The sequence below is a fragment of the Shewanella jiangmenensis genome (assembly GCF_018596335.1).
In the GTDB taxonomy this organism is placed as follows: domain Bacteria; phylum Pseudomonadota; class Gammaproteobacteria; order Enterobacterales; family Shewanellaceae; genus Shewanella; species Shewanella jiangmenensis.
Map to the genome: position 1 here is coordinate 56,519 of NZ_JAHEPS010000001.1, position 461,373 is coordinate 517,891.

Sequence of the window (461,373 nt, forward strand, 5' to 3'; positions counted from 1 at the left end):
CCGCGGTTGCTGGCATCGATGGCAAGAAGGTTAATGCCGTACCGCTCAAGCACGGTAAGAATATCCTTCGCCAGACCAACCCTGTCCTGACAGCTAACTTCCAAACGCATATCTGCATGTATCCCTGTTGTGGTCTTGTTTTAGGGGCGTCAAGCTGACCGGCGCAGCGCCAGTCATACTTGCAAGAGTACTTGGCGCTATACGGTAGAAGGAATTAGATAAAGTGGCAAGTCTTGTTTACAGCAGTCTCATTGAGGACTAAAAAAATCAGCCCGCCACTTAAAGTAACGCGCTGATTTTACTACAGGAAAACTCAGGCGAGCAACTGGTCGGTCTTGGCCGCCATGATAAAGTCGTTGCGGTGCAGCCCTTTGATGGAATGGGACCACCAGGTCACAGTCACCTTGCCCCACTCGGTGAAAATACCCGGGTGGTGGAACTCTTCTTCGGCAAGGTCAGCCAGCTTGTTGGAAAAGGCCATCGCCTGTTTGAAGTTTTTGAACTTGTACACCCGCTCAAGCTGCATCACGCCATCGCGCACCTGCACACTCCAGTCGGGGATCATCCGGATAAGCTCAGCCAGCTCCGCATCGGTCACTTTGGGGGCGTCGGCCTGGCAAGCCTCACACTTCATGGTTGCTAATTCGCTCATTACTGCTCCTTATTATTATCGGTCAAACGGCCTTCGCCTTGGGTGCAAACAGGGGCGCATGCAAACCCAACTGACGGGCACGGGCAACGGATTGCATAATGTCCATACCGGCAATCTCGTCGAGAAAATCAATGGACTCAATTTCAAAATAGACGGGCTGCATAATATCAATCCGGTAAGGCGTGCGCAGCACATCAATCAAATCAAAGGGTTTACGCTGCGGCGTATCGCCAAAGGCGTACAGGGTTTCACCGGGCGAACTTAAAATGCCACCGCCGTAGATGCGACGCTCGCCGCTGGCTGACTTAAGCAGGCCAAACTCCACGGTAAACCAGTACAGCCGCGCCAGAAACACCCGCTCTTCTTTGGTCGCCGCCAGTCCGAGTTTGCCGTAGGTGTGGGAAAAGTTGGCAAAGGCCGGATTAGTCAGCAGAGGGCAGTGGCCGAAAATCTCGTGGAAAATATCCGGCTCCTGGAGGTAATCAAACTCTTCGCGGGTACGGATAAAGGTCGCCACCGGAAAACGGCGACTGGCCAGCAGTTCAAAAAAACGCTCAAAGGAGATAAGCGCCGGTACCGCAGCGGTCTGCCAGCCGGTGGTTTCAAGCAGCACCTTGTCTACTTCACCAAGCTGAGGGATACGGTCAGTGGGCAGTGCCAGACGCTCAAGACCGTCCAGATACTCCTGACAGGCACGGCCGGGCAGGTTTACCGCCTGACGGGCATAAAGCTCAGACCAAATCTGATTTTCAACATCCGGATACGCGATAAAGCCATGCTCATCCGGCTTACGGGCAACATACTGTGTACTCATCTCGCTTTCACTTCACGTTAACTGCAACCCCCCCATAGTGTTCCAGCTTGGTTTTTTTGTTAACTGCTTCACGTTTTATTCCGCCGCGATGTGGCAGCCAATTTCGTAAAGCTTTTATTACAAGTTAAAAACAGAGTAACAACTCAACCCCATGCCAATTTGCAATCATCACAGCGGCGGATAAAGTCTCACCGCCCATGGGCGAAAAGCATAAAAATATTCACGAAAATCACTGCGCTTCATGATTTTTGGATTTGGCTCCATTAGAATAAGCAGCTGGAATGACAGTCGCATCAGGCGACACACTTTTTTACCCACCAGGGCAATCTGACTAAGGAATACCATGAAACAGACCAACATCCGTAAGGCCGTGATCCCCGTTGCCGGTCTGGGTACCCGTATGCTTCCGGCCACCAAGGCCATCCCAAAAGAAATGCTGCCGGTCGTTGATAAGCCGCTGATCCAGTACGTGGTCAGTGAAGCCATCGCCGCCGGGATCAAAGAAATTGTGCTGGTTACCCACGCCAGTAAGAACTCCATCGAAAACCATTTCGATACCTCGTTTGAGCTCGAAGCGCAGCTCGAGCGCCGGGTTAAGCGTCAGTTGCTGGCCGAAGTACAGGCCATTTGCCCTAAAGACGTGACTGTGATCAGCGTGCGTCAGGCCCAGGCCAAAGGCCTTGGTCACGCCATTCTGTGTGCCCGCCCCGTGGTCGGTGACGAGCCATTTGCGGTGCTACTGCCGGATGTGATCATCGATGACTCCAAGAGCAATCTGACCACAGATAACCTCGCCGCCATGGTGCGCCTGTTTGATGAATCCCAGGTTGGCCAAATCATGGTAGAAGAAGTGCCACACGAGATGGTAAACCAGTACGGTATTGCCGACGTGAAAGGCCATCTGCTGCAGGCAGGTGAATCCACCGCCCTCGATGCGCTGGTTGAAAAGCCAAAAGTAGATGAAGCGCCATCCAACCTCGCCGTGGTGGGTCGTTATGTACTGCCAAAGGAAATCTGGCCACTGCTCGCCCGCACTCCAGCCGGTGCCGGGGATGAAATCCAGCTGACCGACGCTATCGCCATGCTGATGAATGAAACCCAGGTCAACGCCTACGGCATGGTCGGCAAGAGCCACGACTGCGGTAACAAACAAGGTTACATGCAGGCCAACGTGGAATATGCACTGCGCCACAACGAACTCGGCAAAGAGTTCGCTAAGTATCTGAAGCAAGTTGTAAAAGGACTTAACTGATAATGACTATTCTTGTGACCGGCGGAGCCGGCTACATCGGCAGCCACACTGTGGTTGAACTGCAAAATGCCGGCATGGATGTGCTGGTGCTGGATAACCTCTCCAACGCCTCGATTGAAGCGCTGGAGCGGGTGACTCGGATCACCGGCAAAACCGTGCCCTTTGTGCAGGGGGACATCCTCGATAAAGCCTTGCTGCAAAAAATCTTCAGTGAAAACCGCATCGATGCGGTCATTCACTTCGCCGGTCTCAAGGCGGTGGGCGAATCTGTCGCCCAGCCGCTGCGTTATTACGAAAACAACGTGACCGGCACCCTGGTGCTGTGTCAGGTGATGGCGCAGCATCAGGTGTTCAAACTGGTGTTTTCCTCGTCGGCGACCGTGTATGGCGATCCATCGAGCCTGCCTATTACCGAAGATTTTCCCACCGGGGCGACCAATCCCTATGGTCAATCCAAGTTGATGGTGGAGCATATCCTGGCCGATTTGTACGCCTCGGATAATCGCTGGAACATCGCCAGACTGCGCTATTTCAATCCGGTTGGCGCCCATGCCAGCGGCTTGATTGGTGAAGATCCCAACGGTATTCCCAACAACCTGATGCCTTTTATCAGCCAGGTGGCGGTTGGCAAGCGCGCCAAACTGGCGGTATTCGGCAACGATTACCCGACCCACGACGGCACCGGCGTGCGCGATTACATCCATGTGGTCGATTTGGCGCTCGGTCATTTAAAGGCACTGGAAAAACTCAACACCCTGCCCGGGCTTGTGACCTATAACCTGGGTACAGGTCAAGGCTACAGCGTGCTGGACATGGTCAAAGCCTTTGAGAAAGCCTCTGGAAAAACCGTGGCTTATGAAATTGCGCCCCGCCGCCCGGGCGACATTGCCGCCTGTTACGCCAACCCCGACAAGGCCCGCAAAGAGCTTGGTTGGGAAGCGACCCGTGGTGTGGATGAGATGGCCCAAAGCAGCTGGCGCTGGCAGTCGGGCAATCCCGACGGTTATCGGTAACCTAAGGTCAGGGTCGTAAACCTATGAGTGACAGCATCAATTTAAGTCGCCGCCGCCTGTTCAGCCGTCGAAAAGACGATGCGCTGCGGCCGCCTTATGTGCGCGCTGACATTGAGTTTACCGACCTTTGCACCCGCTGCGGCAAATGCGCCGAAGCCTGTGAAACCGCCATCATCATCAAGGGAGATGGCGGCTTTCCTGAGGTGTCCTTTGCCGATGCGGAGTGCACTTTCTGCGGCCGCTGCCACGAAGCCTGTGACGAAACCATTTTTGATGCAGCCCTCGAGCCGCCCTGGCCGCTCAAGGCACAAATATCAACCAGTTGCCTCGCCGCATCCGGCATTTGGTGTCAAAGCTGCAAAGATGCCTGCGATGAGCGCGCCATTCGCTTCACCCCGGCCATTGGCAAAGCACCGATGCCAGAGCTTGAGCTTGACGCCTGCACCGGCTGTGGTGCCTGCGTTGCGCCCTGCCCATCGCACGCCATCAGCATTATTAAACCCAGTAACTGAACCTTAGTAACTGGACCTTAGTACCTGAACATCAGCAACTGAACCTCAATTCGCATCGCGTTGATGTCATCGCGAAGCCAAATCAAAGCGCGAAGCCAAATCAAAGGGCGCAGCCAAATTAAAGAGAGCAGCCAAATCAAACTGCCGCGCATTTTCTTGCACAAGACTACTGCGTTGACTTATTTCACTGTTGTATTTCTCTGGCTTATTTCACAGGGCTTTTACAAAGGGCTTTTACACAGCGCTTTTACAAAAAGTTCAGAAATACTGGCCAATTTTCTGACGCCGGCGCCAAATATTAGTGGTTTGCAGCGCCGTCAATCGAGGTTAACATCTTGCAAACTCGTTACCCATACTTAAGTATTATGCTTGGAAAAAGTAAAAAATCTGCCGCTGGACTGACTTTCATCTCCCCCGGCACCCGCCTTTGCGGTGATACGCATTTTGAAGGCGAAGCGCTGGTCGGCGGCGAGCTGCAGGGCAATATTCACGGCCAAAGCAAGGTGACAATCGAGCAAGGTGGCGTCATAGACGGCATTTTAAGCTGCCGCGAGCTCAAGGTATCTGGCCTGTTCAAGGGCAAGCTCAAGTGCGACAAACTCATAGTAGCCGGCGGCGGCACCGTCGATGGCGAAGTCAGCTGCAACTCGATGGAAATCTTTGAAGGCGGCCAGTTTATCGGCGTGCGCACCCGTGACAGCGCGCCATCCGTGGATGAGAGTGATGCGGTAAACAGCTCACCGCTCACGCCGCATCTGGCGGCAGATTAGATCGGGCCTGTCACTCACACAGTCGGTATGCATAAGCTAAGTCGGCCGAATAAACCAAGTCGGCACGAATAAGCTCAGCCGGTATCAATAGCGTGGCAACCTTGGCCACGCTATTGATAACAAAGCCGCTCGTTTCCAGCCATCCACCGTTTCCTCCCCGTTACAATTTTCGGCTATACATTTTGCAGATAAAAGGGCTGTCATCTGCGCCATCAACTGGCAACATCGTTAACCAATTGTTAAAACCTTGACCTTCATCAACACCCTCAGATGCCACTGTGCTAACGTTAACTCAAATCGCCTGAGTCACGTGAACGATGAACAAACCCCTTGATAAACAGCTGGCCGAGCTTGAGATTTTTTCACTGCTGTTGTTTCGCGCCATTTTTGAATCCGGCCATGCCAACATTGCCGCGCGGCAACTGGATGTGTCAGCGCCCAAGGTCAGCCGCGCACTTGCAAGCCTTAGAGCTGCGCTTGGTGATGAGCTGTTTTACCGCCGCCAGCAGGGGCTCAGACCCACGCCTCTGGCTGAGCAGATCTATCCTGCCATTCGCGAGCTGACCGACAGCATTGCCGGGCTGTCGCAGAGCCTTAAAGCATGTCAGGACTACGGCCAGCGAGGGCCTGCCAGGTTTGAAATCGCCATCAGCTCAGGCTTGATGATTGCACTGGCGCGGCAATTAAGCCGCCGTGAGCCACACTCAGCCGAGGTGCGGCTGCATCTGTGGCAAGCGGATTCGGCAGATAAAATCCATGCAGGTGAACTGGATCTCGGGCTTGCGCTGACGCCGGAAAGCCATGGCGAGCTTAATTTCGAGCGCATTCTTGATATTGGTGGCCTTAATCTTGTTGGCACGCTGAGCCACCCTATCTGGCAGCTGCATCAGCCCACTCTAGAACAAATCTGCGAATACCCCTTTTTATGCATGAATCATCCCGGCTTTAACGACAAAGTAGACCCGCTCGAGCTTTTTTGTCAGCGCGAAGGCTTGCCGCCGCTTAATGTGATCCGCCTTAGCGATAAAGAGGAGTGGTATGCCCAACTGTTAACCAGCCAGTGCCTTGCCTTTGCGCCGCCGCTTGGCATGCAGCTGCTGGCAGCACTGCCGGAGCTTAAACGAGAGCCCCTGCCCCAATCTGAGCTGGCACGCCTGCACCATGGCATAGCGCCGCCCGGGCTCTATCTTGTTGAAAAACCGATTCACCATCGAAGATACAACGACGAATTTCGGCAGCAAATTATCAGTCTTATCAGCGCCTGTTGATGGCCAGTAAGCGCAGGCTTTGAATTTGAAAGCCTTGTGGCTAAACGCTTTGAGGTTGAAAGCTCTGAGATTAAAAGCTCTGAGATTAAAAGCTCTGAATTTGAAAGCCTTGTGATTGAAAGCTTAAAAAACATAAAGCGGATAAACGGCCTGTTGCGCTCTGCCAGTCAAATCTTCCAGAAAAACGCCAATAAACTCAGCCAATAGCTCAATAAACTCAGCTCACACCTCGCTAAATTACCGCTTTTGAAATTGCCAATTGCCGAAATTGAAATTCGCATTTGCGAGTCTGAAGTCGGATTTCACACATTTGAAACAAGGATTTAAATACCTCTTTATATATACAACTATCGTCCCATAATGAGATCACTGCGATGGCAGTCTTAAAGGTTAGAAAGGGACGCAATGATGAAAAACTACAACAAATCTCTGCTGACAATGGCACTCCTCAGTGCCTTGACCCTTACCGCCTGCGGCGACGGTAAAGACGGTCAGGATGGCGCTCCCGGCAGCCCCGGCGCGCCGGGCACCCCCGGAACCCCAGGCACGCCCGGCACACCCGCCGGCGCCACAGTAACTAACGCCAATAACCCTGCCGATATCAGCTTCGAAATTCTCCCCGCCGATTTGAAAATCAATGGTTCTGGTGAGTTCAGCATTAAATTCAAAGCCATGGGCAAAAATGCCCAGGGCAAATCCGCCGCCTTTACCGGTCTGGACATGATTTCGCTCTACTCACTCACCCTGAAAAGCAACAGCTCCGGCAGCGGCGCGCCGCTTGAGTGGGTCAACAACGCCATGGTGCAGGACAAGGGCTCGTCCATGTACTGTACCCTTACCGGCACTTATACTTCCCGCGGCCAAACCGGCAACGCCTGTACCCTGGTGGAAGACCCAAGCGCCCCCGGCACCTATACCGGTACCTGGACCCATGAGGGTGCGGCGCCCATCATGTACGCCAACGATGATTTGAACGCCACCCACCGCTTCTTCCTGCGGGCATACAATGTCAAAGACGATACCGGCACCACCCTTGCCGACAAAGTGCTGTCGGCCCGTATCGATTACATCCCCGCCAGCGGCGCCCTGGTTGACGCCAGCGGCAAAGACACAGTCACAGACGCCGCCTGTATCAACTGTCACGGCGAAGCCGATGGCCGTATCGCCAAGATTGAAGCCCACCATAACTATCAAAGCGTTGAAAACTGCGTAGCCTGCCACAACCCCGGCAATCAACCGGACGAAACCCAGCTTGCCGACGGCTGGCTGTTTGACTTTGGCCCCATGGTGCACCGTATTCACGCCGGCCACCATATCAGCGAATTCCTCTCGGGCGATGCCAAAGAGTACTTTGGTGAGCTTGGCTTCCCGGGCGAGCTCAGTGAATGTACCAGCTGTCACAACAACGGCCCATCCTGGAGCGACAACCTCTACCGCGAGGCCTGCGTTGGCTGCCACATCAATGTGAATTTCGAAACCGGTGAAGGCCACTCAGAGTTTGATTTGGCCCAGGCCGACGACACCCAGTGTAAATCCTGTCACGGCAGCGGCAGCTTAAGTCCAGCCCTGGTTCACAATGTGGGTAAACGCGCTGAATATGCTGAACTTTTCAAAATTGAGCCCATCAGTGCTGTAGTGACTGACCCAACCGCAGACGACGGTAAAAAAACACTGACAGTCAAAGCCAAGGTCACCATGAACGGCGCACCGATTGCCGACGGCACTGTGCTGACCGATTACATGACCAGCACTACCCGTCCGCTGCTTATCGGTAACGTCAATCCCCAGGGCTTCGTCAATGGCGACTTGAACCTGCGGGTGACCGACAGCCCCACACTGTCCGGCGGCGTGTTAACCGTCAGCAAAGCCTTTAACGACACCCAGCTGACCGGCACTGTGTATGTCACAGGTGAAATTCAGGTCTGCGCCGATAAGGGCAAAGTGGTGAAATGCCGCGATGGCTCAGGTAACCCGGTGGAAGGTCTGGAGTTTGGCATAGAGCGTGGTTTGGCAAACTCAGCCCCGATTGCCTACTTCAATCTGGACGACCCCATGGGCGCAACCGTGAAAGCCAGAATGGACACCGCCAGTCGCATCACAGTCGATGAAGCCAAGTGCAACAGCTGTCACCAGAACCTCACCCACGTCAAAGGCACCCACGGCGTGACCGAGTTTACCCAGTGTATGAACTGTCACAACACTCTGTATGGCGCCTCCGGTCACGCACCGGTTGACTACGACACAGGTGAAGTGGACGCCGATGGCAATCGCATCTTCGCGCCGGTGGAAGGTTTAAGCTTCAGTAACCGCGACCTGTTTACTGTGGCCCACCGCTTCCACAGCGGTAACTGGGATGCAGGCCGAGGGATCCCCGCCATTTATCTTGACAAGAACATGGCACTGCAAGGTTATCCCGGCGTGGCAACCGACTGTTTTGCCTGCCACCAGGACAACGCCAAGTTCTTTGCCAACGATGGCGGCCTGACTTCCGGCAAACGCGCCATCAAAGTCAGCCGAAGTGCTGAAGAATACATCACTCCCGTGGCTGAAGCCTGCCGTACCTGCCACGAGCACTCAGATGCAGCCGCAGTGGCCCACTTCAGAAGTAACGGTGCCTATGTTCAGGGCGAGCCTGCCACCACAGCCAATCTGCCGGTGGAAAGCTGCTCAACCTGTCACGGTGAAGGTAAGGCTTACGGTATCGATAAAGTCCACACATCGTCCTCCCATTAGAGGGAAACCTGAAGGCGACTGTGCGGCGCCTTCAACGCACCAAAGAGCTTCCCATCTCTGCAACACTTTCAGGGGCCCCTCGGGGCCCCCTTTTTTATAGCGTTGTGGCTGGATGAAAGGAAAGGCTTACGATGACTCTGCTGTCTCGGCACTGGCCATCAGCCGGGCAGTATCAATCTCTGTTTTCAGTTGCCGCAATTGTCTGGCAACCGCAACCGGCTCATCGTCAAGGGCATCGGCGGGAATAAACAGGTGAAATCCAAGCTCACGCTCGAGCAGCAAACAGCGGTGGCCAAACATCGCCAGCACGCCGCGGTAACGCTCGCCATGGGTAACAAGCGGCGTAAATTCGGCGCCAAGCTGCTGCTCAAGGGCATTTTCAATATCAGTTTGCGCGGCAGCCGTCATCATCAGCGGCCGCTGCTCCGACAAGAGTCCGGTGGCAAGCCGCGGCGAGATAGAATCAAGCAGTGGATTGATTTTCTTAAGCTTAATACCAATAAATGGCAAATCCAGACTGCCAAGCCCCTGACTGACTCTCGGCACATCAATGCGCTGAATATTGTCCCAGCTTACGCGGTAACTGCCGCGGCGATGGAAATAACCAAGGCCGTCGCTATCGGCGACAATTGACTCAGGCGGCTGCGACAGTTTGGCGTAACCCAGCACCAAACCCACGGCGCCAAGGGCGAACATCACCAGTCCTATCCCAAAATAAACTTTGGCAAACAAAAAGATGCAAAGTGCGGTACAAAAAAGCAGACCACTGACAAACGCAAGCGTGATGCCGTTGCGTTTACTGTGGGGGCGGATAACCAAAAGCACCGCCTGCTCCTGTGCAGCCTGCGCACCGCTTGTGGCGTTATTGCCGGCGCTTGTCGGCGTCTCTTTTACGGCGTCTTTTTCGTTCAACTCGCCTGACATTATTGATACCTCAGCGAAAACCACAGCATACCGACATATTCATGGATAGCACGCTGCGAGGTGTAAAGCTCGCGCGCATCAAGTCGCCACCAATAGCCGCTGCGGGCAGTAAAATCGGTGGGCGCCGCCGAGGCGCTGATGCCTTCGTGGCTGAACATAGCCATGGCCCGCGGCATGTGCGCCGCAGACGTCACCAGACGGATATGCTCGATACCAAGGGGCTTGAGCGAACGGGCTTCTTCAAGGGTATCCATGGCATCGGGCAGCAGCAAAATGCGTTCGGGTTCGACCCCAAGTTCGATGGCGGCTGCCTTCATGGTCTCGGCGTGGCTGGTTTCATTAAGGCCGCCGGAAAATCCGCTCAGCACCAAACGGCACTGATTGCCAAGCTTGAGCTGACGCAGCCCTTCTGTGAGTCTGGCAAGGGCGATGGCAGACAATTTATGCACCGCCGTCCCGGCAATGGCATCTTCATGACCTGAGCCCAGCACCATCACAGTGCAGGCACCCTCGATGGGTAGTGAGTTCACCGCATAGCGGCTTTCCAGCGGCAAGGTAATAAGGCGGCTGCCAATACTCGATGACAGAAACACCAACAGCGCCATGGCAAGGACCAGAGCAAAGCGGGCCAGATGATGGCGGTGGCGATAACCAAGAAACAAGCTGATGCCAAGCAGCAAAGTAACCAGCGGCAGCGGCATCACCAGTAAAGAGACGACTTTTTTAAGCCAAAACATGGAATAAAGAGATTAAGGACTGATAGCGCCAAAGCTTACCCAAGGGCGTGGGCGCTTGCCAGCACTATCAGGCTCAAAGCGAATCTCACTCAAAGCAAGCCGCGCTCAAAGCGAATCTCACTCAAAGCAAGGCGCGCTCAAAGCATGGCGCGCCCAAGGCAGGACGCCATGGCCTAGGCCTTACACCTAAGCCGATGGCGAAGCGCCGGCCTCAGCGCTTCTCCCACAGCCACGCGGCGCCGCGCACGCCCGACGAGCAGCCGTACAGGTTTTGAACCACAGGGGTGCGGCACTCACGCCCCACCACGTAGCTTGCCAGAATGGGCGGCAGGCGCTCATAAATTGCCTGCACGTTGGACATACCGCCGCCAAGCACAATCGCATCCGGGTCAAGCATGTTAACAACGTGTGCAAAGGCGCGGCCAAGGCGGTCGAGGTAGCGATCAAACGCCTCATTGGCAAGTTTGTCGCCACCATCTACCAGCTGCATGATCTCCACGCCGCTTTTGGCCTTGCCGCCATGGGCATTGAAGTCGCGCACAAAACCTGTGCCGGAGACAAAGGTCTCGATACAGTCACGGTTGCCGCAAAAACATTCGGTGCTGTTGAACTCATCCGCGCGCATCCAGGGCAAGGGATTATGACCCCACTCGCCGCCAATACCATTGCCGCCGCCATGTACCCGGCCGTGAATGGCAATGCCAGCGCCGCAGCCTGTACCCAAAATCGCGCCGAACACCACGCCTTTGCCGGCCGCCGCGCCGTCTACCGCTTCAGACACCGCAAAGCAGTTGGCGTCGTTGGCAACCCGCACTTCACGGCTGAGCAGTTTACCCAAATCCCGGTCGAGCGGATGGCCGTTAATCCAGGTCGAGTTGGCATTTTTAACCAGCCCCGTATAAGGCGAAATCACCCCGGGAATACCGATGCCCAGCGTGCCGCGACAACCCAGAGTTGTTTCGGCTTCGTTTACCAGAGTTACGATGGCATTCAGCGTGCCGTCGTACTCCCTTGGCGTGGCGATCCGCTTTCGAAAAAGCTCACTGCCATCGTCACCAAGGGCCACCAGTTCAATCTTGGTGCCCCCCAGATCCACACCCATTCGCATCATCAGGTCTCTCCCAGTTCGCATTCACGCTTACCTGTTGTTCCACCCCGGCGCCGTAGCCATAAACCAGGGATTCAATATGTCTTCTTTACTGTTGTAGCGAAGCGGCTCGTTTGTATCAAACTGCACCACCTGTCCACCGGCGCTTTCAAGCACCGCCTGCGCCGCCGCCGTATCCCACTCACTGGTGGGGCCAAGGCGCGGATACAGATCGGCGCGCCCTTCGGCGAGCATACAAAACTTAAGTGAACTGCCCACACTGAGCATCTCGTGCTCACCAAGGGTATTCAGGTAACCCGCCATGGCATCTGACTGATGGGAGCGGCTGCCAACCACCACAGGCACAGCGCGCAGTGGCGCATTAACGACTAACGCTTCGCGCTTACCATCTACCTCAAGATAGGCGCCAACGCCCCTGGCGCCAAGGTAGCTTCGACCAAGCACCGGCGCATAAACCACGCCAGCCACTGCCTCGCCGTCACGAATAAGGGCGATGTTGACGGTAAACTCACCGTTGCGCTTGATAAACTCCTTGGTGCCATCCAGCGGGTCTATCAGAAAATATTCCTGCCAGTGACGGCGGGTTTGCCACGGGATCACCGCTTCTTCTGACAGCACAGGCACATCGGCGAAGGCACTGGACAGCGCCGCCACTATCACGCCGTGACTCGCCAAATCGGCCGCGGTCACCGGACTGTCGTCGCTTTTCTGGCTGATATCGAAATCGTGCTGGCCGTATACCTGCATGATGGCATCGCCGGCATCACGGGCTATCTGCCCAAGTTGCTCAAGTAAGTCGATATTCAAAGTCACCATGGTTATTTCCTCTTAAAGACCGGCATCATCGGTACTGGTGCAGATGCCCGGAACAGCCGCCGCTGCTGCGTTAACACAGCCAGCCGCACAAGCAAAAACTTGCGCCAGCAAAAAGCCGCAGCCGCCACAAAAGCGGCATTATGCCACTGACAGCACAGAGGAAATAATAACAATTTCGTTAAATTCAGTGCCAAAGATACTAAGGCAGGGCAGGATTTGAGAAAAGTGCTGCAACCGTCAGTGCATTCGTATTCAGCGCCTTTGTCTTGGCGAAGGGACGGCTTTTACCGCAAAGCGCACCGCCTGTGCAGGCAAGGAAGCCTTTTACAAGCAGCCTTTCACAACTTTAACAAGACGCCCTTACCAAAAGGACACGCTCAGCAAACCAAGGCTCCCGACTAAGCTCAAAAGACGAAAGTTGCTTAACAGAAAGGTCAGCGGACAAGAGCCGCCGCAAGGGGGGGGAGAACGGGTAACCCGGCGGTTACCCGTTTCGCGGCAGGTTAGTCTTGTCGCGGCAGATTAATCTTTTCGTGGCAGGTTAATCTGAGAAATGGCGGATAAGCTCATCCAGATGTCGATGGCCGCGGGATTGAAGGAACTCAAGCAGCGCCATCGGCGAGCGGTTAAGAAGCCGCACCCTTGGGTAAAGCGCGCCGTCTATTACGGCCAGCGACTTATCAAAGTTACCCAAATCAAAGGCAACGTGGGCATCAGAGCCCATCACCAACTGGGCATCCAGTGTCGCCGCCATGCGCGCAATCGCGAGGCAATTCTCTTCGCTGCCCCTGCGCGACGCGGTAAAAGACGAGTTATTGATTTCAAGCGCCACATTACAGGCCTTGGCAGCCGCGACCACAGCGTCAATTTCAATGGGATAGGCTGGGTTGCCGGGATGGGTAATGATGTCCACCACACCCGACTCGATGGCGGCAATCATGGCTTTGGTATGGGTCAGTTTATCGCTCGGGGCAAACACCGGCTCGTGAAATCCAGCCTGCACCAGATCAAGCTCGGCAAGATAGTCGCCGAAATAATCGATTTTGCCGCTTTCATCCATGATATTGGCTTCAATGCCCCGCAAAATCCCGACCCCATCCCACACCCGCGGCAGCACCCGTAAATTGACAAAATGCCAGAAGTGCGGCGCATCTTTCATGGCCGGGCCATGATCTGTGGTGGCAAACAGCGCTATGCCTTTTTGCCGTGCCACCGCCAGATAATCGTGAATGGTGCTGTAGGCGTGGGTCGAAGCCACTGTGTGGCTGTGGGTGTCTACCGGAAACTGCATCGTGACTCCTGGGGTTAGCGTCAGGCCTGATTTGCAGCCTGCTCGGCTTCCTCCCAGGCCTGGCGTTTACGATAAATGGTTGAGGCACTGATATCCAAAAGCGCGGCCGCCTTGGGAATATTGCCCTCACAGGCTTCAATAGCCTGCTCGATAATGGCTTTTTCGGCAAGCCACAAGGGCTTGATACCGTCCGGTGCCTCGGCGAAAAATCCTGCCTCTGCAGCGCCCAGCCCCTGATGTAAGGTGCCGGACGCCTGCGGTGAATTGCCTGCTTCCTGCTGATAGCCTTGAGCGTGCTGCTGATAGCCTTGAGCGCGATGGTAGCCAGGCGGGTTAAGCGCCCCAGAGGCGTTGTCGGCCGGGTCGGTGGCGACCTGTGCCAAGGTTTGACTCGCAAACTGGCTGCCCGCCACTGCGGCTCTGGGATGACGGATAGACTCAGGCAACATGGCTTCGGTCAGTGTATCACCCTGATTGAGCACCACCATCTGACGCATCACATTTTGCAGTTGTCGCACATTACCAGGCCAGGGATAAAGGCCCATGAGTCTTGCGCATTCCGGACTTATCGCCTTGAATGACTTACCTTCTTCACGGCTGTAATCCTTGAGGAATTTTTTTGCAAGCAGCATCAAATCGCGGCCGCGGGAGCGCAGCGGCGGCAGCTCCAGCGGAATAACATACAAGCGGTAATACAAATCCTCACGAAAACGGCCGGCTTTCACCTCCTGCCAGGGGTCGCGATTGGTCGCCGCCACAAAGCGCACATCCACGGTTTCTTCACGGCTGCCGCCAACAGGCGTGTAAACGCCGGTTTGGATAAAGCGCAGCAATTTGGCCTGTAAATCCAGCTCCATTTCGCAGATTTCGTCCAAAAACAAGGTGCCGCCATTGGCTCTGGCAGCCGCGCCCTGGCGGTGATTGGTGGCGCCGGTAAAGGCACCTTTGACGTGGCCAAAAATTTCGCTCTCCATTAATTCATGGGGAATGGAGGCACAGTTAAGGGCAATAAAGGGCGCGTCGGCCCGCTGCCCCGACTGGTGAATGGCCTGGGCGCACACTTCTTTGCCGGTGCCGCTCTCGCCGGTAATAAACACCGAAGCCTTGCTGTGGGCCACGTTTTCGATGGTGCGATACACGGTTTGCATGGCGAGCGACTCGCCGACAAAACCGCAAAAATTGGCGGTGGGCAGGCTTTTTTCATAGCGGCTCACCAGCGCCACCAACTCCCGCTGTTTCAGCGCGTTACGTACAGTGATCCCAAGCCGCTTGCCATCAAAGGGCTTGACCAGAAAATCAAACGCACCAAGGCGCATCGCATCCACCGCAATGTCGATGGAGCCGTGGGCCGTCATCATAATCACAGTAAGCCCCGGGTACTCTGTCATCACCCGCTCAAGAATATCCATGCCCGACATATCCGGCAGCTTGATATCGAGCAGCAGCAAATCGGGCTTGGCGCGGGCAAGCTCGGCGAGCGCATCCTCGCCGTAATTGACATGGGTCACCTGCCCGCCCTCAGCGCGCAGGTATTCGCTGTAAAGCGCCCCCAGAGACTGACTGTCTTCCACCAGCAGCGCATTAAAGGTCATAAGCAGCCTCCCCAAGAGTGCCATATCGGTCCGCCATGGCATCGCGGCTTGCCCCCACACAGGCATGAATTTGCGCAATCAGCGGCTCTACCCCTTGCTCGCGTTTGCTGCGGGCTTTTTCCTCCAGGGTGCGGGCAAGTTCATAGAGCATCTGCGCGCCAAAGGAGCCGGCGCTGCTTTTTAAGGTATGCGCCTCATCTTCAAGGCGCTGCAGGTCGCGGCTGCGCCAGTGGGTGTTTATTGATGCCATGCGCGCGTCGGTTTCCTGCCAGAACACCTGCACCATGGCGATAACACTGCTGCGGCCAAGGGCCTCTTCAAGCTCGCCAATCACGCTGTCATTGATAAGCGCGGCAAGGTCCACGGGCGGCGGCGTATCAGGGGTGGTTTCCGAGTGTGGTAACCAGGCACTAATGCGTTTAAGCAGCTCATCGCGGGCAATGGGTTTTGAAATAACATCCAGCATGCCGGCCTCAAAACAGGCATCGAGCTCTTCTTTAAATACGTTGGCCGTCATCGCCAGAATAAGGTAATCGGGGCTTAAGCGCAGAATTTCACGGGTGGCCTGCAGCCCATCCATCACCGGCATCCGCACATCCATCAAAATTAAATCGTAGCGCTGGTTTGCAGCGCGGATGCAGGCTTCTTCGCCATTGGCGGCAATATCAACCTCGGCGCCTTCGCGGGACAGCAGCGCCGCTGCCACCAGCTGATTGGCCGGGCTGTCTTCGGCAAGCAGGATCCGCCGTCCGGCAAGGAGCCGTTGATTCTCTTGCTGTTCACTGCGGCCATCTTCTTGCGGCACAGTGGACACCAGCTCAAGCAGCATGGCCCGGCTTAAGGGTTTATTAACCTGATGATGGATACCGAGCGCCGACAGCATGGACTGCACATCGGCGCGCACCCCCGACACCAGCGCCACCAGATTGCCATCGCCAAACAGATAACCGTCCTTGAGCATCTGGCAGCGGCGCGCATCCAGCCCAAGCAAACAGGAATCATCAATCATGATCAGCATAAAGCGGCCGCTGACACGGGTGATGTCTGAAAAATCATCAACCTTTTGGATCCACACACATTCCACCCCATATTGGGCATATTGCTTACGCACCAGCCCCGCGACTTCTTCGTCGGGATGCAGTAACAGCACCCGGGGATGCTCAGGCAAATGCCAGAAATGAATGGGTTCATTGGCATCTATGGTAAAGAGTGCACTGGCACTGAAGCAGGTGCCCACCCCCGGCGTGCTGTCAACGTCAATACCGCCGCCCATCATCCGCAGCAGCTCGGCACAAATCGCAAGGCCAAGCCCTGAGCCCTTGTAACTGGTGTTACTGCCATCGTGCACCTGGGAAAACTCAGTAAAGAGCTTTTGCTGCGCGCGGGCCGACATGCCAATGCCCTGATCGGTCACCTTAAAATTAAGCTGCACTTTCTCCTGATGACTGTCGGGGATCCACATTTGCACAGTGACAGCGCCGCGACTGGAAAACTTAATCGCGTTATCGACCAGATTGTGTATCACCTGGCGAAGGCGCTGGCCGTCTCCCACCAGATACTGCGGCACGTTGCGGTTAATGAAGCTCGCCAGTTGTATTCCCTTTTCCTGCGCTTTGGGCGCCAGAATTTGCAGCACCTGTGCCACCACTTTGTCCGGTTCAAAACTGTGGTTTTCAAGCACCATTTGCCCGGCTTCGATTTTGGAAAAGTCGAGAATATCGTTGATGGTAGATAGCAGCGCCGTGCCCGCTTCGCGGGCGGTATTTGCGTAGAGGCGCTGCTCTTTGTCGAGGCTCGAATCAAGCAGCAAGGTCACGCAGCCCAGCACCGCATTGAGCGGCGAGCGGATTTCATGGCTCATGGTGGCAAGGAAGCGCGACTTGGCCTTACTGCCCTCCTCGGCCTGCAATTTGGCGGCCCTGAGTTCATCTTCCCGCTGTTTTCGCTCGGAAATATCGCGAAGAAAGGCGGCAAACAGCACCTCGTCATCGAGCCGGATTGGGATAACTGTCAGCTCCACCGGCAACGCCGAGCCATCTTTGCAACTGGCATTGAGTTCGACCTGACGGTTCAGCACCGGCCCTTCGCCGGTGGCATGAAAATGCAACATGCCGCGGCGATGAGCGGCATGATGCTCCTTGGGAATAATAAACTGCTCCAGGGGTTTACCCAGCACCTCATCCCGCTCAAAACCAAATAAGTTGGTGGCGGCGTTATTGAACTCCCGCACCAGGCCGTCGGCATCGATGGTGACAAAGGCATCGCGGCTGGCGTTGATGGTCGCCACCAGAATCGATTCCGAGCGGCGCATGTCGGCCTGGCGCCGTTTCTCCAGGGTTAAGTCTTCAATCAGCCCCAAAAACAGCAATTCTTCGCCCAAATGCATGGCGCTGACATGCAGCTCTATCGGAAATTCGCTGCCGTCTTTGCGACGGGCGGTGACCTCACGGCCGCGGCCAAGGGATCTGGCATCGTCACCGGCAAGGTATTTATCGATATACCCTTGATGAATTGAGGAAATTTCGTTTGGCATCAGCATCGACACCGCCGCGCCGTCAAGCTCCCCGGGTGAATAGCCAAACAGCTGATAAACAGCGCCGTTGACCTCACGCAGATACCCCTTGGTATCCATAATCACATAGCCGTCGGTGGCGGTGTCAAGGATGGTGGACAGGCGTAAATTGGCCTCCTCCAGCGCCTCGGTCCGCTCACTGATCCGCTCCCCCATGGCATTGAATGCCCTGGCGGTCATGGCTATTTCATCATTGCCCCGCACCGGCAATGGCACATGGGGATCGCCTGCGAGCAGCCCAAGGCTTGCATCGCGAAGCTGCAGCAACTTGCGACTGAGAAAATAGCCAAGCGCCCAGGAAAACAGCGCCACCAGCACTATCTCAAGCGCCGCAATCGACAGAATCCGCACCGAGGCGTCCTGTAAAAAGGTTGCAAATTCGCGGGTGTTGATACCCAGCTCAACCTTGCCAAAGGGGTAACCCGATTCCACTATGTCGGCTTCAACCGCCACCATATCCGGATGCTGAGTGGCAAGCTCAGAGTGCTTTTCATGCTCGGATAAATCTCCCCGCGATACCAGCACGCCTTGATTATCGTAAATCTCAACATAGTGAACCTGATTTTGCCGGCTCACTTCATCCACCAGCGCCTCCAGGGTGGATAAGTCGGTGCTGAGCACCGCATCCTTGGCCGCAGCCGCCAGCAGCACCGCGGTGCTCTGGGCCCGTTTGAGAATTTCCGATTCATTGGAATTACGCAGGTAATCTATGCTGGTGTAGACCAAAAACAGCAGCAGCAAGCCTTCAATCAGCGCGATCCCGAGGATGGTTTTAAGGCGAAATGACATATCGACCTCACTTGCCGCTGCTGCCAAGCGATGGCAGTGCGCCAAGCTTAAGCGCCCGAATGTCATCCCAGTCGCTGTCGCTTGCGCCTGCAAGCGGCTCCATCGCGAGCGACTTAAGCAGTGCGCGGCCATTATCATCATCGCCAAGAGCCACAAAGGCGGCGAGAAGTTTGGCGCGGGTGTCCTTATCAACCCGTGGATGCACGGCAAATGCATGGGGGGTATAGCCCGGGGTTTGCCATAAAATCCTAAGGCTCGCTTTAATGGCATCGGTTTGGCTGTCAAAGGTGCGCATTACGCCGCCGCCAACGGGAAAAAGACCCCGGCTGACCCCCAGATACACCGAGTCGTGGGAGCCGACATAGGCATACTGCGCTTCGATATTCAGCTGATGCAGCACGGCTCTTGGCAGCACGCTGGCGGCAAAGGCGGCTGGCGCCGGCAGCGCGATGGACTGGCCCGCCACCTCTTCAATCGATTTAATCGGCGAGTCTTTTTGCACCACCAAAATGCCTTTAAGCTTTTTATCGGCCTCACGCACCAGCGCCTCGTAGCCCACATCCTGATGAAACACCACATAGTGAAACGGATTCATATAGGCAAGGTCATACTCGCCCCTGGCAAGCCGCGCTTCAAACTCGGGAATGTCCGGCGCAGTGGCGAACTTTAGCGCCACGCCGGTATCGGCCGACAGGCGCGCCATCAGCGGCGCCCACAGCCTTGCCAGCGTGCTGGCCGACTGCTGCGGCACTATGCCAAATACCAGCACCGGAGCATTTGCCGCGGCGCCGTTCTCGGCCTCCTTGATGCTGGCAAGCTTGACGTTGCTACCTTCAGCGTCACTGCTAACTTCAGCGTCACTGCTACTTTCAGCGTCGATGCTTTGCGGACCAGCCACAGCACCAAAGGCAAGCAGCAACAGCGCCGCTAATATAAAACGGCGCAGGTCTATCTGGCTGAACCGCGCAGCACTTAGCCCAAAGTCAGTTACAGCAAGGGGCGTTATCCCAAAGCGCGCTTTACCAGGATGCGTCATCCCCATCAAAAACCCAGTTCCCAAGCGACTCAGGAAAGCCTTGACCGGCAATCTGTCCATATCTCACCCGCAGTTACAGTCCCTGGATTGACTATGGTAGAGCCAATTGCATTTTGCAAAAAAGCGCCGCCGCAAAATGAAGCCCTGACAAAAACATATCGCTTATGCCAATGTTTTTATTCACTAAATCATCGCTGGCACGGGTTTCGCTAATCCTTGTCCGTCAGCGGCTGAACCAGGCTTATCGGGCAGCGACACCTGCCTTGTATTTACGCCCTGCACTGATGATTGCAGGTCAAACACCGCAAACCGGGCCCTGAAGCGAGACCTGAAGCGAGTCTGAAGCGTAAATGGTTCAGCGGTTGCTTTACCCGCAGCGGCAAAGAGCGCAGCAGCGCATCGCGCGCGCTGCACACAAGGATGCACAGCGATAAAAGGAGACAGACGCCATGGGCATAAAACCCGTCACCACCGACAGCCAGGCGCTGAAGGTACTGTTGGTGGAAGATACCGCCAGTGAGCGGCTCTACATCAGTGAGCTTTTACATCAGCAGGGCTTTGAGGTGCATGAATGCGCCAGCGCCGAAGCGGCGCTGGACTGGCTTGATGAGCATCAGGTTGACATGCTGGTCAGCGACTGGCGCATGCCGGGTATGTCAGGACCGCAGTTGTGCCAGATAGTGAAATCCCGGCCATCACCACCCTATGTACTGATGCTGACCGCCAATGCCGATACCGGCTTTTTAATTCAGGGCATCGAATCCGGCGCCGACGATTATCTGCCCAAACCCTTTGTGCCTGCGGTGCTTAAGGTCAGGCTGCTCGCGGCGGTGCGGCTTATTCGCCTCAATCAGAGATTAGCCCGGCAAAACCACAGTCTGGAGCAGGCGTTAACTGAAAGCTCTGAGCTAAATCAGCGCCTTGCAACCGATCTTCAGCAAGCGGCACTGCTGCAACAATCTCTGCTGCCAGCGCCATCCAGTGACTTTGATAACTGGCACTGTGTCAGCCGCTTTGCCAGCGCGAATGTACTTGCCGGCGATGTATTCCATGTTTTCAGCATTTCAGCAGATGAACTTGGGTTTTATCTCATCGATGTCGCCGGGCACGGCGCCGCGGCGGCGATGCAGGCGTTTTCACTCGCCATGACCCTGTCGCCCTGTCGCTGCGACTGGCAAAGGGTATCGCCGGCAAATCTGCTGGGTCATTTAAATGCTCAGTACCGCGACCCTTCCCATCAGGGCCAGTTTGCCACGGCGCTCATCGGCAGGTTAAACCTAAAAAGTGGCGAATGTTGCCTAAGCTCTGCCGGCCACCCGCTGCCGCTGAGGCTTGATGTCGAGGGCTGCTGTCACACCATCGCCGACAACCAGTGCACCGGCCTGCCGCTCGGTATCGACCCCAAGGCGCACTACCTTGAAACCCGATTTCACTTCAGCGCAGGCGAGCGGATGCTGCTGTTTTCCGATGGCGCTTACGAGAGCCAGCACCCCGTCCACGGCAGTTTCGGGCTCTCGCGGCTTAAGCAGCTAGCGCTTGCGGCCAAGCCGCTTAAGCCCGATGCGCTTATTCAGCACCTTTTTCACGCAATACACCTGTGGCAAGGTGGCAGCTTTCAGGATGACGTGTCGCTTATCCTGCTGTGCGCGCCCGACTGCCTAACACCCTCCGGGAGGTCACATGAACAGTCTGCAGCTTAATCTCAATCAGAGCTTGTGGGAACAAAACCAACTGTTTCAGGAGCTTGAGCAGTTTTTGCTCCAAAACCATGTCCATCCCAAGCAAAGATTCAAACTCATCACCTGCGTACTTGAAGCGGTCGGCAATGTGGTGCGCCACGGCGCCTGCCCGCTGGAGAAGGTGATCCTTATCGTCCATTGCAACCATGATTCACTGACGGTGGATTTGCTCGACCCATCCTTCACCCCCGAGCTTGCAATGCCACAGAATTGCCCAAGCCGCGACGGCGAAACCGGCCGAGGTCTGTGGATCCTCTATAACTGGATGGACAAGGTACGTTTTCAGCATGCCATCAACGGCACCCACCTGAGATTAAGCCTGCTGCGCCACTGAAAAATCCATCCACCAACAACGCTGCGCCGGGCCTGCCCGGCGCTGTGCATTTTGCGCATGGCGTTGCAAATTGCCAAAGCCCTTCAAAGCAAAACAAGCTAAAACCATGTTATTTATAAAGTAAATTCTTGGCACGGTTAATGCGATTACTTGGTTGTCTGTCACTCACGCAGGCTTACACCAAGGAGCGCATCATGAAATTCCATCCTCTGCCAAAAAGCCATGCCAGCCTTATCACCCTGCCAAACGAAATGGTGATGGCCCAAACCCCCACCCACAGAGCCGCCCTGCTAAAGCATATGGAATCCGGCGCCACCAGCCTGGTGCTGGATCTGACCGACGTGCGCTACATGGACTCCAGCGGCCTGTCGGTACTGGTCAGTGTTTACAAGCGCTCACGTGAGCTGTGCGGCGAAGTGGTGCTGGTATCCCCCTCCGACGGAGTGCGCGCCCTGATTGAACTGACCCGTCTGCATCAGATTTTTGATATTTACGAAGACCGTCAGGCCGCGATTCGCTATATCACAGCGCGGGAAAATCCCGACGCCTGATCAAACGGAATAGAGCACTGTTTATCTTCAGCAACCCAGGCCTGAGCGCAGGAGGCACCCATGAAAGCACTGACTCTTCTCCTTATCCCCGGATGCCTTGCCGTGCTCGGCGCCTGCACCACCCCGGGCCAGAGCCGGATAAACTGCCAGCCCAGTGACTGCCATTTCTACGGCCCCGCCACCCCCTATGAGCGCCTTCCCGACAGCCGTTACAGCAATGCCGGAACCGCGCCGTCAGTCGCTGCAGCAGTCACGACCAGTGCTCTGGCAATGCTGAAGGCAAGCGCCGATCCGATTTTTTCGGTCGGCGATCGGATTGCGGTGCAGGTGCTCAACGGCAGCGAATTCAGCGACGAGCTTGAAATCAATGCCGACGGCTTTATTTACCTGAATTTTTTGCCGCCCATTGCCGGTGCCGGCCGTCATCTTCGTCAAATCGAGGCCGATGTGGCGGCGGCGCTGGTGAGTGAAAAACTGATGCACGCCAGCGCCGTACACGTGAGCGTGCGGCCCTTAAGCTGGGCGCCCATCGAGGTGCTGGTGTCGGGCGCTGTGTTTGAGCCGGGCCAGCATATGATTAACGACCGGCCCGAAAGCGTCGACCCCGCCGAGGCGCAGGTTGGCGACCTTGGCCAAAACCGCACCATAGCGGCGGCACTTCGTGCCAGTGGCGGCATTCGCCCCGATGCCAATCCGGCCGCGATTGAGCTAATCCGCAACAATCAGCTTATCCGTCTCGATTTGTCCGGCACCCTGAGCGGCGAAAAAGTCCCCGGCTGGCTTTTGCAGGCAGGCGACAGAGTGCATGTGCCAAGCTCGCAGCGCTTTGATGAATCGCTGGTGAGGCCATCGCAAATCACTGTGCCCGGCATTCGGGTGTTTATCTCAAACCTCACCCAGCCTGCCAGCAGCAACAGCCAGTCGGCGGTGGATACTGAAGCCACCCGCTTTCCCTACGGCACCCGTTTGCTTGCCGGAGCCATCGCCGCCAACTGTGTCGGCGGCGCCCAAACCAGTAACGCCAGCCGTCAGGTGCTGCTGGTGACCCAAAATCCGCTGACCGCCCAAACAGAAGTGGTGGAGCGCTCCCTCGATGCGCTTATCGGCGATGCCTGGCGCCCCGAGATGAACCCGGTGCTGCTGCCCGGCGACGGCATTGCCTGTTACGACTCGTCTGTCACCAATTTGCGGGAGCTGGCGCGCACCTTCAGCGATGTGCTGCTGCCGCTCACCCTCGCCGGACTCTTGTAGGAGGCCACCATGAAACGCAACGCGCCCCATGCACGTCAGCTTTTATGGCTTAAGCGTGCCGCCGTTGAAGGCTCACGGCTCGACCCCAAGGCCAGACGTAACCTGTATTTTAAAACCGGTTTCTACAGCATTGCGCTTATCTGGTGTCTGGTTGCGCTGCTGATGTGGCTGACTCCGGCCAAGTACGTAAGCCACTGGACCCTGATTTTGCCGGGCGCCGGCGCCGGTGCCATGGTGAGCCTCGATAGCCTCGGCCAGGCCAGTGCCTCTACAAGCTCGCCTTATCTCTCATCCGCCATTGACCCACGGGAAAACTACAAGGCGATTGTGATGTCAGATCCCGTGCTGATGCTGGCGGCAAGTCGGATAAAAGAATCCGCCGGCGCCTTTGGCAAACCCAAACTGAAACTGCCAAGCCAGACCGGTTTGATGGAGTTTGCCAGTATCGGTGCTACGCCAGAAATCGCCTCCGCCCGCGCCTGGGCTTTGTATGAGAGCCTGCAGGACACCCTGATTAAACTCAGAATGGATGAGATTTCCCAGCGCGAAGCCGGGGTGCGTCAGGGGCTTAACGGCTTTGCCGCCAAGGTCAGTGAAAGCCAGCAGCGGATCCTCGCTTATCAGTCTGAGCGCGGACTGGTATCGCTCGATCAGTTCAAGGAGCTTGCGCTCACCACAGAGCGGCTGCGCCAAAGCCGCACCGCGCTTGAGTCCAGCCTGCGCGGCCTTGAAGCGAGCCGCGACACCCTGGCCCATCACCTGGGGCTCGATGTCGAAGGCGCCTCGGCACTGCTGAAACTGAAAAACGATCAGCTGTTTCAGGCGCTGCTGATGTCCGATACCCGCCTTAAAGCGAGCCTCACCGAGCTTGGTGCCCGCCTTGGCAGCCGTCATCCGCAAATTCAGACCCTGAGCGCCGAAGCCGCCAGTGTGCGCCAAGGGCTCAAACAGCGTTGTGAGGCCCTGCTCGGAAACTGCCAGCTTGAGCACATGCTGATGCTGTCGGCCGATGATGTCGACAGCCGCGCCCAGTTGATGCAGCAGCTTATCAGCCTCGCCACCGAGGCCGATGGCAAGCAGCATGAGCTTGAAAGCCTCGATATCCAGCTTAAAGACTGGGAGCACCGCCTCGAAGCGAGCAAAAAAGATGCGGCGAGACTCGAAGATTTAAACCGTGAGCATCAGCTTGCCACCGCCGTGTTTACCTCCGCCGCCGCCCGCATGGATGTGGGCAAGGCCGATATCTATGCCGCCTACCCCATGCTGCAACTGATGGCGGCTCCTGAGCTGCCAAAACAACCCGACCCCGTTGGTCCCCTGCTGATTTTAGTGGGTGGACTTGCGGCCTCTGTCAGCATTATTGCCGGATTGAGCCTGTTATGGATACGCAAACCCATATTGCACAAACTGCTGATGAAAGGCTGATTTTTCGGGCCATCACCCTGACCTTTCCGGTCTGGTTTGTCGGCGGACTGTACCTGCTCGCGCCTGTGCTTGGCTGGATATTGCTGCTCAGGCTTATGCAGCGCAAGCTTGCCAGAACACGCCACGACACCCCGATTGCCTGGCCCGTGTATGCCTGGGCAATCGCTATGCTGCTGATGCTGCTCGCCCTTATCGTTGGCCATCTCACCATGGAGCTTGGGCTTGCCAAGCTCATCAAATCCAGCATTGGCTGGGCCAAGGGCTGGGCACTACTGGCACTGTTTATGTTTGCCGCCAATTTGTCCATCCGCAGCGAAGTGATTTTTCGCGCCGCCTGCATAGTGTGCAAACAAACCGTACTGCTGTTGCCGTTATTTGTGCTTGCCTGGCTGGTGCGGCTGCCGCAAACCCTGTGGGTGTCACCCACCGAGCTGATTGGCGGCCCGGGGCCTGAGTTTTTCAGTGTCAGCCTGTATGAAATCGACCCGGGCTCAGGCAACCCGCGCTGGCGCTTGTTTACGCCCTGGGCACCGGCGCTTGGCATGATGGGCAATCTGTATTTTCTGTGCGCGCTGGAAGAGAAAGACCCGGGCTACCGGCGCTGGGGGATTGTCGGCAGCATACTGATGATGCTGCTGTCCCAGTCGCGCCTCGCCATCCTGTGCGCGCTGGTGATGCTGGCGCTGCGGCTGTTTCTCGCAAGCTTTCGCCATCCCTGGGTGTATTTGCTGCTGGCGCCCACCTCACTGCTTGGGGGCTGCGTTGGCGGCTACCTGCTTGAGCGTGTCAGCGCCACAGTGCAGGCAGTGAAATCCGCCCGCGCCGACTCCACCCGGGTGCGCGAGGCCCTTGGCAACATCGCCGTGGAACGTTGGTGGAACGAAGCCATCGTCTGGGGCCATGGCATAGTCGAGCGCGGCCCGCACATGGTCGAATACATGCCGATTGGCTCCCACCACACCTGGTATGGGCTGCTGTTTGTTAAGGGCCTGATTGGTGCACTCGCCCTTGGCAGCGCCTTTATCTGCTCTTTTATCCAGCTCGCGCCCCACATCAACCGTTTGCCATCGGCGCGGCTTGGTTTTTCGCTGCTGCTGATGCTGCTGATGTACACCTTCGGCGAGAATCTCGAAATCCTCTCTTATCTGTTTTGGCCAGCCCTCATCCTGATTGGCAAAGCGCATCAGGACTGCCGTAAGGCCGTTTTGCAAAAAGCAGGTTGCAAAATGCAAAGCCCGCGCAAAAACAATACAGCAAAAAACCTCAACAACATGAAAAACAACAAAAAATCTTAAGCGGGAAGATTGGCACAGATAATGAAATGCTGACGATGAAAAGCACATGATGAAAAACAGATAGCGATTAAACAAAGCAACATCTGTGTTTCAGCATTGAGTAACCCTAAAAACCCGGAGGTTCACCATGGCAACACTGACCCCGAAAAGCCCCCTGACTGCCATGCTCGGCGGCATGATGTGGCTTGGCAGTGCCCAGGTGCTCGGCCGCTGTGTGCGCCTTATCGGCAGCATATTGCTTGCACGCATGCTGACCCCGGAGGTTTTCGGTCAAGCAGCCATCATACTGACCGCCTTTGAGCTGATTGCCACCCTTATCCGGCGCATCTCCAGCGCCCGCATGATTGCGATGGACGAGCCTGAGCTTGTCTGTCACCTCGATGCTGCGCGCAAACTCAACCTGCTTGCCTGCATCGCCGCCTTCGTTGCCATGAGCTTGCTCAGTGTGCCGCTGTCTTTTCATTTCAGCGATCCCTCTTTACCCGGCCCCATGATACTCATGGCAACAAGCTACTTGCTGATGCCCCTTGGCATGCTCGAAAGCGCCCTTAATCAACGGGATAACCGCATGCGGGTGCTTGGCAGCGCCCTCTTGTGGCAAACCATCGCCGACGGTTTGATGACCATAGCGCTGGCGCTGATGGGGCTTGGGCTGTGGGCCATCATTATCCCCAAGGTGCTATCAACTCTGGTGTGGGCCGCCATTCACCGCCGCCACGTGCGCTGCGCTAATGAAGAGCGCCTTATTCAAGAGCACGGCGATACTGATAACCTGCCCGGCACTGAAGGTAAGCTCAGCACATCAAATGGTAAGCGTGCTATCGAAGCAGGCCGACATGCTGCGCCCGCCAAAAGCAAAAAGGCGCTGGTAAAAAAACCAGGCAATATCGGCAATCTGTGGGAATCCGGCATTCAAACCGGCCTTGCCGACTTTGTGTCGGCGCTGCGGCTAAGCCTTGATACCCTGCTGGTCGGCGCCTTTTTGGGGCTGCCTGCCCTCGGGGTGTACTTTTTTGCCAGCAACGCCGCCCTTGGAATAACCTTAGGCATAGTGCAAAGCTTCGGCACCGCGTTTTACAGCCGCCTGTGCAGCAAAACCGCCGCCGAGCGAGTCAGTTTTCTTGGAGGCCTCGTTACCGTATCGCTGCTCACCAGTCCGCTGATTGCGCTGCAGTGCCTGCTCGCGCCCTGGTACGTGCCCATGCTCTATGGCGGCCACTGGGTCGATGCCGGTGCCATTCCGGTATTTATTCTGCTGTGCCTGTCGGGGCTTTGTCGCCCGCTGGGAGAAGCCGCCGGGCAGCTGCTGCTTTCCCGAGGCCTTGCCGGCACCAATCTCCTGTTAAATCTGGTATTTAGTCTGGTTTTATTGGCAGCGCTTGCCATTGCTGTGCAGTTTTCACTTACCGCCGTTGCCGCCACCGTGCTTGGCGTTTACGGCGTCGGCATGCCGCTGATGGCCCTTGTTGCCGCCCGCGCCGTCAAACGGGCTGAATTACAAGCTGCCTCGCAAACTGCATCGCAAACCACACCACACAATCAGGCGTTTGCGGCCAACACCCAATTAACCCCATCCCCCGCCCCGTTTGAAGGAGGTGCATCATGACACCCAGAGTCTCAGTGGTAATGCCCGTCTATAACGTGCAAGCCTTTGTGCACGAGGCCATCCAGTCGGTACTGGAACAGAGCTTTCCCCATTGGGAGCTCATCATAGTCAACGATTGCTCCACCGATAAAAGCCTGCTGGCGTGCCAGCGCTTTTGCGACCGGCGCATTCGTATCGTCAATCACCCGGTCAACAAGGGGCTTGCGGCCGCGCGCAACACCGGCATTCGCCACGCCATTGGCCGCTATATCGCCTTTCTGGACTCGGACGACCGCTGGCATCCGGACAAGCTGAAACTGCATATTCAGCATCTGGACCATAGTCCTTTGGTGGGCATAAGCTTCAGCCGCTCAAGCTTTATCGATTACCAGGGCCAGCCAATTCACTGCTATCAGATGCCGCAGCTAAAGCACATCACCCCGGCCCATCTGCTGTGCCGCAACCCGGTCGGCAATGGCTCGGCGCCGGTGCTGAGGCGCGAAACCCTGGCAGACATTCGCTTTCAGGCGCTGAACCATGTCGAGAATTATTCCTGCTATTTCGACGAAAACTTCCGCCAGTCGGAAGACATCGAATGCTGGCTGCGCATTCTGGCCACCACCAGCTGGAAAATGGAGGGCATTCCCGAGCCCTTAACCTACTACCGCCTTAATCACGGCGGCCTGTCGGCCAATCTGATGAAGCAGCTCGACAGCTGGGAGAAGATGGTTGATAAGGCGCGCCGCTTTGCCCCCAAACTGCTGAAACGCCACGAGCGCCATGCCCGCGCGTACCAGCTGCGTTACCTCGCCAGGCAGGCCATTCGCCTTGGCGATGGCGCGATGGCGGTTAAACTGTGCAACAAGGCGCTGCTGACGTCACCCGGGATCCTCGCCCATGAAACCGGCCGCACCGTTTGCACCTTTGCGGCGGCATACCTGCAGTGGCTGCTGCCAAAAAGCCTGTACGGCCAATGCGAGCGCCTCGGGCAGGCCATGGTGGGTTGGCAGCAGCAAAGGCGCATTCGCGCAGATGGGGTGCAAAGTTCGCTGCTGTAATGGGCAGAGCTGTAATAGGCAGCAATGTCCAATGCTCACTTGAGAAAGGCGTCTTGAAAAGACCTCAGCGAACAACTTCATCACTCCAAAGCCCGGCACCCCAGCCGGGCTTTTTACTTAGGTTTGGTGTTGTGCACTTTCTGTTGTGGTTGTGGTTGTGGTTGTGGTTGTGGCTATGGCTGTGCGTTCTGGCTTTTTACACGCGCTTTGTTGCACTGGCTTTTTTTAGCACTTTCTTTTCGCACTTTTTCACTGCGGCCATGTTGCGAACTGCAGTGCAATTTGCACACGCCCTGCTGTGAGATCACATATCACCCTGTTTTATATTAACTTTAATAACTGGCACGGCCAATGCACTCCCGGTTTATCTGCGCTGATGCAGGATTTCGGGAGGGTCTTATGATGAAAAGCCAAATGCCCCGCGCTGCCAAACCGCACCTTATCTGCCGTCTTATCGACCTTGCCATCGCTTCAGGCATTCTAGCGCTCTTTTCGGTACCTGTGCTGCTCTTGTGCTGTTATCGGCTTACCAAGCGCGCGGCCATCTTTGAAAAGCTGAGCCTGCTTGATGGCAATAACCGCCAGCGCCGGGTGCGCCGCCTCGCAGGCGATGGGATGCTGGCACACATCAGTGAAATCAGCTGGGTGTTTGGCGCAGGCCTTGCGCTCCTTGGCGGCGCCATCCGTTTTCATGGCCTTAACGCTACCAAATACAAGGCCTGGCCCGGCGTAGTCAATCTTGCCGATATCGAGCGGCGCATGGGCCTTGGCTGGCAGCAAAACCATGGCGCGATTAACGCGCTGCACCGCGCGCCACTTCGCTACCTCGCCGCCCTTTGCCGCGCCTTAATCACCCTGATGCTGCTGCCAACCCCAAGGCTTGGCGAGCGTAAGGTGCGCTTACTTGGCATTGAAATCGATAACCTCAGCATGGCGCAGCTGCTTGATCTGCTGATGAAACATGCCGCTCGCCGCCAAAGCCGCCATTTTGCCTTTGTTAACACCGACTGCCTGAACAGTGCCTGGCAGGATGCGCAGTACCGCGCGCTGCTGGCAGGCTGTGAGGGGGTATTTGCCGATGGCATTGGCGTGCGCCTTGGCTGCCATCTCACCCGTCAGGGGCTCAAAGATAACCTGAACGGCACAGACTTGTTTCCGCTCCTGTGTGAGCGCGCCGCCCTTGAAGGCCGCAGCATTTATCTGCTTGGTGGCAGCGATGGTATTGCGAGGGCCGCCGCTGCTGCCATGGCGGCCAAGTATCCGGGGCTCGTTATCGCTGGCTGCCATCATGGCTTTATTGATGAGCGCAGCGCTTTTGATAAAAACAGCACCCTTAATGAAAACAGCAGTGCGAGCGTCATCGAGGCGATAAACCAAAGCCGGGCAGACATACTGCTGGTCGGCATGGGCGCGCCGCGTCAGGAGCGGTGGATTGCCAAACACCGCGAAAACCTGAAGGTCGGCGTGGCGCTGGGAGTGGGCGGTTTATTCGATTTTTACTCCGGCCGCATTCCTCGCGCTCCCTTGTGGCTGCGCCAGCTCGGGCTTGAGTGGTGCTGGCGCCTGTGGCAGGAACCCGGCCGGATGTGGCGCCGGTATATTCTAGGCAACCCACTGTTTTTGCTTAGAGTACTTGCTGAGCGTCGCCGCGTTGGCAATGCCTCCAATCCTGTTGATCTGCCCAAGCTTGACTGGCTAAACACGAAGAGCGACAAACTGCGCCAGCGCCATCAGCTGCGCCTCCTTGGCGGCCGCATCGCCAAGCGCAGCCTCGATATTCTGGTCAGCAGCCTGGCACTGCTTATCCTGCTGCCGCTGTTTTTGCTGGTTGCGCTGGCGATACGGCTCGAAAGCCCGGGCGCCGTGCTCTATCGCCAAACCCGCGCCGGCGCTGACAACCGCCCCTTTACCATGTGGAAGTTTCGCTCCATGTATCTGGATGCCGACGCAAGGCTTGCAGCCCTTTGCGCCAGCAACGAGATGAGCGGCGGCGTGCTGTTCAAAATGCGCCGCGACCCGCGCATCACCCGCGTTGGCAAACTTATCCGCAAAGCCTCCATTGATGAGCTGCCGCAGCTTTGGAATGTGCTCAAGGGCGACATGTCGCTGGTTGGCCCAAGGCCCGCCCTGCCCCGCGAAGTGGCGCAGTATCCCAACCATGCCCGCGAGCGCCTGGCGGTCAAACCCGGCATTACCTGTATCTGGCAGGTCTCCGGCCGCTCTGAGCTGCCCTTTGATACCCAGGTTGAACTCGATTTGGAATATATCCACACCCAAAGCCTGTGGGCCGATGTGCGCCTGCTGGTTAAAACCATTCCGGCAGTCTTGTCTGCCCGCGGCGCCTACTGAGGAGGCCACCATGGAAGCTATTGTCTTTGCCAATCGCCACGGTAATGAACTTATACCCTTGCAACATCATTACTGCCCGGCGCTGCTGCCCATAGCCAACCGCGCCCTGATTGAATACACCCTGGACGACCTTAAAGACGCCGGCGTGCAGCGGGTGCGCATGGTCATTGGCCCCATGGCCGATGCCATCGAAGCCTTGATTGGCGATGGGAGGCGCTGGGACTTAAAGGTGACCTATTGCCTGAGCCATCCCCAGGAGCAGCCGCAAAAACTGCTCGCACGGCTTGGGCTTAATGAAGACTGCGACTATCTCTTTGTGCGGGGTGATATTTTACGAAGCCCCTGTATCAAGGCCTTTATGACCTTCGCCACCCGCCTTGGCGGTGACCGCCTGGTACCTAGGCTTGACCGGCTTTCCCCCGGGCTTTACTGCGGCAAAGCCAGCAGCCGCATGCTGGCCCAGGCGCTGGCCTGGCCCCTGAAAACCCCGAGGCCAAGCAGCGACAGTGTGCTTGAGGTACTCCACGGCCAATGCGCTCACCTCGACAGCTTTGGCTCGCTGATGGAAGCAAACCGACTGGTGGCCATGGGGCGTTTTATCGGCCTTAAGCCCCGCGGCGCAAGAAGACCGTCTGGCGACCCTGCCTCACCCTTTTATGTGGGCGCCCACTGCAGCCTGCCGGCACTGCAATACCAGCAAGGCTTTGGCGTGATTGGTGAAGACTGCACCCTGGCGGCCAATGTCAGCCTCAAGGGCGTGAATGTGCTGGGTCAGGGCTGCGTTATCGGTGCCCAGACCGAGCTGCACTCAAGCCTGGTGCTGCCCGGCACAGCCATAGGTAAAGGCTTGTATATCAAAAATAAAATCGTTTCCGGCAATCTGTTGATTGACCCAGCAAGCGGCGGCGCATTGGAAGTGAACGATGCCGCGCTGTTTTGCGCGGCTTCGCAAAAACCGCAGGCGCAGGCCTTTTCCCTGAGTCAGGTTTCAGGCCGTTTAACAGCGCTTTCGATGCTGCTGGCCCTGCCATTGTGGCCGCTGGCATCCCTTGGCCTGAAGGTGCTCGGTATGCGCTTGCCTATTGAATTTGCCCGCTCACTCAAGCAGGTACTGTTTGGCCGCAAAGCGCTGTTTTCCAGTAACGCTCTCTTTGCCAGTAACTCACATTTAGGCAGCGAGGCCAAAGAGAGCACAGGCAAGCGTGCCTTATCCGCCGCCCAGTTGCTTGGCTCCCCGGCAAGCAGCAACCAGGCCGTGTTTGGTCCACGCCAGCTTGGGCTTTTGGATACAGCTCCCGATGAAGAAATCATGCTGGTTGAGCATGAATTCAACCGCTTGCCGCTTTTGGGACAACTTATGCTGCTGCGCACCCTCGCCCGCGCCCGGCGCAAAGCGCTTGCTGACGCAGGCCGCGCCGCTCTCGTACTGGACAAGATAAGTAGCGACACACTGGTCCATCAACCCACTTCAAGCAGCCACTGAGGAGCAGATCATGACTACCATACTCACTTACGGCACCTACGATTTGTTTCATTATGGCCACGTGCGGCTGTTCTCCCGCCTCGCGGCCCTCGGCGACCGGCTGATAGTCGGGGTGTCGACCGATGAATTTAATGCACTCAAGGGAAAGGCTGCATTTTTTAGCTACCAGCAACGCGCCGAAATCGTCGCCGCCTGCCGCTTTGTGTCTTTGGTCATTCCTGAAACCCATTGGGAGCAAAAGCCAAGGGATATCAAAGGATATGGCGTGGATGTGTTTGCCATGGGCGATGACTGGCAGGGCAAATTTGACCATCTTGGCGAGTTTTGCAAGGTGCTGTACCTGCCCCGCACCGAATACATTTCCACCACCGAAATCCGCACCACCCTGGCAGAGCCTGCAGGGCTTGGATTGCAGCCACGGCAGGCTTAGGAGGCAAAAATGCGCGATATTCGTCTCGTTAAATTGACCGCCGCCGCAGTGGGAAAGCTCATTTTCTGGCTTTCAGGGCTGATGCCGCGAAATCCGCGCAAACTCTGTGTCGGCGCCTACAAAAACCGCTTTACCGATAACGGCAAGTATCTGTATCTGCACTTTGCCAATCAGCCGGGGCTTGAGGTTATCTGGATAAGCGCTGACACTGCGCTGGTTAAAATCCTGAAAAGCCGCGGGCTGATGGCGGCACGGCGCTGGTCGGTACAGGGAATTTGGCATGCGCTCACCGCCGGAGTGTATTGCTACACCAGCTATGTAGGCGATATTAATCAATGGCTTGGAAATGGCGCAACCAGGGTGAACCTGTGGCATGGCTCGCCGCTGAAAACCATAGAGTTTGATATCAAAAGCGGGCCAATGGCCGAGCGTTTTACACCGCCTTTTACGCTGGCAAAGCGGCTTGAGTATCATCAGGAATACCTGAAACCCGACTTGATGCTGGCGCCCAGTGAAACAGTAAGAGACTGCTTTTCTTCGGCATTTCGTATTCCGGCGAGCCAAATTACCATCGCCGACAATCCCCGCACCCGCTTTTATGAACTAAGCCCCTGGGCAAAGCCCCGCCGCCCAAGCCATTGGCGCCCACGCCTTATTTTGTATGCGCCTTCCTGGAAGGATAATGGCGAGGTTAAATCCCTTAAAGACACCCTCGCACCGGATAGGCTCGAAGCACTGCTGCAAAAGCTTGATGCCACGCTGCTGGTGCGCCTGCACCCCAACGAAGCCCATCTGGCAAGCGGCCTTGGCGGATATAAAGGCATAGAGGACATCAGCCACCGGGAAGACATATACGATCTTCTGCCGGCCCTGTCGCTGCTTATTACCGACTATTCATCGATTTACATTGATGCGCTCAAATACGATATTCCGCTTGCCTTCTACCGGGGCGACAACGAAGGCTTTCTGCAAACCTGCCGTAAAGCCTATGGTTTTACTGAAAATCTTGAGCCACCCGGCCCGCTGGTGACCAACAGTGCTGAGCTTTGTGCGCTCCTCGGTGATGAGAGCTCGTTTAACAAAATGCAGGCCGCAGAGGCGCGCCATCAACATCGGCGGCTTTACTGGCAATCGCCGCTGCCGGATCCCTTTCTGGTGTTAGCGCAAAGGCTTGGGCTTGAGCTCGAAGTGGAAGTGGGAATTAATCTTGAGCGTGACCAAAATCAGCCCGGGGTTGATTGTACTGCCGCCAATAAGCGTTTAAGCTGACATATCTCATTCCCTCCTGTTATCAATGGGTTAATATGTCAACACTCAACAAACCTTTGCTTGGCGCCATACTGATGACGCTGGCGCTGAGCGCCTGTGATAAATCCGCGCAGCCTGATGCAACGGCGGCAAAACCCGCCGCTGTTGAAGAAAATAGTGCGGAAGAAAAGAATGCAGCAGCCGAAAACAGCTCAGCGCAGCCCATAGGCGACAGCAGCCGCACCTCGCTGGATTGGAGCGGCAGTTATGAAGGCACAGTCCCCTGCGCCAGCTGCGAAGGCATCAAGACCCGACTGGTACTCAATGGTGATGGCAGTTATCAGCTCGAGACTCAGTATCTGGGTGAGCAAGAAGCCGGCGCCGAGCCCAAGGTGTTTGAAGAGCGCGGACAATTCAGCTGGAACGACACCGGCAGCGCCATCCAGCTTGAAAGCGGCGCCTGGTATCAGGTTGGAGAGAATCAGCTCTTTATGCTCGACCGCGATGGCAAACGCATCACAGGAGCACTGGCAGACAATTATCGTTTGGCAAAAAGTAACTGACGAAAAAGCAGAGCGGGCTAAAGCCCTTTTAGGGCGTCGCTTTTCGACTTCTAGGTGCCAGGTGCTAAGTGCTAGGTGCTAGGAAAGCCGAACGCTAGATAACCGCTCCTGCGTTATTCTACCTCCTGCATCCATGCAGTCGTTCGCTACTGAAAACCGAATGTTCGCAAGCTCACTACCGAACGCTGCATTCCTAGATTCCAGAAGCCCGCCCCGCGGGCGCCCTAGCAGCAACGCTTTTGCTGCGCCCTAGAGACACGAAGTGTCATCCTAGAAACCCGCTTGGTGGGCGCCCTGCCGCAGTTACCGCATAAAGCATAAGCCCGCGGCGTCTTTGGCTGAAATGAGTGGCTCGCCATCCAGCGGCCACTCAATCGCCAGAGTTGGGTCATCCCAGCGCAGGCAGCGCTCAGATTTGGGATGATAATAGTCACTGCATTTGTAGTGCACCATGGCGGTGTCGGATAAAACATAAAACCCATGGGCAAAGCCTTTGGGGATAAACATCTGCTTATGATTATCCGCGGACAGCACCTCTGCAACCCATTTACCATAGGTCGGCGATTCTTTACGAATGTCAACGGCCACATCAAATATCTCACCCTGAACGACAGAAATAAGCTTGTCCTGCGCCTGCTCTTCCTGCCAATGCAGGCCCCGCAGCGTGCCCTTGACCGAAAGGGAGAGGTTATCCTGCACAAAGTCCACTGGCGCGACCAACTCTTTAAATCGCGCGTGCTGCCAAGTTTCGAGAAAATAGCCCCGCTCGTCCTGAAAAACCTTGGGGACAATGATCTTGACCTCTGTTATCGCGGTGGCTAACACCTGTATGACATGCTCCTACTACTCGACACCATTAACCTTAGCGGGAAAAAGGCTTAGTCTCCCACGCCTTTAACTCTAGAATCAGGTCATTTAGGGCTGAGGAGCATGCTCTGGAGTGACACCTGGAAGTCCTCACCCAAATTTGGATCGCGTAAGCCATACTCCACAAAAGCAGCCATATGGCCAAGCTTATCGCCGCAATCGTGGAATTTGCCACTCATGTGAAAGGTTTCGACTTTTTCCGACACTAGCCGAATATCTATAGCGTCGGTAAGCTGAATTTCACCTCCGGCACCAGCAGGCGTTCTTGCGAGCAAATGCCAGATGCTTGAAGAAAGGACGTATCTTCCTACAACAGCAAGATTGGAGGGGGCTTCGTCAACTGCTGGGTTTTCGAACATATCAAAGATTTGGGTTGACTCTCCGGCGCAAAGCCCTGTCCCATTACAATCTGCTAGACAGTATTTGTTAACTTCAGCCTCGGGAACCGGTGCCACCATAATTTGGCTGGTGGCAGATGTTTTAAATCGAGCACACATGGCAACAAGGTGTCAGCACTGTGTTGATCGAGAATTACATCAGGTAAAACTACAGCGAATGGATTCTCACCAACGACTAGCTTGGCGCACTACATTGAATGCCCAAAACCGTTAACGTCGCCTTGACGAACATGCATGATGGTCACGCGCTTGGAACAAATGCTCTGCACTTCATCCAAAAGTTGCCTCTACAATGTACTGAATAAGTGGTCTATCCACCTATAGTAGCATTTGTTTAGGTGTCGCTTTTGGAGCTGGCAACATACGCGTGCCTAAGCCTGCGCCTAGTCTGACCACTCTCGCATAAAATCCTTTAATCTACCTAAACAGTTGTTGACGAGAAACTTTGCCTTATCTGTTGAGTCGGATTCGGCATAACACCGTAATTCTGGCGCATTCCCTGAGGGACGCAGATGAACTATATCGCCACAATTTAAGTGAATCCGCAGCCCATCTTTGATATCAGCTTCGCTGACGGATTCATTAGTTAACCCAAGGGCTCTCAATAAATTAACTGGTGATTCGATACCGCTAGCAATAACTTGCTGAGCAATCTCGGTAGGGAAATCTTTCAAACGATCACTGTGCGTAAATCTGCCAGGGAGTTCCTGTACAACGGCAGAGAGCGGCCTGCTGTTAGCTAAAAATATCGCACCCAATACAGGTAACACAGCATCTCGAGTTGCCAAGCGAACTAAGATACTACCGTTAAGTGCGACATCAGTACCCAGCAAGAAACCACCGTTAGCTTCGAAACCCGCAACTGCAGTGTATTCGTTGGACAAAGAGTCAAACGCTTCAATCACATAAGGTGAACCAATACGAGTCCGAACAACCTGACTTACCGCACCGCTTTTTTCGATCGCAGTGTTACAGCTGACCGGCACTGCTAGTGCGTCAATCCCCAAGCCCTTAGCACTAAGTAAACCGAGGATATCGCCCCTTAAATACTCTCCAGTCTCATCGGCCAGCAACGGTCTGTCACCATCACCATCGGTAGAAAAAAGCAGATCAAGTTTATGCTGTTGCACCCACTCTTTCGCCTGCTGCCGATCTGATTCTGCAACAGCTTCTGTATCAATTGGAACAAATTCATCGCTGTAGCCAAGTTCAATGACTTCTGCGCCAAGCTTGCTAAATAGTTCAGGGTAAAGATCTCGCCCGGCACTTGAATGTTGATAAACTCCAACCCGTAAACCTGAAAGGAGAGTCGAAGGGAAAACCTGGGTGTAGCGCTCTAAATAGGAAATACGAGCGGTGCTATTAACATGAGGCAATGGTGATAGCGTTAACTGTGGAACCACTATTTCAGCCTGCAGTATTGCAAGTTCTTCGATTTTAGTGATTTCACCAGCAATAGTGTAGAACTTAAGCCCGTTTCGATCGAAAGGTATGTGGCTACCAGTGATCATAATTGCAGGTACGCCGTCTAGCTGTGCTTTGTAAGCCAAAGCTGGCGTAGGAACGACTCCATAATAATCGACTTCAACACCAGCGCCCTTAGCCGCTGCAATGCAAGCCTGTGCCATAGCGGGGCTGCTGGGGCGATTATCAATCGCTATCGCCAGTCGGCAAGCGTTTTCAATGGATGAAATAAAAGCCAAAGTAAAAGCTGCACAAACTTCAGGAGTGAAGTCAGACACCAACCCTCTGGCACCAGAAGTCCCAAAAGCAATACCACTGGTACTTATGATGTTATTAGATGTTTGCATGAATTCCGCCGAAAGCAAAAGTTCAATTAGATAATGTTTCGAAAAAGGCGCAGCTATGCACGCCCATATCGATCTTGAAAACGAACAATATCGTCCTCACCCAAGTAGGAACCGGACTGAACTTCTATCAATTCAAGATCGACCTTACCGGGGTTCTCTAACGCATGAACGGCAGTAATCGGAATATAAACAGACTGATTCTCAGTCACAAACTGCTCAGTCTCATCGATGGTGACCTTTGCTGTACCGGATACTACTATCCAATGCTCAGCCCGATGATGATGCATTTGCACTGACAACTTGGCTCCCGGCTTTACAGTAATACGCTTAACCTGGAATCGTTCGCCACTGTCAACTGAGTCGTACTTGCCCCAAGGGCGGTAAACTTCTCGGTGGAAAGTCACTTCACTGCGGCCATCAGCCTTCAGTTTGTTAACTATGTGCTTAACATCCTGCGCCTTGTCCTTATGGGCAACCAAAACCGCATCTTTAGTATTCACGATAACTAAGTCTTGCACACCTACGGTGGCAACCAGCTTTTCATCGCCGAGAACAAGGCAGTTGGTAGTATCGACGCTAACTACATCACCATCAAAGACATTGCCATTTTCGTCTTTGTCAGCCACATCCCACAAAGCCGAAAAACCTCCGACATCGCTCCAACCAGCATCCAGCGGAACAACTACTGCACGCTCAGTCTTTTCCATTACGGCATAGTCAATAGACTCGTCAGGACATGCTTCAAAAGCCACCTTGTTGACACGAATGAAATCGAGGTCGGGAGTTTGTTCTTGAATAGCTTCTGCACAAGCGGCATAAATATCAGGACGAAACGCATTCAATTCTTCCAGATATCGGCTGGCTTTAAACATAAACATACCGCTATTCCAGTAATAATCGCCTGAAGCAAGATATTCCTGAGCAGTTGCCAAAGCAGGCTTCTCAACAAATTCAGCAACCCGAAAACAGTTCTTAGAAGCCTCAGCACCGCGTTTAATATAGCCGTACCCGGTCTCAGCATGGGTTGGTACAATACCAAAGGTAACCATATCCCCTTGCTCAGCTTGAACCTTAGCCTTCTCAATTGCATCATGGAAAGCATTGACGTTCTTGATTACGTGATCTGCAGCGAGCACCAGTAGAATTGGATCCTCTCCTTCTTCTACAGCTTTTAAGGCTGCCAAAGCGATGGCGGGAGCAGTATTACGACCAACAGGTTCAAGAATGATTTTGCAATTGATGACTTGGGCTTGTCTTATTTGTTCAGCAGTGATGAACCTGTGCTCTTCGTTACATATCAGAGTTGGCGCATGCTGTTGCAGCCCTTTTAGGCGAAACACGGTTTCTTGGAGCATAGAGCGACAACTGACCAGAGGTAAAAACTGCTTTGGGCGATTGCCTCTGGATAAGGGCCAGAGTCTGCTGCCAGCACCGCCAGCCATAATGACGGGTAATATCATACACATATACCTAAAATTAATTAGCCTAGCAAAAATATGCTTTGGTGTTATGGTGAACAGTCTCAGCACAGAGAAGTTTATCTACATTCCACCACCGATATTGGCAGTGTTGTTCAACAGGCAAATCAGTAATTTCGATATCAAGTACTAATGTATATGCCAGTACAATATAGTGAGTAGAAAAGTCCTCGGTAGAAAAGTTATCTTGGTAAAAGTGCTGGTAAACGCCTTTGAAAATCGCATCTTTAAAAGAAAGAGCTCTTCCCAACTCTTCTGAAACCAAGCGTCCGAATGCCTCTTCAAGCTGTTCGTCCTTCCGTATTCGTCCGCCAGGAACAAACCATGAGTTCTTAGCGGGTCGATTATTTCGCAAGCCCAAAAGAATCTGACCGTCCGAGTTTTGAACGATCAGATCAATGGAGACGAGTGGAGTAGATGCAACAACTGTTTTGAAAGAGCTTTCATCAAGCTGTTTAGTCACAGCATCTCCTTCTGTTTATTTACGGAATTGATCCTGATTAGATAAGAACCAATCGTAGGTAATAGCAAGCCCGGCCTCTAACCCTATCTTGTAGTTCCACCCCAAATCTTTGAGCCGAGAAACATTCATCAGTTTTCTGGGCGCACCATCAGGTTTAGTAGCATCAAATACAATGCTGCCTTCAAATCCTACAACCTTCGCCATTGTGGTTGCCATCTCGCGTATAGTACAGTCTTCACCGGTACCAACATTAATATGAGACAGCATAGGCTGAGTGTTTGCCTGATAGGAATCAGCACCAAGCTCCATCACATATACACTAGCAGCCGCCATATCATCTACGTGTAAGAATTCACGCATTGGCGTACCAGAACCCCAAACAACAACCTCAGCTGCACCTGCGAGTTTTGCTTCATGAAAACGACGCATCAGCGCAGGAATAACATGGGAGTTCTCCGGGTGGAAGTTATCATTTTCGCCATACAAGTTAGTAGGCATTACGCTACGATAATCTCTACCAAATTGGCGGTTATAAGATTCACACAACTTAATCCCGGCAATTTTTGCGATTGCATAAGGCTCGTTGGTAGGTTCCAGAGTCCCGGTCAACAAAGCTGATTCAGCCATAGGCTGCTGAGCAAGCTTAGGATAAATGCAGGAAGACCCTAAAAACAACAAACGCTGCACGTCATGTTTGTGTGCAGACTGAATAACATTGCACTGGATAGCTAAATTCTGATAGATGAAGTCAGCAGGGAATACATTGTTGGCATGAATACCACCAACCTTGGCCGCAGCCAAATAGACTTCATCAATACTTTCAGCAGCAAAAAAAGCATCTACACCTGCCTGACTGGTCAAATCCAATTCATGTCGACTCTTCAGAACCAGTTCAATGTCAGCCCTTTGTTTAAGTTGCCTGACAATAGCTGAACCAACCATACCTTTATGTCCAGCAACAAAGACTCTTTTTTTAGAAGTCATTTAAACTACCTTTCGACAGAGATAGATACATCGTGTCCATGCTCTTTAAGTAGAGCGTGCTGCTTAGCCTTAGACAAGTCGCTCGCGACCATTTCGGCACACATCTCCTCAACGGTGATCTCTGGAACCCACCCCAGCTTCTGCTTAGCTTTTGCAGGATCGCCGAGCAGAGTCTCAACTTCAGCAGGACGGAAATACCGAGGATCTACTTTAACAATGACATCACCTACCTTCAAAGCTGGTGCATTGTCACCATGAATCGCAGCTACAGTAGCTATCTCTTCTACTCCCTCACCGGAAAACTCCAATTCTATCCCCAACTCTTTTGCTGACAACCTGACAAACTCACGAACAGAGATCTGCTTACCAGTAGCAATAACAAAATCTTCAGGGTGCTCTTGCTGAAGCATCATCCACTGCATGCGAACATAGTCCTTTGCATGACCCCAGTCACGAAGTGCATCCATATTCCCAAGGAATAAGCACCCTTCTAATCCCTGCGCAATGTTGGCAAGTGCGCGGGTGATTTTGCGTGTTACAAAAGTCTCGCCCCGACGAGGAGATTCGTGATTGAAAAGAATGCCGTTACAAGCATACATGCCATAAGACTCACGGTAATTAACAGTAATCCAATAGGCATACATTTTCGCAACAGCATAAGGAGAGCGAGGATAGAAAGGAGTCGTTTCCTTTTGAGGTATCTCTTGTACCAATCCATATAATTCTGAGGTTGAAGCCTGATAGAAACGAGTTTTCTTCTCCAAACCACAAATACGAATTGCTTCCAATAAGCGAAGTGTTCCTAAAGCATCTACATCGGCAGTATACTCAGGAGATTCAAACGACACGGCTACGTGTGATTGAGCTCCCAAGTTATACACTTCATCTGGCCGGATCTGCTGCATTAATCTGACGAGGTTAGAGGTATCAGTCAAATCGCCGTAATGAAGTATGAAATTTGGATTATCCTCATGCCGATCCTGATATATATGATCAACCCTTTGCGTATTAAACAATGAAGCGCGGCGTTTTATACCGTGTACTTCATATCCTTTTTCAAGGAGAAACTCAGCAAGATATGAACCGTCTTGACCTGTCACGCCTGTAATAATTGCTTTCTTCATATAATAAACCCTAATGTTATCCGATTCGTGACCTAATAAAAATTAAAGCCTTAGGTGACAGGAGCGAAATAGTTCCTGCTAAAATATATTTAAAGTTAGTTGTTGAGCAAAACGCCTTTACATAATAAAGCGAACATCTACGGTCCAAATTCATTAAAAGGCAATGCGCTCTCATAAGATGACAATTAACACTAAACACATCTTGGTTCTCAAAATTTACAAAACGTTTATTTAAAATAGTAATAGCTGTTTCGAGAGCATCAAAATTTTTTGAAACACTTGCTCTTTTAGTTATATAGCGACACTCAGTCAAAACAGCATCCAAAAAACAAACATTCACACTTTTTAATAAAGACAAGCGTAAAACGAACTCATAATCCTCGATAGCTGGCAAGGTGGTATCAAACCCATCCACACTAAGAAAAAGTTCCTTCTTTATCGCAAAAACGGGGGCGCCACCAACGTAATTCCCCCCCAAAAGCCTTTCAAAAGAAAGACAATTAGAGTCAGTAACAGATGTTATGTAGCTACACCGCTCATTTATCATATGAATTAAAGCTCTATGATAAATAAAATTTACATCACGTTTTCTTGAAATTAGGTCTAAAACGACCTGCAACTTATCGTCAGTAAAAGAGTCATCATCATCTAAGAATAAAATCCAATCTCCTCTGGCTAATTGCACTCCTTTATTTCTTGCGCCCGCAGCGCCCAGATTCACATCACTTCTATATAAAACCAAATCATAATTAAATTCACATTCAATTTTAACGGGTCGAAATGAGCAATCATCAACTACTACAACTTCAAAGTCCAAGTTTGTCTGATGCTCTAACCGCTCAAGACAATGAACAAGGTCTTCTTGCCTATTAAAACTTGGAATTACAATAGAAATTAGCTTATCCATATAAAATTATTGCCACTGAACTAGTATTCAAAATAAAAACAGCCCATATTAGAACTACACATATTACAAAAGAAGCCATAAATTTACGTTGTTTAAAAATTGTCAACGAAATATAAACCAAAGAAAATACCTGCATCATATAAGCAAAATTAGCGACCCGATTATATGCAAACTCATTAAAAGCGAAAAGATTGGAAAGAGCAGAAAACAATAAAAATGGCACAAACACTGATTCAAATATGAAATATTTTTGAACAAAATGCCGCAGCCTAAAAAAATACAACAATAATATAGAAAATGCAGTGAAATTCAATAATATAAAAGGAGCATTAGTATAAACGCTAGCAGCCTTAGTATATATTTGATAAGGAACAAAAAAATAGATGAGCTTGCCGACAACTGTACTGCCAAGAATAGAAGAAAAAAATAATAGCACTATCCACTTCAATCTAATAAATGTTAAAACAATTATAAAAAATAATAGAACCGCTGAAAATTTGTGAAACCCAAATGCAACTATAGAAAGCAGCAACAAATTTTTATATGAAAATCTATAATATCGATAATATATAAAATATGGAACTAAAGCTAAAACGAATGCCTGTCTGATCGCATTGCCAAAAGTATTATAAAAAGTTCCACAAACTACAAATGCAAAAAAATATAATAGAGCATTACCACCAAAAATAAGTCTCAACCCAAAAAACAAAATAGATATGGATGACACCGCAATAGCATATAAAAACCATTGCTCACCTATCCCGAGTTTAGCAAATATGTATGCTAAAGACCAAAATAGAAACTCGCTTCCAATTCCTAATCCAGACTCGATATCCTGATGAACAGTTAAAATACTCTCAGAATTTTGAATTAAATAAAAACCTTGAATATAAACTTGGGTGTCAAACCCAGCACCCAAAGGTCTAAAACCAACAATTACTGCGGACAACACCAAAAAAAAAGCTAATGAAAAAGGTTTGAAGGGTTTAAAAAAATTAAATTTATTTAAAGTGTAATGAATTAAAACCAAAAGATAAAGCGACGCAACGATTACAATATCAAATGGATTAACATTAAACACCGAAAAACCTTCTTTTTAATTTCAAAGCCCATTTAGGGCTTAAATTTTTAATAAACTGAATCGCTAACATTCTAAATTTAACACGTATTGCATCGGCTTTGGTTATAAGATGAAACTCAAGTTTTAAATTAATTTGTTCACTTATAGTCTTATTCATCTGAGAACTACTAAAGCCTTCAGCAACAACAGTTGATATTGCTTCTGGGAAATATTTAAATTTATACCCACTTGTCAAAATTTCCATATATAGCTTTTGATCCGCAACTCTTGGATACTCCGGATCAAACGGAAACTTTTTTAATAGCTCAGTTCTTGTAAATACAGACTGATGACAGAAAGGCATTGGCTCAAATAAAGTTGGAACACTTGTGCATTTCTTTAAGTATTTAGTTTCCCCATCGAAAACTACATAAGTATCTCCATATAAAACAGATACGTCCACACACTTAATGCTCAATTCGTTATATAAATTTTGCGCTTCAATATCTACAAAAAAATCACCAGCATTCATGAAACATATCCAATCTCCGGCAGCGGTATTAGCAGCTTTATTCATTGCGTCAAATATACCATTGTCCTTCTCTGACACTAATGAATCAAAAAGATTTGAATTTTTCAAAATTGAGAGCGTAGAATCGATTGAACCACCATCAATTGCAATAATCTCAATATCTCCGGGCCATTTATTCCTGAATGCACTAATTGAACTCAACGTCGCACCCAACAAATTTTCACAATTATAAGTCACTACAGCTATCGTTAAAGACATCACAAACTCAAAGATTGGTTTAAAAAAAACAACGTTTATTAATTAGAGTGTCATATTGACCTTTATCTCTATAACTTATTACACTAGCCGGATTACCAGCTACCACAGCTCTTTCAGGAATAATCCCTCGAACGACGGAACCTGCAGCTATAACTACTCCGTCACCTAAGCAAGTTCCTGGCAGAATAGTAACGTTCGCACCACACCAAACATAGTCCCCTATAACGACAGGTTCTTTTATACTAACATTGTCGTATGGTAATTTCTCACCACTTTTCCAGTTATGTGTGGTAGAAAAAATTGTAAGCCCGCGCCCGGTATGGAAGTAATCGCCAATTGAAACGCCTCCACTACACTCTATGAATGTAGCACTTTTAATATGACTCCCCTTTCCAATCGAAAAATTTTCAGCAGGACCTGATATTTCAAAGCCACCAGGGCCTTGATTGACATAGTTAAAGTTATTCCCAAACCGAACTCGATATCTTTGAGCTTTAACTTGTTCTGATATGAAAACCAATCTAGCAAAAAAAATGTCAAATTTAATAAAAAAAAGAACCTTAAGAAAAGCGGCTTTTAGCATAGTGTCTTACCACATAAATTAACAGAGTTACAAAATAACAAAACATCGCCATTGAGTAACTAATTGCAACTAATTCAATCAGTGAAAAATCAGAGCTAGAAAAATAAATATTAAATAAGAAAACTAATGCAGCAATCGTAAGTGAGTAAAGTCTCCAACTGGTATTCCCAGTCTTATTTGAATAAAAACATAGCAATACAGTCACAGACTGAAAAAAAACACCCACAAAACATATCAATGATATTTCTATAAATCCAGAATATTCAACTGATATCATATCGCTAGCGAAAAAATATATAAATGATGCACCGAAAGACATAGCTAAAATTAGAAAAACAACATAATTACCTAACATAGGATAAGAAAATAAGCTGTCTTTATCGATATGAATTCTTTTCAAAAATGCATTCGACATCGCAGAATTAAGCTGCAGTTGAAAAGCGCTAAACTGCATTGCAACTGTCAATACGCCAACTTCATGCATGGTTCCAATCGATGCGACGTGTAACTTGCCATACTCATTTATTATCCATGCAGGTAAAAGAGAAACTAGTAGCGGCGCAGAAAAACGCACAGCCTTATATAATTCTTTTTTATTCCAAGTACCATTTTTCATAGATTCAGTGTGTCTAAACAAGAAAAATAAAACAACAAATTCAGCTATGAGCAATGCTATTAATCTTGAAAAAGCATCATCAGATATAAAATATAAAAAGACAAAGCTAAATAAGAGGGAAAGTAGTGATACGAAAATATTTGAAAGTCCGTAGGTATAAATCCTCTCATCAACAACTAGTTCTGCCTGGCTACTACTCCTAAAACCTCTCAACAAGACAAAAGCTGGCGTTAATAAGAACAAAAGACCGAAAGAGTGGTAATATAGTGGCAAAAATAAAGCTGCTATAATTGTAAAAAATACTCCTATGGAAAATCCAAATAAAAATATAGACTTTTTAACCGAAGGGAATAATTTTTTTGCGTGACCAGTTTTAATTACTGGATAATAGTGATCTGCGTTCAAAATTAACAGAGGAGCTAATATTGCAGAAACACTCAATATAATACCAAACTTACCTAGCTCGGTTGGTGACATCAAATTCGTTAAAATAGGGATAGATATAAGACCAATTAGCATTTGTGCCAAACTTATAACTAGATATTTAATAACGCTAACATAATGAGACACAATCAACTCGCTGTTCTACAGTCTACTTGTTAAATCCAAGCTCAAATAAAGAATGACTAATTGCATTTAGGAATTCATTCGTTTCGACCCCTTCCCACTTCGATATAGTGAATAGAACAGGCCATCCATCTTTTGCGAGATTAATAAGCGATGAGGAAAAAAAACTAACAACCAAGTCGGGATGTAAGTCATTAATGATAGTCTCTATAGGCTTAGAGCTTTCTACTATAATAAACTTTGGAAAATTTAACAGAACAAAATCATAAATATCTGTTCCGATTTCCCTAGGGTGAAATTTGAAGTATACATTTTCGAACCTAGATAAAACTTCTTCATAAATCAAGGACAACAACTTTAGATACTCAGGTTTATCCATGAAAAATTTATATATATCTTGGGATAGAAATAGAACATTCCCATATTCAGAAACTTTCTTGTGAGACTTTATTCCATTCCAATGTTCAATACAAGGTTGAAAGTCCCGATTACAAGTAACTCCAGCGTAGTATATCACAGAGTCAAATACACTATCCGACATTACTGGAAACGTTTCAAAACCTGATGAGTAGGCTTTTACAAATAAATTGCTATAAATAGCTGAAGAGAAAATAAATCTGGGATTCTTAAAAATGAGAGGCTGAACATTATCTGATGTGGCAACCTTATTTAACGCGTAAGTAGCCAAACCATTTTCCTCGATTAAATTAACTTTCGCACCCTGCGACTTAAATTTATTTACAAAGTAATGGTTAACCAAGTCGTACTCAGTGTAAATATATAAAAAATCTTCCTCTGAAGCTTGTATGAACTTATCAATATAATTCCTATTTTTAAACATTTTAATAAAATTAAGCCAACCCAACTTAGAAGTGGATGGAGATTCAAAAACTCTATAAAGAAAACCTGAATTTTTGATTTCATCCAAGTCAAGGCGATGAGGAATGCAAATCAAAAACACATCGGTCAAACTAAAATGTTCAGCACGCTTAACAACATCCATAAAATGAAAGTTATTGTTAATGACAAAATAATTCACTTTACTTATACCTGTAGCCTTAAAATGGCATCTGCAATCATAAAATCTACACGTTCATCGATGTCAACTGAGCGCTCTTTTGGCATTACATAGGCGTATACGCCTTTATCTAACAACATTCCAGAACGATAAAGCTTTTCTAATGTATAAATATAAATTGCACCATTTATTCGGTAAGATGCAGGAAAATCCTGACTTCTCATCCCAATATATTCTGGCTTCATAAAGTCGGCCATACTTCTATCTTCAGGCAACGTATTACACCAAATCAAAGGGTGCTCCAACTGCACGACACTTACAATTCCTTGGACTTCAGTATCCTTCATCATTTCCAATGCTGTGTCGATGTCTTCAACAGTTCTTAGAGGAGATGTAGGTTGTAGAACTACCACAACGTCGTAGGCTTCGCCCAATCGCTCAAGGCAGTCTTTAATCACATCTTCGGTAGTCGCAGTATCAGAAGATAATCCAGCATTACGTTTGAAAGGTACATCTGCCATCGAATGTTTAGCGATCCTGATAATTTCATCATTATCAGTTGAGACAACAACTCTATCTACATACTTTGAATTTTTCGCAGCAGAAATTGTCCAAGAGATTAAAGGGCGCCCTGCTAAATCAAGAACATTTTTCTTTGGCAATCTTTTGCTACCACCTCGAGCGGGAATAATTGCCAATACCGTCTTATTTTCTATCATGACAGCATTCCTAACGTGTAGATATCAGATTGTGCTTTATTGAAGTCGTCCATACGCCCAATATCTAACCAATATTCATGAATAGGGAACATTAACACATTATTTCGCTCGCACATGTGCTGTTCTAATAATGTTGGCATGTCAATAATGTGATTTTTTTGTACCGAGTGAATCACCGAGGGAGAAAGAACGTATATACCAGCATTGACAAAAAAGCGCTGAGTAGGCTTTTCGACCATGCTGGTGATTCTGTTACCTTCACCTTTGACCACACCATAAGGAATTTGATAGTCATATTCGCGGACACACATGGTTGCATCAGCGTCATGATTGACATGAAACTCAAGCAGGCGTTGAAAATCTACTTTGGTCAACACATCACCATTCATCATGATAAGCGGTAGTTCCGGAATGTCCTCCGGTAACAGACCCAAAGCACCACCTGTGCCCAAGGGGGTCTCTTCATGGACGTAGCGAATATTGGCGCCCCAGGCTGAACCATCGCCAAAATAATCAGTGATCTGCTCTGGCATATAGTGAGTGGATATATAGATGTTATTAAATCCTGCTTTAAGGAACTGATTAAGTAGGGTCTCCAGTATGGGCTTTTCCCCTACTTTAAGCATAGGCTTTGGGCAGTTGTCGGTGAGTGGGCGAAGCCTAGTCCCAAATCCCCCAGCCATCAAAAATACAGGATTCTGATGTTTCGGGCGATGTAATGCACTATGCAACGTCTCTAAGCCAATGACTTTACGCTCATCATCGACAAGCGGGATGGCTAGAATGCTCTTCCTCTCCATCAACTCCACTATTTCTTTCCTAGTCGCTCCAACCTTAGCAACGGTTGGTGAAAGATTCATTACCAAAGAAACTGGCGCCTCAAGTGATAAATCACTCAGTATTCCTCTACGAATATCTCCGTCTGTAACAACGCCAACTAAATGCTGATTAGCATCGATAACTAGTGCCACTCTTAACGCTTCGTTATTGATGATCTCCAGAGCATCACGAATCGAGTTATCTGGTTTAATCAATACATTGTTCCAGCAATAGCTCATGGAATATCCTTGAATTTTATTTAATATAGACGCGAGCTGGATAGCATGTACTACCCTTCTTGAGTGATTGAGTTACTATCGCTCCTGCTCCAACTACGCTCTGCAACTCTAAAATCAAACCTTGAATGACTGTCGCATTTGCACCGATATACACGTCTTCAGCCGTAAAAACTTCACCACATAAGGTTGCGTGAGGCGCTATGTGGTTGTAAGCACCAACCCTGCAATCGTGCTCAATTAAAGCTTCGCTATTCACTATGGTATGTTCGCCAATAACTGCACCAGCTTGCACTCTCGCACCTGGGAAAATCTGTGCCCCCGATTTCACTTCAGCAAAAGAAGAAACCTTGGAGTCACTCGCAATCACCGTTTCAAAAACATACCCTTGTGCAAGGAACTTCTCATTAATACGCTTTCGGAAAGTCGAGCGAGGCATCATGCCAATACCGTTTACCAACCGCACACTATCTGGAGAGAAGCGTGTAATATCCTCATCTTGGGCGAAATGGCGAATGCCTGCAAATACCGCCCTTGATGAAACGTCATCAGGGCAAATGACTGCAAGTATTTCTCGTCCTTGGCCAACTAAGATATCGGCCAAAACACTGGCGTGTCCTCCTCCTCCGATCAAAACAAGCGGTAAGGCATTATTCAATGATCAACTCTCCAGCTTGGTAATCTCGGCTTGCTTTACGCTTAAACAACTCCCAATAATGATAAGGTGACATGCCATTCCCTGGTCGCTTAATCGCCACATTATCAGCACTAAAAGAATCTCCTGCTTGAATCGCTTGACTTGCAACCAAGCTTTTGCGTGCCACCGCTTTGTTTTTGACTTCTGAGACGGTTGGGGATTTCACCGCTGACCCTAACGCCAGTTCAACCTGACGAATGGCCTTCACCATCGCGGTAAGTTCATCAGGTTCAAGTGACGCCTTGTGATCTGGCCCCTCCATATTTTTGTCCAGCGTGAAGTGTTTTTCGATCAACACTGCGCCGCGAGCAACGGCGGCAATAGGAATGGTGATCCCTTCGCTGTGATCAGAGTAGCCCGCTGGTAAATCAAACGCCTTGCCGAGCGTGTCCATTGCTTTCAGGTTAATCTCTGCCATCGGGGCTGGGTATTCGGTGGTGCAGTGCAGGATCGTAACTTTCTCTTTCAGAGCTTTCTGCCCTTCATCTGATGCGTAAGCTTGCTGAAAAGCCAACACCGACGGGGCAACATTACTCCCTGTAGTATAGCCAAAAGCGATTACGCCTAATGCCATTTCAATTTCGGCCAGTGTCGCCATCCCCGTAGAGACAATTAAGTCACATCCCGTACGGGCATGCTCAAGCACTAGTGGCGCGTTGGTAAGTTCACCAGAAGGCAGTTTTAGACGGGTTAAGCCTAGATCGTTGACGAGGAAATCTAAGCTTTCAGAATCAAAAGCCGTTGAAAGAAATTCAATTCCCAGTGAATTGCAATGTTCGACCAGCTTATGATGAGCTTCGTAAGACAACTCAAGCCGGCTGAGCATAGCCAACTGAGACTCTTGCTTTTGCGTATTGGCCACTTGGTAATCAGCTTGTTTAGCTTGTTCTGTCACTAAGTTTTTGGCTTTAAAGGTTTGAAACTTAACAATATCGGCGCCAGCTTGATGCGCAGCGACGACAAGTTTAAACGCCAGAGATTCGTCGCCATTATGGTTTACACCCGCTTCTGCAATGATTAGAGTCATACTTCCTCATTCAATCGGTTCAAATGGTAAGTCGAAGAATGACTTACAAGGTTCAAAATGAAGTGATTTTATCATTGCAATCACTTGTGCACTGCTATCACCTTGGCCATAAGGATTGTCGATCGCTTCACCGTCAGCCTTATAGCCTCTGGTAATAGCAGTTTGAATTGCTTGTTCAATCTCTTCTTTTGCTGCCCGGCAATGCAAGACACTTTTCGCGGCCAAACGACCTTGCTGACGCACACCAATATTCACTGTCGGCACATCAAAAGCAGGAACTTCAATAATGCCACTAGAAGAGTTGCCAATCACCGCGCTAGCATGCTTTACAGCACTGAGATAACGCACTTGTCCCAAAGAAGGAATAGCACGCACACGCAGTGGATTCGCGGCTGCATACGCTTCAAGCATTGGGATGATGCGACGTCCACCATCATCTGCATTCGGATAAGTGAGGATAACTTGATGCTCAGGATAGGCATCAAGCGCATCCAGCAACGCTTGAAAACTGGTTTCTGGCACTTCCTCACCCAAGGTAACAGGATGGTAGGTTACCAAGAAATACGGCTGAGTTAGAGCAAAGTTTAGAGATTGAGCCAGAGCAGGCACATTCATAAACTGAGCACGCTTAAGGTGGTCAAGCCCAATAGCGCCGATGTTTTTTACACGCTCTGGCGCTTCCCCTAGCTGGATCACGCGCTGACGATACGCTTCCGTGGATGTACCGTGCAGGTAGCTCAGCTTGGTAATGGCATGTCGGATCGCATCATCATAAGCGCCTTCGGTGATCTCACCTCCATGCAAATGAATCACAGGAATACGTAGAATCATGGCAGTTTGTGCCGCGGCTAAAGCTTCAAAACGATCGCCAAGAATCACTAAAACGTCTGGTTTAAGCCTTGCCAAAGCGTCAGCAAACCCCAACACGCCGAGCCCCATACTTTTTGCAACCCCAACTGCTGAATCTGAGGAAAGTAGGATTTCGATTTTTTCGTCTATATTGAAGCCATCTTGCTCAATTTGCTGATAGGTTTCACCAAACTCTGGCGATAAATGCATACCTGATACCAGCAGTTGAAGTTGAAACTCTGGTTCGGCTTGGATGTCTTTTAGAAGCCAAAAGAGCAGACCATACTCAGCTCTTGTCCCTGTAAAAACAGCAACTTTTTTCTTATAATCGTGCATATTCCCTACCTAAATGCCAACCGGCGTACTCGGTAAGTTGATTAAATGCGCCCCAACAAACTCAGAGTAAGTAAGGTCTCCACGAAGGGCTTTTGCGAACATCGGTAAACGGTGCATTAACTGCCATATTGGGCGAGTCATTACTCCAGCGGCATTGGTCTCTTCTAACAGCGCATTGCGCTGCTCAGGGTTGGCACAAATAACGGCGTTGAGCCAGTAGTTCGACTGCGCATACTCTGGTTCGACAACGAAAGTGGCGTCACTCCCAACGAAAAACTCGTGATATCGGTGTGCTAATAAGCGTTTTCGTTCGAGATAACCTTCGATCGCCTCCATCTGTGCACAACCCAGTGCCGCATTTAAGTTGGGCATACGGTAGTTGAAACCAGGCTCATCATGGAAGAATTCATAAGGATGTGGCACCTTCGCCGTGGTGGTAACGTGTTTAGTGCGTTTCCCAGCCTCTTCTGTGGCACAAAGCACAACTCCACCGCCACCAGTGGTAATGATTTTATTGCCGTTAAAACTAACTGCACCAAAATCGCCTAAAGTCCCAGTGTGCTTGCCTTTGTAGAAAGAACCCAAACTTTCTGCTGCATCTTCCACTAGAACAAGCTGCCATTTAAGACAAATTGCTACCAATTCATCGAGCTGAACTGGGTGACCGAAAGTGTGCATTGGTACGACAGTTTTAATTCTCCTACCCGTTTGCTTATGGACACACCCTTCATTAGTGATCTCAGCATTTTCTGCTAAGAATGCTTCAAGAGCCTTTGGGCACAGCCCTAAGCTCACTGGGGATACGTCAACAAAAATCGGTTCAGCACCCATGTGGTAGAGTGCGTTACAAGTCGCTACAAAAGTCAGCGCCTGTGTAATAACCAAATCACCACGTTCGACACCCGCCATGTACAGCGCAGCGTGCAGTGCGGCAGTGCCATTAACAGTTGCGACCGCTCGCACACTCCCTGTAAAGGCTTCGATTTTACGCTCGAACTCATCAACAAACTTACCTACACTGGATACAAAAGTGCTGTCGATGGTTTCCATCACATAAGCTTTTTCATTGCCATCAAAAATGGGCGCATGCAGTGGTATAAAATCATGAGTTCGGTATTGTTCACGAACAAACTCGACCAACAATTGTGCATTCATGCTTCACCGTTACATCTTGCTATCAAGGTATTTGCCCGTTTCTTTATGACCGAAATCGGGAATCATGGTAAGGAATAGCGCAACAATCTGCTCTTTGCTCCAAGCTCGTAGAGCTTTCATTTGTGCAATTTTTTCTTCAAAAAGGTTCAACAACTCTGGTTGATACAGAGGTTCGTTTTTAATGATTCCCACATTTTCAAAACGTGCCATGTCAAGCACTTCATCATCAGTGAAAAACTCTTCGAAATCTTTTTCACCCGTCGTATCACTCTCGGTGAAAAGACAAGGCCACTTGCCTTGCGCTGGTAGCGTTTTCGCCAGTTCACGAGCTTCATCTTCATCAGTGCATAAATGAGGTTCGTAACCTCGTTGCTTTAGGTATTTCACAGCTATGTCTGCAAATGTGATCAGATGCAATGCTTCACTGAGTTTCGGGAAGAAGATGTCGCGATTTTCACCAAAAATACACGACATGAGGCACAATTCACCCGATTCTTGCGGAGTGACGAAATAACGTTTGATATCATTTGGTGCGACAATCGGCTGATTTTTTTGGATACGTTGGTTAAAACCGTGCAGCAACGAACCATCGGAAAACGCCACATTAGCAAAACGTGCAGTTGAGATGGCAATTTGCTCGCTTTTACGCATTAAAAACATTTCCATAATGCGTTTGGACGCACCCATCATATTGACTGGATTAGCGGCTTTGTCAGTAGAAACGCAAAAGTATTTTTTAACACCAGCATCAATCGACTGCTGTATTGTTTTCTCGGTGTTGAACACGTTGACATCAATCATGCGCATTAAGGTAAAAGGGTCTTTCTCGCTGCGGACATGCTTAAGGGCTGACAAGTTCAATACGTAATCATATTGACCATCGGCCTTTATGAAGGCGTCGTATTCGATCGAGCCTATATCTAAAGCAAATGTTTGGAAATCACCCTCAATATAGCCAAATGAACTTCGAATATCTCGCACTAACTCGACCATATTGTTTTCGCTAATGTCCACCACATGGAGCTTTTGTGGATTCCGTTTAAAGATTTCTTTGGTAACGGCTTGACCGATTGAACCTGCACCACCAAGGACTAAAAATGAAGAACTAGCGACGACATATTTCAAAAGTTCTTCGTTATCCCTTACATCAGTTTCAAATAGATGTTCTTTACGCCCAATTAACTCTAACATTTATTTCACCGCCACTTGGTTACGTTTACGCAAAAAAAAGTAAAGATGCCCCAACAACCTAGCCGGAAAAATTCTCAGGGAAAACCTTGTTATAAATATGAGTTCGGAGTAAATATACTTACTTAATTTATACTTCCTCAACTTATTATAGAGATGGTACTCACTTTTAGCATAGTCCCACCCTCTTCTTCGAGAAAGCATACCATTACCGACCCTTGCAAAAACTAATGTCGCATCGATATTCTCAATCTTATAACCACCAGCCAGCAACCTTATCCACAAATAATAATCTTCCATATATTGAAGATGCATATAGCCACCAACATTAGTAACTGAAGACTTTCTAAAAATGGTTGCCATGTGATTCATAGGATTTCTACTCACAACATCAGCCTTAATCCGCTTTGGAGAACAGGGTATTGTACGTATTCTTTTACAATCCCCAGGGGTAACATTGAATTCCGCCACATTGGAACTACTTGCTGAAACATCGGGATTGTTTTTCATAAAATTAACCTGTGTTTCGAATCTTGTGGGAAGATTTAAGTCATCAGAATCACATCTTATTACCAAATCATTAGAGCAGTTTTCCAGTCCAGCATTCAGTGCATTCCCCAAACCGACATTAACATCAAGAACCACTAGCTTAATATTTAGTAGTTCAATCCAGCGCTCTATACATTCATTCAAACTATCTGGTAAGGGTCCGTCTTTGACTAAAATAAACTCATCCGCCTTTAGAGTTTGGTCAAAAATGCTCTGAAATGCAGAGTTTAAAAACACTGATGATTCTTTTGAATACACGGACATTAAAACTGAAAATGGCATTCTACCTACCCATACCAAACAGTACTACTTTAACTGTTTTCAAGAGAATCTTAACGTCAAGCCAGCTACTGTGATGCTTTATATAATAAATATCGTACTTATGTTTCCAAATAGCATCTTCAACAGATGCCCCATATGGATAGCTAACTTGAGCAAGGCCTGTTACACCTGGTTTAACAGCATGTCTGAATCTGTAATAAGGTATTTCCCTTTCGAGTTCAGCAATAAATACTTCTCTCTCTGGTCGTGGGCCGACAATAGACATATCGCCATTTAGAATATTAATAATTTGCGGCAATTCATCTATACGAGTTTTTCTAATAAAATTTCCAACCCGAGTAACTCGCTCATCATTTTTAACGGCCCACTTTGCGCCTGACTTCTCTGCATCGCTCCGCATCGACCTGAACTTTATTACTTCAAACTCCCGGTTATATTGACCTGTTCTCCTTTGGCGATAAAATACTGGTCCAGGACTTTCTATCTTTATTGCTAGCATAGTGATTAGGCCTACGGGTAGGGCTACTATCGCCAAGGTTATGGATGCTAGAATATCAATCAACCTTTTTGCGAGTTGAGTTCTTCGAGTTGAAAGAATTGAGAATGCTTTTTGATGTAAAAAATAACCACTGTGAAGCAATCTAACCTCTGTATAACCAAGGCGTTCATCCAAATAACTTACCAGAGGCTCTACCCAAGCGCCTAACTCAGTAGCTTTTACCAAAAATTTCCTTTGTTCTTTAGAAAGCTTGGCGCTTTCAAAATGACAAATAACCTTACAGCTTAATTCTTCAAGATCGTAATCGTTAACTACTATGTCAAATGAATAATCTTCAACGATAGTGCCTATTTCTAACTCTCGTTCAGTCGGACAATAAACATAGATAGTAGATTGAGTTAAAGCCTGCTGTTTAGACTTAAAGCTTCGAATTGGCTTAAATGGAGAGGAAACCTCAACGTCATCCAACTCTACTATCTCTCTTGTGACTAAATTCATAAACTTAATCTCGATTGGATAGAAAATGCTGTGAAATGACTATCATCACAGCTAACATACCACCTAACAAAGTACCTAATACACAAATCAGAGCACGTTTCGGCTTTGCCTTTTCTTCCGGCACTAAAGCAGGGTCTAGAGTTTTGAATACATACTCGTCACGCACTTCAGCGAACATGATGATTTTCGCCTGTTCTTCGACAAGTTTATAAAGAATGGCACGAATATCTGCGACGTTAGTGAGTTCAATCTGCTTATTTAAAAACTCGGTGCTACGCATTGCTTCGGCCACATCGCGCTCTTTCATTACTCGGTTTATATCAGTAACCAGCCAATCAACCCACTGTTTAGCAATGTAAGGCGATTGGTGTTCGATAGACATTTTGACCATGCCGGATTCTTTGTCTTGGTTAACTGATAATTTACCAATAAATACTTTATAGGCTTCCTGCTTTGATGGCTCTGCGTTCTGAGGCGGCACAACCTCACGCACCCATGTCCTACTGACGCTGTCATAGCGCCCTGGGTCAAAAGTTAAGCTGTTATCAGCCATGTTCCATTTATCTACCGCCATCAGCTCTGGCAGAATTTGGTGTTTCTCAACAAACTCACCGATAAACTGGCGCGACTTTAATACTTCGATGGCAAGCTGGGTTTTATCTGCACCACCTTTTCCAGCTAGGTTAATACCTGCCATACTGGCAAGGCCACCGAATTGAGAGGCAATTGCAGCTAGCCCCCCGCTACTTCCTTCGGCACTTGCAGGTGCGAGTAGCGCCTCAGATTTATAAATGTTGGGCTGATTGATGGCGAAAATTACCGAGCCCACAGCAAAGACTGTGGTAATAGCGATAATTAGCCATTTGCCTTCCCAGATTACAGAAAACAACTCCCGCAAATCGATTTCGTCATCCCCTGCTATTTGCGGAAATGGTGCATCATCTACAGAATTTCTTTGATGGGTAATTTTTGTAGTCATTGTTTTTGTTTCTAAGTTTAGCGCAAGGCTTCTCCTATGCAGGAGTCCTTACACGAAGCATCCTTAAAGTACTATTGACGATTTACAACCCACTAATCGTTGCAACGGCCACTGCGGTGTTATAGATGATTTGTGTCACCTGGCTCCAAAGTGTTAGGTTATCCTTATATTCAGTATCCAGCGGTACAACAATGGTATCGCCAGGCATGAGTTCATCTTCGGCGCTAAACCAAAGCGACCCCTTAGGGATAAGTACAGAGCCATTCGCTTTAATTACGTAAGTTCTGTCATCGTCAGCACGCTTACGACTTCCACCTGACATCGCGAGATATTGGTCGAGCGTTATACCCTCTTTGAAGCGGTGTGAAGTTGGGTGCTGTACTTCACCCATTACCGCAATGGTCTGGCGGGTTGAAGGCACGTAGAGCACATCGTCTTGCTCTAATTGAATGTCAGCTTGCTTGACACCCATAGTCAGAGCTGGTAAATCCACCACCAGCCGACCTACAGCTTTGATGTTTTCAAGATCTTTAAGCATCAGCTGGGCTTCGCTGTAGTTGATAACATTACCGTCTTTGGAAACACCGCGGGTGGCTATGTCACGACGAAGCTGATCGGCAAGCTTCTTGATTTCAATTTGTTCTTGTGCGCGCACACTTTCACGGACAAACACCGCAGATGGAAGATATGCGTAGTCAGTAAAACCGCCTGCTCGTTGAATTACTTCGGAGAGGTTTTCACCACGTCGAATACTGTAAACGCCAGGAAATTTCACTTCGCCGCGAATTTCGACAGTTTGGTTTTCCTGCCAGTCTGGTGTTGTCATAACAGTCAAACTATCACGCCCCTGCAATGCGAGGTTGGATGCGCCTCCAGACAGCGCATCGGTCAAATCGATATTAATGTGCGTGAGGCTTGAACCCTCAGCCTGATTATTCTGACGGCTAAGCTCAGCTCTTACCGTATAGGCCCCCTCTTTTAAGCCGCCAGCTGCAACAATCAGCTCTTTCACCGTGGCAGAAGAAGCTAAAGGAAAAACACCTGGGTACTTCACCTGACCGGCGATTGAGACCAAACGTACGCCCTGACCAGCAAAATTCTGGGTTGCAAGCTTGCTGATAACAGGATAAAGCAACTCCTCCCGAGTCATTGCTCCAGATAATGCAAGTAATTCTCTGTCATCAAATAGATTAGCCAACATCTTGCCGACCTCGCCTGATACCAACTTCTGCTCATCAGTCTCAAACTGCTTTTCGACTACAACTCCCGCCAGTTCGCTGCGAGTCTGAAGGCGGCTTTTGCTGACATTAGCGAAACCTGAACTAAAAATGTCTGCACCAATCAAAGAATCGCCTTTCAAGTCGGTGATTTTTCGCACTCGCTGTTTTACAAGCTTATTGAGTTCATAACGACTTTGGGTTTCATTTGAGTAGTTAAAAACAATGATTTTGTCACGCGGTGACAGGCTTAGGTTATCGACTGAGTTAGGCTCAACGATTGCCCTGCCCGGGGCAAACTGCAACACCTCGATATCACCAAACTTGGAAATTTCACGTACAACGACGCCGTAATCCAAATCTGCACTGACTTTTAAATCGCCCCAAAGGGACGGAAGGATATCGCTGATGCGTTTGCCCTGAGCCCATTGATATTTACCCGGACGAACCACAGCGCCAACCACTGTTACTGCGCTATCGAATTGATCAGATGCGCTTTTAACGCGAATATAATCGCCTGCCTTTACCTGAGCAGACAGACCACGCTCGGAGGTTAAATCCAGGTTGATAAGAGATTTAAGGCCATTTTGATTAAAGCGCTCCACCACGCTTAGCTTGGGATACGCACCTGGCAGTAGGCCAGCAGCCATATTGACCACATCTTTTACATGCTCTCCCGATTTAACTTCATAGATCGCCGGGCGTCTTACTTCACCATCGACAGATACCAAAGCGCCAACTGCGGGAATAAAGACTACGTCGCCAGCTTGGAGACGAAGATCGTTTGAAGCATCACCACGAAGCAGCAAATCGTAAAGATCTAACGTACCCATCAAGCGGCCATTGCGCTTAAGCTGAATATTGCGCAGTGAACCGATTTCATTAACGCCGCCTGAGACAAACAGCGCTTGTGTGATAGTCGACAGGCTTGAAACTGTGTAAGAACCTGGACGGTAAGCATCCCCGGCAACAAAAATACGGATGGAGCGCAGTTCGCCCATGGTGATGTTGGCCTGAATGCCAATCATTGATTGGTTAACTTTGTCCGTCAGCATGGCTTTGGCTTCGGAAAAACTCATGCCGACAAGGGAAATGGGGCCAAGATCGGGAAACTGCACCGCGCCATCGCGGCCAACAGTTAAGCTTAAGTTTTTATTTTCCTTACCGTAAAGCTGTACATTCAGCACATCGCCCGGGCCAACCATATATTCGGCTGGTACCGGTACATCGGAAACTGGAGCAAAAGTAGAAGGTTCACCGGCGAAAAGGTCATACCCAAAGCGGCGCAGCTCTGCCTTAATATCTTGCTGGCTGAAATCCAACGAGGGCTTTGGTGCATCAGCTATTTGCACAGGTTGTTGACGCTCTGAAACCACCTGCGGTTGTTCTAATGGCTTGGCCGCCGATGAGCCTCCGCCCAACATTGATGGATCTATGCCGTATTGACGGCCCAAACGTTCCTGCTCAGCTTTGGGAAGGTTTTTAAACTGTTCAATCATCTGCGGCGACGGAGTAATGGCGCCAGCTTGCCCCCCAACCAAAACCAGCGCTCCCACGCCAGCAATAAAAAATTTTTTTAGTTGTTGTAACACCTGATGTCTCCGTAATAGGTGATTGAATAAATCAAACAAAAGCGCTTCGATGGGGTGCTGAAGCCATAGCTTAAGAAGTCCTACTGTTCTGTTTGTACGCCCCCATACAGAACGCTGCGCTTACAGAAATCAGAGCACTTAGCTCTAGAACGTCGCAGCACGAGTCATTGCTTTTAGAAGCAGTACCTAATGTACAGCCCTTTCGTCGCATCGCGAGCATCTTGTAACCGCTTGCGGCGTTCTCTAGGTCGACTACCATCATTCGGAAGCCCGCTTTGCGTTATTCAGCTTCGGCTCTCGCGATGCGACAGAAACCGTTCTGTCCGCACATACTTCCTTGTACAAGGGCCAGTTCGGCCTCCATGCCTCTCGCTCGAGAGAATATGGCTGCGCCATTCTCGCCCTTCAGGCTCGCTACCGTCACGCGTGGCGCCTCAGAGCGGCTTCGGCTCCCGCAACACGGCAGAAACTGTTCTGTCGTGTGCCTTTCAGGCACGCTACCGCCCGTGGATTCTGGCTTCCAACGTGCCCTTCACTGCCGTGAACTTCGCTACCTCACCAATAACATCAGCAAGTTAGCGACAAATTTAGACCTAAGTTATAGGTTATTCATATAGTAGCTTTCGAGTGTAACCTAAGAAGCGCAATCAACTTGCCCAAAAAAACACCAAACAATCAGCGAAAAGGAAATTAATCACCAGCATTTAATGCCAATTTAATGGCATTAGTGTAGTGAGCAGCCTAAACTGTTGATAATATTTATATAAGGCCGCCAATTTAATGACCACGCTCGGTCGCCAACTCATTACAAGCATAGCGAATGTCTTACATCTTTCGAGGGGGCTTACGCACAAATCCGGCTGATGCTGTCAGATGGGGTAGCCACCTGTTTTTGCTGGCCCATAAACTGGAACAGCACGATACAGCGTTTATCGCCATCGGCTTCAAGGAATACCGCTTCAAGGCCGCTGAATGGGCCTTCTGTGAATTTAACCCGCTCCCCGGCGACCAATGCCACATGCTCTGGCAGTTTTTCAAGCTGCTGCTCACGTCGTTTCAAAGCACGGATCATGCCATCATCAAGCGCTGTCATGTCTTCACGACAACCCACGATGCGGCACACGCCACGGGTGCTGTGAATACTGCGGACACTGGTGACGGTCGGGTCAAATTGCAGGAATAAATAATTTGGGAACAACGGAGATTCAACAACAGAAATCTTGCCATCCTTGCCTTTAACCTGGCGCCTGTGTTTCGGCAGGTAGGTTTCTAGGCCTTGCATGGTGAGATTAAGCTGAGCCCGCACTTCATTGCGCGGCTTGCAGTAAACGAGATACCAAGCTTTCATCTGTTGTCTCTTTTGGTCGGGTGACTTCCTATTCACGGCCGCAGATGATAGCAAAAGTGCTCCTTTATTTGAACACTATTTTTGAGTCTTTGTTCAGACTGACGCATTAGCAAATGACAAACTAAGCCACTGCCGATAATCACTTTCAAACACGCGCCATTACTGCACAGAGCATGACTCCAACAATGCAGCTAAATTGACATTTCCTGCTGCAAAAGGGTATATAAAGGTGGCTTTGCCGCAAAATGTTTGCATTTTCGGGACAAATTATAAAAAAACAACACATGATGCCTTAACCAGCCTCATACAAAATTCATTAATAAGTTGTATCAATACATACAGTTACAACCGAGTTGGTGACAATGAGCCTGTTTAAGACGTTGATAATTTCTGCAAGGTATAACTTGCGGGCAATCACAAGCTTAAGGTGGAAGACTTAATGAGCGTAAATTCCCAAGGTACGATGCTCGGGCATCCGAAGGGACTCTTTCTGCTGTTCACAACCGAATTGTGGGAAAGATTCAGTTACTATGCCATGCGCGCCATTCTGGTGCTTTATCTGGTAGATCAGGTTAACAATCAAGGCGGTGGTCTTGGCTGGACTCAGGCCGACGCGCTGCGCCTGTACGGTACCTTCACCGCATTGGTATACCTCACCCCGCTCATCGGCGGCTGGCTTGCCGATAACGTACTCGGCCAACGTAAAGCAATTTACATCGGTGGCGCCCTGATGGCTGCAGGCCAATTTCTGCTCGCTACGCCCCATGCCTGGGTTCCTGGGCTGGAAACCGAAGTCTTCTACCTGGGTCTTGGCGTACTTATTCTTGGTAATGGTCTTTTCAAGCCAAACATCTCCACCATGGTAGGCGACCTGTATCAGGAAGGCGATCATCGCCGTGACGGCGCGTTCACCATTTTTTACATGGGTATCAACCTGGGTGCGGCGCTTTCAGGCTTCGTGGTTGCCTGGGCTTACACCAGCTTTGGCCATACCGAAATCGTTGATGGCAAAGAAGTCCTGATTAATAACTGGCAGGCAGGTTTCTTCTGTGCCGGTGTCGGTATGCTGCTGTCGCTGCTGATCCAGTTCCTGTTCGCCAAAAAGCTGCTGGGTAACATAGGTACTGTCCCTGCCGCCAAGCTTGAGCGACAAAAGAATGCTGAGCGCGGCGAAGTGCGTAAAGAGCCACTGACCAAAGTTGAGCGCGATCGTATCAAGGTCATTATGGTGATGGGTCTGTTTACCATCATTTTCTGGGCGGGTTTCGAGCAGGCCGGTGGCCTGATGAACCTGTTCACCAATGACTTTACCAACCGTATGGTCGGCAGTTTTGAAGTGCCAACCACCTGGTTCCAGTCTCTGAACGCCATTTTCATCGTACTGTTTGCCCCGGTTGTTGCCTCAATCTGGATCCGCATGGGCAGCCGTGAACCTAACTCACCGGTGAAATTCGCTCTGGGTCTGTTCCTGCTGGGCGTTGGCTTCCTGTTCATGATTGGCGCTGTGGTAGAAATGGGCGGTGACCCAACTGCCAAGTCCAGCATGTGGTGGCTGGTTGGTGCCTACTTCTTCCACACCATGGGTGAACTGTGTTTGTCTCCTATCGGTCTGTCGATGGTGACCAAGCTGGCACCGCTGCGTATCGCCTCTTTGATGATGGGCGCCTGGTTCCTGTTTATCGCTGCGGCCAACAAGGTTGCCGGTGTGGTGGGCTCCTTTATCGGCCATGGTGGCGAGAAAGAAGAACAGCTGGCCAACGCCATGTCTATCTTCGCCGGTATTGCTATTACTGCCGCGATTTCGGGCGTGATCCTCTACTTCATGGCTGACAAGCTGGTTGACTGGATGCACGGCGCTGAAAGCAAAGCGCATCACACCGAAGAAGAAGCGCTGGAAGAAGAAATCGCCGTTACCGGCGAGCATGAAGCCATCAAGCGTTAAGCTCTGATTTAAAAACAAAAAGCCTCCAGTTGGAGGCTTTTTTATTTGCATGATCAGTGCCGTTTTCGGGTTATTGGGCTCATGCAAACAATGGGCTCAGGCAAAGAATGGGCTCAGGTAAAAACTAGCTGAAACTCGCCTGCACATAACCGCCGGGGATAAAGTCTTCGCCGCACACCAAACCATCAAACCGGTTTTGCAGCAGCATGTCCTTATGACTCGGATCGGATGTAGCGATACAGAGACTTTCACCCGGCAGCAGCGAGCGGAACTGGCTGCTTGGCTTACCCCAGTCAAGCAGGCCAAGCTGCAGTGCGTCCGGCAACGCCAGTGGCGTCAGCCCCTTGTCATTGCGAAGATAACAGCGCAGCCCATGCCCTGCCTGCGCAATCGATGCCCTGAAATGCTTAAGTTCAACACAGACATAAATAATATCGACGGTAATTTCGAGGCCGGATTTCACAATGCGCTCGTTTAAATAACTGAGCATGTTGAAAGGCTCAACCACAGCGCGGCTTACGCCATTGCGATAGGCTTTAAGTTTATGATTTACAAAACTTCTAAGCAGCACACTTGCAAATGCGGCGCGGTTATCTTCCGGGTGAAAATGGGCCATGTAGAACACCAGATGGTCGCTATCGGCCATTGTCGAGTCGATAAAATAGCTGCTGATCCCGTCGCTCTTGTACAGGCTGTAATCGAGGGTTGCCTTGGGGTAATTGACTTCGAACGCAGGAAAGAGCTGCTGCTGAATATGCCTTGCTGCCTCGGCATTTTGCTCAAGCAGGCGCAGATTCTCATCAAGCTCTGCGCGGGAGAGTTCATCAAGCTCAGTGTAATCACTGCCCTGTGCCCTGCCCTGCTCGGCCGACAACGCCAGTGTGCTTAAACTCTGGCGAATGGACTGCTCGATAATATAAAGATCGGCCACCGGCTTAACCAAATAGTCAGACGCACCGATACGCAGCGCCTCGACCACGTCAGCCATAACATTGTTACCGGAAATCACAATTGAAGGGGTAGCAGGATCGAGCCGGTACATTTCCCGTAGCATATCCAAACCACCGAGATTTGGCATACTTAAGTCGGCCAGTACCACGTCGAAATTTTGCCGTTTAAAGCAGTTAAGACCTTGGATCCCGTCGTCCGCTTCAGTCACCAGCGCGCCACGACTGTCCAAAAATGAAGCGACGACCCGGCGAAACACCGGATCGTCTTCAACCAGTAACACTGAAATATCGTTTAGCGCCATAGCCATTCCTCAGAGCCGACAGCAAAGGAAAAGCCTGACGCTTTAGGTGCGTTTGGTTCGGGCGGCTATTCCAGCTCCTGCATATATTCGTCCAGCAACTCATCATCACTTTGATTAGATGGAACATTGCCATCATACACCTTGTAATCCATATGCTGGAAGTAGGCATCTTTAACAAAGGTGTATGGATCAAGGGCGTTATCGAGCAAGCGCTCCTGATCGATAGCTTCAGCGCGGGTATAAAGGCTCTTGAGCCCCCACTTGAGCACCGACTGCAACATCGTCAGCTCTGACAAGGGAAAGTATAGTCCATCGACCCAATCCGTCGCGAGCTCGCGGGTAACGTAGGGTCCAAAAAACGGCGCCATAAAATAAGGGCCGTTTGGCATACCGTAATAACCCAGGACTTCGTTGAAATCATCCTGTTTACGATGCATGCCCATCATGTCGGCGACATCAACCACCCCGAGTATACCCAGGGTGGAGTTAACCACAAAGCGACCACCGGCGTTGGCCGCCCAGCCAAATTTCCCCTGCAGGGTATTGTTGACGATGGACGCAGGCTCTTCGAGATTGAGCACAAAATTGTTCATACCGGTTTTGACCGGCGTTGGCACGTAATCTTTGTAGGTGTGGGCAACAGGGCGATAAAAGTATTTATCGAGCACGTTGTAGTTTAAATCCCACATCGCCCGGTTAAAGCCTTCGAACGGATCACGTGGGTCGTTGTACACCACTTCGGTCTGAGTGACAGGCACGTCCGCAGGCACATCGTTTCCAGCATCATTTGGCTCAGCCTGAGCTGCGCCCACCCAACACATCAATGGCAGGGCAATCCATGTAAACTTCATAAATCTCTCTGTATTTCATTCCCGAATGGGTTTAGAAAGCTGGCGCCGGGACGATACAATAATCATCAGCCGTTTTAGCTTAGCGGATCTGGCGCCAAATTTCCGTCGTACGGGGCGTTGTGGGCTAAGGATACTGAGCAATAGCACAAGGTCAATCGGTAAATTGTGAAATTTGATAAAACTCCAAAGGTACAAGTGAGCCTTGAATGCCTGAAATCAAGAGTTTAGCCCTAAGCCAACTGGCGACTCGTGAAAGCCAACTGGCGACTCGTGACAGCCAACTGGCGACTCGAGATGGCCAATTGGCCAGCCGTGAGAGTCAGCAATCCCACAGCCTGCTGCCGGTAAAGGCAGCTGCCACTGCTGGCGGCATTCGTTTTGATGTCGCGGGCAGTCGTTTTTTTGTCGATAGCAACACGCTTTCACGGTTACTTTCAGCTTCAATCGCTACATCCAGCACTGCGTCATCAACTAATGCATCATCAATCAGCCAGTGGCTGGCGCGATTGCCTACGGACCAAACAAGTCTTAGCGGCGCATCATCCGTCACTCTGCTGGGGCTTGGGCAATCATCCTCCATGGCATTGCCACAGGCATTTATTAAGCTTATTCACAACAAAGGCCTTGCTGCATCACAGCTTATGGCGCTTGCGCGTCAAGGCAGCGGGTATCTTCTGGGCGAAGCCATAGTGAATCAGCAGCAGCTTAAATTCGCTTCGCTTCCAGCACTGCCGCTACCCAAAAACCTGCCACTTCCGCCCGGACGATACCGCGCACGCATCACGGTCGTTGACGGCGGCTTGACACTGACCCTTGATAAAATTGAATGTGAATTACAAGCCCGTGCGGCTGATGCCGCGATGGACCCGGACCACAGCGGGAGTAACGAAAGCAGCGCCAATCTTAATAGCGCCAGTCCGAGCGAAACCTTAAGCAGCACCAAACGTCAGGACATGATACTGCAGTCGCTGCAACGTAAACTGCTAGGCCCGCTATCCGCGCCGGATTCCGTTGCCAACATCAAAGCGTCACTGCCAGAGCCTGAAGCTGCGAAGTCAGCAACGCCGCCAGTAGCTGATGCAGATGCCGAAAAACTGCATGCAGATAAGGGCTCGAGACTAAGCGAAAGCACGCAGCTAAACTCGAACGTACCGATAAACAAGAGCGCGCAGCAGCGCCTTGGCGAGGCGCTGGCAAGAACCGGTGCCATGCTGGAAGAAGAAATTACCGCGGAAGAAATACCTGTAACGCCAGCATCGGCTGAACTTGCCGGTTTGATGGCGCTGCTACAGCCCTTGCCGGTAAGCGCCCTGATGGCACCCGGGCGTTTAAAGGAAGCCATGCTAAGCGCTGCCAACCCCAATTTGCTGCCCCTTAACGGCGATACCCCCGACACAGTGCAAAGCCGACCTCTTGCCTTACTGTTTCAGCTTTTGATGGGCCTTATGGGCAAACAAGGCTCGCTGAAGCCAGGCTTGCTGCTCGGCATTTGGTCGGCGGCGTTGATGCGCCGGGCAAATCTTAAATTTCCAGGCGAGCTTGTGCAGAAAGGCGCTGAGCTCGCCAAGGACGTGAGCTTACTGTCTCAATCCCGCCTTGAATTGCTGCAGGCGAGCCGCGACAGCGATGGCTGGTACTTCTGTTTACCCTACCTGCTTAGTGATAAACAGCAAAGCTTTGAAGGACATTGGCAAAATTCGCCTGCTACACCTGATGAGGCAAAGCCCCTTCGCTGGCAACTGAGCCTCAGGTTTAATTTAACTGATGCAGAGCTGCTTGTTAAAGCACGGCGCTACCCTGACCATCTGGCGCTGCAACTTATCAGCAGCAATGCCGCCATGACCGGCCGCATCGCTAATTTTGTGCCGGTGCTTAGCAAGCATTTGGCGGCATTGGGGTTTGAAAACCCTCAGATAAACGCCCTTACTGACCGGGTGCCGCCTTCGCTGCTGCCCAATGGCTTTGAGCCTTTGACTATTGAGGTTTAACCATGAGTAACGAAAAACGTCTGGCGGTTGCCCTCAGTTACGATGGTAATGGCGCGCCCACAGTGACCGCCAAGGGAGAAGACTGGCTTGCCGAAGACATTATCGCCCTTGCCGAGCAGGCAGGCATCGTGATCCACCGCGATCCAGCACTGGCCCAATACCTCTCGACCCTCGACCTGAACGAGACCATACCGCGGGAGCTGTATTTGCTTATCGCAGAGCTATTGTCTTTTGTGTATATGTTGGATGGTCGCTATCCGGAAGAATGGGCGCAGCTGCACCATAAAATCTCCACTTCTGCGTAAGGGATAACGGCAGGGAAACCGCAAAGGCCTAATCAATTGTCGCGCTGTGGAAAAATAAGCGCTGCAAAGACGCAGGCAGCGGGGTTGCAAGTCCTGCTATAACGCTTTACTGCAAAGTTTGGCAGTGGAGCGGGGAAATTCAGGAGGAAAGTGCCCGAGAAAAGTGCCGGAGAAATGTGCAGGTGAACAGAGCTTCGGTCAGCAGTGCTTCGCTGGACCGTCTGATTGATAGTGCCGTCGCAACAACAGGACCACAGCCTCAAAAAACAAAAAGTGCGCCCTAAAAACAACAAGCTGCCAGTGGCAGCTTGTTTGCATTCAAACTACGAACCTTATCAGCGCTTGGCGTGCAGTCTCAGCAGCAGCTCAGCTTCGGCCCGGGGCAGCTCACATTCGCGCATCAGCTCATCGATACCGGCACCGAGTGACACCATTTTCATCGCGCGGCTGTATAGCCTCGCCTGCGGCTCCTGCTCCAGGGTTTCATCGATACGTGCATCTTGCTTGAGCAGCTTTTTCTCAAGCTCAAGGACACGCTTACCCACCCCAATAGTGCCACTTCTCAGCTCCTGCAGTTCACGCTTAAGGCTATCACGTTGTTTGTCCGACTCTTTTGCCAGCAGTGTCAGTGCTTCGACCTTACTTCTGAGATTACCGAGCTGCTTTTGCAGATAAAGCACCAAACCAAGGCAAGCAACTATGTATACCAATGCAGCAATCAGCACCCAATTCTCAGCCATCTAACTGCTCAACTCCTTCAATAAGCCGGTTTCAGAAACGTCAAAGGCCGCAAGCTGCGGCCTTGGGCAGACAACAGATCAGATATGTGCGAGTTCGGCCCACTCTTCGTCAGACAACAGCTTATCCAAATCCACCAGAATAAGCAGTTCATTGTCACGGTTACTGACGCCCTGAATAAACTTGGCGCTTTCTTCAGTGCCCACGTTCGGCGCGTTATCAATTTCAGAGCGGCGCAGGTAAACCACTTCGGCCACACTGTCCACCAGAATACCAATCACCTGCTTTTCGGCTTCGATAATAACAATACGAGTTGAATCATCGACTTCTGCCGGCTGCAAGCCAAAACGCGAGCGGGTATCAATCACAGTGACCACGTTACCGCGCAGGTTGATGATCCCCAACACATAGTGAGGCGCTCCCGGCACCGGCGCAATTTCGGTATAACGCAGCACTTCCTGTACCTGCATTACGTTAATGCCGTAGGTCTCGTTATCGAGCCTGAAGGTCACCCACTGTAATACTGCGTCATCCTTACCGGCCGCCACCGCTGCCACATTTCTTGAGTCTGCCATATCTACCTCAGTTAATAGGATCCTGACAACCTAAACCCGCATCCAGCAACTGGATCAATGCCGTCACATTCAGGATGCCGCACATCTGTTCTTTGACGACACCGGCAAGCCACGGACGCTTACCCGCCGACGTGCGCCAGTTGACCTCTGACTGTTTAATCCTGACCGCATTGACCAAAGATTCGCAGGCCAGGCCCCAGTTACTGTCTTCTAATAATACAAGATATTGATAATTTACGCTTTGCGCCAGTTTTTCGTCGTATTTTTCCGGCATGACCCAGGCGCAGGTGTCAACCAGGTTCAACTGCGCATCCCTGTGGGTCTGCACGCCCAAAAACCAGGATGGTCGCCCGAAAATATGGTTGATACGCTCAACTCTGACAATGCCGCCCAGACTAACCAAAGGCACCGCCAACGTCAGCCCGGCTACTTTAAAGAATAGTACCTGAAATTCATCATCGAGCTGTTCTTGAAGATCTTTTGTAATACTTGGCGGTGTCGCACCTGTCTGGGTTTGTGGCGCCGTGGATGAAAGGACCTCGGCGGCCGCTAAAGGTTTCAGGGCCTGCGCATTGCTGACTGCGGCAGCTACAGGGCTGATCTCAACAGGATTTGGTGCTGGAGCAGGAGCTGGCTTCACCGCAACCTTGGGTAATTCGGCAGCGACAGTACTGACAGCGACTTTGGGGGCCGCTACGGTTTGTGCCTCACGACTCACCTCAAAAACCGGCGCAAGCAGCTTTTCGAGCGCCGCCTTATCCAAAGGCTCAGCCGGTTTGGCTTGTGCCAGCGCCTCGAGCTGCAATCGCTGGGATGAGCGCTGCTGCTCGCGAAGGCGTTCAGGCTCACCGCTGTACGGGGACGCAGTCAAAGGCTCAGCTGGCTGGCTTGCCAGCGTCTCAGCGCTGTTGGGAGCTGAGAGTTCTGCGTTGGCGTCATAGCCCGCCTGAGGCTTGACTCCGCCCTTCTCCGATACGGACGCAGCATGCATTGACGCTGGCGCTGCTGTGGTTACCTGTTGCTGAGCGGCTGTTTTACCCGGCACATCAATATGAGCGTGTTGGGTAATGCCGCGAATATGCACCTGAGGCGCGGCTTTAGGCTGTAACGGCTCGCTGCTATCTTCGTTTGGCTCGTTTTGTTCGCTATGCTTCCTTTGCTCGTTTTGCCCGGGCGCGGCTGAAGCATGTTTCACCGCTGAAGCCTGTTTCACCGGCGCCGTATATTGCGCCGGCTCGGTATCTTTCTCCGGCGAAGGGCTTTCGGTCAAAAGCAGCCGAAAGAAGTCGACGACTGTCTCATCAACTGACTTAGACATGGTCAAACTCCCCGGCCATCAAATAGGCAAGCAAACGCTCGTACGCCATTATCCCACGACTACCGGCGGCATAATGTGACGCTGGCAAATGCGCCAGGCTCGCGTCCCTGAACTTGGTATCAACCGGGATCACATCCGGCCACAGCGCATCGGCATATACTCTCGCCAGTTCATCAAGCGCTGCCGGCGACGCCTTGGTGCGCCTGTCATACATGGTCGGCACCACGGTATAGCTGTAGCGGGTATTTTTGGAGCGCCCCATCAATTGCATGGTTTTAATCATGCGATCCAGACCCTTAATGGCAAGAAACTCGGTCTGCACCGGGATTACTATATGCTGACTGGCCGCCAGCGCATTAACCATCAACACGCCAAGTACCGGCGGGCAATCGATTAAGGCCACATCATAGTCCTGCTCCATGAGTTTAAGCAGGTTTCGCAGCACCAATCCCATACCTTCCTGATGCCCAAGGGCGCGGTCGAGGGTGGCAAGGGCCATGGTCGCGGGAATAAGGTCGAGGTTTTCCACCAGCGTCGGCACGGTATGCTGGCGAATAAGGTCTGCAGTCAACGACTTGTGAGCCACAAACACATCGTAGAGAGAGCCGGGGACTTCTTCTGAATCTATTCCAAGGTAATAGCCCAGGGAGGCATGGGGATCCGTATCCACCATCAACACCCGCTTGCCCTGCTTGGCCAGCAGGCCGGCAAGACTGGCAACCGTGGTCGTTTTGCCTACGCCACCTTTTTGATTTGCAATGGTCCAGACTTTCACGGGTTTGGCTCCAGATAACGCACTATTCTAATTATACTTTTTACTGGATCAGCACTTTGGGGCACGGATCACTTCTTTTCGGCAGCAGTCGGCTTTGACTCATCACGGGTCGTCACGCGGATCCCGCCATGGGGCAGCGCTATCACCTTAACACCGTTGCCGCTTTCTGACACCACCACAGGCTGCAGCGCATCGGGGAGCGTTTGCGCGGCTGCAGGGTCTGCCGGGGCGGGGTTTTCAGCCGCAGGTTCCGGTAAAGGTTTGGCATCGGTGCGCCCGGCCTGTGGGGGATCGCTTTGCATCGTCTTAGTACCAGCCTCAGCGGGTATTTGCTCGCTTACGGCGGACTCGCTTGCTGCGGACGTGGAACTGTTAGGCTTGGTCGCGCGTTCAATCAGCTGCCCGGTTTGCTCCGGATGGCTTTCAAGCCAATTGGCCAGAGCTTCAGCCTGCCCTTCAGGCACCATCAGCAGCACCTGGTTTTCAGCAAGGCGGGTATTTTCCGCCTTAAGCGCCGAATATTGGCTTCGCAAATCAAGATAGAGCACCACCACGACCACTAAAGCTACCACCAGCAGAAACATCACCAGCCCCCAAAGAGGCTGGTTAACTGACCGCCTGCTAGCCACGGCCAGACTCTTTCAGAATCGAGTCAGCCATGTTGTCGAGCGAAATCGACTGGGTAGAGATGCCCGCTGCCGTTACCGCCTGCGGCATGCCATAAACCACACAACTGGCTTCGTCCTGCGCCCAAATAGTGGCGCCAACGTTTTTAAGCATTCGGGCGCCTTCACGGCCATCAGCCCCCATGCCGGTCAGCACGACGGCAAGTACATCGCCGCCATAGGCCTTAGAGGCTGAAGCAAAGGTGATATCCACGCAGGGCTTGTAATTCATGTCGACACTGCCGGCAACTATCTTAATGCGACCCGTGGCACCCGCGCGCTCAATCATCATCTGCATGCCGCCGGGCGCAAGGTAGGCACAGCCCGGCTGCAGCACATCACCGTTTACCGCTTCTTTCACCGAAATTTTGCAAAGGCCGTTAAGGCGCTGGGCAAAGGCCGGAGTAAAAGCCGCCGGCATATGCTGGATAAGCAAAATCGGTAACGGATAATTGGCAGGAAACTGCGTGAGCACTTTTTGCAGCGCTACCGGCCCGCCAGTGGAAGTACCGATAGCAAGCAACTTATAGCTTTTGCCACTTGGTCTGATTGCTGCGGCAGGAGCTGCTGGGCGGGAAACCGCCGCCGGCGGCCTTGAGCCGACAGCTGGGCGACTGACAGGTTCGGGCACCGACGTTCTTGGCGGGGCAATTGGACGAAATACACGTCTTTTACCGAGCGCCTTCACCCGTTGCTGCAACAATTTGGTCGCTTCTTCCTTGTTGGTGGCTATGTCTTCAAAGCGTTTGGGTAAAAAGTCCAGCGCGCCGGCATCCAGCGCATCCAGCGTCGCTTTGGCACCATCATGGGTAAGGGATGAAAACATCAGAATAGGCGTTGGGATCTTGGCCATGATTTCGCGCACAGCCGTGATCCCGTCCATTACCGGCATTTCGATGTCCATGGTAATGACGTTAGGCTTAAATTCCTGCGCCATTCTGATGGCTTCCATGCCGTTGGCTGCCGTTGCAACCACTTCCAGCTCCGGGTCCTGATCCATAATTTCGGAAACCCGTCGACGGAAAAAGCTTGAGTCGTCAACGACCAATATTTTTATTGTCATTTACTGTCCTGCCAAATGCGATAACCGCGCTTACTTCCGTTTGGCATAATGCTTAAGCAAACCTGGCACGTCGAGGATCAGCGCAATCCCGCCATCGGAGGTAATAGTGGCGCCCGCCATACCCGGCGTGCCATGCAGCAGTGCACCGAGTGGTTTGATAACCACTTCTTCCTGACCAATCAAGGCATCCACCACAAAGCCAATCTGCATGGTGCCGAGTTGTACTATCACCACATGGCCATGTTTCTTGTCGCCGTGCTTGAATTTAACTTTGTTGCGGCTAAGCCAATTTTCCAGATAAAACAGCGGCACCGCCTTGTCACGCACGATAACCGTCAGCTGACCGTCAACTATGTTGGTCTTGGTCAGATCGAGGTGGAAAATCTCACTCACACTGGAAAGCGGTAAGGCAAACACTTGCTTGGCCACTTCTACCATCAGGGTTGGCATGATAGCGAGGGTCAGCGGCACCTTGATTTCAAGGATAGTGCCCTTACCCTTAGCTGAGTCGATATGCACTGTACCGTTAAGCTGAGTAATGCGGGTTTTAACCACATCCATGCCCACGCCGCGGCCTGAAATATCGGAAATTTCGGTTTTGGTGGAGAAGCCCGGCGCAAAAATCAGATTGTATGCTTCGAGATCTGACATTCTGGCGGCGGCGTCTTCATCCAGCACACCTCGCTTAATGGCGATGGACTTGAGCTTTTCAGGATCCATACCTGCGCCATCGTCTTCTATTTTAAGAAGAATATGGTCGCCTTCCTGACTTGCCGACAGCGTAATGGTGCCGGAAGCTGGTTTGCCTGCAGCCTGCCGGTCGGCGGGCATTTCGATACCATGATCCACCGAGTTTCGCACCAGGTGCACCAGAGGATCGGCAAGAGCCTCAACCAGGTTTTTATCAAGGTCGGTCTCTTCACCCACCAAAATCAGGTCGATTTCTTTATTAAGGCTGCGCGCCAAGTCGCGCACTACCCGAGGGAAGCGGCCAAACACCTTTTTGATAGGCTGCATGCGGGTTTTCATCACCGCGCCCTGCAGATCGGCAGTCACCAAATCAAGGTTTGCCAACGCCTTTGACATTTCTTCGTCTTCACGGGTCACGCCAAGGCTCACCAGGCGATTACGCACCAACACAAGCTCACCGACCATGTTCATGATCTGGTCGAGCCGCGCGGTATCGACCCGCACAGTGGTTTCACCCTGCGGCACGGCAGCTGCAGCAGGAGCCGGCGCTTTGGCTGCCACGGCAGCCGGTTTGTCGGCATTTGCCGACTCGCTGATTGCGGATTTAGGCGTAGCCGCTCTGGGGGCTGGCGCACTGGCAGCAGGCGCAGCGGCTTTTGGTGACGGCGCTGATGGGGTGGCAGGTGCTGCCTTGGCCGGTGCTGCGTTTGATGATGCTGCGTTTGATGGTGCCGCGCCGCCAGTTGCCTTTATGCCGGGGCCTGTGCCCTTGCCGTGAAGCTCATCGAGCAGTTTTTCAAATTCATCATCGGTGATTTCGTCAGTATCGACCGTATCGGCAGCACTGACTTCAACCTTGGCAGGGGTCTTTTCATCGGCTTTTTCCGCTTTGAATTTGCCAGAGCCGTGCAGCTCATCGAGCAGCGCTTCAAATTCATCGTCGGTAATTTCATCACCGGCAGGCGCAGCAGGTGCTGGCGCTTTTACTGGCGCTGCCGATGTGACCGAGGCTCCGGCAGACGCTGCTTTGCCCGGTGCCTTACCCGAGCCGTGCAATGCATCGAGCAGCGCTTCAAACTCGGCCTCGTTGATATCGTCTATTCCGGCATCGGTGCTGACAACATCTTCAAACAGGCCATCATCATTGAGGATAGCTGCAGGCTGCGGCGCGCTCGGCGCCGGTGAATCAAACAGGTCGACGCCGGGAATATCAGATTCAACAAACACGTCAGCTACTGGCGTTTCTTCTACATAAACAGGCTCGTCTTCTGCGTAGACGGGCTCATCCTGCGCTGCGCCACCTTCGGTCGGCAGCGGCGCGCCAGAGGCAAGCAGCTTGAGCTTGCCGAGCAAATCGGCCGATGCCGGCTCTTGCTCCTGACCTGCCTGGGTTTGGGCAAACATGGTGTTGATGGCATCCACGGCTTGCAGGATGATATCCATCAATTCAGCGCTGACGTGCCGTTTGCCAGTTCTGAGTAAATCGAAGGTATTTTCTGACTCGTGGCACACATCCACCATGGGCGCCAGACCTAAAAAGCCTGCCCCACCTTTGACGGTGTGAAAACCACGGAAAATGGCGTTAAGCAGATCGGTGTCTTCCGGATTGTTTTCCAGCGCAACCAATTGCTCTTGCAGCAGTTCAAGGATCTCTCCGGCTTCTATTAAAAAGTCCTGCAGGATCTCTTCATCAACATCAAATGCCATTAAATCGACTCCTTATCAGAAACCCAGGCTGGAGAGCAGGTCGTCAACTTCATCCTGACCGGTAACCACATCCTGACGAAGTTCTGCATTTAAAATAGGACCTTCGGCCTCAATGGCACCGGGGCTGCTGCGCTGGATCTTATCTGTGCTGGGCTGCTCGCCAAATACAGTCAACATCTGCACCAGGTTGCTTTCGACTTCGCGCACCAAATCAATTACCCGACGGATCATCTGACCGGTCAGATCCTGGAAATCCTGCGCCATCAAAATTTGATTAAGCAGCTCACGAAGACGCTCTGAATCCTGGGCACTGCGACTCATCAGCAGCTGTACATCGTGGCACAGACTTTTGAATTCGCTGAGTTCTATGTCACGCCGCATCAGCTTATCCCATGCGGGAGTGACAGTTTGAATGTGGCTGATAAGCGCGTCGGCCAGCGGCAGGCACTCTTCAACGGCATCCATGGTTTTGTTGGCCGCCTGCTCGGTCATGTCGATGACGTAATTCAGGCGCTCTTTGGCGTCGGGAATATCGACACTGGCCAATTCCATCAGGCGGTTGTCGAGCTGAAAATCCGCCAGGGCGCTGTGAAGCTGACGGGTCAGCTTGCCGACTTCGTCAAAGAGTTCCTTTTGGATTGGGGCCGCCAATTCACGCAACATCATGTCGGCTTTTTCTTGCTCACCCTGGGTGAGCAAAGCGACTAATTCATGCGCCTGTTCGAGACTGATGAGCCCTGATGTTTGTGCCTGCATAGCTCATCCTTGCTCAACCGAGACGTTCGAAAATCTTATCCAGCTTCTCTTTCAGGGTAGCCGCGGTAAAAGGCTTAACCACGTAACCATTCACACCAGCCTGGGCGGCGGCAATGATTTGTTCACGCTTGGCCTCTGCGGTCACCATCAACACAGGGATATGCTTAAGATTTTCGTCGGCACGAATGGCTTTCAGCAGATCGATGCCCTGCATGCCGGGCATGTTCCAATCGGTGACCACAAAATCGAAATCGCCTTTTTGCAGCATTGGCAGGGCGGTCGAGCCATCATCTGCTTCCTGGGTGTTGTTGAAGCCCAAGTCTCGCAACAAGTTCTTGATGATACGTCTCATCGTTGAAAAGTCGTCAACAATGAGAATCTTCATATTCTTGTCCAAGGTTTCCTCCGGTGAGCTGAAAATCTAACTGCTCATTAATGAATTACACGTGTGTCCAATGCTTGAGTTTGGCTTTGAGCCTGAGCATCGCCTGACTGTGGATCTGGCATACCCGCGACTCACTTACATCAAGAATGGCACCTATTTCTTTTAAATTCAGTGCTTCGTCGTAATAAAGTGACAAAACCAGTGCGTCCCGTTCAGGTAATTGGCGGATAGCGTCAGCCAGCGCATGCTGAAACTCCCCTTCCGCCAACTCATCGTAGATGTCGTCTGTTTGTTCGCCATCGGGAACCAACACATCCTGCGAGACACCTAAATCTTCTATCCCTATGATTTTACCGACAGAAACATCGTTGAGAATATGATGGTATTCATCCAGCGACATATCAAGTCTTTCGGCAATTTCACTGTCGCGGGCATCTCGCCCCAACTCTTGCTCCAACTCACCAATGACCTGGGCAACCCTTCGCTGGTTTTTATGCACGGAACGGGGTACCCAGTCGCCTTTACGGATTTCATCCAGCATGGCGCCACGAATACGAATACCGGCGAAAGTTTCAAATTTGGCCCCTTTACCACCGTCAAACTTGGCCGCAGCTTCGAGCAGGCCTATCATGCCGGCCTGAAGCAAATCGTCCAACTGTACGGATGCGGGCAATCTGGCCAGCATATGGTGCGCGATTCTTTTTACCAGCGGTGCGTACTGTTCAACGATGGAGGTTTTACTCTCCATGGAGGTATACGCCGCGGCTTTATTCACTCGCTCTGTCCTCTTGGATTTCGGGACGATTCACCAAACGCTCCACAAAGAACTCCAGATGACCACCGGGCTGCTGGGGAATAGGCCAGCTGATAACCTTATTGGCCAGGCCGTGATAGGCAATCGCGGCAGGAGACTTGGGATAGGCCTCTACAATCAATTTTTGCTTACGTACTGATTTTCGCAAGTTTTCATCGAAGGGAATTGTTGCTACCAGCTCCAGTGCCACATCGAGGAAACGGTCTGTTACCTTGCTGAGTTTAGCAAATAACTCCATTCCTTCGCGCAGACTGCGCACCATATTTGCAACAATTTTGAAGCGGAACACACCGTGTTCACGACTGAGGATTTTAATCAGGGCATAGGCATCGGTGATGGATGTCGGTTCATCACACACCACCACCAATACATCCTGGGCCGCACGGGAGAAACTGAGCACCATGTCAGAAATGCCGGCTGCGGTATCCACAATCAGCACATCAAACTGGGTACGCATTTCACTGAACGCGCGGATAAGGCCGGCATGCTGGGCGGAGGTAAGCTCCACCATCGCCTGGGTGCCTGACGTAGCAGGCACAATACCTATGCCTTTGGGGCCACGCAAAATAATATCGTCAAGCTCGGCGTCGCCTGAAAGCACATGGGAGAGGTTTTTTTCAGCCCTGAGGCCGAGCATCACATCGACGTTGGCAAGCCCCAGATCCGCGTCCAGTACCAATACCCGCTTGCCCTTTTCTGCCAGAGCCACAGCCGTATTGATGGACACGCTGGTTTTACCCACCCCACCCTTGCCGCCGGTCACGGCGATCACTTTTACTTTTTCGTTATATGGCTGATTCATCATACGTAAACCGCTTGCTTGATCACGGGTCATAGCTTCACTCAAACGCATAGGCCGTGTTGTCCGACCATTGATTGTCATCGACGCCCTGATACTCAGGTTGATTTAGGGCGTCGAGCGCCTGTCTTGCCAATGTCAGGGTATCGGCCACTTTCATGTCTTCCGGAACGCGCTGTCCGTTGGTGACATAACTGAGCGGCAGACCACTCTGAATGAGAACGCTCAGTGCTCCTGCCAGAGACACGGATTCGTCCAGTTTTGTCAGCACAGCCCCCGACAGAGGGATGCGCTGAAAATGTTTTACTGCGTCCTGAAGCACGCGTCGCTGCGCCGTTGCTGACAATACCAGATAACTGCGAATCGGCAAGGCGCTGTTAGACGTCAAATTGTCCAGTTGCTCAACCAGACGCATATCGCGCTGGCCCATACCGGCGGTATCTATCAATACTAGCTTGCGATTACGCAGCTGATAAAGAATTTGTTGCAACTCATTGAGATCATGGGCTTGCTTTACCGGACACCCCATGATTTTGCCATAAGTTGCCAATTGCTCAAAGGCTCCGATGCGATAATGATCTGTGGTGATAAGTGCCACCTGATCAGCGCCGTGATGGGCGGCGAAACGGGCGGCAATTTTAGCGATAGAGGTGGTTTTACCCACGCCGGTGGGGCCAACAAAAGCCACTACACCGCCACGACGAACAATATCATCACCTTGATTATCAAGCATATTTGCCAAACTTTGTGGCAAGGCTTTCACAAGATCAGCCGGGCTGTAATGTTGTGACAACCCCGCAAGTTTCGCGGCGACTGCCGGTGAAAACTCCGCCTCCAGCAGCCGGGTTTCGAGCATGGCGCCCACAGGATCAGTGCGCTTTTTTTGCTCCATCATCAAAGAGGACACCTGATGGGTCAGCAAATTACGCAGTGACGCCAGCTCATCCTTCATCGCATCGAGCTCCAGCTGGCTGCGATTGGCAGCGCGGGATTTGTCAGCATCCGGAGTAAACACGGCCTGGCGCGGCGCTTCTTTGGCTTTCAGCGAAGGGGCTTCCAGGCCACGGGCCCAAGCCGGTAAATCATCATCTTCAACCGAGCGGCCCATCTGCTTATCCATACGGCTTTGCTGACGCTCAAGCAGTGCCTGCAGCGAATCGGCCGGTACTTCGTTGGTTTTTTGACGGCTGGTGCGCACCACGTTTTTGGCGGCGAGCGACACCTTGTCGTCGGTCAGTTCGTCAAAGGGATTGGTCGGCGCGGATTTGGCGTCAAGCTTAGGTTTAGGCTCGTCATAATCCACCGCCGCCACGATTTCGATGCCGCCTGTGACCTTTTTATTGGACATTATGACAGCGTCAGCACCGAGGGTATCTTTCACCTGAGCCAGAGCGGCGCGCATATCTTTTGCAAAGAAACGTTTGATTTTCAATTTACTGCCCTCTTACTGGCCCACGGCTGACACAATTCTTATCTGCTTCTCGTCGGGAACTTCCTGGTAGGAAATCACCCTCAGGTTGGGAATGGTGTATTTCACAAAGCGCGACAGTGTCGAACGCAGCATTCCCGATGTAAGCAGGATGGCGGGTTGCCCTACCATTTCCTGCCGCTGAGCGGCGTCAGCCAGTGACTGTTGCATCCGCTCGGCCAATCCGGGTTCGATGTTTGGACCTTCGCCCCCGGATGCCTGCATCGACTGATGCAACATCTGTTCCAACTCTGGCGCCAAAGTAATGACGGGGATTTCGGCCTCGGGCCCGGCGATTTCCTGAACAATCATACGTTTGAGTGCAATACGTACCGCAGCGGTCAGGACTTCGGTGTCGTTTGACTTAGTACCGTATTCCACCAGGGTTTGCACTATGGTACGCAGATCCCGCACCGAGACCCCTTCGTTGAGCAGGTTTTGCATCACCTTCACCACATTACCAAGGGACATCACATCAGGAATAAAGCCATCCACAAGCTTGGGTGAATGCTTGGCGAGAATGTCCATCAGCTGCTGCACTTCTTCATAGCCAAGCAACTTGGATGCGTTATTGGTGAGCACCTGGCTGATATGGGTGGCCACCACGGTCGCGGCGTCTACCACGGTATACCCCAGGGTCTGGGCGTGCTCGCGAAGCTCAGGGGCAATCCACACCGCTTCAAGACCAAAGGCCGGATCGCGGGTGACCACGCCATCAAGCTTGCCAAACACCTGCCCCGGGTTAATCGCGAGTTCGCAGTCGTGGCGGATATCGGCTTCGCCGACCACCACGCCCATCAGTGACACCCGATAAGTGCTTGGGGCGAGGTCAAGGTTATCGCGGATATGCACCGCCGGCACCAGAAAGCCAAGCTCCTGCGACAGTTTTTTGCGCACACCTTTGATGCGGGACAGAAGTTCGCCGCCCTGCCCCTTATCCACCAGCGGAATAAGCCGGTAACCCACTTCAAGGCCTATGGTATCGACATGACGTACATCGTCCCAGCCAAGCTCTTTGGGGCTGTTATCAAGCTTATCGACGGGACCTGCCACTGCGGCTTCAAGTGCGGCCTGCTTGCGCTTTTCGATGCGTTTATGAAGGAAATAGGCACCGGCGCCGGTCAGGGCAGCAAAGGTTAAAAATGCCATGTGCGGCATGCCGGGCACTATGCCCATGATAAACAGCACGCCTGCAGCGATGCCAAGTGACTTGGGATTGTCAAACATCTGACTCATCACCATGCCGCCCATGTCGCCCTCTTCATTCTGACGGGTCACCATCAGCGCGGCAGCAATCGACAGCAGCAAACCCGGGATCTGTGCCACCAGGCCGTCACCTATGGTCAGCAGGGTATAAATTTCCACCGCCTGCATAAAACCCAGGTCGTGCTGCACCATGCCTATGATGAAACCACCGAGGATGTTGATAACAAGAATCAGGATCCCCGCTATCGCATCGCCTTTTACAAACTTTGACGCACCGTCCATGGCACCGTAGAAGTCAGCCTCTTTGGTAACTTCAGCGCGCCGGGTTCGCGCTTGCTCCTGATTGATAAGACCGGCGTTAAGGTCGGCATCAATGGCCATCTGTTTGCCGGGCATGGCATCCAGGGTAAAGCGGGCACTTACCTCGGAAATACGGCCGGCACCCTTGGTAACCACGGCAAAGTTGATGATGATAAGAATGAGGAACACTACCAGACCCACGGCATAGTTGCCGCCTATCACCACAGAGCCGAACGCCTCAATCACCTTACCGGCGGCATCAGGACCATTATGACCTTCAAGCAGTACGACCCGGGTCGAGGCAACGTTCAAGGCAAGTCTTAGCAGGGTTGCCACCAGCAGTACGGTGGGGAATGCGGCAAAATCCAGCGGCCGATTGGTGTAAATAGCCACCAGCAATACCACCAGTGCCAGCGCAATGTTGAATGAAAACAGGATGTCGAGCAAAAACGCCGGCATCGGCAACACTATCATCGCCAGTGCCGCCAGCACCAACGCGGGCGTTCCCAATCCACGCAGCGCAGACGGTTTTATCTTACGGATTTGCCCAAGCTGACCCATTACATTCATTCGACACTACCCAAAATTGACGCTTTGGCGCTACTCAGCAAATTTCAAGCCAAGACGTAGCGGCGCTGAGGCGGGTGTGAACAAGCGGTCAGTATTTGTACTCGTCGGGAATAGGCTGATTAAGCGGAATGGGGGTTGGGCGTTTACCCCGCCCTTTGCGGTACTGACGCAGCTGAAATACATAGGCAAGTACCTGAGCAACCGCCGTAAAAAGCCCATCCGGGATTTGCTGATTAAGCTTGGTGGTGTGATAAATGGCCCGCGCCAGCGGCGGCGCCGAGACTATCGCAATATCGTATTCACGGGCAATTTCGCGGATTTTAAAAGCAACTGAGTCAACGCCTTTGGCAAGCACGAAGGGCGCCGGCGAACGTTTGGCATCGTATTTCAGCGCCACGGCAAAGTGCTCGGGGTTTACCACTATCACATCGGCGTTGGGCACTTCGGCCATCATCCGGCGCATGGCGATTTCCCGCTGCATTTGCCGCACCCGCCCTTTGACCTCGGGTTTACCTTCGGTGTCTTTATACTCGTCTTTCACTTCCTGCTTGGTCATCTTGAGCTGCTTCTTGTGATTCCACAGCTGAAACGGCACATCTATCACCACAATCAGCAAGGTCGAGCAGCACAGCAGCAAAAACATCCACGCCAATAGGTCGAGCGAGTGGTAAACGTTCGACGGCAGGTGCTCCATAGACAAACGCAGGATTTCATCGAAAAACAGCGCCAGCAGCAGGTAAGCGCAAATGGCCACTACCGAAAACTTGGCGATACCTTTAGCAAGCTCCACCAGCGCCTGCACCCCGAACATCCGCTTGAAACCCGCCATCGGGCTCATTTTGCTGGCCTTGGGCATGATCCCGTGACTGGAAAAGGTCATGCCACCGAGCACTATGTTGCCGGCAAAGGCAATGGCCGCAAGCAAAAACACTAACGACAGCACGGGAAATACCAACTCTTTGCCTATCGGGATCCAAATATTCAGCATGGTATTGGTATCAAATACCTGCTCACGGGTCTGGGTAAGAGTGAGTTCCATCACCCGATAAAGCGCCTTGGACAAACTGGGGCCAAGCAGCAAAAAGCCTATCGCGGAGGCAAGCAACACCGCCGAGGTGCCAAGTTCTTTGGATCGGGCGACCTGACCTTTTTCCCGAGCTTGTTCAAGCCGCCTCCCCGTGGGCTCCTCTGTACGTTCCTGACTGCTGTCGTTCTCTGCCATCTAGTTCACCTGGCATTGAATTTCGGTGATATCGCAAAGCAAGATCTGCGCCGCTTGCCAAATCTCATCAAAGTGCGACATCACAGGCTCGAGGGTCAGCCACAGGATAAAAAGCCCGCTTATCATCACCACCGGAAAACCGATGGCAAAAATATTGAGCTGGGGCGCGGCGCGGGTCATCACGCCGAATGAGAGATTTATCAGTAGCAAGGCAATAATGGCCGACAACGACATAGTGAGCGCAGCGCCAAACATATAGCTGCCCCACATAGCAAGCTCGCGATAACCTGCAATACTGATGCCGGACATGGACACCGGCAGGGTATCGAAGCTTTCGACCAACATGCGGATCATCAAGAGGTGGCCGTCCACGGCCAAAAAAATCAAGGTGGCTAACAACAGGAAAAAGTTACCCAGCACAGGGGTTTGCTGGCCAGACGACGGGTCAACCATAAAGGAAAAGCCAAGACTGGTTTGCATCCCGATGATTTGGCCGGTGAGCACAAAGATTTGCATCATCATCAGCGCAACCATACCCATGGCCACCCCAATAAGGATTTGCTGGGCGCTGATAAATACCGAGCTTAACGCAAACAATTCACCTTCAGGCATGGGCGGTAACACGGGGGCAATGGCAAAGGTCACCGCAAGCGAGAGCAGCAGGCGAACCCGGGTCGGCGTGGTGTTTGCCCCAAAAACCGGCATTACCATAAACATGGCCGAAATGCGAAACATCGGCCAGGCATAGCCCTTGATGGTATCCATCAGTGTGGAGAGCAGCACTTCCATCAGTGAGCGGCGCCCATCAATTTACCACCTCCATCAGCCTAATCCTCAGCCTACAACCTGAGGGATCTGGTTTACCATCTCAATAAAGAAGTCCATCATGGTGCGCACCAGCCAGTGGCCCGCAATCATCAGCGCCAGCAAGGTAACTATCAGACGCGGCAAAAAACTGAGCGTTTGTTCGTTGATGGAGGTCGCGGCCTGAAACACCGCCACAATCAGACCGACGATGAGCCCGGGCACCACAATCACTGTCACCATCATCACGATAACGGCCAGCGCCTCGCGGAATATGTCAATCAGGGCTTCTGGTGTCATATCGACCTCAGGTGGCGAAACTGTTTGCCAGGGTGCCGAGCACCAGGCTCCAGCCATCTACCAGCACAAACAGCATGATTTTAAACGGCAAAGACACAATCATCGGCGACAGCATCATCATACCCATGGCCATCAGGATGCTGGCGACCACCAGATCTATCACCAAAAAGGGCACAAACAGCATAAAGCCTATCTGAAATGCGGTTTTCAGCTCGCTGGTGATAAAGGCTGGCACCAGCACCGACATAGGTGCCTCCTCCGGCGTCTTGATGTCGGTGTAACCGGCGATATTGACGAAGGTTTCCAAGTCGGTGAGCCTTACCTGCGACAACATAAAGGCGCGCAGCGGCTCTTTTCCCTTGTCAAAGGCCTGCACTATGGTGAGCTCTTCATCCATATAGGGTTTAACACCCTGCTCATAAATCTTGTCAAACACCGGCGCCATGATGAAAAAGGTCATAAACAGGCTGATCCCAATCAGCACCTGATTTGATGGCGCCTGCTGCAGGCCAATGGCCTGACGCAGAAGCGACAGCGTCACCACGATTCGGGTAAAGGAAGTGAGCATAATGACCATAGCAGGCAAAAAGCCAAGCGCCGTCATCAGCATCAAAATCTGTAACGTGACTGAGTACTGGGTACTGCCATCGGCATTGGTGGTCACAGTCACCGCCGGCAAGATGCCATCGGCGGCAATCGCCGGAAACGCCGTGACAAAGATGGCCACGAGCAAAATAAGTACCCGCATCATGGCTTATCTCCCCGTGCTTCATCGCGCTTGCTACTTGGCGGTACTGTTAACTGTGCGTCTGACGGAGCTGAACTTGTGTGTGTGAAGGCGCCTGACTCAGACTGCTGCGCCGCCCGTGCGAGTTTAAGCCGACTGGCAAAAGTCTCCTGAGGGACCGATACAGGCGACTCGAGCTTATCAATCAGGGTGACCTGGGATGAGGTTACCCCAAGGAGATACTGCTGGCCGTTAAGCTCCACCAGCACTACGCGTTCACGCTGACCAAGGGAGGTGGCCGCCAGGGGCTTGATAAGGCCGCTGCCGGAGGGCAACAGATTAAGCCGGCGCACTATATACGCCAGCACAAAAATCAATACCAGCACCGCAATAAGACCACCCACCATGCTGGCAAGGGTCGCCGCGTAACCGGCTTGGGGCGCTTGCTCGGCCAGGTTCGATGCTGCAGGGATCGATACAACTGTGCTGGATAAAGCAGGGCTCGATGCTGCTGCACCCGATGAGGCCGTGCTCGAAACGGCCACAGCGGAGGCAACCAAGGTTGACGCAGCAACAGAAAGAAGGGCTAAGGACACACAATTTCCCCGCGAATTGAGCGCTATTTAAGCTTTTTGATCCGCTCGGTCTGACTGATAACGTCGGTCAGGCGAATACCAAATTTGTCGTTCACCACCACAACTTCACCGTGGGCAATGAGGGTGCCGTTGACCATCACATCGAGCGGCTCACCGGCAACCCGGTCAAGTTCCACCACCGAGCCCTGGTTAAGCTGCAGCAGGTTACGGATACTGATAAAACTGCGGCCAACTTCCATGGAAATGGTCACCGGAATGTCCATGATGGCATCCAGTTTGGCGGCGTCTTCCGAGGTTAACGGCCGTGACTCATCCTTTAACTCTTCATATTCAGCAGCCTTGGCTTCTTCCAAAGCCTGCTCCGCCATCGCGGCAGCCCAATCGTCATCGGTACTCATCTCACATCACCTTACAGGTCATTGATATCTTTTGATTTCCCTTTGCGGGTAACCAATTGTAATTCGCTTTTGACTGTTTCTGGGCGGGCGATTTTTTCGCAAATCTTTAACGCCAGATTATCCCGCGACTTGCCGAGCTTACAACGGTAAGTCGGCAGATCTTCAATTTTCATCAGCACGTATTCGGGCAACTCCACCGGAATAACGTCACCGGCGCGCATCTCCATCACATCCCGCAGGCTGATTTCGTGCTCGACCACAGTCGCTTCAAAACCCACCTCAACGTCCATGATTTCATCACGCAGCGCCTGCGACCAGCGCATGTCGGTGTCCTGTTTGTCACTCTGGACACCGGCATCGAGCAGCTCGCGGATGGGCTCAATCATCGAATAGGGCATGGTGATGTGGAAGTCACCACCGCCGCCATCCACTTCGATGTGGAACGAGTTAACCACCACCACTTCGGTCGGGCTCACGATATTGGCCATGGCAGGGTTCACTTCGGAGTCGAGGTAGTCAAACTCCACATCCATTACCGGCGCCCAGGCGTCTTTGTAATCTTCAAAAATAATCTTCAGCAGCAGCTGAACGATACGGCGCTCGGTCGGGGTAAATTCCCGCCCTTCAATCTTGGCGTGAAAACGGCCATCGCCGCCGAAAAAGTTATCAACCAGAATAAACACCAGCCGCGCTTCCATCGTAATAAGGGCCGTCCCCTTAAGCGGATGAAAACGCACCATATTCAGACTGGTTGGTACAAACAGGGTGTGCACGTATTCGCCGAACTTGAGCATCTGCACGCCGTTGATAGAGACCTCGGCGGCGCGGCGCATCATGTTGAACATGCTGATCCGCAGGTGACGGGCAAAACGCTCGTTCACAATTTCCAGCGTAGGCATGCGGCCACGGACGATGCGATCCTGTGAAGAAAAGTCGTAACTGCGCGCCGGGGCACCGGCCTCGCTGACCTCTTCCTCTTCGACATCATCAACGCCATGTAGCAGCGCATCAATTTCGTCTTGGCTTAATAAATCAGTCACTGTTATGCCTTATCGTTAAGTTCGATGACCATGCCGCAGGACTTAGCCACTATTGCATTACAAAACCGGTAAACAGCACCTTTTCAACGACCTTACGACCGGTAACCGGCTGCAGAGTGTTCTGTACGTTCAAAAGTGCGGTTTGTCTGAGTTCATCCTTACCGGCCTGGGTGGAAAGCTTTTGCACGTCACCGGCGCTGAATGTGGTCAGCAGCGCATCTTCAATCAGGGGAATATGCTTTTTAATCAAGACGTCATCGTCGGCGCCACGCACCATCAGCTGCACCTTGATTTCCACCAGCCGGCTCTTGGGCTGGCCCGGTAAATTAAACAGGAACGGGCGGGGCATGGCGACATAAAAAGCTTCGTTCGACGCATTGGCCGCGCCTTCTGCGCCAGGGGCTGCCTCACCGCTTTGCTCGGCAGCGGGAGTGTCAGCGGCGGGGGCTTCATCGGATGAGCCCAAAAACAGCCAGGCGCCTACACCAATCAGCAGTGCAACCACCACACCAATGATGATAAACAGCAGTTTTTTACTTTTCTTGCCACCGGTTTCTTCGAGCTGCAGCGATTCTTCAGCCATCGCAATATCCTTTGAGTTTCGCGGCCAAAAGCCGCCTGTAAAACCTATCCCTATAGGTTACCTGCTCAGGCGTAATAATCTATACCAGAAACATAACTTGTTGTCTGATTTACGCTTAAGGGTATCTCTTCTGCTGGAATTTCATCCATGGCGGCGCTGGCGGTTTGCTCGGCGTCGCTATCACGGCCACTGCCCTGGCCCTTGTCGTGGGACACCTGACCGTCGGTCAGCTCCATTCCCTGCTGAGCCAGCAACTCACGCAGCCTTGGCAGCGCCTGCTCCACCACATCTTTGGTCTGCGCGGCCGTCACATGAAACTGCACCTGGGTTTCGCTGCCCTGTACCTGAATGCGGACCATCATAGAGCCAAGCTCGGGTGGGTCTAAGCGAATTTCGGCCTGCTGCACCCCATCACGCACCATGGCTATCAATTGGTTATTCATCACCGGCGCAAAGCGGGCAACAATTTCGGCCGTCGTTGGGCGCTCATGTGCCTGACGAAGTGCCAGGGTAACCGCCATCGGCTCGCCCTTTTGATGCAGGGCATTCAGGCGCGCCTCAAAGCCGTTAAGGGACTGACTTTCCGGACGCTGCGGCTCTGCGCTCTGACGCTCGGTGACAGATTGACTCGTGCTGTCACCCAGAGCACGGGTCAGCGCGGCAAACGCATCGAGCTTATCCGAAGCCTTGCCCTTGATGTCGCCTGTCTTTAACTCTCCGGCCATCATTTCATCAGCCTTGCTGTCGACTCCACCTGCCAGCTGCGCCTCATTACCAAGCTTGCCACCGACTATGCTTGCCAGGCCAACATCCGCATCCGCTGCCTTGCCATTGGTGAAAAGGTTGGTTCCAGGCACGCCGCTAAGGCGCCCGGGCGCATCAGTAGCCGTCATGGACTTAGCTGTATCATCGCTCGCATCCAAACTGAAATTACCTTCCTGCGCCGCTAACTGCGAAGCGGCTAGATTGGCGGAAGTTTCGCTTATGCTCGGCAAAGCGCCTGAGCCGGGTTTGCCGTCGGTCTGCAGCTGAGTTTGAGTCGGGTTAACGCCGGCTGATTGAACATTGGCAGCGACGGTATTTGGTGTGAGCCCCTCTTGGGTCCCATTGAACGACATAAACTGAGGGGACTTTTCGCCGCTCACATCACTTAACTCTGCAGAAAACGCCCCGTCAAAAAGCGATGCGCCCGCCTTATCGGCGAGCTGCTGCAGCGCTTCGGCGAGGCCCGGGTTGAGCAGCCTCAAGGTTTGCAGCGCTGCCTCATCGAGCTTATTAAGGGATGCTTCATCCATACCGAGAAGCTCTGCCAGTTGGGCGGTGAATTCTCCCGTCGTCAACCCATTTAGGCCATCTGCATCGCCGCCTTCAATGTTAATGCTGTCAATGTTAATGCTGTCAATGTCGATGCTGTCGTCAGAGCCAACAGCAGAACCATCTAAAGAACCATGTTCAGAGCCATGTCCAGAGCCCGCGCCAAGCAATTGCGCCAGTATTGCCATGAGTTCCTCGGCTGTGCCGTCGGCCGCAGGCGGCAAGCTTATGCCGCTCTGTCCATCGACATCCCCTGCGTCTTTGCCTGCGCCATTTCCTGCGGATTTGCCAGAAGCACCTGCTGCGCTGTCGCCGCCAAGGAGCTGGCGCGCCTTATCTATGCGCGCCAGCAATGCGTTGTCATCGGTTGCAGCATCAGTCTCGGCATCTGGCGCAGCGCTTGATGCAGTTGACGAACTGCCGCTTACCTCAGCGCCTGGGCGTTCATTTTCCCGGTTACCTGAGTCAGTCACCGCAGAGGTTTTGCCGCTGCCACCGTCACTTGGGTAAGCATTTGTTTTTTCACCAACACTCGCTCTGTCAACGCCCCTTTCTCTCTCAATGACAGCGCTGAAGTCCATCCCATCGGATTGACCCGAGCCGCTCGCCATGATGGCATTGTCACCACCGGCGCTGGCTTGCCCCTTGCTACCAAGCAGCACATTGAGGATCTGTTGCATGAGTGCACTCCTGTTCTTGCCCCATTTGGCGCTATAAACATCGGCGCGTATGGGGTAAAAATCATCTGGAAAATGACGTAAAAACGTGTCGATAACCAATCTTAGACAAAAGAAAGCAAAATCTTTGCCAAACTGGCCGAAGCCTTAGCACCGACGCCGGACAAACTGTTGAATGGAAAACTCATCCAGCATCTTCTGCTCCTGACGCGCTTCTTTGGCTTCACGCTTTTCAGCCTTGTGCTGCAACAGCAGTTCAACTGCTTTGCGCTTTTGCTGCTTTTCAAGCCAATGGCGGCGCCTGTGCTCCAGCTGGTTGTCGGCGGCGCCGACACTTTGCACCTGCTGGGCAATGGCTTCGTCTATCTGTTTGATGAACCGATGAAACTGCTGATAGTAACTGGCTGAGATCTGCCGCCCCTGCTGAGCGCCAATCTGCTGCATATAATCGAGCCGGTAGCGATTTAGGGCGTCTAGCTGCTGCTGAAGCTTGGCCCGCTCAAGCTGCGCCGCTTTGAGCTGCGCGGCCGCCTGCTCCTCAGCATCGAGGGCGAGTTTCAGTACGGTGAGAAGGGGATCGGGCCGGTTCATGGTTTAGCCCCGGCACTGGGCGGCTATTTGCCCGAGCATGGTTTCGCTGTCGTGCAGGCTTATCGCATCCCGCATGCCCTGGCGCAGAAACGCATTCATCGCCGGCTGCAAGCGAATGGCGTTATCAATGCGCGGGTCGCTTCCCTGAGCGTAGGCTCCGATAGAAATCAAATCGCGGTTTTGCTGATAGAGCGAGTAGGTCTGCTTGACCTTACGCATCGCTTCAAGGTGTGCGGCGCTAATCACCATAGGCGCAACCCGGCTGATGGAGGCTTCGATATCGATGGCTGGATAATGGCCGGAGTCAGCAAGATTTCGCGACAGCACTATGTGGCCATCGAGAATGGCGCGGGCCGAATCCGCGATAGGGTCCTGCAGATCGTCCCCTTCGGTAAGCACAGTATAAAACGCCGTGATAGAGCCCTGCCCGGGCCCGCCATTGCCCGCCCGTTCAACCAAACGTGGCAACTTGGCAAACACCGACGGTGGATAACCTTTGGTGGCCGGCGGCTCGCCAACGGCAAGGGCAATTTCCCGCTGCGCCTGGGCGTAACGGGTGAGACTGTCCATCAGCAGCAGCACGTTAAAGCCAAGGTCTCTGAAATATTCGGCAATACGGGTAGAGGTTTCACAGGCCCTAAGGCGCATCAAGGGCGAAGTATCGGCAGGAGCTGCCACCACCACAGAGCGGGCGCGGCCCTCAGGCCCCAAAATTTCTTCAATAAACTCTTTTACTTCGCGGCCACGCTCACCCACCAGCCCCACCACAATGATGTCTGCCGTGGTGCCGCGGGTCATCATGCCAAGGAGCACAGACTTACCCACGCCAGAGCCCGCAAAAAGGCCCATACGCTGGCCCTTTCCCACGGTCAGCATGGCGTTGATGGCGCGAATGCCCACATCCAGTGGCTCATGTATGGGCCGTCTTGACAGCGGATTGATGGCAGGTGGATGCCTTGGGGCCACATCTGTGGTGCCAAGTGGCCCGAGGCCATCAAGGGGCTCGCCGCCGCCATCCAAAACCCGCCCAAGCAGCGACATGCCAACGGCAATGCCGGCCTGCTCACCAAGTGGCCGCACCCGCGCGCCGGGCAGCACACCTTTAAGCTCTTCAATCGGCATGAGATACAACAGCGCTTCATCAAAGCCGATGACTTCGGCAATCAGCTCACCCGCCATGGTGTCGATGGCACACAGGCTGCCCACCGGCGCACGGCAACCGCTCGCTTCAAGGGTAAGCCCCACCACCCGCACCAACTGGCCCTCGGCGACAGGACGGTTAGCCGGCACACTTTGGCGCAGCTGATGCAGATTATTCAGCAGATGGTGCTGGCGTTTGAGCATCGTCCGCCTCCCCCGCCTGCGCGCTGGCGTCTTCACCTGTTTCTAAGTTGTCGGTAGCTGTTGGCAGCGCCGCGGCTTTTTGACGCGCCTCGCGGCGCAGGGTATCGAGCCGCTCCATGGGCGCAGCTAGCACCGCGGCAATCCGGTCTTCGAGGCGTAAATCCACCCGCGAGCGCTGGCTGTCGATGATGCACTCGCCGCGCTCAAGTAAAGGGTCGGCAATCAGGCGCCAACGCTGCTCATCAAGCTGGGCGCTGCTGTAGAGTGACTGCATCAGGATGATATCGTCAGGATTCAGGCGGAGTTTAACTTCCTGCTCCTTGATGGGCAGACAATCTATGCCTTCCTGCAGCGCGGCAAGTAAGTGTTGGGGATGGGTCTTCAGCTCATGGCGCACTATCTGGCGGCCAAGGGACATGGAAAGCTGCAGCAGCTCCTGCTCAATTTCATTATCAAGCAGCGAGAGCGGCGCAGCAAACTGGCCAAGCAGCGCTTCAAAGCGGGCGATAAGCTCAGCCGCGGAGGCAAGGCCCTGCGCCATGCCCTGCTCAAACCCCTGGGCAAAGCCTTCCTCGTGGCCCTGTTTAAGACCATCCAGCCTGCCCTGCGTCATGCCCTCGGCAAGCCCCTCGGCATGACCGGCGTGATAACCTTCCTGCTCGGCTTCAGCGCGGATGGCTTCGATTTCGGCCAGGGTCGGCGGGCGAATCTCTTCTTCCTCGGGGGCCTGATACTGCACCCCGGCGCGCCGGCCAAGCAAATTCAGCGGCTCATCCTCAGGATTGGAGGACATATCAGGCAAGCGCCAGTGGCTGAAATCATCCAGCTCGTCGCTGCGTAAAAGAGTCTTGGGGCGCTTGGTGTCACTCATCAGACAAACTCTTCGCCGCCACCGCCGCCAAGCATGATTTCGCCGGCGTCAGAAAGGCGTCTTGCAATAGACAGAATTTCTTTTTGCGCCAGCTCCACTTCGCTGATGCGGATGGGGCCCATGGCTTCGAGGTCGTCACGCAGCAATTCAGCGGCCCGTTTGGACATGTTGCCGAGGATCTTCTCTTTGAGCAGCTCGTCAGCGCCCTTCAGTGCCCTCATCAGCACATCCTGCTGCACTTCACGCAGCAGCACCTGAATACCGCGGTCGTCCACGTCGATAAGGTTTTCGAACACGAACATCAGATCCTGAATTTGCTGCGCCATCTCTTCATCGGTCTCGCGCATGGTTTCCATCAGCTGGCTTTCGATGGCGGTATCGAGGTAGTTCATGATATTGGCTGCCGCCTTGAGGCCGCCCATCTTCGCGGCCTGCGCGCCGCCCTGTCCGGCAAACTGCTTCTCCATGATGTCGTTGAGCTCCTGCAGTGCCGCCGGCTGAACTTCTTCCAGATTGGCGATACGCATCAGCAGGTCAACACGGGTATTTTCAGGGAATTGGGAGAAAATCTCCGCCGCCTGATCCGGCTCAAGGTACGACAGTACAATGGTTTGAATTTGCGGGTGTTCGTTCTGAATAATGGTCGCAACCTGACGGGCATCCATCCACTTGAGTGAATCAAGACCCTTTGCGCCGCTGCCCATGATGATTTGCTCAATCAGGTTACCGGCTTTGTCTTCGCCAAGCGCCGCGGTCAGGGCTTTACGGACAAACTCCTCGCTGTTAAAGCCAATGGAGGAAAACTTCTGAATATCGTCCAGAAACAGCTTGTGCACCGCCAGCACCTTTTCCTGACCGAAGTCTTCGAGCGCCGCCATCGCCATACCCACCTTCTGCACCTGCTTGGGCTCAAGGTGCTTGAGGATGGAGGCTGCGTCGGCTTCACTCAGACTCAGCAGTAAAATCGCGGTCTTTTCAACACCCGTCATGTCCTTGATGTTGAAGCCGGCTTCGGATTTTTCTTTATTTTCAGCCATTGTCCTGTTGCAACCAGTTCTTCACAACTTGAGTGGAAAGCTCAGGTTCATTGGCAACCAGAGCGCGGATAGCTTTAATCATATCATCATCTTTACGCAGATTCGGGATAAGGATTGAGCCGTCGTCTGCGTAGCTGTACTCGGCTTCGCTGGAGTTGAGCATCCCCAGGGTATCGGCGGCAAACTGATCTTCAATCTCCGCCAGTTCATGGCCAAGGCGGCCATCGTCTGGCATGTCAACCTTGTCAGACAGCAGCAGTTTCTTCAAAAGCGGCCGCACCACAAACAGGATAAGGAACAGAATCGCCAACGAGCCGGAAGCAAGCTTCATCGCCTTCCAGAACCAGGGCTGCTCCCATACCGGCAGCTCAGGCACTTCTTCCACCAGCTGATCCATAAAGGGCACTGTCACCACTTCGATGCTGTCGCCGCGTTGACCCGAGAACCCCACCGCTCCTTCGAGCAGACGGCGGATATTGGCAAGCTCAGCCTCGGTGCGCGCAACGCGGTTTACCTGACCTTCGGCATTAGCATCACCGGTTTTGTAATCCACCGCCACTGACACGCTGACGCGGCGCACAGTGCCAATCTGTTGACGGGTATGGCTGATGGTGGTGTCGAGCTCATAATTGCGGGTGGCTTCGCGGTGCGAATTACCGTTGGCCTGCTGCTGTTCCTGCGCCTGTTGCAGGGTTTGAGGAATGTTTGACTCCATCGGCGGCTGGTTGGACAGCGCGCCCGGAATACCCATATTGCCCTCACCCTTGCTTTGTGTTTCGAGGGTCATTTCGCTGCGTACGGCCGGCAAGTCGGGGTTAAAGCGCTTGGCGGTTTGCTCCACGGCGGTAAAGTCCATGGTCACATCCACCTGCGAGGTGAAGTTTTCAGGCCCGAGGATGGGCATCAGAATGGCATCCACCTTGGCGCGGTATTCGGCTTCTTTTTGTTTAACCAGCTCAAGCTCACGGCGGGCGCGGGCTGACGCGCCGTCCTGACTGCCTGAATTGAGCAAACGGCCGTTGGAATCGGTCACTGTAACCCGGGTCGGCTCAAGGCCCTGCACCGCCGAGGCGACGATATCAACAATCGAATCCACTTCTTCCTGCCCAAGACCGCCGCGACGAACCGTGACTACCACGGTGGCACTTGGCTGCGACTTATTGCGGGCAAACACGTTTTCTTTGGGCAGCGCCAAAATCACCTTGGCGCGGCTGATGCTTTTCAGCTCTTCAATGGCGCGGGCAAGGGTTTGCTCCTGGCTGTGCTTAAGCCTTGCCTGCTCGACCCGCTGACTGACGCCAAAGCCCATGTCCTGGGTCAGAAAATCCTTTTCGGCGCCGGCAGTTGTTTCAACCCCGGCGCGGCTCAGCAGCAGACGGATGTCCTGGTACTTGTCATCGGGCACCCGCAGCACGTCAAAATCGACCTTGTAAGGGATTTTGTTTTTATCGAGCACATCGAGCACCTGGATCATTTCCTGCGGCTCATATTTGCCGAGCGGACGATATTCTGGCTCCTGCGCCCACATCATCACAAACACCGCAATAGCCAGACAGATGGCCAGGGCCAGGATCATGGTGATTTGGCGCATCATATCGGTGCCGCCAAAACCGCCAAGCATGCCGGATTTGTTTTCCTGCTGTACACCGTTCATCGCATTATCGGTGCTGACAATCATATCTGTGCTCACAATCTGTATCCTTCAATGACCGGCTTAGACAGGCATACTCATGATTTCTTTGTACGCTTCCACCAGCTTGTTACGCACCTGTACCGTGGCTTCAAACGCCACACTGGCCTTTTCACGGGCAATTACGGTATCAGAGAGGGTGACGCTGGTATCGCCCATTTCAAGGCGGGTCGCAAGATTGGATGAGGTTTGCTGCAGACCGTTGACATGGCCCACCGCCTGGGACAGCAAGCTTGCAAAATCCGCCCCGCTGGTGTTGCCAACCTGACGCAGCACCTGTGGCTCAAGCCCCGCTGATGGGGTAATTTCGCTGCGCAGTGACTGCATTTCCTGCAGGAAAGAAGATGGATTGATTTGCATAACCTGCTCCCTTCGCCATGAATTTGACGGGATGATTCAATTAATTCCTGTACTGCAAAAGCCTTGCCAAAAAGCAAAAAAGCAGGCGATGCCTGCTTTTTACCGGGTTAGCTGGCGCGAATTTGCTCACGCCGGCAGCTGTATGCCCATCTCCCGCATCCGCGCCATCTTGTACCTGAGGGTACGGGCGCTGATGCCAAGCTTTTCGGCCACCAATTTGCGGCTGCCCTGACACTGATTGAGGGTTTCGAGGATGATGACATGCTCCTGGGCCTTGAGTTCATCGCCAAGGCCTTCGGGCTCTGGCCGTAACTGAATATCATCGCTGCCAAGCTGAGTCACATCCATGGCATCGATAATGATGTCCTGGGCACCAATCACCTCGCCGGCACATAAAATCAGCGCGCGCTGCACCACGTTATCAAGCTCACGCACGTTCCCCGGCCAGCGGTGAGACAAGAGCCGCCTGCAGGCCGCTTCATCAAACACGGGCGCCGCGAGGGCAAGCTTTTCGGCGTGCCGGGCAAGGAGATGCCTTGCCAGCGGCAGAATATCTTTCGGGCGCTGGTTAAGCGCAGGCCAAGCCAGCGGAAACACGTTGATGCGATAATACAGATCTTCGCGAAACTCGCCCTGCTCCGCCATGGCTTTAAGGTCACGGTTGGAGGTGGCAAGCACCCGCACATCAAGCTTGATGGTCTTGCGGCCGCCAAGGCGCTCAACTTCGCGCTCTTGTAACACCCGCAAAAGCTTGGCCTGCAAGCCAAGATCCATCTCCGAAATTTCATCAAGCAGCAGCGTGCCGCCCTGGGCCTGCTCAAACTTTCCGGGACAGGCCTGAAAAGCGCCGGTAAAAGCGCCTTTTTCATAACCAAACAGGGTCGCTTCCAGCATGTTTTCCGGAATCGCCGCGCAGTTGATGGCGACAAAGGGCCCCTGACTGCGCTGGCTGTGATTGTGAATGTAGCGGGCAAGCACTTCTTTTCCCGAGCCCGATGGCCCGAGGATCATCACGGAGGCATCGGATTTGGCAACGCGCCCGGCAAGGGCAATCAGCGCCAGGCTGCGCTCATCGGCAACAACCGGGTCGCCACTGCCCGTGGTTTGCGGCAAATAGCGCGACACCTGATTGAGCAGCACCTCGGGCGCAAACGGCTTGGCCAGATAATCCACGGCACCAAGCTTGATGGCACTTACAGCACTGTCGATAGTGGCGAAGGCGGTCATCAGCAGCACCGGAATTTTGGGATGATGCTGCTTAAGGTAGCCAAGGAGACCAAGGCCGCCGATGCCATCCATCTGCACGTCACTTATCACCATATCGAAACGGTTTTGCTTGAGCGCCAGAATGGCTTCTTCGCCGCTGCCTACCGCGACGCACTCATACTGCGCCAGCATCAGGGTATCGAGCAGGGCTTCACGCAGCGCTGCATCGTCCTCAACCAGCAGTAATCTGGCCTCAGCCATGGTTAACCTCCGCACCCGCATTCTGAGTTAACAGCGGGAATTTAAGCATGACGCTGCAGCCGCGATTGGCAGCGCACTGCATCTTGATATCACCGCCGTGGTTACGTACCACGGTTTGCACCACCGCAAGCCCAAGGCCGGTTCCCTGAGCCTTGGTGGTAAAAAAGGGCTCCATCACCTGCTGCTCGGTGCCGGACTCAAGGCCTTTGCCGTCATCCACGACCGACAGCACCAACGCGTTGTCGCGAACACAGCCATGCAGCAGCACATGTTTGGCGCCGGCTTCGAGACTGTTCATGATGAGATTGTTGATAGCGGAGCTGAGCGCATGCTGGCTTGCCAGAATTTGCGCGTCGCCCGACTCGTCCTGAAGTTTAAGGGCGCTGCCCTGGGCCTCAGTAATGGGCGCGCAGCTTGCCAGCACCGGCGCAAGCAGCTCATTGAGCGTCATCGGCTCCATCGGCGTTTCTACTTTGCCGCGGGCCATCAGCAGCATGTCATTGACCTGCCGCTCAAGCTCATTGAGCCGGCCAAGCAGCTTTTGCTGAAACCTGCCACGGGCCTCGGCATTCAGTTTCGGACTGCCAAGATTGGCGGCATATAGGAGTGCGGCCGACAATGGGGTTCGGATTTGATGGGCCAGGGTCGCGACCATGCGGCCTAAGGACGAGAGGCGCTGCATATGGGCAAGATTTCGTTGCAGTACCCGGGTTTCGGTCAGATCGGTCAGCACAATCAGCTGACCGGGTTCAAGCGGCGTAATAGCAAGCTTTACCCGCCGGCCATTTTTGAGCGATACCTCATGACCATCATCATCGCGGGGTGAAAAGGCGCGGGCAATAACATTAAGCCAGCGCTCACCTTCAAGGGGGCGGTCAAGCAGCGACACGGCCACCGGGTTGGCAAGGGTCACGACCCCATCGGCATTTAAGATAACCACGCCGGACGGCATAGCCTCGAGAATGTGAGCCATTTGCGCAGGCGACGCGGCCAGACGCTCATTGGCGGCCGCCTCACTGACAGGCAGCGCCGACAGGCGTCCCCTGGCAGGAAAATCGCTGATATTGGCTAAAGCTTTGGCTGGCATACACACCCCGTCAAAAAATCGTTGTCAACGGGGTGGATGCAGATTACGTGCCACTAAGGCAAAGGTGTGATATTCAGTTGGCTAAATTGGGCAAGCAACAGCAAATTATTCTTTGCTCATCCCATATTTACGCATTTTCTCGACCAGCGTCGTGCGGCGGATCCCAAGCATTTCAGCGGCCCGGGCAACCACGTTGTCCTGCTGCTCCAGCGCCTGACGGATCATGTCGATTTCAAGCTCAGCCAGCAAATCCTTGAGGTTTACCCCTTCAGGTGGCAGCTCGCTCGGGAAACGGGTTTCCGGCAGCTCGACCGGCTCATCGTCACTGAAAATAGACGCCAGCGCATCGCGCTCCTGCATCTCTTCACTGATTTCGACGCAGTATTCAGGCACATCGATATGACGGTATTTAACCGGCAGGTCGTTCACATCAACAAGGCCGCCCGGATACAGAATGGTGAGGCGCTCGACCAGATTCGACAGCTCCCTGACATTGCCCGACCAGTCGTGCTCTTTGAGCGACTCAATGGCACGCTGGGTGAAGCGCACTTTACCCCGCCCTTCATTGAAGACGCGGCTGACCAGCTCCTGCAGCAGCAGTGGAATATCTTCCCTGCGCTCACTGAGTGCCGGCATTTCGATGGGGAATACGTTGAGACGATAGAAGAGATCCTCCCGGAAATCATTATTTTCTATCATCTTTTCAAGGTCTCTGTGGGTTGCCGCCACCACGCGCACGTTGGCCTGAATTGGCTTGCTGCCCCCTACCCTCTCAAATACCCGCTCCTGCAACACCCGCAGCAGTTTAACCTGCATGGCAAGCGGCATATCACCGATTTCATCAAGGAACAGGGTGCCGCCTTCGGCGAGCTCAAAACGGCCCTTGCGGGAGCTGATAGCGCCGGTAAAGGACCCTTTTTCATGGCCAAAGAGCTCGCTTTCCAGCAGCTCTGGCGGGATGGCGCCGCAGTTGACCGGAATAAAGGGGCCATCGCGGCGCTCAGACAGATAATGAATATTGCGGGCAACCACTTCTTTACCGGTACCAGATTGCCCCAGTACCAGCACGGTAGCGTCTGACGGCGCGACCTGATTGATAAGATGACGAACGTTCACTATACCGTCGCTGCGGCCAACCAGGCTTCTGAACAGTTTGGTTTGATTGCCACTGGTAGGCACATCGGGGCGCTTCATCTGCCCAAACACCTGACAGAAATGCAAAAGCTCCGTCAGTTGCGGGTAGTTAAAGGGTTCTTCGACGACACCGATAAGGTTATTGGCAAGGCCGTCGGCCTCACCCAGGAGCAACACGGGCTGCCATGGCGCCTTGGCGGCGATGGCTTTCACTTGTTCCAGTGATAATTCACTCAGGTCGAGGATAAGCGCCCGATAGCGGGTTTGACTAATCCGTGCTTCTGTGGAGTCAGCTCCGCAAAAGTCCAGCTGCTCACCTAAAAACTCAAGAATGAAGGAAAGACGGTTCAAACGATCTGTCCGGTTTCCTACAAGCAAAATTCTCTGGTCTGTCTGCATCATTCAGTTGGCCGTAACGCTCGTAAATCGATTGAATCGCATTAATTATTGGTGTTAGTTGCTCACGGGGCGTCAATGCTGTTACTCCGGTAAAACTTCCGGTCATTCACACCAATCCGAATATTGTATTATCGGCAATCCAGAAGCAAGTCTCTGCTTTACAATAAAGTCTTTTGCCTCTGATTCTAGACCAATTTTCCTTCGCTTCCGACCCTTTTGGTCAATTCTCTGGCTATTGTCAAAAAAGGCGCACACTGTGCGCCCTTTTGCGAGACTATTTTTTGAACGAAATCAAACAGCTTCGCTGTGTGATGTGAGATGGTGCTGATCGGCAGGAATCGCATCCCAACCTTCTTTGATGTCACGCAGAATTGCCATCGCGTCATCAATCGCCTGCGGGTCATTGTTGAGGTTGGCCACGCTGATCCGGCGCAGCACGAAATCATAGAGGTCGCTTAAGTTTTTAGCTATCTCTCCACCAGAATCCATGTTCAAACTGTTCGACAGCGCCGTAATGATGCCGATGGCTTTTCCGATGTACACGCCTTTGCTCTGCAAATCATTTTGCTCAATCGCATAACGACTTTGTGCCAGACGCTCCAATGCACCCGCAAACATCAACTGAATAATACGATGAGGCGAAGCGACAGCAATTTCACTCTCCAACGACACCTTGCGATATGATTGCAGTGACCCTCTCATAGAAACCTACCTATTTGCATCTATTGTTTTATACACATTGAGTTGGCGTTTACTCTGGCTGCTGATACTCAATAACTGTTGCCGATGCGCTTGTAAGGACTTAGTCCTGTTGAGGAACTCTTCAGTCATCTGCAATTGCGTTTGCAAAAACTGCCTGTCCCCGGCGCCCTCAGCCTCAGTCAAATTCAGCAACAAATTTTGACGCTCAGTCATCGTATCTTGCAAATTTAATACCAGGTCATCACAAGCTTCGTCTTCAGCTGCCAGATTTTCGAGCTGAAAAAGGATTTCCTGTAACTGCTGATTGACATCATGGAGTCTACTTGTCATTTATCGCCCCTGAAAATCTAGCCTTTTACTACACCCGGCAGCGAATTCAATCTGTCGATGAGTCCGGATGTCTGTTGATTCAGACTGGCAACAACAAGGTCCATCTTATTGAATTGTTTAAAAAGCCTTGATTCCAAGGATTTCATTTTTAGGGAAAAAGCTTCGCGCTGGGTATCCAAGCGCTTCTTCTCGCTGTTGTAGGTGTCGTTACGGGTACTGATAACCCCACCGGATTTTGTGTAGGTGTTGGCCAATTCGGCAAAACGATTAGCAAGCCCGGTACTTTCAGTAGAAAACAGCCCCTCCAGCGAGTTCATGTCTTCGGCGATAGCTTTGTCAAGTTTGGCGTCATCGATTGAGAGTTTGCCATACCTGTCAGTCTTGATGCCCATGTCATAGAGCGCAATAGTCTTGCCGTCGACATCAACCCGCTCACTTACCATGCTCCGAAGTTGTGACTCCAAGGAGCGGATCATCGGGTCACCCTGCAATGCCGACGCTTTCTTTTTGTCCGCATCATAGGATGAGAGCTTATTAATCGAATCTATCAGGGCATTGTAAGAATCAACGAAGCCTTTGACATTTTCTTTGACTTTCGTGTCATCCTGGCTGATGGTCAGAGTTCCTGTCTGGCCAATATCGGCTTTAGTCAGCTCCAGTGTAACCCCGGTAATCGCGCCTTTGATTTCATTGCTTTGGGAAGTGATTTTCTGGTTGTCGATATAAAGCACCGCATTTTGCGCTGGCTGCAGCTCGGTCAGATTGGCGCCGTTGAACATATCATTGAGCCCGGTACCCGCACCCACAGCATCGGTTGCCGTCACTGAAATCTGATTGTCGGTACCGGTTTTTTCAGACGAAAACACCAAACGGCTGCCATCGTCACTGGTGACGACTGTTGCAACCACGCCTTTATTGTCACTGGCATCGTTGATTTTGCGAGCGATGGCCTGCAAATCATCGGTCGCGGCAATATCGACCCCGAATGATGCCCCATTGACGGTAAAGTCGAGACGACCTTCGCCGGGTTTATCGGTTGCGAGCGCTGTGGTATCACCGGCCACCTTGTGCGCATAGGCGAGTTTTTCGACCTTAATGGCGTAAGTGCCATTCTGCGCAAACTTATCAGCTGTGGCTTTAAAATATTGACTGTCACCCGTGCTGACTTTACGGGCGCTTAGCTCATTGCCTTTTTGGAGCTTTTTCAAAGCATCCTGAAACTTGGCCAATTCACTTTTTAAGGTACCTACGGCTGAAACCTTGGCATTGATAGTATCTTCTGTCCGGTTGAACAGCGCCTCTTTCGGCAATTTCTCCGCGTTAACAATGGCCGAAACCATGTCATTAATTGGCAGATTAGAGCCTATACCTGTTGCAGTTAAAGCCATAAAAACCTCGTATTACATGTTCACCTCAGGCTTCAGTCTTCATCAAAAGGCCGGTCACCTCTGACATTTTCTGAGCAAGCTTGAGGGCTTCTTCACTGGGGATCTGACGAATGATATCGCCCGACTCCACATCCATAACGCTGACGACCGCTTCCCCAGACTTATCATCCACTCTGAAATCCAAGCCTTTACGCATAACGGACATCATGTTTGACATCTCCTGCGCAACCGCGTTCAGCTCGTCTTGTTTTGACTGCCGCTCTTCTTCCCGGTCTTTGGCTTCAGCTTTTTCGCTGGCATCCACCGGCTGTGTCAAATCCTGCCGCTTAAGCTCCGTCTCTTTCGGAGCCATAGGTTTGACGGATGTTGCAGCAAGTTCAGCACGTTGCTGTTGTTGCTGTGGCGACTGACCACCAACTAATGCAATATCCATACCTTACCTCACCATCTCAGGGGCACCCGGCTGCTTTTACAGTATGGCAGACTGGGCACGCTTCAGATATGGCAAAGGGAGATCCGTTACCGAACCTCCCCTGCCCCCTCAAAATCCGGACTCTATTACAGCAGAGACAGGGCGATTTGAGGCAACTGGTTAGCCTGAGCCAGCATCGCAGAACCAGTTTGCTGCAGAACCTGACTCTTGGTCATGGCTGAGGTTTCTTTGGCGAAGTCCACGTCTACGATACGGCTCTTGGCATCGGCAACGTTGGCCTGGGTGTTGGCACTGTTGCTGATGTTGTGAGACAGACGGTTCTGGATAGCACCGAGGGAAGCGCGCTGGGTATCGATGCTCTTGATAGCAGCGTCAATCTTACCCAGAGCTGAGTTGCGACCGGCAGACGTCAACACTGTGATAGAGTTCACTGACAAAGTACCGGCATTATTGGCCTTCACTGTGATGGTGACATCTTCATCATTCTGGTGACCCACCTGGAACTTCTTACCGCCAGAGAAGTCGCCAGTCATCAGCTTGGTGTTACCAAACGCAGTTGTGTCACCGATAGCGGTGATTTCCAGTGCCAGTTGGTCCATCTCATCTTTCAGAGCCTGCAGGTCAGCTGAGCTGTTAGCGCCGTTTTCGGCCTGGATCGCCAGGTCACGCATACGCTGCAGCATGTTGGTCTGCTCTTGCATCGCACCTTCAGAAATCTGTGCGATGGAGATAGCATCGTTGGCGTTACGCATACCAACTTCCAAACCACGAACCTGACTGTTCAGACGGTTGGAGATGGCGAGACCTGCCGCATCGTCTTTGGCACTGTTGATCCGCAGACCTGAGGACAGACGCTCCATAGAGGTTGCCAGATCACGGTTGGAGAAGGTCAGGTTCTTTTGTGCCTTCATGGAAGTGACGTTGGTGTTTACTGTAATGGCCATGATCGTTTCCTCTTGGTTACCTGGCTCAGGACTAGCCTGTCTTGTTCAGCCAGGCGGTCATACTCGTTACAGTATATTTAGCGGCAGCGTCTTTTTATCCTTTAGGGCTTTTTTCAAAAATTCTGCAGTTTTTTTAATTTTATTTTTTATTCAGTCAATTACTCATCAAAAAAACAGAGCGACCCGCCTGACTTGCGGCAATATTTTGCCGCCCGGCAGGCAAGGTCGCATCCTGAACGCTATCGATGATTAACCGAGCAGTGACAGTGCAACCTGTGGCAACTGGTTGGCCTGTGCCAGCATCGCAGAGCCTGTTTGTTGCAGCACCTGATTCTTGGTCATGGCCGAGGTTTCTTTGGCAAAGTCCACATCCACGATACGGCTCTTGGCATCGGCAACGTTAGCCTGGGTGTTGGCACTGTTGGCGATGTTGTGTGCCAAACGGTTTTGCACCGCACCAAGCGCTGCGCGCTGGGTGTCGATGGTCTTGATGGCGGCATCAATACGGCCAAGAGAGGAGTTACGACCAGCAGAGGTCATTACCGTCACCGCGTTAACAGACAAAGACGCCGAATTGTTGGTCTTCACTGTGATGGTTACGTCCTCACCTTCCTGGTGACCCACCTGGAACTTCTTACCGCCAGAGAAATCACCGGTCATCAGCTTGGTGTTACCAAAAGCCGTGGTATTACCGATCGCAGTCACTTCCGAAATCAGCTGGTTAATTTCATCCTGTAACGCCTGCAGGTCGTCGGTGCTGTTGGCGCCGTTTTCAGCCTGTATTGACAGGTCGCGCATACGCTGCAGCATGTTGGTCTGCTCCTGCATTGCGCCTTCAGCAATCTGGGCGATGGAGATACCGTCGTTGGCATTACGCATGCCCACTTCCAGGCCACGCACCTGACTGTTCAGACGGTTAGAAATTGCCAGACCGGCAGCGTCGTCTTTGGCGCTGTTGATGCGCAGACCGGATGACAGACGCTCCATGGAAGTCGCCAACTGACCACTGGACATGTTCAGGTTCTTCTGGGCCTTCATGGAGGTCACATTGGTATTAACAGTAATAGCCATGTTGAGTTCCTCTTCCTAGTGTTACCGCCAAGGCTTGGAGCTTGGCTAATTTCGTTAACAAAGTTGCTTCCAGTAAGTGGCGTTGACGCTGTTACAAATAATCAAACAGTGACACAGAACCCACTCTGCTAAACACGTTGGATACGGCATTGAGGGCCAGTTGCTGCTTCTCAAATTCCGTAATCGCAGACGCGTAATCCAGATCTTCCAGCAGTGACAGCGCCGAGGTATTGACGACCTGCTCTTCGGCGTGTCGTCCGGCGTAACTCTCAAGGCTCTTGAGGTTGTTACCTGCCACGCTTCTGGCGATGCTGAGCTGTTTTAATCCGCTATCAGTGTTATTCAAAAGTTGTGCCAACTCAGAGATACCAGCAGGTGAATTAATGCGGGTATCGTCTTCAATCAGCGCTATTGCTTTGTTTATGGTGTTAAAAATGCTTTCTTCGTCCTGCGGCGCCATGGTGAAACTGTCACCGGCAGCGGGTTTTCCAGACAATTTGACTTCAATACCGTTGAAACTCACCGGATTGCTGGCATCGAAGTTATTGACGGTACTGACCAAGGCATTGCCGCTGTCTCGCACTTCCAGGTTGACGCCGCCAGCGCCATTATCAATGAAATTAAAGGTATAGGTTTCTTCAACATGGGTGGCAGGGTTAGAAATGGCCGCGCTCTGCACGGTGAAACTGCCGGTCTGAGTCGACAAATAATTGACGGCATAATCACCAAGTGCGTTTGGCACCTTCATGAAGGCTGTGTCACCGGGAATATTGGTACCAACGGCAATACCCCGTGACACCATGGCGTCACGCACGCCGGAATCACCGCTGTAAACCATGTTGCCGCTGCTATCAAAGGCAAAGGGTTCGGTATCAGTCTTAAAGCCGGAAAACATAAAATTGCCGGATTCGTCGCGGGTGTTGGCAACATTCAGCAGCTCTTCGAGGCTGCCGCGCATTTCATCGGCAATCATTTGCCGCTCGGAATCTGACAAACCGCCGTTTACGCCACGAAGGATGTTTTCCCTGAGTGTGGTTACCAGCTCTTCGGCGCTGCCAAGCTTGCTCTCGGCAATGCCGAGGTGGTTCTTGCCGTAGTCGATATTCTTTAAGAACTGATCCACCAGCGCCTGCTGCTGATTGAGGTTATCAATACCAAGTGACGCCACCGGATCGTCACCGGCGGTGTTAACCTTTTTGCCGCTGGAAAGCTGCTCGAGCAGCTTGGCCGCCTCGCTTTGCTTTTGCAGTATGCTGCTGGTGTTCTGGGTGAACATTTGCGCGGTAGATATACGCATCACTCAATCCTCTTAACGCACCGAGGCGAACAGGGTGTCAAAAATCTGCTGGGCTGTGGTCATAATGCGGGCGGATGCCTGATATGACTGCTGATAACGGAGCAAATTGGAGGCCTCTTCATCAAGGTTTACCCCGGAGACTTCCTGCACCCGGCTGTAGGCCTGCTCGTAAATCGCTTTGGATGATTCCATCCGCACCTCGGCCGCCTTGGTGCGGGAGCCTATGTCCTGCTTGGTGTTTTCAAATACGTCGATAAGGGTCGACTTGCCGCCATTCATCAGCTTGTCGTCCGCCATACCGGCCATGGCCAGCGCATTGCTGTTATCACCCTCGGCGTAGCTTAAATCGAAGGTAAAACTGTCGGTTGCGGCGCCGCTTGCACTGACTTCAAAGGTAAAACCGTAGGCGCTGATGGAAGGCGGCGTGTAGGCAACGCCTGTGGCAACGGCGTTGCCATCGGCATCGGTCACATCATAGGTACCGGCACCTGTGTTGATGGTGAAGGTAAGTTCACCGCCGGTAACCGGGAAATTGGCGGCATTACGGTTATCTATGCTGGTGAGCTTGACCGAGGTATTGCCGGAATTGCCGCTGTCTGCACTGATTTTTGGCGCGGCAGCGGCGATACCTTTGGGATCTGTCATGACCACTGACATCTGCGCTGCGGCGCCTGCGGTTGGCCTTATCTGAAACCTGTCGCCGCTTGCCATGGCGCCGGCATCAATATTGATAGAAAAGCCGTCAGCGCCGGTTAGGGTGCTGCCGCTTAAGGTCAGCGGCGTCACCACGCCTGTGATTGAGTCGGTGAGCTCATAGGTCGCGGGTGCGGTAAATTTAAGCTCATACGCGCCGCCGGACAGATTGCCAACATCATCGATATTGACGCTGAGCTTGGCGGTGCCGGCGTTGGTGGAATACTCACCGACCCGGCTCTGGGCTATCAATGGGTCGTTGATATCCATGAAAATATTGCTGCCAACATTGCCGTTCATATCAAAGCCCGCCTTCTGGGCTTCGTTAAAGGCGTTGGCAATCCCAAGGGCAAACTGCCCGAGCTCATGCTCGGCGGGGATCAGGGTTTTATCGCGAAAATCGTACAGCGCAGCCAATTGGCCACCGAGTTTGGCGGGGTCCACCACCAGATTGGAGCTGCCGGAGCTTGCAGTGATCCTGAGCTCATCGGAGTAAGGATCGCCCTTGGAGGTACCCATTTTCATGCTGATATCCGATGACACCAGCATCACAGCACCGCCAAGCATGACGCTCTTGGCGCCGTTTTCCAGCGGAATAACATTCACCTGGGCATATTGGCTGAGCTCCATGATGAGCGCATCCTGCTTATCCAGCAGTTGCATATCCTCGCCCATGGTTTTCATCAGCTCACGGTTGATGTTGGCAAGCTCGGTACTGATTTCGTTGATGCGGTTGGTCACCGCTTCTATCTGCTCGTGGGTTTGTTTCATCTGCCCTTCGAGCTGGCGCTGCATCTCATTGATGGCGCTCGCCATTTGTGAGGCAGAGCTGAGCACACCGCCGCGGATCCCCAAATCCCCCGGCAAGTCTGCCAGGCTGTTGATGCTGGCAAAAAGGTCATTGAGTGACTTGGGCACCGCCTTGCCTATCTGGGAAAACAGCTGATCGAGCTCACTCATCTTGGTGTGAGTCACTTCAGCAGCGCCTTTGGCGGTTTGACCAATACGCAGCTCACGGGCGGCATATTCGTTGTAAACACGTTTGACACTGGACACATAAGTACCTGTGCCATAAAAGCTGTTACCGAGGCGTTGTGATAAGTGAGTCGACTGGGTCGCAACCTGACGGTTGTAGCCTTCGGTGTTGGCGTTGGTGATGTTATTACTGGTCACACCGAGCTGTGCCTGGGAGGCCAATACCCCGGTGCGGGCAATATTCAGTAAATCTATGCTCATGATTCGTTATGCCTCCGGCTCAGTTATCGCCAAGCGCCATGGCTTTCAGCTCAGATACCACGGCCTGCATCACCCTCATTACCTTATCGGCATATTGGGGATCGGTTGCATAGCCTGCGTTTTGCAGTCCCTGAACAAAGCTTGCCGGCCTGGCCGCCTGCTTGAGCGCATCGGCGTAACGGTCGGCATTGGATAAAAAGTCAACAAAGTCGTTAAAGCTCTGCTCCAGACTGTCGTAAACCCTGAAGTCGGCTTTCTGGCGCACCGCCACCCCGTGCTCAAATTCCAGGGTACTGACCATGGTCTTGTCCCCTTCCCAGCGGCGGTCGGCCTTGATGTTAAACAGGTTATTACCGGCACTGCCGTCCGCGCGGCGTACCACTTTCTGGCCCCAGCCGGTTTCCAGTGCGGCCTGGGCAATCAAGACCTCAGGCTTGGTGCCAAGGCGTTTTGCGGCTTGCTCGGCAAGCGGCATCAGCTGGCGGATAAAGTCCTGACGGTCGCTGAAGTTCGCATCCTGGCGCGGGCCGTCATTAAGCTTGTTAAGTGGCGCGGCTTTGGCAACTTCGACAGCCGCTGCTGGCTCACGCCCGGCAAGCAAATCGTCAAACACCGCCTCGGCGCTTGTGGCATCGTTAAGCTGCGGTCCCTGATGAATGTCATCGAGCAACAGCGGCGAGTACGGCACAGCGCTCACGGCGTGCTCCGGATTGACAGCGCGCAGCGCCTCCGGCAGCTTGCCATCAGTAGGAGTGCCATCGGTGCGCGCAGCATCGTCAGCAGCATCGCTGCGGCGCAGCATCTCAGGCACATCGTCCATAGCAAAACGCTTGTCACCGCCAAGCACAGAGGCCGGGGTTATCGGGCTGTCTTTGGGTGACAGTTGCTGCACCATCAAATCGGCAAGCCCGAGAATGCCCTTTTGCGACATGTCGACCGCCATCTGCTGGTCACGCATCTCTTCGTAAAACTTGGTGTACTGACTGTTAAACGGGCTGTCGGATTCAAACACCGCGTTGGCATCGCGCATGCTCTTCATCAGCATCTGCACGAAAATCCCCTCAAACTGCTTGGCAACTTCCTTCAGCGCGCCCTTGTCATCGGCTTTGGCCTGGGCACGAAGCTTGTCCAGGCCGCCGATGTCGAGGAAGTGCGAGGCGTTCGAGAGCTTTTCCATAATGGGTTGCCAATTAACCGACTGAAATCAGATGACGATAAGCTCGCCATGCAAAGCGCCTGCCATTTTTAGCGCTTCGAGGATTGCCAGCACGTCCGATGGCGCAGCGCCCACCAGATTCACCGCCCGCACCAACTCATCAAGACTGGTGCCCGGGTTAAACATAAACATGCGGTTATTGGCCTGAGCCGCATCTATGGTGCTTTGATCGGTCACCACGGTATTGCCGCCGGCAAGGGCATTAGGCTGTGAAACCTGCTGGTTTTCGGCGATGGTCACAGTAAGGCCGCCATGGGTCACGGCCGCCGGCAGGAGTTTGACGTTCTGCCCCACCACTATGGTGCCGGTGCGGGAATTGACGATTATTTTGGCCGACTCGTCGGCAGGCTCCACTTCCAGGTTTTCAAGGGTGGCCAGAAACGACACCCGCTGCGAGGCATCGCGGGGGGCGTACACCTGCACCGAGGCGGCATCGAGTGCCCGTGCCATCTCGGGGCCGAGCAAATCGTTGATGGCATCGGCCATACGCTTGGCGGTGGAGAAATCGGCTCGGTGCAGGTTAAACGTTAAAAAGTCGCCACTGGCAAAGGCCGATGGCACGGCACGTTCCACCAGCGCCCCATTGGGAATACGGCCAACGGTAGGCGTATTTTGAATAACCTTTGAGCCATCAAGGCCCTCGGCGCTGAAGCCGCTGACCACCAGGCTGCCCTGAGCGATGGCGTAGATATTGCCATCAACCCCTTTCATAAAGGTTTGCAGCAGGGTGCCACCGCGCAAACTCTTGGCTTCACCTATGCTGGACACTGTCACATCAAGTGTCTGTCCGGGCTTGATAAAGGCCGGCATGTCGGCATGCACAGCCACCACGGCCACGTTTTTAATCTTGGGTTTAACGTTGGCCGGCAAATTGATGCCGAAGTTTTTCAGCATGGTGGTAAAGGTTTGCTCTGTGTAGTTGGCCTTTTCACCTGTGCCGGGTAAGCCCACCACCAAACCGTAACCAATCAGCTGGTTACTGCGCACGCCCTGCACGGCGGCGATGTCTTTGATGCGCTCGGCCTTGGCCGGTACCACCATGGCAATCAGGGCGGCGGCAAGCAAAATTCTGAATTTCATGACGCTACTCCTTAGAAGGGCCACCAGCCACTTAAGAAAAACTGACTCAGCCAGCCGACTTTCTGCGACTCGGCAAAGGTTCCGGTGCCGCTGTACTGAATGCGGGCGTTGGCCACCCGGGTCGATTGGATGGTGTTGTCGGGGGTAATGTCCTGGGGACGAACCACGCCGGTCACGCGGATAAACTCATCGCCGTTGTTGATGGTTATCCATTTTTCGCCGCGAATAACGAGGTTGCCGTTGGACAGCACCTGCATCACGTGGGCAGAGATATTGCCCCTGAGGCTATTGCTCTGATCTGTGCCCGCTTCACGCTTGGTGTTCATGCTGTCCTGATAGCCAAGGTCGAGGGTGTTGCCGCCAATGGTCACAGGTACGCCCAGCGCCGACACAGGGCCAACTGACAAATCATTGTTTTTCTTGATTTCATTATTGGCACTTTTGCTTGCCTGGGTGTTTTCGGTCAGCATCACTGTGATGATGTCGCCGACCCGGTGCGCGCGGATATCCGTGTAAAGGCTTGCCGCCTGGGCGTCCATAAAAATCGAGCCCGTGGGCTCAAGCGCCACCTGCGGCTCCTCGGGGAACACAGGCGCATAGTAAGGATCGTCAGGAATGGGTTTACTGTCAGTGCTGGCACAACCGCCCAGCACCACCAGCGAAGACAACAGCAGCAGCCTAATCATGGCTATCACTCCTCAGAGATTCTGATTCACGTAAGCCAGCATCTGATCCACAGCTGAAATGACTTTCGAGTTCATTTCATAGATGCGTTGGCTTTCGATAAGGTTGACCAGCTCCTCGGTCACGTTCACGTTTGAGGTTTCAAGTGCGCCCTGGCGAATAGCGCCAAGGCCATCAAGAGAGGCAGTACCCTGAATGGGCGTGCCGCTGGCACCGGTTTCGAGGTACAGGTTCTGACCTATGGGGTCAAGGCCGGACGGGTTGATGAAATCGGAAATCGTCAATTGTCCGACAATCTGGTTTTCCGCATTGCCCGGAGTTTTCACCGACACTTCACCTTCGGCCGACACGGTAATACTGGTGGCATCATCGGGGATGGTGATGGCCGGCTGCAGCACATAGCCTGAGCCAGGCGTCACTATCTGACCTGTGTCATCAAGGGAAAACTGACCGTTACGGGTGTAGGCGGTAGTGCCATCCGGCAACGCAATTTCGAAAAAGCCGGGGCCTTCAATCATCAAATCCAGCGCATTGTCGGTGGTGAGCATATTGCCCTGGGTAAACATTTTCTGGGTTGCCACCACCTTGGTACCGGCGCCGATATTCAGGCCGTTTGGCAGCTTGGTGTTGGAGGCGCTGATGCCGCCCGCCTGGTTAACGGTTTGATAAAGCAGGTCTTCAAACACAGCGCGGTCTTTTTTAAAGCCCACGGTACTGGCGTTGGCGACGTTGTTGGATATCACGGCGATATCGGTTTGCTGTGCATCTAAGCCAGTTTTACTGATCCATAATGCGGGATGCATAATCCTGTCTCCTTAGCCAATACGTACAAGTTGAGCAGAAGCCTTATCGTTTTCTTCTGCGGTTTTCATCATTTTTACCTGCAGCTCAAACTGCCGCTGGATGTCGATAAGGGCGACCATCTCTTCGACCGGGCTTACGTTACTGCCCTCGATGGCGCGGCTCTCCACCGATACGGTTTCATCAGCCGGCGCCGTGTTGCCGTTCATCATCCGAAACAGGCCATCATCGCCGCGCATCAGGTTTTGGTTGCCGGGATTGACAAGCTTTATCCGCGCCACTTCTTCGACCACTTCGGCGGTGGCGCCCTGAGGCCTTACCGTGATGGTGCCATCCTGGGCAATTTCGACTTTATCAATCGGCAGTGGCAGTACAATCGGGCCTGCATCCCCCATCACGGCGTGGCCCTGTGAGTTGGTCAGAAGTCCGGTTTCATCAAACTTAAGACTGCCGGCGCGGCTGTAAGCCTCATTGCCCTGTGCATCCTCTACCGCAATCCAGCCATCGCCCTTAATGGCAATGTCCAAATCCCGGGCGGTGGAATTAATCGGGCCGTGACGAAAACTTGCCTGCGGGTTTTCCGTCATGGAAAACACCCGGGTGGGCAGCCCTTCACCAAAGGCCTGCATTGCCCGGGATTGCTCCAGATCGGCCTTAAAACCATCGGTGTTGGCGTTGGCCAGGTTGTTGGCGCGCACCGCAAGCGAGTTGAGGTTTTGCTTGGCACCACTCATGGCAATGTAGAGAAACTTATCCACGGCAAGCTCCGTCAAAGAAATAGCATGGACAGTTCAAAGCAATTACTATGCCAGTGACGTAATCTTGCACTTGCCTCGTGCTGACGCGGGCGAAATAGTATCAAGCAGGCGCAGCCGTGGGAGGCTGCAGCAGACGGAAAAGCCAGAAACGGCTGGACGAGAAAAACCGACTTAAACGCGATTAAGCTGCTGTAAAAGACGGCAACGAAGCGCAGAAACCGCACGAAAACCAACGTAGCGAAACGCTGTAGCCACGGGCAAAACATAGCCGCAAAACACTGCCGCAAAACACGCAAAAAAAAGCCGCCCGAGGGCGGCAATCCAGAGATGAGATCAGCGGATCTGCAGGATGGTTTGCTGCAGCGTGTTATTCACCTCAAGCGTCCGGCTGTTGGCCTGGAAATTACGCTGGGCCGAAATCAGGTCAACCAGCTCAGTGGTCAAATCCACGTTGGACTGCTCAAGTGCCGCCGAGCGGATGGAGCCGAAGGTGCCACTGGCAGCTTCACCTGCAAGCGCGGTACCGGATGCCAAACTCTCCTTCCAGGAGGTATTGCCAACCTGAGTCAGGCCCTGCTCGTTGGGGAAACGCACCAGCGCCACCCGTCCAAGCGGCACTGTGCTGCCGTTGCTGTAGGCGGCCTTGATAAGGCCATCTTCACCCACTTCGACGTTGGTCAGACGACCGACTGTGGTACCGTCCTGGGTCAGCTCTGTCACTTCAAACGCAGAGGCATACTGGGTGGGGTTGGCAAAATTGATGGTGATGGTCTGGCTGCCATCGGCGCCCGGACCAAGAATGCCCGCACCGCCCACACCAAGGTTCTGGGTAGTGATAATCGCAGGGTCGGTACCGGTGTAGGTACCAGTGCTATTGAACTTAAGCACGGCGCCGGTCCAGCCGCCGGTGGTTTGGGCAGTGCCCGTGCCATCCGGGGTGCCATCACCGTTGGTATCTGTCTGATAGGTACCGGCCGCGCCATTAAGGTTCACCGGCTGACCATCGAGGGCGTAGTATGCCACCCAGTTGTTTTCGCCTGTGTAAGCGCCATTATTCGGACGCACAAAATAGGTGGTCAGAATGTGGGGCTCGCCGAGCGAGTCGTAAATGGTGGACGAGGTTGAGTTATTGAAGGTGGTGGGATCTTCAGGGTCAAACGCCGCAGGATCTTTGGTCTTCTCACCGGCATTGAGGTTCATCTGAATACCGACGTTCTCGGTTTTGACCGGGCTGCCGGCGGTGTCAGGAATTTGCACCGGACGGGTGGTAGTCAAGCTTACCGAGGTGGAATTACCAAACTTGTCCACCGGGAAGGTTTGCAGGAAGTTACCGGCAGAGTCCACCAGATAGTTGTTGCTGTCGACCTTAAAGGCGCCGGCGCGGGTAAAGCTGTAGTCACGAGCCGAAGGGTCGGCCGAGGTCACAAAGAAGCCACCGCCGCTGATGGCCAAATCGAGGGCGTTGCTGGTGAACTGCAAGCTGCCCTGATGGAACTGCTGGGCAACCTGAGTGGTCGTCACACCGCCACCCACCTGGGTTTTACTGTTGGCAAAAATCGACGCGGCATACACATCGGCAAACTCGGCACGGGACTCTTTAAAGCCGGTGGTGTTAACGTTGGCGATGTTGTTGGCCGTGGTGTTCAGATCTTTCTGTGCGGCTGCAATCCCGCTGAGTGCAATATTAAAAGACATAAGTTTATTACCTCACTTGTCTGTGGCTCAGCCTTCAGCGACTGCCAGCACATCGGTTAATTTAATCCCGCCGACACCGCGCAAATTCAGGATTGCGCCCGTTGCCGCCGTCCCCAGCGACACGCTGGTCACATGGGCGTAAGTTGACACCGGCAATTCCTGGGCCTTGCCGTCCACCTTGCCGCTGGCTTTGATGGTGTAATTTCCTTCTGCGACCGGTTTACCCTCGGCGTCGAGGCCATCCCAGTTCACATCGATGTTGCCGCCTTCGCTGCCATCAACGGTAAAGCTCTTCACCAACTGCCCTTTGGCATCCTCAATCCGAACCGTGATTTGGTCTATCTTGGTTGGGGTACTGATAACGCCCTTAATGTTTGGCTCTTCTTTTGACACATTGCCGGTGGCGGACGGGATCAGCACCTTCTGCCCTACCAGACCCGAAGCCTGCAGCGCCTGACTCGAGGTCATCACGGTGTTGAGGTTCAGAATGTGGTCATTAAGCTTGGCGATACCATCCACGGTCGAAAACGATGCCATCTGGGCAATCATCTGATCGTTTTCCACCGGTTTGAACGGATCCTGCATCGATAATTGCTGCGACAGCAGCGCAAAAAAATCTTCCTGCGTCAGCTCTTGCTTCTTGGCTTCCGGCACCGCCGCGTTGGTCTGCAGCCGCACGCCATCCAAAAACGGATTGCCGGAGCTGGTAGTCTGCTGCGCCGCCGTTGCCTGACTAATGGAGTTTAAAAAACTCACGGCCTACCTCCTGTCATCAAGCCTGATTACTTGCCCATTCTCAATGTCTGCAACAACATGTTCTTTGCAGAATCGGCCACCTGGGCATTCATCTGATAAGAGCGGGATGCCGAAATCATGTCGGCCATCTCTTCCATCACGTTGACATTGGGTTTGTAGATAAATCCGTCTTTATCCGCCATCGGATGATCCGGGTTATATTCTTTTTGCAATGGCTTGTCGCTCTCGACAATGCCTTTGACACTCACACCGCGGGACGCCTGATCCTGACTGGCCTTGGCAAGCTCAGCCTCAAACACCGGATGACGTGCCTTGTAAGTCTTATCCACGCTGCTGGATACCGAGTCGGCGTTGGCAATGTTACTGGCGGTGGTATTCAGGCGCACTGACTGGGCAGACATGCCCGAGCCAGACACATTGAAGATATTGAATAAACTCATGATTAATCTCCTTTGAGGGCCTTTTTCATGCCGTTGAACTTGCCTTCAAGAAACCCAAGTGACATCTGATATTCAATGGCATTCTGCATAAATGCCGACTGCTCCTGCTGAATATCCACCGTATTGCCATCACCGGTATCGGGCTGATTGGGCACCCGGTATTGAACGTGTTGCCGGCTCAGGGCTTGCAAATCAAAATGGCCTTCGCTGGTACTTGCCATCTGCATGCCGCGCTGCTGACTGCGGGCGGCCGCAAGCGCATCGGCAAAGTTGACATCGCGGGCCTTGTAGTGAGGGGTGTCGGCATTGGCTATGTTGCTGGACAGCACTTCTGCCCGCTCGGCACGAATGCCGAGGGTGAACTGATGCACGCCAAGCGCCTTATCGAAACTGATCGCCATAAAATTGCCTCCTCCAATGGATGGCAATTTCAAAGCAATTCATGTGCCAAATATCAAGACTGTTCGTAAAGGATGCGGCGACCGAGCCCTGAACGGCGTGATTCGAGCGCGCATAAAAGCAAAAAGCCAGCCCTTAACAGGCTGGCTTACTTGTGAAATCTGGCGTTGTGCTTATCAAAGAAGGTACGGCAAGGCGGCTTATCACCACGCCAAAAGCAACCAAACGCGTCAGGTCTTTTTCTGGTAGTAGATGCCGGGGTTACAACGCACCATATCAAACTCGTCGGTTAAACCGGCAATCGACTCAGAGGCGCCCAAAAACAGTATGCCTTTGGGGTTTAAGGCGGCAGCAAATTGCCGCAGGATTTTTGCCTTTGCCTCCGGTGCAAAATAAATCAGCACATTGCGGCAAAAAATGATGTCGAATTTGCCAAGCAAGGTATAGCTTTCCAGCAGGTTATGGGCGCGGAAACTCACCAGGCGGCGCACATTGTCCTTCACCCGCATGTTGCCGTTTGGCAGCGAATCAAAAAAGGCTCGCTTGCGTTCATCTGACAGGCCGCGGCCAAGCGCCAGGCTGTCATACTCGGCCTGTTTACAGCGCTCCAGCATGGACGGCGACAAGTCGGTGGCCTGAATGCTGGCGCTGCCCGGCAAACCACCCGGCCTTTTTTGCTGAAACTCAAGAATGGTCATCGCCAGCGAATAAGGCTCCTGCCCCGATGAACAGGCGGCAGACCAGATTTTCAGCGGACGGCCCAAACGGGCGTATTCAGGCAGCAAGGTATTGCCAAGCAATTCAAACGGATATTTATCGCGAAACCACAGGGTTTCGTTGGTGGTCATGGCATCGATGACTTCGGCACGTAATTGCCGCTCAGTCGGCTTCATCGAGTGTTTGACCACTTCAGACAACGACGGAAGATTGTACTTGCCCATCAAAGGCGCAAGTCGGCTGCGAACCAGATACTGCTTGTTTTCACCAAGCACAATGCCGCTGTGTTGCTCGAGAAACAACCTGAATTGATTATATTCCGCTTCAGCCAGTGATTTGTCCGACACCGTATCCCATCCTGAATCTGATGAAGAAGGTTGACATAACAAACTGTTAACCTTCTGATTTTATTCCCCAAAATCGAGCGTTGCTTTATACAGCATCATACCCGGCAACACAAGCGCCCTTGCTGGAGTATAACCCCAGCCAAGGGAATTGGTATAAAGCTACAGACTCAAATGCTTGTTCACCGCAGCCGCCAGCTCATCGGGGTTAAATTTGGCGATAAAATCGTTGGCGCCAACCTTTTGCACCATGGCCTGATTGAACACACCGCTTAAGGAGGTGTGCAAAATCACCTTGATGTCTTTAAGCTTGGGATCGTCACGGATTTCCGCCGTCAGGGTGTAACCGTCCATCTCCGGCATTTCGATATCCGAAATAATCAGCGGAATTTCATGGGCAACGTTACTGACTTCGGCCGACATGGCCTTGAGTTTCTCTAATGCCTCACGGCCATCTTTGGCGGTGTCGATTTGCAGCTCAAGGGAGGTCAGCGCGCGGATAATCTGCTTACGGGCCACGGCGGAGTCATCGATTACCATAATATGGAAATGCTGCTCGCGGTCGATAGTCAGCTGCGCATCGGTGGTTTCACTGATGGATGTGCGAACCGGGCTGATTTCATCGAGGATTTTTTCCACATCGAGGATTTCGACCAGCTCACCTTCAATCTCGGTCACCGCGGTCAGGTAAGAGTAACGGCCAGCGCCCTGGGGCGGCGGCATAATGGCTTCCCAGTTCATGTTGATAATGCGCTCAACGGAGCTGACCAAAAAGCCCTGTACACTGCGGTTGTATTCAGAAATGATGATAAAACAGTTTTGGGTGTTCTCAATCGGCCGTCCGCCGGTGGCGGCGCTCAGATCAATCACAGAAATCGTGGTGCCACGAATATGCGCAACCCCGCGCACATAAGGGTTCAACTTTGGCAGGCTGGTTAATGGCGGACACTGCAGGACTTCCTTGACCTTGAACACGTTAATCCCGAAACGCTGGCGACCGTTCAATTTGAACAGCAGCAGTTCAAGACGGTTCTGCCCCACCAGTTGGGTACGTTTGTTGACTGACTCAAGAATGCTCGACATAACTTCGCCTTAGTTGTCTTGATTGAATGGCGCCGAAGTCTCCGGGGAGCTTAGGCATATAACTTGCTTTGAGCTGTCACCGACAACCTGTGCCCCGCTTCGTCAAACTTCTGACAGTACCTGCAAGAGGTTTGTACAAAGGTATTCCGGCAGTAACTGAAAGTATAGGTGTATTCTGGCGCGACACGCTAGTCTCTTCATTATGAAAGTAAAGTTTGTACTGATTTTGACAATTTGGCTGTTAGCCCGTCCTGTTTGGGCAGGCGAGGAGGCTGTGCCTCCCAGCTTATCGGCCATCGCTGCGGCAGCTGAAGCCGCCGTTATTGAAAAAATTGACGCCCCCGACGGCGCCAAAATCACAGTCGAAGCGCAAAACCTCGACGCCCGGGTTAACCTGCCCCGCTGCCAAAGCCCGGTTGAAGCAAGCCTTGCCTCCGACAGGGCCATCTCGCGCAACAACACAGTTAAAGTGAGCTGCATCAGCCCGGACCAGGACTATCCATGGCAGATTTTTATCTCGGTGCGGGCCGAGGTGCTGTTTCCTGTGGTGGTCGCCACCCGCCCGCTGGCAAACGGCGATATTTTATCGGCCGACAACCTTGAGCTTAAGTTCGTTAACCAAACACAGCTGAGGGGGCAACAATTTGCCGCCGTCGATTCACTGTTTGGTACCCGGGTAAAACGGCGCATCGCCCAGGACTCGCCCATCTTTGCCGCCAATCTGTGCTTTGTGTGCAAGGGCGATGCGGTGTCTGTGTATGCCAAAACCAGCACGGTCGAGATAAAAATTCAGGGCGAAGCTTTGGCCGATGGCAATCAGGGTGATAGGATAAAGGTTAGAAATATCAACTCAAACAAAGTGTTGGATGCCACCGTCATCGGCGTTGGCGAAGTTGAAATCAAATTGTAAAATAGCCTAAAGCTTTCGACGGCCCGGCCGATAAGATTTCAAAGAAACCCGAACTGCCAACATTGGAGCCCAAGATGGCTATTGAATTACCCAAAAACAACGCGGTCACCAATCGCGTCGCGACCACAGCCGCCCCCGTTGGTGCTGGCCGCAGTCAACAGGCCGCTGGCGCACAAACTGCGCAGCCCCAGGCACCTCAAAAAGCCGATTCTGTGATGATCACCAGTCAGGCGCAGCAGCTGCAAAGCGTGCAGTCGAAACTGTCGTCACTGCCTGAAGTGGATCAAAAGAAAGTGGCTGAAATCAAGCAAGCCATCGCCGAAGGACGTTACAAGGTTGACCCTGAGAAACTGGCGGCCAATATCGCCCGTTTCGAAAAGGAGATGCAGGACCTCGACGCATAAGCGTCTGCCAACTTCGGGTTTCGCTTGGCCTCAGGCCGGACACTTTATTGTGGCCGGCTTTTTGCATTCTTTTTGCCATTCACTTTTTACTGGCGCCGCAGTCAAACTGCTGCGCTCATCCGCCCCTGCTCCGTCTCCCCGCCTAAGTGGGCAATGGTGAGCAATTGAAAGAGCAAGTGCGGGTAAATGCGGGCAAATGCAGTCAAGTGTCGGCAACATGCGGCAACTTACCGCGATGATGCCGCCATAATATAGGTAGCGACCATGAACGAACTGATGCAATTACTCACTGGCCAACAATCCCTGCTCGATGAGCTGTTAAGCCTTATCAGCGCCGAGAAAGAGGCCCTGATGACCCAGGACGCCACTGCGTTAATGGCCCTTGCCGAGAAAAAATCCAGCGCACTGATTGCCCTTAGGCGCAACGATGCCGCCCTTGAGCAGCACCCCGAGCGCGCAAAGCTCAATGAAGACGAGGCACTGCGCGAAGCCGTCAGCCACGCCAAAGCCACGCTCGAGCAATGCAAACAGCACAATGCCGCCAATGCCCAGTTAATTGAGCACAGCCAGGCCAGCATCAATCGCCTGGCACAGGCGCTGCAGGTCAGCCGTAACGCAAGCTCGCTCACCTACACAGATAAAGGCAAAACCTCCACCATCGCCTCCCTTGGCAGCAGCATCGAAGTGTGATGCGCGGCGGCCGCGCGGTTTACTCAGCGGCTTACTTTCCAGTTTAAGGATTCAGGTTCAGGCCCTTGTTCAGTTCAGTTCAGGCTATTCAGCAAACCCGCACTTTAACCCCTTAAACGTCAGCCATAAAAAAGCCCCGACTTGCGGGGCTTAAGCATGGAAACGCGTTTAAAAGTAAGTGACTTCTTTTACCCGCTGCGGCCGGTTTTGCTGCTGGTAAATGGCCCAAACCCGTGAGAAATCAAGTTCCAGCTCAGTGATATAGTGCTCCCCTTCCGGATAGCTTCGCACCACCCGCGCGCCGCGAATAATGCCCGACACCGACGCCTTGATGTTGTCGCTGCCCATGGCCCAGTCGTTCACACTGGCAGTGGCGCTGATCTTCTGGCCGTACACCTGCTCAGCAAGCTCACGATAAGCGGCAAGTTTGGAGGCCTGCATCGCCATCAGCACCCGCTCAGACTGGGTTTTGGCCGGTTGAATTGCCAGCGGCGCATAGCCCACTGCCGTCAACTTGGGGAAGCTCTCCGGCGGCACGGTTTCCCACAGCACGTAGCGATCGCTGCTGGCACAGCCCGCGAGCAGCAACAGGGTAAGGCCCAACATCAACACTCGGCTCATTTGTCTTCTCCAAGCAAACGGGTATTGTCCATTCCGGGGTGTTCATGGCGATACAGTAAGCCATCTTTGGACACCACCTGAGGGGAATATTCAAGATAATCACGCAGATCGCCCGGGCGGCTGAACGCCTGTGACGTCGCCACTATCCGGCCATTGCCGATATCCACAATGCGGCTGAAAACCGACAAGCCGTCTTTACCAAGGCTGTAGCTCGCCACCAGCACATGGCCGGCAGAGGCGCTGTCGCTAAGCTTTTGCCAGTCGCGGCTCTGGTACAAATCGCCTTTGTCAGTCACCCGCAGCGAATGGGTCAGCGACACATCCACCACATTGAAATAACGGGCATGCAGCGCTGAAATCAACCCCTGCTGCAACTGCCTGGCAAAGTCGCCTGTCTGGTTAAAATCTTCCACGCTCACCGGCGTTGCCACCACCACAGGCTGAGTCGGGGTCAGCACATCGTTGGTCAGCAGCAGCTCGTTGACTATCTGCTGCGCCAGAACATTGACTTGTCCACGCTGGGGATAACCCGCCTCCCCGTAGGACACACTCTGTGGCACACGGGTTTCAGCAAAGCTTTGCGCCGATAACAGCAGCGCGGCTGCGGTGGCTATCGTGAACGTGGCGTTTACGGCTGCACGCATAGACTAAGTCCCATTAAATTCAATGCATTAGGTTTTAAGCTGCGCCAAACGCGCAGGTCAGATACCAAAGTATCGGCACGGCTGCGCCAATCTTTACCCCTATTTATGCCAAAGGCCGGAGAAATGCCGCGACCCCGACCGACCCCGAACGAGATATAAAGCGAGATAAAAGCCGCGGCCCCTGAGTATCAATACGCACTAACAGGCATGGGTTTTGCAGTACATCGACAAGCCGGCGCAGCGGCCGCATTTCCGTCACTGAAAACGGCAATGCCTTTTTAAGTAAACCGCGCCGGAAAGTTTATTCAAACCGTGCTTATCAGGACAGGTGTTATGGCCAAGTTCACATCCGCGTTGCTCGTTGCAGCTCAGCTAATCTCCTTGCCAGCCATGGCCGATTGGGTCGAGGCCCGCGGCGAAGCGGTTATCATCAACGGTGACATCGCCAAAGCCCGCAACGAAGCCATTGAACAGGCCATCAGTTACGCCAGCCTGCAATCCGGGGTCAGCTTTGAATCCAGCCAGCAAAGCAACGGCGGCCAGCTCACCGGCCAAAGCCAGAGCCTGTATCAGCAGATGATGACGGGCCCCATTCAGCTTATCGATGAAAAAGTCGAGAACAACCGCCTCAAGGTGCATCTGCGGGTGGAGCTGATGGACGACCCAAGCGAAAGCTGTCAAAGTTCGCGCCTGAAAGCCGCAATCCTTATTCCCGAAACCGGCGTGCTGGAGCGCAGCCAGTTATCCCAGGGGCAGCTCAATGGCCTTGGCCGCAGCGTATCGACTCAGCTTGCCAAACGGCTCGATGGCTTTTCTGCCACAGGTTTTGCCAACCTCAAGGCCGATATGCGCCTTAAACTGAGCCCAAGCCAGTTGGCGGCGCCGGATTTTCGCCTGCCGGACTACCTTGCCAACGAAACCGACAGCCAATATATCCTGGTGCCGCAAATCCATGATTTATCAACCGAGCCTGCCAACAGCCGCTTTCTTGGGCTGATGAAAGACGCGCCGCTGCGGCAATTTTCAATCAGCCTTACCCTGTTTCACGGCATCAGCGGCGAAATCCTCTGGCAGCAAACCTTTATGGACTCGGCGCCATGGGAGTTTGAGCGCAATGAAAGCGTCTCGCCCCAAAGCGACCGCTTCTGGCGCTCAGCCTATGGCCGAACGATAGACAAGGTGCTGGGCGAAGCCAGCAAAGAGCTTGATAACGTGCTGATGTGCCGCCCGGTGCTGGCACAGGTGGTCGCCAAACAAGGCAGCCGCGTGGTGCTGAACCTTGGCCGCCGCCACGGCCTGCAGGTGGGCGATGAGCTTTCTATCGTGCTAGCCAAAAACCTGCCCGACCGGCTCAATCAGCACCGCACCATAGGCAATAACATCAAAACAAACATCAAGATAGCCCAGGTCACCGAATACAGCGCCTACGCCGAGCTGTCGGGCATTGGGGGCATCGACAATATTCAGGTCAGCGATTTTGCCATCAAAATCGAACCGCCCAAGAATTAACCAGTTAAAAATCAAGGCTTTTAATCAAACACAAAAAAGGTATAATCGGCGGGTCTCCCTATAGCTCAACAGGATAGAGCAGTCGCCTCCTAAGCGACCGATCGGGGTTCGAGTCCCTGTGGGGAGACCACACCTACCCTCCCGTGCCTGCTGGCACATCTCCAAGCTTTCTTTAGATCCTGCTTCTCGGCCAACTCAAGTGTTTCAATCAAGCTCTGCTACCCATTTACAGAGCCTACTGACACAGCCCATTTGCAGAGCCTGCTGACAGCGCCCGCTGACACAGCCCGATGAAAGAGTCCGATGAAAGAGTCCGCTGAAAGAGCCTTTTAGCTTGGCTGTAACGCCCTTGTTCCGCATGCACTATGGCAACATGCACCATGGCAACACGCACCATGGCAACACGCACCATGGCAAACTTGCGCCGTTCCGGCAACCTCCGGCTTTGGGTGTCATCAATCATCTGCTGTCCGCAAGTCAGTTGAGCAAACGCAACTTTCTGCAATAAATAGCAAAAGTCCTACAGACGAATGAAAAGCACTGTGGTACCTTCGGGCTAATTGGAACACTTGTTCCATACAATCATACCCTTAGGAGCCCCTCAGGAGCAGCATCTAAGGAGCGACAGGAACGCTGGAATCCAAAATTCAGTGGCGGAAGCGTGTCTAAAGGACAAACAGCTCGCGCGGCAACCAAATAAGCTATCTGTGTTGGTACTTTTTGCTTCGCCGATACATAAATCACCTCCTTCCTTAGAAGGAAGATCATGCTTGCAAGGTAACCTACCTTGCAGGGTATCACTAATAAAATGTTCAGCGTTGGAGATAAATTTTGATTTCTGATGTGAAATTAGAATACGAAGAAAAGCTTGTCGCTTTTGTCGATATTCTCGGATTTTCTAGCCTGATAGGGAAAATAGAAGAGGATGAGAAGTTACATAAAGTTTTGCACTGGGCCTTAACGCATATTAATTCATATAAAAGAACATCGGAGATGGAAAACACGGCGCATTCTGATTTAGAGGTTAGTGTTTTTTCAGACTGCATTGTTGTAACAAGTGATATGAATAACTTCCATGCTCTTGTTTGGGCTGTCGGCTGGCTTCAGGCTCAACTGTTAGGTGGTGGAATATTAACCCGAGGCGGCATTTCCATTGGTAAAGTGCACCATTCTGATGGCATCTTATATGGATCAGGAATGCTAAATGCGTACCGTATCGAGAATAGTGCAGCAGTCTATCCAAGAATTGTATTAGATCCTATTTTTTCGGTTCGATTACCTGAAAAGTACAAGTCAGTCTTTTTGTCTTTAGATTTTGATGGGTTGTACTATATCGATCCATTTACATTTAATGGCAGTATTGGTGATGTAACAGCATTAGTTGAAGATGGCTGGGATCCACATGAAGTTTACTTGGATGAAGTCGGGCGTCACATTGAAAATGGCATTGCATCTGCTAAAAGAGTTGACCATCGGTCAAAATGGACATGGTTAGCTGTTCGATATTCAGTTGCCAGAGAAGCTTACTTACAAACTGGTGAAACCAAGCTAGCACAGGCTTTGAAATATACTGAACAAGTCAATTCAGCCGAACGCTAACGCGTCGACTGATTGAAGCGTTAAATGGCTCGCTGGAGAGGTGTTAAATGAACGATCCCGACAAAATCATGTTTCCCTGTGATATTTGTGGTCAACAATTTCAGTTCGGGCGTAATATTTATAATGGTAAGGTCATCCATACTTATAAATTGACGGTCTGCCGTACTTGTTATGATAGTAATCATGATGGTTGGGCACCGCACTACGAACAGAAAATACTTAAACACCTTAAAGAAAATGATATTGAAGTTCCTGAACGAAATGAAAGTGGTTGTCTACCAAGAGAATAGCAATTTAACAAGTTACTTAATTTCGTTCCGGCCACAAAAAGCGTGGTCTCTACGGGACTGCCTACGTTGCATTGCGGCAGCACATTAGTAAAGCGTTAAGCAATTCATCAGTTTGAGTTATAAATTATGAAAATGGATTATCTGAAAAACATTGAATTGGCGGTTTCTTTAGGTTTCGAAGAGGTCCCTGACGAAAACGCGTATAAAGGCCGCTATTACATTAAAAATGGAATCATATGGATACATGATATCGGTGCGTTAAAGCATAAACTGGGGGATATTAGTGACCAAGAGCTTGCAGCACTTGGATACGATGTAGATAGCTATTATAAATACGTAGATTTCTCCAACGAAATGGTCGACAAAGAAATCGAAAGAATCAGCACTCTTATTCAAATTCCTGATTCCGTTTTATTTGGACGCTTCGATATTTTGGAAGATTCAGCGCTTATCAAAACAATGGCCAGTCTATCCGATGAGGGTTTTGACGAAGAAATCCTGGCAGACTTCGCTCATCAAATGTCTAAAGACTAATGCTTAACAAGGTGCTGCACAATCGCCCGCATGCGGGCTGGACTCGCGGCAGCGCCGCTCGCCTGTGCGCACGACGTTAAATTCTCTCCATCAACTCTCGGCACTCTTGCGGGCGAGAGTTCCCGCTTTCTGCTACACATTGCCCAGACCAGCCGCTCTCCCCTACCTTCCTACTCTTTATTGGATGACTTAGCAACCTCTGCCCCGAGCCCACATTCCCAGCTAAGCCGCCGTGATGATTCCCTTTCGCCTCCAAAAACAACAAGGGCATGAACCTGAGTTCATGCCCTTGATTTACTGACCGTTGGCGAGCTGAAGATAACGCCCTTAAGGATACGGCTAACCTGCTTTGGCTTTGGCTTTGGCTTTGGCTTTGGCTTTGGCTTTGGCTTTGGCTTTGGCTTTGGCTTCGGCTTTCGCTTTGGCATCTGTTATAGCACCGACACATTGCTGCCTGCTCGTGCAGCTGTCAGGGCTGCTTTTAGCGCTGCCTGTCATGACTGCTGCCAACAAACACAGCCAGCCCTCCTATCAGGGGTAGCTTTTAAAGTGCCACAGTACCCAGTAGAGGGGCTTAAGATCCTTACCGCCAACTCGGCGAAAGGGTTTTAGCACCCATCTCAGCCACTGCCAGCTTTCGAGTTTGGCTTTGGCCGCTTGCCAGGTGGCCTCGCCGCCGCTGCGGCGGTAACTGTCGATCGCGGCCTGAATGCAGTCGTGCTGCACGCCCACGTAGCGATACAGCGAGTGCAGGTACACCAGCAAGTCGCGAATTTGTTGGGTCAGCATGGATTTTCCGGCCTGATTGGCCTCGAAATCGATGAATTTGACTTCGCCGCCGCGCCAGCCAATGTCACGCAGCGCAGGCCTGCCGTGGGCGAGATTCTGGGTATGCAGCTTTGCCAGCGCGCTGGCGCTGTCACACAGAATAGTTTTCACCGGCACATCTTCACCGCTTTTTGCCTCGTACAGCCAGTCGCTGACCGTGAGTCCGGCATCTTCCACCACAAAGTAGTGCGGCTCAGCGAGGATTATCCGTGGCACAGGCGCGTTGTGCTCACCAAGCTTACTGAGCGCAGCAATTTCATGTTCAAGGGCACTTTGCGGCTCATCTTTCAAAAGCTTCATCGCGCCTTCAAGACGCTCAGGCTGCTTGAGCCAATACTTGTTGCCGTCGAACTCAAACGACATGACGCGTTGGCCGGGATGCTCTGCCAGCAACCCGTAAACCCTGGCCTGAAAGGCCGCCATGTCAGAAGGCAGGTTCTTATGTTCCATATCGATACTCCCCCGTTTCAGCAAATTATCCTCCGCTAAAATGGCGAGTTCAACGCAATCAAACCAAGTGTTCAGCTTATAAACAGGATTATCAACCAGATGTTAAAAATGAAAAAACCTCCAAAAGGAGGTTTTTACCAGCCGATAACCTGTATATCAGAATGCGCTACTTTAGGCGGCTTCGCCGCTGCGCTTTGGCAACTTTCGCATCAGAGGCTGTTGCAGCGCGATATGGGCTAAGCACACCAGGATATTGAAAGATTACTGGGCGCTGTTTTCCTGCCATGGCTCGGCGCGGTTTTCCAGCAGTACCGGAATGCCTTCGGTGATGGGATAAGCCAGGCGGTCGGCCTTGCAGATAAGCTGCTGCGCCGCTTTGTCGTATTCCAGTTTGCCCTTGCACACAGGGCAAGCAACGATATCCAGAAGTTTTTTATCAAAGGCCATGGGAGTTTCCTTGCTTGGCGTTGGCCGCCCGCGACAGTTTATCGAGCAGCTGTGTGGAAAATTGTGGCGGTAGGGTCGCATCAACGGCGAGATACCACCAGTGTTGTTTGGCAAATTCGCGACATTTAACCGCATCTTTTTCGGTCATGAGCAGTGGCAGGCCATCATCGATGGCGGCGATGTCGGCGGCGCTGTAGGCCATATGGTCGGCAAACTCATGTGCGCGCGCAAGGCTAAAGCCCTGGGTTTCAAGCTCGCGGAAAAAGCGCGCCGGATTGCCTATGCCCGCCATGGCATTCACTGCCGCATTTGGCACTGGCTCATCAGCACAATTGCGGCTCGCCAGCACCGGCTTAAGCCCGGACGGTTTAAGCGCCATGAGATATTCACCACTTTCGGCGTTGCCGCCGTTACAGAGGATAAAATCCACGCTGTTTTTGCGCCACAGGCCTTCGCGCAGCGGTCCTGCCGGAATAAGCAAGCCATTGCCAAAACGGCGCTCGCCGTCAATCAGCACAATTTCAATATCGCGCTCAAGCTGATAATGCTGCAGCCCATCGTCGCAGAGAATGACATTCACATCGTGCAGCGAAAGCAGCTTTTGGGCGGCGCGGATGCGGCTTTTGCCAACCACCATGGGTACGCCGGTGCGGGCCGCTATCATGGCTGGCTCATCACCCACTTGCGTTGGCGACATGCCGGCAATCACCTCGACTTCGCCGTCAACCTCGGCGCCATAGCCACGGCTTATGACGCCGGGGCGCCAGCCTTCGCGGCGCAAAAGCTCAATCAGATACAGCACAGTAGGCGTTTTGCCGCTGCCGCCGGCAGTGATGTTACCCACCACCACCACGGGCACAGGCAGAGAAGTGCGGGACTTAAGCCCGAGCCGGAACGCGAGGCGCCGCGCGCCGCTGATTAGGTAAAACAGCGCCGACAGGGGCAACAGCAACCACGCCAGCCAATGCCCCTGATACCAGATTTTGTGTACCAGCTGCTGCATCATCAGCTACTGAATTGCATCTGATACAGCTTGGCGTACATGCCATCTTTGGCGAGCAGGCTCTTGTGGTTGCCGCGCTCGACAATGTGGCCCTGCTCTATCACCAAAATCTCATCGGCGCTTTCGATGGTCGACAGGCGATGGGCAATGACGATAGAGGTACGGTTCTGGCGCAGGTTTTCAAGCCCCTGCTGAATGGCCTTTTCAGACTCGGTATCGAGCGCCGAGGTGGCCTCATCGAGAATGAGCACAGGCGCGTTACGCAGCATGGCGCGGGCAATGGCGATACGCTGGCGCTGGCCGCCGGACAGCAGCACGCCGTTTTCGCCCACCTGGGTATCGAGCCCCTGGGGCAGCTTATTGATAAATTCCATCGCATGGGCAAGGGTCGCCGCTTCAATCACCTGCTCGCGGGTCACTTCCCATGGGCAGGCGTAGGCGATGTTGTTGGCGATGGTGTCGTTAAACAGGGTTACCTGCTGGCTCACCAGCGCCACCTGGCTTCTCAGGTTTTTAAGGCGATAATCCTCAACATTGACGCCATCAAGCTCGATTGCGCCTTCTTCAAGGCCACCATAGAAGCGGTTAATCAGGCTTGCAATGGTTGACTTGCCTGAGCCTGAGCGGCCCACCAGCGCCAGGGTTTTACCGGGCGGCACGTCAAATTCGATGCCATCCAGCGCGCGGCCTTCCTGCCCTTCATAGCGGAACGATACCTTATCAAAGCGCACATGGCCCTTGGCACGTTCAGTTTCAAAGGTGCCGTTATCGGCTTCAGGCTTGGTGTCGAGCAGCTCAAACACCGTGGTACAGGCGGCGATACCGCGCTGAAACTCGGCGTTCACCCGGGTTAAGTTTTTAATCGGCTGCAAGGTTGCCAGCATGGCGGCAAGCACAGTGGCAAAGGTACCGGCGGTCAGCTCGCTCTTGAGCGAGTCAAAACTCGCGGCATAAAGCACAAAGGCGAGCGCGAACGAGCCGATGATCATAATGGTTGGCTGGCTGATGGCCTGCGCTACCGCAAGCTTCATGTTCTGATGGCGGTTATGGTCGTTTACCTTGGCAAAGCGCGCCGCCTCGGTTTCCTGACCACCAAAGGCGAGCACGTTTTTGTGGCCCTTGATCATCTGCTCGGTTACGGCTGTCACGCCGCCCATAGCGCTTTGAATTTGGCGGGAAATCTTACGGAAACGGCGGCTCACCACGGCAATCACCACCCCGATAATCGGGCCGACCACTAGGATACAGAGCGACAACTTCCAGGAGTTGTAGAACATGAGTGCCAGCATACCGATTACGGTAATGCCGTCGCGGACGATGGAAATCAGCGCGCTGCCGGAGGCGCGGGCGATTTGTTCGGTATCAAAGGTCACGCGGGAGATAAGGTTGCCGGAGTTTTCGCGGTCGATGTAGCTCACCGGCAGCGACAGATAATGCTCAAACACCTGCTGGCGCATGTCCATAATGAGCTTGGCGCTCATGTACGAAATGCCGTAGGTAGAGACAAAGTTGGCCACGCCGCGCAGGGTAAAGAGTGCCACCACCACAAAGGGCGCCCAAAACAGCACCTGATTACCCGAATCAAAGCCGCCACTGGTGCCCACATTCATGGAGCCAGCCATGCCGGAGCCCGAAAACCCTTTATCGATAAAGGGTTGGATAAAGGCTATAAAGGTGGCATCGACCGCGCCGTAAACAATCAGGGCGATAACCGACACAATAAAGATGCCTTTCATGGGCTTAAGGTAGCCCATCAGGCGTTTGAAAACGGTCCAGATTTCTTGGTTAGGCTCGGTAGTCATTGATTCATCTGAGCTATGACAAAGGCTGCATTCTACTCTGTAATCGGCAAGTCACCAACTCCAAACACCTTGTTGTACCAAAAAGGCGCCAGTTGTTCGCGAAAGGTTTTCACCTCAATCTCATCACCAAGATACAAACTGAGCTGGCCTGAATCGGCGGTTACCAGTGTCTTACTGCCAAGGCCCTGATAACGCGCCACCACCTCGGCCTTGGGGAAGCCATAACGGTTATTGAACCCAGCGGCAAACACAGTAAAGCGCGGCGACACCGCCTCGATAAAAGCTTGGGATGATGAGGTTTTGCTGCCATGGTGCGGCGCGCTGAGGATATCGGCATCCAGCATGGCGCGCCCCTGCACGAGCTTCGCCTCAGCTAAGGCCTCGATATCGCCCGTCAGCAGCAGTGAGTGCCTGCTATCGGCGATTCGCACCACGCAGGAGTCGTTGTTGCCGATGCGCGCCTCATCGGCTTCTATTGTGTGGCCTATATCGCTGCCGTTACCGTTGGCCTGTGGCTTCGACGCGATAGCATCATCGGCCTCACGAATGGTCGGCAACACCTCAAGTGTAAGACTGCCAAATGGGCGCGACTGTGCCGTGCAGGCAAGATGCCGCCTGGCTTGCAGTGTTAACGCCGCTTTGGTATCGCTGATGATGTCGGTAATCGGCAGCGCATCCGCAAGGGCCGCAGCGCCGCCGACGTGATCATTGTCTTCATGGCTTAAAATCAGCATATCCACCCGCGCCCGTCCCTTGGCGGCAAGAAATGGGGCAAGTACCCGCTCACCGTAGGAATAGCCACCGGCAAAGGATGCGCCTGTGTCGTACACCAGCGTCTTATCACCCTGAAACACCACCACAGCAAGGCCCTGCCCCACATCGAGCGCATGCACCTGCCAATGACTTTTATCTTCACCAAAGCGCCAGGCTACGAGGGGCAAAAGCAGGCACAGCGCCAGCACCTTAAGCCACTGTACATAGCGTACATGGGGGAAATGAGGGCGCGGCAGCCGCAGAAATCTGCCCCCAGCAAAAGTAAACAAAAGCACAGGCAGTGCAAACAAGAGCGCGGCGGCCAGAGCATCGCCAAGCCTTACCCAGGCCGCGGGCAGGCTGTCAGACAAGCCAAGCAGCCACTCGTGGGGTAAAAGTGAAAGCAGCGCCGGTTCAAACAGCCACGGCGCGGCAATGCCTGCCGCGTTCAGCAGTAAAAACAGCAACAGGCACAGCAGTGACAGCGGAATAACCACCAGCGAAAACCAGGGCACCATCAAAAGGTTAATCCAGAGGCTGTGGATGCTGATGCCACCAAAAAGGATAAGCTGCAGCACACCCATGCCAAGGGAAAGCGCAAGCTGGATCCGAACAAGCAGCCATGCTTGCTGCTTAAGCCGCCGCCAGCGCCCTTCGGTTTGCGTCTCCTTCTCCGGAATACACAGCAAAATAATCACTATGGCGCCAAAGGACAGCCAGAAGCCCGCCGCCAGCGGCGATAAAGGATCAAGCAGCAGCACAGCAATAAGCGCATACAAGAGCCGCTCCCAGGGGGAGGCAAAACGGCGCGACAGCGATAAAAGGCACACCAGCGCCAGCATCACAAAGGCGCGGCGGGTCGGAATGCCCATGCCGGCAAGAAGCGCGTACAACAAGCAGCCAACAAGGGCAATCAGGGATGCAAGCAAGAGATTGCGCCTGCTTTGGGGCGCAGAAAACAGCCCAAGCAAATAACGACTGACGCCAAACAGCCACAGCGCCAATACTGATAAGTGCAATCCGGATATCGCCATCAAATGCCCTGTGCCGGTGGCACGAAGTTGCTGCCAGGTTTCCTGACTTATCTGGCGCTGCTCACCGCTAAGGAGTGCAAGCAGCAGCGCTGATGCCTGTGGCAATGCCTGTGCCGACGCCTGTGCCATTTCGTCGCGTTCGGATAGCAGGCTCTGGCGCAAGTTATTGATAATGTGCTGCCTGAGCGAGCCTGACGCCGAAATCCGTCTCGCGTCCAGCACCCGTGCCTTAAGGCCGATGTGGCGCGATAACAAATAACGCTGCTGATTAAAGCCACCGTCATTCAGCGGCGCACTGATGCTGCGGCGGGAAAGGCGCAGCTCCCACACATCCCCCGCAACCACTTGCTCATTCGTTCGCCAGTCAAGCCGAATTTGTGGCGCAGGCCATGAGATTAATTTTGGTTTAACCAGCCGGATATCTATACTCTGCCAGTCGCCGCTGACGGATACAGGTGTTATGATTTCGGCGCGGATCCAGACATCACGCCCCTCCGGCAACTGACGATAGTCAAATGTCATGAGGGTAAAAAGCACGACCCAACCAACACCAGCCATGGCTCCGGCAAGCAGTGCGGCGCGCCGATGTACAATCAGCGCCAGCAGGAGCAAAAGCGCACCCACTGGTGCAGGCGGTATCGCCGGCCACAGCAGCGCTGAGATGACAAGGGCACAAAAGCCCAGCAGGAATGGGTTCTTCACAGCAGTAAGTTAAGACAGCATTACCAGCCTATGCCAAAAAAGCTTATTAAAAGGTTTATGCCCCACCCCGACTCCCTGAAGGAGCACAAGCACCTGCAGATGTTCGGTAAGTTGCTGCATAAACCAAACCTGTGGCATCTCAACCGCCGCTCAGCGCCGGGTGCCTTTGCCGTTGGACTCTTTATCGCCTGGGTTCCGATGCCCTTTCAGATGGTTGCCGCCGCCGCGCTCGCTATCTTTTTTAATGTGAACCTGCCGGTGTCGGTAGCGCTGGTGTGGATCACCAATCCGGTTACCATGCCGTTTTTGTTCTATATCGCGTATCAGGTAGGGGCCAAATTACTTGGCCATGTTCCGCAGGAGTTTGCGTTTGAAGCCAGCTGGCAGTGGCTTGAAGCTTCACTTGCCACCATTGGCCCGCCATTTTTGCTTGGCTGCGCCGTCTTGGGCGCGCTCAGTGCCGGCATTGGTTATCTGATTATCAGTAACCTGTGGAAATACTCGGTGATGTTTAAGTGGCGCAGCCGCAGTCGCCCCGCAGCCTGATCTGGTGCTAAGGCAGATCCTCAACTTGCTGGCTTACCATGCCCTGTAAACTGCCCAAATTAACGCCCAATAAAAAACGCGCTTAATGCGCGTTTTTTATTGGCTTGAACACTCGCGATTGATTAGCGCCCGGCGAGCGCCGCCGCAGGCTCGGTCAGGCTTGCCTTGTAGGCCGGATACAGGGTCGCAATCAGGCTCATTACAAAGGCCATCACGCACACCAGCACCACGTCCTGGGTGTGCAGCTCAGACGGCAAAAAGTCAATAAAGTACACATCGGCCGACAGGAGCTTTACCCCAAACAGCGATTCAATCCCGCGGGAAATGGCCGACAGATTAAGCGCCACAGTCACGCCAATCAACATCCCAAGCACAGTGCCGATAAAACCGCTGATGGCGCCATGCACCATAAACATCAGCACGATGGCGCGCCGTTTAAGGCCCATGGTCATCAGAATGGCGATTTCCGAGGTCTTGTCGCGCACCGCCATCACCAGGGTCGAGACTATGTTAAAACAGGCCACGGCAATCACCAGCGCCAGCACCAGATACATCAGGGTGCGCACCAGCTGGATGTCCTGATACAGATGGCCCTGGCTGCGGGTCCAGTCGCTGATATAAAGATGCTGACTGGTCTGGGCAAAGCCAAGCTCGCGGATAAGCCGGGGTGCGGCAAACACATCATCCACCGCAATGCGCACGCCGGTGACACGCTCGCCAAGGTTCATCACCCGCGCAAGGTGCTCCATCGAGGCAAACGCCGTCAAAAGCTCAAGCTCGCCGCCAAGCTGATAGCTGCCGCGCACGATAAACTTGTGGCTCTGGGTCGCACCAAGTTTTCCGGCGTCCCGTCCACTAAGGTCAGGCACATACAGCACCAGGGTATCGCCCTCATTAAGACCAAGCTTTTCAAGCAGCGCCTTACCAAGCACGATGGTATTATCATCACCCTCAAGGCTTTGCCAGGCAGCAGGCGACATATAAGAAGCGATGCCGGAGACCTTCCCTTCTCGGGCGGTATCAATCCCCACCAGACTCACGCCCTGAAAGCCGCCCTGACGTTGCACCAGCCCCTGTAAGCGCACAAAGGGCGCGGCGCCGCGCACGCCGGGCAACTGATTTGCCTGCTCGATAATATCGTCGGCGCCATGGACCGGCTCATTAACGCCAGTCAGCTCGCCGTGGGGCACTACGTCAAGAAACCTGTCTCTGAGTTCACGCTCAAAACCGTTCATGGCCGACAGCACAATGATCAGCACAGCCACTCCGAGGGTAATACCGGCGGTCGAGGCAAACGAAATAAAGCTGATAAAGCTGTTGGACTGGCGGGCGCGGTAGAAGCGAAACCCAAGCCACAGCGGCAAAAGGCCGTGGCCTTTTGGCGAATGGTCGCTCATTGGCCGGCTCCTGCGCTCAGCTTGCCACTCACCATGGTCAGCTGCCTGTCCATGCGGGCTGCGAGTTTCGGGTCGTGGGTGACTACCACAAACGCGGTGCCAAGGGAAGATGCCAGCTCACGGATAAGCCCATAGACTGCTTCGCCGCTGGCGGCATCGAGGTTTCCTGTGGGCTCATCGGCCAGCACCAGCTTGGGCTGATTGATAAGGGCTCTGGCAATCGCCGTGCGCTGGCGCTCACCGCCTGAAAGCTCAGACGGCGCATGTTGCAGGCGATGGCTCAGGCCAACCCGCTCAAGCAGCGCTTCGGCGCGCTCAAACGCCTCTTTTTTATCGACACCGGCAATACGTGCCGGCATGGCCACGTTTTCGATGGCACTGAATTCCGGCAGCAGATGGTGAAACTGATAAATAAAGCCAAGCGACGCGCTTCTAAGCTCCGCCTGACGTTTGGCACCCATGGCGTAGATATCTTCGCCTTCAAGCAGCACGCTGCCGCTGCTGGGTTTATCCAGCGTACCCATAATGTGCAGCAGGGTACTTTTACCCGAGCCTGAGCTGCCGACAATCGCCAGCTGCTCGCCGCGGTACACCTGTAAATCGACACCGGTCAGCACCTGGGTTTCCAGCTTGCCTTCGCGGTAGGTCTTGCTGACGTTTTCGACCCGCAGCAGGATGTCTTGCATATGTTGTGTCTCACTTAGGGGCGCGCTGCGCCTTTAATTTTAGTGGCGCGCTGCGCCTTAAATTTGGTAACCATTTTCACGATGAACATTGTCGCAAAAAGCAACTGTTGCTCATCAACGCCCTATTTATAAAAGCGCGCTTTTCATAAAAGGGCGCTGTTCATAAAGGCGCGCTATTCGTAACGCAGCGCCTGGGCAGGCTCCACTCGGGAGGCCTTAAGCGCAGGATACAGGGTCGCAAGCAAGGTGATGATGACAGTGCCAAGCACTATGATGCCTAACTGAGTGCCCGACACAATCACCGGCAGCGACTGACCGCCCCCAAGCACTGAAACACCGATAGCCGAAAGCACAGTGTTAAGGTTTAACGCCAGCAACAGCCCGGCCGCGAGGCCAAGCACCAAACCCAGCACCGCATTGAGCGAGCCCTGCACCACAAAAATCCCCATCACTTCGGCGCGCTTAAGCCCCTGGGTCATCAGCACCGCCACGTCGGTGGTTTTATCCACCACCATCATCACCAGTGCCGAGACGATATTAAAAGCCGCCACCGCCACGATAAGGCTGAGCATCAGCGACATCATGTTTTTTTCCATCTTCACCGCACCAAAGCGCTGACCGTAGCTGTCGCGCCAGTCATGCACAGTAAGAGCATCCGCGCTGGCCACTCCGGCAAGCAGCGCAGGAATACGATTGCCTGTGGTCTCAGCCTTGAAGGGGTCATCAAGATAGAGGCGAAGCGCATCAACTCCAGCGGGATTTTTACGCATCAGGCGCCTTGCATCTTCGTAATGCACAAACGCAAGCTGGGCATCCACCATAGAGCCCATCTGAAACAGCCCCGCCACCACAAAGCGGCGCTGACTGGGCACAGGCCCGAGGGGCGAATACACCACGCCCTCACCACTCAGCACACGTATGGTGTCGCCCACGGCAACATCAAGCTCTGAGGCAAGCGCAGTGCCAAGGATAATCCGGTAACTGCCGGGCTCGAGTGCATCAAAGGCGCTGGAGTAAACCGTGTGAGTCAGCGCGGCAAGCTCGGCCTCGGTTTGTGGAAACACGCCGTTTAACTGCACCGCCGCAATGTTTGCACTGGACTGCAGCATCGCCTGGGTTGAGGTTGAAGGCGTCACGCCAATCACATCGCGGTCAGCCTTAAGCATTGACGCCGCCTGTTGCCAGTCACTGAAACCATCGCGGTTTTCCACCACCAGCTGCGGCACAGCCCCTAAAATGCGCTCTTTGAGCTGGCCTTCGAGGCCATTCATCACCGATGTGACCACAATCAGTGCGGCCACCCCAAGAAAAATCCCGCTCACGGCAAACAGGGTAATAAAGGAGGCAAAGGCGTTGGCTTTACGCGCCCGCCAGTAGCGAAATCCGATAAGAAAGGCAGAAGATGAAAACATGTGCGCTGCGAAGGCCCTGGCTGTGCTTGCCTAATGGTTTGAGTGGGCACGATAATAGGGGTATCTCACCCATAAATAAAGAGGCACGCCCTTGTTAGCCGATCCTGACGCCTATTTCAGCGTGAATCACGATTTCAGCGCCTATCTGAGCCCCTTCGAAGGCCCGCTGCCCACGGAATTACAGCTGATGTCGATGCGCAGTGTCGGACTGCAGCTGCTCAGTGAAGTGAAGGTGCTGGAGGCCAGTTGCCTGCTGCAGCTGCGTCAGCTCGATAACGATGCCAAGGCCGTGGTCGACTATTTAAAACTGCAGTCCCGTAAAGTCGATATGGTGCTGCACTATGTGCTTGAAAACGAAAGCCGTGACGGTAGCCGTTATCAGGGGCGCCGTTTTGGTGGCAGCGGTTTTGTGGTGAGTTCAGAGGCGCCGCTCACCCCGGGCGAGCAGGTAAAAGCCACCCTTTATATCCGCGATGAGTTGCTGGCGTTGGTGTGCATTGCCGAGGTGACCCGGGTCGAGCCCTCCGACGAGGGCTTTGCGGCCGAGCTTGAATACCGCTGCATTATGGAAGAAGACGTGGAGCAACTGGTCAAGGCAAGCCTTAGCGTTCAGCAAAAGCAGCTCAAGGCCCGTAAGCCCCTGTCACACAACTGATTGAACTCTGCACCGCTCAGCGTTTTTACCGGCAGGTAAAGTGACAAGCCAGCGCCTGCCCCCTACAATGAGCCACTGATTTTCTTTTAAAACCGGCAATTTCGTTCCCATGAGTGCTTTTACGGTAGACCATCTTCCCAAGACACCGCCCACGGGGCAGGTATCGGCGATTACAGTGCAGGGCGGCGTTGCCCGCGCGCTGCTGCTGGCCGAAATGACCCGCCGCCATGGCGGCACCACCCTGATAGTCACCAGCGACACCCCAACGGCGCTGCAGCTTGAGGCCGAACTTGGCTATCTGCTCAAAGAAGACAAGCTGGATGTTTGCCTGTTTCCGGACCGTGAAACCCTGCCCTACGACAGCTTTTCGCCGCATCAGGACCTGATTTCAAGCAGGCTTGAAACCCTGTCAAAACTTGAGCGCGGTCAGGGCCGGTTGGTGATAGTACCGCTGACCACCCTGATGGTACGACTGCCGCCAAAGGCATTTCTTGCCGCCAATGTGCTGATTTTAAAGAAAGGTGATAAGTATCAGCTGCAGGAGATGCGAAAGCTGCTCACCGACACCGGTTACCATCTGGTGGAGCAGGTTTATGGTCACGGCGAGTTTGCCATTCGCGGCTCGATTCTCGATATCTTCCCAAGCGGCAGCAGCGAGCCGCTGCGGATTGAACTTTTTGACGATGAAGTCGAGTCAATCCGCCATTTCGACCCGGAAACCCAACGCTCCAGCGCTGAAATCGACCGCATCCGCATGCTGCCGGCGCGGGAGTTTCCGGTGGACAGCCAGGCCATTGAAGGCTTCAGGCAGCGTTACCGGCGCACCTTCGAGACAGTCAGCAACGCTCCCGAGTCTGTGTATCAGCTGGTGAGCCGCAATCTGATGCCCGCCGGCATCGAGAATTACCTGCCGCTGTTTTTCGATGACACAGCCACCTTATTCGACTACCTGCCAAGCGAGCTGCAGGTGGTAACCCTGGGCGAGCTGCATCAGGCCGCCGAGCAGCATCTTGCCGAGGTGCACGCCCGCTATGAAGACCGGCGTGTCGACCCGATGCGGCCGCTGCTGCCGCCCAAAACCCTGTTTCAGACGGTGGATGAGCTTTTTGGGCATTTTCGCCGTTACAGCCGTTTTGCCCTGTCGCCAACCGACGGCGATTTACGCCTCGACGCTGCGCCGCTGCCGGATATCCGCGCCAACCACAAATTAAAGCAGCCTTTGGAAGCCCTGAGCCTGTGGGCCAATCAAGGCCAGCACATCGCCTTTGTGGCCGAATCGGAAGGCCGGCGCGAAGCGCTGCTTGAGCTCCTCGGCAAGGCCGGGATCAAACTCAAACTGCTGCCACACATCAATGGCTTTTTACGTTCAGGGGCCGAGCACGCGCTTATCGTGGCGCCGCTCTCCCTTGGCTGCAGTTTGCAGCTAGGCGGCAAAAATCTTGCTGTGGTGTGCGAAACCGAGCTCTTTGGCGAGCGGGTGTCACAGCAGCGCCGGCGGGACAAGCAGCGCCAGCTCAGTCAGGATGTGCTGATTAAAAACCTGGCTGAGCTCAAAGTCGGCCAGCCTGTGGTGCACCTTGAGCACGGCGTCGGTCTGTATCAGGGGCTCGAAACCCTGGATACCGGCGGCTTGGTGGCCGAATACTTAAAGCTTGAATACGCCGGCGGCGACAAGCTGTATGTGCCGGTATCCTCACTGCACCTTATCAGCCGTTATGCGGTCGGCAGCGACAGCGATGCCGCGCTTAACCGCCTTGGCAACGAGACCTGGGCCAAGGCCAAGCGCAAAGCCATTGAGCGCATCCGCGATGTGGCGGCTGAGCTTTTGGATGTGTACGCCCGCCGTGAAGCGCGCCCGGGCGAACCCTGTGTGCTGGATGACGAGGAATACGCCCTGTTTGTGCAGGGGTTCCCGTTTGAAGAAACGGTCGATCAGGAAATGGCCATCAAGGCCGTCATCGATGATATGTGCCAGCCCAAGGCCATGGACCGTCTGGTGTGCGGCGATGTTGGCTTTGGTAAAACCGAAGTGGCGATGCGCGCGGCGTTTCTTGCGGTATCCAGCGGCAAACAGGTGGTGGTGCTGGTGCCCACCACGCTGCTGGCCCAGCAGCATTTTGAGAACTTTAAAGACCGCTTCGCCGACTGGCCGATACGCATCGAGGTGATGTCGCGTTTTCGTACTGCCAAAGAGCAGCAGGCCGTGCTGTCGGCCATGGGCGAAGGCAAGGTCGATATCGTGATTGGCACGCACAAGCTTTTGAATACCGAGCTTAATTTTGATGCACTGGGGCTTCTTATCATCGACGAGGAGCACAGATTTGGCGTGCGCCAAAAGGAGCGCATCAAGGCTATCCGCGCCAATGTGGATATCCTCACCCTAACAGCCACCCCCATTCCTCGCACCCTTAATATGGCCATGTCCGGCATGCGCGATTTATCCATTATCGCCACCCCACCGGCCAAGCGTCTTGCGGTAAAAACCTTTGTGCGTGAATACGACAAGGCCACGGTGCGCGAGGCGCTGCTTCGGGAAATTTTGCGCGGCGGCCAGGTGTACTACCTGCACAATCAGGTTGAAACCATTGAAAAAACCGCCGAAGAAATCCGCACTCTGGTACCCGAGGCACGGGTGGTAACCGCCCACGGCCAGATGCGCGAGCGCGAGCTTGAAAAAGTGATGTCGGACTTTTATCACCAGCGTTTTAACGTGCTGGTGTGTACCACCATTATCGAAACCGGTATCGACGTGCCAAGCGCCAACACCATAGTTATCGACCGCGCCGACCACTTTGGCCTGGCGCAGCTGCACCAATTGCGTGGCCGGGTTGGCCGCTCTCACCACCAGGCCTATGCCTATCTGATGACGCCCCACCCCAAGCTGATGACGGCCGATGCCCGCAAGCGACTTGAAGCCATTGATGCGCTGGAAGATTTGGGCGCAGGTTTTATGCTGGCAACACAGGATCTGGAAATTCGCGGCGCCGGCGAGCTTTTGGGTGATGAGCAAAGCGGTCACATCTCCAAAATCGGCTTCAGCCTCTATATGGAAATGCTCGAAGGCGCAGTTAAGGCCCTTAAAGAAGGCAAAGAGCCGTCGCTGCAGCAGATGCTTGGCAGCGTCTGTGAAATTGACCTGCGCATTCCGGCGCTGCTGCCTGAGGATTACGTTGGCGATGTTAATATGCGCCTGTCGCTCTATAAGCGCATCGCCAATTGTGACAACGAGCAGGCCATCGACGAGATGAAGGTCGAGCTGATTGACCGCTTTGGTTTGCTGCCCGATGCCACCCGCAACCTGCTCACCTTAACGCTGTATAAACACCGCGCCACCCGTCTGGGTGCCATCCGCATCGAGATGCACAGCCGCGGCGGCAGTATCGAGTTTGGCAGCGAGCACAAAATCGACCCGGGCTTTATCATCGGCTTGCTTTCTTCGCAGCCCAACGTCTATCGTATGGACGGCCCAAACAAACTTAAGTTCACCATGCCCTGCGAAACCGCAGCCGAGCGGCTTGAACTGATGGAATTGCTGCTGTCGCAGCTAGAACAACACAGCATCGGAGAATAATAACAGTGATGCGCAAAATCGCGTTGGCGGCCAGTTTCTGTCTGCTGCCCCTCGGTCAGGCTATGGCTGAATCCTGGTTTGAAGTGGAAGTTTTTTTGTTTGAGCGTAATCAGCCAAGCGCAGAAACCTGGCCCAAAACCCCAAAAATCCCGCCCTATGCCAAGGGACGGGATTTGATTGGTGAGCGTTTTCAGTCCGCCCCCGATGCCGCGCTGACACCCTGCAGCGAAGATGAGCGCGTGGTCGACCCGCTGCGCTGCGACGGCATTGACATGCAGCGCTCATCATTTGCAAGCAGCCTGCCCTCACCCATGCCGACAAAAGTGACCGGCAAGTCTGCAGCCACAGCGCAAAGCGGAGCCGGCGCCCAGCTTTTGGACAGCAGTCAGCTGCAGCTTGGCGACCTGGTGAGTAACATTTCCCGCGAGCGCGGTATCAAACCCCTGATGCACATCGGCTGGCAACAGCCCATGGAAGCCCGTCACGCGTCAAAGCCTATCCGTCTGTTTGGCGGTGAAAACTTTGCCGACCGCTTTGTACTTGGCGGCGCTCTGAAAGAAACGCCCGCCATAGCTTCAGGCGCCGGAGCAGGTTTTGGAGCGGGGGAAGGTGCTGTTTCAGATATTTCAGCCAGCACAGCCGTTGAAAGCGCCGCCCCCACCACGCCGGTATGGCAGCTCGAAGGCCTGCTCAATGTCTATTTAAGCCAGTACCTGTATGTGGAAACCGATCTGGTGCTGCGTGCACCGGGCACCCGCAAGGTGGTGATAGAGCCTGCAACAGTCGCATCTGCCGATGTTGCCGCAGCAGCAGTAGCCACTGCTGAAACAGGCAGCGGGCAAACCGCAGAGGTTGTATCGCCATTGCCTGTGGTCGCCGCGTCAAGCGATGCTGCCACTCTCGTCATGCCCAATGTTGAAGAGCAGCCGTTCCTCTACGCTGTACCTTTAAATCAAAACCGCCGGGTACGCAGTGGTCAGGTGCACTATTTTGATCATCCCAAGCTTGGGCTGATTATTCAGGTACGCAAAATGGCCCAGCCATCAGGTGCCGTGGACATTGAAGAGCCAGCGGCCGAGCCCGAGGGCGACGATACCCCGGCTGCGGATGTGATTAACGGGCAGCAGCCTGCACAGGACTAACCCTCTGCATTTAAAGTGCGCCGCCATGGTCTCTGCGCATGGCCTTTAAGCATTGCCTTTAAGCATTGCCTTTACGCTTAGCCGTTGTGATTCTTGATGACGGCGCAGACGCTACGACTGCAAAATCGAAAAGTCGAGGTAGATCTCTTCTGCCTCGACATCTTTCACCTCAACCGCTGTGACCTTAGCTAAAGGCGAGCCCTGCCAGCACCACTCAATCAGGCGCGCCACGCGCACATCACTGCCCTGGGCCAGAATTTCAACAGAGCCATCGCTAAGATTGGTCACATAGCCGGTAATGCCGATATCCCTTGCCGCCTCCAGCGTAAAACGCCTGAAACACACTCCCTGCACTTTTCCAAGCACGTGAATAATGGCACTGCGCATGATGGTACTCCGCCTGTGAGGAACCAAGGCTCAGCATAATCAAAGCCCCCGGTCAGAGAAAGAAGTTCAAAGAAAAAGGAGTAAAAAGGAAAGAGACTGAAGAGAGAGCACTAAAGAGAGAGAACTGAAGCGGGAAGAGCTGCCAAAAAGGCAAAAAAAACAGCTAACCAAACTGCTGTTAGCTGCATCGGGCGACATACGCAATCGTGAGGTTTGCAGGGTGACTTCACACCTGCTTCACCAAATTGGTTGTTCTGTGAACTGCATGTGAAAAGCAGCGACCAGAAAGGCCGCAAATTTACACTTTGGTGCAGTTAATTCAATGGGTGGGCAAAAAGAAAATTGAGGTAAGACCACTTTTGAGAGGTTTATCACAGAAAAAGCGCCATTATTCGACACTTCATACTGTATTTATCCAGAATTATATGGTACGGAGGTCTTAATTAGTTGATGGAATAGATGATCATAGATGGCGAAGGAGATGTTCAGGCCGGCCTTTTTGGCAAAACGGCCTGTGATGTGTCTTAAATGTGAACAGTCTCGCGTCTATTCAGCCTGGCATTTATTCAGACAGGCTTTTACTCAGACAGACCATTCAGACAGGCTCATCCTTGAGCACAGTTTCTGACTGACCACGGGCAAATGCGGCAATGACCGGCAGATAGCGACCGAGTGAAGGAAACTTATGGCCCTGCTCTTCGTCCCACAGTACCCGATAGTAGGGTGACAGCTGCGCCTCAGCATCTGCGTTGTCACGCACTTCATCACGGCGCGACAAAATACACAGGCTGCGACCGGCATTTTTGCGCCGAAAATCGGTGACACATTTGGCGGCAATGTCGGCGTATTCTTCAGGGCGGGCGATGCGTCCGGCCATGTTGTGCTCCGGGGCTAAATTGGGGTTAATCAGCACACTGCGAATACCGCTTAAAAAACCTATCCGCTCAGCCCAAAATGCCCCAAGCCCAACCCCCAGTGCCAGGGTCTGATCTTTATCCTGGCCCTCAAGTGCGCGGGCAACATCGTGCAGCAACTGCTGCATATCGTATTTGGGGTGCTCGGTGGAGTAACTGATTAGCCGCACATCAGGGTCTACAAACTTTAGTTGCCGCATTTTTTCATGGTTGCCCGGGCTTCGGGAGTCGAATCCGTGGAAATATAAAATCATGGCTTACCTGCCGCGCTGGCGCTGGAAAAGTGCATATCTGACACCCTAGCAGCCGCGCAGATGCAAAAGTTTGCGCCCGGTCAAAAAAGCGCAAACTTTGTGCACCAATCCATCTTTGGCTGCAGCAAGCTAATCAAAAAACGAGGTATTCGAGCAGAGAGCCAATTAGGATGTGAGTTAATGCGGCTGCGAGCTAATCTGGCAGCAAATTAGCCTGGCGGCAAGGTAGTTTAGCGGTAAAGCAGACAGGATCAGTGAGGCACAAATTCCTCACTGATGCCTCACTGCAATTGCCGCTTTGCTGAAACTGCTGCCTCGCTGAAACTGCTACACAGACAAAACGGTCAGGCGCGATAGCCTATGGTGAGCGCTAGCTCGCGGGCTTTCTCCCAGCGGCTTAAGTTGTCCAGTGACGCAAGGGCGCGGGCCGCGTCAGGGCGAAGCGATGCAGCGTTGCGGCGACTGGCGTCGTCGGCAAATTCCGCGCCGAGCACCTCAAGCGCGCCTTCGCGGTTATTGCACACCAGGATCATATCGCAGCCCGCATCAAGCGCTGCCTTGGCTCTCGCGACATAACCGCCCGCGAAGGATGCGCCTTCCATGCCCAAATCGTCGGAGAAGATAACGCCGTCAAACTCCAGCTCGCCGCGCAGTTTATCCTGCAGCCAGAAGCGGGAGAAACCGGCCGGATTGGGGTCAAGCTTGTCGTACACCACATGGGCTGGCATTACGCCATTGAGCTTACCTTCAGCAATCAGCGACTTAAACGGCACCATGTCGAAGTTAAGCACTTCGTCGGCGCTGCGGCTGTCCACCGGCATGGCAACGTGGGAGTCGGCCTGCACACTGCCGTGACCGGGGAAATGTTTACCCACGGCGCGCATGCCCGCCGCTTCCATGCCGCGAATAAAGGCGCCACCAAGCAGTGCGACTTCTTCAGGCTTGCTGCTGAAACCGCGCCGGCCTATGACTTCACTGATGCCATTCACATCAAGCACAGGCGCAAAGCTTAAATCGATGTCACAGGCAAGCAGCTCCACCGCCATCAAAAAACCAAGCTCGGTGGCATAGCGGCAGGCCAGGTTCATGTCGCCGCCGGCGGCAGGCAAAATGTCACCCATGGCAGGCACCTGGGTAAAACCATCTCTAAAACGCTGCACCCGGCCACCTTCATGGTCGACCGCAATCAGGATATCCGGCCGCACTTTACGCACCGACGCCACCAATTCAATCAGTTGCGCGCGGCTGCTGAAATTACGACTGAAGAGGATAAGACCGCCGACACGGGGTGATTGCAATAACTGGGCTTCATCGGCCGCAAGCACAGTCCCTTCGAGATCCAGCATGAGAAAGCTCATCATTTCTCCCTACAAAAATTAATCAAAAGTGCCAAAGTCAAAACGCGACCATCAAAAACGCATCACAAATCCGGCGAAATAACGTCCGTCACAGTTCCGGATAAATACTGATCTACCCGCCGGGTTAATCGAACTAATCCGAACAATATCGCATAAAAATATCTAATGAAACTTACAGGTGGGAATGTGGGATAATCAAGGGCTGCGGTTCACAAGCACTTTGGCCACTCCCTGATACAGCTCCTGTGTCCGAAGCCAGAGATTACCGCAAAGCGCTCCGGCGGGCGAGCAACTGCCGGGCTTACGACTAAAATAACAACGAATAACAAACAGGGCCCAAGCTATGATCAGTGTGTTTGACATTTTTAAAATCGGAATCGGTCCTTCCAGCTCCCATACCGTTGGTCCGATGAAGGCCGGCAAAGAATTCATCGCCCGTGTTGATAACATGGGCCTGCTTGAGCGAACCGACGAGCTTCGCGCCGAGCTGTTTGGCTCCCTCGGCCAGACCGGCAAAGGCCACGGCACCGGCAAAGCGGTGATCCTGGGCCTGATGGGTGAAGATCCCGAGATAGTAAATACCGACGCCATCGATGGCATTCTTGCCAAAGTCGACAGCAGCGAGACCCTCAAACTCGCCTGTGGCCGCAAGGTTAAATTTACCCGTGAAGACGGTATCACCTACCACAGACGCAAAACCCTGCCCGCCCACGCCAACGCCATGACCCTGTATGCCTTTGCCGAGGGCGAGTGCCTGTATCAGCGCACTTACTATTCGGTTGGTGGCGGATTTGTGCTGGACGAGGATGAAATCGATCAGAAAAATCCATCGCCGGCCACGCCAATCAAATCGGCTCCGTTCGACTTCAACAGCGCCCAGCAGCTGCTGGAAATGTGCACCACCAACGGTCTGTCCATCTCGTCGCTGATGATGCAAAACGAGCTGACTCTCGCCAGCGAAGACGAAGTCAAAGAGAAGCTGTGGCATATCTGGCAGACCATGAAAACCTGCATCGAGAAAGGCTACAAGCTGGAAGGAATATTGCCGGGTGGCCTTAAGCTGCGTCGCCGCGCGCCGGCACTGTATCGCCGCCTCAAGGCCGAAGGTCGCAACAACGTCGACCCGCTGACGGCCATGGACTGGGTCGACCTGTTTGCCCTGTCGGTGAACGAGCAAAATGCCGCCGGCGATCGGGTGGTCACCGCGCCAACCAACGGGGCTGCCGGTATCATCCCGGCAGTATTGTGCTACTTCCACACCTTTGTGCAGGAAGTCGACATGGAAATTTGCGCCCGCTATCTGTTGACTGCCGCCGCCATCGGCATTCTGTACAAGAAAAACGCCTCTATCTCCGGCGCCGAAGTGGGCTGTCAGGGTGAAGTGGGCGTTGCCTGCTCCATGGCTGCAGCCGCGCTGACCGAAATCATGGGCGGCACGGTTGAGCATGTTGAGAACGCCGCTGAAATCGGTATGGAGCATAACCTGGGTCTGACCTGCGATCCGGTCGGCGGCCTGGTGCAGGTGCCCTGTATTGAGCGTAATGCCATGGGGGCCGTAAAAGCCATCAACGCCTCCCGTCTGGCGCTGCGTGGCGACGGTAACCACAAGGTATCGCTGGATAAAGTTATCAAGACCATGATGGACACCGGCCGCGATATGCGCAGCAAATACAAGGAAACCGCCAAGGGTGGCCTTGCGGTGAACATTGTTGAATGTTAAGCCTTAGCAATGCTTGCAGTCCGATGCGACGCTGAGCGCTAAATAACGCGCAGCACCATTGTCAGTGCTGCTTATCAGCGCTGCACCGACAAGCAGTACTGACAAGCGCTACTTACAAGCTATAGTAAGGCCAATAAAAAATCCCGCCAAGGCGGGATTTTTTATTTTTATGTGCAGCTTGGCGCGTTATGTCCTTTGATGCCCCTCGATTGCCGCTCAGCGAAGCGGCAATTCGCGGTCGGCGAACATCTCTTCAATCAGAATTGGATCTCGCAGCGCCACCGCCTTCTCAACCACATCACGGGTCAGGTGCGGGGCGAAGAGTTCAATAAAGTCATACATATAACTTCTAAGGAAGCTGCCCTTGCGGAAACCAATTTTGGTGGTTGAGTGGGCAAACAGATGGCTTGCATCAATAGCAACAAGGTCGCGGTCGATATTGGGATCAATCGCCATTGAGGCTATCACCCCTACCCCGAGACCGAGCCGTACGTAGGTTTTGAGCACATCGGCGCTGGTTGCGGAAAACACCAGTCTGGGCTCAAGCCCTGCACGGTTAAAGGCGCGCTCAATTTCAGAGGCGCGGTCAAAACCAAACACGTAGGTCACCAGCGGGAAGCGGGCCAACTCTTCAATACTGATATGGCTGCGGCTTGCCAGCGGATGGTCACGGGTAACCACCACAGAGCGGTTCCAGTGATAGCAGGGCAACATGATAAGGTCGGAGTATAAATGCATTGCCTCGGTGGCAATGGCAAAGTCTGCATCACCGCGGGCAGCCAGCTCACTTATCTGAGTTGGCGTACCCTGGTGCATGTGCAGGTTAACCTTGGGATAACGCTTGATAAAGCCCTTGATGATGTGCGGCAGAGCGTAGCGGGCCTGGGTGTCGGTGGTGGCGATATTCAGCTCGCCCTGATCCGGTTTGGTGTACTCTTCGGCAACTTTCTTGATGCTTTCGACCTTGCCAAGAATGTCGTTGGCTATGGCAATCACCTGCTCGCCGGCGGGGGTAACGTGGGTGAGATGCTTGCCACTGCGACCAAAAATCTGGATACCAAGCTCATCTTCCAGCATCCGCACCTGCTTACTGATCCCCGGCTGGGACGTGTAAAGGTTTTCAGCGGTGGCGGAGACATTGAGGTTGTGGTTTACCACTTCGGCAATATAGCGGAGTTGTTGCAGTTTCATCGTGCACCTTCAGCCAGTTCCCAGAGGATCCGTGGGCCGGTTTGAGCCAAGTAACTATAATTATGGGTTATAGTATAACGGATTAATTAAATCAAACGGGAATAACAAAATACATCCATGCAAAATCTACGACACACCTCGGAAGGTGCGCTAAGATAACTATGCTAGAGTATTGATTTATTGTAGCATTGGCTGAATTGTAACAAGAACGGACGACCTATGTTATTCATTCTCCTGGCCTGTGGCGTGCTGTTGCTGCTCATTATTGGTGTGAACGTCGTTCAGCAGCAAAAAGAGCGTGCCGAGGCCGAAAGACGCACAGAAGTGGCGCGACAACGAGCAATTATAGATGAAACTGAAGGGGTACTGTCCAATACCGGCATGTTCCCCTGCAGCTCTCATCTGATTATGGTGCTTTACCAGCGCATCCACGAAGCCCTGACTGTCGCGGTTGAGATGAGCAGCGCCCAGCCAAAAGCCGATTATCAACGCCGTTTATTCGATGTGCAGGCGCAAATTGATGGCCTTCGTGGCACCAGTAACGTGCCCGCCATCGAAAGTTTTCGCCTGCCCGATAACGACAAGCAAATTCTTGCCATAGTACAAACCCTGAAGAAGCTTAAAGCCATTCTGCGTGCCGAGCACAATAAGGGTAAGGTCGAGCCCACCGTCTTTGCCCAGGAAGAAAACCGCATCGACAGTCTGCAACTGCGCATCAACGTCGACTCGATGATTTCCCGCGCCCGCGCCGCCTGCTACATGAAGCAATATGGCTCGGCCAAGCAGATGGTTACCAAGGCGTTGTCGACCCTGCACACCATCAAGGCGCAAACACCAAACGACCCGTTTATCGGCCGTAAGGTCGATGAAGCCAAGCAGCTGCTCGATGAAATCATGGGCGCGCAGAAAACGTCCTCTCCGGATGCGCCGAAAACCAAAAAAGAAGGCGACGATCTGGATATGCTGTTTCAGCCAAAGAAAAAGTGGTGAGATACAAGCATCAAACAAGCCCCGCAGTTGCGGGGCTTTTTGTTGGCTGAACCGCATGGTTTGCTGAGGCCAGAGAGGCCTGTTAAGGGCGCAGAGCGCCGTCTACACCACTCAGTTACCCCAGATGCGCAGCTCAATGCCTCGCAGCCTTTGGATTAAGCTGTGCTAACCGAATCGGTGCAGAGATAGCCGATTCGGCGCTGCAGTACGCACAGTTGAAGCGGCACAAATCTTAGGCATAAAAAAACGCAGGCATGGCCTGCGTTTTTATTGAAAGCCTTACAGCTTATTTGCCCTTGGCTTCGGTTACCCACTTGCCATCACGGAAGAAGGCATTCCAGCCAGTCGCCTTGCCGTTCACCTCGGTCGCAACATATTGCTCCTTGGTTTTACGGCTGAATTTCACCAGCGCCTTGTTACCCTCGCCGTCGGCAATTGGCGCATCAGCAAGATACTGATACTTGGGCCATAGAAGCTCGCGGTACTTTTTCAGCTCTTCGACCAGCGGCGCACGGGTTTCACGTGAGCGCGGGAAGGTGCTGGCTGCCAGGAAAATCCCGGCTGCGCCATCACGCAGAACAAAGTAAGCGTCTGATTTGCTGCACTTAAGCTCTGGCAGGTGAACAGGATCTTCTTTTGGCGGCGCCGCTTCACCGTTTTTCAGCAGTTTACGGGTGTTTTTACAGCTTTCGCTGGTACAGCCAAAATACTTGCCGAAACGGCCGTTTTTGAGCTCCATGTCGCTGCCGCAGCGGTCACACTCGATGATAGGACCTTCGTAACCCTTGAGTTTAAACTGGCCCTTTTCGACTTCGTAGCCATCACACTCAGGGTTATTACCACAAACATGCAGCTTACGGGTTTCATCGAGCAGGTAGGAGTCCATCGCGGTGCCGCACTTGCCGCAGCGGTGCATGGCGCGCAGTGCATCGGTTTCAGCATCTTCGCCGCCATCCACAATGGCTTCTTCACCCGGGGTGAGGTTCATGGTGGTCTTGCAGCGCTCTTTCGGTGGCAAGGCATAGCCTGAGCAGCCAAGGAACACACCGGTGGTGCCGGTGCGAATCCCCATGGGGCGACCACAGGTCGGGCACGGAATATCGGTCAGCACCATCTGATTGGGGCGCATACCGCCTTCATCTGGCTCAGCTTCCGCCTTTTCAAGCGTAGAGGTAAAGCCGCTGTAAAAGCCATCGAGCACGCCTTTCCAATCTTTTTCACCCTTGGCGACATCGTCGAGGGTCTGCTCCATGCCGGCGGTAAAGTCGTAGTTCATCAGCTCGGTAAAGCTTTCGACCAAGCGCTCGGTAACGATTTCACCCATTTTTTCGGCGTAGAAACGACGGTTTTCCACCTTCACATAACCGCGCTCCTGAATGGTGGAGATAATGGCGGCATAGGTAGATGGGCGGCCAATGCCGCGTTTTTCAAGCTCTTTAACCAAAGAGGCTTCGCTGTAACGCGCAGGCGGCTTGGTAAAGTGCTGCTTGGGTTCCAGATTGTCGAGGGTGAGCACATCACCAACCTGCACGTTTGGCAGGGTGTTGTCCTCTTCGTTTTTCTTTTTAAGCGCTGGCTGCACCCGGGTCCAACCATCGAACCGCAAAATACGGCCACTGGCTGTGAGGCGGTAATCGCCAGCCTGCACAGTCAAGCGAGTAGCATCGTACTGGGCTGGTGTCATCTGACAGGCAACAAACTGGCGCCAAATCAGCTCGTAGAGGCGCTGAGCGTCGCGCTCCATGTCGGTGAGGCTGACAGCCTCGACTTTCACATCGGACGGACGTATGGCTTCGTGAGCCTCCTGAGCGCCCTCTTTGCTGCCGTAACGCAGCGGCTCGGCCGGCAGGTACTTCTTGCCAAACTCTTTCTCAATATGGGCTCTGACGCTTTCCAGCGCTTCCTGACTGAGGTTGGTCGAGTCGGTACGCATGTAGGTGATGTGACCGGCCTCGTACAGGCGCTGGGCAAGCATCATGGTCTTTTTCACCCCAAAGCCCAAACGGGTACTGGCAGCCTGTTGCAAGGTGGAGGTAATAAAAGGCGCCGAAGGCTTGCTTGAGGTGTCTTTGTCTTCGCGATCGACCACCTTGTAGCTGGCGTTTTGAAGTGCAGCAACCGCCGCCATAGCCTCGGCCTGGGACACAGGCTCGAACGCGGCGTCGCGATAGCGACTGACTTCCATCAAAAGCTGCTGTGCCGACGGTGTTTTCAGGCTTGCGTGGACATCCCAGAACTCTTCCGGCACGAAGGCTTTAATTTCAGCCTCGCGCTCCACCACCAAACGCACGGCCACCGATTGCACCCGACCGGCCGACAGACCGCGGGCAACTTTCTTCCACAGCAGTGGCGACACCATAAAGCCCACCACACGGTCAAGGAAGCGGCGAGCCTGCTGAGCATTAACCATATTGGTGTTCAAATCTGTGGGACGGCTGAACGCATCCTGGATAGCGGTCTTGGTGATTTCGTTAAATACCACACGCTTATAGCGACTGGTATCGCCACCAATGACTTCCTGAAGGTGCCAGGCAATGGCCTCCCCTTCTCTGTCCAAATCCGTTGCCAGATAGATTTGGTCGGCAGAGCCAGCGAGCGCCTGCAATTCTTTAACGACCTTTTCTTTGCCGGGCAGCACCTGATAGTTGGCCTGCCAGCCGTGCTCAGGGTCAACCCCCATGCGCGCCACCAGTGCCTGTTTATCCTTTTGCTTTTTGTGCTGCGCCTTTTCTTCGGCGCTCATTTTGCGAACGTCGGCGGATGATTTGCTGGCGGGCTTACCGTCAGCAGCGGAAGAAGTGGGCAGATCACGGATGTGGCCCACACTCGATTTCACAATAAATTCTTTACCAAGATACTTGTTGATAGTCTTGGCTTTCGCCGGCGATTCGACAATAACGAGCGATTTACCCATAGCTTAATTTGCGCCAACAGTCTCGAGAAGGTAGAAATTGGCACCATATATAGAGGGTTGAAACCTCAGTTTCAAGCGCTTCCCTCAGATATGTGGCCCAGCGAGTCACTTTTTAATCAAGAGTGAAAAAAATGTTCGCAAATAACTTTGCGTAATTAAAAACTAATATTTCATATTCCGCCAGCAAGCAAGTAATAGTTATGCAAATCGGTCAAATGTCACCGGTTTTGCGACCTGAGCAAGGCTTGTGCAGCCCTTTCACGTCGCTATACTGAGGCCCTGATCACAAATTATTAATACTGCCAAGACCTCAGGAACCCCGCGATGAAGCACTTTGAAGCAAACTTTGACGGCCTGGTTGGCCCAACCCACAATTATGCCGGTTTATCGTTCGGCAACGTGGCCTCCCAGAGTAACGCCGCCCAACTCTCCAACCCCAGGGAAGCGGCCAAACAGGGCCTGAAAAAAGCCAAAGCGCTCGCTGACATGGGGTTGGTGCAAGGTATGCTTGCCCCGCAGGAGCGCCCTGATATCCATTCACTGCGCCGCATCGGTTTTACCGGCTCAGACGCCGACGTGCTTGCCAAGGCGGCCAGCACAGCGCCTTTGCTGCTGCAGGCATGCACCAGTGCATCCAGCATGTGGACCGCAAACGCTGCAACCGTGTCGCCAAGTGCAGACAGCAGTGACGGCCGGCTGCATTTTACCCCGGCTAACCTGGTCGACAAGTTACATCGCAGCATAGAGCCCACCACCACAGGCAGAATCCTCAAAGCCATTTTCAGCGACAGCCGCCATTTTGCCCATCATACCCACTTACCGGAGCATCCGACTTTTGGTGACGAAGGCGCCGCCAACCATACCCGCCTGTGTCATCAGTATGGCGACAAGGGGGTTGAAGTGTTTGTTTATGGCCGCTCGGTTGCCGATGCCTCCAAACCCGCGCCGAAAAAATATCCGGCACGCCAGACGCTTGAGGCCTCCCAGGCGGTTGCGCGCCTGCACGGACTTGCTGACAGCCACACTGTTTATCTTCAGCAAAATCCAGATGTTATTGACCAAGGCGTGTTCCATAACGATGTGATTGCCGTGGGCAACCAAAACGTGCTTTTCTACCATGAGCAGGCGTTTCTCGACACACAGGAAAAGCTCGCCGAAATCGAGCAAAAAATGCAGGGCAACATGCATTTTATTGAAGTGCCCACCGCAAAAGTTGGTGTGCTTGATGCCGTGAAAAGTTACCTGTTCAACACCCAGATTGTTACCTTAGGCGACGGCAACATGGCGATTATCGCACCAACGGACTGCCGCGAAAATCCTGCCGTTTATGAGTATTTGAACAGTCTTCTCACCATGAATACCCCCATCAAAGCCGTGCATTACTTTGATGTGAAGCAAAGCATGCAAAATGGCGGCGGCCCCGCCTGCCTGCGTTTGCGCGTGGCCATGAGCGAAGCAGAGCTTGCTGCGGTAAACCCACACGTGATGATGAACGACGCGCTGTTTGCCCGCCTGAACCAATGGGTCGACAAGCACTACCGTGACCGCTTAAGCGCCGCCGATCTGGCCGACCCGCAGCTCCTCATCGAATCCCGCACCGCACTCGATGAACTCACCCAAATCATGCAGCTTGGGAGTGTTTATCAGTTCCAGCGTTGATACACCCACCTGCAACCTTTCAAAATAGGTCACAAGTTGCTCTAACGGCTCACATTTGCAGACGACACAAAGATACGAAAATCAGTAAATTGCGCCGCCCCTCAAAAAACAAAAAGGCCACTCATCTGAGTGGCCTTTTGACATCATTCAAATTAATGCACTTTGACTTTCATTGTCAGCGCTTCAGTGACCAAACCACCCGGTGATGTCACCTGAACGGAAAACACCCCTTCTTCCGGCTGATCAGTCCCTTTAATCACCACAGCGAATTCACGTGCTCCGTTGTAATTTGAGCTTGGCCACGTGTAGCTTGCAGTACTGGCAATAGACCCAACCGAGGTTTTAAATTCAACTTTCGTTCCAGCTGGGAGTTGCTGATTATGAAGGTCAGACAGGTCAAAAACTACTGACGCGGTCGACTTGCCAAGAATGTCTATTTGGCCATCGTTGTTGGTACCTTTAGCGTTTGACTTGTAAACAGCAACGTTGTTTGCATCAAAGCCATCAAAGTCGTTTTGAACACCCACTTTGGACGCTGGGGTCGCAAACGCTTCGCTGCCAGACATCACCAACACTAAACTGGCGCGCACGTTAAGTGACTGAGACTCACTTATCCCATCAGCACAACCGGTGTGGGCAGGAATAGAACACAGAACACCGTTGTACTTTTTGTCTGCCAAATCGAAAACACCATCGCTGTTGAAATCGATAAGCCTGTCATTGGTGCCGCTGTCTGGATCGCCACCAGCTTGTTGAGGGTTGAAAATACCATCTTCGTTATAGTCTACGAAGGCTTCATCCAAATCATACGGGCGTCCGCCGGCGTCTTTCCCGGTGAGGAATGCAGTCATTTCGGTGGCATCAAAACGACCGTTGCCATTGTTATCGGGGAAGGACTCTTCACCGACTGCGGTCGCGGTAATGGTTGCACGACCGCCATAGCTCTGCCCGTAATAGTTTCCGCCATTTATCAATTGAGATTGTGGTCCCTCAGCACCGAGTGTATTGCCGTCTGGTCTGGCATTCTGACTTCTCCAAGTCACAAAGCAGGCACCGTTTGAGGTAGTACAGGAAGAATCTATCGCACCACCTTCAGTGGTGAAATAAACCGCGGTACCATCGGGAACTGGGTTGTTAAACGCGTCAGCCAAACGTGCCACGACCTTCACTTCAGTGCCATCAACACTCCAGCCCTCGGCATTCAGCACCTCCGCAGACAAAGAGAAGCTGTCCTGATCAGGCTTACCGGTTGAAATCACCAGTACATTCGACTGACTGGAAATAAGCGGTGAAGAGCCAACGATAGAAGCGGTAACTCGTACCGATGTTGCCACTGTACCTGAGGTCACCACAGTCTGAGCAATACCCTGGCTGTTAGTGGTAGCAGTAGTCGGATTAAGGCTTAGGCCACCCACAGAGGTATTAAGTGAAAACGCCACAGCTTTGTTGGCTACCGGATTACCATTTGTATCCAGCACTTTAAATTTGACCGTGGATGACTCATCACCACCAGTGCCTTTAATGCTGATATTTTCAGGGGCGGCGCTCACAAACACTATGCTGCCTGCATCTGCTGCAATCACATTCAGCGTACCGGTCGCTGACAGGTTTTTACCGCCAACGTTGGCCGTCACGCTGATGTTGTCATCGCCAACACAGCCCTTGGCAAGATAGGTACTGGTCGCTACACCACCAACGGCGGTAACAGGAGTGCTGAGCTCAGCTTCTGGATTGGTTTTGGATGCGCAGGTGGAGGTAAAGTGCACTTCAACCGGCTCGGTAAAGGCAATGCCTTGTTCGTCCTGAAGTTTAACCGATACGGTCGCAGTGCCGCCCGCAGAAATACTGGTGGCGCTGACACTGGCTTTGCCCGAAACAAAAGTGCCTTCAGCGCTGCCCATCAGCACATTAGTTGCGCCGATAACAAACACTTTCTGGCCTTTTTCACCGGAGGCCAACGAAGCGGTGGCCTCGGCAGCGCCGGGCTGACTGCCGGCATAGACATCCACACTCGCCTTACCGTTACTGTCGGTGATAGCGGTTTTGATTGGCAGGTCGCCCAGGGTTGAACTGAACGTCACAATCACTGTCTTGGAAACACCTGATACAGTAGCGACCAGTTTGCCGGGTTTGGTACTGGAAATCGTATCAATCGGGTTACCGCTGACATCGGTCAACGCAAGGCTCACCTGCGCTTCACCACCGGTGGAACTGCCGCCGTCACCCTTCATGTTAAAACCAACCGGCTCACTCTTTTCACCGGTTGAGAGGCTTGCTGTCACAGTGCCGGCGCCATTGACATCAGCTGTGCTCAGAGTAATGGACGCATTACCATTGGCATCAGTCAGCGCAGTGCCGGTTGACGGGGTGAAGGTGCCAAGTTTGGCATCATTAAGTTCAAATTTGACCAGTTTGCCTGCCTGGGCACCGGAAAGAGAGCCTTTAACATTCGCGGTCACCACCGCAGGGGTGTCGACACCAATGGTGCTGTTGGTTGAATTAAAGGCGATGGAAGCTGTCACTGTGATTTTATCGGTTGGCGGTGTAGTCCCCGTATCGCCGCCACCGGTGTCGGAAATAGAACCGCCACCACCACAGGCTATCAATAAAAACGACAGTACCGTCGCTGACCATAACTTAAACGCTGACTTCATTGTCAGACTCCCTGTTACTCTAGTTAAAATACCCAAGCTTTCAGCTTATTACTTATAGGCTAACAATACACAATTTTCATGTAACTTTTCTATTACTGCTTCCCTTTATTTCGGGGAAAGACAGTAAAACTTTAACTGTTTGCCCGTTTTCACGGCTTTCGTTTCTTGCTAGGCTTTAGTGCGCCAAAAAAACAATGCACAAAAAATAAACAGGAATGATTATGGCTGCTGCTAAACCCAGTAAAATTGGCCTTACAGGCAAGATCCTCATCGGCATGGGTGCCGGTATTCTGACAGGCCTTCTTATTCGCAACCTGTTCGGTGGCAGCGAATGGGTGAGTGAATATATCACCAACGGTTTTTTCCATGTCATCGGCACTATTTTCATCAACAGCTTGAAAATGCTGGTTGTGCCGCTGGTATTTATTTCACTGGTGTGCGGCACCTGTTCGTTGAGCGAACCCTCTAAACTTGGCCGCCTTGGCGGTAAAACCCTCAGCTTTTACTTATTCACCACCGCAGTTGCTTTGGTGGTAGCGATATGTGCGGCAGTCGTGGTTAAGCCAGGTAATGCCTCACTCGCCACCGAAAACATGCAATATGAGGTAAAAGAAGCGCCGAGCCTTGCTGACGTGCTGATTAATATTGTGCCTTCCAACCCTATTCAGGCATTCAGTGAAGGCAATATGCTGCAGATTATCATTTTCGCGGTAATTTTCGGCTTTGCTATCTCCCATATCGGCGAGCGCGGCAAACGGGTAGCGGCTTTTTTTGAAGATCTGAATGAAGTTATCATGCGCGTGGTGACACTCATTATGCAGCTCGCGCCCTATGGTGTGTTTGCGCTGATGGGTAAACTCGCCCTGACCCTCGGGCTCGACACACTGGAAAGCGTTATCAAGTACTTTGTGCTGGTACTCGTGGTCCTGCTGTTTCACGGTTTTGTGGTGTACCCAATACTGCTCAAAGCCTTCTCTGGCCTCGATCCATTCATGTTCATCCGTAAGATGCGTGACGTTCAGCTGTTTGCGTTTTCGACCGCAAGCTCCAACGCCACCCTGCCGGTGACCATGGAGGCTGCTGAGCACCGTTTAGGGGCCGATAACAAGATTGCCTCCTTTACCCTGCCCCTTGGCGCCACCATCAATATGGACGGCACAGCGATAATGCAGGGTGTCGCGACCGTCTTTATCGCTCAGGTATTTGGGATTGAACTCACCATCACCGATTACGCCATGGTGGTGCTCACCGCAACGCTTGCCTCAATCGGTACTGCCGGCGTGCCCGGTGTCGGTCTTATCATGCTGGCTATGGTACTCAATCAGGTGGGTCTACCGGTAGAAGGTATCGCCCTTATCCTCGGTATCGACCGTATGCTGGACATGGTGCGCACCGCGGTTAACGTTACCGGCGATGCGGTTGCTACCGTGATTATCGCCAAGAGTGAAGGCGCGCTGAACGAAGGCGTGTTTAACGACCCCAAAGCGGGCAAAACCGCCGGCAGCTTTGAAGCCGAAGTTCACCGCGGGGAGCATGGCTGACACTGCGCGGGCTTAGCTTACACGCTCGGCTCGCCACCGCCCCTCACTGACGGAGGGAACAAAAAATAAAAAAGGAGCCGTCAGGCTCCTTTTTGTTGCGACCATTCCGCCAATTTCACCCTCAGCGCTCCCAGTATGACTCTTCCAGGCTGTCTTCACGCTCCGGCAGGCCGCGCGATAGCCTTGGACTGTGCTGGGCCAGCACTTCATAGGCAACGCGGTTGGCATACTTACAAATTTGCGAGAAAGACGAGTAACACAGGCCTTCATTTCTGTGTTTGCTGGAGCCCGGCACATTGACGCGGTGGAAATTGTTGGCGGCAAGGTCGTGAAGGAGCGCCGACAGCGCGCCGTCACCGGCACCGTTGGTGTTGCGGATTTGCTCAGGGCCGCCCATGTAAGGTGAAATGTGGGCATACACCTTCATTGGCGCGCTGCAGTCACGCTTGCGCATCGGGCGCGAAAACTCATAGCGGTTAAACTCAGGGATGGCACCCGGCAGCAAGGTGTGGCTGGTTTCGCGCTTGTCACTCTCGTCGGTGAACCCGGCGGTATAAAGACCGATGGGGCCTGCGGTGGTCAGCACCATATCGCACCACTCGAGCGCCGCTTCGCTGGCAAGCAGCGGATCGCGATGGCCGGTCAGCGCCTCGCCTTCATCTTCGTTCATGGCAAGAATGGTGACGTTGTCACGAATAAACTCCTGCCACCACTGTGGATCTTCCTGAATAAGAAAACGGGTGCCTAGGGTCAACACCACGGGCACGTCGGCTTCTTTGGCATATTCGATGGCTTTAAGGGCGGCCTGACTCATGCCATCGCCGGGGGCGGCACGCATCAGATAGGCTGTCAGCACCAACGCAGCGCTACCCTGGATCACGTCCTTATCGATGTAATCCGGGGTTAATTTATCCATGGCGCCCTTGCTGATGGCGAAGGTGCGCTCACCACAATCTGAGATCAGGGTAAAGCAGCGACCAATCGGCCCGTCCACCGGCTGCAGGTGGTTAAGGTCAACCTTGGACGAGGTGTGGCACAAATAGCGATAGGCGTAGCTGCCGACTTCAATCGACTTGCTCATTACCCCAAACAGCACCGAGCGGTCGTCGGCCAGAATAGAGTAATTGTGTACTGTGTTGCCAATGGTGCCGCCGGCAAATTCATCGCTGATAAGGTCGTGCTGCTTCAGCTCTTCATACAGCGCATGGGCGGTGGCGTCATCAATCAGGGTAGAGTTGCCCTTGGGCAACTTATAACGCTCAAGCAGGTCTTCGGCCACCTTGGCTTCGATATCCACCAGGGTCTGGTCGATACCACTGATATAGGTTTGCCGAGGCTGGGGCTGCTGGGTTAACTGCTCAAGCAGCGGGTCGCGGGTTTTGACCGGAAAATAATGTTTGGATTTGCGCTGACCGGGAAACTTCATATCGGAATCTCTGCACTGGGCATCCCTGCGTGATCGTCCGGCGCCTTGCCGGGCCCTGAATGACTGAGTGTAGGCCGGGGCTGTTTCAAACGTCAAAACCACGTTACCGCTGCATCAGTGGCAACGCAGTTGCTGAAGATCCCGCTCGAAATGACTGACAAAATAGCTGCCGCCCGGCTCAAAGGCGGCAGATTCTATCATATTTTACCAATCAGACCAGTGACAGGCGCCGTGCAAATCAGCCAAGTTGCCAGCCAAGGCTCTGTTCGCGCACCAATTCAGCCAGAAGACGGATATGGTCATCGTCATCATTCAGGCACGGAATGACCCGATATTGCTCACCGCCGGCATGCAGGAACGATTCCTGGCCGCCCTCGGCGATTTCTTCGAGGGTCTCAAGGCAATCGGCGGCAAAGGCCGGACACATGATATCGACCCGCTTAACCCCCTGCCCCGGCAGGCTTTCAAGCAGCTCATCTGTGTAAGGGGTTAACCACTCTTCCTTGCCAAAGCGCGACTGGAAGCATACCTGCCACTCATCGTTGCCAAGCTTAAGCTCTTTGGCGACAAGACGCGCGGTTTCCAGGCACTGGGCCTGATACGGGTCGCCTTCATTGATGTAGCGCAGCGGCACGCCGTGGAAGGACATCAGCAGCCGGTCCGGTTTGCCTTTTATATCCCAGAGGCGGGTAACAGACGCTGCCAGCGCACGGATATACAAAGGGTGACGGTAATATTCACGCACCATGCGCCACTCCGGCAGGCGGCGTCTGGATTTAAGCACGCCGGCCACACCATCAAACACACTGGCAACCGTCGAGCAGGAGTACTGCGGATAAAGCGGCAACACCACAATGTTATCAACGCCCTGGGCGGTTAAACTGTCGAGCCCGTCGCTGAGGGACGGACTGCCGTAACTCATGCCAAGCGCCACAGGCACCTCAAAGCCGCACAGGGTTTTAAGCTCAGCAGCCAGTTTTTCGCGCTGGCGTTTACTGATAACCATCAGCGGCGAGCCTTCGTCCCACCAAATACTCTGATACAGTTTCGCCACCTTGGCCGGGCGGGTATTAAGAATGACGCCATTCAGCAGTGGCTTCCAAATCCAGGGGGACAAATCAACGACCCGTGGGTCACTCAGAAATTGCTTCAGAAAACGGCGTACCGAGGATGCATCGGGCGCATCCGGCGTGCCTAAATTGACCAACAGAACACCAAACATAGGGCTCACCTGACTCACTCATCACCTCCAGCTTGCTCATATCGAAATAGCCTAGCACAGGGCAAAAAACAAAAAAGCCTGTTTTCACAGGCTTTTTGGCAAATTGCGAGGCAGGTAATGTCTTAAACGCCCGCCGATTAGCTGAGGGCGGCCTGGATGAGCTTGCTCACCTCGGCAACAGATTGGGTGCCATCGAATTTGCTGTACTTGGTGTTACCGGCGGCAGCCACTTTGCCGTAGTAATCCACCAGCGGCTTGGTCTGCTCGTGATAAATACCAAGACGCTTGCGCACTGTGCTTTCTTCGTCATCGGGACGAATAACCAGCTCTTCACCGGTCACATCGTCCTTACCTTCCACCTTGGGTGGATTGAATACTACGTGGTACACACGGCCTGAGCCTGGGTGTACACGGCGGCCGCTCATGCGCTTCACGATTTCTTCATCTGGCACGTCAATTTCAATCACGTGGTCGATGCTGATGCCGTTGGCAGTCATGGCGTCGGCCTGAGGAATAGTGCGTGGGAAACCATCCAGCAGGAAACCCTTAACGCAATCGTCCTGGGCGATACGCTCTTTCACCAGACCAATGATCAGCTCGTCAGACACCAGCTGACCTGCGTCCATCACTTTCTTGGCTTCCAACCCCAGCGGCGTGCCGGCTTTTACGGCTGCGCGCAGCATGTCGCCGGTAGAGATTTGGGGAATTCCGTAGTGTTCCATGATGAACTGGGCCTGGGTACCTTTACCGGCACCTGGGGCGCCCAATAGGATAATGCGCATCGGGGGAGTCCTCTTTCTTTTCGCATCAATTTTCTTCTTTGGGCGGCGATCTTCGCACATAAACCCACGCTTTAGAAGGGCTAAGCTTTCGACTTTAGCCTCAGATGGCGCAAAAAAACGCCATCTTATCGATACCTTTCACTCAGTACAGCAGACCGTACAGCTTGCGTCTGTAGGTCTTGGCCGCTGAGCTGGTCTGCCCCATTGCCGTCATCAAGTCCATAAAGGTTTGTTTTACTTCGCCATTACCGGCGTTAAGCTCCTTTTTCAGCAGCTCAAACAGTAATTCCAGCGCTTCCTCGTCCCGTTTTGCCTGCGCCAGCGCCCGCGACAGAGCAATACGCACAGAAATGTTATCCGGATCACGACCAAACTGACTTTGCAGCTCGCGGATTTCCGGGGTATCTAGCGCTTCTTTGGCAAGCTGCAGCTTGGCCTTGAGGCTGTGATAGTAGCTGTCCTGATCGGCAAGGCCCACGGTAGCAAGGCGCGCCTCGGCATCGGTAAGCTCGCCGCAGGCAATTTCAGCGTCGGCCAGAGTGAGGACAAATTCGCTGCCACTTGCCTCGGACGCGATGCTTTTCAGCATTGCCAGCGCGGCATTGGCATCACCCTCGGCAAGCTTTGCCTTGGCACCATCGAAAGTGCCAAGCCAGGCGGCTGGCAAATGTTGCTCGAGAAATGCGCTTAATTCGCCATCAGATTTACCACCGGCAAAGCCATCCACCGGCTGGCCCTGACTCATCACCAGCACAGTCGGCAGCGCCTGAATTCGAAAATAGGAGGCAATTTCCATTTCGGCTTCGCAGTTCACCAGCGCAAGCAGTGCCCGGCCCTGAATATGGCGGCTGAGTGCCTCGTTCATAGCCACGCTTTCAGGGTGTGACGGCGCGTAAAAACTTAAAAAGATGGCGCCATCGAGTGAGCGCTCAAGCACCTGCTGCACATTGTCGCGGCTAAGCTGCACCACACTCGCGCTCGCTTCTGCGCTGTTGCCGGCTGCTGGGTTGCCCGGGTTTATCCCCTGCATAGAAAGCTCCCTGTCTGTGCGGCCCGAAATGACCGCTGCATCATCATAAAAAGGATAACAACAAAACGGGGGCACACAGGCCCCCGCTGAATTTACTTCACCGACTTAAGCAACATCTCGTTGATAAGTTTGATGAAGGATGAGGGGTCGGCCAAGCCGCCACGCTCTGAAAGCGTCGCCTGCGCCAGCAAGAGCTCGGCCCACTGGGCAAATGCCTGCTCGTCCTGCTCGCTATCAAGGCGTGCCACCAAAGGATGGGTCGGATTGAGCTCAAGTGTCGGCTTGCTTTCCGGCACCGGCTGACCGGCGGCCTGCATCAGCTTGATCATCTGGCTCGACATTTCGCCGTCACCTGTGACCACACAGGCCGGCGTATCGGTCAGACGGGTGGTGACCTTCACTTCTTTGACCTTGTCGCCCAGCGCTGACTTAAAGCGGCTCACCAGCGACTCAGATTCCTTGGCAAGCTTCTCCTGCTCGGCCTTCTCGGCTTCATCTTCCAGCGCACCCAAATCCAAATCACCACGGGTCACGGAGTGCAGTGATTTTTCTTTGTAATCATGCAGATGGTTAATCAGCCACTCGTCGATACGCTCAGACAGCAGCAGGACTTCAATGCCTTTTTTCTTCAAAAGCTCGAGGTGCGGGCTGTTGGCGGCGGCTTCATAACTGTCGGCCACTATGTAGTAAATCTTTTCCTGGCCTTCTTTCATGCGGCCAAGGTAATCATCGAGCGACACTGTGGGCGCCGCATCACCTGTGTGGGTTGAGGCAAAGCGCAGCAGGCCGGCGATGCGCTCACGGTTGGCGAAATCTTCTGCCGGACCTTCTTTGAGCACAGTACCGAATTCGGCCCAGAACTGCTGATACTTGTCAGCATCGTCCTTGGCGAGCTTTTCAAGCATCGACAGCACCCGCTTGGTCAGCGCCTGGCGCAGGTTACGGGTGACCTTGTTATCCTGCAGAATTTCGCGGCTGACGTTCAGCGGCAGGTCATTGGAGTCAATCAGACCCTGCACAAAACGCAGGTAAGACGGCATGAACTGCTCGGCATCGTCCATGATAAACACGCGCTGCACAAAGAGTTTCAGGCCATGTTTACGGTCACGGTTCCACATGTCCCAAGGCGCCTTGGCCGGAATGTACAGCAGGCTGGTGTATTCCTGATTGCCTTCCACACGGTTGTGGCTCCAGTCGAGCGGATCGCCATAGTCGTGGGAAATGTGGCGGTAGAACTCCTTGTACTCCTCGTCGGAGACCTCGGATTTGCTGCGGGTCCACAGGGCAGTCGCCTTATTCATCGCCTTCCACTGACCTTCAGTGGCTGGGATTTTCTCGCCGTCCGGACCATCGCGCTCAGGGGTGCCCTGCTCAAACATTTCCACCGCAATGGAGATGTGATCTGAATATTTGGTGATAATGGAGCGCAGGCGCCAGTCATCGGCAAACTCTTTTTCTTCGTCGCGCAGGTGCAGCACTATCTTGGTGCCGCGGCTTGGCTTGTTGATGGTCTCAACCGTGAAGCTGCCCTCACCTTCCGACACCCACTTCACGCCTTCATCGGCGCTGTGGCCGGCGGCGCGGGTAAAGACTTCCACTTTTTCCGCCACGATAAAGGCCGAGTAGAAGCCCACACCGAACTGACCAATCAGCTGCGAGTCTCGGGCGCTGTCGCCGGAGAGATTTTTGAAAAACTCGGCGGTGCCGGACTTGGCGATGGTACCCAGATGCTCAATCACGCCGTCGCGGGTCATACCTATGCCATTGTCTTCAATGGTCACGGTACCCTTGTCCTTGTCGGCGCTGACGCGAACTTTAAGCTCGCCATCACCTTCGTACAGCGCGTCGTTGGTCAGGGCCAGATAGCGCAGCTTATCGGCGGCATCGGCGGCGTTAGAGACCAGTTCACGCAAAAAGATTTCTTTGTTGGAGTACAAAGAGTGGATCATCAAATGCAAAAGCTGTTTGACTTCTGTTTGAAAACCATGGGTTTCTTGATGCGACATCGGTAGTTCCCTTTCTAGCTGTGTTGCAGATACTGAGGGCGTAACGCCCGGATAGGAAAAAGATGGGGTCGGCGAAGCGCTTTTCAAGGGGCAAAGGGCACACAAAGCACAAGTGAATAAAAATAAAGCAAAAAGCCCCGAAAATTCGGGGCTTTTTCAGTAAGGAACTGCGCGCTACAGCGGCAAGCGGCCGTTAAAACTGAGCGCCAGCGTGGTGCTGTCGACATACTCAAGCTCGCCGCCCACCGGCACGCCGTGGGCAATACGACTGACGCTGACATTGGCGCGACGGGCAATATCCGCAATAAAGTGCGCCGTAGCATCCCCTTCCACCGTGGGATTGGTGGCCAGAATAAGCTCGCTTATGCCGCCCTCGTTAAGCTGCGACTCCAGAAGCGACAGTCCAAGCTCCTCAGGGCCGATGCCATCAAGGGGCGACAAATGCCCCTGCAGCACAAAATAGCGCCCCTGAAAATGGCCGCCGGACTCAATAGCAAGCACATCGGCAGGCGTTTCCACCACGCACATCAGTTCGGCACTGCCACGCTTGGGGCTTTGGCAAATCGGGCACAGCGGCTGCTCGGTAAAAGTACGGCAGCGCTGACAATGGCCAACGTCGCTCATGGCGCGCGCCAGGGTATCGGCAAGGCGATTACCGGCCTTGCGGTCACTTTCAAGCAGCGCAAATGCCATCCGCTGCGCCGACTTGGGGCCAACCCCGGGCAGGCAACGCAGACTCTGGATAAGCTCATCCACCAGCGGACTGAAACGCATCGACAGCAATCCTTAGAATGGCAGTTTCATGCCGGGTGGCAGTTGCATGCCGCCGGTCACTTCGGCCATTTTGGACTTCTGGTTTTCTTCCACGCGGCGGGCCGCATCGTTGCAAGCCGCAGCCACCAGATCTTCCAGCAGATCTTTATCGTCTTCCAGCAGGCTTGGGTCGATTTCCACTTTACGCACGTTGTGGGTGCCGGTCATGGTGACCTTCACAAGGCCTGCGCCGGACTCACCGGTCACTTCCATGCGGGCGATTTCTTCCTGCATTCTGGCCATTTTTTCCTGCATCATCTGGGCCTGCTTCATCAGGTTACCCATTCCGCCTTTACCAAACATATGCGTAATCTCTCTCAGTTAAGGCCTGCACAGCGGCAGGCAAAAGAAGTTGGCTAATCTTACTCAAATCTCAAGGCTTGGCAATTGCGAAGCTCACATCCGTGCGATTCGACGCTGCTGTGCTGCGCGTAATAACGCGGCCCGCAGCCATGCCCGTTTGCGCAGCGAGCTTCGGCTGTGGCTTGGAAGCCATCGGGTCTGCATAGTCACCCGGACTTACGAAATAACCTAGACCTGCAACGTAACTTCGACCTGCAACATGACCTAGACCTGCGACGCAATCAGCGCCGGCGGCTCCGGCAACGACCGGCCACGGGCGACAAGCCGCTCTTTGGGATAAGTGACACTGTGCTCATCCATCCAGGCGCCGGTTTGCGCCATCAGGAGCGCAACCGCAGGGTCCTGTGACAGCGCCCGGTGCGCATCGGCAAGCAGTTCACGGTCAAAACGGGCGCGGATATCCAGCGGCGTTTCGCGGCCACTCACCTCGCCGACTTCGAGCACAATTTCGGCCGGATAACCAAGCGCCTGCGACAGTGCACCGTTGAGCTGATTGATGGCGACCGGCGCGGCCAGATGCTTTTGGTCCTGCTTGAGCACCAAAGGGATCGGATTTTCCCAGGCCAGACACACGGAGTTGACTGCAAGCTGACGCACCCTGCCGCCAATCTCGAGCGCGCCCATGAGCTTATACCAGCGCAGGTCAGTTTCATCGCCGCGAATGGCGCTGGCAATTGAGCTCGCCTCGGCTTCAGCAGCGCTGGGTTTAACGTCAGACGCAGGGGCATCAGCGTCGTGAGCATGTTTCTCGTGAGAATGGTCCTCGTGAACAGGATTCTCATGAGCCAAGCTTAAAGCAACGGTTGGCACATCTTGAGCCAGCGGCGCGACTTGCTGCACTGCTAGCTCTTGACCAGCTGTTTCCAGAAATACGGCTTCCTGAGCTGCTTCTTGAAGCGCTAATTCCTGAACTGCTAATTCCTGAACCGCTAATTCCTCAACTGCAGCCACAGGAGGCTCTTCCCACGGCGGTCTATCGTCGGGGTTACCTTTATTCTCAGGAACCAAACCAGAAACCGGCACAGAAACAGGTGCAGAAACTGGTGCTGGGTCGGAAGCTACCGGAACGCGGCTTGTTGTATCAGTATCCGACGCAACATTATTGGCTGCTGACTCAGAATTTGCTGCTGGCTCAGAAACTGCTGTCGCCGCCGCGGCCGTGCGGCGGCTTAAACCCGATACCGGCTTTTTTGGGTCATCCTCTTTTGCCTCCCTGGCGATTTCGGTCAGGAGATCATCACGGCAGGCAAGCACCGCATCGAGTAAATCATCGCCAAAGCCAAGCTCGCTTGCGGTGTCTACGCTGGCAGCAGGCTGAGCCTGTGGCAGATTTTGCGACTGAGATTGTGGCTGAGCGTGTACCTGAACTTGTGGCTGAGCGTGTACCTGAGTTTGCGACTGATTTTGTGGCTGAAAATGAGCTTGCGTGGCATTCACTGGCTCTGGCTCAATCTGAGCCTGCGGTGCGTGTGCAAACTGGACCTGTGCGGGCGCGTCCGGCGCGGCAAACAGATCTGGCTCTGCGGCAAAACCGTAAAAATCGCCGTCATCGGCCGGAGGTATATCGTAAGAGCCAAACCCATCACCGCTGCCTGTGGCAAAACTCTGTGAGGACGGCTCATGCGATGATGGCGCTTGCACAGAAAGGCTCTGCGCTTGCAAATATTCGGCAGCGGCAAAGCCCTGACTCTCGGCCTGTGACATCAGGAGCGCCTGCTCGGCAAACAGTGCCTCGGCGTCCGCCATATCTTGCTCATCAGTATCGCTCAGCTCTGTCGCTTCCTGGCGGCTCAAATGCTGACCGGAGGTGCCTTTGCTGCTTGGATCACTGCTGATAAGACTGCTGGCAGCCGTGGTTGGCGCCACTGGCGCAACAATTGGCGCGACTGATGCGGATGCGGGTGTTGCTTGTGTTGCTTGTGTTGCTTGTGTTGCTTGTGCTGCGACCGTTGCGGGACTGACGGCCTGAGCAACCGGCGGGCGCTGTACGCCCTCACCGGGTTGCCACACGGTCACAGGCGTTTGTGGCACGAAGCCAACGGCGCGCAGCAGCGCCATCTCAAGCCCCGAGGCAGGGGTTGGCGCAAAGGCAAGGTCCTTACGGCCAAGCAATAAAATCTGATAGAAAAGCTGCACCTGCTCCGGGCTTAACGCCTTGGCCCAGCCAAGGACCATGGCACTGTTGTCGCTTATCTGGGCGCTTGCCGGAGCAAACTGCGCCAGACTGATTTGATGCAGCAATTCGAGTAAAGCGCGCAGCACTTCATCGGCATCCACGCCAAAGGCAAGTGCCGAGCGCGCTGTGGTGAGCAGCGTTTGAATATCACCGCCGCAAAGGGCGTCAAAGAGTGACAGCACCTGCGCGCCATCGATGACGCCAAGCATGGTTTGCACCCCGGCAAGGCGCACTTCGCCGCCGCCAAAGGCAATGGCCTGATCGGTTAAACTGAGCGCATCGCGCATACTGCCTGCGGCAGCGCGGGCAAGGAGTTCAAGGGCGGGCTCATCAAACCCAAGCCCTTCACCACCAAGCACGGCAGCGAGCTGCTGCTGGATTTGGCTTTGGGTGAGCGCCTTTAAATTAAACTGCAGGCAACGTGACAGCACAGTCACCGGCAACTTTTGCGGATCTGTAGTGGCGAGCAGGAATTTTACGTGCTCCGGCGGCTCTTCAAGGGTTTTCAAGAGCGCATTGAAGCTGCTTTTCGACAACATGTGCACTTCGTCGATGAGGTACACCTTAAAGCGGCCACGGCTTGGGCGATACTGCACGTTATCGAGAATTTCGCGGGTATCGTCGACCTTGGTGCGGGAGGCGGCGTCCACCTCAATCAGGTCGACAAAGCGGCCCTGGGCAATCTCAAGGCAGGCGCTGCATTGGCCGCAGGGGGTCGCGGTGATGCCGGTCTCACAGTTAAGCCCCTTGGCAAACAGCCGGGCCAAACTGGTTTTACCCACCCCACGGGTGCCGGTAAACAGATAAGCGTGATGCAGTCGTTGCTGGCCCAGCGCATTGGTCAGCGCGTGAAGCACGTGGGATTGACCCACCACCTGGGCAAAATTGGCAGGGCGCCATTTTCTGGCCAACACCTGATAGGACATGTCACTCCCCAATGGAACTAGCGGTCGGGAGCTTGTGTCCCGTCATGGGTGAAACATACCACGCGACGGTGGTGGATGCCATAACACCATGACAGGACTGGAACTGCGAAGCGTTAAGCGTTGGATTAATCGCCTTCAAACTCACACAGTTTCACGATTTCAAGGCCGAGGTTCTCAAGGCGCTTCTCGCCACCAAGATCCGGCAACGAAATCACAAACGCGGCGTGGGCCACGTTGCCACCCAGACGACGGATAAGCTTTACAGTAGCTTCGATGGTGCCGCCGGTGGCCAGCAGATCGTCCACTACCAATACCTTGTCGTCAGCTGAAATCGCATCCACATGGATTTCCAGGGTGTCGTGGCCGTATTCCAGCTCATAGCTTTCGCTGATGGTGGCGCGGGGCAGCTTACCGGGCTTACGCACAGGTACAAAACCCACGCCCAGAGACAGCGCGAGCGGCGCACCAAACAAAAAGCCGCGGGATTCAGTGCCCACAACTTTGGTAAAACCGGCATCCTTGTAGCGTTCAACCAGCAGCGTCATTGCCGTCTGGTAAGCGGTGTGATCTTCCAAAAGGCTGGTCACGTCGCGAAACATGATCCCGGCTTTCGGATAGTCGGGAATGGTTTTAATGCTCTGCTTAATAAGCGCCAAGCTGTCTGCGTTCATAGGATGTTCACATTCGATTTGCCGGCATCACACCGGACTTTGACAACAGAAATTGACAACAAAAAAGTCCACCGGCGTGGACTTCATATTTAATCCGGCTAAAGCTTAAGCCCCTTTAACCACGGTTGCAACTGCATCGCCCCTGTGGCCGTGGCACTGGTCACAAAAACCGCATTCAGGGCGAATCTTCAAGCTCAGGCAGGCGGTAGAGGTAAAGCAGCAATGTCAGCAGCAATACCAGCAGCAGGATTTTCACCCACAACAGCGGCACCAGCGCGATGCTCAGCATAAAGCTGAGGCTCGATAGCAGCATCGCCTTACGCTTCAGCCCCTTGCGAATAGCCTTCTTTTGCTCCCAGTTGGCAAGTGCGTCGGCAAACCAGGGATGATTCAAAAGCCAGCGGTGCAGCCGCTCGCTGGAGCGGGCAAAACAAAAGGCGGCCAGCAGCACAAAAGGCACGGTCGGCAACAGGGGCAAAAACACCCCGGCAATGCCGAGCAGCAAACTGATAAGCCCTGTAATGAGCAATAAACTGCGTTTTATCAACCGCCTCGCCTCGCGTTAACCGGCGCTTACCGGCCACAAAAATACAAAAGCCACCCGAAAGAGTGGCCAAGTATAACCAGAGGCTCGGCTTAAATTAAGCCACACACCTTCAGCCACTGCAGGGTAGCTGGCAGGGTTGGCACCAGCAGAACCAACAGGAAACCAATAAGATACAAAGCGTTAAAGGGCTCTTTGAAATTAGCGTCCATGTGGACTCCTCTAGAATGTATACGCATCGGGTGTGACGCGGCTCACAAAATGAGCGGCATTCTAGCGGATTGGTGCAGCCAATAAAACTGATGATTTGTAGGGTTATTACAACTTTTGCACGATAACACCCTTAAGTGCCATATTGTGCAGTAAATCGGCCACGCCCTGATTGATTGCGCTGCGCTCGAGTGCCGGATACAAGCTCGCCAGCTCATCCATGAGCGCAGGACCACAAACCCCATCCGCGCGCTCAATCAGTGCCAGCACCTGGGCGGTGAGTGGATTCAATTTAAGAAAGCTCACCTCATCGGCACTGTCGCGAAAAAGGCAAAAATACTGTGCACTCACAGCGGGCTCGGCAGGACGGTAATCCACGCTTATCTGCTCGACCTGATAATGATACTGGGCAATTCGGCAGTGACTGGCGAGCAGCAGCGGCAACTCAAGATAGCGCTTCGCGTCGATGTCCTTCGCACTGAAAGGCGCCCGGTCCGGCGCATCCGGCGCTATCGCCACCACCAGCTCAAGCCATTCGTAATGGGCAAGCTCCTGCATAAAAGGCGGGTCGCAGGGTTTTGATGTGCGCGAACCGATAAACTGCAAAAACTCACCGGCTATGCCGACAAAAAGCGGGTTCTGACAATCGTGATGGATAAAAAACTCCCGCACCAGAGCCTGCCAATCATCAACCGAATACAGGCTTTTCAGCACCGGAAAGGCATTGCCCACAAAACCGCTGACATTATTGAAAAAAAGCTCGCGGTAAACCGCCATGCGCCGCGCCTCTATGCCGTCGGGGCAGGGCCTCGATGGCTCACGGATAGCAGCAATAAATTCATCCTGGATGGCTTTAAGGCTCATACCGCCCTCCGCGCGTTGCTTTCGCTCCCAGCCACGTGCTGGCGACTGCTTGAATGCAGCGTGCGGATGCGGCGGATTTCTTCAAGCAGCACCGGGGTTGGCGGAATATTGAAATCCCGCTCAAGCAAGGTTGGCAGCGGGCCATGCATGGCGTAACAGTCCTTGAGCAGCTGCCACACAGGGTCGATGATATCGGCGCCGTGGGTGTCGACTATCAGATCCGGTGCCTCAACATAGTGCCCCGCGACATGCAAATAGCGGATGCGCTCGGTTGGCATGGCGGCCAAATAGGCCGACGCATCGTAGCCATGATTAATCGAATTCACATAAATATTGTTTACATCGAGCAAAAGGGCGCAATCAGCTTCCTCGAGCACCGAGAGCACAAACGCCTGCTCGCTCATTTCGGCGCCGGGGGCGGCATAAAAAGAGATGTTTTCCAGAATAAGCGGCCGCTCGAGTATGTCTTCAACCTGCCGGACGCGGGCAGCCACGTGGCGCACCGCTTCGCCTGTAAAAGGCATGGGCATCAAATCGTAGAGATGACCGCTGCCGGAGCAGTAGCTCAGGTGCTCGGAATACACATCAATGCCATGAAAGTCCAGAAAGGTTTTGATATTTTTGACAAATTCCACATCCAGCGGCGCGCTGCTGCCGATGGAGAGCGACAGGCCGTGACAAAAAAATGGATGACGCTCGGTCAAAGTTCGGAACTGCTTGCCAAACTTACCGCCAAGCGCCATCCAGTTTTCAGGCGCGACCTCGAAAAAATCAATTTCGCTCGGGGCCTCGGTGCAAAACTCGTCAAGCATTTCACGCCTGAGTCCAAGTCCAGCCACCAGATTTAATGCGGCATCTGACCCTGCTTTTGGCGCTGTGTCTGACACTGTACTTAAGGGCATATATGAGGATGCGACTGCCATGAAATCTCCTGCCTGAAACCTTGCTGCATCACATTAACAAACAGGGCCGACTGGCGGCCCTGCATCAACACCAATCAAGCCTTAGTGGGCGCCGCCGCACTTGCCTTCTTTGGCCTTCTCGCCACCGCACTTGCCTTCTTTGGCCTTCTCGCCACCGCACTTGCCTTCTTTGGCTTTCTCAGCGCCTTTTTCGCCAGCGGCGGCTTTCATGGCTTCACCACATTTGCCTTCGCCGCACTTACCTTCTTTGGCCTTTTCGCCGGCTTTCATGGCTTCGCCGCATTTACCTTCGCCGCACTTGCCTTCTTTGGCTTTTTCGCCGGCTTTCATGGCTTCGCCACATTTACCTTCGCCGCACTTACCTTCTTTGGCCTTTTCGCCTTCGGTGGTTTTCTTGCCTTCACCGCCTTTCACTTCATCGCTCACCAGCTGGTAACCGGCCTGCATTTCAGTAAAACCAAAGGGATTGGCCTGCGCCTCAGAGGCAAACGCTGCGCCTACCACCACAGTACCCAGAGCCACCGCTGCTGCGGTCTTTTTCATTGTGTTCATGTGCTTATCCTTCTGTGTTTCAGTGATTATGCCCGGCACGGGTCGTAACCGGTCTGGCTATCTAGACCTTGGCCGGTGAAGATTTATTGCAAAACCTATTCATCCTCACAAAAAAATTTTTATTTTTGTGCAAGGAAATGAATTTACCCTAGTCAGTTTTCCATGCCTTATCAAGCATCCATCCGTTGGCAGCGGCCAGTTCGCAAGCTTTCCTTGGCGAGTTTGGGGGCAGCAGGTAAAATGCCGCCCCGACCATCCACCTGCCGGACCTTTTAGCGTGCGAATTATTTTGGCCCCCATGGAGGGCGTACTCGATCATCTGATGCGGGAACTGCTCTCCTCCATTAACCCTTACGATATGTTGGTTACGGAATTTGTCCGGGTGGTGGATCAATTGCTGCCGGAAAAGGTGTTCTATCGCCTCTGTCCTGAGCTTAAAAATGACGGTCTGACCAAGAGCGGCACCCCGGTGCGGGTGCAAATTCTGGGGCAGGAGCCGGGCTGGATGGCGGAAAACGCCCTGCGTGCCATCACCCTGGGCTCTCGGGGCGTGGATGCCAACTTTGGCTGCCCGGCCAAGATGGTCAACCGCAGCAAAGGCGGCGCCGTGCTGCTGCAATACCCTGAGTTAATTCACGATATCGTTAAAGCCATGCGTGATGCAGTGCCAAGCCACCAGCCGGTGACCGCCAAAATCCGCCTGGGCTATGAAGACAAGAACCTCTTTATGGAAAACGCCCTTGCGGTGTATGAAGCAGGCGCGACCGAGCTTGCCATTCATGCCCGCAGCAAGGTCGATGGCTACAAGCCGCCAGCCTATTGGGAATACATCACCGAAGTGCGTAAGCGCCTGCCCATTCCGGTGATTGCCAACGGTGAGATCTGGAGCCGCGACGATGCGCTGCGCTGCATGGAAGTGACCGGCTGCGACAGCATCATGGTTGGCCGCGGCGCACTGTCGCTGCCAAACCTCGGTGCCAGCATCAAGGGCGACACACCCTACGACTGGGCCCAGACCCTGCGACTGATGGTGCATTACTCCGAGCTTGAGATGGATGGCACCAAGGCCACCTACTACCCTGCCCGCATCAAGCAGTGGTTCAGCTATTTAAGCCGCCAGTACCCCGAGGCCGATGCGCTGTTTCGCGACATCCGTATTCACAAAACCACCGATGACATCATAGGTGCCCTGCGCACTGCCTGCGATGAATTGGCGCCAAGCCGCGGCTGATTAAGCAACTTCTTAAGCCGCACACAGGCCTTTTGGCCCGACGGGGTGCATAAATTACGGCGATTTATGCACCCAAAGCCCATCTTTTCGCCGTCCGGCGTCAAAATCGCGCGCTGTTTTGATTTGCATCATAACGGCCTTTCGTTGGCCAACTAGACTGAAATCCTGCGTTTACCTTTGGATGACCAAACGACAGGGGATTATCGTGAGTACACCCAACACCAGACAAGCCTTGTCCCAGCTTGAAGCCAAACTCAGGGAAGAGATTGCGGCGCTCCCCACTTGCGGACTGTCAGAGGCGGCACATAGCGCAAGCCTTGGCGAGCTGATAGATGCAATGACGCGGCTCCATCTTGCGGACGAGCCGATTTATACCCGCCTGACCCGCCTCGATGCAGCACTGTGCCAGCTCGACCTGGGGCTCTATGGCCTGTGCGCCGATTGCGAAGCGGAGATTGAGCCAGAGCGACTGCTATGCGATCCGACCGAGCAGCGCTGCTGTGGCTGTGACGATCATTACCGGCACGAGCATCGCCATGAACTGCGGCTGAATCACTGATCCCGTATCGGTGAACCCGGCGGCACTTTGTGTTTTGCCAGAACGCTTTGGACATTAAAAAAGCCTCCCAATCGGGAGGCTTTTTGATTTCAGGCAATGACGTTTAGAACTTCTGATTTAGACGCACGTAGAAGGTGCGGCCGAGCACATCGTACAGACCGACGTTGGCATCGCGGTAATCGGCATAGTTGTAGAAGGTTGGCGCCTCTTTATCAAACAGGTTGTTGATCCCAACCGTTACCGAGCCATTCCACGGATGCTGATAGCCCACCTGCAGGTTATGGCGGAAGTAAGACGGATAATCGATGTAGCTGTCGTCATCTTCCAGCGCGCGCCAGTAACCGGCGTCCTGGCCGCCGATGTAAACCGTGGTCCAGGCGGCGCTGAAGGCGTCATATTTCCAGCTGGCGGTCAGGTTACCGCGCCAGTCCGGCGTATCGGTAAGACCTGCGTAATCAATCATCTCTGACTCTGGGTTGTCCTGCTTTTTGAAATCCAGCACATGGGACATTTCCAGCTTGAGATTAAAGTCGCCTACGTTGGTTGGCAGGTTATACGCGGTGACAAAGTCAAAGCCTGAGGTCTCGACGGTGGCGATGTTACGTACGCCCGCTTCAACAAACTCAATCTTGCCGTCGCTGCCGCGGTGCACAAAGGGCGAGCCGCCGTTACGGATTTCTTCACGCAGTATGTCATCCACACCTACCGACTCAATCTTGTTGTCGTAGGTGATGGTGTAGTACGACAGCTCCACGTTCCAGTCGTCGGTGACGTTCCATACCGCGCCCACGGTCAGCGAGTTGCCCTCTTCCGCCTCCAGATTCGGGTTACCGCCGTACCAGGTCTTGTGCTGGTTGTTCTTGTTACAGTAGTTGGCATCTGTGTTGCCCGGGGTATTACACCAGAGATTGTCCACCGCCTTTTCAAAGCTCAGCGACTGAGATGAGAACATCTCGCCCATGTTGGGCGCGCGGAACGAATCACCGTAGCTGGCACGCAGCAGCAGGTTGTCCACCGGACGCCAGCTCAGGCCAAGCTTTGGCACCAGCGCATCGAAGGTGGAGCTGTTAACCACAGCACCATTGGCACCGGTGAGGCTGCCTTCCTGATCGTAACGCTCGTAACGCAGCGCCGCTGACAGCTCCACATCCGCAGGCAGCCCCATCTGGAACTCCACATAACCTGCGGTGCGGTCGCGGGTCGCGTCCACATCGTCGCCGCCCGAGCCACCGGAAATAATACCGGCCGCCGATTCAGGATCGGATGTCTGCTTAAACTCAATCATTTCATACTCGGCGCCGGTCACCATGGCCAGAGTCAGCACGTCGTTTTCAAGCAATGTGGTAGACACCAACCCATCGATTTGGGTGCTGTCAAACTTGCCCTGATACACGCCGGTGTGGGCGGCAGCGCGGTACAGCTTGCTCATCTGCTGGTTCCACTGGTCATAACTCATGCCGGAGGTGTTGAAGATGTCGTAGTTGCCGCTGTCGATTTCACGCTGGATGATGGAGTCGTTCACCAGGTTGTAGTTGAACGAGTTGGTTTTGGAGGTCGAATGCTGGGCATTGAGTTCCCAGTCAAGCCCGTTGCCGATATCGGCAAAGCCCACCAGGCCGCCCATCACATCAAAACTGTCGGTCTCGGTGAGGGTATCGCGCTCACCAAGCTGTACCGAGCGCAGGTACAGGGTCATGTCGGCGCCGGTAGGGTTAAGCGGATTATCGGCGCCCATCACCGGATAGTTGGTCGACACCGGCGTGGCGGCATAGCGGGTGTTGGTTTCAGCCAAAGAGGCACTGGCGCGGCCACGGAAGGTGATATTGTCGCTCAGCTGATAGCTGAAATTTGACAGCAGCGAGTTACGGCTCTGATCGCCAAACAGCTTGGTCACAGCGCCATAGCTGTAGAAGCAGCGGCCATTGTTTTTGCCATCGGTGCCGTCGGAGACGTTTTCGGTGTCTTCACAAATCGCCGAATTGCTGTAGAAGGCGTAAATGGGCTTGCCCTTGTCATCCAGCTTGCCGGTGTTGTAGTAACCGTTCGGCACCGAGCTGAAACTGGAATACGCGCCATAGCTTGGGTCATCAAGTTTCCACACATCGCGATCAAACACCGCATCCGAGTCGTAATGCTCGAAGGTTAAGGTCATGTTGCCGCGCTCGGAGTTAAAGCCGGTGGCGATGGACAAGCGCTCAGCATCACCGCCTTCAACCTGTGGCATCTCCATGTTGTAATCAAGCTCAACGCCATCAAACTCTTTTTTGGTGATGATGTTGATTACCCCGGCGACCGCATCTGAGCCATATACCGCCGAGGCGCCGTCACGCAGAATTTCAATCCGCTCAACAATCGCCATCGGAATTTGTGAGGTATCGGCAACGGCACCTGAGCTTGAGCTGGTGCCAGGCATGCGCCGGCCGTCCAGCAGTACCAGAGTGGCGGACGAGCCCAGACCGCGCAGGTTGACGCTGCTGGTTGAGCTTGCGCCCGAGCCGTAACCTGAAATACCGCGCCATGAGCCAAAGCTGTTGATGGCGGAGTTGTTCAGCACGTCGGCCACGGTTTTTTCACCGCTCATTTTAATGGCAGAGGCATCGATAACGGTGACCGGGGATACGGTTTCCATATCCACCTGTTTAATACGTGAGCCGGTAACTTCGATACGCTCGACTTTATTGGCAGCGTTTTTATTCTCAGCGGCTTCTGCCACCTCATTGGCTGCGCCAACAAAAGACACTGCCATTGTTGCTGCTGAGCCGAGCACCAATATTCTTCTGATGGCCTGAGCCGACAAAGACATATTTGCCATGTGTATCTCCCTGTTATTTATTTTTAGTCGTTAATTGCTGAACACTGAAGTTAACAATTGGTTTTGCTTTTTATTTTTTATTAATCGCATGTTGCGATTCGGATATTACTATCCCAAGCAATAACCAATTTGGTCAACGTGATTCACGTCAAAAATAGACCAAAGAAAACAATTGATACAACAGGAATTTAACAACTACAAATCAACAACTTAGCAGCAGATCAAAGAAAACAAACAAAGCAACAAGAGATACATAAGGCTACAGATGTAATTAAAAAGGAGGCGACAAAAACAATTAACACACTTAATCAATATCTGTATCAATTTGCTTCTGAAATAAAAAAGCCTCTGTCATTAACAGAGGCCTTTCAACATTAATCGACGGATCAGAACGTCATTTCAACAACCATATAATATTCACGGCCAATTACTGAGTAGTAAGAGCGTGGATAATGTGGCCAGGTGGTCTGGGTGTAATCGATTTCAGGACCGGCGTCGAACAGGTTATTAATACCGGCAGACAGCTTAATGCCATCGTTGACCAGATAACTTGCTGACCAGTTCACTTCAACATGATTGTCGATAGTCACGGCGTACTGTGAGTCCAGACCGTTGCTGACGAAGTAGTCCATGTTGTCGCCGTTCATGCTGTCGATGTATTTAACAAGCACATTGGTGGTGAAATCTTCATAACCCCAACCAAGGTTCAGGTTGGCGCGCAGCTTGGGCGCTGAGCCTTCGCCGTCAATCAGATCCAGCGGCGCCGAGTCAGGGGTCAGCTGCTCTTCCCACTCCAGCAGGTAGGTGCCTTCAAAGCGGGCGCTCCACTCACCGTAGTTGCCGCTGTCGTAGCGATAACCGAGGCCAAAGTCGATACCCGAGGTTTTCTGGGATGACATGTTGATGGCCTGAGTATTCACCTGCACCAGCTTGCCGGTTTCATCACGGACAATCTTGTCACCGAACGCATCGGCATGATCCAGAATGTACTGGGCCGATGGATCGTTCACCAGATTGTCGATGTCCACCATCCAGTAATCGAGGGTCAGGTTGAAATCGTTGTAATCCCACACCATACCCAGGTTGTAGTTTTTGCCGGTTTCGGCTTCAAGTTCCGGGTTGGCACCCACTGTGATGGGCAGCGACTCAATCTTTTGACACTCGGGCGAGTTTGGATTACCGCTTGCCTGGCAGCGCGGGGTATCAATCACTGTGCTGTAGGCGGCGGTTGGCTCGCCAAACAGGCGCTGCATGTCCGGCGCACGGAAGGTTTCGGCATACAGACCACGGATAAGCAGGTTATCCAGTGGACGGTACTCCACCGCCACCTGCGGGCTGAACTGACCGCCCACGTCTGAGGCATCATCGTAGTAGTCGTAGCGGCCGGCCAGGGTCATGGTCAGGCTGTCGAGCAGCGGCAGCGCCACTTCGGCATAGCTTGCGTACTGCTCACGCTCACCGGCGGCCGAGCTGCCACCTTTGCCAATCACGCCACCATTGCTGGTGAAACTGTCGGAGCGGTCGTAGAACCACTCTTTGCCAAACTCAACACCCACCGCGTAAGCAACGGTACCGGCTGGCAGTTCAAAGCCGTCACCGGAAATACCGGCGGTGAAGTTGGACAGGGTGCTCTGGCCTTTTTTGTTGCCTTCGTAGTTGAGCATGTCGGCATCTTCGGCGCTGATAACATCAAAGATGGATTTGCCGTTTTCACCGGACGTCAGGTAATCAAACATACCCTGATAGGTTGGTGAGCCTGAGCTTCTGGACTCCACGCTCTGACGGGCGATAGACCAGGAGGTATCGTACTCGATGCTGTCGGTGATATAGCCCTTGCCGCCCACCAGGAACGAGAAGTTGTTGGTTTCAAAGTCTGAGGTACGTGGGCCAAGCTCCGACAGACGGCGGGTGTAGAAGTAATCGCCATCGGCCACAGTGGCAAAGTCGCCGCCAAAGCCAACATTTTTGTCAAAGGTCTGGGACATGCCCTTGCCCTTGTTGTACACAGTGACCTTGTCGCCGGCCACGTTGAACATCATGTCGTTGCCCAGGGTCGCCGACTCGATTTCGGTGTAGGTGGAGGCATGGGTGTAATCCATGCGGGCATAAAGCTGATGATCGTCAGCCAGCTCCTTGGTCAGATTGACCATAGTGGAGTAACGCTTCTGCTCCGGCATAAAGTCACGCTGGGCAGAGCGGTCAAAGCCGCAGCGACCGTTTGACATCACCACATAACCGCGCGCCTCACACTCTTCAGTGCTTAAGGTGCTGACCAGCTTATTGCCGGTTGCCGTTACCAGGTTGGCGCCGTAAGAGCTGTATCCGGCATAAGGCTGACCCGGAATGACATCTGTGCCCCACTCAGGTCTGTCGCTGCCTTTGAGCGCCGTTCTGTCTTCGTATTCGGCGAAGAAGGTCAGGTTGGCATCTTCACTCGATACGCCGGTCATGAAAGAGAACTGGTTGTTCTTCAGGCCGCCGTCAACCGTGTCAGAGAAACGGTATTTAAGATTGGTCTGCTCCACATCCTTTTTGAGGATGATGTTGATAACGCCGCCCATGGCATCGGAGCCGTAAATGGCCGAGGCACCTGTGGTGAGGATTTCAATCCGCTCGATGGCACCCAGTGGGATGTTGGCGGTATCCACAAAGCTGTCGGTGCCACCGGCACCAAAGGGATACTTGGGCACGCGCTTACCGTTGATAAGCGTCAGCACCCGGCCTGCGCCCACACCGCGCAGGTTTACCGCCGACGCGGCGGGGGTGAAACCGTGCACTTCCTGCTGGGTCATGGAGCCGCCGGAGTTCTGCGACAGGTTGCCAAGCACGTCCTGCACCGAGTTAAAGCCACCTTTCTCGATATCATCGGCACTCACCACCACTACGGGGGAGGCATTTTCCATATCGGTACGCTTGATGCGGGAGCCGGTAACTTCGATGCGCTCAACCTGAGCACCCGCCTCGGGGGCGGTGTCCTGCGCCTGGGCTGACATGGCGACAGCACCCATGGCAAACAAACCAAAACGTACCGCTTTGGCTACTGCAGTTTGCGTTGACATTGTGACTTTCCTTTACTGTGTTATGGCAGCACGAGGGAGAGGTTAAAGGCTGCACTTATTATTGATAACTGAGTCGCTCCCTTGACGAAACTTATCAACAACAGCAGCAATATCAACAGCTTAATTGTTATCAACGCGCTAACGCGGGGTTGCAAATGTAATCCCGAAAAGACTAATTCAATGGATTCGGCGATACCGAAATTCATGCTTTTCAGTCACTTGTACGGATTGGCATGGAGGATGAGTAACACAGACGTATTACAACTGAGCCCCGGTAAAGTTCCCTTGCATTTTGGGCCGATTTGCAAAAGCCGGAGCAAGGTCACAGTTGGGCTGTTTTTGTGCTGATCGCAAAGCATAAAAAAAGGAGCCAAATGGCTCCTTTTTTAACCTTCTCAACCGATTAGCGAGTGCGTGGGCACAGCTCGTCAGCAGCGAAGAAGTAAGCAATTTCGCGCTCGGCAGAAGCCAGAGCGTCAGAGCCGTGAACGGCGTTCTCGTCGATGCTTACAGCGTAGTCAGCACGCAGAGTGCCACGGGCAGCCTGAGCTGGGTTGGTGGCGCCCATGATTTCACGGTTAGCCAGAACTGCGTTCTCACCTTCCAGAACCTGAACCATGATTGGGCCAGAAGTCATGAAAGCAACCAGAGCGCCGAAGAAAGGACGCTCGCTGTGCTCAGCGTAGAAACCTTCAGCCTGCTCTTTGCTCAGGTGTACCATCTTGGCAGCGATGATCTTCAGACCAGCTGATTCAAAACGGTTGTAGATAGCACCGATGTAGTTCTTGGCAACTGCATCAGGCTTGATGATAGAAAAAGTGCGTTCGATCGCCATAACTAGCTTCCTTCAATAAGCAAGTTGGAAAAATTCGCGCGGATTATAAGGGATTTCTGACGCAAATCCTATCTTTATCAGAAACACAAACGCCGCGGCATGGCATTTGGCGCATACAGCGGCGTCACAATTGGCAAACCCGGTCTATTTATTAGCAGAACAGTGTCATTTATGGCGCTTAACCCACCAGACACCGGCCACCACGGCTATCAGCGCCAGTGCTGGCAAGGCATCCATAAAGTGGTGATACAGACCAATCCCGCCGTGACCTTCGTGGGCCATGGCGAGCGGAGTAAAGAGCAGCAGGGGCAGTAGCGATTTCATGGTGTGTTCCTTGATTTATAAGCATTGGCGCCGCCCATGGCGGCCATGTACCAAGCTTACGCCGCGCTCAACAATCAATGTTGATAGCGATCAAAGTTCACAAGTTCTCACAATGCCTTAACTCAAAAAAGCGCTAAAGGTCACAGTTTGACCATCAGCCCTGAGGGCCGCTCAGCTTGGGTCTTTTCAGGACCGACTTTTCGATATAGGCAATAATGGAGCCGGCCACATCCTTGCCGGTGGCGCCTTCAATGCCTTCAAGCCCCGGCGAGGAGTTTACTTCCATAATGAGCGGGCCGTGGTTGGAACGCAGCAAATCCACCCCGGCAACGCTGAGGCCCATGGTCTTGGCGGCGCGAATGGCCACCGAGCGCTCTTCAGGGGTAAGTTTTACCAGCGACGCGGTGCCGCCACGGTGCAGGTTGGAGCGAAACTCCCCCGGCGCAGCCTGACGTTTCATCGCCGCCACCACCTTGTTGCCAAGCACAAAGCAGCGGATGTCGGCGCCATTGGCCTCGCGGATATATTCCTGCACCATGATGTTGGCTTTAAGGCCCATAAAGGCTTCAATCACGCTCTCGGCGGCCTTGCGGGTTTCGGCAAGCACCACGCCTATGCCCTGGGTGCCTTCCAGCAGCTTTATCACCAAGGGGGCGCCGCCCACCATATCGATTAAGTCAGGAATGTCCGATGGCTTGTTGGCAAAGCCGGTGATGGGCAGACCAATACCACGGCGGGACATCAGCTGCATTGAGCGCAGCTTATCGCGGGAGCGGGTCACGGCCACCGAGCCATTGAGGGTATACACGTCCATCATTTCAAACTGGCGCAGCACAGAGCAGCCGTAAAAAGTGATGGATGCGCCGATGCGCGGGATAACCGCATCAAAGGGCGGCAATTCTTCCCCGGCAATATGAATGCTGGAGGCACGCATATTGATGTTCATATAACACTCGAGGGGATTGATAACCCGTACCTCATGGCCCCGCGCGGTGGCGGCCTCCACCAGACGGCGGGTGGAATAGAGCTCTGGGCCCTGAGACAAAACGGCTATCCGCATTCATGACTCCAACAAAAGAAAAAGCCCGCGAATCATACGCGGCTTTTGGCCAAATGCAATCGCGCCGACTACAGGGAATGACCTATGCCGATAACTATAGCGAGCAGGCATAAAAAAAAGCCAGTGCAAAGACTGGCTTTCGTACCTTGGAAGGATGGGCTTGGGCTGCACCATGGGTGTCAGCCGGAGCACAGTAATCAGCCTTCGCTGACCATATTCACTGTGTATTTGGGGATATCGACCACCATGTCGCAGTCAACCACCTTGGCCTGACAGGACAGACGGCTTTCGGGCTCCAGACCCCATGCCTTGTCGAGCATGTCATCTTCGAGCTCGTCGGAAGGCTCAAGCTCATCAAAACCTTCGCGCACAATCACGTGGCAGGTGGTGCAGGCGCAGGACTTTTCACAGGCGTGCTCGATATGGATCCCGCAGCGCAGCGCGACGTCCAGAATGGTTTCGCCGACCTTGGCTTCTGCAACAGCGCCGTCCGGACACAGTTCTTCGTGAGGCAAAAATACGATTTGCGGCATGATGTTACCTATATAGTGTCGACCGATTGGCCCTTGAGGGCATTACGGATTGAATTGTCCATGCGCTTGGCGGCAAACTCCTGGGTCTGCTCGTCGAGGCGCTCGATGGCGGCCTTGATGGCATCGCCATCGTCCTGACCGGCAACGGTAGCAAGCTCAGCCATGGCGGCGGAAATGGCGGCAAGTTCGGTTTCATCCAACAGGGCGCTGTCTTTGGCAAGTGCCGAGTGCAGCGATTCCAGCACCCGCGCGGCTTCAACCTGTTGCTCGGCCAGCATGCGGCGACTGATATCTTCCTTGGCATGCTTCATCGAGTCTTTGAGCATGGTGGCGATTTCAGTATCAGACAAACCAAAAGACGGCTTCACCTGAATACTGGATTTCACCCCGGTGGATTTCTCCATGGCGGTGACGCTCAAAAGCCCATCGGCATCCACCTGGAAGGTAACCCGAATGTGGGCGGCACCGGCCGCAAGCGGCGGAATGCCCTTCAGGGTAAAGCGTGCCAGCGAGCGGCAATCCTGCACCAGCTCACGCTCGCCCTGCACCACGTGGAAGGCCATTGCGGTCTGGCCATCTTTAAAAGTGGTAAATTCCTGAGCGCGGGCCACCGGAATGGTGGTGTTGCGGGAGACAATTTTCTCCACCAGCCCGCCCATGGTTTCGATACCCAGCGACAGCGGAATAACATCCAGAAGCAGCAAATCTGATTCAGGCTTGTTACCCACCAGAATATCGGCCTGAATGGCAGCGCCAATGGCGACAACGCGGTCGGGGTCAATGCTGGTGAGCGGCGTTTTGCCAAAAAAGCTTTCAACTTCGGTTCGTACCAGTGGCACGCGGGTCGAGCCGCCCACCATCACGGTTTCGAGTACCTCGGTAGTATCAATACCGGCATCACGCAGGGTGCGGCGACAGGCTGCGATGGTCTTTCTTACCAGCGCGCTGATAAGGGCATCGAATGCTTCGCGGGACACGTCGCAGCGATAGTCCTGCCCGTTAAAGCTTAAACGGGCTTCGGCAGTCGCGGCGTCGGTCAGGGCTTCTTTTACCCGCCGCGCCTCAATCATCAGCTTACGGCCAAGCTCGCCGCTGTCGCCATCAAGGCCCCACTGGGCGGCCAGATGGTTTGCCAGCAGGTGGTCAAAGTCATCTCCGCCAAGCGCCGAGTCACCGCCGGTGGCCAGTACTTCAAATACGCCACGGTTAAGCCTGAGCACCGAAATATCGAAAGTACCGCCGCCAAGGTCGTACACGGCAATCACCCCTTCCTGACCTGAATCCAGGCCATAGGCGATGGCAGCGGCGGTGGGCTCGTTCAGGAGACGCAGCACTTTAACGCCAAGGAGCGCGGCTGCATCTTTGGTGCCCTGACGCTGGGCGTCATCAAAATAGGCAGGAACCGTGATAACGACGCCTTCGAGGCTGCCGCCAAGGGTTTCTTCGGCGCGCTGAACCAGAGGACGCAAAATCTCTGCCGACACCTGCACCGGATTCACCACGCCCTGGGGCGTATTAAAAAGCGGCAGGCCATTGTCGCTGGCGCTGAAATGATAAGGGAAACGTTGGCTGCCGGACTCAATGTCGGCGAGACTTCGGCCCATAAAGCGCTTCACCGAGACTATGGTATTAACCGGGTCGAGGGCGCTGAAAGCCTCGGCCTGATAGCCAACCTCAATGCCATCTGTGCCAAAACGTACGATGGAGGGCAGTGAATGACGGCCTTCGGCATCGGCCAGGGTGCGGGCTTCACCGCTTCGGACGGCGGCCACCAGCGAATTGGTGGTGCCCAAATCGATGCCAACGGCGAGTTTATGCTGATGAGGCGCGGCGCTCTGGCCCGGCTCGGCGATTTGCAATAGTGCCATAGGTGTCCAACATTACTTGCGCTGGCGGCAAAGGCCGCCGGGTGAAAACGGGATAATCAGTCCAGCAGGTTGTCTTCGGCCCGCTCGAGTTCCTGATGCAATTTTGCCATAAATTTAAGCTTGCGTACCTCGTTTGCCGCTGTGTGCCAATCCTGCTCTGTGTCACTTTGCAGCAGCTGCCGCAATCTGGCGCTGACGTCAGTCTGGAAGGCTGAGAAAGAGCGGTACAGCGCATCAATCTCACGGTGAGGATCGCGGGCCTGGGCTAAGTCTTCGAGGGCTTCGCGCCATTCCATCTGCTGCATCAAAAAGCCGGTGTCACGCACCGTCTGGGTTTCATGCCGAATATCCACGCCCTTTAACGCCAACAGATGCTCGGCGCGGCGGACAGGATCTTTCAGGGTTTGAAAACCGTCATTGACCATGGCGGTGCGACTGACGGCGAGCAGTTTTTCCTGCTCGCTGGCGGCAGCAAATTTGTCGGGGTGCACGGCGCGCTGCAGCTCACGGTAGGTTTCAGCAAGTGCAGCGGCGTCTATGTCGAAGCCTTGGGGAAGATTAAACAGCTCGAAATAGTTCATCTAAGCAGATTATACGGTGAAGCTCTCGCCGCAGCCGCACTCTCCCTTGGCATTGGGGTTGTTGAACTTAAAGCCTTCGTTCAGGCCTTCCTTGACAAAATCGAGCTCAATCCCAGCAAGGTAGATAAAGCTCTTGGCGTCGATGACGATGTTTACACCGTCAATTTCGTATACTTCGTCATCGTCGTTGAGTTCATCCACGAACTCGAGCACGTAGGCCATACCCGAGCAGCCGGAGGTTTTAAGCCCCAGTCGCAAGCCCACGCCTTTGCCACGGTTGGCAAGGAAGGCACGGACCCGCTCGTTGGCTGCGGGTGTCATAGAAATCGCCATACGGACTCCGGATTACTTGGCTTGCTTGTGCTTGTACTCTTCCAGGGCGGCCTTGATGGCGTCCTCGGCAAGAATCGAGCAGTGGATCTTCACCGGTGGCAAAGCCAGCTCTTCTGCAATGTCCGTGTTTTTGATGGCGGCGGCTTCTTCGATGCTCTTGCCCTTCACCCATTCGGTGACCAGCGAGCTTGACGCGATGGCGCTGCCACAACCGTAGGTTTTGAACTTGGCGTCTTCGATGATGCCGGCGTCGTTGATTTTCAGCTGCAGCTTCATCACGTCACCGCAGGCAGGCGCACCCACCATGCCGGTCACAACGCTCGGATCGTTTTTGTCGAAAGAACCCACGTTGCGTGGATTCTCATAATGATCAATTACTTTTTCACTGTAAGCCATGATACTGCTCCAAATCTCTCAAACCACTATCAGTGGTGAACCCACTCAACCTTGCTCAAATCGACGCCGTCTTTAAACATCTCCCACAGCGGAGACATTTCACGCAGCTTACCGATAGAGCCCTGGATGATACCTACTGCGTAATCCACGTCTTCTTCGGTGGTAAAACGACCGATGGAGAAACGGATTGAGCTGTGGGCCATTTCGTCGCTGAGCCCCAGTGCACGCAGCACGTAGCTCGGCTCAAGGCTTGCCGATGTACAGGCAGAGCCGGAAGATACTGCCAAATCTTTCAGAGCCATCATCAACGATTCGCCTTCAACAAAGTTGAAGCTGACGTTGAGGTTACCGCAGTAACGCTGCTCAAAGTCACCGTTCACATAGGTTTCTTCGATGTCTTTGATGCCGTTCCACAGGCGATCGCGCAGGGCCAGAATACGGGCGTTATCGGCTTCCATATCGGCTTTGGCAATGGCGGCGGCTTCACCCAGACCCACGATTTGATGGGTGGCGAGAGTGCCACTGCGCATACCACGCTCATGGCCGCCACCGTGCATCTGGGCTTCCAGACGGATACGTGGCTTACGGCGAACGTACAGGGCGCCAATACCTTTGGGGCCGTACATTTTGTGGCCGGAAATCGACATCAGATCCACTTTTGACTGCTGCAAATCGATAGGCAGCTTGCCAGCGCTCTGGGCAGCATCAACGTGGAAAATCACTCCCTTGCTGCGGCACAGCTCACCGATGGCGGTGATGTCATGCACAACACCGATTTCGTTGTTAACGTGCATCAGGCTCAAAAGGATGGTGTCGTCGCGCATGGTCGCTTCAAGGCGCTCCAGCGGGATGATGCCGTTGGCGCCCGGCTCAAGGTAAGTCACCTCAAAACCTTCACGCTCCAGCTGACGGCAGGTATCCAGCACCGCTTTGTGTTCGGTCTTGCTGGTGATGATGTGCTTGCCCTTCTTGTGATAGAAGTGCGCCACGCCTTTGATAGCAAGGTTATTGGATTCGGTGGCACCGGACGTGAACACGATTTCACGGTGGTCGGCATTGATAAGCTCAGCCACCTGGGCACGGGCGATGTCCACGGCTTCTTCAGCCTGCCAGCCATAACGGTGGGAACGGGAAGCCGGGTTACCAAAGACGCCGTCCATGGTCATGAACTGCATCATCTTCTGCGCAACGCGGGGATCCACCGGGGTCGTTGCGGCATAGTCTAAATAGATAGGAAGCTTCATCACACACTCCGTACTTCGCAGGCCCGAAGGACTGCTTAACAACGTACTCGTTTTATTTTTATGGCTGCACAGGGTCTTAGGCAGACGCTCTGTGCCCTCTGTGTATCTCGTCCTGCTTGACAGAAATAAACTGCACGTCGCGCTTTTTCATCAGCGCGGCAAGACTGATACCATTTAAAAAGTCAGAAATCTGTTTGCTGAGATCGCCCCACAGCGAGTGGGTCAGGCAGCGATGGCCGCCCTGGCAATTGCCGGCGCCCTGACAGCGGGTGGCATCAACGGATTCATCCACTGCATGCACCACCATACCCACCGAAATATCTTCAGCTTCGAGCCCGAGGCGATAACCGCCGCCCGGCCCGCGAACACTGGCCACCAGGCCATGTTTGCGCAATTTGGCGAAGAGCTGTTCAAGGTAGGAAAGCGAAATCCCCTGACGCTCGGAAATATCGGCCAGAGGCACAGGCCCTTGGGCGGAATGGATAGCCACATCCAACATGGCTGTGACAGCGTAGCGGCCTTTAGATGTCAGTTTCATAACTACCATAGCTCCGATTTAATCTGATGCTATTGGACCATATCCGAGTAATTTGGTCAAGTATAAGACCAACTAATTTACTCAGGTATTGTGGTTTCTATCGGAACTGGCGACTGCAATGGCAAGCTAAAATACCCCCGCGCTCAGCTGGGGTATTTAACCTTTTTTTAAGCCATTTTTCAACGTAAAAAGGCCGCTTCTGCGGCCTTGGTGGTCAGATAATGGGATCAAACTCATCAATTGCATTCTGACGCTTCTCGGCGGCAGCGGCTTCCGCCTCGCTGAACTCACCCACATCGAGCTGCGGCAGCTTCTCAGTGCACACATTGCCGCCAAGGCGTTGCAGTTCGCTGCAAAGCTCCTGCACTTTGGAATCCATCAGGTGCATATGGTCGAGCATCTGGCCAATGGCATTGGCCACCGGATCGGGGTTTTCCGGCGATACTGCATAGGCATCGAAACCATATTTCTTCGCCATGGCCGAGCGCCGCTCAGTGGTTTCTTTGGACTGACTGGACGGCGTTGCCACAGCGCGGCCTGGAATACCCACGACGGTGGTATTGGCAGGCACACTTTTTACCACCACAGAGTTGGAGCCAACCCGACTGCCCTCACCCATGGTGATTGGCCCGAGAATTTTGGCGCCGGCACCGACCACCACATTGTTTTCGAGTGTGGGGTGACGCTTTCCTGCGTTCCAGCTGGTGCCGCCCAAGGTAACCCCGTGATAAAGCGTGCAATCATCACCGATATCGGCGGTTTCACCTATCACTATGCCCATGCCGTGGTCGATAAAGAACCGCCGCCCTATGGTGGCGCCGGGATGGATTTCCACTCCGGTAAGCCAGCGCGAAAAGGTAGACAAACAGCGGGCCAGAAAACGCCAGTCTCGCTTCCACAATTTGTGGCTTATCCGGTGCAGCCAAATGGCGTGCATGCCGGGATAGTTCAGCAGGATTTCAATGGCGCTGCGCGCCGCCGGATCCCGATGATAAATGGAGGCTATGTCTTCTTTGAGCCTGGATATCACACCCATGTCTGTTCCTTGTGATTATGTGAAGCTTACTTCTTATTACTGCCAACCGCCTTTTCGATGGAGGTAAGTATGCCGCGCAGAATATTCATTTCGTGGCTCTCAATTCGAGCCTTGGTAAACAGGCGCCGCAGTTTGGTCATCACCTGCCCCGGATGGTTTTTGATAATAAACCCAGTACCTTGCAAGGTTCTTTCAAGGTGTTCGAAGAATCGCTCATTTTCTTCAGCGAGCGGATACTCTTCGACCTCTTGCGGCTTGTCGGTCAGCTCAAGGTGCGCGATGCGGGTTTCGTAGCAAATAATTTGCACCGCCTGGGCGAGGTTGAGCGACATATATTCCGGATTCGCCGGAATAAACACATGGTAGTTGCAGGCCTGCAGCTCTTCGTTATACAGCCCGTGATTTTCACGGCCAAACACGATGGCGACCGGACCTGTGGTTGCCTGCGCGGCAAGCTTGCCACCGGCCTGACGCGGGTCAAGCAAGGGCCAATCGAGGGTGCGGCTGCGCGCTGAGGTACCTATCACCAAAGAGCAGTCTTTGATGGCCTCGGCGAGCGAGCCAACGATAGTGACATCTTTTAAAATGTCGCAGGCACCAGCTGCCAGCGCCACCGACTGTCCATCAACTTCGCAGCGAGGCTCAGCCAGATAAAGATTTGATAAACCCATGGTTTTCATGGCTCTTGCGACCGAGCCTATGTTACCGGGATGAGAGGTGCCCACAAGGACTACACGGATATTACTGAGCATGAAACAACTTAATTTAATTGATAAAATCTTGAGCCCTGCAGTTTACCACAGGGCACCTCAAAACCTTATATGAAAATCTGTAATTGATATGCCTGCTGGTTCAGGTATAATGTGCGCCGCTGATTTTTCCGTTCTTTAACATCCAGGGGATTGCAATGCATCCGATGCTGACCATCGCCGTGCGCGCCGCTCGCGCTGCCGGACAAACCATTATGCGTGCTTACACGGATCTCGACCGTGTTGAAGTGAGTGCCAAAGGTATCAATGACTTCGTTACCAGCGTAGATAAGGAAGCAGAAGCAGCTATCGTTTTCCAGATCCGCAAATCCTACCCAGACCACACCATCGTGGGCGAAGAGCAGGGTGAAAACCGCGGTACCAATAAAGATTACATCTGGATCGTCGACCCCCTGGATGGCACCACCAACTTTATGCGTGGTATCCCCCATTTCGCCGTTTCCATCGCCCTGCAGTACAAAGGCAAGACTGAAGTTGCCGTTGTTTACGATCCTGTTCGTGACGAGCTGTTCAGTGCCGTACGCGGTCAGGGTGCCAAGGTGAACGATCGCCGTATGCGCGTGACCAACGCCCAGGACCTGAATGGCACTATCATCGCCACCGGTTTCCCATTCAAATCACGTCAGCACACCCAGACCTACATGGCTGTGCTGAATGAAGTATTCGGTCAGTGCGCCGATCTGCGCCGTGCCGGTGCTGCTTCTCTTGATCTGGCCTATGTTGCCGCCGGTCGTATCGACGGTTATTTTGAACTCGGCCTCAAGCCTTGGGATATCGCGGCTGGCGATCTTATCTGCCGTGAAGCAGGCGGCACTGTGACTGACTTTACCGGCGGTCACAACTACCTGCTGTCAGGCAACATTGTTGCCGGTACCCCAAAAGCGACCACAGCGCTGGTTAAGCTGATGCGTCCGCTGCTGAACGATGCGCTGAAACGCTAATCGTAATAAGCATTTAAAAACCGCCTCCGGGCGGTTTTTTTGTTTTTGTTCGCTGCTGAGTCTGCAGCGTGGGTCACAGAAAACCATCAAATAATTTTACATGCATAATTTTTGCACCTTATAATATCCGACAATTTCACTCAGGCATGAAGGTGTACCATGCATAACATTCACGATCCGCAAAAAGCACTCGCCACGCCTGCCTTGCTGCGGCTGGGATTCAGGCCGTTCTTTTTGTTTGGCACCCTGATGGGGCTTGCTGGGGTGCTGGTTTGGGTAATGGCGCTGCTTGGTGCCTTTACGTTTACGCCCCACGGCGGCGCGCTGTGGTGGCATGGTCATGAGATGCTGTTTGGCTTTGTGAGCGCGATTATCGCGGGCTTTTTGCTGACAGCGGTACAAAATTGGACCGGCGTGCCAAGCATCAGCGGCAAACCGCTGATGCTGCTCGTTTTACTCTGGCTGATGCCTCGACTGCTGTTGCCGTTTTCGGCCTTGCCACTCTGGTTGGTGATGCTGCTTGATGTGGCATTTCTGCCGGTAACGGCACTCGTGCTTGCACTTAACGTGCTTAAGGTAAAGCAGTGGCGAAACCTGGTGTTTGTACCCATATTGCTGCTGCTCGCAAGCTGTAATGCCCTTTCTTATGCCGCATTGCTGCAGGGTGACGGCGCACTTGCCCAAAAGGCGCTCTACAGCGGCGCGCTTGCTATTATCCTCATCGTTTCGCTGCTTGGCGGTCGGGTCATTCCGTTTTTTACCGAACGCGCCAGTGAGTATCAACGTAAACCCAACCTGCCCTGGCTCGATGCCGCGACCTTTATTGCACTTGGACTGACTATCCTCGCCTGGCTGCTCGGCATTGATGCAACGCTGCGCCCATTGGCGGGATTGAGTGCATTGGTGATATTTGTCCGCTGGTCGCGCTGGGGCTGGCAATACAGCTTCAAAGTCCCCTTGCTGTGGTCACTGCATTTAAGCTTTTTGTTTATCCCGATTGGACTGGCATTAATTGCAGCCGGGCAGCCTTTTTCAGCCGGGCTGCATGCTCTGGCCGCAGGCGGCATGGGCGGAATGATCCTCGCCATGATGGCACGGGTATCTTTGGGTCACACCGGCCGGCAACTCATCCCGCCCAAAGCGATTGTTGTGGCCTTTGCCATAATGCTGCTTGGGGTAATCCTGAGGGTGCTGGCCGGGTTGATGCCCGCCCATTTCACCTTGCTTATCAGCCTCGCGGCCTTTGCCTGGGTTACCGCCTTAGGCTGCTTTGTGATTTGCTATGGCCCAATGCTGATGCGCCCTCGGGCCGACGGTCGCCCTGGCTAGCGCAGATTTTACCCGATTGTGAACCCTGTCACGCGCTTTTCACACGCCGGCGCGCAAAAGGCTGCTACCATCGCAGCATGCAGGATACAGGGAGAACATGATGGATTTTTACCGCAGTTACGGCTCAAAGCTGCTGAAAATGACCGAGAATCTGGTGCTTATCATTATCGCGGTAGCAACAGTGGCGGCGATAGGGCAGGAAATCGCCCACATTCTCAATATGGGCAAGGTCACACTGGCAGATTTGCTGCTGCTGTTTATTTATCTTGAGGTGCTGGCGATGGTGGCCAACTACGCGGAGTCGGGCAAGCTGCCGGTTCGCATGCCGCTTTATATCGCCATCGTCGCACTGGCGCGCTACCTCATCCTCGATATGAAGGCCATGGACGACTGGCGCATTCTGGCGATTTCCATCTCGACCGTAGTGCTGGCCGGCGCCGTGGTGGTGATCCGCTGGGGTCAGCTCAAAATGCCCTACCCCAAGAATCAGGAATACGACAATTAGTTTTTGCAATCATGGTCATAAAGCCGGCATTCGCCGGCTTTTTTTCATTCCGTATTTGTCAGTTATTGGTATTCTCCTGTAAAAGCAATTATGCTGATTTTTAAGCGCTTGTTAATGCGCCAAAGGAGAAGGCCGCGATGGATGACAATCCAAAAGAATACGAAGAAAAACGCAGATCGCTCAGGGTCGATATGGAAGCGGAGCGAATTGTGCTGCGCTGGACCGATAAAAGCGGCGCAGAGCAAGTCGATAATGGCATCTGTATCGACCTGTCCAGACGGGGAATATTGTTCGAGTACCGCTTGCCTTTTGCCCTGGGCGAGCTGGTTGAAGTGACATTTAATCCGGACACCGACAAAGAAAACACCATTCAGGGCCAGGTTTGTCGTTGCAGTGAGGCACATGCTCACAGCTTCCACATTGCTATGCAGTTGATTTAAACCGCGCTTTTCTATCGCTTCGGTGATGCTGTTCTATACTGGTGAGAAAGGCTTGGCTAAAACGGAGCACAAACTATGATTTTGCTGGTCGGTGGGGAAAAAGGTGGCAGTGGCAAGAGTTGCCTTGCACAGAATATCGCGGTTCATATTACCCAGAAATTCAATGCCAATGTGCTGATGGTCGACTGCGACCCGCAGCGAACCACCTCGGACTGGATCCAGGCCCGTAACAACGACCCCAGTCTGCCGCAAATCAACTGTATTCAGCTTTACGGCAAAATCCGCAACGATTTGCTGAGCCTCAACGAGCGGTTTGATTATGTGATTGTCGACTGTGGCGGCCAGGATAACCTAGCCATGCGAGCCGCCATGTCGGTCGCCACCTATGTGGTGGTACCGCTGAGGCCAAAGCGCCGTGACCTTAAAACCCTGCCGCACATGGAAGACATGCTGACCACCTGTAAAATGGTCAATCCCAAGATGGTCGCCACCGTGGTGCTGACCCAGTGTCCGGCGCTGCCAACCCAGGCAAAACGTATTATTGAAGCCAAGGAAGTGGTCACCTCCTTCGGACTGCGGGTGCTTGATTCAGTCACTTATTGCCGTAACGTTTACGACGACAGCGAGGAAAAAGGCTCCTCGGTCATCGAAATTGAACCGGACGGCAAGGCTGCTGAAGAAATTCGAGCAATCGCAGATGAACTTCTCGCCATACCGCCAGAAAATTCCTATGAGCTTAACTGACCTTAAACGCAAAAAGCCAAAACTGGATCGCGGTCAGGTCTCGGTTGATGACTTTATCGAAGATGCCAACAACTACGCCTTTGGCAGGCCGACTATTCTGGATGAAGACGGCAAAGCCATACGGGCAAAATTCGGGCTGGATAAATCCACCACCAAGGTGTATCGCCACGCCACCTTCAGCCTGACCACCAAGGCCATCGACCAGCTCGACAGCCTTGCCAAACAAACCGGCATCGCCAAATCCAAACTGCTGCGGATCCTGATTAAGGAATTCCACGACAAGAGTTCAGGCGAGCAAAGCCACATTCTGCTGCGTGGTGAAGACGAGCAGTAAGCCGGTAGCAACGTTGTCCGGCCTGCTCTCCCGGGCTGGACACCGTGTCAATGATGACAAATACGCCCCTTCTCTGTTGTCAGCCCCTCGGCGCACTCAATTACCTTGCCTTTTCGCCTGAGCAGCGCCAGTAAATCCATTGCCGATAATTCGCTGGCGCTGCAAGTGTGAAAGCGGCACTCGTCACCAAAGGTTTTGTGAATAAGCGCAATTAATGCGTCTTGAGTCAAAGGTTTGCCATGGGCTAACATCAAGCCCATCACATCATGGCCGTGTACTGAACGAGTCAAGGTGTGCTCCTGTTGCTGCAATTATGTCTGTATATTCGCTGTATGCTGCTGGTTTGCGCTATGTCCACGCTATGAAGCACCAATGCTACGAAGCGCCAATGCCCGGCATTTATGTGATTACACAGCTGCGGATTTGGCCGGAGAAACGGCGCTCATAGCGCTAAACCGGTCGCAGTTCTTAAAACGGGCAATTGCCGCACACCTTATACCCTGCGCAGAATGGAGATTCTCTGCGCCAGCGCAAACATCTGCCACATGAGGCTTATCAGGAGAGCTTGAATGCCGTTGATCCTGCTGTTGACCCAACAAATGTGCCTCTATCTGGTGTTTGTCTACCTTGCCAGTAAAACGCCGCTGTTTAAGGTGCTGACCGAAAGCGCCCCCCGCCTGCCGCACAAAGTCATTATTTATTTGATGTTTTCAGCCTTTTGCATCATGGCGACCTACTTTGGTGAGCAAACCCATGGTGCCATCGCCAATACCCGCGCCATGGGTGCTGTGCTTGGCGGCTTACTGGGCGGGCCGGTCACCGGCTTTTTTGTCGGGCTCACCGGCGGATTGCACCGCTACAGCATGGGCGGCTTTACCGACCTTGCCTGCGCGCTGTCAACCACCCTTGAGGGCCTGTCGGCGGGGCTAATCAGCCTCACGTTGAGGCGCAGTGGTAAAAGCGAGCTGATTTATCATCCGTTTGTGGCGGGTTTTGTTACTTTTTACGCCGAAATCATGCAGATGCTGATCATTCTTTTGGTCGCCAAACCCTTTGATGATGCCTGGGGGCTGGTGCAGCAGATTGCGCCGCCAATGCTCTTGGTTAACTCCATGGGCGCGGCGCTGTTTATGAGCATGCTTAGGGATCAAAAGACCATGTTCGATAAGCTGTCGTCGGCATTTTCCACCAAGGCGCTCAAGATTGCTGAGCGCAGCGTGGGGCTGCTGTCGCAGGGCTTTAACGAAACCACCAGCGCTCAGGTGGCAAAAATCGTGATTGAAGAAACCAACGTGGGCGCCGTTGCCATTACCGACCGAGACAAGCTGCTGGCTTTTATCGGCATTGGCGCCGATCATCATTTGCCGGGCACGCCCATCGCCTCAAAAATCACCCTCGAAGCTATCCGCGATAACAAAGTCATGTTCGCCGATGGCGTGGAGATGCCCTATGCCTGCTCGATTTCGCCCCAGTGCCGTTTGGGCTCAAGCCTGGTTATTCCGCTTCGAAGCGACACCGAAGTGATAGGCACCATCAAACTCTACGAGCCCAAAAACAAGCTGTTTATAAACATCAACCGCACCCTCGGCGAAGGGATAGCCCGGCTGCTGTCCAACCAAATTTTGTACGGGCGGGTTGAGCAGCAAAAAAGCCTTCTGACCCAAACCGAACTTAAGCTGTTGCAGGCGCAGGTTAACCCGCACTTTTTATTTAATGCACTCAATACCATAGGCGCAATTACCCGCCGCGACCCGGATATGGCGCGAAGCCTGTTGCAAAAGCTGTCGCAGTTTTTGCGGATTAACCTTAAGCGCAGCCCCGGGCTCGTGACGCTCAAAGACGAGCTTGAGCACATAGATGCGTATCTTGGCATTGAAAAAGCCCGTTTTATCGACCGCCTCAGCGTGAATATCGCCATCCCCGAGGCGCTGCAGCACTATCGCTTACCGGCCTTTACCTTGCAGCCAATCATTGAAAATGCGGTAAAACACGGCACCTCGCAACTGCTCGAGCCGGGGGTGATTGAGGTGCAGGGCTCTGCCAGCGCGGATTGTGTATTACTTGAGGTGACGGATAACGCCGGCCTTTACCAGCCAAGTGAGTCCTGCGAGGGGCTTGGGATGAACCTGGTGCATAAACGCATTCAAAATCAGTTTGGCAAGCAATATGGGGTGTCGGTAACATGCGAGCGAGAATGCTTTACCCGCGTTACCATCACCCTGCCTTTGGCACAATAACAGCAACAACGGAGACAAACGGCGCGTGATTTCCTGCATATTGATAGATGATGAGCCCTTTGCCCGGGACGAGCTTGCCGAGCTGCTGCTATCCCACGCGGATGTCAAGGTGGTGGCCTGCGCCAGCAACGCCATCGAAGCCATTCAGGCGATTAATGAGCATAAGCCGCAGCTGGTGTTTCTTGATATACAGATGCCGCGCATCAGCGGTATAGAGCTGCTTGCCATGCTGGATAAGGCCACAATGCTGCGGGTGGTGTTTGTTACCGCCTTTGATGAATTTGCCATCAAGGCCTTTGAGCTGCATGCCTTTGATTATTTGCTTAAACCCATAGATGAAAAGCGTCTGGCACACACCCTTGAGCGGCTTCGGGGCGACCTTGAGCCCAGAGATTTATCACCACTGGCGCCGCAAACCTTGTCGCACCTGCCCTGCTTCAGCGGTAATAAACTCAAAGTGGTTCCCATTGAGGAAGTGGAGTTTATCTTCAGCGATTTGGGCGGCGTGCATGTGTCGACCAGGGCCGGCATGGTGCACACCCATCTGACGCTTAAAATGCTGGAGCAAAAAACGCCGCTGATGTTTTGCCATCGGCAGTATTTAATCGCGCCCTCGGCAATTGCCGAAATTGAGCTGATTGACGCCGGCGCCGAGGTTATCACCCGTCTTGGCAAACGCGTTCCGGTTTCGCGCCGCTATCTTAAGGAGCTGAAACAACATTTCGGTTTTCAATGAGCCCTGTTGCCAACGCCAATTCAAACCCGGTCCGATGCATTGACCGCCGCCTGACGATAGTAACAACCGCTTAACGGTGAATTCTCTCCGCTTAACAGTTCGTATCAACCGCTCAACAGGGCATATCAACCGCTCACCCAAAAGCGTCCCCCGCTTGCTGCCGACATCAGTAAACTGGTAAGCACTCAAAAAAGGGGAGACTAACAAGATGAGCTGGTTTTTACTCTGTGTCGGCTTACTGATTGCCGGCTATTTTATTTACGGCGCCTTCGTCGAGAAGGTGTTTGGCATTAATCCCAAGCGCCAGACACCGGCCTTCGCCCAAACCGATGGCGTTGACTATGTGCCCATGTCCAAGGGCAAAGTGTACTTAATTCAGCTGCTGAATATTGCCGGTGTCGGTCCTATCTTCGGCCCCATTCTCGGTGCACTCTATGGCCCGGCGGCCATGCTGTGGATTGTAATTGGCTGTATTTTTGCGGGTGCAGTGCACGACTATTTTTCGGGCATGTTGTCGGTTCGAAATGGCGGCCAATCTGTGCCAAACCTTGCCGGTAAATACCTAGGCAAGAGCGCCAAACACTTTATGAACGTGTTCGCGACCATACTGCTGCTGCTCGTTGGTGTGGTGTTTATCTCGGCTCCTGCGGGCCTGCTCGCTAAACTCACCGGCATGAGCGTGAGCATTTTCGTCGCGGTGATTTTTGTCTATTACCTTATCGCCACCATAGTACCGGTCGATAAAATCATCGGTCGCCTCTACCCCTTCTTCGGCGCCCTGCTGCTGTTCATGTCTGTGGGTCTAACTGTAGCGCTGCTGGTATCTTCCGAGCACAGCCTGCTGCCCGGCGTACAGGCAAGCGACTTCCTCCAGAACCTGAACCCCAACGACATGCCACTGTGGCCTGCCCTCTTTATCACCATCGCCTGCGGCGCCGTGTCTGGCTTTCACGCCACTCAGTCACCGCTGATGGCCCGCTGCATGGAAAACGAAACCAACGGCCGCTTCGTGTTTTACGGTGCCATGATTGGTGAAGGCATCATTGCGCTGATTTGGTGTGCCATCGCGCTGTCGTTCTTCGGCGGCGTAGAAGGACTTGCCACCGGCATGGCCGGCAACCCTGCAAACGTGGTGTATGAAGCCTCTACCGGCCTGCTTGGCGTAGTCGGCGGCTTTATGGCGGTGCTGGGTGTGATTATTCTGCCTATCACTTCAGGTGACACAGCATTCCGCTCTGCGCGCCTCATTTTGTCTGAGTTCTTCAACATGCCTCAGACCAAAATCTCCAAGCGTCTGGTGCTGGCAATCCCCCTGTTCGTGATTGGTGGCGTGCTGACTCAGGTCGACTTTGGGGTTATTTGGCGCTACTTCGGCGTTGCCAACCAGGCGACTGCTGTGCTGATGCTCTGGACTGCCTCCGCCTACCTGATGCGTGAAAACAAGCTGCACTGGATTTGTACCGTTCCGGCGCTGTTTATGACCACTGTGGTCGTAAGCTTCCTGCTGAACTCCGAAACCCTGGGCGCCGGCTTGCCGATGACCTTATCCACGGTAACCGGCATCCTGGTATCCCTCGCGGTAGCGGCGCTGCTGATTGTCAAAACCAAAGGCAAGGGTGTGGAGCTTGCCGAAGAGGTGTGACGCTAAGTCTTCATGACGTCAAAAGCCGGCATCTGCCGGCTTTTTGCTGCCAAAAACCGCTAAAGCGGCCGCTATGTTCATCGGATCCCACTGTGAGACGTCCAATAAACAGTTAAAACCGCGCCGCGCTGTGCTTTAGCCAGCGGGCAGTTTACAATAGCGCCATCTTTTGCCTTTTTACTGTCAGGCTTTGCCTGTGGTACCGCCCATGTCGTCGCAACCCAATAATCCCCTCCACGGCCTCACCCTCAAAGCCATGCTTGAGCATCTGGTCGATACCTTAGGCTGGCCGGTTTTAGCCGATAAAATCCGCATCCGCTGCTTTGCGGTGGATCCCTCTCTGGATTCAAGCCTTAAGTTCCTGCGCCGCACCTCCTGGGCGCGCACCAAGCTCGAACTCCTGTACCTTACCGAGCAGGGTTTCAGCGTACCGGAGCTCAAAGACAAAGCCGACAAAGCGGACAAGCGCGATGAGCGCGTAAGCAAGGACCGCAAAAGCCCCCAAACCCGTACAGATACCGGCAACGCTAACCGGAGCGGCAACACCAACCGGGGCGGCAATGTTTGGCGCAGCGAAAAAACTGATGACAAGCGCCACGAGGGCGCAGCTGAAAAGCGCAGCGACAAAAAATGTAATAAGCGCGGTGACTGGCCAAGTGATAAGCACAGCGAGCACGCGAGTGAAAAGCGCGCTAATAGACCAAGTGATAGACCCAGTGACAGAAGAAATGACAGGGCAAGTGACAAGCGCGGCAGTAAGCATCCTGCCAGCGCTCCTCATCAAAGCCGCGAGCCCGCAAGGCTCAAGGGACAGACTCTGACGCTGAAAAAGCCCGAAGACCGCAACATCAACACAGTCAAAGCCGACAAAGCAGATAGAGCAGATAACTCGGCCAACGCCAATATCTGGGGCAAGCCCAAAGGCGAAGCCGAGTAAACAAGCCGTTAGCTGAAGCTTTGACTTTGACTTTGGCTTTGGCTTTGGTTCTGGCTTTGACGCAGCCTCACAGCGGCAAACTGAAAAACAGACGCCACACGCCCTCACCGGCAACGCGGCTGTAACTCACCCCGAGCCGGTCGATGGTGGCAGGTTCAATCCCCATAGGCCGGTCGAAGGCAAGGCTCATTCCGGCCTCGACCGTGCTGCCCTGCATCAGCGCCCCCACCGGCTCATCTGCAAGCTCGCCTCGGCCAAAATACCAGTGCAGCGCCATAAAAAGCCTGGGCTCCATAAAGCGATCGAGCGCATAAAAACCAAGCCCGACACCTGAATCGACCCCGGTGGTGAGCGCCGAATAACTGTCATCCGCGCCCCGCTGAATACTGCGATAGCCAGCACTGTAAAAGCGGCTGACCCACAGCGGTGAATATTCAGGCGCGCCAAAGGCATACAGGGTTGAAATACCGGCCGACAAAATGCCCACATTGCTGCTGTCTGAAAAATTATGGCCAAAACCGATATCGAAATAGGCCTCCATTGCAAGCTTTTCGGTCGCCTGCCAGTGATATTCGACTCCGGGGGTCAGGGTGACCGTGCCAATGGCGTCGGGAAACTCGCCGTCAGGCAAATCCTGCCAGCGGTAATTGAAAAAACCCACCGACAGCGGCACGCGCAGCATCAGCATACCGTTATTGGTCGCTTCGATATCAAAACTCAGCGGCACGTTGGCCACGGCGGCGGTGTCACCGGCGGAAGAGTAAATACCGCTGCCAAGGTAGTTGGCAAAGGCATAGTGATTGACCTCTGGCGGCTCGGCGGCAGCGACGGCCAGGGGCAGGCATAACAGCGAAAAAAAGAGTTTGGTTTTCAATGGCTGCGGTGCATTCAGCAACGAATGCACCGACTATAAAAGGTTTTTAGCGCCAGCGCCAGCGACGTACGGCGCACAAAAGCGCAGCGGCAATTGCCAGCTTAATCCTGATGATCGCCGGCGAAATGCACTTCGGTCATCATATGGCCGAGCTCATCGGATTTGGTTTTAAGATAGGCTTCGTTATAGCGGTTTTTCCCCACCTGCAGCGGCACCCGCTCCACCACATCCATGCCCACTTCCTGCATGGCTTTTACCTTGCGGGGATTGTTGGTCATCAATCTGACCCGTGAAATGCCAAGGTGGGCCAACATGGGGGCAATCATATCGTACTTGCGCATATCGGCGGCAAAGCCGAGCTGCTCGTTGGCTTCGACTGTGTTGGCGCCTTTATCCTGCAACTCATAGGCGCGGATTTTGTTCAAAAGCCCAATACCACGCCCTTCCTGACGCAGATACAGAATAAAACCGCGGCCGGTTTCGGCAATGCGCTGCATGGCGGTTTGCAGCTGAAAACCGCAGTCACAGCGCAAACTGAACAGGGCGTCACCGGTCAGGCACTCGGAATGGATGCGGCCAAGCACAGGCGAATCACCACTGAGATCCCCGAAGGTCAGGGCAACATGCTCTTTGCCGGTGGTTTCATCTTCAAAACCGTGCATGGCAAAAACGCCCCAGGGGGTGGGTAACTTGGAGGTGGCGACATACTTTATCGACATGAATTTATCCTAACGACAGCGCTCACTCCGTGAGACCTTGGCTTTCCTTGATTGACAACAGCGGCAGATGATACGGCCAGGAGCGCTATTCTAAGCTTTTTTGGCCGTGGCCGAAATACCCAAGTGCCCTGCTGGGAAATAACCGACCGATTGCCAGGCCGTGTGGAGCGCATTAACCAAGCCTGATGCCACAGGTATGGCGGCACTCAGTCAGTCGCTAAGAACTACTCAGTCAGTCACTCGCTACTCAGTCACTGGCGATGAGCCACTCAGTCTCGGCGAGAGCCATCAGCCTCATCAGAAAAACCAAGGTCAGCTTCACAGCCATCACCTTCGGCACGCAAACGCAAAATGCGCTGATTGCTGCTGCCCCTGAACTCAAGCCGCCTGTCTGCCAGTGTCTGCTCAAATTTACCGTCCACCAGCACATCCACCAGCGCCACCACGGCGCGCTGGGCGTCGGTGAGGTGCTCAAAGGTGTAACCTGTCCAGAGCCACACATCCTTGCCTGGGCATTCACGGCGAACCCGTTCAAGCAGCGCCTTGATAGCGGCAAGATTATCGGGCAGCAGCGGATCGCCCCCCGATAAACTCAAGCCCCGGCGGCGGATGCGGGTATCGTTCAAATCCGCTATCAGCCGGTTTGCCATCGCCTCGTCAAACGGATGACCACTGCGCTTATCCCAGGTGGACTGATTGTAACAGCCGCGGCACTGATGCTCGCAGCCGGAGACAAACAGCGTCACCCGGGTGCCGGGCCCGTTTATCACATCCAGCGGAAAATACTGATGATAATTCACGCCACTCCCCGTTACAGATGCTTGACCCGGCGTTTCACTTCTTCCTGTTTGCCGTGGTTGAATGGCCGCGCATCTGGGCTGCCAAGGTAGCCGCAAACCCGGCGGGTCACCGATACCCGGCTTGGTTCATGGTTGCCGCATACCGGGCAGACAAAGCCCTTACTGGTACAGTCAAATTCACCGGTAAAGCCGCAGTCGTAGCACTCGTCTATCGGCGTGTTGGTGCCGTAATAAGGCACACGGCTGTAACTGTAATCCCACACATCCTCGAGCGCCTCAAGGTTATGCTGCATGTTGGGGTATTCGCCGTAGCAAATAAATCCGCCGTTTGCGAGCTCGGGATACGGCGCCTCAAAGTCGATTTTATCGAAGGGACTGACCTTTTTTTCCACATCGAGGTGGAAGCTGTTGGTGTAATACCCCTTGTCGGTGACGCCCGCCACCACGCCATAGGTTTTGGCATCGAGTTTGGCAAAGCGGCTGCAAAGGCTTTCGCTCGGGGTGCTGTAAAGGCTGAAGCCATAGCCGGTTTCTTTTTTCCAGCGCTCGGTCGCCGCCTTTAAGTAACGCACTATGGCCACGGCTTTTTCACGCTGCACAGGCGAGTCGTACACATGCTCCTGTGTGCCATACAGGGCATTAATGGTTTCGTGCAGGCCAATGTAACCGAGTGAAATAGACGCGCGGCCATTTTTGAAAATCGGCTCGATGTCATCGTTTGGTCTCAGGCGCACACCGCAGGCCCCTTCCATGTAAAGAATGGGCGCCACCCGCGCCTTCACCCCTTTTAGGCGCTCGATACGGCAATCCAGCGCCTGGCGCGCAAGTTTAAGCCGCTCATTCAAAATGACGTAAAAGCGGGTTTCATCGCCCTGTGCTTCCAGCGCGATGCCGGGCAGGTTCAAACTCACCACCCCGAGGTTATTGCGCCCTTCGTGCTCCATTTCGCCGTCTTTTTCATGCACCCCAAGAAAACTTCTGCAGCCCATGGGGGTTTTAAAGGAGCCGGTGACCCGCACTACCTGCTCGTAGTTGAGAATGTCCGGATACATGCGCTCAGACGCGCACCTGAGCGCCAGCTGCTTGATGTCGTAATTACAGTCGCCAGCCTTGTGATTAATGCCATCGCGAATGGCAAACACCAGCTTGGGGAACACCGCGGTTTTACGGTTTTTGCCAAGCCCCGCCATGCGCACCTTGAGGATAGATTGCTGAATAAGCCGGCTTTCAGTACTGGTGCCAAGGCCAAAGCCAAAGGTGACAAACGGCGTCTGACCATTGGCGGTATGCAGGGTATTTACTTCATATTCAAGCGACTGGAACGCATCGTGACACTCTTTCTCGGTCAGGGCACGGGCGTAGCTCGCAGCATCGGTAATGCCCCAATGCAGCGCGGTCTGATAGTGCTTGTCATAGCTTTTGGCGACATAGGGCGCGAGCACCTCATCGATACGGTTGATGGTGGTGCCGCCATAAATGTGGCTCGCCACCTGCGCGATGATCTGCGCCGTCACCGCCGTGGCTGTGGAGATGGATTTCGGGGTTTCAATTTCGGCATTGCCCATCTTGAAGCCCTTGGTCAGCATGCCGCCAAGGTCAATCAACATGCAGTTGAACATGGGGAAAAACGGCGAGTAATCCAAATCATGAAAGTGAATATGGCCCGCCTCATGGCCCGCCACCACTTCTTTGGGCAGAATATGACGCTTGGCATAATGGCGCGCAACGATGCCGGCGAGCAAATCCCGCTGGGTGGGAATGACCTTGGAATCCTTATTGGCGTTTTCGTGCAAAAGCGCCGCGTTAGTCTGCTCAACCAAAGAGCGGATTTCCAGATTAAGCCTGCTGGTAGCCTCGCGGCACACGTCGCGGTCGTGGCGATACTCGATATAGTGGCGGGCGACCTCTTTGTAGGGGCCTTCCATCAAACAGTTTTCAACGGCGTCCTGCAGCTCGTGAATTGCCACCTCGGCGCGGCCGGCCACGGCCGATGCCACCACAGATGCAACCGTGGCGGCATAATCACTATCCACCACACCGGCCACGCCCTGAGCGGCAATCACAGCATCCCTGATCCTGGCCTCATCAAAGGCCGCGCGGCAACCGTCCCGTTTGATAACCACTGGCATTGCTAGTTCCCCTTTGTCGATATCATCACTATATATAGAGATGATTTTTTATCCAGGCACAAAATGTAGTGTATTAGGCGACAAATGCCAGCGCGATACCTTGATATGGATCATGTTTGGGGAAAACATAAATTTCCCGAAAACGAAAATCTGTGGCAGGTAGCTTTTTCAAAAAAATCACCCTTGACCGCTGCGGCTTGGGCAGGTAGACGGGGAAAATTAACCAAAGCGAAAGCCTGAACGTCGACGGTAAAACCGCCAAGCTCAGGCAAGCGATAACAGGGAATGGAAGATTGTGCCGCCAGCCGTTGCCACCGCCCCGCGCACATTGATTCAGCCTGTGTAAATGTAGACTGTTTAAAGGCAGGTTGTTTACAGGCAGGTTGTGTACAGGCAGCTGATTTGGCGACAGTGGGTTATGTCGCTGCAGGTTTTGTTGCCGGCGCTGGCGATTTCTCCCTGTCGCCGCGAGCCTGAGTGCCGTCGCCGCGAGCCTTATTGCCGTCTGCGCGAATTTGAGTACCGCGCTTGGCGTGCTTATCGTGAGCAGGCGCTTCACTGCGGCCAAGCATGGCATCAATCAGATGGGCGTTATCCATCACAGCGCGGTAACCTGCATCAATCGCCTCGGCGGCGCGATGAAACTCCATGGTGCCAATGTCGCCAACCCTGGGCACTATGCACACATCGGGCGGATCGCCCATCAAGCGCGCCCGCTTGTGGCGCTGCTGAACAATTTCCATCGACTGGGTCATCACCGCGAGCATGCCCGGGTCATTGCTTGACCCAAGTGAAAATTTATCCGACAGACTGGCAATATAGTCTCGCCCACGGGCAAATAAATCCATAAAGCCCCCTTCCTGCGCGGCCAGCGCCCGCCGCTCTTCCTGCGGCGTTAAGGCTTCACTGCGAAGGTCTACCGGCAGACTCTGGATCCGGCTGCGACGATGTCCATCCAAATCCACCGCTATCACCAAATCCACCTCCAGCGCACGGCAGGCCGACACGGGCACCGGGTTTACCACGGCGCCATCCACGAGCCAGCGATGCCCCTGACGCACCGGCGGCAAGATCCCTGGCATTGAGCAGGATGCGCGCACCGCATGACGCAGATCCCCCTGGCGAAACCACACTTCCTGAGCGCTGTATAAATCGGTGGCCACCGCAATAAAGGGCATAGGCATGGATTCAATCTCGACATCGCCTATGTGGCTTTGCATGATGTCGAACACCTTTTCGCCGCGAATAAGACCGCCGCGGCGCCAGCTTAAGTCCATCATCCCAAGCACATCCCAGCTGGAAAAGCTGCGAACCCAGGCCTCAAGCGACTCAAGCTGACCGTTGGCATAGGCGGCGCCAACCAGCGCGCCGATGGAGCAGCCCGCCACCCGCTCGGGTTTGACATCAAGCTCCAGCAAGGCGTTAAGCACGCCTATGTGTGCCCAGCCCTTGGCCGCGCCGCTGCCAAGGGCGACACCTACGCGCACCGCTCCTGTCTGGCCTGCGTACCCTTTGTGGCCTGTCATCCTGGTTATCATCCTTAAATTCTGTAACGGAAATACGCTAAAAATGTAGCGCGTAGCGGTCTATGCAAGGTCATAGCATTAGCAGCAGGGTATCAATGCCAGACTGACTATAACCACGCTGACTATAACGAAGTTAGGGCGCCTTACACCAGTGATGGGAATCACGGCGGCTGAAATCACAGCGACTGAATTCACAGCGACTGAATTCACAGCGACTGAAATCACAGCAGTGGCAAAACGTGAGCATCAAAATGAGGTAGGAGTGAAAGCATTCCCGACAAAGGGGCTAACGGCTTGAACTCGAAGCCAATGAACAGGTTGAACTGCCGACTAGCGGGCGGAGCTTCGGGACTTAACCATATACCCAAGCCAGCCAAACCAGGACGACAGGGTGACAGCCAAAATCCACCAGCCTTTTTTGCGCGCCGACACCACATCGGACAAGCCGATATGCAGGACCGGGATCATCCAGCCAAAAACCACAATTGCAAGGGCAATCCAGAAATCCATTTGCTGCTCCAGATAGCTGCCGGGCGGGCGCTCAGGGTAAAAAAGTAACAATCGCTGCCCAAACATAAGCCAAAGCGACTGAGGCGCAAAAGCCAAAACGACGATAATTTGACAACCATCACAGAGATTGACACTTAAAAACGTTAGGAATGCAGATGAATTTTGCAGCAAACCAAGGTTGCCATGGCACTGAATCGCAGTTGGCGCTATAATTTGCGGCTTCAATTTTTCCGGAGAGCCTCCTTTGCAATTTACTGATTTTTCCCTCGACAAGCGCCTCTTGCAGAGCCTTAAACACATGGGCATAGAGACGCCAACGCCTATTCAGAGTCAGGCCATCCCTGTCGCCATGAGCGGCAAGGATCTGATGGCCTCGTCCAAAACAGGCTCGGGGAAAACGCTGGCATTTTTGCTGCCGGCATTGCAACGGGTGATTTCCACCAAAGCGCTGTCAAAACGCGACCCTCGGGTGCTGATTTTGCTGCCTACCCGAGAGCTTGCGCAGCAGGTATACGCCCAGCTGCGTTTGCTGGTTGCCAATACCCAATACCGCGCCATCAGCGTGCTTGGCGGTGAAAACTTTAACGATCAGGCCAAGGCGCTTGCCAAAGAGCCGCAGTTTATCGTGGCGACGCCGGGTCGTATCGCCGATCACCTCGAGCAGCGCCATCTGTTTTTGAGTGGCCTTGAACTGCTGATTCTCGATGAAGCTGACCGTATGCTCGATTTGGGTTTCGCGCCGCAGCTTAAGGCCATCAACGCCGCCGCCGACCATCGCCGCCGCCAGACGCTGATGTTTTCCGCCACCCTGGATCACGGTGAAGTGCAGGAGCTTGCCAGCGAGCTTTTGAATGAGCCTGAGCACATTGCCATCGATGCAGTGCACCTTGGCCATGGCGATATCGAGCAAAAAATTATCTTAAGTGACAATCTTGAGCATAAAGAAGCGCTGCTTGAGCGTTTGCTGCAGCAGCAGGATTTCCGCCAGGTGATGATTTTTACCGCCACCCGCCAGGACACAGAGCGCCTGGCAACCCTGCTGGCCGAAAAAGGCCACAGCACAGCCGCGCTCTCGGGCGAGCTGCGCCAAAGCCAGCGCAATCAAATCATGGACAGCTTCAGCCGCGGCCATCAGCGCATTCTGGTGACCACTGACGTGGCCTCACGCGGCCTCGACATTGGCACTGTGTCGCTGGTAGTAAACTTTGACATGCCCAAGTTTGCCGAAGAGTACGTGCATCGCATCGGCCGCACCGGCCGCGCCGGCAACAAGGGCAATGCCGTGTCTCTGGTGGGCCCAAAAGACTGGGACAACTTCCTTAAAGTACAGTTGCTGCTGCGTAAAACCTTCGAGTTTTCAACCCTTGAAGGGCTCGAAGCCAAGTTTACAGGCCTTGCCCCCAAGCGTGCCCGCAAAGCCCCTGCCGCCAAGACCGAAGGCGCAGCCAAAGACAGCAACAAGGCGGCTCCTCGCGCCAAAGCCGGTAAAACCGGACGCGATCGCCGCTTCCATACCGGCATCGACATTGGCGATGCGCCGCTGATGCGTAAAAAGCCCCTGGTCGCGGCGCCGCAGCCCGATTTGCCCGATGACGACGAAGAAGAATTCGAACTGCCTGAATAACGTCAGGCGGCGGTAACACAATATCAACTCAGGCGGTAAACGCCGCCTGAGTCACGAATGAGTAAGGAATAGATATGAGAATTTGTGGTGTAGAGCTTAAAGGTGCCGAAGCCTTTATCAGCCTGGTTGGCTACGACAAAGAAGCGTTTAACGTGCCTGAATGTCGCAAACACACCTTCACCGTAAACGATGCCGCCTCCCAGGAAGTCATTCGCGAATTTCAGTTCGCCTTTGCGAAACTGATGGAAGACTACAAGGTTGAAGAAGTGGTTATCATCGAGCGCGAGCAAAAGGGCAAACTGGCGGGCAGCGCCATCAGCTTCAAGCTTGAAGCCGCCATTCAGCTTGGCAGCCTGCCGGTGACCCTGCTTAAAGCAACCACCATTCGCGAGCAGCTCAAGCGCAACCCGCCGCAGGTGGATTACGAGGTGCTGGGTCTTAAGCGCTTCCAGATCCCGGCCTTTGAAGCCGCCTACGCACTGCAAAACGGCCGCATCTACGGCAAGCTCTGATCCTGCCGGAACTGTCGTAGCGTGAGTCAGTATCTGGCCCATTATCCCGAGCAGGTGCGCGCCCAGGTGGACACCCTGCTTGCTGCCGGTAAACTTGGTCAGGTGCTGGCACGGCGCTATCCGGATTGCCACGATATCCGCAGTGACAAAGCGCTCTACGATTACACTCTGGCGCTTAAAAACACCTTTTTAAAGCGCTCCGAGCCGCTTGCGAAAGTCTGTTTTGACGACAAAATCAGCTTAAAGCAACAGGCGCTTGGGCTGCATACCACCATATCCCGCATTCAGGGCAATAAGCTTAAGGCCAAACGCGAAATTCGCATCTCTTCACGGCTTAAATCGGTGCCCGAACCCTTGCTCAGAATGGTCGTGATCCATGAGCTCGCCCACCTTAAAGAGCGTGACCACAACAAGGCCTTTTATCAGCTTTGCTGCCATATGGACGGCGACTATCATCAGCTGGAGTTTGACTTACGCCTGCTGCTGACTGCGATAGACGCAGGCCAGAGCCCGTTCGCATAAGCCCATTTGCATAAGCCCCTTATCATAAGCCAGCTCGCATAAGTCCTGCCCTTGCACCGCGTTGCGGCTTTGGGTTGCGAGCCTGACACGACACCTTGACTGATAATAGTTTTCATTTAGAATAAATTATCTACTTTTGGTTGAAGCAAGCACCTGTGCCACATTCTCAAAGCCCTTCACATAGTCCTTCACATGGCCCTTCACATAGCCCTTCAAAAAGCCAATCTCATGGTCACGGCCAGTCTCCAGGCGATGACAAGGCCTTTGATATCAGCTGCGGCAAGTCGGGTAAAGCTGAGAGTAAAGCGCAAAAGAGATTAGCCAAGCTTTGCCATAAGGCGGCGCGCAAATCACTGGGGTTGAAAAAAGCGGAATTAAAAACCGCCGTTAATCTGGCCATAGTAAGTGAACTTGGCGACGCATTGATGCAATCATCCAAGGTGCAGGCACTGCCCTGCCCCGCCAAGGGCGAAAAGAAAGCAAGGCAAAAGCTGTTAACCAAACTCGCCCGTCGCAGCCTGATTGAATCGAGCTCCTTACTCAGCACCAAGCCGAGTGCCAATGACGGCGACCTGCCGCGCGCGAATGCGCCCCAAAAAGCACTCAGCATCGCCAAACTGCGTCCGGCCCAGGGCAGCATGGCCTTCGCCCTCACGCCGCTGAAACGCCGCCCCTGCGGCGGCTGTGAGGCGCTCAAAGGCGGTCTGTGTCAGTGCGCGCTGAAACTTGCCAAACGCCGGGCAGGATAAACCAAACTCCGCAACCGCAAGCCGTATCCGCAGTTCCTTTACTCAGCGCACCTTTGGATCAAGCACGCGTTTTATTCAAGTGCTCCGCTGACTCAAGTGCTCTGTTGACCCAAGTGCTCTGCAGCCTTAAGCACTCCGCGAACTTCATCGCGCAAAAACCGCGCCGCTGCACTCCGCCACTGAAATTCCGCCATTGACATTACCGACATTTGCATTACCGGCACAAAAATTACAGCCATGAAAAAAGCGACCCTGAGGTCGCTTTCTGTTGATGCTTTCGAGCACAGTGTCCGCTTTCGCTATCAGCCCAAATTCATCAGCATCTGACGGCTGCGAACCAGCGAGATAAACTCTGACAGTTCATTGGCATTAAGCGCAGTCGAGGTTGGCAGCGATACCTTCATCGGGTCAACCGGACGACCATTGACGTGGAATTCATAGTGCAGGTGCGGACCGGTGGAGCGGCCGGTGTTACCGGACAGCGCAATCACCTGACCACGACTGACGCGATCGCCCTTCTTCACCAATGACTTGGACAGGTGCAGATAGCGGGTCTTGAATTTGTTACCGTGCTCAATCACCACGTACTTACCGGCAAACTGGTGATCAGTCACCATGGTTACCACGCCATCACCGGGTGCAACCACCTTGGTGCCGATAGGTACACCAAAGTCAGTACCGTTGTGCGGCGCTACGCGGCCGGTCACAGGGTGTTTGCGGTGTGAGTTGAAGTGAGAGGTCAGACGCATTTGTTTTTCAAGCGGAATACGCTGGAACGACTTGGCGAGGCTATTGCCTTTGGCGTCGTAGAAGTTGCCGTCGCTGTGCTGGAATGCGGTGATTTCGCGCTTGCCGCTCTTGATTTGGATGCCGAGGATCTGGCTCGCACCAGTGGCAACGCCTTCAACATACTGATCGTTTGCCAGCACAGAGAAGGTATCGCCGGCGCGAAGGTCGCGGGAGAAGTTCAGCTTTTCTTTCAGCAGCGACTCCACCTTGGTGATTTCGGCGGCTGACAAGCCCATGCGCTGGGCGGAAACGTAAAATGAACCACGGATTTCGCCGCTGGAGATACGGTTTTGCCACAGGCCATCGACCACGATTTCTTCGGCGTTAAAACTGCCATCGGCAAAACGGGTAAACACCACCTGACGGGCGGGGCTGAAGTACAGCTCCAGTTTTTGCAGCTCGCCATTGTTGTCGAGCCAGAACTTAATGCGGTTGTCCGGCATCAGGGTATCGAGTGCCAGCACGTTCAGGTCGGCTTCAAGCACCTGATACATGGTTTGCTGGTTAATACCGGCGCGGGAAAACAAACTGCTCAGGGTATCACCCTTGGCAATCAGATAATCATAATGGGGGGTTGATTCAGCGGGCATCACCGGCAAAGGCGCGGCAGACATCTGCGGCAGCAGTGAATCCATGTCCAGTGCCACCGGAACACGCTCGGTTACCGGCTTGTGAGTCACGGGCCACAATACGGAGGCGCCGACCAACAAACTACCCAACAGCAGCACGCGCTTATGGAAGTTGGGTAAACTGGAAATATGCGTAAAAAACATATTGTTTTTATTGTATATTTTAAGCATCAACCCTGAAGTTTCCTGTGTTGCCAGTTATTATTATCAGTGTTTTTTTCCTGTCTTTTTGCAGGAATCTGTCTCTTTTACACCATAAACGGCGTAGAGCACAAGCCTTTTAAGGCTTTCGCATGAAAAACCACACTGTCCGTGGGGGATGCTAAACAAATCCCCAACACGAAACTGTGAGGCAAACGCCGTTTTAAACCTGTCAAGGCAACGTCAGGTTGATTTGACTGCCAAGCGGGCCGCGCAGCACATTTATTAGGGTGCCAATCTGCTCTTTCATCTCGCTGACGTGGGAGATAACGCCTATCATCCGGCCGGAGGATTGCAGGTCAACCAGGGTGCGGATAGCAAGCTCCAGCGCTTCCTGATCAAGACTGCCAAAGCCTTCATCAATAAAGAGGGTGTCGAGCTTAATGCCGCCGGCATAGGCCTGCACCACATCCGACAGCCCAAGCGCCAGTGCCAGCGCCGCCATAAAGCTCTCGCCGCCGCTTAGGGTCGCCACCGGCCGCACCTTGCCGGTGTAGGCATCTTCCACATCCAAATCCAGCCCCGAGGCCTTATTGCCCTTCGCTCTGTCCTCTTTGCGAATAAGACGATAGCGGCCCTTGCTCATTTGCAACAGCCGCACGCTGGCTTCAATCAGCACATCATCCAGCAGCACTCCAAGCACAAAGCGCTGTAAGCTTATCCGCTCGCCGCTGCTGCCACTGGCCGCATCCGACAACGTGCCGATAAGGGCGTAATCGGCATCGAGTCTGGCGCTGGAAGCCGCCTCGGCATCGAGCTGACTTCTGGCGCGGCTCAGCATCACCTGATTATCGTTAATGCCCTGCCAGACGCTTGTAGCCTCAGTAAAGGCCTGCTGCGCCGTGGCTTCCTGCGCGACAAGCGCATCCATCACGGGCGGCGTGTCATCGCCAAGGGCTTCCTGCTGGGCGCTCAGGCGCTCCTTAAGCCCAAGTAAGCGCTCTTGCCAGGCCGTCATCGCCGCCTTTGCCGACGCAAGCGTATCCGCACTCATCCGCGCGCGGATAAAGTCCTGCTCGTCAACAAAGCCTTTGGCGGCAAGCTCAGACTCAAAACGTGCCCGCGCGGCGTCGGCTTTGGCCTTGCCTTCTAACTGTGCCTTAAGCGCAGCCTCGCGCCGCTCGGTGCACTGGTCATGCTGGCTTTGTGCATCCACCAAGGCAGTTTGCAGGCTCCCCATTTGGGTTGAAAGCTGATTGATACTCCCCTGAAGCTCAAGCAGATGGGCATCAAACGCCTGCTCGCTGCCAAGGCGCTGACAAACCTCGGGCATGGTGGCAAGCAGGCTGTCCCGCTCGCTGCGGCCATTGCCAAGCTCCAGCGCCTGGGCGCTGCAACGTGCCTGCAGGGCCTCGATTTGCGAAAGCTGCTGCTTCGCGGCGCTATCAAGCGCTGATAATTCATCATCAAGACCAAGCAGCGTCGACTGCGCCGCCTTGGCGCGGGCGCAGCTCTCCTTTTGCACGGCAAGCTCAGCCGCTTTTTGCTCAAGGCTACTTGCCAGCGCATTGCCAAGCTGCTCAGCATCCGCGGCAAGCTCAGCGCGCATGCCATCGAGGCGCTGCTTTTGCGCCTTATAATCGGAGCGGGCGCGGCTTAAGGCTTCACGGGCCTGCTGCTCAGCGCGCCGGGCGCGGTCAATCTCCTCATCTGAAGGCAGTGTGCCTTCATGGTGGGCCGGATTTGGATGAGCCGTGCTGCCGCATACGGCGCAGGGCGCACCGGGCATGAGCTTTGTTGCCAATATCGCCGCCTGCCCCTGGTGCCAGGCAAGCTCCAAACGCTCCCGCGCCTCAACCTGCTGCGCCTCAATGGCCTTGGCTTCGCGCCCTTCGGCTTCCAACTGATGTAAATGCTCGGCTAACTGAGTAGCGGCCTGTGCTTTTTGCTGGTATTGCTGCTGGCGCTGATAAAGCTCGGTTTGCTTAAGAAACTCCGCCTCGAGATTACCGGCGCTGCTGGCAAGCTGCATCAGCTCGCGCCGTTTTACCCCAAGCTCGTTTATCCGAGCCTGGGTTATGCCAAGGGTTTGTCTGGCATGATTAAGCTCTGCTTCTGCGCCGCCTTGGGAGCGCTCAAGGCCTGCAATGGTGTGGCTTAACGCCGTAAGCCGAGCCATACGAGGGCGCCACTCTGCAAGTTTGTCGGCATCGTTTTGCCGTGACCTGCGCTTTTCATCAAGAAGTGGCAACTCATCGGCACTGCGCTTTGCCAGTGCTAAACGCTCTGCCGCTCGGGCCGCCCCTTCGGTTGCCGCAGCAAAGCTTGCCTCAAAGCCCTTAAGCTCGGTTTGGCGCTCAATCCAGGCCTGCGCGCTCGCGCTGACACTGTCGGCGCGCGCAGCCCGCTCCAGCTGCTTCCCAAGCGCGTTCATCTCGTCAGCCTTTGCGCTTTCTTCGGCTAGCCGCGCCTTGGTGTCATTGAGCGCCGCAAATTCCCGAAGTTTCGCCTCGGCGGCCTGGCGCTTTGCCCGCGCGTCGGCAAGTGCAAGCTCGGCCGCCTGTTTGGCTGTGGTTGCCATATCAAGCTCAGGCGCAAGGGCGGCGAGCATGGCATTAAGCGCATCGAGGCTTTCAGCGCCTGCGGTTTCCAAAATCCCGGCGCGGCGGGCTTCAAGCTCTTTGGCGCGGGCTTTAAGCTCCAGCGCCCGCTGCTTGAGGCTATCTTCAATGCGCTTATAAATGCCGGTTTGAAACAGCTGGCCAAAAATCGCTTCGCGCTCTTTGGAGTCAGCAAGGAGGAGCTTTCGAAACTGCCCCTGGGGCAGCACCATCACCTGGCGGAACTGCTCAACTTCAAGCCCGAGCAAATCTTCAATCATGGCGGTGACTTCAGTCACCTTACCCACCGCCAGCGGCTCGGTTTTGTCGCCGTCGATACGCTCAAGGAACGCCTCACTTTTTTGCAGCGTAAAGCCATCGCCACTTTTTTTGGCGCGCGGCTGCTCGGGAATGCGCTTGATGCGGTATTCACGCCCGCCAAGGGCAAATTCAAAAATCACTTCGGTCAGCACATCGTCGGGCGCACTGTCGCAGCGCATCTGGCTGCCTTCACGCTCGTTGCCTGTGGTCTTGCCGTAAAGCGCAAAACAGATCCCGTCGAGAATGGTGGTTTTTCCGGCACCTGTGGGGCCATTAATCAAAAACAGCGGCCAGTCGCCAAGGGCACTGAAATCGATTCGCTGACAATCGGCAAAGGGGCCAAAGGCGGTCATTTCAAGGCTGAGCGGCTTCATTTCGACTCTCCCCTGTGCAGGGAAGCGATCAGCTCACTCATCAGCGAGCGCTGCGCCTCTGTCATGGGTGAACCCTGCACCTGATTAAAAAAGTCTTCAAACATCAACAGCTCACTCTTTTGCATCCGTTCACGACCGGGCCCGGTAATGCTGCGCTCCTGCAGCAGGCCGGTGCGCTCAAGGTGAAGCACATTGGGGTACACAGCACGAAGCTTGGCCATGGGCTCGAGAATGGCGTGGGTATCGAGGAGGCGCACCATCAGGTAGTCCTCACGGCCTGATGAAGTTTTGCCCTCTTCGAGCAAGGCATCAAGATAGCCCTCTATCACCCGCACATCGTGGCGCGGCGTAATGGGCAGCAGCGTGATTTGGGGATCTTCACCGGCGCGAAGCTCCACTAACGTCACTGATTTATTGTGTTTTGTTTCGCTGAAGGAGTATTTAAGCGGCGAGCCTGAATAGCGCACATGCTGCTGCCCCTTGAACTGTGGCCCGTGAAGGTGCCCAAGCGCCGCGTAATCAAAGGGATAAAAGAGGCTTGGTGAAACCTTGTCAGCGCCGCCGATAGACAGCGGCCGCTCTGAGTCCGATTCGCTGCCGCCGTCGATGAAACAGTGACTCAGCGCCACCCGAGGCAGGCCCTGATTGTCATGGGCGAGCGCGCGCTCAATCAGGGCGCTGAGCGCCTCTTCATGGGTGTGAATATCCAGTTCAAGCAAATGCCTGACCAGCGCAGGCTCGGCGTAGGGAATAGGATAGAAAAAGGCACTGCCGGATTTGCCATCGATGCGGATAGGCTTGATGTCGGCCGCTACCGGCCCCTGAATATAAAGCCCAGCGCCGGCCATCTGCCGCGCGCCAAAGGCAATCCGCTCCTGACCATCGTGATTGCCGCCAATGGCAATCACAGCGACGCCAAGCTTTAAGGTGACTTGCTCAAGAAACTCATCCAGTAAGGTCACAGCGGCTGCGGGCGGCACCGAGCGGTCAAAAATATCACCGGCAATCAGCAGCGCATCCACCTGATGCTCTTCAATAAGTTTAAGCAGGGTTTGAAGCATCGCCGCCTGTTCGTCCAGCAGCGACTGATTGTGCAGCGTCCGGCCAAGATGCCAGTCGGAGGTGTGGATGAATCTCATGCAAATCCCTGTTTGCCGGTAAATTGAGACTCATACTAGGGGAATAACAAGGCAGTGTGAAGGCGATAGCCACGCTATAGCCTTCAACTGCTTAGCGCGTCACCACCACTGAAACTGACTGCCGAGCAACTTAAGGCTCATGGCGACCGACATCATGACCACCAGCGGACGGATAATGGCGGTGCCTTTGGAAATCACCAGCTTGGAGCCGAGGGTGGCGCCAATCGCCTGCCCTATCAGCATCACGCCGCCAAGCACCCACACCACTTTGCCGCCCAAGGTAAAAAACACCAGCGATGAAATATTGGTGGCAAAGTTCAGCACCTTGGCGTGAGCCGTGGCCTTGGCAAGGCCAAAACCCGCAAGACTCACGAAGGCAAGCGCAAGAAAACTGCCGGTGCCCGGGCCAAAAAAGCCATCATAAAAACCAATCCCTAGCGCTGCGGTAAAGGCAAACACTGTCGGCGTCAGCACCCGGTGGCGGTCATCTTCACTGATTTTTTTGGAAAACAGAAAGTAAGCGCCAATGGCGAGGATAAGAAACGGCAGCACGGTTTCAAGCAGTGCAGCGTCAATGGATTGCACTGTGATGGTGCCCAGCGCCGCGCCGATAAAGGCGCACAGGATGGCAAGCTTGAGGCTGGCAAGATCGACCATTTTCTTTCTTACAAAATAAAGACTTGCGAAAAAACTGCCGCCGCAGGCCTGCAGCTTGTTGGTGGCAAGCGCCGCCGCCGGTGACAACCCGGCCCACATCAACGCCGGAATGGTCAGTAAGCCACCGCCGCCGGCAATGGCATCGATAAAGCCCGCCAGCATGGCAACCAGAAACAGCACTGCAGCGAGTTCAAACGTCAGGGCAAAGTCCATCAAACATCCTAAAAATCATGCGCCGGGCAACGCCGGTTTTAATCAAATCAGACAAAAAAGAAAGCCCCGGACGCGGTGTCGGGGCTTTGGCATTTAACGCTGTTTTAAGGAAAAAGGCAAAGCCTCAGCGAAAATTGACGTCCAGCCAATCATCAAGACCAAACTGGCGCAAATAGCAGCTTGCCGGGTCAATCTGCGCCTTAAAGGTAAGCACGGCTTCGCAGCAGTCAAACAGGGTATCGCCAAGATAGGCGCGGTCGAATTGATGCAGCGCATTCAGCATGCCCTCAGGCCCCATATCGCCTTTCAGCGCCAGCGGCGTCAACACATCGATAAAGCTTGCCACCAAACCGTAAATATCCCGCTCGGCCTCCCCTTCTTCGGCCCAGAATGCCGGGTCGGCATATTGGCTGGCATAGCGGGACGCAGCGATATCAAGCCCCAGACCAAAATTCACCAAAGTGACCTCGTCGCCATCAACTATGATGTTTTGCGGGCAGATCCCACCATGATAAATATCAAGCTGATGCAGATAGTTAAGCGCACTAAGCAATTTGGCAAACCACCTAAGCGGCTGACCGGGCTCAATGGCGCCGATGGCATCAAGCGACACACCGGCAAGCCAGCGGCGCACAGTGTAAAGGCTCTCGCCGCCGGGCAGCTGACCAAGGGCCAGCACCTGCTCCACCGCCGGGTGGCTGATGCGGCTTAAACTGCGATAAAGCGATGACAACATCGACCAGGACGCATCACTGCCGTGGTAAAGGCTCACCGCCACCGGATAGTTACCGAGAATGTGGGCGGCTTTCCAAAGCTCACTGTGCTCGGCTTTTGCAGTTTGCTCAAGCAGCCGATAATGATGGTCAATCACAGCACCCGGCATTGCGGAAAACTTAGCAGTATCCACCTCGCACACGCCTTGCTCTATCAATGCCGACAAATCGGCCCGAAGCGCATCGGCATCGCCGGCACCGCCCCGGGCTGCAGCGCGAAACCACTGATAAACCCTCGGCTGCCCCGTCGCCTCGGCAATCGCTGAAAAGCGCGCCGCATAGGCCTGAATATCCTCATCTTCAGTCACGTCACTGCGGATATCGATAAATTCCACATCGCCGCCGTCACTGACAAACACGCAGTTTTCGGCCCAGCCGCCGACGGTAAAGCCACGTCGGTGAATTTGCTTAAGGGCGGTAATGGAGCGGCGAAGAACTTCAAGCAATTGATAAACTGATAAATCCGCCAGTTTAAGCAGATGCAGCGGCAGCCCGCGCGGCATTCGAATAGGCAACACCAGCTGCTCGCCGTCCTGAATGAGCGGCGCGCTGTAAGGCACGGCGCTTAGGCCAGACAGTGCCTGCAGGCGGCGAAACTCATCCCGAAGTCGCTCTTCATGGCGCTCGGCATCGGCTGCGTCGCTGAACTCAATCGGCTGCAGAATTTTCAAAAGCCAGGGTGCAGTCCAGCCGCCGGGATTGTATTCCGCCTGCCAGACCTCCAAACCTTCCTGCAAAAACAGGCACTTTAACTTGATGAAATCCTGTATTTTATTGTTGCGGCTTTCAACCAGCGCCACCTGACCAATAGTGTCGAGTACCAATTCCTTTTGGGCGCGGCTGACCGGATGTTTATGAGGTGCGGTGAGTCCCCACTCCTTGGTCAGCGCCGCAATGATTTCATCCGGGGTATAAATGCTGAGGCTCTCACCGGACTTATCCAGCTCAATCTCCTCCCCTTTGCGACCGGTCACAAACACCATGCCCTGACACCAGGGCGCATACACCCCAACCGGTACCTTGTGTTTGAGTTTGCCCGCCAGCACCCGCGCCACATAGTTGGCTTTTGAGAGACTGTTGTCCACATCGCGGCCGTCAAGCTGCCAGGCGTGCAGTCCCGCATCCAATCGGCCGATATAGCCTTTGACATCGACCACATAGACGCCCCACTGCCCCAGCACCAGCGCGTCCACCTCCATCGCCTGCCCCGTCTTGGTGGGTATTTCGACGTTGGTCAGCAAAAAATAATCCGCCGGTAATTCGTCCGCGAGCAGCCCAAAGGCCCAACGCTCCGCGTCATTTACCGGTGTTCCGAAACTGATGTGCTTTGCCAATCCCCGCTCCCTGTGTCTGGCTTTTGTATTTGCCTGCTGAGTTTACGGCAATAAAAAACCACCGCAAGGGGTGGTTTTTATCGGGTTATTATCGGCTTAGTGATTACAGTGGGCGCTGCATTCGTGATGATCGTGGTCATGGTCATCATCGTCCATGAACTCGTCATCACCTTCCTGGTGCTGCATTACTCCCCAGCCGTCGCTTTGGCCGTCAAACTGAGCGGCGAAGCTGTTGAGCTCGACCTCTTTGGCAACCAGCGCTTCGTAATCAGGCACCATGTTGATGCAGACGATAAGCTCCCACTTTTCGAGCTCTTCGTTAAAGTTAAGTTCAAGCTCGCCGTCGGTATCCTTGCCGGCCATATCTTCGAGTGCCGATTCGGCGTCACGCTGATCTTCAAATACCAGGAAAAAGTCGACATCAAGTGATTTGGTCAAATCGATACCGGCGTCCTGCATGGCCTTGAGCATCTGGCCGTTGTCATCATCTGGAAACTGCATTGTCTTTCTCCTTAAGGCGCGAGGATCTCAACGGACTCGCCATTGAATGTCACTGTATCACCGGCAACGAGTTTTTTGCGTTTGCGGGTTTCCACTTCACCGTTTACCAGGACCTTGCCGTCGGCAATCGCGTGTTTGGCTTCACTGCCATCACCTGTCATGCCCTGCACTTTGAGTACTTTGTAAAGCTCGATATATTCTTCACCCGCATGCAGGGTGAGACTGGTCATTGCACCGCTCAAGGCTGTAACTCCATTGTCTGTTAAGCGGCGCATTATACACCTAAACGCGCCAACCTGCGCTAATTTACATCTAAGCGAGCATCTGCGAGCAGGCCGTAGACGCAGTCGTTATGCCACACGTCACCAATCAGGCTGTGGCACTTCAGCACCCCTTCGAGGGTAAAGCCGAGCCGCTCCAGCACTTTTCGTGAGCCAGCGTTTGACTCGCTGCACCAGGCAATAAACTTGTGCACATTAAAACTGTGAGCGCCCCAATCGATAACCGCGCGGGTCGCTTCAGTCGCAAAACCTTTGCCGGACATAGCCGGGCTTAACATGTAGCCGACTTCGGCCCGCCGTGACAGCGCGCACTCCATATGAAAGCCGGTGTAACCGACAAATTCGCCGTCCAGGGTTTCAATCACCAGCGTGAGCCACTCGCCGCTGTCATAGCGCCAGGGATTGAGCCGTGCTTCAAATTTACGCTCGACCTCGGCAACGCTTTCGCACACCCGCACATAGCGATTGACCTCGGCGTCGGTTTGCATGGCAATAAAGTTGTCCCTGTCAGCACTGATGAGCGGACGCAGCCGCAGTCGGTTGGTATAAAGCTGTATCGGCATCGCTATTCCTTGTTGGCGGTGGAATGAAGGGCTGGCGCAGGGGCGCCCCGTGGTTCTTGCCTAACCTAATCAGGCCCAGGTAATACTCAGGCTCATGTAATACTCAGGCATATGGCTTAAGAACTTAACCTGATTCGCTGCCGATGAAAATGCCGAGCACAACAGTGAGGCAGATGAGACAGTAAGCTGAGGCTGGAAGATGCAGGACGCACTCTGAAATGCAGAGGTAATAATCTCTCGCGCTCAGTAGTAAAGGTACATAAAAGAAAACGGCTGCCAAGGCAGCCGTTTTTTATCAGCAGCGGCTGGTTACTTCCAGCAGATGGTAGCCAAACTGCGTCTTCACCGGTCCCTGCACCACATTCAGCGGCGCCGAAAACACCACCTCATCGAACTCCCGCACCATCATCCCGGGGCCAAATGCACCCAATTCACCGCCCTGCGAACCCGATGGACAGGATGAATGTTGCCGCGCGATATCGGCAAAATCGGCTCCGGACTCGATTTGTGATTTTAAGCTCTCGCAGTGCTCCCGCGAACTGACCAGCAGATGTCTGGCTGTTGCCCGAACCATAGCTTGCTCCTTATTGGTATCGGGGTTGTCCCCCGGCATTTTTGTAACCGCACATGGCCTGCAGACGACAGCAGGAAATCCAGTATAAGGACACACGTACGAATTACAACGCCGGGGGCGACTGATTTTTACTGCAGCTGCGCCTTAACCCAGCGGTCAATCTTCTGCTCAAGCACTGCCATCGGCAGCGAGCCAGAAGTCAGCACCTGATCGTGGAACGCGCGCAGGTCAAACTTGGCACCCAAACGCTTTTCAGCGTCGGCGCGAAGCTCAAGGATTTTCAGCTGACCGACTTTATACGACAGCGCCTGCCCTGGGATGGCCATATAGCGCTCAACCTCGGCAATGATGTCAGACTCTGCCATCGGCGAGTTGTCCTTCATATACTGAATCGCCTGCTCACGGCTCCAGCCTTTGGCGTGCAGGCCAGTATCGACCACCAGACGCATAGCGCGCAGCATCTCATCTGAGAGCTTGCCAAAGTACTGATAAGGGTCGCTTAAGAGCCCCATTTCAATACCCAGATACTCGGCATAGAGCGCCCAGCCTTCTTCAAATGCGGTATAACCGCTGAAGCGCTGAAACTCTGGCACGCCGGTCAGCTCTTGTTTGATGGCAATCTGGAAGTGATGGCCTGGGGCCGCCTCATGCAGCGACAGTGTGGTCATGCCCCACTTTGGCTGAGCCTTAAGGTTGTAGGTGTTGATATAAAACACCCCGGGACGACTGCCATCTACCGCGGGCGCCTCGTAGGATGCCCCGGCGGCCGACTGCTCACGGAACGCCTCAACCGGCTTAACCACATAATCCGCCTTCGGCATCACATTGAAATACTTGGGCAATACCTTGTTGATATCGTCTTTGAGCGCCATATAGCCATCGACCAGACCTTGTCTGTCGCTGAAGAAATACTGCGGCTCGGACGAGAGCGAGGCAAAGAAGGCCTTCAAATCACCGGCAAACCCAACCTGAGTGCGCACTTTATCCATCTCGGCAAGAATGCGGGCAACCTCAGAAAGGCCAATATCATGGATTTCATCAACAGACTTGTCGGTGGTGGTGTGCAGGTTCGCCAGATGCTGATACCAGGCTTTGCCATTGGGCAGCCCCCACCAACCGTCTGAGGCCCGCGCCGCTGGCAAGTAACTGGTTTTAAGGAAGCTCTCCATTTTGGCAAGTGCAGGTAACAAGCGCTCACCAATCAGCGCCTGATAACGCTGCTCAAGCTCCGCCTTGTCCTCTGCACTGAGCTCAGCTGGCAATTTGGTGATTGGCGCATAGAAAATGCTCTCTTTCACGTCGGCAACCTGCTGGGCGGTGAACTGCGGGATCATCCGCTCAACCAGAACCCGCGGCAGCACCACTTTGCTTTCCATCCCCTCTTTCATGCGCGTTTCAGCGCGCTCAAGCCAGGCGATAAAACCGTCGAGACGCGACTCCCAGTTAAGGTAATCCTGCTTAGTGGCAAACGGCTGGGCAGATTCGCCGCTGCCAAGCTGCACCATGGTGATAACAGTGCTGTAAAACTGGTTCATCGGCAGGAATCGGGCCGGGAAGGTTTCATCCACCAGCGCCATATTGCGATCGTAAATGAAGAGATCGTAAGAGAGTTGCAGATCCGCAGGCAGCACAGCGCGGTCGATGGCGCGGGCCTTGGCAAGATAGCCTGAGTTGAAGTCGTGCCGGGCTTTGAGGTATTCCTCAGTCAGGTCGCCGCCAAACTCGGCGTTATAGTCATTCACACCAAAAAAGGTGGCATAGAGCGGCTCGAGCTTCAGGTAATCTTTGAAATAGCTGTCCACCAAGGCAAGGTAGGCACTCTTTGCCTGCTCGTTTAAGCCTTGTTCCTGTGATTTAACGTCTGATTTAACGCCCGCTTGCACATCCGCGGCGACAGCATTGGTGGCGTGCTCCGCCTTATCACCGCAGCCACCCAGCAGCAAAGCTGCGCCAACTGCCAATGCCAACATACCTTTTTGCATTATCTTCATCTCCCTTCGTCAACCACGCTGCAATCTTTCCTATACTGAAAAGAGCCATTTTGCAGGAGCTGCCCTATGATTTATTCGTTTCGTAATTCCGGATTTCGGGACCCGGAGACAGGCGTCTACAACCACACCTATTTTATGGAAGTCTTCAATCGCGAATGGCACCGGCATATACGCGATAAGCAAAGCCTGGCGCTATTGTATCTGTACCCTCACCTGCAGGAAACCACCAAAAAAGCCGGAATGCTGGAGCTGCTGACCAAAGATGTTGAAGGGGCGCTGCTGCGCTCAACCGATATGATGGGAAGACTCAATCAAGAGTGTTTCGCCATGGGGCTGTTCAATATAGATGATGCAGGCACTGAGGTCGTGGTTGAACGTATCAAGGCACAAATCGCCGAGTTTTTGGCTAAGTACGGAAAGGATGCGAGCTTACGGATGGACTACAGGATAGCCGCGTGCATCTGCCTGCCCACCAAGGATAGAAAACCTGAAACCCTGTTTATGAATACTGAAACCATGGTGCGATTGATGGACAGCACTTCAGAGAACAGTGCCATTGAGCGGCTGCAATAAACCCGTTAGCCATTTGTAAGCGGGCTTGCTGCCTCTCGCATCTACACGGCGTAAAGCTGAGTGAGCGGCAATGCCTGCCATGTATAAAACGGACAACATGAGCACATTTTGTAAGCGTAGGATAAACATCACTTGTAGAGAAAAACCGAGTGGCAGTATTCCTTGGCTCAAGAACGCTGATACAGTGACGCTAAACATTGAATTTGGCGATTCAAAACCGAACAGCTAGCACCGAACAGCAGAAACAAATACCGAACGCCGAAAAAACATAATCGGGTTACCAGCTCACATTCTAGCAATCCCGTTAGTTACTTAAGACAACACCCAGAAAAGAAAAAGCCATCCCGAAGGATGGCTTTTTTACGCTAGGCTAACACCAAATCACAGTGTGACTTTGTGCATGCGAGCCTTTTCTTCAGTGTAAGAAATGTAGCTCTTGGCGCTGCGTTCGGTCTTCTTGTCATTGGCAGCTTGCTTAAAGCGCTGGTAAGCGGCTTTATACTGCTTGAGCTGAAGATGCGCGATACCCAGTTCAAACTGAGCTTCGCCCGGACTTGGGATACCTGAGCTCAACGCCTTTTCAAGCACTGGGATAGCAGCAGAGTATTTCTCAATCGATGACAGCAGACGACCTTGTCTCAGGTACATCTTGCCATCGTTGGTCATCTCTGCAGCTTTACCGAAGTACTCTGCTGCTTCTGCCATCTCTTTGGCGCGCTGGTAGAAACCACCAAGCTGCTCATAGTTTTTGGCATTGGCTTCGAGGAGCCCTTCTTTCATGTGCTTTTCAAACACTTTGGCTGCACGGTAAGGTGAGTCCTGGTTTGACAACAGCTGCGCGTAACGAGTGATGCTTGGACCGTCACCCTTGATAAAGCCACCGCGGTAGGCGATATCGTAGGTCTGCACGGCACGAGGATAGTCCTCGGTCAGCAGGTAAACCTGAGCCAACTGAACCCACAATTTTGGATCGGGGAACAATGGCACCATGGTCTCAAGAACATCAGCAGCCTTTTTGTACTGCTTCTTCTCGTAGTAAGCGTTAAGTTTAACCTGATAGAGGTTGCGATCCGGCTCTGCGGCATGCGTCAGACCCTTATCAGCAACTTCAATGGCCTTATCAAACTGCTTGAGCTGCATGTGCGCTACGGCAATGGCACGGTAGGCTTTTGGATCGTCTGTCTTACAGGCGAATTCCATCCACTTGTAGAACACAGGAATAGCTTCTTTATACTTTTCCTGAGAAATCAAGAGGTCAGCGTACAGGCGCAGCGCCTGAGCGTGGTCAGTACCACCCAGGATGTCGGCATCGACAGCCTGCTTGATGTACTTAATAGCCACGTCCATCTTACCGCGCTCTGCGTACAGAGTACCGAGCATACGATCGACATAGGCCTTATCGAAACCACCTTTTGCGTTGATTTCGAGCAGCATGGCAATCGCCTGATCGGTTTGACCAGCGCTGTATAGCTCAAACGCTTTCTGCACTTTCTTACCTGCGCTTTCGCCTACTGCTTTTGACTGGCGCTGCTCCATCGGGCATTTGCCGTCGGCGGCGAAGGCGGCTGGCGCAACCAGGGCGCCAGAGCCAAGAACCAACAGCAGGGCGCTGGCGAGTTTATTAAACTGTCGCATCCTTAGTTAGCTCCTTTATCCAGTTTAAAGTCGAGTTGGACAGTCATACCTGGTTGTTTCTGGGCTTGGCCGTCAACAATCTTTGGTTTGTACTTCCACTTCTTCAGTGCACGAATCGCTTCTTTGTCAAACAAACGCTTTGGCTCAGCCGCAATCACTTCAACATCGTCTACACCACCAATTTCGTTGATGGTAAAGCGCAGTTGTACCCAGCCTTCTTTGCCATCTCTGGCGGCCTGGATTGGATACTGAGGCTCAATCCGGACGATAGGTGTTGCATCACCATCGGCTTTCATGAAGCTTCCTAGCTTCAACCCAGTGCTTGGGCCACCGGCGTCAAGCGCACCAGCGTTGAAGGTCAGTGCACCATCAATGTTTGATGACGTGTCAGGCGGAGTTGTATCCGGCTTCGGCGGTTGCTCTGGTGGTGGTGGTGGCTTAGGCACTACCCGAGGCTTGTTCTGCGCCTTGGCATCCTGTCTGTCCATGGTGATCTCAATCACCGGAGATTCGGTGGAGTTATCGGCGCGCTGCGCGCCGCCCCCCACCAGGGCAGCCATGAACCAAAACAAACCAAATGTCACCAAAGCACCAATAATGATAGATACCAGTGCTCTCAACATGTTAGTCGTTCCCCGCAGACACCGCGATCTTGTCGATACCGGCGGCCTTTACTTGATCCAGCACTTTAACAACGAGGCCGTGTTGGGCTTCTTTGTCGGCCTGGATCAGCACAGAGGCTTCCGGCGCTTCTGCCAGCATACGCTCAACGTTTGCAGTCACACGCTCCACATCAACCTGACGGTTTTCCATCATGATGATGCCGGTCTTACTGATACCGATGAAGATATTCGCAGAGGGCTTCTTGGTCGCTTGTGCAGCCGGCGGCTTGTTATAGTCCAGACCGGATGGCTTCACAAACGAAGTTGTCACGATGAAGAAGATCAGCATGATGAACACGATGTCGAGCATCGGTGTCATGTCGATTTGAGCTTCTTCATCCACATTGGAATGCTTTTTACGAGCCATGTTAAATCTCTCTTTAATGATGTGGCAGACTGTCTTTCAGACGCTCAAGACTGATTCTCATTTTGGTGTCCAAACGAGTGCTGAAAAACACCCCGGACAACGCAGCAACCATCCCCGCCATAGTTGGCATGGTGGCCTGAGAAATACCAGCTGCCATCATACGGGCGTTACTGGTTCCTTGAACTGCCATCACATCGAACACTGTGATCATACCTGTTACGGTACCGAGCAGACCGATCATGGGGCAAAGCGCCACGAGGGTCTTGATCATCAGCATCCGCGCGTTCATATCTTGCTTCGCTTGGGATACCCAAGCTTCACGGATACGGTGTGCATACCAGGAAGTGGTTTCCTCCCTGGCTTCCCATGCGGCGATGATAGCCTGGTGCTGTTTTGGTGCTACCCAACTGAGGTACCAAAAACGCTCCAACATCAACACCCACATGAGAAACAACACTGCCGCTACAAGCCAGAGGACGTCGCCTCCGGTGGCCATGAAGCCCCTGACGGAATCCCAGACATCCATCAGGAATAGCATCATTAGTTAGCCCTCTTCTCAGCGTGTTCAGCAATGATACCAGCGCTTTGCTCTTCAAGAGTTTGTACGATGGACTTGCTACGAGCTACTACAACAGCGTGAACCAGCATCAGTGGCAGTGCAGCAACCAGACCTTGTACGGTAGTTACCAGTGCCATAGAGATACCACCGGCCATCAGTTTTGGATCGCCAGTACCGAACAGCTGGATGCTCTGGAAGGTTGCAATCATACCGGTTACGGTACCGAGCAGACCCATCATAGGAGCGATAGCGGCCAATACTTTGATGATAGAGATACGGGTTTCGATAGCTGGAGTTTCTTTCAGAATCGCTTCGTCCAGTTTCAGTTCCAGAGTCTCAACGTCGGCGTCTTTGTTTTCCTGATACACTTTCAGGATACGACCCAGTGCGTTGTTACCTGGGTTGGCAACGTTCTTGGCCTGAGCCTTAACTTTGGTGCCAATCACAAACAGAGTCAGCAGACGCTCAAGACCGATCAGCAGACCCAGGGCCAGCAGAGCGATAATGATGTAACCGATGATACCACCGGCTTCCAGACGGTCCTGGAATGAAGCTTTCTGAGTGAAGATGTTCAGCAGAGTACCGCGAGCAGGGTCGATGTACAGAGCTTCAGCACCGCCGGTAGCTTTTTCCCAGCTAGCAACGGTCGAAACCTGATAACTGTCTGGTTGAGCTGACAGCTGCTGGATCAGACCCAGTTCAGAGTTGTACACAACATATTTGCCATCTGCAGTCAGGTTGAACGCACCGATACGGCTTACTGTGGTGTTAACCACGTTGCCGTCGATGTCGGTAACAGCGGCTTCAAACTTAACCACTTTGCCAGACTCAGCCATTTCAAACAGCTGTTCTTGCCAGAACTTTTCCAGCTCTTCGATTTTTGGCAGCTGCTTACGGGCACCCAGGTCAGCGATAAACGCGTCACGCTTTGGATACTGAGCAGAAATGTTAGAACCTACCAGTTTACCAGCGAAATCACCGGCTTCACCTTTAACCACACCGAACATTTCACCCAGGTCACCCTGAGCAGTTTTCAGCTCTTCTTCCAGCTGAGCGATTTTGCCTTCGTTGGCCAGAAACGCAGCGTTCAGATCAACACCACGCTGACGCTCAGCAGCCAGAGCGGCTTTTTCGCGCTGCAGCAGAGCAGCCTTATCACCACGCTCAGCCTGGAACTCAGCTTCGCGCTTGGCATTCACTTTACCTTCGGCAGCGCGCTCGGTTTTCACCTGTTGCAGCAGCTGGTCGATAGATTTTGGAGCAGGAGCATCAGCAGCACTCACCATACCAGCGGTGAGAGACAAACTGGCCGCTACTACGGCGGTAGTAATTAACTTCTTCATTATTGTGCAGCCTCCGCAGCTGGGATTGGTAACGCAAAGAGGTCAAGAGCGCCCTGTTTACGGGCAATGCGGATGCCTTTGGTCAGCTCACGCAGGTGCTTGTCTTCAAGCACATCCCAACCTTTGGTCTCTGGGTTGTACATCCAGCCAGACTTTTGATCCAGGCTCTGAGCGTAAAGGGCAACACGGCCCAGGTTGAAGAAATCAACCAGAACTTCTTTGCCATCCAGGTTCAGTTTGCCGGTAGTCACGGCAACGAAGGTGCCATACTCACGCTCGATGCTGTAAGCATCCAGAATGAGACGATATTTTTCAGCCAAGGTAACTTCAGCAGTACCGAGAAGAGTCTTCAGATCTTCGATACGTTTTTGACGAACTTCGGTGTTGAATGGCAGATCCAGAGCAACGAACTGCTCCAGTGACTCAACCATTTTGAACATCAAAGGCACAACGCCCTGACGCAGTTTGTCTACACCATTGATGTCGTCCCGGACAGACTGCATAGTCTTTTCCTGATCCGCAACCAAGGTCGCCAGGTAGTCGTTATATGACTTCAGAGCTTCACGCTCGTCAGCGACAGAGCCGTATTCAAACAGCATGTCCTGAGCCTGATCAAAGTAGGTGTCTACTTTCTTCTGAGATGCAGCTGCATCAGCATGGATCTGAGCATCGGCTTTCTGAACCTCTTTCAGAGATTCAGCAGCAACCAGGTTGCTGCCGGCCAGAGCCAACACGCCAACGAGTGCAGTAGCGATTTTGGTTCTATTGCTTACCTTGGACATAGTTCCCAACCAATTTGAAGTGAATAAAGGTTTAACTTACGGGCAACTCAGGCGTTTTGACGGGTCAACCGCCCGTTTACTACACATAAGTTTGTCTTTCTCTTGGGATTGTTAGAGTTTTCTTCCCATTCCCATGCCCCGAAGGGCATAGACCCGCTGGCATCATTTCACAAAATGTTGACCTGTGTCAACATGCCTAAAGGCGCAAGCAGTGCCTACTGATTGCGTAGGAGTAGTTAAGTAATCGGATTACTTTTAAGCGTCTGTTTTGCACCGGCTTAACATTTCAGCGTCGTTTTTTGCGGAAACAGACTCCCCAGCCAATCGCCTCACCGGTAGAATGAACCCTAACTTTATGTTTACTGACTAGCACTGCGCCTTGAGAGTCCATCAATGAAATGATTTCATCAACCTGGCTCTCCGTCAAAGCGGCTGACGAAAGATCCTCCAACCTAGACAATTGTTGTTTAAGTATTCTCTTTGAGTCTTCTATATATTGACACTTCCTTGACACGTTCCAGCAAAGAGCCGTCGTAAAAAGGTATTGAACACATCTACCGATTTCTGAATCTATAAATGCGGCCGGGAGCTTCCGATTCAGTTTGTCCAGATTCTCCAAGATACTCAATCGAAGCCGCTCGCATTCGGAGCTTGCTTTGATCGTCGCTATATCGGCCGGGCTACTGACATCGCCCATGAGCTCAACCAGATTGCGGCATAATACAAAAATCTCAGTGACAATAGCGTCTGACAACAAAGCCTCGATATCATGATTTCGTTTAACTACAAATGAGTCAGTAGAGTGCATGAACAAATTCATCACGCCACCTACCTTCAGCACCCTCAAACAATCTGGACCTGACTTGTTCCATTCACTGTATTCAAAGCCAAATTGAGAGCAAACGAAATCGAACGATTCAGACTCAAATGGTAAACTACACAACTCGATACCCGATTGTAGTCTGACCCCTTCAACGTCAGGTGTTATGACCTGTGCCTTATCCACACCGATTATGCTTAGACTTTTGTCATTAGTAAGTTCTTGTATCAGTATTGCGAGGGCGCCGTTGCCAGAAGCCAAGTCAAGAATATGGCTCCCTACGGATATATCTGCCAGCGCTTTCATCCAGTATTCGCGAATTTCACCGGTGTAAGTTTTCTGTAAACTCTCACCGAAGCTAGTGATATGGCCTTGTTGCCAGTAAGAACTCCAACTCATAACGCCCTATACATTTTCATTATTTACTCCTTTCACCGGAAAGTGACGCTACAAAAAAGCCCCCAAAATGGGGGCTTTTCTTTTGAGCACTGATTAGAATTTCAGCGTGTAGTTTACGCGGTATTCACGACCATAGTTGTTATAAAGATCTGCGTTATCATAAATACCATCAGAAGTCAGAACAGGGTCTTCATCCGTCAGGTTGTTTACAGTTAACAGAACTTTGCCAAATGAACCCATATCGTAGGAATAACTCAAGTTGTGAATTAACCAAGAATCCATCTTCTCAAGTTCGCCAGAACTGTCATCTTCTGTAGCTGATGTATAGTTCATATTCCAAGCGATACGGTGGTCACCCACAGTGTACGAAGTTGTAAATACCGACTTGAAGTCAGGCTGACCGTTCCAACCTGCCGTATCCTCAGCAGCAGAGCCACCCTCAACTTCTACGATGTAGTCCAGAACAAAACTATTTGTCCAGTTCAAACCGAATTCACCGATTCCAGTTTCGAAGTTGCCGTTAAATGCAACGTCTACACCCTTGATCTGCATTTTGTCGCCGTTACCGTATCCAGTACCAACTTCCAATGCTTTACCGAGTTTACCTGCTTCGCCTGGAGCACGAACTACATAAAACGTTTCACTCGGGCTAATAGAACCGCTATGGATACCTTTCATGACATTGGTGATTGAACGCTGAGAAATAACGTCGTCAATGTTCAGGTCAAAATAATCTACCTTCACAGCCATATTTTCGACGATATCCCAGGCAATACCAAAGTTCAAATAATCAGAGCTCTCAGGTCCCAGATCTTTGTTTGCACGAATGTAAGTATCATACTGCTTTGGAGTGCACGGAGAAGCATTGCTAGTACAATAAGGCTCATCTACACCAGTTTCAGCAGAAAACGTTGTTGCTGCGTACAGTTGATCCAATGCAGGTGCACGGAATGCCTCAGAGTAGGATGCTCGAACCACAACATTGTCTAGGGCCTGCCAACGAACAGATGCCTTAGGTGCAACGTTATTACCAAAGTCACTGTAATCGTCATAACGAGCTGCCAAGTTCAGCTCAACGCTATCGACAATTGGCAATGCTGCTTCATAGAATGCAGCCCAAACCTGTCTGTCACCACCGGCAGAGTTACCTGCGCTACCACCGATCAAACCAGCCTCAGACTGAGCATCGTACACAGACGCGTAATCTTGCTCAAAGTACTCCATGCCAAAGTAATGGGCAACAGCACCACCAGGCAATTCGAACGCATCAAATCCAATACCGGCGTTCCACTGATGGAAAATCGCGCTATCTTGAGTCAAGGTTGTCGCTTTCATGTTGGCGATACCTTCTTCTGAACCCAAATCGATACCATTCTTTTCGTTGTAAGCGAGACCGGACAAACTCAGATAATACTCACCGATAGACTTGTTATCGGCTTTATTGAAGTGATAATAAACTTCCCACTGTGCGTCATTCCACGCACCAATGGTACCACGCAGACCAGTCAGATAATCTTGGTTATAGTCGTCTACGTTGCCGTCACGAGTACCAATACCAACCCAACGGAAATAACCTGTAGTTTCCTCACCGTAAGGGTTGTGCGGGTTATCGGCGGCCATTTTGCGCCATGGAGCAGCTGGAGGAGCATAACGACCAAATGAGTTGTTCTGAGTAAACATTACTCGACCAAACCATTCCACGTCTTCAGAGATCTCATAGTTTGAGTCAACGTATACAGTATTGCGATCGACTGATGCTTTGTTGTAGGCAACGTTTGCGAAAGCATACATACAATAAGTGGAACCTGCGCCCCAGTCGTCATCCGCTTTTACTTTAGCAAATACGTTGTTTCCATATTCCGCAATCAAATCATCACACAATGGTGATGCCTGTGCTTCCGAGAAATCGGGTGACGCGATGGTAGCACCATAGATACTCCAACCGTTAGTCTCGGAGTAAGCCTGAATTTCACCATCTCCGTTCAGATCTCTCATCCAAGCGGCAGTGTAATCCCGATCACCGTCAGAGATACCTTTACGATCCTGATGATCGACGGCAAAAGTAATATTACCTTTATCCATCTGGTAGCCGGCGACCACAGAGAATTCTTTGCTTGTCAGTCCACCGTCACGTTCACGAGAACCAGCACCGGCATTGAACTCAATACCCTGGTAGTTCTTTTTCATGATGATGTTAACTACACCAGCAATAGCATCAGAACCATATGTGGAAGATGCACCATCGGTCAGAATCTCGATGCGCTCAACGGCTGCCATCGGCAGAGCATTTAGGTTCGCTGAAGCGCCACCCAAAGTTGGGGAGCCAGGGAATCTCTTGCCATCAATCAAAACTAGTGTGCGGCTTGAGCCTGCACCACGCAGGTCGATAGTCGCTTGAGACTGAGCAGAACTACCTGAACGCTCAGAGAAAGAACCGAAGGAGTTAAGGTTACTGTTGCGCAGTGCGTCGGCAACGGTAAAGTTCCCTTCTACCTTCATGTCTTCAGCGGAAATAACTGTAACCGGTGAAGCACCTTCCAAATCAGTTCGCTTGATGCGTGAACCGGTAACTTCAATGCGCTCAACTTTATCGTCAGCAGAAGCTTCATCAGCGGCATATACGGCTGGCAAAGCAAATGCAGTGGTGGCCGCGCCAGCGACCAAGGCAAAACGTACGGATTTTGCCAACATGCTGTTTTTAAGCATCGTCTATCTCCCTGGATTTCGATTTTTATAATATGCCCTTTCGGGCTATTGGCCGCTGTGCACACATCAAAACGAAACACAGCAGACACTTTCACCGAGAAATAAGAACACAGCAGAAACAATTTTTCAACAGAAAACCCATTCCAATAACCAAGATATCGCCGCAACGTCTTTTGCATTAACAAATCCGATTCATCAGTTGTGAGCCAACCTGGCAACGGTCTCAGCCAAACCAATATAAATCAATCACTTAAAGTGAGTCGCAACAGCGACTCTGAAAACGGCGTAGGTTTTAAACGATGAAAATCACCTTGCAGCCTAGTAACATACGCACTTTAGTGCTGACTTATTGACCATTGGCTCATCACTTCATCCAAAAACAAAAAAACCGGCATAGGCCGGTTTTTTTATGAGGGGGGAGATGCTCGATTAGAGGCTGTAGCGAACCCCGATGGCAACGCCGTCATCTTCAGACAGCGCCATACGCGCTTCCTGAGCGGCGTCTGCGCTGGAAAAGTCACTAAAATCCTTACGGCCTTCAAGGTAAATCACTATGTCGTTGTCCCACACGTAGTGCACACCGGCAACCACGAACTGGCGTTTGAATACGTCGTTGGGGTCGGCATTGAAGTTCGGCTGAATAACATAGTCGCTGCCGGCGTCGAGCAGGTTGTAAGACACAAAGGTGCGCCAGCCGTTATCGAACTTGTATGAAAACAGTGACTCTACGCCGTAAGAGCTCTTGATCAGACGGCCGATGTTATCGGTATCGTGGTTTTCGTTGTGGTTGAAGTTGGCTGATGCGTAAAAACCATTGGCATCAAAATTACCCCAGGTCACGCCGATACCGTAGATGAAGTCGATAGCGGTCAGGTTATCGCCGTTACCGTAGGTCACGTCAAATTCACCGCGGTTACCACCAACGGCAATCGCGAGCTTATCCATGGCCTGCCAAGTAACAGAAGCGCCATAAGTATAGTTGTACTCAACTTGCTGGGCAGCGCGATCGCCGCTTTGCCACAAGGCTTCGCAGGCGTCCTGGCTGATGTTGTCCACATCACAGGTAAAGAAGTTGCTGTTTTTCAGCTGTGCCTGCACCGCGTAGCTGAAGTCACCATGGGAGTTGCGGTACTGAATGACTTTATCGCCGCGGCCAACGCCGTTTACTGCGCCGTCATCTTTGTTGTAGGTGTAAACGCCGGCAGCGTTACCGTCCCACACAAAACCGTAGTTGGTGCCATAAACCACATCGTACCAGGCGCCCCACTGCTTACCCAGGGTCAGGGTTCCCCAGGTGTCGTGGCTTAAACCAACGTAGCCCAGACGGTTATAGAAAAACTCGTCCTGAACCGACTCAAACTTGCTGTTATAAACAATTTCACTGTTTCCGAACGGGTTAACGCCCCACTCCAGCAAAGAGAATGCCTTCCAGCCGTCGCTGAGCTGACGCTCGAATCCGAAGTTGATACGCGAATAGCCGTTCACCAGCTCGGTGGTGTCCTGAGTGTTGATCACGCGCGCATCAATAAAGCCACCGATCGTGACGGCATTCTTGTCGTCTTTGTAGATTTCGATTGCAGATGCAGCGGGAATGCTCAGCGTTGCCATCAGGGCGCTGGCGATCAGTGTCTTGTTCATAGGTGCCTAACCTTCTCTGTTTGAGCTTCAGGTCTTCCGTAATTTTATTTCCATCCTGGTGGAGATCAGATTAGCAAAAGACGAACTAACCACCCAAGTAAAAACTCCAATAATCGTGTTAAAAATCACACAAAAACCAGATAAAGCACCAAAAATGGCAACAAAATAACTCTAAATTAACGTTTAAAACCAACCAGGAACCAGCAATACATCAAATTAACATCAGTTGTTCGACGCCATTCCTGCTGTAATTAATTTTCAAAACAGCAAGTACAGGTTCAAGAATGGGCAGCAGTTGTTTCTCAAAATAATAGTCATAATCCACCGCCGCAGTCTGAAAAGACACAGGCTCGGCGCCACTCTTGGTCATTCGATATTCGATACGCACACCGCGCCTGCCAAAGCGCTCATCGCCGCTGGCTTTCACCAGTGCACTCGCTGCCCTGACATGGGGCGCAGATTTGGCGGTATATTGGCTGATATCCCGCTTAAGCCGCTTTCTGAACACCAGTTCTTCATCTAGCTCACCGCGATAAAGTGCCGATTCGATAGCTTCGATGTAAGAAAGCGGCGACTCACCGGCAAACAGCCTGCGGTACAATTCAAATTGCACCCGCCGCGCCAGTGGCGACCAATCGGTTCTGACCTGCTCCATCCCCTTAAACACAAGTTCAGGCACTCCTTCTTTAATATATTGACCAACATAGCGTTTTTTACTGCCTTCGGTAGAATGGCGCAGCGTGGGCATAAAAAATCGTTCATAGTGGCGCTCAAACTCAAGCTCAAGAAAACTGGTGATGCCATATTGCTCACCAAGCCGTTTTCGCCAGCGCTCGTTGACCATGTTTACCAACCCCCGGCCTATGGCATCCGCCTCGCTCGCCTCATCCCCCAGCCACACAAAGGTGGAGTCAGTATCACCGTAAATCACCCTGTGCCCTTCAGCCTCAATCCACTCACGGGTCGTGCGCATGATTTCATGGCCCCTAAGGGTGATGGAGCTGGCAAGGCGATGGTCGTGAAACACGCAGCCACGGGAGCCAAGCACGCCGTAAAGCGAGTTCATGATAATTTTCACCGCCTGCGACATGGCGCTGTTGCCATCGGCTTTGGCCTGTTCGCGCCGCTTGGCGAGAGTTTCAATCAGCTTTGGCAATATCGGCTCATCGCGGCTGAATCTCGCGCCGCGAAAACCCTCAACCCCCAGCGATTCGCTCTGGCTTAAGCCCAACACCAAACCTTTTGGGTCAATCAAAAAGGTGCGGATGATCGATGGATAAAGACTTTTATAATCAAGCACCAACACATTACGGTATAAGCCGGGAACAGAATCCATCACATAGCCACCGGGGCTGTCAGGGCCAGGCTCCAAGCGCATGGCTGGTGCCACAAACCCCGCGCGATGTAAATGGGGCAAATACAGGTTATTGAAGGCGGCGACACTCGCCCCCACCCTGCCAAGCTCTAGGCCGGTCAGCCGGGCTCGCTCCAGCGCAAAGTTGATAAGGTCGGTTTTGGCAAAAATGTCCCACACCAAACGGCAATCGGTGAGATTGTAAAATGCCAGCGCCGCCTTATCTTGGTTAAAAAGCCGGGTGATTTCCTCGCCCCGGTCGTCCGGATTATGTATCGCCTTGCCTTCAGCAAGCAGCGCATTGGCGACTTTATCAAGCGCAAAGCTGTCAAAGTTGTAAAAGGCAGCCTTGAGCCAATCTATGCCATCAAGTACCACTCTGCCGGGTAAATCCAGGGTTTCTGGCCGGTGTTTATCGTCAACTTTCCAGGATAACGCCCGGCCAAAACGGCCGATATTCAAGCGGATGCCGTGATGGCGCGCCCGGCGCCACAGCAGAGACAGATCAAAAGTCACCACCGACCAGCCGAGGATAAGGTCAGGATCGTTGTCAGCAAACCACTGACAAAGCCTTAGCAGCAGCGCAAGCTCATCCTCGACCCAGCAGATATTGACGGATTGCGCAGCAAGCGGCGCTGCACCATCAACATCGAATTGCTGAGCCACGGCGGCATGCCTGCTTTGGTGTTCTTTAATCTCAATATCCTTTGCTGAGCCCACCATCAGCACCAAGGGCTCAACGTCGCCGTAAAGGCCAATGGAGTAAAGCTCGCCCTGCATACTGCATTCAATGTCGAGCGACACGGCTTTTAGGCTGATGGGCAAACTTGTGGCCCTGGCCCGGCTTGCCACAAACACGCCGTCAGATAGACGAAACTCACCGCCCAGCTCGGCATCAAGCGCAATAAAGCGCTCAATCAAAAATCGATGTTCGGCTTTGATATCGGCTTCAAAAAGCGGCAGCGATAGCTCACTCGCCCGGGCTGCGAGTTTGCGTACAAGCTGCGGCGTTTTCACATAAAGCGCACTGACCGGCCTTTGCTCAAAGCTTTGCAGTGGCAGCGGCTTTATATCTACCTCCGCCGCTGAAAAGCTGCCGGCAAGCACGGTGGCATCGTCACTGTGACAAAACGCCAGTGGCCGTTGCCCCGGCACTTCAACGCGCACCGGACCATTTTGGGTTTTAATAATGTATTCCACCAGCGCGTCGCCGCCGCGGCTCAGGGATGCGCGGGTCAGCACCCGCCCGCCAATCACAGTCGCGCCGGTGTTGGCCCCTGTGTTTTCAGGGTGAGAGTTTAACCGGCGAGAGTCAGTAGGGTGAGAGTTCAATTGGATTTGGTTTGGCGAGAGAGAGTTTGAAGCAGCTGCGTTCAATTGGAGTGGGTTTGACTGGGGTGAGTTTGCTGGGCTCGACTGAGATGGGTGCCCGTCAGGCGATGCACAGCCCATGCTCCTGTCACTGCTCTCGGTTGTAAAAACCTGCTTTTGAGCAGGTCCACTCTCCCCGCCTGTGGCAATGCTAACTTTAAGAACAGCTTCACGATCAGTTTCACGATCAGTCTCAAGATAAGTAGCTGACTCGCTCAGTTCAATATCATCAGTTAAGGCGACATTGGCCGCTGGGGACGCAGGAAACACGGCAAACTCCGACCTTATTGGGCACAAATCTGGCACTTTGGAAACTTTGAGGTTCTTAGCCTAAGCAATCACTGTTATTATGTACAGCATAATTGAGCCAGCCGAGAGACCCATGCTGCCAGAAACAGTCAAAACCCAGATCCGAGCCATCTACCGTGACATCGCCGCGGCCTTGCCCAATTTCCGCTCGCGGCGCGAACAAAACTACATGGTGGCAGAGATCTCAAAAACCCTGGCAGGTGAGTACGACAAACAGCGGCGCATCATAGTGGTTGAGGCCGGCACCGGGATTGGTAAGTCTCTCTCCTATATTTTAGGCACCATTCCGCTGGCGCTAACCCAAAAAAAGAAGGTGTGTATCGCCACCGCCACCGTGGCACTGCAGGAGCAACTGCTGCACAAAGATTTGCCGTTTTTTTTGGCGCAGTCAGGGCTTAACTTCCGCTTTGGTCTGGTAAAAGGGCGTCAGCGCTATGTGTGTCTTGCCAAGCTCGAAATGCTGATTGGCGACAATAACGGCACCCAGATGGCCATGTGGCAGACCAAACCCGATACCTCGCAGGTGGAGATGCTGCAAAAGCTGCATCAGGACTTTCACCACGGCCGCTGGAACGGTGAAATCGATACCCTGGAAACCCCACTGCCCGACCACCTGTGGCAACAAATCGCCTGCGACAAACACTCCTGCCATCGTCAGAATGTAAGCCATCGCAGCTGCCCGTTCCACAAGGCACGGGAAGACGTGGACACCTGGGATGTACTCATCGCCAACCACAGTTTGCTGTTTGCCGATCTGGAGCTTGGCGGCGGGGTGATTTTGCCTGATCCCGAAGAAGTGTTTTACGTCATCGACGAAGCACATCACCTGCCAGTGGTGGCGCGGGACTTCTCCAGCGCCCAGGCCACCCTCAGGGGCGCCGCCGATTGGCTTGAGAAAATCGCCAAAACCGCCGTTAAATTGCAGCATCAAATCAAAAGCAACAACATTATTGCGCCCTCACAGGCGATGCAGGATCACGTTGCCGATTTAACCTCAATGCTCAATCAGGTTGCCCATTACTGCGACGGCGAGCGCTCAAAGTTTGATAACAACGAAAACCGGCTGCGCTTCACCCATGGCGCGCTGCCGGAAGTACTTAAACGGCACGCCGAAAACCTCGCCACCGCCAGCAGTGGCGCGCTTAAGCAATTCAATAAGATGCAGGTGCTTCTGGCCGAAGCCATCAAGGACGGCGACATACCTCGCCATCAGGCCGATGTGCTGCAAACCGAAACCGGCTTTATGCTGCAGCGGCTTGAGAATCTGTACAAGCTGTGGAAAATGATGGCCAAAGAGGACAGCAAAAAAGGCGCGCCCACCGCGCGCTGGATTGAGCTGCTGCCCGGTAACAAACAGCTCGATTACCTGTTTTGCGCCTCGCCCATCGAAGTCGGCTTTATGCTCGAATCCATGCTGTGGGAAAAGGCCGCCGGCGTAGTGCTGTGCAGCGCTACACTCAAGGCGCTGGATCAGTTCGACTATTTTGCCCATCAGGTAGGTTTGTCGCTCCACGATGGCAGCCGCTATCTGTCGCTGCAATCTCCCTTCGACTTTGAAAACAACGCGACGCTCTATTTGCCCAAGATGCGAACCGAGCCGACCGACGATGCCTACACCGAGGAGCTTGCCGAACACATTCTTAAGCTCACCGAAAACGAGATGGCGAGCCTGGTGCTGTTTGCCTCCTACTGGCAGATGGAAAAGGTGGCCGAAATCATCGGGCCAAAACTTAAAATTCCGCTGCTTATTCAGGGTAATGCGCCGCGCCAGCAACTGCTTGAAAGCCACAAAAAGCGCTGTGACGAAGGCAAAGCCTCGCTGCTGTTTGGTACCGGCAGTTTTTCAGAGGGTCTCGACTTACCCGGCGACTACCTTACCAATTTGATTGTGACCAAACTGCCCTTTGCCGTGCCGACATCACCGGTGGAACAGGCCCACGCCGAATACATCAAGGCCCGCGGCGGCAATCCGTTTTTGCAGCTCACTATCCCCGATGCGTCGCGAAAGCTTATTCAAAGCTGTGGCCGCCTGCTGCGAAAAGAGCAGGATTACGGCCGGATCACCATTCTGGATCGCCGCTTGGTGAGTAAACGCTATGGTAAATCCCTGCTCGATGCCCTGCCGCCCTATCGTCGGGTTATAGAGTAAGTAAGTCGCCGGCGGCTATTTAACTAATCGCTCTTCGAGAAATTGACTAACCACTCGTCGAGTAATTGACTGTTCGTCGAGTAATTTGAAAAGCGCTCATCGGATAATTAAGTAACAGGTCGACGGGTGATTGAGTAACAGGTAAGGTGACACAAACAAGCAGCCAGACTCATCCAGCCACCGGAGCACAAGTCAGTGAAATACGATGCCTTGCTGGCCCGGCTATGGGGCCAGCTTAAAAAACTCGAGCAGGAAGTGCTGCAGCACGATGCCGCCTTGCCGCCACAAAGCCGTAAGCTGCTGCAGGATACCGAACGATTTAACGACGAGCTGTTTTTACAGCACGGCGCTGCGCTTTATCCCTGTATCGCCCAAATCGAGAAAGACATAAGGGCATTGGAAAAGCGGCTGCAACTAAACCTCAGCGCCGGCACCATAGTGGCGGCCTGTGCGCGCATCAACGACAGATTCAGCGCCGTCAAACGCGCCCTTGGTACCACGGCAATCGGCGTCAAAGCCCAGGCTCAGGCCAAAGACAGCGCCCGAAAACGCATGGCATCCCGTCAACATCAGCAACATGACAACAGCGGTTTTGCCTGGATTGCCGCCAGTGTGATGCAAAACAGTCATCAGCTGTACGATGAATTGAATAAACATTTGAACTGGGCCAGAAAAATAGAGTCAAAGCTGGGAGAGCTTGAAACAATGCTTGAAAATTGTCACGGTGCTGACAAAATCAAAGCGCAAAATGAGATCCTGTTGATGCACCGCCGCCTAGGGAAATGCCGTCAGGCCATCAGCTATATCGAAGACCGCATCCAGGCATTCGAGCGGCCGTATCAAAGTCACAATCGTTAAGGAGCAACAATGAAATCAGTTTTGCCTGTCGGTGCCCTGCTCGCGCTCGCCGCTTCCTCCTCCGTGTTTGCCGGCAGCCTGACCATTCCGATGGCTTTCGAGTATCTGGCATTGGATGGCCAGCAGATAGCCACCAACAGCTTTACTCACAAAGCTGAGATTGAGCTGACACCCGGCACCCACAAAATCGCCATTCGCTACCACGACGTAGTGCAGGATGAATTCAGCGACAGCCAAACCTTTGTAAAGTCAGCGCCCTTTATCCTGACCCTCAATGTCGAAGGCGATTACGACTACTTGCTTAAGCCTGCTACCGGCGAAGTCATCAAACAGCCAAAGCAGTTTGCCAAGGCGCCCCAGGTGGTCGTGACCCGCGCCGACAAGGGCGACGTGGCGTACAAGGTGTTCCAGAGCGACTATAAAGAAGACAGTTTTGTTGAGCGCCTGTTTGGCGGCAGTAAAGGTGTGAATGTCGATGAGGCAAGCGCCGCCGCAACCGCAGCCGGCGTAACAGCCGTTGCCGCTATGCCAACGGCAAGCCAGAGTGCACCGGTTGTGCAGCAAACCGCGCTGAGCCACAGCGCCGATGCTGCTGCGCCCGCAGCAGCTGCCAGCCTGCCAGCTGCAAGCGCACCGGCAAACGGTATGCCAGCCGCGAATGAGGCCCATGCCGAGCAGATGCTGCAATACTGGTGGCTGCAGGCCGATGAGAAAACCCGCAAGGAATTTATGAGCTGGGCCATCAAGCAGCTCTGATTGTGCTTGTACGCCTTATGCCCTGCGCTTTTTAGATCCGTGATTTAAGGTCAGCCTCAGAATGGTGCCGCTTGTCTATCACACCAGCTATTCTCAGCTGGTGTTGCCGGCGCGGCATCCTTTTCCCATCACCAAATATCAGCACCTGCAGCAATACCTGTTGACCCAAGGCATTGCCACAGAATCACAATTTGTCTCCCCCGCGCCGGTGAGCATTGATGCGCTTTGCCGCATTCATTCAGCGCAATATGTCCAGGATTTTATCAATGGCACCCTGCCCGCCGGCGCTATTCGCCGCCTTGGATTTCCCTGGAGCGAAAATCTTGTAAACCGCACCCTGCACTCGGTGGGCGGCAGTGCACTGTGCGCACGACTTGCGATGGAACATGGCATAGCGCTGCATTTGGCTGGCGGCTATCACCACGCCCATTATGATTTTGGCAGTGGTTACTGCGTGTTTAACGATCTGGTGTTTGCCGCCCGGGAGCTGATTGATAACGGCCTTGCCGAGCGGGTAATGATTGTCGACTGCGACGTACATCAGGGCGATGGCACCGCAACCCTGTGTCAGCAAGAGCCGGACATTATCAGCCTGTCACTGCACTGCGACAGTAACTTCCCGAGCCGAAAACCCGCGTCTGACTATGATGTGCCGCTCGCCAAAGGTATGGGTGATAACGATTATATTCATACGCTTAAAGAAACCCTCAGCTACCTGATCAGGCTGGAAAAACCAGATGCCATTCTCTATGATGCGGGAGTGGACATACATCAGGACGACCGGCTCGGCTATCTTGATGTCAGTACCCAGGGGCTGTTTGAGCGGGACAGCCTGGTGCTCAATATCGCCAAACGCGCCGGGATACCGCTCGCAGCCGTTATAGGCGGCGGATACAGCACAAATCCGCTACACTTGAGCGAAAGACACAGCCAATTGTTTATTGCCGCCAAGCTGTTGTGGCAAGAGGAATAATCCAAACCGCGGAGCACCTTATGCAACTCGAGATCCGAAACTATTACGAAGTGCTGCTGATGGAAATTCTTTCCGATGAAGGACTGATGGACGAGTTGCCGGAAGATTATCTGGCGGATCTGTCCTGTATCACCCTAAACCAACTGCCGGTGCGCTATATCCGCCACTTGGTTGATACCTATTTCTTCGAGGATTACAACGAGCTGCAGCAAATGAAAAATGAAATTCAGGCTGCGCTGGAAAAATCCCGCGCCTTTCTCAAGCGCCGCAATCTGCAGCGGCTGCGCGATCTTGAAAACGACGCCGGCGCCTGATTGCGTAAAACGAGCGACGAATTATTCAAGGCCGCCGCCAAGACGCAGGGACATTAGTTTCGGCTTAAATGTCGCATCTCATTTATCGCTGCTATTTAACAGGTTAGCAGGGCGATTTAGTTCACGGGGCAACTGAACCCTGCAAATTAACCGGGCGATTGAACGCTGCAATGTACCACCAAGTGTACCACCGCCGTGAAACAAACAGCCTCGTTAAAAACAGCGAAGCAACGCAAAGCGCAAATACAAAAATTTGGCTTTAAAACCAATAATGTAGAGAGATGCTTGATGGAGAGTAACTGGCGGAGAGCGAGATTTGGAGGCTCCCCCAGAGCCACACCCCGGCACACGAGTCGCCTGCTGCGGTTGCTTCCTTCCGGACCTGGCCGAGTTCACAGGTTATCATTGCGGGGGGACCCTGGGGTCACCATTGATTTCCACAGTAAATGGCATAAGTGTGGAACGGCGCTGATTATCCCCTATAGCCTCGGCGCAAATCAAGTTAAACCCGGAAGAATTCGCCCAAGCGTCCGTTAACTGTGCAATTGATAAACAAATGATAAGCAAAAGGCCTGCAAAGCAGGCCTTTTGTGTGCTGATGTTACCGTTACAGCGTCAGCAGATGGCGGTTATCCTCAAGCACCTTACTGCCGATGCCGGACACCTTGGTCAAATCTTCTACCGTGGCAAACTGGCCATACTGCTTACGATACTCGACTATCGCCTTGGCTTTGGCATCGCCCACACCTTTAAGAAGCTTAAGTTCGGCCTCACTTGCGGTGTTGATGTTGATTTTACTGCTTTGGGCCACAGCGGCATCGGCTGTTTTTTCAGCCTTTTGCTCGGCGCTGGTAGCAGCTTTAGAGACATCGGCAGACTTAGAGGCGTCGGCAGCCACTGCAGAAAACTGAGTTGCAGCGGCAACTAACAGGGTAACAAGGATTTTGTTCATAAATCACTCCGTTGATAATTAACGTGGCCAGAGACTCCCTTTCCGTGCCACATCAATAAATCTAGTTACCCTTTGCCCAATTACCAACTTTTGACTTAAAAACTTTTGCATTACAGCATGGCAAGCCCGGCGGCCAAATCGGCTATCAGGTCTTCCACATCTTCAAGCCCGACTGAGATCCTGAGCAAGGTATCGGTAATACCGGCGGCAAGACGTGCTTCTGGGGTGTAAGGCGAGTGCGTCATGGATGCGGGATGCTGAATAAGCGACTCAGGATCCCCAAGGCTTACCGCAATGGTAAAGAGTTGCAGCCGGTCAACAAAGGCGATGGAGCCTGCCAGATCCGAGTGCAGCTCAAAGGCTATCACGCCGCCAGCGCGGCGTATCTGAGTGCCGACAAAACGGTTGCCCTGATGCTGCTTAAGCCCCGGGTAATACACCCGGCTGACCTTGGGGTGAGCATCCAGAAAGGCAGCGATTTTCTCGGCGCTGTCGCAGTGGCGCTGCAATCGTACATCCAGGGTTTTCATGCCACGCAGAATAAGCCAGGCATCATGGGGCGACATCACAGCGCCGATATCCTTGATTATCTGATACTTCACTTTGTCTATCTGCGCCTTGCTACCGGCAACCAAACCGGCAATCACATCGCCGTGACCATTGAGGTACTTGGTGGCACTGTGAATGACCATGTCTATACCGTGGCTGAGCGGCCGCTGCAGCAGTGGTGTCATAAAGGTATTGTCTACTATGGTCAGCACGCCATGGCGGCGGCCGATAGCTGCAATCGCATCCAAATCAAACACATCGAGATGGGGATTTACCGGTGTCTCACAAAAAATAACCCGGGTATTGGCCTGTATCGCGGCTTCGATGGCGCCTGGCTCTTTAAAATCCACCAGGGTGACTGTGATGCCAAAGCGGCTGAAAAGCTCGGTCATCAGCGCAAAGGTGCAGCCGTAAACGGCACGGCTGGCAACCAGATGCTCGCCCTGGCTTAAATTGGCAAGCAGTGCCGCCGACACCGCGCCCATACCGGATGCTGTGGCAGCGGCCGCTTCGGCGCCTTCAAGCAGGGCAAGCTTACGTTCAAGCTCGGCTGTGGTGGGGTTTCCCAAACGGGTATAAATGTAGCCGGCTTCATCGCCGGCAAAGCGGGCACCGCCCTCACGGGCGTTATCAAACACGAATGTGGCGCTTTGGTACAGAGGCGACACCAGCGCCCCCATGGCATCACGCTCATGGCCACCGTGAATTACCTTTGTGGCCAGCTTGGTTTTTTCCAACATAAACAGCTCTCCCAAAAGCACCACCTGAAGGAATTATAGGTTGTGGCGGTGGTGCACGGCTCTACCATGACGGCGGCAGATTGAAAGGCCAAGGGGAAAAGCCGATTTAATGCTCAGGAGTTTGTAAAATCTTTGTTACGTTGCAGACGGCTATCCACCTGGCCATTCAGAGCGCCGGAAAACAAGGATTTAAGCTCAGACATAAGCTCAGTGTGGATGCGCGACAGCCGTGGTTTATTCTCCGGCAGGAAGGTCAGTGGCCGGCAAAGTGCCATGGCCTGATAGCCCAATCGGGCCGTTAACAGGCCGCCGCCAAGCCCCTGTGCAAGTCGTGCCGACAGCTTGCCGGTCATCTCCACCGACAACAGCTGGCTGCCAAGGTCTGTCACCAGCTCTGTGGTGCCGGCATAAAAAATATTCAGCAATATCGCCCGGATAAGCCGAATTCGGCTCCAGTAGCCAAGCTCCACGCCGTAGCAGTCGGCCACATCGCGGATCATCTTTTGATTGCGCCACAAAATCACCGCCATATCCAATACCGCCAGTGGGCTCGCGGCAAGAAGCGCGGCCGACTCCATGGCATAGCGGCTGACTTTTTTACGGGCCGCCTTGTCCTGGGCGGTAAGTACACACTCCTCGTACAGGGCAAGCTTCTCGGCATCGTTCTGATATTCGCTGCTAAGCTCGTTAAACCGCGCCAATGCCTCAGCCGGCGCCTTGGCAGAAATGGCCTCAATAAAGCCGTCGGCCTCGCCGGTTTGCACGCTAAGACGAATGCGCTGGGCCTGCTCGCGGGCATCATCGGTGGCCTTGAGGCGTCGAAGCAGTAAAAGCTCTTTTACCGTGAGCTTAAGTCCCCAGGCGAGCACCAGCCCAAGCACTGTGGCGTACAGGCCAAAAAGCCAGGGGCTTTGCTGATAAGCCCCAATGAGCGTAAGCACAGTTTCGGTAAGGGCCAGTACACCAAGGCCGGTGAGTGCCCACTTCGCAAGCCCAGACCAGCGCTTGCCCTTAAGCCCCTGCAGCTCCATATGGCCATCAAGGGGCTCAAGAGCGGCTTCTATCTCGCTTTCATCGGGAAGCACAGCTGCATCGGCATCAAAGCGTTTGGCCTCTTTCAGGGGAGTCTGAGTTGCTGCGCCGTGCTCATCAAAACGGCGCGCAGGCGCAATATGAGTGTCGTTATTCATTTTACAATTCCATGATGTTACCGGCAGCCCTGCTCAGTTTTGCTCAGCTCAGCTTGTCACCGAGCAGATACTGCAGCAGATGGTCGAGGCGAATATGGCCCATTGGCTCACCCTCATGCCAGGCTTTGGGGGCAAACTGAGCAAAGCCAAAGCCCTGCCCCTGCCAGAAATCGGCGCCGGGTAAGGCCGAAGGCACTTCGCCGGGGAAAATCGTGAGCTTATCGTTACTGCCAAGTTCAGTGCCGGTAACCACTTCCACCTCGCCCTGGGCGGTATTGACCATCCCGGGCTCGGTGGCGCGGATGGCGCTGATAGCCATGGCTTCCACAGTGCAGCCTTCAAAGCGAGCGAAGTGCTCACTTCGGCCCAACATCTGGCGCAGCAGCGACAGTACCCTGCCCTGCTGGGAGCGGGTGACATGATCTATCTTGCTGGCGGCAAACAGCAGTTTGTCGATGCGCGGCGAAAAGAGCCGTTTAAGCAGGCTCGACTGACCAAAACGAAAACTCTCAAGAATACCGTCAAGCGCCATGGCCATATCTTCAAACTGGCTGCGGCCGCGATTGAGGGCGGTAAAGCAATCCACCAGCACCAACTGGCGGTCAAATCGGGCAAAATGCTGCTGATAAAAAGGCTCCACCACGCGGCTCACATATTCGCGGTAGCGCCGCTGCAACTGGCCGTAGGCTGTGTCTTTACCCGCATTACCAAGGCGTTGGTGCTCAGCTTCCGTAAGCGGCAGCGGAAAAAATGCCAGCAGCGGCGCACCTTCGAGTTCACCGGGCAGCAGCATCCGCCCGGGCTGGGCAAAATAATAGCCCTGCTTGTGCACAGATTCGTGCAAGTAGTCGCGATAGAGGGCGGAAAGTGCTTCAAACTGTTCATCTGACAGGGGTTTATCGAGCGCTATGGCGCCTGCAGCAGCCTTGAACTTTTGCAGGCTGTCGCAGGATGAACGCGGCTCAATGGCGGCAAACACCTGCGCCGACCACTGGGCGTAATTTTGCCTGAGCATGGGTAAATCCAGCAGCCACTCGCCGGGATAGTCGACAAGGTCCAGATACAAAGTCGATACATCGGCAAAGCGGGACAGCAGCCCGGAGTTGGGCCGGTAGCGGATTTCGAGTCTTAATTCCGACAATGAACGGGTTGATGCGGGCCACTGGGGAGGACTTGCGCAGAGCGACGCAAGCGCGCCCTGCAAATCGAAACTGGCAATATCAAGATCGGGCTGGCTCACCCGCCTGACGCCAACCAGGCGCTCATCACGGCTGACCTGCCACAGTGGCAAACCGGGGTGGCTTGATTGGGTCACGCTTTGCAATTGATGCACTATGCCGGTGATAAAGGCGGTTTTGCCGGCGCCGGACAGGCCAGTGACCGCTAATCTCAGGTTTCGGTCGGTGCTCCGTGCGAGGAGGTCGCGGGCTTTTTGAGTCAGCTTTTCTACGGCTCTCGCCATAATGTCTCCTGTGTCATCCCTTGTACTGCGTCTTTTACTGGGCAAAAGACAAAGGGCGACCGAGTCGCCCACTTGTATTACAGGTTGTTTATTTCGCGCTTGAGATTGTAATTATCTGAAGTCACGTGTCGCTCCAGCGACCTAAGCCGCCCCTCGAGTGAGGTAAAGCGTCTGCTCACATCCGCCAGCGCCTGTTTGGCAGGCTCACCTGCTTGCCACACCTTGCGCTTGACCTCAATGTCACGGGGCTCATTGGTGGTGGCGGTCTGAGGCTTAACATCCAGAATCATCCACAGCACCACATACACCAGCACTACCCAGGAGTTACCGCCCAGCAGGAACACAGAGACGGTAATCACCCTGACCAGCCAGGCTTCGAGATTGAAGTACTCGGCTATTCCGGCGCAAACCCCGGCAACCTTGCCCTGCTGAGGGATGCGATAGAGCGTTCTGCCATCAGTTGCTCTCATGTCTGCTCCTCCATTCGGGAGACTCAGTGTCCAGAATGGCCTCCAGAGTCTCGATGCGTTGGTTCATCTTTTCGGCCTGAGCAATTAACTGATTGAGTTGCTTAAACTCTTCCTCAGTCAGGCCCTGGCCTACCTGGCGCTTGCTGCGATAGTGCAGAATCAGCCAGATGGGCGCCACGATCACCATGAAAATAATCACCGGCGCCATCAAGAGATCCATATCCATATCCACCCCCCAAGAATACTGTTAGTTGCCGGCTTTATCTTTGGCTTTGTCTTTACCCTTCATCTTGGCCTTGAGGGCTTCGAGTTCGGCATTGACAGAATCCTGCGCCTTGAGTGCGGCAAATTCATCATTGAGGCTGGACTTGTTGGCCAAATCGTAAGACTCAACCTGCGCTTCCAGGCTCTCGACCTTGGCTTCATACTGCTCAAACTTCAGCATGGCATTGTCGATTTTGCTGCTATCAAGCTGCTTTTTGACTTCCAGGCGGCTTGAAGCAGTTTGCTTGCGCATGATGATGGTCTTCTGGCGCGCCTTGGCATCGGCCAGTTTTTCCTGCAGCTGGGTGACTTCTTCTTTCAGGCGCAGGATATGCTCTTCAACCACCTCCAGCTCGCGCTGCAGGGTTTCAGCCAGGGTTGCAGCCTTTTGCTTTTCAACCAGGGCGGCGCGGGCCAAATCTTCACGGTCTTTCGACAACGCAAGCTCAGCTTTATCTTCCCAATCCTGTACCTGGGCATCAACCCGGGCAATACGGCGAAGGATGTCTTTCTTCTCGGCCAGCACTTTGGCTGAGGTGGAACGTACTTCGACCAGGGTGTCTTCCATTTCCTGAATGATCAGGCGGACCATTTTTTCCGGATCTTCAGCCTTGTCCAGCAGAGCGCTGATGTTCGAATTCACGATGTCCGCAAAACGAGAGAAAATACCCATAATTCATTCCTCACATGTAGTTGGTTGTCGATGTGATTAATACACATAGTGTGCCAACTTTTACATTCCCTTTAAAATCATAAGTTAATCTTGATTTTTAAGATTCGCTTTATTTTCGCACCCCAGGCACATATTATGATTTTCACCACTTGTTAGCGAATAAGACCAAAAAAGTGCCCAACGCAGTTAAACAGGATAACCTCATTGGCCAGTCCAACGCCTTGCTCGAAGTGCTGGAGCACGTGTCGCGCATCGCCCCTTTGTCCAAACCCGTGCTGATTATCGGCGAGCGGGGCACAGGGAAGGAGCTGATTGCCGAGCGCCTGCATTACCTGTCCCAGCGCTGGGATCAGGCCTTTATCAAGCTAAACTGTTCATCCCTTAGCGAAAATCTACTCGAAAGTGAGCTGTTTGGCCATGAGTCCGGCGCCTTTACCGGTGCCAAAGGCAAACATGAAGGCCGGTTTGAGCGCGCCGATGGCGGCACCCTGTTTTTGGATGAGCTTGCCAACACCTCCGGGCTTATTCAGGAAAAACTGCTGCGGGTGATTGAATACGGCGAATACGAGCGGGTTGGTGGCAGCAGGACATTGCAGGCCGATGTGCGCCTTATTTGCGCAGCCAACGAAGACCTGCCATCCCTTGCCGAGGCCGGTGAATTTCGCGCCGATTTGCTCGACCGGCTCGCCTTTGATGTGATAACCCTGCCGCCGCTGCGTCATCGCCGTGAAGATATCATGCCACTGGCAGAATATTTTGCCATCGGCATGGCAAGGCAGCTGAAACTTGAGTTTTTTCCAGGGTTTGGCGAAAGTGCCATCGAGATGCTGCTGGACTACCACTGGCCCGGCAATATCCGCGAGCTGAAAAACGTGGTCGAGCGCTCTGTGTACCGCAGCGCGCCAAGCCTTGAGCCGATTGAAGATATAGTGCTCGACCCGTTTGAGTCGCCCTGGCGCCCCAAAGGCCGGGTAAAAACCCTGGAGCGGCGAAGCCCCGACACCACTGCCGCCGTGAAAAGTGCGCCAGACAGCACGCAAAGCGCGGCTGTCTATCAGGCCAGCGCGGGCGAGGCCAGCGTCAGCAGCAGCGCCGGCGGCGACACCTCAGCACTCGCCGGACTTACCTTTCCGCTCGACCTTAAGCAGTACCTTGAAGACAGTGAGAAAAACCTGATTCAGCAGGCGCTCGCGAGTCATCAGTTTAACCAGAAGAAAACCGCCGATGCCCTGGGGCTCAGTTATCATCAGCTGCGCGGTATTCTCAAGAAATACAATTTGCTGGATAAGGCATAAGTGGATTGCGGTGAACTTGGAGCGGCTGATAGAATCCATGATTACCGCTCAATCCGATAACGATTCATTAATGAATGCGCTGACAACACGGCTTTTCAGGCTGGCAATGCTGCCCCTTTTAGGTGGGTGGCTGGTCGCCTGTGGCCATCAGCAATTGCCTCAGGGTGTGGTGTATTGCTCCGAGGGCAACCCGGAATCTTTCAATCCGCAAACCGTCACCTCAGGCACCACCATAGATGCCACCTCGCAGCAGCTATACAGCCGCCTGGTGGACTACGATGCCGACGAAGGTAAAATCGTCCCCGCGCTCGCAAGTAGCTGGGAAATCAGTGACGATGGCCTGGAATACCGCTTTTTTCTGCGCCATGGCGTGACTTTTCATCACTCGGACATCTTTACCCCCAGCCGGCCGTTCAATGCCGATGATGTGCTGTTCTCGTTTCAGCGGGTGCTCGATGAAGACCATCCCTATTACTGGGTCGCTCGCAGCGGTTATCCGTTTTTCCAAAGTATCGACTTTACCAATCAGGTAGCTTCGGTCACCAAGAATGGCGACTACGAAGTGGTGTTCAAGCTGCTGCGCCGTGACGCGTCCTTCCTGTCAAACCTCGCCACCGATTTTGCGGTGGTGCTGTCGGCCGAGTATGCCGATCAGTTGCTGCGGGCCAAAACGCCGGAGCTGCTTGATCAAAAAGCCATAGGTACCGGGCCGTTTCGTCTGGTCGAGTACGTGAAAAACGAGTACATCCGCTACCGGCGCCACGAAGGCTTCTGGGGCGAAGCACCCAAAATCGACATGCTGGTGTTTGATATCACCTCCAAAAGCTCGGTGCGGCTGTCTAAACTCATTACCGGCGACTGCAGTGTGTCTGCCCTGCCAAAGGCCGGTGAGCTTAAATTTATAGAAAATCATCCCGAGCTGCTGCTCGAATCCAAACCCGGTCTTAACGTGGCATTTTGGGCATTCAACACCCAGAAGCCGCCGTTTAATGATGTGAGGGTGCGCCGGGCACTGTCGCTTGCGGTCGATAAGCGCAATATCCTGCGCGCCGTGTACCAGGATACCGGCGTCGAAGCCCAAAGCCTGCTGCCGCCTTCTTCCTGGGCTTATGCGCGGGATTACGAGCTGGATTTGGATTACTCTCCGAGCAAAGCCATGAATTTACTGGCAGAAGCGGGCATAGTTAACCTCAGTATCGATATCTGGGCCATGCCGGTTGCGCGTGCCTATAACCCGAATGCGCTGAAAACGGCTGAGCTTATTCAGGCCGATTTAGCCAACATTGGCGTTAAGGCCAATATCATCAGCTACGACTGGTCGGTGTTCACCCAAAAGCTTAACCAGACTGACTATGATTCGGTGCTGATTGGCTGGAACGCGGATAACTCAGATCCGGACAACTTTTTTACCCCGCTGCTGAGCTGCGCCTCGGTGGGCTCGGGCAACAACCGCTCGCGCTGGTGCGATCCGGCCTTTGATGAGCTGCTCAATCGTGCCCGTGCCAGCACCGACCGGCTTGAGCGTACCGCGCTGTATCAGGAGGCCCAGGCCGAGGTGTCCAAACAGCTGCCGCTGCTCGCCTTTGCCCACGCCAAACGCACCCTGGTGCATCGCCACAATATCAGCTACATGCCCGTGAGCCCCTTCGGCGGCATCGCCTTTGCCGACATCAAACCCGCGCTGGAGGACAATGATTGATGGGCATTTATCTGCTTAGGCGACTCAACCTCTTTATCGCCACCTCGCTGCTGATGGTGACTATCCTCTTTATCGCCACCATTCATTTCCCGACCGAGCGCGCCTATGCCTACAGCGGCATCATCAATCCGTCGGCCGAGCAGGTTCAGCAGATAATCAGCGACTATCAGTTAGATAAGTCCGATGTTTATCAGTATTTTGCTTATCTGTCGCAGCGCATGAGCGGTAACCTTGGTATTTCGGCCACCTCGCAGCAGAGCGTGGCCAAAGAGCTTGCCACCGTGCTGCCGGCCTCATTTGAGTTGGCGTGTTTCTCAGGACTGTTGGCACTCGTGCTTGGGGTGCCGCTTGGGGTGCTTGCATCATTAAACCAGCACAAGCTCACCCAGAATGCCATTATGGCCATCACCCTGACCGGCTACTCTATTCCGGTGTTCTGGCTTGGGTTAACCCTGTCTCTCTGGTTTGGGGTGCGCTTGGGCTGGTTGCCGATATCTGGCCAGATTAACCTGCTGTATGAAATCAAACCCGTCACCGGCTTTATGCTGATTGATACCCTGCTGTCGGACTCAAGCTATCGCCTGCCGGCCTTTAAAGACGCACTGGCCCACATAGTGCTGCCTGCGGTCACCCTCGCGGTGCTGCCTTTTACCGTAGTGGTGCGTATTACCCGCTCGGCCATGCTGAATGTGATGAACCAAACCTATGTGCGCGCCGCCGAAGCCCGCGGTCTGCACACTGGCAAAATCATTCTGCGCCACGCGCTGCCAAACGCGCTCATCCCCGTGCTTAAGCATCTGGGGTTAATGCTTGGCGCCTTCGCGAGTTACGCCATTGTCGTTGAAGTGATTTTCTCCTGGCCGGGGGTTGGCTCCTGGCTGGTGTCCGGCATTTATCAGCGGGATTACACCGTTATTCAGGGCGGCATTCTTGCAGTGGCGCTGCTGATTATTTTCCTCAGCATCCTGATTGAAGTGCTGCACACAGCCTCCAATCCTCTGAGCAGGAAAGAACTCTATGCCTCAAATTAAGATTTACCAGGAAGACGATATTCCGTCTCCGATGAGGCGGTTGTGGAAATCCTTTGCCTCCAATCCCTTTGCCCTCGCTGGCCTTTGGGTGATTGTGTTTTTGTTGCTGCTGACCCTGTTTGGCTCCTTTATCGCCCCTTACAGCCCTGAAGCGCAAAACCCCAAGGCATTGTTGCTGCCGCCATCCTGGGATCCGGCTGGCACAGTGGAGCACTTTCTTGGCACCGACGACCTAGGCCGCGATATTTTCAGTCGCCTGCTCCACGGCGTGCAGCTGACCTTTGGTATGTCGCTGGCGGTGGTGATTACCGCGCTGCTGCTGGGATTTGTGATTGGCGCCATCTCCGGCATGATGCAGGGCCTTAAGTCGAGTATCCTTGGGCACCTGCTCGATGCGCTGTTATCGATTCCGTCGCTGCTGATGGCGATTCTGGTGGTGGCTGTGCTCGGCCCCGGCATTGACAACGTGTTCTGGGCTGTGGGTATCGCGCTCACGCCCCAGTTTGTGCGCGCCATTCACCAGGCCATTCACGAAGAGCTGCAAAAAGAATATGTGACGGCGGCTCGGCTCGATGGCGCCAACAGCCTGCAAATTTTCTGGTATGTGATTATGCCAAACGTCTGGGAAGTGGTGATTATTCAGACCACACTCGCGATTTCCACCGCGATTCTCGACATCGCCGCGCTCGGTTTTTTAAGCCTTGGCGCACAGGCCCCGAGCCCCGAGTGGGGCGCCATGGTGTTTCAGGGCCTGGATAACCTCCTGACCGCCCCTTGGACCGTGAGCATCCCCGGGGTTGCCATTCTCTTTACCGTACTTGCCGTGAATCTGGTGGGTGACGGACTGCGCTCGGCGCTGGCGCCGATAAAGAACTGATTATGCCGCTACTGGATATACGTAATCTCACCATTGAGCTCGATACCCCCCACGGGCGGGTGAAGGCGCTGGAAAAAGTGAGCCTGATGCTGCACGAGGGCGAAATTCACGGCCTGGTCGGCGAATCCGGCTCAGGCCGCAGCCTGCTCGCCCGCGCCGTGCTCGGCATTCCCGGCCCCAACTGGACCATCACCGCCGACCGTATGATGTGGGATGGCCAGAACCTGCAGGATATGAGCACTGAGCAGCGCCGCAATCTGATGGGTAATGAGATGGCGATGATTTTCCAGGACCCGTCCGGCAGCCTGGACCCGGTGATCACCATAGGCGCCCAGCTGATTGAAGCCATGCCGCTCGATAAAAGCGTGGCCTTTTGGCGGCGCAGCCGCGAGCGCATCGCCACCGCCAAAAAGTGGCTGCACAAGGTAGGCATTAAAGACCCCAAGCGGGTGATGCGAAGCTACCCCTGGGAAACCTCCGAAGGCGAATGCCAGAAGGTGATGATTGCCATGGCGCTTGCCAATCAGCCAAGGCTGCTGATTGCCGATGAACCGACCAACTCAATGGAGCCAAGCACCCAGGCGCAGATTTTCCGTCTGCTTGCCCAGCTTAACCAGCTGCAGGGTGTCACCATTTTGCTTATCAGCCATGAGCTCGAAACCCTGGCCGAATGGTGCGATAACCTGTCAGTGCTTTACTGCGGCCAGGTGATGGAATCCGGGCCCATTGATGAGCTTATCCGCGAGCCCATGCACCCTTACACCAAGGCGCTGATGGACCACATGCCGGATTATCGCGGCAACCTGCCCCACAAGGGGCTGATGCCAACCCTGCCGGGCTCAGCGCCCGCACTGCAACATTTGCCCATTGGCTGTCGCCTTGGGCCGCGCTGCCCGGAGGCACGCAAGCAATGTGTGCATCAGCCACAGCTACAACATAAAAAAGACCGGTATTTTGCCTGTCATTTCCCCTATGAAACGGAGAGCGGCGATGACGACACCTCTGCTTAAAGTCACCGGACTCTCAAAACGCTATTTCAGTGGTTACCGCCGTTTTCGCGCCCAGTACAACGAGGCGCTCGCGCCCATTTCGTTTGAGCTTGGTCAGGGCGAAACCCTGGCAATCGTAGGGGAAGCGGGCTCAGGCAAGAGTACCCTTGCCCGCATTCTGGTGGGCGCCGAGCGGCGCAGCAGCGGCGAAATTCTGTTTGAAGGTACGGCGCTGGAAAGCCGCAACGTAAAGCAGCGCTGCCGCCTTATCCGGATGATTTTTCAGGATCCCAACACCTCGCTCAACCCTCGCCTGTCCATCGGCGAGCTGCTGGCCGAGCCACTGAGGTTCAACACCAAACTCACGGCGGCCGAGCGCGCCGCCCAGGTGAGCGACACCTTAAGGAAAGTCGGGCTTTTACCCGAACACGCCGACTTTTATCCCCACATGATTTCTGAAGGGCAAAAGCAGCGGGTGGCGGTGGCGCGGGCACTGATGTTAAGCCCCAAGGTGATCATCGCTGACGAGGCCCTGACCGCCCTTGACCTGTCGGTGCGCTCGCAAATCCTTAACCTCCTGCTGCATCTGCAAAAGGAAATGGGGCTGTCGTATATCTTTGTGTCCCACAATTTAAGCCTGGTGCGCCACGTGAGCGATAAAATCATGGTGCTGCACAAGGGCAAATTGGTGGAAAAAGGCCCGGTGGCCGAGGTGTTCGAAAACCCGCAGCACGAATACACCGCAAGGCTTATCGCCGAGCAGACCCGCCAGGGTCGCAAGCGCTGAACTCATCCAACCACCGGGGTGAAACGTAAAAAAGGAGCTGCCTTCGGTGGCTCAAGTCATTATTCTATTGCCAGTGTTGACTGAAGAAGCATAAACATGATTATCAAACCAAAAATCCGTGGCTTTATTTGTACCACCACTCATCCGGTCGGCTGTGAAGCCAATGTGCTTGAGCAAATCAATCTGACCAAGGCCCGTGGCCCTATCGCCAATGGCCCCAAGCGGGTGCTGGTGGTTGGCTCCTCCAGTGGCTATGGCCTGTCTTCCCGTATTGCTGCGGCCTTTGGCAGCGGCGCAGCGACCATCGGCGTGTTCTTTGAAAAGCCGGGCACCGACAGCAAGCCGGGCACTGCCGGCTGGTATAACACCGCCGCCTTTGACAAATTTGCCAAGGCCGAAGGCCTGTACAGCAAGAGCATCAACGGCGATGCCTTCAGCCATGAAGCCAAAGCCAAGGTGATTGAGCTGATTAAAGCCGATCTGGGTCAAATCGACATGGTGGTGTACTCGCTGGCCTCGCCGGTGCGTAAACTGCCTGACAGCGGCGAGCTGGTGCGCTCATCTCTTAAGCCTATCGGTCAGCCATACAGCTCGACCGCGGTAGACACCAACAAAGACACCATCATCGAAGCCAGTGTTGAGCCCGCCACCGAGCAGGAAATTGCCGACACTGTTACCGTGATGGGCGGTCAGGATTGGGAATTGTGGATCAACGCGCTGAATGATGCCGGTGTACTGGCTGATGGCTGCAAAACTGTCGCTTACTCTTACATTGGTACCGAGCTGACCTGGCCTATTTACTGGCACGGTGCCCTTGGCAAGGCCAAAATGGACCTTGACCGCGCCGCCCACGCACTGAACGACAAGCTGGCAGCCAAAGGCGGCAGCGCCAACGTAGCTGTGCTGAAAAGCGTTGTAACCCAGGCTTCTTCTGCCATTCCTGTGATGCCACTGTACATCGCCATGGTATTCAAGAAGATGCGTGCCGAAGGCCTGCACGAAGGCTGTATGGAGCAGATCCTGCGCATGTTCTCTGAGCGCCTGTACAAGGCCGATGGCAGCGCCGCTGAGGTGGATGAAGATAACCGCCTGCGTCTGGACGACTGGGAGCTGCGTGATGACATTCAGCAGCATTGCCGCGACCTGTGGCCACAAATCACCACGGAAAACCTGTCTGAGCTGACCGACTACCTCGAGTACAAGGCCGAGTTCATCAAGCTGTTTGGTTTCGGTATCGACGGCATCGACTACGACGCCGACGTCAATCCGGAAGTCAATTTCGACGTGATTGAGCTGTAAGCCAAAACACCTGAAAAACGCCGCACTGCGGCGTTTTTTTATGCCTGAAAATCAGCATAATGGGTGTGGAAAACGATAGCAGGAACTTACTGCAGAAGGTCAAAGGAGTCAGCGTGGATTGGCAGCAACTGCTCGGAGGCGAAAAGCGCGCGCCTTACTTTAACGATACCCTGCGCTATGTGGATGAGCGGATCCGCGCAGGTGTTACCCTGTATCCGCCCAAGGCCGATATCTTCAATGCCTTTCGTTACACGGCGTTTGATAACATCAAGGTGGTTATCCTCGGGCAAGACCCATACCACGGCCCAAACCAGGCCCATGGTCTGTGCTTTTCAGTGCTGCCGCCCTGCCCGCCTCCGCCGTCGCTGCAAAACATCTTTATTGAGCTGTCAAACTCAATCCCAGGCTTTGTCGTGCCTGCCCATGGCGACTTAAGTGCCTGGGCCCATCAGGGGGTGCTACTGCTTAACACAGTGCTTACCGTTGAGCGCGGCCAGGCCCACTCCCATGCCCATCTTGGCTGGGAGCGCTTTACCGATGCGGTAATCACCGGCATTAGCCACCATCGCGAGAGTGTGGTGTTTATGCTTTGGGGCAGCCATGCCGGTAAAAAGGCGGCGCTGATTGATGCATCCAGGCATCTTATCCTCAAAGCGCCTCATCCATCGCCACTGTCGGCCCAGCGCGGCTTTTTCGGCTGCGGCCACTTTGCCATCGCCAATGAGCATCTGCTTCGCAAAGGCCACACTCCCATCGACTGGCGGTTGTAGCGCGTTTCGGTCCCCGCCCCCCCTATAAAACTCGGGCGTATAACCCGCCCGGCAGGCACAAAAAAGCCAGCACTGAGGCTGGCTTTTAAAACTGGAATTGATGTATTACTCGGCGCCGTAGGTCACTTCGGCTTTGGCCTTGAGTGACTCAATCACACCGCGATAGGTGTTCTCGGTGTACTGACCTGACAAACGCTGTGCCAGCGCTTCAACGAGGGCATCTTCCACCTTCTCAGCGGCGTTTACCTTGTCCAGCACTACCACGGCATAGCCTGCGGCCATGCTGACGCTATCTGCGCCGCCAACAGCGAGCTGGAAGGCCTTGTTGACGATGGACGGGTCAAGCTCACGGTCAAAACGGGCAACCTTGGCTTTGGCAGTCAGATCAATCGCTTCACCGGCTTTGAACTTAGCCAGCAGCTCATCGGCCTGTTTCTTGGCCGCTTCGTTGGCTTTGTCCTGAGTCAGACGGGTCACGATACCGGCTTTCACCTCTGCAAACGGCAGGGTACCCGCCAGCTTGTGCTCCTTCATGCGCACCACAGCCACGTTGTTGTCACCAAGATCAATCACATCGCTGTTCATGCCGCTTTGCAGCACTTGCTCAGAAAACGCCGCCTTGATAAGGGCTGGGTTACTGATTTCAGCCGGTGGCAGTTCGCGGGCAAACAGCGCGGTGGTTTTGAGCTCAAGACCGGTAGCTTTAGCCGCTTCAACAAGACTGTCGGGCACTTCGTAGCTGGTATCGGCCAGCTTTTGCTGCAGGCTGTAGAACTTGTCCAGCGCTTCTTTATCTTTCAGCTGCGCGAGGATGCGGTCTTTCACGTCGGCAAATGCGGCCTGCTCGCCGCCTTGCTGATCAAGCAGCTTGATGATGTGGAAGCCATACTCACTCTTCACCGGCGCAGAATAAGCGCCTTTTTCCAGCGCAAACAGCGCGCCGTCGAACGCAGGATCCATCACGCCCTGCTCGAACCAATCCAGCTGGCCGCCCTGCTCACCACTGAAGGTGTCTTCAGAGTCAGTCTTGGCGACTTCAGCGAAATCAGCGCCGCCCTGCAGCTTGGCATAGATGGCATCGATTTTGGCTTTGGCAGCGGCTTCATCTTCACCCAGATTGACCAGAATATGACCGGCCAGACGTTTTTCCGGAGTCTTGTACTGGTTCATGTGCTCGTCGTAGTAGGTTTTAGCCTGCTCTTCAGTCACATTGACGGCATCTGCCAGAGTCTTGGCAGACAGCATCAGGTATTCAAGGCTCACCTGCTCAGGATTGATAAACTGATCCGGATTGGCGTCGTAAAAGCTCTTGGCTTCCTCGTCAGTCACGCTCACACCGGCTTCAAACGGCTGTGAAGTCACCACAACGTAGCGCAGATCGCGGGTCTGGCCCTGCAGCTCAGCAATTGCCTTACTTTCTGACGGCAGTACAAATTCACTGCCAACCAGGGCGTTAATCAGCTGACGACGGGTCATGTCAACGCGCATCATGTCGCGGAAGCTGTTGGTCTGGTAACCCAGCTGACGCAGAATCGCCTGATAACGCTCGTTATCGAATTTACCTTCAGTTTGGAATGCAGGCTCTTCGAGAATGGCTTGCTTGATTTGCTCGTCAGACACGCGCAGACCCAGCTCAGTGGCAGTTTGATCCAGCAGTTTGTCCGCCACCAGACGCTCAAGCACGCCCTGTTTGATGGAACGCAGGTAGTTATCATCTGCTGCCAGAGTTTCGAACATGTCGCCCAACTGCTGCTCCATGCGCGCCTTTTCATTTTGATAGGCCTGCTCCAGCGCTGACTCGGGGATAACCTCGCCATTGACTGTCGCTGCCGGTGTTTCGGTGGAAGAGCCCAGATAGCTGCTCACACCGGTAAAGGCAAAGGAAAGTATCACCAGCACCAGGATGCTCTTGGCAATGGTACCCTGGGAACCTTCACGGATCTTTTCTAACATCAGATGTCCCGCTTGTTACTCTTGTGATTGAAATAAAAAAGCGCATCACAGTGTGGATGCGCCTTTATGTAACTTTTCAGGAATGACCTTGAATGCTTCGTCACTCCGGACCAGGGTATCAACACCAAGGTCCTTCAATTCGTAAAAAGCACTGCTTTGGCAGTGCTTGAAGAACGAAAGCCTACAAAGGCGAGTCTTAGTTGACTGCGTCTTTCAGTGCTTTACCAGCTTTGAATGCTGGGATCTTGGCAGCTGGGATTTTGATCTCTTTGCCGGACTGTGGGTTACGGCCAGTACGCTCGGCACGCTCACGAACTTCAAAAGTACCAAAACCAACCAGGGAAATTTTACCGCCATCCTTCAGACCTTCGGTCACAGCAGCGATGAAAGAGTCCAGTGCGCGGCCGGCAGCAGCCTTGGAAATGTCAGCACCGGAAGCAATTTTCTCGATCAGTTCAGATTTATTCATGTCATCCCCTTGAATGTAGTTTTTGCGCCGCAACCAAATCCTTCTCTAGAGCGGTCTGCGGAGGCTTTTATAACAAGCTTGAAACTAAAGTTCAAGCATCTAAGAAAAACCAAAGAATTAAAGTCGGATACAGCTCAAAGCCAGTCCTGCCAAGGGATTGGAGTGACTGGCTCTCCACGGAACTTAGGCTACCACAGCTAAGGGGTTTGTTAAGCCCCTTTTTTCACTTTTTTAAGCCTGTAGCGCACTTTTTTGCCTTATCCGACGTTTTTGACCACTTCGAAACCCTCAACCGGGCGCTCGAGCGCCAGTTTCAGGACTTCATCCACCCAGCGAACCGGATGAATTTGCAGGTCTGCCACGACGTTAGCAGGAATTTCCTCAAGGTCGCGCTCGTTCTCTTTCGGGATGAGCACATGCTTGATACCGCCACGATGGGCCGCGAGCAGCTTTTCCTTAAGGCCACCGATTGGCAGCACTTCGCCGCGCAGGGTGATTTCGCCTGTCATGGCCACATCGGCGCGTACCGGGTTGCCGGTGAGGCTCGATACCAGTGCGGTGCACATGGCGCAGCCTGCGGATGGGCCATCCTTGGGGGTGGCGCCTTCCGGAACGTGTACGTGGATATCACGCTTCTCGTAGAAGTCTGGGTTAATACCAAGCTGCTCGGCGCGGGCACGCACCACAGTCATGGCCGCCTGAATCGACTCCTGCATCACATCACCGAGCGAACCTGTGTAGGTCAGCTTGCCTTTACCCGGTACAGAAGTCGCTTCGATGGTGAGTAGATCGCCGCCCACCTGAGTCCAGGCAAGACCTGTTACCTGGCCAACCTGATTGTTTGACTCGGCCTTGCCGTAATCATGGCGCTGCACGCCAAGGAACGACTTGAGGTTGTCGCCGGTCACATCCACATGCTTGATTTTCTTATCCAGCAGGATTTGCTTGACCACTTTACGGCAAATCTTCGACAGCTCGCGCTCAAGAGCACGCACACCGGCTTCGCGGGTGTAGTAACGGATAATGCCCAAAATGGCGCCATCATCGACGCTGATTTCGCTGGGCTTCAGGCCGTTACGCTCAACCTGCTTGGGCAGCAGGTGCTGCTTGGCGATATTAAGCTTTTCATCTTCGGTGTAACCGGACAGACGAATGACTTCCATACGGTCCAAAAGCGGGCCTGGAATATCCATCGAGTTACTGGTGGCCACGAACATCACATCAGACAGGTCGTAATCGACCTCAAGATAGTGATCGTTAAAGGTGGCGTTCTGCTCCGGGTCCAGTACTTCCAGCAGCGCTGACGCCGGGTCACCGCGCATATCCGAGCTCATCTTGTCGATTTCGTCGAGCAGGAACAGCGGGTTTTTCACGCCCACTTTGGCCATTTTCTGGATGATTTTTCCGGGCATAGAGCCGATATAAGTACGGCGGTGACCACGGATTTCGGCTTCATCACGCACGCCACCAAGGGCCACACGCACATAGTTACGACCGGTTGCCTTGGCGATGGACTGACCCAGCGAGGTTTTACCCACGCCCGGTGGGCCAACCAAACACAGAATTGGGCCTTTAAGCTGCTTAACCCGGGTCTGCACCGCCAAATACTCGAGGATCCGCTCTTTGACCTTTTCAAGGCCATAGTGGTCGGCATCCAGCACCTTTTCTGCCTTGGACAGATCGCGCTTGATTTTGGAGCGCTCAAACCAGGGCACAGCCGTCATCCAGTCAACGTAAGAGCGCACAACTGTGGCCTCTGCCGACATGGGCGACATCATTCTGAGTTTATTCAGCTCTGCCTGAGCCTTTTCTTTGGCTTCAGGCGGCATTTTGGCCTCTTCAATCTTGCGATTGAGGGTTTCAAATTCGTCATGGCCTTCGTCCAGATCGCCAAGCTCTTTCTGAATCGCTTTCATTTGCTCATTCAGATAGTACTCGCGCTGGCTCTTCTCCATTTGCTTCTTCACGCGGGAGCGAATGCGCTTCTCCACCTGCAGCAAATCGATTTCGGCTTCCATCATCGCCATCAGATACTCGAGGCGCTCACCGACGTTAACCATCTCCAGCACCGACTGCTTGTCTTCAAGTTTAAGCGGCATATGGGCCGCCATGGTGTCGGCCAGACGCGCCGCTTCGTCGATGCCGGACATGGAGGTCAGCACTTCAGGCGGAATTTTCTTGTTGAGCTTGATATAGCCTTCAAACTGGGAAATGGCGCTGCGAACCAGCACTTCTTCCTCTTTTTCAGGCATAGGTGCAGAGGGCAGCTCTTCGATGCGTGCAACGAAAAACGGCTCTTCTTTGGTGTAACGGGCGATACGGGCACGGCGGCCGCCTTCGACCAGCACTTTAACTGTGCCGTCAGGCAGCTTAAGCAGCTGCAGAATGGACGCTATGGTGCCCACTTCAAAGATGTCGTCGGCTGCAGGCTCGTCGAGGTCGGCATCACGCTGGGCAACCAGCATGATCTGCTTGTCCTGGGCCATGGCGGTTTCCAGGCAGCGGATAGACTTTTCACGACCCACAAATAACGGAATGACCATATGGGGGTAAACCACCACGTCTCTCAGTGGCAGTACCGGCAATTCGAAATGCGCTTCACGCTCTTGGGACATAACTCGATTCCGTTTCAGATAGGTGATATCCGAGTATATTGGGGCTGTTTTGGCCCTTTCAATGGCTTAAATGTAAAAAAGGAGCCCAATCGGACTCCTTTAGTATCTTCTTGAAAGCAAATGACCAATTATTGGTCGCCGCTGGCCGCCTGGGTTTCGGCTTGCTCGTAAATCAGGATAGGGGCAGATTCGCCTTTTACCACTGACTCGTCGACCACGGCTTTGCTGACGCCGTCCATGGATGGCAGGTCATACATGGTATCGAGCAGAATGCCTTCAACGATAGAGCGCAGACCACGGGCACCGGTCTTACGGGTCATGGCTTTGCGGGCGATGGCTTTAAGCGCATCTTCACGGAACTCAAGCTCTACACCTTCCATCTCGAACAGCGCTGCATATTGCTTGGTCAGCGCGTTCTTTGGCTCAGACAGAATTTGAATGAGCGCGTCTTCATCAAGCTCAGCCAGGGTAGCAACCACAGGCAGACGGCCGATGAATTCAGGAATAAGGCCGTATTTGACCAAATCTTCCGGCTCAACCTGAGCGAGCATCTGAGTCACGGTTTCTTTTTCAGCCTTGCCCTTCACCTGCGCGCCAAAGCCAATGCCGCTGCCGGTGTGGGTACGCTGATCGATAACCTTCTCAAGACCGGCGAACGCGCCGCCGCAGATAAACAGGATCTTGGAGGTATCGACCTGCAAAAATTCCTGCTGCGGATGCTTACGGCCACCCTGAGGAGGCACCGCTGCCACAGTGCCTTCAATCAGCTTCAGCAGTGCCTGCTGCACGCCCTCGCCGCTCACATCGCGGGTGATGGACGGGTTATCGGACTTACGGCTGATTTTGTCGATTTCGTCGATGTAGACGATACCGCGCTGGGCCTTCTCAACATCGTAGTCGCACTTTTGCAGCAGCTTCTGAATGATGTTTTCGACGTCCTCACCCACATAACCGGCTTCGGTCAGGGTGGTGGCATCAGCCATGGTAAAAGGCACATTGAGGAAGCGGGCCAGGGTTTCAGCCAGCAGGGTCTTACCGCTACCGGTAGGACCAATCAGCAGGATGTTACTCTTGCCAAGCTCAACCCCATCTTTTGGGCCGGCATTGCGCAGCCGCTTGTAGTGGTTGTACACCGCCACCGACAGCACTTTCTTGGCCTTTTCCTGACCAATAACGTAGTCGTCAAGGTGCGCACGCAGCTCGTGTGGCGTGGGCAGCTTGTCATGATCCCGCTTAGGCGAAATCTCTTTAATCTCTTCGCGGATAATGTCGTTGCACAGTTCAACGCATTCATCACACACGTACACAGAAGGTCCGGCGATCAGCTTTCGCACTTCGTGCTGGCTCTTTCCGCAGAAAGAGCAATACAGCAGCTTGCCGCCATCACCGCTCTTGTTCTCGCCCATTACTTTACCTCGTTCGCGATGTCACCATCGCCTTTAACTCTCTCAACCCTGTCAATCTGAGCTTAGCCCAGAGGACGGCAAAAATCAGCGGTTGGTCAGTACCGAATCGATAAGACCATACTCCACTGCGGCAGTCGCGCTCATGAAGTTATCGCGATCGGTATCGCGCTCAATCACTTCCAGCGGTTGGCCGGTGTGATGTGCCAGCATCTGGTTGAGTTTGTGTTTAATCCCCAGGATTTCCTGCGCATGGATGGCGATATCCGATGCCTGTCCCTGGAAACCACCCAAAGGTTGATGGATCATCACCCGCGAATTTGGCAGGCAGTGACGCATGCCCTTTTCACCACCGGCCAGCAAAAATGCGCCCATGCTGCAGGCCTGACCGATACACACGGTGCTGACCTTTGGCTTGATAAACTGCATGGTATCGTAAATGGCCATACCTGCAGTGACGCTGCCACCCGGGGAGTTGATGTACAGATAAATCTCTTTATCAGGGTTTTCTGATTCCAGAAACAGCAGCTGCGCTACGATGAGGTTTGCCATGTGTTCTTCAACCTGGCCCACCAGGAAAATGACACGCTCTTTCAGCAAACGTGAATAGATATCGTAGGAGCGCTCTCCTTTGGCAGTCTGTTCCACCACCATAGGCACAAGCGCATTGAATACTGATTCCGGTGCGTAATGCATTTAACCCTTCCCTAAATAAAAATGGCCCGCATGAGGAGCCTCATACGAGCCATTATAAATGGCTTAACGCCAATCAAGTCAAGCTGCGGTTACGCGCGGCCGGTAGCCTTGTTCATAAATTCTTCAAAAGCAACTTGCTTCTCGGTCACTTTTGCAGATTTCAGCACGGCTTCAACGGCTTGCTCTTCCAGCGCTACGTTGCGCATGTTTTGCATCAGCTCTTTGTTACCGTTGTAGTAAGCTATTACTTCAGATGGATCTTCGTAAGCAGACGCCATAGAAGCGATCAGCGCCTGAACGCGCTCTTCTTCTACTTTCAGTTCGCTTGACTTGATCACTTCACCCAGCAGCAGGCCCACTTTTACGCGGCGCTCAGCTTGCTCAGCGAACAGCTCAGCTGGCAGCTCAGGCATGTTGGCGGCGTTGCCACCAAAGCGCTGTACGGCCTGACGACGCAGTACGTTGATTTCGCCTTCGATCAGAGCCTTTGGCAGCTCGATTTCGTTGGCAGCCAGCAGACCGTTGATCACTTGCTCTTTCACAGCCGCTTTCAGCGCCTGCTCCAGTTCGCGACCCATGTTCTTGCTGATTTCAGCTTTCAGTGCGTCCACACCGCCTTCGGTGATACCAAACAACTTGGCGAACTCGTCGTTCACTTCTGGCAGCTCAGCAGCTTTCACTTCAGTCAGGGTGATAGCGAACTTGGCCGCTTTGCCCTTCAGGTTTTCAGCGTGGTATTCCTCAGGGAAAGTCACGTCGATGTCGAACTCTTCACCGGCTTTGTGGCCTTTGATGCCTTCTTCAAAGCCTGGGATCATGCGACCGCTGCCCAGTTGCAGTTCAAAGCCTTCGGCCTTGCCACCCTGGAACTCTTCACCGTCTACGCTGCCAACGAAGTTGATGGTGACCTTGTCACCTTCTTCAGCGGCGCGCTCTACAGCGGCGAAAGTAGCGTGCTGCTTGCGCAGAGTTTCAATCATGTTGTCTACGTCAGCGGCAGTCACTTCAGCTTTTGGCTGTTCAACTTCGATGACATCCAGACCTTTAAGCTCAACTTCTGGATACACTTCAAAAGTGGCTACGAATTCAAACTGTTCGGCGCTGCTGCTGCCTGGTGCGAAAGTAGGGGCACCGGCTGGGTTCAGCTTCTGGGCGATGATGGCTTCAACAAAGTTGCGCTGCATGATCTCGCCAGTCACATCCTGACGAATTGCTGGACCGTAGCGCTTGCTGATAACGCTCATAGGAACTTTGCCAGGACGGAAACCAGGGATACGGGCACGCTTGGCTTCGCGCTTCAGGCTCTCGTTAACCAGTTTCTCGATCTGCTCGGCAGGTACAGAGATGGTCAGGCGACGCTCTAAGCCTTGAGTTGTTTCAACAGAAACTTGCATTGTTTTACCTCGAAATATGTCTAACGTCCTTTGTAAATAGCCGAGTCATCAACTATTCAGGTGTTCGGTTCTTGATCTTCTTAATTTGACTTTCATGCCTGTCGCGACTGACGCGCCGGCAAAGGTCGCAGATAGTTGACAGTTATCAAGACGCAACATTATAGCCACCGTTATTGCGGGAGTCGAGCCTGAATCAGGGCATAAAGGGCAGAAAAAAAGCGGCCTTTGGCCGCTTTTTAACCTTCTGAAGAAGTGGGGTGACTGATGGGGCTCGAACCCACGACAACCGGAATCACAATCCGGGACTCTACCAACTGAGCTACAGTCACCACTGAATTTTTGGCACGCCCGGCAGGATTCGAACCTGCGACCATCCGCTTAGAAGGCGGATGCTCTATCCAACTGAGCTACGGGCGCAAGGTGTCAACATGCGTTGAAGCCTATCCGGGGCAGTCGACGCTTGGCGCATCAACTTAAAATTTGGTCGGTGATAGAGGATTCGAACCTCTGACCCTCTGCTCCCAAAGCAGATGCGCTACCGGACTGCGCTAATCACCGAGAACTTGCTGTTTGACGCCTCGCGTCAGAACGGAGCGCATCTTATCCCCTCACCTTTGACCCGTCAACGATTTTTTTAAGGGATAAAAACCGCCTGGCGAATTATGAAGCAGTACAGAGTTATCAGGATTTCACGCCAATGGGAGCAATGACACTACTGGCCTTGGCTGCTAGAATATGCGCGCTGAAAACTTCAGGTGGCAACGCTGCTGCCATATAAAGGAAGCCCTACATCCATGACAGCCCAAAATATCGATGGCAAGGCCATTGCCCAAGCCATCCGCACTACCCTGAGCGACAAGGTTAAAGCCCGTAAAGAGGCAGGCCAGCGCATTCCGGGTCTTGCTGTGATCCTGGTTGGTCAGGATCCCGCCTCACAGGTTTACGTTGGCTCCAAGCGTAAAGCCTGCGAAGAAGTCGGATTCCTGTCGCAATCGTTTGACCTGCCAGTGACCACCACAGAGTCCGATCTGCTGGCACTGATTGACCGCTGCAACGAAGATACTGCCATCGACGGCATTCTGGTGCAGTTGCCGCTGCCGGCGCATATCGACTCATCCAAGGTGATTGAGCGCATTCGCCCCGATAAAGACGTGGACGGCTTCCACCCTTATAACGTAGGTCGCCTGGCCCAGCGCATTCCCGTATTGCGCTCCTGCACCCCGATGGGGATCATGACCCTTATCCGCTCCACCGGTGTCGACACCTATGGTTTGGATGCCGTGGTGGTTGGCGCCTCCAACATCGTTGGCCGCCCCATGACGCTGGAGCTGCTGCTCGCTGGCTGCACCACCACCACCTGCCACCGCTTTACCAAAAACCTCGAAGAAAAAGTACGTCAGGCTGACTTGCTGGTCGTGGCCGTTGGTAAGCCGCACTTTATCCCGGGTGACTGGATTAAACCCGGCGCCATAGTGATTGACGTGGGCATCAACCGTCTCGACGACGGTCGTCTGGTGGGTGACGTTGAATTTGATGTGGCCGCCAAGCGCGCAGCCTTTATTACCCCGGTTCCCGGTGGTGTGGGCCCGATGACTATCGCGAGCCTGCTGGAAAACACCCTTTACGCCGCTGAAAACTATCACGACTGATATTATCTGCCGCGCCATAAAAAACGCCTGCGATTGCAGGCGTTTTTGTTTGCATGTTCCAGGGCGGCTTATTTCTTGCGCCAAGTAGTGCCTTCGGGGCCGTCTTCCAGCACCACACCCAGGGCGTTCAGGCGGTCGCGTGCAACGTCAGCAGCCGGCCAATCTTTTTCGGCGCGGGCACGGTTACGCTCAACGATCAGCGCTTCAATTTCAGCCACTTCATCGGCGCTGCCGTCGCCCTGCAAAAAAGCTTCCGGGGTCGATGACAGAATGCCAAGCACTGAGGCGAGATCGGAAAGCACCACAGCCAGGGCTGAAGCCGCCGCGACATCCGCAGTTTTCAGGCGGTTGATTTCACGCACCAGATCGAAGAGCACGGAGTAAGCTTCAGGGGTGTTGAAATCATCGTCCATCGCAGCCACGAAACGGCTGACAAACTCATCGCCACCGGCAGGCGCCACAGTCAAATCCAGACCTTTCAGTGCGGTGTACATGCGCTCGAGTGAGGCACGCGCCTGCTTTAAGTTGTCTTCGCTGTAGTTCAGCTGGCTGCGATAGTGGCCAGAGAGCAGGAAGTAACGCACGGTCTGGGCATCGTAATGGGCCAGCACGTCACGGATGGTAAAGAAGTTACCCAAAGATTTGGACATCTTCTCGCGATCAACCATCACCATGCCGGTGTGCATCCAGGTGTTCACATAAGGGGTGTCGTGGGCGCAGCATGACTGGGCTATTTCGTTTTCATGGTGCGGGAACTGCAGATCGCTGCCGCCGCCGTGGATATCAAAATGCAGACCCAGATGTTTGCTGTTCATGGCAGAGCACTCGATGTGCCAGCCGGGACGCCCCGGTCCCCATGGCGACTCCCAGGTCGGCTCGCCGGGCTTTGACATCTTCCACAGCACGAAGTCCATCGGATTGCGCTTGTTTTCGTCCACTTCAACACGGGCACCGGCCTGCAGCTGCTCAAGATCCTGGCCTGACAAACGGCCGTATGCGGCATAGGAAGATACATCAAACAGCACGTCACCGTCGGCAGCAACATAGGCATGACCGCGATCGAGCAGACGGGTCACCATATCGATGATTTCGTCGATATGCAGGGTCGCGCGCGGCTCAAAGCTTGGGCGCAGCATATTCAGCGCATCGAAGTCGGCATGCATTTCACCAATCAAACGCTCGGTCAGGCTGTCGCAGCTCTCACCGTTTTCATTGGCGCGCTTGATGATTTTGTCATCCACGTCGGTGATATTGCGCTGGTAGTTCACTTCATAACCGCGATAACGCAGATAACGCACAATCATGTCAAAACACACAAAAGTACGACCGTGGCCGATGTGGCACAGGTCATAAATCGTCACGCCGCAAACATACATGCCAATCTTGCCTGGCTGTATGGGTTTAAACTCCTCTTTTTGACGACTGATACTGTTGTATATCTTCAACATTCTTGCTCTCTTTCCACTAAGCACGGGGTGTAAAATTAAGCCTTCGAGTCTATCATGCTCCAATGCCCTTGAATACTGCACTTTCAGGGCCGTTCGAGATAAGTTAGAATCCGGCGACATTTTCAAATGAGTACCGCAAAGATGATCACACTGCACACCAATTTCGGCGATATCAAAATTGCTCTGAACCACGACAAAGCGCCCGTAACCGCTGCAAACTTCCAGCGTTACGCCAGCGAAGGTTTCTTTGATGGCACCATCTTCCACCGTGTTATCGACGGTTTCATGATCCAGGGCGGCGGTTTTACCGAAGATATGGTACAAAAGCGCACCCATGAGCCAATCAAGAACGAAGCCAACAACGGTCTGTCCAACAAGGTTGGCACCCTTGCCATGGCCCGCACCTCAGACCCACACTCTGCCACCGGGCAGTTCTTCATCAACGTGAATGACAACACCTTCCTGGATTTCAAATCTGAATCCACTCAGGGCTGGGGTTACTGCGTATTCGGTGAAGTGGTTGAAGGCCTGGATGTGGTTAACCAGATCAAAGGCGTGAACACCGGCAACCGCGGCATGCATCAGGATGTGCCTCTGAAAGCCGTGGTTATCGAGAAGGTGAGCATCGAAGGCTAATCCCATCAAGATGCGAACCCTGTTTATCGGCGATCTGCACTTAAGTGCAGATCGACCCGACATCTGCGCGGCCTTTCGCCGCTTCCTTGCCCAGCCCTTCGATGACGTCGATGCCCTCTATATTCTCGGGGATCTGTTTGAAGTCTGGGTTGGCGATGATATCGCCGAGCCTTTCGCCATCGACATCGCCGCCGACATCGCCACTGTCGCTGAAAAACTGCCGGTGTACTTTATTCACGGCAATCGCGACTTCCTGATTGGCAAACAATTTGCCAGTTTAAGCAAGATGCAGCTGCTTGATGAAGTCCACAAAATCACCCTCTATGGCATCCCCACCCTGGTGCTTCACGGCGACAGCCTCTGCACCCTGGATAAAGGCTATCAGCGGTTTCGCCGCTTTCGCAATCAGCCCTGGGCCAAGTGGATTTACGGCAAGCTTTCTGAAAACCGCCGCCTGCGGATTGCCGCCAATCTGCGTGCCAAGAGCAAGGCCGGTAATCAAACCAAAAGCCTTTACATCATGGATGCCGAGCCGAGCGCCGTCGCAAACCTGCTAAAGCAATACGGCTGTCGCCAGATGATCCATGGCCACACCCACAGACCAGCTATCCATGAAGAAAGCGCCGGTAAGCGCATTGTGGTTGGCGATTGGTACGAGCAAGGCAGTGTGCTCGAAGTAAGTGAAACCGGCCCACGGCTGCTCTCTTTGCCTTTCGACGCAGCGTAAGCACTTCCTTAAGCGCCCTTAACCAAGGCTCGCCCTTAAGTTCAGTAAACCGCCTTGAGTTGACTAAACACCTTTGGCTTAAACGCAAAAAGCCCGAAAACAATTCCGGGCTTTTGATTAAGTTAGATGATTTTAGTTTTTCGGCGTGCCGCTGTGAAAGCGAAACTCATCATCCTCTGACTGGATCAGCGCTGCTTCCACTTTGGCAAAATAGCCAATCCGCTCATCGATATTGCCGCCCGCCACGGCTTCGGCAAGCTTAAGATAATCCTGATAATGCCTCGCCTCTGAGCGCAGCAGCGACACATAAAAACGCTCAAGCTCTTCATCCATAAAGGGGGCGAGCTTGGCAAATCGCTCACAGGAGCGGGCTTCGATAAAGGCGCCCACAATCAGTTTATCCACCAAGGTACCGGGCTCACTGGTGCGCACATGGCTCATCATCCCCTTGGCATAACGGCCAGCGGTGATATTGCTGTAGGGAATGCCGCGCGCCTGCATGATTTCAAGCACCTGCTCAAAATGATGGAACTCTTCTTTAATCAGTCGCACCATTTTGGCAATAAGCTCCTCCCCGTGGGCAAAGCCCGCCTTGGGAGTGAGCTCAAGTTCGAGATCGTTCTTTTTGCCGGTGCGGGATAAAAACGCCGCCATATCACGGTCTTTGTGATAGACAAACTCTTCGTAGGGCTTGGCCCAGGCAAGCAGCGCCGCTCCGCTTTCGGGGGACACCGCATATTTGCGGATAAGAAACAGCGCCGTCTGCGCCGCTTTAAGCTCGCAGTTGCAATGATCTATCAAAATGTCCTGCAACCACTCGGGATTGCTCGCCTTTTCAACCCAGGCATCCGGCGTCTCACACCCGAGAAATGCCTTTACCGGGGCCAACAGCTGCTGCATCACGTTTTGCACCTTCCACACGCGTAAAGTCCGCCATTTTAGCCGCTTAAGCGCGCCCTTAACAGCACAAGGACGCGGCCACCTTGACGGAAGTCAATTTTTGTTCAATAAATAACCGAGAGCTGTAAAAGGCTCGTCTATCGCTTGGCGAGCATTGGGATCACTGCTGAACAAGGATAATTATAATGGTACTGAATCACTTACTGGGGTTATACACTCATCCAAAGGAAGAGTGGCACACAATTGAGAAGAACCACGAAGCACTGAAAAGCAGTATGAGTCATCTGCTGCTGATAGCGCTTATCCCGCCCATTTGCAGTTATTTCGCGATGGCCCATATCGGATGGAACCCGGGCGCCGGAGAGCCCCTGTTCCTGACCAGCCAGAGCGCCCTGTTTATGTCAATCGGCATGTACTTCGGCCTTATCGCCGGGGTATTCGGTCTGGCCTACCTTGCACACTGGATGGCCATCACCTTTGATGCCAAACCCGACTTCACCCAGGCACTTGAGCTTGCCACTTACACCGCCACGCCGCTGTTTATGGTCGGCCTGTCGGCGCTGTATCCGGTCCTGTGGTTTATGATGGTGGTTGGTCTTGTGGGGCTTGCCTACTCGGTCTATCTGCTCTACACCGGCGTGCCCATCATCATGAATATTCCCGAAGAAAAGGGATTTATTTACGCAAGCTCAGTGGTCACCGCAGGCCTGGTGTTGCTGGTTGCCCTGATGGCAGGCAGCGTTATCCTCTGGAGCATGGGCTTTGGCCCTATGATGCAATAACTACCGTCGCGGCGTTAAATTCGCCGGATACGATAAAAGCAAAAGGCGCCTTTCGGCGCCTTTTGTGGTTTCATGCCCTGAGTTGAGGCCGTGAGGCTACTCAGAATGACTCGCGCAGCTGCACAGTCAGGTTAAATACCAGATTGCCGGGCCTGGAGTCTTTTCTGTCGGCGCAGAAATAACCTTCACGCTCAAACTGATACGCTTGATCCGCGCTGGCATTGGCCAGAGGCGCTTCAACCACACCGTGCACAATCTGCAGTGAATTCGGGTTCAGCACTTCATCGACAGTGTCAGCCGCAGCCGGATTGGCATCGCTGAACAGACGGTCATACAAACGGAACTCGGCAGGCAGCGCGGTAGTGGCTTCAACCCAGTGAATAACACCTTTCACCTTGCGACCATCGCTTGGGTTTTGGCCCAGAGTCTCAGGATCGTAGGTACAGTACACTGTGGTCACATTGCCATCGGCATCTTTGTCACAGCGCTCTGCGCGGATCACGTAGGCGTTACGCAGACGCACTTCGGCGCCGAGCACCAGACGCTTGTACTGCTTGTTGGCTTCTTCACGGAAGTCAGCAGCATCGATGTAGATTTCACGGCCAAACGCCAGCTCACGCACACCCATCTCTTCGATGTTGGGGTGCACAGGCGCTTTCACGTATTCAAGCTCAGGCTTGGTGAAGTTTTCGATGATGACCTTGATTGGACGAATAACGGCCATGGCGCGCGGCGCATTGTCGTTCAGATCTTCACGGATACAGGCCTCGAGCATGCCCACTTCCACCAGGTTGTCCTGCTTGGTCACACCAATGCGCTGACAAAACTCACGGATTGATGCAGGGGTGTAACCACGGCGACGCAGACCGGCAATGGTCGGCATACGTGGGTCATCCCAACCGGACACCAGACCACGCACCACCAGATCGTTCAGCTTGCGCTTGGACATCAGGGTGTATTCAAGATTCAGACGGGAAAACTCGTACTGACGGGTACGGTTTGGCGCCTGGAAATCGTTGAGGTTATCGAGCACCCAGTCATACAGACGGCGGTTGTCCTGGAACTCCAGGGTACACAGCGAGTGAGTGATGTTTTCCAGCGCATCCGAAATACAGTGGGTAAAGTCGTACATCGGGTAGATGCACCACTTGTCACCGGTCTGGTGGTGGTGAGCAAACTTCACGCGGTAGATAACCGGGTCGCGCATACACATAAAGGGCGACGCCATATCGATTTTGGCGCGCAGCACACACTCACCTTCTTTAAAGCCACCGTCGCGCATCTTTTCAAACAGCGCCAGGTTTTCGGCCGCTGGGGTGTCACGGTACGGGCTGTTACGGCCAGGCTCTTTCAGGGTGCCACGGTACTCACGGGTTTCCTCTGCATTGAGGAAACACACATAGGCCAAGCCCTTGTTGATAAGCTCAACTGCGTAACCATAAAGCGCATCAAAATAGTTTGAGGAATAGCGAACGTCACCATCCCACTGGAAACCGAGCCACTTCACATCTTCCTGAATCGAATTTACGTAATCGATATCTTCTTTTTCAGGGTTGGTATCATCAAATCGCAGGTTACACTGGCCCTTGTAGTCCTGTGCAATGCCAAAGTTCAGGCAAATGGACTTGGCATGACCTATGTGCAGGTAACCGTTTGGCTCAGGTGGAAAACGGGTATGCACGCTGTTGTGCTTACCGCTGGCCAAATCTTCATCAATGATGTTGCGAATGAAGTTACTGGGACGTACTTCGTTGTCCACGTGACTCATGGAGTTCCTCTTTTGCAAACAGTGGCAAATTTGTCAAAACCCGCATGATCCTACAGAAAGCGGCCGCTGACAATGCCCATGGTTAAAAAACCGCGCCAAACGGGCAAGCGTCGTGGCGCGGCGCAAAGCCAATAACGCACTATCGCGAATGCTTTGGCATAAAAAAGCAGCCCGCAGGCTGCTTTAAAAGTGGGTTTGGGTGCATGAGCGCCGTTATTCGGTGATCACCCGAATACCCGGGATGATTTGCTGCGCCTTCTTGCCCTTTTGCTTAAGGTAAAAGTAAAACGCCACCAGCGCGCCGACTATGATGGCCGTCCACACCATGGTTTGCAGCGGGTTAGCAGACACATTACCCCATTGATATACCAGGGTTGCAGCGCCATAGGCCAAACCAAAGGTCCAGGTACCGGCGAACGCAGCCCAGCCCTTGCCAAACTCGTTCACCAGCGCGCCCATTGCCGCCACGCAGGGGGTATAGAGCAGAATGAACACCAGATACGAGAAGGCGGCCAGTTGCCCGCTGAAACCTGACTGCAGCGCACTGAAGGTTGAGCGATCAACGCCCTGCTCCTCGGCAGCTGTTTCAACACTCGAGACATCACCGACCGACATCGACATCGGATCTTCCGGTGCAATCCCAAGCAGGTTTGCCGGGATAGTGGCCAGCGCTTCACTGAACGACTCCGCCAACGGCGTTAAGCCTTCCTCTTCGCCGCCCGGAGTGCTGTAGAGGCTGTTCAAGGTACCAACCACCGCTTCTTTGGCAAAAATGCCGGTGATAATGCCAACCGTCGCCGGCCAGTTATCCGCTTCAATGCCCATGGGCCCGAAAATTGGCGTCACCTTTTGGCTGACCACACTGAGCACAGACTCGTTACTGTCTTCGTGACCAAAACTGCCATCCACGCCCACTGCGTTGATAAAGTTAAGCAAAGTCACTACCAGCACAATGGTTTTGCCGGCGCCGAGGATAAAGCTCTTGGTACGCTTGCCAGTACGGGACAGCACCGCCTTGGGCTTGGGCATTTCATAGTTTGGCAGCTCCATCACCACCGCACTGCTGACGCCGGGCAGCAGGGTGCTGCGAAGCAAAAGACCGGTACCGATGGCGGCAATAATGCCGATGATATACAGCAAAAACACCAGATTCTGACCCGACTCGGGGAAGAAGGCCGCGGCAAACAGGGCGTACACCGGCAAACGGGCACCGCAGGACATAAAAGGCGCCATCATGCCGGTGACAATCCGCTCGCGCTCACTGCCAAGGGTACGGGTCGCCATAATCGCCGGCACCGAACAGCCAAAGCCCACAATCATGGGCACAAAGGCTTTGCCCGGCAGACCGATGCGGCGCATCAATCCATCCACCACAAAGGCAGCGCGGGACATATAACCTGAGCTTTCCAGCACCGACAGCGCCAAAAACAGCGCCATGATCACCGGAATAAAGGTCGACACCGTTTGAATGCCCTGCCCTACACCACCGGCAAGCAGGGTAATAAGCCACTCTGGCGCGCCGATGTTGCCAAGCAAAGCACCAAAATGATCGACAAACAGCGCGCCGGCACTGATATCAAAAAAGTCGATAAAGGCGCTGCCGACGTTGATGGCAAACATAAACATCAGGTACATCACCAGCAAAAACACCGGCACACCCAGCACAGGGTGCAGTACCAGCGAATCGAGGCGATCACTGAAGGTTGGCGCTTCATCATTGGCTACGGCGGCGCGGTACACCTGCTCAACAAAGTTAAAGCGGGTGGTGGCCACCATAAGTTCAATGTCGAGGCCCTCTGATTTCAGGCTGTTAGCACAGCGGCTCACTTCTGATTCAAAGTCGCTGTTCTTGCATTGACCGCAGCCAAGACCATTACCAAGCATCGCAAGCGCACGGCCACGGGGTAAGGTGGGGTCTTTGTGCTTAAGTTCGGCAAGTGCAGATTCAATGGCGCTGTCGTAGCCAAGCACCAGCGGCGCCTCGGAAACTTTGCCATCAAGCAGCTGCACCACCTGCGCCTGCACCTTGGCAACATCACCGGCGTCACGGGCACACACAGCAATCACGGGGCAGCCAAGCTCAAGGCTCATCTTGTGGGTATCAACGTGTACACCACGCTTCAATGCCACATCGATTTTATTGACCACCACCACCATAGGGATCCCAAGTTCCCTCAGCTGCACGGTCAAATAAAGATGACGCTCAATGTTGGTGGCATCCACCAGATTGATAATGCCGTCCATGTGCTGCTCAGCCAGATACTGCTGGGCAATCTGTTCATCAAGGGAGCAGTCGCAGCTGCGACCGGCCGGAAGAATGTCGTAAATGCCGGGCAAGTCGGTGAGATAAACATCGGCGCCATTTAAGGTAAAATGGCCGGTTTTTTTCTCAACTGTCACGCCGGACCAGTTGCCGACCTGTTGATTGGCACCGGTCAGCGCGTTGAAAAGTGTGGATTTTCCCGCGTTGGGGTTACCCACGGTCACGCAATGAAACTGCTTAGCCATGGCTTGCTCCGGATTCAATGGGGTCCACTTCGATGATACTGGCCAGCTCTTCACGCATGCACAGCTTGCAGCCGCGCACATCCAATTCGATACCGCTGCCAAGCGGTGCTTTGCGGATCATGGTCAGGCGAGTGTTGGGGGTTATGCCCATGGATAACAGCTTGCGCTTCACGGTTTGTGGCAGCTCCAACTGCCCGACTTCGGCGATAACGGCCTTATCGCCCGGGCGAAGGTCACTCAATTTCATTAACAAGGTCCACCCTGTTCCATCCCGATCTTTGACTGACCGGCATTTTAGCCAAGTCTGTCAATCCAAAATCGTACCTGGATCAATTTTCTTTGATTGGTAACGATAATAGTTTTCAATTATGAGGTAAAACGCAACCGGAATAAATGCCGCCTGCAAACAAAATCCCAAACGCCTTAAATATCCGCTGCCCACAAAACGTGCGCCGCGTCACACTTCCTTAATATCAGCAATAAAATCAATCGAATTAGCCTATGCAGTACGGCGACCCGTTAATGACTTGCTGCAAAATTGCTCTACACTGGATTATTAGTGTTTCGCCAAGATACTGAATTAGCGAAACCACAATAACAAAAACCGGAACGCGCCTCAGGAAGTGTGAGAATGAACAAGGACATCCCGCTGCTTGGCAGGAAGTTGACCTTCGGTCTGCTTTGCCTGCTGTTTTCGTTTCAGGTCGCTGCAACGCCCTGGAAAGACATGCCCGCCGCCGAGGTCGAAGCGACCCTCGACAAAAAATTTGCCGAAGGCAAATACTCGCCCAAAGGCGCCGACAGCTGCCTGATGTGCCACAAAAAAAGCGCCGCTGTGATGGCGATTTTTGACAATGTGCACGGCAGCACCCACTCAGGCGCCTCCCCCATGGCTGACCTGCAGTGTGAAGCCTGCCACGGCCCCATGGGCAATCACAACAAGGGTGGCAAGGAGCCGATGATAACCTTCGGCAAAGACGCCCCCGTTCCGGCAGACAAGCAAAACAGTGTCTGTTTATCCTGCCATCAGGACGACAAACGCATGGCGTGGGAGAGCAGCCACCACAGCAGCGCCGATATCGCCTGCGCCAGTTGCCATCAGGTCCACACCGCCAACGACCCTATCACAGATAAGCAAACTGAGGTCGAGGTCTGTACCAGCTGCCATCTTGAGCAAAAGGCTGATCTGCACAAGCGCTCAAGTCATCCGCTTGAAAACGGACAGATGGTCTGCAGCGACTGCCACAATGCCCACGGCAGTCAGGGCGAGGCAAGCCTCAAGCAGATGAGCATCAACGAAAACTGTTACGCCTGCCACGCCGAAAAACGCGGCCCCAAGCTGTGGGAACATGCGCCGGTCACCGACAACTGCGCCAGTTGCCACAGTGTGCACGGCAGCGTGAACGAGGCCATGCTCACCCAAAAGGCACCGCAGCTGTGCCAAAGCTGCCACGCCAGTGTAGGACACGCGTCCAACGCCCAGTTTGGCACCTCCCCAAGCGCCTTTACCGCAGGTCAAAGCTGTATGAACTGCCACAGTCAGGTGCATGGCTCCAACCATCCGTCCGGCAAACTGCTGCAGCGCTGAGGAGGACACGATGAACACCCCTATCACAGTGCGCTTAACTCTTGTCAGCCTGGCCATTGCCGCGGCTCTGAGCCCCATCGCCTACGCACAGGGCGGCTACGGACTTAAAGATGCCAACCGCAGCGCGGTTAAAAAAGAAGCCTGGGTATGTAAAGGCTGCACCAGCAACATCGAAAATAAAGGCGTTGTCACCCTGGGTATTGCCACCCAGGATGGCGACGACAGTCATATTGGCAATACCACGGGCACAGATTCCGATGGCGGCGCAGTCAGTGTGAGCGGCAATCTAAGGCAGCGCAAAGAAGACGGCACCCGCCTTGATGCCCAAGCCCACAAACTGGGTTTTGATGACGGCAGCGCCTCGCTTACCTTAAGAAGCCCTGGCCACTACCAGATTTACCTTAATTATCAGGCGCTCACCCGCTTTGATGCTGAGGGCTTAACGCCTTACCTAAGCGCTGGCGGTCAGCTTTCGCTGCCGGATGACTGGCAAAGCGCCGGTACCACCGCTGGCATGACAGGCCTTGCCAACAGCAATCCTGTCAAGCTTGAGAAAAAGCGCCAGCGCTTTGAACTTGGCGGCGAGGTGTCAGGTGATGGTTTTGATTCAGCAATGAATTTTCGCCACGAAACCCGTGAAGGCGCCCAGCGCAGCAGCGTGAATTTGCTCACCAACGCCGCCATGGTTGCCAAACCCATAGACGACAGCACTGATACCCTCGATGCCAGCGTCAGCTTTCGCCGTGATGGATTTCTTGGCGCTATTAATGGCCAGGTCAGCAAGTACAGCAACCAATACCAGAAGCTGGCCTTCGACAATGCCTTTTACCCCACCTTTGGCGCAGCCTACGGTGGCCAGATGGCGGTCGACCCGGACAATCAGGCGTTCAGCCTAGGCTCGAGTCTGCAATTTTTTGAAGGAAGGCAGCAGGCACTGATGCACCTGCGCTTTGCCCGCATGAGTCAGGACGAGGCGCTGCTTGATGCCACAGTCACAGGGCCAAGCCCGCAGTTGCCCATCGCCGCCGTCGACAATCAGGTCGATGTAATGGAGCTTGGGCTGCGTTACAGCAACCGCCCGACCCGGGAGCTCAGTCTTAAGGCCAGTTACGATTTTCGCGACCGCGACAACAAAACCCCGGAATACCTGTTCCCGCAGGTGGTTACCGACAGTATTTACCGCGGCGACGCCTGGAATAAGCCCTACGACCGAACCCGTCAGCAGTTGGCGCTTGGCGCCCAGTACCGCTTTAGCCGCAGCTGGGATTTAAGCAGTGACTACAGTTACGAGCACAACAGTTACAACCTGCTCAGCCGCGACTCGGTGTTCGAACACCGCATTGATGCAGCGCTGCGCGGCCAGATCCTGCCAAACTGGCAGATCAGATTGATTGGCGAAGCCGCCGACCGCCGTGGCGGCAACTATGAGGCCAGCGATTATACCGAGCGCGCCAACCAAAGCGCGATGCGCCAGTACTTTTTAGCCGACCGGGACAAGCGTGAAATCAAGCTGATGACAGATCACAGCTTTGATGCGCTGTCGCTGCAGTTCAATCTGCACACAGGCAACGAAGACTACAGCGATAATGACAACAGCCTCGGCCTCAGCGAAGTGCGCTACACCGGCTTTGGTCTTAATGGCAGTTACCCCATTGCCGACAACATTCACCTCAATGCCTTTGTCGGTAAAGACTGGCGCGACAGCGAGCAGGCAGGCAGCAGCACAGGTGTAAGCCGCTGGTTTGCCGAAAACCGCGATGAAAACACCTCAGTCAGCCTTGGCATTAAATGGGACAAACTCTGGGACGATAAGCTGACCCTGGGCAGCGACTACCTTTACAGCGACGGCAGCAGCGATACCGAAGTCAGTCAGGGGCTGCAAAGTCTCTACGGCCCATACAGCGCCACCCGTCATACCCTCAAAAGCTGGGCGGATTATCGTTTGAATGAGTCTATGTCACTGAGATTTGACTGGATTTATGAGGACTACCGCGACATGGACTGGGCCAACGATAACCTGGCGATGGATGCCATTCCCAACGTCATCCTGCTTGGGGATTTGAGTCATGACTATCAGGCCCACTATTTCGGATTCAGCTTCAGTTACCAGTGGTAAATCGCTTGGCGGCACGCACGGAAGGAACGCAGCAATGAAAAAATATAATGACCAGACCTTTACAACCGGTTGGCGCCTGCCACTTGTGGGCGCAGCCCTGCTCGCCTTGTCCGCCTGCGGCGGAGGCGATGGCGAGCCGGGTAACCCCGGCGATCCGGGCGGTGAACCCGCCATGGACATTCAAAGCCTTAAGGTCGAGTTTATGGACATCGGCCTTACCGACGGCGTCGCTACGGTCAAATACCGGGTCACCAATCAGGACGATAAAGTCGTGGTTGGTATTCCTTCCGCCACCTTTATTGCCGCCCAGTTGGTTCCCGAAGGCTTTACCGGCGCAGGTAATGCCAGCACCTGGCAGCATTTTACCGCCGAAACCTGTGCGTCCACCTGCCCGGGCACCTATACCGACCTGAAAACCGGCATCTACACCTACAGTTTCAGCGCGCCGCTCGATGGCATGAATGGCCAGACACTGCAGCCGGGCGCGACCCAGCGACTGGTAATCAAACTTGGCGGCGACAAGCTGGCCGATGGCACCGCTCTGCCCATCACCAATGCCCATAAAGACTGGCAAAGTGGCGGAGAGCCAGCTTACAGCCGCGACATAGTCGCCATCGACACCTGTAACAGCTGCCACAATAACCTCGCCTTCCATGGCGGCAAGTACAATCAGGTAGAGACCTGCGTGACCTGCCACAACAGCAGCAAAGTCTCCAATCCGGCCAATGTGTTTGCGCCCATGGTGCACGGCAAACACTTAACCGGCTTCCCCAAACCCATTTCCGACTGCGAAACCTGCCACAAAGCCGACGATAAACTCGCGGACAACCAGAACTGGCACACTGTCCCCACCATGGAAGCCTGCGGCAGTTGCCATACCGCCATTAACTTCCCCGTCGGTGAAGGCCACCCAGCCCAGCCCAATAACGCAAACTGCGTGGCCTGTCACAACCCGGATTGGACCGCCAATGTTCACTCCGGCGGCGACAATGAAGCCGTGCTGGCAAGCGTTAAGGCGGACATCGTCTCAGCAAGCCTCAGCGGCACCACGGTTAATGTGGGGGTGAAACTCAGCAATCCTCAGACCGGTGAAGTGTACGGCTCAGCCGATACCCTGGCGTTTATTTCAGATCTTCGGGTTTACGCCAACTGGGGCGGCAGCATGGATTACACCACCCGCAGCGCCCGCTCTATCCGGTTGCAAAGCACCGCCCCCGAGTCCGGCGCCGATGGTGTATATACCTATGCCATCAGTGGGTTAACCATACCCGCAGGCACCGAGGCCGACACCGGTACTCTCGCATTGCAGGGACGCCTGTGCGCCCTCGATGGCAAGCTCACCGCCTGCGCCGAAGGCATTGAGACTGTGGTAATGAAATCCAGCCACAGCTTTTTTAATGCCACTGCACTTACGGCCACAGGCCGGCGCACAGTCGTTACCAACGACACCTGCGGTAGTTGCCATGGCATCCAGCAGCTTAATTTCCACGGCGCCCGCAACGACCTCGAAGGCCAGTGCCAGGTGTGTCACAACCACAATATGCAAGCCGATGCCACTGCAGCCAACCCAGCGCACACCACGGCGGACTTCAAGCAGCTTATTCACGCGCTGCACCGGGGCAAGTTTGCCGGATTTGAAACCCTCAATTACCCAGGTGACATCGGCAATTGCGCCCAGTGCCACGCCAAGGGCGACAATGGCGTACTGACAGTCGCCTTACCCCTGTCATCTGCGGTGCAGCCAATGGCGCTCAACGACGGCAGCTTTACCAGCCCCACTGCGGCGGTATGCAGCAGCTGCCACGAGAGCGACAGCGCCAAAAACCACATGACCCAACAGGGCGGCGTGTTTGCCGGCAGCAAGGCCGATGCCTCCGCAGGCACCGAAAGCTGTGCCACCTGCCACGGTCAGGGCGGCTTTGTGGATGTGCTGAAAGTACACCCCATCAAGTGATGAACCCAGGCCGGTTGGATAACCTCTGACCGGCCTGACGGTTAACCAAGTGCTATGAGGATAAGGTTAAGCATCAGCAGCAATCATCAGCAAACCAAGGCCCGTGTTGATACGACTTGATGCATGTTAAACGCAGTCCGGCTAAACCCTTAGGGCCTACCATGGTCTGTACATGCGGATTTTTATCCACAGTAATCCGGCACTCGAACCTGATTACTGCAGCGACAAAAATACCTCTAAAGAAATAGTCAGAACCAAGTCACAGATCCGACCTAAATTGACTGCGAAATGCTCACACCTTGGATAGCCTTGGAGATGGAAGCTCAATTCCACACATCGTACGGGGTTAATAGGAATTATTCTTATCTACCAACAAGTTCGGTGATAACTAAAACTATTGCAGGGAATACCATGATGAAAGGGTTCAACTTCAATGCCGCGACAAAAGCGATATTGGGTGCCGGCCTACTGTCTTTAACGCTCGTCGGTTGCGGCAGCGACGGCAAAGACGGTGAAGACGGCAAGGATGGGGTCATCGGCGTCGATATCGCCGCCACATCCACCCTGAAAGCCACCTTTACCAACGCGACTGTGGACGCCGGTAAGCTCAGTGTCGACTTCACGCTGGAAAACGCCAACGGCGTGGCCGTGCTGGGTCTGACCAAAGATCACGATTTACGCTTTGGCATAGCTCAGCTGGCTAAAGTGACTGAAAAAGTGGGTGAAGGCGATGCCGCCGTGGATGCCGACCGAGGCTTCCAGTGGCAGGCCTATATCAACGCCAAGAAAGACCCCAACCCAAGTTGGGTGCCTGAAGGCGACAAAGACATCAATCCATCGGCGCAGCTTCAGGCCAACGTAGAGGCCGCCGCCAAGTGCGACACCTGTCTGGTTGACCATGGTGACGGTACTTATACCTACACCTTCCAGACCAACATCGCCAACGTCACCGAGCCGCTCAAAGTGGCCTTCGACGCCAACAACACCCACAGAGCGACCCTGGAGCTGGAACTGCCTCAGGTCACCGCCAACGCCCATTACGACTGGCAACCTGCCTCCGGCAAGACCGACGGCATTCAGACCCGTGATGTGGTCAGCATCGAGAGCTGCTACACCTGTCACCAGCCGGAAAGCCTCAAGCTGCACGGCGGCCGTCGTATTGATCTTGAAAACTGCGCCTCGTGCCACACTTACACCTCAGGCGACCCTGAGACCGGCAACAGCGTTGATTTCACATACATGATCCACGCCATCCACAAGGGTGAACACCGCCTGACCTACTCCCCCACCGAGGAGAAAATGGTTCAGGAGCCCTACAAAGTCATAGGCTATGGCGGCGGCGTGCATGACTACAGCAAGGTGATGTACCCACAGGGTCCGGCCGCTGACTGCGCAGCCTGTCACAAAGAAGGTAACGGCGCACCGGCCAATGCCGACCTGTTCAAGGCCGATATCAGCAACAACGCCTGTATCGCCTGTCACACTGAGCTGCCATCCGACACCCACTACAAGTACAACTCAGGCACCAACTGCATGAGCTGTCACGGTGAAGGCGGCTATGCCCGCAGCGCCGAAGAAGCCCACGGCGATGTGCTCAAAGCCTTTGACGAAACCAAGGCCATGTCGGTGAAATTCAGCAATATCACCACCGATGCCAACGGCAAGTTCGCCTTCAAGGTGCAGGTGCTGGATAAAGACGGCAATGCCATCGACAAAGAGTACCTCGACCTGTCAAGCCGCGTGGTTATGGCATGGGACAGCAACAAGGACTACCCGACCGAAGTCAAGGGTTCAGGCTACGGCGACCGTCGTATCGCTCTGAGTGAAGGCAGCTACGATGCCGCCGACAAGAGCTTCAGCCTGGCCGCCACCAAGGTGAACCTGCCGGCTGATGCCAATGGCAAAACCTTTGAGCTCTGGTCAGCACTGAAAGTCTGCTTCAATAACGGCGGTTATGGCCGTCCCGAAGTGGTGATGACCAGCTGCGCCACCGAAGGCGTGCGCAAGATTGAAGTCAAAGATGCTCCGCTTAACTTTGTGTGGAAAGACGGCGCTGCCGATCTGAGCGCCAAAGCCGCGGCGCGCCGTGAAATCATCGATGCCGCCAAGTGTCAGGGCTGTCACAACCAGCAGGTGTATCACTACGACAACGGCGTGAACTGCCAGACCTGTCACGTGTCTGAAAAGACGCTCAAGTCTGACAGCGCCTACCCGGGTGGTAAGAAGCCAACCAGCTTCGCCTACAAGGCTCACGGCGCCGAAGGTCACTACCTCAAGTATGCCGGTGCCCAAACAGGCACAGTGCTGAAGTCTGACTGCAGCACCTGTCACACCGACAAGGGCATTACCCTTGGCCGTGCACCAGAGCGCGTATGGCGCTTCGGTGACAAGGACAACGGCGGCGTGGATATCTGGGTATCTTCCGATGCCGGTGCGTGCCTGAGCTGTCACCAGAAGTACATGGGTGAGTCAGCCAAGTCTCACATCGAGACCAACGGCGGGATCCTGAACGGTACCAGCCCTGACGACGTACGTACCCGTGCCAAGGAAAGCTGCTCTACCTGTCACAGCCCAGAGCAAATCCGTGGCCTGCACAGCAAGTAAATCCGGTTTTTAACCTACACAACGGGGAGCTCAGGCTCCCCGTTTTTTTAAGCCGCACCATGCCCTTTTTTGGCGCTGAAACCGCACAATTTCATCCCGATTTTGGCTCAATCCTCACCCACTCGCTGCAACAAATTTTTGCTGAAAAAATCTGCTTTTTTTGATCTGAAACAGCTTTATTTCACCTGCCTCACTACCACTTTTGAAATAGCCGGATCCAGGTCACACATTGGATACATGAGCACAGATTTTCTACCCCCTATGAGGTACCTTTTCCTTGGGGAATTCTATTTCCAACATTGACTTAGATGGCCAAGCCACTAGACGGCGCCCCAAATGGTAAGCCGCCCGGCCACGCAGCAATGTCAACCAATGCAGGGAAAACCATGATGAACGCACATAAAACCAAAATAGCACTGCTCCTGGCAGCAGGCGCCCTGGGCCTCAGCGCCTGCGGCGGCAGCGATGGCAGCGACGGCAACCCCGGCAATCCCGGCGGTGAACCCGCCGGTGCCATCAAGGAACTTCATTTCAGCTTTGACAACACCCGCATCAATGACGGCGTCACTGCCGTTGAGTTTTCGGTCACCAACGAAGAAGACAAGCCCGTGGTAGGCCTGCAAAAGATGCGCTTTTATGCCGAGCAGCTGCTGCCGGAAGGCGCCAGCGGAGCCGGTAACAGCTCCCAGTGGGAATACCTGCTGGACGAAACCTGTGATCTGCCAGCACAAAAATGCCCCGGCACCTTCGTTGACCATAAAAATGGCCGCTACAGCTACACCTTCAAGGCCAATCTGGCCGAGTCTACCCGCGCCACCTACAAGGCAGAGCTTGCCCAGCGCCTGGTGATCCGCAACTACAACACGCCGCTGCCGGATGGCACCGCCGTGCCCGGCACCACTGCCCTTATCGACTTTATGGGCGACAGCGGTGCCGATGCCTACTACACCCGCAAAATAGTGGCCACCGAAAGCTGTAACGCCTGTCACGGCGATGTGCAGGAAGCTGGCCACATGACCGGCGATGTGAACTTCTGCGCCAGCTGCCACACTCCGGGCCGTGTGAGTGACGGTAAAGAATTCAACGTGTTTATCCACGACATCCACTTTGAGCTGGATGCCGCCGACAACAAAATTAAACCCGCCTTTGGGGTTGCGGCGCTGGAAAACTGCCAGAGCTGTCACGTTGAAAAAGAAGCCGCACCTGACTGGGCCAACTGGAGCCGTATTCCGACTGCCCAAAGCTGTGGCAGCTGCCACACCAACATCGACTTTGCCGCCGGTAAAGGCCACTCCCAGCAGGTGGATAACAGCAACTGCGTAGCCTGTCACAACAGCGACTGGACTGCCGAGCTGCACTCAGCCCAGGGCATGGCCGCCAAGGCACTGGTTGCCAAACTGGGCATGAATGGCGCGCTTAAAGGCAACGATGACAACACCGCCACCTTAAGCCTTGCCATCACAGATGCAGCAGGCACCGCAGTTGATGCCACAAGCCTTATCAGCAAAATTCAGCGTATCGAAACCATCACCAACGTTGGCCCCAACTTCCCCATCATGGGCTACAACCCAAGCCCGGGTAACGGCCAAAAGAAAGTGACCAAGGATCTGGTGAAAGCCGGCGCATTGCAAAGCGGCGTGACTGTGGTTGACGGCAAGCTGGTGTTCACCACCCCTGTGCTGCCCTTTGGCAGTGGCGATGCCAACACCGCCTTTACCTTTATTGGTCTGGAAATGTGCGTCAGTGGCAGCGAGTTTGTTGACTGCGCCACCGGTGTAGCCACCCAAACCATGAAGGCCGAGCTGGTACACGCAGCCAAGGCCGGTGAAACCGCGAACTTCCGTCATATCGACTCAGTGAACTTCGCCAGCTGTCAGGGCTGTCACGGCGAAACCTTTGATATTCACAAGGGTTACCATGCCGGTTTCATCATGAGCGACCAGCTTGGCCGCGACGTTAACGGCAAACTCACTGTGGGTGTGGATGCCTGCGTGGCCTGTCATACTCCTGACGGCACCTACGCCGGAGGCGCCAACAAGGGCGCGTTTGAGATGAAGCTGCACGTGGTTCACGGTAAAGAAGCGGTTATCAATAACTGCAGCCAGTGCCACAACGACTTCAACCTCGACGCCTTCAAAGCCAAGGGTGCGCTGGCCACTTCCGCCGGTAAGTACACCACGCCAATCACGGCCACCTGTACCTCTTGCCACGCGCCAGAGAGCATTGGCCACGGTCTGACCAACATGGGGGCGATTGTCGACGGCGACTACGTCGAAGCCAATCAGGCGGCGCAGCAGGAAACCTGTCTGTTCTGCCACAAGCCGACTGTCGCGGACCACAAAGTGGTGAAAATGTAATTTGCCTTGTCCCGGGGAGAGTCCGCTCTCCCCTTCTCCCGGAAAGGTCAAATAAGGAAGTAAGATGATGAAAACAAGACCCCTGTCAGCCGTCCTCGGCTCGCTGCTTCTCGGTGGTCTGCTTGCCCTTGGCATGCATGGCCCCGCACAGGCCGCGAAATGGGACGCCAAAATGACGCCCCAAGAGGTTGAAGCCACCCTGGACAAGAAGTTTGCCGAAGGCAACTACTCCCCCAAGGGCGCCGATTCCTGCCTGATGTGCCACAAAAAATCTGAAAAAGTGATGGATTTGTTTAAAGGTGTCCATGGCGCCACCGACTCCAGCAAGAGCCCGATGGCCGGGCTGCAATGTGAGTCGTGCCACGGCCCGATGGGCAACCATAACAAGGGCGGTAACGAGCCGATGATCACCTTCGGCAAAGACTCCACCCTAAGCGCCGACAAGCAAAACAGCGTCTGTATGTCCTGTCACCAGGACGACAAGCGCATGGCCTGGAACGGTGGTCACCATGAAAACGCCGATGTTGCCTGCGCCTCGTGCCACAGCGTGCACACAGCCAAAGACCCTGTGCTGTCCAAGAGCACCGAGATGGAAGTCTGTACCAGCTGCCACACCAAGCAGAAAACCGACCTGAATAAGCGCTCAAGCCATCCGCTCAAGTGGGCGCAAATGGTGTGCAGTGACTGCCACAACCCCCACGGCAGCTTAGGCGAAGCCGGTCTGGTCAAGCCCAGCATCAATGAAACCTGCTACGCCTGTCACGCCGAGAAACGCGGCCCAAAATTGTGGGAACACGCGCCGGTGACCGAAAACTGCGCCGCGTGCCACAATCCCCACGGCAGTGTTAACGATGCGATGCTCAAGACCCGCGCCCCCATGCTGTGTCAGGAATGTCACGCCAGCGACGGCCACGCCAGTCGCGCCAATCTGGGTAACACCGGCCTTGGCGGCGAAATGGGCGACAACGCCTTTACCGGCGCCAGAAGCTGTCTGAACTGCCACAGTCAGGTGCATGGCTCCAACCATCCATCCGGCAAATTGCTGCAACGTTAAGGAGGCGCCATCATGAGATTTCCACTCAATATGATCACATTGGCGCTGCTGGCAGCCTCGGCGCAGGCCCTGGCCGGTGGCTACAGCCTGCAAAACGCCAACACCGACAAGGTAAAGTTTGATGCCTGGAGCTGCAAAGGCTGCGCCCTTGAAACCGGCACTGCGGGTAACGTGGGAGTCGGTATCGGCTATCAGGACAGTGACGATATCCGCTCGGCCAACAGTTTTGGCAGCGATAACGAGGTGCCTTACAAGCTCGATGCCGATGTCCGTCACCTGACTGAGTCTGGCTATCGCACCGAATTCAGCGCCGAAAACCTTGGCATGGACAATGGCCGCGCCAACGTAAGCACAGGTCGCCCTGGCAGCTACAACATCAGTTTGGACTACCGCAGCATCAAAACCTGGGACTCCAATACTGTAGTCAGCCCCTTTCAAGGCATAAGCTCGGGTAACCTCACCCTGCCCGGTGACTGGGTGTACTCCGGCTCAAGCGATGGCATGAGCGGGCTTGCCGCAGCGAGTCCCTTTGAGCTGTCACTCAAGCGTGAGCGCGCAGGTCTTGGCTTTGACTATCAAAGCGACTCGCCCTTTGCCACCTACGTTAACTTCCAGCGGGAAGAAAAGTCTGGCATCAAAACCGCGTCAGGCAGTTTCTTCAACCAATCCATCATGCTGCCGGAGCCTGTGGATTACACCACAGACACAGTCGAAGCCGGCATCAAGATGAAAGGCGACCACGGTTTCCTTGCGCTGGTGTATAACGGCAGCCGTTTCTCCAATGGCTACAGTGAGCTGACATTCGATAACCCCTTCCACCCCACCTTTGGGGCGGCAAGGAGCGGCACCATGGCGCTTGACCCCGACAATCAGGCCCATACCGTGTCGCTGCAGGGGCTGTACAACGATGGCAGCAATCAGCTGACCGGCAGGATGATGGCAGGCCAGATGAGTCAGGATCAGGCACTGGTAACCACAGGCTATCGCTACAGCCTGCCCACCGATGCTATGGATGCGAAAGTGGATTTGCTCGGCATGGATTTGAAGGCCAGCAGCCGCATCAGCAAGGATCTGCGCCTGTCCGGCAGCTACAGTTACAGCGACCGCGACAACCAGACCCAGGTTGAAGAATGGACCCAGATAAGCATCAACAATGTTAATGGCAAGGTTGCCTACAACACCCCGTACGATTACACCAGCCACAGATTCAAGGCCGGTGCTGACTACCGTATCAGTCGTGGCATCAAGCTCGACGGCGGACTCGATTACCGGGTAGATGAGCGCAGCTATCAGGACAGGGAAACCACCGACGAGACCACAGGCTGGGCGCGGCTGAAACTCAGCAGCTTCGAGCACTGGGACATTGCCCTTAAAGGCAGCTACGGCAAACGTGGCGGCAGTGAGTATGAAGCCAGCGAATGGACCTCATCCGAGAATAACCCTTTGCTTCGCAAGTACTATCTGGCCGACCGTAACCGCACTCAGACTGAGCTTCGCGTTACCCACAGCCCGCTCGACAGCCTGAGCCTGGATTTTGGCGTACGCTACGCGCTGGATGATTACGATGCCACCGAAGTCGGTCTGACCGAGTCGAAAGATCTTGGCTATGATGCAAGCCTCAGTTGGCAGCTCACCGACAAGCTGCTGCTTAGCAGCTTCTACACTCACCAGACCATAGATTCGGCCCAGGCCGGCAGCAGCCGCTTTGGCGCCGCCAACTGGTTCTCAGACATCGAAGATCAAGTGGATGTCTATGGCCTGGGACTGGCGTGGAACGACCTGATGGACAGCCGCCTCAAGCTTGGATTGGATTACAGCTATTCAGACTCTTCCAGTTCAACCCAGGTGCGTCAGGGCATCACCGGCGACTACGGCGATTATTTTGCCAAAGTGCATAACGTCAATCTCTATGCCCAATATCAGGCCAGCGAGCGGATGGCGCTCAGGCTCGATTACCGGATGGAGAACTACAAAGACAACGATGCCGCCAACGACTTCGCCGTCGATGGGATCTGGAATCTGGTGGGCTTTGGACCGCTCAATCACGACTACAACGCCCATCTGGTGATGCTGAGCATTAATTACCGGCTGTAAGCGTTAATGTAAAATCCAACCACAGCAAAAGCCCGCCAACGCGGGCTTTTTTATTTTTATCGGCGTAAAAAGCGCTTATACAGCACGATAACCCTTAAAAATAACCTTCTCACGCCCTAAGCGACGGCTAATTGGCAAAAACCGCAAAAAAGCGGTTGCTATCCCCTGAACAAAAGACTTACACTGCATCTTGTTACATTTAAATAACAATAATAACAACAAAAGATACAAATCCAGACCAAACAACGTTCAGGACAAGCACCCATGAAACACACAGCCCTGTTTAACACCGCCCTCGTGGCAGGCTTACTGTTTTCCACCTCTGCGCTGGCCGATGGCATCCGCGCCAGTTTGGAAATGAGCAAACAACAATATGCCGCCAACGAAGATGTGACGGTACGTGTCACCCTCACCAACGACGAAAAAGTGCCGGTTAAGGTGCTGAAATGGTACACAGCCGCCGACGGCGTGGAAGAATCCCTGTTCAAGGTATCGGTAAACGGTGAAGCCCGTCCGTATCTTGGCGCCCACTACAAACGCCCCGCCCCTGAAACCAAAGACTATATCAAACTCAAAGCCGGTGAGAGCGTAAGCTACGAAGTCGAATTGTCGTCCCTGTATGACATGACAGAGCAAGGCAGCTACGACATCGCCTACAGCGTAAGCTCGCTGCAATTGTTTGCCCCCAACCCCGGCCAGCAGCAAAAGCTTGCCCGCCTCGGTATTGCCGGTATTCAGTCTGGATCAGTGAGCTTCTTCCACGATGGCATTGAAGCCAAGGGCGCCGGCAAAGGTCAGCCAGGTGGCGGCACCGGCGGCGGTTCAACCGATGGCGTGAGCTTCACCGGCCGCTGCTCCAACAGCCAGATGAGCGATACCCTTGCAGGCCTTGCTGCCGCAAAATCCATGGCGGCCGACGCCAAGGGCTACCTTGCCGGTAACAACAACCCATCGGCATCGGTGCGCTACAACACCTGGTTTGGCGCCTTTAATACCAGCCGCTGGAATACCGTAAGCGGCAACTTCAGCAGCATAGACTCGGCGCTTAACACCCAGCCGCTGACCTTCGATTGCAGCTGCAAAAAGAGCTACTACGCCTACGTGTATCCAACTCAGCCATACAAGATTTACCTCTGTAACGCCTTCTGGAGCGCGCCGGTTTCCGGCACAGATTCCAAAGGCGGCACCATAGTGCATGAAATGAGTCACTTTAACGTGGTCGCCGGCACCGACGATATTGTCTACGGCCAGAGCGGCGCCAAGAACCTGGCCCAGACCAATCCGGATCAGGCCATTCAAAACGCCGACAGCCACGAATATTTTGCCGAAAATACCCCGTTCCAAAACTAAGGCACCATAACAGGATGCCTGCGTGAAGCAGGCATCCCTGATACAGCTTCACACTTACCTTGTGAATTTTGGGCAGAGGATCTGCCCCTTTTTTTATCTTTTTGCCGCCAAAGCGTGAGAAACACCCAAAAGCCACGATAAAGCGCGCTTTCCCCGTTGCAACGCCTTGCAGTTTAGGAGATGGTAAATCATCGTTTCCGCCGTTTCAGGCCCACAATGAACCACAAAATTGTCGCCATTTTACCCGCAGCCCTGCTCGCGCTGCTCCTAAGCACCCTTTTTCCGGCCAATGCGTGGGCGTTCGACCGCTCAGGCTCAATCACAACCATGGTGTTAATACTGGGCCTTGGCAGTTTTACCCTGCTTAACCTTATCAGTCAGTTTGCCTTTTATCTGTCCGGATTTTATCGCTCAGCCCGCTTTGCCCGTCGTCATGTCATCCTGTCGCTGTTGCCGGTGGCGGCCGCGGTACTTTTTGTCATTCTGAACGCACAGCACTTTGGCGGATTGATGATGGACATGGGTCTCGTCCTCGTTGCACTGGCACTGGCGCTGCTGCCATTGCTTGTTGCCGATAAGCCCGCCCCCGAGCGGCCATGGGTAAGTCTCCTCGCTGCCGCCCTGATGCTGGCAGCAGGCTTTGTGGTGGCGCCCATCACCGCCTTTGCCCTTATCCTTGCCCATGTAAGCCTTAATTACCTGAAAGGACACAGCCGCTTTGGCGCCCTGCTTATCATCGCCATCGGCTATCCGTTTCTTGGGGTATATCTTTATCAGTTTATTGGCAAACTCGGATGACATCGCTCGGAGCACTCCTTGATGAAATCCGCAGCTGTACCCTGTGCAGCGATTTACCGCTTGGGCCCAAGCCCATTTTGCAGGCCAGCAGCAAGGCTAAAATCCTGATTGCCGGCCAGGCACCCGGCGCCAAAACCCACGCAAAAGGCTTACCCTTTGATGATGCCAGCGGCGAAAGGTTAAGGGACTGGCTGGGGGTATCGCGGCACACCTTTTATGACCCTGAGTGTTTTGCCATAGCGCCGATGGGCTTTTGTTATCCGGGCACCATGACAAAAAACGGCAAACGCAGCGCCGACTTACCACCAAGGCCTGAGTGCGCCAGCGCCTGGCGAGCGAGGCTTTTAAGCCAATTGCCAAATATTAAGCTCACGCTGGTGCTTGGCCGTCACGCCCTCGACTGGCACCTGCCCGGCCATCCGGGACTCACAGCAAGCATCAATCACTGGCAGCAACATTGGCCGGCGCTGATGGTGCTGCCCCACCCAAGCCCGCGCAACAACCTGTGGCTGGCTCAGCATCCCGAGTTTACTGCCGAGCACCTCCCCAGACTTAAGCAAGCCGTCGCCGACCTGCTTGGCTGAATCGACTACACTCAAGATCTGGTCAATAAGATGCAGAGGTCGGCATGCGGGCCTACGGTTACCATTCTTTCAGAGAAATTGAAGTCAACGAAATCGACTGGCAGCGCTGGCAGCGGCTGGTCAATACGGTGGCAGAGATGTTCAACGCGCCCGCGGCCTTTATCAATCAGGCCAACACCAAAGGCATCGAAGTGCTGATTGCCTCCGAGCTGCCCACAACCCTGTACGGCCCGGGCGAGGTTTCGGACATCGACAGCAATGTGTACAGCCATTATGTGGTGCAAAGAAACGAGCAGCTTTATGTACCCGACGCAAGCCTTGACCAGCGCTGGCGCGATAATCCCGAGTACCGCGACGACAACTATATCTCCTACCTTGGGATGCCCATCAATTGGCCCGACGGCAGCCCTTTTGGCACCTTATGCGTGATGTCTGACGTCGCCACCGATTACCCAAAAACCTACCTTAAGGTGCTCGAAGTCATTCGCGAAGTCATTAACGCCGACATTGGCCACATGTACCGCGAAAATCAGCTGTTGACCGCAAGCTATGTTGATCCCTTAACCGGCATTTACAACCGCCGCGGTTTTGAAGAAATGTACTGCCAGAATCAGCATCTGGCGCGCCGCCTTGGGCGGCAAATGGTGCTGTTAAGCTTCGATTTGGACAACTTTAAACCCATCAACGACAAGCTTGGCCATGAGGCTGGCGACGCGGTGCTGCGCCACTTCGCCGGCAGTTTGAAACGAAGCTGTCGCAACTGCGATCTGGTGGCGCGCTGGGGCGGGGATGAATTTCTGGTGCTGGCGCACTCAGAGACTGACGATTTGGAAAACAGCCTGCTGCTGCGGCTCGATACCATGCTTGGCGCTGCCGGTGCCCTGCCGGAAATCGGCTACTCGGTTGGCATGCTGAAAATTGATGGCGCGGACGCGCTGTCCCTTAAAGAGCTGCTGCCGAGTGTGGATGAGCGTATGTATCACCACAAACGTTCTAAAAAATCCCCATAAAAAAAACGCGGCCCTTGGCCGCGCTTTTTCGCTCGTTTATCAATTTACCTGTTCACTGCCTTTGAGTACTTTCTGCTGGTAAATGGAACAGCGAGTTAATAAAGCACCGGCAGCTGCTCATCGCTGTATGCCAATACTTCCTGCCCGGCCTTTACCCGCGCCACGTAGTCGTGGTTGGCGATAAAGGGGCGTCCAATCGCAAGCAAATCGAATTTTCCCTCATCGATTGCGCTGGCGCCAGTGTCGGCGCTGTAGCCACCCACGCCAACCAGGGTGTGACGGCTGTGAGCACGCAGGTAGTCACTCACGCGGCCATCGAGGTAGTCGTAATGCACGCTGTCATCAAAAATGCCGCCGTGCAGGTAGGCAAGCTCGCGCTCATCAAGCCTTGCAAGCAGCAAATCAAATACCTCACGGTCACGATTGTCTGGCGCAATGTTGAAATAGGCCGCCGGCGAAATACGCAGCGCCGTACGCCACGCGCCGATGCGCTCAATTACAGCGTCCACCACCTGCAGTGGGAAACGCACCATGTTTTCGGCGCTGCCGCCAAACTCGTCGGTACGGCGGTTAGTATCGTGGTGTAAAAACTCATCAATCATATAGCCGTTGGCGCCATGGATTTCGACCCCATCGAAACCCGCCTCAATGGCGTTTTCAGCCGCCTTGGCGTAGTCCTCAACCAGAGTAGCGATTTCAGCGACTGTCAGCGCCCGCGGCACCAGATAGGCAAGCTCACGCATACGTGGCACTGTGCCTTCGATACCGACGGCAGACGGCGCCAGCACTTCATCTCCACCCCAGAAATGCGGATGGGCGACGCGGCCTGTGTGCCAAAGCTGGGCAAAAATCTTACCGCCCTTTTCGTGCACCGCATCGGTGACCACACGCCAGCCAGCGATTTGCTCCTGGGTAAACAAGCCCGGGGTGTTGGGATAACCCTGACCATCGGCGCGGATAATGGTCGCTTCGCTGATGATAAGGCCCGCATCGGCGCGGCGGGCATAGTAATCCGCCATGGTCTGGGTTGGCACCAGACCCGGCCCCGCCATACAGCGGGTAAGCGGCGCCATCAGAATGCGGTTATTCAGCATCAAACGTTCGTTGAGCACAAAAGGCGTAAAAAGTGACTGGGTCATGGTGGAGGTCCTATTTTGAATGTACGTTCAAGATAAGGTTTCTTGAACAAGCATTCAAGTACTTTTTTGAATGTTCATTCAAATATCTGGTATCCTATGGGCAGGTTCATTGAGAGACGACAGTGTTATGCGCAGTGCAGAATTCGACCGGGAACAGGTGCTCCGCCAGGCCATGCAGGCCTTTATGGTAAAGGGCTACAGCAAGACCAGCATGCAGGATCTGACCCGTGCCACGGGCTTGCACCCGGGCTCGATTTACTGCGCGTTTGAGAATAAACGAGGCCTGCTGCTCGCTGCTATCACCCAGTATCAGGCCGACCGAATGACACAGTTCCAGGCCTGCTTTGCCCGCCACCCCACGGTGATTGCCGGGCTTAATGCCTACCTGGACAACATAGTGGCCGAGTGCCAATGCGGCGCCGACAAGGCCTGCCTGCTGACCAAGTCGCTCAATGAACTTGCCGAGCAGGACGCTGAAATAAGCGCGCTGCTGTGCAAGAGTCTTGGCAACTGCCAAACCGGCCTGACCGGTGAATTTCAGCGCGCTATCGATGGCGGCGAAATACCCGCTACACCGAGCGCCAGCGAGCGGGCCGAGTATTTTCTGATGGGCGTATACGGCCTGCGCACCCTGTCACAAACCCACCCAAGTAAAGCGACGTTGGACCGCCTGGCAAACAAGTTGCTGAAAGACAGCTGCGCCTGACGGCTTATTCCGGAATTGACTCCAAGACTTGAACTTATTCTGTAGATTAAAGCCGGACAGACGTCCCTGACATCAGGGCGTCTTCCCACAGTGGGAACAGCCAGCGCAACAGCAACAAAAATCCCGGACTGGCCGGGATTTTTTGTTACCACAGACGTTTTCACTATGGCTGTGTTCACAGCACTTGTTTCCGCAGTGGCCGGGAGCGCATCGATTTCACAAGCAGCTTCAACTTGCTAAAGGCTAAGGGCTAATGGCGCAGGGGTTGCAGCATCGCGATTATAAGCTCAGCTGAGGCCGAGGTTCTTTTGCGCCCACACCCGCTCACCGAGGGAGTTGAGAATACGGCACTCACCTTCAAGCACGGCAATAATCGATTTACCGTTACGGAATGACTGAGGGATCATCACCCGGCCTGAGTCGCTTACCGGCAAACCGGTCAACACGGCGTTGTGCATGATAAGCCCGGCGGGCGCATCGTAATACAGCACAGTCACGGTAAAACCATTCTCGGTTTCAAAATCCACCAGCTCACTGGCAGAGTTGTCAAATTCGTTTTCTGAGTTACCGCCTTGCATAGGTGACATCTTCCTTATTATCGGAGCGGCTCCCACCGCCGGGGCGCTCTCTTTGTCGAGTATTCAGGGATGGCGTCCTGCCACCTGCCTGCACAGCGCATCACAATTGCCGCTTCAAACTAACATATGACTATAAATATTCACTTTTCGCAATACTCTGTCATCAGCTAGTGTAAGACAAAATTCCGAAAGCGTGAGCTGATGTGCATACCCCGCCACACAATCAGGGCTTTCACTGCGGCGGGTGCACATCGGCCAATAAAGCTGGTAGAATCCGAAAAATTTTTTTGTGCGTTAACGAGAAGACAAGATGGGCAGAGCATATCAGAACCGCAAAGAATCCATGGCGAAAACCGCCACCCAGAAGACCCGGATCTATTCCCGCTACGGGAAAGAGATCTACGTCTGCGCCAAAAACGGCGGCATCGACCCCGACGGTAACCTGTCACTGCGCCGTCTGATTGACCGCGCCAAAAAAGATCAGGTACCGGCCCACGTAATCGAACGTGCCATCGACAAAGCCAAAGGCGGCGGCGGTGAAGACTATGCAACCGCCCGATACGAAGGTTTCGGCCCGGGTAACTGCATGGTGATTGTTGACTGTCTGACCGATAACGGCAAGCGCACCTTCACCGAAGTGCGTCAGGCCTTTGTGAAGAACGATGCCAAGCTCGGCAGCCCGGGCACTGTGGCCCACATGTTTGACCATCTCGCGGTATTCGTGTTTGCCGGCGATAACGATGAAGAAGTGCTCGAGCTTTTGATGGCCGCCGACGTTGACGTATCCGATGTCGAAGTCGAAGACGGCATGGTCAGCGTGTATGCACCGCACACCGAGTTTTTCAAAGCCAAGACCGCACTGACCGAAGCCATGCCCGATATCAATTTCGTGGTGGAAGAAATCAGCTTCGTGGCGCAAAACCAGGCCGATATCAGCGGTGAAGATGTGGCCGTATTCGATAAGTTTATCGCCATGCTGGAAGACTGTGACGACGTACAAAACGTTTATCACAACGCCAACATCATCGAGTAACCATCGATTCGCCAATAAACGATTCGCCAACAAAAAACGCAGCCTTAGCTGCGTTTTTTTATGGCTCGCGTTTAACGGCCTGATTTGTGCTGCCTCAGGCAGTCAAATCCTTGATGGTTGTGGTCGAGCCGTTGGTTTTGACCGACTCAATTCCCTTGTCGCGGGAAGCTTCAGAGGCATACATCTGGCTGGTACCAATGACCTGATGGTTACCGGCCTTGAGGTTGAAAAACGGCTTGCCGTTGGATGCCTCTTTGCGCTCGTAACGCTCATCCAGCGCACAGTTTGCCTGAACAGAGGCAATGCCGTTTTCAGCGCCACTGCGGGCCTTGTACAGCTCGCTCGACAAAATGGTTTCGGCATTGCCGGCTTTCAGTACAAAACGGAACTGGCCATCTGAGCTATTGGATAATTCAAACCAACCTGACATCACTGTCCCCTTACTCGTCATAATTCAATCTGTTAACGCAGCGGCATCTGCCGCAGCTCCAGTTTCAGTCTGCCATGAAGCCCAGGGCAGCACTGCTGCCAATATCACAAATGACGGGTGAGTGTGTCATACATAATTCCGACTTTAACGCCAATTTCAGCATTTAGTATTAAGCGTTAAAGCCGGAGCAGTATATGTCATCAGCCGTTCTCGGAAGCGCGGTAGTGATCCTGCATGGTGTAGCTGCGGGCGTACAGCGCAAAAATGGCGGCCGCCAACAAGGCAAATCCGGCAAAGAAGAACATCTGGAACGCCGTGACCGACATCCCGGTGCCGGCAATCCAACTGCTGAAACCCTCGCTCTTCACACTGGCGTTGGCGAGCAGCACCCACAGGTTGCCCACTGTCACCGACAGGGTCCAAAAGCTCATAATGGTGCCCTTCATTGCCCTTGGCGCCTGGCTGTAGGCAAACTCAAGCCCGGTCGCCGATACCAGCACTTCACCGAAGGTCAGCAGCGCATAGGGCAGAATTTGCCACATGATGGACACGGCGCTGCCGCCATCCATCACCAGCTGAATACTGCCTATCACAATCCACGACAGGCCACTGAACGCGATACCGGCGGCCATTTTACGCAGTGCCGTCAGCTTTACGCCGCCGCGCTCCAGTGCCGGATACAGCACAAAGTTGTTGAAGGGAATAAGCAGCATCACCAGCAAGGGGTTCAGCGCCTGCATCATGGCCGGTTCAAACCACTCGGGTTTGGTCATTTCATTGGCCTGCAAAATCCAGGTTGACGCCTTTTGGTCGAACAAAGACCAAAAGGGCGTGACCAGCGCAAACAGCACCAGAATACGCATCACCGAGCGCACACCTTCCACCGCTTCATCACCGTGGGTGCGGCGGGCACGTTCAAGCTGCATCGAAGCACCAACGCCAACAAAGCCCATCACTAGCACCAGCGCCAGACACAGCGCTGTCACCAGCCCAAGGGTTGGCATATTACCAAGGGCCACCAGCGCCAGCACACAGCCAATGGCCGCGATAAAAAGGCCGCTTCGACCTTCAGCGGCAGGCGTTAGCAGCGCCGTTTTCAGCACAGGCAAAAAGCCGTTGGGATCTTTAGGCTCTGCCGGCATGTGCACGTAGCGGTGGCGACCGGCCCAGAAAAACACCGTGGCGATAAACATCAGAATGCCCGGAATACCGAACGCGACCGCCGGGCCAAAGTGCTTGAGCAGCAGCGGCATGGTCAGGGACGCAAAGAAGGAGCCGAAGTTGATGGTGAAATAAAACATGTCGAAAGCTTTTTGCGCCAGCGACTTGTTACTCTTATCAAACTGATCTCCCATAAAGGATGACACCAGCGGTTTGATGCCGCCCGAGCCAAGGGCAATCAAAAAGAGGCCGGTGTAAAAACCGGTTTTACTGTCTTCAAACACCGCCAGAAACGCATGCCCCACGCAGTACAGCAGCGACAGCCACAAAATGGTGTGATACTTGCCAAAAAAACGGTCAGCGAGCCAACCGCCAAGCAAGGGGAAAAAGTACACGCCAATCACAAAGGAGTGAAACACATCCTTGGCTTCGCCGGCCCGCAGATGCTCGGGCACCGACAGCAAAAGCGCCGTCATCAAAAAGGGAGTCAGAATATTGCGCATGCCATAAAAGCTGAAACGCTCGCACGCCTCAGAGGCAATAATGTAAGGGATCTGCCGCGGCCATTGTCCCGTGTTGCTCTTTGCCATGATTATCCTTATTAGAATGAGGTCGAACGCTCAATCCTACAGCCTTTGGCGCGGCAATGCATTGACGCCGCGCTCGGTTTGACCAGTGAGTCAACTGCCTGACAGACATGCAGCTTCCTGCCACAGTGGCATTTTTTGCCTACACTCTTTTGAAGATGCCCTGCATTGCCCAGAGTTTGGAGATCCCCAATGCGTTTTATCCGGCATATCAGCATAGTGCTGTTCAGTCTGACCGTTGCGCTGCTGGCGTTTCAAGCCAAGCTGACTCAGGACTTTCGCACCCTCACCGAGGAGCTGACACGAACCTATGATGAAGCCAGTCACAGCTTGGCGCTGGCACAGGAAGTGCGCAGCAGCTCCGATCACCTCTCCAAGTTCGCCCGCGCATATGCCGTCACAGGCAATCCCAAATACCATGAGTTATTCAACTACGTACTGGCGGTTCGTAACGGCCAGATGCCACGCGAGCGCGGCCATGAGTTCAGTTACTGGGATGTGATAGCGGCGCCCGGCGCCGAGATCCCGCCGCTGAGCAGCGGCAAAGCGGCCCAGCCAGCACTGATTGACGCCATGATTGCCGCAGGATTAAGCGACAGTGAACTGATACTGCTGAAACAGGCGCTCAATGCCTCCAATGAACTGGTGAGTATGGAGCGCCGCGCCTTTGATTTGGCTGCCGGCAAGAGTACCCCCGATGGCAAACCGGACTTGCCCGCGGCCAGCGCTATTGTGTTTGGCGACAGTTACTTCAGCGAAAAACGCAAAATCATGCTGCCGCTGTCGGACTTCTACGACTCTTTGAGTTCGCGGCAAATGGCCAGGATAGATGGCGCCGAAAAGGCGCTGCAAACCTTCAATCAGGAGCAGCAGTTCACCCTGGCACTGCTGGCGCTCTTTACCCTTGGCACCTTTGCGGCCATCTGGCGCTGGTACCTGCACCCGCTCAATGCCATGCAGGAAAAAATGACCCAACATATTGAGAAACACGACTACCACTTCAGCCTTGAAGAAAATGACAAAGGCGCACTAAAACCACTCGCGGTGGCGCAAAACCGCCTGCTGGCGGAGGTCGCAACCCAGCTCGATAATAATCAGGCGCTTAAAGAGCTGTCGGATGCCACCCGTGGCTGTGACACCCTCACCGAATTCGGCGACAGGGTTATCCAATTTTTGATGAGCCGCTTTGGCTTTCCGCTGGCGGGGCTTTACCTGAAAACCGAAGATAACCTCGTGCGGGTAGCCGGGCTTGGTTATCCCGCCGATGCAGAGCGGGATGCTGCGCCAGACAGCCTGCAGCGGCGGATGCTCAAAGCCAAAAAGCCGCAATCGCTCAAGAACCTGGATGGCCATTATCGCCTGCCGATGCTGGGCGGAGAGCTCGAATTATCAGAGCTGCATTTTTTGCCGCTGCAAATCAACAAACAAGCCATCGGCTTACTGGAACTTGGCTGCATCGGCGCGCTGCAAGGGGCTGTGCTGCACTGGCTTGAAGTCATCAGCACCGACCTTGCCATCGGCATGCGCCTGTCTTACAACCAGCAAAAACAGCAGGAAGCCGAGCGTAAAGTCAGCGCCCAGCTGCAATTTAACCAGCAGGTGCTGAACGCCATTCCCAACCCCATGTACTACATCAACGGCGAACAAACCCTGGTTGGCGTCAACACCGCCTTTATCACCTTCTGTGGCCGCGCCGAAACTGAGATACTCGGCCGCAGCATCAGCGAACTTTACCCCATGGCCGCGAGCGACTTCAGCAGCGCCCATCAGGCACTGCTGCGAACCCCCGGCAATCAGGATTATCAGGTCAGCCTCACCAATGCCGACGGTCAACCTCGTCAGTTCAGCGTGTATGAAGCCACCTATTTCGATGCCGAGCAGCAACCCGAAGGGGTGGTGGGGCTTTTGGTTGACATCAGCGAGCAGAAAGAATTTGAGCAGGCGCTGCAGCGCGCCAAAGAGGCCGCCGACGAAGCATCCCGCGCCAAGGGCGAGTTTTTGGCCAATATGAGCCATGAAATCCGCACGCCAATGAACGCCATCATTGGCATGTCCCATCTGGCACTGAACTCCAAACTCGATCCCAAACAGCGCCATTACGTGACCCGTATCGATCAGGCCGCCAAATCCCTGCTTGGCATCATCAACGATATTCTCGACTTCTCCAAAGTGGAGGCTGGCAAACTGCAACTCGACCACACCGATTTTGTGCTCGATGATGTGCTGGAAAATCTCTCCAATCTGCTTGGCATTCGCGCCGAAGAAAAAGGCATTGAGCTACTGTTTGATCTATCCCCCGAGTTGCCGCTTGGGCTGATTGGCGATCCGCTGCGCCTGGGTCAGGTGCTGACCAACCTGTGTGGTAATTCGGTCAAGTTTACTGAAAAAGGTGAAGTCATCCTGCGCATCGCGCCGGTACAAACCGCCAGCGACAAGGTACTGATCCGTTTTGAAGTGCGCGACAGCGGCATCGGCATGAGCCCTGAGCAAATGGGCAGGCTGTTCCAGTCATTTTCACAGGCCGACGGCAGTGTCACCCGCCGCTTTGGCGGCACCGGCCTTGGGCTGACCATCTCCAAACATCTTGTGGAGCTGATGGGCGGCCAAATCCGGGTCGAGAGCACCCCGGGCAAAGGCTCAGTGTTCAGCTTTGAGGTGTGGCTTGGCCTGCAGGAAGCCCGCGCCCGCGAAAGCTATCAACCGGCGCAGGCGCTCAAAGGAAAACGCACCCTGGTGATAGATGACAATGAATCGGCGCGGGAAATCATGAAAGGCTTGCTGGAAGCCATGAGCTTTAACGTGCAGGTCGAAGCGAGCGGCGCCGCAGCGCTTGCGGCGATGGCACAGGCAAATGAGCGCGGGGAGCCCTTTGAGCTGGTGTTTATGGACTGGCAGCTCCCCGGCGAAGACGGGCTGGAGATAAGTAAAAAAATCCGCGCCAGCGCCGGCGCCCAGCAACCCAAAATCATTCTGGTCACCGCCTATGGCCGCGATTTTGCCATAGGTAACGATAACACCGAAAACCTCGATGGCTTGCTGATTAAACCGGTCAATCCGTCGCTGCTGTTCAACGCCATTGCCGATGCCTATGGCCAGCAGCTATCAAGCACGCCGCAGCACCAACAGACCCAGCGCCTCGACTTCCTGCACGGGCGTCACATACTGCTGGTGGAAGACAATATCACCAATCAGGAAGTCGCTGCCGGTATCCTTGAGCAGCACGGGGTTAACCTCACCATAGCCAACCACGGTCAGGAAGCCCTGAGCATGCTTAACACCCACCCGGTGGAGCTGGTGCTGATGGACATGCAAATGCCTGTGATGGATGGCATTACCGCCACCCGTATTATCCGCGAGCAGCCAAGATTTGCCGCCCTGCCCATCATTGCGATGACGGCCAACGCCATGGAGCAGGACATCAAGGCCTGCCAGCAAGCCGGCATGAACTCGCACATCAGTAAACCCATAGACGTAAACCTGCTGTACGAGTGCCTGCGAAACTTTTTACCCGAGCGAGCAGCGGATAAAGCCGATGGCACAGGGTATGACTGCAACGCGGCTGACAGCGGTGCACCTGACGGCTCTGCAGAGAACAGAGCTGCAGCCGAAAGCACTGCGACTGACACGGTAGCGACTGAAAGAGGAGCGACTGACACAGAAGCAGCTGACGTCCTTAACTCAGCCAGCGCGAAAGCGAGCGTTGAGCAGGCCGCAAGCCGCGCCGATGGCGTTATTGCAGAAGGCGGATTGCCCGGCTTTAACCCTGCTGAAGGCATAGCTCGCCTTGGAGGCAATGAGGAGAGATATTGGAAAATCACCGCCAATTTTATCGAGCAGCAGCTTCGCACTGAAGCCTCCTTCATGACCGCCATGCAGGCACGCAACAACAACACCATTGCGGATATCTGCCATGGCATCAAGGGCGCGGCGGCTAACCTTGCCATCCATCCTCTGACACAAATGGCGGCCGCGCTTGAGTCCCAATCCAAAGGACTGACGCTGCCAACCCAGCAGCAGGCAAGCGCCCTGTATACCCTGCTCGCAGAGCTTAAGCATGCGCTGCCGCCCGCGTATCAGCTATTGCAAGCAGCGCAGGAACCAACATCAACCGACACGGCCGCTCTGAATAACGGCGCTTCAAGTGCCAGTGCCTTAAGTGACGGAGCTTTGATTAAGGAGTCTTTGATTGAAGAGCCTTCGATTGACTGCGCACCGAATTCTGATTCTTTGACAGACAACACAGCACACAGCGACGCCCTGCCCGCACACTGGGAAAAAGCCATCGCGCACATCAGTCTGCTGGTATCCCAGGGCGATACCGAAGCCATCGACAGGGTGCAAGCACTGAGCGCAAGCTCAGCGGTGGCGGCCAAACACCTTCGAGGCCTTGGAGAGGCACTCAACCAATATGATTTTGTCCGCGCTCAGGCAGAGCTGGCAAAACTGCACTGCCCTTTGGAAAGTAACTGTTTATGACCCAAGAAATTCTGATAGTCGATGACATGCCCGCCAATCTTGAAATGCTGCGCGGGATCCTGAGTCAGGAAGGATATCGGGTTCGCGCCGCCATCAACGGCAAACAGGCGCTGCAGCTTGCCGCCATCAAACCGCCGGACCTCATCCTGATGGACATCAACATGCCGGAGATGAACGGCCTCGAAGCCTGCCAGCAGCTTAAGGCAACGCCACTGCTAAACGACATTCCCGTGGTCTTTATCAGTGCCAACGAAGACATCAGCGCCATCGACAAGGCATTTCAGGCAGGCGGGGTGGATTATGTGACCAAGCCATTTCGGCCGCGAGAAGTGCTGGTGCGGGTAAAAAGCCAGCTGTCGCTGCAACAGTTAAAAAATCAAAAGGTGCGCCAGCAGCTGTTCAACAGCCTGTTTCAGCTTACGGCCGGCATCGCCCATGAGATAAATACCCCCCTTGGCGTCAGTGTCACGGCCGCGACTTTTATCAATGATGCGGCAAGCAATGTCAGCACCGCCCTTGCTGAAAACAGTCTGACGGCAGAGCTGCTGGCCCAGTGTATGGAGCATGTCCGCGAAGGCACAGAGCTGATTGAAACCAATCTGCAGCGGGTGTCGTTATTAGTCGACCGATTTCGCGAGCTTGCGCAGGATCAGCGTGAATTCAGCCCCAACCGCTTTCGTATTAAAGATGCGGTGGGCATGGCCAGCAGCAGCTTTACCCATGAATTTGAGGAGAGCAATGTCAAACTGAATCTCGACGGCGGCGAGCTTGAATTTACCATGCCGCAGATGTTGCTGGTTGACCTCATTAAAGAGCTCATCCGTAACGCCCTGCACCACGCAAAACAACCGGACTGCCGCCTGATGCTGGCGCTGGCGTTTTCCCTCGATAACAACACGCTTATCCTTGAGTTTCAGGACAATGGCCCGGGTATGGCCGATGCGGCGCTCGCACGCCTGTTTGAGCCCTTTTACACCAGCAAGCGCAGTGGTAAACACTGCGGCCTCAGCGCCTGTCGCATTCACAATCTGGTGTACTTCAACCTGTCGGGGCAAATTGAAACCAGCAGCGGTGAAGGCATGGGGCTTAAGTACCGCATCCAGATCCCCGAGCAAAAACCGGGCACCTAAAACCGTGCTCCTATAACCGGACACCTAAGCGGCGCAGGCTCCAGGTTAGGCAGCTCTTGGTCAGGCTTTTCTTGCTTAAATTCTTGGCTGGGCTTTTAGCTCCGGACACGCTCTGGCTCGGGCTAATGGCGAGGCCAATGCTGATGCTTTTAACTGCGCAGCATACGTCCTGCGATGCTAGCGCCCCGCTGCCTTGGGTGAAACCTGTCATCTTTTGCTCTCGATGGTAAAAGCATACAAGGCAATGCTTTACCTGTGCGGCCGTGCTCGGGTATCTTCATCCCATCGTTAACACAAAAACAATGTCAAAAAAGCGGGCTGAATTGGCGCAGAAAGAGCGCAGAAAGAATGCTGCAGCTCCTTAGAAAGAGCGCCGACATCAGATAAAAAGCAGCAATAAAAACAGCACCAGAGCGGGCTGCGGGCCGGTGGCAGATAGCTCAAGCCATACCGCCCGATTCAGGTGCACGCATAGAAAGGAGTCACACCGTGAGTTTTAGAACCCTAACCCAGTGGCAGGCAAGTGGCAGCGCCGCCGAAGGTGATTTCAATCGCGACCACAGCATTACCTTTGGCAGCGGCCAGCAAATCAACGCCTCATCGGCGCCGGAATACAAAGGCAGTCCCGATAGGGTCAATCCGGAAGAAAGCCTGCTGGCGGCACTGTCGTCCTGCCATATGCTCACCTTCCTCGCCATCGCCCACCTTAAGCGTCTGCCGGTGAAAAGCTACAGTGACGAGGCTCTGGCCGAGCTTGGCAAACGTGACGATGGCAAGCTTGCGGTGAATTACATGCAGCTTAATCCAAAGGTCGAGTTTGTTGACGGGGTTGAGGTGAGCCGCGAGACGCTGGAAAAGATGCATGAAAAAGCCCATGCCAACTGCTTTATCGCCAATACCCTTAACTGCGAAGTCGACATTCGCTTTTAAACTGGGTCAGCCGCCAATCGCGGGCGGCAATAAATACAAACCATGCAAAGGCGCAGCCAAACGACTGCGCCTTTGTTTTGGGTGATGTTCAGCGTAACTCACACTGTTGCAGCAACATAAAAGCTGCAATAAAACCCGCCAAAATAAAAACGGGCGGCACCGACCTGGGAACTACTTGGTCGGCACCGCCCTTAAATCAAGCCATTACGGGTTTTCGCAATCGGCCTTTACTCTTGTTGAAAATGGCTTAGTCAGAGAGTTTTTCAGCGAATATCGTCCGCTTCACCCTTTTCCCGCATCGGCTTTGCCTTTAACTCTGGCAGTGGCTCGGCGGCAATCTTGGCTTTCAAGAGTTCAAGCCCCTTGGCCAGCTGCGCATCCTCACCGTTAAAGGTGGCAAACGGCAGGTTATCCACTTCAACGTCCGGGCTGACGCCACGGCCTTCAATCACCCAGCGGCCATCCATCGCATACTGAGGATACTCGGCCACCCGCGCCATGCCCTTATCGGTCAGGGCGTTACGGCCAGACAGCCAGACACCGGCGCCAGCGGTTTGCTTACCGACCAGCGGCGCAAGTCCGAGCGCCTTGATACCGGCAGAGAAGGTTTCACCATCGGAGTAAGTCAGCTGATCGGTGAGCACCACCAGATGGCCACGGAAGGTTTGCTGCATGTTGGTGTTGGCATCGCCGTGGGTGGGTTGCCAGAAGGCCCAGGCCTTACGCAGCAGTTTTTCAATCACCCAGCTGTCGATATTGCCGCCGCGGTTACGGCGCACATCGATGACCAGACCATCTTTGTCGTAGTTGGCGTAAAACTCGCGGGCAAAACTGGCGATATCTTCTGCGCCCATGGCGTACAGGTGCAGGTAGCCGATGCGGCCCTGACTGTCGCTGCGCACCTTGTCGGCATTGTGGTTAACCCAATCCTGATAGCGAAGACCGGCCTCATCCTGCGACGACACCGGCGTCACCACGGTTTTCAGCACAGTGGCGCCGCGCTTTAAGGTCAAAAGCACCTGCTTTCCGGCCTGATTGCGCAGCGCCGCCGCCACCTCGGCGACATTGTTCATCCGCTTGCCGTTGATGGCGCTGATGATATCACCCTCTTTGGCATCCACGCCCGGGCGCGCCAGCGGTCCGGCCACCATAGGCAGCTCAGGGTCAGTTTTGAAGATATGACCGATTTTCACGCCCTGACTGCTTTGCTCAAGGCGTGCGCCGAGACCAGCCGGTTTCGGGGTATTGGCATCCTTGGGCACATCGCCGCCGCGCACCTGGGAGTGCAGCGCATCAAGCTCACCCATCATCTGCATAAAGAGGTCATTGAGCTCGTTGCGATCGGATACACGCTCCAGCAGTGGCAGGTATTTCTCGCGGGTCGCCTGCCAATCGAGGCCACGCATCTTCTTGTCGTAGAAGGAATCGCGGTGCATCAGCCAGGCATCATCAAACATCTGGCGCCACTCGGCGCGCGGGCTAAGCTCCAGCTGCCAGTCCTGGGTACGCACTTTGGCGTTGCCAAGGTCGCCCGGCAGCTTGTCGCCGCCATCCACAATCAGCAGTTCACCCGGATTGCTCTTTTTCGACAGCAACAGCTTTTTGCCATCCCGCGACAGCACATAACTGCCGATGTCATCACCGTAGGTATCAAGCTTTGGCGCAAGACCATCAAATTTAGCGGTTTTCAGCGCAGACTGGTTGCCGGCGATGTCTGAATCAAGCACATACAGGCGGCCATCGGCGAGGGTCAGATTACTGAAGTTACCCGTGCCCACCGGCACCTGCCACAGGCGGCGGTTAAGACTATCCCACTCGACCTTGAGGCTTGGTTTTTCGGCTTTGTCGGCCTTATCGGCTGGGGCGCGACTAAGCTCGGTCGGGCGCTCGAACGGGAAGCGTGCCTTGGCTGTCAGCGCCAGCGCAAATATGCCGGTACGGCGGTCAAACACCGGGCCCATGTTGCGATCGCCCCATGGCGCGCCCGGGGTGGCATTAAACTCACGGTTGGAGAGGAAATACAGCCACTCGCCATCGACACTGAATGAGGGCGAGAACGACTCATACTTGTCGCTGGTGACGCTTTGCTGTTTTTTCTCATCGACACTGTAAAGCACGACCTGGCTGCGATTCTGACCAATCGGCTGCATGGATACGGCAATAAAGCGGCTGTCCGGCGACCAGATGATATCGCCAAAGGGACCAAGACCCTGATGGCCTTCGATAATCTTGCTGTTGCTGCCCTTTTGGGTGTCGTACAGATACAGGTTGCCCAGGTAGTCGTCGTGGGCGAGGAAGCGGCCATCGGGCGACGCCACCAGGCTCATACGCATCGCCGACGCATCCTTGGTAAGCTGCATCGCGCCTTCACTGCCATCGGCCGGGAAGCGCCACAGCTCCTGCTCGCCGGAGGCGTCGCTGATGCCGTAAACGTAGCGGCCATCTTCACTCAGCACCGCATTGCGGATGCGGCTGTCTTTTGGCAAATCAACCTGCACCAAACGGCGGCCATCGGCTGCGGCAATCGCCACCTGACTGCGGGCGGTGATCACGGCTTTGTCGCCTGAAGGAGCAAAGCGCACGTCGGTGACGTAATCCATTGGGTTATTGACCCAGCGGGCACGGCGGGCGGGGAAATCGCTCACCAGATCAAGCGGCAGCAGCTCATCTTTGCCAGACGCGATATCCAGCACCCGGATATCGGCGCCCATCTGGAACACCAGTTTGCCGTTGCTGATGCGGGCGGCGCGGATTTGAAAATCCTTATAGGTGCTGTGCTGCTTGAGGTCATCGCCCTTGGCACTTAAGGAATAGAGGTTATCGTTGCCATCGGCGTCACTGATAAAGTAAATACGGCCATTCCAGCTCATGGGCTGGCGCAGTGAGCCCTGATGGTCTTTTATCAGCCGTTCGGCCTCGGCCTTGCTGCCAAGCTTGTAGCGCCACAGCTCGCCACGGGCACCACCGCGGTACACCTTGGCGTTATCGCCGGTGGCCTGCAGGCCAAAACGGACGAAATACAAATACTCGCCGCTGTCATCCAGCGCCCCTTCGATGGCATCGGCAAGTGGCAGGTCTTCCACTGCCAGCGACTCAGGGCTGACCAGTCTCAGCACCCAATGATTGGCCGGACCGAAAGCATTGTCGGTGGTATACAGCACCCGGCCATCCTTGCTCCAGCCCTGCAAGCGCACGCGGCTGTTTTCAAAACTGAGACGCTTGGCTTCGCCGCCGCCGATGGGCATCACATACACTTCGTCGGCGCCATCGTAATTGGCCACAAAGGCCACCTGGCTGCCGTCGGGGGAAATCCTCGCCTGGGTTTCTTCTGCGGCATGGGTAGTCAGGCGACTGGCGCGCTGGCTGCCAAGTTCGGAGACCCACAAATCCCCTTCAGCGGTGTATACCAGGGTGTTTTGGTGAAGATCCGGAAAACGAAAATACCCGTCGCTGCCATGGGCCGGCAGGCCGAGAGTCCCGAGCGCCAGCAGACAGCTGGCCACAGAGAAGCGCAGTTTCATCGAAGCAAATATCCTGTTGTATTTATATGAAGAAATAGGGTCGTCAACACCACTTGGCGAAACGCTATGCCACTGTCCTTGAGCCTGGCAATAACGCCAGACAGTAACAAAGTGCGGGGCGGCTCGTCAGCACAAATGACAAACAGAAGTTTTAGCAAATGTGTACAGGCCAACACAATCCGTTAACCGGACACAAAAATGCCGGCGATGCCGGCATTTATTATCAGGTTACAGGATGGTTATCATGCTTTTTTGTAGCCGCCCTTGTCATCGAACGGCCAGTCAATCCCAAGCCAGGCCTTGAAAAAGGCCTTTTGCTCGCGGCTGACTTTAGCAAGCGGCTTAAGCTCAGCCTTGCCGTCCGGCAGCGCGCCCAGCACCAGCGTGGTTTCACTGAGTTTGTCATCGGCGAAGAAGCTCACTTTGATGCTGTCGCCGGGTTTGAAATCGGCAAGGCGCTTTTCAAAGCCATCGGCGCTGAGTTTAAGGCCATTGATGGCAACAAGCTCATTACCGGCGCCAAGGCCCGCCTCCCAGGCGTTGCCGCCCCTATCGACCGTGGCAAGCTTCAGGCTGCCATTAACGAGGCTGAAACCGGGCGCAACCTTTTGTTTGCGCTCACTCTCTTTGTTGCCATTGGCCTCGCTGCCACCTTTGCTGTCACCGCCATAGTTCAGCTTCAAACCGGCGCGGGATAGCAGTTCATCAAAATCCAGCGCCAGTGGCGACTCGATATGGGCCTGCCACCAGGGGCTGTAATCCTTGCCGGTCAACTGCTGCAAAATCGCTTTGACGTCGGCCACGCCATAACTTTTGGGAATGGCAAAATCGCGATACAGGGCGCGGTGCACGTCGCGGTAAGAGTGCTTGAGGTTGGAGTCTTTGAGGATGGCCAAATCCAGCGCCAGTGACGCCATATAGCCTTCAGAATAGATGTTCACGCTGTGGTTGTGGGCATAATCGCCGCCCTGCCCGACCCACTGCCCAAGGCTTGCCTCGGCTACCGACTGGATTTCCCGGCCCGGCAGCTTCTGGTGTTTGTCGATACGGGTGGCGATGTCATCCAGCAACTCTTTGGCGCTTATTACCCCAGCGCGCGCAAGAAGCTGATTCTGGAAATAACTGGTACTGCCTTCGGCTATCCACAGCAGTTCACTTAAGTTTTCGGCCTGATAATCGTAGGGGACCAATCCGGTCGGGCGATAGGCTTTGACGTTCCAGGTGTGCACAAATTCGTGGGAGGCGGTGCCGATAAAGCGCAAATAATCCTTACGCTCGCGGAACATAAAGCGCGGCAGCTGGATAACGGTGGAATTAAGGTGCTCGGTGGCGCCGCTCGCGCCGCTGGTGGCATGCACCATGTACACGTAACGCTTGAACGGAGCATCGTCCCAGATGGCGCCCGCGCTGGTGGCGAGTTTGGTTAAATCGGTCACCATTTTATCGAGGTCATAGTTGCCTTCGCCCCACACCACCAGCTCATAGTCCTGTCCGGCGGATGAGAAACGTCTGTGATGGCTGATGCCGGTCTCAATCGGCGAATCCACCAGCACGTCATAATTGGGCGCTACAAATGTGTGGGCTTGAGTGCCGCTATCCATACCCGAGTGGCTTTGCCAGCCATCCGGCACATTCAGGCTGACAGTAACAGGCTCGGCGCGAAACTCAGGGCTGTAAACAAACACGCTGCTGGCATCAAGGTATGCATGGCTTGCGTCGATATGGCGGGTGCGCTGCCCAAGCTCATCGGCATAAAGCTGGTAGGAAATAGTTACGCTTGTGGGCTGACTTACGGCAACTTTCCACTCGCCGCTTGCGCTTCGCCGTACCGGCAGTGGCTTGCCGGCGCTGTCTTTGGCCACAAACTGACGAATACCGTCGGCAAGGGGGAGCACTTCGTATTTACCTGTGCGCCATACCGGCAGATTAACGGTAAATTCACCGGATTTTACCTCGGGAAATTCGGCTTCAACCCGGGCCAGATGGTGGGCCGGTGAGCGTAAATCAATCCGGTAATCGACGGCCGCAAAGGCCGGAATGGTAAATATCAGTGACAAAGGTAAAAAGGCTGTGATCTTAGGTTCCACTCGTTTGTCCTTATAGGTATGATGGAATCGCATAAAATGTGCCTGAGTATAACAAGAGAAACAACTCCCCTCATCCCAATAAAAATCCAGCGGTCCAAAAGGCACTTTCTGGCGGGGGAGACTGTAGAGATGATGAATCCATGCGCTTACTTTTGCTGATAATTTATTTTTTAGCATGTCTTTTTACGCCTTTGGCTATTTCCAAAGACCTTAAACAGGATGAAATCGACCTCAGGGAAGATCCGCAAAAACTGTTTAACCGCCTGAGTGCATCCATCACTGTGCCCTCCTCGCCACTTGCCAGCACCAATGCGCTGGTGTTTGAGGCCCGTGAGCAGGGCTTATCGCAACTGGAATATACCGAGCTGCTCACCCTGCTCGCCCGCGCCGACCTGCAGCCCAACGTCACCAATCCCAATAAGCGCAATTCGGTCGATGTGATTGTCAAAACCCTGGAAGCGACCGCCTCAACCCCCTATCAAAAGGCCATGGCTGTGATGCTTAAGGGCCGCGCCATGGCACGGCTTGACCAAAAGTTTGATGACGCTGCAGGGCTTTTTATTCAGGCGCTGACCACAGATCAGGAGAGTCAGTCGCTTGAATCGCAAATTCTCAGGCTAAACCTGCACGAGCAGCTTGGCGGCATGTATCTGATGATAAACCAGGATGTGACTGCGTTAATTCATCTGCAGAAGTATCGTGACCTTGCCTATCAGCTTCGCAATGACTATCTGATTGCCAGCAGCGAAGCCGAGCTTGGCAAGTACTACACCAAAAAGGCCGAGCACACCAAGGCGCTGCAGCACTACAGCGAGGCGCTGCGACTGTCGGATAAGGATGAGCATCCATTCCAGCACGCGTTTCTGCAAATGCAGCTGGCGAGGGTTTACCGGGAGCTTGGGCAGATTGCCGATGCGCTTGCCCACGCCCATGATGCGGCCGACGCCTATGGCAAGCTCGGGGTAGACGGTTACCTGTCGACCACACTGACCGTGATTGCAGTCATTCATGCGCAGAATAACGAATGGAATAAAGCCATCGATTATTATCTTAACGCGCAGCAGCTTGACCGGCGCAGCGGCAACTTCACCGCCCTAGCACGCAATTTTCATAACCTCGGCGAAGCCTACGGCATGATAGGTGATAATGAGCTGGCGCTGAATTACCTTAAGCAAGCCAACAGCATGTTCATCGAGCGCAAGATGAAACATTATCAGGTAAACAACGACCAGCTGCTGGCCCAAACCCACTGTAAAATGCAGCATTGGGTGGAGTGCCAGCGCCATGCCGATATCACCATTACGCTGGCCACCGAGCAGGCGCTGGACGATGTGTTGATTGATGCCTACAAGCAAAAACTGCTGGCCGCCAATGCCACCGGCAATAAAGATGCCGCCATCAGTTACCAGGCCCAAATCATCAGCCTGCTTGGCAAGGTGCAGCAAATACCGCAGCAGGCAGGCAGTGCTTCAGCGCTGACCGAGCAAAAGCTTAAGCTGGATTTGCACCAGAAAGCGGCGCAACTTGAAGAGTCAAATGAGCAATTGCGCCACCGTACGCTGCTGACTGCAGCATTGGTGGTACTGGCACTGGTGCTCAGCATGAGTCTGGTGCACGCCCGCAATGGTCGCGGTCAGGCGCGGACAAGGATTAAAGAGCTTGAGCAGCAGCTCCCGCGAGAGCCCTTAACCGGCCATCCCGGATTTACCGCCTTTACCGGCGCCATCGCCTCCCCCGCGACCAAGGCGCTGGGGCTTCTTCGCCTCTCGTCCGATAACGAAGCCGATATCGCCCTTGGCCACAAGCGTATGGCGGCCAGGGTCTCATCCTCGGTACAGGCAATACAGAAATTGCCCGGCATTAACGCCTACGTGCTGCGCCCAGGCCTGCTGGCGCTGACCTTTGATGGCCCCATCAAGGATGCGGCAGCAGTGCTTTTTAACCTTCGCAATCAGCTTGGCGATACCGGCGGCCCGCTGCAGTTTTCCTACGTTAACCTGCCGCTGCTGCCTAATCCGGAGCTGTCTATTCAGGCCGGCGTCCACCTTGAAGTGGTGCAACTGGCGTTGGCGGGGGCCTGTTCGCTCAAAGCAGATCAAGACGTGTACGTCGGGTTCTGGGCGCTGGATTTTACCCCGTCGGCAATCTTCAGCCATCCGGTATATCTGCACCTTGAAAAGAGCATTGGCCGCGGACTTATCCGCATCGAAACCAACGCAGATAAAGACAAAATTCGTTGGCCGGCCTGGGAATTTGACGGCACTGATGAAAATTACGCCAACCCCGTCTGATATTGGTTCAAAATGGTACATACCTCAAATGCCCATGTTTGCACTATCAGATGATTGCTATACCATTAAGCCTATGGACGCTGCGCCGCGCACTGGCGCAGCCGATGGGGCTGCAAAGCATGTCAGGAAAGCATTCTGAATGAAGGATCAAAACGAAACGATTTCGCAGATCACTCTGCTCAAACAGAAGCTTCATGCTGCGAAAGTAGCATTGGATGAACTGAACGAAGACCGCAACACCAAGTTGCAGACTTTGCTGCAGTTTATTGCCAATTTAAGCCTTGCTTGCAAAGGTCAGAATTTAGAGCTGGACAACAAACTGGCCAAATTACGCCATCAGCTGTCCAATTTTGACCGCCTTGACGATGCCCTGCCTGAGCTGGTTGAAGTCGAGCGCCTGCTTAAAGGCCAGTATCACCATGTGATGGTGCAGCTTGAAGAGAGCCGCGCCGGCCTTGGCCGGGTACTGAGACAAATCCAGCGGGTAGACTCAGCCCCCGACAAACTCAAAAAAGAAGTCAGCTATTTCAAACAGGAATTGTCCAAGCCGCTGCATACCGTGTGGGATTACATTCCCAAGGTAGAGCAGCTTATCGGCTTTTATGACGATATCCTCGCCCGCCATGTGGACGCCGGTGAAAAGCTCACCGTGCTGCCCAAGCACAGGCAACTGGCCCATGAGCTGGCGCAAAGCATCTCTGAAATCGAATTCCGTAAAGATCAGCGGGATCAGGTGCTGGTCATCAAAGAAATGCTGAGCGGCGAGATTGAGGTCGAAGGCCTGCTCGACGCCTATCAAACCATTCTCACCTTACTGATTGACAACATCGCCCGGGAAAAGAGCGCCTCGCAGGAGTTTCTCTACGCCCTCAACGATGCCCTGTCGGCCGTGCGCGAAGTGGTCAGCGATTCCTACAATCACGCCCAGCGCAGTCATCAGCTTAAGCATCAGCTCAACCGCGAAATCAACTCTCGGGTCGATAACGTCGGTGAAGCCATTGTCGATATCAACGACATCACAGTGCTTAAATCGCAGATTACCGAGCAGCTTTCAAGTTTACGCTCGGCGCTGGCCCGCAAAGAGGCGCTGGAGCAACGTGAACAGGCGCTGCTGCGTAAATCCATGGAAACCATGCGCAAAGAGCTCAACGAGCTCTCAGATGAAGCCAGCAGCTACAAAGAGCGCTTGTTCGAGCAGCAAAAGCTCAATCTGCTCGACAGCCTGACCCAACTGCCAAACCGCGCCGCCCTCGAAGAGCGGATGGAGCAGGAATTCCGTAACTTCCAGCGTCACAAGCACCCGCTGTGGGTGGCGGTGGCCGACATTGACCACTTCAAGTCCATCAACGACAGTTTTGGCCACACCACAGGCGACAAGACGCTACAGGTCATCGCCATGGCGCTGAAAAACTCCCTGCGCGATACTGAATTTGTCGCCCGCTACGGCGGCGAAGAGTTTGTAATGTTAATCCCGGATGTGTCGTCATCTGACATAGATCAGCTGCTGAACAGGGTGCGTGAAAAAGTAAAAAATATTCCCTTTAAATTTAAAAATCAGAGAATTACAGTTACAGTATCTATAGGGGCTGCCCGTGTAATGGACAACGAGCTCATTCACGAAACCTTTGAGCGAGCGGACGCGGCCCTGTACAAAGCCAAACATGAGAGCAGAGACAGGGTCATCATAGACATTTGATCCCACCCGGGAGACTTTCGACTCCTGCCACTGCTTAAGGAGTTGTTATGATAGTGAAAATCAGTCCCCGCGGCAGCATGGATCAACTGTCTCAGCTGGAAGTTGACCGTCTTAAGCAAAGCGCTAAAAGCAGCCTTTACCAACTCTATCGCAACTGTTCATTGGCCGTGCTGGCCTCAGGGCTCAAAAGCGACAGCTCCACTGAGCTGTTCGACAAGTACAAAGATTTCGAAATCAATATTCTGCAGCGCGAGCGCGGCATCAAGCTCGAGCTGGTCAATCCGCCGGAGCAGGCCTTCGTTGATGGGCAAATCATCGCCGGCATTCAGGAGCACCTGTTTTCGGTGCTGCGCGACATTCTTTATATTTCCGATAAATACGACACGCTGAAGCACATCAATCTCACCAACGCCAGCCACATCACCAACGTGGTGTTTGATATTTTGCGTAATGCCCGTGCCATTCCCACCAAGAACGATCCCAATGTGGTGGTGTGCTGGGGCGGCCACAGCATCAATGCCATCGAGTATCAGTACACCCGCGAGGTTGGCTATCAGCTTGGGCTTCGCAAACTCGATATTTGCACCGGCTGCGGCCCGGGTGCGATGGAAGGCCCGATGAAAGGCGCTGCCATCGGCCACGCCAAGCAGCGGGTCAACAACGCCCGTTACATTGGCCTTACCGAGCCAAGCATCATCGCCGCTGAGCCGCCCAATCAAATCGTCAATGAGCTGGTGATTTTGCCGGATATTGAAAAACGCCTCGAAGCCTTTGTCCGTCTTGGCCACGGGATAGTGATTTTCCCCGGCGGCGCCGGCACCGCGGAAGAGCTGCTGTACCTGCTCGGCATTTTGCTCAATAAAGCCAATCAGAATATCCCCTTCCCGCTGGTGCTTACCGGCCCGAAAGAAAGCGCCGAGTACTTTATCAAGATTGATGAATTTATCGCGGCGACCCTGGGCGATGAGGCCCGCGCCAAGTACCGCATCATAGTTGACGACCCTGAAGAAGTGGCCCGGGTGATGAAAGAGGGTATGGAAGAGATTAAGGTGTTTCGCAAGACCAATGGCGATGCCTACCCGTATCAGTGGTCGCTGAAAATTGAGCCGGAATTCCAGCTGCCCTTTATTCCAACCCACGAGGTGATGTCAAACCTTAACCTGTTTTTCCAGACCAACAAGGCGGAGCTTGCGGCAAACCTGCGCCGCGCCTTCTCAGGTATTGTCGCCGGTAACGTGAAAGGCGAAACCATACGGCTTATCAAGCGTCATGGTCCGTTTGAGCTTAAGGGCGACCCCAAACTGATGGCGCTGATGGATGAATTGCTTGAAGCATTCGTCAAACAGCAGCGAATGAAACTACCGGGCAGCGCCTACGAGCCTTGCTATAAAATTGTGCGATGAATCTGTTACTTATCATTGATGGCCTGAACCTTATCCGGCGGATCCACGCCGCGCTGCCGGATGAGGCCGACATGGCAGCGCTTGAAGAGCGCTCTGTGCTCGCCTGTCGTAAGTTGCTGCGCGGCCACAGCCCCAGCCACTGTGCCATCGTCTGGGACGGCGACGCCATTTCCTGGCGAAAACAATTGTACGAAGACTACAAAAAAGGCCGCAAACCCATGCCGGATGCCCTGGCACAGGGGCTGCCTGCCCTGCGTGAAAAGCTAACGCCCCTTGGGGTTAATTCGGTGTTTGCCGAATCCGAAGCTGATGATGTTATCGCCACCCTCGCCACCAAGCTTGTCAGCCACGGCGGTGAGGCGATTATCGTGTCCACCGACAAGGGGTTATTGCAGCTGCAGTCGCCGAAAATTCGCCAGTGGGATCACTTCGCCGGCCAGTTTATGGATATCGAAGCCTTTGAAAACAAGCTGGGGATTGAGCGGCATCAATACCTTGATTACCTAGCGCTTTGCGGCGACAGCGGCAATAAGATCCCGGGCGTGCCCGGCATTGGCCCCAAGTCGGCGGGCGAGCTGCTTCGCACCTATCGCAGTATCGCAAACCTGTATCACTCCCTTGGCACCTTAGGCCCCCGTCAGGCGCAAAAACTGCGTGACGGCCGCGAGCTTGCGCGCATGAGTTACCGCCTTGCCAGGCTGCAAACCGATCTGCCGCTGAGTCTGAAGTTGAGTGACCTTCGTACGCTTTCAAACCTTACCGGCTAAGAACATCGGCCCGCACCGTAGCATCGCCCAACATACCAGCAAGCATGCGGCAAAGAGTCAAATCCGCGGGTAATTTTGTAACAAATGCTACACGGCGTTTACCAGCAAGGCGCCTTGCAGTATCTTTATCCGAAAATCTGCCACAGTTTGGCCGTGGCGGCGCAAGGAAAAGGATCTGAATATGAGTAGCAAGGCACCCGTGGTGATAGGCTCAGTTTTCGCAGCGTATCTGGCATTTGTCGGCGTTGTCGCCATTGGCTATGAACCAACACCTGACGACATGGATTGGGAAGACAGGCAGGTGTTCAACAACAAGGCACTGGCAGAATTGGCCATAGGGCAAGATCTGGTCAGCGTTAAATCCCTGCTGGGCTCACCGGATTTCAGCGAAGCCAAGTCAATCAAAGACAGCGCCATGCAGGTGCTTTTTTACCGCACTCACCATGAGAAATCCGACGGCGTGACCACCAAAGATGAATGCACGCCGCTGATATTTAAAAACAATCAGCTGATTGCCTGGGGCAGTGACACCTACAAGCAGTACCTCGCCGAGCCGGTAGCAGGCTTGTAAGCCCTAACCCGGAGTCGAGTGAGACGTACACAGCAATCAAGCATCACTCTCACATTTTCGCGCTCAACATTCACCACAGAAAAAGCCGCCCCATTGGGCGGCTTTTTTGCGTCAAGGTACGCGGTTACTGCTCGTCGCTGGAATATTCACGATAGGGCTCGCCCTGCTTCAGCCACTCGGGCGCAGCGGCGCCTTTGAGGTAGTGGTCGAAGTATTCCTTCATTCGGATGCTGTAATCCAGTTTGTTGCCATATTGCTTGAGATGATGCGGCTCACCTTCATACTGCAGCAATACCACATCTTTACCGGCGCGGCGCATGGCAAGGTAAATCTCAACCCCCTGCTCCCAGGGCACCGCATCGTCTTTGTCGCCAAACATGATCATCATCGGCGTTTTGATTCTGTCGACATAAAACACCGGTGAGTTTTCAACGTACTTGAGCGGCGCCTCCATCAGGCTCTCGCCGATGCGGCTTTGGCCGGTTTCATACTGGAACTGACGCGCAAGGCCAGTGCCGTGGCGAATGCCGCTGTAGGCGCTGGTCATGTTGCCCACCGGCGCGCCACTGACTGCTGCGGCAAAGATATTGGTCTGGGTGATGGCAAACGCCGTTTGATAGCCGCCCCATGAGTGACCCTGTATGCCCACAGCCTTGGGATCAGCAATGCCCATGTCGATAAGCTTTTGCACGCCCGAGGTCAGCGCCTGCACCGAGCTGTTGCCGGGGTAACCGATTTCAAAGCGGATATCCGGCAGGAAGATTGCGTAGCCCTGGTTGGCGTACCAGGCAAAGTTAGGTCTGTGGGTGACTGTCATGTCCGGGAAAGCGTGCAGACGGTCACTCATAAAGCGGTAGAAATACACCAGCACCGGGTAGCGTTTACCGCTCTCGTAGCCGGCAGGCTTAATCAGCACGCCATCAAGCTTTTTACCGTCGGTGTTGGTCCAGTGCACCAATTCAGCTTTGCCCCAGCCAAAGGCCTTGCGCTGGGCATCAAGCTCAGTCAGGCGACGGGCACTGTCCACATCCAGAAGGTCAGCGGCATAAAGGTCGGGAAAACGGTCGTAACGCTCACGGCTGAATACCACTGTCTCGGCATTTTTGGCGCGGCCAAGCACGGTAAGCTTTTCATCGTTGGCAACCAGGGTTTTTACGCTCTTTTTGCCAAGGTCGAGGCGATAAAAGCCATCTGCCTTGCTGCGTTCGTTGTAACCGGACAGCAGCAGCGCTTCATTCGCGCCTGTGGTGGCAGGTGCCGCAGTTTTATCTTCATACAGGCCCTGCACCCGATAGCTGATGCCATCCTTGCGACCGTCAGTGAGCTTCAGCGCGTTAGCGCCGGTGCTGGCAAACTGCCAGATATCGTACTTGTCGTACACCAGCAGCGCCGACTCATCCTTAAGCCAGGGGCCAAAGCCATAACCCGGCGCATCGGATGGATAATCATGATCTTCATCGGCAAAAGGCACATTAAGGCTCGCATTCAGCACCTTGGTATTGCCACTTGCCACATCAACGAGATGAATCTTGCCTTCGCGGAAAAATGCGCCGTAACGGCCGTTGGGCGAAATGCTTGGCTCAGCCTGGCTGGCTTGCCTGCGGGCAATAAGATGACGCTCGCCGCTTAAGGTATCAATCAGGTAAAAATCGCTGAAAAATCCGGCCCAGGTGATTTCTTTAAGATAAGGCTCACTGGATTGCCCCAGCACAAAGCGGCCGTATTCAATGCTGCCAACTTCCGGCAGGTCCGGCGTGGCCAACTGCACCACATTGCCGGGCGTTAAGTGCCACACGGCCTGCAGGGTTTGTTTTTTAAGCTTTTCAAAGGTTTTGATTTCGTGCGGTTTTATCCGGCTATCTTCACCGTGCCACAGTTTCAGGCCACGGCTGTCGCGGATGGTGTCCACATCAAACAAATCTGCCTCGGCGGTGAACTTTTTAAGGCTCAGCACCTTACTGACTTCCGGTACAGTACCGAAATACAGCCGCTCGCCGTCGTTCGAAAACGCAAGGGTTGAATACTGGTTCAGGCTCCAGCCCTGGGGGTGGGTTGCAAAGCTTGCGCTGCCGCTGCGGATAACACCCAAACGATAGGCACGCTCCTCGATGCGAGTCTCGGCAAGACCTGCGCTGAATGCGATAGCGCTGCCATCGGCGCTGAGCGCAACCGCGCCAAGCTGCTCGGAATCGGATTCATAAGCGGTGTTTACGGTCAGCCCATCGATGGCAACGCTTTGCAGCTGATGACGCTTGGCGGCGATATCATTGATAACCACAGCCGCAATGTTCCCTTTTTTATCAAAGGCATAGGCTGTTACATCGTTAAAATCGACGCGTTTGTCGCTGCCAAGGGCGAGCAGTGTTAACTTGGCGCCTTTGTCTTCTTTGGCAATCTTGGGCTTGGCGGCTTTATTTTCAGGCTCAGCTTTACTCATGGGCTCAGCTTTGGCGCTGCTTTCGCTGCCGGACTGTGCCTGCGCTTTATCGGTTTTATCCTCAGCCTTGTCTTTTTTGTCCTCTTCAGGCTCAAACCAGATACTGAGCACCTTGCCGGACGGGTCAAAAGCGAACTCCTTTACCTGCTCAAAACGCTGCTCTTTACCACTGGCAACCTCAACCAACACCATGCCTGATTTGAGTTTTTTCTTGGCTTTGGCATCGCTGGTTTCTTTAGCAAGCAGCGAAGGTTCAAGCTTCATGGCCACAAAACGGCCATCTGCGCTCACCACAGGCGCAGAGGCGCCGGCAATGCTAAGCTCAGGTTTACCCTTGGTGCCCCTGATAAGCGTGCGGGAGTCGCCCCGGTCGGGAGTCACTTCTACCGCCAGCAGGTTGCCATTGTCTGCCAGAACAGGTTTTTTTAAGGATTCAAACTTCATGATGTCCTGCACCGTCATGTCTGCTGCAGTAACAGACATGGCCGGCAACGCAAGCCCGGCGGCACTTGCGAGGGCACAAAGGAGAGTTGAAGGCTTCAAAGGTCGTCCTCTTATTGGTTGTTATTCGACTAAAGTAGACTTTTTAAGGCTTAGGCTTTGAATCATCTTTCATAGCCTTGATTTTTGCATGTTAGCCTACAGAAAAAACCGAGTGTTTGCTCACCTTTTCCTGTGAAAAGTGTATAAAAGTGTTTAAACTAAACTAGACATAAATCACATAATTCCAGTCCAGTTTCCGCTTGCGGAAACCGACAATTGCAGTAACCACCAACCGTGGAAGGAATATCCATGTCCAAAAGAACAATTACCGTGATCCCGGGTGACGGGATCGGCCCAAGCATCATTGACTCCGCCCTTAAAATCCTCGACAAAGCGGGCTGCGACTTCGAATACGAATTCGCCGATGCAGGCCTCACGGCACTGGAAAAGCACGGTGAATTGCTGCCTCAGCGCACGCTGGATCTGATCGAAAAAAACCGTATCACCCTTAAAGGCCCACTGACCACTCCGGTTGGTGAAGGCTTTACTTCCATCAACGTGACTCTGCGTAAAAAGTTCAGCCTGTACGCCAACGTGCGTCCGGTGAACTCTTTCAAAGGCACCCAGGCCAGATACGACAATATCGACATCATCACAGTACGTGAAAACACTGAAGGCATGTATTCTGGCCACGGTCAGAAAGTGTCTGAAGATGGCTCAGTTGCCGAAGCCACCAGTATCATCACCCGTCAGGGCGCCGAGCAGATCACCACCTTCGCTTACGAGCTGGCACGCAAAGAAGGCCGTAAAAAGGTCACTATCGTGCACAAGGCCAACATCATGAAGTCCACCTCAGGCCTGTTCCTGAAAGTGGCCCGTGAAGTGAGCCAGCGCTACCCTGACATCACCACCGAAGAAATGATCGTGGACGCCACCTGCATGAAGCTGGTGATGAACCCTGAAAACTTCGACGTGATAGTAACCACCAACCTGTTTGGCGACATCCTGTCGGATCTGTGTGCAGGTCTGGTTGGCGGTCTGGGTATGGCTCCGGGTGCCAACATCGGTGCCGGCGCCGCGATTTTCGAAGCTGTGCATGGCAGCGCGCCGGACATCGCCGGTAAGAACCTTGCCAACCCTACTTCAGTAATTCTGGCCTCAGTGCAGATGCTTGAGTATCTGGGCATGGCCGACAAAGCCGAAGCCATCCGCAGCGCCGTTGCTGCCGTGATTGAAGAAGGCGATCGCACTACCCGTGACCTCGGCGGTACCCATGGCACCACCGACTTCACCCAGGCAGTACTCGACAGACTCTGATCTGTAAGCTGTAACTGGCAAAGAGCAACCTGCAAAGTTGCTGACAAACGTTACTGACAAAAAAGGATGAGCCCCGCTCATCCTTTTTTATTTGCGCCCCGCGAACTGTTGCGCCCTGCTCAACGCGAATGCCACACCTGCTCTGCAACACGAGCGCCAGGTCGCAATTCATTTGTCAGTTCAAGCTTAAATCCAAGTCTCTGGCCAAGTCTCAGTTCAAGCCACAGCGCAAACCTCTGTCCAAGCCACAGTTCAAACGGCAATTCAAGCCGCGTCTTAATACCCATTCAGGGCAAACGATACTGCGCGGCAGCTTGCATCAACAGCGCCAAAGCTTAACAAGAGCCTGACCGTGACAAACCCAAAACACCACAAAATCTCACAACGCCTCACAAAAGTTAATTCACACATACCGATGTAACTCTTTGTATCATTTAGCTGTTTCAACTGTACCGCCAATTGCCTGCCATCGCCAATCCCTGCACAATGCGGCACCTGCCCACGCTGGCAGCGGCATAAAAAGCAGTCGCCCCCCAGGGTGCTCCAAGGGATATAAAATGAAAAAAATAATGGGACTTTTACTGTGCAGCCAATTGGTTGCCTGTGGCGGCAGTGACAGCGGCGATAACGGTACCACAGAGCCGCCGGTCACCGATAAACCAGTCAGCATGAAAATCGATGTCTGTTACCTGATGAGTACCAATCTTGGCGACATGACCCTGGGTATCGACCTGACCAACACACCTATCAGCGGCAAAAACTTCAAACAATACGTCGATAAAGGTTTTTACAACGGCACCCTGTTCCACCGCGCCGTGAGCAACTTTGTGGTTCAGGGCGGCGGCTTTACCTCCGGCCTTAAGCCCAAGGCCGGCGATGCGCCAATCAAAAATGAAGCCCGCGTTGGCCTCAGCAACGAGCGCGGCACCCTTGCCATGGCCCGCACCTCAGCCCCCGACAGCGCCACCTCGCAGTTTTACATCAACGTACTGAATAACCCGCAGCTGGACTATTCTGCCAGCAACCATGGTTATGCGGTATTCGGCAAGGTACTGTCAGGCATGGAAGTGGCCGACCAAATCAGCATAGCGCCGGTTCATAACGTCAATGGTTTCAGCCATGTGCCGGTCACCGAGATAGTGATAAATACCGTCGCCGAAGTGAATTGTCCGGCTAGCTAACGCATTGGCATTACGGTCTTTAATAACGATGAAGGCCAGCAGGGACTTCATCCATCTGAAGACTTGCCCATGTTGAAAACAATAAAGGCGCCGAAGGCGCCTTTAATCACGCTACTGAGACCAACTCAGCCTGTGCAGCGCAAGCGCTGTTAAATCCAGGGCGAGCTTGGTCTTAACCACAGGTGCACTGTCACTTCATCGCGGTCGTGGTACAGGTGTTTACAGGCCAGATGAAACTCGTGGATGCCGTTTTCCTTGAGGATGGCATGCATGTTGGCGAGGATCTGCGACACTTCTTTATAGCGGCTTTTCATCGGCAGCTTGAGGTTAAAAATCGCCTCTTTAAACCAGCCCTGGATGGCCCAATGTTCCATCAGCTCGGCAACACGGGCGGGTTTTTCCACCATGTCACACACCAGCCAGTACACGTTGCGCTTGAGTGGCTCGAACTTAAAACCGTCGGCGCGGTGATGGGTGACCTGGCCGGAATCCATCAGTTTTTCATTCATCGGGCCGTTATCAATGGCCTGTACCATCATGCCACGGCGCACCAGCTGATAAGTCCAGCCGCCGGGGCAGGCACCCAGATCCACGGCATTGAGACCGCTGCGAAGGCGGATTTCATGCTCTTCACGCGGGATGAAGTGGATGAAGGCCTCATCAAGCTTCAGCGTGGAGCGGCTCGGCGCATCAGACGGGAACTTAAGCCGTGGAATGCCCATATAGTGAGGCGAGCTGTTGTTTGACAGCGAATAGCCCACAAAGGCCTTGCCGGAGCCAACAAAACACACGTGAATGATGGGGCGGCGCGCATGTTCTTTATCAAGCAAAGAGCCTTGCTTTTTCAGCGCCTGACGCAGCGGCACAGTAAACTTGCGGCAAAACGCCGATAGCTCTTTTGCCTCGTTGGTGTCGGGGGTTTCGACCCTAAGCTCGCCAGCGCGCTCCACGCCCGCGAGCGCGGCCGAAATGGGGCTCACTCGGTCTTCCGGCGGCAAATCACTGATAAGGTCGCCACAGGCGAACATTTGTCTGGCAAACACCAGCGAATCCAGCGGCAGATCTTTGGCGAGGCGATCACCATCGTCATCGGCAAAGCCCTGGAACACCACAAAGGCGTCGTCATTGTTGGCTTTGACAAAGCCGCCTATGCCCAATTCACCGGCACGCTGCTGGATTTCGGCGGCGCAGTCTTTCTCGTAACCGGCGCGGCAATATAAAAACAGGTTTTTCATCGGAGTTCTTCGTTGATACTGGCAGGAAGGCGGCCAGCTGTGGCCGTCCTTGTTCTCTCATCTACGCTTCGAAAGAACCGTTTCGAACGGGAAATGTCGTTCGATAACCTTCTATCGATAAATCGTGTCAAATTCGCTAATGGCGCCGAGTATACCACAGCCTGCGGGCTTGGATCTCACCCCGCTATCAATTGCCGCCAATCACCCGATGACGCCACACGGCGGCGCCAAGGAGCAGCCAGCCAAGCAAAAAGCAGGTGCCGCCCATGGGGGTGATGGGCCCCCACCACTTGGCGCCTGTGAGCACCATGGCATACAGGGAGCCAGAAAACAGCGCCATGCCGGCGATAAAAAAGCCCGCGGCCCAGCCAAGCAATCTGGATGGCACATACTGCCAGGCAAGCGCCACCGCTATCACCGCAAAGGTATGGTAAAACTGATATTCCACCCCGAGTTTGAATACCGACACCATCTCGGCCGATACCAGATTTTTAAGGCCATGGGCACCAAAAGCGCCAAGGGCGACCGCCAAAAAACCACTGACCGATGCAAATAAAAACAGGCCTCTGTTCACGCATTTCTCCTTAATCACTGTAAAGGCGGCGCCTGAGTGTGTACGGGTTGTCCCATCAAAAATCTAAGGTCATCACCGAAGACATAAAACCCACGCAGCAGTCCGCCGCCGCATCAAGGTTACCTGCTTCGGTATGTCCTGACGACTTGCGTGGCACCAAGCTGTGATCGCCATCGGCCACCCAGTGCAAATTCACCGCTGGCGGAATATCCCAGCTCGCTACCTGCGCGGGGTTGCCAAAGCTGTCGCGCTCGCCCTGCACGATTAAAAGCGGCAGTGTGCATTGCTGCAAAGGCTCAAGCCGCACCGCTTTGCCTTTGGGCGGCAAAAAGGGATAACCAAGGCAGATAATGCCGCTGAGCCTGGTTTTGGTGTCATCCGCGCCCAGCATCGCAGCCATGCGCCCGCCCATGGATTTCCCCATCAGAAACAAATGCCGTGGGGCAAAGCGCTCCGTCACGAGCGCTATCGCGTCGTCGAAGCAGGCCAGCAGCGCCGGGGCCCGATTTGGCGGTCTGCGGGTGCCATCAAGCAGCCGCTGCTGCATATAGGGAAAATTAAAGCGCACCACAGCGATACCGCGCTCACACAGGCGCTGCGCCATGGCCGCCATAAAGTCCGAATCCATATCGGCGCCCGCGCCATGGGCAAACAGCACCAAGGCCTTGATATTGTCCGCGCCTGCGGCCGGAATATCCGCTTTAAGCCACTCGGGCAAAGGCTTATCCAGGCAAGAGTTCACTGCGCGACTCCTCGGCAAACATGTCCAGCATCCACTCGCGGAACGCCACTATTTTGCCAAGCTCGGCATGGTTTTGCTGACACACCAGATAGTAGGCATCTTTGCTCACAAGCACTTCCTGAAACGGCACCACCAAGCGGCCGGCCTTGATGTCGGGACGGGCCAGCACGCTGTAACCCAGTGCAACACCCTGACCGTGGGCAGCCGCCTGCAATACCAAGGACGAGTGGCTGAAAATCGGCCCCTGATTCACGTTTACATCGGTCACGCCGCACTGGCGAAACCAGGCCTGCCAGTCGTGACGGCTCATGTCGTGCAGCAGGGTGTGATGTTTAAGATCTGACGGCTTTTCAAGTGGCTTGGGGCCGCTTAGCAGCAAGGGCGAGCACACAGGAATCAGCACTTCGTTACGCAGCTTGTCGGCCCGCAGTCCGGGCCAGTTGCCCTGACCGTAGTAAATGGCGACGTCCACGTCATCGGTAAGTGAGCTTGCCTCACTGTCCACCGCCTTAATGCGCACATCGATTTCAGGGTTCTTTTCGCTGAATTTGGCAAGACGCGGTACCAGCCACTGAATGGCAAAACTGGGCGACATGCTCACCGTGAGCGAGCCGATGGCGCTGCGGGCAAGCAAGCGATCGGTGGCGTCGGCAAGATCGGTAAAAATATCCTTGATGTCGAGAAAGTAGCTCTGACCTTCTTCGGTCAGCAGCAGCGAGCGGTTTTTTCGGCGAAATAATTTTAATCCCAAAAAATCCTCAAGCGCCTTGATTTGATGGCTCACGGCCGCCTGGGTAACAAACAGCTCTTCGGCGGCGCGGGTAAAACTCAGGTGCCGTGCGGCAGCCTCAAATGCCTTAACGGCGTTGAGCGGTGGAAGTCGTCTTGACATAGTGATCAGACTCTCATTTTTTAATTAGTTTTTCTAATCCTGATTGTTACATTTTATCGTTTGTTAATGGAAGAGGGTTTGGGTAAATTTTGCGCCATTGAAATAGAGGGTCGGGCAGCTTTCAGTCGGAGTAAGCGAGCCTGACAACCATTAAGCCCCGGAGGCTCGCCATGTTGAATATGAAATCCGCTTTTATCCTTGCCCTGTTTACCTCGGTTGCCGCCCAGGCTGCCGATACAGAACCCATGCCAGTGCAAACCATTGATACTGAAGGGCTGCATGCCACCATCAGCGCAGAGCTGCAAACCAGCAACGATGAACTTCTGGTAAAAATCCGCGCCGACAACCAGGATTTGCTGCTGCTCGCGGGCAAAGAAGCCGCTGACACCGAAACAGTCACCCAAGCGGAATAAGCCTGACGGGGGTTAAGCACACAGGCAACTGCCATTACCCCACAGAAAAACTTCAGAAAAACCCCAGAAACATCATAAAAAAACGCCGCTAATGCGGCGTTTTTTTTATCTGAAACAACCCCTGATTTAAGGGCGATATACCTTCACATTGCCAAAACCCTGCTCCTGCAGATACAACGCCTGCAGCTTACTCATCACGCCGCGCTCACAGTAAAGCAGATAGGTTTTTTCCTTATCCAAATCGCCAAAGGCTGTGGCCAGGCGGAAGAAGGGGATAACTTTCACCTCAACGCCTTCAATCTCAAGTGGCTTGGCCTCTTCTTCTTCCGGGGCGCGGATGTCGATGATGACTTCGTTACCTTCGGCGCTGGACACGGTTTCAGTCTCGGTAACGGCTTCGGCTGTGGTCACGGCAATATCCCGGATATCAATCACTTCGGCCTTGGCCAGCACGCGGTCGAGCAGATCTTCAGAGAACTTTTGCTCTTCGGCTTCGACCTTGGCGAGCACAGCTTTCACGGTCGGGCTCTTTGAAATCACGCCGCAGTATTCAGGAATAGAAGCAGCAAAATCTTCAGTGCCGATGCGGCGTGCTTCTTTGATGATGTCCGGCTTATCCATGGCAATCAGCGGGCGCAAAATCAACAGGTCGGTGCAGCGGTCAATCACATTGAGGTTGGTCAGGGTCTGGCTTGACACCTGACCCAGGCTTTCGCCGGTCACCAGCGCCTGCACGCCCATACGATGAGCCACGCGGGTTGCGGCGCGCATCATCATGCGCTTGAGCACCACACCCATCTGACCGTTCTCGATGCGCTCAAGGATCTCGGTGACCACTTCTTCAAAAGGCACAGTCACAAACTTAACCTTGTGCGACTCGCCGTAGGTTTTCCACAGATGATAAGCCACCTGCTTCACGCCGATTTCGTGCTGGGCGCCGCCTAAGTTAAAGAAGCAGTAATGGGTGCGCGAGCCGCGTTTGATAAACTGGAAACTGGCCACACCCGAGTCAAAACCGCCGGAGATCAGCGACAGCACATCTTCCTGCGCGGCAATCGGGAAGCCGCCCAAACCTTCGATACGGCGACTCACCATGTACAGCTTGTCGCGATCGATTTCGAGCTGAATGGTCAAATCGGGATTTTTAAGCTGTACGCCTTTGGCTTCGGTAAACTGATTCAGACCGCCGCCCACATAGCGCTCCACCTCGATGGAGTTAAAGCTGTGCTGGCCTGAGCGCTTCACCCGTACGCAAAACGTCTTGTCTTTCAGCGCATCGCGGTACACAGGCAGCGCCAGCTGATAGATATCGTCCACGGTTTCAAAGTCATATTCCGCCACCTGCAGCACGTGGTGGATACCGGGAATGTGCGCCAGGCGCTCGGCAAATACGTCGGTCAGCTCTGGGCGGTCTTTGGGCACCTTCACCAGAATTTTATCCCACTGGCGCTGTACCTTGGCGTCCTCATCAATCTTCTTGAGCACGTTACGAATATTGGACTCGAGCATCTTGGTAAAACGCAATCTTACCGGTTTGCTCTTGATCATGATTTCGGGATACAGCTTAACGATAAACTTCATGGGATTTCCAAAGACAGGTGTTGACCCGGACAACAGCCATCAGGCCGCCGGGGCGTAAACATTAACAAAGCAATCGCGGGATTATATCAAAAACTCAGGCAAGGTGGCAGCGCCGAGTAAAAACACGCCCGGCACATGCCGGGCGTTGGTGTAGGCAGGGTCGGATGCAATCAACAATGCCAGTGCCGTTTCGCTTGCACCTCAGCGCCTTATCGGATACACCTCAACAGGATACGGTGCGGCAAAACGGCACGTTTAGCATTGCCGATTATCAGTTGGGTTGGGTGCCAACCTGAATTTCGTCAGACTCTTTGGGCTTACCCTGCTCGATGGCGATTTCAACCCGCCGGTTTCGGGCACGGTTTTCATCAGTGTCGTTGGGTACCATGGGGTTATTCGAACCCATGCCGACCACTTTCATGCGCGAGGCATCAAAACCTTTGACCTTCACCAGCTCGTGGGCCACCGACACCGCCCGCTTGGACGACAAATCCCAGTTGGAGGAATAAAGCTCGTTGCTTATCTGCATATCGTCGGTGTAGCCGGAGACTGTGACTATGCCGGGTACGTCTTTTAACAGCTCGCCCACAGCACGGATAACCGGCCTGAACTTGGGCTGCAAGAAGCCCGAGCCTGAGCCAAATGCGCCCTTCTCTCGAATGCGGATAATGATTTGCTGCCCAAGTGACTCGATTTCGATGGCGCCATCTTCAATCTGTTCGTTGAGCTGCTCGGCCATCTTTTTAACCTGCTGATTTATCTGATCCTGCGACGAAGCCGAATCACTCTTTTGATTTTCTGCGGTTTCCTGTGCGGTAGCGGAGGCCTCACCGCCGCGCTGTGAGCCTTGCTGCTGCTGCACGCCACCGGCGCTGTCGCTCTCGCCTTCCTGCACTTCCAGCATAGGCTCGGTCATTTCGGTGGTTTGCTGGGTGATGATTTCAATCGGCGTAGGCTCGGGTTTGCCGGGGCGAAACTCGAGCGCAATCACCGAGGTACCTTTGGGAATATCCTTTACTTCTACCTGATTCTGCACCCCGAAGGCGTATTTCATGGAGCCCGCTATCTGCTTGAACTTCATCACGTCCATTTCAGAAAACGCCAGCAACAGCACAAAGAAGCACATCAGCAGCGACATCAGGTCAGCAAAGGTTGCCAGCCACATGGGCGCCCCCGGTGGCGGACAATTACACTTGGCCTTGGCCATGGGTTATTCCCCGTCCGTCGTATCAATTTTACGGGATTTTTCCGACAGATAGTTCTTAAGGAAGCCTTCGATTACCCGCGGGTTTTGCCCGTCCTGAATGGCAAGCACCGCATCCATAATCAGGTTACGGTTGAGCATCTCTTCGCCCATCCGCAGCTCAAGCTTATCGGCCATCGGAATGGCCACCATGTTGGCCAGAATCGCGCCGTAAAGGGTGGTCAGCAGCGCTACCGCCATGGCAGGGCCGATGGATTTGGGGTCATCCATGTTCGACAACATGGCCACAAGGCCGATCAGAGTACCAATCATGCCCATCGCCGGACCTACGTCACCGATGGCGCGAAAAATGCGAATGCCGGTGCGGTGGCGCTCTTCGGTGAGGGAAATGTCCTTCTCAAGCGCTTCACGCACTACGTCACCATCGTGGCCGTCTACCAGCATATCGACCGCTTTTTGCATAAAACTGTTGGAGATCTGCGCCTCTTCCAGCGCGAGAAATCCGCCTTTACGGGCGGCATCGGCCATGGCCACAGATTGCTCAATCAGCTCTTCCGGCTTGTCGATTTTGAACATAAAGGCTTTCACGGCAATTTTGGCGGCGCCGAAAAACTGCTTGAGGTTGAACTTCATCATCACCACAAACATACTGCCGCCAAACACGATGAGCACCGAGGGAACGTCGATAAAAATACCCAGACTGCCGCCCATGACCATCGCCATGATGATGAACGCAAATGAGCCCAAAATGCCTATGAGGGTTGCTAAATCCACGAATGCTCCTTAATCAGCAGTCATACAGGGGGGCGGCAGCCGAAAAAACCGGTATTGGATAAAAATGCGCCGGTGGGCAAACTGCCGCGGACGACTCACACGCCGTCGAATTGGGTAAACACTATTCTCAGTTATCGGACAGACCTTCGGCAAGTTTAGCGCCATTTTATTTTTTCTAACAAAAATTCAGCAACAAAGCGTGCTGACGAGCAAATATTGGCCCGCATAATTTGACCCTGCCAGCCTCCTGATATACCTTGTCAGCGCCGACACAGCAGGAAGAATTACAGTGGCCAAAAAAAGCGAAAATTTGAGCTTCGAAGCTTCGTTGGCGGAGCTTGAACGCATAGTCGCCGACCTGGAACAGGGCGATGTTTCTCTGGACGATGCCCTCAAACAATTTGAGCGCGGTATCAGCCTGGTTCGGGCAAGTCAGGCCAAGCTTGAACAGGCTCAGCAGAAAGTGGCCATTTTGCTCAGTAACGAGACCGATGCGCCTGTGACCGATTTTCATCCCGAAGGCGAATAATGCTCAAAGCTGCACTGCATTCCTGTCAGACCCGTGTTGACCAGACTCTGGCAAGCTACCTCGATGCCCTGCCCGGCACAGCCCCCGCTCTCAAAGCCGCCATGCGCCACGGCGCCCTTTTGGGCGGCAAACGCATACGTCCATTTCTGGTGTATGCCGTGGGCGACTTGCTTGCGGTAGACAAAACCAAGCTTGACCGCCTCGCCGCCGCCATTGAGTGCATTCATGCCTACTCGCTTATCCATGACGATTTGCCGGCCATGGATGATGACGACTTGCGCCGCGGCCAACCCACGGTACACATCGCCTTTGATGAAGCGACTGCCATTCTCGCCGGTGATGCACTGCAAACCCTGGCGTTTGAAATCATCAGCGATGCCGAGTCAGGACTTGCCCCCGCCGACCAGATTGCCATGATTGCTGTACTCGCCAAAGCCTCGGGCTATCTTGGCATGTGCGGCGGTCAGGCCATTGATTTGGCGAGCGAAGGTAAGAGCATTGACCTGACGCAGCTCACCCAGCTGCATAATCTTAAAACCGGCGCACTTATCCGCGCCGCGGTTGAACTGTCGCTGATCGCGGCCCACGCCTGCGAGCGTGACCGCGACGCCCTGCGCACCTACGCCGAGGCCATCGGGCTTGCGTTTCAGGTGCAGGACGACATCCTGGACATCACTTCCACCACCGAGGAGCTGGGCAAGCCACAGGGGTCGGATTTGGATGCCAACAAGAGCACCTATCCCAAGCTGCTGGGCCTCGATGGCGCCAGGAGAACCGCCGAGGCACTGGTGGCCGACGCACTATCAGCTCTGGCTAAAATGCCATACAATAGCCAGTTACTTGCAGACTTTGCCCGTTACATCGTCGAGCGACGAGTATAAAAAAGATAAAGAATCTCGCTATGAGTTTGGACATTTCGAACTATCCATTGCTTGCCCTGGCGAGCACCCCCGAAGAACTGCGTTTGCTGCCACAGTCAGCATTGAAGCAGGTCTCGGATGAGCTGCGCCAGTTTTTGCTGACGTCGGTCGGGATCTCCAGTGGCCACTTTGCCTCAGGGCTTGGCACGGTTGAACTGACCGTGGCGCTGCATTATGTGTACAACACGCCATTCGACCGCCTGATTTGGGACGTGGGCCATCAGGCCTACCCGCACAAAATTCTTACCGGCCGGCGCGATCGTATGCACACCATACGTCAAAAAGACGGGCTGCATCCCTTCCCATGGCGTGAAGAAAGCGAATACGACACCTTCAGCGTGGGCCACTCCAGCACCTCGATTTCTGCCGCCCTTGGCATGGCGGTCACCGCCGAAAAAGAAGCGGCCGGCCGTAAAGTGGTTGCCGTGATTGGCGATGGTGCCATCACCGGCGGCATGGCGTTTGAGGCGCTTAACCACGCAGGCGATCTGCACAAAGACATGTTGGTGGTGCTGAACGATAACGAGATGTCCATCTCTGAAAACGTCGGCGCCCTCAATAATCACCTGGCCAAACTCATGTCTGGCCGCCTGTACACCACTATCCGCGAAGGCGGCAAGAAAGTGCTTAAAGGCATGCCGGTCATTAAAGAAATGGCCAAGCGCACCGAAGAGCATCTTAAAGGCATGGTGGTGCCGGGCACCCTGTTTGAAGAACTTGGCTTTAACTATATTGGCCCTATCGACGGCCATGATGTGAACGCGCTGGTTGAAACCCTTCGCAATATGCGTGACCTCAAGGGGCCGCAATTCCTGCACATCATGACCAAAAAGGGCAAGGGCTACGAGCCTGCCGAGAAAGATCCTATCGGCTGGCACGCCGTGCCCAAGTTCGACCCGACACAATTCCGCAAACCGGCCACCAAACCCGGCCTGCCGACCTTTTCGCAGGTTTTCGGCAAGTGGCTTTGCGATATTGCCGCAAAAGATCCCAAGGTGCTCGCCATTACCCCGGCGATGCGTGAGGGTTCGGGCATGGTGGAATTTTCCCAGCGTTTCCCGAAACAGTATTTCGACGCCGCCATTGCCGAGCAGCACGCCGTAACCCTGGGCGCCGGTTTTGCCTGCGAAGGCTTTAAAGCGGTAGTCGCGATTTACTCAAGCTTCCTGCAGCGTGGCTACGATCAGCTCATTCACGATGTGGCCTTGCAGCGCCTGCCGGTGCTGTTTGCCATCGACCGAGGCGGCATAGTCGGCGCCGATGGTGCCACCCATCAGGGCGCGTTTGATTTAAGCTTTATGCGCTGTATCCCCAACATGGTGATCATGGCGCCAAGCGATGAAAACGAGTGCCGCCAGATGCTCTACACCGGCTACAGCTACGACAAGGGCCCAAGCGCAGTGCGCTATCCCCGTGGCAGCGCCACAGGTGCCGAGCAAATTGAAGAAATGACCGCCCTGCCCATCGGTAAAGGCGTGATGCACCGCCAGGGCGAGAAGATTGCCATTTTAAACTTTGGCACCACCCTCGCAGCGAGCCTCAGCGCCGCCGAAAATCTTAACGCCACCGTGGCCGATATGCGCTTTGTTAAGCCATTGGACGAGGCGCTGGTGCTTGAACTGGCCGCGAGCCACGATGTGCTGGTGACGGTAGAAGAAAACGCCATCATGGGCGGCGCAGGCTCCGGCGTGCTTGAGCTGCTCGCCAGCAAGAATCGATTGAAGCCTTTGCTGCAAATCGGTATTCCGGATGAGTTTATCAAGCACGGCGGCCCTGAGCAGATTTTGTCTGAGCTTGGCCTTGATGCTGCCGGTATCGAGCGACAAATCCGCGCCTTCGTGAACCCTTGATCTGCGCATTGCGACCATAAACTTGCGAAAATAAAAAGGACTGCCGAAGCAGTCCTTTTTTATTGAGCTTTTTTATACGGCATTGCCGGTGGTACTGACCTGTCAGGCCTGAGTATCCACACCGCCGCCCTGAGACACCATTACCATGGCAGGACGCAGCAGACGGCCATTGAGCTCATAACCCTTTTGCAGCACAGCCATCACGTGGTTGGCCGGTACATCCGGGTTAGGCATCATGCCGATAGCCTGATGCTGCTCAGGGTTGAAGGGAGCGCCCTGTGGATCAACGGTTTTCACGCCGAATTTCTCAACAGCAGTCATCAATGACTTCATGGTCAGGGTCACGCCTTCCACCAGCGACTTGGTCGCCTCGTCGTCGGCATTGGTGCCGGCGAGCGCGCGCTCCATGTTATCCAGCACCGGCAGCAGCTCGTTGGCGAACTTCTCCAGGGCAAACTTGTTGGCTTTTTCCACGTCGATGGCAGCACGGCGACGGATGTTGTCCACTTCGGCAGCGGCGCGGACAACGGAGTCCTTCTGCTCATCAACCTTGGCCTCTGCAGCGGCAAGTGCCTGCTCCAGCTCTTCGATACGGAAGTTGGCCTGGGTCAGCTCATCCATCAGCGACGCCTCGGTATCGGCTGCGCCGGCTTCCAGTACTTGCTCCAGGGGCTCTTGTTGCGGGTTGGTTGATTCGTTGCTCATCTCTACTCCAAGCTAAAAATGCTTTGTTTCTGCATACACTGGGCATATTATGGGGATCAATTCCGGCGTTTCAAGGCCTTGAGGGCGCAGTTTCCCTGATATGACATCCCCATTCCACACAATTGGCCTGATTGGCAAACCCCATCACACTGGTACCAACCTGACATTAAAGCGACTTCACCATTGGCTGGGCAGCCAGGGGTTTGAAGTGTTGGTCGAAGAGCGGGTGGCAGCCGAGTTGGGTGCCAATGTCAAAGCGGTTGATTTATTGGAAATTGGCAACCGCTGCGATTTGGCGATTGTAGTCGGCGGCGATGGCAATATGCTGGGCGCCGCAAGGGTGCTGGCCCGTTTCGATGTGGGTGTGATTGGGGTAAACCGGGGTAACCTCGGTTTTTTGACCGACTTGCCACCCGATGACTTTGAAGAAATGCTCGCGGCTGTACTGGATGGCGAATTTGTCACCGAGCATCGTTTTTTACTTGAGGCCGAAGTGCATCGACATGGCGCCATCAAAGCCAGCAACACCGCAGTAAACGAAGCCGTGCTGCACCCGGGCAAAATCGCCCACATGATTGAATATGAAGTCTATATCGACAATCAGTTCATGTACTCTCAACGCGCCGACGGCATGATAGTGTCAACCCCCACCGGCTCAACGGCCTACTCATTGTCGGCGGGTGGCGCCATTCTTACCCCCAACCTGCAGGCACTGATTTTGGTGCCCATGTTCCCCCATACCCTGTCATGCCGCCCGATTGTGGTGGATGCCAACAGCACCATCAAACTGGTGGTTTCGCCTGAAAATGGTGAAAACCTCGAAGTAAGCTGCGACGGTCACGTCACCCTGGCGGTAATGCCCGGCGATGAAATCATCATCCGCCAAAGCAGCGAGCGGCTGCGCCTTATTCACCCGAAAAACTACAACTACTTCCACGTGCTTCGAAATAAGCTAGGTTGGGGCAGTAAACTGTTTTAAGCCTAGCCGCCCTTTTTGGGCATTGGTTTTCAAATCGGTAATCAGCACTACAAAATCGCTCAAACCTACTTTTTGCCAGGCCTTGAGCACACCTTCGCACCTGCTGCGCAATCTTAAATAAATTCTATGACTATCAATAGCCTTGATGACAGCCTTAAGCCGAATACTCAAGTGACGCAACTTTTTGCGACGCGCATCACATTAGCGATAACTGCATTACCTCTATATAAGCAACAGCTTTGAAATAATCTGATCAGATTTTTGCGTCTGTGTCATCATTATTGCCCCTCAAGGCGAGGATAGCGGCAAATTCCACAGCTGCTATAACCAAAAACCATAAGAACCCATCGCCGATGCGCGAGCTGGATCACATTCCAGACCAAAGACGACTGGAGCGAACTCCCAATGCCTGATATTTCTCAAAGGTTTCCGGCTTGGAATGATCTCAATCAAGTTTTTAGCACGGCAAAAACCGTTTTATGGTGGCCTGCAATCGCCGCAGCCCAAAAACAATCAAGGCGATAAGCCGGCTCGCCGGCAACACAAGCAACCCCAGAAGAGGCAATCATGACTTTCGTTCAACTTCTTGCCAGCCTGTCACCTGTGATAAGCGTAATGCTGTTCCTGGTGCTGCTCCGGCTCCCCGCATCCAAGGCCATGCCAATCTCGGCGCTGGTCACCGCCCTTGCCGCCGTGCTGGTGTGGCAGATGGATCTCAAGATGCTGAGTGCATCTGTGGTAGAAGGGCTGCTGTCGGCCCTGACGCCGCTGTCTATCATCTTTGGCGCAGTGTTTTTGCTGAACACCCTCAAATATTCAGGCGCCATGGACACCATTCGCGCCGGCTTTACCAATATCAGCGCCGATGCGCGGGTACAGGTCATCATCATCTGCTGGCTGTTTGGCGCCTTTATTGAAGGCTCGGCAGGTTTCGGCACCCCAGCCGCCATTGGCGCGCCGTTGTTGGTGCTGCTCGGTATTCCGCCGGTCGCCGCAGCCGTGGTGGCGCTTATTGCCGACTCGGCCAGTGTGTCATTCGGTGCCATAGGTTTGCCGGTACTCTTTGGGATGGAACAAGGACTGATTGAAGGCGGCAGCAGCATGGCGGCGGCGCAAATCGCCGAGCATGGCGGCCATTTCAGCGACTACGCCCGCTTTATCGCCATGCACATGATAAGTATCGACCTGGTTACCGGCACCCTTATTCCGCTGGTGATGGTGATGGTGCTGACCGGCTTCTTTGGCCGCAACAAGTCCTTTGCCGAAGGCTTGGCGATTTGGAAATTTGCGTTCTTTGCCGGCCTTGCCTTCACGGTTCCGGCCTGGGCCATCAACTATCTGGCCGGGCCTGAGTTCCCGTCTGTGATTGGTGCCCTGATTGGCATGGCTCTGGTCATTCCGGTTGCCCGCAAAGGCTGGCTGCTGCCAAGCACCCCCTGGCATGATTTCGAAACCGACGAGAGCAGCGACGCCAAAGCCAATCAGGGCGAAGTACGCTTCAGCCAGCTTGCGGCCTGGACTCCTTATCTGGTGATGGCAGCCCTTTTGGTGGCAAGCCGCACCATAGCGCCGCTCAAAAGCTGGCTTAACAGCTTTAACTTGAGCTGGACCAATCTTTTGGGCACCGAACTTAAGGCAAGCTTCGCCACGCTGTACGCGCCGGGCGCCTTCTTCGTGCTGGTGTGTGTGCTTGGATTTGTACTCTTTAAGATGCGCCGCGAGGCCATCAGTGAATCCTTGTCAGTGTCACTTAAGTCGATGGTACCGACCGTGATTTCCCTTGGTGCCTCTGTGCCCATGGTAAAAATCTTTTTGAACTCGGGCGCCAATGAGGCAGGTCTTGCCTCTATGCCGGTGGCGCTCGCCGACATGCTGGCAGGCTCCATGGGCGCGGTTTGGAACTGGATGGCACCCGTGGTGGGGATTTTCGGCGCGTTTCTGTCTGGCAGTGCCACCTTCTCCAACATGATGTTCTCCGGGCTTCAATACAGCGTGGCCGATAACATTGGCGCCAACCATGCGCTGACGCTGGCCTTGCAGGGTATTGGTGCCAACGCAGGTAACATGATGTGTGTGATGAACGTGGTTGCCGCCGCTACAGTGGTGGGTATGGCGGGCCGCGAGTCTGAAATCATCCGTAAGACCATGCCGGTGGCTCTGGGCTATGCCCTGGTTGCGGGCACAATAGCGGCGCTGTGGGGCGGATTCTAAGCGCAAATTGCCTTGCTCACCTCTTGCCCGCCTAATGTGCCGATTAAGGCACAAGGCGGGCAAGGACTTCGTAAATACGCCGCATCGATTTACAAGCAGCAGATCTTTAAAAGCAGCATCAAGATAAAACGCAACAAATAGAAGAGCCTGCCTAAAGCGCCATCAGAGCGAACTACAGGCCATTAAAAAGCGCCCAAGACTCTTGGGCGACTTTCAACGCCCGACTGATTACAGTCGCTTGAGTGTAGAGAGCACATTATGTCTGTCGATAACAACACTGTAGATCCCAAAACCGCTTCAGGGCTCAAGGCCGCCGTGGAGCTTAAAAACATAGTCTCCAAAATAATCGACTATGAAACCCTCTCCACTGAGCTTAAAGCCAGTCTCGGGGAGAAGGCGGTAAGCCGCGACCCGGTGCGCCGCTTTGCCTGGTCAACCGACGCCAGTTACTTTCGCATCGTGCCCGAAGTGGTGGTCCACGCCGACAATCTTGAGCAGGTGAAGGCCACCTTAAGCCTGGCCCGCAAGCACGGCGCCCCTGTGACCTTTCGCGCCGCCGGCACCAGTCTGTCGGGCCAGGCCATCGGCCCGGGGATTTTGCTGAAACTTGGTCACGATGGGTTCAGAGCGGTAAAGGTGAGCGACGATGGCACCAAGGTCACTTTGGGGGCTGCGGTTATCGGCGCTGACGCCAACGCGGCGCTTAAACCTTTGGATAAAAAAATCGGCCCGGATCCCGCCACCCTCGCCTCGGCCATGATTGGCGGCATAGTCAACAACAATGCCTCCGGCATGTGCTGCGGCACCGCGCAAAACAGCTATCAGACAGTCGCCTCGATGAAACTACTGCTCGCCGATGGCACAGCGCTGGATACCGGCTGTGACACATCGCGGCATTGCTTTCGTCAAAGTCATGCTGAGCTGCTTGATGGCCTTGCTAAGCTTGCTGCCATGGTCAAAGCCGACGACGCCCTCGCCGCCCGCATTCGTAAAAAATACGCCATTAAAAACACCACAGGCTACAGCCTCAATGCCCTGGTGGATTTTGAAGAGCCCTTCGATATTTTGAATCACCTGATGGTGGGCAGCGAAGGCACCCTGGCGTTTGTGGATGAAGTGACCTACCACACAGTGGATGAAGCCCGTTTCAAGGCCTCTGCCATGGCGGTGTTCTTCTCCATGGAAGATGCTGCGAGCGCCATTCCGTTTTTGATTGGCGACAGTGTCGCCGCCGCCGAGCTGCTGGACTGGGCCTCTATCAAGGCTGTGACCGGCAAAAAAGGCATGCCGCTATGGCTTAAAGACTTGCCCGAAGGCGCGGCAATTTTGCTGATTGAGTCCCGCGCCAGCGATGCGCAAACGCTTAAAGCCTACACAGACGAAGTGATTGGCAAGATTGCCCACATTCCTACCTGGCAACCCATTGAATTCAGTACCGATGCAGCCGTTTACAGCAAGTACTGGGCGATGCGCTCGGGGCTGTTCCCGATTATTGGCGGTGAGCGGCCCAAGGGCAGCTCGGTCATTATCGAAGACGTGGCCTTTGAAGTGCAACACCTGGCGGCAGCCGCCAGGGATTTAACGGCGCTGTTCCATAAACACGGCTATCCCGAAGGCGTGATTTACGGCCATGCGCTGGCGGGGAACTTCCACTTTATCATCACACCCACCTTCGCCACCCAGGCCGACATCGACCGCTTCCACGGCTTTATGCAGGATGTGGCCGAGATGGTCATCCACACCTACGACGGCTCAATGAAGGCCGAGCACGGCACCGGCCGCGCAGTGGCGCCCTTTGTGGAAATGGAATGGGGCAGCGATGCCTACACCCTGATGAAAAACATCAAGGCGCTGTTTGACCCGACAGGTATGTTAAACCCCGGCGTTATCCTCAATGACGACACCCAGGTGCACGTGAAAAACATCAAGCCCTGCCCGGTGGTGGACGACCTGGTGGACAAGTGTATCGAGTGCGGCTTTTGTGAAAAGACCTGCCCGACCTCGGCCCTTAACCTCACCCCAAGGCAGCGTATCGCGACCCTCAGGGAAATCAGCCGCCTAGAGCAAACTGGCGACAGCGCCGCTGCCGAAGAGCTTCGCGCCGCCGCCAAATACGATGTGGTGGATACCTGCGCCGCCTGTCAGCTGTGTACCATCGCCTGCCCGGTGGACAACAGCATGGGCCAGCTGGTGCGCAAGCTTCGCACCCCCTACATCAGCACCACAGAGCAAAAGGTACTCGACTTCCAGGCCAAGCACTTTGGCGCCGTGAATCAGGTGATAAGCACAGGATTCGATGCCCTTGGCGTTATCCATCGCATCACAGGCGACAGCCTCACCTCGGGCTTGATGAAATTCGGCCGGATGATCTCCAAAGAAGTGCCCTACTGGGACCCAAGTTTCCCCAAAGGCGGCAGCCTGCCGAAGGTGTCGGCGCCCAAGCCCGGCCGCGAAACCTTGGTGTATTTCCCCGCCTGTGGCGGTCGTACCTTCGGCCCCACGCCACTCGATACCGACAAGCGGCCGCTGCCTGAGGTAGTGGTAACTGTGCTTGAGCGCGCCGGCTACAATGTGGTGGTACCCGAGCACGGCCGAAGCCTGTGCTGCGGCCAGATGTGGGAGTCCAAGGGCGATTTCAAGAACGCCGATGCCAAGCGGCTCGAGTTGATTGAGGCACTTAAAGCCAAATCCGATAACGGCAAGCTCAAGGTCCTGGTCGATGCGCTCTCCTGTACCAAGCGCACCCTGGGCGGCGAACCGGATATTGAAATCCTCGATCTGGTGGAATTCCTCCATGATGAAGTGCTGCCGCGCCTGACTCTGAGCCCCAAGGAGGTGGTTACCCTGCACCTGGGCTGCAGCGCCAAACACCTCAAGGTGGAAGATAAGATGCAGGCCATCGCCCAGCTCTGTGCCAAACAGGTGCACCGTCCTGCAGGTATCGACTGCTGTGGTTATGCCGGAGAGAAAGGCCTCTACAAGCCTGAAATCAACGAGGTAGCGCTTCGGAATATCAAAAAGCTGCTGCCGGTCGGCGTGAAGGAAGGCTACTACGCCAACCGTATGTGTGAAGTTGGCCTTGGCAAGCACAGCGGCATCCCCTACCGCCACCTGGTGTATCTGGTGGAAGAATGTAGCCGCGGTAACTGATCCGCACGTTAAACCTCATCAAAAAAGGTCGCAGAATTGCGGCCTTTTTCATTTTAAATCAGCGCATTAAAACTTTTGCATTTTTGCAAAAAAGCAATCTCGCATTTACTGAAATACCACTGTTTTGAATGGGGTTTTAGGCCTATAGTGAAATGCCATAGGGGTTATGCATCTTTGGCATACCCCTTTGAATGTCCACAGAGGCCGCCCGAGCGGCCCGCTAAATTGCATGTCGGCAACGGGACCAACAAGATGAAAATAGCCCTCTTCACGCCTTGCCTGGTAAACCAGATGATGCCCGAGGTTGCAGTGGCAACCCTGTCGGTACTGGAAAAACTGGGTCATCAGGTGATCTTCCCCCAAGGCCAAACCTGCTGCGGCCAACCCATGACCAACTCTGGCTGCTTCAACGAAGCCAAAAACACCACCATGAAACTGCTGAACGCCTTCAAAGGCGTGGAGTGCGACGCCATTGTCTGTCCGGCGGCGTCCTGTTTGGTGGCAGCCAAAGAGAACTTCCATGAATTCGATAAAAGCGCCGAAGCCAAAGCCGTTATCGACAAGCTGTTTGAACTGACCGAATTTTTGCACGATGTGGCGCCCGTAACGGCCTTTCGCAGACCACTCAATAAAAAGCTCAGCCTGCAGCTCAGTTGCCACGGTATCCGTATGCTGGATTTGGCCGCGCCCACTGAGTACATGGGGCCGCGCTACAACAAGATGGAAGCCCTGCTGTCACGTATCGACGGCGTTGAGATTTGCTACCCGGAGCGGCGTGATGAATGCTGCGGCTTTGGCGGCACCTTCAGCGTGGATGAAGGCTCGGTGTCTGCCAAGATGGGCAAAGACAAGGCCCAGGCCCACGCCGACACAGGCGCGGACTATGCAGTAGGCTTTGACCCCAGCTGCCTGATGCACCTCGATGGCACCATCCGCCGTAAGGGCCTTGCCATCGAAACCCGCCACCTTGCCCAAATTCTTGATTTGGCGCTGTAACGGAGGTCGTCATGGAGCGAAAAGTACAAACCCATGCCAAGGCGGCCGAGATTTTCTGCCGCGATGAGAGTCGGGTCGATTGGCACTCCAAAGCCTTGTGGGTGCTGCGTGAAAAGCGTGACCGCGCCGCCGGAAGCCTGCCCGAGTGGGAGGAGCTGCGCGCCCTTGGCTCCCAAATCAAGCTGCATACCTTAAGCCATCTTGGTCAGTATCTGGAAACCTTTGAAGCCAACTGCCTCAAGCGCGGCATTCAGGTGCACTGGGCCAAAGATGGCGCCGAGCACAACCGTATCGCGCTGGAGATTTTAAGGCGCCATCAGGTGAAAAAACTGGTCAAATCCAAGTCGATGCTCACCGAAGAGTGCCATTTAAACCCCTTCCTCGAAGGTCATGGCATCGAGGTCATCGACACCGACCTTGGCGAGCGCATTATTCAGCTCAATCACCAGCCGCCCTCGCACATTGTGGTGCCTGCCATCCACATGAAAAAAGAGGAAGTGGGCGAGCTGTTTCACGACAAGCTTGGCACCCCCAAGGGTCAAAGTGACCCAACCCGCCTGACCCGCGCCGCCCGCGCCCACCTGCGGGAGCAGTTCCTGAGCGCCGATGCGGCCATGACCGGGGTTAACATGGCCGTGGCCAGCGAAGGCGCCGTGATTGTGTGCACCAACGAAGGCAACGCCGATATGGGCGCCAACCTGCCCAAATTGCAGCTGCACTCCATGGGCATCGACAAAATAGTACCGGACATGGACAGCGCAGCTGTGCTCCTTCGGATGCTGGCCCGCAACGCCACTGGTCAGCCAATCACCACCTATTCCAGTCTCTACCGCGGCGCCAAAGCCGGCGGCGAGATGCACATCATCATTGTGGACAATGGCCGCAGCGAAATGATGCGCGACAAGATTTTGGGCGAAGCGCTCAAATGTATCCGCTGTGGTGGCTGCCTCAACACCTGCCCTGTGTACCGCCGAAGTGGCGGCTACAGCTATGGTCACACCATCCCCGGCCCCATCGGTATTGCCGTGGGCGCCGATGAGGATGAAACCCATTCCAGCCCCTGGGCCTGCACCCTGTGTGGCTCCTGCAGCTTTGTCTGCCCCACCAAGGTGCCGCTGGACAAGATTATTTTCCACCGTCGCCGTCTCTACGCCGAACGTGGCAGCCTGCCCTATGGCAAAGGCAGCTACATGCCGCTGGTCGGCCGTTTTATGGCAAGCGAAACCCTGTTAAACACTGGTATGGCAGCGGCGCGCACCGCGCTGGCCATTCTGCCCCACAGCCTGCTCAAACCCATGAGTGGCGCCTGGGGCAAATACCGTGAGCTGCCCACAGCGCCGGGCTCAAGCTTCGAGGGTTGGCTTAAGAAAAATCGGCCAGAGCTTTTGGTAAAGAGCACCAAGAACAGCAAGGGGGAGAACTGATATGTCCAAGCAAGCCATTCTCGATGCGCTGAAAACCTCCGCCATGGCGGATGTGGCCATGCCTGAGCTTAAAAGCATCGGCAATCAGCTGTCCCAGGTGGAGCTTGAAAGCCGCCTTGAAACCAACCTCGCCACAGTGGCAGGCAAACTGGAGCCGGGCGGCATTGAGGCGTTAAAGGCGCACACCCAAAGCCTGATGGCACAAGGCAAAGTCGTGCTGTCCCTGGTAGACGGCGTGCCCGGCAACCGTGAGCTCACCGCGTCCCCCCACGCCCTGGCGGATGTGGATTTTGCGGTTATCCCCGGCGAGCTCGCAGTAGCAGAAAACGGCGCTGTCTGGGTGACGGAAGCGGCGTTAAGCCAGGGTGAGCAGGCCGCCCGCATCGCCCCTTTTATCTGTGAGAATCTGCTGCTGGTGGTGCGCCGCGATGCCATAGTCGCCGACATGCATCAGGCTATGGGCCGTATCGGTAAGCTTGAAGATGAACTGGGCTTTGGGGTCTTTATTGCCGGACCATCCAAAACCGCCGATATCGAGCAAGCCTTGGTGGTGGGTGCCCACGGCGCCTGTAGCCTGGCGCTGTATTTGATTTAGCGCTCGCTTTCGAGAAACAAAAACGCCGCGAATTCGCGGCGTTTTGTTTATCACCTTTTATTGGCGAGCCGTTAATGGATCATAAAGTCCAGTCGAACCGTGCTTTCGCCCTTCACCGGCTTGCCATCTTCAAACTTAGGGGCAAATCGCCAGGCGCTCAGGGCTTCCAAAGACGCTTTTTCAAAGGCTTTGCCGCCCGCTGATTTGAGGATTTTTGGCTCCCTGACCATCCCCATCTCATCAACGGTAAAGCTAAGCTCTGCCCAGCCACTCTTGCCCCGTTTGGCAAGCTCAATTGGATAGTCAGGCTCCTTACGAAACAGCGGCAATTGTTGCTGATTGTCATCCCAGGGCTTCATACTGCCGATGGCAATGCAGTGCTCGGTCGACTTATCCCTCTCACCAAGCTTTTCATAGACTTGAACCAAACGACTGTGAGCGCCAAGGGCAAAGGGATGGGAATAGTTGAGCACCTTGTACTGTTCAATCACTTCAAGAAACAGCGGCTCGGCCTTGCCGTATTTGCCATTGCCCAAATAAGCACTGGCCAGCAGGTAAGTGGCTTCAAGCCTCAGCGTGCTGTTGGCCGGATGCTTGGCAGCAAGATACTCGTGGGCATCCTTGATATAGCCATACACAGTGGCGTTGTAGAACTCAGTGCTGGCCAGGCGTTTAAAAGCGTTCAAGCGGGTAATGGCGAGCAGCTCATCCTTTCCCGAATCTTCAGCAATCTCCAGCGCGCGCTGATAGGCATCCTTGGCAGTTTTGCTGTCTTGGGTCACATCACCGAGCACCATCAATGGCTCGATAAGATTGGTCGCTTCTTTGCCAAACCTGGCTTCATAACTGGCAACACTCATGCTGGCAATCTCGGCGGCGCGCTTTCGGTCAGCTTCAATATCGCCCGAATTATCGCTTCTGAGCGCCTTGGCGAGATTCAAACCCAGATTGGCATAATCCAGGCTGTCTTTGCCGAATTTGGCTTCGCCAAGTTGATAGGCAGTTTCGGCATGACTGCGGGCCTCGGCGTTGTGGCCTGCACTCCAGGCCTGCTGATAGCGGCTGAAGGCAGCGGAAAAATCATCGGCGTTGGCAAACGGGGCTAATGCGCTCAGAGCAGATGCACTCAGGGCGAGCAGCAACGGCGCAAGCTTCAATGGGGTTGTCATTATAGTAATGTCCTTATCGTCATGACTTTAAGTTATGTTTACCTTGTTGGGCACAGCTCAAAAATGAGGCAAATATAACAAATTGACAACAACTTACAAGCGCTTTCAAACAGCTACAGTAAGCGGCCTATTTAGCGGCGATATTACTCAATTGCCGGTCAATTTTTGCCATCTGCCACAGCATCCACAGTGTCAGGCAGCCGCTGACAGTAGCAAGCGACACCCACACCCCCGGCACGCCAAAGGCCCAGGCAAAGCTGTAAATCACCAGACCAATCAGCACCAGTTTGGTACCGGTGAGGATGGAGGCCTCTTTTGGCCGGTTAATGGCCTGGAAGAAACTGGCGCCCACCAAAATCATGCCTTCAAAAGGCAGTCCCCAGAAATACAGCCGCATGCCTTCAATGGCAACCGGGCTTAAGGCCGGATTATCACCGGCAAAAATAAACACCGCCCACTCGGGCTTGCCGTAAATAAATATCAGCCCAAGCCCTGCCATCAGCAGAGTCACCATCATAGCAAGCCGGCGAATTTTACGTACCCGGTCAAAGCGTCCGGCGCCGGCGTTAAAACTGAGCACCGGCTGCGAGCCAAGGGCTATGCCTTCAAAAATGAGATAGAAAAACGCCTCGGTGTAACTCACCACGCCGTAGGCGGCTACATGCAGCGGGGTACCAACCCACAAAAGCGCCGTGTTGTGCAGCGTCAGCACTATAGATAAATAGAGGTTCATCAACAGGCTTGGCAGGCCAACCCGGGCGATATTAAGGCAGTTATCCAGGGTAAGGCGCATTTGCGCAAGGCTTATCCGAAGCTGAGTCCGGGGCGAGAAAAAATGCTGCAGACACAAAAGCCCGGTCACGGCCTGAGAGAGCATGGTGGCGATGGATGCACCGGCCAGGCCATAGTTCCACACCACGATAAAAAGGTAATCCAGCACAGTATTAATCACACCGCCGGCAATCAGTACCCAGGTCACAAAGGCAGGGCGACCGTCGTTACGCAGCAGTGTGGTAAAGGCCATGGAAATCAGCGGGAAAATACACAGGGCAAAGTACCAGAACAGGTACTCATGGGCGCTTTCAAGCACCTCGCCTTCTGCGCCAAGCCAGATAAGGATATGCCGCGAGCTTAAGGAACCAACAACCGTAAAAAACAGCGCCGCCAGCAAAATAAGCGTAAATGCGTTGCCAAGAAGCTGCCGCGCCTTATCGGTTTTTCCCTCTCCAAGGCGAATCGACATCAGCGCACCGGCGCCCATACCAATCATGGCACCGACAGCGTAAAGCACAGCCCCTACCGGGTAAGCCAGCATAATGCCCGCAAGCCCGGTTTCACCTAAAAAGTGGCCAACAAACATGCCATCAATGGTGACATACACCCCAGTAACCAGCATGGAGGCCACTGTGGGCAGGGTATAGCGCCAAAAGAGGCGCGAGACGGGGGCCTGCAGCAGGTCTTGGGTATGGCTATGGCTCATGTTTTATATTCTGTTTTTATGATTTATATTTTTTACAGCAAAAAACGATTGTAACGGATGAAACCTTAAATCCGCCAGCAATTTGGCTGATACCGGCTATGTCGTCTCGTTTCAGCCTTCACGCGCCCACGCCAAGGCTATCAGCGCCAAGTATCGGCAATCATTGAGAGTCAGCGGCCGCCATCAGTTGCTGCAGTCAGTTGCCGCTCAAGCGCGTCCCAGTCAAGCGGGGTGCGGCTGATAAACTCGATGCGTGAATCCATCGCATCATCAAGCTCACTGAGGCTTAGCGTCTCCTCGAGCCGGTTTATCGCCAAAATGCCATCGGCGGTTATCATCACGGCTTTCAGGCGAAGTGTGGGCGTAGCGTCACAAACGGCCAGCAGCGCATCAAAATCAAAACGCCAATCGGGTGAAAAACACCAGCCACAGGAAAAAAAGCCATCACTTTCATGGGTTTTACGACTAAAGCCCTGCTCGTTAAAATCCATTACTTCATCGGCTGTATCCGGCGCATCAAACAGGCTGCGTGCCATCTTTAAGCCAATCGGACGGACGGGCTGTGCCTGAGTTACGTGAGTTACCTGAGTTGCGTGAGTTACCTGAGCTGCTTGAATCGCCCCGACGCCGCGAATTGCTGGTGCTGGTGCAGATGCGTTCTGCATCTTTGCACCACGTTTTTTAGCAGGCGGCGTGGACAATGCTCGCAGCAGCGGCTCGCCGAGTTCATTGGCAGTGCTGTGGGGCAGAACAAGGGCATCACTGCCAAGGCCGTCAAGGTAGGCCTTAAGGTTTGAGAGCGCCATGTCATCGTAGCAATCGGCCTTGCTCGCCAGCACCAGATCGGCCACCAGCAGCTGCTGATTAAAAAGCTCATGCCCGGTGTAGCGGCTGTCGTTAAGATTTCGGGGGTCTACCAGACACACAGTGGCGTGCACCTTGAGTACATCGCGGTATTCATCGTTTTGCAGCGCCGCTAAAATCTTGTCCGGATGGCCAAGTCCGGTCGGTTCAATCAAGAGTCGATGCGGCTTTGCCTTTCGAAGCAACTGGGCAATTGCCACCTGGGTTGGCACACCGGCAGCGCAGCAAAGGCAGCCGCCCGGCACTTCACGAATGCTGACACCGTCGGCCTGGCCAAGCAGCGCGCCATCAAGACCTATTTCGCCGAACTCATTGACCAGCACGGCCCAACGTTCACCCTCGGGCTTTTGTTCAAGCAAACGTTTGATAAAACTGGTTTTACCTGAACCCAAAAAGCCGGTGATAAGATTCACCGGAATATTTGCCAGCAGCATTCGGTACTCCTTGCTCCGAAAAAGGTTTGATGCCCCAAAACGCTTCGATAATCACGGGCTGCCAGATGGCCTGAGACTCTGGTTTAGCCAAAAGGCTTTAGGTCTAAAATCATCCAGCCTCATAAGGCCTGAGGCCTCTACTCCATCATTTGGACTTATTGTTGCCCTGGGGCTTTCGCGCCGACGAAAATGGCTTTTTAGCCGCCCGGTTTGCGTTTGCCCCTTTGGCGCCGGGGTGGTGAGAGTTGCTGCTAGTACCTTTTCCGGCACCGGATTTGCCAGCACCAGATTTGCCAGCAGCAGATTTACCTGTGCCGGTACGGCGAAACGGCTTGGCTGGCGCCGCATCGCGATAGCGCTCCGGCAACGGGTCTTTGGGGCCGTAGCCTGCAGGCGTTACCGCCTCCGGCAAATCCGGGCAGAGCGTTTTAAGCAGCGCCAGCGACGCCCTGTCATCGCGCTCAAGCACCACAATCGCATGCCCCTCGCGGCCCGCACGGGCGCTGCGGCCAAGGCGATGCAGTATATCTTCTTCGCTGTGTGGCATACCAAGGCTTATCACCACAGGCAGATTGGCAATATCAAGCCCACGGGCGGCCACATCGGTGGCGACCATCAGTCGCAGATTGCCTTCTTTGAATTCATCCAGCGCCCGGCGCCGTGCGCCCTGGGTTTTATTGCCGTGAAACGCGCCGCAGCGCAAGCCGTCAAGCTTAAGCTCCTTCACCAGCGCATCCACCCCTTCGCGGGTGGGCACAAACACCAGTGCCTGCTGATAATTGCGCTTGCCAACAAGCTCCGCAAGCCACTCGGCCCAGCGGCGACGGTCGAGATGAATAAGCTCAAGGGTGAGCGAGTCAGGGGTTTCGCCGGTTTGTTTGGCCTCAATGGTCAGTGGCGTGCGCAGCCAGCGCGCCGCAAGCTGCTGTTCTTTCTCGGCAAAACTGGCTGAAAACAGCGCGCTCTGATGCTCGCCAAGGCGGGTACGGATGCGGCTGATATCCGGCGCAAACCCCATATCCAGCATGCGGTCTGCCTCATCGAGCACCAGATGCCGCACGCCATCGAGTGACAAACCAAAATGGCTGATTAAATCCCACAATCTGCCCGGCGTTGCCACCAGCACATCAACACCGCGCTCAAGCGCGCGCACCTGATTGCGGATATTCACTCCGCCATAAACCGCGAGGCTCACAAGATCTAGCCCTTCACTGTAGCGAATGATGCTGCCGGCCACCTGCTCGGCAAGCTCGCGGGTCGGCACCAGCACCAGCGCGCGCACCTGCTTTTGTACATCAGATTCACGTTCAGCCAGCAGCTGAATGATGGGCAGCGCAAACGCCGCCGTCTTGCCACTGCCTGTCTGGGCGATGGCGAGCACATCACGCCCCTCAAGCAGCGCCGGAATGGCGCGGGTTTGAATGTCGGTCGGCTCACGGTAGCCAAGCCCGGTCGCGGTGGTGACCAGGGTGTGATTCAGGCCAAGGGATGAAAAAGCCATGAAGCCTCGCAGGTGATAATGGGTTAAAAAGGCAGGCGACGGGGTAAGAACCGCTGTCACCACAAGGAGCTGGCATAAATAGAGCGCACTATACCAATGCGCTGTCGGATTTTATCAGTCAGTCTGCATCAGTCAGTTTCTATCTGTCCGCTTCTGTCGGCTTCCAAAACGCTCAACTGACTGGGCTGACAGATAGTATGAAGATGCACAGCCAGGGAGGCGGCAGTATAGTCATCCCCATTCAAACTGCAAAGCGCAGTGTGTATTGCCGGATTACTCTGTGCCTTTGGTGCCTGCGGCAAGCCAGTTGTCTGTCACAGCCTCGGTGTCTGTCAAAGACTCCGTTTCTCTAACATCATGGTCTCGAATATCTTGGTTCTTAACCTGCTGGCCAGCGACATCCGTGCCGGCAAGGTACTGCCCCTCAAAGTCAGCGGCGCTCAGTGGTTTTGAGTAAAGGTAACCCTGACCGTAATCACAGCCCATGGCAAGCAGCAAATCCCGCTGGCCCGCCGTTTCCACCCCTTCGGCAATCACCTGCATGCCCAGTTTATGGGCCATCACAATAATGGCTTCGCACAGGGTATGGTCACTGCTGTCATGCTCTAGATTTCGGGTAAAGGACTGATCGATTTTAAGATAATCGATATCGAATTTTTTAAGGTACGCCAGCGACGAGTAGCCGGTACCAAAGTCATCCAGCGACACCTGAATACCGGCGTCGCGATAAGCCAACAGCTTTTCGGACACCCCGCTTGAAGCATCGAGCAGCAGCCCTTCGGTGATTTCGATGCAGATGCCGCCTGCGGTCAAATCAAGCTCCTTAAGCAGCCCCACCCAGCGCTCGAAGTTTTCACCTTCATCGCGAAACTGCACCGGCGACTTGTTAACGCTGAGCTGTATCGGCTTGCCGTACTTTCGTTGCCAGTCGCGGCTCTGGCGGGCGGCATTTTCAAACACCCAGGTACCGATTTCGAGAATAAGCCCTGTGTCTTCTGCCACCGGAATAAATTCCGCCGGCGACACAAAACCCCGCTCGCTGTGGTGCCAGCGCAGCAATGCCTCGGCCTTGTGCACTTCGCCGCTCGCCATATGGACTATGGGCTGAAAATTAAGGCTGAACTGCTGTTTCTCCACCGCCAAACGCAAATCCTGAATAAGCCGCATCCGGTAGCGGGCATATTCCTGCATTGAGGGGGTGAAGTAATTGAAGCGATTGCGGCCCTGCTCTTTGGCCGCATACATGGCCTGATCGGCATGTTTGAGCAGTGCCTCGCGGCTCGATGCATCATCAGGGAACAGGGTAATGCCGATACTGACACTGATATACGCCGTATCCTGCCCAAGTAAAAAAGGCTCGGCCACGGATTTCAGGATCTTACTCGCAACCCGCTCAACGCCCTGCGGGTCGTGGATATCGCGGATCATCACAGTGAACTCATCGCCGCCAAGGCGCGCCACCACGTCCGACTCGCGCACGCAGGCGCGAATGCGCCCGGCGCATTCCACCAGCAGTTTGTCGCCCATGTCGTGGCCCAGGGTATCGTTAACTTCTTTAAAAAAGTCCAGGTCGAGGAACATCAGCGCAAAATGGGTTTGCTGGCGCTCTGCAAGTGCTATCTCTTTATCCAGATAATCGAGCAGCATCCGCCGGTTGGGTAAGCCGGTGAGCGGGTCATAGTTGGCCTGCTGCCAAATCAGCTGCTCCTGCGCCTTTTTCTCGGTGATATCCGAAAACAGCGCAACCCGCCGATAGGGCCGCCTGTGGCTGTCGTAAATGGTATTCACCGTGAGCCACACCAGATACTCATCACCATTTTTGCGCTGCTGCCACATCTCGCCCTGCCAGCGGCCGGTGGTGATGAGCGCAAGATTCATTTCACGGAAAAAATGCTCTGGGTTGCGCTCGTAATGAAACAGGGTGATGGACTGCCCCAACACCTCATCTTCACTGTATCCTGTGATTTCGCAAAAGGCGGCATTGATGGTGATAATATTGCCCTTATCGTCCATCACGCTCATGGCTTCGGTCGAGGTGTTGTACACAGAAGCTGCGAGCTCCAGCTGCTCCTGATTGCGCCGCGCATCTGTGATATCCATGTGGATGCCGCACATCCTCAGCGCCTTGCCGTTTTCATCCCGCAGCATCACCCGGCCCGTGTCACGTATCCAGCGGGTCTGGCCGTCTTTGGCGCAAATACGGTACTCGAGGTGATGATTGGCCGTATGGCCGTTTAAGTGCAAATCGAGGGAGCGCAGCAGTTTAAGGCGGTCATCTGTATGCACCGAATCGACCCAAATACGGTTATTGTCCATCATCTCGGTCATGGATACGCCGAGCATCTGGGCGCAGCGCTCGTTACGCACCACAATATCTGACTTCAAATCCCAGTCCCAAAAGCCCAGCTCCGCCGACGCAAGCACCAGTGACAGCTGCTCGCGACTGGCCCTGAGCCTGAGTTCAGACATGGTCTGATCGCTGATATCCATAAAACCGGCTATCACCAGCTGCACCTTGCCGCTGCTGCGCTTACAGGCCACGGTCATATGGGTGTGAACCAGGCTGCCATCTTTGGCATAAAAACGTTTGTTGATTTCGTACTGATCTATCTCACCCGCCAACATACGGGTGAAAAACGCCAAATCCCGTTCCAGATCATCGGCATGGGACATATGCTCCCAGCTGAGGCCAAGGAGTTCCTTTTCGGTGTATTTGAGCATCTGACACAGGCGCGGGTTGACCTTAATCCAGCGCTTGTCCACCGAGGTGATGGCAATGCCAATGTTGCCTACGTTGAACTGCGAGCGAAACAGAAAGTCATCCTGCAGCTTGATTTTGTCATCACGCTCCAGCCAGAGCCGGCGCGACAACATCAAGCCAAGCAGCAAGGTGAGCGGCGGACAAATAATAACAACAGGCCAAAAAATTGCGTCCAGAAACGCCAGTGCCACTTTAAGCGGCATCAGCAACATGCAAAAAAGCATCACAAGATGGACCAAAAACCCCATCAGCAGCAGTTGCCAGCCCTTGATATCGGCAAGTTTATCGCGAAACCAGTAGCGCAGCATGATGCCGATACCGCCACTTAAGGCGATGCCGAGCATGCCGGCAAACATCGCCTGACCGCCAATGCTGTAGCGATAAGCTGCGGTCATGGCCGCAGCAACCATAGTCGGAATAGCGCCAAAATAGAGGCCGCTGATACTGAGGAGCACGCCGCGGGTATCGAAGTAAATCCCTTCGCTGAATTCGTACGGCAACGACATAATAGTCAGGCCAATCAGGCCTATAACGAGACCAAGCGCGCCCCGCCACAGCCCAAGAAATTGTTGCTGCTTAAACCAGGGTATGGCGTCGTAAATAAATACCAGCGCCAATAACAGCGCGGCATTGACCACCAAGGGGAACAGAATCGCCTGATCCATGCTTTGCCTTCAATCTCCCGGGTTGACTGTGGGTGCCAAAGCGCAGCCGCTTTACCCCAAGCCACCCGTGCAGCTCGGGGTAAAGATGTTGATCTTGAGAGAATTGTAGCAGAAGGCGAGCGACATCAAACACCTGGCGCAATGGCTTTTCATGCAAACGTGGCAGACTGTCAAAAATCACGCTGTGGATCTCAGTCTGGCCAGGATTAATCTTACCCTACCCATACCCTGCCCATACCCTGCCCTGCGCATTCCCTGCTTAGACGCCTGGCTTTAGGACTAACAGGCAGTCAAAACTAGATACACAGAAATCGCCATCCAAGCCTATGCCATCCAAGCTATGCCATCGAAGCTATACCATCAAAGATACAGCCGCTCGCGATAGGCGCGCGCGGCACTTTCCCAGCCAAAGCGGCTCGATTTGGCACAGGCGCTGACCCGCAGCCAGTCGCTGTCGCCGTAATGTTCAAGCAAGGTTTTGAATTTCTTAAGCAGATTAAGCGCAAGCTCGGTTTTATTCTCACCGTCAAAGCGCCAGCCGTTTTCGCCATCGTTAACCGTGTCCACCAGCCCGCCGACACTCGACACCAGACACGGCTGCCCTTCCCGCATCGCCAGCATCTGGCTTATGCCACAGGGCTCAAAGCTGCTTGGCATTAAAAAAAGCGTTCCGGCGCGATAAAGGGTATCCGAAAGCTCAAGATCAAAATGATTGATAAACAAAAAGTTGCTGTATCTTGCCGAGATGGCCTGAAACTCCCTGGCAATGGTTACATCGCCGCTGCCAAGGAGGATAAAGCGCGCCTTGTCATCAAAGTCACGTAGGGTCTCAAGCAATGATTCGAGCACGCTTTTGCCCTGTATTTGCATGCGCAGCAGCCCCACTTTCTGCTCGGTCAGCCTGCCCACCGACGTCAGCAAAAATGGCTGCTGGCTTTTATCTGCGAGCTCATCTGTGTGCTTGTTTATGTGATTATCTGCGAGCTTATCTGAGCGCCTATTTGAAAGCCAAGCAAGCTGCATTTCCTGCAGCCGGATCCCAGCCAGAAAATCCACCGCCATGACAGGCCCAGCGCAGCCTTGTGAGCTGCCTTGTGCTCTGCCAAGAGCGCCAAGGACGGCAGCCACAACGGCATCAGGTTCGGTGCGCCCGGCAGCGGGCTGCTCAGGATACTCGCAGCCATTTAAAATCCCGACCAAACGAGCCTCATCATTGAGGCGCTGCAAATCCCCTTCAAGTCCCTCTCCGCCGACAAAACCGGTCGCAGGATCTGAGGGTTTGAGCACCTCGGAGCAATAATGGGGCGACACCAGATGCAGCATATCGGCCGAATTGATAGCCGCCCTAAGCGGATTAACGCAGTGACCAAAACGCGGGTCCCGCACCCAGGCAGGCGCCGAGTGCTGCCCCAAGCCAAGCCAGGGATACCAGGCGGCAAGGGAGGAGGATTCCTGCTCAAGCGGCCGGGTGCCCTGCAGCGAAAGATTATGGATGCTGAGCACCACAGGAATGGCCTTGAGCGACTGATATTTACTGTCCAAAGCCCTCAGTAGCGCAAAAAAGCCCTGATGCCAGTCGTGCAGATGCAGCCTCCGCGGCAAAGGGATAAGCCCAAGGGTGAGCGCTTCGGCCACTGCCACTCCAAAGAGTGCAAAGCGGTCGGCATCGTCGGCAAAGGGGCGGCCATCGGCGCTGGTGACATAAAGCCTGCCGGGGGAAGAGCGCCATAAAGGATGCTCAAGCAAATAAACCGTTTCCCCCGTATCTGCATCAAGATGCTGATAAAGCGCAATTTCTTCCATACCATGACGAAATGGCACCGCAAATCTGCACCTCTCGCCAAGCCCCAAAGACTGAGTTAAGAAGCCATAGCCCGGCATCACCACACTTACCTTTATGCCCTCCGCCCCCAGCGCCGGTACTATGCCGGCAATCACATCGGCCATGCCGCCGACCTTGGCGCCTTTAAGAGCGCCGTGCTCGGCGGCCAGCATAAGAACAGACAGCGGCTCAGCCTGCGGCATTAAAGCTACACCCTCTTTACGCTCTGCCATCTTATTCAAACCCCACCGCGAGGCCGAGCATCTCGCGGGTAATAAGCACCACGCCCTTGTCGGTTACCCTGAAGCCGCGGGCCCTGTCGTGGTCGTGGTTGTAGCCAATCACCATGCCTTCGGGAATGATACAGCCCCGGTCGATGATGGCGTTTTTGATGCGGCAGTTTCGAAGCACCACCACGTCGGGCAATATCACCGCCCCTTCGACCTCAGAGTATGAGCACACCCGCACCTCGTTAAAGAGCACACTGCGCTTGACCCGGGCGCCGGAGATAATGCAGCCGCCGGAGACGATGGAGTCCACCGCCATGCCGCGTCTGTCATCATCATCAAACACAAATTTGGCGGGTGGCAGCTGCTCCTGATAGGTCCAGATGGGCCACTTGGCGTCATAGAGGTTGAGCTGCGGCTCCGGCGATAAGAGCTCCATATTAGCCTGCCAAAAGCTGTCGAGGGTGCCGACATCGCGCCAATAGTCCTGCCCTACCCCAAGACCACTTTTGAAGTTGTAGGCAAACACCTTGTGCTCACTGATGATGGACGGAATGATGTCCTTGCCAAAGTCGCGATCAGAGTCGGCTTTTTCAGCATCTTTTTTCAGCTGCTCAAACAAAAACTCAGTGTTGAAGACATAGTTGCCCATAGAGGCAAGGCAGCGCTCAGGGTCGTGGGGTAATGACTTGGGCTCAGAGGGTTTTTCTTCAAAGCCGATAACCTGCATCTCATCGCTCACTTCCATTACCCCAAAAGCACCCGCCGCTTCCGCCACACTGACTTCCTGACAGCACACCGTCATGTCGGCGCCGGACTGGGCATGGGCTGCCAGCATGCTGGCGTAGTCCATGCGATACACATGGTCGCCCGAGAGGATCATCACGTACTTGGGCAGCTCGTGGCGGATGATATCGATATTCTGAAACACTGCATCGGCCGTACCCTGATACCAGCTTTGGGAGTAACGCTGGGAGGCGGGCAGAATTTCCACCGACTCACCCAATTCACGCTTGAAATGGCCCCAGCCGCGCATCACGTGGCGAATAAGCGAATGGGACTGATACTGGGTAACCACCCCAATGCGGCGAATGCCCGAGTTGACGCAGTTGGACAGCGGAAAATCAATCACCCGGAACTTGCCACCGAAATAGAGCGCCGGTTTGGCGCGCCAATCGGTGAGTTCATACAGGCGCGAACCCCGGCCACCGGCGAGGATCAGCGCATAGGTTTCCCGGGTCAGGTTACTGATGTAGCGTGGGCTGTGATTGGGCATACAAGGCTCCTTGATTCAGGTTGTCAGGCGCCGCGCCAGATATCGTCGCGATAACGGGCAATGGTGGCATCGGAGGAAAAGCGGCCGCTGGCGGCAGTATTGCGAATACTGCGCACCGTCCACTCGTCGGGGGTTGCGTAAAGCGCCGCGGCGCGCGCCTGGGCGCTCACAAAGGAGTCAAAGTCAGCGGCGGTCATCCATTGATCCCAGGGGCTTTCGATGGCATCGATTAAAGGGTCAAAGAGGCCCGGCTCCTGCAGACTGAAATGACCACTGCGGACAAGCTCAAGCACGCTACTAAGGGCGGGCGAAGCGGCGATGATGTCTTTGGGGCGGTAATCTTCCTTAATCCTTGCCACCTCATCGGCATTGAGGCCAAACAGGAAAAAGTTGTCCTCGCCCACGGCTTCCAGAATTTCGATATTGGCGCCATCCAGGGTGCCCATGGTGAGCGCACCATTCATCATGAATTTCATGTTGCCGGTGCCGGAGGCTTCTTTGCCGGCGGTGGAAATCTGCTCCGATAAATCTGCGCCCGGGGCTATCACTTCCATGGCGCTCACGTTGTAGTTGGGCAAAAAGGCAAACCGCAGCCAGGGCGCAACGTGGGGGTCGCTGTTAACCATGTGGGCCACATTACCGGCAAGCTTGATTATGAGTTTGGCGGTGGCGTAACCCGGCGCCGCCTTGCCGCCAATCAGCACGCAGCGGGGCACCATGCCTTGGGTATCGCCCTTCAGCACCCGCTGATAGAGATGAATAACATGCAGCACATTCATCAGCTGGCGCTTGTATTCATGGATGCGCTTAACCTGCACATCGAACAGCATTTGGGTGTCGAAGGTAACGCCACATTCACGTTCAACGAGGGCCGCCAGTGCCGCCTTGTTGGCAGTTTTCACCCCGCGCCAGGCCTTGATGAAGTCAGTGTCCGAGGTAAAGGCGCCGAGGCTTGAAAGCCGGTTTAAGTCGTCGCGCCAGTCGCTGCCAAGGCGGCGGTCGATAAGGCTTGCAAGCTGCGGATTACAGGCCATCAGCCAGCGCCTTGGGGTAACCCCATTGGTTTTATTGTTGAATTTCTCTGCCCAAAGGGCATGAAAATCCTTGAAAAGACCACGGGTTAAAAGCTCGGTGTGCAGCGCCGCCACGCCATTGACTGAAAAGCTGCCGACAATGGCAAGGTAGGCCATCCGCACCCGGGGTTCGCTGCCCTCTTCAATAATCGACATCTTGGCCAGCATGTCGGCATCGCCGGGCCAGTGGTGGGCTACCAAATCCAGGTATCTTGCGTTGATTTCAAAGATGATTTCCAAAATCCGCGGCAACATGTGCCCCAGCATACGGACACTCCAGCACTCCAGCGCTTCCGGCAGCAGGGTATGGTTGGTGTAGGCCATGGTGGCGCTGGTGATTGCCCAGGCCTCATCCCACTCAAGGCAATGCACATCGATAAGGAGCCGCATCAGCTCAGGCACGGCAATGGCCGGATGGGTGTCGTTAAGCTGCACCACGTTGTGTTTGGCAAATTGACTCAAGTCATCCCCAAAGCGGGCAATATGGCGGCGCAGCATGTCCTGCAGACTCGCCGAGCACAAAAAGTACTGCTGGCGCAGCCTAAGCTCCTTGCCGTTTTCACTGGCATCATTGGGATAGAGCACCATGGTGATCTGCTCGGCAAGGTTCTTACGGGCCACGGCTTCGGCATAGTCGCCCTGATTAAACTCTTCCAAATCAAAATCATCGGTGGCTTCGGCCTTCCACAGCCTCAGGGTATTGATGCGGCCGTTGCGATAACCGGGCACCGGCATATCGTGGGGCACGGCCCGCACATCCTGAGTGCCGACCCACTGGATATGCCGCCTGCCCGCGCGGTCAACATAGGACTCGGTATGGCCGAAAAAGGGCACCAGCACCGCCAGCGCGTGCAGACGCACTTCCCAGGGGTTGCCCTCTTTAAGCCAGCGATCCGGCCGCTCAATCTGAAAGCCATCGACAATCTTCTGGGCGAACATGCCGTACTCGTAGCGGATGCCGTAACCTGTGGCGGCAATGTCCATGCTGGCGCAGGAATCCAAAAAGCAGGCTGCCAGCCTGCCAAGGCCGCCATTGCCAAGACCGGCGTCGTGCTCCTGCTCGGCAATCTCTTCAAGGCTTGCGGCAAAGGGCGTCAGCGCGTCGCGGGCATCCTTTGTTAAATCCAGATTCAGCAGCGCATTGCCAAGGGCGCGGCCCATCAGGAATTCCAGCGACAGATAGGCCACCTGCCGCTTATTCCCCTCGGCATCCCTGCTGCGGGTGCTACGCCAGTCATCGAGAAGCTGCTCTTTTACCCCGAGGGCGAGCGCGTGAAATAAATCCTGCCCCTGGGGTTCAAACCGGCACAGGTTGTAACGCAGTTGCCGCTCAAGGCAGGCGGGCAGCGCATCACAGGGCTCGCAGGGCTCATGACGGCTTTTACCTTTCATCGAATGCTCAGCGACCTGCACGCCACCGGCAGCAGCTGATTCAACCGTACTTGTTTCACGCTTAGGCATAACTTGCTCCTTTGCCACACGCCAAAAGGCTTAAAGGTTGCCGCCACACAGGGTTTGCGGTGCTGACGGAGAAAGCGGTGCTGACTCAGAAAATTGCCCGTCTGGCGCCAAAGGCAGACTGTGCAGCAGCGCCGCGCCAAAGGCCGGCAGATACACACAGCTGCCGCTCTGCACCATGCGGCCCCGGAGAAGGCCGCTGCCATCAGGATGGTTATCAGAACTGCTCATAAAGTCAGCGGCATTGCTGCAAAGCACCTCAAGCTTCGACCAGAGGTTGAATGCCGGCAGGCGGACGATGCGCCCCTCGCTGGCGGGATTTATCACAAACAGCAGTAGCTGCTCGCCGCGAAGGGGGTGATGCTCACCAAAGGCAGCGATGAGTGCTGTGGTGCCCCGGATAGGCTCGACTGCAAATGCCTGCTCCTCTGCGGCCACTTCCTGTTTTGACAGGCACTCGAGCGCGGCGGAATTCGCCCTGCACGCATCCGGGCTTGTATCGAAAAAGTTCGGCTCGGCCCCGAATGCATCACCTATGGCCTGCGCCAGCGGCGTTTGCTCATGGCGCGGCCCGAAAGCCCTTGCTATGCCCGCCTTAAGCTCAGCCTTTGCCGCGCCCTGCCAGTCGGCGTCCTGCATCGGCTCGCCGCGCTCATTAAACCAGGCCAGAAAACGCCCCTTGCGGCCATCTTCGACGCTGGTGCTGTGGATGTAGTGTTCGGCGCCGAGGAGCGGCAGGCGGCGACGGATGGCAATGAGCTCACGTACAAATTCGGCAAAGCCGTGGTCGGCGTTTTCCCAGTCAATCCAGGCGAGCGGATTGTCCTGACAATAGGCATTGTTGTTGCCCTTTTGGGTTTGCCACAGCTCATCACCGGCGCGCAGCATAGGTACCCCAAAGGAGAACAGCAGCGTCATCAGCATGGCGCGGGCCTTGTGCTGGCGCAGCGGCTCAAGCTCGGGGGCATCGCCCTCAACGCCCTGATTCTGGCTCAGGTTTTCCCGGTGGCCGTCGCGGTTATCTTCAAGGTTCGCCTCGTTGTGGCGCTCGGTGTAGGAGAGTAAATCCCGAAGCGTAAAACCGTCGTGACTGGTGATGAAGTTAAGGCTCGCCCAGGGGCCACGCAGGCTTGCTTCAAACAGATCCGCCGAGCCGTGAAAGCGGCGGGCAAACTCCCCCAGCATGGTTTCATCGCCGCGCCACAGGCGGCGGATGGCGTCGCGGTATTTATCATTCCACTCCGAAAACGCCATAGGAAACTCGCCCAAGCGATAGCCACCGGGCCCCACATCCCAAGGCTCGGCAATGAGTTTAAGGCGCTTGAGCTGAGGGTCCTGGCCGATGGCGGCAAAAAAGCCGCTCATCACATCAAAACCGGTCGCGGTGCGGCCAAGGCAGGCAGCCAAATCGAAGCGAAAGCCATCAACACCGCCCACCTCACTCCAGTAGCGCAGCGAATCCAGCACCAGCTCAAGCACCCGTGGATGATTGAGATTCAATGTGTTACCGCAGCCGGTGTCGTTGATATAACCGCCAGACGGCGTGAGCCGGTAATAGGCGGCATTATCGAGGGCCTTGAAGCTGTAAACCGGTCCCTCGGCGCCACCTTCGGCGGTGTGGTTGTAGACCACATCCAAAATCACCTCGATGCCGCGGCTGTGGAGGTCATCGACCATGGCGCGAAAGTCGCCAATATCGCCGTAGTCACTGTGGGGCGCGAAAAAGCCGATGCTGTTGTAACCCCAGTAGTTGGTAAGGCCCTTATCGGTTAGAAAGGGCTCATGAAAAAACTGCTGGCAGGGCATCAGCTCAACTGCGGTAATGCCAAGATTGGCGAGATAATCGAGCACCTTTGGCTCAGTAAAAGCGAGAAACTTGCCGCGATGCTCATCGCGAATGCCGGGAAAACCCATGGAAAAGCCCTTTACATGCAGCTCGTACAGCACGCTGTGCTCCATCGGCACACGGGGCCTTGGGTGCACAAAAGGCGGCAGCGCGGCGATATCCACCAAACGACTTTTGAGGGCAGGCACTTCAGTTTGCGCCTTTGCTGGCATGCCAACTATGGCGCGGGCATAGGGGTCAAGCAGCAGCCTTGATGGGTCTTTGAGTCTGCCAAAGGCCTGATGCTCGCCGTGAACCCGGTAGCCATAACACTGGCCATGGCGCACCCCATCGACACGTAAAGACCAGAGGTCGCCGCGCCGCTTCATCGGATAACAGAACTCTTTGCCGGCCTCATCAATCAGGCATAAAAACACCGCCTGACTGTCGCCGCTGAATACACAAAAGTCGGCGCCCTTGTCGGTTAGCCATACTCCCGGCTGCCCGGCGTGGAAGTTCATTTGCTGACTCCTTTTGCCGTAACAGATGAGCGGCGCTTGGCCGGAGCTCGGGTTGAGGGAGTTGAGGGAGTTGAGTGAGTTGAGTGAACAGCGGCATTAGCTGTCGCGGCGACGGCGTTTGAGCCGGTTTTTATGGCTGATCCGCTTGCTGGAAAAGCCCGTCCAATAACCAAACAAGCAAGGGGCGGCACTGTGATAAGGGCGCTTCTTCGCTGCCCCTGTGCAGGCACGTCGTCACAGACAATTACCCCGCCATTGCCCTGATTGCTGCCGCCGTAACAGTGGGCATCGCTGTTTAAAAGCTCGCGCCACTCATCGGCAGCTGCACTGTCCTGCCCCGCAAAACAGGCCTGCCCAGCAACACTGTACTGCTCAGCATCATGTTCCCCAGCGTCAGCCTCGATAACATCCGGCAGCCCAAGCCGGTAGCCGTGATACAGCTCAGGGGTCATATTGACCACAAACACCAGCGCCTCTTCGCCCCTGCCGCGCACAAAGGCGTAAATGCCGTGGGCGGCGTTGTCGCAGTCAAGCCAATGAAAGGCGGACATATCATGGTCACTCTGCCCAAGCACAGTGCGCTCGCGGTACAAGCGGTTTAAATCGGCAAGCCACAGCGCCAGTCCCTGATGGGGCGCATATTGCAAAAGGTGCCAGTCGAGGCTTCTGTCGTGGTTCCATTCATCACGCTGACCAAACTCGCCGCCCATAAACAGCAGCTTTTTGCCGGGGAAGCCCCACATGTAGCCGTAGTAGGCGCGAAGCGTGGCGAACTTCTGCCAGTCGTCACCGGGAATTTTCGACAGCAGCGCGCCTTTGCCGTGCACCACTTCGTCGTGACTTATGGACAAAATAAACTGCTCGCTATGGCCGTACATGATGCCGAACGTAAGCTGATGATGATGAAAACTGCGATAGACAGGGTCTTTGGCGAGATAACTTAAGCTGTCGTTCATCCAGCCCATGTTCCATTTAAAGCCAAAGCCAAGCCCGCCCTGATGCACGGGCCGGGTAACACCATCCCAGGCGGTGGACTCTTCGGCAATCATGATGATGCCCGGGAACTCGGCATAAAGCCGTTGATTCAGTAGCTTTAAAAAGTCGATGGCATCGAGGTTTTCGCGGCCACCTTCGCTGTTTGGCAGCCACTGCCCCGCCTCGCGGCTGTAATCCAGATACAGCATCGACGACACAGCATCGAGCCTGAGCCCATCGATGTGAAAGTCCCGAAGCCACACGGTGGCCGCCGACAGTAAAAAGCTTTGCACTTCGGCGCGGCCATAGTTGTAGATCAGGGTGTCCCAGTCGGGATGGCGTCCAAGGCGCGGATCTTCATGCTCATAAAGGCAACTGCCGTCGAAGCGTGCCAGGCCATGGGCATCGGATGGGAAATGGGCTATCACCCAATCCAGCAGCACGCCAATGCCGGCGCGATGACAGACATCCACCAGATATTTAAGGTCATCGGCACTGCCAAAGCGCTGGGTGGGGGCAAAGAGGCCCACCGGCTGGTAACCCCATGAACCATCAAAGGGAAACTCCGACAGCGGCATCAGCTCAATATGGGTAAAGCCCATGGACTTGATGTAAGGCACCAACTCATCGGCAAGCTCGCGGTAACTGAGCCAGGCACCTTCAGGCTGCTCACTGCCGTCCTGCTTTCGCCGCCAGGAGCCGGGATGAAGCTCGTAAATACTCACCGCTTCTTTGTGCCAGTCGCGGCTGCGCCCGCTCATCCAGGCATCGTCCTGCCACACAAATGCGGAGGCTGGCGCGATTCTGGATGCATTGTTGGGCGCCGCTTCCATCGCTTTGGCAAAGGGGTCAGATTTGATAAGAAGCTCGCCTGCGGGCGTGAGGATTTCAAACTTGTAGTGGGCAAAATCCTGCACTGCCGGGATAAAAATCTCCCAGATGCCGCTGGCGGGGTGCTGGCGCATCACATGCACCCGGCCGTCCCAGTGGTTGAAATCGCCAATCACAGAAACCCGTTTGGCATTGGGCGCCCAAACGCAAAACAAAATACCCGCCACGCCATCGACCACACGCTGGTTGGCCCCCAGATAATCCTGGGCATACAGCTCACGCCCCTCACCGAAAAGGTAGAGCGAAGTGTCGTCAAGCTGTGAGCCAAAGCCGTAGGGGTCATCAATCACCACCTCAAAGGCGGGATAGGCCACCCGCAGCCGGTAGGCGAAGGGATTAGTGCGCCGCCCAAGCAGGCCTGCAAACAGCCCCTCCCGCGCCACCGCATCAAGACTTGCTACCTTTTTACCGTCTTTGGTCAGCACATCCACCGCCATGGCCCCCGGCAAAAAGCAGCGCACAAGGAGCTTGCCGGCGACCTTGTGCATGCCCAGCAGAGAAAACACATCCACGTATTCGCCGCGGGCGAGCAGGCGGGCCGCATCGTCGCTGATAAGGGCGCTACTTGCCTTCAGGTTCACCTCGGCCTCACCGCAGTAAGAGGCAATTGCCTTAACACCCGGCGCTGGGGTGGTAGTTACGTCGCTGTCACACACATCCGGGGCTGTCATGCTGTCCTCCAAAGGCAAAAATGAAATTAACTGCGCGGCGGCTCATCGCCATCCGGCGAAAACCAGGTTTTGGGCTCTTGAGTTTTTGGCGCTTCATTGGGCATTGGCGTCTGTGTCTTTGTCACCTGTGTCTTGGTCACGTCGGCGCGCCTGCCGAGCCGTATCCCATGTAAACGGGCGCGAAATTCGGCCGATTGCCACAAGCTGTCCAGAGACAAGCTCAGCCGCGCCCGCCAGTTCGGGTATTCGTTGTGGGTGCCGGGAATATTTACCGGCCGGGTTTCCAGCGCCAGATCCCAAAGGCTTACCCCCAAAAGCTCGGCGCGGCTGCTGCCGCACCAGTGCAGCAGCGCATCGAAGGCCGCAAGCTCATCCGGCATGGCGGGTAAGGGCTCAGCGCGTTCTGGTTCAGTGTTTTCAAACTCAGTGCTTTCATGTGCAGGATTACAGGTATCCTGTGCCAAACTGCCGCTTGCCACCAGCGCACGCACCAGTGCCTGTTTCTGCCTTTCACGCTCGGCAGCTTTGCCGTCGCGGCCAAGACCGATGGCGTCGAGCGTGAGCAAATCACTGCCCCGCCACCAGGCGATAAAGGGCGGCACATCCTGATTGCCAAGTTGCAACAGCGCGGCGCGCCGATGGCGTTCAGGCGCAGTAAACTCATCGCCATCGCGGCAGAAATACACAAGGTCATTGCCCAATATCCCAAGCTGTTTGAGCTGCCCTCTGAGCCCGGGTGGCACAGTGCCCAGGTCCTCGCCGATAAGCACGCAGCGGCTTAAATGACTCTCGAGGGTTAAGATGGCAAGCAGGGTGTCGGCCGGGAAATGCAGGTAGCAGCCAAGTCGTGTATCGCCAGCGCCGCTGTCCTGCTTCGGGTGTACTTGCTGAGCCGAGTCGCTGCCAAGGGGTGGGCTCCAGCACCAAATGCGGCTCATCGCCATCACATGGTCGATGCGAAGGGCGCCGCAGTGGCGCATGTTTTCACGGCAAAGCTGGCGAAAGGCCTGATAGGCGCTTTGTTTGAGCGCGACAGGATCAAAGGGAGGCATCCCCCAATTCTGGCCCTTGGCCGAAAAGGGATCAGGCGGCGCGCCGATATCCAGAGTGCGGCAAAAGGCGGCGGTCCGGGTTTGCTGCGACGGCGGGCTGACTTCACTGCCCTGCCCGAGTGCGCCCACAGCAAGATCCCGCACCAGACCAAGGCGCATCCCCACCTGACGGCAGCGAAGCTGACTCTGCTCAAGCTGCTCATCGGCGACGAACTGCAGCCAGGCAAAAAAGCGTTTGGTGCCAAGGGCACTCACGAGCACAGAGTCTGCAGCCCACAGCAGACCTGCGCTGCTGGCTTGTAACTGCGCTGCCTCATCAAGCTGGCTTTGGCAAAAATCCTCCAGCGCAGCGCCGCGCCGTGCAACAAAGGCATCGAAGCGCTGCACCCGGCCGCAAAGTTCATCCATGGCCGCAAACACCTGATACAGCCGCGCCAGCGCCCGGTATTTAAGGAGCGCCACCTTCGGGTAATCAATCTGGCCGAGTTGGTTGAGCAGCAGCCGCTCACGCAGCCAGTCGCCCGCTTTAAACTGCGCGCTGAGGCTTGGGTATTCCGCCATGGTGTCGATGGCAATGTATAAGGGATTTAAAAAGCGCCTGTCCCAGGGGCTGTAGGGGCTGATAAGGCTCAAGCTTGCAAGGGATGGCGCGTGCAGCGGCGTCAGGGTGATAAAGTCGCAGCCGGAATCAGCGGCAAGGTCAATCAGTTTGCCAAGGTCGGCAAAATCCCCCATGCCCCACTGGAGCTGGCTGCGAAGGTAAAACAAACTGACGCCAAGCCCCCAGTGACGCGCTCTGGCATGGCCATGGCTTTCAAGTGGCCCCTGATAGGCGCGCCTCGGCACTATCAAAAGCTCGCCAGAATGCACCGTCAGCAACTTGTCTGACTGCTGAGAGTGCAGCTTGCCTGAGTCTGCGCCTTTGCCGCCCGAACCCAGTAACAAATCCTCAAGCCAGAGCGCATGGATGTCGGCGCGGTATTCACCCACGTCAAGCGAAAAAGGCAGCGCAAACCTGAGCCTGAGATAAAGGCCATCAGGGCGCAGATAATCCCCGACCTGCACAGCATCAGTAAGACAGAGCTCGGTTTGAAACTGACGGGCTTTGGCGCTGGCATTGGCCGCACTGTCAAAGCCGAACAAGCCATTGCTGAAGGACACGACCTCATCACCAGACGCCGTGATGGTCAGCGTCAATGCCTTGGTATTGGTTTTGGACTTGGGCTCGTCGCAGGACTTCAGCATAAACGCCTCTAACATAAGCGCCTGCGGCAGTTGCAGCTCAATTGCCGGTTCATCCACACAGGTATGCTGCAGCGGCGGCAGCACACAAAGCCAGGGGGCAGCATCAAGCGCGTCGATACGCGCAGCAATGCCCGCCTCATCCGGTGGCAGGTCACGCCCCATCAAGGCACACAAAAGCGCCATCCGCTCGGCATAGGTAAACTCACGCCTTGCGCCGTCGCAATCGATGAAGCTGTCACCCACTCCTTGCAGATAAAAGAGCTTATCCAACGCCATGCCATGCTCCCCTGCCCCAACCATCACTGGTCACAGAGCAGACAGCATGCCAAACAATTGCTTCACTTTGGTTTCAGCAAAATGAATATAAAAATTATTAACTTGGATGATAAAGCATCGATGACAAGTCTGTGCTTTTAAAGACATTTGCCTGAGATTGGGCACCACAGCGGTGCAGTCTGCACAAAAATGCAGCAGCCATAATTATCCGTCGTCTGTGGTGGTTGCTTGTTTTGTTAACCAGTTACAACTTTTGAATTCTTTTACCCAGATAGGGGTATAAAGCGCGCGACAGATCACAAATCTGCCCCTTGACCACTGCTACCTTTAGCGCCAGAAGAAATTCAATTTCAGCTACGTAAGGTGAAACATTATGGCTGCTAAATTTTATATCCCCTCAGTAAACGTACTTGGTCAGGGTGCGGTGGACGACGCCATTGGCGACATCAAAACCCTCGGCTTTAAAAAGGCCCTGATTGTGACCGATAAGCCCTTGGTGCAAATCGGTATTGCCGGCGATCTGGTCGAAAAACTCGGTGAAAGCGGCATTGTGGCCGTGGTGTTTGATGGCGTGCAGCCCAACCCCACCACGGGCAACGTGGAAGCCGGTCTTAAGCTTTTGAAAGATAACCAGTGTGACTTTGTGATTTCACTGGGCGGCGGCTCGCCACACGACTGCGCCAAGGGCATTGCCCTGGTGGCCACCAATGGCGGTAGCATCAAAGATTATGAAGGCGTGGACAAATCAGCCAAGCCGCAACTGCCGCTGGTGGCCATCAACACCACCGCCGGTACCGCCAGCGAAATGACCCGCTTCTGTATCATCACAGACGAAGCGCGCCATATCAAAATGGCCATTGTGGATAAGCACACCACACCGATTTTGTCGGTCAACGACCCTGAGCTGATGCTGAAAAAGCCTGCCGCGCTCACCGCTGCTACCGGTATGGACGCGCTGACCCACGCGGTTGAAGCCTATGTATCCATTGCCGCCACCCCCATCACCGATGCCTGCGCCATCAAGGCGATTGAACTCATTCAGGCTAACCTTGCCCGCGCGGTGCACGATGGTCAGGATCTTGAAGCCCGCGAGCAAATGGCCTATGCCCAGTTCCTGGCCGGCATGGCGTTTAACAACGCAAGCCTTGGCTATGTGCACGCCATGGCGCACCAGCTCGGCGGCTTCTACGACCTGCCCCACGGCGTATGTAACGCGCTGCTGCTGCCCTATGTGCAGGAATTCAATGCCAAAGTAGCGGCGCCGCGCCTTAAGGATGTGGCAAAGGCCCTCGGCGTTGACGTCGCAGGCTTCACCGATGAGCAGGGTGCCCGGGCAGCGGTGGATGCCATCAAGGCGCTGTCAAAATCGGTGAATATTCCGGAGAACCTCACGGTACTTGGTGTCAAAGCCGAGGACATTCCGGTGCTGGCAGACAATGCCCTCAAAGATGCCTGCGGCTTTACCAACCCGCGTCAGGCAACCCATGAAGAAATCAGCCAAATCTTCAAAAATGCCCTCTGATGTTTGCTGACAGGGGGTAAGCCCCCTGCTGAAAGCACAAGGCCCCCGGCGCTCCCCCGGGGGCCTTTTTATATTCAGCAACGGTTTAACACCGCCGCCGAGCACGCCAACACCGGCAAATAATCCGCCAAAGCGCACGCCATCAGATAATCAGGTGACAACCAAGGCAAACCCCACCAAATCGCCAGCCCAATGTAAATTTACCGGCTTTTATCGCGGCCACAGGGTTACATCATGATACAAATGACTTAAAATACGTAAGTTCGCTTTTTCCCTGCAAAGATTAGGCTGACACAGGCCCGGCTTTATGCCGGGCCAATTTTTTGTGCAATTTGATTGAGTTGGCCTGCTCACAAATCCATCAGCCAATGCTAAAGTGAGATCTGCACCCATTTTTAAGCCCTTGGTGCGTGTTACAAACAGTACAGGGTTACCGGGCCCGCAACATTCAATACAGGCTTGGGTAATCACTTCTTCAGTGACCACTCTTTGGTAAACACAAGGCAGGAAACGATGACAGCCATTACCCACGTATACAACTACACCGTCCGTTGCCCTCATTATCAGGATCCTTCCCATGAGGTGAGTTGGAAAAACCACATCGAGCTCAATCATTCCAGTGAAATTGCCCTGAAGCGTATTACCAAGTGGCACAGCGAATCGGGCGACATGGCCTTTGAAGACCGTGGCTTTGTGGTCCGCAAAGCCAGTGACGAGAAAGCCTATTTTGCGGTGCAAAGCTCAAGGCTCAAAAACGACGGCCATGCTCTGGTGACCTTTAAACTGTTTTTGGATGACTGCTGCGACAAGGCCGATCCGGCCGATATCATCGATCATCTGATTGGTGACTACGAGCAGCGCTTAAGCAAGCTGTAACGACTGAAGCGGCCATCCGGCCAAGGCTTCTTCAGCTTCATTGTTTCGACCAAGGGCGCTTCAGGCGCCCTTTTTGCGGCCTGCTTCCCGGCCTTTGTTCACGTATTTGTGAGTGGTTCTGCTGATAGCTTTATCACTGCCGTCTTGCGCCTTGCCGCCATACAATCTCGTTCTTGGCGCGTTCTTGGCGTGCTCCTGCCACGCTCTTGCCGCGCTCTTGTCGCCATCTTGCCAGCATCCGGCACCATCCGGCCGCCACTCGGCCAGCATCCAGCCTCCGCCCTGCCACTGCCCCGCCACCATCCAACCTCCGCCCCGCTGGCAAAGGGGATGTGTCATCTTTGTTATCGACTTTTGTCAAAAAAGTGTGTCAGGATAGACCGCGTTTGCGCCCTGTGGCTTGGCCTTATTGAGGGCTGAGCGATGAGCGCAAACGGTGATAGACACAAGCAAGCTCACTAAAACAAGCACAGTAAAAAACACAATAACAAGCAGGCCAACGGCCCCCGGCATGCAGAAATGCACGGGTAAAATTATAAAAATTTCAGGATGTAACCATATGACCTCGCCCAATCAGCCCAGTCTGCTGGACGCACTTATTCCGGTGGCCGCGCTGGTCACCATGCTCGGCGCCGCCGTGTATCTGTTTTCCTCCGACAGCTCCTCAGGTGCCAACCAAATCGCCCTTATTCTCGCCGCCAGTATCGCCATGGTGATTGGCACCAAAAATGGCTTTGCCTGGAAAGACATAGAAGAAGGCATGGTCCGCAGTATCGGTGTGGCCACGCCGGCCATCCTCATTCTGTTTTCGGTCGGTTCGCTGATTGGCGCCTGGATCCTCTCAGGCACAGTGCCTGCCATGATTTACTACGGCATGCAGGTGTTAAGCCCAGATTATTTTTATGCCGCCAGCTGCCTTTTGTGCGCGTTGGTCGCCCTGTCTATCGGCAGCTCCTGGACAGTTGCAGGCACCCTCGGCATTGCCCTTATCGGCATAGCCCAGGCCATCGGCATGAATGTGGAAATCACTGCCGGTGCCATCATCAGCGGCGCCTATTTTGGCGATAAGATGTCGCCTATGTCGGACACCACCAATTTGGCCCCCGCGGTGGCCGGCACAGATATTTTCAGCCACATCAAACATATGATGTGGACGACCATGCCAAGCATCATTATCGCGCTGCTGATTTTTCTGTTTATTGGCTTATCGGCAGACACCAGCGGCGTCGATACCAATCTTGGCGCGACCCTGGCGCTGATTGACAGTGAATTCAATATTGGCCCCCATCTGCTGCTGCCGCTTTTGGTGGTGATTTACCTTGCCCACCGCAAAATGCCTGCCTTCCCGACCGTGATCCTGGGGACCCTTGCCGGGGTAGTTTGCGCGGCAGCATTTCAGTTTGATGGGGTAAGCAAGCTTGCCGATGATCCCAGCCTCGGTCAGCCGCTGGCGCTGATAAAGGGCCTGTGGATTGCCATGTTCAACGGCTATAGCGCCAACACCGGCGATGCCATGCTGGATAAGCTCTTAAGTCGCGGCGGCATGTCCGGCATGGTCAATACCGTGTGGCTGATTTTGTCGGCGATGGCCTTTGGTGGGGTGATGGAAGCAACCGGCCTGCTGAACCGGCTGCTGCAAAGCGTGCTGTCGCTGGTAAAAAGCTCATCGAGTCTGGTGATCACCACCTTAGGCTGCGCCATCGGTGCCAACGTCATCACCGCCGATCAGTTTATCGCCATCATTTTGCCGGGCAGGATGCTAAAACTTGAATACACCCGCCATAAGCTTGCGCCGGTAAACCTGTCGCGGGCACTGGAAGATTCGGCGACAGTCACCAGCCCACTGGTGCCCTGGAACACCTGCGGCGCCTTTATGGCAAGCACCCTTGGGGTCGCGACCCTCGCCTATCTGCCGTTTGCGTTTTTCAACTACATTTGCCCGCTGGTGAGCGCAGGCTACGCCTATTTCGAAATCAAGCTGCTGCCCCTTGAGGAGGAGCTGGACGGCGAGCCAGTAATGCAGTAACGCAGTAATGCAGCCCCGGCCGCAGGCAGCTTGTATAAAACGTCGCTGCGGTCACTCTTTTCAAGCCGCCTGCGGCGCTGATATAGTGTCGGCCATCAACCAAGGAGCTTATATGAAAGCCATCTATCTTGTTGCGGCCCTTGCCCTGCTTGGCGGCTGTGCCGATCTTAAGGATGCAGGCCGCACTGTCGGTCAAACCACCAAGGAAGTGACCCGCGACATAGGCCATGCCACCCGCGACGCCACCAAGGCCGTAGGTCACGCCACCCGCGATGCCACCAAGGCGGTGGGTCATGCCTCCCGCGATGCAGTCAACTCGGTAAAAGAAGAGCTGACCGAGGAAGGCAACGACTGATCAGGCGGCATAAATGCCCATGCCATGGGGCGCGGGCAAGCCTTTTTCATTAACGTGTACAAACACCATTTTTTCCACCGTCACCACCGGCAGCTGTGACAGCTTATTGCGAACCTTAGCCCGTACCGTAATAGAGCTTCGGCCCATGCTGATGATTTCAAAGCCAAACTCCAGTACATCACCACTGCGTGCAGGGGTGATAAAGTTAATTTCGGCAATCAGCTTGGTGACGTGACGTTCGCTTTTCATCTGACAGGCAGCAAAAATCGCCGCCTCTTCATCGAGCCAACTGAGCAGCTGGCCGCCAAACAGGGTGTTGGCGGGATTCAAATGTTCGGGTTTTACCAGACGGCGACTTAAGTATTTCATGGGGGTGTCCTCCTTGATGTACCCCCAAAGGATTGCAACCGTCAGGCCATGATTTCAATCGTTCAAAATCAATGCCTTGTGATTGTCACCCCGCAGAAATGCCGATTTACTGCACCATCTGGGCGCACCGGGCGGTCGAAAGGCACCACAAAGGTACAGCGCCCGGTTTAACAAGCGGCTCAGCACATTGCTTTAAGTGCGAGTAAAAGCACTCAGCACAGGGCTTTCAGGGCGAGGATAAAACGCTCGATATCGCTGCGGCTGATGTCCTTGTGGGTAACGAGACGCAGGTTTTTCGATGCCGACAACACAAAGCCCTGAGCCTTGAGTTCAGCGGCAATCGCATGAATGTCGATATGCTCGGCCACCCTGGCAAACACCATGTTGGTTTGTACCGACGCCAAATCCACATCAAATCCCTCTATTTGACTGAGCTCACGGGCAAGCAAAGCCGCGTTGTCATGGTCATCAGTCAGCCGCGAAACCTGCTCTTCAAGGGCGATAATTCCGGCCGCCGCCAATACACCGGCCTGACGCATACCGCCGCCCAGCATCTTGCGCCAGCGCCGCGCTCTCGCAATCAGCCTGTCATCCCCAAGCAGCAAAGAGCCAACAGGAGCGCAAAGCCCCTTGGATAAACACAAAGACAGCGAATCAAAGTGGCCGGCAATTTGCGCCATCGGCAGATTAAGCGCCACCGCCGCGTTGGCAAGCCGCGCGCCATCCAGATGCATTTTAAGGCCATGGTTAAAGGCAAGCGCCTGAGCGTCGGCAAGATAACTCATCGGCAGCACCTTGCCGCCAATGGTGTTTTCGAGGCTGAGTAGCTTGGTGCGGGCGTAATGAATGTCGTCGGGCTTAATCGCAGCGACTATATCCTCAAGGGCAATACTGCCGTCGGCCTGGTTGGTCAGCGGCTGGGGCTGAATACTGCCAAGCACTGCGGCGCCGCCCCCTTCAAAGCGATAATTGTGGGCCTGCTGGCCGCAGATATACTCGTCTCCACGCTCGCAGTGGCTCATCAGCGCCAGCAGATTGGCCTGGGTACCGGAGCTGGTAAAAAGCGCAGCATCAAAACCGAGCATCTCGGCCGCCATGGCCTCGAGGCGGTTTACCGTCGGGTCATCACCATACACATCGTCACCCACCTCAGCCCGTGACATAGCAAGGCGCATCGCCTCGGTCGGCTGGGTAACGGTATCACTTCTGAAATCGACCAACATCTGTTTCCCCTGAAGATGGCTGTATCAAGTAACGGATTATCCGAATTTTTGTATCCAAAGGCCAGCAAGGGCTGCAAAGCCTTAAAAGCCCGTATACAACAATCGCGTTACAGATTAGCTTAACTAATCTGAGTTTACAGTTTAACTCGGTTGAAAATGCCTGTGCATAGTGCAAAATCCCCGCTTTACTCCCCAAACTGCGGCTTATGGAACAGACAGAATTTATTATGATTTTATGGCTGGTGGGCGTGCTTGCCGAAGCCATGACCGGTGCCCTCGCCGCCGGGCGTAAACAGATGGACCTGTTTGGGGTGGTGATCATTGGGCTGGTTACCGCCATAGGTGGCGGCACCTTAAGGGACATGCTGCTTGGCAACTACCCGCTGGTGTGGATTGAAAACTGGCACTATTTGCTCGCCATCGCCGGCGCATCACTGCTGACTGTGCTGATTGCGCCGCTGATGCGCTATTTGAGTCGTCTCTTTTTGGCGATAGACGCGCTCGGGCTGGCGGTATTTTCGATTATCGGCGCCCAGAAAACTCTGATGCTGGGCTACAGCCCTGTGGTCGCCATTGCCATGGGCGTGGTCACCGGCGTGTTTGGCGGCATTTTGCGGGACATACTGTGCAACGAAATTCCGCTGATTTTCCGGCGCGAGTTTTACGCGCTGGCGTCGCTGCTCACCGCCGCTTTATATGTGCTGCTCGCGATGAGTGGCTTTGGCGGCTGGCCAAGTTTGCTTGGCTGCCTGTTTTTGGGCTTTGGTCTTAGGATGTGTGCCATCCGCTACCGCTGGTCGATGCCAACCTTCAACTACCAGAGTGAGCATCCACACTGATAAAAAAACGCCGGCAGTCCGGCGTTTTTTATTGCTAAGCGCAGCTTGGTTGCCGCACAGCTAGGTTGCAGAAGCTTTATTCAGCGCTCGACTGCGCCGCGATTTCCTGCAGTGCTTTCAGCGCCGCATCGTAGTTTGGATGCTCGCTCACCTCGGCTACCAGTTCGCTGTATTTCAGCGTGCCTTCGGCATCGATAATAAAGATACTGCGGGCGAGCAGGCCTTTATCTTCAATCAGCAGGCCATACTCATCGGCAAAATTGCGCCAAACCGCATCTGACAATACCTGAATGTTTTCAACCCCTTCTGCCTTGCAAAAGCGCTTTTGGGCGAACGGCAGATCGGTACTGATGGTCAGCATCACCACGTTGTGCGCATCAAACTTGCCCACTTCGTCGTTAAAGCGCTTGGTCTGCAGCGCGCACACGCCGGTATCCAGGCTCGGCACAGCGCTGATAAGCACGGTTTTGCCTTTGAAATCACTGAGCGCCACCGGCGTAAAAGAATCATCCACCACCCGAAAGCCGGGGGCCATTTCACCCACAGCAGGCAAGCTTCCTGACAGGGCAACCGGGTTGCCGCCCATGGTCACAGTGGCGCGCTCGTTGGCGGCAACAGAGCCAATCATGGCCATCATCAATACAGGCAAAAGTTTTTTAAGCATGGTGTCCTCCCTAAAATCTGCCCCGAGTGTGTCAAAACTCACCGCAATTAACCAGCCCCTGAAATACAAAAGGCCGGCAATTGCCGACCTTTTGCTTAATCTGCGGTTTAGTTGGCCGCAGGCAGTTCTTTTACATGAATATCCATCTGCGGATACGGGATGTTGATGCCGTTGGCGTCGAGGGCATTTTTGATTTGCTCGACCAGCTCAAACTTGGCGCTCCAGTAGTCGCCGCCCTTAACCCATGGGCGAACCACAAAGTCGATGGAAGATGCACCGAGCTCGTTCAGGGCCACGGTATAGGCAGGGTCCTTCAGCACGAACTTGCTGTTATCCAGAATGTCGCAAAGTACTTTTTTGGTCTTGGCGATGTCGGCATCGTAAGACACACCAATCACCAGATCCAGACGACGGGTGTCCATGGCTGAGTAGTTCACTATGGTGCCGTTCATGATGGACGAGTTGGGGGCGATGATCACCTTGTTGTCCGGGGTGCGCAGCTTGGTGGAGAAAATGGTGATTTCATCCACGGTACCGGCAATGCCGGCCGCTTCAATGTAGTCACCCACGCGGCAAGGACGGAACAGCACCATCAGCACGCCGGCGGCGAAGTTGGACAAAGAGCCCTGCAGCGCCAGACCCACAGCCAGACCGGCGGCACCGATTACGGCCACCAGCGACGCGGTTTGTACCCCAATCTGCCCCAGGGTGGCAATGATGGTGAACACAAAGACGATGGCCCAGGCAAGGTTGGCCACGAAGGAGGTCACTGTCGGATCAACCTTACGGGCAGACATCAGCTTAACCGTGACTTTTTTCACCACGTTGGAGATGTACTTACCAATCATGAAAATCAGGATGGCGAAAATCACCTTCATCCCGTAGGTCATGAGCAGCTCTGGTGCCTGATCGATCAATGTTTGGATATGTTCCATAAAAATACTCCCTTAAAAAGTAAAAACACCTTGTTATTCAATATGTATCAAAATCTCTACCCGCCGATTTTGCTGCCGGCCTATGGGGGTTTCGTTGGAGGCGACCGGCTCGGATGCGCCGAATGACTCAAGCAGGATCCGCTGGCGTTCAATGCCAAAATCACCGCTGAGCACGGCGGCCACGTTTTCGGCCCGCTCGCGGGACAAGTGCCAGTTGGCTTCACTGGTGCCTATGATGTCCGTATGGCCACGCAGGACAATAGTCACCATTTGCCCCTTGAGCTGCTCAGCAACACGCGCCAGCAGCGCTGAGCTCTCCATGGACACATAAGCCGAGGCAAATTCAAAATACACTTTAGGTACTTCGGCGCCGCTGCAATCCGCCGGATACGGCGTTTGTTGGTCAGTCAGCATGCAAAGCGCTGTCGCCGACCCGGCCTGTGCTGAATGGCTGCCTGAATCACTGCTGGCAGCCTCAGCGGCGCAGCCGTTGGCGCTTACCGCTATACCCACCGGAGTTGCCGGACAGGCATCCTTGAAGTCGGGAACACCATCGCCGTCCTCATCGGAATTTGCCACTGCAGGCAGGGCAAAGAGACAGCACAAAAGCAGAGCGGCAGAGTGCCATGCACGCATAGTGAAATCCCAAGATGTGTGAACCTTGCGCCAAGCCGGGCTAAGGGTTGGTCGACTGACCAAACTTCAGCATAGTCAAAAGACTGCGCTGTGGCATGGTCAAAAGACCCGGCGACAGCAAAGTTAACCGACACGGCTGTGGCATGAATGAAAGACAGGGCCAAACCCTGCTTGGGGATATTTTACTGCTTAATTCACAAAGAAAAAGCACTTTGTACGCCCAATAAAATTGAGCCAGCATTGAATACTGAAAATTCAGCCATTTGACTGACAATACGCTACGACGGGTTAACTCAATGCGGAAGCGGACTGAAGCCCTGCCTGTTGCCACCAGGCATGCCAGTCACCAAGGCGGCAACGGGCAGGATCGCTGTCGGCAGCCTGTGCCCGCATTCCTGCGAGCAATCTGGCAAGCAACTCACGATCTTCTTCGTCATCCGAATCAAACAACGGCGCATAAAAGCTGCGGCGCTGCTCAAGGTTTAACTGGGTATCAAAACCACGGCGAATCCCGGCAAGACACAGGGCTCTGGCTTTGTAGCGGTGGCGCTCTATGGGGCCAAGCCCCAGCGCTGACGGGATGTGAGTGTAGAGCAAAATCAGCCCAAGCACTCCGGGCGGGCTTTGCTGCCAGTGTTCAAGCTCTCCTGCCTGCGCTTGACTAAGTAAAGCCTGCCAGAGCTCACGCACCTCGCTCGTGATAAACCCGCTTGTGACCTGCCCGCCTGCAAGGTCAATAGTGTTAGCCTGTTCTGACCATGAGCGTAAAAAGGCCTGCATCGGGTGCTCCGCACTGTGGATTTATGAGGATTACTGGACTGAAGGTGGTTAAAGGCTTAAAGCACGAAAACCACCTTGTAAGCTTATCAGCCCAGTGGCTCGGCAGATGCTCGACCTTGGTCTAACGGGCGCGCTCATGTGCTTTGCAGCCCTGAGCTTAAGTTAAACGAATCCCGAGCTTACCCAGCCCCAAGCTTGAACTTGAACGCTGAATGCTGAATGCTGAATGCTGAATGCTGAATTTTTAGAGGCGAAGCGGCTGCACATCCGCAAATAACTTAATGTATCAAAACAAAAAAGCGGCCTTGGGCCGCTTTTGTTATCACCTGATGTCCGGCGTTATTTTACGTCCGGCTTAGGTGGATAGTTCATCATCACGCTGCTGATGGCTTCGCGCACTTTGGCCTCACGCTCCTGCGGGGTGTTTTTGTCACGGATGGTGTCGGCCACCGAGCCGCGCCACACCAGGCGACCAGACTTGTTGTCCACCAGATCCACAATCAGGGTGCCCACTTCATATTCGCGCACTGTGGTCTGGGTTTGCATCTGACCGCCCCAGCCCCAACCCGGGCCCCAGTATGGGTTGTAGCCATAGTTGGTGTTGAAGGTGTCGACATTGATTTTTTTATCTACCTTGGTCAGGTAGTTAACCAACATATCGGCACTGCCGGTTTCGGATTTGGTAAAACCTTTTTGGTTCAGCTCAGCTTCAATGGCGTCGCGCACGCGCTGATCCATCAAACCGTCCAGATGGTAGCCTGTTTCATCGTTTTTCTTTTCTACCCAGGCGTAGGTTTTGTATTGGGTAAAGCTTGCAGCCGGGTCAAAATCCCAGTTGGTAGACATACTTGAGCACGCGCTCAATGCCAGCACCGCGGCGGCAATAATTAACTTTTTCATCGATACGTTCCCCTGATTGCTCACTGTCGTCTATGACAGCTGCTCCTTTAATTGGTTTCAGCTTAACTGCCAATTCTGTGACTAACAACTGAAAAATCTCATCATTTAGCACCACATCTTGACCAGCACAATCATTTTAATAATAATCATTATCAATTAATCAAGGCAAGGGAGTTTGCTGTATGTACTGGTTTATTGCCGCCATTGTGATTGCATCTGCGGTGTTTATGTTTGCGCCGGCCTCCCCCAAGGTCACGGCTGAGGTGAGTACCAAAAACACCACTGCCAGCCCGGCGCTGCTGTTAGTGGCGCTGGCCGTCACCATCTGGCTGTTGGCAACGCAGATAACCGCAGACAAACTGCTGCCGGCGTCGCTGACACTGGCCATGCTTGCCACCACAGCGACTTTGTCACTCACAACGCTTCGCCGCTTTATGCTGCCCACCGCAGCGCTGACCGCACTGCTGCTAGTCCTTAATCTGCTGCAGATGTTTTTCCGCTTTTAGCGCTATCGGTTACCAACTACCACTGGCGCTACGACGACTCAAGGCCACCTGCGGGTGGCTTTTTGTCGTTGTCATACAAGCCAAAGCGCGCCCTACTCTGGTAGACTGCAAAGAGATAAACCCATAAAAAGCAAAATCCGAAGCAGAGTCCAAGATGAGAATCGATCCGAACGTGTTACTGGTCTACAGCACAGACAAGGGCAGAATCGATGAGCCCAAAGCCGAAGCCGAAGTGCCCAAAGGGGATGGCATAGTGCGCATCCACCGCGACAGCAAAGGCCGCAAGGGCAAGGGTGTGAGTATTATCAGCGGCCTTGGGCTGGACAGCGCCGCGCTGAAAGAGCTGGCGCAAAAGCTTAAAAAGCAGTGCGGCTGCGGCGGCACTGTCAAAGATTTCGATATCGAAGTGCAAACCGACAATCGGGAACAACTTAAATCCTTACTTGAAAAGCAAGGATTTACGGTAAAACTCGCCGGAGGATAATCATGCCGATGGACAGCCTGAAAAACCATTTCCTGATTGCCATGCCAAGCCTTAACGATGGCTTTTTTGACCGCTCAGTCATTTATCTGTGCGAGCATGATGCCAAAGGCGCCATGGGCATTATCATCAACCGCCCGGTCGGTATGACCATTGAAGAGCTGCTGACCCAGCTGGATATGTTGCCGGAGGAAGGGGTACTGCTTGGCAAAACCGCCGAGCAGGTATTGGTGGGCGGACCGGTCAATCCCGAGCGCGGCTTTGTGCTGCACACGGCCCAGGAAGGCTGGGCCAACTCGAGCAAACTCACCGATGAGCTGATGCTGACCACCTCCCGCGACATTCTCTCATCCCTTGGCACCCACAAGGCGCCGAAGGATTTTGTGGTGGCCCTTGGCTACGCGGGCTGGAGCGCCGGTCAACTGGAGCAGGAGCTTGCCGACAACAGCTGGCTTACTATTCCGGCCACCGACGACATTCTGTTTGATTTACCCCACGAAGAGCGCTGGCTCAGAGCCAGTAAAAACTTAGGCTTTGAACTGTGGCAAATCTCCAGCCAGACAGGGCATGCCTGATGAGTACCGTACTTGGATTTGACTTTGGCACCAAGAGCATAGGTGTTGCAGTAGGCCAGTCCATCACCGGCAGTGCCAACCCGCTGACGTCCATCAAGGCGGTCGATGGCATCCCCAACTGGGATGACATAGGTAAGCTTATCAATGAATGGAAACCAGATTTGCTGGTCGTCGGCCTACCGCTCAATATGGACGGCACCGAGCAGGAAATGACCCAGCGCGCGCGCAAGTTCGGCAATCGCCTTAATGGCCGCTTCGGCATCAAGATTGCGACGGTTGATGAGCGCCTGACCACGGCTGACGCCAAGGCGCGGCTGTTTGAACTTGGCGGCTTCAAGGCGCTGACCAAGGGCCAGGTTGATGCGGTATCTGCGGTGTTGATTGTCGAAAGTTACTTTGAAAATCAATACAGTGCTTAACGTTTAAGCCTAAACGGTGCTTAAGATTAAGTTATCAATGACGCATAAAAAACGCCGCAACAGCGGCGTTTTTACTTTTATCACAGCGCCTTTGGCAGCATGGCTTCGATTGCGGCGCGAAGCTCGGCGCTGTCCGGCGTTACCCGTGAACTGAACGACTCCACCTTTTCGCCGTCAGCAGAAACCAGGTACTTGTAAAAATTCCACTTGGGTGAGCCTGCCTTGTCGCCAAGGTACGCAAACACAGGATTGACATCACCGCCACGCACCGCAGAGGTTGCGAGCATGGTAAAGGTCACGCCGTAGTTGAGGTAACACACCTTGGCGGTGTCTTTCTCATCATTTTCTTCCTGAAAGAAGTCATCGGACGGAAAGCCCACCAGCACCAGACCACGAGGGCCAAACTCCTGATTGAGCTGCTCTAACGCCTTGAACTGCGGCGTAAAACCACAGTTACTGGCGGTGTTCACAAACAGCACGGTTTTGCCGGCGGCAATATCACACAGGTTTACCGACTCGCTCGAATGCAGCTTTCGAAATTCGTGGTTAAGGTAAGCCGGGCAAGTGCCGCTGGCAGCTTTTGAACCTGCATCAGCAGCGGCATCAGACGCAGAATCAGCAGCCGTCGCGTCAGCGGCAAAGGCGGACGGCACTCCAAATCCAAAGGCAAAAGCGGCAACAACAGCGGATGACAGTATCAGGCGGCGCATGCTAACTCCCAAAATCGAATGCAATAAATGGCGAACGCAACAGCATCTTTAACAAAATTACGGCGACGCCAGCGAGGCGGATCAAAAAACCAGGCCCGGGCCTGGTTTTTTATCGTTTGACGCCAATCAGTCCATATCGAGGGTCACGCCCTCAAGGAAGCCTGAGCCACCATTGTCGGAGCCGGCAAGCTTAATCATCAGGCGCAAATCGTTTGGCGAGTCGGCGTGATGCAGCGCGTCGGCGTAACTGATTTCCCCTTCCTGATACAGCTTGAACAGCGCCTGGTCGAAGGTCTGCATCCCCTGCTCGTTCGACTTGGCCATGGTGTCTTTAAGCAGATGCAGCTCGTTTTTCTGAATAATGCTCGACACCCTCGGGGTGTTAATCAGAATTTCAATCGCCGCACGGCGCCCCGTGCCATCAACCTTAGGCACCAGTTGCTGCGCCACAATGCCGCGCAGGTTAAGCGACAGGTCAAACAGCAGTTGCTGGTGTTTGCTCTCGGGCACCAGGTGCATGATACGGTCGAGTGCCTGGTTGGCGTTGTTGGCGTGCAGGGTCGCCATACACAGGTGACCGGTTTCGGCGAACGACAAGGCGAACTCCATGGTTTCCTGACTGCGGATCTCACCGATAAGGATCACGTCCGGCGCCTGGCGCAGCGAACTTTTCAGCGCCGCATCAAAGGATTCGGTATCTATACCCACTTCGCGCTGGGTAATGATGCTCTTGCGGTGATCGTGCACAAATTCCACCGGATCTTCGATGGTCAGAATGTGGCCACGGGCATGGCCATTACGGTAACCCACCATAGCCGCAAGCGACGTTGACTTACCTGTACCTGTACCGCCCACCATGATGATAAGACCGCGCTTACTCATCACCAGATCTTTAAGCACCGCAGGCAGTTTCAGATCTTCCATTTCCGGAATACGGGTTTCGATACGGCGCATCACGCAGCCGGGTGACTCACGCTGCCAGAAAGCGCTGACCCGGAAACGGCCCAAGTCTTTGGCGGCAAATGCAAAGTTACACTCGCGGCTTTCGTGGAATTCTTTTTTCTGGGCATCGCTCATCAGCGACTCAACAAAGTCGAGCGCCTGAGCCGGATTGAACGGGTTTTCCGCCAATGGGCGCAGCTCACCGTCAATTTTGGCGCTGGGCGGAAAGCCTGCGGTGATAAAGAGATCCGAGGCTTTACGCTCGACCATCACCTTCAAAAAGGGACGAACATCCATCATCAATCCTTAAAAAGTAGCCTGCTTGTTGGAGCTCTTGGACATGGCATCTTCGCGGGTGATCAGGCCACGGTTGACCAGATTCGCCAGACACTGCTCAAGGGTTTGCATGCCGTGGGCCATACCGGTTTGGATAGCCGAGTACATCTGCGCCACCTTGTCTTCACGGATAAGGTTACGGATTGCCGGCGTACCCATCATGATTTCGTGGGCCGCCACCCGGCCGCCGCCAATCTTCTTGATAAGGGTTTGCGAAATAACCGCCTGCAGCGACTCTGACAACATGGTACGCACCATGTCCTTTTCACCGGCGGGGAATACGTCAACCACACGGTCGATGGTCTTGGCCGCCGAGGTGGTGTGCAGGGTGCCAAACACCAGGTGACCGGTTTCGGCTGCAGTCATGGCCAAACGAATGGTTTCAAGGTCACGCATCTCACCCACCAGAATCACGTCCGGGTCTTCACGCAGTGCGCTTCGAAGCGCCGCGTTAAAGCTGTGGGTGTGGCGGTGCACTTCCCGCTGGTTAATCAGACACTGTTTGTTGGGGTGCACAAATTCAATCGGGTCCTCAATGGTGAGGATGTGGTCGTGGCGGTTTTCGTTGATATAGTCAATCATCGCCGCCAGGGTGGTACTCTTACCTGAGCCGGTTGGTCCGGTCACCAGCACCAGACCACGGGGGAAGCTTGCGATTTTCTTGAAGATTTCAGGCGCGCCAAGCTGCTCAAGCGACAGAATTTGGCTGGGAATGGTACGGAACACCGCACCGGCGCCACGGGACTGGTTAAAGGCGTTCACACGGAAACGGGCAAGGTTTGGCACTTCAAAGGAAAAGTCGATTTCCAGGTGCTCTTCGTAGTCTTTGCGCTGCTTGTCATTCATAATGTCGTACACCAATGAGTGCACGCCGGCATGGTCAAGCGCAGGCAGGTTGATTTTACGCACCTCGCCATCAACACGGATCATCGGCGGTACCCCTGCTGAGAGGTGTAGATCCGAAGCCTTATGTTTTACACTAAACGCCAGTAACTCTGTGATTTCCATGGTATGGGATATCCATTCAACCGATTGATTACATGATGACAACAATAGCAGACAGACTGGCTCTCGCCCAGCAGCGGATTGCCCAAGCGGCGCAAAAATCTTCAAGAAACCCATCAGAAATCAAATTAGTGGCCGTGAGTAAAACCAAGCCCGACGCCGACATCGCCGCGGCCTATTTGGCCGGTCAACGCAGCTTTGGTGAAAACTACGTTCAGGAAGGCGTTTTGAAGGCAGAAGCGCTGAAAACATCCTGCCCGGACATCGAGTGGCACTTCATCGGGCCACTGCAATCCAATAAAAGCCGTATGGTCGCCGAGCATTTCGACTGGATGCATACCTTAGGCAGCGACAAACTTGCCCGCAGGCTTGCATCCCAGCGCCCGGCCGGAATGGCGCCGCTCATGGTGCTTATTCAGGTCAATATCAGCGAGGAAGACAGCAAGTCAGGCGTCGAGCCTGCTGCCATCGCATCCCTTGCCGACAGCATCTGCGCCCTGCCAACCCTGGCCCTGCGCGGCCTGATGGCGATTCCGGCGGCAACCGACGATGAAGTGCGCGCACGCAGTGAGCTTGCGGCCATGAAAAGCCTGTTTGAAGCGCTAAAGCAAAGCCACGGCGAACGAGCTCAAATCGATACCCTGTCCATGGGCATGAGCGGCGATCTGGAGCTTGCCATCGACGAAGGCTCCACTCTGGTGCGAATTGGCAGCGCCATTTTTGGCGAGCGTGACTACAGTCACGGCTGACGAGCACTACAGCCACGCCTGAAGCGCATGAATTACATCAGCATCAAGGGGCGACTTTTAGGCTAAGCCATTGTCTTTACAACGCCAAGCCCCCATATTTATTGTGCTCGGGCGAGTTCCTGAGCCAGCCAAGACCTTCGAGGCCCTCACATGCAACAAAAGAAGATTTGTTTTATCGGTGCCGGCAACATGAGCCGCGCCATCATCGCCGGACTGGTAAAAAGCGGCTACGACGCGACGCTTATTACAGCCACTAACCCAAGCGCTAGCAAACTCGATGCCCTCGCCGCTGATTTTGGCATCAATACATCCCACGACAACCTTGCCAGCGCTGAGAGCGCCGAGGTGATAGTGCTCGCGGTCAAACCGCAGCTGATGCAGGGCGTGTGCGAAAGCTTAAGAGGCGCAGCCAAAGGCAAACTGCTTATCACCATAGCCGCAGGCATTCCGGCGCGCCGCTATCAGGACTACTTTGCCGAGCCGGTCAAACTTATCCGCACCATGCCAAACACCCCAATGCAGCTTGGGTTAGGCATGACCGGGCTGTATGCCAGCGCTGACATCGACGCCGAAGATAAAGCCTTTGCCGGTTCGCTGATGCAGGCCTGCGGTGATATTGTATGGGTTGAGGACGAAGCGGGGATTGATAAGGTCATCGCCCTGGCAGGCAGCTCACCGGCGTACTTTTTCCTGTTTATCGAAGCCATGATAGAGGCCGGTGTCAAACTCGGGCTGCCCGAAGCCGATGCCCGCACCCTGGCGCAGCAGGCTGCGATTGGCGCGGCCGCCATGGTGAAAGAAAACCCACAGCTGCCACTTGCCACCCTTAGGGCCAATGTCACCTCCAAGGGCGGCACCACGGCCGAAGCCATAGCCACCTTTGAAGCGGGCGGGCTTCGTACCCTGGTGGACGATGCGATGAATAATTGCATCAAACGGGCACAGGAAATGGCGGGCAGCTTTTAATGCGGCACGGCGTAAGGCGAGCCGTTTTTAACCTGTGGCGCAGCGGCGCCATCAAGTGTTTACAATTGATTTTTCAGGGATTCTTCAAGCGCTATCTTTTTGAGTAGCTAAGGGCAAACTTCATGAATGCAATGGTTTTTTTAGTTAACACCCTGTTTGACCTCTATCTGATGGTGGTGATTCTGCGCATTTGGCTGCAGTTGGTGCGGGCCGATTTTTACAATCCCTTCAGCCAGTTTATCGTTAAGGCCACCCATCCGATTGTCGGCCCGCTGCGCCGGGTACTGCCTCCCATAGGCAAACTCGACAGCGCCTCGCTGCTCCTGGCAGTGTTGGTGGTGGTTGCCAAAATGCTGGTGCTGAGTCTTATTGCCGGCGCCGGAATCGATATCGCCACCATCATTGGCTACTCGGTGGTGGCCGTGATTAAAAATGCCGGCGTGCTCTTTTTCTGGATGCTGCTTATCCGCGCCATCCTGAGCTGGTTCAATCAGGGCTATAACCCCTTTATCATGGTGATTGGTCAGCTTACTGAGCCTGTGCTTGCGCCGGTGCGCCGCATCCTCCCTCCTATCGGCGGTTTGGATCTGTCGGTGCTGTTGGTGTTTATCGCACTTAATTTTATCAACATGCTGCTGGCGCAGTACGTGCCCTTCTGGGCCTTTATCTGATGTCCGCCATCAGATACGACAATGACGATGTGCTGCTGGCCCTGTATGTTCAACCCAAGGCCAGCCGCGATGATTTGATGGGGCTGCATGGCGATGAGCTCAAACTCGCCATCACAGCCCCGCCGGTGGACGGCAAAGCCAATGCCCATATCTGTAAACTGCTGGCCAAGCGGTTTAAGGTTGCCAAGGGCAATGTGGTAATAGAGCGTGGCGAACTTGGCCGCCACAAACTGGTGCGGATCTGCGGCCCGGTCACAGTACCTGAGGATTTTGCCGCGTTTTTGTAAGCGCGCCGACACAGACAAACCGGCAAGGGATCTTTACCGGTTTATACTTAAGCAAGACTTCCAATTCAGGAGGAAACCAAGATGTTGCGTCAACTTTGTGCCGTGCTGCTGCTCGGAGCAAGCCTTTGCGGTATTGCCAATGCAGAGCAAAAAGAACAGGTCGGTCAGTTCGACATTCACTATATGGCGCTGCCAAGCACCTTTTTAACGCCGGAAGTCGCCAAAACCTACGGGATTGAGCGCTCAAGCTACACGGGGCTGGTGAACATCGCCGTGCTCGACACCGCCGAAGCCGGAAGCCCCGCCGTACCGGTGGAAATCAGCGGTATTGCCAATAACCTGATTGATGCCCGCGTTGAGCTTAAATTTCAGGAGATCCGCGAAGGCTCGGCCATCTACTATATCGCCGAGCTTCCGGTCAGAAACGATGAGGAAATCAACTTCCAAATCGCCATAAAAAGTGGCAGCAAGTTAAATACAACGCTGAAATTCAAACAGAAATTCTACGTCGACTGAGCTTAAACCACTCAGCAAAAGCCTGCCGTCGCAGGCTTTGTTTTTTCTGTTATTTGACGGGGGGCTTGGGTATCATTGCCGCCACTCCAACGCGGCGCCCGAAAGGCAGCCCAAGGCCAAAGAGATTGTTAAGGTGGCTTCTATGAAAAAAATCGTCCTTGCCAGTGGCAACAAGGGAAAACTTAAAGAATTCAACGAAATGTTTGCATCATTCAACCTTGAGGTTGTGGCGCAGAGCGAGTTCTCGGTTCCCGAAGTCGAAGAAACCGGCACCACCTTCGTTGAAAATGCCATTATCAAGGCCCGCCACGCTGCCGCCATCACAGGGCTGCCGGCCATCGCCGACGATTCAGGCCTTGAAGTCGACATTCTCGAGGGCGCGCCGGGGATCTATTCGGCCCGCTACGCAGGTGTCGGCGCCAAAGACACAGACAACTGGCAAAAGCTGCTGGCAGCCCTCGATGGCAAAACTGAGCGCAGCGCCCGTTTCCAGTGCGTGCTGGTGTATATGCGCCATGCCAAAGACCCAACCCCTGTGATTGCGCAGGCGTCGTGGGAAGGCCAAATCGGCGTTGAAGCCAAAGGCGACAATGGCCACGGCTACGACCCGATTTTTATCGCCGAAGGCGGCGAGCTGACCGCAGCCGAAATGAGCTCAGAGGCCAAAAATGCCGTCAGTCACCGCGGCAAGGCGCTTGAGCTCTTGCTTGAAGCCTTCAAAGCCAAGGGCATTATCTGATTAAGCCTATGAGCCACACCGAAACCAAAGGCGCCCTGGCGCTGCCGCCCCTTAGTCTGTACATCCATATTCCCTGGTGTGTGCAAAAGTGCCCCTATTGCGATTTCAACTCCCACGGCAAGCAGGGCGAGCTGCCGCAGGAGGAGTATGTCGATAATCTGCTTACCGATCTTGATGCTGATCTTGGCTACGTTCAGGGCCGCAAACTGCACAGCATCTTTATCGGCGGCGGCACCCCGTCGCTGTTTGATGCCGCCGCCATTGGCCGCATTCTTGACGGCGTAAAGGCGCGCATCCCCTTTTGCGACAATATCGAAATCACCATGGAGGCCAACCCAGGCACCCTGGAGCACGATGATTTTGCCGCCTACCGCAAGGCCGGTGTGACCCGCTTATCCGTTGGGGTGCAAAGCTTCTCCAAAGACAAGCTGAACCTGCTTGGCCGCATCCACGGCAAAGATGAAGCCACCCGCGCCGCGACGCTTGCAAGCGCCGCCGGCTATCAAAGCTTTAACCTCGATTTGATGCACGGGCTGCCAAACCAGTCATTCGATGAGGCCATGGCCGATATCGACACAGCGGCCGCGCTCAATCCGCCGCACCTGTCCTGGTATCAGCTCACCATAGAGCCAAATACCCTGTTTCATTCACGGCCGCCACAGCTTCCGGACGATGAAGACCTGTGGCACATCTACCAAGAGGGGCAGAAAAAACTCGCCGCCCTTGGCTATGAGCAATACGAGATTTCGGCCTATGCCAAACCGGGCTTTCAGTGCCGCCATAACCTCAATTACTGGCAGTTTGGCGACTACCTTGGCATCGGCTGCGGCGCCCACGGCAAGCTCACAATCCCGGATGAAGACCGCATAGTGCGCACGGTCAAAATCAAGCACCCCAAGGGCTATATCGGCGCGCTGAGCCACCTGTCGGAGCGTACCGAGGTGGCACGTGAAGACCGCGCGCTTGAATACCTGATGAACCGCCTGCGGCTGATGACGCCTATCCCCAAGGCCGAGTTTGAAGCGCGCACCGGGCTTAATGCCTCATCCCTTGATGAAGGCATGCAAAGCGCCAGCGCACGGGGGCTGATTGAGGAAAGCGAGCAGCACTGGACCTTAACTCCCAAAGGGCACATGTTCGTTAACGATCTGCTGTCGCAGTTTATTTAATCCAGCTTGTTTACCTTAAAGTTTTACCCAGCGGCTCTACCGAGCTAAGAATGTCGCCCGTAACGCATTAGTTACGGGCGCACTGTGAAGTGGCCCACATCGAAACATTTTCTAACACTAATCTCTGAAATTTGGCGGCGGCTTCTTTAGGATAAATCCTGACTCAATCAGGAATACAAAAGATGCCAAAATCAACAACAAAAACGAACAAATCCCTGCTCGCGCTGGCCCTGATGGCAGCCATTGGTGCCATGCCTTCTGCGACTTTCGCCCACAGCACCAGCCAACTCGCCACTGCCGCAGCAAGCAGCGCGGCGAATGCTACAGCGCCGAATGCCACAGCCACTGATGCAACAGCCCAGACGCCGTCAGCACAGGCCAATGCCCTGTTTGAAGAGCTGTTTATGGAAAGCGTGATGGCAAGCCCCATCGCCCAGACCATGATGGGGATCAAGGGCGCCGACTACGGCAAGTGGGATGAAATGAGCGAAGCGGCCGATGAGCGCGAGCTTAACCGCAGCAAAGCCCAGCTTGCGCGGGTAAAGGAGCTCGATGCCAGCAAACTCGACCCGCAAACCGCCCTGAGTCTTAAACTGCTGGTTCAGAAGCTTGAAAACGACATCGCCGATTACCGCTGGCGCCTGCACAACTATCCAGTCAATCAGATGTACGGCGTGCACTCAACCACGGCCTCTGTTTTGATAAACCAGCACCTTATCGCCAACGTGGATGATGCCAAGGCCTATATCAGCCGCTTAAATGGCGTGCCAAAGCGTTTTGCAGAGCTTAAGGACGCACTTGAGCTTCGCGCCGCCAACGGCATCATAGCGCCCAAATTCGTGTTCCCCCATGTGATTAACGACAGCCGCAATATCATCAAGGGCGCCCCCTTTGAAGATGGGCCGGACAGCACCCTGTGGGCCGACTTCAAGAAAAAAGTCGATACCCTCAGCATTGAGGCCAGTGAAAAAACTGCGCTGCTGGATGAGGCCAAAGCAGCGCTCATCAACTCGGTGAAGCCGGCCTATGATGAGCTTATCAGCTACGTTGAAACCCTTGAAAAACGTGCCGACAGCCGCGATGGCGTATGGAAACTGCCTGACGGCAATGACTTTTACAACAATGCCCTCAAGCGCACCACCACAACCTCCATGGATGCCATTGCCATCCACGAGCTGGGGCTCAAAGAAGTTGAGCGTATTCACGGCGAGATGCGCGCCATCATGAAGCAGGTCGGCTTTAAAGGCAGCCTCAACGACTTCTTCCTGTTTATGCGTAACGACAGCCAGTTCTACTATCCCGACACCGAAGAAGGCAAAGCCGCTTACATCAACGACGCCAAGGCGCTGATTGACAATATGTCATCCCGCCTCGATGAAGTGTTTGCCATCAAACCCAAGGCCGGACTGATTGTTAAACCGGTAGAGCCATTCCGTGAAAAAAGCGCCGGAAAGGCGTTTTACAGCCAACCAGCGCCCGATGGCAGCCGCCCCGGCACTTACTACGCCAACCTCTACAGCATGAAAGCCATGCCCAAATACCAGATGGAAGCCCTCGCCTACCACGAAGGCTTACCGGGGCATCACATGCAAATCGCCATCGCCCAGGAGCTTGAAGGCATTCCCAAGTTCCGCCGCTTTGGTAACTACACCGCCTATTCTGAAGGTTGGGGCCTGTATACCGAGTTTTTCCCCAAAGAAATGGGCCTGTATCAGGACCCTTACTCCGACTTTGGCCGATTGGCGATGGAGCTGTGGCGCGCCTGCCGCCTGGTGGTCGATACAGGTATTCACGCCAAGAAATGGACCCGCGAGCAAGGCATAGCCTACTACGTTGAAAACACGCCCAATGCCGAGTCAGATGCGGTGAAGATGGTTGAGCGTCATATCGTAATGCCATCACAGGCCACCGCCTACAAGGTGGGGATGAACGCCATTCTCGATATGCGCGCCTATGCGCAAAAATCGCTGGGTGATAAGTTCGATATCCGCCAGTTCCATACCCTGCTGCTGAAAAACGGCCCGCTGCCGTTGGATGTGCTTGAAAGCCAAATTCAGCAATGGGTTGCCGATACCAAGGCGGGTAAAACCAGTGCAGACAAGGCCGCCAGGCTGTAACTGATAAAGCTGGGCTGTAACTGATTGGGTGTTTTTGAGCTTCGGGCACGGGGCTTTTGACTCAGCGGCGCTGACGGTAATGACAGTCGGCGCCGCTGCCGCTAAATCAAACCAATCCCTGTCACTTACTCAAACCCTGGCCAGTTAACCAAATTCTGCACGAAAAAAAGCCACAACCTGAGTTGTGGCTTTTTTCCGAAGTCTGGCTTTATGCCGCTTCTCTTCTTGCCCTGTGTGCCGCTCGTTTGGTGGCGGCTTGTAGGGTACAGGGGCTGAAAATCTGTTCCATCAATTCTGCTGGTTCACTAAAAAATCACCCCGGCATGACGACCGGGGTAAACCAAAAACTAGGATGATGGTTTCAAAGCCGAACCGGTAATAAAGTTAACCTTGTCGGCATTGTATCGGGACTGCTTGCGCGGACCTGTGGCATGGCAGCTGAAGGGGTCATTTCCTCTGCCTCACCAAACTCAGATCATCCCAATCCAATTGACGACTATTGTATTAATCTAAGAACAGACCGCAATAGCCATCAGTAAAACTCCTTAAGCAAATACTAAAAAACCGGCCTGAAAGCCGGTTTTTAAAGTTATGCAATTTATTGTTTTTAAATTAATTTAAACCACTTCAACCGCAGAGATCACAGTTAGGTTCTAATTTAAGAACAATGAGTTTCGTTTTTCATCGACGCTCGGCGTACAAGTCCTGATATGGGTTGTCCCAGTAAGGCGGATTGCCGATGTGGTTCTTGATAAAGTCGATAAACGAGCTGACCTTGGGCGCCAGGTGTTTACGGCGCGGATACACAGCCTGCAGCGGCAGATGGTGGGTCAGCTGCCAGTCGCGCAGCAGCGGCACCAGAGTACCCTTTTTAATTTCATCTTCAAGCAGATAGCTTGCCAGATACACAACACCAAGACCGCTCACCGCCGCGGATTTAAGCGCCGGTGCGTTATCAACCCGGAAGTTACCCGAGACACCGATTTCGCAATAATCTTCGCCACGCTTGAACTGCCACACGCTGTGCTCATGCCACTCGCCGTGGTACACAAGGCAGTTATGGTCGACAAGCTGCTCAGGGCGGCTAGGCTCACCATGGCGGGCAATATAGTCAGGCGATGCAAGCAGCATAAACTGACACTTCATCAAAGGGCGCGCCACCATACCAAGCGGCAGTTGCTCTGACATGGTCAGCAGCAAATCCAGACCTTCGCTGACCACATCCACCTTGTGATCAAGCAAACTCACCTGCAGCTCAAGCTCAGGGTGTTTGGTCATAAATTCCGGCAAGGCAGGAATGATATGCATGGTACCGAAAGATTGGGAAATGCCCACCTTGAGCACACCACGGGTGGCATCGTTAAGGTTATGGACACTGGCCACCGCCTGATCGGCATCGCGCAGCAGCTCTTCGCCCTGCACATACAGCAAGTGACCGGCCTCGGTCAGACTTAAGCTGCGGGTAGTACGCTGGATAAGCTGAACGCCAAGCTTATGTTCCAAATCCGCCACCTGGGTACTCACCTTTGACTTGGAAATCCCGAGTTTCCTCGCCGCTGCGCTGAAGCTGCCCGCCCTGGCAACATGGGTGAAAATGGCAATGGGTTCTAACAGTTCTAACATGAAGGTGGCCTTAAGCTATGTTCAGCCTGCTCCCGCCCCAAAAGTTGCAGAAACAAACCAATGATAATCAATCAGATATACCAAAAAAGCACGTTAAGGTAGAGTCAGGATTACCCGGCCTGGCCGAGTTTTTTGTTATTTTTTAGCAGTATAACAAAATTGTGCCTTATGTCTCCAGTTGATAACCGGCGATAAAGGGCTAAGGAAGGTGCGAATAAGTCCCGTGCTTGCTCTGCGCGAGTTTACAGCGGATAGATACAAGGCACAGTTTGCAGCAAATGACCCAGCCCTTCCCGACCACCAAATAAAAAAAAGGCCCCGGGGATGGGGCCAAACGTTCAAGGAAGAACAGTCAGGGATGTCGCTGGTTGTGGTCGCTTTCACCCAAGGGTGCAGGCGCGGCCGGCCCGTATTAATACTGCTGTTTACGCGTTGCTTGCTGCTTAAACATTACTCGCTGATGCTGCTTGGTTTGCTGCTGCCAAGTGACAGTTTGGCAAGCTCAGGCACCTTGGCCTTCATTTCGCTTTCCAGCGCCAGCACGTTGTCAAAACCGTCGCACATCTTGTTGGCGCGGGCCTCAAGGCCCTGGGCCTGTGCATCCATTTCACGCTCAATCTGCTCGCCCATGGCTTCCATCTTCTTGCCAAAGGCTTCCATCTTGGCTTCGAAGCTCTCACCTTCAGAGGCGAGCATCTCGGTGCCGATGCGGATCATCAGGGTGCCCATGGAGTCCTGCACCAGGTTTTCGATTTCCTGCTCGAATTCTTTATCGAACACCGCATCGATTGAGCCGTCGGTCGCGCCTATGTAGTAACTGTCGCCGTTTTTGTGCATCACCTCATCGAGGCGCTCACTGACGTTACTCATCAGCTCGGACATCTTGGCGCTGGTCTCATCACCAAGGAGTGGCGTCAGCGCTGTGCCTACTGCTGTGCTTGCCAGCGTCATGGCATCCGAGACCAGTGCAACCACTTCAGGCACCTGGCGAGCCACGCTGTCGGCGTAGGCATCAACCAGCTCACGCTGCTCTGAGCTTAACGACACTTCTTTGCCATCAACAAACACCCGGCCCGGCTCGAAACGATAGGACTCAGTGCCCTTTTGGCTGAAGACCAGCTTTTTTGGCTCCAGATTGATGTCGTAATTCAGGTTCACATCACAGCTGGCGGCGCCAATTTCGGCGGCTTTGGCAGGTACAGCCAGGGTAACGCCAATCAGGGTTGCCAGGGCTACACAGCTAACGAGGTTCTTGGTCTTCATCGCATCTATCCTTGTTCGGTGATTTCTATAACCGGACATTGCGAAGAGCGTGCCACTTTTTTAATCATTTGATTATTAACAAATTAATAATTTATTCATGAATTATCTATGAACCATGGATGAAGCAGAAAAAGCCGATGTGTGAACAAAATCACTAAAATATGATTATTTTCACCAGTATTGCTACCGAATGATACGGCTTGCAGTAAGCGCAGGATGAAAACGAGAGGAAAACGGGAGAAAGCGAAAGGAAAGTGAGAGCAAAACAGGAGAAAGGCGGGAAAACACTTCCCCAAATGGGAAAAAGGATGGCCTAAGCCATCCCCAAATCAGAAAATCGAGCGGCCAAGCTCCATGGATAACAGCTCCAGCAGGCGGGTGCCCACCAAACTGTTGCCACTGGCATCAAGAGCCGGTGACCAGACACAAATCGCCATATCCCCCGGAATTACCGCAATAATACCGCCGCCAACGCCGCTCTTGCCGGGCAGGCCGACACGGTAAGCAAACTCACCGGCGCCATCATAAAGGCCGGATGTCGCAAGCAGCGCATTGAGCCTGCGGTTTTGTGTGGGGCTTATTACCTCGCGGCCATCCAGGGTCGAGCCCTTGTTGGCAAGGTAAATCATGGCGCGGGATAAATCGGCGCAGCTCATCGACAGCGAGCAATAGTGAAAGTAGCTTTTCAGCACCTTGTCCACGTCGTTGTGAAAGTTGCCGAATGACTTCATCAGATAGGCAATGGCGGCGTTGCGGGCACTGTGCTGATATTCGCTCGCGGCCACCACTTTATCGTAATTAACCGAGCCGTTGCCGCTTAACATCCGCACCACTTCCAACATCCGGTGCATGGGCGCACCAAGGCGGCTTTGCAGCATGTCGGCAATCACCAGCGCACCGGCATTGATAAAGGGATTACGGGGTTTGCCCCGCTCAAGCTCCACCTGTACCAGCGAGTTGAACGAGTGGCCGGACGGCTCTTTACCTACCCGCGCCCAGATCTCGCTTTCTTCATAAAGCATCATGGCGCCGGTAAGGCTGAACACCTTGGAAATACTCTGAATCGAGAAAGGCTCCTGCCAGTCTCCGGCACCTATGGTGGTGCCATCAAGGCTGGTCACGGCTATGCCAACCTTATGGGGAGAAACCCGGGCAAGGGCCGGAATATAATCCGCCACCTTGCCCTGTCCGAGCAGCGGCCTGACCTCGGCGACCAGCGCCTCGAGTAATGCCTGCTCAGGCATAAATTAACCCCACCAGAGGTCGTAAAGCTCGCTCACGTCCACGTCAGATACTGGCTGCGCGGCAAAAAACGCCTTCACGGCAGCGCGGTCTTCGTCGGTGCACTTGCCAATGGCCTGAGTGGCGATAATGCCTTCCCAGTCCTTATGGCCACCGCCGTGGAACCCCAGTTTGCGCGGCTCAATCACTTCGTCGATAAACTTATCCACCAGCGCATCGATATCTTCTTCACTCACGCTGTCGTTGAACACCCAGCGTACGTCGAATCCCAGTTCCTGAAACTCGTCCACGCGCAGTTTTTTACGCAGGCGACGGCTACGGTTTTTGGCCATGGTTATTCCCTCTTTTTTGGATGGATAAAAGCGCGGTTAAGGTTGATTATTCAACCCGTTCAAACATCAGATCCCACACACCGTGGCCAAGGCGATGGCCGCGGTTTTCAAACTTGGTCAGCGGACGATGATCCGGCCGTGGCACATAGTCATTGGTTTCAGACTGATTTTTATAGCCTTCAGCAGCCTGCATCACTTCCAGCATGTGCTCGGCATAGTTTTCCCAATCGGTGGCCATATGGAACACACCACCGATTTTGAGTTTGCGGCGCAGAAGCTGCACAAACTCGCCCTGCACGATACGGCGCTTGTGGTGACGCTTTTTGTGCCAGGGGTCAGGGAAGAACAGCTGCACCCGGGCAAGCGAGCCATCGGCGATGGCGTTTTCCAGCACTTCCACCGCATCGTGGTGGTATACGCGCAGGTTATTGATGCCGGCGTTACCGGCTTCGCCCAAACAGGCGCCAACGCCCGGTTTGTGCACTTCAACGCCGATAAAGTTAAGTTCAGGCGCATTGGCGGCCATTTCAACCAGCGAAGCACCCATACCAAAGCCGATTTCCAGCACAGTATCGGCGCTGCGGCCAAACACGGCGGTAAAATCCAGCGGCTCTGGGCTGTATTCAAGCCCCATGGTGGGCCAGAAGCTTTCAAGGGCCTTGGCCTGGCCTGTGGTCAGACGGCCTTCGCGCAGAACAAAGCTGCGGATCTTACGCAGATACACGCCATCTTCATTAAATTCTGCGGTAGTTACTTCACTCATTTCAGCCTCGCATCTGTCCGAAGTCCAAGCCCTTGCAGGCTCTGGAGCGCTGACATTTAAAACACTATTCAAAAAGGAAGGGGCATTATCCAAAGTTATCCTTTGAGCGCAAGCCCCGAAGCTGAAAAAGTATACCAGCAGCGCCCTTATCTGGCAGCCTGATTTACCACAGCAGTTACGCACCATAGCAAGCCGCCTGTTTTGGCGGCATTTGCCTGCTTGTCCCGCGCCCGGCCTGAGGCTACACTGCCGCCCACCATCACCCGTTTACCCAAGCCAATGCCAGAAACACAATCAAGGGCGACCTTTTCCGAGCGCATTATCCGTTGGTACGACCAACATGGCCGCAAAAGCCTGCCATGGCAGCAGCAAAAAACGCCCTACAAGGTGTGGGTGTCTGAAATCATGCTGCAGCAAACCCAGGTGGCGACCGTTATCCCCTACTTCGAGCGCTTTATGGCCCGCTTCCCAACGGTCAGGGATTTGGCCGATGCCCACGAAGATGAAGTGCTGCACCACTGGACCGGCCTTGGCTACTACGCCCGCGCCCGCAACCTGCATAAGGCAGCAAAAATCATCCGCGATGAGCACGGCGGCGAGTTTCCGACCATGTTTGATGCTGTGCTGGCGCTGCCCGGCATTGGCCGCTCCACCGCAGGCGCCGTTTTATCGCTCTCCCTCGGGCAACATCACCCAATTCTGGATGGCAATGTAAAGCGGGTACTCGCCCGCCACGGCGCCATTGAAGGCTGGAGCGGTGAGAAAAAGGTCGATACCGCCCTTTGGCAGCTCACCGAGCGGCTCACCCCCAAAGACGATATTCAAAAGTACAATCAGGCCATGATGGATATGGGCGCCAATATCTGCACCCGCAGCCGCCCAAAATGCGCCGAGTGCCCGGTTGCCATCGACTGTAAGGCGCAGCTTTCAGGCCGCCAGAGCGAGTTTCCCGGCAAAAAGCCGAAAAAGACCATACCCGCACGCGAAGGCTGGATGCTGGTATTGCAGCACTCGGATACAGTGCAGCTTATCAAGCGCCCACCCAGCGGCATTTGGGGAGGGCTGTGGTGTTTTCCGCAGTTCGACAGCCGCGATGCCCTTATCGCCTTTGTCGAGGCCCGTGGCTTTGATGCAGCAAACCTTAGGCCGCTCGATGGTTTTCGCCACACCTTCAGCCACTTCCATCTGGATATTCAGCCGCTGCAGCTTAAGCTTGGCGCCGCGCAATCGGCGGCAGTTATCATGGAAGATAACCTGAGTCTCTGGTATAACCTCCTCCAAGGCGAAACACTTGGGCTTGCCGCCGCCACCGAGCGCATTCTGGCGAGCCTTGTCAGCGAACTTAAGCAAGAATCCGGCGGCAACAGCACCGCCAACAAGGAGTAAAACATGGCCCGTACAGTTCAGTGCGTGTATCTGGGGAAAGAAGCCGACGGTCTGGATTTCCAGCTCTATCCCGGCGAGCTTGGCAAACGTATTTTCGACTCCATCAGCAAACAGGCCTGGGGCGAGTGGCAGAAAAAGCAGACCATGCTCATCAACGAGAAAAAGCTCAATATGATGAACGTGGAGCACCGCAAGCTGCTGGAAGAGCAGATGCAACTGTTCCTGTTTGAAGGCAAAGATGTGCAGATTGAAGGTTACGTACCACCGAAACCTGAATGATCCGGATGGATCATTGGCATCTTTTTTAAGGCCCTTGGGGGCCTTTTTGCTATCTGCGATAGCGGGCTGGTTTGGGTTCTGCTTTGGGTTTGGATGCAGGTGGCATCCTGCGGGATTTGCTGAGTGCGTCGCTTTGCAAGCGACTGGAAATCGAAGGCTTCCATGCTTCACCTGAAGAAATGGGCTGATAGCTACCCGCATAAGCGGCCCGTAAGAGCTGAGGTTGTCGCTTTGCAAGCGACTTAAGATCGTGGAGCTTCGCCCCACACCCGACCAAGAGGGGATCTACAGCAATCCCCTCTTGGATCTCCCCTGCCGCCCCAGACGAAGCCGGGCACTTTGGTCTTATGGGCTGAAAACGGCCACCGCGACCGACTCGCTCCTGCTCGACGGTCTCTGTCTCGGCATCCATGCCTCGACTTACCCGTTTCACTCAGCCCAACTACCAAAGCGGCTTCGATGGGGGAATGAGCAGGTGCAACCTCCAAGTGAAGAGTTGTGCCTGCCCTATCTTTCTTCTGCAAGTGAAGTGTTAAACCTATCCGTTGGTTTTAACCTGGAAGTCCCACGCTTCTCGAATAGATTCAACGCATGGCTTGAATCTTGACATATGTCGAATGCATACCACAGGCACCCTTCTGCCAGCTATCTGCGACATGAATGAAAATGTATTGTAATAACGGCTTCTGTTGGATTGATAGATTTCACCGACAGCAAAGCGCTTACGCAAAACACTGGCAGCCGACAAATCATTGAGGCTATTGCTATATGCGAGGATTAAATCTGGCTTGAACTCTGCAATTGTCACCTGTTCAAAAAAATCTAAAGACCTGTCAACAAGAACGTCTACCCCACTGAAACCGACTGCTTTTGCTTTTTTCTTAACCGCCGCGGCATTCTCAGAACACAACAGAATAGCATTTGTGTAAACCGTGGAGCTGCTACTAAATCCCAGCTCTTCTGGCAGTGCAAGAAGCCGTTTTGGCAATGTAGTCGATAACCAAGCCCCCTGCGCTCCGTTAATGACATTGGACTCTAAAGGGTTTGCCTTTCCATGTTGCACTGCCGAAAGATTTGTCCATTCAAGATCAGCGTCGGAGCCGTTAAAGCCGACAACTACAAGCCTTTGGTCACTGGCATTACATTCCAATACCGAATGAGCGCAGTCATAAGGTCTGGAATTTAATTCCGCTAATCCAAGCTCAACTAATTTCTGCTCAATTTTTTTATAAATATCCATATCATCAATAAATTTAATCACTCAACCGAGTGGCAGTTAAACAACCAGCAATCCGGATTTATAGCCGTAGTAAATCCAGCCCTGCACAACGAATACAGTTATATAAAATCAATACGTATCAGACCTTTAAGGGTGCTTCAACTTGCATTGTTCTGTATTGGGCGGAGGCTGCCATCCTGATCTACCACCGTAGTCACAGGAGTGAAAACACCCACCACCCGTAACAATCGTGTTTCCGCTTTCATCGACCCAGCGGAACTTTCCGTTTGTCAGACAAGTGACAAAGCACTGATCGTTCTTCTCACAGCGTTGGCGTAACAAATCAAGAAAACACAGCTCACTGGCATTAAGTTTTACCCCCTCCTTAATCGGAGCATCGCAGCGATTAGCTTGCCCCTCAGCACAGGCAAAACCACTAAAAATAAGGAGAAAAAACATAAAAACTGGCAATCTTATTCGCATGATATTTTTAAACTATCCTGTCGTTATTGCATGAAACCCCAAAGAGCACGTTGCAGGAAGCAAGGCATAAGGCCTATGGCCGCCACGCGGGGGTAAAAGCGGTGCCACCGGCATGTGAAGAGATGTGCCAGTCCTCACTCTTCGGTGCAACCTTCAAGTAAAGAGTTGCCTGTCCTATCTTTCTTCCAACACGCTCAGCGGCACCGAAGGGGCTCAAAAAGCGGTGCTACCTGCAGGTGAAGAATTGTCCATGTCCCCAATCTTACCATTATGCCTATCTCCAATCTGACACCCTTTCTTGGCGTAAGAAATATTGACGGAATGCCACTAAAACTTGCTATAACCGTAATAGTCTTCTAATCGCTTCTATAGTAAGTGCAGATAGTAACGCAAACTGAATATCGGTTGTTGCTAGGAATACCAATAAATCTATTGTTATATTGAAAACAAGCCAAAATAGATCATAAACCCTTCTCAACGAAATAAACTGATAAAATATATTTTTCCTTGCTCTAAACCGAGTTCGAGAACAATCAATAGTTTTTGACTCATCATTTACACATGGTTCTCCAACCGGAACTAGGATTAAGTAATGCAAGAAATGTTTATAATACAACAGCTCAATTATTTTATTTCTGAGAAGATTGGTTATTAAACCCGCTGGAATATGCAGTGTAAGATGCAATTCATTTCCATATTCTGTGCTATCTTCTTTTATCAGCGTTTTATAAGGCGAGACAGAGCCAGTAGTAAGAAAACTTTCCAACAGTTCTGTACCAACAACCATCTCCACTATCGTCAGAACAAACCACTTCCAAAGAGATATTTCTTTCTTTAACTCTGGACTTCGAAAACATACTAACCTTAGATAACTTTCTGTTCGTCCTTTTGCACTATCGATTACTCTATAGTCTTTAGTCATAGTTACTAAAAATCCAAAGTGAAGGTATACAGCGAGCGTTAGAGAGTCCAATCAACGGGCCCAGCCAACGATTCCAGCACCGAAGGTGCGATGCTAAATTTCGTTGTTATTTCTGATTGAATTAAATACTTTAGCTAAATGAGTGGAATAGTAATCAGCATTGCGTTCAACAAATTCTTGAAGAGAGTGATGGCTATCAAAAGATAAAGTTTTTTGTTGAGATTTGAGCTCAGTTATGGCGACATCGTAGTACTCGCAGATGCATTTAAACGCAATACCAAAATCAGGGACAATAGATATTTTCACTGGGTCTATGTACGCCACTCTTTGATCCCTAAAGTCTCTAAGTTATTTCCAGTGATTATCCCATTCAGCTTGATCCATAGATAGCCTATTCTGGATTTTTGATTTGAAATCTTCATGGTCAATAAGAACATTTTTAAAGTGAAGATCATCCTTGTTATTACCAAATAGGTGAGACCAATTAAGTAATGCAATGTCAAAGAAATTATTACATATCAAAATAGGTAGAGTGCCAGGCACATTTTCATACTTTAGCGATTCAAGCCAGCAAAAATGTTGCCTCGCAAACGCCTGAGCTACTAACGTAACTCGTTTTAATTTTGTCGAATCCACATCGGCAGCCTTATAAAAAATTAACGCATTGTTCAGGATGCACAACGACTACAACACCTAAACACGCTCTCTATAATTTAATTTTCCCAACTTGTTGGATAGACATATCCATTCGCTTTAAATAGTTTCTCTTTGACTGCACGCACATAAGAAGCTTCGATACCTATTCCGTTACCCTGTATTTCCTTTGCATATTCTTTGGCTTCTCCAAATATATCTAATGGATTTGATGCACCAGGGTACATGGGGGAATTTGAATCCGGCTCTCTCGTGAGAAGTTCCGTACATAATCGGCTAATATAATCCCTTCTCCTTCTTGCTATTTCGACAATAGTAGAACTTTTTTGTGTCTCATAAGGTGCTAAACTTATCTTTTCAAGCCAATCAGCCTGACCAGCGATAGCGGCAATAATTCTATCGTTTGTCATGAATTTTGGATCTTCAAAACTCCTGCGTCCTCCGAACAGTTTGAAAACCAAAAAGAGACTTACTACAACAATGACTGCCAGTACAATCGGATCCATTTTTTCTCCTTGAAGCCTAACACTCGTATCGTGAACATGCGCATGATGTGCGCTCGCTTTGTTTCGCACCGAAGAAAATCAGAACACGCGAAACTCTTTCACCACAGCCTCCGCTTGGCGCTTCGGCTGCTGCTGAGCGACAAACCAAGCGGCAGGCAAAAAGCCAGAAGCGGCGGCTTCAAAAAGTCCAAAACTAGGGAATGGGGGCGCGAAATGCGGGGCAAATCCCTTTGAAAGCGTATCGGATCGGCGGCCATCATCCCTAATCAGCACCTCGGTAAGCATTAAGAAGACACTGCTCTTCATTAATAAAGACACCGCTCTTCATTAATAAAGACACAGCTCTGGTTGCAGAGTTATATCAGTGACTTCTTAACCTTTGTTTTAGTTGAAAATTAACAAATTTCACTCAATGGACCGATACTACCGTATGACGTTTTAACCGGCAAGCGAAACTCGGCAAGATCGGAGTCTGGTGCCATGGCGCGATCCTCAGAAAATCACCTGAGCAAACCGGCGCCATAAAAAATGGCAGCCGGAGCTGCCATTTTGATTTGATTGTTCACAAGCCTGTATCAGCGCCTGTTTAGGGGTTCGTCATCCCGGGTGTCGTCGGGCTCGAAGGCATGGCCTGTTTGCTCGCGCATCAGGTTGATTTCGGCGCGGTTCTCAACCCAGTAGTCGGCGTTTTTAATGCCGAGTTTCTCAGGATGGAACACAGGGTCTTCACCCTTGCTCTTTTGTGCTTCGTAGTCGCGAAGGGCAACCAGCGCGGGCTTTTGCAGCAGCAGGATGGCGCCTATGTTAAGCCAGGCCATCAGCCCTACGCCTATATCGCCCATGCCCCAGGCCAGATCGGCGGTTTTCACAGTGCCGTACACCACAGAGCTCATCAACGTAAGCTTGAGCAAAAAGTTAAGCCATGGGCGGTTAACCTTGCGGTTAATGTAGGCCACGTTGGTTTCGGCAATGTAGTAGTAAGCAACTATGGTGGTAAAGGCAAAGAAGAACAGCGCCACGGCAACAAACATGCTGCCAACGCCGGGCATCATGCTTTCCATGGCGGTTTGCACATAACCCGGGCCTGCAGCAACGCCCTGAATGCCGGTGTAAAGCGCCGCGCCATCTGGCCCTTCAACGTTATAAAGGCCGGTGATAAGCAGCATAAAGCCGGTGGCAGAGCACACAAACAGGGTGTCGATATACACAGAAAACGCCTGCACCAGCCCCTGCTTGGCAGGATGGCTTACGGCCGCAGCCGATGAGGCGTGTGGGCCTGTGCCCTGACCTGCTTCGTTTGAGTAGATGCCGCGCTTAACGCCCCACATCACAGCAAGGCCGAGGATGGCGCCAAAACCGGCTTCAAAGCCAAAGGCGCTTTTGAAGATAAGCATCAATACGCCGGGCAAGGCACTGATATTAAGCGCAATAATCACGCAGGCCACGATAATGTAACCGAGCGCCATAAAGGGCACCACGGTACTGGCAAACTGGGCGATACGCTTAACGCCGCCGAAGATAATAAAGCCCAGCAGCAGCGCAAGGGATGCGGCGGTTACGTTGGGGTTGATATCAAAGGCGGTTTGCAGACTTGAGCCGATGGAGTTTGCCTGCACGCCCGGCAGCAGCACGCCGCAGGCAAAAATGGTGGCAATGGCAAACAGCCAGGCGTACCACTTCATGCCAAGGCCTTTTTCGATATAAAAGGCCGGGCCGCCGCGGTATTCGCCGTTAATTTTTTCTTTGTAGATTTGACCCAGAGTCGATTCGACGAAGGCGGAGCTGGCACCCAGAAACGCCACCATCCACATCCAGAACAGCGCGCCCGGGCCGCCGAAGGTGATGGCGGTGGCCACACCGGCGATGTTACCTGTACCCACGCGGCCAGCCAGGGTCATGGACAGCGCCTGAAACGAGGACACGCCGGCCTCATTGCCCTTGCCCTGAAACATCAAGCGGATCATTTCGCTTAAATGGCGCAGCTGCAAAAAACGGGTCCGCAGGGAGAAGTAAAGACCCACGCCAAGGCACAGATACACCAGGGCGGGGCTCCAGATAATACCATTGACGGTATTGACCAATTCACTCATGTACAACGACTCCTCTTGTTATATTTGGTATCAGGACCGGACAAGGTGGCTGCCGTCTAATTCCATTTTTATTAAGGGATTACAATTCCAAAATTCAACAATCCCGCAATCTCGCATTGGCTCGAGTCGAGGCTTAAGTCGGGGCCAGTCTCGGGACTTTTGTCTGGGCTTTGTCGGGGCTGGTCTCAGGGCTTGGCCTGTGCCTTCTGCAGCAAAAAACGCCGCTGCCCAAAACCCCATGGGAAAAATAAGATAACGATTCGCTGCAAAGCTTAAAAGAAGTATTTACCCGAATGTTGCAAATTAGCCCAAATGCCGTAATTTCAGCCGTTTTTGGCAAAAATCGAACTATTCAAATGCTTAGGGAAGGTGCGAACAAAAGCGCCGGTCTGGCCGGCGCTGCATGCTGTTTGATAGAGGGCGATGGATAGAGGGAGGCGGAAAGCGGAACGCTGATAGAACAGCTTCAGCTTATTTGCCATCATCGCCCTTGTAGCCTGTCACCATGGCTTTAACAAGGTTCTCGCCGTGGGCGCGGGACGAAAAGTACACGCCACCCAGGTGCAGCAGCACCAGCAGCAGGGTGAAGTTAACAAAAAACTCGTGGATTTCTTCCCAAAACTCCTCGCCTTCGCTCTCGCCGTGTTCATCGTTTTCGGCGCTATAGGCGCGGTAATTGTCATTGTCACGGTCATTGTCGCGGTCATTGTCACGATCATGGTCGCGGTCATTGGCACTGGCGCGGTCATCCTGATCATTGCCGCCTTTAGCCTGCTCGCCTTGAATATTGATGCCAACATCCATATCGCGAGCCTTTTCACCCAAGCCAGGATCGGCTGCGCTCAAAAGCCCCGGCTCACTCAAGCCTGCACTGACAGTCGCCTCGGTTTGCGCAAACGGCCCTTCGCCATCAAAACCAAGCAGCTTAAGACCGCTGAAACCTGTGGCCAGAATCGAGCACAGCAGCGCCACCACCATCAGGCCGCCGGCGGGATTGTGCCCCTCATAATGCTGAGGTTTGCCACTGAAAAGGCTTTTAAGGTACTCAAATGCTTTGAATGGTGAGCGGACAAAGTCGCTGAACCGCGCATGTTTGCTGCCAATAAAGCCCCAGATAATGCGGATAGTTACCAGTGAGACAATAAAATAGCCACTGGCCACATGCACACTTTGCCATTCATCCCCCGACACATAGCTGAGCACAAAGGCAAACAGCAGTGACCAGTGAAAGGTGCGAACCAGTACGTCCCAAACATATTTGCGCTCTTGCATAACATCTTCTCCTGCGTGAATTCCCACTGTGCTGACACAGCACTTTTTGTGATGGAGCACTTTGTAATGAAGCGCTCTGGCCAGTCGCCTGAAGCCAGTCGCCGGCCGCTACAATAATCAGTGCATCTGGGTTGCAGTATCTGCCCGAGCCCTTTGGCAGAACATTGGGCAAATGCCCCATTTACCGGCCTTTGGGACATATGCCGGATAGGTTTGGCGCCGATTTCTGTTGATATTGCGACGCCGCCGATGCCTTAATAACGCAGGCGGCTTTCTTCATTAGCCCGGCAATGCGAGCCTTGGCGAAAAAGCCGGGCTAAGTTGGATTTGATATCAGATAGGTTCAAGGTTCTGCAGGAAGACGCAGGCAGGGATTGGTGGCAACTCGCCCGCTTGCTCAGGCTCTTGCTCAGGTGCTGGCTCAGCCACATAAGAGGCAACGCCGCCGACGATTTTTAAGCTTTTACATTTTTGGATTTTGCATTTTCGGTTTTTACACTTTCGATTTTTACAGCAAGGATACCCAAATGCCCTATCGCGACAGCCTTATCATAGCGCTGCTGTTATTGGTGATGCTGGCAAGCGGCCAGGATCTCTACGCCGACCTCAATTCAGGCGCCTCCCGGCTGCATCTTGTTCAGGAAGGCGTGCTGCTGTTAACAGCCACCCTGCTGCTGGGTTGGATCCTGCTAAGCCTTAGACGGCAAAAGAGCGAAATAGATAATCTGAGATCTGCACTGGCCGAGGCCAAAAGCCTTAAGCTGCCGGATGATAAGGAGTTTCAGGACACCCGCCACCGGCTCTCAGCGCTCATATCCAATCAGTTCAGTAGCTGGGATTTATCCCAGAGTGAAAAAGAAGTGGGCCTGCTTTTGCTTAAGGGCTTATCACTTAAAGAGATAGCCCTGCTTCGCGGCACCGCCGAAAAGACCATTCGCCAGCAGGCCTCGGCGGTCTACAAAAAGGCAGGCGTCAGCGGCCGCCACGGCTTTGCCGCCTGGTTTATTGAGGATTTTCTGTAACCCGTTACTCCGCCAACGCCAGCTAAACCTTTGCAATACTCCCGAAAACCGGCGTGGTTTTAGCTCTGCTTCTCTTTGTCAGATTGACTAAAAAACCAACATTTTCAATTGGTAAAATTCAAAACCCGCGCTACCAGGGAATAGCCGAGCCATCGTAGGCGCGAAAGCTTCCGCTGTCGCGTGGGCTGGCTGAGGCAATAATCTCAATCAAATCAGCAGCAACCCGCTCTGGCGAAAAGAGTTTATCCGCAGGTACCCGTGCCTGAAACGGTGCTGATAAACGGGTGTTGGTGGTGCCGGGGTGCAGCGCCAGCACAGCGCCCTGTTTATGGCTGCGCTGCCACTCGACCGACAGGGTTTTAATCAGCATATTGAGCGCCGCCTTGGATGCGCGGTAGCTGTACCAGCCGCCAAGCCGATTATCACTGATACTGCCAACACGCGCCGACAGCACTGCAAATCTCGGCGCGCGGCTTGCCTTTAATGCGGCGCTGAAGTGCTTGGCAAGCAGGAGAGTTGGCAAGGCGTTAACCTTAAGGTTTTGCATAAAAAAGTCCGCGTCCAGGTCGCTGACTGACTTTTCAGGCCCCTTACTTTTGTTGTGCAGCATGCCCGCGCAGTTTATCAGCCAGTCGAGGCTGTCAAAGCTCGCCGCCAGCGCCTTTACCTGCGCCTCATCGGATGCATCCAAATGGTGCCAGTGAAGCCGCAGGCCATCACTATTTGCACGCGATGTAACATCAACCTGATTCGCTGTGAGTGGCTGCTGATGGGTTGCATGCAGCTTTGCGTCAGTAAAGCTTGTCAGCACAGCATTGACCATGGCAAAACCAATCCCGCCGTTACCGCCGACTATTAACACGTTCATCAGAGCCGCTCCAGGTTTGAAAGGTACTGCTCAGCTGTAGCCAGAATGGCAGCGCGCTGCAACTCATCCATTTTGTACCAGCTGCTGAAAATCATCCCGAGGCGATGATTGTTGCCAAAGCGCTCGGCGTGGCGGTGCAAAAAGTGCCAGTAGAGGCTGTTGAAGGGGCATGAGCCTTCGCCGCTGCGTTTGCCGACCTCGTATTTACAACCACTGCAGTAGTCGCTCATGCGATTGATATAGGCGCCGCTTGCGCCGTAGGGCTTGGTGGCTATGATGCCGCCATCGGCAAAAAGCGCCATGCCGCGGGTGTTTGGCAGCTCAACCCATTCGATGGCATCGACGTAAATGCCAAGATACCAGGTGTCTACCTCGTCGGGGTTGATGCCAGTGAGCAGGCAAAAATTGCCGGTGGTCATCAGCCGCTGAATATGGTGGGCATAGGCATAATCCAGCGACTGACCAATGGCATGGCGCATACAGTTCATGCCTGTGTTGCCAGTCCAGAAATAACCGGGCAGCGGCCGCGACGCCTCAAGGTAATTAAGGCGGGCAAACTCTGGCATATTGGCCCAGTAAATGCCGCGCACATATTCCCGCCAGCCTAAAATCTGGCGTACAAAGCCCTCAATCTGCGCCATGTCGATGGCAGGATTTGCCTGCCAGGCGGCAATCGCGGCCTCTATAACCTCGAGTGGGCTTAGCATCTTGCAGTTAAGCGCAAAGGATAAGCGACTATGATAGAGACTCCAGCCAGCGGGATGCGCGCCTGTCATGGCATCCTGAAACCGGCCAAAGCGCACCAGACCATAACGGCAAAACCAGCCAAGAAGCTGAAGACTTTGCTCGCGATTTATTGGCCACAGCAGCTCATTCGCAGGAGACGCATTCACTGGAGAAAATGCAGCCGCGTCTGTTCCTGCTTTAATGCCTTTATCGAAGCCAGTTGCTATGCCAGTTTCAATACCGGCTTCAATACCAGCACCAAAGCCGCTCTCATCGAAAAGATCCGCCGTATAACCTTGGCCGTGGCTTTGCCCTTGGTGTTGACCAGCAGCTGTTTCAATGGGTGCCAGCCGACCTATATATGGCAAGTTGTGGCGATGAATGCGCGCTAGTATCTCACTGATGTTATTGGCAAACACCAGCGGCTCTGGCACAGATGCCAAATCGGTGCTTTTAAGTTTATTGCGGTTATCGGCATCAAAATTCCACTGCCCGCCCATGGGCTTATCGCCATCCATCAGGATGTTGAAGCGCCGGCGCATCCGCCTATAAAAGCTTTCCATCAGCACATGCCGCCCCTTGGTAAACTGCATGCTGATTTCATCAAAGGGCAGCAAAAAATGCTCGCTGTCCACCATGGCAAAACTGACTGAGCGCTGGGCGGCTTTTGCCGATAAACGAGTTTCCAGCTCGCCCAGTGTGCCAAGCAGTCGGAATTCATCGGGGCGCTGACATTCAAACCGGCGTGCGCCGCTTCGCTCAATCAGCTCAAGCAGTAAGGCGACTGTGCTGCCTGCGCTCTTTGGCGCGGCATCAGCGCCCTTAAGGCAATCGCGCCAGGCGGCGGTATCATCAAGGGTAAGGTGCAGCACCCTGTGTCCGGCGCGGCGCAAACTGGCGGCAAAATCCGCCATGGCCGCAAAAAAGGCGCACAGTTTCTGAATATGATGGGTGACGTAGTGACCTTCTTCGTGAAGCTCAGCAATCACATACAGCACGCCGCTGTCGGTGTTGCTGAACCAGGAGTGATTGGGATTAAGCTCATCGCCAAGAATAAGCCTCAGGGTGTGGCACTCGGGCACCTGACTGAGTGATTGCATAGCATCCTTTTTACCAGCGGAATTAGTTCACCGTGCGGTGCAATATCATGGCAATGGATACGAGGCGTGGCCGAAAACCGATCAGCGCCTGCTATCGTAATGTCGACGGCAATTGGTCAGGCCAAATCCTCACTCAGCCAGTCGGCAAGGTGCTGCCACAGGGTTTGGGCAGCGCGGCTGCGACTGCTGCGGCCAAGGCACACCAGATGCACCGGCAGGGACTCTGGATGCTGCCAGTCAGTAAACAAACGAACCAGTTGTCCCGAGGCGAGATAGCGTCGGACCAGAGAACTGTCTGCCATGATGATACCCGCGCCGCCAAGGGCGAGTTCAAGCACACTGCGGCCGTCGTTGGAGCTGAGCGCCGCCTGCACCCTGTGCTCGGTTATCACTCCGTTTTCATCGGCAAAGCGCCATACATCCATGCAAAGGTTACGGTTACGATAAACAATGCAGTCGTGGGCGCCGAGTTCATCCGGGGTTTGCGGCCGGGGGCGGCGCGACAGATACCCGGGGCTTACATACCAGCCAAGGCGCTTCTCGCCAACCTTGCGCGCCACCAAAGATGAATCCGGCAGCTTACCAACCCGAATGGCGATATCAACGCCCTCTTCAAGCAGATCAACCACTTCATCCCGAAAATCCAGCTCTAGGCTGATGTCGGGATATCGGCTTCGAAGCTCTGAAATACGCGGCAGCAGATATTCGGCCGCAAGCAGGGTCGAGCAGCTCAGTTTTACCCTGCCTGAGAGCGAGGTTTGCTGCCCCACCAGCCAGTTTTCGGTCTCGGTAAGCAGCCGTGACAGGCCATCGGTGGCCCGAAGCAGCGCAGCACCGGCGTCGGTGAGCTTAAGCGCGCGGGTGTTGCGGGCAAACAGGCGCTCGGCACAAAAGTCTTCAAGGGCGGCAATTTTTTTACTCACAGAGGAGCGCGGCAGCGACAACCGCTGCGCCGCCGCCTGAAAACTGCCAAGCTCGGCCACCAGCCGAAACACATAAATCAGCGGCAATTGCTGATGCAGCTCAGCCGGGCGAAAGTCGCGCGGCGCACGGCTCCCGCCTTGAGCCTCATGGGCATGGGTTTCAGAGTAAAAGCCTGTGCCCACCAGCAGTGCATCGGACTGTGTCATCAGTGTTTACCTTTGGGAATCATTGTGTTGCTTCGACGCTATCTAATCAGTGCCGCCAGGCTTAAGTATGCTGAAAAGCACGCTGATACACCACTGGAGATAATCATGAACCCGACTTCCCCTGCGCCAGAGACTAAAACCCTACTCATTACAGGCGCCACTTCGGGCATAGGCTATGCCGCTGCCAGACACTTTATTGAACTGGGCTGGAAACTGGTGATAACCGGACGGGATAAGGCGCGGCTTGAACGCGCCTGTGAAAAGCTTAAGCAGGAAACCGGCGCCGAGGTGCTTGGTATACTGGCCGACAGCGCTGAGCTGTCACATCTGGGCCCGCTGGTGCAAACCCTAGATGAGTGCAACATCCGCCTGGATGGCCTCTTGCTGAACGCCGGCGTGTTTCAGCCCTTTGCGCTGACTGATATGAGCGACGAGCTATACGAGCAGACCATGCAGGTTAACTTCAAAGGGCCACTCTTTACCCTTAACGCCTTGCTGCCAAAGTTAAACCGAGGCGCCAGCGTGGTCTATACCTCATCCATTGCCGTCGATAAGGGCTTTGCCGGCGCCGCCATTTACAGCGCCAGCAAAGGCGCCTTCGAAGCGGCGATGAAAGCACTGAATCTTGAGCTTGCCGGGCAAAAAATCCGCATTAACAGCTTAAGACCCGGGGTAACCCTCACCGAAATTCAGCAAAAAGCCGGTTTCAGTCAGGCACAAATCGATGGCCTCGGCGGACAGCTTGCCGCCACCGCCTTTGGCGACTTTCTGCTGCCAAGCCATATGCTGTCGGCGCTGACGTTTTTACTCTCACCAGGCTCCGAAGGGGTAATAGGCACCACGGTAACGGTGGACGGCGGCTACTGCCTGTGACGTAAACCAGCGGTCGCTTAGATTCAGCGCCGCGGTGCCAACGTGGCCAGCAGCGCTGCCAATTATCTGAATTCAGGCAATGTTGGCGAGCGTCGTCAACGCCGGGCCAATGAAATTCACCTGTTCCGCCCTGCCCGCCATCGAATATTCATACACAGCCCGGTTTTTAAAGTAGGAATTTGCATAAAAATCAAGCCGCTTGCCAAGCAAAAAGGCCGCCACTGCCACATGCAGGCGGTTGGTATTGATGTGCTCAAAGCGTGCAACCTGCTCAAGTAAACTCCAGGCAGACGCCAGATTCTGCGCCCGGGTTTGGCAACCCAACGAAAACAGCTGTGACAGGTCCCTATTATCCGGCGGAATGGCTCTGGCACAGGATTCCACATCAAGCCTGAACGCATTCAGGCTTGCAGTGCCTCGCCTTTGGATCAGCATTGTCATGGCGCGCTTACCGAAATAAAGCCGCAAACGCTTTTTAAGACCCACAGCACCAATCGGCTGACCAAGCAGCCATGGCAATTGCAGTGAAAACGCCATATCGGGATGCAGTGCAACCTCAGGGCCATGGCAGTGTTGCTGCACATGCTCAAAACTGACCCGCTCACGGCAAAAAATACTGACGTTGCAGCCAAGTTGCGACAGTAAGGACTCATGTCCTTCCACGGTACAGGGCAGCAGAATAAGTCGCCTCACTGCGCCATGCAACGCGCGGATAAGAGTCGCAGAGTGGCTGTAGTTGGCGGTAAAAGCACCGCCACCGCCAAGCACCACCACTTTATCGGCAAGCCCCAAATCCTGCGGAGTTTTCCCGCCAAGAATTGCTTTTCGAAGCGCTCGGGGGCTCATCAGCTGATAATTAAGGCCTGCCTGTTCAAACACCTGAAAGCTGGCGGCATTAATCAACGCATCGCCGGCGTTGCCGGGGTTGGGGACAAAAATAAAATCGGAAATATTGTTACGGGTAAAATATTCGGCAATTGACTGCATGGTAAACTCGCTCTTTTTTACGAACGCTATACCAATTAATAACATTTATCAAACTTTTGGGCAACAAAAGGCAGCCAATGAGGCTGCTTTTGCACATTCAAAAATCCGAATCGCGGCCGCCGACTCCAGAGTAAACAAAGCTATTGCCACAGACGTCACGGCTACTGGACTCAGCGCAATCAGGGCGTGTCGGCAAGCACAGGCTCGGGCGATGGCGGCTTAATCCCAAGCAGCTCCGGCAGCACTGTGCCCACCGAAATCGACGAAAGGGTGCCTGTGACTATGCCCACAAACATGGCAATGGCAAAGCCTTCAAGGGCATCACCACCGAGCAGCCACAGCGCGCCGACTGTCATCAGGGTGGTGCCGGAGGTCACCATGGTGCGGGAAAAGGTTTGCGCCACCGCATCGTTATTGATTTGCGTGACCTTAAGCTCGGGCTTTGCCCGCAGCAGTTCACGCATCCGGTCGGCGATGATGATGGAGTCGTTGAGTGAATACCCCAGCACCGCGAGCACGGCGGCAAGTACAGTAAGGTTAAATTCCATCCCGGTCAGGGCAAATACCCCAAGTACCAGCACCACGTCATGCACCAGTGCCAGCAGCGCGCCGCAGGCCAGACGCCACTCAAACCTCAGTGACAAATAACCCATGATGCACAGCATAGCCACCAGCACAGCAAGCCCACCCTGCTCATACAGCTCCTCACCGACCTGGGATGATACCGAGTCGCTGTCAAGAAGCTGCATGCTCTCATCCACCTTGAACAGCGCCGCCTTGAGGTTATCAAGGCCGGCACTGTCGAGTTGATTGCCCATGCGGATAACAAAGCGCCCGGGCTCAGTTTCCACCACCGACAAACTGCCCTTGGCCACCGACTGCAGCGCAGTTTCGATGGCATTGACCTGAGTATCCGTGGCCATGGCCACCTCGGCGTAGGCGCCGCCGGTAAAATCCAGCCCAAGATTAAAACCGCGTATGCCAATCAGCGCCACACAAAGCAGCATCAGCAGCACAGAGAACAGGCTCATCAGGTGGCGAACCTTGGTTAAATTTACTGATTTCATTGTTAAATCCTCACCGCTTTACGCTGTTCTTTGCCATAAACCCAATTGATGATGATGCGGGAGAGCAAAATCCCGGTGACCATGGAGGTCACCAGCCCAAGCCCGAGCGTGAGGGCAAAGCCCTGCAGCGGCCCGTTGCCGATGGCGTACAGCACCAGAGCGGTGATCATGGTGGTGAGGTTGGCATCGAGAATGGTGCCAAAGGCGCTGTCAAAACCGCGCTCGATGGCGAGCGCCATGCTGCGGCCTTCTTTCATCTTGTCGCGGATCCGCTCGAAAATCAGCACGTTGGTATCAACCGCCATACCGACCGTCAGCACCAATCCGGCAATGCCGGGCAAGGTCAGTACGGCCCCGGGAATAAGGGCTATCAACCCAAGCAGCATGGTGAGGTTGGCAAGCAGCGCTACGTTGGCAACCCAGCCAAGACGCCTGTACCAGAGCGCCATAAACACAAGGGTCGCGCCAAGACCAAGCGCCAGCGCCGCAAAACCATTGCGGATATTTTCGGCGCCAAGGCTTGGGCCAATGGTGCGCTCTTTCTGGATGGTGACAGGCGCCGTCATCGAGCCTGCCCGCAGCAACATGGCCAGCTCCTGCGCTTCCTGATGACTGCCAAGGCCTGTAATCGAAAAGCGGCTGCCGAGCTGCGAATTGATAGTCGCCACCGAAATCACCTTGCTGACCTTTTCACTGCCCCGTTCGCTTGCGATATATTCGCTGTAACGGGTGGCCATTGGCTTACCTATGTTATCGCGTGAAAAGTCCGACATGCGCTTGCCGCCTTCGGCGTCGAGCACTATGTTCACCGCCGGTAACCCCATCTCGTCACTGCCAGCACGGGCATCGATGATATGCTCGCCGCCAAGCACGCTCTGACGCGAAATACCGACATGGGTGTTTTCAAACGGCTCCTGAATGCCGCTGTCGCTCAAACTGTGGAACGACAAACTTGCCGTGGCGCCCAGCACCCGCTTGGCTGCCACCGGGTCCTGTACACCCGGCAATTCAATCAAAATGCGGTTTTCGCCATGGCGCTGCACTATCGCCTCGGTAATGCCAAGCTCCTCAATCCGGCCGCGCATAATGGTCAGGTTTTCATGCACTGTGCGCCGGGTCAGCTCCGCGCGTGCGGCATCGGTGAGGGTAAGTAGCCAATCGGTGTCACGGCGCTCAATCTGCCAGTCAGGATAATTGGCATAAAGCCACACCTTGATGCGGCCAAGTGCCTCATCTGTGCCGACCAGGCGCGTCGCCTCAGGCTTGGTTTGGGCAAGGCCTGGCTCTTTGGTGAGGATGAGATTTCTGATCCCCTGATCCTTAGCCTGAGCCTGCTGCCGCGCCTGCTCACGAATGGCAGAGCGCAGGCTGTCGCCCTGGGCGTCAAACACCGGCTTAAGGTCAACCTGCATCAAAAATTGCACCCCGCCGCGAAGGTCTAGTCCAAGCTTGATAGGGCTTGCACCAACTGACTGCAACCAGGCAGGCGCCGCCGAGGTCATCGACAGGGTAATGGCATCGGCCTTAAGGCTTTGCCCGGCAAGCAATTGCCTCGCCTGCATCTGGCGGCTGGCATCCTTGAGGGTAACCAAAAGCGCATCCTTTTGAGGCGTGATGGCAAGCACTTCGATACCGGCGCGGTTTAAGGTTTGACTGACTTCGGTTTCTTTGAGGCCTGTGGCCTTGGCGAGTGTCAGCGACGCGTGCTCGCCATAGAGGCTCGGCAGTGCCGACATGGCAAATATCAGCAGTGCCACTATCAGCACCAGCACCTGCCACGGCGAGTTGCTGTTAAGGGGTTTACGGCCGGCATCAGTGCGCCCGCCACTCTTTAATAATTGATCGGTAAGCATAACTTTTTCTCGTGATAGGGAACCGCGAGCCCGGCCATAGCAATAGCCAAGGCTGACGATTCAATCGACGTCAGGGAAAATTAACGGCAAATCACAGGGAAAAAGTCAGGCGCTTTGGACAAAGCGGAATCTGAGGTTAGCGTCTTTCCAGCCGCCGCAGCGCAGCGAATTCTGGCCGACAAAGTCAGGCCAATTGCGCTGGGGCGGCAAGGCCTTCACAGTTTGGGGTAATAACGATGGGGATGGCGGCAGCAAAAACTCCACCATAAGCACATACTCGGCCCTGAAATCCCGCTGCCATAATTGCTGCAGCAACTGCGCACGATAGCCGCGCTCACTGCTTAATTTGGGCGAAGGGAAGGAATTATCCTGGGCCTGACCTGCGGCGAAACCTGTTTTCGGCGTTAGCGCAGACGAGAAAATATCCGGCGTGTGAACCGCCGAAAACACATCTATATCGGCATCAGCCTGGGATAGAGGTGCTGTCTGGATATGCGCCGGAGCCTGAGAAGAGGCTGAAGTCTCGATATCGCCATCATTGATAACTGACACAGCCTCGAGCGCTACATTTATAACGGCTTTTGTAACAGCATTGGCAACAGTATTTGAAGCAACATTAACCGCAGAGTTGAGCACCAGATCGGACTGGCGCGGGGCAATCCGAGTATCGGTAAATTCAGTCGATTCGGAAAAGTCAGCAGCCGCGTAAGTATATGCTTTCGCACAGGCAACACTGGCCCACACAGAAAATAACACTGTGAGGCAAACAAGCACTGCATGGCGGAAGGATTGAGTCACGCTGATTTCACTTTATTTCCACGGCACTGTAATTCCAATGCCCAGCTTTACAACAGCAAGGCATTCCCAGAAAACAGGCGCGTGGGTTCGGGTTATAAACCAATATGGGGACAAAATTACCGATTTCAACCGGGTCTATTGATAACTCCCCAAAGTGCCTTGATTAAGCGCGCTTTCCTTGGCTTCCTTAGCTTCTTTGGCTTCTTTGCCAAGGCTTCACCAAACCTGTGCCTTACCTGCACTTTACCTGCATTTTCCCTTAGCGTTGCCAACATGGTACGCCCCACAGCTTTGCCAGAGTGCCAATTGCTGAGTCTGTTCAGAATCTGTTCTGGGTCAGTGCAGACCAAGGCTGTTAGAGGTTATCAGAGTAACCCCTGCTCCAGCGCCGCAAACAGCAGGTCTTCATCACTGCTTAGCTTATCAAGCAAAGTATCCCGCAGCGCCTTTACCGCCAGCGACTCCTCATCCGAGCCATGACTGAGTGTGGCGTAACGTTTGACATCGGTCAGGGTAAGTTGGCGCTCAAGCATGGCGCGGGCCTCGGTAAGTTTGGCGTAATGCATAGCAGCGGCTCCAATAAGTCATAATGATTTAGCACGGGCTTATGCATGGCACTCCGCCTGCTCCCAAACGACTTTCAAGCCCTGAACTTTGATAACACGTTGCCGCCAGCTTGCCAACGCAATAAAAAACGCACCGCCTGCTGACGGTGCGTTTTGGCCGCTAATACATGACGTTACCTGTAGCGCTATTGCAGTCTTGCTTTGGCTGCCTAGCTCAGGTGGCCTTGCTTTGACTGCTGCTCTTAGGCTGACGAGCTTTGGCTATCGCCTCTAAATGCCATCTATGATGCGCCGAAAATACTAGCCATCGAAATTGGCGGCTTACACAGTCGTGCGGCAGCTTTTCCTCAAAGAGTGAAGCGCCCCACTATGCCCGACAGGGTTTGCGACATCTTGCTGATGCCGTCGGCGGCGGTCTGCACCTGCTCACTGCCCTCGGCATTTTTTCGCGCAAGCATACTGATTTCTTCAACGCTCAGGTTGATGGTATTCACCACAGTTGTCTGCTCCTCTGCAGCAACGGCGATTTGATGGTTCATATCACGGATAGCCATGACTGAATCAGCAATGGCACCAAGGGCTGCAATCGCTTTATTGGCTTTTTCCGAAGTTTGAGTGGCCTCGGTGACATTCACTTTCATGGATTCCACCGAGCGCCGGGACTCAGCCTGCAAACGGCCAATCAGCGCCTGAATTTCGGCGGTACTGTTTTGGGTGCGGCTGGCAAGATTACGCACTTCATCGGCAACCACAGCAAAACCACGCCCCTGCTCGCCGGCGCGGGCGGCTTCAATGGCCGCATTCAGGGCTAGCAGGTTGGTTTGCTCGGCAATACCGCGGATAACCCCAAGAATGGAGCCCACGTTATCGGTTTCTTTTTCAAGATTTTCGATAATGCCGCTGACATCGCCAATGCTGTCAACGAGGGATGCAATGCTGCGGCGGGTATCTTCCACCACCCCCATACCGTCCTGGGCATGATGATCGGCTTCTGATGCCATTTCCGAGGCGCGCTGGGCATTCTGGGCTATGTCATCCACAGTGTGAGTCATCTCCTGCATGGCAGACGCCGTTTGCGCCAGTTGGTCGGCCTGAGACTCAGAATTCACCCGGCTCTCACGGGTCACATTGGTCATACCCGCCGATGAGTTGCCAAGGCTACGCGAGGCGTCACTGAGTTCAGCCACTATGGTGCGAAGGTTACCTGTCATCTCAGCCATGGCGGCATACACGCCGGTCGCCCCCGCAGTTTGAAAACTCATCCCAAGCTTGCCGGCGGCAATCTCCCGCGCAATGCTGGCCATTTCCCGCGGCTCGCCGCCCACCGGAATCCGAATGCCCTTAACCACGGTATAAGAAAGCCACAGCGCCATGACCAGCGCAATCACTGACACAATGAGTACTGTGGTAATTGCCGATTCACTCTCCTGATGCGCATGGGGACCAAGCTCATCCTGCTTGGATTGGATTTGCGCCCTGTAGTCCCCCAGTAACTTGGCGACCTCAGGCCCTATCTGATTAAGCCCGTTGGTAATTCGCTCGTTTCGCTCGCTGATAATCTGGTGCACTGTGGCAAAAGACTGACGAAACTTGGGTAAAGCATCGCGCAGGCTTTGAACCTTGGAAGCGGAAGTGGAAAAGCCGGTCACCGATGTGAGTTTATCGAGCGCAAGCTCCATCGCCGAGAGCTCCTGATTGGCGCGTTCAAAATCTTCTTCTGTGTTGGAAATGAGATACTTGGCAGCATAAAGCCTTGCCAGCATAAGTTTTTCAAGGGTGCCGGTGGCGGCGAAAATGCCTTCGGCATTACCTTCCTGATGCAAGCTTTCGATGATAGCACTGGTGGTCTGGCGCATAGCCAGCCCTGTGGGCTCAAGCACCTCAGCCACTTCTTTGTTACGCCTGCCAAAATCGCCGACAACCTCATCAAAGGTGGTGCGGTATTTATCAATCAAGCGTTCGGAGTCGAGCAAATAGCGTTTTCTGTCATTGTCTGTTTCTCTGTCGTTAGCCTGATTAAAGACTTCGACGAGACTGCCCATATCGCTTCGATAGGACTCAAGCATTTTGGTGTCGGGGGTTTTAAGATATCTGAGCACATCAACCCGAACTTTGAGTAGCCCGGATTCGGCTTTGCTAGCGGCATTGGAGCTGATCGCCAGCTGCCGATAGTCGGTAAAGTTACCGTATCCCGCCTGCAGGCCGTGGTAGCCAACCCCGGTAACAACCAGAAGCAGCAGCAACACAGCCCCGAACGAAAAGTACAGCTGTTGGGATAGTTTAAGATTAGAAAACATACCAGCGCCTCGCGTACGTTAATGAATATCTAACCCCGTCCCTGGCTGTAACACCTCAAAGATAAGCATTGGCCAGCAAGGGCAGAAAATCAAACCCACAACCGACGCCGCAACACCCAAAAAGAAACACAACAAAAACATCTCAGCAACATTCAAAGCAACAATAAAACCAACCGCCTAGCCATTGTTAAGCATTGTTTACAAATATAACGCACACTCATAGATACAAAACCTGAAAAACATCAATTTTTAAGGATTATTTAAGGATCGAAGGGTTATATCGCCTGCTCGCAATGAATTTGCAACACACAAAAAACATCTACACACATTGCGAAAACACTTCCGAGGGCCTCCGGTAACAGTTTTGGAGCGTTTACTTGGAAATAATTATAAAGTTCAAGGAGATGTAATGAAGAACTCTAAGACATTGACAGCAAACGCTGTTCGTATGGGAATACTCGCGCTTTCATCAACACTGATTTTCCCTGCGATGGCTGAAGAAGCAGAAAAGCCAACAGAACGAATCGAAGTCACCGGCTCCAAAATCAAACGTATCGGTGAATTGTCACCAACCCCAATCACAGTAATTACCGGCGACACCATGGTTGATGCCGGTATCACCAACGTCGCAGGCTTGCTCGAAGAGCTGCCGTCAGCGACCACCGGTCTTTCACCTGAAACCACCAACAACAGCGTGTTCGCCAACGGTCTGAACAACGCCGACCTGCGCGGCATGGGTACAGATCGGACACTGGTACTGGTAAATGGTCGCCGCTTCGTATCAGGCTCGCCAACCTCAAGTGCCGTTGACCTGAACAACATTCCGACCTCTATCATCGAGCGCATCGAAATCAGTACCGGTGGCGCTTCTGCCGTATACGGCTCTGACGCTGTTGCGGGCGTGGTAAACATCGTCACCAAAAAATCCTTTGATGGTTTTGAAGTTGACGCATCAACCAGACAGCCTTCGCAGGACGGCGGCGAATCAAGCTACGCCTCTTTCACTTTCGGTAACGAGCTGGATAAACTGAGCTTTATCGGTAACGTGTCGTACACCAAAGATGAGCAGCTGCGCGGTGACCAACGCTCTTTCATCCGCAACGGCGTGCTGTCTTACGATCATCCTGACAACGTAGACAATACCGACGGTATTCCACGTCGTACCATTCTGGGTGAAGGTCAATCTTCGCTGTTTATTTACAGCAAAACCGGTGACTTTTTTGCCCCGGGTGGCCACTATGTCTTTGCCGACAACGGCGATATCCGTGAGTTTGAAGCCAACGACTTTTATCCCGCCAGTAAAACCCAGGGCAGCCGTAACACCCAGTACTACACAGGTGAAGGCGATGGTTATAACTTCCTCGAGCACAAGTATGTAAGAACCCCGCTTGAGCGTATTAACGCCATGGGCAACTTTACTTATGATTATGCCGATGATCACAGTGTCAGCCTGGAATTGCTCTACTCCGACACCCACGCCTACGGCGAGTCATCACCGGCGTTTTTCTCTTTTGCAAGACAACGCACCGACAACCCTCTGCTGACCGAGCAAGCAAGACAATTCTTCCAAGACAAGGGCATGCAAACCTTTAACGCCTACTACCTTGGCAGCGCTTTTGGTAACCGTAAATATGACCAGCAGCGCGATACGGCCCGAGCTTCTTTAAGCTTCGAAGGTGGCATTTCTGAGAGCTGGAGCTATGATGCTTACGCCCAGTTTGGTCAGGTAAAACAGCACACTGAATTCCAGGGCGAAGTGTTAACCGCAAAACTGCGCGAGGCCCTCGACGCCGGTCTCTATAACGGCCAAATCGTTTGTGCCAAGCGTGACGCAGCGGGTAATGTGATTGGCGCGGTTGAAGGCTGTACTCCCGCCAACATTTGGGGTAAAGACCTAGTAAGCCAGCAATCCCTCGATTACTTCTCCACCGTTGCTGAGCGTGAAGCCACCATCGAACAAACTGTGTTCGGTGCAACTGTTTCCGGCGATGTGTTCGAACTGCCAGCGGGTACCGTAGTGACTGCATTCACCTACGAATACCGCAAAGAAAGCTCTGTTACAGAGCCAGATGAGAACATGACCAAAGGCCTTATCTTCGGTAACGCTTCTGAAGCCATGAATGGCGGCTTCAGTGTTAACGAGGCCGCGGTGGAAGTTTCTGTGCCACTCATCTCTGATGTATTCCTCATCAGTGACCTGACACTGGAAACGGCCTACCGCTTCATGGATTACTCTGAAGTGGGCCAGGAAGATGCGTGGAAAGCAAGTCTGAACTGGACCGTGAGCGACGACCTGAAGTTACGCTTCAACAAATCCAAGTCAGTTCGTGCACCTAACATTTCTGAGCTTTACAATCCGAAGAGCCAAACTTACGCAGGTTTCAACGACCCCTGTGAGCAAGGTCAGATTGATAACGCCGGTCAATATAAAGACAACATCGTGGCAAACTGCCGCGCGGCAGGTATCCCTGTGGGTTGGGCGCCATCAAACAATTGGAAATCGACCAACCACCCAGGCTTCATCGTAGGTAACACCGATCTGTCTGCTGAAATCGCCAACGACATCACTATCGGCTTTGTCTACACCCCTCAGTATCTTGAAAACTTCTCGGTAACAGTGGATTACTGGGAATTCGATATGGAGGATATGATCACCTATCCAAGCGCTGCGCAGATTGTTTCCGGCTGTTATGAGTCAGAAAGCCTGGATAACCCCTATTGCGCCCTGATTGAGCGTACCCCAGGCACTCTGGAAATCGACAACTTCTACCAGAAGCCAGTGAATGCCGCGACGTCAAACCTTAAGGGTACTGACTTTGAAGTGAACTACGGGTTCGATACCGGCTTCGGTGATTTTGACCTGCGCTTACTCGGTACCTACCTTGAGAACCGCGAGCACAACACCACAGGTAAAGAGGAAGATTACCGTAACACCACCGGCAACTATAACAATCCTCGTCTGAAGATGCGCTTTACTGCCAACTACAGCATCGATGATTTGGGCCTGGCGTTAACCTCTAACTACCGTCATCACACCCGTTTGAGCAACGACTGGACGCCGGAAGATAACGACTATAACGAAGTTCCCTCTTACATCAAGTGGGATCTGACCGGTCGTTATAACATCACGGACGCACTGCAGGTTCGTGCCGGTGTACTGAACCTGTTCGATGTGGAGCCACCTCGTAACCCAGCTACCTACGATCAAGGTGCTTACTTCGATCTGGATGGCCGTACCTACACCCTGGGCGTGAACTACAAGTTCTAAGCCCGCTGAAGAGCCCTGAGTGCAGGGCTCTTTTCTCCGAGCACCATTCCCTGATTAACACCCACGAAAAAGCCACCCATTCGAGTGGCTTTTCTTTTTCGATATGGATACCTTGTGCAAGGTATAAGCTGCAAGCGCTAGACCTAAATGCTCCGTCTTATCTGGGTTCTCTTGCAGCTGTTCTTCGGCCTGTTCTACACTGCGTTCGTCTCCCAGTTATTTTCCGGGAAAACAGCCACAAACAAGCCCCCTGTCATTAAGATGGCCTTTCATTTTGATATGGATGATTTGCACAAGGCATAGGCTGCAAACGCTAAACCTAAAAGGCCGCTATCATCTGGATTCTATTTCAGCAGCGCTTCTGCCTGCTCTTCTTCGCTATTTTTTCCAAGCTAACAGACACAAAAAAGCCACCCGCTTGGGTGGCTTTTCATTTGGCGCGGGGTGACTCCGCTTAGCGATTAGGCCTGTGACTTCTTCACGCGCTCGTGCAGCTCTTGTACCGAGGCAACCTTGTTGCGGTCGTCGGCGTTGTGAGCCATACAGTTGGCGAAGGCGGCGTTCAGGGTGGTGGTGTAGTTCACCTTGTAACGCAGCGCAGCGCGGCGCAGCTGGCGTGAATCTTCGATGGCCTGACGGCCTTCGGTGGTGTTCACGATATAGGCGTACTCACCGTTCTTGATGCGGTCAAGAATGTGTGGACGGCCTTCGTGCACCTTGTTCACCAGGCGTGGGTTGATACCGGCTTCACCCAGTACCACGGCGGTGCCGTGGGTGGCGTCAAGCTCGTAACCCAGCTCCAAGAGCTTGGCGGCGAGGTCGGCAACCTTCTTCTTGTCGCTGTTACGCACAGACAAGAGGGCGCGGCCAGAACGTGGTACGTCCTTGATTGAGCCGAGCTCTGACTTGGCATAGGCCTCGGCGAAAGTATCGCCCACACCCATTACCTCACCGGTAGAGCGCATTTCAGGGCCGAGCAGCGGGTCAACACCCGGGAACTTGTTGAAAGGCAGTACCACTTCTTTCACTGAGTAGAAAGGCGGGATCACTTCCTTGGTAAAGTTCTGCTGCTTGAGGCTCTGACCTGCCATCACACGGGCGGCAATCTTGGCCAGTGGCACACCGGTCGCCTTGGACACGAATGGCACGGTACGGGCGGCACGCGGGTTAACTTCAATCATGTAGATTTCGTTATCTTTCACCGCGAACTGCACGTTCATCAGGCCAACTACGCCAAGCTCGAACGCAAGCTTGGTCACCTGCTCACGCATCTCATCCTGAATTGCCTTGGACAGGGTGTATGGAGGCAGCGAACAGGCAGAGTCACCGGAGTGAACACCCGCTTGCTCGATGTGCTCCATGATGGCACCGATAACCACGGTTTCGCCGTCACACACCGCATCGATATCCACCTCGATGGCGTCATCGAGGAAGCGGTCCAGCAGTACTGGCGAGGCGTTGGATACGCTTACCGCTTCGTTGAAGTAGCGGCGCAGGTCCTGCTCGTCATACACGATTTCCATCGCGCGGCCACCCAGTACATAGGATGGACGAACTACCAGTGGGTAACCGATACGCTCGGCGGCAATTACAGCGCCTTCCACCGTGGTGACAGTGTCGTTTTCAGGCTGCTTGAGACCAAGACGCTTGATGGCCTGCTGGAAACGCTCACGGTCTTCGGCGCGGTCGATGGCGTCAGGGCTGGTACCGATAATAGGCACACCGGCGGCCTCGAGGGCACGGGCCAGCTTAAGCGGCGTCTGGCCACCGTAGTGCACGATAACGCCTTTTGGCTTCTCGATGCGGACGATTTCCAGTACGTCTTCCAGGGTCACTGGCTCGAAGTACAGACGATCTGAAGTGTCGTAGTCGGTAGAAACGGTTTCAGGGTTACAGTTAACCATGATGGTTTCATAACCGTCTTCACGCAGCGCCAGCGCGGCGTGTACACAGCAGTAGTCGAACTCGATGCCCTGACCGATACGGTTTGGACCACCGCCCAGCACCATGATCTTGTCTTTGTCGGACGGATTGGCTTCGCACTCTTCCTCGTAGGTGGAGTACATGTAAGCGGTGTCGGTGGCAAATTCGGCGGCGCAGGTATCCACGCGCTTGTATACCGGGAACACATTAAAGCGCTCGCGCAATTTGCGGATTTCACCTTCGCTGATACCAAGCAGTGCACTCATGCGCGCATCGGAGAAGCCCTTGCGCTTGAGCTTACGCAGGAAGTCAGCATCGATACCGGCAACTCCCACTTCTTTAACTTTGGCTTCGAGCTGGATGATTTCTTCAATCTGCACCAGGAACCAACGGTCGATGTTGGTCAGGGTGAAGATGTCGTCCAGAGACAGACCGGCACGGAAGGCATCGCCAATGTACCAGATACGGTCTGCGCCCGGCTCTTTGAGCTCGTGGCGGATTTTTTGCAGCGCATCGGCATCGTTCAAATCAACGATAGGATCGAAACCGTTACGGCTCACTTCGAGGCCACGCAGGGCTTTTTGTACCGACTCCTGGAAAGTACGGCCGATGGCCATGACTTCACCCACAGACTTCATCTGAGTGGTCAGACGGTCGTTGGCGCCGGCGAATTTTTCGAAGTTAAAGCGTGGCACCTTGGTCACCACGTAGTCGATGGACGGCTCGAAGGACGCTGGAGTGCGGCCACCGGTGATGTCGTTCATCAGCTCATCGAGGGTGAAACCCACGGCGAGCTTGGCAGCGACTTTGGCAATCGGGAAGCCGGTTGCTTTAGAAGCCAGTGCAGATGAGCGCGATACCCGCGGGTTCATCTCAATCACGACCATACGACCGGTTTTCGGGCTGATCCCGAACTGTACGTTGGAGCCGCCGGTTTCTACACCGATTTCACGCAGTACCGCCATAGAGGCGTTACGCATGATTTGGTATTCCTTGTCGGTGAGGGTCTGGGCAGGTGCCACAGTGATGGAGTCACCGGTGTGCACGCCCATGGCGTCGAAGTTTTCGATGGCGCAGACGATGATGCAGTTGTCGTTGCGGTCACGCACCACTTCCATCTCGTACTCTTTCCAGCCGATGAGCGACTCGTCAATCAAAAGCTCGTTGGTTGGAGACAGTTCGAGACCCTGAGAACAAATTTCTTCGAACTCTTCCTTGTTGTAGGCGATACCGCCGCCCGAGCCACCCATGGTGAAGGATGGACGGATAATACAAGGGAAGCCAACCTGGTCGAGTACCGCGTAGGCCTCTTCCATGCTGTGGGCGATACCGGCGCGTGGACACTCAAGGCCAATCTTCTTCATGGCTTTGTCGAAACGGGCGCGGTCTTCGGCCTTGTCGATGGCATCGGCAGTGGCACCGATCATCTCGACGTTAAACTCTTTCAGTACGCCTTTGGCTTCCAGCTCCAGCGCACAGTTAAGCGCGGTCTGGCCGCCCATGGTGGGCAGAATGGCGTCAGGACGCTCTTTCTTGATAATGTTGCGTACCACTTCCCAGTGAATTGGCTCGATGTAGGTGGCATCGGCCATTTCAGGGTCGGTCATGATGGTGGCCGGGTTGGAGTTCACCAGGATGACGCGGTAGCCTTCCTCGCGCAGGGCTTTACAAGCCTGGGCGCCGGAGTAGTCGAATTCACAGGCCTGGCCGATAACAATCGGGCCAGCACCCAGGATAAGAATACTTTTTATGTCTGTACGTTTTGGCATTGCTTCAATCTTCTCCAGCTCGGCTTACTTGGCGTTCTTGCGAAACTCTTCAATCAGGTCGATGAAGTGGTCGAACAGCGGGGCGCAGTCGTGTGGGCCGGGGCTGGCTTCTGGGTGACCCTGGAAGCTGAATGCCGGCTTGTCGGTGCGGTGAATGCCCTGCAGCGAACCGTCGAACAGTGACTTGTGGGTCACCTTGAGGTTGGCTGGCAGCGTGGCCTCATCCACGGCAAAACCGTGGTTCTGGCTGGTGATCATCACAGTACCCTTTTCAACATCACCCACAGGGTGGTTGGCACCGTGGTGACCAAACTTCATCTTCAGGGTCTGGGCGCCACTGGCAAGGCCAAGGAGCTGGTGACCCAGACAGATCCCGAATACCGGGATGTCAGTCTTGAGGATTTCCTGGATTGCGGCGATGGCGTAATCACATGGCGCTGGGTCGCCAGGGCCGTTAGACAGGAACACACCGTCCGGATTCATCGCCAGCACTTCGCTGGCCGGGGTCTTGGCGGGTACCACAGTCACGTCACAGCCACGGTCAACCAGCATACGCAGGATGTTGGTCTTCACACCGTAGTCGTAAGCCACGACCTTGTACTTGAGTTCAGATTCTGGGGTGTCTGAAGGCAGACCGCTTTCCAGACGCCAGCTGCCTTTGCGCCACTGATAGCGCTCGGCGGTAGTCACTTCTTTTGCCAGATCCATGCCTTTGAGGCCTGGGAAGGCTTTGGCCGCAGCCAGCGCTTTATCAGCGTCCTGTTCACCTACCAGAATACAACCGGCGAGCGAGCCCTTTTCACGCAGGATACGGGTCAGCTTACGGGTGTCGATATCGGCAATACCAACCACGTTGTTGGCCTTGAGATAATCGCTTAAGGATTGGGTAGAACGGAAGTTGCTGGCAAGCAGAGGAAGATCACGAATAATCAGGCCACAGGCGTGGACTGCATTGGATTCAGTGTCTTCTTCGTTAGTGCCGGTATTGCCAATATGGGGGTAAGTCAGGGTGACTATCTGGCGAGAATAAGAAGGATCCGTCAATATCTCTTGATAGCCTGTCATTGAAGTGTTAAAAACGACTTCACCAACAGCAATTCCATCTGCACCGATTGCAGTGCCTGAGAACAGGGTTCCATCTTCGAGTACGAGTAAGGCAGACTTTGTCAACGCGACCTCCGAAAGAGCCAAGTCATTGTTATTTGAAGAATTATTTCGATTAAATTACCAAGTTTCCGCAAAACACGAAATTTTGACAAATTCCAAGGATTATATATGGAATATGCGAACTCGTCTATAGTTTGCGGCTTACTCTCATAAAAAAACCGCTCAATGGCGGTTTTTTCGATCAACTCAATCCCAATACCTGCTGCATGTCATACAGGCCGGGCTTTTGCTCCGCCAACCACTTTGCGGCGCGCATGGCACCATTGGCAAAGGTCATACGGCTGGATGCTTTATGGGTAATTTCCAGACGCTCGCCGATATCGGCAAACATGGCGGTGTGCTCGCCCACCAGATCGCCGGCACGCACGGTGGCAAAGCCGATGGTCTGACGATCGCGCTCGCCTGTGATACCTTCGCGGCCATACACGGCGACTTTTTCAAGGTCACGACCGAGGGTCTTGGCGATCACTTCACCCATTTTCAGCGCAGTACCGGACGGCGCATCTTTTTTGTGTCTGTGGTGACCTTCGATGATTTCGATGTCGGTGTACTCACCCATCACCTTGGCAGCCACTTCCAGCAGTTTCCACATCAGGTTAACGCCAACAGACATGTTGGGCGCCATCACCACCGGGGTTTCTTCCGCCAGCGCAACAATCTGCTCTTTTTGAGCATGATTAAAGCCGGTAGTGCCAATGACTATGGCCTTGTTGTGCTTTACACACCACTCAAGGTTTTGCAGCGTTGACTCGGGCGAGGTGAAATCAATCAGCACATCAAACTGCTCGACCACCGCATCCAGACTATCGACCAGCAGCACACCCTGTTTGCCAATGCCAGCCATTTCACCGGCATCGGCACCAATCAGCGTCGAACCCGGACGTTCAATGGCCGCACCCAGCACTATGCCGTCATGGTTGCCACAGGCTTCGAGCAGGGCACGCCCCATGCGGCCGCTGGCGCCAATAATCGCAACCCGTACTTGTGCAGTCATCTTTAACTCCCTTTATCACAAAAAAACGCCCGAGCATTGCTCAGGCGCTTAACATCAAACAATATCCAGAAGCTCTACTTCAAAAATCAAAGTGGAGTAAGGCGGGATAGACGCGCCGGCACCACGCTCGCCGTAGGCCAAGTGGAAAGGCACGTACAGCTTGTACTTGGCGCCCACGTTCATCAGTTGCAGCGCTTCGGTCCAGCCGGCAATCACGCCAGAAACCGGAAACTCGGCTGGCTGACCGCGCAGCACTGAGCTGTCAAACACGTCACCGCTGATGAAAGAACCGTGGTAGTGAGTACGTACGGTAGACTCGTAAGTTGGCTTGGCGCCGTTGCCTTCGCTCAGCACTTCGTACTGCAGACCGGATTCGGTCACAAACACGCCATCACGCTTGGCGTTGTCAGCCAGGAAGTTCTCGCCTTCGGCGATGGCGGCTTCAGCCGCTTCTTCCTGAGCTTCTTGCAGACGGCGGCTGATCTCGGTAAAGGCTACCTGCAGATCGCGCATGGAAACGGCACTTTCTTTGCCGTCAAATGCATCGGCCAGACCTGCCTGAACAGCAGGAATATCAAGGCCTTCAAAGGAGTTTGCGGCCAGTTGCTCACCCAGCTGACGGCCTACGCCGTAGCTTGCCTGCAGCTCAACGGTGCTGAATTTTTCAGACATAATTCGAATTCTCTTGAACGGACGTAAAAATATCGGCAGGCATTCTACCACAGAATGCGCCGCACGGGCGAAAAAGCTCCCGCTTATTTAGTCATTTGACAAGTCTTTACCCCGCTGGCCCTCGCTGCCTCATAAAGCGGCATCACCTGCTGCTCGAGTCTGGCCAAATCACGGATGCGGGTATTATGTGAAGGGTGGGTGGATAACAGCTCAGGCCCCTGTGCGCCGCCCGCCTTGGCCATGTTTTGCCAAAGTACAGTGCCGGCTCTGGGGTCAAAACCGGCGCGGGCCATCAGCTCCAGCCCCATCACATCGGCTTCACTTTCCTGCTCGCGGCCAAAAGGCAGAATGTAGCCCACCAGCGCCCCAAGGCCGAGCGCTGCCATATAAAGGTCACGATTGGCGATGCCGCCTGCGCCGAGCGCCACATTGGCAAGCTGCAGGCCAGTGCCAGTCATTTGGGCACGGGACACCTGCTCATTGCTGTGCTGCGCCAGCACATGGGCGACCTCGTGGCCAAGCACTACCGCCAGTTGATCCTGATTTTCGGCCACTTTCAAAAGGCCGGTGTACACGCCGATATGGCCACCCGGCAGCGCAAAGGCGTTAACCTGGGGCGAATCGAATACCACCACTTCCCAGCGCTGGGACTTATCCGGCAGCGCCGCCGTTACCCGATTGGCAACGCAGCCCACATAGGCGTTGACCTTGCTGTCCTTGCTGATTTTTTGCTGTTTTTTCATCTCTTCAAAAGAGGCTGCGCCAAGCTGGTTCATCTCGGCGGGCGAGAACAGCAAGGTCTGACCACGGCCGGTGGGAGATTGATGGGTCGCGCAGCCGCCAAGCAAGCTCAGCAGCGCGAGCGCAGACAGTAGTTTTTTCATTGGCTTAATCCTTTAATGACCCGTGCCCGGGGATGATTCTGGGCACCATTCTACGCCGAGCTGAGCCTCAGGCCAACTCGCCGGGCGCCTCTGCGGTCCGCGCCAACGCTGTTACCGCCCGCGCAAAAGCTGAGGGCGAGCGTGATGCAGTGGAGTGATTTTGCCTTGTCTGAGCTTGAGGTAGCACCTTGGATGCTGATTAAAAACAGCCGCGTGTATCCCGATGAGCTAAAAATCCCCCCCGAAATATTGGCCCCCAGCATGCAATGGGAGAGCAGCCGCGCCCAGCGTATTTTGATAAAAGGACTGGAAGGGAAAAACTACCTTGTCGGCAATGCCTTCAGCCTGGCCGATATTCACATTTCAGTGGCGCTGCTGATGCACCTAAAGGTTGGGCTTAGCATAGCGCCTGTGCTTGGTACCTACCTGGGCCGAACCCTGAGCCGACCTGCTGTAGCGCGGCTGATTGCCCGCGGCGAGATGGCGGATGTCTCGGCGCTGTTCTGCTAAGTACGCACCTGGTGCAGAGGAAAGTTTTGATTAGCAAATAAAAAACCCGGCATTGCCGGGTTTTTCAGTTTATGGATGGGTTTAGCTATTTAAGTCCTGAAAGAACTTCTTCACCCCATCAAAAAAACCTTCCGCTTTGGGGCTATGCTTTTTCGACTCGCCGGTGAGGCTCGCTTCAAACTCACGCAGCAGTTCCTTTTGGCGCTCAGACAGGTTAACCGGCGTTTCCATCACGACCTTACACAGCAAATCGCCGACGGCGTGGCTGCGAACCGACTTCACACCCTTGCCGCGCAGGCGGAACATGCGTCCGGTCTGGGTTTCAGGCGGTATTTTCAGGCTCACCTTGCCATCCAGTGTCGGCACTTCGATGTCGCCGCCAAGGGCTGCGGTGGCGAAAGAAATCGGCACTTCGCAGTACAGGTTATTGCCGTCACGCACAAAAATCGGATGCTCGCGCACCGTCACCTGCACGTACAGATCGCCTGCCGGTGCACCAAACTCACCGGCTTCACCTTCGCCGGCCAGACGGATGCGGTCACCTGTATCGACACCGGCCGGAATTTTCACCGACAGGGTCTTGGTCTTTTCGACCCGGCCATTGCCGTAGCACTTGCTGCAAGGATCTTTGATTATCTTGCCGCGGCCATGACAGGTTGGACAGGTTTGATTGGTGACGAAGAAGCCCTGGCGCATCTGCACCTGGCCCATACCATGACAGGTACCACAGGCACTGACCGAGGAGCCTTTTTTGGCACCGGTGCCATCACAGCTGTCACAGCCAACCAGAGTCGGGACTTTCAGCTCTTTGGTCAGGCCACGTACGGCCTCTTCCAGCGACAGCTCCAGGTTGTAGCGCAGATCTGAGCCACGCGCCGCCTGACGCTGACCGCCGCCACGGCGACCGCCACCGAAGATATCGCCGAACACATCGCCGAAGATATCACCGAAATCGGCGCCACCACCAAAGCCACCGCCACCGCGGTTGGGATCGACACCGGCATGACCAAACTGATCATAAGCGGCCTTTTTATCGGCATCGGTGAGGATTTCGTAGGCTTCTTTCACTTCTTTGAAGCTGGCTTCGGCCTCTTTATCACCGGGGTTACGGTCGGGGTGGTATTTCATCGCCAGGCGCTTGTAGGCCTTCTTGATGTCCCGCTCGCTGGCATCACGGCCTACGCCGAGTACCTCGTAATAATCTCGCTTTGACATATGCTCACGCTTAGGTTGCTTAGCTTGGACAAACGGGCGTCAGGGTTACCCCAAACGCCCGCCACTTCAGCTAATAGGCCGGGCCTATTACTTCTTGTCGTCTTTCACTTCTTCAAACTCGGCGTCAACCACGTCGTCGGCGCCGGCGTTGCTGGAAGACTGACCCTGAGCACTGCCCTGGGCGCCCTGGGCCTTGGCCTGGGCAATTTCCACCAGCTTGGAAGAGGCTTCGATCAGGGCCTGGGTGGCCTTGTCGATGGCTTCCTTGTCGTTGCCTTTAGCGGCTTTTTCTACTTCAGCGATGGCGGCGTCAATCTTGGCCTTGTCATCGCTGCCGAGGGCTTCGCCGGCTTCTTCAACCTGCTTCTTGGTGGCGTGCACCAGACCGTCAGCCTGGTTGCGGGCCTGAGCCAGCTCTTCGAATTTCTTGTCTTCGTCGGCGTGGGCTTCGGCGTCACGCACCATTTGGGCGATTTCATCATCGGACAGACCAGAAGAAGCCTTGATGGTGATCTTCTGCTCTTTGCCGGTCTTCTTGTCTTTGGCAGACACGTGCAGAATACCGTCAGCGTCGATGTCGAAGGTTACTTCGATCTGAGGCATGCCGCGCGGCGCAGGCTCGATGCCTTCGAGGTTGAACTGACCCAGTGACTTGTTGGCGCTGGCCTGCTTACGCTCACCCTGCAGCACGTGAATGGTCACGGCGCTCTGGTTATCGTCGGCAGTAGAGAACACCTGGCTTGCCTTGGTAGGAATGGTGGTGTTCTTTTCAATCAGCTTGGTCATTACCTGACCCATGGTCTCGATACCCAGAGACAGCGGGGTCACGTCCAGCAGCAGTACGTCTTTCACATCACCGGCCAGTACACCCGCCTGAACGGCAGCACCGATGGCCACAGCTTCGTCAGGGTTCACGTCACGACGTGGCTCTTTACCGAAGAAGTTGGTTACGGCTTCCTGCACTTTCGGCATACGGGTTTGACCGCCTACCAGAATCACTTCGTTGATGTCAGACACAGACAGGTCAGCATCGGCCAGGGCCACTTTCAATGGCTCCAGTGAGCGCTGGATCAGGTCTTCAACCAGCGACTCGAGCTTGGCACGGGTCACTTTTACCACCAGGTGTTTTGGACCTGTGGCATCAGCAGTGATGTACGGCAGGTTCACTTCGGTCTGGTTGGTGCTGGACAGCTCAATCTTGGCCTTTTCAGCGGCTTCTTTCAGACGCTGCATGGCCAGAGGGTCTTTACGCAGATCCAGGCCCTGCTCTTTCTTGAACTCGTCTGCCAGGTAGTTGATCAGACGGTTGTCGAAGTCTTCACCGCCGAGGTGAGTGTCACCGTTGGTGGCCAGTACTTCGAAGGTCTGGTCGCCATCGTTGTTGTCGATTTCGATGATGGAGATATCGAAAGTACCACCGCCGAGGTCGTACACGGCAACGATGTTGTCACCCTGCTTCTTGTCGATACCGTAAGCCAGTGCCGCGGCAGTTGGCTCGTTGATGATACGTTTTACTTCCAGACCCGCGATACGGCCGGCATCTTTGGTGGCCTGACGCTGGGCATCGTTGAAGTAGGCTGGCACAGTGATAACGGCTTCAGTCACTTCTTCACCGAGGAAGTCTTCAGCGGTTTTCTTCATCTTTTTCAGCACTTCGGCAGACACCTGTGGTGGTGCCATTTTCTTGCCACGGCTTTCCACCCAAGCATCGCCGTTGTCGGCTTCGATGATTTTGAATGGCATGATGTTCACGTCGCGCTGCACTTCATCGTCTTTGAAACGACGACCAATCAGACGCTTGATAGCGAAGAAAGTGTTGGTCGGGTTGGTCACGGCCTGACGCTTTGCAGGCTGGCCTACAATTGTTTCGTCTTCAGTAAAGGCAATGATGGAGGGCGTAGTGCGATCGCCTTCAGCGTTTTCAATCACTCGCGCCTTGCCGCCATCGAGCACAGCTACACAAGAGTTGGTTGTGCCGAGGTCGATACCGATAATCTTACCCATGGAGTCCTCCAAAAAAATTCTGTCACGCAAAAATTCGTTGCTGTTGTGGATATGGGGGGCGCGGCGGGAATTTCAAGTCCCGGATATTCGCACTCCATATCGTCCTTAACGCCTATATTGGGTCAGCCATTTCGATTACAAGGGCCAGAAAAAAAATTTTGATCCTTTTTGCCAATTTTCCGTGCTGGCCGCCGTATAATGCATGCAATCGAAGGGTCATTTGCAGCAGCAGATGGCAGTGCAGTCTCGAACAGTCAGGAATCTTTTACGTGAAACCCTCAAATTTGGCCTACGTTTACGGACTGGCCGCAGTACTTTTGTGGTCGACGGTTGCCACCGCCTTTAAACTGGCGCTGGCCCAATACTCTCCGCTGCAGCTACTGTTTATTGCGGTATTAAGCTCAGTTGTCGCCCTTGGCGCCATTGTCGCGGCGCAGGGTAAACTTGGCCTGCTTAAATACCAGTTTGCCGCCCGCCCCTGGTTTTATTGTCAAACGGGGCTTTTGAATCCTTTTCTCTATTATGTGGCGCTGTTTAAAGCTTATGAGCTGCTGCCAGCGCAGCAGGCCTTGTCGCTCAATTACACCTGGGCCATTTTATTGCCGCTGCTGGCGGTGCCGCTGCTTGGTCAGGCGCTGCGTAAAACCGACCTCTTCGCGGCGCTGATTGCCTACAGTGGCGTCTTTGTTATCGCCACCGGCGGCAATTTGAGTCACTTCAATCTCGAAAATCCGACCGGCATGCTGATGGCGCTGGCAAGCACTGTGCTGTGGTGCCTTTACTGGATAGTGAATACCCGCGATAAGGGCGATGCCGTGGTCAGCCTGCTGCTGAGCTTTTTGATTGGCCTGCCCCTCGTTACCGCCACCATGCTGCTGACCTCAGGCCTGCCATCATTCAATGCCAAAGGCATTGCGGCTGCGGTGTATGTGGGTTTATTTGAAATGGGCCTGACCTTTGTACTGTGGCTGATGGCGCTTAAAACCGCCAAGCGCACCGCCAGTATCAGCACTCTGGTGTTTCTGTCGCCGGTATTATCCATCGGCTTTATCGCCATGGTGCTTGGCGAAACCATTCGCAGCTCCACGTTTATTGGCCTTGCGCTGATCCTGCTGGCACTGGCGCTGCAGCAATTGCTGCCACAGTTTGCCGGCAAACAAGCGGCGGCTAAGCCTGCCCAGGATAAAGCCTGATTAAGGATAAAGCCTTGGCGGCTGTCGCCCTAAGCGCAACGCACAAAAAAGCCCCGAACTTTAACGGTTCGGGGCTTTTTGTCATTTGTGGGCAGTGAATTTTAAGTGACGCGCTTAAACCTAAACCACTGCGCTTAGCAGCTCTAGCTACTTAACCGAGATACTTAGGCGGGCTACTTCAGCGGGCTACTGCGCCGAGCCACTTAAGCGCTCAGTTACAGCTTGGTTATTTCAACCTCGCCAACGCCGACATCCACACTAAGGGCACCGTCACCCCTTGCGCTTGCCTGATAGCTCTGGCTCACCATGGCACGCTCGACGTCAATTTCGGTGCCGTTGACTGTGTAGCTCACCTCACCCACACCGGAGTGCAGCGAAATATCGGCATATTCGTGGCTGTGGCTTACATTCACCTCACCCACACCAAGGTCGATATCGACACTGTTATCAAGGCCGGTTGCAGTGATTTGCCCGACGCCCATGTCGATTTTTACCTTGGCCTCTGCAGGCAGGGTGATTTTCCAGCGCTGTTTAACATCATCATCGTCGGTTAACTTAAGTGCCAGCCGCTCCCCCTTGGTAAGCTCGCTCTGAAGCTCAATGTCGCTGACATCCTTTTTGGAGGAGAAGAACAAAAAGCCGCTGTTTGCACTCTCCACCACCACATCAACGCGAAACTGATTGTCTGATGCACTCACAATCTCGACCTCGCCCACACCGACATCCAGTACCAGCGCCTCGCCCTGATAGGCAAAGACCTGCGACAAATGTTTTTCTGCCGCGCTGGCAGACAGGCTGACCAAGCCACACAGGGCTATGACAGGGACGAATTTTGACATGGCGATTTCTCCGTTTAGGCCACTTACTGACAGGTATGCAGCGATTAATGCTGCTTGACCAAAGCAAATCGAATGCCAAAATTTAAATCATTCACAAACAATGAGTTATTTAAAGTTCGTATGAGCAGCACCGGGTTTACCGCAAATAAGTGGCGAAAAACACCAAAAATACGCCGGAACTCACCACACAAGATTGAAATGAGGAGTTAACAGGTTTATAACTTTAGCACTCAAGTGCAAAGGAGCGCGCAAGAGCATGAGTCTGGTCATCACCCCAAAACCTTTACTGCGTTTGACATTCAAAGCCGAAAAACGCTTCCGCATTTCTGCCATGTTACTGTGTATATTCATGATTGTGGTGGACCACTACTTTGGCAATGTGTTTACCACCACCGCCGTGCTCATGTATTCCTTCTTTTTGTTTCCCGCGATTTATCTGAACCGCTATGTTCAGGTGACCTATTTCTATTATGTACAGCAACCCATCATCGCCTTTCGGTTGATGTGTATCGTTATCATCGCCGCCATGACCCTGGTCTGGAGCGTCGCCATAGTGGATTACATCTTGGATCCACCGGTATTCCCCAAAGAAGAGCGGCTTAAAGAGTTGATGGGTGAAAGTTACCAGCCGGTAAAGAACTGACCCATTACCTTAGACTGCAACGGCAGCGCCGGGCAAGGCTGATAAGCAAAAGGCTTAGAAGCAAAAGACTTAGAAGCAAAAGACTTAGAAGCAAAAGTGAAGCTCAGGGCTCAGCAACGGCTTTGACCTGAAAAGCGTCAGCCAAAAAATATTTTGAGATTTTTTGCAAACTGCGGGAACTAACCTAAAACCCCGCAGTCAGAATTACTGAACCGAATTTTTGCAGAGTCTGCATGGGTAACGTTCATCATCATTCTCCCTTTCAGCTTCGGCCTGCTTTGCTAGCGCGTTTGGCAGGTACTGGAATCTGACTTGAACATCTCGGGCAACCATTGGTTGCCCTTTTTTTATCTGCGTTTTGCGCTCAGCTCTGCGTTAACAGCCTATCGAGCTGGACACTCAGTGACGGATGAAATCCCGGCCGCGCCTTGTCATAGATGGCCTTAAGCTCGCTGTGGTAGCCAGCTATTTGCAGCTCAAGAAACAGCGGCCGGACAAACTTGGCGCGGCCGATGCGACACAAAAAGTCTTCCACTTCGGCAACCGCCGGGTCGTAATGGTTACGGATTGCGACCCTGAGCCAGTCGCAGGCAATTTCAGCATTGCCCGAACGCCCAAGCGCGAAGCTGTCATCGAGTTCAATCAGCCGCGCCTGCGGGATTTGCTGCGGCAACTTAGATAGAAAATACTGCCAGTGCTGCACCCGCCAATGGCGGGTTTGGCTTGCCGTCAGCGCAGCGCCATCACGCCAGCTGTCTATCGCCTGCTCCACTTTTACAAGGCTCGTTGACGTGGGGGCACAAAAACTATCGGGCAAGCCCTCGCCATAAATCCACTCAAGCAGCTCTGCCTCGGTGAGTTTATCGCCATGCTGTTTAAGCAAGGTGTTACGGGCGTAATCAACAAAGTCTTCTGTGGTTATGGCCACAAAGGCAAAGGCCGCTATGTAAGCGTTAAGAAAACGGTCAAAAGCCTCGCGCCCGAGCCGCGCCTCCAGAAAATGCACAAACATCGAGGCTTTATCGTAGGTAAAGCGGTTAAACGCCTCGTTCGGATCGCCCGCTTGCACATTGGCAGGCAGGGTCTGGCGCTCAAGCGGCATCGAGGCCATTTCTTCTTTCAGGCGGCCATATTCAATCATCAGCTCAAGCCCGGCCTGCTCCTTGCCGTAAACGGCCTCGACAATCCGGTTGGTAAAGTAAGTGGTAAAGCCTTCGTTGAGCCACAAATCGCGCCAGGTGGCATTACTGACAAGATTGCCGGTCCAGGAATGGGCCAGCTCATGGGCCACGGTCGACACCAGACTCTTATCCCCCGCGATAAGCGTTGGGGTTAAAAACGCAAGACACGGATTTTCCATGCCGCCAAAGGGAAAGCTTGGCGGTAAAATCAGCATGTCGTAACGCCCCCAGGCGTAGGGGCCAAGGATTGAATCCGCCATCTGCATCATGGCTTCAATGTCTTCAAACTCAGTTGCGGCAAGCGCCGCTGTCGCAGGCTCGGCAAACACCGCGCTTCTTGGGCCTATCTCAATGCGAACAAGCTCGCCTGCGGCAAGTGCCAGCAGGTGGGTTGGCATGGGCTTTTCCATCACAAACTGAAACACCCCGTCCTGCGGCGCGGTCTCGGCGTTGAGCGCACTCATGACGATGCGGCAGTCGCGGTTGGCGCGCACCCGCGCATCAAAGGTGATACGGGCCTTGGGGGTGTCCTGCAGCGGGATCCAGCTGCGGGCGTTTATGGGCTGAGACTGAGAAAACAAAAAAGGCTTACCGCTTTGGGTCTGGCGCCCGTCAAGCCATTGCAGCCCTTCGGCATCTGCCGATGTGTGATAGCAGATAACCACAGAGCGGATATCGCCGCGAAGGGTTATCACGAGCGGCGTGCCAAGTACCGCCGAGCCTTCGCCCATGGCCCATTCAAGCGCCCGCCCCTCAGTATCGGTGACCGAGATGATATTCAGCGCGCGGGTATCGAGAATAAGCTCCGCGCCATCAGAGCGCGCGCCCTCAGCCTCTGGCGAAGCGAGGTGCTCAAACTCAAGCCTTGCTTCGCCGGTGAGCTGTTTGAGCTCAAAGTCGATGGCCAACTCAAGGGAGACGTGCCGCACGCGCACCGCGTCGCTGTTTGCGTATGAGTGATAGTCGTGTCTGAGATCCCACTGCTGCATAAAAAGTCCGTCAGGGTAAAAAAGCCAAAGTATACATGCCCAAGCTTAGCCAACCCAGCGCATCACAAGGCCTGCTGGTGTTCCTTTAGATTTACGCCGGCTTATACAAACGCATCCGGGCATCGGGGAATCTGGAGATCGGTGCATCGCTGCCGCTGCACACGTCAGCCGTTAAACCGCAAGGATTGACAAATATCTTCACACAGGCAAAATCTGCATACAATATTCAATAATAACTTTCTCCTATGCGTACACTGATGTTATCCCTTGTCGCCGGCTCAGGCCTGATGACACTGCCACTACAAGCCAGCACACCGATACCTGTGGATGTGGTGCTTAAATACCGTTTTGCCTGCAGCGATACCCTGCTTATCCGTGCCCAGGCACTCAGCGAACCCCAAATACTGCAAACCTGCAGCATGCTTAAAGAGCAGGAAAGCCGCTTCCATGCGCTGTTTGGCACCCTGGGTAAACCCGTGGCCGATGACTATAACCAAGCAATGCGTGCCAACGTCTATGCCGATGCAGAGGCGTATCGCACCTATGTAACCGCCCACTTTGATGTGCCAAGCGATAACGGCGGCATGTACCTTGAGGGACATATATGGACGCTCCCACAGATGCAAGCCGTTTTTAGCCCTCGGATAGCCATCCGACGCATGCCTTGCCTGTAACCCTGTCTGTGCTTCTGCTGATGACTGACTTAAATGGTGTTGCTCTGACATATATTCGGGCTTGACCGTGCACTTTATGTAAAAGCTGGCGCCCCTGATGCAATCCGAACCTGCACACCCTAACTTGAAAACCACCCAACCGACCTTCAAGGTCGTGCTCTTACCGGGTTTATTGCAGGCAGGCTAAGCCAATTTTTCATCACCTAGGGAACAGACTTGGGAAGGGGGATTGTCAGGGGCTCATATCACCCACTCGGACTCGCTGGTCCTTGTCCCACCCGAGCTTCCTGACAATCCGTAACTTATGCGCCATGGCAGACTCCCTGACTTTGACTATCCATTTGACAGGGCCCTTGGCCGAATTGGGGCTGATACCTGGTCTGCCTTTGCAATAAAATCCACATCAGTCTGGCGAGTCTGCGTGCTGTGGCGACCACCGCCTTGTTTATCCCCCGCCGCGCCTTGATGGCCGAGACCCAACGGCTTAAGTCATCCTGCTTTTTGTGGGCATGACTGACCACAGTGCGGGCACCGTGGATAAGCTGTTTACGCAGATAGCCATCGCCGCGCTTGGTGATGTTGCCTAGGCGATTAGTGTTGCCGGAGGCGTATTGCCTCGGGGTCAACCCCAGCCACACGGGTAATTCATCGGCGCTGCTGAACGCCTGGCCCTTGTCGATACAGGCACTGAAGGCCGAGGCAATAATCGGCCCCACGCCTGGCAAGGACAGCAGAATTTGCGCGGCCTCGCTTTGGTCGTTGAGCTGCTTTATCAACCCCAGAATACGCCCAAGGCGCACATCAAACGCTGCCAGCTCATCAATCACATCGTTCAGCGTGAGCCGAAACAGCGGTGGTAAAGCCGGATTATCGAGCTGCTCAAGCAGTGCCCGGCGAAAGGTTTTCAGTGGCGAGTGGATAATCACGCCAAACTCCAGCAGCAAACTGCGGGTTTGATTAACACAGGCGGTTCGCCCGGCAATCAGGCGGTCTCGCTGGCGATGCAGTGCCATGATACTTTGCTGGTTTTCAGTTTTTATCGGCACGAAGCGCATGCCCGGCCGCTGACTGGCCTCATAAATCGCCAGACAATCGTTTTTGTCATTCTTGTTGCCCCTGACAAACGGGGTCACATACTGCGCCGGGAGCAACTCCACCCGATGACCAGCCCGCACAAAACAACGGGCCCAGTAATGGGATGACATGCAGGCTTCCATCACCACATGGCAGGACTCAAGCTGAGGGATAAACTCAATAAACTGCTGTCTGCTCAGGCGTTTGGAAAAGACCTTTTTACCCGTATCCGTCACACCGAGCACTTGAAAGACGCTCTTTGCCAGGTCGATTGAAACTGTGCTAGCTTTCATGATGGACGCTCCTTTTCAACTGATTGTTTCAAAACCAGTTTGGCGCATTGACGCCGGATTAAGGAGCGTCCATCTCATCATCCACAGCGCGAGGGTAATCAGGCCGAGTTTGTGGCCTATCAAAAGAACGGGCAAATCTGGAACCTGCGCCACGAGTATGTGCACTACCTCGATGGCCGCTTTAATCTCTACGGCGATTTTTGCAGCGCTCTGCACGACTCTCACAGCGCCCCCGAGTATTGCCCCGAGCCGTCACCGCCACTGCCCCATCTGGTGTGGTGGACCGAAGGCGTCGCCGAATATCTGGCCCTTGGCGATAACAACCCCAAGGCGCTGGCACTGGCCAAGGCTCCGGGCTATTCCCTGAGTGACATTTTTGATACCAGCTACGAGCACAACGGCGGCACCGACCGGGTGTATCGCTGGGGCTACCTTGCCGTGCGCTTTATGATGGAGCATCACAGAGAAAAAATTGATGCCATGCTTGCCTTGACCCGCAAGGGAGATTATTCGGGCTATCAGTCACTTGTACTAAGCTGGGGCACCCAGATGGATGATGAGTTTTCACTGTGGCTGAAAAAAATCACAAAAAATGTTGAGGCTGACGGAACTTCTTTGCAAAGCGCCAGTCAGAATTAATGAACCGAGTTTTTCATCGTTCATCATCCTCCCTTATTTGATGGTTTCTAGCGCAACCATCCCTTGTTGGAAAGACATTTTTCGGCTCCCATTGGGAGCCGTTTTTTTTGCCTGCCGCGCACCGCCCCATAAGCAAAAAGCCCCCAAAGCAAAAAACCTCCCGAAGGAGGCTTTTCTGAGTCGAAGGTCGCTTAAGTCTGAATTACAGGCGGATACCGGCTTTTTCCAGATCTTTGGCAATTACGCTGTTTGGCAGCGGAACATAACCGTCTTTCTCAACCACTTGCTGACCCTGCTTGGACAGGATAAAGCGGATGAATTCACGCTCCATCGGTGGCAGCTCTTTGTTTGGGTGCTTGTTCACATACACGTAGAGGTAACGTGACAGTGGGTAAGTTCCGTTGGCGGCGTTTTCGATGGTGGCTTCGATAAACTCATTGCCTTTCTTGGCGATGGCTACGGCCTTCACGCCGGCAGTTTTGTAGCCGATACCTGAGTAACCAACGGCATTGAGTGACTGAGATACAGACTGCACTACAGAGGCGCTGCCTGGCTGCTCGTTCACGTTGGCCTTGAAGTCGCCTTTACACAGGGCGTGCTCTTTAAAGTAACCGTAGGTGCCGGATACTGAGTTACGGCCATACAGCTGCACATCTTTGGCAGCCCAGCTGGCATCGGTCAGCCCCAAGTCGCCCCAGCGCTGCACATCGTTGCCACCACACTTGTGGGTAGAAGAGAAGATACCGTCAACCTGCTCGGCAGTCAGCCCCTGGATTGGGTTGTCTTTGTGCACGAACACCGCCAGAGCATCAATCGCCACGCGGATAGCGGTTGGCTGGTAACCGTAGTGCTTCTCAAAGGCTTCCATTTCGTTAGGCTTCATCTTGCGGCTCATTGGGCCGAACTGAGAAGTGCCTTCGGTCAGGGCTGGTGGCGCAGTAGAAGAGCCGGCCGCCTGAATCTGAATATTGACGTTGGGGTAAATAGTTTTAAATTCTTCGGCCCACAGGGTCATCATGTTGGCGAGGGTATCTGAGCCAACAGAAGAGAGATTGCCGGATACGCCACTGGTTTTCTCATAAGAAGCCAGGGCAGGATCCAGTGCGGCCGAAGCGGCTGCGGTGAATAAACCGGCGGCGGTCAGAGTCATGGCGCCAGCGAGTTGTTTCAGTTTCATAATTGCTCCAGTGTTAAACCAGTTTTCGTAAGACGCAGCCAGTATCCACCGCCACAATGACAAGTCTATGACTGTCGTGTGACACTTGCATGACAAAGGCTAACTTTGAGCAAAAAGATAGAATCATCTTATTTATCAAAAACAAAAACTGGTTTTAAAAAAACAAAAAATAGGCATACGCCTATTTTTTAATGGTGATGCCCTGGTTTACTGCGCCAGCAAATGATGCGGGATCACAAAGCCGAAAATACTGCCCTTGCCAAGCTGACTGCTGACATAGAGCTCGCTGTGGTGATGCGCCAGTGCATGCTTGACGATGGCAAGCCCAAGGCCGCTGCCGCCGGTGGCGCTGGAGCGGGAATTATCAACCCGGTAAAAGCGCTCGGTTAAGCGGCCAATGTGCTGCGGCGCAATGCCGACACCGTTATCCTCGACCTGAAAGCGGCCGCCGGTGGCGATTTTACGCCAGCTGATTTTGACCACGCCGCCGGGCGGCGTGTAGCGAATAGCGTTGGACACCAGATTGCTGCAGGCACTTCGAAGCAGCACTTCGTTGCCATGGGCATCAAGCTTGGGGTCAATATCAAACATCAGGGTGTATTGCCCCTGCGACAGCGCTTCAGCCTCATCTTTTACCGCCGCCATCAAAAGCTGCATATTTACCCTGTGCTCAAGGTTCACCTCGGTGGCATCTTCAATGCGCGACAGCGTCAGCAGCTGCTCCACCATCGACTGCATTCTGCGGGTTTGCTGCTGCATCAGCTGCAGCGGGCGGGCGTTGATGTCGTCAGGCTCGGCCATGCTCTGCATCATTTCAAGGTAGCCCTGCAGCACGGTCAGCGGCGTTTTAAGCTCATGGGAAACGTTGGCCACAAACTCCTTGCGCATACCTTCAAGCTGACGAATGCGGGTAATGTCACGCACAATCAGCAGCATCTGCCTGTCACCGTATTTCATCAGCCTGAGTTCCAACAGGCGTTTATCGGAGACCGGCGACGCCAGCTCCAGCGGCTCGTGGAAATCCTGCGCCTTGAGGTAGGCGGCAAAGTCGGGGTGACGGATAAGGTTATCGATGCGCTGGCCGTTGTCCTGCGGCCACACCAGCCCGAGCATCAGCTGCGCCAGTTTATTGCACCAGAGAATGTTTTTGTCGGAATCGAGCACCACGGCGGCGTCGGGTAAGGCCTCAGCGCCCTGACGAAAGCGGCCCAGCAGGGTTGCCAGCTGCGACACCCGGCGACGGTTTTTGCCCTGCAGGCGGTAAATGCCGTTAAAAATGCCTTCCCAGCTGCCACTGCCCTGGGGCGGTGTCAGCCGGCGGTCGTGCCACAGCCAGTGAGTGAGACGACTGAGTTGCCGGTAGTGCCAAAGCAACAGCAAAATGCAGCCCAGCAGCAGCGTCCATACCACTTCACCGACGATAAGGCCGACAACCAGCGCGATAAGCAGGTAAATCATCAACCTGGAAGCCAGGCGATATCCTGAATAAGAGTCGAACATAAGTATGTCCAGCGAGGGGAACACTTTGGAAGGCACAAGATAACCCATAGGTCAGCCTGTGCCTATCCCCGTCTATCCCCGGGTGGAAAAACGATACCCGGCGCCGCGCACCGTTTGAATAAGCCGGTCGTGGCCAGAAGGCTCAACTGCCTTGCGAAGCCTGCGGATATGCACATCCACGGTGCGGTCTTCAACATACACATTGGTGCCCCAGACGTTATCGAGCAGCTGCTCACGGCTGTATACCCGCTCGGGGTGAGTCATAAAGAAGTGCAGCAGGCGAAACTCGGTCGGGCCCATGTCGAGCACAGTGTCACCGGCACACACCCGGTGGCTGACGGGGTCCAGTGTCAGTCCCTGCACGTCGATGGTTTCCTCAAGGCGGGTTGGCGCGGCGCGGCGCAGCACCGCCTTGATGCGGGCCACCAGCTCCTTGGGTGAAAACGGCTTGGTGATATAGTCGTCGGCGCCCACTTCCAGGCCCTTGACCTTATCTTCCTCTTCGCCGCGGGCGGTGAGCATGATAAGCGGGATTTGGCGGGTGAATTCATCCTGTTTCAGGCGTTTGGCCAACTGAATGCCGCTTCCCCCCGGAAACATCCAATCCAGCAGGATCAAATCAGGATACGGCTCGCAGAGTTGCCCGAGGGCAGAGTCAAAATCTTCGGCAACCGTGGTACTGAAACCGTGCTGTTCCATCACGAAAGTCAGCATCTCGCGGATTGCCAACTCATCTTCAACAATCAAAATCCTTGCAGTCATAAGCGGTTTTCTGTCAGTGAATGTCCACGATGGATATTATTGGTCAGTTTTATGACAAAAATATGATCCCGGCGCCAATCATGCCACAAAAGTGGCGAATTTGTCATAATCAAACTAATTAACTAGCTGTTTATCAAAATGAAAAAAGGAGGCTCAGCCTCCTTTTTTACCCAATAACCGACGGTTTATCAGAACTTGTGTTCGATACCCACGCCGATGTACTCGTCGGTGCTGGTCTGTGCTTCCAGATCGCGACTGGTGTAGAAGGCAAGCAGTTTGGTTGGCTTGCCAAGCTTGTAATCGGCGCCGATTGACCAGGAGTCACCCTTGTCTTCCATGTCCTGGAACTGACCTTTCAGGGTCACATCAGCGATGTTGTAGGCAGCGCTCACCAGGTAGCCTGTCTTGCTGTCACCATCAACGGATTTTTCTTCCTGCTGATACATACCGCCCAGCACAATGCTGGCAATCTTCACCGACGCACTGGCGCGCAGGACGTCATAACCTTTTACTTCGCTGTCGTAAGCCAGGGCAGCGTAGAAGGCCGAGTCTTTCATGGCAGCATCGCCGTACATGGCGGCAACAGAGAAACCATCTTCACCCTTTTGTGAGGCAGAAGCATCGGCGGCATAAGTGGCACCCACTTTGAAACCACCGAAAGAAGGGGTCAGGTAGGTCACTGTCTGCTCGATACGGTTTTCGCCTTTGAACAGGGCTTTGAGGTCACCTGACAGGTCGTTGAACAGGTCAACGTTACCCTGAGACACTTTCAGCATGGTGTCGTTACGACCGGCAGAAATGGCACCGAAACCGCCTTTCAGGCCCACAAACTGGTTACGGGCAGTGAAGTTTTCTTTGGCATCGCTGCCGGTGTCCACTTCGTATTCGATGGTGTAGAAGGCTTCGAGGGCTGAGCTCAGCTCAAAGTCACCCTTCACGCCCAGACGGGAAGCGTTGCTCTGAACTGTGGTTTCAGAGGTGTCGGCTTCGTCGTTGGACTGCGCGGTTACGTTCAGCTTTCCATAAACAGTCAAAGGTTCGGCGGCAGAAGCAGTGATGGAAGCAGCGGCCAAGGCAGAAACAAGCAGAGTTTTGTTAAAAGCGTTCATCATTTATTCCTTGCGACGTCCTGTACGTCTGATTTTTGGTTTGGAAACGAGCGCAAGTGTGCAAGGGCAGTATTGCAGTTTTATTTCAGTGAATGCTCAACTGCGTGAAAGCAGGTTCAAACAGATAAAAAATAATCAACTAGCCCTTGTTATTCATATGGATAAGTAAACTTTGCTGCCAAATGACACTTTTGTGAATTTGTAGGCAGCTGCGCTGACCGGTCATTTTTTTACGGTTTACCCATCACCTTAAGATGGCTTACACTCAGTCTTTCTTTTTTGGCCGAGTGCAATTATGTGGTTTAAAAATCTCACCCTTTACCGCTTCAACAAACCCGTCAATATCGATACCGAATCGCTGGAAAAGGCGCTCTCTGACTTCACCTTCAGCCCATGCTCCAGTCAGGACATCAGCAAGTTCGGCTTCTCCAAGGCCCTGGGTAAACACGGCAGCGCACTGGTGCACAGTGCCAATAACCGCCATCTCATCTGCGCCACCAAGGAAGAGAAAATTCTGCCTGGCCAGGTAATCAAAGAAGCGATGGAAGAAAAGGCGAGTCAGATTGAGGATGAAGAAAACCGCAAACTGACCAAAAAAGAAAAGGATGCGCTCAAAGAAGAGATCACCACCAGCCTGCTGCCACGGGCGTTTTCACGCAGAAGCCAGATCACCGCGCTGATCCTGCCGGAAATTCAGATGATCCTGGTCGACAGCTCAAGCGCCACCAAGGCCGAAGAGCTGCTGGCGCTCCTGCGTAAAGCCATGGGCTCGCTGCCGGTTATTCCGGTGACATTCAATCTGCCGGTGGAGCACAGCCTTACCGAGTGGCTCAAAGCAGGTGAAGCGCCGGCACCTTTCATCATGCAGGACGAAGCCGAGCTTAAATCTGCCGCCGAAGAAGGTGGCATAGTGCGCTTCAAGCAGCAGGTGCTGACCGAAGAGGAAGTGCTGGCGCATCTGGAAACCGGCAAAGAAGTGCATAAACTCGCACTGCACTTTGGCCAGTCCATTGCGTTGCTGCTGCAGTCCGATGCCAGCATCAAACGGCTTAAGTTCTCAGAAGAGTTCCGCGCCGGCAGCGATGATGTGGGCAACGATGACCCGATGGCCAAACTCGATGCCGATTTCGCGCTGATGAGCAGTGAACTGGTGGCCTTGATGCACGCAGTGGTGGATGTACTCGGCGGCCTGCCAAAAGACGAATAACACCACTGTTTTTAATCCGGAAACAGGGCGCTGCGGCGCCCTGTTTTTTTCTCCTTTCTGGCCTACACTGACCAAAAGCCTCAGCAAAGCCGCCCATCGACATGCCGCCTACCGCTTCAAAGTCCCCCGCCGCCGTACCGGATGCGCCAACCCTGCGCCAGCGCCTGCTCGATAAGCTGCCGCCAGCGCTTGCCGACAGTTACAGCGAAGAACAGATTGAAGGGATCCGCATCCTGCTTGGGGACAGAACCTGGGGCAAGCACAGCATCGACAGCCGTGGCAGTTTTGCCATCCCCTTCTTTCGCTGGCGTTTTTACTGGGTGTTCCTCTTTGGCCGCAACCGCCGCGCCTACAGCCGAACCGAGCGGCACCTGTCGCTGGTGATGATGCTCGCCATGGGGGCTGGCTTTATTTTGCTGTGCCTGCTGCTTGGGCTGTTTGGTCTGTATCTGCTCAAGTCCTGGCTTGGTATCGATTTGCTGCCCGGCAGCAGTTTAGGGCTATGGGATTGGGTTAACAGTTGAAATTTATTGTCACTCAGGCTACAAGGTAGCTCAGTTTAAACACTGCAACTATTCGCATTCACAGGTACGCTCTTTATGTCCTCCCTTACATTGGACGAACAACCTGCCGATTTGGCCCATTGGCGCCAAATAATCTTTCGCCGCATGTTCACCGTTTTGGCCATCATTTGTATCCCGGTGTACTTCACCAGCGTTTACCTGTGTATGAAGCAGGGACTCTGGTCCATGGTGGTGGTCGATACCCTGGCCTATCTCACCCTGCTGGCGCTGCTGCTGTTTCCGGAAATCAACGACACGCCGCGCTACACCGCAGCTGGCCTTCTGTGTTATGCCATAGGTGTCGCCTTTATCTGGGCGATTGGCCCAACCGGCGCCGGCTTCTTTTGGCTGTTTATGTTTCCGCTGGTCACCACCTTGCTGCTTGGCTCCAGCGCAGGCGTCAAAGCGCAGCTGCTTTGCGTCATAACACTGCTATTCACCGGCATCGGTTATTACGAAGGCTTGATGCCCTGGCCGCCGCTGCCGGCCTATAGCCTTGAAATTTTTGCCGTTGTCAGCGTTAACTTTATCGCCATCTGCGCCATGTTGTGTTTTGGTACTGGCTACCTCACAGACCGGCTGTCACTGGCACTGGAGCGCACCCACGCCTCACGGCGCGCCACTATCCGCGGCCTTGCCCGATTGTCGGGACTGAGATCCCACGGTCAGGGCGACCATCTTGACCGCATCGCCGCAGGCTCACGCGCTCTGGCCCAGGCACTGGAGCGCTCGCCCCATCGGCCGGACGAATTAACCGGTGAGTTTATCGAGCACATAGGCCTCAGCGCCACGCTGCATGATGTGGGTATGGTGGCCTTGCCGGATATTCTGCAAAACAAATTGGCTCAGCTCACGCCAAGTCAGGAGCTTGAACGGGTGCGCCACACCCAGTTTGGTGAAAAGCTACTGGCGGAGCTGCAGGCCGAGGCGCCGGACTGCCTGCTGTTAAGCCTTGCGCGCAACATAGCAGCCAGCCACCATGAGCGCTGGGACGGGGATGGTTATCCGGGCAGATTAAAAGGCAAGGCTATCCCGCTTGAAGCGAGGATTGTGACCCTGATTGATACCTTCGATGACTTATTGTGCCATCCGGACGAGCGCTTAAGGCTGGGGTATGAGCAGGCGCTGCGCCACCTTAAAGGCCTTAAGGGCAGCATGCTCGACCCGCTGTTGGTGGACACCTTTTTAGCCACGCCGCAGATGCGTGACATCTGGACTCAGTCTCAAATCAAGCAACCATCGTGACGATGCAGGCCGCTGTCGTCAAATTCGACTCGGCTTGGTTAATCCGCAAACTGTGGCGTGCTGCGGCCAAGCCGCGCTTCGGAATCTTCGGCAAAATTGATGCGGCTTAGGGAGATTTGCTCCCATTTAAGCAGCAGCGCAGCAATATCGCCGCTCTGATGGGCCGCCACGATTGCCCGCTCTATGCTGCTCGCTTCCGCTTCCGACATGGCCGCCTTGCTGAACATCAGATGGATATCGCTTTCACTGAGGCGCGCCGTGTGCCGGTACAAATGAAGATGTTCGGTTTGACTGGCAATGTAAGGCAGGGATAACGAATCGCCAAGGGCAAGCTCTGCCCGATTGCGCGCCAGCATTTGTACGCTGCGCAGTAAATCCGGACTCTCGACCAACAGGTTTTTGTGTTCAAGCTCGCTGCGGGACGCCTCATAATCGCTGCCATACCAGCCGGCCTGAGGTACCAGCAATCTGAGCCCCGAGTTCATCAGCTGTGTCCAGCTGACTATATCGCCAAGCTTCTGGCTGTCCAGACTGAACACCCCCACCACTTCCTGCCGGTAAGGCGATGAAAACACGGCATATGCTTCGCGATCGTCGGTTTTACTGGCGCCCATCATGATATCGACCTTACCGACGCGCAGCAGCTGATGGGAACGCTTGGCCGGCATTTTGTCAAACACCAGCTCACAACCTGCTTTGGCGGCAAAGGTTTGCATCAGCTCCACGTCCAGCCCCTGTGGCTCGCCATCGCCTTCAGACCAGGAATACGGCGGCCAGTCGTTGTAGGCAACATGCAGCACATGAGCGCAGTCAGCCTGCGCCTGAGCGCCGGCAAGCATTGCCACCAGCGAAGCCACTGTCAAAAAGGCGCGTTTTGATCGTGCGCCTGTCAATCTGGCGCGCTTAACTCGCATCGCTAACTTGGTGCCTGGCGACGTTGACAAAAACGCGCAGGGACTGAAATGCATGGTCACCTCCAAAGCGTGCCGCTCAATGGGCAAACTGCCTGAGCAGTTTAAGCCGCACAAGTTGCCCGTCGGTCAGTGGGTAATCCTTGGCTTCAAACTGCTCGAGCAGCGCCTTGAACTGGGCCCGGTTATCGTGCAGTTCGCCACTGTGAATAAGCGCCGCTTCCAGCGCTTGCAGCTCGGTTTCGATACCGTCTGTGGTCACCGGCTCTTCCGCCGCAGCGGCCACATTGGCACTCGCGACTGATTCCTTGGTCGCTGCGCCAGCAGCTGGAGCCGAAGCTGCGCCCGAAGTCGTATTCAGCGCTTCCTGGGCTGGGGCGGGAATTGACTGAGGCGCCATGCGTGTTATCGCCTGACGCGGCGCGCTCGCGGCGCCTGCATCCGCAGCAGTAGCTGTCGTTTCGGGGGCTATTATCTCAGATGCCGACACTGGCTCGGACATTGACTTAGACATTGATTCAGGCATTGCCCCGGACATAGATTCAGAAAATGCCGCCGGCGCCGCTTGTGAGGCAGGCTCGCCATAGCCCTGACTCCGAGGCTCCAAATCCAGGTTCACAAGCTCTGGGTTGATGATAAAAAGCCCCACTAGCAGCAGTACCGAGGCGGCGGTCGACATCACATAGGGGAAGCGTCTTGGGCTCTTTTGCCTCGGCGCAGTGGCACTTTGCTCGCCGCGGGCCGATGCAAATTCAAGGATTTGCGCATCAAGGTGCGCAGGCGGCAGCTCTCTTGCGCCCTGGCGATAAAGGGTATCGAGCTCTCGGAATTCAGTATCCGGCGCGCTGTAAGCATTATCTTTCATCGTCGCTCTCCCCCAAACGCTGCGCCAGACACGACTTAAGGCTCTGATAGGCATAGCGGATCCGGCTTTTGGTGGCCTCGAGTGATACCGAAGCGATGTCGCTTATCATGGGCGCGGTAAAGCCCATTTCGCTCGACAGCAGGAAGGCTTCTTTCTGAACCTGTGGCAACAGGCTGATACAGTGGCGCAGCGCCTGAACCTTGCGCTCCTGCTCAAAGGATTTGGCCGGGGTCATGCCATCGGGCAGTGGATGCAGCTCTTCCTGCCACTCCTGAGCTTCATTGAGCGGTTTGACGGCTCTGACATGGTCAATCAGCAGGTTATGGGCAATGCGATACAGCCAGGTAGAAAATCGGGCGGTGGCCTCATAGGCAGGCGCCGCCTTTATCACCCGTCCCCAGGTTTCCTGGTACAGGTCTTCCGCCAGCGCACTGTCGCCTATCTGGCGTACAAAATAACGATACAGCCCGCCTTTATGGCGCTGATACAGGGTCTCAAATGCCTTGATATCTCCGGCGCCATAGCGCTGCATCAGCAGTTCATCGTCTTCACTGCCCGGCAGAGAAATGGATTGAATGGCTGTCATAATTGCCCTGCAAAACCGCGGCGCAGCGTCACCCAAGGCAACGGCCGGTCCGGAATGTCTGTTGATGATTATTTCAGTGTGCACAGCGGCGGCGGCAATGTCCACATTCACCTCGTATCTTTACCGAGCATAAATCTATGGCTTTCCCATAGAAACGGCTACAAAGTACAAAAGGGTTAAGCCATCCTTAAAATGTCACCCAGATCACACTGTGGGCACAGCGGGATCACTACAATAGCCGTCTTTGGCCGCGTTGCGGCAGGAATTGCCGATGTCACACCGTCATCATCTCACTTCATTGCAACCCGCCATCGCGCTGCGCCAGTCCCTGGGCAGCCATTACGGCCGCACAGCGCTTTTTCATGACGCCATCGCCGGCGTCACGGTCGGCATTATTGCTATTCCCCTTGCCATGGCGCTCGCCATCGCCAGTGGCGTCGCGCCGCAATACGGGCTTTATACCGCCATTATCGCCGGGATAGTCATCGCCCTTAGCGGCGGCTCACGGCTGTCGGTATCGGGCCCGACTGCGGCCTTTGTGGTGCTGCTTGCGCCCATTTCGGCCAAATATGGCCTTGGCGGACTGTTGATTGCCACGGCGATGTCAGGCTGCTTTTTAATGCTGCTGGCGCTGATGCGCCTTGGCAGGCTTATCCAGTACATTCCCGAGCCGGTGACCCTGGGCTTTACCGGCGGCATTGCGATTGTGATAGCGCTGCTGCAGGTTAAAGACCTATTCGCGCTGCCAATCGATGCCATGCCCGCCGAATTTTGGGAAAAACTCACCACACTTGCCGCCGCTCTGCCCCAGTGGCAATGGCCGGGGCTTTCGATTGGCCTTGTCACTCTTGCGGTGCTTATCTTCTGGCCAAAGCTGCGCTTGCCGCTGCCGCCCCATTTGCCGGCGATTTTGATTGGCACCCTGCTGGCGCTCTTTTTTACCCATCAGGGCTACAGTGTAGATACCATAGGCTCGCGTTTTTCCTACCTGCTTGCCGACGGCAGCACGGCGCAGGGCATACCCCCATTTTTGCCCTCCTTTGCCATGCCCTGGTCCCTTGGCGGCGCCGATGGCACGCCGCTCACACTAAGCTGGCAACTGGTGCAGGACTTGCTGCCGCCCGCCATCGCCATTGCCATGCTCGGCGCCATTGAGTCGCTGCTGTGCGCCGTGGTGCTTGATGGCATGACTGGCAAGCGCCACAGCGCCAACAGCGAACTTTTTGGTCAGGGGCTTGGCAATCTTATTGGACCGTTTTTCGGCGCCATTCCGGCCACCGCCGCCCTCGCCCGCAGCGCGGCCAACGTGCGCGCAGGCGCCGTGAGCCCTCTCGCGGCCGTGTTTCATGCCTTGACTGTGTTGCTGGCGCTGGTGCTGCTTGCGCCTGTGCTCGCCTATATTCCGATGGCAGCAATGGCGGCGCTGCTCCTTATGGTTGCCTGGCACATGAGTGAAGCCGCAAAAAGCCTGCAGCTTATCCGCACCGCGCCGCTGCCCGATGTGCTGGTGCTGGTGCTGTGTTTGCTGCTGACTGTGGTGTTTGACATGGTTATTGCCATCGGGGTCGGGATAGTGCTGGCAGCGCTGCTGCTGATGGGGCAACTGGCGGCCTCAACCCGTCTGGTGACTATTGATACCGCAGCCGAGCCGCAAGCAGAAGACACAGCCATACCGCCAACAACACGCACCTTTCGGATTGATGGGCCGCTGTTTTTTGCCGCCGCCGACAATGTGTTTTCGGAGCTGCAATACAAGGCGGCCGATGCCAGCGTTATTATCCTTGATTGGCAAAACGTGACCCTGCTTGACGCAGGCGGCCTTAGCGCCCTTGAGCGGCTGCTGCGCTGGGCGCATCAGGAAAAACGGGAAATACGGATTGCCTCTGTCCCCTTTCAGCCGCTTAGGTTTCTCGTTAAGGCCGGCATGCGCGATAAGCCTGGGCTGGTGAGCTTCTACCCGGATATTCAGGCGGCGCAGCAGGGTGATAAACCGGCGCACTGCCATCATCCGGCGCAGTGACCTTAAGGAATAGCAGCAGCACGAATTGCAGATTCGGGGTCAGACACGGGGTCAGACACGGGGTCAGATTCGGGGTCAGAGTCTTTGGCAAGAGACGATTTCTTTGGCATGCTCAGCCGAGAAACAGTCAACAGAAAACGGTTAACAGGAACCGTCAACAAGGACTTGGACCATGACTTGCCGCCAGCACCGCCTTAAGCCCAAACCGTCGTTACTCGCCCCGCTGCTGCTTGCCTTCTCGATGCCGCATCAAGCGCTGGCAGCAACATCTGCAGCCACAGATGCCCAGTTAAACGCAGAGCAGTTAAACGCAGAGCAATCAAGTACAAAGCCAAGCGCCGAACAGGTGCTGCTTTCCTCCATCAGGCTGCCAGAAGGTTTTGAAATAGAGGTGCTGCACAGCCGCTTCAAAAACTATCGTCAGATGGCGCTGACCGACTCAGGCTGGCTTTACGTTGGCTCGCGCAAAGAAGGTAAGGTATTTTATCTGCCGCTGCCGGGCTCCGAGGCCGAAAAACGCGGTATCGCCGGTGAAATAAACATGAAATTCACCATGCCCTCAGGCATTGCCCATAAAGATGGCAAACTCTACATCGCCGATGTCGGCAACCTGTATCGGGTCGATATGGCCGACTCGCCCGGTAAGGCGCTGCCTACGCTGATGTTTGACAAGCTGCCGAAAGATTTACACCACGGCTGGAAGTATCTGAAATTCGGTCCGGATGGCCGGCTTTACATCCCCATCGGCGCCCCCTGCAATATTTGCGATGCGGGCAGCGACTACAGCAAAATCATCAGCCTGGATGTGAACCTTGATTCAGCAAACCTTGACTCGCCAGATCTGGATATGCGCGATGAAGCCCTTGGCGTGCGTAACAGTGTCGGTTTTGACTTTCACCCCACCACAGGTGAGCTGTGGTTTACCGACAATGGCCGCGACATGATGGGCGATGATATGCCATCGGATGAGTTAAACCGCCTGTCCAAACGCGGGCAACATTTCGGTTATCCCTATATTCATCAGGGCGATACGCCGGACCCTGAATTTGGCGCTGGCAAACGGATTGAAGACTATGTCAGGCCAGAAGCCAAACTCGGCGCGCACGTCGCCGGCCTTGGCATGACCTTCTATACCGGAAAACAGTTTCCACAAAAGTATCAGGGCGGGATTTTCATCGCCGAACACGGCTCGTGGAATCGCAGCAGTAAAGTTGGCTATCGTATCCGCTTTGCCAGCCTCGATGGCAACCGGGTCAAAAGCCTTGAAACCTTTGCCGACGGCTGGTTGCAGGGCGAAAACGTCACCGGCCGCCCCGCCGATGTGATGATGTTGCCGGACGGCAGTCTGCTCGTTAGCGACGATGGTTACGACCGCATTTACCGCATTGTTTATCGCCCTGAAAACTAACTTCTGGCGGCGCAAAATCAGACTGAAAAGGCAGCGAAGCGGGTGCGTCCATGCTATCATTGCGCCCCATCCAGCCGGGGTGAGCGGCTTTATCGCCATCCGCCTGAGCAAAGCCTCCCGCCCCCGGCCATCTGTACCCTAGCCTGAATACAGGCAAATATAATTAAAATCAGTCGTTAAGGAGTTATCATGCACGCCCTCGTTGCTGTCGTAATGGGTTCCAAGAGTGATTGGCCCACCATGGAAGCCGCCGCAGAGATCATGGATAAACTGCAGGTGCCTTACCATGTTGAAGTGGTCTCCGCCCACCGCACCCCCGACAAGTTGATGGAATTTGCCGCCACAGCAGCAGACAAAGGCTTTCAGGTAATCATTGGTGGCGCCGGTGGTGCAGCGCATCTGCCGGGCATGCTGGCCTCCAAAACCCGCCTGCCGGTACTGGGTGTGCCGGTACAAAGCAAAGCCCTTAACGGTATGGACTCCTTACTGTCTATCGTGCAAATGCCCAAGGGTATTGCGGTAGGCACCCTTGCCATCGGCACCGCCGGTGCCTTCAACGCCGGCCTGCTTGCCTGTCAGATCCTGGCTAACCATGATGCGGCGCTCGCTGAGCGTCTCGAAGCGTTCCGCGCCGAGCAAACCCAGAGCGTGCTGGACAATCCAGACCCAAGGGACGAGTAATCATGGCAAGCAAACAACGCGTATGGGTACTGGGCAATGGTCAGCTCGGTGCCATGCTGGCCCACGCCGGTCAGCCACTCGCCATCGAAGTGTTGCCGGTGGATATCATGGCCCCGAGCGATGAAATCCTGCCCCTTGGCGCCGATGACATCATTACCGCCGAGCGCGAGCAGTGGCCCGAGTCCAGCCTGAGTCTGCAGCTGTCAACCCACAGGCACTTTATCAATGGCCCGGTGTTTGGCCGCCTCGCCGACCGCTACACCCAAAAATCCTTGCTCGATGAGCTTAACGTTGCCACTGCGCCGTGGGAGCTGGTTGATGACGCAACCGACGTGAAAGCTCTGTATGGCAAATACGGTGAGCGGGTGCTGATGAAGCGTCGCACTGGCGGCTACGATGGCAAGGGCCAACATTGGCTCAAGCAGGCCGACAATGGTCAGATCCCGGCCGACTGGCGCAACGAGGCGATTGCCGAACAAGCGATTAATTTTGATGAAGAAGTGTCCGTTGTCGGTGTTCGTACCCAATCGGGCGAATGCTTCTTTTACCCGCTGACGCTGAACCTGCATCAGGACGGCATCCTGATGGCCTCTATCGCCCCGCTGCCAAGGCTTGCGCCGCTGCAGGCCGAGGCCGAAGCCATGCTCGGCACCATCATGAATGGGCTTGAGTATGTCGGTGTGATGGCGATGGAGTGTTTCCGTGTAGGCGATCACCTGCTGGTGAATGAGCTCGCGCCGCGGGTGCACAACTCAGGTCACTGGACTCAGGCTGGCACCCACATGGATCAGTTCCAGCTGCATCTGCGCGCCCTGTGCAACCTGCCCATTCAAAAGCCGCAGGTAAACTTCCCCTGCGTAATGGTTAACCTTATCGGTATCGACAAGGACGACCGCTGGCTGAGTTTGCCAAATGCAGAGCTGTTCTGGTACGCCAAAGACGTGCGTCCGGGCCGTAAGGTGGGCCACCTTAATTTGTCCGTGCACAATGCCGCCATGCTGAGTAGCAGCATCGCCCAGCTGAAAAGCTGGATGCCTGAGCAGTATCAGGCGCCGCTCAGCTGGATTTTGGAAAACGCCGAGTTTTAATCTCAGCTGGATATTGGAAACGCCGCGTTTTCATTCAGTAAGCCCCGCCTTCGCGGGGCTTTTCTTTTCCGGCACTGTTTACCGCAGGCCACTTTTTGCGATAGGTACCGTTTAGTGCAAGCGATGTGCAAGCCTGGCGGTAATGACGTTTCAAGGCGCAGTTCACAAAGCCTTATCGCCTTTAAAAGCATAGGGTGCATGCAAATTGGTAAAGCCTTATAATTCACGAAACTAGCCTTCATATGGATATGCTGAGTGAAGAGTCGTGACAGCCTGAAGCGTAAACGCATCGACACCCTGGGCCTGGGTTATCACCTGCTGCTGCTTTGCCTGCCGCTGTCGCTGTTTGTGGGAATTTTTTACCTCTTCAGCCCCACAGGCGGTATGCCATGGATGATATTGTCGCTGGTTTCCATGGTGTATATCATCGGCTACAGCCTGAGCTATTACCTGCATCAGGGGCGACTGGTACGGCTGTGGCAGCACCTGGAGCAGGTGGTCAATATCAACGACACCACCTTTGAACTGGTGCATTTAGCCAGCCAATACAAAGACGAACACGCGTTTCTCGATGCGCTGCTCAATAAAGCGGTGAACGTGATCAACGGCGCCGAAATGGGCTGCATTATCCGGGTCGACCCAGAGAGCCACAAACTGACCTTTGAATCCAGCGTCGGCATCGATTTGCAAAAGCTGCGCTCGATTGATTTTACCCTCGAGCAGTCATTTGAATATCGCCTGACCGACGGGCGCTGCGACCGAGTGGTCGTAGTCGATGATATGCGCCATATCAACGAAGGCAGCACCCTCAGTAAAGACGAGCAGCAAACCCTGCTGACAGCCCCCAAACACCCCATCCGCTCGACCCTTTCAAGCCCAATTCATATCGATGGCAAGCTGTATGCGATGTTAAACCTCGACAGCAGCCAGCTTGGCGCCTTCAGCGATTACGACCGCAATCTGGTGGCGATTCTCACCCACGAAGCGGCAAGTGCCATTTCCCTGTATCAAAAATCCCGCGAAATCCGCCGTCTGGCCAACTTCGATGCGCTCACAGGGCTTTTTAATCGCCGCCATTTTGAAGAGAGCCTGGGAGGCTGGAAACACAGCCGCTCGGTTGGCAGTTTTCTGGTGCTTATCGATATGGATAACCTGAAAGCGATCAACGATCGCCACGGCCATCAGGCCGGTGATGTGGCGCTGGCGCGGCTTGGTCAGGCGCTCGGTCAGCTATGGCCCGGCAACGCGCTGGTTGCCCGCTTTGGCGGCGATGAGTTTGTGGTGTTAAGCCATGGCCCACAGGAGCGGATAAAAGAGGCGCTGGATGAGCTGCAGATAAGGCTCGAGCAGTCAGCTGAGCCGATTGGATTCAGCTATGGCCTAGCGCCTTATATCAGGGATTGGGAAGCCTCATTCAGCGAGGCCGATAAAGCCATGTATGAGCATAAGCGCTGGCGCAAACAAAGCCGCGCCAATCCGCAGCCACTCTGAACCGCACTTGCAATCGACCGATGCCGGACTCAGGCGTTAACCCAAAAGACTCTTTGAGCCGCGGACTTAGGCTTGCGCGCGGGCCGTGGATAACAACCTAAGAAAACAGCCGCTTGAACCAGGACGAGTTCAGCTCATCCTTACAGGCTTTATACTGGGCAGCATAACGGCGCGAGCGCGCATCGACCTTGTCGGCTACCTTAATCAGCCACTTCTTTGACTTGTAGGTACCACGGCGGTAACCGCCCCACCCTTCGTGATAATTCAGATACTGGGCTTTGGCATCCCACTTGGACACCCGATTAACCCGGTTGGTTTTATTGATGTACCAGCCCATAAAATCGATGGCATCATCAAAATCACTGCGACTCGCCCAGCTGTTGCCGGTTTCCCGCTGGTAATCATCCCAGGTGGCGTTTTTCGCCTGCGCATAGCCATAGGCATCGCTGGCGCGGCCGGTGGGAATAAAGCCCAAAAAGTACTCCATCGGCGGCGCAGCATCGTGCTTGAACGAGCTTTCCTGATACATCATCGCCAGCGGCACATGCACAGGCACGCCCCACTTTTTCTGGGTTTCCAGAGCAGCGTCATGCCAGTCGTCATGCTCTTTGAAAATCGAGCAGATATTATCGGGGTTTTGCGGAGGGGATGTGGCGCAGCCGCCAAGAAGCAGTGCCAGAGGAAAAAACAACATCAGCGCCCGAAGCATAATAAACTCCACTCTCAATCAATCACAGGAGTTTCCCATGTGATTGATTAAGATGCAATTCATATGGCTCCAACCGTGCTGCGGCTCCCGTTAAGGCGTTTCAAACCGGCACTCGGCCGCTTCGGTTTGCCAAATCACCGGCTCCCAGAAGTCAGGATCTTTACCAAGATAACGCCGGTCATCCTTGTAGCGGGCAGCAAAATGATAGCGATTACCCGCCGCCACCGTCACCTTGAGGGTTTTGGCCTGATGCGCCTGGGGCGATACCCGCAGATCGGCGGCATTAATAAGCTCAACGAAGGTAAATTCATACTCGCCCGGCGCAAGCTGGTAATTGGGGCGCGACAGTACAGGCTTGCCGTTAAGGTGAGTCACCACGGCGCGGTACAGCCGCTCATTTGCCGGCGGGTCCTGATAGCCTGACACCCAGCCGCAGGCGGCCGGGTCGATATCGTTGCTGCTGCAACCCGCCAGCAGCGCTGCGGTCGCAAGCGCTGCCATTAAAGCGCGCATGGCACATCCTTGAAATAGTCTTTGAGGTACTCATCAAAGCTTAAGGTATCTTCGGCTTCAATGGCGGCCTGGGCTGCAAGTGACGCCGCCGCATCATCGCGGTAGCGCTTAAGCTGCGCTTCATCCAGCGGATACGACAGGAAATAGTCCTGATAGCGCTCGGCCAAATCCATCACAAATTTGCTGTGATCGAGCCCCTCTTCAATCACGGCCTTATGTACCTGACCAGAGAGCGTCAGCGATGGGTCTTCCACCGCCTTTTGCCAATGATTGAGCGCATCCTGATAGTCAGTTGCATCGCCATCCAGCAGCTGCGCAAGCTCACGAAGCTTGGCAAACATTTCGGTCAGCCACGCTTTAAGGCTGATTGCCTCGCCGCTGCGGCTTAAGGTCAACCCGGGTTTACGGCCTTCATGGATAACCGCTTTAAGGTTGGCGGCAATTTCCGCCTCGCCATCACTGTCGCAGGCCGGCGAGTCAGACAGCAGGCAGTAAAGCAGGAATAAATCCAGGAACTTAAGCTGCGATGCCTCAACCCCGATGGGGCTGAACGGGTTAACATCCAGCGCGCGCACTTCGATGTATTCCACCCCGGCGCGGGCAAGCGCCTCAGAGGGCTTTTCACCTTTGGCGGTTACGCGTTTGGCACGGATAGGCGCGTAAAATTCGTTTTCAATCTGCAGCACATTGGCATTGAGCTGGCGGTATTCGCCATCTACTTTTACGCCAATCTGGGCAAACTGCGCCGATGGCAGACGGATGGCGGCGCGAATGCCGTCCAGATATTCGCCAAGGGAGTTATAACTGATGTGTAAGCTCGCCTGCTCTTTGTTGGTGTAGCCAAGGTCGCTCATTCTCAGCGAGGTAGCATAGGGCAGATACAGGGTGCCGCGCGCGGTTTTTTCAAACTGCACGCTGGTCTTCTGGCCCTTAAGGAAAGATGAGCACAGGGCGGGAGAAGCACCAAACAGATAAGGCAGCACCCACACCAGGCGGCGATAATTGCGGATAAGGCCAAAATAGCCTTCCGAAACAAACTGCTCCAGCGGCAAGCTGCTTTCGCGGATAGCGTGCAGGCGCTGCCAGAGCGCATCGGAAACCGAAAAATTAAAATGCACCCCGGAGATAATCTGCATCAGGGCGCCGTAGCGATAGGTCAACCCCTTACGATACAGGGTCTTCATTTTGCCGGTGTTGGAGCTGCCGTAGCGGGCGATGGGGATGTCTTTTACATCACCCACATAACAGGGCATGCTCACCGGCCACAACTTTTGCCCGTTCAGATGCTTTAGGGTAAAGGCGTGGGTCTGGGTCAGACCGTCGAGCATCTCGTCGATGTTACCGTGCACCGGGGTGATAAATTCAAGCAGCGCTTCGCTGTAATCTGTGGTGATCCTCGGATGGGTCAGCGCCGAGCCGAGCGCCTTTGGATGCTCATCCATTGCCAGATTGCAGCAGCTGGTGATACGCAGCGCTTCGCGCTCCAGTCCACGCTTCAGCCCCGCCAGGGCCTTGATGCCCTCTGCGTCGCTGAGCGCCCCGAGTGTCTGATTGAATACTGTCAATTGAATAGTCCTGGTTGCCTGGCGCAAGGCGCCGCAATGCACAGCAGACCGGCCATACCGCACAGGTCTTTCGGCGTGAGTCCAAAATAATGCCATTTGGAGATGGCAGCAAGAGATTGATATAAAAGGGTGGCAACTTTGCCACCCTCGACTGCTTATATGGGGTTACGCGGCGGGAATTACAATGCCAAATCTTTGACCGGATAACCGAGCGCTTTCAATTCCTGCGAAATGCTGGCTTTGTCACCCACCACCAAAATCACCATCTCATGGATATTCAGGTGTTTTCTGGCCAGAGCATCGATTTGGCTCTTCTGGATGTGGCTGACAATTTTGTCCTGCTCGGCAGTAAAATCATCGCTCAGCTTGTAACGCTGGATCATGCGCATAAAGCCCGCTTTCTGGTATGGCGTCTCATAATCGAGTGCCTGTCCCTGAGAGATGGAGCTACGCATAAACTCTAGCTCATCGGCGCGGATGCCACCGTCGCGGTAACCTGAGATTTCCTTCAGGAACTCAGTCACGGCTTTGGCCGTCACGTCGCTGCGCACACTGGCTGATGCCACAAACTGCCCGGTTTCCAGGCCACCACGGAAGCGGCTGCGGGCACCGTAGGTGTAGCCCTTGTCTTCACGCAGATTGAGGTTGATACGGCTGTTGAACGCGCCGCCAAGCGGGTAGTTCATAAGACCGGCCTTAAAGTACTCGCCGGTGGCATCAAACGGCATGGCAAGCTTACCGATGGAAATCACCGACTGCGCTGCGCCAGGCTTATCAAGCACATAAATGGTGCCGCCTTCGAGCACCGGCAATTTGCCAAGCTCAGGGATAGGGCTTGCGATGCCCTTCCAGCTATTAAGTGCACTTAAGGATTTAATCAGCTTGGACTGAGGCGCACTCGACACGGCCACAATCTGGGCGTTACCGGCGCGGTACTGGGCGGTGTAAAACGCCTTGATGTCCTGCAGTGTCAGAGCCGATACGCTCTCGATGGTGCCGGATACATCCACGCCAAGGGCGTTGTCCTTGCCATAGAGCAGACGGGCAAAACCGGTTTCAGCCAGATAATCGGGGTTTGACTGAGAGTGCTTGAGCACCTGCAGTGCCTGCTGCTTAACCCGGGCAAAGTCTTCTTTCTTAAAGCCTGGGGTTTGCAGTTTTTCTTTCAGCACCGCCAGGGTTTGATCCAGCTTTTCAGTCAGGGCAGATACCTTGATTTCGCTCTGGTATTCGCTGGCAGAAAACTCCACCGTGGCACCAAGCAGCTCGAGTGCCTGCGCCAGCTCTTCACTGGTGCGGCGCTGGCTGGATTCATTGAGCATGGCTGCCGTCAGGCTGGCAACACCGGCGCGGCGCACATCCGCCAAACGGTGACCGCCCGCCAGATAAATCACAATCTCAGTGGTTGGGGTTTCAAGATTTTGGGTGCCAAGCACAGCAATGCCGTTGCCCAGGGTGTCGCGCCACAGGGTTGGCACATTCAGGGTTGGCGCATTGCCGCTTGCAGGCATGATGCTGCGGTCAAAGGATGACTCGGCTTCTTCCACCTCAATCTCGCCGGCAACGGCTTCTTTGGCAACCAGCGGCGCCGGAGCCTTGTAGTTGTCTTTGGCAGCAATCAGACTGCGCGCACCTTCCGGTACCACGCTCATCACCACCATAGGTTTGCCTTTAACGTACTTGTTAAATACCCGCTGTACGTCTGCTTTGGTGACGCTGGCGTAACGCTGCAGGTCGCTGGCAATCTTGTTCGGGTCGCCGTAGAAGGTTTCGTTAGCGGCCAAGGTCGATACTTTGCCGCGTACGCTCTCAAGACCAAAAATAGTATTGGCCTCAAACTGCACCTTTACCTTTTCCAGGTCGGCATCGGTCACACCACGGCGCTCAAACTCCGCAATGGAGGCGCGAATGCGCTGCTCGGTATCTTTAAGGCTGCCGCCCTTGGCCGGATTGGCCAGCGCAACAAACGACAGCTCACAGGAGAGCTCGCGGCATGGGTGGCTCACGTTCGCCTGCACCGCATAGCCTTCTTTGACCAGATTTTTGTACATCAGCGAGGTTTGACCGCCGCCAAGAATGTTGGCGAGCAAGTCCAGCGCCGCTTCATCTTCATGGCTTGCGTAAACGGTTGGCAGCGCCATGCGGATAAGCGGCAGATGCACCTTGTCTTCCATCGACAGGTAACGGTCTTTATCCAGTTTCACCGGTGACTTCGGCAGCGCTTCCACTTCCGGACCACGGGGAATTTCGCCAAAGTACTTGTTCACCCAGGCGAGGGTCTGCAGCTCGTCAAAATCACCGCCGATGGTGAGCGTTGCGTTATTCGGGCCATACCAACGTTGGAAGAAGGCTTTCACATCTTCAAGCTTGGCGCGGTTCAAATCCTCAGGCCAGCCAATCACTGGCCAGGAGTAAGGATGACCGGCCGGATACATGGCCTGATTGAAGCGCTCGTACATACGGCCATAAGGCTGGTTATCGATACGCTGGGCACGTTCGTTTTTCACGGTTTCACGCTGCACTTCAAACTTTTCAGAGGTCAGTGCCGGCAGGAAAAAGCCCATGCGGTCTGACTCAAGCCACAGCATTTTTTCAAGCTGGTTGCTCGGCACGGTTTCGAAATAGTTGGTGCGGTCGGTGTTGGTGGTACCGTTCAGGGTGCCGCCGGACTCAGTAACTACCTTGAAGTGCTGCTCATCGGCAACGTTTTGTGAGCCCTGGAACATCATGTGCTCAAACAGGTGGGCAAAACCGCTGCGGCCCGGCAACTCGCGGCCAGAGCCTACATGGTAGGTCACATCCACATGCACCAGCGGATCGGATTTGTCCTGATGCAGCACTACGGTCAGGCCGTTGGCCAGACGGTACTTGTTATAGGGAATGCCTACCGCACCCGCCTCGACCTGAACCGATTCAATCAGTTCGACTCCGTCAGGCAAACCGTTGTCGGGTTTGGAAGCACAGCCAGCGAGCGCCGCCGAAATGGCGACGGCAAGGATCCATTTTTTCATTCACTTTCCTTTATGGTTCTAGTTTGTAACGAACAATAACCAGCAATAACGAGCGAATATAGCAGAATCGGCACCGAGCCTAGGATGCTTTTGTCGCTGCGGTTGTAAATAAAATTGTCAGAGTGATTTCACCATCGCAAGCAGCAGCGCATACCGCGCTGCCTTGCCGGTTAAAATCAGCGCAGTCGATGCCCAAAACGGCAATCTGAGGTAGCCGGCGAGCAGGCAAAGAATATCGCCAATCAGTGGTGCCCACGACAAAAGCAAACTCCATACACCATATTTTTCAATCAGTTTCATCGCATGGCGCTGCGATGCACTGAGCTTTTCAGGCTCCCACGCAACGCGCCCGAGTCGACCGAGACCAAAACTGGTGAGCGCACCCAAAGTGTTACCAAGGCTTGCCGCCACAAACAGCCCAAGCCAGAGCGAAGGCGTGTCGTTAAGCAGTGCCAGCAGCAATACCTCAGAGCCCCCCGGCAGCAGGGTCGCCGCCAGAAACGCGCCGGAAAACATCAGCCACAACGGGCCCATTACCGCACTCCTGCCATCAGGTTAATGAAAACACGCCATTTTAACGCTATAAAAACATTTCCATATATCACAATAAGTTATATCAAAAACGGTTTGTTTTGGATCTGTTTGTGCCGATACAATGCGGTTTAGACTTTCTTTTTACTGCATCAGGGCACAGGATAGGCCCGTGCTGCCGATGTTTTGCCCGCTGGTCGCATCCAGGAATTTCCCGGTTTTTTGGGCAAGGCAGCAAAGGATGACGCCAACACCGTCACCCTGCACAACTCGATTACAACGCATCGGAACACTCCATGATATTGCAAACATTGAACAAAATTCCGTTCTGGCAAAAGGTGTTGCTGGGTTTTGGCCTGGGCATTCTCACCGGCGTGCTGCTCGGTGACACAGCCACAGCCCTTAAGCCTCTGGGCGATCTGTTTATTGCCGCCATCAAGATACTGGTTGCGCCGCTGGTGCTGTGCGCCATCGTGGTCAGCATCACGTCTTTGGGTAACGCCTCCAACCTCAAGCGCCTGAGTATTAAAACCCTCGGCCTGTTTATGGTCACCGGCACCCTGGCATCCTTGATAGGACTCGCGGTCGGCAGCAGCTTTGA

General features: G+C 54.1%; 396 protein-coding genes, 4 tRNA genes, 1 other RNA gene and 2 pseudogenes (2 of these 403 only partly in view). 142 read left to right on the forward strand and 261 right to left on the reverse strand.

What is annotated here, in order from left to right:
- The 3 genes from tyrR to phhA all read right to left on the reverse strand — a co-directional run.
- Positions 1-110: the beginning of a transcriptional regulator TyrR gene (gene tyrR / locus KJI95_RS00275; RefSeq protein ID WP_214505181.1), read on the reverse strand. It extends 1,429 nt beyond the left edge of the window; 110 of the gene's 1,539 nt are visible here — the first part of the coding sequence; its start codon is at positions 108-110; its stop codon lies off the left edge, out of view.
- Positions 111-313: 203 nt separating this feature from the next.
- The gene (locus KJI95_RS00280; RefSeq protein ID WP_214505182.1) at positions 314-652 is read right to left on the reverse strand and encodes a 4a-hydroxytetrahydrobiopterin dehydratase; all 339 of its coding nucleotides are present in this window, start codon (positions 650-652) and stop codon (positions 314-316) included.
- A 22-nt stretch (positions 653-674) separates the two neighbouring features.
- The gene (gene phhA, locus KJI95_RS00285) at positions 675-1,466 is read right to left on the reverse strand and encodes a phenylalanine 4-monooxygenase (protein WP_214505183.1); all 792 of its coding nucleotides are present in this window, start codon (positions 1,464-1,466) and stop codon (positions 675-677) included.
- Between the two features lie 343 nt (positions 1,467-1,809).
- On the opposite strand from phhA, the gene galU reads away from it, so the two are divergent.
- The 6 genes from galU (at position 1,810) to KJI95_RS00315 (ending at position 9,014) form a co-directional block, all read left to right on the forward strand.
- Positions 1,810-2,718 (forward strand): UTP--glucose-1-phosphate uridylyltransferase GalU, encoded by a 909-nt coding sequence (gene galU / locus KJI95_RS00290; RefSeq protein WP_214505184.1) that lies wholly within the window; start codon positions 1,810-1,812, stop codon positions 2,716-2,718.
- 2 nt (positions 2,719-2,720) lie between these two features.
- On the forward strand, positions 2,721-3,731 hold the full coding sequence (gene galE, locus KJI95_RS00295; protein ID WP_214505185.1) for a UDP-glucose 4-epimerase GalE: 1,011 nt from the start codon (positions 2,721-2,723) through the stop codon (positions 3,729-3,731).
- 23 nt (positions 3,732-3,754) lie between these two features.
- On the forward strand, positions 3,755-4,243 hold the full coding sequence (gene napF, locus KJI95_RS00300) for a ferredoxin-type protein NapF (protein WP_214505186.1): 489 nt from the start codon (positions 3,755-3,757) through the stop codon (positions 4,241-4,243).
- A 335-nt stretch (positions 4,244-4,578) separates the two neighbouring features.
- On the forward strand, positions 4,579-5,013 hold the full coding sequence (locus tag KJI95_RS00305) for a bactofilin family protein (protein ID WP_250885503.1): 435 nt from the start codon (positions 4,579-4,581) through the stop codon (positions 5,011-5,013).
- Between the two features lie 317 nt (positions 5,014-5,330).
- Positions 5,331-6,281, forward strand: a complete 951-nt coding sequence (locus tag KJI95_RS00310; RefSeq protein ID WP_214505187.1) for a LysR family transcriptional regulator — start codon at positions 5,331-5,333, stop codon at positions 6,279-6,281.
- Positions 6,282-6,686: 405 nt separating this feature from the next.
- Positions 6,687-9,014, forward strand: a complete 2,328-nt coding sequence (locus KJI95_RS00315) for an OmcA/MtrC family decaheme c-type cytochrome (RefSeq protein WP_214505188.1) — start codon at positions 6,687-6,689, stop codon at positions 9,012-9,014.
- A gap of 126 nt (positions 9,015-9,140) precedes the next feature.
- Here KJI95_RS00315 and KJI95_RS00320 read toward each other — a convergent pair whose 3' ends face one another.
- From KJI95_RS00320 to KJI95_RS00355, 8 genes are all read right to left on the reverse strand, one after another.
- Complete coding sequence (locus tag KJI95_RS00320) at positions 9,141-9,938, reverse strand: DUF2982 domain-containing protein (protein WP_214505189.1); 798 nt, start codon at positions 9,936-9,938, stop codon at positions 9,141-9,143.
- Complete coding sequence (locus KJI95_RS00325) at positions 9,938-10,675, reverse strand: YdcF family protein (protein WP_214505190.1); 738 nt, start codon at positions 10,673-10,675, stop codon at positions 9,938-9,940. Before KJI95_RS00325 ends, KJI95_RS00320 begins: the two co-directional genes overlap by 1 nt.
- 211 nt (positions 10,676-10,886) lie before the next feature.
- Positions 10,887-11,786, reverse strand: coding sequence for a fructokinase (gene mak / locus KJI95_RS00330; protein ID WP_214505191.1), 900 nt, complete (start codon positions 11,784-11,786; stop codon positions 10,887-10,889).
- Between the two features lie 27 nt (positions 11,787-11,813).
- Positions 11,814-12,599 carry a 3'(2'),5'-bisphosphate nucleotidase CysQ gene (gene cysQ, locus KJI95_RS00335; protein WP_214505192.1) on the reverse strand — a complete coding sequence of 262 codons (786 nt, stop codon included), beginning with the start codon at positions 12,597-12,599 and terminating at the stop codon, positions 11,814-11,816.
- Between the two features lie 541 nt (positions 12,600-13,140).
- Positions 13,141-13,890, reverse strand: coding sequence for a phosphatase (locus tag KJI95_RS00340; RefSeq protein WP_214505193.1), 750 nt, complete (start codon positions 13,888-13,890; stop codon positions 13,141-13,143).
- Between the two features lie 20 nt (positions 13,891-13,910).
- Complete coding sequence (locus tag KJI95_RS00345) at positions 13,911-15,482, reverse strand: sigma-54-dependent transcriptional regulator (RefSeq protein ID WP_214505194.1); 1,572 nt, start codon at positions 15,480-15,482, stop codon at positions 13,911-13,913.
- The gene (locus tag KJI95_RS00350) at positions 15,472-18,843 is read right to left on the reverse strand and encodes a PAS domain S-box protein (RefSeq protein WP_214505195.1); all 3,372 of its coding nucleotides are present in this window, start codon (positions 18,841-18,843) and stop codon (positions 15,472-15,474) included. Before KJI95_RS00350 ends, KJI95_RS00345 begins: the two co-directional genes overlap by 11 nt.
- A gap of 7 nt (positions 18,844-18,850) precedes the next feature.
- Positions 18,851-19,885: a phosphate/phosphite/phosphonate ABC transporter substrate-binding protein gene (locus tag KJI95_RS00355; RefSeq protein ID WP_250885504.1), complete on the reverse strand. Its 1,035-nt coding sequence runs from the start codon at positions 19,883-19,885 to the stop codon at positions 18,851-18,853.
- 443 nt (positions 19,886-20,328) lie between these two features.
- Here KJI95_RS00355 and KJI95_RS00360 point away from each other — a divergent pair, with 443 nt between their 5' ends.
- The 13 genes from KJI95_RS00360 (at position 20,329) to KJI95_RS00420 (ending at position 35,190) form a co-directional block, all read left to right on the forward strand.
- Positions 20,329-21,579, forward strand: a complete 1,251-nt coding sequence (locus KJI95_RS00360) for a SpoIIE family protein phosphatase (RefSeq protein ID WP_214505196.1) — start codon at positions 20,329-20,331, stop codon at positions 21,577-21,579.
- Positions 21,560-21,952: an ATP-binding protein gene (locus KJI95_RS00365; RefSeq protein ID WP_214505197.1), complete on the forward strand. Its 393-nt coding sequence runs from the start codon at positions 21,560-21,562 to the stop codon at positions 21,950-21,952. Before KJI95_RS00360 ends, KJI95_RS00365 begins: the two co-directional genes overlap by 20 nt.
- Positions 21,953-22,146: 194 nt before the next feature.
- Positions 22,147-22,503, forward strand: coding sequence for an STAS domain-containing protein (locus tag KJI95_RS00370; RefSeq protein ID WP_214505198.1), 357 nt, complete (start codon positions 22,147-22,149; stop codon positions 22,501-22,503).
- A gap of 60 nt (positions 22,504-22,563) precedes the next feature.
- The gene (locus tag KJI95_RS00375) at positions 22,564-23,754 is read left to right on the forward strand and encodes a polysaccharide biosynthesis/export family protein (protein WP_214505199.1); all 1,191 of its coding nucleotides are present in this window, start codon (positions 22,564-22,566) and stop codon (positions 23,752-23,754) included.
- 9 nt (positions 23,755-23,763) lie between these two features.
- Positions 23,764-25,179, forward strand: coding sequence for a GumC family protein (locus KJI95_RS00380; RefSeq protein WP_214505200.1), 1,416 nt, complete (start codon positions 23,764-23,766; stop codon positions 25,177-25,179).
- Positions 25,134-26,474 carry an O-antigen ligase domain-containing protein gene (locus tag KJI95_RS00385; RefSeq protein WP_250885505.1) on the forward strand — a complete coding sequence of 447 codons (1,341 nt, stop codon included), beginning with the start codon at positions 25,134-25,136 and terminating at the stop codon, positions 26,472-26,474. The genes KJI95_RS00380 and KJI95_RS00385 overlap by 46 nt, the downstream gene beginning before the upstream one ends.
- A gap of 127 nt (positions 26,475-26,601) precedes the next feature.
- A complete protein-coding gene (locus KJI95_RS00390; protein WP_214505201.1) occupies positions 26,602-28,080 on the forward strand; it encodes an oligosaccharide flippase family protein in 1,479 nt (492 codons plus the stop codon).
- Complete coding sequence (locus tag KJI95_RS00395; protein ID WP_214505202.1) at positions 28,077-29,117, forward strand: glycosyltransferase family 2 protein; 1,041 nt, start codon at positions 28,077-28,079, stop codon at positions 29,115-29,117. Before KJI95_RS00390 ends, KJI95_RS00395 begins: the two co-directional genes overlap by 4 nt.
- Before the next feature lie 399 nt (positions 29,118-29,516).
- Complete coding sequence (locus KJI95_RS00400) at positions 29,517-31,466, forward strand: exopolysaccharide biosynthesis polyprenyl glycosylphosphotransferase (protein ID WP_250885506.1); 1,950 nt, start codon at positions 29,517-29,519, stop codon at positions 31,464-31,466.
- Positions 31,467-31,476: 10 nt separating this feature from the next.
- Complete coding sequence (locus KJI95_RS00405; protein WP_214505203.1) at positions 31,477-32,949, forward strand: sugar phosphate nucleotidyltransferase; 1,473 nt, start codon at positions 31,477-31,479, stop codon at positions 32,947-32,949.
- Positions 32,950-32,959: 10 nt separating this feature from the next.
- Positions 32,960-33,379: an adenylyltransferase/cytidyltransferase family protein gene (locus KJI95_RS00410; protein WP_214505204.1), complete on the forward strand. Its 420-nt coding sequence runs from the start codon at positions 32,960-32,962 to the stop codon at positions 33,377-33,379.
- Positions 33,380-33,388: 9 nt separating this feature from the next.
- Complete coding sequence (locus KJI95_RS00415) at positions 33,389-34,648, forward strand: CDP-glycerol glycerophosphotransferase family protein (protein WP_214505205.1); 1,260 nt, start codon at positions 33,389-33,391, stop codon at positions 34,646-34,648.
- Positions 34,649-34,683: 35 nt separating this feature from the next.
- Complete coding sequence (locus tag KJI95_RS00420; RefSeq protein ID WP_214505206.1) at positions 34,684-35,190, forward strand: copper resistance protein NlpE; 507 nt, start codon at positions 34,684-34,686, stop codon at positions 35,188-35,190.
- Positions 35,191-35,493: 303 nt separating this feature from the next.
- Here KJI95_RS00420 and rfbC read toward each other — a convergent pair whose 3' ends face one another.
- The 25 genes and pseudogenes from rfbC to rfaH form a co-directional block, all read right to left on the reverse strand.
- Positions 35,494-36,021, reverse strand: coding sequence for a dTDP-4-dehydrorhamnose 3,5-epimerase (gene rfbC / locus KJI95_RS00425; protein ID WP_214506146.1), 528 nt, complete (start codon positions 36,019-36,021; stop codon positions 35,494-35,496).
- A gap of 80 nt (positions 36,022-36,101) precedes the next feature.
- Positions 36,102-36,818 (reverse strand): annotated as a pseudogene (locus KJI95_RS19545) (sugar phosphate nucleotidyltransferase).
- 20 nt (positions 36,819-36,838) lie between these two features.
- Positions 36,839-38,266, reverse strand: coding sequence for a phosphomannomutase (locus KJI95_RS00435; RefSeq protein ID WP_214505207.1), 1,428 nt, complete (start codon positions 38,264-38,266; stop codon positions 36,839-36,841).
- Between the two features lie 53 nt (positions 38,267-38,319).
- The gene (locus tag KJI95_RS00440; protein ID WP_214505208.1) at positions 38,320-39,726 is read right to left on the reverse strand and encodes a mannose-1-phosphate guanylyltransferase/mannose-6-phosphate isomerase; all 1,407 of its coding nucleotides are present in this window, start codon (positions 39,724-39,726) and stop codon (positions 38,320-38,322) included.
- Positions 39,727-39,751: 25 nt separating this feature from the next.
- A complete protein-coding gene (locus tag KJI95_RS00445; RefSeq protein ID WP_214505209.1) occupies positions 39,752-40,207 on the reverse strand; it encodes a GDP-mannose mannosyl hydrolase in 456 nt (151 codons plus the stop codon).
- A gap of 15 nt (positions 40,208-40,222) precedes the next feature.
- Positions 40,223-41,191, reverse strand: coding sequence for a GDP-L-fucose synthase (fcl, locus tag KJI95_RS00450; protein WP_214505210.1), 969 nt, complete (start codon positions 41,189-41,191; stop codon positions 40,223-40,225).
- 5 nt (positions 41,192-41,196) lie between these two features.
- A complete protein-coding gene (gene gmd / locus KJI95_RS00455) occupies positions 41,197-42,315 on the reverse strand; it encodes a GDP-mannose 4,6-dehydratase (protein ID WP_214505211.1) in 1,119 nt (372 codons plus the stop codon).
- Between the two features lie 16 nt (positions 42,316-42,331).
- Positions 42,332-43,222, reverse strand: a complete 891-nt coding sequence (locus KJI95_RS00460) for a glycosyltransferase family 2 protein (RefSeq protein ID WP_214505212.1) — start codon at positions 43,220-43,222, stop codon at positions 42,332-42,334.
- Entirely contained in the window at positions 43,215-44,303 is a 1,089-nt protein-coding gene (locus KJI95_RS00465; RefSeq protein WP_214505213.1) for an EpsG family protein, read from the reverse strand. Before KJI95_RS00465 ends, KJI95_RS00460 begins: the two co-directional genes overlap by 8 nt.
- Complete coding sequence (locus KJI95_RS00470; protein WP_214505214.1) at positions 44,296-45,072, reverse strand: glycosyltransferase; 777 nt, start codon at positions 45,070-45,072, stop codon at positions 44,296-44,298. The genes KJI95_RS00465 and KJI95_RS00470 overlap by 8 nt, the downstream gene beginning before the upstream one ends.
- 19 nt (positions 45,073-45,091) lie before the next feature.
- A complete protein-coding gene (locus KJI95_RS00475) occupies positions 45,092-45,655 on the reverse strand; it encodes an acyltransferase (RefSeq protein ID WP_214505215.1) in 564 nt (187 codons plus the stop codon).
- Complete coding sequence (locus KJI95_RS00480) at positions 45,633-46,841, reverse strand: lipopolysaccharide biosynthesis protein (protein WP_214505216.1); 1,209 nt, start codon at positions 46,839-46,841, stop codon at positions 45,633-45,635. The genes KJI95_RS00475 and KJI95_RS00480 overlap by 23 nt, the downstream gene beginning before the upstream one ends.
- Before the next feature lie 22 nt (positions 46,842-46,863).
- The gene (locus KJI95_RS00485) at positions 46,864-47,877 is read right to left on the reverse strand and encodes an alpha-2,8-polysialyltransferase family protein (RefSeq protein ID WP_214505217.1); all 1,014 of its coding nucleotides are present in this window, start codon (positions 47,875-47,877) and stop codon (positions 46,864-46,866) included.
- A gap of 5 nt (positions 47,878-47,882) precedes the next feature.
- Positions 47,883-48,575 carry an acylneuraminate cytidylyltransferase family protein gene (locus tag KJI95_RS00490; protein ID WP_214505218.1) on the reverse strand — a complete coding sequence of 231 codons (693 nt, stop codon included), beginning with the start codon at positions 48,573-48,575 and terminating at the stop codon, positions 47,883-47,885.
- Positions 48,572-49,633 (reverse strand): nucleotidyltransferase family protein, encoded by a 1,062-nt coding sequence (locus tag KJI95_RS00495; protein ID WP_214505219.1) that lies wholly within the window; start codon positions 49,631-49,633, stop codon positions 48,572-48,574. Before KJI95_RS00495 ends, KJI95_RS00490 begins: the two co-directional genes overlap by 4 nt.
- A gap of 16 nt (positions 49,634-49,649) precedes the next feature.
- Positions 49,650-50,288: an acetyltransferase gene (locus tag KJI95_RS00500; protein ID WP_250885508.1), complete on the reverse strand. Its 639-nt coding sequence runs from the start codon at positions 50,286-50,288 to the stop codon at positions 49,650-49,652.
- Positions 50,281-51,354 carry an N-acetylneuraminate synthase gene (gene neuB / locus KJI95_RS00505; protein ID WP_214505220.1) on the reverse strand — a complete coding sequence of 358 codons (1,074 nt, stop codon included), beginning with the start codon at positions 51,352-51,354 and terminating at the stop codon, positions 50,281-50,283. The genes KJI95_RS00500 and neuB overlap by 8 nt, the downstream gene beginning before the upstream one ends.
- 6 nt (positions 51,355-51,360) lie before the next feature.
- The gene (gene neuC / locus KJI95_RS00510) at positions 51,361-52,539 is read right to left on the reverse strand and encodes a UDP-N-acetylglucosamine 2-epimerase (protein ID WP_214505221.1); all 1,179 of its coding nucleotides are present in this window, start codon (positions 52,537-52,539) and stop codon (positions 51,361-51,363) included.
- A 9-nt stretch (positions 52,540-52,548) separates the two neighbouring features.
- On the reverse strand, positions 52,549-53,694 hold the full coding sequence (locus tag KJI95_RS00515; protein ID WP_214505222.1) for a LegC family aminotransferase: 1,146 nt from the start codon (positions 53,692-53,694) through the stop codon (positions 52,549-52,551).
- 9 nt (positions 53,695-53,703) lie between these two features.
- Positions 53,704-54,885, reverse strand: a complete 1,182-nt coding sequence (locus tag KJI95_RS00520; protein ID WP_214505223.1) for a UDP-N-acetylglucosamine 4,6-dehydratase — start codon at positions 54,883-54,885, stop codon at positions 53,704-53,706.
- Positions 54,886-55,713, reverse strand: a complete 828-nt coding sequence (locus KJI95_RS00525; protein ID WP_214505224.1) for a glycosyltransferase — start codon at positions 55,711-55,713, stop codon at positions 54,886-54,888.
- Between the two features lies 1 nt (position 55,714).
- Positions 55,715-56,710, reverse strand: coding sequence for an exopolysaccharide biosynthesis polyprenyl glycosylphosphotransferase (locus KJI95_RS00530; RefSeq protein WP_214505225.1), 996 nt, complete (start codon positions 56,708-56,710; stop codon positions 55,715-55,717).
- Positions 56,711-56,714: 4 nt separating this feature from the next.
- A complete protein-coding gene (locus KJI95_RS00535) occupies positions 56,715-57,689 on the reverse strand; it encodes a Wzz/FepE/Etk N-terminal domain-containing protein (protein ID WP_214505226.1) in 975 nt (324 codons plus the stop codon).
- 82 nt (positions 57,690-57,771) lie between these two features.
- Positions 57,772-60,498, reverse strand: a complete 2,727-nt coding sequence (locus tag KJI95_RS00540) for an SLBB domain-containing protein (protein WP_214506148.1) — start codon at positions 60,496-60,498, stop codon at positions 57,772-57,774.
- A gap of 844 nt (positions 60,499-61,342) precedes the next feature.
- Positions 61,343-61,846 carry a transcription/translation regulatory transformer protein RfaH gene (rfaH, locus tag KJI95_RS00545; RefSeq protein ID WP_214505227.1) on the reverse strand — a complete coding sequence of 168 codons (504 nt, stop codon included), beginning with the start codon at positions 61,844-61,846 and terminating at the stop codon, positions 61,343-61,345.
- Positions 61,847-62,285: 439 nt separating this feature from the next.
- On the opposite strand from rfaH, the gene KJI95_RS00550 reads away from it, so the two are divergent.
- Complete coding sequence (locus KJI95_RS00550) at positions 62,286-63,788, forward strand: peptide MFS transporter (RefSeq protein ID WP_214505228.1); 1,503 nt, start codon at positions 62,286-62,288, stop codon at positions 63,786-63,788.
- A 124-nt stretch (positions 63,789-63,912) separates the two neighbouring features.
- Here KJI95_RS00550 and KJI95_RS00555 read toward each other — a convergent pair whose 3' ends face one another.
- Together KJI95_RS00555 and KJI95_RS00560 are read right to left on the reverse strand one after the other, a co-directional pair.
- Positions 63,913-65,040 carry a response regulator gene (locus tag KJI95_RS00555; RefSeq protein ID WP_214505229.1) on the reverse strand — a complete coding sequence of 376 codons (1,128 nt, stop codon included), beginning with the start codon at positions 65,038-65,040 and terminating at the stop codon, positions 63,913-63,915.
- Between the two features lie 65 nt (positions 65,041-65,105).
- Positions 65,106-65,891 (reverse strand): MlaA family lipoprotein, encoded by a 786-nt coding sequence (locus tag KJI95_RS00560; RefSeq protein WP_214505230.1) that lies wholly within the window; start codon positions 65,889-65,891, stop codon positions 65,106-65,108.
- A 206-nt stretch (positions 65,892-66,097) separates the two neighbouring features.
- Between KJI95_RS00560 and KJI95_RS00565 the strand changes: the two genes are divergently transcribed.
- Positions 66,098-67,879, forward strand: coding sequence for a hypothetical protein (locus KJI95_RS00565; RefSeq protein WP_214505231.1), 1,782 nt, complete (start codon positions 66,098-66,100; stop codon positions 67,877-67,879).
- A 2-nt stretch (positions 67,880-67,881) separates the two neighbouring features.
- Positions 67,882-68,184: an EscU/YscU/HrcU family type III secretion system export apparatus switch protein gene (locus KJI95_RS00570; protein WP_214505232.1), complete on the forward strand. Its 303-nt coding sequence runs from the start codon at positions 67,882-67,884 to the stop codon at positions 68,182-68,184.
- 335 nt (positions 68,185-68,519) lie between these two features.
- Here the strand turns inward: KJI95_RS00570 and KJI95_RS00575 are convergent, their stop codons facing one another.
- From KJI95_RS00575 to KJI95_RS00750, 36 genes are all read right to left on the reverse strand, one after another.
- Positions 68,520-68,924, reverse strand: coding sequence for a DUF2802 domain-containing protein (locus tag KJI95_RS00575; protein WP_214505233.1), 405 nt, complete (start codon positions 68,922-68,924; stop codon positions 68,520-68,522).
- A gap of 78 nt (positions 68,925-69,002) precedes the next feature.
- On the reverse strand, positions 69,003-69,497 hold the full coding sequence (locus tag KJI95_RS00580; RefSeq protein WP_214505234.1) for a chemotaxis protein CheW: 495 nt from the start codon (positions 69,495-69,497) through the stop codon (positions 69,003-69,005).
- Positions 69,498-69,504: 7 nt separating this feature from the next.
- Complete coding sequence (locus tag KJI95_RS00585; RefSeq protein ID WP_214506149.1) at positions 69,505-70,488, reverse strand: chemotaxis protein CheW; 984 nt, start codon at positions 70,486-70,488, stop codon at positions 69,505-69,507.
- A gap of 319 nt (positions 70,489-70,807) precedes the next feature.
- Positions 70,808-71,590: a ParA family protein gene (locus tag KJI95_RS00590; protein WP_214505235.1), complete on the reverse strand. Its 783-nt coding sequence runs from the start codon at positions 71,588-71,590 to the stop codon at positions 70,808-70,810.
- Positions 71,591-71,658: 68 nt separating this feature from the next.
- On the reverse strand, positions 71,659-72,174 hold the full coding sequence (locus tag KJI95_RS00595; protein WP_214505236.1) for a hypothetical protein: 516 nt from the start codon (positions 72,172-72,174) through the stop codon (positions 71,659-71,661).
- Positions 72,175-72,211: 37 nt separating this feature from the next.
- Positions 72,212-73,318: a protein-glutamate methylesterase/protein-glutamine glutaminase gene (locus KJI95_RS00600; protein ID WP_214505237.1), complete on the reverse strand. Its 1,107-nt coding sequence runs from the start codon at positions 73,316-73,318 to the stop codon at positions 72,212-72,214.
- 30 nt (positions 73,319-73,348) lie between these two features.
- The gene (locus tag KJI95_RS00605; protein ID WP_214505238.1) at positions 73,349-75,715 is read right to left on the reverse strand and encodes a chemotaxis protein CheA; all 2,367 of its coding nucleotides are present in this window, start codon (positions 75,713-75,715) and stop codon (positions 73,349-73,351) included.
- Between the two features lie 15 nt (positions 75,716-75,730).
- On the reverse strand, positions 75,731-76,471 hold the full coding sequence (locus KJI95_RS00610; RefSeq protein WP_214505239.1) for a protein phosphatase CheZ: 741 nt from the start codon (positions 76,469-76,471) through the stop codon (positions 75,731-75,733).
- Positions 76,472-76,484: 13 nt separating this feature from the next.
- Entirely contained in the window at positions 76,485-76,868 is a 384-nt protein-coding gene (gene cheY, locus KJI95_RS00615) for a chemotaxis response regulator CheY (protein ID WP_011760392.1), read from the reverse strand.
- Between the two features lie 43 nt (positions 76,869-76,911).
- A complete protein-coding gene (locus KJI95_RS00620) occupies positions 76,912-77,631 on the reverse strand; it encodes an RNA polymerase sigma factor FliA (protein ID WP_214505240.1) in 720 nt (239 codons plus the stop codon).
- Positions 77,624-78,505: a MinD/ParA family protein gene (locus KJI95_RS00625; protein WP_250885512.1), complete on the reverse strand. Its 882-nt coding sequence runs from the start codon at positions 78,503-78,505 to the stop codon at positions 77,624-77,626. Before KJI95_RS00625 ends, KJI95_RS00620 begins: the two co-directional genes overlap by 8 nt.
- A 4-nt stretch (positions 78,506-78,509) precedes the next feature.
- Positions 78,510-79,901 (reverse strand): flagellar biosynthesis GTPase FlhF, encoded by a 1,392-nt coding sequence (flhF, locus tag KJI95_RS00630; protein ID WP_214505241.1) that lies wholly within the window; start codon positions 79,899-79,901, stop codon positions 78,510-78,512.
- 12 nt (positions 79,902-79,913) lie between these two features.
- Positions 79,914-82,013 (reverse strand): flagellar biosynthesis protein FlhA, encoded by a 2,100-nt coding sequence (gene flhA, locus KJI95_RS00635; protein ID WP_214505242.1) that lies wholly within the window; start codon positions 82,011-82,013, stop codon positions 79,914-79,916.
- A gap of 88 nt (positions 82,014-82,101) precedes the next feature.
- Positions 82,102-83,235 carry a flagellar biosynthesis protein FlhB gene (flhB, locus tag KJI95_RS00640; protein WP_214505243.1) on the reverse strand — a complete coding sequence of 378 codons (1,134 nt, stop codon included), beginning with the start codon at positions 83,233-83,235 and terminating at the stop codon, positions 82,102-82,104.
- Positions 83,236-84,024: a flagellar biosynthetic protein FliR gene (gene fliR, locus KJI95_RS00645; RefSeq protein ID WP_214505244.1), complete on the reverse strand. Its 789-nt coding sequence runs from the start codon at positions 84,022-84,024 to the stop codon at positions 83,236-83,238.
- A gap of 45 nt (positions 84,025-84,069) precedes the next feature.
- A complete protein-coding gene (fliQ, locus tag KJI95_RS00650; RefSeq protein WP_214505245.1) occupies positions 84,070-84,339 on the reverse strand; it encodes a flagellar biosynthesis protein FliQ in 270 nt (89 codons plus the stop codon).
- A gap of 7 nt (positions 84,340-84,346) precedes the next feature.
- Positions 84,347-85,090, reverse strand: coding sequence for a flagellar type III secretion system pore protein FliP (fliP, locus tag KJI95_RS00655; RefSeq protein WP_214505246.1), 744 nt, complete (start codon positions 85,088-85,090; stop codon positions 84,347-84,349).
- Positions 85,087-85,662, reverse strand: a complete 576-nt coding sequence (gene fliO, locus KJI95_RS19625) for a flagellar biosynthetic protein FliO (protein ID WP_349356690.1) — start codon at positions 85,660-85,662, stop codon at positions 85,087-85,089. The genes fliP and fliO overlap by 4 nt, the downstream gene beginning before the upstream one ends.
- 23 nt (positions 85,663-85,685) lie before the next feature.
- A complete protein-coding gene (gene fliN / locus KJI95_RS00665) occupies positions 85,686-86,060 on the reverse strand; it encodes a flagellar motor switch protein FliN (RefSeq protein ID WP_214505247.1) in 375 nt (124 codons plus the stop codon).
- 11 nt (positions 86,061-86,071) lie between these two features.
- Complete coding sequence (gene fliM / locus KJI95_RS00670) at positions 86,072-87,100, reverse strand: flagellar motor switch protein FliM (protein ID WP_214505248.1); 1,029 nt, start codon at positions 87,098-87,100, stop codon at positions 86,072-86,074.
- Positions 87,101-87,149: 49 nt separating this feature from the next.
- Positions 87,150-87,683, reverse strand: a complete 534-nt coding sequence (gene fliL / locus KJI95_RS00675; RefSeq protein WP_214505249.1) for a flagellar basal body-associated protein FliL — start codon at positions 87,681-87,683, stop codon at positions 87,150-87,152.
- 65 nt (positions 87,684-87,748) lie between these two features.
- Positions 87,749-89,677 carry a flagellar hook-length control protein FliK gene (locus KJI95_RS00680; RefSeq protein WP_250885514.1) on the reverse strand — a complete coding sequence of 643 codons (1,929 nt, stop codon included), beginning with the start codon at positions 89,675-89,677 and terminating at the stop codon, positions 87,749-87,751.
- A gap of 144 nt (positions 89,678-89,821) precedes the next feature.
- Entirely contained in the window at positions 89,822-90,265 is a 444-nt protein-coding gene (gene fliJ, locus KJI95_RS00685; RefSeq protein ID WP_214505250.1) for a flagellar export protein FliJ, read from the reverse strand.
- Between the two features lie 3 nt (positions 90,266-90,268).
- A complete protein-coding gene (gene fliI, locus KJI95_RS00690) occupies positions 90,269-91,609 on the reverse strand; it encodes a flagellar protein export ATPase FliI (RefSeq protein WP_214505251.1) in 1,341 nt (446 codons plus the stop codon).
- A complete protein-coding gene (gene fliH, locus KJI95_RS00695) occupies positions 91,578-92,480 on the reverse strand; it encodes a flagellar assembly protein FliH (RefSeq protein ID WP_214505252.1) in 903 nt (300 codons plus the stop codon). The genes fliI and fliH overlap by 32 nt, the downstream gene beginning before the upstream one ends.
- Complete coding sequence (gene fliG, locus KJI95_RS00700; RefSeq protein WP_214505253.1) at positions 92,480-93,517, reverse strand: flagellar motor switch protein FliG; 1,038 nt, start codon at positions 93,515-93,517, stop codon at positions 92,480-92,482. The genes fliH and fliG overlap by 1 nt, the downstream gene beginning before the upstream one ends.
- The gene (gene fliF / locus KJI95_RS00705; protein ID WP_214506153.1) at positions 93,510-95,195 is read right to left on the reverse strand and encodes a flagellar basal-body MS-ring/collar protein FliF; all 1,686 of its coding nucleotides are present in this window, start codon (positions 95,193-95,195) and stop codon (positions 93,510-93,512) included. The genes fliG and fliF overlap by 8 nt, the downstream gene beginning before the upstream one ends.
- Before the next feature lie 36 nt (positions 95,196-95,231).
- Positions 95,232-95,567, reverse strand: coding sequence for a flagellar hook-basal body complex protein FliE (fliE, locus tag KJI95_RS00710; RefSeq protein WP_214505254.1), 336 nt, complete (start codon positions 95,565-95,567; stop codon positions 95,232-95,234).
- Positions 95,568-95,693: 126 nt separating this feature from the next.
- Positions 95,694-97,034: a sigma-54-dependent transcriptional regulator gene (locus KJI95_RS00715; RefSeq protein ID WP_214505255.1), complete on the reverse strand. Its 1,341-nt coding sequence runs from the start codon at positions 97,032-97,034 to the stop codon at positions 95,694-95,696.
- Positions 97,027-98,121: a sensor histidine kinase gene (locus tag KJI95_RS00720; protein ID WP_214505256.1), complete on the reverse strand. Its 1,095-nt coding sequence runs from the start codon at positions 98,119-98,121 to the stop codon at positions 97,027-97,029. Before KJI95_RS00720 ends, KJI95_RS00715 begins: the two co-directional genes overlap by 8 nt.
- Positions 98,122-98,226: 105 nt before the next feature.
- Positions 98,227-99,657, reverse strand: a complete 1,431-nt coding sequence (locus tag KJI95_RS00725) for a sigma-54 dependent transcriptional regulator (RefSeq protein WP_284730664.1) — start codon at positions 99,655-99,657, stop codon at positions 98,227-98,229.
- 288 nt (positions 99,658-99,945) lie between these two features.
- Complete coding sequence (fliS, locus tag KJI95_RS00730; protein WP_214505257.1) at positions 99,946-100,356, reverse strand: flagellar export chaperone FliS; 411 nt, start codon at positions 100,354-100,356, stop codon at positions 99,946-99,948.
- A gap of 6 nt (positions 100,357-100,362) precedes the next feature.
- The gene (locus KJI95_RS00735; protein ID WP_214505258.1) at positions 100,363-100,686 is read right to left on the reverse strand and encodes a hypothetical protein; all 324 of its coding nucleotides are present in this window, start codon (positions 100,684-100,686) and stop codon (positions 100,363-100,365) included.
- 17 nt (positions 100,687-100,703) lie between these two features.
- Positions 100,704-102,074, reverse strand: a complete 1,371-nt coding sequence (gene fliD / locus KJI95_RS00740) for a flagellar filament capping protein FliD (protein ID WP_214505259.1) — start codon at positions 102,072-102,074, stop codon at positions 100,704-100,706.
- Positions 102,075-102,099: 25 nt separating this feature from the next.
- Entirely contained in the window at positions 102,100-102,507 is a 408-nt protein-coding gene (locus KJI95_RS00745; protein WP_214505260.1) for a flagellar protein FlaG, read from the reverse strand.
- Positions 102,508-102,632: 125 nt separating this feature from the next.
- Positions 102,633-103,451: a flagellin N-terminal helical domain-containing protein gene (locus tag KJI95_RS00750; RefSeq protein WP_214505261.1), complete on the reverse strand. Its 819-nt coding sequence runs from the start codon at positions 103,449-103,451 to the stop codon at positions 102,633-102,635.
- On the opposite strand from KJI95_RS00750, the gene KJI95_RS00755 reads away from it, so the two are divergent.
- Complete coding sequence (locus KJI95_RS00755) at positions 103,444-103,704, forward strand: hypothetical protein (protein WP_214505262.1); 261 nt, start codon at positions 103,444-103,446, stop codon at positions 103,702-103,704. The two genes, KJI95_RS00750 and KJI95_RS00755, sit on opposite strands and share 8 nt — an antisense overlap.
- Here KJI95_RS00755 and KJI95_RS00760 read toward each other — a convergent pair.
- From KJI95_RS00760 to KJI95_RS00825, 14 genes are all read right to left on the reverse strand, one after another.
- A complete protein-coding gene (locus KJI95_RS00760; RefSeq protein ID WP_214505263.1) occupies positions 103,701-104,522 on the reverse strand; it encodes a flagellin N-terminal helical domain-containing protein in 822 nt (273 codons plus the stop codon). The genes KJI95_RS00755 and KJI95_RS00760 overlap by 4 nt on opposite strands.
- Positions 104,523-104,613: 91 nt before the next feature.
- Positions 104,614-105,819, reverse strand: a complete 1,206-nt coding sequence (gene flgL / locus KJI95_RS00765; RefSeq protein WP_214505264.1) for a flagellar hook-associated protein FlgL — start codon at positions 105,817-105,819, stop codon at positions 104,614-104,616.
- A gap of 12 nt (positions 105,820-105,831) precedes the next feature.
- A complete protein-coding gene (gene flgK, locus KJI95_RS00770; RefSeq protein WP_214505265.1) occupies positions 105,832-107,748 on the reverse strand; it encodes a flagellar hook-associated protein FlgK in 1,917 nt (638 codons plus the stop codon).
- Positions 107,749-107,767: 19 nt separating this feature from the next.
- Positions 107,768-108,925, reverse strand: coding sequence for a flagellar assembly peptidoglycan hydrolase FlgJ (flgJ, locus tag KJI95_RS00775; protein ID WP_214505266.1), 1,158 nt, complete (start codon positions 108,923-108,925; stop codon positions 107,768-107,770).
- Between the two features lie 27 nt (positions 108,926-108,952).
- Complete coding sequence (locus tag KJI95_RS00780) at positions 108,953-110,044, reverse strand: flagellar basal body P-ring protein FlgI (protein WP_214505267.1); 1,092 nt, start codon at positions 110,042-110,044, stop codon at positions 108,953-108,955.
- 11 nt (positions 110,045-110,055) lie between these two features.
- On the reverse strand, positions 110,056-110,730 hold the full coding sequence (flgH, locus tag KJI95_RS00785; protein WP_214505268.1) for a flagellar basal body L-ring protein FlgH: 675 nt from the start codon (positions 110,728-110,730) through the stop codon (positions 110,056-110,058).
- 12 nt (positions 110,731-110,742) lie between these two features.
- Positions 110,743-111,531, reverse strand: coding sequence for a flagellar basal-body rod protein FlgG (flgG, locus tag KJI95_RS00790; protein ID WP_214505269.1), 789 nt, complete (start codon positions 111,529-111,531; stop codon positions 110,743-110,745).
- Between the two features lie 12 nt (positions 111,532-111,543).
- Positions 111,544-112,287: a flagellar basal-body rod protein FlgF gene (flgF, locus tag KJI95_RS00795; protein WP_214505270.1), complete on the reverse strand. Its 744-nt coding sequence runs from the start codon at positions 112,285-112,287 to the stop codon at positions 111,544-111,546.
- A gap of 333 nt (positions 112,288-112,620) precedes the next feature.
- Positions 112,621-113,982: a flagellar hook protein FlgE gene (gene flgE / locus KJI95_RS00800; RefSeq protein WP_214505271.1), complete on the reverse strand. Its 1,362-nt coding sequence runs from the start codon at positions 113,980-113,982 to the stop codon at positions 112,621-112,623.
- 27 nt (positions 113,983-114,009) lie between these two features.
- Positions 114,010-114,738 (reverse strand): flagellar hook assembly protein FlgD, encoded by a 729-nt coding sequence (flgD, locus tag KJI95_RS00805; RefSeq protein WP_214505272.1) that lies wholly within the window; start codon positions 114,736-114,738, stop codon positions 114,010-114,012.
- 26 nt (positions 114,739-114,764) lie between these two features.
- Positions 114,765-115,178, reverse strand: a complete 414-nt coding sequence (gene flgC, locus KJI95_RS00810; protein ID WP_214505273.1) for a flagellar basal body rod protein FlgC — start codon at positions 115,176-115,178, stop codon at positions 114,765-114,767.
- A 2-nt stretch (positions 115,179-115,180) separates the two neighbouring features.
- On the reverse strand, positions 115,181-115,579 hold the full coding sequence (gene flgB, locus KJI95_RS00815) for a flagellar basal body rod protein FlgB (protein WP_214505274.1): 399 nt from the start codon (positions 115,577-115,579) through the stop codon (positions 115,181-115,183).
- A gap of 228 nt (positions 115,580-115,807) precedes the next feature.
- The gene (locus tag KJI95_RS00820; RefSeq protein ID WP_214505275.1) at positions 115,808-116,641 is read right to left on the reverse strand and encodes a CheR family methyltransferase; all 834 of its coding nucleotides are present in this window, start codon (positions 116,639-116,641) and stop codon (positions 115,808-115,810) included.
- 159 nt (positions 116,642-116,800) lie between these two features.
- Positions 116,801-117,721: a chemotaxis protein CheV gene (locus KJI95_RS00825; RefSeq protein ID WP_214505276.1), complete on the reverse strand. Its 921-nt coding sequence runs from the start codon at positions 117,719-117,721 to the stop codon at positions 116,801-116,803.
- 202 nt (positions 117,722-117,923) lie between these two features.
- On the opposite strand from KJI95_RS00825, the gene flgA reads away from it, so the two are divergent.
- The 3 genes from flgA to KJI95_RS00840 all read left to right on the forward strand — a co-directional run bounded on the left by flgA (position 117,924) and on the right by KJI95_RS00840 (position 119,725).
- On the forward strand, positions 117,924-118,631 hold the full coding sequence (gene flgA / locus KJI95_RS00830; protein WP_214505277.1) for a flagellar basal body P-ring formation chaperone FlgA: 708 nt from the start codon (positions 117,924-117,926) through the stop codon (positions 118,629-118,631).
- Positions 118,632-118,705: 74 nt separating this feature from the next.
- Positions 118,706-119,035 (forward strand): flagellar biosynthesis anti-sigma factor FlgM, encoded by a 330-nt coding sequence (flgM, locus tag KJI95_RS00835; RefSeq protein WP_214505278.1) that lies wholly within the window; start codon positions 118,706-118,708, stop codon positions 119,033-119,035.
- A 264-nt stretch (positions 119,036-119,299) separates the two neighbouring features.
- Positions 119,300-119,725, forward strand: coding sequence for a flagella synthesis protein FlgN (locus tag KJI95_RS00840; protein ID WP_214505279.1), 426 nt, complete (start codon positions 119,300-119,302; stop codon positions 119,723-119,725).
- 168 nt (positions 119,726-119,893) lie between these two features.
- Here KJI95_RS00840 and KJI95_RS00845 read toward each other — a convergent pair whose 3' ends face one another.
- Positions 119,894-120,346, reverse strand: coding sequence for an LPP20 family lipoprotein (locus tag KJI95_RS00845; protein ID WP_214505280.1), 453 nt, complete (start codon positions 120,344-120,346; stop codon positions 119,894-119,896).
- Positions 120,343-120,990 (reverse strand): FlgO family outer membrane protein, encoded by a 648-nt coding sequence (locus KJI95_RS00850; protein ID WP_214505281.1) that lies wholly within the window; start codon positions 120,988-120,990, stop codon positions 120,343-120,345. Before KJI95_RS00850 ends, KJI95_RS00845 begins: the two co-directional genes overlap by 4 nt.
- 333 nt (positions 120,991-121,323) lie before the next feature.
- On the opposite strand from KJI95_RS00850, the gene KJI95_RS00855 reads away from it, so the two are divergent.
- Both KJI95_RS00855 and KJI95_RS00860 read left to right on the forward strand, forming a co-directional pair.
- Positions 121,324-122,499 (forward strand): flagellar assembly protein FlgT, encoded by a 1,176-nt coding sequence (locus KJI95_RS00855; RefSeq protein WP_214505282.1) that lies wholly within the window; start codon positions 121,324-121,326, stop codon positions 122,497-122,499.
- A 54-nt stretch (positions 122,500-122,553) separates the two neighbouring features.
- Positions 122,554-122,629 (forward strand) — tRNA-Arg (locus tag KJI95_RS00860).
- Positions 122,630-122,734: 105 nt separating this feature from the next.
- Here the strand turns inward: KJI95_RS00860 and KJI95_RS00865 are convergent.
- Positions 122,735-122,962: a hypothetical protein gene (locus tag KJI95_RS00865; RefSeq protein ID WP_214505283.1), complete on the reverse strand. Its 228-nt coding sequence runs from the start codon at positions 122,960-122,962 to the stop codon at positions 122,735-122,737.
- Positions 122,963-123,330: 368 nt separating this feature from the next.
- On the opposite strand from KJI95_RS00865, the gene KJI95_RS00870 reads away from it, so the two are divergent.
- From KJI95_RS00870 to KJI95_RS00880, 3 genes are all read left to right on the forward strand, one after another.
- Positions 123,331-124,098 (forward strand): hypothetical protein, encoded by a 768-nt coding sequence (locus KJI95_RS00870; RefSeq protein ID WP_214505284.1) that lies wholly within the window; start codon positions 123,331-123,333, stop codon positions 124,096-124,098.
- A 47-nt stretch (positions 124,099-124,145) separates the two neighbouring features.
- Complete coding sequence (locus KJI95_RS00875; protein ID WP_214505285.1) at positions 124,146-124,388, forward strand: hypothetical protein; 243 nt, start codon at positions 124,146-124,148, stop codon at positions 124,386-124,388.
- A gap of 126 nt (positions 124,389-124,514) precedes the next feature.
- A complete protein-coding gene (locus KJI95_RS00880; protein WP_214505286.1) occupies positions 124,515-124,922 on the forward strand; it encodes a hypothetical protein in 408 nt (135 codons plus the stop codon).
- A 531-nt stretch (positions 124,923-125,453) separates the two neighbouring features.
- Here the strand turns inward: KJI95_RS00880 and KJI95_RS00885 are convergent.
- The 5 genes from KJI95_RS00885 to KJI95_RS00905 all read right to left on the reverse strand — a co-directional run bounded on the left by KJI95_RS00885 (position 125,454) and on the right by KJI95_RS00905 (position 131,941).
- Positions 125,454-126,200, reverse strand: coding sequence for a BUD32 family EKC/KEOPS complex subunit (locus KJI95_RS00885; protein WP_250885515.1), 747 nt, complete (start codon positions 126,198-126,200; stop codon positions 125,454-125,456).
- A 261-nt stretch (positions 126,201-126,461) separates the two neighbouring features.
- Positions 126,462-126,647, reverse strand: a complete 186-nt coding sequence (locus tag KJI95_RS00890; protein ID WP_214505287.1) for a Trm112 family protein — start codon at positions 126,645-126,647, stop codon at positions 126,462-126,464.
- Positions 126,637-127,650, reverse strand: a complete 1,014-nt coding sequence (gene lpxK, locus KJI95_RS00895; protein ID WP_214506156.1) for a tetraacyldisaccharide 4'-kinase — start codon at positions 127,648-127,650, stop codon at positions 126,637-126,639. Before lpxK ends, KJI95_RS00890 begins: the two co-directional genes overlap by 11 nt.
- Positions 127,651-127,652: 2 nt before the next feature.
- Entirely contained in the window at positions 127,653-129,452 is a 1,800-nt protein-coding gene (msbA, locus tag KJI95_RS00900; RefSeq protein WP_214505288.1) for a lipid A export permease/ATP-binding protein MsbA, read from the reverse strand.
- 32 nt (positions 129,453-129,484) lie between these two features.
- The gene (locus KJI95_RS00905; RefSeq protein ID WP_214505289.1) at positions 129,485-131,941 is read right to left on the reverse strand and encodes a DNA internalization-related competence protein ComEC/Rec2; all 2,457 of its coding nucleotides are present in this window, start codon (positions 131,939-131,941) and stop codon (positions 129,485-129,487) included.
- A 30-nt stretch (positions 131,942-131,971) separates the two neighbouring features.
- On the opposite strand from KJI95_RS00905, the gene KJI95_RS00910 reads away from it, so the two are divergent.
- On the forward strand, positions 131,972-132,487 hold the full coding sequence (locus KJI95_RS00910) for a DUF2062 domain-containing protein (protein WP_214505290.1): 516 nt from the start codon (positions 131,972-131,974) through the stop codon (positions 132,485-132,487).
- Between the two features lie 122 nt (positions 132,488-132,609).
- Here KJI95_RS00910 and lolE read toward each other — a convergent pair whose 3' ends face one another.
- The 3 genes from lolE to KJI95_RS00925 form a co-directional block, all read right to left on the reverse strand.
- Complete coding sequence (gene lolE / locus KJI95_RS00915; protein WP_214505291.1) at positions 132,610-133,884, reverse strand: lipoprotein-releasing ABC transporter permease subunit LolE; 1,275 nt, start codon at positions 133,882-133,884, stop codon at positions 132,610-132,612.
- Positions 133,881-134,570 carry a lipoprotein-releasing ABC transporter ATP-binding protein LolD gene (gene lolD, locus KJI95_RS00920; protein ID WP_214505292.1) on the reverse strand — a complete coding sequence of 230 codons (690 nt, stop codon included), beginning with the start codon at positions 134,568-134,570 and terminating at the stop codon, positions 133,881-133,883. Before lolD ends, lolE begins: the two co-directional genes overlap by 4 nt.
- Positions 134,571-134,743: 173 nt before the next feature.
- Positions 134,744-135,982 carry a lipoprotein-releasing ABC transporter permease subunit gene (locus KJI95_RS00925; protein ID WP_214505293.1) on the reverse strand — a complete coding sequence of 413 codons (1,239 nt, stop codon included), beginning with the start codon at positions 135,980-135,982 and terminating at the stop codon, positions 134,744-134,746.
- A 91-nt stretch (positions 135,983-136,073) separates the two neighbouring features.
- Between KJI95_RS00925 and KJI95_RS00930 the strand changes: the two genes are divergently transcribed.
- The 3 genes from KJI95_RS00930 (at position 136,074) to KJI95_RS00940 (ending at position 141,350) form a co-directional block, all read left to right on the forward strand.
- Complete coding sequence (locus KJI95_RS00930) at positions 136,074-136,637, forward strand: hypothetical protein (protein ID WP_214505294.1); 564 nt, start codon at positions 136,074-136,076, stop codon at positions 136,635-136,637.
- Between the two features lie 109 nt (positions 136,638-136,746).
- Positions 136,747-140,208 (forward strand): transcription-repair coupling factor, encoded by a 3,462-nt coding sequence (gene mfd / locus KJI95_RS00935; protein WP_214505295.1) that lies wholly within the window; start codon positions 136,747-136,749, stop codon positions 140,206-140,208.
- 8 nt (positions 140,209-140,216) lie between these two features.
- On the forward strand, positions 140,217-141,350 hold the full coding sequence (locus KJI95_RS00940; protein ID WP_250885592.1) for a peptidoglycan binding protein CsiV: 1,134 nt from the start codon (positions 140,217-140,219) through the stop codon (positions 141,348-141,350).
- 111 nt (positions 141,351-141,461) lie between these two features.
- Here KJI95_RS00940 and KJI95_RS00945 read toward each other — a convergent pair whose 3' ends face one another.
- The 3 genes from KJI95_RS00945 to nagZ form a co-directional block, all read right to left on the reverse strand.
- On the reverse strand, positions 141,462-141,737 hold the full coding sequence (locus tag KJI95_RS00945; protein WP_214505297.1) for an acylphosphatase: 276 nt from the start codon (positions 141,735-141,737) through the stop codon (positions 141,462-141,464).
- Between the two features lie 595 nt (positions 141,738-142,332).
- On the reverse strand, positions 142,333-142,905 hold the full coding sequence (ycfP, locus tag KJI95_RS00950) for an alpha/beta hydrolase YcfP (protein ID WP_214505298.1): 573 nt from the start codon (positions 142,903-142,905) through the stop codon (positions 142,333-142,335).
- Positions 142,906-143,249: 344 nt separating this feature from the next.
- Positions 143,250-144,263: a beta-N-acetylhexosaminidase gene (gene nagZ / locus KJI95_RS00955; protein ID WP_214505299.1), complete on the reverse strand. Its 1,014-nt coding sequence runs from the start codon at positions 144,261-144,263 to the stop codon at positions 143,250-143,252.
- A 343-nt stretch (positions 144,264-144,606) separates the two neighbouring features.
- Between nagZ and KJI95_RS00960 the strand changes: the two genes are divergently transcribed.
- Complete coding sequence (locus KJI95_RS00960) at positions 144,607-145,983, forward strand: L-serine ammonia-lyase (RefSeq protein ID WP_214505300.1); 1,377 nt, start codon at positions 144,607-144,609, stop codon at positions 145,981-145,983.
- 216 nt (positions 145,984-146,199) lie between these two features.
- Here KJI95_RS00960 and cysB read toward each other — a convergent pair whose 3' ends face one another.
- Positions 146,200-147,174 carry an HTH-type transcriptional regulator CysB gene (gene cysB / locus KJI95_RS00965; protein WP_214505301.1) on the reverse strand — a complete coding sequence of 325 codons (975 nt, stop codon included), beginning with the start codon at positions 147,172-147,174 and terminating at the stop codon, positions 146,200-146,202.
- Between the two features lie 219 nt (positions 147,175-147,393).
- On the opposite strand from cysB, the gene KJI95_RS00970 reads away from it, so the two are divergent.
- A complete protein-coding gene (locus KJI95_RS00970) occupies positions 147,394-148,164 on the forward strand; it encodes a hypothetical protein (RefSeq protein ID WP_214505302.1) in 771 nt (256 codons plus the stop codon).
- A gap of 286 nt (positions 148,165-148,450) precedes the next feature.
- On the opposite strand, the gene topA is transcribed toward KJI95_RS00970, so the two are convergent.
- Positions 148,451-151,078: a type I DNA topoisomerase gene (gene topA / locus KJI95_RS00975; RefSeq protein WP_214505303.1), complete on the reverse strand. Its 2,628-nt coding sequence runs from the start codon at positions 151,076-151,078 to the stop codon at positions 148,451-148,453.
- 324 nt (positions 151,079-151,402) lie between these two features.
- Between topA and astB the strand changes: the two genes are divergently transcribed.
- Positions 151,403-152,737 carry an N-succinylarginine dihydrolase gene (astB, locus tag KJI95_RS00980; RefSeq protein WP_214505304.1) on the forward strand — a complete coding sequence of 445 codons (1,335 nt, stop codon included), beginning with the start codon at positions 151,403-151,405 and terminating at the stop codon, positions 152,735-152,737.
- Positions 152,738-152,889: 152 nt separating this feature from the next.
- Here the strand turns inward: astB and KJI95_RS00985 are convergent, their stop codons facing one another.
- Positions 152,890-155,391: an Ig-like domain-containing protein gene (locus KJI95_RS00985; protein ID WP_214505305.1), complete on the reverse strand. Its 2,502-nt coding sequence runs from the start codon at positions 155,389-155,391 to the stop codon at positions 152,890-152,892.
- A gap of 221 nt (positions 155,392-155,612) precedes the next feature.
- On the opposite strand from KJI95_RS00985, the gene KJI95_RS00990 reads away from it, so the two are divergent.
- On the forward strand, positions 155,613-156,932 hold the full coding sequence (locus tag KJI95_RS00990) for a dicarboxylate/amino acid:cation symporter (protein ID WP_214505306.1): 1,320 nt from the start codon (positions 155,613-155,615) through the stop codon (positions 156,930-156,932).
- Between the two features lie 121 nt (positions 156,933-157,053).
- Here KJI95_RS00990 and KJI95_RS00995 read toward each other — a convergent pair whose 3' ends face one another.
- The 13 genes from KJI95_RS00995 to KJI95_RS01055 form a co-directional block, all read right to left on the reverse strand.
- Positions 157,054-158,358: an inosine/guanosine kinase gene (locus KJI95_RS00995; protein WP_214505307.1), complete on the reverse strand. Its 1,305-nt coding sequence runs from the start codon at positions 158,356-158,358 to the stop codon at positions 157,054-157,056.
- A gap of 238 nt (positions 158,359-158,596) precedes the next feature.
- A complete protein-coding gene (gene hemH / locus KJI95_RS01000; RefSeq protein ID WP_214505308.1) occupies positions 158,597-159,580 on the reverse strand; it encodes a ferrochelatase in 984 nt (327 codons plus the stop codon).
- A gap of 137 nt (positions 159,581-159,717) precedes the next feature.
- Complete coding sequence (gene adk / locus KJI95_RS01005) at positions 159,718-160,362, reverse strand: adenylate kinase (RefSeq protein WP_214505309.1); 645 nt, start codon at positions 160,360-160,362, stop codon at positions 159,718-159,720.
- Between the two features lie 142 nt (positions 160,363-160,504).
- Entirely contained in the window at positions 160,505-161,392 is an 888-nt protein-coding gene (locus KJI95_RS01010; RefSeq protein ID WP_214505310.1) for a co-chaperone YbbN, read from the reverse strand.
- A gap of 92 nt (positions 161,393-161,484) precedes the next feature.
- Complete coding sequence (gene htpG / locus KJI95_RS01015; protein WP_214505311.1) at positions 161,485-163,398, reverse strand: molecular chaperone HtpG; 1,914 nt, start codon at positions 163,396-163,398, stop codon at positions 161,485-161,487.
- 174 nt (positions 163,399-163,572) lie between these two features.
- The gene (gene recR, locus KJI95_RS01020) at positions 163,573-164,172 is read right to left on the reverse strand and encodes a recombination mediator RecR (protein WP_214505312.1); all 600 of its coding nucleotides are present in this window, start codon (positions 164,170-164,172) and stop codon (positions 163,573-163,575) included.
- A 12-nt stretch (positions 164,173-164,184) separates the two neighbouring features.
- The gene (locus KJI95_RS01025; protein WP_214505313.1) at positions 164,185-164,514 is read right to left on the reverse strand and encodes a YbaB/EbfC family nucleoid-associated protein; all 330 of its coding nucleotides are present in this window, start codon (positions 164,512-164,514) and stop codon (positions 164,185-164,187) included.
- Between the two features lie 264 nt (positions 164,515-164,778).
- Positions 164,779-167,676, reverse strand: coding sequence for a DNA polymerase III subunit gamma/tau (dnaX, locus tag KJI95_RS01030; protein WP_214505314.1), 2,898 nt, complete (start codon positions 167,674-167,676; stop codon positions 164,779-164,781).
- A 125-nt stretch (positions 167,677-167,801) separates the two neighbouring features.
- Positions 167,802-168,347 carry an adenine phosphoribosyltransferase gene (gene apt, locus KJI95_RS01035; protein WP_214505315.1) on the reverse strand — a complete coding sequence of 182 codons (546 nt, stop codon included), beginning with the start codon at positions 168,345-168,347 and terminating at the stop codon, positions 167,802-167,804.
- Between the two features lie 175 nt (positions 168,348-168,522).
- A complete protein-coding gene (locus tag KJI95_RS01040; protein WP_214505316.1) occupies positions 168,523-168,894 on the reverse strand; it encodes a YbaN family protein in 372 nt (123 codons plus the stop codon).
- A 315-nt stretch (positions 168,895-169,209) separates the two neighbouring features.
- Entirely contained in the window at positions 169,210-169,965 is a 756-nt protein-coding gene (locus KJI95_RS01045) for an HvfC family RiPP maturation protein (protein WP_214505317.1), read from the reverse strand.
- On the reverse strand, positions 169,962-170,777 hold the full coding sequence (locus KJI95_RS01050) for an HvfB family MNIO-type RiPP peptide maturase (protein ID WP_250885593.1): 816 nt from the start codon (positions 170,775-170,777) through the stop codon (positions 169,962-169,964). Before KJI95_RS01050 ends, KJI95_RS01045 begins: the two co-directional genes overlap by 4 nt.
- A 192-nt stretch (positions 170,778-170,969) precedes the next feature.
- Positions 170,970-171,440, reverse strand: coding sequence for an HvfA family oxazolone/thioamide-modified RiPP metallophore (locus tag KJI95_RS01055; RefSeq protein ID WP_214505318.1), 471 nt, complete (start codon positions 171,438-171,440; stop codon positions 170,970-170,972).
- 277 nt (positions 171,441-171,717) lie between these two features.
- Between KJI95_RS01055 and dusC the strand changes: the two genes are divergently transcribed.
- Together dusC and KJI95_RS01065 are read left to right on the forward strand one after the other, a co-directional pair.
- Positions 171,718-172,671: a tRNA dihydrouridine(16) synthase DusC gene (gene dusC / locus KJI95_RS01060; protein WP_214505319.1), complete on the forward strand. Its 954-nt coding sequence runs from the start codon at positions 171,718-171,720 to the stop codon at positions 172,669-172,671.
- Between the two features lie 205 nt (positions 172,672-172,876).
- Positions 172,877-173,230, forward strand: a complete 354-nt coding sequence (locus KJI95_RS01065) for a TraR/DksA family transcriptional regulator (RefSeq protein ID WP_214505320.1) — start codon at positions 172,877-172,879, stop codon at positions 173,228-173,230.
- A gap of 103 nt (positions 173,231-173,333) precedes the next feature.
- On the opposite strand, the gene KJI95_RS01070 is transcribed toward KJI95_RS01065, so the two are convergent.
- The 14 genes from KJI95_RS01070 to trmJ all read right to left on the reverse strand — a co-directional run bounded on the left by KJI95_RS01070 (position 173,334) and on the right by trmJ (position 188,601).
- Entirely contained in the window at positions 173,334-176,042 is a 2,709-nt protein-coding gene (locus tag KJI95_RS01070) for a TonB-dependent receptor (protein WP_214505321.1), read from the reverse strand.
- A gap of 386 nt (positions 176,043-176,428) precedes the next feature.
- Positions 176,429-179,101, reverse strand: coding sequence for a TonB-dependent receptor plug domain-containing protein (locus KJI95_RS01075; protein WP_214505322.1), 2,673 nt, complete (start codon positions 179,099-179,101; stop codon positions 176,429-176,431).
- A 403-nt stretch (positions 179,102-179,504) separates the two neighbouring features.
- Entirely contained in the window at positions 179,505-179,936 is a 432-nt protein-coding gene (gene ndk / locus KJI95_RS01080; protein WP_214505323.1) for a nucleoside-diphosphate kinase, read from the reverse strand.
- 165 nt (positions 179,937-180,101) lie between these two features.
- Entirely contained in the window at positions 180,102-180,260 is a 159-nt protein-coding gene (locus KJI95_RS01085; protein ID WP_214505324.1) for a hypothetical protein, read from the reverse strand.
- Between the two features lie 154 nt (positions 180,261-180,414).
- Positions 180,415-181,320, reverse strand: a complete 906-nt coding sequence (rimK, locus tag KJI95_RS01090) for a 30S ribosomal protein S6--L-glutamate ligase (RefSeq protein WP_214505325.1) — start codon at positions 181,318-181,320, stop codon at positions 180,415-180,417.
- Between the two features lie 197 nt (positions 181,321-181,517).
- Complete coding sequence (fdx, locus tag KJI95_RS01095; RefSeq protein WP_214505326.1) at positions 181,518-181,853, reverse strand: ISC system 2Fe-2S type ferredoxin; 336 nt, start codon at positions 181,851-181,853, stop codon at positions 181,518-181,520.
- Positions 181,854-181,861: 8 nt separating this feature from the next.
- The gene (gene hscA, locus KJI95_RS01100) at positions 181,862-183,721 is read right to left on the reverse strand and encodes a Fe-S protein assembly chaperone HscA (RefSeq protein WP_214505327.1); all 1,860 of its coding nucleotides are present in this window, start codon (positions 183,719-183,721) and stop codon (positions 181,862-181,864) included.
- 56 nt (positions 183,722-183,777) lie between these two features.
- A complete protein-coding gene (gene hscB, locus KJI95_RS01105; protein ID WP_214505328.1) occupies positions 183,778-184,302 on the reverse strand; it encodes a co-chaperone HscB in 525 nt (174 codons plus the stop codon).
- 9 nt (positions 184,303-184,311) lie between these two features.
- The gene (gene iscA, locus KJI95_RS01110; RefSeq protein ID WP_214505329.1) at positions 184,312-184,635 is read right to left on the reverse strand and encodes an iron-sulfur cluster assembly protein IscA; all 324 of its coding nucleotides are present in this window, start codon (positions 184,633-184,635) and stop codon (positions 184,312-184,314) included.
- Positions 184,636-184,647: 12 nt separating this feature from the next.
- The gene (gene iscU, locus KJI95_RS01115) at positions 184,648-185,031 is read right to left on the reverse strand and encodes a Fe-S cluster assembly scaffold IscU (RefSeq protein ID WP_011759410.1); all 384 of its coding nucleotides are present in this window, start codon (positions 185,029-185,031) and stop codon (positions 184,648-184,650) included.
- A gap of 29 nt (positions 185,032-185,060) precedes the next feature.
- Complete coding sequence (locus KJI95_RS01120) at positions 185,061-186,275, reverse strand: IscS subfamily cysteine desulfurase (protein WP_214505330.1); 1,215 nt, start codon at positions 186,273-186,275, stop codon at positions 185,061-185,063.
- A gap of 76 nt (positions 186,276-186,351) precedes the next feature.
- Positions 186,352-186,813: a Fe-S cluster assembly transcriptional regulator IscR gene (gene iscR / locus KJI95_RS01125; RefSeq protein ID WP_214505331.1), complete on the reverse strand. Its 462-nt coding sequence runs from the start codon at positions 186,811-186,813 to the stop codon at positions 186,352-186,354.
- 214 nt (positions 186,814-187,027) lie between these two features.
- Positions 187,028-187,849 (reverse strand): serine O-acetyltransferase, encoded by an 822-nt coding sequence (gene cysE / locus KJI95_RS01130; RefSeq protein WP_214505332.1) that lies wholly within the window; start codon positions 187,847-187,849, stop codon positions 187,028-187,030.
- A gap of 26 nt (positions 187,850-187,875) precedes the next feature.
- Positions 187,876-188,601 carry a tRNA (cytosine(32)/uridine(32)-2'-O)-methyltransferase TrmJ gene (trmJ, locus tag KJI95_RS01135; protein ID WP_214505333.1) on the reverse strand — a complete coding sequence of 242 codons (726 nt, stop codon included), beginning with the start codon at positions 188,599-188,601 and terminating at the stop codon, positions 187,876-187,878.
- 155 nt (positions 188,602-188,756) lie between these two features.
- Here trmJ and suhB point away from each other — a divergent pair, with 155 nt between their 5' ends.
- The 6 genes from suhB (at position 188,757) to KJI95_RS01165 (ending at position 192,912) form a co-directional block, all read left to right on the forward strand.
- Positions 188,757-189,560, forward strand: a complete 804-nt coding sequence (gene suhB / locus KJI95_RS01140; protein WP_214505334.1) for an inositol-1-monophosphatase — start codon at positions 188,757-188,759, stop codon at positions 189,558-189,560.
- A 159-nt stretch (positions 189,561-189,719) separates the two neighbouring features.
- Positions 189,720-190,889, forward strand: coding sequence for an NnrS family protein (locus tag KJI95_RS01145; protein ID WP_214505335.1), 1,170 nt, complete (start codon positions 189,720-189,722; stop codon positions 190,887-190,889).
- A 100-nt stretch (positions 190,890-190,989) separates the two neighbouring features.
- Entirely contained in the window at positions 190,990-191,394 is a 405-nt protein-coding gene (locus KJI95_RS01150; RefSeq protein WP_214506158.1) for a phosphate-starvation-inducible protein PsiE, read from the forward strand.
- Positions 191,395-191,531: 137 nt separating this feature from the next.
- On the forward strand, positions 191,532-191,834 hold the full coding sequence (locus KJI95_RS01155; protein WP_214505336.1) for a PilZ domain-containing protein: 303 nt from the start codon (positions 191,532-191,534) through the stop codon (positions 191,832-191,834).
- Between the two features lie 75 nt (positions 191,835-191,909).
- On the forward strand, positions 191,910-192,578 hold the full coding sequence (locus KJI95_RS01160; RefSeq protein WP_214505337.1) for an AAA family ATPase: 669 nt from the start codon (positions 191,910-191,912) through the stop codon (positions 192,576-192,578).
- Entirely contained in the window at positions 192,565-192,912 is a 348-nt protein-coding gene (locus KJI95_RS01165) for a ribbon-helix-helix domain-containing protein (RefSeq protein WP_214505338.1), read from the forward strand. The genes KJI95_RS01160 and KJI95_RS01165 overlap by 14 nt, the downstream gene beginning before the upstream one ends.
- 47 nt (positions 192,913-192,959) lie before the next feature.
- Here the strand turns inward: KJI95_RS01165 and KJI95_RS01170 are convergent, their stop codons facing one another.
- A complete protein-coding gene (locus KJI95_RS01170) occupies positions 192,960-193,202 on the reverse strand; it encodes a YecH family metal-binding protein (protein ID WP_214505339.1) in 243 nt (80 codons plus the stop codon).
- Between the two features lie 279 nt (positions 193,203-193,481).
- On the opposite strand from KJI95_RS01170, the gene KJI95_RS01175 reads away from it, so the two are divergent.
- The 4 genes from KJI95_RS01175 to KJI95_RS01190 all read left to right on the forward strand — a co-directional run bounded on the left by KJI95_RS01175 (position 193,482) and on the right by KJI95_RS01190 (position 198,464).
- Positions 193,482-195,149, forward strand: coding sequence for a sensor histidine kinase (locus KJI95_RS01175; protein ID WP_214505340.1), 1,668 nt, complete (start codon positions 193,482-193,484; stop codon positions 195,147-195,149).
- Between the two features lie 25 nt (positions 195,150-195,174).
- Entirely contained in the window at positions 195,175-195,885 is a 711-nt protein-coding gene (gene btsR, locus KJI95_RS01180) for a two-component system response regulator BtsR (protein WP_214505341.1), read from the forward strand.
- A 208-nt stretch (positions 195,886-196,093) separates the two neighbouring features.
- Entirely contained in the window at positions 196,094-197,527 is a 1,434-nt protein-coding gene (locus KJI95_RS01185; RefSeq protein ID WP_214505342.1) for a carbon starvation CstA family protein, read from the forward strand.
- Positions 197,528-197,735: 208 nt separating this feature from the next.
- Entirely contained in the window at positions 197,736-198,464 is a 729-nt protein-coding gene (locus KJI95_RS01190; RefSeq protein WP_214505343.1) for a VF530 family protein, read from the forward strand.
- A gap of 67 nt (positions 198,465-198,531) precedes the next feature.
- On the opposite strand, the gene KJI95_RS01195 is transcribed toward KJI95_RS01190, so the two are convergent.
- The 6 genes from KJI95_RS01195 to KJI95_RS01225 all read right to left on the reverse strand — a co-directional run bounded on the left by KJI95_RS01195 (position 198,532) and on the right by KJI95_RS01225 (position 205,022).
- Entirely contained in the window at positions 198,532-199,338 is an 807-nt protein-coding gene (locus KJI95_RS01195) for a hypothetical protein (RefSeq protein ID WP_214505344.1), read from the reverse strand.
- Between the two features lie 101 nt (positions 199,339-199,439).
- On the reverse strand, positions 199,440-200,057 hold the full coding sequence (gene ribA / locus KJI95_RS01200) for a GTP cyclohydrolase II (RefSeq protein ID WP_214505345.1): 618 nt from the start codon (positions 200,055-200,057) through the stop codon (positions 199,440-199,442).
- 269 nt (positions 200,058-200,326) lie between these two features.
- Positions 200,327-200,857, reverse strand: a complete 531-nt coding sequence (gene nrdG / locus KJI95_RS01205) for an anaerobic ribonucleoside-triphosphate reductase-activating protein (RefSeq protein WP_214505346.1) — start codon at positions 200,855-200,857, stop codon at positions 200,327-200,329.
- 11 nt (positions 200,858-200,868) lie between these two features.
- Positions 200,869-202,986, reverse strand: coding sequence for an anaerobic ribonucleoside-triphosphate reductase (gene nrdD / locus KJI95_RS01210; protein WP_214505347.1), 2,118 nt, complete (start codon positions 202,984-202,986; stop codon positions 200,869-200,871).
- A gap of 416 nt (positions 202,987-203,402) precedes the next feature.
- Positions 203,403-204,512: a patatin-like phospholipase RssA gene (gene rssA / locus KJI95_RS01215; RefSeq protein WP_214505348.1), complete on the reverse strand. Its 1,110-nt coding sequence runs from the start codon at positions 204,510-204,512 to the stop codon at positions 203,403-203,405.
- A 330-nt stretch (positions 204,513-204,842) separates the two neighbouring features.
- Positions 204,843-205,022, reverse strand: a complete 180-nt coding sequence (locus KJI95_RS01225) for a hypothetical protein (protein ID WP_214505350.1) — start codon at positions 205,020-205,022, stop codon at positions 204,843-204,845.
- A 244-nt stretch (positions 205,023-205,266) separates the two neighbouring features.
- Between KJI95_RS01225 and KJI95_RS01230 the strand changes: the two genes are divergently transcribed.
- The 4 genes from KJI95_RS01230 to KJI95_RS01245 all read left to right on the forward strand — a co-directional run bounded on the left by KJI95_RS01230 (position 205,267) and on the right by KJI95_RS01245 (position 208,429).
- Positions 205,267-206,646 (forward strand): DEAD/DEAH box helicase, encoded by a 1,380-nt coding sequence (locus tag KJI95_RS01230; RefSeq protein ID WP_214505351.1) that lies wholly within the window; start codon positions 205,267-205,269, stop codon positions 206,644-206,646.
- Positions 206,647-206,720: 74 nt separating this feature from the next.
- Entirely contained in the window at positions 206,721-207,158 is a 438-nt protein-coding gene (locus KJI95_RS01235; RefSeq protein ID WP_214505352.1) for a DUF3010 family protein, read from the forward strand.
- Between the two features lie 21 nt (positions 207,159-207,179).
- Complete coding sequence (locus tag KJI95_RS01240) at positions 207,180-207,680, forward strand: M48 metallopeptidase family protein (protein WP_214505353.1); 501 nt, start codon at positions 207,180-207,182, stop codon at positions 207,678-207,680.
- Positions 207,681-208,105: 425 nt separating this feature from the next.
- Positions 208,106-208,429 carry a hypothetical protein gene (locus KJI95_RS01245; RefSeq protein ID WP_214505354.1) on the forward strand — a complete coding sequence of 108 codons (324 nt, stop codon included), beginning with the start codon at positions 208,106-208,108 and terminating at the stop codon, positions 208,427-208,429.
- Between the two features lie 302 nt (positions 208,430-208,731).
- Here the strand turns inward: KJI95_RS01245 and KJI95_RS01250 are convergent, their stop codons facing one another.
- The 10 genes from KJI95_RS01250 to KJI95_RS01295 form a co-directional block, all read right to left on the reverse strand.
- On the reverse strand, positions 208,732-209,991 hold the full coding sequence (locus KJI95_RS01250; protein WP_214505355.1) for a peptidoglycan DD-metalloendopeptidase family protein: 1,260 nt from the start codon (positions 209,989-209,991) through the stop codon (positions 208,732-208,734).
- A 229-nt stretch (positions 209,992-210,220) separates the two neighbouring features.
- Positions 210,221-213,283 (reverse strand): AAA family ATPase, encoded by a 3,063-nt coding sequence (locus tag KJI95_RS01255; RefSeq protein WP_214505356.1) that lies wholly within the window; start codon positions 213,281-213,283, stop codon positions 210,221-210,223.
- Positions 213,280-214,422: an exonuclease SbcCD subunit D gene (locus KJI95_RS01260; protein ID WP_214505357.1), complete on the reverse strand. Its 1,143-nt coding sequence runs from the start codon at positions 214,420-214,422 to the stop codon at positions 213,280-213,282. The genes KJI95_RS01255 and KJI95_RS01260 overlap by 4 nt, the downstream gene beginning before the upstream one ends.
- 99 nt (positions 214,423-214,521) lie before the next feature.
- Positions 214,522-215,292 carry a TSUP family transporter gene (locus KJI95_RS01265; protein ID WP_214505358.1) on the reverse strand — a complete coding sequence of 257 codons (771 nt, stop codon included), beginning with the start codon at positions 215,290-215,292 and terminating at the stop codon, positions 214,522-214,524.
- A 124-nt stretch (positions 215,293-215,416) separates the two neighbouring features.
- On the reverse strand, positions 215,417-217,399 hold the full coding sequence (locus KJI95_RS01270) for an NERD domain-containing protein kinase family protein (RefSeq protein WP_214505359.1): 1,983 nt from the start codon (positions 217,397-217,399) through the stop codon (positions 215,417-215,419).
- Positions 217,400-217,495: 96 nt separating this feature from the next.
- On the reverse strand, positions 217,496-217,900 hold the full coding sequence (locus KJI95_RS01275) for a ribonuclease E inhibitor RraB (RefSeq protein WP_214505360.1): 405 nt from the start codon (positions 217,898-217,900) through the stop codon (positions 217,496-217,498).
- Between the two features lie 11 nt (positions 217,901-217,911).
- On the reverse strand, positions 217,912-218,130 hold the full coding sequence (locus KJI95_RS01280) for an RNA-binding S4 domain-containing protein (protein ID WP_214505361.1): 219 nt from the start codon (positions 218,128-218,130) through the stop codon (positions 217,912-217,914).
- Positions 218,131-218,201: 71 nt separating this feature from the next.
- A complete protein-coding gene (locus KJI95_RS01285; RefSeq protein ID WP_214505362.1) occupies positions 218,202-218,744 on the reverse strand; it encodes a GNAT family N-acetyltransferase in 543 nt (180 codons plus the stop codon).
- A 295-nt stretch (positions 218,745-219,039) separates the two neighbouring features.
- Positions 219,040-219,318, reverse strand: a complete 279-nt coding sequence (locus KJI95_RS01290; RefSeq protein ID WP_214505363.1) for a peptidylprolyl isomerase — start codon at positions 219,316-219,318, stop codon at positions 219,040-219,042.
- Positions 219,319-219,446: 128 nt separating this feature from the next.
- On the reverse strand, positions 219,447-221,300 hold the full coding sequence (locus tag KJI95_RS01295) for a DUF885 domain-containing protein (RefSeq protein ID WP_214505364.1): 1,854 nt from the start codon (positions 221,298-221,300) through the stop codon (positions 219,447-219,449).
- 75 nt (positions 221,301-221,375) lie between these two features.
- Between KJI95_RS01295 and KJI95_RS01300 the strand changes: the two genes are divergently transcribed.
- On the forward strand, positions 221,376-221,882 hold the full coding sequence (locus KJI95_RS01300; protein ID WP_214505365.1) for a GGDEF domain-containing protein: 507 nt from the start codon (positions 221,376-221,378) through the stop codon (positions 221,880-221,882).
- A gap of 381 nt (positions 221,883-222,263) precedes the next feature.
- Here the strand turns inward: KJI95_RS01300 and KJI95_RS01305 are convergent, their stop codons facing one another.
- From KJI95_RS01305 to KJI95_RS01350, 10 genes are all read right to left on the reverse strand, one after another.
- Entirely contained in the window at positions 222,264-223,517 is a 1,254-nt protein-coding gene (locus KJI95_RS01305) for a tetratricopeptide repeat protein (RefSeq protein WP_214505366.1), read from the reverse strand.
- A gap of 2 nt (positions 223,518-223,519) precedes the next feature.
- The gene (locus tag KJI95_RS01310) at positions 223,520-224,140 is read right to left on the reverse strand and encodes an energy transducer TonB (protein WP_214505367.1); all 621 of its coding nucleotides are present in this window, start codon (positions 224,138-224,140) and stop codon (positions 223,520-223,522) included.
- Between the two features lies 1 nt (position 224,141).
- Positions 224,142-224,546, reverse strand: coding sequence for an ExbD/TolR family protein (locus KJI95_RS01315; protein ID WP_214505368.1), 405 nt, complete (start codon positions 224,544-224,546; stop codon positions 224,142-224,144).
- A gap of 13 nt (positions 224,547-224,559) precedes the next feature.
- Positions 224,560-225,087 carry a MotA/TolQ/ExbB proton channel family protein gene (locus KJI95_RS01320; protein ID WP_214505369.1) on the reverse strand — a complete coding sequence of 176 codons (528 nt, stop codon included), beginning with the start codon at positions 225,085-225,087 and terminating at the stop codon, positions 224,560-224,562.
- A complete protein-coding gene (locus KJI95_RS01325; RefSeq protein WP_214505370.1) occupies positions 225,087-226,448 on the reverse strand; it encodes a MotA/TolQ/ExbB proton channel family protein in 1,362 nt (453 codons plus the stop codon). Before KJI95_RS01325 ends, KJI95_RS01320 begins: the two co-directional genes overlap by 1 nt.
- On the reverse strand, positions 226,448-227,230 hold the full coding sequence (locus KJI95_RS01330; RefSeq protein ID WP_214505371.1) for a DUF3450 domain-containing protein: 783 nt from the start codon (positions 227,228-227,230) through the stop codon (positions 226,448-226,450). Before KJI95_RS01330 ends, KJI95_RS01325 begins: the two co-directional genes overlap by 1 nt.
- Positions 227,231-227,516: 286 nt before the next feature.
- A complete protein-coding gene (locus KJI95_RS01335; RefSeq protein ID WP_214505372.1) occupies positions 227,517-228,449 on the reverse strand; it encodes a class I SAM-dependent methyltransferase in 933 nt (310 codons plus the stop codon).
- A gap of 93 nt (positions 228,450-228,542) precedes the next feature.
- A complete protein-coding gene (locus KJI95_RS01340) occupies positions 228,543-231,155 on the reverse strand; it encodes a TonB-dependent receptor (protein WP_214505373.1) in 2,613 nt (870 codons plus the stop codon).
- Positions 231,156-231,584: 429 nt separating this feature from the next.
- Positions 231,585-232,793 (reverse strand): porin, encoded by a 1,209-nt coding sequence (locus tag KJI95_RS01345; RefSeq protein ID WP_214505374.1) that lies wholly within the window; start codon positions 232,791-232,793, stop codon positions 231,585-231,587.
- 211 nt (positions 232,794-233,004) lie between these two features.
- Complete coding sequence (locus tag KJI95_RS01350; protein ID WP_432653778.1) at positions 233,005-235,389, reverse strand: DNA polymerase II; 2,385 nt, start codon at positions 235,387-235,389, stop codon at positions 233,005-233,007.
- A 511-nt stretch (positions 235,390-235,900) separates the two neighbouring features.
- Here KJI95_RS01350 and dinG point away from each other — a divergent pair.
- The 5 genes from dinG (at position 235,901) to KJI95_RS01375 (ending at position 240,877) form a co-directional block, all read left to right on the forward strand.
- Positions 235,901-237,976, forward strand: coding sequence for an ATP-dependent DNA helicase DinG (gene dinG / locus KJI95_RS01355; RefSeq protein ID WP_214505376.1), 2,076 nt, complete (start codon positions 235,901-235,903; stop codon positions 237,974-237,976).
- 195 nt (positions 237,977-238,171) lie between these two features.
- Positions 238,172-238,834 carry a primosomal replication protein gene (locus KJI95_RS01360; RefSeq protein WP_214505377.1) on the forward strand — a complete coding sequence of 221 codons (663 nt, stop codon included), beginning with the start codon at positions 238,172-238,174 and terminating at the stop codon, positions 238,832-238,834.
- 9 nt (positions 238,835-238,843) lie between these two features.
- A complete protein-coding gene (locus tag KJI95_RS01365) occupies positions 238,844-239,590 on the forward strand; it encodes a DUF2057 domain-containing protein (protein WP_214505378.1) in 747 nt (248 codons plus the stop codon).
- 61 nt (positions 239,591-239,651) lie between these two features.
- A complete protein-coding gene (locus KJI95_RS01370; RefSeq protein WP_214505379.1) occupies positions 239,652-240,563 on the forward strand; it encodes a histone deacetylase family protein in 912 nt (303 codons plus the stop codon).
- 20 nt (positions 240,564-240,583) lie between these two features.
- A complete protein-coding gene (locus tag KJI95_RS01375; protein WP_214505380.1) occupies positions 240,584-240,877 on the forward strand; it encodes a late competence development ComFB family protein in 294 nt (97 codons plus the stop codon).
- 325 nt (positions 240,878-241,202) lie between these two features.
- On the opposite strand, the gene ffs is transcribed toward KJI95_RS01375, so the two are convergent.
- The 8 genes from ffs to pspA form a co-directional block, all read right to left on the reverse strand.
- Positions 241,203-241,299: signal recognition particle sRNA small type (ffs, locus tag KJI95_RS01380), an RNA gene on the reverse strand.
- A gap of 185 nt (positions 241,300-241,484) precedes the next feature.
- Complete coding sequence (locus KJI95_RS01385; protein ID WP_214505381.1) at positions 241,485-241,829, reverse strand: ComEA family DNA-binding protein; 345 nt, start codon at positions 241,827-241,829, stop codon at positions 241,485-241,487.
- Positions 241,830-241,939: 110 nt separating this feature from the next.
- Positions 241,940-243,118, reverse strand: coding sequence for a trans-sulfuration enzyme family protein (locus KJI95_RS01390; RefSeq protein ID WP_214505382.1), 1,179 nt, complete (start codon positions 243,116-243,118; stop codon positions 241,940-241,942).
- 113 nt (positions 243,119-243,231) lie between these two features.
- Positions 243,232-244,308 (reverse strand): TIGR01620 family protein, encoded by a 1,077-nt coding sequence (locus KJI95_RS01395; RefSeq protein ID WP_214505383.1) that lies wholly within the window; start codon positions 244,306-244,308, stop codon positions 243,232-243,234.
- Positions 244,309-244,351: 43 nt separating this feature from the next.
- Positions 244,352-245,770 carry a YcjX family GTP-binding protein gene (locus KJI95_RS01400; RefSeq protein ID WP_214505384.1) on the reverse strand — a complete coding sequence of 473 codons (1,419 nt, stop codon included), beginning with the start codon at positions 245,768-245,770 and terminating at the stop codon, positions 244,352-244,354.
- A gap of 77 nt (positions 245,771-245,847) precedes the next feature.
- On the reverse strand, positions 245,848-246,240 hold the full coding sequence (gene pspC, locus KJI95_RS01405) for an envelope stress response membrane protein PspC (protein WP_214505385.1): 393 nt from the start codon (positions 246,238-246,240) through the stop codon (positions 245,848-245,850).
- Positions 246,227-246,466 carry an envelope stress response membrane protein PspB gene (gene pspB, locus KJI95_RS01410; RefSeq protein WP_214505386.1) on the reverse strand — a complete coding sequence of 80 codons (240 nt, stop codon included), beginning with the start codon at positions 246,464-246,466 and terminating at the stop codon, positions 246,227-246,229. The genes pspC and pspB overlap by 14 nt, the downstream gene beginning before the upstream one ends.
- Before the next feature lie 21 nt (positions 246,467-246,487).
- Positions 246,488-247,177 carry a phage shock protein PspA gene (gene pspA, locus KJI95_RS01415; protein ID WP_214505387.1) on the reverse strand — a complete coding sequence of 230 codons (690 nt, stop codon included), beginning with the start codon at positions 247,175-247,177 and terminating at the stop codon, positions 246,488-246,490.
- Between the two features lie 173 nt (positions 247,178-247,350).
- Here pspA and pspF point away from each other — a divergent pair, with 173 nt between their 5' ends.
- From pspF to ung, 8 genes are all read left to right on the forward strand, one after another.
- Positions 247,351-248,472 carry a phage shock protein operon transcriptional activator gene (pspF, locus tag KJI95_RS01420; RefSeq protein WP_214505388.1) on the forward strand — a complete coding sequence of 374 codons (1,122 nt, stop codon included), beginning with the start codon at positions 247,351-247,353 and terminating at the stop codon, positions 248,470-248,472.
- A 70-nt stretch (positions 248,473-248,542) separates the two neighbouring features.
- Positions 248,543-250,171, forward strand: coding sequence for an ABC transporter substrate-binding protein (locus KJI95_RS01425; protein WP_214506159.1), 1,629 nt, complete (start codon positions 248,543-248,545; stop codon positions 250,169-250,171).
- Positions 250,171-251,202 carry an ABC transporter permease gene (locus KJI95_RS01430; protein WP_214505389.1) on the forward strand — a complete coding sequence of 344 codons (1,032 nt, stop codon included), beginning with the start codon at positions 250,171-250,173 and terminating at the stop codon, positions 251,200-251,202. The genes KJI95_RS01425 and KJI95_RS01430 overlap by 1 nt, the downstream gene beginning before the upstream one ends.
- Complete coding sequence (locus KJI95_RS01435; protein ID WP_214505390.1) at positions 251,189-252,079, forward strand: ABC transporter permease subunit; 891 nt, start codon at positions 251,189-251,191, stop codon at positions 252,077-252,079. Before KJI95_RS01430 ends, KJI95_RS01435 begins: the two co-directional genes overlap by 14 nt.
- A 2-nt stretch (positions 252,080-252,081) precedes the next feature.
- Positions 252,082-253,089, forward strand: a complete 1,008-nt coding sequence (locus tag KJI95_RS01440; protein ID WP_214505391.1) for a peptide ABC transporter ATP-binding protein — start codon at positions 252,082-252,084, stop codon at positions 253,087-253,089.
- A complete protein-coding gene (locus KJI95_RS01445; RefSeq protein WP_214505392.1) occupies positions 253,070-253,855 on the forward strand; it encodes a peptide ABC transporter ATP-binding protein in 786 nt (261 codons plus the stop codon). The genes KJI95_RS01440 and KJI95_RS01445 overlap by 20 nt, the downstream gene beginning before the upstream one ends.
- Before the next feature lie 96 nt (positions 253,856-253,951).
- Positions 253,952-255,154: an enoyl-ACP reductase FabV gene (gene fabV, locus KJI95_RS01450; protein WP_214505393.1), complete on the forward strand. Its 1,203-nt coding sequence runs from the start codon at positions 253,952-253,954 to the stop codon at positions 255,152-255,154.
- A 59-nt stretch (positions 255,155-255,213) separates the two neighbouring features.
- On the forward strand, positions 255,214-255,924 hold the full coding sequence (gene ung / locus KJI95_RS01455; RefSeq protein WP_214505394.1) for a uracil-DNA glycosylase: 711 nt from the start codon (positions 255,214-255,216) through the stop codon (positions 255,922-255,924).
- A gap of 105 nt (positions 255,925-256,029) precedes the next feature.
- Here ung and KJI95_RS01460 read toward each other — a convergent pair whose 3' ends face one another.
- From KJI95_RS01460 to KJI95_RS01500, 9 genes are all read right to left on the reverse strand, one after another.
- On the reverse strand, positions 256,030-257,877 hold the full coding sequence (locus KJI95_RS01460) for a SurA N-terminal domain-containing protein (protein WP_214505395.1): 1,848 nt from the start codon (positions 257,875-257,877) through the stop codon (positions 256,030-256,032).
- A 196-nt stretch (positions 257,878-258,073) separates the two neighbouring features.
- Positions 258,074-258,346 (reverse strand): nucleoid-associated protein HU-beta, encoded by a 273-nt coding sequence (gene hupB / locus KJI95_RS01465; RefSeq protein ID WP_011759343.1) that lies wholly within the window; start codon positions 258,344-258,346, stop codon positions 258,074-258,076.
- A gap of 257 nt (positions 258,347-258,603) precedes the next feature.
- Positions 258,604-260,961: an endopeptidase La gene (gene lon, locus KJI95_RS01470; RefSeq protein WP_214505396.1), complete on the reverse strand. Its 2,358-nt coding sequence runs from the start codon at positions 260,959-260,961 to the stop codon at positions 258,604-258,606.
- 128 nt (positions 260,962-261,089) lie between these two features.
- Entirely contained in the window at positions 261,090-262,367 is a 1,278-nt protein-coding gene (clpX, locus tag KJI95_RS01475; protein WP_214505397.1) for an ATP-dependent protease ATP-binding subunit ClpX, read from the reverse strand.
- Between the two features lie 84 nt (positions 262,368-262,451).
- Positions 262,452-263,060 carry an ATP-dependent Clp endopeptidase proteolytic subunit ClpP gene (gene clpP / locus KJI95_RS01480; protein WP_214505398.1) on the reverse strand — a complete coding sequence of 203 codons (609 nt, stop codon included), beginning with the start codon at positions 263,058-263,060 and terminating at the stop codon, positions 262,452-262,454.
- A gap of 89 nt (positions 263,061-263,149) precedes the next feature.
- Positions 263,150-264,454 (reverse strand): trigger factor, encoded by a 1,305-nt coding sequence (gene tig, locus KJI95_RS01485; RefSeq protein ID WP_214505399.1) that lies wholly within the window; start codon positions 264,452-264,454, stop codon positions 263,150-263,152.
- A gap of 253 nt (positions 264,455-264,707) precedes the next feature.
- Positions 264,708-264,783 (reverse strand) — tRNA-His (locus KJI95_RS01490).
- 11 nt (positions 264,784-264,794) lie between these two features.
- Positions 264,795-264,871, reverse strand: a tRNA-Arg gene (locus KJI95_RS01495).
- Positions 264,872-264,935: 64 nt separating this feature from the next.
- Positions 264,936-265,012, reverse strand: a tRNA-Pro gene (locus tag KJI95_RS01500).
- Positions 265,013-265,248: 236 nt separating this feature from the next.
- On the opposite strand from KJI95_RS01500, the gene folD reads away from it, so the two are divergent.
- Entirely contained in the window at positions 265,249-266,103 is an 855-nt protein-coding gene (folD, locus tag KJI95_RS01505) for a bifunctional methylenetetrahydrofolate dehydrogenase/methenyltetrahydrofolate cyclohydrolase FolD (RefSeq protein ID WP_214505400.1), read from the forward strand.
- A gap of 68 nt (positions 266,104-266,171) precedes the next feature.
- Here folD and cysS read toward each other — a convergent pair whose 3' ends face one another.
- On the reverse strand, positions 266,172-267,551 hold the full coding sequence (gene cysS, locus KJI95_RS01510; RefSeq protein WP_214505401.1) for a cysteine--tRNA ligase: 1,380 nt from the start codon (positions 267,549-267,551) through the stop codon (positions 266,172-266,174).
- Between the two features lie 141 nt (positions 267,552-267,692).
- Between cysS and KJI95_RS01515 the strand changes: the two genes are divergently transcribed.
- Entirely contained in the window at positions 267,693-268,187 is a 495-nt protein-coding gene (locus KJI95_RS01515; protein ID WP_214505402.1) for a peptidylprolyl isomerase, read from the forward strand.
- Between the two features lie 10 nt (positions 268,188-268,197).
- A complete protein-coding gene (locus tag KJI95_RS01520) occupies positions 268,198-268,914 on the forward strand; it encodes a UDP-2,3-diacylglucosamine diphosphatase (protein WP_214505403.1) in 717 nt (238 codons plus the stop codon).
- A 132-nt stretch (positions 268,915-269,046) separates the two neighbouring features.
- On the opposite strand, the gene miaE is transcribed toward KJI95_RS01520, so the two are convergent.
- Positions 269,047-269,814 carry a tRNA isopentenyl-2-thiomethyl-A-37 hydroxylase MiaE gene (miaE, locus tag KJI95_RS01525; protein WP_214505404.1) on the reverse strand — a complete coding sequence of 256 codons (768 nt, stop codon included), beginning with the start codon at positions 269,812-269,814 and terminating at the stop codon, positions 269,047-269,049.
- Positions 269,815-269,999: 185 nt separating this feature from the next.
- Here miaE and KJI95_RS01530 point away from each other — a divergent pair, with 185 nt between their 5' ends.
- Positions 270,000-270,596: a Yip1 family protein gene (locus tag KJI95_RS01530; protein WP_214505405.1), complete on the forward strand. Its 597-nt coding sequence runs from the start codon at positions 270,000-270,002 to the stop codon at positions 270,594-270,596.
- 100 nt (positions 270,597-270,696) lie between these two features.
- Here the strand turns inward: KJI95_RS01530 and glnS are convergent, their stop codons facing one another.
- The 3 genes from glnS to KJI95_RS01545 form a co-directional block, all read right to left on the reverse strand.
- Positions 270,697-272,364, reverse strand: coding sequence for a glutamine--tRNA ligase (glnS, locus tag KJI95_RS01535; RefSeq protein ID WP_214505406.1), 1,668 nt, complete (start codon positions 272,362-272,364; stop codon positions 270,697-270,699).
- Between the two features lie 213 nt (positions 272,365-272,577).
- Positions 272,578-274,872 carry a Fe(2+) transporter permease subunit FeoB gene (gene feoB, locus KJI95_RS01540; RefSeq protein WP_214505407.1) on the reverse strand — a complete coding sequence of 765 codons (2,295 nt, stop codon included), beginning with the start codon at positions 274,870-274,872 and terminating at the stop codon, positions 272,578-272,580.
- Positions 274,865-275,119: a FeoA family protein gene (locus KJI95_RS01545; RefSeq protein ID WP_214505408.1), complete on the reverse strand. Its 255-nt coding sequence runs from the start codon at positions 275,117-275,119 to the stop codon at positions 274,865-274,867. The genes feoB and KJI95_RS01545 overlap by 8 nt, the downstream gene beginning before the upstream one ends.
- A 384-nt stretch (positions 275,120-275,503) precedes the next feature.
- Between KJI95_RS01545 and KJI95_RS01550 the strand changes: the two genes are divergently transcribed.
- The 11 genes from KJI95_RS01550 (at position 275,504) to KJI95_RS01600 (ending at position 292,381) form a co-directional block, all read left to right on the forward strand.
- Entirely contained in the window at positions 275,504-276,460 is a 957-nt protein-coding gene (locus KJI95_RS01550; RefSeq protein WP_214505409.1) for a DmsE family decaheme c-type cytochrome, read from the forward strand.
- Between the two features lie 10 nt (positions 276,461-276,470).
- Positions 276,471-278,576 (forward strand): MtrB/PioB family decaheme-associated outer membrane protein, encoded by a 2,106-nt coding sequence (locus KJI95_RS01555; protein WP_214505410.1) that lies wholly within the window; start codon positions 276,471-276,473, stop codon positions 278,574-278,576.
- 34 nt (positions 278,577-278,610) lie between these two features.
- Positions 278,611-280,530 (forward strand): OmcA/MtrC family decaheme c-type cytochrome, encoded by a 1,920-nt coding sequence (locus KJI95_RS01560; protein ID WP_214505411.1) that lies wholly within the window; start codon positions 278,611-278,613, stop codon positions 280,528-280,530.
- A gap of 411 nt (positions 280,531-280,941) precedes the next feature.
- Positions 280,942-283,134 (forward strand): OmcA/MtrC family decaheme c-type cytochrome, encoded by a 2,193-nt coding sequence (locus KJI95_RS01565; protein ID WP_214505412.1) that lies wholly within the window; start codon positions 280,942-280,944, stop codon positions 283,132-283,134.
- A gap of 386 nt (positions 283,135-283,520) precedes the next feature.
- On the forward strand, positions 283,521-285,491 hold the full coding sequence (locus tag KJI95_RS01570; protein ID WP_214505413.1) for an OmcA/MtrC family decaheme c-type cytochrome: 1,971 nt from the start codon (positions 283,521-283,523) through the stop codon (positions 285,489-285,491).
- 133 nt (positions 285,492-285,624) lie between these two features.
- A complete protein-coding gene (locus tag KJI95_RS01575; RefSeq protein WP_432653779.1) occupies positions 285,625-286,545 on the forward strand; it encodes a DmsE family decaheme c-type cytochrome in 921 nt (306 codons plus the stop codon).
- Positions 286,546-286,557: 12 nt separating this feature from the next.
- On the forward strand, positions 286,558-288,639 hold the full coding sequence (locus KJI95_RS01580; protein ID WP_214505415.1) for an MtrB/PioB family decaheme-associated outer membrane protein: 2,082 nt from the start codon (positions 286,558-286,560) through the stop codon (positions 288,637-288,639).
- A gap of 264 nt (positions 288,640-288,903) precedes the next feature.
- The gene (locus KJI95_RS01585) at positions 288,904-289,989 is read left to right on the forward strand and encodes a M35 family metalloendopeptidase (RefSeq protein WP_214505416.1); all 1,086 of its coding nucleotides are present in this window, start codon (positions 288,904-288,906) and stop codon (positions 289,987-289,989) included.
- Between the two features lie 216 nt (positions 289,990-290,205).
- Positions 290,206-290,787: a hypothetical protein gene (locus tag KJI95_RS01590; protein WP_214505417.1), complete on the forward strand. Its 582-nt coding sequence runs from the start codon at positions 290,206-290,208 to the stop codon at positions 290,785-290,787.
- Positions 290,784-291,371, forward strand: coding sequence for a uracil-DNA glycosylase family protein (locus KJI95_RS01595; RefSeq protein WP_214505418.1), 588 nt, complete (start codon positions 290,784-290,786; stop codon positions 291,369-291,371). Before KJI95_RS01590 ends, KJI95_RS01595 begins: the two co-directional genes overlap by 4 nt.
- Positions 291,372-291,415: 44 nt before the next feature.
- Positions 291,416-292,381 (forward strand): sensor domain-containing diguanylate cyclase, encoded by a 966-nt coding sequence (locus tag KJI95_RS01600; protein WP_214505419.1) that lies wholly within the window; start codon positions 291,416-291,418, stop codon positions 292,379-292,381.
- A 95-nt stretch (positions 292,382-292,476) separates the two neighbouring features.
- Here KJI95_RS01600 and KJI95_RS01605 read toward each other — a convergent pair whose 3' ends face one another.
- Entirely contained in the window at positions 292,477-293,520 is a 1,044-nt protein-coding gene (locus KJI95_RS01605) for an alkene reductase (protein ID WP_214505420.1), read from the reverse strand.
- A gap of 127 nt (positions 293,521-293,647) precedes the next feature.
- Between KJI95_RS01605 and KJI95_RS01610 the strand changes: the two genes are divergently transcribed.
- The gene (locus KJI95_RS01610; RefSeq protein ID WP_214505421.1) at positions 293,648-294,226 is read left to right on the forward strand and encodes a TetR/AcrR family transcriptional regulator; all 579 of its coding nucleotides are present in this window, start codon (positions 293,648-293,650) and stop codon (positions 294,224-294,226) included.
- 287 nt (positions 294,227-294,513) lie between these two features.
- On the opposite strand, the gene KJI95_RS19415 is transcribed toward KJI95_RS01610, so the two are convergent.
- On the reverse strand, positions 294,514-294,753 hold the full coding sequence (locus KJI95_RS19415; RefSeq protein WP_349356708.1) for a TIGR02922 family protein: 240 nt from the start codon (positions 294,751-294,753) through the stop codon (positions 294,514-294,516).
- A 361-nt stretch (positions 294,754-295,114) separates the two neighbouring features.
- Between KJI95_RS19415 and KJI95_RS01620 the strand changes: the two genes are divergently transcribed.
- Entirely contained in the window at positions 295,115-295,837 is a 723-nt protein-coding gene (locus tag KJI95_RS01620) for a YebC/PmpR family DNA-binding transcriptional regulator (protein ID WP_214505422.1), read from the forward strand.
- Between the two features lie 94 nt (positions 295,838-295,931).
- Here KJI95_RS01620 and KJI95_RS01625 read toward each other — a convergent pair whose 3' ends face one another.
- On the reverse strand, positions 295,932-296,267 hold the full coding sequence (locus KJI95_RS01625) for a YegP family protein (RefSeq protein ID WP_214505423.1): 336 nt from the start codon (positions 296,265-296,267) through the stop codon (positions 295,932-295,934).
- A gap of 200 nt (positions 296,268-296,467) precedes the next feature.
- A complete protein-coding gene (locus KJI95_RS01630; RefSeq protein WP_214505424.1) occupies positions 296,468-298,018 on the reverse strand; it encodes a POT-type proton-dependent oligopeptide transporter in 1,551 nt (516 codons plus the stop codon).
- Between the two features lie 189 nt (positions 298,019-298,207).
- Here KJI95_RS01630 and KJI95_RS01635 point away from each other — a divergent pair, with 189 nt between their 5' ends.
- The 3 genes from KJI95_RS01635 to KJI95_RS01645 all read left to right on the forward strand — a co-directional run bounded on the left by KJI95_RS01635 (position 298,208) and on the right by KJI95_RS01645 (position 304,551).
- Positions 298,208-302,491: a hybrid sensor histidine kinase/response regulator gene (locus KJI95_RS01635; protein WP_214505425.1), complete on the forward strand. Its 4,284-nt coding sequence runs from the start codon at positions 298,208-298,210 to the stop codon at positions 302,489-302,491.
- Positions 302,488-303,621 (forward strand): hybrid sensor histidine kinase/response regulator, encoded by a 1,134-nt coding sequence (locus KJI95_RS01640; protein ID WP_214505426.1) that lies wholly within the window; start codon positions 302,488-302,490, stop codon positions 303,619-303,621. Before KJI95_RS01635 ends, KJI95_RS01640 begins: the two co-directional genes overlap by 4 nt.
- Positions 303,622-304,110: 489 nt before the next feature.
- Positions 304,111-304,551: an OsmC family protein gene (locus KJI95_RS01645; protein ID WP_214505427.1), complete on the forward strand. Its 441-nt coding sequence runs from the start codon at positions 304,111-304,113 to the stop codon at positions 304,549-304,551.
- 263 nt (positions 304,552-304,814) lie between these two features.
- Here the strand turns inward: KJI95_RS01645 and KJI95_RS01650 are convergent, their stop codons facing one another.
- Entirely contained in the window at positions 304,815-308,072 is a 3,258-nt protein-coding gene (locus KJI95_RS01650) for a S41 family peptidase (protein ID WP_214505428.1), read from the reverse strand.
- 242 nt (positions 308,073-308,314) lie between these two features.
- A complete protein-coding gene (locus KJI95_RS01655) occupies positions 308,315-310,159 on the reverse strand; it encodes a M61 family metallopeptidase (protein WP_214505429.1) in 1,845 nt (614 codons plus the stop codon).
- 191 nt (positions 310,160-310,350) lie between these two features.
- Here KJI95_RS01655 and KJI95_RS01660 point away from each other — a divergent pair, with 191 nt between their 5' ends.
- The 5 genes from KJI95_RS01660 to KJI95_RS01680 all read left to right on the forward strand — a co-directional run bounded on the left by KJI95_RS01660 (position 310,351) and on the right by KJI95_RS01680 (position 316,887).
- Complete coding sequence (locus KJI95_RS01660; protein ID WP_214505430.1) at positions 310,351-312,450, forward strand: tetratricopeptide repeat protein; 2,100 nt, start codon at positions 310,351-310,353, stop codon at positions 312,448-312,450.
- A 139-nt stretch (positions 312,451-312,589) separates the two neighbouring features.
- Positions 312,590-314,146, forward strand: coding sequence for a GGDEF domain-containing protein (locus KJI95_RS01665; protein WP_214505431.1), 1,557 nt, complete (start codon positions 312,590-312,592; stop codon positions 314,144-314,146).
- 47 nt (positions 314,147-314,193) lie between these two features.
- Complete coding sequence (gene ppnN, locus KJI95_RS01670) at positions 314,194-315,549, forward strand: nucleotide 5'-monophosphate nucleosidase PpnN (protein WP_214505432.1); 1,356 nt, start codon at positions 314,194-314,196, stop codon at positions 315,547-315,549.
- Positions 315,546-316,316 (forward strand): flap endonuclease Xni, encoded by a 771-nt coding sequence (gene xni, locus KJI95_RS01675; protein WP_214505433.1) that lies wholly within the window; start codon positions 315,546-315,548, stop codon positions 316,314-316,316. Before ppnN ends, xni begins: the two co-directional genes overlap by 4 nt.
- Positions 316,317-316,497: 181 nt before the next feature.
- Complete coding sequence (locus tag KJI95_RS01680; RefSeq protein WP_214505434.1) at positions 316,498-316,887, forward strand: DUF3192 domain-containing protein; 390 nt, start codon at positions 316,498-316,500, stop codon at positions 316,885-316,887.
- 124 nt (positions 316,888-317,011) lie between these two features.
- On the opposite strand, the gene KJI95_RS01685 is transcribed toward KJI95_RS01680, so the two are convergent.
- On the reverse strand, positions 317,012-319,807 hold the full coding sequence (locus KJI95_RS01685) for a S9 family peptidase (RefSeq protein WP_432653780.1): 2,796 nt from the start codon (positions 319,805-319,807) through the stop codon (positions 317,012-317,014).
- Positions 319,808-320,116: 309 nt separating this feature from the next.
- On the opposite strand from KJI95_RS01685, the gene KJI95_RS01690 reads away from it, so the two are divergent.
- Positions 320,117-321,124, forward strand: a complete 1,008-nt coding sequence (locus KJI95_RS01690) for an isocitrate dehydrogenase (protein WP_214505436.1) — start codon at positions 320,117-320,119, stop codon at positions 321,122-321,124.
- 557 nt (positions 321,125-321,681) lie between these two features.
- Complete coding sequence (locus tag KJI95_RS01695; RefSeq protein WP_214505437.1) at positions 321,682-322,305, forward strand: peptidylprolyl isomerase; 624 nt, start codon at positions 321,682-321,684, stop codon at positions 322,303-322,305.
- A gap of 149 nt (positions 322,306-322,454) precedes the next feature.
- Here KJI95_RS01695 and rlmM read toward each other — a convergent pair whose 3' ends face one another.
- From rlmM to KJI95_RS01715, 4 genes are all read right to left on the reverse strand, one after another.
- Entirely contained in the window at positions 322,455-323,540 is a 1,086-nt protein-coding gene (rlmM, locus tag KJI95_RS01700; protein ID WP_214505438.1) for a 23S rRNA (cytidine(2498)-2'-O)-methyltransferase RlmM, read from the reverse strand.
- A gap of 187 nt (positions 323,541-323,727) precedes the next feature.
- Positions 323,728-324,114 (reverse strand): DUF423 domain-containing protein, encoded by a 387-nt coding sequence (locus KJI95_RS01705; RefSeq protein WP_214505439.1) that lies wholly within the window; start codon positions 324,112-324,114, stop codon positions 323,728-323,730.
- Positions 324,115-324,169: 55 nt separating this feature from the next.
- A complete protein-coding gene (locus KJI95_RS01710) occupies positions 324,170-324,856 on the reverse strand; it encodes an alpha/beta family hydrolase (RefSeq protein ID WP_349356693.1) in 687 nt (228 codons plus the stop codon).
- Complete coding sequence (locus KJI95_RS01715) at positions 324,837-325,748, reverse strand: transcriptional regulator GcvA (protein ID WP_214505440.1); 912 nt, start codon at positions 325,746-325,748, stop codon at positions 324,837-324,839. Before KJI95_RS01715 ends, KJI95_RS01710 begins: the two co-directional genes overlap by 20 nt.
- Before the next feature lie 170 nt (positions 325,749-325,918).
- Between KJI95_RS01715 and KJI95_RS01720 the strand changes: the two genes are divergently transcribed.
- Entirely contained in the window at positions 325,919-326,161 is a 243-nt protein-coding gene (locus tag KJI95_RS01720; RefSeq protein ID WP_214505441.1) for a hypothetical protein, read from the forward strand.
- Between the two features lie 126 nt (positions 326,162-326,287).
- Here KJI95_RS01720 and thiI read toward each other — a convergent pair whose 3' ends face one another.
- The 3 genes from thiI to pomA form a co-directional block, all read right to left on the reverse strand.
- On the reverse strand, positions 326,288-327,742 hold the full coding sequence (gene thiI / locus KJI95_RS01725; protein WP_214505442.1) for a tRNA uracil 4-sulfurtransferase ThiI: 1,455 nt from the start codon (positions 327,740-327,742) through the stop codon (positions 326,288-326,290).
- 271 nt (positions 327,743-328,013) lie between these two features.
- On the reverse strand, positions 328,014-328,949 hold the full coding sequence (locus tag KJI95_RS01730) for a flagellar motor protein MotB (protein WP_214505443.1): 936 nt from the start codon (positions 328,947-328,949) through the stop codon (positions 328,014-328,016).
- Between the two features lie 3 nt (positions 328,950-328,952).
- On the reverse strand, positions 328,953-329,720 hold the full coding sequence (gene pomA, locus KJI95_RS01735) for a flagellar motor protein PomA (protein WP_214505444.1): 768 nt from the start codon (positions 329,718-329,720) through the stop codon (positions 328,953-328,955).
- Positions 329,721-330,009: 289 nt separating this feature from the next.
- On the opposite strand from pomA, the gene xseB reads away from it, so the two are divergent.
- Genes xseB through dxs form a run of 3 tightly spaced genes read left to right on the forward strand, consistent with a single transcriptional unit; the run spans position 330,010 to position 333,019 of the window.
- On the forward strand, positions 330,010-330,249 hold the full coding sequence (xseB, locus tag KJI95_RS01740; RefSeq protein ID WP_214505445.1) for an exodeoxyribonuclease VII small subunit: 240 nt from the start codon (positions 330,010-330,012) through the stop codon (positions 330,247-330,249).
- Positions 330,249-331,130: a (2E,6E)-farnesyl diphosphate synthase gene (ispA, locus tag KJI95_RS01745; RefSeq protein WP_214505446.1), complete on the forward strand. Its 882-nt coding sequence runs from the start codon at positions 330,249-330,251 to the stop codon at positions 331,128-331,130. Before xseB ends, ispA begins: the two co-directional genes overlap by 1 nt.
- Before the next feature lie 20 nt (positions 331,131-331,150).
- Positions 331,151-333,019 (forward strand): 1-deoxy-D-xylulose-5-phosphate synthase, encoded by a 1,869-nt coding sequence (gene dxs, locus KJI95_RS01750; RefSeq protein WP_214505447.1) that lies wholly within the window; start codon positions 331,151-331,153, stop codon positions 333,017-333,019.
- A gap of 102 nt (positions 333,020-333,121) precedes the next feature.
- Here dxs and grpE read toward each other — a convergent pair whose 3' ends face one another.
- A complete protein-coding gene (gene grpE / locus KJI95_RS01755) occupies positions 333,122-333,724 on the reverse strand; it encodes a nucleotide exchange factor GrpE (protein ID WP_214505448.1) in 603 nt (200 codons plus the stop codon).
- Between the two features lie 100 nt (positions 333,725-333,824).
- Between grpE and nadK the strand changes: the two genes are divergently transcribed.
- The 6 genes from nadK to KJI95_RS01785 all read left to right on the forward strand — a co-directional run bounded on the left by nadK (position 333,825) and on the right by KJI95_RS01785 (position 343,079).
- Positions 333,825-334,703 (forward strand): NAD(+) kinase, encoded by an 879-nt coding sequence (gene nadK, locus KJI95_RS01760; protein WP_214505449.1) that lies wholly within the window; start codon positions 333,825-333,827, stop codon positions 334,701-334,703.
- A 567-nt stretch (positions 334,704-335,270) separates the two neighbouring features.
- Positions 335,271-336,914, forward strand: a complete 1,644-nt coding sequence (locus KJI95_RS01765) for an L-lactate permease (RefSeq protein ID WP_214505450.1) — start codon at positions 335,271-335,273, stop codon at positions 336,912-336,914.
- A 258-nt stretch (positions 336,915-337,172) separates the two neighbouring features.
- Positions 337,173-340,064 carry an FAD-binding and (Fe-S)-binding domain-containing protein gene (locus KJI95_RS01770; RefSeq protein ID WP_214505451.1) on the forward strand — a complete coding sequence of 964 codons (2,892 nt, stop codon included), beginning with the start codon at positions 337,173-337,175 and terminating at the stop codon, positions 340,062-340,064.
- Between the two features lie 252 nt (positions 340,065-340,316).
- Positions 340,317-341,060 carry a (Fe-S)-binding protein gene (locus KJI95_RS01775; protein WP_214505452.1) on the forward strand — a complete coding sequence of 248 codons (744 nt, stop codon included), beginning with the start codon at positions 340,317-340,319 and terminating at the stop codon, positions 341,058-341,060.
- Positions 341,061-341,071: 11 nt separating this feature from the next.
- Positions 341,072-342,484, forward strand: coding sequence for a lactate utilization protein B (locus tag KJI95_RS01780; protein WP_214505453.1), 1,413 nt, complete (start codon positions 341,072-341,074; stop codon positions 342,482-342,484).
- A gap of 1 nt (position 342,485) precedes the next feature.
- Positions 342,486-343,079 carry a LutC/YkgG family protein gene (locus KJI95_RS01785; protein WP_214505454.1) on the forward strand — a complete coding sequence of 198 codons (594 nt, stop codon included), beginning with the start codon at positions 342,486-342,488 and terminating at the stop codon, positions 343,077-343,079.
- 71 nt (positions 343,080-343,150) lie between these two features.
- On the opposite strand, the gene KJI95_RS01790 is transcribed toward KJI95_RS01785, so the two are convergent.
- From KJI95_RS01790 to malQ, 11 genes are all read right to left on the reverse strand, one after another.
- Positions 343,151-344,248, reverse strand: a complete 1,098-nt coding sequence (locus KJI95_RS01790; RefSeq protein WP_214505455.1) for an energy transducer TonB — start codon at positions 344,246-344,248, stop codon at positions 343,151-343,153.
- Between the two features lie 127 nt (positions 344,249-344,375).
- Entirely contained in the window at positions 344,376-345,728 is a 1,353-nt protein-coding gene (locus tag KJI95_RS01795; protein WP_214505456.1) for an MATE family efflux transporter, read from the reverse strand.
- A 170-nt stretch (positions 345,729-345,898) separates the two neighbouring features.
- Positions 345,899-347,026, reverse strand: a complete 1,128-nt coding sequence (locus KJI95_RS01800) for a CobW family GTP-binding protein (RefSeq protein WP_214505457.1) — start codon at positions 347,024-347,026, stop codon at positions 345,899-345,901.
- Between the two features lie 145 nt (positions 347,027-347,171).
- A complete protein-coding gene (locus KJI95_RS01805; RefSeq protein ID WP_214505458.1) occupies positions 347,172-348,527 on the reverse strand; it encodes a DEAD/DEAH box helicase in 1,356 nt (451 codons plus the stop codon).
- A 273-nt stretch (positions 348,528-348,800) separates the two neighbouring features.
- Positions 348,801-351,953: an EAL domain-containing protein gene (locus KJI95_RS01810; RefSeq protein WP_214505459.1), complete on the reverse strand. Its 3,153-nt coding sequence runs from the start codon at positions 351,951-351,953 to the stop codon at positions 348,801-348,803.
- Positions 351,954-352,313: 360 nt separating this feature from the next.
- Positions 352,314-354,008: a glycogen synthase gene (locus tag KJI95_RS01815; protein WP_250885525.1), complete on the reverse strand. Its 1,695-nt coding sequence runs from the start codon at positions 354,006-354,008 to the stop codon at positions 352,314-352,316.
- A gap of 1 nt (position 354,009) precedes the next feature.
- The gene (gene glgC / locus KJI95_RS01820; protein WP_214505460.1) at positions 354,010-355,278 is read right to left on the reverse strand and encodes a glucose-1-phosphate adenylyltransferase; all 1,269 of its coding nucleotides are present in this window, start codon (positions 355,276-355,278) and stop codon (positions 354,010-354,012) included.
- Between the two features lie 23 nt (positions 355,279-355,301).
- Positions 355,302-357,743, reverse strand: coding sequence for a glycogen/starch/alpha-glucan phosphorylase (locus KJI95_RS01825; protein WP_250885605.1), 2,442 nt, complete (start codon positions 357,741-357,743; stop codon positions 355,302-355,304).
- 99 nt (positions 357,744-357,842) lie between these two features.
- Complete coding sequence (gene glgX, locus KJI95_RS01830; protein ID WP_214505462.1) at positions 357,843-360,155, reverse strand: glycogen debranching protein GlgX; 2,313 nt, start codon at positions 360,153-360,155, stop codon at positions 357,843-357,845.
- Entirely contained in the window at positions 360,152-362,692 is a 2,541-nt protein-coding gene (gene glgB / locus KJI95_RS01835; RefSeq protein ID WP_214505463.1) for a 1,4-alpha-glucan branching protein GlgB, read from the reverse strand. The genes glgX and glgB overlap by 4 nt, the downstream gene beginning before the upstream one ends.
- Before the next feature lie 26 nt (positions 362,693-362,718).
- The gene (malQ, locus tag KJI95_RS01840) at positions 362,719-365,265 is read right to left on the reverse strand and encodes a 4-alpha-glucanotransferase (protein WP_214505464.1); all 2,547 of its coding nucleotides are present in this window, start codon (positions 365,263-365,265) and stop codon (positions 362,719-362,721) included.
- A gap of 373 nt (positions 365,266-365,638) precedes the next feature.
- On the opposite strand from malQ, the gene yiaY reads away from it, so the two are divergent.
- Positions 365,639-366,787 carry an L-threonine dehydrogenase gene (gene yiaY, locus KJI95_RS01845; RefSeq protein WP_214505465.1) on the forward strand — a complete coding sequence of 383 codons (1,149 nt, stop codon included), beginning with the start codon at positions 365,639-365,641 and terminating at the stop codon, positions 366,785-366,787.
- A 513-nt stretch (positions 366,788-367,300) separates the two neighbouring features.
- Positions 367,301-367,663: a cytoplasmic protein gene (locus KJI95_RS01850; RefSeq protein WP_214505466.1), complete on the forward strand. Its 363-nt coding sequence runs from the start codon at positions 367,301-367,303 to the stop codon at positions 367,661-367,663.
- Positions 367,664-367,723: 60 nt separating this feature from the next.
- On the opposite strand, the gene KJI95_RS01855 is transcribed toward KJI95_RS01850, so the two are convergent.
- Positions 367,724-367,933 (reverse strand): hypothetical protein, encoded by a 210-nt coding sequence (locus KJI95_RS01855; RefSeq protein WP_214505467.1) that lies wholly within the window; start codon positions 367,931-367,933, stop codon positions 367,724-367,726.
- A gap of 289 nt (positions 367,934-368,222) precedes the next feature.
- On the opposite strand from KJI95_RS01855, the gene nhaC reads away from it, so the two are divergent.
- Both nhaC and KJI95_RS01865 read left to right on the forward strand, forming a co-directional pair.
- Entirely contained in the window at positions 368,223-369,689 is a 1,467-nt protein-coding gene (gene nhaC, locus KJI95_RS01860) for a Na+/H+ antiporter NhaC (RefSeq protein ID WP_214505468.1), read from the forward strand.
- A 112-nt stretch (positions 369,690-369,801) separates the two neighbouring features.
- On the forward strand, positions 369,802-370,044 hold the full coding sequence (locus tag KJI95_RS01865; RefSeq protein ID WP_214505469.1) for a hypothetical protein: 243 nt from the start codon (positions 369,802-369,804) through the stop codon (positions 370,042-370,044).
- Here the strand turns inward: KJI95_RS01865 and KJI95_RS01870 are convergent, their stop codons facing one another.
- Both KJI95_RS01870 and ltaE read right to left on the reverse strand, forming a co-directional pair.
- Complete coding sequence (locus KJI95_RS01870) at positions 370,045-370,413, reverse strand: acyl-CoA thioesterase (RefSeq protein WP_214505470.1); 369 nt, start codon at positions 370,411-370,413, stop codon at positions 370,045-370,047.
- A gap of 212 nt (positions 370,414-370,625) precedes the next feature.
- Complete coding sequence (gene ltaE, locus KJI95_RS01875) at positions 370,626-371,633, reverse strand: low-specificity L-threonine aldolase (RefSeq protein ID WP_214506163.1); 1,008 nt, start codon at positions 371,631-371,633, stop codon at positions 370,626-370,628.
- Positions 371,634-371,842: 209 nt separating this feature from the next.
- On the opposite strand from ltaE, the gene KJI95_RS01880 reads away from it, so the two are divergent.
- Positions 371,843-372,475, forward strand: a complete 633-nt coding sequence (locus tag KJI95_RS01880) for a trimeric intracellular cation channel family protein (protein ID WP_214505471.1) — start codon at positions 371,843-371,845, stop codon at positions 372,473-372,475.
- A gap of 76 nt (positions 372,476-372,551) precedes the next feature.
- Here KJI95_RS01880 and tpx read toward each other — a convergent pair whose 3' ends face one another.
- The 5 genes from tpx to KJI95_RS01905 form a co-directional block, all read right to left on the reverse strand.
- Positions 372,552-373,139, reverse strand: a complete 588-nt coding sequence (gene tpx / locus KJI95_RS01885) for a thiol peroxidase (protein WP_214505472.1) — start codon at positions 373,137-373,139, stop codon at positions 372,552-372,554.
- Between the two features lie 107 nt (positions 373,140-373,246).
- A complete protein-coding gene (locus tag KJI95_RS01890) occupies positions 373,247-374,074 on the reverse strand; it encodes a mechanosensitive ion channel domain-containing protein (RefSeq protein ID WP_214505473.1) in 828 nt (275 codons plus the stop codon).
- Between the two features lie 33 nt (positions 374,075-374,107).
- Positions 374,108-374,710, reverse strand: coding sequence for an OmpA family protein (locus tag KJI95_RS01895; protein WP_214505474.1), 603 nt, complete (start codon positions 374,708-374,710; stop codon positions 374,108-374,110).
- 288 nt (positions 374,711-374,998) lie between these two features.
- Positions 374,999-375,400, reverse strand: coding sequence for a DUF924 family protein (locus KJI95_RS01900; RefSeq protein WP_214505475.1), 402 nt, complete (start codon positions 375,398-375,400; stop codon positions 374,999-375,001).
- A gap of 429 nt (positions 375,401-375,829) precedes the next feature.
- On the reverse strand, positions 375,830-376,390 hold the full coding sequence (locus tag KJI95_RS01905) for a DUF4136 domain-containing protein (RefSeq protein WP_214505476.1): 561 nt from the start codon (positions 376,388-376,390) through the stop codon (positions 375,830-375,832).
- Positions 376,391-376,572: 182 nt separating this feature from the next.
- Between KJI95_RS01905 and KJI95_RS01910 the strand changes: the two genes are divergently transcribed.
- The 4 genes from KJI95_RS01910 (at position 376,573) to ruvX (ending at position 378,371) form a co-directional block, all read left to right on the forward strand.
- Positions 376,573-376,896: a hypothetical protein gene (locus tag KJI95_RS01910; protein WP_214505477.1), complete on the forward strand. Its 324-nt coding sequence runs from the start codon at positions 376,573-376,575 to the stop codon at positions 376,894-376,896.
- 154 nt (positions 376,897-377,050) lie between these two features.
- Positions 377,051-377,380 (forward strand): stress response translation initiation inhibitor YciH, encoded by a 330-nt coding sequence (gene yciH / locus KJI95_RS01915; protein ID WP_214505478.1) that lies wholly within the window; start codon positions 377,051-377,053, stop codon positions 377,378-377,380.
- Positions 377,381-377,388: 8 nt separating this feature from the next.
- Positions 377,389-377,952 carry a YqgE/AlgH family protein gene (locus KJI95_RS01920; RefSeq protein WP_214506164.1) on the forward strand — a complete coding sequence of 188 codons (564 nt, stop codon included), beginning with the start codon at positions 377,389-377,391 and terminating at the stop codon, positions 377,950-377,952.
- On the forward strand, positions 377,952-378,371 hold the full coding sequence (gene ruvX / locus KJI95_RS01925; RefSeq protein WP_214505479.1) for a Holliday junction resolvase RuvX: 420 nt from the start codon (positions 377,952-377,954) through the stop codon (positions 378,369-378,371). The genes KJI95_RS01920 and ruvX overlap by 1 nt, the downstream gene beginning before the upstream one ends.
- An 80-nt stretch (positions 378,372-378,451) precedes the next feature.
- On the opposite strand, the gene KJI95_RS01930 is transcribed toward ruvX, so the two are convergent.
- The 3 genes from KJI95_RS01930 to KJI95_RS01940 form a co-directional block, all read right to left on the reverse strand.
- Positions 378,452-379,081 carry a glutathione peroxidase gene (locus KJI95_RS01930; protein WP_214505480.1) on the reverse strand — a complete coding sequence of 210 codons (630 nt, stop codon included), beginning with the start codon at positions 379,079-379,081 and terminating at the stop codon, positions 378,452-378,454.
- A 126-nt stretch (positions 379,082-379,207) separates the two neighbouring features.
- Positions 379,208-380,320, reverse strand: coding sequence for a PilT/PilU family type 4a pilus ATPase (locus KJI95_RS01935; RefSeq protein ID WP_214505481.1), 1,113 nt, complete (start codon positions 380,318-380,320; stop codon positions 379,208-379,210).
- A gap of 9 nt (positions 380,321-380,329) precedes the next feature.
- The gene (locus tag KJI95_RS01940; protein ID WP_214505482.1) at positions 380,330-381,367 is read right to left on the reverse strand and encodes a type IV pilus twitching motility protein PilT; all 1,038 of its coding nucleotides are present in this window, start codon (positions 381,365-381,367) and stop codon (positions 380,330-380,332) included.
- 35 nt (positions 381,368-381,402) lie between these two features.
- Here KJI95_RS01940 and KJI95_RS01945 point away from each other — a divergent pair, with 35 nt between their 5' ends.
- The 8 genes from KJI95_RS01945 (at position 381,403) to KJI95_RS01980 (ending at position 388,578) form a co-directional block, all read left to right on the forward strand.
- On the forward strand, positions 381,403-382,113 hold the full coding sequence (locus KJI95_RS01945; protein WP_214505483.1) for a YggS family pyridoxal phosphate-dependent enzyme: 711 nt from the start codon (positions 381,403-381,405) through the stop codon (positions 382,111-382,113).
- 150 nt (positions 382,114-382,263) lie between these two features.
- Entirely contained in the window at positions 382,264-383,079 is an 816-nt protein-coding gene (gene proC, locus KJI95_RS01950) for a pyrroline-5-carboxylate reductase (protein WP_214505484.1), read from the forward strand.
- Between the two features lie 122 nt (positions 383,080-383,201).
- Entirely contained in the window at positions 383,202-383,750 is a 549-nt protein-coding gene (locus tag KJI95_RS01955) for a YggT family protein (RefSeq protein WP_214505485.1), read from the forward strand.
- Positions 383,750-384,037: a DUF167 family protein YggU gene (gene yggU, locus KJI95_RS01960; RefSeq protein WP_214505486.1), complete on the forward strand. Its 288-nt coding sequence runs from the start codon at positions 383,750-383,752 to the stop codon at positions 384,035-384,037. Before KJI95_RS01955 ends, yggU begins: the two co-directional genes overlap by 1 nt.
- Before the next feature lie 81 nt (positions 384,038-384,118).
- A complete protein-coding gene (locus KJI95_RS01965; RefSeq protein ID WP_214505487.1) occupies positions 384,119-384,553 on the forward strand; it encodes a DUF4426 domain-containing protein in 435 nt (144 codons plus the stop codon).
- Between the two features lie 142 nt (positions 384,554-384,695).
- The gene (gene rdgB / locus KJI95_RS01970; RefSeq protein WP_214505488.1) at positions 384,696-385,292 is read left to right on the forward strand and encodes an RdgB/HAM1 family non-canonical purine NTP pyrophosphatase; all 597 of its coding nucleotides are present in this window, start codon (positions 384,696-384,698) and stop codon (positions 385,290-385,292) included.
- Positions 385,293-385,300: 8 nt separating this feature from the next.
- Complete coding sequence (gene hemW, locus KJI95_RS01975; protein WP_214505489.1) at positions 385,301-386,461, forward strand: radical SAM family heme chaperone HemW; 1,161 nt, start codon at positions 385,301-385,303, stop codon at positions 386,459-386,461.
- Positions 386,462-386,643: 182 nt separating this feature from the next.
- On the forward strand, positions 386,644-388,578 hold the full coding sequence (locus KJI95_RS01980; protein WP_214505490.1) for a DUF885 domain-containing protein: 1,935 nt from the start codon (positions 386,644-386,646) through the stop codon (positions 388,576-388,578).
- Positions 388,579-389,259: 681 nt separating this feature from the next.
- Here KJI95_RS01980 and KJI95_RS01985 read toward each other — a convergent pair.
- The 5 genes from KJI95_RS01985 to trmB all read right to left on the reverse strand — a co-directional run bounded on the left by KJI95_RS01985 (position 389,260) and on the right by trmB (position 393,801).
- Entirely contained in the window at positions 389,260-390,201 is a 942-nt protein-coding gene (locus KJI95_RS01985; protein ID WP_214505491.1) for a LysR family transcriptional regulator, read from the reverse strand.
- Between the two features lie 450 nt (positions 390,202-390,651).
- Positions 390,652-391,464: a YggN family protein gene (locus KJI95_RS01990; protein WP_214505492.1), complete on the reverse strand. Its 813-nt coding sequence runs from the start codon at positions 391,462-391,464 to the stop codon at positions 390,652-390,654.
- Positions 391,465-391,793: 329 nt separating this feature from the next.
- Positions 391,794-392,708: a glutaminase B gene (gene glsB / locus KJI95_RS01995; protein WP_214505493.1), complete on the reverse strand. Its 915-nt coding sequence runs from the start codon at positions 392,706-392,708 to the stop codon at positions 391,794-391,796.
- Between the two features lie 3 nt (positions 392,709-392,711).
- Positions 392,712-393,038: a YggL family protein gene (locus KJI95_RS02000; protein WP_214505494.1), complete on the reverse strand. Its 327-nt coding sequence runs from the start codon at positions 393,036-393,038 to the stop codon at positions 392,712-392,714.
- A gap of 46 nt (positions 393,039-393,084) precedes the next feature.
- Complete coding sequence (gene trmB, locus KJI95_RS02005) at positions 393,085-393,801, reverse strand: tRNA (guanosine(46)-N7)-methyltransferase TrmB (protein WP_214505495.1); 717 nt, start codon at positions 393,799-393,801, stop codon at positions 393,085-393,087.
- A gap of 279 nt (positions 393,802-394,080) precedes the next feature.
- On the opposite strand from trmB, the gene mutY reads away from it, so the two are divergent.
- Positions 394,081-395,187 (forward strand): A/G-specific adenine glycosylase, encoded by a 1,107-nt coding sequence (gene mutY / locus KJI95_RS02010; protein WP_214506165.1) that lies wholly within the window; start codon positions 394,081-394,083, stop codon positions 395,185-395,187.
- A 3-nt stretch (positions 395,188-395,190) separates the two neighbouring features.
- A complete protein-coding gene (locus KJI95_RS02015; RefSeq protein WP_214505496.1) occupies positions 395,191-395,466 on the forward strand; it encodes an oxidative damage protection protein in 276 nt (91 codons plus the stop codon).
- Positions 395,467-396,004: 538 nt separating this feature from the next.
- Here KJI95_RS02015 and KJI95_RS02020 read toward each other — a convergent pair.
- From KJI95_RS02020 to KJI95_RS02050, 7 genes are all read right to left on the reverse strand, one after another.
- Positions 396,005-396,706 carry a hypothetical protein gene (locus KJI95_RS02020; protein WP_214505497.1) on the reverse strand — a complete coding sequence of 234 codons (702 nt, stop codon included), beginning with the start codon at positions 396,704-396,706 and terminating at the stop codon, positions 396,005-396,007.
- Positions 396,707-397,505: 799 nt separating this feature from the next.
- Positions 397,506-398,090 (reverse strand): hypothetical protein, encoded by a 585-nt coding sequence (locus KJI95_RS02025; protein ID WP_214505498.1) that lies wholly within the window; start codon positions 398,088-398,090, stop codon positions 397,506-397,508.
- 713 nt (positions 398,091-398,803) lie between these two features.
- On the reverse strand, positions 398,804-399,250 hold the full coding sequence (locus tag KJI95_RS02030) for a hypothetical protein (RefSeq protein WP_214505499.1): 447 nt from the start codon (positions 399,248-399,250) through the stop codon (positions 398,804-398,806).
- A gap of 78 nt (positions 399,251-399,328) precedes the next feature.
- A complete protein-coding gene (locus KJI95_RS02035) occupies positions 399,329-399,568 on the reverse strand; it encodes a hypothetical protein (protein WP_214505500.1) in 240 nt (79 codons plus the stop codon).
- A 257-nt stretch (positions 399,569-399,825) separates the two neighbouring features.
- On the reverse strand, positions 399,826-401,340 hold the full coding sequence (locus KJI95_RS02040) for an alanine/glycine:cation symporter family protein (protein WP_214505501.1): 1,515 nt from the start codon (positions 401,338-401,340) through the stop codon (positions 399,826-399,828).
- Positions 401,341-401,663: 323 nt separating this feature from the next.
- On the reverse strand, positions 401,664-401,822 hold the full coding sequence (locus KJI95_RS02045) for a hypothetical protein (protein WP_214505502.1): 159 nt from the start codon (positions 401,820-401,822) through the stop codon (positions 401,664-401,666).
- Entirely contained in the window at positions 401,812-402,612 is an 801-nt protein-coding gene (locus KJI95_RS02050) for a cytochrome b/b6 domain-containing protein (protein ID WP_214505503.1), read from the reverse strand. The genes KJI95_RS02045 and KJI95_RS02050 overlap by 11 nt, the downstream gene beginning before the upstream one ends.
- Positions 402,613-403,139: 527 nt before the next feature.
- Here KJI95_RS02050 and KJI95_RS02055 point away from each other — a divergent pair.
- A complete protein-coding gene (locus tag KJI95_RS02055; RefSeq protein WP_214505504.1) occupies positions 403,140-403,634 on the forward strand; it encodes a helix-turn-helix transcriptional regulator in 495 nt (164 codons plus the stop codon).
- Positions 403,635-403,764: 130 nt separating this feature from the next.
- Here the strand turns inward: KJI95_RS02055 and KJI95_RS02060 are convergent, their stop codons facing one another.
- The 3 genes from KJI95_RS02060 to KJI95_RS02070 form a co-directional block, all read right to left on the reverse strand.
- Positions 403,765-404,502, reverse strand: coding sequence for an SDR family oxidoreductase (locus KJI95_RS02060; RefSeq protein ID WP_214505505.1), 738 nt, complete (start codon positions 404,500-404,502; stop codon positions 403,765-403,767).
- Positions 404,502-406,328: a cryptochrome/photolyase family protein gene (locus KJI95_RS19420; protein ID WP_250885527.1), complete on the reverse strand. Its 1,827-nt coding sequence runs from the start codon at positions 406,326-406,328 to the stop codon at positions 404,502-404,504. The genes KJI95_RS02060 and KJI95_RS19420 overlap by 1 nt, the downstream gene beginning before the upstream one ends.
- Before the next feature lie 116 nt (positions 406,329-406,444).
- A complete protein-coding gene (locus KJI95_RS02070) occupies positions 406,445-407,458 on the reverse strand; it encodes a LysR family transcriptional regulator (protein WP_214505506.1) in 1,014 nt (337 codons plus the stop codon).
- A gap of 105 nt (positions 407,459-407,563) precedes the next feature.
- Here KJI95_RS02070 and KJI95_RS02075 point away from each other — a divergent pair, with 105 nt between their 5' ends.
- The gene (locus tag KJI95_RS02075) at positions 407,564-408,331 is read left to right on the forward strand and encodes an SDR family NAD(P)-dependent oxidoreductase (RefSeq protein ID WP_214505507.1); all 768 of its coding nucleotides are present in this window, start codon (positions 407,564-407,566) and stop codon (positions 408,329-408,331) included.
- Positions 408,332-408,403: 72 nt separating this feature from the next.
- Here KJI95_RS02075 and KJI95_RS02080 read toward each other — a convergent pair whose 3' ends face one another.
- From KJI95_RS02080 to KJI95_RS02105, 6 genes are all read right to left on the reverse strand, one after another.
- Positions 408,404-409,318, reverse strand: coding sequence for a polysaccharide pyruvyl transferase family protein (locus KJI95_RS02080; RefSeq protein WP_214505508.1), 915 nt, complete (start codon positions 409,316-409,318; stop codon positions 408,404-408,406).
- Between the two features lie 179 nt (positions 409,319-409,497).
- Complete coding sequence (gene secF / locus KJI95_RS02085) at positions 409,498-410,385, reverse strand: protein translocase subunit SecF (RefSeq protein ID WP_214505509.1); 888 nt, start codon at positions 410,383-410,385, stop codon at positions 409,498-409,500.
- Between the two features lie 2 nt (positions 410,386-410,387).
- Complete coding sequence (secD, locus tag KJI95_RS02090) at positions 410,388-412,238, reverse strand: protein translocase subunit SecD (protein WP_214505510.1); 1,851 nt, start codon at positions 412,236-412,238, stop codon at positions 410,388-410,390.
- Positions 412,239-412,343: 105 nt separating this feature from the next.
- Positions 412,344-412,790: a hypothetical protein gene (locus KJI95_RS02095; protein ID WP_214505511.1), complete on the reverse strand. Its 447-nt coding sequence runs from the start codon at positions 412,788-412,790 to the stop codon at positions 412,344-412,346.
- Between the two features lie 611 nt (positions 412,791-413,401).
- Positions 413,402-413,602 carry a hypothetical protein gene (locus KJI95_RS02100; RefSeq protein ID WP_214505512.1) on the reverse strand — a complete coding sequence of 67 codons (201 nt, stop codon included), beginning with the start codon at positions 413,600-413,602 and terminating at the stop codon, positions 413,402-413,404.
- A gap of 347 nt (positions 413,603-413,949) precedes the next feature.
- A complete protein-coding gene (locus KJI95_RS02105; protein ID WP_214505513.1) occupies positions 413,950-415,899 on the reverse strand; it encodes a methyl-accepting chemotaxis protein in 1,950 nt (649 codons plus the stop codon).
- 409 nt (positions 415,900-416,308) lie between these two features.
- Between KJI95_RS02105 and KJI95_RS02110 the strand changes: the two genes are divergently transcribed.
- Positions 416,309-419,167 (forward strand): TonB-dependent receptor domain-containing protein, encoded by a 2,859-nt coding sequence (locus KJI95_RS02110; RefSeq protein ID WP_214505514.1) that lies wholly within the window; start codon positions 416,309-416,311, stop codon positions 419,165-419,167.
- 461 nt (positions 419,168-419,628) lie between these two features.
- Here the strand turns inward: KJI95_RS02110 and carB are convergent, their stop codons facing one another.
- The 5 genes from carB to KJI95_RS02135 form a co-directional block, all read right to left on the reverse strand.
- Positions 419,629-422,859 carry a carbamoyl-phosphate synthase large subunit gene (gene carB / locus KJI95_RS02115; protein ID WP_214505515.1) on the reverse strand — a complete coding sequence of 1,077 codons (3,231 nt, stop codon included), beginning with the start codon at positions 422,857-422,859 and terminating at the stop codon, positions 419,629-419,631.
- A gap of 24 nt (positions 422,860-422,883) precedes the next feature.
- Positions 422,884-424,029, reverse strand: coding sequence for a glutamine-hydrolyzing carbamoyl-phosphate synthase small subunit (gene carA, locus KJI95_RS02120; RefSeq protein WP_214505516.1), 1,146 nt, complete (start codon positions 424,027-424,029; stop codon positions 422,884-422,886).
- A 178-nt stretch (positions 424,030-424,207) separates the two neighbouring features.
- On the reverse strand, positions 424,208-425,020 hold the full coding sequence (gene dapB / locus KJI95_RS02125) for a 4-hydroxy-tetrahydrodipicolinate reductase (protein WP_214505517.1): 813 nt from the start codon (positions 425,018-425,020) through the stop codon (positions 424,208-424,210).
- Between the two features lie 54 nt (positions 425,021-425,074).
- The gene (bamJ, locus tag KJI95_RS02130; protein WP_214505518.1) at positions 425,075-425,692 is read right to left on the reverse strand and encodes a BamJ family beta-barrel-assembly machinery protein; all 618 of its coding nucleotides are present in this window, start codon (positions 425,690-425,692) and stop codon (positions 425,075-425,077) included.
- A gap of 83 nt (positions 425,693-425,775) precedes the next feature.
- Positions 425,776-426,576 (reverse strand): M48 family metallopeptidase, encoded by an 801-nt coding sequence (locus KJI95_RS02135; protein WP_214505519.1) that lies wholly within the window; start codon positions 426,574-426,576, stop codon positions 425,776-425,778.
- A 144-nt stretch (positions 426,577-426,720) separates the two neighbouring features.
- Here KJI95_RS02135 and KJI95_RS02140 point away from each other — a divergent pair, with 144 nt between their 5' ends.
- Positions 426,721-427,086 (forward strand): glutathione S-transferase family protein, encoded by a 366-nt coding sequence (locus KJI95_RS02140; RefSeq protein WP_214505520.1) that lies wholly within the window; start codon positions 426,721-426,723, stop codon positions 427,084-427,086.
- An 81-nt stretch (positions 427,087-427,167) separates the two neighbouring features.
- On the opposite strand, the gene dnaJ is transcribed toward KJI95_RS02140, so the two are convergent.
- Positions 427,168-428,301, reverse strand: a complete 1,134-nt coding sequence (gene dnaJ / locus KJI95_RS02145) for a molecular chaperone DnaJ (RefSeq protein ID WP_214505521.1) — start codon at positions 428,299-428,301, stop codon at positions 427,168-427,170.
- A gap of 87 nt (positions 428,302-428,388) precedes the next feature.
- Positions 428,389-430,305 (reverse strand): molecular chaperone DnaK, encoded by a 1,917-nt coding sequence (gene dnaK / locus KJI95_RS02150; protein ID WP_214505522.1) that lies wholly within the window; start codon positions 430,303-430,305, stop codon positions 428,389-428,391.
- A 269-nt stretch (positions 430,306-430,574) separates the two neighbouring features.
- Between dnaK and KJI95_RS02155 the strand changes: the two genes are divergently transcribed.
- Positions 430,575-431,498 (forward strand): DMT family transporter, encoded by a 924-nt coding sequence (locus KJI95_RS02155; protein WP_214505523.1) that lies wholly within the window; start codon positions 430,575-430,577, stop codon positions 431,496-431,498.
- A 215-nt stretch (positions 431,499-431,713) separates the two neighbouring features.
- On the opposite strand, the gene KJI95_RS02160 is transcribed toward KJI95_RS02155, so the two are convergent.
- On the reverse strand, positions 431,714-432,337 hold the full coding sequence (locus KJI95_RS02160) for a hypothetical protein (RefSeq protein ID WP_214505524.1): 624 nt from the start codon (positions 432,335-432,337) through the stop codon (positions 431,714-431,716).
- Between the two features lie 256 nt (positions 432,338-432,593).
- Between KJI95_RS02160 and KJI95_RS02165 the strand changes: the two genes are divergently transcribed.
- Positions 432,594-432,980, forward strand: a complete 387-nt coding sequence (locus tag KJI95_RS02165) for a hypothetical protein (RefSeq protein WP_214505525.1) — start codon at positions 432,594-432,596, stop codon at positions 432,978-432,980.
- 364 nt (positions 432,981-433,344) lie between these two features.
- Here the strand turns inward: KJI95_RS02165 and KJI95_RS02170 are convergent, their stop codons facing one another.
- Positions 433,345-435,150 (reverse strand): M1 family metallopeptidase, encoded by a 1,806-nt coding sequence (locus KJI95_RS02170; protein WP_214505526.1) that lies wholly within the window; start codon positions 435,148-435,150, stop codon positions 433,345-433,347.
- Positions 435,151-435,395: 245 nt separating this feature from the next.
- On the opposite strand from KJI95_RS02170, the gene KJI95_RS19425 reads away from it, so the two are divergent.
- On the forward strand, positions 435,396-435,824 hold the full coding sequence (locus tag KJI95_RS19425) for a collagenase (RefSeq protein WP_349356694.1): 429 nt from the start codon (positions 435,396-435,398) through the stop codon (positions 435,822-435,824).
- Between the two features lie 302 nt (positions 435,825-436,126).
- On the opposite strand, the gene KJI95_RS02180 is transcribed toward KJI95_RS19425, so the two are convergent.
- The gene (locus KJI95_RS02180) at positions 436,127-437,191 is read right to left on the reverse strand and encodes an IS110 family RNA-guided transposase (RefSeq protein ID WP_214505527.1); all 1,065 of its coding nucleotides are present in this window, start codon (positions 437,189-437,191) and stop codon (positions 436,127-436,129) included.
- Between the two features lie 81 nt (positions 437,192-437,272).
- Here KJI95_RS02180 and KJI95_RS02185 point away from each other — a divergent pair.
- Positions 437,273-437,830: pseudogene (locus tag KJI95_RS02185) on the forward strand (collagenase); the annotation flags it as partial.
- Between the two features lie 202 nt (positions 437,831-438,032).
- On the opposite strand, the gene KJI95_RS02190 reads toward KJI95_RS02185, so the two are convergent.
- The 4 genes from KJI95_RS02190 to KJI95_RS02205 all read right to left on the reverse strand — a co-directional run bounded on the left by KJI95_RS02190 (position 438,033) and on the right by KJI95_RS02205 (position 442,381).
- Positions 438,033-439,007 (reverse strand): PstS family phosphate ABC transporter substrate-binding protein, encoded by a 975-nt coding sequence (locus KJI95_RS02190; protein ID WP_214505528.1) that lies wholly within the window; start codon positions 439,005-439,007, stop codon positions 438,033-438,035.
- A gap of 207 nt (positions 439,008-439,214) precedes the next feature.
- Positions 439,215-440,507, reverse strand: coding sequence for a phosphate regulon sensor histidine kinase PhoR (gene phoR, locus KJI95_RS02195; RefSeq protein WP_214505529.1), 1,293 nt, complete (start codon positions 440,505-440,507; stop codon positions 439,215-439,217).
- Between the two features lie 72 nt (positions 440,508-440,579).
- Entirely contained in the window at positions 440,580-441,269 is a 690-nt protein-coding gene (gene phoB / locus KJI95_RS02200; protein WP_214505530.1) for a phosphate regulon transcriptional regulator PhoB, read from the reverse strand.
- Positions 441,270-441,457: 188 nt separating this feature from the next.
- Entirely contained in the window at positions 441,458-442,381 is a 924-nt protein-coding gene (locus KJI95_RS02205) for a porin (RefSeq protein ID WP_214505531.1), read from the reverse strand.
- Positions 442,382-442,673: 292 nt separating this feature from the next.
- Between KJI95_RS02205 and rdgC the strand changes: the two genes are divergently transcribed.
- The 3 genes from rdgC to KJI95_RS02220 all read left to right on the forward strand — a co-directional run bounded on the left by rdgC (position 442,674) and on the right by KJI95_RS02220 (position 445,393).
- Entirely contained in the window at positions 442,674-443,585 is a 912-nt protein-coding gene (gene rdgC / locus KJI95_RS02210; RefSeq protein WP_214505532.1) for a recombination-associated protein RdgC, read from the forward strand.
- A gap of 101 nt (positions 443,586-443,686) precedes the next feature.
- Positions 443,687-444,109 (forward strand): hypothetical protein, encoded by a 423-nt coding sequence (locus tag KJI95_RS02215; RefSeq protein ID WP_214505533.1) that lies wholly within the window; start codon positions 443,687-443,689, stop codon positions 444,107-444,109.
- A gap of 75 nt (positions 444,110-444,184) precedes the next feature.
- Positions 444,185-445,393, forward strand: coding sequence for an HD-GYP domain-containing protein (locus tag KJI95_RS02220; RefSeq protein WP_214505534.1), 1,209 nt, complete (start codon positions 444,185-444,187; stop codon positions 445,391-445,393).
- Positions 445,394-445,431: 38 nt separating this feature from the next.
- Here the strand turns inward: KJI95_RS02220 and KJI95_RS02225 are convergent, their stop codons facing one another.
- The 3 genes from KJI95_RS02225 to KJI95_RS02235 all read right to left on the reverse strand — a co-directional run bounded on the left by KJI95_RS02225 (position 445,432) and on the right by KJI95_RS02235 (position 447,755).
- Positions 445,432-446,250: a substrate-binding periplasmic protein gene (locus tag KJI95_RS02225; protein WP_349356709.1), complete on the reverse strand. Its 819-nt coding sequence runs from the start codon at positions 446,248-446,250 to the stop codon at positions 445,432-445,434.
- Positions 446,251-446,383: 133 nt separating this feature from the next.
- On the reverse strand, positions 446,384-447,169 hold the full coding sequence (locus KJI95_RS02230; protein ID WP_214505536.1) for a hypothetical protein: 786 nt from the start codon (positions 447,167-447,169) through the stop codon (positions 446,384-446,386).
- Complete coding sequence (locus KJI95_RS02235; protein WP_214505537.1) at positions 447,159-447,755, reverse strand: sigma-70 family RNA polymerase sigma factor; 597 nt, start codon at positions 447,753-447,755, stop codon at positions 447,159-447,161. Before KJI95_RS02235 ends, KJI95_RS02230 begins: the two co-directional genes overlap by 11 nt.
- Before the next feature lie 271 nt (positions 447,756-448,026).
- Here KJI95_RS02235 and dauA point away from each other — a divergent pair, with 271 nt between their 5' ends.
- The 5 genes from dauA (at position 448,027) to KJI95_RS02260 (ending at position 454,443) form a co-directional block, all read left to right on the forward strand.
- Positions 448,027-449,775 (forward strand): C4-dicarboxylic acid transporter DauA, encoded by a 1,749-nt coding sequence (dauA, locus tag KJI95_RS02240; protein WP_214505538.1) that lies wholly within the window; start codon positions 448,027-448,029, stop codon positions 449,773-449,775.
- A 172-nt stretch (positions 449,776-449,947) separates the two neighbouring features.
- On the forward strand, positions 449,948-451,183 hold the full coding sequence (locus KJI95_RS02245; protein WP_250885529.1) for a PQQ-dependent sugar dehydrogenase: 1,236 nt from the start codon (positions 449,948-449,950) through the stop codon (positions 451,181-451,183).
- Between the two features lie 189 nt (positions 451,184-451,372).
- Positions 451,373-451,864, forward strand: coding sequence for a 5-(carboxyamino)imidazole ribonucleotide mutase (gene purE / locus KJI95_RS02250; RefSeq protein WP_214505539.1), 492 nt, complete (start codon positions 451,373-451,375; stop codon positions 451,862-451,864).
- Positions 451,865-451,866: 2 nt separating this feature from the next.
- The gene (gene purK / locus KJI95_RS02255) at positions 451,867-452,952 is read left to right on the forward strand and encodes a 5-(carboxyamino)imidazole ribonucleotide synthase (RefSeq protein WP_214505540.1); all 1,086 of its coding nucleotides are present in this window, start codon (positions 451,867-451,869) and stop codon (positions 452,950-452,952) included.
- 255 nt (positions 452,953-453,207) lie between these two features.
- Positions 453,208-454,443: a sensor domain-containing diguanylate cyclase gene (locus KJI95_RS02260; protein WP_214505541.1), complete on the forward strand. Its 1,236-nt coding sequence runs from the start codon at positions 453,208-453,210 to the stop codon at positions 454,441-454,443.
- Positions 454,444-454,540: 97 nt separating this feature from the next.
- Here KJI95_RS02260 and KJI95_RS02265 read toward each other — a convergent pair whose 3' ends face one another.
- From KJI95_RS02265 to KJI95_RS02285, 5 genes are all read right to left on the reverse strand, one after another.
- On the reverse strand, positions 454,541-455,152 hold the full coding sequence (locus KJI95_RS02265) for a transglycosylase SLT domain-containing protein (RefSeq protein ID WP_214505542.1): 612 nt from the start codon (positions 455,150-455,152) through the stop codon (positions 454,541-454,543).
- A gap of 90 nt (positions 455,153-455,242) precedes the next feature.
- Positions 455,243-455,665 carry a hypothetical protein gene (locus KJI95_RS02270; protein WP_214505543.1) on the reverse strand — a complete coding sequence of 141 codons (423 nt, stop codon included), beginning with the start codon at positions 455,663-455,665 and terminating at the stop codon, positions 455,243-455,245.
- Positions 455,653-457,230, reverse strand: coding sequence for a glutamate--cysteine ligase (gshA, locus tag KJI95_RS02275; RefSeq protein WP_349356695.1), 1,578 nt, complete (start codon positions 457,228-457,230; stop codon positions 455,653-455,655). The genes KJI95_RS02270 and gshA overlap by 13 nt, the downstream gene beginning before the upstream one ends.
- 179 nt (positions 457,231-457,409) lie before the next feature.
- Positions 457,410-460,241, reverse strand: a complete 2,832-nt coding sequence (locus KJI95_RS02280; protein ID WP_214505545.1) for a M16 family metallopeptidase — start codon at positions 460,239-460,241, stop codon at positions 457,410-457,412.
- A gap of 117 nt (positions 460,242-460,358) precedes the next feature.
- A complete protein-coding gene (locus tag KJI95_RS02285) occupies positions 460,359-460,775 on the reverse strand; it encodes a YqaA family protein (protein WP_214505546.1) in 417 nt (138 codons plus the stop codon).
- Between the two features lie 293 nt (positions 460,776-461,068).
- On the opposite strand from KJI95_RS02285, the gene KJI95_RS02290 reads away from it, so the two are divergent.
- Positions 461,069-461,373, forward strand: partial view of a dicarboxylate/amino acid:cation symporter gene (locus KJI95_RS02290; protein ID WP_214505547.1) — the 5' portion only. It continues 946 nt past the right edge of the window; the window shows 305 of its 1,251 coding nt (coding positions 1-305); it begins with the start codon at positions 461,069-461,071; its stop codon lies off the right edge, out of view.

Bases quoted from the DNA above. Each gene is read 5' to 3' on its own strand.
- KJI95_RS00280 (WP_214505182.1), bottom strand. From the start codon at position 652: ATGAGCGAATTAGCAACCATGAAGTGTGAGGCTTGCCAGGCCGACGCC.
- phhA (WP_214505183.1), bottom strand. From the start codon at position 1,466: ATGAGTACACAGTATGTTGCCCGTAAGCCGGATGAGCATGGCTTTATC.
- galU (WP_214505184.1), top strand. From the start codon at position 1,810: ATGAAACAGACCAACATCCGTAAGGCCGTGATCCCCGTTGCCGGTCTG.
- galE (WP_214505185.1), top strand. From the start codon at position 2,721: ATGACTATTCTTGTGACCGGCGGAGCCGGCTACATCGGCAGCCACACT.
- napF (WP_214505186.1), top strand. From the start codon at position 3,755: ATGAGTGACAGCATCAATTTAAGTCGCCGCCGCCTGTTCAGCCGTCGA.
- KJI95_RS00310 (WP_214505187.1), top strand. From the start codon at position 5,331: ATGAACAAACCCCTTGATAAACAGCTGGCCGAGCTTGAGATTTTTTCA.
- KJI95_RS00315 (WP_214505188.1), top strand. From the start codon at position 6,687: ATGATGAAAAACTACAACAAATCTCTGCTGACAATGGCACTCCTCAGT.
- KJI95_RS00320 (WP_214505189.1), bottom strand. From the start codon at position 9,938: ATGTCAGGCGAGTTGAACGAAAAAGACGCCGTAAAAGAGACGCCGACA.
- KJI95_RS00325 (WP_214505190.1), bottom strand. From the start codon at position 10,675: ATGTTTTGGCTTAAAAAAGTCGTCTCTTTACTGGTGATGCCGCTGCCG.
- mak (WP_214505191.1), bottom strand. From the start codon at position 11,786: ATGATGCGAATGGGTGTGGATCTGGGGGGCACCAAGATTGAACTGGTG.
- cysQ (WP_214505192.1), bottom strand. From the start codon at position 12,599: ATGGTGACTTTGAATATCGACTTACTTGAGCAACTTGGGCAGATAGCC.
- KJI95_RS00340 (WP_214505193.1), bottom strand. From the start codon at position 13,890: ATGCAGTTTCCGGTAGACACCCACAGCCACACAGTGGCTTCGACCCAC.
- KJI95_RS00345 (WP_214505194.1), bottom strand. From the start codon at position 15,482: ATGACCTTTAATGCGCTGCTGGTGGAAGACAGTCAGTCTCTGGGGGCG.
- KJI95_RS00350 (WP_214505195.1), bottom strand. From the start codon at position 18,843: ATGTCATTTCGCCTTAAAACCATCCTCGGGATCGCGCTGATTGAAGGC.
- KJI95_RS00355 (WP_250885504.1), bottom strand. From the start codon at position 19,885: ATGGGGATGACGCATCCTGGTAAAGCGCGCTTTGGGATAACGCCCCTT.
- KJI95_RS00360 (WP_214505196.1), top strand. From the start codon at position 20,329: ATGGGCATAAAACCCGTCACCACCGACAGCCAGGCGCTGAAGGTACTG.
- KJI95_RS00365 (WP_214505197.1), top strand. From the start codon at position 21,560: ATGAACAGTCTGCAGCTTAATCTCAATCAGAGCTTGTGGGAACAAAAC.
- KJI95_RS00370 (WP_214505198.1), top strand. From the start codon at position 22,147: ATGAAATTCCATCCTCTGCCAAAAAGCCATGCCAGCCTTATCACCCTG.
- KJI95_RS00375 (WP_214505199.1), top strand. From the start codon at position 22,564: ATGAAAGCACTGACTCTTCTCCTTATCCCCGGATGCCTTGCCGTGCTC.
- KJI95_RS00380 (WP_214505200.1), top strand. From the start codon at position 23,764: ATGAAACGCAACGCGCCCCATGCACGTCAGCTTTTATGGCTTAAGCGT.
- KJI95_RS00385 (WP_250885505.1), top strand. From the start codon at position 25,134: ATGGATACGCAAACCCATATTGCACAAACTGCTGATGAAAGGCTGATT.
- KJI95_RS00390 (WP_214505201.1), top strand. From the start codon at position 26,602: ATGGCAACACTGACCCCGAAAAGCCCCCTGACTGCCATGCTCGGCGGC.
- KJI95_RS00395 (WP_214505202.1), top strand. From the start codon at position 28,077: ATGACACCCAGAGTCTCAGTGGTAATGCCCGTCTATAACGTGCAAGCC.
- KJI95_RS00400 (WP_250885506.1), top strand. From the start codon at position 29,517: ATGATGAAAAGCCAAATGCCCCGCGCTGCCAAACCGCACCTTATCTGC.
- KJI95_RS00405 (WP_214505203.1), top strand. From the start codon at position 31,477: ATGGAAGCTATTGTCTTTGCCAATCGCCACGGTAATGAACTTATACCC.
- KJI95_RS00410 (WP_214505204.1), top strand. From the start codon at position 32,960: ATGACTACCATACTCACTTACGGCACCTACGATTTGTTTCATTATGGC.
- KJI95_RS00415 (WP_214505205.1), top strand. From the start codon at position 33,389: ATGCGCGATATTCGTCTCGTTAAATTGACCGCCGCCGCAGTGGGAAAG.
- KJI95_RS00420 (WP_214505206.1), top strand. From the start codon at position 34,684: ATGTCAACACTCAACAAACCTTTGCTTGGCGCCATACTGATGACGCTG.
- KJI95_RS00435 (WP_214505207.1), bottom strand. From the start codon at position 38,266: ATGCAAACATCTAATAACATCATAAGTACCAGTGGTATTGCTTTTGGG.
- KJI95_RS00440 (WP_214505208.1), bottom strand. From the start codon at position 39,726: ATGATATTACCCGTCATTATGGCTGGCGGTGCTGGCAGCAGACTCTGG.
- fcl (WP_214505210.1), bottom strand. From the start codon at position 41,191: ATGACTTCTAAAAAAAGAGTCTTTGTTGCTGGACATAAAGGTATGGTT.
- gmd (WP_214505211.1), bottom strand. From the start codon at position 42,315: ATGAAGAAAGCAATTATTACAGGCGTGACAGGTCAAGACGGTTCATAT.
- KJI95_RS00460 (WP_214505212.1), bottom strand. From the start codon at position 43,222: ATGGATAAGCTAATTTCTATTGTAATTCCAAGTTTTAATAGGCAAGAA.
- KJI95_RS00470 (WP_214505214.1), bottom strand. From the start codon at position 45,072: ATGTCTTTAACGATAGCTGTAGTGACTTATAATTGTGAAAATTTGTTG.
- KJI95_RS00475 (WP_214505215.1), bottom strand. From the start codon at position 45,655: ATGCTAAAAGCCGCTTTTCTTAAGGTTCTTTTTTTTATTAAATTTGAC.
- KJI95_RS00490 (WP_214505218.1), bottom strand. From the start codon at position 48,575: ATGATAGAAAATAAGACGGTATTGGCAATTATTCCCGCTCGAGGTGGT.
- KJI95_RS00495 (WP_214505219.1), bottom strand. From the start codon at position 49,633: ATGAGCTATTGCTGGAACAATGTATTGATTAAACCAGATAACTCGATT.
- neuB (WP_214505220.1), bottom strand. From the start codon at position 51,354: ATGACTCTAATCATTGCAGAAGCGGGTGTAAACCATAATGGCGACGAA.
- neuC (WP_214505221.1), bottom strand. From the start codon at position 52,539: ATGCACGATTATAAGAAAAAAGTTGCTGTTTTTACAGGGACAAGAGCT.
- KJI95_RS00515 (WP_214505222.1), bottom strand. From the start codon at position 53,694: ATGAATGCACAATTGTTGGTCGAGTTTGTTCGTGAACAATACCGAACT.
- KJI95_RS00520 (WP_214505223.1), bottom strand. From the start codon at position 54,885: ATGTTAGAGTTAATTGGGCGTAAAGAACATCTATTTGAAACTGATGTA.
- KJI95_RS00525 (WP_214505224.1), bottom strand. From the start codon at position 55,713: ATGCCATTTTCAGTTTTAATGTCCGTGTATTCAAAAGAATCATCAGTG.
- KJI95_RS00530 (WP_214505225.1), bottom strand. From the start codon at position 56,710: ATGAATTTAGTCACAAGAGAGATAGTAGAGTTGGATGACGTTGAGGTT.
- KJI95_RS00535 (WP_214505226.1), bottom strand. From the start codon at position 57,689: ATGACTACAAAAATTACCCATCAAAGAAATTCTGTAGATGATGCACCA.
- rfaH (WP_214505227.1), bottom strand. From the start codon at position 61,846: ATGAAAGCTTGGTATCTCGTTTACTGCAAGCCGCGCAATGAAGTGCGG.
- KJI95_RS00550 (WP_214505228.1), top strand. From the start codon at position 62,286: ATGAGCGTAAATTCCCAAGGTACGATGCTCGGGCATCCGAAGGGACTC.
- KJI95_RS00555 (WP_214505229.1), bottom strand. From the start codon at position 65,040: ATGGCGCTAAACGATATTTCAGTGTTACTGGTTGAAGACGATCCGGTG.
- KJI95_RS00560 (WP_214505230.1), bottom strand. From the start codon at position 65,891: ATGAAGTTTACATGGATTGCCCTGCCATTGATGTGTTGGGTGGGCGCA.
- KJI95_RS00565 (WP_214505231.1), top strand. From the start codon at position 66,098: ATGCCTGAAATCAAGAGTTTAGCCCTAAGCCAACTGGCGACTCGTGAA.
- KJI95_RS00570 (WP_214505232.1), top strand. From the start codon at position 67,882: ATGAGTAACGAAAAACGTCTGGCGGTTGCCCTCAGTTACGATGGTAAT.
- KJI95_RS00575 (WP_214505233.1), bottom strand. From the start codon at position 68,924: ATGGCTGAGAATTGGGTGCTGATTGCTGCATTGGTATACATAGTTGCT.
- KJI95_RS00580 (WP_214505234.1), bottom strand. From the start codon at position 69,497: ATGGCAGACTCAAGAAATGTGGCAGCGGTGGCGGCCGGTAAGGATGAC.
- KJI95_RS00585 (WP_214506149.1), bottom strand. From the start codon at position 70,488: ATGCATGCTGCGTCCGTATCGGAGAAGGGCGGAGTCAAGCCTCAGGCG.
- KJI95_RS00595 (WP_214505236.1), bottom strand. From the start codon at position 72,174: ATGTTTCTGCTGGTGGTAGCTTTAGTGGTCGTGGTGGTGCTCTATCTT.
- KJI95_RS00600 (WP_214505237.1), bottom strand. From the start codon at position 73,318: ATGACAATAAAAATATTGGTCGTTGACGACTCAAGCTTTTTCCGTCGA.
- KJI95_RS00605 (WP_214505238.1), bottom strand. From the start codon at position 75,715: ATGGCATTTGATGTTGATGAAGAGATCCTGCAGGACTTTTTAATAGAA.
- KJI95_RS00610 (WP_214505239.1), bottom strand. From the start codon at position 76,471: ATGCAGGCACAAACATCAGGGCTCATCAGTCTCGAACAGGCGCATGAA.
- KJI95_RS00625 (WP_250885512.1), bottom strand. From the start codon at position 78,505: ATGACCCGTGATCAAGCAAGCGGTTTACGTATGATGAATCAGCCATAT.
- flhA (WP_214505242.1), bottom strand. From the start codon at position 82,013: ATGAATGTAATGGGTCAGCTTGGGCAAATCCGTAAGATAAAACCGTCT.
- flhB (WP_214505243.1), bottom strand. From the start codon at position 83,235: ATGGCAGAGAACGACAGCAGTCAGGAACGTACAGAGGAGCCCACGGGG.
- fliR (WP_214505244.1), bottom strand. From the start codon at position 84,024: ATGGAAGTGCTGCTCTCCACACTGATGGATACCATCAAGGGCTATGCC.
- fliQ (WP_214505245.1), bottom strand. From the start codon at position 84,339: ATGACACCAGAAGCCCTGATTGACATATTCCGCGAGGCGCTGGCCGTT.
- fliP (WP_214505246.1), bottom strand. From the start codon at position 85,090: ATGATGCGGGTACTTATTTTGCTCGTGGCCATCTTTGTCACGGCGTTT.
- fliN (WP_214505247.1), bottom strand. From the start codon at position 86,060: ATGAGTACCGATGACGATTGGGCTGCCGCGATGGCGGAGCAGGCTTTG.
- fliL (WP_214505249.1), bottom strand. From the start codon at position 87,683: ATGGCTGAAGAATCGCTGCAGCTCGAAGAAACCGGTGGCAAGAAAAGT.
- KJI95_RS00680 (WP_250885514.1), bottom strand. From the start codon at position 89,677: ATGCAACAGATCCTCAATGTGCTGCTTGGTAGCAAGGGGCAAGCCAGC.
- fliJ (WP_214505250.1), bottom strand. From the start codon at position 90,265: ATGAACCGGCCCGATCCCCTTCTCACCGTACTGAAACTCGCCCTCGAT.
- fliI (WP_214505251.1), bottom strand. From the start codon at position 91,609: ATGCTCAAACGCCAGCACCATCTGCTGAATAATCTGCATCAGCTGCGC.
- fliH (WP_214505252.1), bottom strand. From the start codon at position 92,480: ATGAGTGACACCAAGCGCCCCAAGACTCTTTTACGCAGCGACGAGCTG.
- fliG (WP_214505253.1), bottom strand. From the start codon at position 93,517: ATGGCTGAAAATAAAGAAAAATCCGAAGCCGGCTTCAACATCAAGGAC.
- fliF (WP_214506153.1), bottom strand. From the start codon at position 95,195: ATGATTGTCAGCACCGATAATGCGATGAACGGTGTACAGCAGGAAAAC.
- fliE (WP_214505254.1), bottom strand. From the start codon at position 95,567: ATGCAAATCAATCCATCTTCTTTCCTGCAGGAAATGCAGTCACTGCGC.
- KJI95_RS00715 (WP_214505255.1), bottom strand. From the start codon at position 97,034: ATGGCTGAGGCCAGATTACTGCTGGTTGAGGACGATGCAGCGCTGCGT.
- KJI95_RS00720 (WP_214505256.1), bottom strand. From the start codon at position 98,121: ATGCCAGCCAAAGCTTTAGCCAATATCAGCGATTTTCCTGCCAGGGGA.
- KJI95_RS00725 (WP_284730664.1), bottom strand. From the start codon at position 99,657: ATGATGCAGACAGACCAGAGAATTTTGCTTGTAGGAAACCGGACAGAT.
- fliS (WP_214505257.1), bottom strand. From the start codon at position 100,356: ATGAGAGGGTCACTGCAATCATATCGCAAGGTGTCGTTGGAGAGTGAA.
- KJI95_RS00735 (WP_214505258.1), bottom strand. From the start codon at position 100,686: ATGACAAGTAGACTCCATGATGTCAATCAGCAGTTACAGGAAATCCTT.
- fliD (WP_214505259.1), bottom strand. From the start codon at position 102,074: ATGGCTTTAACTGCAACAGGTATAGGCTCTAATCTGCCAATTAATGAC.
- KJI95_RS00745 (WP_214505260.1), bottom strand. From the start codon at position 102,507: ATGGATATTGCATTAGTTGGTGGTCAGTCGCCACAGCAACAACAGCAA.
- KJI95_RS00755 (WP_214505262.1), top strand. From the start codon at position 103,444: ATGGCCATGATCGTTTCCTCTTGGTTACCTGGCTCAGGACTAGCCTGT.
- KJI95_RS00750 (WP_214505261.1), bottom strand. From the start codon at position 103,451: ATGGCCATTACAGTAAACACCAACGTCACTTCCATGAAGGCACAAAAG.
- KJI95_RS00760 (WP_214505263.1), bottom strand. From the start codon at position 104,522: ATGGCTATTACTGTTAATACCAATGTGACCTCCATGAAGGCCCAGAAG.
- flgL (WP_214505264.1), bottom strand. From the start codon at position 105,819: ATGCGTATATCTACCGCGCAAATGTTCACCCAGAACACCAGCAGCATA.
- flgK (WP_214505265.1), bottom strand. From the start codon at position 107,748: ATGAGCATAGATTTACTGAATATTGCCCGCACCGGGGTATTGGCCTCC.
- flgJ (WP_214505266.1), bottom strand. From the start codon at position 108,925: ATGGAAAAGCTCTCGAACGCCTCGCACTTCCTCGACATCGGCGGCCTG.
- KJI95_RS00780 (WP_214505267.1), bottom strand. From the start codon at position 110,044: ATGAAATTCAGAATTTTGCTTGCCGCCGCCCTGATTGCCATGGTGGTA.
- flgH (WP_214505268.1), bottom strand. From the start codon at position 110,730: ATGATTAGGCTGCTGCTGTTGTCTTCGCTGGTGGTGCTGGGCGGTTGT.
- flgG (WP_214505269.1), bottom strand. From the start codon at position 111,531: ATGCATCCCGCATTATGGATCAGTAAAACTGGCTTAGATGCACAGCAA.
- flgE (WP_214505271.1), bottom strand. From the start codon at position 113,982: ATGTCTTTTAATATTGCACTCAGCGGGATTGCAGCCGCACAGAAAGAT.
- flgC (WP_214505273.1), bottom strand. From the start codon at position 115,178: ATGAGTTTATTCAATATCTTCAATGTGTCTGGCTCGGGCATGTCTGCC.
- flgB (WP_214505274.1), bottom strand. From the start codon at position 115,579: ATGGCGATCAGTTTCGATAAGGCGCTTGGCGTGCATCAGTTCACCCTC.
- KJI95_RS00825 (WP_214505276.1), bottom strand. From the start codon at position 117,721: ATGTCGAGCATTCTTGAGTCAGTCAACAAACGTACCCAACTGGTGGGG.
- flgA (WP_214505277.1), top strand. From the start codon at position 117,924: ATGAAAGTAAAGTTTGTACTGATTTTGACAATTTGGCTGTTAGCCCGT.
- flgM (WP_214505278.1), top strand. From the start codon at position 118,706: ATGGCTATTGAATTACCCAAAAACAACGCGGTCACCAATCGCGTCGCG.
- KJI95_RS00840 (WP_214505279.1), top strand. From the start codon at position 119,300: ATGAACGAACTGATGCAATTACTCACTGGCCAACAATCCCTGCTCGAT.
- KJI95_RS00845 (WP_214505280.1), bottom strand. From the start codon at position 120,346: ATGAGCCGAGTGTTGATGTTGGGCCTTACCCTGTTGCTGCTCGCGGGC.
- KJI95_RS00850 (WP_214505281.1), bottom strand. From the start codon at position 120,990: ATGCGTGCAGCCGTAAACGCCACGTTCACGATAGCCACCGCAGCCGCG.
- KJI95_RS00855 (WP_214505282.1), top strand. From the start codon at position 121,324: ATGGCCAAGTTCACATCCGCGTTGCTCGTTGCAGCTCAGCTAATCTCC.
- KJI95_RS00865 (WP_214505283.1), bottom strand. From the start codon at position 122,962: ATGATTGATGACACCCAAAGCCGGAGGTTGCCGGAACGGCGCAAGTTT.
- KJI95_RS00875 (WP_214505285.1), top strand. From the start codon at position 124,146: ATGAACGATCCCGACAAAATCATGTTTCCCTGTGATATTTGTGGTCAA.
- KJI95_RS00880 (WP_214505286.1), top strand. From the start codon at position 124,515: ATGAAAATGGATTATCTGAAAAACATTGAATTGGCGGTTTCTTTAGGT.
- KJI95_RS00885 (WP_250885515.1), bottom strand. From the start codon at position 126,200: ATGGAACATAAGAACCTGCCTTCTGACATGGCGGCCTTTCAGGCCAGG.
- KJI95_RS00890 (WP_214505287.1), bottom strand. From the start codon at position 126,647: ATGGCCTTTGATAAAAAACTTCTGGATATCGTTGCTTGCCCTGTGTGC.
- lpxK (WP_214506156.1), bottom strand. From the start codon at position 127,650: ATGCAGCAGCTGGTACACAAAATCTGGTATCAGGGGCATTGGCTGGCG.
- msbA (WP_214505288.1), bottom strand. From the start codon at position 129,452: ATGACTACCGAGCCTAACCAAGAAATCTGGACCGTTTTCAAACGCCTG.
- KJI95_RS00910 (WP_214505290.1), top strand. From the start codon at position 131,972: ATGCCAAAAAAGCTTATTAAAAGGTTTATGCCCCACCCCGACTCCCTG.
- lolE (WP_214505291.1), bottom strand. From the start codon at position 133,884: ATGAGCGACCATTCGCCAAAAGGCCACGGCCTTTTGCCGCTGTGGCTT.
- lolD (WP_214505292.1), bottom strand. From the start codon at position 134,570: ATGCAAGACATCCTGCTGCGGGTCGAAAACGTCAGCAAGACCTACCGC.
- KJI95_RS00925 (WP_214505293.1), bottom strand. From the start codon at position 135,982: ATGTTTTCATCTTCTGCCTTTCTTATCGGATTTCGCTACTGGCGGGCG.
- mfd (WP_214505295.1), top strand. From the start codon at position 136,747: ATGAGTGCTTTTACGGTAGACCATCTTCCCAAGACACCGCCCACGGGG.
- KJI95_RS00940 (WP_250885592.1), top strand. From the start codon at position 140,217: ATGCGCAAAATCGCGTTGGCGGCCAGTTTCTGTCTGCTGCCCCTCGGT.
- KJI95_RS00945 (WP_214505297.1), bottom strand. From the start codon at position 141,737: ATGCGCAGTGCCATTATTCACGTGCTTGGAAAAGTGCAGGGAGTGTGT.
- ycfP (WP_214505298.1), bottom strand. From the start codon at position 142,905: ATGATTTTATATTTCCACGGATTCGACTCCCGAAGCCCGGGCAACCAT.
- nagZ (WP_214505299.1), bottom strand. From the start codon at position 144,263: ATGAGCTTTCTCATGCTGGATCTCGAAGGGACTGTGCTTGCGGCCGAT.
- KJI95_RS00960 (WP_214505300.1), top strand. From the start codon at position 144,607: ATGATCAGTGTGTTTGACATTTTTAAAATCGGAATCGGTCCTTCCAGC.
- cysB (WP_214505301.1), bottom strand. From the start codon at position 147,174: ATGAAACTGCAACAACTCCGCTATATTGCCGAAGTGGTAAACCACAAC.
- KJI95_RS00970 (WP_214505302.1), top strand. From the start codon at position 147,394: ATGTTATTCATTCTCCTGGCCTGTGGCGTGCTGTTGCTGCTCATTATT.
- topA (WP_214505303.1), bottom strand. From the start codon at position 151,078: ATGGGTAAATCGCTCGTTATTGTCGAATCGCCGGCGAAAGCCAAGACT.
- astB (WP_214505304.1), top strand. From the start codon at position 151,403: ATGAAGCACTTTGAAGCAAACTTTGACGGCCTGGTTGGCCCAACCCAC.
- KJI95_RS00985 (WP_214505305.1), bottom strand. From the start codon at position 155,391: ATGAAGTCAGCGTTTAAGTTATGGTCAGCGACGGTACTGTCGTTTTTA.
- KJI95_RS00990 (WP_214505306.1), top strand. From the start codon at position 155,613: ATGGCTGCTGCTAAACCCAGTAAAATTGGCCTTACAGGCAAGATCCTC.
- KJI95_RS00995 (WP_214505307.1), bottom strand. From the start codon at position 158,358: ATGAAGTTTCCCGGTCAGCGCAAATCCAAACATTATTTTCCGGTCAAA.
- hemH (WP_214505308.1), bottom strand. From the start codon at position 159,580: ATGTTTGGTGTTCTGTTGGTCAATTTAGGCACGCCGGATGCGCCCGAT.
- adk (WP_214505309.1), bottom strand. From the start codon at position 160,362: ATGCGCATTATCCTATTGGGCGCCCCAGGTGCCGGTAAAGGTACCCAG.
- KJI95_RS01010 (WP_214505310.1), bottom strand. From the start codon at position 161,392: ATGCAGGGGATAAACCCGGGCAACCCAGCAGCCGGCAACAGCGCAGAA.
- htpG (WP_214505311.1), bottom strand. From the start codon at position 163,398: ATGTCGCATCAAGAAACCCATGGTTTTCAAACAGAAGTCAAACAGCTT.
- recR (WP_214505312.1), bottom strand. From the start codon at position 164,172: ATGCGTTTCAGTCCGCTGGTGGATGAGCTTATCCAGAGTCTGCGTTGC.
- KJI95_RS01025 (WP_214505313.1), bottom strand. From the start codon at position 164,514: ATGTTTGGTAAAGGCGGAATGGGTAACCTGATGAAGCAGGCCCAGATG.
- dnaX (WP_214505314.1), bottom strand. From the start codon at position 167,676: ATGTCCTATCAGGTGTTGGCCAGAAAATGGCGCCCTGCCAATTTTGCC.
- apt (WP_214505315.1), bottom strand. From the start codon at position 168,347: ATGAACGCAGACAGCTTGGCGCTTATTAAGCAGAGCATTAAAACCATT.
- KJI95_RS01045 (WP_214505317.1), bottom strand. From the start codon at position 169,965: ATGAGCCTTAAAGCCATCCAGGATGAATTTATTGCTGCTATCCGTGAG.
- KJI95_RS01050 (WP_250885593.1), bottom strand. From the start codon at position 170,777: ATGCTTGACGAGTTTTGCACCGAGGCCCCGAGCGAAATTGATTTTTTC.
- KJI95_RS01055 (WP_214505318.1), bottom strand. From the start codon at position 171,440: ATGAACACAATGAAAAAGACCGCAGCAGCGGTGGCTCTGGGTACTGTG.
- KJI95_RS01070 (WP_214505321.1), bottom strand. From the start codon at position 176,042: ATGGCAAATATGTCTTTGTCGGCTCAGGCCATCAGAAGAATATTGGTG.
- KJI95_RS01075 (WP_214505322.1), bottom strand. From the start codon at position 179,101: ATGTCAACGCAAACTGCAGTAGCCAAAGCGGTACGTTTTGGTTTGTTT.
- ndk (WP_214505323.1), bottom strand. From the start codon at position 179,936: ATGGCGATCGAACGCACTTTTTCTATCATCAAGCCTGATGCAGTTGCC.
- KJI95_RS01085 (WP_214505324.1), bottom strand. From the start codon at position 180,260: ATGAAATCGCTACTGCCCCTGCTGCTCTTTACTCCGCTCGCCATGGCC.
- rimK (WP_214505325.1), bottom strand. From the start codon at position 181,320: ATGCGGATAGCCGTTTTGTCTCAGGGCCCAGAGCTCTATTCCACCCGC.
- fdx (WP_214505326.1), bottom strand. From the start codon at position 181,853: ATGCCGCAAATCGTATTTTTGCCTCACGAAGAACTGTGTCCGGACGGC.
- hscA (WP_214505327.1), bottom strand. From the start codon at position 183,721: ATGGCACTATTGCAAATCGCCGAGCCGGGCCAGAGCGCCGCGCCTCAT.
- hscB (WP_214505328.1), bottom strand. From the start codon at position 184,302: ATGAACTATTTCGAGCTGTTTAATCTTCCCCAAGGCTTCGACATAGAC.
- iscA (WP_214505329.1), bottom strand. From the start codon at position 184,635: ATGGCGATTTCTATGACACCCGCAGCCAACGAGCGGGTCCGTGCCTTC.
- iscU (WP_011759410.1), bottom strand. From the start codon at position 185,031: ATGGCTTACAGTGAAAAAGTAATTGATCATTATGAGAATCCACGCAAC.
- KJI95_RS01120 (WP_214505330.1), bottom strand. From the start codon at position 186,275: ATGAAGCTTCCTATCTATTTAGACTATGCCGCAACGACCCCGGTGGAT.
- iscR (WP_214505331.1), bottom strand. From the start codon at position 186,813: ATGAAACTGACATCTAAAGGCCGCTACGCTGTCACAGCCATGTTGGAT.
- cysE (WP_214505332.1), bottom strand. From the start codon at position 187,849: ATGGGTGTGATATCCAGGCTCAAAGAAGACATAGCCTCCATTTATCAT.
- trmJ (WP_214505333.1), bottom strand. From the start codon at position 188,601: ATGCTCAGTAATATCCGTGTAGTCCTTGTGGGCACCTCTCATCCCGGT.
- suhB (WP_214505334.1), top strand. From the start codon at position 188,757: ATGCATCCGATGCTGACCATCGCCGTGCGCGCCGCTCGCGCTGCCGGA.
- KJI95_RS01145 (WP_214505335.1), top strand. From the start codon at position 189,720: ATGCATAACATTCACGATCCGCAAAAAGCACTCGCCACGCCTGCCTTG.
- KJI95_RS01150 (WP_214506158.1), top strand. From the start codon at position 190,990: ATGGATTTTTACCGCAGTTACGGCTCAAAGCTGCTGAAAATGACCGAG.
- KJI95_RS01155 (WP_214505336.1), top strand. From the start codon at position 191,532: ATGGATGACAATCCAAAAGAATACGAAGAAAAACGCAGATCGCTCAGG.
- KJI95_RS01160 (WP_214505337.1), top strand. From the start codon at position 191,910: ATGATTTTGCTGGTCGGTGGGGAAAAAGGTGGCAGTGGCAAGAGTTGC.
- KJI95_RS01165 (WP_214505338.1), top strand. From the start codon at position 192,565: ATGAGCTTAACTGACCTTAAACGCAAAAAGCCAAAACTGGATCGCGGT.
- KJI95_RS01175 (WP_214505340.1), top strand. From the start codon at position 193,482: ATGCCGTTGATCCTGCTGTTGACCCAACAAATGTGCCTCTATCTGGTG.
- KJI95_RS01185 (WP_214505342.1), top strand. From the start codon at position 196,094: ATGAGCTGGTTTTTACTCTGTGTCGGCTTACTGATTGCCGGCTATTTT.
- KJI95_RS01190 (WP_214505343.1), top strand. From the start codon at position 197,736: ATGTCGTCGCAACCCAATAATCCCCTCCACGGCCTCACCCTCAAAGCC.
- ribA (WP_214505345.1), bottom strand. From the start codon at position 200,057: ATGTCGATAAAGTATGTCGCCACCTCCAAGTTACCCACCCCCTGGGGC.
- nrdD (WP_214505347.1), bottom strand. From the start codon at position 202,986: ATGCCAGTGGTTATCAAACGGGACGGTTGCCGCGCGGCCTTTGATGAG.
- rssA (WP_214505348.1), bottom strand. From the start codon at position 204,512: ATGACAGGCCACAAAGGGTACGCAGGCCAGACAGGAGCGGTGCGCGTA.
- KJI95_RS01225 (WP_214505350.1), bottom strand. From the start codon at position 205,022: ATGGATTTCTGGATTGCCCTTGCAATTGTGGTTTTTGGCTGGATGATC.
- KJI95_RS01235 (WP_214505352.1), top strand. From the start codon at position 206,721: ATGAGAATTTGTGGTGTAGAGCTTAAAGGTGCCGAAGCCTTTATCAGC.
- KJI95_RS01245 (WP_214505354.1), top strand. From the start codon at position 208,106: ATGCAATCATCCAAGGTGCAGGCACTGCCCTGCCCCGCCAAGGGCGAA.
- KJI95_RS01250 (WP_214505355.1), bottom strand. From the start codon at position 209,991: ATGTTTTTTACGCATATTTCCAGTTTACCCAACTTCCATAAGCGCGTG.
- KJI95_RS01255 (WP_214505356.1), bottom strand. From the start codon at position 213,283: ATGAAGCCGCTCAGCCTTGAAATGACCGCCTTTGGCCCCTTTGCCGAT.
- KJI95_RS01260 (WP_214505357.1), bottom strand. From the start codon at position 214,422: ATGAGATTCATCCACACCTCCGACTGGCATCTTGGCCGGACGCTGCAC.
- KJI95_RS01265 (WP_214505358.1), bottom strand. From the start codon at position 215,292: ATGGACTTTGCCCTGACGTTTGAACTCGCTGCAGTGCTGTTTCTGGTT.
- KJI95_RS01275 (WP_214505360.1), bottom strand. From the start codon at position 217,900: ATGCAGTTTCCAGATGATGACAACGGCCAGATGCTCAAGGCCATGCAG.
- KJI95_RS01280 (WP_214505361.1), bottom strand. From the start codon at position 218,130: ATGACCAGTCTCACCCTGCATGCGGGTGAAGAATATATCGAGCTTTAC.
- KJI95_RS01285 (WP_214505362.1), bottom strand. From the start codon at position 218,744: ATGCCGATACAGCTTTATACCAACCGACTGCGGCTGCGTCCGCTCATC.
- KJI95_RS01290 (WP_214505363.1), bottom strand. From the start codon at position 219,318: ATGGTTCGGGCAACAGCCAGACATCTGCTGGTCAGTTCGCGGGAGCAC.
- KJI95_RS01295 (WP_214505364.1), bottom strand. From the start codon at position 221,300: ATGCAAAAAGGTATGTTGGCATTGGCAGTTGGCGCAGCTTTGCTGCTG.
- KJI95_RS01300 (WP_214505365.1), top strand. From the start codon at position 221,376: ATGATTTATTCGTTTCGTAATTCCGGATTTCGGGACCCGGAGACAGGC.
- KJI95_RS01305 (WP_214505366.1), bottom strand. From the start codon at position 223,517: ATGCGACAGTTTAATAAACTCGCCAGCGCCCTGCTGTTGGTTCTTGGC.
- KJI95_RS01310 (WP_214505367.1), bottom strand. From the start codon at position 224,140: ATGTTGAGAGCACTGGTATCTATCATTATTGGTGCTTTGGTGACATTT.
- KJI95_RS01315 (WP_214505368.1), bottom strand. From the start codon at position 224,546: ATGGCTCGTAAAAAGCATTCCAATGTGGATGAAGAAGCTCAAATCGAC.
- KJI95_RS01320 (WP_214505369.1), bottom strand. From the start codon at position 225,087: ATGATGCTATTCCTGATGGATGTCTGGGATTCCGTCAGGGGCTTCATG.
- KJI95_RS01325 (WP_214505370.1), bottom strand. From the start codon at position 226,448: ATGAAGAAGTTAATTACTACCGCCGTAGTAGCGGCCAGTTTGTCTCTC.
- KJI95_RS01330 (WP_214505371.1), bottom strand. From the start codon at position 227,230: ATGTCCAAGGTAAGCAATAGAACCAAAATCGCTACTGCACTCGTTGGC.
- KJI95_RS01335 (WP_214505372.1), bottom strand. From the start codon at position 228,449: ATGAGTTGGAGTTCTTACTGGCAACAAGGCCATATCACTAGCTTCGGT.
- KJI95_RS01340 (WP_214505373.1), bottom strand. From the start codon at position 231,155: ATGCTTAAAAACAGCATGTTGGCAAAATCCGTACGTTTTGCCTTGGTC.
- KJI95_RS01345 (WP_214505374.1), bottom strand. From the start codon at position 232,793: ATGAACAAGACACTGATCGCCAGCGCCCTGATGGCAACGCTGAGCATT.
- dinG (WP_214505376.1), top strand. From the start codon at position 235,901: ATGCTGCCAGAAACAGTCAAAACCCAGATCCGAGCCATCTACCGTGAC.
- KJI95_RS01365 (WP_214505378.1), top strand. From the start codon at position 238,844: ATGAAATCAGTTTTGCCTGTCGGTGCCCTGCTCGCGCTCGCCGCTTCC.
- KJI95_RS01370 (WP_214505379.1), top strand. From the start codon at position 239,652: ATGGTGCCGCTTGTCTATCACACCAGCTATTCTCAGCTGGTGTTGCCG.
- KJI95_RS01375 (WP_214505380.1), top strand. From the start codon at position 240,584: ATGCAACTCGAGATCCGAAACTATTACGAAGTGCTGCTGATGGAAATT.
- KJI95_RS01385 (WP_214505381.1), bottom strand. From the start codon at position 241,829: ATGAACAAAATCCTTGTTACCCTGTTAGTTGCCGCTGCAACTCAGTTT.
- KJI95_RS01390 (WP_214505382.1), bottom strand. From the start codon at position 243,118: ATGTTGGAAAAAACCAAGCTGGCCACAAAGGTAATTCACGGTGGCCAT.
- KJI95_RS01395 (WP_214505383.1), bottom strand. From the start codon at position 244,308: ATGAATAACGACACTCATATTGCGCCTGCGCGCCGTTTTGATGAGCAC.
- KJI95_RS01400 (WP_214505384.1), bottom strand. From the start codon at position 245,770: ATGGCGAGAGCCGTAGAAAAGCTGACTCAAAAAGCCCGCGACCTCCTC.
- pspC (WP_214505385.1), bottom strand. From the start codon at position 246,240: ATGAGAGCAACTGATGGCAGAACGCTCTATCGCATCCCTCAGCAGGGC.
- pspB (WP_214505386.1), bottom strand. From the start codon at position 246,466: ATGGATATGGATCTCTTGATGGCGCCGGTGATTATTTTCATGGTGATC.
- pspA (WP_214505387.1), bottom strand. From the start codon at position 247,177: ATGGGTATTTTCTCTCGTTTTGCGGACATCGTGAATTCGAACATCAGC.
- KJI95_RS01425 (WP_214506159.1), top strand. From the start codon at position 248,543: ATGAATGCGCTGACAACACGGCTTTTCAGGCTGGCAATGCTGCCCCTT.
- KJI95_RS01430 (WP_214505389.1), top strand. From the start codon at position 250,171: ATGGGCATTTATCTGCTTAGGCGACTCAACCTCTTTATCGCCACCTCG.
- KJI95_RS01435 (WP_214505390.1), top strand. From the start codon at position 251,189: ATGCCTCAAATTAAGATTTACCAGGAAGACGATATTCCGTCTCCGATG.
- KJI95_RS01440 (WP_214505391.1), top strand. From the start codon at position 252,082: ATGCCGCTACTGGATATACGTAATCTCACCATTGAGCTCGATACCCCC.
- KJI95_RS01445 (WP_214505392.1), top strand. From the start codon at position 253,070: ATGACGACACCTCTGCTTAAAGTCACCGGACTCTCAAAACGCTATTTC.
- fabV (WP_214505393.1), top strand. From the start codon at position 253,952: ATGATTATCAAACCAAAAATCCGTGGCTTTATTTGTACCACCACTCAT.
- ung (WP_214505394.1), top strand. From the start codon at position 255,214: ATGGGTGTGGAAAACGATAGCAGGAACTTACTGCAGAAGGTCAAAGGA.
- KJI95_RS01460 (WP_214505395.1), bottom strand. From the start codon at position 257,877: ATGTTAGAAAAGATCCGTGAAGGTTCCCAGGGTACCATTGCCAAGAGC.
- hupB (WP_011759343.1), bottom strand. From the start codon at position 258,346: ATGAATAAATCTGAACTGATCGAGAAAATTGCTTCCGGTGCTGACATT.
- lon (WP_214505396.1), bottom strand. From the start codon at position 260,961: ATGTCCCAAGAGCGTGAAGCGCATTTCGAATTGCCGGTACTGCCACTG.
- clpX (WP_214505397.1), bottom strand. From the start codon at position 262,367: ATGGGCGAGAACAAGAGCGGTGATGGCGGCAAGCTGCTGTATTGCTCT.
- clpP (WP_214505398.1), bottom strand. From the start codon at position 263,060: ATGCATTACGCACCGGAATCAGTATTCAATGCGCTTGTGCCTATGGTG.
- tig (WP_214505399.1), bottom strand. From the start codon at position 264,454: ATGCAAGTTTCTGTTGAAACAACTCAAGGCTTAGAGCGTCGCCTGACC.
- folD (WP_214505400.1), top strand. From the start codon at position 265,249: ATGACAGCCCAAAATATCGATGGCAAGGCCATTGCCCAAGCCATCCGC.
- cysS (WP_214505401.1), bottom strand. From the start codon at position 267,551: ATGTTGAAGATATACAACAGTATCAGTCGTCAAAAAGAGGAGTTTAAA.
- KJI95_RS01515 (WP_214505402.1), top strand. From the start codon at position 267,693: ATGATCACACTGCACACCAATTTCGGCGATATCAAAATTGCTCTGAAC.
- KJI95_RS01520 (WP_214505403.1), top strand. From the start codon at position 268,198: ATGCGAACCCTGTTTATCGGCGATCTGCACTTAAGTGCAGATCGACCC.
- miaE (WP_214505404.1), bottom strand. From the start codon at position 269,814: ATGCAGCAGCTGTTGGCCCCGGTAAAGGCATTTCTCGGGTGTGAGACG.
- KJI95_RS01530 (WP_214505405.1), top strand. From the start codon at position 270,000: ATGGTACTGAATCACTTACTGGGGTTATACACTCATCCAAAGGAAGAG.
- glnS (WP_214505406.1), bottom strand. From the start codon at position 272,364: ATGAGTCACGTGGACAACGAAGTACGTCCCAGTAACTTCATTCGCAAC.
- feoB (WP_214505407.1), bottom strand. From the start codon at position 274,872: ATGGCTAAGCAGTTTCATTGCGTGACCGTGGGTAACCCCAACGCGGGA.
- KJI95_RS01545 (WP_214505408.1), bottom strand. From the start codon at position 275,119: ATGAAATTGAGTGACCTTCGCCCGGGCGATAAGGCCGTTATCGCCGAA.
- KJI95_RS01550 (WP_214505409.1), top strand. From the start codon at position 275,504: ATGAACAAGGACATCCCGCTGCTTGGCAGGAAGTTGACCTTCGGTCTG.
- KJI95_RS01555 (WP_214505410.1), top strand. From the start codon at position 276,471: ATGAACACCCCTATCACAGTGCGCTTAACTCTTGTCAGCCTGGCCATT.
- KJI95_RS01560 (WP_214505411.1), top strand. From the start codon at position 278,611: ATGAAAAAATATAATGACCAGACCTTTACAACCGGTTGGCGCCTGCCA.
- KJI95_RS01565 (WP_214505412.1), top strand. From the start codon at position 280,942: ATGATGAAAGGGTTCAACTTCAATGCCGCGACAAAAGCGATATTGGGT.
- KJI95_RS01570 (WP_214505413.1), top strand. From the start codon at position 283,521: ATGATGAACGCACATAAAACCAAAATAGCACTGCTCCTGGCAGCAGGC.
- KJI95_RS01575 (WP_432653779.1), top strand. From the start codon at position 285,625: ATGCATGGCCCCGCACAGGCCGCGAAATGGGACGCCAAAATGACGCCC.
- KJI95_RS01580 (WP_214505415.1), top strand. From the start codon at position 286,558: ATGAGATTTCCACTCAATATGATCACATTGGCGCTGCTGGCAGCCTCG.
- KJI95_RS01585 (WP_214505416.1), top strand. From the start codon at position 288,904: ATGAAACACACAGCCCTGTTTAACACCGCCCTCGTGGCAGGCTTACTG.
- KJI95_RS01590 (WP_214505417.1), top strand. From the start codon at position 290,206: ATGAACCACAAAATTGTCGCCATTTTACCCGCAGCCCTGCTCGCGCTG.
- KJI95_RS01595 (WP_214505418.1), top strand. From the start codon at position 290,784: ATGACATCGCTCGGAGCACTCCTTGATGAAATCCGCAGCTGTACCCTG.
- KJI95_RS01600 (WP_214505419.1), top strand. From the start codon at position 291,416: ATGCGGGCCTACGGTTACCATTCTTTCAGAGAAATTGAAGTCAACGAA.
- KJI95_RS01605 (WP_214505420.1), bottom strand. From the start codon at position 293,520: ATGACCCAGTCACTTTTTACGCCTTTTGTGCTCAACGAACGTTTGATG.
- KJI95_RS01610 (WP_214505421.1), top strand. From the start codon at position 293,648: ATGCGCAGTGCAGAATTCGACCGGGAACAGGTGCTCCGCCAGGCCATG.
- KJI95_RS01620 (WP_214505422.1), top strand. From the start codon at position 295,115: ATGGGCAGAGCATATCAGAACCGCAAAGAATCCATGGCGAAAACCGCC.
- KJI95_RS01625 (WP_214505423.1), bottom strand. From the start codon at position 296,267: ATGTCAGGTTGGTTTGAATTATCCAATAGCTCAGATGGCCAGTTCCGT.
- KJI95_RS01630 (WP_214505424.1), bottom strand. From the start codon at position 298,018: ATGGCAAAGAGCAACACGGGACAATGGCCGCGGCAGATCCCTTACATT.
- KJI95_RS01635 (WP_214505425.1), top strand. From the start codon at position 298,208: ATGCGTTTTATCCGGCATATCAGCATAGTGCTGTTCAGTCTGACCGTT.
- KJI95_RS01640 (WP_214505426.1), top strand. From the start codon at position 302,488: ATGACCCAAGAAATTCTGATAGTCGATGACATGCCCGCCAATCTTGAA.
- KJI95_RS01650 (WP_214505428.1), bottom strand. From the start codon at position 308,072: ATGAAACTGCGCTTCTCTGTGGCCAGCTGTCTGCTGGCGCTCGGGACT.
- KJI95_RS01665 (WP_214505431.1), top strand. From the start codon at position 312,590: ATGAAGGATCAAAACGAAACGATTTCGCAGATCACTCTGCTCAAACAG.
- ppnN (WP_214505432.1), top strand. From the start codon at position 314,194: ATGATAGTGAAAATCAGTCCCCGCGGCAGCATGGATCAACTGTCTCAG.
- xni (WP_214505433.1), top strand. From the start codon at position 315,546: ATGAATCTGTTACTTATCATTGATGGCCTGAACCTTATCCGGCGGATC.
- KJI95_RS01680 (WP_214505434.1), top strand. From the start codon at position 316,498: ATGAGTAGCAAGGCACCCGTGGTGATAGGCTCAGTTTTCGCAGCGTAT.
- KJI95_RS01685 (WP_432653780.1), bottom strand. From the start codon at position 319,807: ATGTCTGTTACTGCAGCAGACATGACGGTGCAGGACATCATGAAGTTT.
- KJI95_RS01690 (WP_214505436.1), top strand. From the start codon at position 320,117: ATGTCCAAAAGAACAATTACCGTGATCCCGGGTGACGGGATCGGCCCA.
- KJI95_RS01695 (WP_214505437.1), top strand. From the start codon at position 321,682: ATGAAAAAAATAATGGGACTTTTACTGTGCAGCCAATTGGTTGCCTGT.
- rlmM (WP_214505438.1), bottom strand. From the start codon at position 323,540: ATGAAAAACCTGTTTTTATATTGCCGCGCCGGTTACGAGAAAGACTGC.
- KJI95_RS01715 (WP_214505440.1), bottom strand. From the start codon at position 325,748: ATGTCAAGACGACTTCCACCGCTCAACGCCGTTAAGGCATTTGAGGCT.
- KJI95_RS01720 (WP_214505441.1), top strand. From the start codon at position 325,919: ATGTTGAATATGAAATCCGCTTTTATCCTTGCCCTGTTTACCTCGGTT.
- thiI (WP_214505442.1), bottom strand. From the start codon at position 327,742: ATGAAGTTTATCGTTAAGCTGTATCCCGAAATCATGATCAAGAGCAAA.
- KJI95_RS01730 (WP_214505443.1), bottom strand. From the start codon at position 328,949: ATGGCCAAGGCCAAGTGTAATTGTCCGCCACCGGGGGCGCCCATGTGG.
- ispA (WP_214505446.1), top strand. From the start codon at position 330,249: ATGCTCAAAGCTGCACTGCATTCCTGTCAGACCCGTGTTGACCAGACT.
- dxs (WP_214505447.1), top strand. From the start codon at position 331,151: ATGAGTTTGGACATTTCGAACTATCCATTGCTTGCCCTGGCGAGCACC.
- grpE (WP_214505448.1), bottom strand. From the start codon at position 333,724: ATGAGCAACGAATCAACCAACCCGCAACAAGAGCCCCTGGAGCAAGTA.
- nadK (WP_214505449.1), top strand. From the start codon at position 333,825: ATGACATCCCCATTCCACACAATTGGCCTGATTGGCAAACCCCATCAC.
- KJI95_RS01765 (WP_214505450.1), top strand. From the start codon at position 335,271: ATGACTTTCGTTCAACTTCTTGCCAGCCTGTCACCTGTGATAAGCGTA.
- KJI95_RS01770 (WP_214505451.1), top strand. From the start codon at position 337,173: ATGTCTGTCGATAACAACACTGTAGATCCCAAAACCGCTTCAGGGCTC.
- KJI95_RS01775 (WP_214505452.1), top strand. From the start codon at position 340,317: ATGAAAATAGCCCTCTTCACGCCTTGCCTGGTAAACCAGATGATGCCC.
- KJI95_RS01780 (WP_214505453.1), top strand. From the start codon at position 341,072: ATGGAGCGAAAAGTACAAACCCATGCCAAGGCGGCCGAGATTTTCTGC.
- KJI95_RS01785 (WP_214505454.1), top strand. From the start codon at position 342,486: ATGTCCAAGCAAGCCATTCTCGATGCGCTGAAAACCTCCGCCATGGCG.
- KJI95_RS01790 (WP_214505455.1), bottom strand. From the start codon at position 344,248: ATGACAACCCCATTGAAGCTTGCGCCGTTGCTGCTCGCCCTGAGTGCA.
- KJI95_RS01795 (WP_214505456.1), bottom strand. From the start codon at position 345,728: ATGAGCCATAGCCATACCCAAGACCTGCTGCAGGCCCCCGTCTCGCGC.
- KJI95_RS01800 (WP_214505457.1), bottom strand. From the start codon at position 347,026: ATGCTGCTGGCAAATATTCCGGTGAATCTTATCACCGGCTTTTTGGGT.
- KJI95_RS01805 (WP_214505458.1), bottom strand. From the start codon at position 348,527: ATGGCTTTTTCATCCCTTGGCCTGAATCACACCCTGGTCACCACCGCG.
- KJI95_RS01810 (WP_214505459.1), bottom strand. From the start codon at position 351,953: ATGGATCAGGCGATTCTGTTCCCCTTGGTGGTCAATGCCGCGCTGTTA.
- KJI95_RS01815 (WP_250885525.1), bottom strand. From the start codon at position 354,008: ATGGCAGAGCGTAAAGAGGGTGTAGCTTTAATGCCGCAGGCTGAGCCG.
- glgC (WP_214505460.1), bottom strand. From the start codon at position 355,278: ATGCCCAATCACAGCCCACGCTACATCAGTAACCTGACCCGGGAAACC.
- KJI95_RS01825 (WP_250885605.1), bottom strand. From the start codon at position 357,743: ATGAAAGGTAAAAGCCGTCATGAGCCCTGCGAGCCCTGTGATGCGCTG.
- glgX (WP_214505462.1), bottom strand. From the start codon at position 360,155: ATGAACTTCCACGCCGGGCAGCCGGGAGTATGGCTAACCGACAAGGGC.
- glgB (WP_214505463.1), bottom strand. From the start codon at position 362,692: ATGACAGCCCCGGATGTGTGTGACAGCGACGTAACTACCACCCCAGCG.
- malQ (WP_214505464.1), bottom strand. From the start codon at position 365,265: ATGGCGTTGGATAAGCTCTTTTATCTGCAAGGAGTGGGTGACAGCTTC.
- yiaY (WP_214505465.1), top strand. From the start codon at position 365,639: ATGGCTGCTAAATTTTATATCCCCTCAGTAAACGTACTTGGTCAGGGT.
- KJI95_RS01850 (WP_214505466.1), top strand. From the start codon at position 367,301: ATGACAGCCATTACCCACGTATACAACTACACCGTCCGTTGCCCTCAT.
- KJI95_RS01855 (WP_214505467.1), bottom strand. From the start codon at position 367,933: ATGCTGGCCGAGTGGCGGCCGGATGGTGCCGGATGCTGGCAAGATGGC.
- nhaC (WP_214505468.1), top strand. From the start codon at position 368,223: ATGACCTCGCCCAATCAGCCCAGTCTGCTGGACGCACTTATTCCGGTG.
- KJI95_RS01865 (WP_214505469.1), top strand. From the start codon at position 369,802: ATGAAAGCCATCTATCTTGTTGCGGCCCTTGCCCTGCTTGGCGGCTGT.
- KJI95_RS01870 (WP_214505470.1), bottom strand. From the start codon at position 370,413: ATGAAATACTTAAGTCGCCGTCTGGTAAAACCCGAACATTTGAATCCC.
- KJI95_RS01880 (WP_214505471.1), top strand. From the start codon at position 371,843: ATGGAACAGACAGAATTTATTATGATTTTATGGCTGGTGGGCGTGCTT.
- tpx (WP_214505472.1), bottom strand. From the start codon at position 373,139: ATGCTTAAAAAACTTTTGCCTGTATTGATGATGGCCATGATTGGCTCT.
- KJI95_RS01890 (WP_214505473.1), bottom strand. From the start codon at position 374,074: ATGGAACATATCCAAACATTGATCGATCAGGCACCAGAGCTGCTCATG.
- KJI95_RS01895 (WP_214505474.1), bottom strand. From the start codon at position 374,710: ATGCGTGCATGGCACTCTGCCGCTCTGCTTTTGTGCTGTCTCTTTGCC.
- KJI95_RS01905 (WP_214505476.1), bottom strand. From the start codon at position 376,390: ATGAAAAAGTTAATTATTGCCGCCGCGGTGCTGGCATTGAGCGCGTGC.
- KJI95_RS01910 (WP_214505477.1), top strand. From the start codon at position 376,573: ATGTACTGGTTTATTGCCGCCATTGTGATTGCATCTGCGGTGTTTATG.
- yciH (WP_214505478.1), top strand. From the start codon at position 377,051: ATGAGAATCGATCCGAACGTGTTACTGGTCTACAGCACAGACAAGGGC.
- KJI95_RS01920 (WP_214506164.1), top strand. From the start codon at position 377,389: ATGGACAGCCTGAAAAACCATTTCCTGATTGCCATGCCAAGCCTTAAC.
- ruvX (WP_214505479.1), top strand. From the start codon at position 377,952: ATGAGTACCGTACTTGGATTTGACTTTGGCACCAAGAGCATAGGTGTT.
- KJI95_RS01930 (WP_214505480.1), bottom strand. From the start codon at position 379,081: ATGCGCCGCCTGATACTGTCATCCGCTGTTGTTGCCGCTTTTGCCTTT.
- KJI95_RS01935 (WP_214505481.1), bottom strand. From the start codon at position 380,320: ATGGATGTTCGTCCCTTTTTGAAGGTGATGGTCGAGCGTAAAGCCTCG.
- KJI95_RS01940 (WP_214505482.1), bottom strand. From the start codon at position 381,367: ATGGAAATCACAGAGTTACTGGCGTTTAGTGTAAAACATAAGGCTTCG.
- KJI95_RS01945 (WP_214505483.1), top strand. From the start codon at position 381,403: ATGACAACAATAGCAGACAGACTGGCTCTCGCCCAGCAGCGGATTGCC.
- proC (WP_214505484.1), top strand. From the start codon at position 382,264: ATGCAACAAAAGAAGATTTGTTTTATCGGTGCCGGCAACATGAGCCGC.
- KJI95_RS01955 (WP_214505485.1), top strand. From the start codon at position 383,202: ATGAATGCAATGGTTTTTTTAGTTAACACCCTGTTTGACCTCTATCTG.
- yggU (WP_214505486.1), top strand. From the start codon at position 383,750: ATGTCCGCCATCAGATACGACAATGACGATGTGCTGCTGGCCCTGTAT.
- KJI95_RS01965 (WP_214505487.1), top strand. From the start codon at position 384,119: ATGTTGCGTCAACTTTGTGCCGTGCTGCTGCTCGGAGCAAGCCTTTGC.
- rdgB (WP_214505488.1), top strand. From the start codon at position 384,696: ATGAAAAAAATCGTCCTTGCCAGTGGCAACAAGGGAAAACTTAAAGAA.
- hemW (WP_214505489.1), top strand. From the start codon at position 385,301: ATGAGCCACACCGAAACCAAAGGCGCCCTGGCGCTGCCGCCCCTTAGT.
- KJI95_RS01980 (WP_214505490.1), top strand. From the start codon at position 386,644: ATGCCAAAATCAACAACAAAAACGAACAAATCCCTGCTCGCGCTGGCC.
- KJI95_RS01985 (WP_214505491.1), bottom strand. From the start codon at position 390,201: ATGTTAGAACTGTTAGAACCCATTGCCATTTTCACCCATGTTGCCAGG.
- KJI95_RS01990 (WP_214505492.1), bottom strand. From the start codon at position 391,464: ATGAAGACCAAGAACCTCGTTAGCTGTGTAGCCCTGGCAACCCTGATT.
- glsB (WP_214505493.1), bottom strand. From the start codon at position 392,708: ATGCCTGAGCAGGCATTACTCGAGGCGCTGGTCGCCGAGGTCAGGCCG.
- KJI95_RS02000 (WP_214505494.1), bottom strand. From the start codon at position 393,038: ATGGCCAAAAACCGTAGCCGTCGCCTGCGTAAAAAACTGCGCGTGGAC.
- trmB (WP_214505495.1), bottom strand. From the start codon at position 393,801: ATGAGTGAAGTAACTACCGCAGAATTTAATGAAGATGGCGTGTATCTG.
- mutY (WP_214506165.1), top strand. From the start codon at position 394,081: ATGCCAGAAACACAATCAAGGGCGACCTTTTCCGAGCGCATTATCCGT.
- KJI95_RS02015 (WP_214505496.1), top strand. From the start codon at position 395,191: ATGGCCCGTACAGTTCAGTGCGTGTATCTGGGGAAAGAAGCCGACGGT.
- KJI95_RS02020 (WP_214505497.1), bottom strand. From the start codon at position 396,706: ATGGATATTTATAAAAAAATTGAGCAGAAATTAGTTGAGCTTGGATTA.
- KJI95_RS02025 (WP_214505498.1), bottom strand. From the start codon at position 398,090: ATGACTAAAGACTATAGAGTAATCGATAGTGCAAAAGGACGAACAGAA.
- KJI95_RS02030 (WP_214505499.1), bottom strand. From the start codon at position 399,250: ATGGATCCGATTGTACTGGCAGTCATTGTTGTAGTAAGTCTCTTTTTG.
- KJI95_RS02040 (WP_214505501.1), bottom strand. From the start codon at position 401,340: ATGAGTGAATTGGTCAATACCGTCAATGGTATTATCTGGAGCCCCGCC.
- KJI95_RS02045 (WP_214505502.1), bottom strand. From the start codon at position 401,822: ATGGCAAATAAGCTGAAGCTGTTCTATCAGCGTTCCGCTTTCCGCCTC.
- KJI95_RS02050 (WP_214505503.1), bottom strand. From the start codon at position 402,612: ATGCAAGAGCGCAAATATGTTTGGGACGTACTGGTTCGCACCTTTCAC.
- KJI95_RS02055 (WP_214505504.1), top strand. From the start codon at position 403,140: ATGCCCTATCGCGACAGCCTTATCATAGCGCTGCTGTTATTGGTGATG.
- KJI95_RS02060 (WP_214505505.1), bottom strand. From the start codon at position 404,502: ATGAACGTGTTAATAGTCGGCGGTAACGGCGGGATTGGTTTTGCCATG.
- KJI95_RS19420 (WP_250885527.1), bottom strand. From the start codon at position 406,328: ATGCAATCACTCAGTCAGGTGCCCGAGTGCCACACCCTGAGGCTTATT.
- KJI95_RS02070 (WP_214505506.1), bottom strand. From the start codon at position 407,458: ATGACACAGTCCGATGCACTGCTGGTGGGCACAGGCTTTTACTCTGAA.
- KJI95_RS02075 (WP_214505507.1), top strand. From the start codon at position 407,564: ATGAACCCGACTTCCCCTGCGCCAGAGACTAAAACCCTACTCATTACA.
- KJI95_RS02080 (WP_214505508.1), bottom strand. From the start codon at position 409,318: ATGCAGTCAATTGCCGAATATTTTACCCGTAACAATATTTCCGATTTT.
- secF (WP_214505509.1), bottom strand. From the start codon at position 410,385: ATGAAATCAGTAAATTTAACCAAGGTTCGCCACCTGATGAGCCTGTTC.
- secD (WP_214505510.1), bottom strand. From the start codon at position 412,238: ATGCTTACCGATCAATTATTAAAGAGTGGCGGGCGCACTGATGCCGGC.
- KJI95_RS02100 (WP_214505512.1), bottom strand. From the start codon at position 413,602: ATGCATTACGCCAAACTTACCGAGGCCCGCGCCATGCTTGAGCGCCAA.
- KJI95_RS02105 (WP_214505513.1), bottom strand. From the start codon at position 415,899: ATGTTTTCTAATCTTAAACTATCCCAACAGCTGTACTTTTCGTTCGGG.
- KJI95_RS02110 (WP_214505514.1), top strand. From the start codon at position 416,309: ATGAAGAACTCTAAGACATTGACAGCAAACGCTGTTCGTATGGGAATA.
- carB (WP_214505515.1), bottom strand. From the start codon at position 422,859: ATGCCAAAACGTACAGACATAAAAAGTATTCTTATCCTGGGTGCTGGC.
- dapB (WP_214505517.1), bottom strand. From the start codon at position 425,020: ATGACTGCACAAGTACGGGTTGCGATTATTGGCGCCAGCGGCCGCATG.
- bamJ (WP_214505518.1), bottom strand. From the start codon at position 425,692: ATGTCTGAAAAATTCAGCACCGTTGAGCTGCAGGCAAGCTACGGCGTA.
- KJI95_RS02135 (WP_214505519.1), bottom strand. From the start codon at position 426,576: ATGAAAAAACTACTGTCTGCGCTCGCGCTGCTGAGCTTGCTTGGCGGC.
- KJI95_RS02140 (WP_214505520.1), top strand. From the start codon at position 426,721: ATGCAGTGGAGTGATTTTGCCTTGTCTGAGCTTGAGGTAGCACCTTGG.
- dnaJ (WP_214505521.1), bottom strand. From the start codon at position 428,301: ATGTCAAAGCGAGATTATTACGAGGTACTCGGCGTAGGCCGTGATGCC.
- dnaK (WP_214505522.1), bottom strand. From the start codon at position 430,305: ATGGGTAAGATTATCGGTATCGACCTCGGCACAACCAACTCTTGTGTA.
- KJI95_RS02160 (WP_214505524.1), bottom strand. From the start codon at position 432,337: ATGTCAAAATTCGTCCCTGTCATAGCCCTGTGTGGCTTGGTCAGCCTG.
- KJI95_RS02165 (WP_214505525.1), top strand. From the start codon at position 432,594: ATGAGTCTGGTCATCACCCCAAAACCTTTACTGCGTTTGACATTCAAA.
- KJI95_RS02170 (WP_214505526.1), bottom strand. From the start codon at position 435,150: ATGCAGCAGTGGGATCTCAGACACGACTATCACTCATACGCAAACAGC.
- KJI95_RS19425 (WP_349356694.1), top strand. From the start codon at position 435,396: ATGCGTACACTGATGTTATCCCTTGTCGCCGGCTCAGGCCTGATGACA.
- KJI95_RS02180 (WP_214505527.1), bottom strand. From the start codon at position 437,191: ATGAAAGCTAGCACAGTTTCAATCGACCTGGCAAAGAGCGTCTTTCAA.
- KJI95_RS02190 (WP_214505528.1), bottom strand. From the start codon at position 439,007: ATGAAACTGAAACAACTCGCTGGCGCCATGACTCTGACCGCCGCCGGT.
- phoR (WP_214505529.1), bottom strand. From the start codon at position 440,507: ATGTTCGACTCTTATTCAGGATATCGCCTGGCTTCCAGGTTGATGATT.
- phoB (WP_214505530.1), bottom strand. From the start codon at position 441,269: ATGACTGCAAGGATTTTGATTGTTGAAGATGAGTTGGCAATCCGCGAG.
- KJI95_RS02205 (WP_214505531.1), bottom strand. From the start codon at position 442,381: ATGATGAACGCTTTTAACAAAACTCTGCTTGTTTCTGCCTTGGCCGCT.
- rdgC (WP_214505532.1), top strand. From the start codon at position 442,674: ATGTGGTTTAAAAATCTCACCCTTTACCGCTTCAACAAACCCGTCAAT.
- KJI95_RS02215 (WP_214505533.1), top strand. From the start codon at position 443,687: ATGCCGCCTACCGCTTCAAAGTCCCCCGCCGCCGTACCGGATGCGCCA.
- KJI95_RS02220 (WP_214505534.1), top strand. From the start codon at position 444,185: ATGTCCTCCCTTACATTGGACGAACAACCTGCCGATTTGGCCCATTGG.
- KJI95_RS02230 (WP_214505536.1), bottom strand. From the start codon at position 447,169: ATGAAAGATAATGCTTACAGCGCGCCGGATACTGAATTCCGAGAGCTC.
- KJI95_RS02235 (WP_214505537.1), bottom strand. From the start codon at position 447,755: ATGACAGCCATTCAATCCATTTCTCTGCCGGGCAGTGAAGACGATGAA.
- dauA (WP_214505538.1), top strand. From the start codon at position 448,027: ATGTCACACCGTCATCATCTCACTTCATTGCAACCCGCCATCGCGCTG.
- KJI95_RS02245 (WP_250885529.1), top strand. From the start codon at position 449,948: ATGACTTGCCGCCAGCACCGCCTTAAGCCCAAACCGTCGTTACTCGCC.
- purE (WP_214505539.1), top strand. From the start codon at position 451,373: ATGCACGCCCTCGTTGCTGTCGTAATGGGTTCCAAGAGTGATTGGCCC.
- purK (WP_214505540.1), top strand. From the start codon at position 451,867: ATGGCAAGCAAACAACGCGTATGGGTACTGGGCAATGGTCAGCTCGGT.
- KJI95_RS02265 (WP_214505542.1), bottom strand. From the start codon at position 455,152: ATGCTTCGGGCGCTGATGTTGTTTTTTCCTCTGGCACTGCTTCTTGGC.
- KJI95_RS02270 (WP_214505543.1), bottom strand. From the start codon at position 455,665: ATGCGCGCTTTAATGGCAGCGCTTGCGACCGCAGCGCTGCTGGCGGGT.
- KJI95_RS02280 (WP_214505545.1), bottom strand. From the start codon at position 460,241: ATGAAAAAATGGATCCTTGCCGTCGCCATTTCGGCGGCGCTCGCTGGC.
- KJI95_RS02285 (WP_214505546.1), bottom strand. From the start codon at position 460,775: ATGGGCCCGTTGTGGCTGATGTTTTCCGGCGCGTTTCTGGCGGCGACC.